Here is a 454,661-nt window from a genome sequence, read left to right as displayed (position 1 = left end):
TCACCGGCACACCGCTGATTGTCGGTGAGGAGCAGGCCACGCGCGAGCAGTTCGGTGACTACGTCAGCGTCTACAGCTTCCGCGACGCGATCGAGGACGGCGCGACGGTCCCGTTGTACTACGAGAACCGCATTCCCGAGCTGCAGCTGGTCAACGAGAATTTCTCCGAGGAACTCAACGAACTCCTCGAGGAGGCCGAGCTCGACGAGGACGCCGAGGGCCAGCTCGCTCGGGCGTTCGGTACGCAATACACGCTGCTGACACGTCCTGAGCGCCTGAAGACGATCGCCAAGGACCTCGTGACCCACTTCGTCGGCCGGGGCTTCACCGGCAAGGCGATGTACGTCGGGCTCGACAAGGCCGCAGCCGTGCGGATGTACAACCTCGTCCGAGAAGCCTGGACCGAGCATCTGGCTGACCTGAAGGCGGAGCATGACGCGTTGCCAGAGCTCGAGCGTCCGTGGCTGGCATCGCGGATCGAGCTCATGGAGACCACCGACATGGCGGTCGTGGTCTCGCAGAGCCAGAACGAGCTGAAGATGCTTGACGAACAGGGCCTCGACATCCGACCGCACCGCGAGCGGATGATCCGCGAGGACCTGGCCGAGAAGTTTAAGGACGCCCAGGACCCGCTGCGGCTCGTGTTCGTCTGCGCGATGTGGATGACCGGCTTCGACGCGCCCAGTGTCTCGACGGTCTACCTCGACCGGCCGATGCGTAATCATACGTTGATGCAGACGATCGCCAGGGCCAACCGGGTCTTCCCGGAGAAGGACAACGGGTTGATCGTCGACTACGTCGGTGTCTTCCGGAACCTGGAGAAGGCGTTGGCGATCTACGGGGCCGCGAACGCCGGCGACTCACCGATCGAAATCATCGACGCCCTCGCCGCCGAGCTGGACGCTGCCGTGGCCGACCTGTTCGCCTTCTGCACCGGCGTCGGAGTCGACCTTGCTGCGATGCGCGACGCCGAAGGATTCGACCACGTCGCCAAGCGCGACGCAGCTGTCGAGGCGCTACTCGTCGACGAGGGCACACGCACCGACTTCCAGCAGAAGGCACGCCAGGTGCGGAAGCTCTTCAAGGCCCTCCTGCCCGACCCCAAGGCTGCTGCGCAGCAACGCAACGTCGCAGCGATCAGGGTGCTCGCCGAGCGCATCGCGGAGGTCACACGGCCGGCCGAGGCGGACCTCGGTTCGGTCACGGATGCGGTGGACGCACTGCTCGACCGCTCCGTAGGTGCCGAGGAATATGTCATCCGAGCCGCTGCCGAGGGGACCAAACCCGATCCGCTCATTGACCTGTCACAGATCGACTTCGAAGGTCTGTCGGCCAAGCTCGCTGGTCGCAAGCGAGCCGAGACGGACCGACTGGCGCAACTGCTACGCCAACAGGCCATCGCCTCGGCGACGCGCAACCCCACCCGGTACGAACTCGTCGAGCGGATCGAGCAGCTGATCGACGACTACAACTCCGGCAGCGTGAACATCGACGAGTACCTGCGGCGCTTGATCGAGCTGTCGCAGAACCTGACCGAGGAGGAAGAACGGTCGGCTCGTGAGGGAATGACCGAGGAAGAGCTAGCGATCTTTGACCTGCTGACCCAGCCCGATCCGGTGCTCACCGACGACGAGCGCGACACGGTGAAGGCCAGCGCAAAGAAGTTGCTGGAACATCTCCATGACAAACTAGTCCAAGACTGGCGACGCAAGGTCGACGTGATGAATGACGTCGATAGCACGATCCGACGAGTCCTGGACCAAGAGCTGCCCGAGACTCCCTACACGCTCGACATCTTCTCCTCGAAGGTGCGGCTTGTCTTTGATCATGTCCTCACCGCCTACGGCGACGACGGAGAGAGCGCATACACCCCGCGGATCGACTTCCAGTGGCCCGCGCAGTCGGTGGAGTACGACGGCCCAGACGGGCCTCTTGATGTGGACAAGATCGCCGACGACGTCGTCGCCCGCATCCACGACGACCCGATCTTCGCCGCCCACGTTGCTGCACAGTTGGGTGCTACTGACTCAGCGACTTGAAGTGCGCAAGGGTTTCTGAGAGTGCTGACAACGGCCTCGATGATGCAGCATTTGTTTGCGCGAGCGCGGCAACGAGGAGAGTGCCATGACACGCGACGACGATGATCGAGAGGACGATCTCAAGCCTGCCCAAGAGAGGGAGCGCAACTCGGAGAGCGAGCAAGACCGAGACTCTGCTGCGGACGTCGGGGCGAGGCTTCGACTGCCGCCAAGGTTCGCGCAGTATTTGATGCCCAGCATGGATGCCGCAGTCGCGAAGATGCTCGCTCCTATCCGAGAGCAGATGAAGTCGGCGCTGCCGGACTACGACGCGCTGGTGAAGAATGCGCTCGAACCGTATAGCGAGCGGATCCAGTCGCAGGTGGCGTCAATCGTGGTGAGCGTACCGACGTTCACGGCTCCGATGATCGACTTCCCGGCGCTGAAGGGCGTCGGAGTCAGCCCATCGATCGAGTCGATGCTCAAGCAAATCGCGAGCCAGCAGTCCGCGATGCTAGATGGGCTGCGCGGCTCCCTGAAGCCGCTCTTCGACCCGGAGATACTGAGCGGGTTCAACCGTGCGCTCCTCCCGCCTAATCTGAGGAGCCATGCAGGGGAGGTCCAGGCCCATCAAGTGCATGAGTTCCTCGAGCAAGAGGGCATCCCGCTCTACCTGGTGCCGCGCGGCCGCACAGCGCTCCGCCTGCTCCGGGCACAGGACCGCTCGGGCCGTCGGCGGGTGCTGGGCGACTGTTACGAGTCGATCACCGACGACTGCGCTACCGTTCTTGAGCAGGCGAACCGCGACGTAGTCGGCGACGAGCTGAAGTTCGTACTCGACGGGCTCGGCGCGATGCGTTCTGGACACTTCCGCTCGGCCCAGGCGATGTTCACCGTCACGCTCGACACGCTCATCTACCGCTTCTACCCCGACCAGGCCGCCCGACGCCTCATCACGAATCGGAAGAAGGGCGCGGACGTGCCGGGCGCCATCGACGAGATGGGTGTCCACGAGGCGATGGTCTGGCTGCCGATCTGGAACGCCCACGAGCAGTTCTGGAAGCACAAGGGCGACAAGGTGCCGAACTACTACTCGCGCCATGCGAGCGTGCATGGCGTCTCCTCGCGTCAGTTCAGTAAGCGCAACTGCATCCAGGTTCTCATGCTGATCACCAGTCTCATCGGCTACGCCGACCGGCTCATGTCGTCGGCTGGGCGTGCCAGAGCTTGATTGCGTCGTCGCCGTCGGAGTAGAGGGCTCCGCTGCCTTTGCCCGTTGCGCGCTCGACGAGCTCCTCTACCCCTCACACCGCTTCGACAGCGAAATAGGCCCTGACGTGGACCTGCGCCCTAGAGAGTGGGGGCGCTCGTGGCTTGGTCGGGGGTCCAGCTCGAGTTCGAGTTTCCTGCCGCGATCTCTTTCGCTCGGTGGTAGAGGGCGCCCGCGTATGTGTCGACCGTTGCCGCCCATGCATGCTGGATGATATCGCGGACATCCGTAGTCTCTCCGCCCTCCGGCAACGTAAACGTCAAGACGCGCTTGAAATCATTGTTGGCGTCGATGTTTGTATCGATGTTAGGCAGCCGGCCATCGAGTTGAAGAGTGTTGAGTAGTTTCTTGAATTCGGGGTCAATCCACATCTCACACAGTGACGCTGACTCTGTGAACCGGGCGCGGTCGGTCTCGGCGAATCCCTGAACGAGCGTCCTAAGCTCGGGGTGGACTCGGCTTGCGTGCTCGGCAAGGTCGGGGAAGCTGAGCGTCAGCTGCGGCATGGTTGTCTCCTGGGGCATCTTGTGCGTTTGGTCAGATGGCGCAACTCTACCACTATGCGCACTGATGGTGACATCATCAGTTGCGTACGGAGCTTACGTCATAGGGTAGTCTGGGTACATGAACGAGCGTTCCACCGCGCCCCGCAAGGCAGCCATTTACCTCCGAATCTCACAGGATCGCGAGATGGACGGGCTCGCTATCGACCGCCAGCGCGAGGACTGCGAGAACCTTGCACGATTCCGGCGCTGGGAGGTCGTCGAGACCTACGTGGACCAGTCGAAGAGCGCCACCGACAGGAGCGCCATCCGCCCGGACTACGACCGCATGGTCGCCGACTATTTGCTCGGACGGTTCGACGCGATCATCTGCTACGACCTCGACAGGCTCACCCGGCAGCCCCGACAGCTGGAGGACTGGATCGACGCCGCCGAGCTGCGCGGCCTCGCCCTCGTCACGGCCAATGGCGACGCGGACCTTTCGACCGACGGCGGTCGGATGTATGCCCGCATCAAGGCGGCTGTGGCGCGGGCCGAGATGGAACGCAAGAGTGCCCGTCAGTCCGCAGCCCAGCGTCAGCGCGCCATGCAGGGGCGTGCTCCGAAGGGCATGCGCCCACTCGGCTACGCCGTAGACGGCGAAGTGATCCCCCACGAGGCTGAGGCCGTGAGGGCGATCTACGACCTGTTCACCAGGATCGAGCACCCCGAGTCGCTGCGATCGCTCGCCCGGGCTCTCAGTGGCACCGAGCAGATCGATGGGATCACACCACTGCCCAAGCACACGCACACCGTGAGCGTCGAGCGCGCCACCGCCCGCGCGCAGCAGGGCCTCGAACCTAGGTCGATCGTCGAGGACGGTCCGTGGTCTCCCTCGACCGTGCTGGGCATCCTGCGGAACCCTCGTTACGCGGCGCTGAGCACGTACACCCCGAAGTTTTCCCAGGCGGATGGGAAGCGGCGCCGGATGTGGAAGGCACAGATCCTCCGAGACGACGCCGGTGAGCCGATCCGAGGGCAGTGGGAGCAGATCGTTGACGACGAGACCTGGTGGAAGGCACAGCAAGTCCTCGACGACACGGAGCGGGTGACGAACACATCCGGCTCGACCAAGCGCAAGCACCTCGGCAGCGGGCTCTACCGGTGCGGATACGTCAATGAGGACACCGGCGAGACGTGTGGGAAGAAGGTTACCGGGGCGCCGCGCGGGTACAAGTGCGCGGGCCACATCGTCCGCTCGGGCGCCGCCATCGACGACTTCGTCACCACGGTCATCGCCAAGCGTCTTGCGCGCAAGGACGCGAGGGTGATGGTCGAGGTCGCGGACGGTGGGCCGCATGCGGCCGGCATCGACTCGGCGATCAGCGACCAGAGAGCGCGCATTCTGCGCGCCGAGGCCGACTACGACGCCGAGATCATTGAGGCACGCGACCTCAAGCGCGTACGGGACGCTGCAGAAGCGCGTATCCAGGAGCTGGAGGCCGAAAGGCTGATGCAAAGCCGTGCGGGCGCGCTGTCGCCGATCCTGGGCGTCGATGACCCTGCCGCAGCATTCCGGGAAGCGTCACTTGACCTCCGCCGTCAGACCATCGACGCCCTCGCCACGATCACGCTTCTCCCACAGCCGCGCGGGCGCAAGGGGTTCAGGACAGAATCCGTCGTCGTCGACTGGAGGTAGACCACCTGGTTGGGTAGCCACGCGGAGCGTGGCCGGGAGACCTCTTGAGAGCGGCGACGTGGCGTAAGCGCGTCGATTCACCGAGCACGACTGCCTGTCGCGCCCGCCGCTCTCCTCGACCACAGAGGAGACCCGCCATGACCACCCGAACTAACACCGACACCACGCCCCGAGCCTGGATCGGCTGCCTCGCCTGCTACAACAATGCTCGTCTCGTCGGCGAATGGTTCGACGCCGAGGCCGCCGACGAGGTCACCCTTGCTGACGTCCACGGCGGCGCTCATCGCGTGCGCCCTGGATGCGAAGAGCTGTGGGCCATGGATCACGAGAACATCCCCGCCTCGGGCGAAATGAGCCCGGCGGAAGCCGCCGAGTGGGCGCGCGTCCTCCTCGCCGTCCCCGAACACCAGCGCGAGGCCCTGTTCGCTTGGGTGACCTCCGGAAGCTACGTCTCAGAAGGCACCGGAGACCTGCCGTCTGTTCCCGACTTCGAGGAGCGGTTCTGCGGCACGTGGGGCAGCTTCCGAGACTACGCCGAGACTCTCGCCGAGGAGATCGGCCTCATCCCGAAGGACGCGCCGGAGGAACTTGCGCGCTACTTCAACTGGGATGCCTGGACCCGCGACCTCGAACACGACTACACGGTGGTCCGCGCCGACGCGATCTCCGTGTACGTCTTCCGGGACCTGTGAAGAAAACGATCATGAGTGCTGAGTCCAACGCCTACAGCCACGCCGAATCGTTTCGCTGGTGGGTCGGCAACCCCGAGATGAGCGATGAGGAGGCTCACCTCCACGACCTGCTCGCCCTGCACAAGGCAACCGTCGAGCTGATCCGCCAGCAGCGCGACCTTCTCGGGTATTACGACACCGATGCCGAGCTATTCGGCGATGACCCCGACGTCGACTGAGTTCAGAGTGCCCGTAGCTTCGGCTACGGGCACTCACTCTTCTTCCGACTACCAGCCCCTATAGCTCTCGTACAGCTTCTTTCCGAGCCACCAGAGCAGCCAGCCGAATAGAGCGCATCCGCCCAGGGCGGCGAGGGCAATGAGGGCCTTCGCCCACCAGGCACTCGCGGCGGCGAACGAGTCCCAGGCCCATCCGAGCAGCGGTCCGAGGCCGAGCATCTGCGTGATCCCGCCAACCATCCCCGTGAGCATCACGAACGCGACGGTGAACGGGAGGAGGGCAAGGCACATACGACCGACCGTCGCCCAGGTGACCTTCGCCGAGAGCCGCTCGACTCGCTGCTCGGCCCGTCCGACAGCGCTGACCACTTCGCGGGCCCGGTCGGTCACCTCGGCGAGCTTCTCGGTGCCGAGCCTGACCGCCCGCTCTTCGAGCCCCTCGACGGTCTTCTCGACCCTCTGGACGGGAACCTCGACGGCCTTTGCAAGTCGGTCATCGAGTACCTTCACAGCGTGCTCGGTGAGCCTGTCCGTGTCGATACGGACGTGGCCGCGCTTGCGCACGGCCTCGGCGAGGTCAGCCGAGGCCGAAGTCATCATCTTCAGCTCCCCGATGATCTTCGCCGCCATCGAGTACGCGGCCAGGTCCGCCCGGGTCACCGAGGAGCCGTCGGGCAGCTTCACGACTTCGCTGCCGCTCAGCTGCTGCGCGACGGCGCTCAGCGTCTTCTCGATCTCGTTCAGCCGCTTCCTCGTCTCGGCGTCGAGCGGCAGCGTGGAGGGAAGCTCGTGCTGCCGCGAGGTCGACAGGCGATCCAGCCGCGTCATCTGCTCCTCGTCCATCACCTTCACGTACTCGGTCAGGTCGGCGACGGTCTTCGTCAGCTGCGCGATCTGCTGCATGTCGGCGTCGTGCTGTGAGACCAAGTTCTCCAGGAGCTCCGTAGTCTTCTGCTGCTCGTCGGCCTGCTTGATCCTGTCCAGCGCTCCCATGAGCCTGTCCCTTCTGTGCGTGATAGTCGAAGATCTCTTGAGCACCTTCGGCGGTGAATTCGGGTGTCAGCGCCGAGGCCTTCTTCCGTCCGAGCTTCCCGTTGTCATCCCGGCGCATCTTGTAACTCCAGCCGTCGCGGTTCGTCACCGCGAGCGTGACCCCGCGCTCGGCGAGGACGTGCTCGAACGCCTCGCGATTCGTTGATCGCGAGTCGGTCAGTGCGTCATAGACCTTGTCCCCGAGGGCCTGCTCGAATCCGCCCGGCGCGAAGTCCTCGCGCCGCAGCTCCCAGTCGGGCTTCGGCTCCGCGGGATCGGGGAGCACCCGCAGGCCCTCGTCTGCCATCAGCTCGTCGTTCAGCTGGCGCAGTCCGTGCTTCCACGACGTGTACCGCTGGAGGCTCTTACCGGTGAGGTTGTCGTGGTTGATGACCAGGATGTGTGCATGCCCGTGACCTCCGGCGGAATCAGAGTGCACCGCGACCATGTAGTCAGCGCTGTGCATGCGCTCCGCGAGTTCGACAGCCACGTCCCGGATGCGCTCAAGGTCGGCCTGCGAGGTCACGTCGAACTCGTCAGGGTGGAACGCCAGAACGTAGCTCTGAAGTTGGTTCGCCCGACCGTGAGCAGCGGCGTGCGCCTCGGCACACGCGATGAACTCCGACGGGGTCGTCCCGCCATCGACCATGGACATCGCATATGCGGCTGCACGTGTCGATCCGACCTTGAGGAGCTCCTTTCGCACCTCAGGGTCACGCCCGTAGAGGATGTATCCCACGGCTCCTGCAGCGTTGGTCGAGGGGCGGACGTTGACGGTGCTCATACCCGTGTCCGATCGCCGAGCGAGGCGCGCACCTCGTCCACCGCGGCCTTCACCGCGTGAAGGAGACTGTCATCGACGGCAGCACCCTTGCGGAGCGCCTGGTTCAGGTTCACACCAGCTCGACGCAGCTGCTCTACTGCTGGAGCAAGAGACGTGGGCGCCGCCTCCTTCACTCCCGCGTTGTTCTCCAGCTGATCGACCTTCGAGGACCTCGAGTCCAGCGCGTCGAGCATGACGGCACGAGCCCATGCGCTCGGCTTGACGCTGAGCACTTGGGCGCGGCGGCGGATCGCATCGCGATCAGCCACCGTCAGCCGGACGTCGAGAGAGACCTCCCGACGACGGCTGTTCCGAGGCTCCACCGGAGCCTCGGCCGACCCTGCCCTCTGCGCAGCACCACGACCGGTGTTCACCTGGGAGTCGTGGTGCTGCTCCGCTGACAGAGCCGGGTCTTCCGCACACCCCTCCGAGCGATCCCGACCAGCGCTGCTTGGGGAGTCGGGCTCGCTCTCCGGGGCGTACGGAAGACGGCCAGCAGGGTTCTTGTCGGACACTCGGCTAGCGCCTCGGTTCTCCAAGAACCGCTGGCCCTCGTCCTCGGTCGCTGCGCTCCCTGCGGGCGAGGGGGTCCCGGGACGCTGACGCAAGTCCCGGATCGGAGTCGTCAGCCGTTCCACGGTGCCGCCTCCTCATGCTCGGGATCGACGGACTGCGAGGCAGTCCCGTCGTTCGCCGACCCCGAAGACGATGCCGCCTTCTTCGCACGCCTCGACCTCTTCGCCTTCTCTGCCTCCAAGGTATCGGCCGCCTCCTCGGAGAGCCGGTCGTAGAGATCGGGGCTTTGGTCGCGCAGCAGATTGATGACCTTCTCGTCGATGCGACGCTGCTCGGCAGCGGCAGCACGCTTGAGCTTGGCGATGCGCTCGGACGCTCGGCGGCGCTCCTGATCGATCAGCTCGTCGAGATTGGTCGTGGTCTTGTTGCTCATGGTCAGTTCCTTTCGGTTCAGTGACCTTCCGGTCGCAAGTTGTTGATGCACTTCTTGATCGACCAGTTGTCGATCGACCCGTCCTCCCGAAAGACGAGAAAGTTCCTCGTGCCCCACTCAGGGATGAGGGCGACGGTGATCCAGCAGTCGCCAGCGCCGTGCTTGCGGTCGGCCTCTGGATGGTGGGCGAGGAGGTCACGGGCGAACGACTCATCGGAACCGCGCAGGACCTCCCCGAGCCCCGCTCGGTTCAGCACGGCACTGGCGTGGTTGGCGACTTTCTGCTTGGTGGCGAAGGCAAGTCCTCCGAGGCTGTAGCTCATCGTCACCACCTCACGAAGCGCCAGCAGAAGCCGACTCGTCAAAGGGGTCGATCGCCTGCATCCACTTGACGTAGGGGCGGATCGCCTCCAGGTCGATGTCGATCTGGCGCTCGGCCTTCGACCGGGCGTGCGACCAGAACCGCTCCTTCACGCGAGGCAGCCCGAATGCCTCGAACGCATCGAGCCTGTCTGCCAGAGGCCGTCCCGGATGGAGCCACGGGATGTCGATGATCTCCTGGCGGAAGGCGATCACGATGCCTTTGGCGATGTGCTCCAGCTGCGCTGCATGGGCGATCGAACCGTCCTCATCGAGCAGAGCGTCGAGCCGCGCAAAGTAGTCCTTCCACTGCTCGACAGTCCGTCGAACGGGGGAGCGAATCCACACGGGTTCGCCGAGGCCGTCGTCCCACTCCTTGAGGCCCTGGTCGACCGAACGCCCCAACGTGGCCTGCTCGGGAGAATCCCAGGGCACGGTGTGCACATGGGCGACCTCATGCTGGACGCCGTCGATGTCGATGACGTCGACCGACATCCCATCGGGGACGGGGCGGCGCTTTCGGTCGAACTCGATGGTCTGCTCCTTGTGGACCACGCGCGGCGCGAAGTCCAGCCGCTTGTCGATGCGGGTCAGTTCCTGAACCGAGGGAAAGACCTTCATCGTCACCGGAAGTGCGCCCTCACGACTCGCCATGAGCTCGTACATGAGGTCGCGGTCGGCCTGGCTGTCCTGCTCGATGCCCTCTGGAAGCTTGTAGCCACCGTGTGCCAGGACGCCGGCAGGCTGTCGGCTGAAGTTCGCCCGGGTAGTGATGTTGAGCAGGTCGGTCTGCTGGTGCTTGCGCTCCCACATCCCCTGCGAACCGGTCAGCGCGAGCCGGGACTCACGCCAGATCGGATCGAGCCCGAAAAGGTCGAGGCTGTCGACCACGTCCAGATCGGCATCCGTGATGAATCCGTCCGTAGTGCAGGACGGCGTGCTGTAGCCCAGGTTGTGAAGCTGGTTCAGCGTCGCAAGCAGAACCGCGCGCACGAGGCCGGTAGTCATGCACGCGTGCCAGGGTGAGGTGATCGCGGACCCGCCGACCGCATCACGTTCCTGCGCCCAGGCATCCCAGCCCCGCTGGCCCATAACTCCCTGCGCCAGCTTGCCGTAGGGAGAGTTCGCCATCAGCTTCAGGACGTTCTGCTCGAACGACTTCGCACCGAACTCCGCCTTGGCCCGCGCACGGTCATCGAGGAGCTGCTTGTACGCACCCCGGAGAAGCCGAGAGGGCTCACCATGCTCATCGGTGAGGACCCGTCCGAAGTGGCCGATCTGACAGGTCACAGTCGCGCCAAGCGTGAGGGCGAGCCAGACCTCGGGACCGGTTGCCCAGACCCCACGAGCACCACCGCTTGTGAGCGGATAGACCATCGACCCCTCGACCGGAACCGGCAACGAAGGGAACGCGACCGTGCTCGGGAACTCGAAGCTCACGAACCCGAGGAACGGCGTGAGTGGGGTCTTGAAGTCGGACAGCGTGAGGTCGGCGTTGTTCACCGTCTTCAGAATCACGCCATCGGGGTGCTGGTAGTCGACATCCCAAATCGTCGAACTGGACGTGGGGTAGCAGGACTGAAGATCGAAGTCACTGGTCACGCGCGCGAACAGCCCAAGCTCGGCAGACATGTTGTACCCGCCTCGAAAGCTCATCGCCGCAGCATGGATCCACGTCGCCGCAGCACCGTCGATCGGCTCCAGCGCCCGGACGCGGTAGAAGTCGAGCTGCTGCTCGTCTACACCGGCAGCACCCTCGCGGGTCTTCGTCACCTTGTGGAGTCCGCCGAAGACGGTATTGAAGTCGCGCCCCTCGCCCAGCTCGTCCTGGATAAGGCCCTTCACCGCCTTCGCCGCAGCAGTGGGCAAGGTCAACGGGACAGCACGGTGATCGCCGTATAGCTGGCTCACGTATTCCAGAGCGATCACGGCATCATTCGCCGCGTAGTCGAGGAACTCCGCAGGATGCACGTCGAAGTACTCGTCCATCCGGGTGATCCAGTCACCAGGAACATCCAGCTTCGGCGCCCCGATCGCCGCACCGAGTGCCTTGAGCGGCTCAGCACCGCTCTGCGCCATCGTGTCGCGGATCGAGACTTCCACCGGCAGCTTCCACCGCCAGTTCTCGCCGGAAAGCACCATGCGGGCGGGCTTGGTCGACACCATGCCCGCGCTGGCCGAGATCACCGTGCGGAGAATGTCCGGGGCGCGACCGTCCAGCCACCGGGCACGTCGACCGTCCCAACCCGCACGATCAGACAGCGTCTTCGACCGACCGGGATACGCCTGGTTCCAGACGTTGATCGCCTTCCGGCGGTCGACGAAAGTAGTCAGGTCGGCGTGCTGGTAGTGCGCGACCAAGGTGATCGGCAACGCCCTCGGCGTCCCCTCGGGACTGTGCTTGAACCACACCGAGGGGTGGGACTTGCCGTCGTCACCGATGGCAGACTGCGCCGAGACGCCCTTGTCAGTCCACCCAACTGCGAGCCTGTGCTCATGAAGACCCAGGCTCATGATCGCGATCTCAAGGCCCTTCTCGAAGGACAGTCGCGCCGTACGAGAGCCGCGCGGCCCCCTGTAGCTCCGGGGGATGACCACGCAGAGCCGGAGCTGGGAATCATCGAGAGGGTCAATCGCGGCGAACTGATAGGACACAATCTTCCGCACCATGTGCTCGTCCTCGCCGACCCATACGCGGTCGGCATCCATCAGATCGACAGTCACGAACTCGGTGTCGAAGCCGATGACGATGGAATCCTGATCCGTGGACATCGCGGCCACCGAGGGGTACTGCCCGAAGCCGGCAGCGCCGCGCGCGCCGCGTGCTATTGAACGAGTCAGGACCTCGAACTCGGCCGGGTGCTTCCGCGACGTCGCCGAGTCCGCCACCACTGTCCGAGACCAGCCCGCCGCATCGACCGGGTCGCGAGCATCGGCGGCGGCGGCGTCATGGGGCTGCTCCCCATACGGCGGTGCCGCCATTGCCGTTCTACCAGGGGTTTCAGTGGTGTCGCGCGTGAAGAAGAGGTCTTTCGTGCACGCGGGCCCGGCGCTCATGCCGCACCGCCCAAGATCGTACTGAGACGACGAGCCTGGGCATCACTCAGCGGGGGAGCGGAGGCAGCAAGCCGTTCTGCGGCAGCCTCGACCTCTTCGAAGGTCGCAGGCCTGACGGGAACCGCGAGTGCGTCGAGGTCGGTGCGCAGCACCTTGACGCGAGAACCGACCTTGACGGCGGGCAGCCGCCCGTCAGCGATGTACTTCCGAAGAGTGGAGTACGCGGCATAGCCCTCGGCGGCTGCCTGCCGGAGGGTGAGAAAAGTGGGTTGGACGTGGCGTGTCGAGGACACAGGGACTCCTAGGAGTCAATACCCGTGTACTCGTGGCCGCCTCTTGAGTCCCTCACCTACCGATGAGGGCGGCTGCGCTCTGGCCTCTGTCCTCGTCGCTGGAGCGCCAGGCCCGACGAGTGTGGTTCGCAATCGGCCGGTCTACCCGGGCGCGTCCATCTCGCTCGGAACCCGTGACTCTGGCCTCTGTCCTCGCGCCGGGAGTCACGCCGGTCTCGCGAGTGTGGGTCACCAGTGGCAGCCGGAGGAGCCCATCCCTTGGATCCGACACGCGACCCTGCCCTGTTATCCGAAGGTGGTGGGTCGCCCGCCAGTCCCTCTTGCCCCGGTGTGCTCGTGCCGGGGTCTTCAACTTTTCCGCCGGAGGAGCACCGCTCCGGTCGGGGTAGTAGTCGACGTTCGACTACACCACTAAGTATAGCAAGGTAGGGCGCGTGTTGGCAGTTGAGAGCGTAAAGTTCATGACGTTAGACGTAAGTGCCGTCCGTAACGTGGTCGAGTTCAAGTTTAACGTGTAGTTACGCGTCGGGGCTCGATGCCGTGCTTGGTCGCGCTCCGTCGGACCTCCATTTTAGATTGCGTTCTTTAATGCCTCGTCGGCGCAGCGTCTCCACGTCGTAACCGTTTTCGGCTTCGGTAACCCACCTGTCAATTTGCGCCTCGCTCACAGGTTGGCAAATAGCGAACTACGGGTTTTTGGGCTTCTCTGCTTCACCAATGGGCTAGCTGAATGCGGTACCCGACCAAACCCTCGTAACTTTCGTGACGTTTCGCCAAAATCACATAGTTGCTGGATGATTCCATGGCTGAGGTAACCTCTCGATACGCCGAATTGCGGGCTGTGAGGCGGAAAATCTTCCGCCCATCTGTCGAGGTAGCGATGATGTGTGGTTTAGCCGAAGAGCCTTTCGGGACAGGTAAATATTCTAAATTGGCGTCTTCGAACACCCATTTCGCTCTATCGCGGAGTTGCTCGTGATCGTCTTCGTCCCATTCGTTAAAAAGAATCGTTTGAGCGGTGCCAGGAATCCTTTTGTTCAGCTCATAGTTTTCAATGAGTCGGCGGGTCTTGGTCCAAGAATCGGGTAAGTGGATCGTGAGACCGCGTATGTTGCCGTGTTCGGGGAGCTTTTCCCCGACGGTCGCGTTTGCGAGGAGCCGGATCCCATCGGTGTAGGCGAATTTAGCATGCTCTTTGCCGAAGAAGATGACTCCTACGGGGTGGCCTCGATGGAGTAGGCAGACAGCGTCCGATTCTCGAGTATCGATTTCTGAGCCGGACTTCTTACTTTTCAAATAGGCTTCCCCAGCGAAGAACTCGACCTGGATGTCGTCTCCATATTTTGCTGAAGAGAAGGCGGAATCATCGTAGACGTAAAGAGTGAAACCGGACTCGTCGGGTAGCTCGAGAGTTTTTTCCAACGGTTTCTGTGGCCATGGCGCTAACCTGGCGTTTCCTCGGACGCTGTGTTTGGCCGGTTTCTCGGAAGTTTGTTTGTTGCCAAAAAGTCGTGCGAAAAATCCCATGATTAACCTAAATCTCGGAGCGAATCTCCGCTTCATCTTCGCACATAGATGTGTGGGATAGTAGGTTTCGTTACCCGATCATCGGTTATGGGGATGGTGGTCGCATCGGCTCGTTCTATGACTGCGTAGGCGGGGCAGCGTCGACCCGATCTACGGCAGCTGGGGCTTACGCCTCGTCGACTTCAACTCCGAGCGCCGCTTCTTCGCTTCGAGACGGCGCCGCACCGAGCCGCGCGTCGGCTTCGTTTTCCGCCGCGGGGGAGGCGGTGGGGCGAGCGCCTCGCGCAACAAGATGGCCATGCGTTCCCGCGCCTCGGCACGGTTGCGGACCTGCGACCGCTGCGTCGATGCGCTCACGGTGAGCACCGTGCCGTCCAGGCGGTGTTCGAGGTTGTGGAGGGCGCGGCGGCGTTGAGTGTCGGAAAGCGATGCGCATTCCGCGATGTCGATGGAGAGCTGCACCTTACTGTCGGTGGTGTTGACGCCCTGGCCGCCCGGGCCCGATGCCTTCGCGAACCACTCCGACAGGTCCGCCGCGGCGACGACGAGGCCGCCGGGGATCCCCGGGCCGGGCGCGATGGTCAAGTCCTGCATGCCGCCCATACTACGTTCTTGCGTCCTGCGTCAACCAACCCAGACCGCAGCCCAGTTGCAACGTAAGTCTCAGCGACCGACCTCCCGGTAAATCTCATCCATCGTGAACTTCCTACCGGAGTCAATCTCGACGGCTGAGCGAAGTTCCTGCAGATCTTCGATTCTTTCCGCGATGGCGGATCGAGCAAAGCTCGGAAACAGTTACGCCCTCAGCACGCGCAAGCTTCGTTACGAGTGATGCTTCCTCGCTGCTCAAACGGATTCTCAGGAACATAACTGCTACCTATCTCGTGGAGAAAACCTCTATGCTTTCTTCTCGTCTCGACGGAAACGTAAACCGCGTCGCGTTGTGCGGGTTTCTGTCGCAGATTGATCTTCGTCGTCGGTTGATTCGAGAGCTCTTTTCTCCTTTTTCTCCCGCCGGGCTTCGATTTCAGCGGCCTTCGCAAGCAGCCGGTCGTCGTTCATGTCGCGAATTTTCTCGGTGGCCTTCTGCGCCTGATCCACCGCTGACTGACGGGCGCGGTTCGCGGCATCGACCGTGTCTCCCGCTAGCGACATCACAGATTGACGCCAGCCTTGGACCTGGAGACGTTCCGCATCCTCCACACTCATCCGCACATGCTGCGCGAACACACTAATAATGTCGTGAATACTGTTCGCGTGAGCAGTGATGTGGCGTGCGCGAATCGGGTTGGTCACCCAGACCTGATTGCTCAACTTGGCTGTCTCACGGACGGCTGTATCCATCTCGAGCAGACGTCGGGTGGTCGATTCCAATCGATCCTTGCGCGCGTCGTGGATTCCCTCTCGGTGAGAATCCAGCTGGCGGGGCTCAAACTCGTTCACGTGGGCGATCTCCAAGACATACATCCGATCATGGAGGTAGATGCTCCGAGCAGCCACACCCAGCCAAAGCGGCAGATCGCCTTTCAACCCAGCTAGGAGGGTTTCAAGTTTCTTGGAGTTGTTCTTCTGCTTCCGAAGTCGATCAACTGCGTCATCGAGTTGTTCGATGGCGTAAGACTCGATGCCATTCAGCTCTGATCCTAGGTGGGCGACCTTCGACCAAGTGGTTGCCGAAACGCTGTTATCGCGTCGGTAGAGTTAGTCAGCTTCTTCAATCGTGTACTGGATACCGCCAAGCTGGGCCAGCGCATCAATTCTGCGCTGGCGAAGGAGAACGTCGAGCTTCTCATTGATAACCTCCAAATACTCCTTGATTTCCGCGAGCGGCTCGGGCTGGCTCCGAGCACGTGGGTGCGGACCGTCGTACGCGATGCCCTCCACGCCTCTCGGAGCGAGGAGTTGGACGCCGCCGTGGCCGCGCACCTGCTCGGGGTCGAGGCGCGTGTGCAGGCGTCGGCGGACGCGCGCGAGCTGGCCGCGCAGATCCGCCCGCTGGCGATCAACGTCAACGACCTGGACCACCGGGCACGTGCCGGTGAGGCGGTGGCGCTGTCGTCGGAGGTGCCCGAGCTGATCGAGCTGCTGCGCGAGGTCCGCGCCCTGCTCGGGGATCGGACGGTCGCATGAGCACCACCCACTACAGCCCGAGCACCAGCGCCGCCGACACCGAGCACTATATCCGCGGGAAGGAGGACGAGCGGGGCGTCGCGATCACGTGCGAAGTGCCGGGAGGCCCCGGCGCGTTCTCGGCGCGCGCACGGGCGCTCACGCAGAACACGACGCGCGAGGTCGAGGCGCTGCACTACCGCCAGTCGTTCAGCGACGAGGAGTTCGACCCGAAGAACCCCGAACACGTGCAGCGGGTGTACGACCTGGGCTACCAGCTCGCCAAGAAGATGCACCCGGATTCCGACTGCCTCGTCGTCAGTCACGTGGATGGGCGGGGAAAGAAGCCGCACAACCATATTTTGGTTCTCAATCACAACAACCGCACGGGAAAGGCGCTCTCGGACTATCGCACGTTCCACGACCGCAAGGCCGGGAATCAGAAGGGCGTGCAGTCGGCGAACGACGAGCTGATGCGAGAGCACGGGCTCTCGGTCGTGAAGCGGCTGGAGCACGCGCCGAAGGACTGGGAGCTGCGCCGCGAAGACTTCGCCGAGGGGTCGCTCGACCGCGAGATGGGCGACCGGATGAGCGCCGCACTGGCCGATCCCCGCGCGGTGGACAAGGCCGGTCTGGTCTCGGTGATCGAGGAGCAGAACCAGCAGCTCGGTGATGACGGGGATCGGGTGCCACGGATGCGGCTGCACAGCCCCGTCAGCAAGAAGGGCAAACGCGCCGGGCAGGAGACCTGGACGCTCTACATCGAGGACCGCCGCGGCGAGTCCGGGCGTGCCGAGCGCCGCAAGCGCACGAGCGCACTCTCGGCGGACTTCACCCCGGAGGGCGCGCAGGCGTTCTTCGACTACCACCAGCAGCAGATGGAGCAGGAACATGAGCGCAGCGCTCGACAGGCTGAAGCAGCAGAACGGGCCCGTGCAGTCGCCGCAGCCGCTCGGCAGTCCGGAGACGATGGAGCTGTTGACCTCGATCCTCGCCGCCGTCGAGGCGCAGAATACGAGGATCGCCACGCTGACCGAGCAGCAGAAGAAGCTCGCGGGGTTCGTGAAGGTGGACAGCGAGGAGCAGGAGAAGCAGCTCTCCGCGATCTCGCATCAGCTGACCTCAACGTCGCCGCCGCCGGAGTCGAACGAGAACAGCGAACTGCTCGCCGGAATCGCGTCCACTCTCGCGGGTATGAGCGTGAACCTCAACGGGGAGAGTCTGAAGGGCTCAGCCTCTAAGTCCGAGGCTGCCGCCAAGCATCTCGATGAGAGCCGGGCTAAGTTCGAGCGGGCCGCGAACGGTGCGCAGAAGGCCTGGCGGGAGTCGATCACCCAAGCCAGCGCCGAGGCGACGAGCGCGATCAGCACGGCCCGGGATCAGGCTGTGCAGTCGATCGAGAGGGCCGCTGCCGACGCCGGGGCCGTGGCAACAGCCAAGATTGACGCCGCGAACGAGCGGGCCGAAAAGATCATCGCCACAACGGCGAAGCTGGAGGCCCGTCAGCTTTGGTCTGTCGCCGCGTCGATGTGCCTCGCGCTGCTGCCGGTCGCAGTCATCGTCGCGGGTGTTTGGATGGCCGTCGCCGGGCTTATCACGGGCGCTCAGTGGGCCCTCGACGTGGACGGGAGCGTGTGGATCGGGATCGGTCGCTGGCTCGTGGTCTCCATGGGCCTCGCCGGGGCCGGCTACGGACTCTTCGCGTCCGTCCGCTGGGTCGCCGGTCTCGTGGAGACTTGGAAGGGCCGCGGGATGCCGAGGTGGCCCCGTTGGCGGTGATGGCTGGATCCGATCGAGCTACCGGTTCCGATCAGCAGTCGAAGGATTTTCGCAGCAGCCAGTCCTGCGGCCTCGGTGCCGCCGCCGTAGCCTGACGAGCATCCCGGCCGTGACGGCCATCGCGACGGCGATCCCGGCACCGATGATCCAGGGATTGCCGAGGAGCCCTCCGACGCCTGCGAGTGCTCCGCCCGCCGCGATGAGCGGCAGGCCGCAGCAGAGCAGCAACGGAAGCGCGCAGCATGCCAGTAGGAGCAGCCCGGTCCCTGCGGCGACGATGGGACCGGCGCGCCGTTCGTCGCGGTCGTGATCGGCGCTCATCGTCTGCACCTCTTCCGGATGAGATCTCCCCGATTGCATGCGTTGCCGTTCATGCGCAGCACGAGAGCAGTGACGGGTCGGTGGTGAAGGACTTCGCGGCGATCCGGATGCCTTCGGTCATGGTCAGGTAGGGGGCCCAGGCGTCGGCGACTTCGGCGATGGTCTTGCCGAGCACGTGGACGCCTGCGGCGGCGAGTTCCCCGGCGTCCTTGGCGACGGCGGTGAGGCCGAGGATCTCGCTCGTATCGGCGTTCACGACGATCTTGATGAACCCGCGGGTGTCGCGGTTGATCACCGCCCGGGGCACATACTCCAGGGGCAGCACGCGGCAGTCGCAGCGGATCCCCGCGGCGACGACCTCCTTCTCGGTCATCCCGACCGCGCCGATCGCCGGTCCGGTGAACGTCACCCGCGGCAGATGGGAGTAGTCGACGGACCGGTCGGCGTCGGCGAACGCGTTCTCGGCGACGAGGGTGCCGTGGTGGGCCGCGACGTAGACGAACTCCGGGTGCCCGGTCACGTCGCCCGCGGCCCAGATCCGCGGGTTCGACGACTGCAGATGGTCGGAGACGACCACCTCGCCGGAGTCCCCGGTCTTCACCCCGACCGCATCGAGGTTCAAGCCGTCGGTGACGGGACGGCGTCCGAAGGCGACGAGCACCTGGTCGGCGCGGAACTCCTGCGAGCCGCCGGACACGTCCGCGGTAACCACGACCTGCCCGGTCGCCGCGTCCCGGGACACCCGGGTCGGCACCGCGCGGCGGACCACCCGGATGCCCTCGTCGGCGAACACCTCCTGCAGTGTCCGGGACACCTCCGGCTCCTCCTTCGACGCGAGCCGGGACCGCACCAGCAGCGTGACCTGGGAGCCGAGGCGGGCGAACAGCTGCGTCTGCTCCAGGGCGACGTAGCCGCCGCCGAGCACCAGCATTGACTCGGGGACCTCGGTCAGGTCCATCGCCGTGGTCGAGGTCAGGTACCCGGCCTCGTCTAGGCCGTCGATCGGCGGAGACCACGGCCGCGCACCGGTGGCGACCAGGTAGTGCTCGGCCTCGATCGTCTCGACCGCTCCGTCTGCGGCGGTGACCTCCAACACCGGCGCGTCCGGGGTGCCCGCGAACCCGGCGTCTCCCCGCCGGACGTGCCACCCGTATGAATCGGCGACGTCGGCGTACTTCTCGCCCCGCATCGTCTCGACCAACGCCTGCTTCCCGGCGATCAGCGCGGGCATGTCCACTGGGCCTGCAGTCGTCGCGATCCCCGGGAACCGGTCGGCGGCGTCGGCGGCGACGTGCCGTGCATCGGCGGCGGCGATGAGGGCCTTCGACGGCACGCAGCCCGTGTTCACGCAGGTGCCGCCGAGCGTGCCACGCTCGATCATCACCACCGACTTCCCGAGCGTGCTGGCGCGGATCGCAGCGGCGAACGCGCCGCCTCCCGATCCGATGATGGCGAGATCGTACTTCGTAGGCATCGCTGCTCCTGTCAACTCTTGGCTTTCTGCTCTGTCTCAGCCATACTGGACCTTCCAGTGCAGGGGAAGGTCAAGCGCGGCCACGGAGGGAGACAGCAATGCGGATCGGAGAACTCGCCGAGAGGGCGGGCACTACCGCGAAGACCCTTCGCTTCTACGAGGAACAGGGCCTTCTGCCCCCGACCGAGCGCACGCCGTCCGGATACCGCGACTACGCGCCCGAGACGGTCGCTCGGATCGACTTCGTCCACCGCGGCCAGGCCGCGGGCCTCACCCTCGCCCAGATCCGCCAGATCCTCGACATCCGCGACGGCGGCCATGCGCCCTGCGAGCACGTGCGCGACCTGCTTGACGTGCGCCTCGCTGAGATCGAGCAGCAGATCGCGCAGCTCTCCGTGCTGCGCGACACTATCGCGGACCTCAGACAGGACGCCGCGCACCCGGACCCTGAAACGTGCAGCCCCGATCAAGTGTGTAGGTACTTGTAGACGACGGGAGTCAATGACTCAAACGCTACAACCCCGATATGCGCTAGCGCATGTCGATGCCGCCGGTGCCCACCTCGATGTTTTTGGTGGTGGCCGCGACAGCACACAGCAGCGGCATCGGGGCGGAGGCCTGCAGCGCGAAGTGGTGGACTCGGAAGGACGCGTTGTTCACGCCGATTTCGTCCGCAGCCTGGGTGATCTCCAGATGAGTCTTGGCGATCTTTTCCGCAGATGGCCCGCGCTAGCTGCCGAAGGCGTAATGCCCGAAGCTTAAGAAGCCGAACGCTTTCATTGGATAACACTCCTTTTGATGGTGTTAACGAGAGGGAGTAACTTTGCAACGACATACCGTCGAGTTTAAGTTCAACGTGTAGCTAGGCCCCGGGGTTACCCACGCAGAACTCGTTGCCTTCCGGGTCCTGCATGACGGTCCACACCAATCCCGGCGCCTCGTGGGTGGTGAGTTCGGTGGCGCCTAGGTCTTTGAGGCGTTCTATTAAAGTTTCGCGCTCCGCCCCGCCAACGTCGACGTGCATGCGGTTTTTCCCAGGTGTCGGTTCCTCAACGCGCTGAAATCCCAGCGCCGGGGTGGAATCAACCATCACGAAATCGCCGTAATCCGCGGCGATTTCGCAGCCGGTTGCGGCGGACCAAAACTTGGCGAGCTTTGAGGGATCGTGGCAGTCGAAGGTGATCTGGCGGATCGTGAAGTTGGGATCGCTCATGGTTTCCATTGTGGGCGCGCGTCAGCGCGCCTGCAACAATGCGGGGTGTTTCTGGTGGGGGTATCAGACCAGTTCTCTCCGGCCATGTCAGCCCCATACGTCATAATGGCGGCATGGCCGAGCTGGACCCAGAGTGGGCGATCAATGAGATAGACGCGTTCCTGCAAGTCACAGCGAAGGTAGTCCCCGACATGGGCCCGGGCATCGCCTACCTTGGAACCGTTATGAGTGGATCGCCGACTGAGGCTGCGGCACGCGCCCATGTCGTTGAAATGATTCTTGACCGAGTGCTTCCCGGGTGGAGACAAGAACTCCCGGTCCAGGACAAGGAGTATAGCTGGCTGAGGGGTCAAGCGGCCCGGGCCAAGACAGCGCTTGAACGTCGGTCTGAACTCGCTGAAAAGCTCGGAGAGAACACGCCAGACTTAGACGCAGCCAGTCTGCATCCGTGGGCGTGGGAAAATGGCAAGGGTTACTGGAATCACGGGCACTACCATCAAGCAGTGATGCAGGCTGCCATCCGCGTCAATGCAGAGACCCAAGCGAAACTGAACCGCCTAGACGTATCTGAAACAGCACTTTTCAACGAGGCGTTTTCACTCCACGATCCGAAGCGTAATGTGCCGCGCCTTCGGCTTATGGAAAATGATGGCAGTAAGACGTTTGAGAACCTGCATCGGGGTGCCCGCGCCTTTGCAGAGGGCTTGTACGCGGCTATCCGCAATCCCGGGATGCATGTTCCACACGACGGTGGTGAGGAGCAAGTCGCGTTGGAGCAGCTCGCGGCTTTCAGTCTATTGGCTCGCTGGGTTGATAAGGCTACCGTCCTGGATGGGTGACAACATCGGTTTACGGAATAGCAGTCCGCTTGAGCGAAGGATGTGGGGAGCACGAACGCCTGTGATGGAGGTGCCGGGTGCTCAGTCAGCAAGGCCGTCCAGGACCATCGCCGTAGTTGTGTGCAAGGTTAACGCCAGCGACTGGGCTGGGTCCAAGAATGAATCTCGCACGCGTTAAACTGCGCCGACACTCTGTCGAGTTCAAATTTAACGTGTAGCGTTATTGACGCTTCGCGTTATGGGGGATAGGGTGAAGCATGATTCAGTCGTTCGGGAATCGACAAACAGAACTGGTGTTTCTGCGTGAGCCGGTTCCGAAATTGGATCCTCGGATCCACAAGTCGGCGAACAAGAAACTCCACCAGCTCGATGCGGCAGTCTCTCTTGACTCCCTCGGTGTGCCGCCCGGGAACCGCCTAGAGGCGCTCAAGGGCGACAGGAAAGGGACTTTCAGCATCTGGGTCAATGACCAGTGGAGAATCACTTTTCGCTGGACGGGCGCGGGGCCCGAGCAAGTGACCATCGAGGACTACCACTAAGGAACGCCATGTCGGAGAAGCTTTACCCTCCGGTTCATCCTGGGGAGATTCTTCTCGAGGATTTCATTGAGGGATTTGAAATCACTCAGCACAAGCTTGCCGTATCGATCGGGGTGCCCCCTCGTCGTATCAACGAGATCGTGCACGGGAAACGCGGAATTACAGCTGACACCGCGCTCAGGCTCGGAAAATACTTTGGCGTCGAGCCGATCTTCTGGATGAATCTGCAGAGCCAGTATGAGATTGAGGTGGCGGAGGATAAGGCCCTCGCTGAGATCGAGCGGATTCAGCCGGTCCAAGCTTCTTCGGCGTAGGCCGCACCTAGGGAATTTGGGGCCGTTGCCTCATCGCTTTCAGCTCCGAGCGCCGCTTCTTTGCTTCGAGACGGCGCCGCACCGAGCCCCGCGTCGGCTTCGTCTTACGCCGCGGGGGAGGAGGCGGGGCGAGCGCCTCGCGCAACAGGACGGACATGCGTTCGCGTGCCTCAGCTCGGTTGCGCACCTGCGACCGCTGGGTCGACGCAGACACGGTGAGGACGGAGCCGTCCAAGCGGTGCTCGAGGTTGCGCAAGATGCGGCGGCGTTGGGCGTCGGTAAGCGATGCGCTTTCAGTGATATCGATGGAAAGCTGGACCATGCTGTCGGTCGTGTTGACGCCCTGGCCGCCCGAACCGACGACTTCGCGAACCGCTCCGTTAGGTCGGCAGCGGCGATGACTGCACCGTCGGGGATCCCCGGGCCGGGCGCGATGGTCAAGTCGTTCATGCAGCCCAGTTTAGGTGCCCTACGAGTCGTTCTTGTCTCGGCGGAAACGAAGACCGCGTCGCGACGGACGGGATTCAGCCTCAGTATTATCCTCGTCGCCGGTTGAGTCGAGCGCTTTTTGCTCCTCCTTCTCCCGTCGGGCTTCGATTTCAGCGGCCTTCGCAAGCAGCCGGTCGTCGTTCATGTCGCGAATTTTCTCGGTGGCTTTCTGCGCCTGATCCACCGCAGACTGGCGGGCGCGGTTCGCGGCATTGACTGTGTCTTCCGCTAGCGACATCACAGATTGACGCCAGCCTTGGACCTGGAGACGTTCCGCATCCTCCACACTCATCCGCACATGCTGCGCAAACGCACTAATAATGTCGTGAATACTGTTCGCGTGTGCAGTGATGTGGCGTGCGCGAATCGGGTTGGTCACCCAGACCTGATTGCTCAGTTTGGCTGCATCGCGGATCGCTGAATCCATCGCGAGCAAACGGCGGGTGGTCGATTCCAATCGATCCCTGCGCGCTTCGACAATTCCTTCCCGATGAGAATCCAGCTGGGCTGGCTCAAACTCGTTCACGTGAGCGATCTCTATGACATATAACCGATCATGTAGATAGATGCTCCGAGCAGCGACACCTAACCAAAGCGGTAGATCCTCCTTCAGGTCTTCAAGAAGGGCCTCAACTTTCTTGGAATTGTTCTGATGCTTCCGAAGTTGATCAACTGCGTCATCGAGTTGTTCGATGGCGTAAGACTCGATGCCATTCAGCGCTGATCCTAGGTGGTCGACCTTCGACCAAGTGGTTGCTGAAACGCTACTGCTGCGCCGGTAAAGTTCGTCCGCTTCTTCAATCGTGTACTGGATACCCCCAAGCTGCGCTAGTGCGTCAACCTTGCGCTGCCGGAGGAGAACATCGAGCTTCTCATCGATGACCTCTAGATACTCCTTGATTTCAGCAATTGCTGCCTCAATTGCGGCCTGTGCGGCAATGCCGGCAGCATTCGAAGTCATGGCTGGCGAAAACTTCACCTCTTGAAAAGAAGCGTGTTTAAAGAACTGACCTGGATTGTCAGCGAGCCCAAGATCACCCCGACGCAGGACTCCGGGAACCGTTCCCTTTGAGGTGCGGTGCTGGAGAATCCTCGCTGTTTCGTCAGTCGCCTTGTAGTACTTGCCGGATTTGAACTGGCGGTCGGATATCGAGCTCAGCACATTGCTGGCGCGGAAAAGGACTTGCGGGGACATAGGCTCGAACTCGGGCGCGGCGGTGGCGGGGAAGCGGTCTTCCTCGCTAAGGATGAGCAAACCTTCACCGTCTGCCAGGAAAGCCAGGTCCTTGCTTGAAGTCTCCATGTCCAGAAACTGTAGTACAGGCGGGAGGCAAATTCGTCGCAAAGCACCTGCGCTAACGCCGCTGCAGCACGACCTCGGGGTACTTGCGCACGTAGCCGAATGCGATGACGACGAGCGCCGCGAACGCGCCGATGACGGTCTCCGCGGTGCGGGCGAGCAGCATCGGCCAGACGGGGGAGGCCTCGACCGTCTGCACCATCAGCAGGGCGGTCGGGGTGATGAAGCTGGCGGCGATGGTGTAGTTGCGGGTCACGTACATCTCGGTGAGGTACTGCAGAATCACAATCCACACGACGATCTGCCAGCCCTGCATCGGGTGGGACAGCAATAAGCCGGCTACCGCGATGCCGCTGAGGGTGCCCAGGACGCGCTCGATGGCGCGGTAGTACTTAGTTCTTTTCATTTTCGTGATTACGGAACACCCTGTAAATACCTACCGTGAACTGCAACGATGTGGTTTCGTATTTTTGCGTATTTTTACGAAACCGCGCAGCAGACACCCCACTGCGCCCTCACTGTGCCGTCACCGGAACCCTTCTTGTGCGAATCTCTCCAGTAGCCCTGCAGCATGAAAAATAATTGTAATTTGACGCGCATCTTTCCGTGCCCTGTTGCTTTCTGAATTGCTAGATGTTCCGGGAGCGATAGCGCCATGACCGCATCCTGCGGTACTTCTCTGGATTTACTTACTGTCTTTAGCGGAAAGGTTTCTCTGCGCCAACACGCCGTGGACTTCAAATTCAACGTTTAGCGTTTAACGCTGTTACCAGCGGAGGTACTCTCCCACCACAGCGCCTCCGAGTTCGTTGAGGTCGGGTGCGACGACGTTGGCGCCGGTGCGGTTGGCGAGGGCATCGATAAGCGAAACAAGCCCTGGATCATCCCCGAGGCGGAAGAAGGTGATCTTCGTCCCGCGTTTGGTCACCGTGTCAAGCGCATCGACTGTGCGCGCGAGCGTGATGCGGTCGGTCGGCCAGTTGAAGTAGGCCTCGCCCCATTCGGTCAGGATAGAGGTCGGCTCGCCGTCGGTGACGATGAGAAGCGTCGGGTCGTAGTTGGCGTGGCGGTTGAAGAACTCGTTAGCGAGAAGCAGCGCGTGCTGCAGGTTGGTGCCCTTTTCCTGCATCGGCGGCAGGGCGGTGAGTTCTTCGATCGTCAGCGTCTGCGCGTAGAGGCCGAAACCGATCAGCGCGAGCTCGTCGCTGCGGAACTGCGTGGTGATGAGGTGGTTCAGCGCTAGCGCGGTCTGCTTCATCGGCGTCCAGCGGCCTTCCATCGCCATGGAAAAGGAGGTGTCCACAAGGAGTGCAACGGCGTTTTTCGTACGCGCTTCGGTTTCGACCACTTCGATGTCGTTCACGGTGATCGCGAACGGCTCGCCGCTGGCGGCACTGCGCTGGAGCGCGTTCGTGATGGTCCGGGTGGTGTCCCACGCCTGAGTGTCGCCGAACTCCCAGGGGCGGGTGCCACCGGTGGGTTCGCCCTGCTGACCGGCGAGGCGGGAATCGCGCTGGCCGCGGGATAACTGGGAGGTCGCGCCCTTCAGCAGCTCTTTGCCCAGCATGCGCAGCGCTTTCGGGGATAGCTGCAGCGACCCGGACTCGCCCTTGTTCAGCAATCCGGAGTCGCGCAACGCTTTCTCCAAGTCGCGCAGATGTTTAGCGCTGGTGGCGGTGTCAGCGCCTAAGAGGTCGGCGACCTCGTCCAAGTCAATGTCTCCGGGGCGTTCACCTCCGAGGGTGGCGGCGAGCTCGTCGAGGCGCCCGAGGTCGCGCATCGCGCGGGTGGCTTCGCCGAGGCCCATGCCGCCCGATGTCCCGTCGCCGTCGAACGGTTCGGACCCGGTCCAGTCCAGGTCGGGGCGGATGCCGCGCAGGTTCGCATCCAGCTCGCCAACGAGGTTCATCAGCTCCTCCGAGCCGAAGGCCTCGGACGCGAGCTGCATGAGCTCGGCGCGCTGCTCGGGCGTCATGGAGTTGAGCAATCGCTGGGCTGCCGCCGATCGCTGCGCAAGTAGCTCCACCAACTCCTCGATGTTGCGGGGGTTCTCTGGAAACTGATCCCCGTGCTTGGCCATGAAATCCTGAAAGTCCTGCTCCGTGGCCATGCCGGCGCGATGCTTGCCCAACAGCACGTTGAGATCGCGAAGCATCTCGGCGACGGATGCGCGATCTTCATCGGTGGCACCTTCCAGCGCCTCTTTCATGCCGGCGAAGCGCTGGTCTAAGAGTTCGCGGCCGATGAGGTCTTTGATCTGCTGGTACTTCTCGCGCGCTTCTGAGGAAGCCCAGTCGTAGCCGTTCAGTTCGGTCACCGCCGCCGCGGGAGAGACGGGCAGGTTGTCGAGTGTCATCTCCCGCATTGTGCGGTCGAGATCGTCCATACCCACATCGCGGGCGAGTTGGCCGCGTTCGGCGAGCACCGCTTCGTCGAGAAGCTTCTTCGCTTCCTGGAGCGTGCCCCCGAGGTTGGTCTTGTGCAGCAGCTCCTTGCGGCGCTCCGCGATTTGGCGCAGGAAGTCGTCGTAGCCCTCGCGGCGCAGATACTCGCGCATGGCCTGCTCGGTGGAGTAGCCGTACATGACGTCGTCGGCAATGGCGCGCACCGCCTTGGTCAGGTCGGGCGGTGGGGCGAGCGGATCCGGGCCCGGGGTGTACCTGCGGTACCTGCGTTGCTTAGCCATAGATGCTCTCACCTTCGCCGGAGTCCTTCGAAATCTTTTGGGTGAGGTAGAGTGCCTCCACCGCGAGCTCGATGGCACTAGCGCGCTCGCCCTCGCTCTCGGCGTTGAATGTCGAAGCAATGTCTTCGTAAAGCGTGCCTTCGAGCTGGGGCAGGCCGTTGAGGAATTCTGCCGCCGTAATGTTTTCTCCAGTGGTGATGAAGGTGGAGCCGTCGAGCGCCTCGATCAGCGGGGTGAAGTCGAGTCCCTTGATCCGGGGGCGAAGAGCTTGAGCCACGGAGTTGCGCAGCAGGTACTCGAGGATGTCCCACTCGCGGCCTTCCTCGCCGTGCTCGAACTCCACCTTGCCGCCGAGCACGTCGACGGCGGCCTCCAGGTCCACTAGGCGCGCGACCGGGGCCTCCCCGGTAATGGCGGCGCGGCGGGCAGCGGAGGCTGCGACTGTCTCGGCGCCGGCGACGGCGAAGCGGGCCGAGACGCCGGCACGCTGGTTCACCGCGTCGGATTCGCGCAGCGCGCGGGTGAACCGGGCGAGGGCTTCCATAATGGTTTGCGGAACAGTGGCCGTGAGCTCTGATTCCTGCTCGATGATGCGGATCTCGTCGTCCAGCTCGACGGGGTAGTGGGTGCGGATCTCAGCGCCGAAGCGGTCCTTGAGCGGGGTGATGATGCGCCCGCGGTTCGTGTAGTCCTCCGGGTTCGCCGACGCCACGACCAGCACGTCCAGCGGCAGGCGCAGCATGTAGCCGCGGATCTGGATGTCGGCTTCCTCCATTACGTTGAGCATGGCCACCTGGATGCGCTCCGCCAGGTCCGGCAGCTCGTTGATGGCCACGATGCCGCGGTTGGAGCGCGGGATGAGGCCGTAGTGGATGGTCTCCGGGTCGCCCAGGCGGCGGCCTTCGGCCACGCGCATCGGGTCCACGTCGCCGATCAGATCCGCCACGGAGGTGTCCGGGGTGGCCAGCTTCTCGGAGTAGCGGGCCTCGCGCGGGATCCAGGCGATGGGCAGCGCGTCTCCTTCATCCTCGACGCGGCGCTTCGTGGCGTCCGTCACCGGGTTCAGGGGGTGTTCGCGCAGCTCGGATCCTTCGACGGCGGGCACGAAGGCGTCGAGAAGCAAAGGAAGCGTGCGAAGCAGGCGGGTCTTGCCCTGGCCGCGCTCGCCGAGCAGCACGATGTCGTGGCCGGCGATGATGGCGCGCTCGACCTGCGGCAACACGGTGTGCTCGAGGCCGTGGAGGCCGGGCCACGGGTTTTCGCCGGCGCGCAGTATGGCGATGAGGTTGTCGCGCATCTCTTCGCGCACGGTCTTGTAGGTGTAGCCGGCGGCCTTGAGCTCGCCGAGGGTGGTGATGGATGGCCAGGAGTTGGGCGCTTCAGTCATGACGGCCACGGTACGCGTGTTTCCTGGGTGGGTATCCGCGATGGCTTATCATCCCTTCATGGCCACCATCTACCTCATTCGCCACGGCGAGACCCCGACGACCGGCAAAAACCTTCCTGGGCGCGCGCCGGGGTTGCACCTTTCGGAGAGGGGGTGCATGCAAGCTGCGGCTGTGGCCAAGCAACTCGCCAGCGTGGACGCGGTGTACTCCTCACCGCTCGAGCGCGCTCGGGAGACTGCTTTACCCACCTGCGAACGGTTCCAAAAAGAGCTCGTGCTTGACGACGGCCTGCTGGAAGCGGATTTCGGCACATGGACCGGCGAATCCTTGGCCGACCTTGCCACGTTGCCCGAGTGGCAGGTCGTGCAGAGGCGGCCTGGGGAGTTCCGCTTCCCTGGCGGCGAGTCGTTCGTGGAGATGCAACACCGCGTAGTGGGTTGCGTGCGCACGATCGCGGCGCGGCACCCGGGCGAGGCGGTGGCCTGCTTCACCCACGCCGACCCGATCAAGGCGGCGTTGGCGCATTTCACGGGACGGGGGTGGGGCGCGTTCCAGCAGATCCCGGCGGAACCGTGCTCAGTGTCGGAGCTTGAGCTGTGACCGCGAATGAGCTGCTTGAACTGCTTCAACACGGCGAGGTCGGTTTCGTAGGCCAGCTCGCGGAGTCCTCGAACCTCACGGTGGTTGTGGACCTCACGCTAGCTCGCGACGGTGGCCGAGAGGACTACTGCTGGGGCATCTTCAAGCCTGAGGCGGGGGAGCGCTACCTCCACGATTTCCCGGCGGGGCTGTGGCGGCGCGAGCGGGCTGCGTACCTGCTCAGCGCGTGGCTGGGCTGGGACATCGTGCCGCCCACGGTGGTGCGCGAGGTGGGCCCGCTCGGTGTCGGGTCGTTGCAGTACTACGTGGACAACGACGGCTCCCACTATTTCCCGCTGTACGAGACCCGCCCCGACCTGCATCCCCAGTTACTGCGCATGGCTGTTTTCGACTTATTGGTGAATAACACGGACCGTAAATCGGGCCATGTTTTGCTCGCCCGCTCGCAAAACGAGAACCGCGTTGACCACGTGTGGGGCATCGACCAGGGACTGTGCTTTCACCATGATCCGAAGTTGCGCACCGTGATCTGGGACTTCGCGCACGAGGCGATCCCATCCGAGCTGGTGGATGCGGTCGAGCCGCTCACGGGGGAAGTGCCGGAGGAGGTGGCGTCATTGTTGACACCGGAAGAGGTGGCGGCGTTGAAATCGCGCGCCTTACGCATCGTGCGCCTGCCGTGGTTGCCCGAGCCCCAGTCCGAGTTTCCTTACCCCTGGCCCCTGGTGTAAGCGCTATTCCCGCGCGGGGTAGCGCACGAGGAGGTCGTCGCCGACCACGGCACCGTCGTTAAGCGTTGCTTTGCGTATCGACGCACCTTCGGCCCCCAACCCCATCACGTGCTCCACCTCGTCCCCGTGGGCGAGGAGGTGATCAGTGATGATGCGGCGGTGGCAGCGCCACCACACCGCCTCGGAACACATGATGGCGGTCGGCGTGTGAGCGGCGTGCTGGCCCAGTTTCTCCAATGCTGTTGAGAATTCTTCACCCAGGGCGTGGTCGGCGTAGTTGTGAAAGCTGCGGTTTTGCCAGTGGGCGTTGACCTCGAACGGGATCGTCTTGGATACGTTGCGCCGCCCCGCCAGCCCCTCGTTCTTCATGTAGGCGATGCCGTGTGTGGGGAGGCGCTGGGTGAGGGAGTCGTCGTTGAACCACGGGTACTTCCGTGAACCGGTCAGCTTGCGCACATCGACGACTGCCGCGACCCCGGCTGCCTGAAGCATGCGCACGAACTCGTCGAATTCAAGGTTGGAGTGGCCGACGGTGAAGATGCGCATGGGTGCCACCGTACCCCGAACCCGAGGTGCTCTTGAGCGGAGCCGCCTGAATCAGACCCGCTGGGCGAGATCAGGGTAATGTACGACCACTCCGTCACTGTCCACTTCTAATTCGACATCGACTCCACGTGTTCCACTTGCGTAGCGGACTGTCTTAGAGTCGATTGAGCTGTAGTACTGGTCCGAAGCGATCACTTCTAGCGATGGCATATCAATCCAGGCCATGATGAGTTGCGTCTTAGGAACCTGAGCTTCCAAAAGCCCCAAGCGGCGAATGGGCATCGTGTTCGTGAGCGGGCAAAGGCCGAGGTCGCAATCCAGCGCGTCTTCCAGGTCTGCTGAACGAACAATTCCGGGGGAGGGCAGATTTGTTGGCGGGGTCCCCTCTTCTTTGGTCTGCGACGACCATACGCCCTGCTCGGACCTGACGAGTTTGAGGCTCCGCTCCCAACCATCGCCTTCAACGTTCACCGTCACATTCTGGGTGGCCCAGTTCTCCGTGGCCTCTAGTGCCCAGGTTGCCTGGTAACCCTCTCCGTATTGCACTCCGGTGGCCGATAAACCGGCTCCGTGAAACCGAACCGTAGCCTCGTTCTGGATGACGGGGTTGTCGATGTGCACCCACCCGTAGCTACGTTCCATGGTGGTTAGTCTATCGAGAGACCGCGCATGGGAAAGCGGGTAGTCGACTGCAACTGGGCCCGAGAAGAGTGTTGCGGGTTCTGCAGTTTTTCGGGGGACGCTGGCTACACTCGCGGGCATGAAGCGCTTGTCCATCAGAATGGTGGCGGAGATTGTGGCCTCCGCCGGTGTTGTCCCGCCTGCGTGCGGTGGCCCGCGCCAGAATGACCGTCAGGCGGCGCTTGAGGTCCCTGCGGGTGCAATGGCGGTGCTCTCCAATGACTGAGCACCACACTGCCATCGTCGTCGGCGGTGGCCAGTCCGGTTTAGCCACGGCCTATTATCTGCGGCGCTTCAAAGTGGATTTCCTGGTCCTGGACAACCAGGAAGAAGCTGGCGGAGCATGGTTGCACGCATGGCCTTCGCTGACGCTTTTCTCTGCCGCGGGGTTCTCTAATCTGCCCGGCTGGCCTATGCCGCACTACCCGGGGTATCCGCCGGCACACCATGTCATCGACTACCTGGAACACTACGAACAGCGCTACGACATCCCAGTTAGGCGCCCCGTACACGTCCGCAGCGTGTCTTGTGATGGTGGGGTGTTTCATCTGGACACGTCTGCGGGTCAGTTCACAGCGGAGCACGTTGTCGCGGCCACAGGCACGTGGTCCGCGCCTTTCGTGCCCCACTATCCCGGCACCTTCCGTGGCCGCCAGTGGCACTCGTCGATCTACCCCGGGCCGGAACCATTCCGCGGTGCGAAGGTCGCGGTGGTCGGTGGGGCGAATTCGGGTGCTCAGATCGCCGCGGATCTCATCGGGACGTCGGAGGTCACATGGTACACACGTGAGCAACCGCGCTGGATGCCTGACGACATCGATGGCCGCGATCTCTTTCTTAACAGCCGCCGCCGGATTCTAGGCGGCGATTCCGGCCCGAACCTCGGGGACATTGTTGCGCTTCCTCATCTACGTGAGCTCCGCAACTCCGGTCAGCTCACCGCTACCCCCATCTTCGATAGCTTGAACGAGCTCGACCACGACCACCTGATCTGGTGCACTGGTTTTCGTCCGGCCCTCGGCCCATTCCGCCACCTCATGCGCGGCCGCGAACCTGAAGTGGGGAATCTGCATCTAGTCGGTTACGGCAACTGGACCGGCGACGGCTCGGCAACGCTGATGGGTGTGGGGCCCTTTGCCAAACACACTGCCCAGGTAGTCGCGGGCCGTGTCGATGAAGCTCCGCATCAAAAGTTTTGAGATGTCGCTTGCTCCCTGAGCAGCTCGATCCTTCCAAGATCCGCGTTGGAGAGCCAGCGCGCTGGGCGAAAGTGTGGCTCAGCGCTTCGCTTGCGCAGCCCGCAGGCCGTTCAAGATCACGATGACTTCGGCGACCTCGTGAACCAACACGACGGCCGCCAGGCCCAGCATGCCGCTGATCGCCAGCGGCATCAACACGATGATGATGGCCAGAGACAGCACGATGTTCTGGTTGATGATCCTGCTGCCTCGGCGGGCGTGCTGCAGAGTCTGCGGGATCAGCCGGAGGTCATGGCCGGTGAAGGCGACATCAGCGGACTCGATCGCGGCGTCGGAGCCAGTCGCTCCCATCGCTATGCCCACCGTCGCGCCCGCCAGTGCCGGCGCGTCGTTGATGCCGTCACCGATCATCGCCGTCGGCGTCTTGGAGGAGAGTTCGGCTACGATGCTCGCCTTGTCCTCCGGGCGCAGCTCGGCGCGCACGTCGTCGATTCCGGCGATTTCAGCCAGTGCCCGGGCGGTGCGAGTGTTGTCACCGGTGAGCATGCTCACTTCCACGTCGTTGGCGTGCAGGGTCTGCACGGCTTCGGGCACCTCGGGCCGCAGCTCGTCGCGGACCCCGATCGCCCCGGCAAGGGCGTCATCGACGGCGACCAGGACGCAGGTCTGCCCCTCGGACTCCATGCGCTCAACATCGGCCTTCAGTGGCCCGGCGTCGATCCATCGGGGGCTGCCCACCAGCACCCGTCGACCTTCGACGGTGCCACTGATGCCATGCCCGGATTCCTCGCTGATGTCCAGGGCAGCGGGCGCTTCGGGCCCCGCCGCCGCGATCGCCGCGGCGAGGGGGTGCGTCGATTGCTGCTCAACTGCCGCCGCAAAAGCAAGCACTTGCGCCCGATTGAATCCGTCTGCCGGGACCACGCCGGTAACCTCGGGCTGGTTGCGGGTGAGGGTTCCAGTCTTGTCCACCGCCAGGTGACGGATGCCGCCGAGCCGCTCGAACGCCGCTCCGGACTTGATGACCACGCCAAACTGGCTGGCTGCGCCGATCGCGGCCACGACCGTCAGCGGCACGGAGATTGCCAGCGCGCACGGCGACGCTGCAACCAGGACCACCAGTGCACGGGTGATCCACGTCTCGGGGTCGCCCAGCAGCGAGCCGATCACGCCGACCAGCACCGCCAGGATCATCACCCCGGGCACTAAGGGTCGGGCAATCCGGTCGGCGATCCGGGCGCGGTCGCCCTTTTCCGCCTGCGCCTGCTCGACCAGGTCCACGAGTGTGGTCAGTGAGTTGTCCGCTCCAGCTGCGGTCGTCTCGACCTCCAGCACACCGGCGGAGTTGATCGCTCCCGCGGGCACCTCGTCGCCGGGCGCGACCTCCTCTGGAATGGATTCTCCGGTGATCGCTGAGGTGTCAAGGCTGGAGCGTCCGGAACGAATGATGCCGTCCGTGGCGATCCGCTCCCCGGGGCGCACGAGCATCAGCTCGCCAACCACGAGGTCTTTCGCTACGACCTCGACCGCCGTGCCGTCGCGCAGCACCGTTGCGGTCTGCGGCACCAACTTCAACAGTGCCCGCAGTCCGCCCTGGGCCCGGTCCATTGCCTTGTCCTCCAGCGCCTCAGCGATCGAGTACAGGAACGCTAGCGCCGCGGCCTCTCCGACGAAGCCGAGGATCACCGCGCCGACCGCGCTGATCGTCATCAGCAAACCAATGCCGAGCTTGCGCTTCGTGACAAGGCTCCGTATTGCGCTGGGCGCGAACGTGTATGCGCCTAGCAGCAGACCGACCCAGAACAGTATCGTCGCGGGTGTCTCCAGCCCGGACCAGTCCAGCGCCAGGCCTATGCAGAGGGCTACGCCGGAGAAGATCGGCAGTAGCAACTCGGGGTCCTTCCACCATGGCCGATCGAGCTCTTCAATCTCCGTGGCGGTTTCGTGTTCGCATCCACACGCCGAGCTCATGCGTCCGCCCCTTTTCACCGCAGCCGGGCACCGAGCACTCAGGGTCGATGCACGGGGCGTTTTCGTCGACAGCCAACGTTGCGTTCACCAGCGCGTCGAGCGCTGCCGCGAGGTGCGGATCGGCGATTTCGTAGCGAGTTTTGCGGCCCTCTGGCTCGGCGACGATGATGCCGCAGTCGCGCAAGCAGGTCAGGTGGTTCGAGACGTTCGAACGGGTCAGGTCAAGGTCGCGCGCAAGCACGGCTGGGTAGCTCGGGCCGTCGAGTAGGGTCATCAGGATTCGGGAGCGCGTCGGATCGGCCATAGCCCGGCCGAGCCGGTTCATGACGTCGAGGCGTGAAGCAATAGTCAGCATGTGCTGAACTATACAGTATTCACTGAACTATTCAACATGCACTGAACTGACGGTTACGCGAAGGTCCTGCGACCTGCAGGAATTAGTCGATGGGGTAGCAGATGACTGATCCTTTGTGGTTCGGCTGCCACCCAACGCGGGAGCGACGTGGGCGGCGAGGTTCTCCAGAATCTTCACGTTGACGTCCACGCCATCCCGCAAAAGCTTTACGTGTTTCCATGCGCCCATATGTTCTCTGTGTACTGACGCAATTACTGTTTTCTGATTGTTGCAGGCTAACGAGAAAGTAACTTTGCAACTACATACCGTCGAGTTCAAGTTCAACGTCTAGGGGCCTGCCCGGACGCGGTTAGGCTCGGTGTCATGGTTGACACGAGACTGACTGTCCTGGGCGCGGCGGCGGCCGCCGCGCTCGCGTACACCGCGTACCGTTCGCGACACAACGCACGTTCTCTCCGGCGCGGAGCCGGCACCACGAGCGCCGCCGCCCGCGAGCTCGCCATTCCCGAATCCGCCGTGGGAACGGTGCTGGAGAAAGAACAGCTGGACAGCGACCGGATCATCTCCGCCCCGGGCGGCTCGGCCACGTTCCTCGTCCGGTATGGCTCCCGCAACGCGCACGGCGAGCCGATCGCCGCGACCGGGTTGGTCACCCTCCCGCGCGGAGACGCGCCCGAGGGCGGGTGGCCGGTGCTCAGCTGGGCGCACGGCACGACGGGCCTGAGTAAGCGCGCCGCCCCCTCGACGGCGCTGGACACCCACCCGGACGAGGAGACGCTCGTGCTGGCGGCGCGCGACTACCTGCAACCCTGGCTGGACAAGGGCTTCGCGGTGATCCAGCCCGATTACGAGGGTCTGGGCACGGTGGGCAGCGGCACCTACACGGACCGCCACTCGCTGGCCTCGGCAGTCAATGAGATGGTCCGGGCGACGCGCGGGGAGTTCTCGTTCGGGGAAACCTGGTACAACACCGGGTGGAGCCAGGGAGGCTTCGCCGCCGTGGCCGCCGCGTCGGCCGATGACGTGCCGTCGGGACTGCGCAGGACGCTGGCGATCGCCCCCGGCGACAGCTACGTCCCGAAGACCCCCGTCCCCTCCGTGAACTCGCTGCTCGTGAAAAAAGTAATCGGAACGATCGACGCCGAACATCTCACCTACGTCGCATACGCGGTGCAGGGCGCGGCGAATTTCAATTCGGCGATTCTGCCGGACGATCTCTTCAACGACCGCGGCAAGGAGCCAATGCGGCTGGCCTCCAGCGAGTGCCTGACCACGTTCAAGGAGGTCAGCTCGATCTCCTGGGAGGAGATCTTTAAGGACCGGCCGGACGTTGAGGCGCTGCTGGAGCACTTCTCCTCCAACTCGATGGTGAACATGCGCCCGGTTCAACCGGTGACGATCTTTATCAGCAAAGACGACGACATTATTGATTACCGCCAGATCAGCGTGGCCGCGCGCAGGCTCGCGTTGGTGCCGGGCTGCGATGTCGAGGTGGTGACGCACTCGGGCCCGTCGCACCGGGACATGGTGCGCCGCGCCGTCGCGGACCAGAAGCCCTACGTCCCGGAGCTGTAGGCCAGCCATAGAACAATCGGTCTGTAAAGGGGTTTATTTTTTAGACTGGACTGTCTAAAGTGTGGTCCATGCCCTTTGGAGAATTCCCTGAACGTGTTAATGAATACGCCTCGCGCACGACGGCCGCGCTCGTCGTCGCGCTCGCACTGACCACCATTGTGGCGTGGTTCGTCGCGCCGGCGCTCGTGGCGCTGGCGCTGAACGCGCTGCTTTTTGCAGGGTTCGCCCTGCGTTTGTACGCCGGCCCGAAGTACTCCCTCTTCGGCCAGCTCTCCGTCCGCTACCTGGCCGGCGCCGCCTTCGGCGACCCCCACATCGTCTCGGGCGCGCCGAAGCAATTCGCCCAGGGGATCGGAGTTGCCTTCTCCCTCGTCGCCCTGATGTTCGCGGCGACCGGGCACACCGTCGCCGGCCAGGTCACGCTCTTGATGCTCGTCGCGGCGGCCTCGGCGGAGGCGTTCTTGGGCTTCTGCGCCGGCTGTTGGATCTACCGCCACGGCCAGAAGGCGGGAATCATCTCACCCGACGCCTGCGAGACCTGCGCGATCTAGGCTTGCCAGCGCGTAACATGTAAACATGACTGATCCGAATAACCAGCCCGAGATGCTCGGGGCCACCGGCGACGCGCAGGACCCGAACCTGGAAAAAGACCCCTCCGAATGGGTCAGCGGCGATGAGCCGATGACCGAGGCGCAAAAGTCCTACCTGGACACGCTGGCCAGGCAGGCCGGCGAGCAGATCCCGGCGAACCTGACCAAGGCCCAGGCCTCGGAGCAGATCAACCGCCTCAAGAAGCTCACCGGGAACTAACCCACACGTCGATCTCGGCGATGACGGGCTCGTTGCCGGCGTCGTCGATAAGCGTGCACGAGACGGTGACCAGCTCGCCGCCGGTCTCGCGGGTGATGAGGTCGAAGTCGGGCCACTGGGCGGAGGCGGTCACCGTGAGCCCGCCGGTGGATTTGCTGGGGTATTCCGCGCGCATGCCGCGCGGGATCCATCGGTGCGTGTCGGGAAGCGAGGCCTCGCACAACAGGCCCATGGCGGCCTCGGCGCCGTTGAGCGCGGCGATCACGTGGAAGGTGCCGATGTGGTTGTTCACGCCCCACCACTTGGCAATACGCAATGTGCAGTGGCTCCCGGGTACCAGCTCTTGTATCCGGGGCATCACTGTGCGGAAATATGGCGCCTCGAACCAGTAGAAGGCGGAAAACGCCCCGCGCTTGATGGGGGAGTCGGCGACCTGGTCCCACAGTTCGGCCATCCGGTTGCGGGGCGCGGACGAAGGCGTGTGCGTCACACTCAAGGATAGTATCGGTCGGCGCTCCTACGCGCCCTTCTTTTTGCCGCCCCGCTTGCGGTCCAGCGACGCCTTGAGTGCCTCCATGAGGTCGACCACGTCGGCGTCTTCTTCCTCGTCGGACGGCTTCTGACCGAAGGTCGCTTCGGTGTCGAGGGTGTCTCCCTGGGCAAGTTTGGCGTCGATAAGCTTGCGCAGCTCGATCTGGTAGTCGTCCTCGAACTCCTGCGGGGTGAAGTCGGAGGCGTAAGACTCGACGAGCTGGGCTGAAAGGTCGAGCTCCTTGTCGGAGATCTTGGCGCGAGATTTAGTGCCGGCGAAGTCGACGGCACGAAGCTCGTCGGGCCAGATCATGCCCTGGAGGATGAGCACCTTGCCGCTGACGCGCAGCACCCCGAGGCGCGTCTTCTGGCGAAGCGCGAATTGGACAACGGCGGTGCGGTCGGTCTTCTTCAGGGTCTCGCGCAGCAGCAGGTACGACTTCGGGGTCTTGCCCTCCGGCTCGAGGTAGTAGGACTTTTCCAGCAGGATCGGGTCGATCTGGTCGTTCGGCACGAACTGGACCACCTCGATCTCGTTGTTCTCGGCCTCCGGAAGCGCGTTGAAATCCTCCTTGTCCAGCACGACGGTGTCGCCGTCCTCCTCGTAGGCCTTGTCGATGTGCTTGTACTCGACTTCCTCACCGCAGACCTCGCAACGGCGCTGGTAGCGGATCCGCCCACCGTCTTTGTCGTGGACCTGGTGGAAGGAGATGTCGTGGTCCTCGGTCGCCCCGTAGGCCTTGACGGGGACGTTGACGAGACCGAATGTGATGGAGCCTGTCCAAATCGCGCGCATAGGATGAAGCTTATCCATTATCACGAGCGCAAGGAGGGCGCGTGAAGTTCCAGGTCGACGGCCGCAGCCTCAACGTCACGAGCCTGAACAAGGTGCTCTACCCGTCCACCGGCACGACGAAGGCGGACGTGATGCACTACTACCTCTCCGTCGCTGAGGTTATGATCCCCCAGGTCACGCGGCGCCCGGTGACCCGCAAGCGCTGGCCGGACGGGGTAGAGGGGGAGAGCTTCTTCCGCAAGGACCTCGAGGATTCGGCGCCGGAGTGGGTCACCGTCGGCGAGATCGAGCACTCGACCTCGGTGAATAGGTACCCGCTTGTCGACGCCCCCTCCACCCTCGCCTGGTTCGCCCAAGTCGCCGCCTTGGAGCTGCACACCCCGCAGTGGCGCTTCGCGCCGGACGGCTCGCACGCCAACCCCGACAGGATGGTGCTGGATTTGGACCCCGGGCCGGGTGTGACCATGGCGCAGACGGCGCAGGTGGCGCTGTGGTGCCGGGAGATCCTCGACGGCATGGGCATGGAGTGCGTGCCGGTGACGTCTGGGTCGAAGGGCATCCACCTCTACGCCGCGCTGGACGGCACTTACGACTCCGACACCGTGTCCAAGGTGGCGAAGGCGTTGGCCCGCGGATTGGAAGAGGACTACCCGGACAGGGTGACGTCGGTGATGAAGAAAACTTCGCGCGAGGGCAAGGTGTTTCTGGATTGGAGCCAGAACAATGGGTCGAAGACGACGGTGGCGCCGTACTCCCTGCGCGGGCGCGAGCGGCCCATGGTGGCGGCGCCGAGGACGTGGGAGGAAATCGAGGACCCTGCTCTTAAGCACCTGGACTTCGAGGAAGTCCTCGCGCGTGTGGAGGACGGCATTGACCCGATGGCGCCGCTGGGCGCGCCGGTCGTCGACAGGCTGGCCACCTACCGCTCCATGCGCGACCCGCGCAAGACCGCGGAGCCGGTCCCGCAGGAGGCACCGATGCTACGCGACGGGGAGCCGATCTTTGTCATCCAGGAGCACCACGCGCGCCGCCTGCACTGGGACGTGCGCATCGAGCACGAGGGTGTGCTGGTGTCCTGGGCTGTGCCGAAGGGGCCGCCAGAGGACCCGAAGGAGAACCGGTTGGCGGTGCAGACCGAAGATCACCCGGTCGAGTACGCCACCTTCGAAGGCACGATTGCCAAGGGAGAGTACGGCGCCGGCGAGATGAGCATCTGGGATTCGGGCACCGTGGAGATTGAGAAGTGGCGCGAGGGGGAGGAGGTCATCGCCGTGTTCCGCGGCAGTGGCGGGCCCCGCCGCTACGCGCTCATCCACACCAACGGGAAGAACTGGCTGATGAAGCTGATGGCAAAGCAGCCTAGTTCGCAGCCAAAGTCGCTGACGCCCATGCTCGCGACAATGGGTAGCGCGGGGGATTTGACACTGGGCGAGAAGGACGGGGTGCGCTACGAGTTCGAGATGAAATGGGACGGCTACCGCATCCTCGCGTTCGTGGACGGGGGCAAGGTCACGCTGCGCAGCAGGGCGGGCAAGGACTACACCCACCTGTTCCCCCACGCCAATGAAATCGCCGAGGTGCTTGGCGGCGACGGCGTGTTGGACGGCGAGCTTGTCGCCCTTGATGAGCAGGGGCGCCCCAACTTCTCGCTGCTGCACGCAGCGGACCGGGAAGGGTCCGACGCGGAGCTGCGCTACATGGCGTTCGACGTGCTGGAGGTCGGAGGGCGCTCGATGGTGGGGGAGGCGTACACGGGGCGTCGAGAAGCTATGGAGGCATTGGAGGAGACAGAGCATGTGGCGATCCCGCCGAGGTTTACCGGTTCCTTCGAAACGGCGGAGCAGGCGAGCCGCACGCTCGGCCTGGAGGGGGTGATGGCGAAGCGGGCGGACTCGGTGTACACCCCGGGCGAGCGCTCGAGAGCCTGGCTGAAGCTGAAGACACAGCTGCATCAGGAGGTGGTTGTCGTGGGCGTGAGGACCGGCAAGCGCGCAGTATCGTCGCTGCTCGTGGCGGTGCCCAACGCCGACGGTGAGTTGACCTATGCCGGGCGGGTGGGCACCGGTTTCAGCGCCGCGCAGTTGAGAGACATCGAGAAAAAGTTGCGCGCAGCTGAGCGCAAAACCCCGCCAATTGAAGTGCCGGATTCGGACGCGAAGGACGCGTGGTGGGTCACGCCGAAGTTCGTGGCCGAGGTGCAGGTGGCTGGCAAAACCGGTGGCGGCAGCCTGAGGCAGGCGTCGTGGCGCGGCTGGCGCGAGGACAAGGAACCGGCCGACGTTCGCTGGGAGATGTGAGCGTGTCGCCCGAGAACATCCTGCTGCGGTTGCCGCGCGAGCAGGAGAGCCAAGTGCGCGCAATCTACACCGAGTTGGCGCGCCGCGGTTTCCCGGAGCAGAGTCAGCGCCCGCACGTGAGCGTGACATTCGCTCCGACGATGGACCGGCGGGTGGTGGGGGAAGCCGCGGTGGTACTGCCGCCGTTGCTGCCCGCGCGGATGGAGCGGGTGGGCACCGTGGTGTTCGGCACCAAGAGCAAGCAAACGGTGGCCTGGCTGCTTGAGGCCTCTGACGAGCTGGAGGTCGCGGCTCGCCGGGTGAGCGCGATGAACCCCGACGGGCGCGGTCCGAGGTGGATCCCGCACCTGACGATGGGGTTGCGCATCCCGAAAGCGATCGTTCCCGGGTACATCGAAGCGCTGGCGGAAGCGACCAGCCCGCACCTTACGTCGATTACTGCGCAACGGGCCGCCTTTTACCAACCCGGCCTCGGCGCCGAGCTCGTGCTTTAGAATGGGGGGCGTGGGTACCCGTTACCGCTTCGATCTCCCCAACGACGACTGGTTCATCGGTGAGGCCCCGTCCGGTTACGACTTCATCGTTGCGCGAGCCGGAGACTTCCCGGCGTTCCGCCCCAACATCGGCGCCACCACGATCGGCGTCGGGGCGGGCACGCCGCTGGCCGAAGTGATGGCAAGTTCCGCCAACTCCACCGCCTCGAGCTCCGAGAACCTGAGCGTGGGTGAGGAGGCGATCAACGACGACGGCACTGTCGGCCGCCAGACACTGAGCTTCGCCGTCGCTTCCCCGCACGGCGCGCTCGAGCTGACGCAGTACCAGGTCTTCTACCGGCTTCCCGATGATGCGGGTAGCGCGGGAGAGGAACACGTGCTGTGCGTTGTCATGTCGGCTCAGACGCGCAACGCGGGTGAGCTGTACGACGACTTCGACGCGTTCTTGGACACCCTGCGCTTCGAGGACGCGACGACGTAGCGCCATGAGATTCGGGGAGCTGGCCGCCGATGTCGTCGTCATCGGCGCCGGGCAGGCTGGGTTGTCCGCCACTTTCCACCTGAAGCGCCGTGGCGTGGACCACCTCACCCTCGATGCCTCGACCGCGCCGGGTGGAGCGTGGCTGCAGAGCTGGGACACGCTTACCGTCGAGAGCCTGAACAGCATTTTCGGACTTCCGCTTTCCGTGCCCCGTCTCTCGCCGCGGAGGAGAAAGCTTCCACCGCGGTCCCCGCCTATTTCGCGGACTTCGAGCGGCGCATGTTTCTGAATATCCTGCGTCCGGTGAGAGTTCTCACCGTGCGCAAAAGCGGCGGGGAGTTCCTGGTGGACAGCACCGCGGGCCGTGTACGCGCCCGCGCGGTAATCAACGCAACCGGAACCTGGGACAATCCGCTGCGCGCGGACTATCCAGGACAGGGCAGCTTCGCGGGCCGCCAGATACACACCCGCGATTACCAGGGCCCGGAGGAATTCGCGGGGCAACGCGTCGGGGTTGTCGGCGCCGGTATTTCAGCGCTGCAGCATCTCGAGGAGATTTCGCGGCACGCGGAGACGTTCTGGTACACCCGACGAGAGCCTGAGTTCAGTGCGCGTTTCGACGGGCGCGGGGTGGAGGAGCGCGTGGCGGGAAGCGTAGTGCGCGGCGAGCCCGCGCGCTCGGTGGTGTCCTACACCGGGCTCAACCCAAGCACTGACTATGTCGTGGTGGCTCGCCAGCGTGGGGTGCTCAGACGCCGGGAAATGTTCACGTCGATCGTGCCCGAGGGGGTGGTGGCGGCCGATGGTTCGGTGACCCCGCTCGACGCGCTGGTGTGGGGCACGGGCTTCAGGCCGTCGATAAGCCATCTTTCGCCGCTCGGTCTGGTCAATGAGCGCGGCGGCGTGGCCGTCAATGGAACCGCGGCGACGTCGGAACCGATGGTTCATCTCATTGGTTTCGGCCCGTCGCAGTCGACGGTGGGGGCAAACCGCGCCGGCCGGGAGGCGGCGGTCAGTCTGCGGCGGGTGCTCGGCGAGAAAAAGTGACGGACTTGTGCTGTTATGAACGCATGCTGAAGAAGATTGCCGCTGGCGCGCTGGCGCTTAGCCTCACCGCCGTCCCTGTCGCCCACGCCAGTCGAGCTCGTCACCCAACTCCTCCGCGCCGTCTACGGGCAACGTTTCCGGACCGATCTACCGCGCCGTGGCCGGTGTGGGCGCCGACGCGCAGAGCGTCAACTTCTCTTGGCGCTCCGCCTACGCCGGTGCCGAGTTCGTGCGCTACTACCCGGTGAGCGAACCTACCGCAGCTCAGCAAGTTCCTTCGCGTGAGGCCGATTACGGTGCCATCGCGTACCTGTCCCTCTTCGCCGAGGTTCACGACCTCACCCCGGGTGTGACATACGAGTACCAGATCGGCTCGGACGACGGCGGGTGGAGCAAGCCCGAGACCTTCACTATCGATGACGGGGACGACAACTGAAAGTTCGTCGCGGTGACGGACGCACAGATCGGCGTCGACCTCAAGGTCGCCGAGCAGGCGGTGAACTGGCGCCAGACCGCAGCCAACGCCGCCGCTGCCGCCCCCGACGCCTCGATGTTCCTCTCCCTGGGCGACCAGGTCGAGGGGTGGGGTGACCTGATCGGCTCCGACGGCCAGTACAACGCCTTCTTCTCAGCACCGCAGCTGCGCAACTTCCGCTTCGCCGCTATCCCGGGCAACCACGAGACCTACCCCTCCGAACTGAGCACCCGCCACTTCAAGGAGCATTGGAACCTGCCGAACGAGCTGGGCGACACCTCCAACTACTTCTTCGAGCAGAACAACGCTCTGTTCATCGCGCTGAACTCCAACAACAAAGACGACGCTGGCCTGGAGCAGCAGGCTCAGTTCGTGCGCGACACCGTTGCCTCCCACGGCGGCGACAAGGACTGGGTCATCGTGCTCGACCACTTCGCGTTCCACTCCCACGGTGGCCGCTACACATCCAGTGACATCGTCCGCATGCGCAACAAGCTCAACCCGGTCTTTTCCGAGGCTGGCGTTGACCTGGTTCTCAACGGCCACGACCACATGCACAACCGCTCGTACCTGATGAACGGCCTGACCCCGAAGGTGCCCGAGGCCCCCGCCGCCCCGGGCGACGTGCTTACGAAGGACAAGGGCGAGACGCTCTACCTCACGCTCAACACCGCCGGCGGCGGCAAATTCTACGACTACCAGGGCAACGACGGCAAGGAGTACCCGGGCATGACGCTCGCCGAATCGCGCGAGCGCGGGCTGAACCAGCCGACCATCGCGTTCTGGGACCAGGACTACACCACCGACTACTCCGTGGTGAACGTCAGCGACGACAAACTCAACATCCGCAGCGTCGACTCGGCCGACGACTCGCTAGTTGACGACGTCACGCTCGTACGCTCCGGGGCGACCGCAAAGCCCAGTGACGAGAAGCCGAATGTGCCCGCAGAGGAGTCTTCGTCACAGGCCGTCATCGGCGTTGGTGTCGCGGCGGTGCTGACCGGCATTATCGGCGCCATCGTGGCCAACTTCCCCCAGATCCGCTCCGCCGTTGAGCAGTTCGCGGCACAGTTCGGCATTCAGATTTAGTCGCGCCGCGGCAGGGTGGCGTCGATAAGCTTGCTGGCCCCGAGTGGAAGCGGGCGGTCGGAGCCCGCGAGCACGATGTTGCCATACGCGCGGCCGTCGAGCATATCCTGCTTGGCGACGGCCGCGACATGCGCAAACACCTCACGCATGCCCGCGAGCTCGGCGCGGGCCTCGGGCAACCCATGCCGGTCGCCGACGTTGGCGATGTAATGCCCCCCGGGTTTCAACGCCGCGTGTGCCGCTCGGAAGAATTCGACCGTAGTTAGGGGTCGCGGCGTGGCTGGGCCGGCGAAGACGTCTCGCACAATGACGTCTTGGGACCCCGCTGTCAGAGCGTGGGTGTAGGCGCGGGCCTCCGCGACCACGATCGGGACCGCGGGCTCGAATGCCCAGCGCACGAGGTCCGCTAGCGCTCCGTCGACCTCCACCGCGGTGTGCTCGCCGCCCCAGCGCTGGTGGAAATAGGACGGCAGCACGCACGCCGCCGCGCCCAGGTGGGTGCTGGTGAAGGAGCTGCCGTCACCAGCTTCGGCCACGACATCTGCTATCCACTCCATGTAGTCGTACGTGAGCACTTCGGGGGCGCCGAGGACGATATACGAAGAGGGGACGTCGTTGACCTCGAGGGTGAACCCGCCGTCTCGCAGCGGATCCTCGATGATGCTGGCGGTTCCCGTGTCGATGGGGTACGTGCCTTCGATGCGTTTCTTTGGCATCCGGGGTTTTCGCATAGAGGGGAATTCCGTTCGATGGCTAGCCGCTGTCAGGAAGACGTCAGAGCATTTAAGGAAGGATCTTCCCAGCAAAAACACGCTGAGGTCTTCCGGTTAACGCAGCGTCTTCTTGCTTCGAGAGCCGGGCCACCGGCGGCTAGGCCAATTCCGTGAGTGTGGCTTAGAGTTCATCATCCCAAAAATGCCTTATCGGATAGGGTGGCGCCCTTGACCGCCGCGAATTGGGCGATGAGGTCGCGCACGGTGAGTTTCTGTTTCTCCGTACCCGACGCCTCCCAGACGATGTCACCCTCGTGCATCATGATCAGGCGGTTGCCCACGCGGATAGCCTGCTCCATGTTGTGGGTGACCATCAGCGTTGTCATTCCGCCTTCCTCCACGATCGAATGCGTCAAATTAGTCACCAGGTCGCTGCGCTCGGGGTCGAGCGCGGCCGTGTGCTCGTCGAGAAGCATGACCTTGGGGTTGGTGAACCCGGCCATGAGAAGTGACAGCGCCTGTCGCTGGCCTCCCGAGAGCAGGCCTACCTTGTGTTCGAGCCGGTTCTCCAGACCCAGTTCCAGCGTGGCGAGGCGTTCCCGGAAGAACGAGCGGCGGGACTGCGTCAGGCAGCGCCCCAGGCCCCGGCGTTTGCCGCGCAAATAGGCCAGGGAGAGGTTTTCCTCGATAGTCAGGTTTGGGGCGGTGCCCGCGAGAGGATCCTGGAAAACCCGGCCGATGAGTTTCGCCCTGGAGTGTTCTTTCTGGGAGGTGACATCGCGGGCATCAATAAGCACGCTGCCCGCGTCCGGGCTGAGGCGGCCCGCGACGATGTTCAGGAGCGTCGATTTGCCCGCGCCGTTGGAGCCGATGACGGTGACAAAGTCACCTTCGGCGAGCGTGAGGTTCACGCCTTTGAGCGCGACGCGCTCGTTCGCGGTACCGGCGAAGAAGGTCTTGCGGACGTCGCGGATCTCAAGCATGAGCCTTCCCCTTTGCTCGGGAGGTTAGTTTGGGCAGAAGCAGTGCGGCGACCACGAGCACAGCCGAGACCAGTTTCATATCGTTCGGGTCGAGGCCGACCTGCAGAGCGAAGAAGATGATCAGGCGGTAGGCGACAGCGCCGACGACAACCGCTGCGATGGCTTGCAGCAAGTGGCGCTGTCCGACGATCGCCTGGCCCACAATGACGGAGGCGAGACCGACGACGATGAGGCCTATGCCCATCGAGATGTCCGCGAAACCCTGGTACTGGGCGACCAGCGCGCCGGTCAAACCGACAAGGCCGTTCGACAGGGCAAGCGTGATGATCTTGGTTGCGTCGGTGCCGACACCAAAGGAGGTAATCATCGGGCCGTTGTCACCGGTTGCGCGGATGGCCAGGCCGAGGTCCGTGGTAAGGAACCAGTACACGAGCAGGATGAGCAGGGTTGCGACGGCGGCGAGGATGCCGACACTAACCCAGGTGCCCAGCAGCTTTGACTCTCGTAGCGGCGTGAAAAGTGTCGTCTCGCGCAGCATGGACAGGTTCGCCCCGCCCATGATGCGCAGGTTGATCGACCACAAGCCGATCTGGGTCAAGATGCCGGCGAGCAGCCCGTCGATACCGCCCTTCGTGTGTAGCAGGCCGGTAATGACACCAGCGAGAAACCCGGTGAGAAAACCGGCGAAAGTGGCAACGAACGGGTTAATTCCGTTCGTTATCAGGATGGCGGCGGTGCCGGCGCCCGTCGTGAAGCTTCCGTCCACCGTGAGGTCCGCAAAGTTGAGGACGCGGAAAGTCAGGTAGACGCCGAGCGCCATCACCCCGTAGATGAGTCCGAGTTCGAGAGCTCCGAGCATTGCGGTTAGACGCGTTCGGCCTGGTCGAGGATGTCCTGCGGGATGGTCACGCCCTGGGCCTCGGCAGCGTCCTCGTTGACGTAGTACGCGAACTCGCTGGCGGTCTCCACAGGCATTGTTGCAGGGTCCTCACCGTCGCGCAGGATGCGGATCGCCATCTCACCGGTCTGGCGGCCGAGCTCGAAGTAATCGATGCCGATGGTGGCCACGGCCCCGCCCTCGACGGTGCCAGCCTCGGCGCCGATGACCGGGGTCTTAGCTTCTTCCGCCGCCTGAATCAGCGACGAGATCCCCGAGACCACCATGTTGTCGGTGGGGACGTAGAACGCGTCGACATCGCCGAGCGCGGCGACGGCCTGCGGGATCTCACCCACGCTAGTGATGGTCTGCGTCTTGACGGTCATGCCGCGGCCCTCGGCCTCCGCGGTGGCCTCGTCGACCTGGATCTGGGAGTTGACCTCTCCGGAGGAATAGATGATGCCGATGGTCGAGGCGTCCGGGACCAGCTGCTCGATGAGGTCGAACTGGTCCGCCAGCGGGGTCTTGTCGGAGGTACCCGTGACGTTGCCACCTGGCGATTCGAGGGACTCGACCAGCTGCGCCTCGACCGGGTCGGTCACCGAGGTGAACAGCACGGGGATGTCGGCGATGTTTTGCGCCATGGCCTGCGCGGCCGGGGTGGCGTTCGCAAGCACCAAATCGAGGTCCTGCGCGGTGAACTGCTGCGCAATGGTCAGTGCAGTGGCCTGCTCGCCGTTGGCGTTCTGCTCCTCCCACTTGACGTCGATACCGGCATCTGCGAATGCCTGTTTGAAACCTTCCGTTGCTGAATCGAGGGCGGGGTGTTGGACTAGCTGGGAGATGCCGATGGAGTAGGGCTCTTCGCCTGCATCGGGCTTGGAGGAATCGGCATTGGAGGAACCGGACTCGGAGGAACAACCGGCGAGGGCGAGGGTGGCAGCGGTGAACACTGCGGCGGTGATGCGGATGCGGCTCGTACGGAACACGGGGTCAATCCCTTCAGTCGGGGGCTACAGAATACGTAGAGCGTAAATGAGACATGTCCGCAATGTGGGAACTTTGTTCCAAAAATATCGACGGGTGTACCCGCTGCGTATAGTCGGGAGCGCAAACACCCCTGCACACGAGGAGCACTCCATGGCACAGACCGTCCCGTATCTCTCGTTCCACGGCAACGCAACTGAAATGTTCGGCTACTACCATTCCATCTTCGGCGGCGAGCTCAAGATCATGACCTACGGCGAGCAGATGAACAATGGCGCCGAGTTCCCCTTCGAGGCGCCGCGCTACGCAGTCGCGCACGGCACGTTGACCGGAGTCTTCAACCTCGCCGGCGGCGACGACCTGGAGGATAACTCCGGCGTGCTCAACCGAGGCGACTTCTCCTTCGTCGTCGAGGTCGATTCAGTGGATGAGGGCAACCGCATCATCGAGGCGCTGACGCGGGACGGCGGCCGGGTGACGATGCCATTCATGCAGGCTCCGTGGGGTGACCACTATGGCCAGTGCGAGGACAAGTACGGCATGGCCTGGCACGTTTCTACCGCCGCCTAATCAACCTCTTAGTCATCCCACGTCCTGGTCCGAGCGAACCCGGTGGCGATTGCGGCACCGGCGAGGATGACGATGGCGGGCAGCCACATCGAGTTGCTCATGGCCCGGGCGAAGGCGTCGTCGCCCGCGCCGGGGCCCATGTGGCGGTTGAGCTGCGCCGTCATCAACGTGGCAATGGCGGCGGAGCCGATGACCGCGCCCACTTGACGCACGGTGTTGTACACAGAGGAACCCGCACCTGCAAGCCGCGGGTCGAGGTTGCGCGTGGCGATCATCGACAACGGCCCCCACATCATCGAGTTGCCCAACCCGCTGACTACCGAGATGGCGAGCAGCCAGTTCGGGTTGACGGCCGAGTTGGTGATCAGCGCCATGAGCACGATCGACACTCCGGTCAGCGCAAGGCCGGCGATAGCGAACGGCTTCGGCGGCATCGTGTTCGTCAGCTTGCCGACGTACGGGGCAAGCGCCCCGGACACCACACCCGCCGGCAGAATGAGCAGCGCCGCGTGGGTGGGCGAAAAGCCCCGGGCCTGCTGGATGTAGATCATCCACGGGATGATGTAGGTGGAAATCGCGAAACCGACGGTGAAGACAGCCAAGGCCGCCAGGGTGTAGTTTCTGTCGCTGAACAGTGACGGGGGCACCAGAGGTTCTCCTGTCATGTGGCGCTGCCAAACGGCGAACCCGGCGAGGAAGGCCAGGCCCGCGCCGATGAGCGCCCACGCCGGCCAGGACCACTCCAGGCGCTCCGCCTCCTGAATACCGAAGATGAGGCAGAACATACCGATGGCGCTGATCACCACGCCAGCCCAGTCGAAGGACCTAGCGGTGTTATCGAGCTTCGGCACGAAGCGCAGGGCGAGAACGAGACCGTTGATGCCGATGGGGACGTTGACGAAGAAGATCCACGCCCAGCCGGCGGCGTCGACAAGCAAACCGCCGAGAAGGGGTCCCGTGATCGTGGCGACACCCGCAGTCGCACCCCACACGCCCATCGCGCCCCCGCGCTCGCGCGGTGAGAAAGTGCGGATCATCACACTCATTGTCTGCGGGGTTACCATCGCTCCGCCGAGGCCCTGAAATGCGCGGGCCACGATGAGGGCTTCGATGTTGTGAGCTAATCCGCAAGCGAGCGACGATACCGTGAACAGGGCCAGTCCCGCGAGGTAGAGAGTGCGCGGGCCGAAGCGGTCGCCGAGCCTGCCCGTGATCAGCAGGGGGACCGCGTAGGCGAGGAGGTAGGCGCTATTGACCCAGATGACCGCGTTGTAGGAGGCGTCGAACGCTGCGGTGATGGCGGGGATGGCGACGGCGACAACGGTCGAATCGACGAGGATCATGAAAAAGCCGATCATCATCGTCCACAGTGCGGGCCACGGCTAGGTTTCTGAATTCACCAGGGCGACTTTACGCCGGTGGTCTCAGCGGCGGAGCTGGGCGTGTTTGCTGGGGTGGAAGAGCGCGGGATCCTCATTCAGCGTGTCGTAGATGGCGGAAGGCCGCCACGCTCGCAAGGCAGAGTCGTAGTCGCGGGCAGCGTCGGCGAGGAAGAGCGCCACTTGCTCGATCACCGGGGGTTCCAACGTGGGGCACGAGTTTACCTCGTAGACGACCAATCCACCCGTTGTCGTGTTTTCACCGATGTCCACGCCACCGATCAGGGTGCCGCACGCCCGCGACGCTTTCTCCGCCAGGGAGGCGATCTCGGCGGTGAGCGGGCACATTGCAATACCGCCACCTGCGCGGACGTTTGTGATCCAGCCGCCGTCGGGGGCGTAGCGGTACATGGCGAACACGGGGTGATGGTTGACGGTGTAGACCCTGATATCGCGCCCTGGGTTGTTGATGTAGGGCACCGCGTAATAGCTTGCGGGCGCATTTTTTAGCTTATCGACGGCCACCCTGGCGTCAGCGGGATTGTCGATAAGCGTAAGCCCTTCGCCGCCGAAACCGGAAACTGGTTTCATCACGCTCCGCCCCGTCTCTTGCAGCCACCTTTCGAGGGCGTCCGGGTCACGGCCGGTGATGACGGGGTAGCCCGCGATACCGTGCGACGCTAGATGGGCGCTACACACAGCTTTGTCCTGGGCGCGAAAGAGCGTCAGGGCGTGGTTGATTACAGGGATGCCGGCGGCGGCGAACGCGTCGAGGTGGGCCATACCGAGCAGCAGGAGGTCGTCGAGCACCCAGCCCAAGACGAGGCTCGGGTTGAGCTCTATCCCGGCTACGGAAAAGCCAATTGCGTTGTCATCCATTCCCACTGTGAGATCGTGCGGGTGAACGCGGACGACGGAAACTCCGAGCGCGCGCAGGGCGGGGAAAAGGATGTCGTGGTCCTCGTCATCAAGGTCGTCTCCTAAAACCAAAATGAGGGGCTGCCCAGGGAGGGGGGTTCCGTCGAAACGGCTCAACATATAAGAAAAATATCATATATCTAGGTGGGGTGCTGGTGGTTTGGTTGCGAAAAAGACCGGCCCCCTTGTGTGGACCGGTCTCTTGTCTAACGGGTTGCGGGGATTAGAACGGGAAACCCGGGATGGGCGCCGGTTTTGTAGCTCAACTAGTGGTGTGCCTTAGAAGGGGAAACCGGCGGACGCCTGCGAAACCTGCGCCATCTAGTCCAACGGAACCAGAACCAGCGGCTCGGAGGGGGCCTCGGCGGCCCCGCCTGCTTCGGCAGTGATCATGAACTCCGAGGCATCCCGGAAGCCCCCCACCTCGACCTGCGTGTGGTCAGTGACATCAGCGGGACCCATGGAACCCAGCGAGCGGGCGCCATCGGAGGTGCTAACCCACATCTGGTACACGGTGCCCTCTGGGGGAGGTGGCACATTGTCGAGCTCGAGGCGGGCGACGTCTCCGCCTGGTTCAAGCGTGATCGTCAACGTCCCATCAGCCACGTTAGCGGCGTACACTTCGGCCTGCTCCTGGGTTGGGTTGAACGCGACCCACGCCCCCGCGCCAACCACTATCGCCGCGGCCGCGGCTGCGCCGAAGAACCACGGCGCGCGCGTGCTGCGCGGCTCATGGGAGCGTTGGGCCACTTCGCGGAGAAGCCGCTTGCGCAACCCAGCGGGTGCTGGGGTGGCCTCTGGTGCGGACACGGCGGCCAGGGTATCGCGGTGGATCGCGAGCCAGTGGTCGAACTGCGGCGACCTCGTCGCCTCAGGCCAGCGCGAACGCGCCTCATCCTCGCTCAGCGCCGAGGTTGCCACCAGCGCGGCGATTCCCTCGACATCCGCTGGTGCGGAGTCAGAACTGTTCATTGCCCAGACACCTCCTCAGGCCGGCGAGAGCTTTACGGATCCTGGATTTGACGGCGCTTGTCTCAATCCCCAGCGTAGAGGCGATCTCACTGTGGGTAAAACCCTCGAAGTACGCCAAGGAGAGCGCCTCCTTCTGGCGTTCTGAGATGGCCTCCATGCAGTCGCGCACGGTGCGGCGGGCCTCATTGAGTGCCGCGATGTCTTCCCCACTGGGGTGCGACTCGGGTGGGGTGCGTTGGGCGTCGAGACGCTCGCGCGCTCGTCCCGCCTCGATGCGGCGAACCGTGTCGACGGCGCGGCGATGCACCAACGACATGATCCAACCGGCGGCAGAGCCGCGCACCGGGTCGAACGCAGCCGCGCAGTCCCACACGTTGAGCCACGCGTCGTGGGCGACATCCTCAGCCAGCGCTGGATCCCTGACGACACGCAGCGCGATGCCGTAGGCGCGCGCGGAAAAAAAAGTCGTAGAGCTCGGCGAATGCGGCGCGATCGCCGGCGGCTCAGAGCTGGATTAAATCCTCGGCCACGTCATGCGCCACTCGGGGCGCTGCCTCTTTCACTTCGAAATCCTCGTGCTCATCGTGTGAGTAAGCATAAGGTCACCTTTAACTGTGCTACCCCCGCTCGGGGGTGTGGTGAAACGCGTGGGTATCCACGTTGACGCCGGCAACGAACACACACTGCAAGGCTTCCGTGGCAACACACAGCTACGGGGCGAGACACTACATCTTGAAAAGGACTCAATGCTATGAGCATCACCTCGTCTGTGCGACGCGCATCCATCTCCCTCACTGTTGCAGCCGGCGCTGCAGCACTCGGCATCGGCACCGCCGCGGCAGCCCCCGCACCTTCCCCGATTCCGCAACCCACCCTGGGCAACGTCCAGTTCGCGGGTGCGCTTCCGGAGCAGATCGCTACTAACGGCAACGCTGCAGCCACCGCGGCGAACGCAATTGCCCTGGGCGTGTCCGTCGATGGCGGCCGCGCGGTCGCCAACGCAACCAACTTTTCCGGCCCCGCGGCCATCGCCGTCGGCCCGGCCTCTCACGCCGAGGCGTGGGGCGTGAACCCGGGCCTGGCGATCGCGGTTGCTGGCCCGAACAGCACCGTTCGCGTTTCCGGCACCGAGCCGACCCAGTGCTCCGGCGAGTGGGGCCTGGCGGGCGACTTCCAGACCCTGACGGGCTGCGTGGTCTACATAACCCCGAACGGTGCGGTTAACGTTCCGCTGGATTCCCGTCCGCTGCTGAACTCCTCCCGCTAAGAATCCCCACCCAGCTCGCGGGTGAGCCGGGCGTGGAACGAGTTTGTGAAATCGTTCATGCCCGTGATCTCCACCGTCTTGCCGTAGCGCTCGTACTTCGCTTCAATCGCGTCGAGGGCGGCGACGGTGGAGGCATCCCAAATGTGTGAGCGGGACAGATCAATCACAACACGGTCCGGATCGCTCGTGTATTCAAACGCCGTGGTCAGGTCGTTGCTTGACGCGAACAGCAACTGCCCGTCGACGAAGTAGCGGGCGGTTTCGGCGTCAGATTCGCGGCGGACTGAAAAGAGGTGGGACACCCGCCGGACGAACATCACGGATGCTGTGAGAACGCCGACGATCACGCCGATGGCGAGGTTGTGCGTTGTCACGACAACCGCGACGGTGACAGCCATGACGAACGTCTCGCTGCGTGGCATCCGCCTCAGCGTTGCGGGTGAGACCGAGTGCCAGTCGAACGTGCCCACGGACACCATGATCATCACGGCGACGAGAGCCGCCATCGGGATTGTCGCGACCACATCGCTGAGCGCAACGATCAGGATGAGCAGGAAGACACCCGCAAGCAACGTCGAGATCCTCGTGCGCGCCCCGGAGACCTTGACGTTAATCATGGTCTGGCCGATCATTGCGCAGCCGCCCATGCCGCCAAAGAGGCCGGAGGCGATGTTGGCCACGCCCTGTCCCCACGATTCGCGGGTCTTGTCGGAATGCGTGTCGGTGATGTCGTCGACAAGCTTGGCCGTCATGAGAGATTCCATGAGTCCGACGAGCGCGAGGCCGAGGGCGTAGGGGGCGATGATCCGAAGCGTCTCGAGTGTCAGTGGAATGTTCGGAATGAACAGCTCCGGCAGGCTGCGCGGTAGCTCTCCCTGGTCGCCGACGGTAGGCACGTTAAGGGCGAACACCAGCACAATCGCCGTGACGACCACAATGGAGACCAGCGGCGCGGGAATGGCCGTGGTCACGCGCGGCAACAGCACGAGGATGGCCAAGCCAAGGGCGACGAGCGGGTAGACGGCGAGGGGGACGTCGATAAGCTGCGGCAGCTGCGCCATGAAGATGAGAATCGCCAGCGAGTTGACGAAGCCGACCATCACACTGCGCGGAATGAAGCGCATCAACTTAGCCACACCTAGTGCGGCAAGCACGATTTGAAAAAGGCCGCCGAGCAAAACGGTGGCGACCAAGTAATCCATGCCGTACTCGCGCGCCACCGGCGCGACGACGAGCGCAATCGCCCCGGTCGCCGCCGAAATCATCGCGGGCCGCCCGCCGACAACCGCGATGGTGATGGCCATGATCACCGACGAATACAGGCCAACCTTCGGGTCCACTCCGGCGATGATGGAAAAGGAGATCGCTTCGGGAATCAGCGCGAGCGCGACTACCAGCCCGGCAAGCACCTCGCGCAGCAGCGTGCGTGGATCGCGCACGGCTTCGCGTATCGACGCCTGCCCGCGGTAGCGGACGCGGTCATCGGTGGTCGCCGTGCTGAGCGGGGGATTCGTCATCGGATTTCCTGGATCGGTCTGGCGGCTGCGGACTACCCAACTTTAACTGCGGCCTCGCTGGTTTCGATAAACGAAGGCGCTCCATGCCCGTGCAGCCACCCTGGACCCGACGGAGATCCGTGTCGGCGAACATCCTCGTCGCGCTCGAGCACTAGCGTTACTGCACATCGACAGCGAGCGGTTCCCTGACTCGGGGCGGGCCGATGGGGCAACGATGGATCGGATTGCCACCACATCGTCTCCGGGTCAACGGTGAGGGTCACCCACTTGCCCACGAGTGGTCCCCACTGTGCGGAGTCATCATGGTACTCGCTGTGTTCTCCGAGAAAGAGCTGATCCGTCGTTCGAGTAACCGAACCCCCGCCAGATTGCATCGCGGCGATTGGGGTCGGCGCGTCGAGCTGCAGGACGTAGTAGACGTTCGGAGCCGGCTCGCCGTTCATGACCTCCGTGGTAGAAAGCGCGAGCACCGTTCCCGTGAACTGGGTACCCGCCGGGGTTGCCGCGGCAGCAGGCGGCTGCGTCGGTGCGACACCGAGCGAGGCGAGGCCGGAGCGGTCGGTGGAGTCTTTCCTCTGGATCTCGTACTGATCTCCCCCAAGGCCCCGGGTCGTTACTTGCCTGCCCGTGGGGACAACTGTGGTGCCCTCCGGGGCGTAGAGCTTCGAGGTGCTCATCGGCTGCACGGATTGGCCCACAGTCTCCCACAGGCCCTGGCCGCTGTTTGAGGCGTAGACCCAGGAACGGGACCCGCCCACACCGGCCGCGCCGTGCACGGGGTAGGAGGAGCCCAGCAAGGGTGTCACACCGGTTAGCGCGGTAGCGAGGTACACGCGGCTGAATGCGGGGCGTTGACCGTGACCACCATGTCCGGCTCGTTGTCGCCGCTAGCTTCCACGATGGCGCAGGAGTGCGTCCCGTCGGGCGCGAAGCGGGAGCTGGGGTCCGCAGAGTACGGCCCGAGAGAATCCAAGATCCCGGAAAATGCTGTCTTTCGAGCGCTCAGGTTTTCCGTCTCCGACGGGCTCCGGGGTCGGCGCGGCCGCGTTCGACGCTCCGTTGGCGAGGTCGTCGGGGTGAGGTACGTGGGTGGTTATGGTAACCGTCCCGCGCTACGATGTCGCGCCAGCGCACCCGGTGAGAACAACGCAGAAAGCGGTGACGGTGGCGGCTGCAGTGGTGCGCCTCATGAGCTCTACGACCTTTTGCTGATCCAGATATCTATGTCTGCGGTGACGGCTGTCGTGCCCGCGTCGTCGACAAGCGTACATGCGACGGTGACCAACTGCCCGCCACTGTCGCGGGTGATTGTGGAGAAGTCGGGCCACTGTGCCGCAGCTGTGACGGTGAGGCCCCCGGTGGACTTCGCCGGGTAATCCGCGTGCATGCCGCGCGGAATCCAACGGTGCGTCGGCGGCACGGTGGCCTCTGCCAATAGACCCATCGCGGCCTCAGCACCGTTGAGCGCGGCAATCGCGTGGAAAGTTCCGATGTGGTTGTTCACGCCCCACCACTTCGGGATGCGGACGGTGCAGTGGCTGCCCGGGACGAGTTCCTGGATCCGGGGGAGCACAGTCCGGAAGTAGGGTGCCTTGAGGGCGTAGAAGGCCGAAAACAACCCGCGTTTGACGGGAGAAGCCGAGACCCTTTCCCACAGTTTCGCAATCTGGTTCGGTGTGGCGGCGTGCGCGGTGAAAGTCATGGGGGAAATGCTAGCAGCCGGAAACCATCGGCAACGAGGAAAACAGAAGCAAAATTGTCAGGAAGCCCACATTTTTTCGCGATACGCTCGTGATGTCGATATCCGCAATAAGCGATCCTACCTAGGTGTCACGGATGTCGCGTGGACACAACGAAAGGAATAAAAAATGTTCTCCAGGAAATGTGCTGTGACGGCCGCCATCGCTTCTGCTGCCGTACTCGGGTATGCGGCGGTGACATGGAACCGCGAGAAGGAGCAAGAAGTGAAGCAGGCGCGCAAGGAGGCGTCGGTGCCGTGGAGTGCGGCCGCAGCCGAGCTCGCGATCGACGAAAGTGCTGTGGGAACGGTGCTAGATTCCGAGGTTCTCGAGACAGAGAAGATCATCTCCGCGCCGAACGGGTCCAAAACACTGCTCGTCACCTACGGCGCCCGCAACGCGCACGGCAGCCCGATCAAGGTAACCGGGCTAGTGACATTCCCCGAGGGGGAGGCGCCGGAAGGAGGCTGGCCCGTGCTGAGCTACGCCCACGGCACCACGGGCATTACCAAGGAGGCGGCACCCTCGACAGCGATCGGCACCCACCCCGACCACGAGGCGTTTACCCTGGTCGTCGATTCCTACCTGCAGACGTGGCTGGACAAGGGCTTCGCCGTGATCCAGCCGGATTATGTGGGCCTGGGCACCTCCGGCAAGGGCACCTACATGGACCGCCACTCGCTGGCCTCGTCGGTCAACGAGATGGTTCGTGCCACCCGCGCAGAGTACGGCTTCGCCGACTCCTGGTACAACACCGGGTGGAGCCAGGGAGGGTTTGCAGCCGTCGCCGCTGCCTCGGCGGACGATGTCGCCACGGGCTTGAAAAAGACGCTGGCGATCGCGCCGGGCGACACTTTCGTACCCTCGACTAAGGTCCCCGGGGTTGCGGCGAAGGCGATGGTTGCCACGATCGACGAGAAGAACCTCGCCTACGCGTCCTACGCGATCAAGGGGGCGATGAACTTCAACAAGGGAATCAAAGCCGATGATTTCCTGAGCAAGAAGGGCAAAGAAGTCATGGACTTCGCCTCCCGCGCGTGCCTGACCACATTTAAGGAGGAGAACAAGGTTACCGGCAAGGAAATTCTCAACGACCACCCGAAGCTTACGGCGCTGCTGGAACACCTCGATTCCAACTCCATGGCGCACATGCGCCCGACCACACCGATCTACATCTTCAGCAGTGAGGACGACGAGATCATCACCTTTAGCCAGATCAGCGCCGCGGCGAAGAAGCTCCAAGCCAACGAGGGCACCGACGTCACCTTCGAGGTGCGCACCGGCGAGGGCCACCGCGACATGGTGCGCCGCGCGCTTGAAGACCAGGCTCCCTTCCTCCCGGAGCTGCAGTATTTTCACCGTGCAGTCCACGTCGCCGGAGAACATCCTGCTGCGTCTTGCCCGCGAGCAAGAGCAGCAGGTTGTTCGTATTTACGAGGAGTTGGCGCGCCGCGGCTTCCCGCAGCAACACCAGCGCCCACACGTGACGGTGACGTTCGCGCAAACCATGCGCACGAGCGTGGTGGGGGAGGCCGCGGTGCTCCTGCCCCCGCTGTTACCCGCCGAGCTCGAGCGCGTGGGCACGGTCGTCTTCGGGACCAAGAGCAAGCAAACCGTCGCCTGGCTGCTCGAAGCGCCAGATTCGCTTGACGACGCCGCCCGGCGCTTAAGCGCAATGAACCCCGATGGCCGCGGCCCGCGCTGGATCCCCCACCTGACGATGGGGTTGCGCCTACCGAAGGCGATAGTGCCCGCCTACATCGAGGCGCTCGCCGAGGTGACGAATCCGCACCTGCGGTCGCTGACCGCCGAGGTAGCCGCGTTTTATCAGCCGCAGCTCGGGGCGGAACTCGTGCTCTAAAATGGGCGGTGTGACTTCCCGCTACCGCTTCGACCTGCCTAACGACGACTGGTTTATCGGTGAAGCCCCCGACGGCTACGACTTCATCGTCGCCCGCCGCGGGGCCTTCGATGCGTTCCGCCCCAACATCGGCGCCACCACGATCCCGGTCGCTGACGGCACTGCGCTGTCGACGGTGATGGAGCAGTCCGCGCAGGCCACGCGCGAGAAATCCCGCGACTTCCGCATGGCTGAAACCGATGCCGGGCGTCAAACGCTGAGCTTTAGCGTCGCGACGCCCGCGGGCGATCTCGCACTCACCCAGCACCAGGCGTTCTACCCGGTCACGGGTGAAGAGGGAGACACCCGCGTGCTGTGCGTGGTGATGTCAGCGGCTTCCCGCGACGCCGCCGCGCTTGCCGGAGACTTCGACGCCTTCCTCGACTCCCTGCGCTTCGACGATGCCTAACCGCGCTAACCTCGGGGAGGTGACAACCAGCGTCGCCGTCATCGGCGCTGGCCAGGCGGGGCTGTCCGCCACCTTCCACTTGGCTCGCCGCGGCATCGATCACGTCACGGTCGACGCCTCGCCATGCGCGGGAGGCGCCTGGCTGCAGCGCTGGGACACGCTCACGGTGGACAGGCTTAACAGAATTTTTGGCCTGCCGCTTTTCGACGCCCCCACCCTCGACCCGGAGCAAAAAGCCTCCGTGGCGGTCCCCGCGTACTTCGCCGACTTCGAGCGCCGCATGGGCCTCAACATTGCGCGGCCGGTCCGGGTGCTCACCGTGAGCAAAAGCGGCGAGGAGTTCCTCCTGGACACAACGGCGGGACGGATCCGCGCGCGCGGCGTGATCAACGCCACCGGAACGTGGGAGAACCCGCTGCGCACTGATTACCCTGGCCAGGGCGAATTTCAGGGGCGACAGATCCACACCCACGACTATTCCGGGCCGGAGGAGTTCGCCTCCCAGCGCGTCGCCATCGTCGGCGGGGGCATTTCCGCGCTGCAGCACCTCGAGGAGATCTCGCGAGTGGCCGAAACCCGCTGGTACACCCGCCGCCAGCCCGAGTTTGTGGAAGGCTTCGACGGCCGCGATGTGGAGGAGCGCGTCGCGGAGAGTGTGGCCCGCGGTGAGCCCGCGCGCTCGGTTGTGTCGTACACGGGTCTGTACGCGGATGCCCCCTACATTGTCGCGGCGCGTGAGCGCGGGGTGCTCAAGCGCCGGGAGATGTTTCGCAGCATCACAGCAGACGGGGTGATCGAGGCGGATGGGTCGTTGACCAAGTGCGACGCGATTGTCTGGGCAACCGGTTTCCGGCCGTCGCTAAGCCATCTCGCTGGGCTCGGCGTCGTCAACGAGCGAGGGGGAGTGGCGGTCGACGGCACGCAGGTGTCGGGAGAGCCGATGCTGCACCTGATTGGGTTCGGGCCCTCGCAGTCGACGGTCGGGGCGAACCGCGCCGGGCGCGAGGCCGTGGTGAAGCTGCAGCGTGCGCTTCGCAAAAGGTAACCAGACAGTCATGTGCAGTACACGTAAATGTTACTAATGTGTGCTGTTATTGACAGGTAGATTTCCGCCGAGCCGAAGGTTGAACATGACCCGCAAAACCCTGGCCGCCGCCGTCGTCGCGCTGAGCCTGACCGTGACCCCCGTTGCCAACGCCCAGATGAGCTCGAGCTCGTCGCAATCGTCCTCGGCCCCGGGCTCCTCCGCCCCCAACACCGGCGCTGTGTCCGGCCCGATCTTCCGCGCCGCCACCGGCATCGGCGCTGATGAGAAGAGCGTCAACTTCTCCTGGCGCTCCACCTACACCGGTGATGAGGTTGTGCGCATCCACCCGGTGTCCAACCCGGATGCGGTCATCGAGGTGGCAGGGCGCGAAGCCGATTACGGCGCCATCGCGTACCTGTCCCGCTTCGCCGAGGTGTCCGACCTAACCCCGGGGGAGACGTACTCCTACCAGATCGGTTCCGACGCCGGCGGCTTCAGCGCGCCGGAAAGCTTCACCATTGACGACGGCGACGATTCCTGGAAGTTCGTCGCGGTGAGCGACGCCCAGATCGGTGTCAATCTCAAGGTCGCCGAGCAGGGCGCGATGTGGCGCACGACCGCGGGCAACGCAGCAGCGGCCAACCCCGATGCATCGCTGTTTGTCAGCCTGGGCGACCAGGTGGAGGGCTGGGGCGACCTGATCGGCCGCTACGGCCAGTACAACGAGTTCTTCTCGGCCCCGCAGCTGCGCAACTACCGCTTCGCGGCGATTGAGGGCAACCACGAGACGTACCCGAGCGGTGCTAGCACCCGGCACTTCAAGGAGCACTGGAACCTGCCGAACGAGCTTGGGGAGACCTCGAACTACTTCTTCGAGCAGAACAACGCGCTCTTTATCGCGCTGAACTCCAACCGCAAGGACGACGCGGGCCTGGCCGAGCAGGCACAGTTCGTGCGCGACACGGTCGCGGCCCACGGCGGCGACAAGGACTGGATCATCGTGCTCAACCACTTCGCGTTCCATTCCCACGGCGGTCGCTACACCGACGACGACATCGTGCGTATGCGGAACGTCTTAAGCCCCGTGTTCTCTGAGGTCGGCGTGGACGTTGTGCTTAACGGCCACGACCACATGTACAACCGCTCCTACCTCATGAACGGCCTTGAGCCGGTTGTGCCGGGGGCGCCCGCGGAGCCCGGTGACGTGTTGCACCAGGGTCCGGGCGAGGTTCTCTACCTGACCCTGAGCACCGCCGGCGGCGGCAAGTTTTACGACTTCGAGGGCAACGACGGCAACGAGTACCCGGGCATGACGCTCGCCGAGGCGCGCGAGCGCAACCTCAACCGCCCGACCATCGCGTTCTGGAACCAGGACTACACCCCGGACTACTCCGTGGTCAGCGTTGAACAGGGCAGCCTCAACATCCTCAGCGTCAACGCCGCAGACGGCTCGCTTGTCGACGACGTCACCCTGACCAAGTAGGCGCCCAGTACCCTCGGCGTACATGATGACTGTGCGCGCAGCCGTAGCTGAGGACCGGGACAGCGTGGTCGGGGTGTGGGAGGCCTCCGGGATCAGCCAACCCTGGAACGACCCGCCCCACGATTTCGACCGCGCGGTCGCCGCCGAGAACTCCGACGTGCTCGTCGTCGAGGACTCCGCGGTGTCGAGGATTGCGGCGGCGTGCATCGTCGGCGACGACGGCCACCGCGGCTGGGTTCACATGGCCGGAGTGGCGCCTGATGTGCAGCGCCAGGGGGTGGGAAATCTTCTGGCCCACGGGGCGCTGGACTGGTTTCGCTCCCGCGGGTTGGCTTCCGCTCACCTCTTGATTGCCCAGGGCAACACTGCGGGGGAGCAGTTCTGGCGGCAGGTCGGTTTCTTTCCGCTTGAGGCCTCTTCATGGGGGATCCGCCTGGAGCCCTAGCACACCGTGCGGGATCGCGCTTGCCGTGTGATAATTGGTTTGCCCACCCATACTACCCACTGGAGGCACCCATGACCACGACGTTTCCCTACATTTCCTTCCCCGGCAACGCAGCAGAAGTCTTCTCCTACTACCAGTCCATCTTCGGCGGCGAGCTGACCGTCATGACCTACGGCGACCTGCTCGACAACGGCGCCGAGTTCCCCTTCGACGCGCCGCGCGACGCCGTCGCCCACGGCACGCTCGTCGGCACCTTCAACCTCACCGGCGGCGACGACTTCAGCAAGGACTCTAGCTCCATCGCGCGCGGTGACATTTCGTTCATGATCGATGCTGCCGACACCGACGAGGCCAAGCAGCTTATCGACGCTCTAACCGCAGACGGGGGCAAGGTCACCATGCCTTTCGATCAGGCGCCGTGGGGAGGCTACTTCGGCCAGTGCGAGGACAAGTACGCGATTGCCTGGAACGTCTCAGTGGACGGCTAGTCGTCCCACGACTTCGTCTTAGCAAACCCAGTAGCTACCGCCGCGCCGAACAGCAGGACTACCGCCGGTAGCCACATGGAGTGGCTCATGGCGCTGGCGAACTCAGCGCCGCCCGCGCCGGGGCCCATCTGCGCTCTGATTTGGGCGGCCATCGTCGCCGCGATCGCGGCGGAGCCAATCACGGCGCCGACCTGGCGCACCGTGTTGTAGACCGACGAGCCCGCGCCCGCGAGGTGGGGGTCGAGGTTGCGCGTGGCAATCATCGACAACGGGCCGAACATCATTGAGTTACCCAGGCCGTTTAGCACCGAGATGGCGAGCAGCCAGTGCGGGTCAATCGCGGGGGTGGTGATCAGCGCCATGAGCGCGATCGACAGGCTGTTTAAGGTCAAGCCCGCGATGGCGATCGGCTTCGGCGAGCGCGTGTTCGTGAGCTTGCCGATGTACGGGGAAAGCACCCCGGCCATCACGCCGGCGGGCAACACCAGCAGCGCGGCGTGCGTGGGGCTGAAACCGCGCACCTGCTGGACGTAGATCATCCAGGGGATGATGAAGGTCGACACCGCGAATCCCACGGTGGAGATCGCGACCGCTGCGAGCGCGTAGTTGCGGTCCTTAAACAGGGACAGCGGCACGAGCGCCTTCGTGCCCATTCGGCGCTGCCACGCCACAAAGCAGGCGAGAAGAACAAGGCCGGTGCCGACGAGTACCCACACCGGCCACGACCACTGCAGTCGCTCGCCTTCCTGGATGCCGAAAATCAGGCTGAACATGCCAATCGCGCTGATTGCGACGCCCACCCAGTCGAAGGCCCGGGCCGTGTTCTCGAGCACCGGGACAAAGCGCCACGCTAGGGCGAGTCCGACCACGCCCACGGGGACGTTGACGAAGAAGATCCAGGGCCAGCCGGCGGCCTCGACAAGCAAGCCGCCCACGAGCGGGCCGGTGATCGTGGCAACGCCGGCGGTCGCTCCCCACACGCCCATCGCGCCGCCGCGCTCGCGGGGGGAGAACGTGCGGATCATCACACTCATCGTCTGCGGGGTGGCGATAGCCCCACCGAGTCCCTGGAACGTGCGCGCGACGATGAGCGTCTCAATGTTCCCCGCTAGGGCGCAGGCCAGGGAGGAGATCGTGAATAGGGCGAAGCCCCCGATGTAGAGCCTTCGGGGGCCGAAACGATCACCGAGGCGGCCCGTGATCAACAGCGGTACCGCATACGCGAGAAGGTAGGCGCTGTTGACCCAGATGACCTGGTTGTAACCGGCGCCGAACGCGTCGGTGATCGCTGGGATCGCGACCGAGACGATGGTGGAGTCGACCAGGATCATGAAGAACCCGATCATCATGGTCCACAGCGCCGGCCACGGAGAGGTTTTGCTGGGCACGGCGCTTACTCTACGCCCGGTGGATTACTGGGCCCTAGATCTGCAGCCCAGGCACTGCGTTGCGCAGCAGATCGAGGATCTGTGGCAGGAAGCCACCGACAGCCGCCGCGATTCCGGCGATGATGGTGACAAACGGGGCCAGCGCGCCGAAGGAGGAACCGCCGTTCGGGGTGTTCTCAGCGGCCCCTTCAACGGTAACGGGCACGGTGACGTCGGTGCCGGCGTCGGTGGTGATGCGCAGGGTGTAAACGCCGGCAAATTCCTTCGGGATGCCGAAGGTCAGGCTCGCCTTACCGGCCTCGTTGTAGTCGGCGGGGCCGAAGTCGTAGTCGATATCGGAGGTGTACTTCAGGTCCCCGAGCTCGATGGTGACCGTCTTGGCTGTCTCGCCCAAGGTGTAGATCAAGGAGGACAGGTCAATCGTCGCGGCTTCGCCGGCGACGAGCGGGGTGGCGATGTGGACGCCGACGTTCGACTGGCCGGTGCGCGGTGCGGGAGCGTCGCCGCCGCCGAGGTAGGAGGTCAGGTACTCGGTGAACGCCTGGATGTCGATGTAGCCGAGCTGCGCCAGCGGGGTGCCCTGGGCCAGCGCGGTGAAGCTGTCGCCGCCGTTGAGCAAGAAGGTGGAGCCTGCGACGACGTAATCCTTGTCGGGGTCGAGCGGCTGGCCGTCGATAAGCACGCTCGTGATGCGATCGCCGTCCGCGCGGGTCGGGTCGTAGGTGTAGGAGACGTTGTCGGACACGCCCAGGGAAAGCATGGGGCGGGAACCTTCAGCGCCCTTTTTCCACTGCTGCTCCAGGGCGGCCTTGAAATCCGCGCCCTTCAGCGTGGTGTAGGTGATCTCGTTGCCGAAGGGCTGGACAGCGAAGGCATCGGCGTAGGTCACCTCGCCGGCCTCGAGGTCGGCGCGCACTCCGCCTGCGTTCATCACAGCGATGTCCGGATTGACCTCGCTGTTGTTGGCGACGCCCCATTTAGCCACGTTGGCGAGCAAGTTGTTGAGCTGGGATTCGACGCCTCGGTTGGAACCGGAATCGGCCCCGGCGTTCGCACCGCGGTACAGGGGGCTGTCCAAGGTGCCGATGACCTCGGCTCCTGCCGCAGCGGCCGCGGCCTTCGCGGTGTCGATCACGGCCTGGATCTCTGCGTTCGGGGTGTCGCAGTCCACGATGTCCGCCGGACGCAGAAGCTCGGCCTTTTTCACCGTGAGGGTGTCGGTAGAAGGATCGTAGGAGAAGTTGACGTTAGCCAGGCCCTGGGAGTACTGCGCGGCCTGAATGATGAGGGGGGAATCACCGGTCGGATCGACGTACTGGTGGGTGTGGCCCATGAAGACAGCGTCGATGTGTTCCGACCACGTGCTGGGATCGATGTTGCCCTCGTGCGGCAGGGCGATGACGACATCGGCCTCGCCTGAGTCAGTCAGCGCCTCTGCGCGCATGTTGATGGCGTCGACCGGGTTTGCCCAGGTGATGCCCTCGATGCCGGCAGGGCTAACCAGGTTGGGCATGTCGTCGGTGACTGAGCCGATGAAGGCGACCTTGACGCCGTCGAGGTCCATGATCTCGTAGTCCTTCACGCCCGTCGACCGGTCGAGGCCGTCGGCGCCGGCGGCGAGGTAGGTCCAGTTAGCCTCAGGGACGACGCGCGTTGTAAAGTCCTGCGCGCCCTTGTCAAACTCGTGGTTGCCCACTGCCGAGACGTCGAGACCCATGAGGTTCATGATGTCGATCGTCGGCTGGTCGTCAAGAATCATCGATTCGAACGGCGAGGCACCGATGAGGTCGCCCGAGGACGTGAACGCGTGCGCGCGGCCCTCGGCAGCCTCGTCGACGGCGCACTTGAGCGCCACGGCGCCAGGGATCGACTTGTTCGGGTCCTTCGCGTCTAGCGTTTGCTCCCAACGGCCGTGGAAGTCGGTGATGTTGGAGACGGTGAACTCGCTGACGGGCTGTGCCGAGGCGAGGGGCAGGCCAGCGAGCGCGAGGGCGCTGACCGACACAGTGGCGAGGGAAATGGTCACGGAGCGAAACCGCATGGGGACAGGTCCTTTCACAAAGCACATGCAGGAAGTTATGCGATGATCACCATAGGGTTCCAAGGTGGATCGCAGGTGCCGGCTTGTTGAACAATTGGTTAAGCTTCCCGCGCCCACATGCGGGTATCTTGGCAACCATGAGCTACCTTGATTCGGATTACCTCGGGGGCCTGTCGTCACTGACCGGAAGCGCGCCCGCTTTCGACACCGCCAACCTACCCGACGACCCCTTCGAGCTTTTTGCCCAATGGTTCGAAGCAGCAGTCGCCGCGGGCTGTGACGACGTGCGCGCCGCGACGGTGGCGACGGTTGACGAAAACGGCGTCCCCGACGCGCGCGTGATGAACCTCATGGAGCTCAGTGACACCGGCTTCTGCTTCGGCACCGGCGCGGACTCCACGAAAGTGGAGCAACTCAGCGACAGCCCCGTCGCGGCGCTGAACTTCTGGTGGCAGCCGATGAACCGCGCGGTGCGCGTCCGCGGAGCCGCGCGTCTCGACGGCGCATCCGACGAGCACGTCAACATCCTGCGCGTCGAACCGGTGCGCTTGGAGTTTTTCCAAGCAGTTGACGCACGCAACGCCACCCGCGTCGAGTACAGCTACGAGGCCAGCGGGTGGGTCGCCACGGTGCTCGACCACTAAGTGCGGGTTGGCGTTGGTGGGGGCGTCGATAAGCGGCTAGTTCGTGGCTTGCTCGAGCAGAGCATCCTCGAGGACCTGCTCCTCGACGGCCGCGGCCGGCTGCTCCTCGACGCTCACGACCTCAGGGGCCTGAATCGCGGGCTTATCGACGCCAAAATACGTGTCCAGGCCCTTGACGTTGAACTGGGTGGAGTTGTAGCGGCTGTTGTTGGACGTGTTCCACTGCGAGATCACGATGTCCATGTTTGCCAGGGTTGAGCCCGGCACGATGTAGGCGCCATAGGGCTGGGAGAAGTTGAGCGGTGTTTGCTCGTTGGTCCAGCTGCCGTGGCGCGCGACCACCGCCACGGGCACCGAGTTCCAATTCTGGGCAAGCGTGTCGGAGACGCGGACCTCGATCTGCAGCGTCTGCTCGTTGAACATTGCCAGCACCCAGTGGCCGTCGATGAAGCGCAGGTTCATCTCACCGGCCTGGACTCCGCTCAAGATCGGCGCGCCGCTTGTCGACCACGAGCCCGTTGCGGGGTTGAATACCTCCCACGCCGAGCGGTCGGCGATGTTGTCGAGCATGAAACGCGACAGGTAGACGGGGTGGTCGCGCTTGAATGACGACGACACCACGTAGATGTAGCCGTCCTGGCCGCGCTCCCAGGAAATCAAGTCACCCATGCCGCTGAGGTAGGTCGTCGGCGTTGTGCCGAGGCTCGCCCACGTGCGCCCGTTGTCCGTTGACTTCCAAATTTCCGTGTGCAGCACGTTGCCGATGCCGCGGTTCCACATGCCCTGCATGTACAGCGTGCCGTCGATGTTAATCATGTCGGAGGGAATGAGCGTGAGGCCGTCGACGTGCGGGTAGTCCAGCAACTGCTCGACTTTATCGCCGGCGTTGAGCGGGCGGATGATCTCGATGATCCCGTTGACTAGCTGCGCGACCACACCCACCGGGCTCATCCACTCGCCGCGCAGGCCGGTCTCGCGGAAGGAATCGCCGAAGATGAGCGCGAAGGTGCCGTTGTCTAGCGGGGCCATGATGCCGAGGTCGCCGGAGCGGAATCCCACCAGGTCAGAGATGCCGGGGCCAAGAATGTCACCCATGATCTGCACGATGAACTCTCCGGGCATGACCACAGGGGTGCCCGGCTCGGTGTGGTTGAGATCAGGCGCGGTCGGGCGCGTGCCACTTGAGCTCAGCGAACTTTGTGCAGTCGCCGGGGATGACGCGAGATTGAAAAGCGTCGTTGCGCTGAGAGCAGCGATGGTGACGAGGGCTAGGGTGCGGGAGGTGATGCGCATGGGACTTCGGGGACTGGCTTCGGTAATTCGGTTCGGGAACGCTGGGGACTATACCGGTCTGGGGGGTGCGCTGGGGAGCTTGTTGGTGGTGCGGGTTTTCTTGAGGTCTAGCACCTATACCTCAGCGCGCCCGAACAAAACCCGAACTACCGACGGTGCCGCCCACCCTTGGAAGCGTCTTGCTGCTCGCGGCGGATGCGCATCTTCTCCACCTCCGTGAGGTAGGCGGCCGACGACGCCCGAAAGCTCGTCGTAGGCGTGAAGTCAATCGAAGCCGGACCCGCCACGGGGCGAGATCGACGAGCCGGCGCAGCGATATCTTCCGGGTCGATCGCAGCGTCACGTTCCACAACCACCGACCACGTTCCGTCGGGGAACGTGACCAAGTTCCAGTCGCGCTCGGGTTCCGGCGCCGGCACAGTTAACGCTGGTACGGGGGCCGGCTCCGCGGCCGGTTCGGAAACGTCGAGGCCAACCATCGCGTCGATGATGTGGGCGCGGGCGTAGGAGGTGGGGGCGTCGATAAGCGACGCTAATGCGGCGTTGTCGGCATCAGAGACGGTGCCCAGTACGCGCCCGTCGAGGGTGATCACGACGGCGTCGCCGACAATCGACAGACCAACCAGCCATTGGCCGGGGGAGCGCGCAGCCAGCTCGGCGGCGGTGAACTCGCCGGTCGAGGTGTCGACGGCGATCATGTCGCCGGGGCCGAGAACGACCGCGCCCGCGGGGGCATTGTTGCGGGGCACGCACATCTGTGGCGGGGGCAGGTACACCTGCACATCGCACCGACCTCGCTCAGAATCAAAGCGGGCTCCCGCGATGGTGCTCGGCACGAAGCCAGACGCGTGGATGCGTTCGATGGCGGGGAAGCGGCTGCGCACAGCCGCAGTGATGGCACCGATCACGTGCTCGCCCGCGCGCACTCGCCAGCCGCGGGTCAGCGGGTCCGGCTCAAGTCGAACCTCGAGGTAGGTGGTGCCGAACGTGCTGGTCACTTCGCTGAAAAGCAGCGCCTGGACCAAGTGGTCGACGTCAATCTCTTCTGCTGCCCCCCACGCCGAGGGCGCGAGGGGGTAGACGGTCGGGCCGCTCACGTAACTAGTGCTCAGCGGCGTCCGCGTCCGCCTTGGTGGCGTGGAAGGTGCCGTGCTTGTGCTCCGGAGCAGCGTAGATGGAGTACAGCTTCGCGGGCTCGTCGCCCTCGTTGACGAAGTTGTGCCACTTGCCGGCCGGCACGAAGATGGCGAAGTCGTCGTGGACCGTCTCGTCGAGCTCGAGCTCGGTCTCGCTCGTGCCGATCATCGCGCGCAGGGAGCCAGCCTCGAGGCGAAGGAACTGATCGTGGTCGTCGTGGATCTCAGCGCCGATCTCGCCACCGGCAGGAATGGTCATAACGGTGAGCTGCAGGTGCTCGCCGGTCCAGAGGGTGTCACGGAAGGCGTCGTTGTCGACCGTGGCCTTCTCAATGTCTACTGCGTAGGGCTTCGGGCCGTGATCTCCAGTGCCGTGAGACATACTAATCTCTCCTTACATACCGAGTACGTTTACACCTTCGACGATACCCCTTATTCGGCCTCGGGTTTGGCTAGCTTGAGAACCTTCGCAGATACACCCCGGTAAGCGAGTCGGGGTTCGCGGCGACAGCGCTCGGGGTGCCGTGGGCGACGATGCGGCCGCCAGCGGAGCCCGCGCCCGGGCCGAGGTCAATGATGTAGTCGGCGCGCGCAATCACGGCGGGGTTGTGCTCGATGACGATGACGGTCGCGCCGGCGTCGACAAGCCGGTCGAAGAGGTCTACCAGCGCGGCCGAGTCGGCGACGTGCAGCCCTGTGGTCGGCTCGTCGAGAACGAACATCGTCGCCTTGTCCGACAGATGGCTCGCGAGTTTCAGGCGCTGGCGCTCGCCACCGGACAGGGTGGTCAGCGGCTGGCCGAGCGTGAGGTAGCCCAGGCCCACGTCGACGAGGTGGCCGGCGATGCGCGCGGCTGCCGGGACCTTGTTCTCGGTGAAGAACTCCGCGGCACGCACGGCGGGCATGTCCAGCACCTCGGCGATGTTGAGCCCGCCGAAGGTGTGCACGAGCACGGCGTCGTCGAAGCGCTTGCCCTCGCACACGTCGCACGTGATGTCGACGCCCTGCATCATGCCCAGGTCGACGTAGACGACGCCGGCCCCCTTGCAGTTGGCGCAGGCGCCTTCGGAATTCGGCGAAAATAGGGCGGGTTTCACCCCGTTGTGCTTGGCAAACGCCTTGCGGATCGGGTCCAGCGCGCCGGTGTAGGTCGCGGGATTCGATCGGCGCGAGCCGCTAATCGAAGCCTGGTCCACCCACACGGCGGAATCATCAAGCGGGATCGCGCGCACGAGCGAGGACTTGCCGGAACCCGCCACGCCGGTGATCACGGTCAGCGCCCCGCGCGGGATGTTGGTGTCCACACCCACCAGGTTGTTCTCGCTCGCGCCGCGGATCTCGAGTGTGCCGTCGCCCGCCCGGCACTCCGCGTCCGGCTTGAGCCGGTAGCGCTTGTGCAGGTGGCGGCCGGTGATGGTGTCAGAGCGCTTGAGCGTATCGACGCCCCCCTCAAACACCACCTCTCCACCCGCGGCACCCGCCCCGGGGCCCAGCTCGACGACGTGGTCGGCGATCTCGATAGTCTGCGGCTTGTGTTCAACCACGAGCACTGTGTTGCCCTTGTCGCGCAGCTGCAGAAGCAAGGTGTTCATCCGCTCGATGTCGTCGGGGTGCAGCCCGGCGGTGGGCTCGTCGAAGACGTAGGTCACATCCGTTAGCGCGGAGCCGAGGTGGCGGATCATTTTTATGCGCTGCGCCTCGCCGCCGGACAGCGTCGACGTCGGGCGGTCGAGGGTGATGTAGCCGAGCCCGATGGTGACGAAGTGGGCCAGCGTTTCGCGTATCGCGAAGGTAAGCGGAGCCGCGGAGGCGTCGTCAAGCTGAGCGAACCATGCGGCGAGGTCGGCGACTTCCATCGCGCACAGCTCGGCGATGTTCTTGCCGCGGATGCGCGACTCACGTGCGTGGTCGGCAAGACGCGTGCCACCGCAGGCGGGGCACGGCGCGGTGGTGACGGCGCGCTCGACGAACTCGCGCATCGCCTTTTGCATTCCCTCCTTTTCCTTGGTCAGCAGGGACTTGCTCAGCTTCGGTATCAACCCCTCGTAGGTGGTGTTGATGCCCAGGAAGTCCACCTTGCGCGGCTCGGCGTACAACAAAGTGTGCAGCTGCTCGTCGGTGAACTCGCCGACGGGCCGGTCGGTGGGGAAGAAGCCGGAGTCCGAGTAGTGACGCAGCTGCCACGACCCGGGCTTGTACCCGGGCACCGTCACCGCGCCCTCATCGAGCGATTTCTGCTTGTCGACGACCTCGTCAACGTCCAGGACCGAAGCACGCCCCGTGCCTTCGCAGTCGGGGCACATTCCGCCGGTGCGCTTGTAATCTTTGAGGACCTTTTTGTTGCCGCGGGCGTCGGTAAGCACGCCCCCGGCGCTGACGGAGGGGACGTTGAAGGAGTAGGCGCCGGGGCCGCCCGCGTTGGGTTGCGCGATGCGGGAGAACAGCACGCGCAGCATGGCGGTCGCGTCGGTCGCGGTTCCGACGGTGGAGCGCGCGTTCGTGCCGAGCTGGTTTTGATCTACGATGATCGCCGTGGTCAGACCCTCGAGGCGGTCGACGTCGGGGCGCGCCATCGACGGCATGAAGCCTTGGATAAATGTGGAGTAGGTCTCGTTGATCAGCCGGCGCGATTCGGCGGCGATGGTGTCGAAGACCAGCGAGGACTTGCCGGAGCCGGATACGCCCGCGAACACGGTCAGGCGCCGTTTCGGGATGTCGAGGGAGACATTTTTGAGGTTATTCTCGTGCGCCCCGACGACGCGGATGAACTCGTAGTAGTCCGCCGCGCGCGTGTCACTCATCGGCTCGGCTTGGCAGGCAGCATCTTCTTCACCAGCGTGACGACGCCGACGACGAGAAGACCCGTGATCAGTCCGACGATGAGGGAGACGCCTGTGTCAACGAACCAGCCTGCGACGCCGCCACCGACGGCTTCCTGGCCGGAGACGATGATGTCGTGCAGCCAGTGCAGGCCGAACACCTCGTCGAGACCGCGGATAATGAGGTGGCCGCCGACCCACAGCATGGCGATCGTGCCGATTATGCCGATCGCGCTGAGCACGTACGGCATGGCCTTAACCAGCGCGCGGCCGAAGCCCACAGCATTGCCGCGGCGGATCATGCCGAGGCCGATGTCGTCGATCTTGACCAGCAGGGCCACCGCGCCGTAGACCGCGAGGGTAATAAAGATGCCCACTGAGGCGAGGACCGCCGCCTCCATCCAGATCGGCTCGTCCTTGACCTCGTCGAGGGCGATAATCATGATCTCGGCCGAGAGGATCAGGTCCGTGCGGATTGCACCCGAGACCAGGGCGTCTTCGTCCTTTTCGTCCTTCTCGGTGCCCTGGGCGTTCTCGTGGGTGTCGTGTGAGGAGAAGAACTTGTGCAGGATCTTCTCCGCGCCCTCGAAGCAGAGGTAGGCGCCGCCGATCATGAGGATCGGCACCAGCGCCCACGGGGCGATGGCGTTGAGCAGCAGTGCGATCGGGAGGATAAAGAGCAGCTTGTTGCGGAACGAGCCCTTTGCAATGCGCCAGATCATCGGCAGCTCGCGCGCCGGGGTGACGTCGCGCACGTACTGCGGGGTCACTGCGGCGTCGTCGATCACCACTCCGGCGGCCTTGGCGGAGGTCTTGGCGGTCATTGCGGCGACATCGTCGGCGGATGAGGCGGCGGTGCGGGCGATCAGTGCGACGTCGTCAAGCAGCGCGAGTAGGCCACCGGCCATGGTGTGCCCCTTTCAGGTAAGGGTGAGAGCGTTAGACATGGAAATCTTAGTGCACCGCATAGCGCCGTGCGGTGGGTAAGGTGTGGTCATGTCTGATCTAGTGACATCCACGGCGCGTGTCGCCACGGAAAGGCCCGCACGCTACGCGAAACAACTGGCCAGCCACCTCGGCCGGAAAATCGAGACTGCCTTCGACCCGGATACCGGCCGCGGCCAGCTCATTTTCCCACCGCGCGACGGTGTCCCGGTGGGCACCTGCGACATGTTGTGCGGGGACAACGTGCTGGTGCTCGCCATGGAGGCGCCGTCTGAGAATATCGACCAGGCTGAGGAGATTGTCGGCAAGCACCTCGAGCGCTTTGGAGAAACTGATGGGCTTGTAGTGACGTGGGTGCGCACGGGGGAGGGGAAGCGGGGGTGAACGGGGGGTAAACTTCGTGGAGCGCGCCGCCTGTAACCAGCGAAAATGCAGAAACTTCGCAGAGAAAATCTAACTTTGTATTGAAAATCCAATTTTTGTGATGAAATATTCGCAATTCGCTTGCGGGTGATCTGGAGTACTTGGTGCACCTGGAGAACTCGGTGGAGCGAAGCGTTGTGCAGTCGGTCGAAGATAAAGGAGATTCGCTTTGCGATTTAAGAAAGTAACCTCCGTGGCAGCAGCCAGCGCACTCGCGCTCGGCCTCGCTGCCTGCGGTTCAGAATCGGGCTCCGGCTCAAACAACGCTCAGGGTGGCGGCGGTGACAACTACGTCCTCGCTCGCGGCGTCGAGCCTCAAAACCCGCTTGTCCCGGGCAACACCAACGAGAACGGCGGCGGCCGGATCGTGGATAACATTTACTCCGGTCTCGTGTACTACGACGGTGAGGGCAAAGCCCACAACGAGCTGGCGGAGTCCATCGAACTCGAGGGCGACAAGACCTACCGCGTCACCCTGAAAGACGCTAAGTGGTCCGACGGATCCCCCGTCACTGCTGAGGATTTTGTCAAGGCGTGGAACTACACCGTGGAGAACGCGCTTCTCGGTTCCTACTTCTTCGAGCCCATCCTGGGCTACGAGGAGGGCAAGCCCGAGATGGAGGGTTTGAAGGTCGTCGATGACAAAACCTTCACCATCGAGCTGAACCAGCCGGAGGCCGACTTCGCCTCCCGCCTCGGCTACTCTGCCTACTTCCCGATGCACCCGAGCGCCTACGACGACATCGATGCCTACGGTGAGAGCCCGATCTCCAACGGCCCGTACAAGCTCGCGGAGTGGAACCACAACCAGGACGCCCTCATTGTTCCGAACGAGGAGTACCAAGGGGAGCGCGAGGCGCAGAACGACGGCGTGAATTTCGTCTTCTACGCGCAGCAGGACGCCGCGTACGCCGACCTGCTCGCAGGCAACCTCGACGTGCTGGATGAGATTCCGGACTCCGCGTTCGCGACGTTCGAGGATGAGCTCGGTGACCGCGCGGTCAACCAGCCGTCGGCAGTGTTCCAGTCATTCACCATCCCTGAGCGCCTCGAGCACTTCTCCGGGGAGGAGGGGAAGCTGCGCCGTGCCGCCCTCTCGCGTGCGATCGACCGTCAGCAGATCACCGACACGATCTTCCAGGGCACCCGCACCCCGGCCACCGACTTCACTTCCCCGGTGATCCCGGGCCACTCGGACAGCTTGGAAGGCGCGGAGGTGCTCCAGTACGACCCCGAGGAGGCCAAGCGCCTCTGGGCCGAAGCCGACGCGATTTCCCCGTTCACCGGAGAATTCTCTATCTCCTACAACGCTGACGGCGGCCACCAGGCGTGGGCTGACGCCGTGGCGAACTCGATCCGCAACACCCTGGGCATCGAGGCAGTGGGCAACGCGTACCCGGACTTCAAGTCCCTGCGCGACGACGTGACCAACCGTACGATCAACGGTGCGTTCCGCACCGGCTGGCAGGCGGACTACCCGTCGCTGGGTAACTTCCTCGGCCCCTTGTACGCCACCGGCGCCGGCTCCAACGACGGTGACTACTCCAACGCGAAGTTCGACCAGTTGCTCAAGGATGCTGCCAACTCCGGCGACATTGAGAGCGCAACCCCGATCTACAACCAGGCGCAGGAGATTCTCCTGACCGACCTGCCGGCGATCCCCCTGTGGTACTCCAACGTGACAGGCGGATCCTCCGAGAACGTCGACAATGTGACCTTCTCCTGGAAGTCCCAGCCGGTCTACTACGAAGTGACCAAGAAATAACGGCTCAGTGAGTCCCACCCGCCCCGCTCGCGCTCTGCCGGCGGGGCGTCAGGCTTTGCGCCATAAATAGTATTCAAACAATTGCAAATATAGATCAACAGAATAGGAGAGCCCGCGACCATGTTGCGTTACATCGGGCGACGCCTCCTCCAGATGATCCCGGTATTCTTCGGCGCCACGCTGCTTCTGTACGCGCTGGTGTTTTTGATGCCGGGTGACCCGGTCCAAGCCCTCGGTGGCGACCGTGGACTGACGGAGGCGGCGCGAGCGCGCATCGAGGCTGAATACAACCTCGATAAGCCTTTCATTGTGCAGTACCTGCTTTACCTCAAGGGCATTTTCACCGGAGACTTCGGCACCACGTTCTCGGGCCAGCCAGTCTCCTCCGTGATGGCGAACGCCTTCCCCGTCACCATCAAGCTCGCGCTCATGGCGCTGGCATTCGAGGCCTTCTTCGGCATCATCTTCGGCGTCATCGCCGGCGTGCGCCGCGGCGGAATCTTCGACTCCACCATCCTCCTCGTCTCCCTGTTCGTCATCGCGGTACCGTCCTTCGTCATCGGCTTCGTGCTCCAGTACGTCGTCGGCGTGCAGTGGGGGCTTTTGCCTGTAACGGTGGGCCGCAACGAATCGTTTACCGCGCTATTGATGCCGGCGGTGGTGCTTGGTGCCTTGTCGTTTGCCTACGTGATCAGGCTGACGCGCCAGTCAGTCAGCGAGAACCTGCGCGCGGATTATGTGCGCACCGCCCGGGCCAAGGGCTTGAGCAACGGCCAGGTGATGAACCGCCACGTGTTGCGCAACTCCCTCATTCCGGTGGTCACTTTCCTGGGCGCCGACCTCGGCGCGCTGATGGGTGGCGCGATTGTCACGGAGGGCATCTTCGGGATCAACGGCGTGGGTGGCACCATCTACCAGGCGATTATCAAGGGCGAGCCCGCGACCGTGGTGTCGTTTACTACGGTGCTGGTGATCGTCTACATCATCGCCAACCTCATTGTCGATCTCCTCTACGCCGTTTTAGACCCAAGGATCCGCTATGCATAAGCCAAAGCTTGTCGACGCCCGCCTGCGACGCGGGCAGGAATACTTCATCGCGGACACCGACGAGACCGGGCTCGGTGCCGTCGATGCGGTGCCAGATGACTCCGCCCCGTCGAGCCAGTGGGGTGAGGCCTGGCGTTACCTGCGCCGCCGCCCGCTGTTTTGGGTCTCCGCCCTCTTGATTCTTGTGGCGCTGGCCATGGCACTTGTCCCGAGCCTTTTCACCAGTGTCGACCCGCGCGAATGCATGCTGTCGCGCTCGCTGGGCGGGCCGGAGGCGGGCCACCCGTTCGGTTTCGACCGTCAGGGTTGTGACATCTACTCCCGCACCATCTACGGTGCCCGCGCGTCGGTGACCGTGGGCGTGCTCACCACCCTCATTGTCACGCTCGTCGGTTCACTAGTGGGCGCGATCGCCGGTTTCTACGGCGGGATCTGGGATACGATCCTTTCGCGCATCACCGACATCTTCTTCGCGGTTCCGCTCGTGCTCGCCGCGATTGTCGTGATGTCGATGTTCCAAGACCGCCGCTCCATCTGGATGGTTGTCCTTGCACTCGCCATGTTCGGCTGGACGCAAATCGCCCGCATCACCCGCGGAGCGGTGCTGGGCGTCAAAAACGACGAGTTCGTCACCGCGGCGCGTGCCCTGGGAGCCTCGGACGTGCGGATCATCTCATCGCACATCATGCCGAACGCGGCCGCGCCGATCATCGTTTATGCCACGGTGGCGCTGGGCACGTTCATCGTCGCTGAAGCCACGCTGTCGTTTTTGGGCATTGGCTTGCCGACGACCGTGGTGTCGTGGGGCGGCGACATTTCGGCGGCGCAGGCGTCGCTACGTACTCAGCCGATGGTGCTGTTCTACCCGGCTATCGCGCTTGCGCTGACGGTGCTGAGCTTCATCATGATGGGCGACGCCGTGCGCGACGCTCTTGACCCGAAGGCGAGGACCCGATGAGTTCCAGCATTTCTAGCACCGCGGTTGAGCAGCCGCTGCTCGACATCTCCGATCTCAAGATCGCCTTCGAGTCAACCACCGGCACCGTCGAGGCTGTACGCGGCTTCGACCTCACCATCTACCCTGGCCAGTCTGTTGCCATTGTCGGTGAGTCTGGCTCCGGCAAGTCCACGGCGGCCATGTCCATCCTCGGGCTCCTGCCCGGCACGGGCAAGGTGACCAACGGCTCAATAAAGCTCGAGGGTGAAGAGCTGACTCAGCTGGATGAAAAGGGGTGGCAAGCTGTCCGCGGCGACCGCATCGGCCTAGTGCCGCAGGACCCGATGAGCAACCTCAACCCGGTGTGGCGAATCGGCACCCAGGTGGAGGAGTCTCTGCGCGCCAACAACGTCGTCGAGGGTTCCAAGCGTCACGAGCGTGTCGTCGAACTGCTCGAAGAGGCCGGCCTGCCGGACGCTCAGCGTCGCGCGAAGCAGTACCCGCACGAGTTCTCCGGCGGCATGCGCCAGCGTGCGCTCATCGCCATCGGGTTGGCTGCGCGCCCGAAGCTGCTCATCGCCGACGAGCCGACGTCCGCCCTCGACGTAACGGTGCAGAAGAAGATCCTGGACCACCTGGACGGGCTCACCCAGGAACTAGGGACAGCCCTGCTGTTGATCACCCACGACCTGGGTCTCGCAGCGGAGCGCGCGGACTACCTCGTGGTCATGCACCGCGGCCGCATCGTGGAGAAGGGCCCGAGCCTGCAGATCCTGCGCAACCCGCAACACCCGTACACAAAGCGCCTTGTCAAGGCGGCTCCGTCTCTGGCGTCGGCACGCATCCAATCGGCCAAGGCCAAGGGCCTTAAGACGGAAGAGGCGCTGACCAGCGGCCACGTCAGCAACGAAGCCGTCATCCAAGTCGCGAACCTGGTCAAGGAGTTCGACGTGCGCGGAGCACGCGGCGATAAGAAGCTGCTCCGCGCAGTCGACGACGTCTCCTTCGACCTGCGCCGCGGTTCCACATTAGCCCTGGTCGGCGAGTCCGGATCGGGCAAGTCCACGGTGGCCAACATGGTGCTTTCGCTGCTGGAGCCCACGAGCGGCTCCGTAACGTTCGAGGGCCGGGACGTTGCCTCCCTCAAAGGCCGCGAGCTGTTCGACATGCGCCGCAAGATGCAGGTGGTGTTCCAAAACCCCTACGGTTCTCTGGACCCGATGTACTCCATTTACCGCTGCATCGAAGAGCCTCTGACCCTGCACAAGGTGGGCAACCGCAAGCAGCGCGAGGAGCGCGTCGCCGAGCTGCTCGACATGGTTCAGATGCCGCGCTCCGCGATGCGCCGCTACCCGAACGAGCTGTCGGGCGGTCAGCGCCAGCGCATCGCGATCGCGCGTGCGCTCGCGCTTGGGCCCGAGGTCATCGTGCTCGACGAGGCGGTCTCCGCGCTCGACGTGCTCGTCCAAAACCAGATCCTGCAACTGCTGACCAGCCTGCAGGACGAACTGGGGTTGAGCTACCTGTTCATCACCCACGACCTGGCGGTGGTGCGGCAAACCGCCGACGATGTTGTGGTCATGCGCCAGGGTGCCGTGGTGGAGCAGGGCACCGCGGATGCGATCTTCGACCACCCGGTCGACGACTACACCAAAAACCTCATCGATTCCGTGCCTGGTCTCGGTATCGAGCTGGGCACAGGGGAGAACCTGGGCATCGAGGTGAAATAGGGCGCGGAAAAGACCTCAGCGCGTTCTGGACCTAGTTTTGGCAGGTTGGGCGCGCTGAGATTTTCGAAATCGGCCGGGGCTCCGAGCGCCGTGGGTGTCTCAGGGCGGCGCCCACACCCCCGCCGACCCAGTTCCTGCATCCGCGCGACATCTAGTACAGTAACTCCCACAACCGCATACACACGGGTGCTCCCTTCATCACTGCGAGGGGGCTGAGACGCGGCGGCGCGATGACCGCTGCGAACCGTCGAACCTGATCCGGGTAATGCCGGCGAAAGGAAGAAGAGTTTTACATGGTCAGTACTTCACGTGCATCCTCGCGCCTTCAGTGGCGCGTCATCGATATTGTTACCGCGGCCGTGCTCGGCGTGGCATGCGGCCTCATTTTCTGGGTGTGGAACACCGTCGGTTACGCGGGTTTTACCGCGATGGACGCGCTCACCCCGGGCCTCGGCGGGTTGTTCAACGGCGTCTGGTTCCTCGGCGGTATCATTGGCGGGCTGGTGATTCGCAAGCCGGGGGCGGCGATTTTTGTGGAGGTGCTCGCCGCGTGCGTGTCGGCGGTGCTGGGCAGCCAGTGGGGCATTGAAACCATCTACTCAGGTCTCGCCCAGGGCATCGGTGCCGAGCTCGTCTTCGCCGCATTCGCTTACCGACGCTTCTCCCTGAGCACATCCGTGCTCGCCGGCGTTGGTGCCGGCATCGGCGCGTTCCTGCTTGAGTTGTTTACCGCCGCCAACCTCGCGATGAGCCTGTCGTTCAACCTGATCTACCTCCTGTGCACCGCCATTTCCGGAGCTCTGCTTGCCGGGGTGCTCGGGTGGATGCTGGTGCGCGCCCTCGCGCAGACCGGGGCACTGGATCGCTTCGGCCCTGGCCGGGAACGTTTCGCGACGCCGGCGTCGTAACGCAATGGCCGCGATTCTCGCGCGCGAGCTGGGCTACAAGCACGCGACACGCGCCGAGCCCGCGTTTGCGGGCGTGGACCTGACAGTCGAGCGAGGCGAGCGGATCCTGATCTCCGGCAATTCGGGCTCAGGCAAGTCGACGCTGCTGGCCGTGATCGCCGGTCTCGCAGCCGATGGCGATGACGGCCACTCCATGGGGTCGGTCACGGTCGACGGGACCGTGGGCATGGTCATGCAGGATCCGGAGTCGCAGACGATTTTGTCTCGCGTCGGTGACGACGTCGCCTTCGGCGCTGAAAACATCGCGGTGCCCGCCGCGCAAATCTGGCCCCGCGTGCGCTGGGCGCTTGATGCGGTGGGCCTCGACGTGGAGCTCGATCACAGCACGGCGCGGCTTTCGGGAGGGCAGAAGCAACGCCTCGCGCTGGCGGGGGTGTTGGCGATGGGCGCGGATATCATCATCCTCGATGAGCCGACCGCGAACCTGGACCCGAAGGGCCGCGACGAGATTATTCGCGCTGTCGATAAGGTCTGCGCGCAAACAGGCGCAACGCTGGTGGTCGTGGAGCATCGCCCGGCGCCGTGGAGTGCCGTGGTGGAGACCTACTACCGTCTTGATGAAGCGGGGCTGCACCGCATCGGTGAGTCCGAGCTCGCCCCCACCCCGCAGCTACCGCCGGCGAAAACGATCCCTGAGGGATGTGCCACGGCGGTGCGCGCCAGCGGGCTGCGCACCCGGTTTGGCCCGCGGCACGACCTGGCGATTGCGCAGGGCTACTCCACGGTGATCACGGGTGAAAACGGCACAGGCAAGACCACCCTGGCGCTGGCCCTGGCGGGTTTGACGGCACCACGTGAGGGGACAGTGGCCTACAGCGAGGACATCGCGCAGGGGCTGACAAAACCCTCCCACACGTGGTCGTCGACGCACTTGTCGCAGCGAATCGGCTACGTCTTCCAGGAACCTGAGCATCAGTTTGTCACACCCACGGTGCGCCGTGAAATGGCACTGACCGGCGCGCCGGCGCAGCGCGTCGATACGCTGCTTGCGCGCCTGCGCCTCGAGCACCTCGTCGACGCCAACCCGTTTACCCTATCGGGCGGCGAGAAGCGCCGGCTGTCGGTGGCGACGGCGCTGGTCAACGCACCGCGGCTGGTGTTTTTGGACGAGCCGACCTTCGGCCAGGACGACACGACGTTCGCCGAGCTCGTCGCTCTTATCCGGGAACTGACCGAGGAGGGCATCACCGTGGTGTCGATCACCCACGATGAGGCATTCATGGCTTCGCTCGGTGACGCCGTGCTCGCGCTCGAGGCGGTGGCGCGGTGAACGTGCTCAAAACCGTCAACCCGGTGACCCGCATTCTCGCACTGGCCCTTCTCACCACGCCGCTGATGCTCACCCTCGACGTCGTCTCCGCCGCGGTGACGGTCGCGCTCACGGTCGCCGCTGCGCCGTTTTGCGGGGTTTCCTGGCCCAGGCTGCTCCGCCGCGCCTGGCCGCTGCTTCTCATCGCGCCGATCGCCGGGATTCCCATGGCGCTGTACGGCCGCAGCGGGGGAGAGGTGTACTTCTCCTGGGGGCTGATCAACGTCACGGAGCTGTCGCTGAGCTTGGCGCTCGCGGCGGGCGTGAGGGTGCTGGCGGTGGCGCTGCCCGTGGTCGTGCTGTCCGCCGAGGTGGACCCAACCGACCTCGGCGACGGCCTGGCGCAGGTGCTCAGACTCCCGGAGCGCTTCGTCATCGGCGCAGTCGCCGCGCTGCGCATGCTCACGCTGCTGCGCGAGGACCTCGACGCGATGCGGATGTCGCGCCGGGCGCGCGGCGTCGCCGACACCGGCCGCATCCGCCACCTGTTCTCGCTGGCCTTCGGCGTGCTCGTCATGTCACTGCGCCGCGCCGGCAAGCTCGCCACGGCGATGGAGGCTCGCGGCTTTGGCTCCGGTCCGCGCACGCACGCGCGCGTATCGACGCTTAACGCACGCGACGGCCTCGTCATGGCGGCCTGTCTCGGTGCGGCGCTGCTCAGCCTCGCGATCGCGTGGTACACGGGGCACCTTCGCCCCGTGTGGGCGGTGTCGATTTCGTGACACGCTACACGCTGCTCATCGACGGCCCTTCCGGCGCCGGGAAGACCACCCTCGCCGTACTGATCGGCGAGCGTCTTGGCATCAGGGTCGTGCACCTCGACGACTTTTACCCCGGCTGGGGCGGCCTGGCTGAGGGTGCGCGCATGGTCGCCGACGACGTGCTGCACCCAACCAGGCCGGGTTACTGGCGGTGGGACTGGCAGCGCCAGACGTGCGGCGAGTGGGTGCCGCTCAACCCGGGCGAGGACCTCATCGTCGAGGGTGTCGGTGCGGTGACGGGGGCGTCGCTATGCGCCGCGCGCAGGCTGGGGGATGTGGACACGATGCGTATTGTGGCAGACGACGCGACGAGGAAGGCCCGCGCGCTCTCACGCGACGAGGATTTCGCCCAGTACTGGGACATGTGGGCAGCCCAGGAAGAAGCTCTGGAGAAGCCGCCTGTCGATGTCACTGTGTGGGTGGACTAAATCGCCGGTGTAAGTTCGACGTTATCGGCCCACGTCAGGTCCATGCCAAGAGTGCGCAACCACTGCATGGCGTCGTCGTCGTGGCGCGTGATGCCCTCGACAGCGTTGAGCGTGACGTCGATAGCTTTCTCGGCTTCCTCGGCCGTGATCAAGCCCGCGGAGGTCGCGGCGGCGAGCTCGTCGATATCGAGCACGTCAATCGGGTTACCGGTTAGCGAGACCAGGTCCACGTAGAGGTCGCGGGTGGCCCACACCGCGCCGTCGACGGCGATGTGGGCCACGTCGAAGTAGAAGTCCTGCTCGCGCTCCGAGCCCTCGCGAAAGTGGAAGATGTTGGCGCGCAGCCCGAGATCGGGCAGCAGCCAGCTTTCCAGGTAGCCGAACTCAGGGTGATTCGCGCCGCGCGCCATGTACAGGCCGAATTCGGTGACCTTGAACGTGTCCACCTCGCGCAGAAATCCCTTCGGGTCCGTGTTCGTCTTGGATGCGATATCGAAGGTCTCCTGCTTCACCGGGTGGAGGTCGGCGCTCATGATCTACCTCACATGGAAACTAGCTGCGGTCGGGGCGAAAGCGCAGACGTTGGTGGAGGTGCGGACACTTCCTCCGACGACTGCGAGAACCCGGCCTGATCCCGTGTCGGCGGTCCCGGACAGGGTGGCCGGTCCTAACGGGTTTATTCCGTTGTTCACCAGTGGTGTTACACCGGTGCGCAGGGTGTCGAGGTTGATCCAGTATGCGTTTAACAGCCCCTGGTCCGTGGCGGCCGGAGGGGTGCCCAGCGCGGTGAAGACGAACGCGGCCTGTCCCGGGCCGGCTCCGGGGGTCGGAATCTCCGCGGGGCCGGGCACCGCGATGGCGGAGGCGGTCGAGTGGAGTCCTTCGCCGATGCAGTCCAGCGACACCGTCGGCCAGATGAACTGGGCAAACGTCGGCGCGTCAGAGGGCAGCGGCGGTCCGCCGATCTCGCCGGTGCCCGCGAAGAAGGACACGGCCGCGCGCAGGGCGTCCGCGGCCTCGGCGGGGACAAACGGCTGGCTGGCGAACTCGTTGACCTTCGCCACCGCGAGCGGGGTGGGGCGGCCGAGGTCGTCGATGTAGCGCGAGGCGTCGGGCAGCGCGGACATCTCGGCCGCCTGGGCGGCGGGCGCGGCGAACGTGGCGGTCAGGGCCAGCAGCGCGGCGGCTGCGGCGGACGCGTGGCGGTGGCGGCGTCGAGAAGCGAAAGAGGGGGCAGGCACAGCGCGGGTCCTTTTGTGAGGGAAATTAATAAAAGAGAAATTTACTCTAATCACAGTAATCACATCATGGCGGTAGTCAAGTGGTAAGAATGCATTGAATAGGCAATGCGAGTAGGGTTTGAGGGGTTCTTTACCCCTATTTCTAAAGGAGCACCGGCTCAGTGTCGCATCCTGAATTCCGCAACGTCGCTATCGTCGCGCACGTTGACCACGGCAAGACCACCCTAGTCAACGCGATGTTGGAGCAGTCCGGCGTCTTCGCCGACCACGGTGAACACGGAGATCGGGTGATGGATTCCGGCGAGCTCGAGTCCGAGCGCGGAATCACGATTTTGGCCAAAAATACCTCCATCCGCCGCGCGGGCGCGGGCAAGGACGGGCGCGACCTCGTCATCAACGTCATCGATACCCCGGGCCACGCCGACTTCGGTGGCGAGGTCGAGCGCGGCCTGTCCATGGTCGACGGCGTCGTGCTGCTTATCGACGCCTCCGAGGGGCCGCTGCCCCAGACCCGCTTCGTCCTGGGCAAGGCACTGGAGGCGAAAAAGCCCGTCATCATCTGCGTGAACAAGACGGACCGCCCCGACGCGCGTATCGACGAGGTCGTCGACGAAGCCCAGGACCTCCTGCTCGAGCTCGGCGCTGGCTTGGAAGATCCCGCCGCCGCCGATGCCGCCGAGAACCTGCTTGAGCTGCCCGTGCTCTACACCTCGGGTCGCGCAGGCCGCGCCTCGCTGAACAACCCGGGCAACGGCGAGCTGCCCGACAACGACGACCTGCAGCCGCTTTTCGACGTCATCTACGACACCCTGCCCGAGCCCTCGGCGGACATCGACGCGCCGTTCCAGGCGCAGGTGACCAACCTGGACTCTTCGTCCTTCCTCGGCCGTATCGCGCTGATCCGCGTCTACGCCGGCTCGGTGAAGAAGGGCCAAACCGTGGCCTGGGTGCACTACGACGCCGACGGCAACCAGCACGTCAAGAACGTCAAGATCGCCGAGCTGCTGATCACCCAGGGCCTCGAGCGCATCCCGGCGACCGGTGAGGTCGTCGCGGGCGACATCGCCGCTGTGTCCGGCATCGACGAGATCATGATCGGCGACACCCTGACCGACCCCGAGAACGTCGTCCCGCTGCCGCGCATCAAGGTCGACGACCCGGCCATCTCCATGACCATCGGCGTGAACACCTCCCCGCTGGCTGGCCGCGGCGGCGGCGACAAGCTCACCGCCCGGATGGTCAAGGCGCGCCTGGACCAGGAACTGATCGGTAACGTCTCCATCCGCGTCCTGCCCACCGAGCGTCCCGACGCGTGGGAGGTGCAGGGCCGCGGTGAGATGGCGCTGACCGTGCTCATCGAGACCATGCGCCGCGAAGGCTTCGAGCTGACCGTGGGCAAGCCGCAGGTGGTGACGAAGGAGATCGACGGCAAGGTCCACGAACCCTTCGACCACGTGATCATCGACACCCCCACCGAGTACCAAGGTGCGGTGACCCAGCTCATGGCCAACCGCAAGGGCCAGATGACCGGCATGTCGAACACCGGTTCCGGCGACTGGGTGCGCATGGAGTTCGACATCCCGTCGCGCGGCCTGATCGGCTTCCGCACCACCTTCCTCACCGAAACCCGTGGCGCGGGCATTGCCAACTCGTACTCCATCGAGCACCGCCCGTGGGCCGGCGAGATCAAGGGCCGCCCGACCGGTTCGCTGGTCGCAGACCGTTCCGGCCAGGTCACCGCGTACGCGCTGATGCAGCTGTCCGACCGCGGCGACTTCTTCGTCGAGCCGGGTGCCGAGGCCTACGAGGGCATGGTCGTAGGCGCGAACTCGCGCGACGAGGACATGGACATCAACATCACCAAGGAAAAGAAGCTGACCAACATGCGCTCCGCCACGGCGGACGCGACGGTCACCCTGGCCAAGGCGCGCACCCTGTCGCTGGATGAGGCGATTGAGTTCTGCGACGAGGACGAGTGCGTCGAGGTTGCCCCGAACGCGATGCGCGTGCGCAAAATCATCCTCAACGCCACCGAGCGCGGCCGCGCCCGTTCCCGCGCGAAGCAGTTGAATAAGTAGGTCGACCTCGCTTAAAGGTTTGACTCGCGTGCAGTTCTTCTCAACGCCCCGTCTCACCGCGGTGGCCGGCGCCGCGCTGCTGGCGCTGGCGCTGCCCGCCTGCGCCGCGGACCCGGGCCCGCCGCCGCTGGTGCAGCAGGAGGAACTGGATCGGCTCGACCAGTCGGCCACGACCACAACGACGCCCACGGAAGCGCGCCCGGAACGCACCGAGATCCAGGTCGGCGCGGAACCGCTGCGCGGCGGGCTCAACCCGCATTTGCTTTCCGACGACTCCTCGGTCGTGCAATTCATCGCTGATCTGGCGCTGCCCAGCGCCTACCTCGACGGCGCGCTAAACAATGATGTGGTCGTTGGCGCCGCGGTGCGCGCGACCTCGCCGGCGGCGATGACGGTGCGCTACGTGATCAACCCGGAGGCGCAGTGGTCTGACGGGACGCCGCTGACCGGCGCCGACTTCGCGTACCTGTGGCGAGGCATGTCCACCACCGCCGGTGCGATCGATCCGGCGGGCTACCTCGCGGTTTCCAACGTGCGCGTGTCCGGGCCCGCCGGCAAGACCGTTGACGTGGACTTTTCCACGCGCGTGGAGGACTGGCAGTCGCTGTTCAACTACCTTTTGCCCTCGCACCTGCTTGCCGCCGACGCGTCCGACTTCGCCACCGCGGCACACGACGGGTTGCCCGCGTCCGGCGGGCGGTTCATGCTGCAGTCGGTTGATCGGGGCCGCGGGACAATCACGCTCAACCGCAACGACAGGTTCTGGGGTGACAACCCCGCGCGCGTCGACGTGCTCACCATCAACGCCGTGCGCGACACGACCCAGATCGCCGACCAGCTGCGCTCCGGCCAGCTCGGCTTCGTGGACAAAATCCCAGAAGAGACCACGCGCGAGGTCTTCGAGCTCATCCCCGGCACCCAAACCCGGCTTGTCGACGGCCCACGCACCCTCGGCCTGACCCTGTCCACCACCTCGCCGCTTCTGTCCAGCGAGGACGCGCGCAAAGAGCTGCGCTCGCTTGTCGACGTCCCCCTGCTCGCGCGCCTGGCCGCTGGGCGCTCCTCCGAGCTCGTCGTCGCCGACCACGAGCTGCCGACAGACGAAGGACCGACCGTGCTGCCGGCGCGCGTGAGCGAAAATCGTTCGCTGCGCATCGCCGCCGACGCTGCCGACCCGGAGGCCTCTGCCGCCGCCCGCTCCTTGGCGGACCTGCTGGTCCAACGTGGGGTTCAGGCGCGGGTGGTGTCCACCGACACCTTGAGCGTCGTGTCCACCGGCCTGCCCTCGGGCTCGGTTGACGTGTTCGTCCACTGGGAACCCGCCGCCGCGAACCTTAACGACGCCGCAAGCCGTGTCGCCTGCCCGCCGCAGGACTACCGCTCCGGCAACCTCGCAGGGCTGTGCAGCCCGGAGACCGACGAGCTGGCAGGAGACATCCTCGCTGGCGCTTACACGCTGGCGGACGCGCGCGACAAGGTCGACGAGGTGCTCACGGGCCAGGCCGTGTGGGTGCCTCTGCTGCACGAGCGGCGGATCATCGTCCTCGGCAGCGGCATCGTGGGCACCGACCCCGAGGTGATGCTGCGGGAGGACGGCTTGTCCAGTGCAGCAGGCTGGCGCGTCGGCCCGACCGGTGCGGCGCCGGCGCAGGAGCCTGAATAGGGGCCGGTGTAGGCTGGCCGCACACGTGGCTTTTCACAACTGTGTTCCCACACTCGAGCTCGAGCACCCTTGCCGTGTCTGAGCGCTTCGTAGCATTGCTGACACAGCATTGAAGTGCGAGGAGAGGAACCCAGCAATGTTTTACAAGTCGGACGTCCGCGCGACGTTGATGGCCTACGACCCGACGGCGACGCCCGAGCACGTGGACTCGCTCTACCAGCAGATAGCAACCGAGTGGGAGGGGCAGTGGAACAGCCTGCTCAATAGGGCGGTCGACGATTACCACGAGCAGACGGGGCTCTGGCCGGACGGCGTGCAGAGGGGGGAAGTTCGTGGACCAGGCGAAGCAGCTGGCGACCGATCTGGTGATGGGGGCGTATCTGGAACCGATGACGCGGGAGATCGTGCAGCGGCTGTTGGACAATGACGAGGAGGACAACCCGCACCTGAAGGCACTCCAGGACCCGGAGGGGTGGTGGAAGGACTTTTCGGACATCGTTCCGAGCCGGGACGCGACGGACATGATGAAGGAGCTGTGGATCGACGAACCGATTCGCTTCCAGGTACTGGCGGAGAGACTGTTCGAGAGGAGGCTGAATCTGGGTCTCGAATTACCCAACGGCCCGCAGCACAGAGATTATCAGCCGATCATGGAACAGATTCAGCAGGCAGTTCGTCGAACGAAAGCACGAGACCGGGCACGCGAGCAGGCTCTAAACTCGCGCTAGCATCCTTAACCCGCACGCAAGCCTATTACGCTGGTGTCAACGCTTGACGAAACACTAAAAGGAGTTCACCCATGGCGCAGCGTGACTTGGCAGGCTACAGGGTAGTGGCGGTGCACGCCCACCCGGACGACGAGGCGATTTCCACGGGAGGCGCCCTCGCTGACCTCGCCTCCCGCGGTGCGGACGTCCTCGTTGTCACTTGCACCCTCGGTGAGGAGGGCGAAGTTATCGGAGACACCTACCGCTACCTCGTCGCCGATCAAGCCGACCAGCTTGGCGGATTCCGCATCGGCGAGCTCGCCAGGGCGTGCGAGATCCTGGGGGTGCGCCAGCAGTTCTTAGGCGGCGCTGGCCGCTACCGCGACAGCGGCATGGCGGGCGCGTTGTCGAGCGAGCACCCGCGGGCCTTCGTCAACTCTGGCGATGCCGCGGTGGCTGATCTCGCCGACATCTTCACCGCGGAGCGACCACACCTTGTGCTCACCTACGGCCCCGATGGTGGCTACGGCCACCCGGATCACATCCGCGCCCACGAGATCACCCACGCCGCCGCCGAGCGCGTCGGGGGCGTGGGGCGCATCCTGTGGGTCGTGCGGTTGCGCGAGGAGCTCGAGGCGAACCTGCCCACGACGGTGCCGCACGGGTGGACGGCGGCCGCGCCGGGCGAGCTCGATGCGGTCGATGCCTGCGACACGTGGGTGGATCTAAACGACCTCGTCTACACCGCCAAGGTTGAGGCGATGCGGGCGCACGCGACTCAGGTGTGGATCGGGGACGGGTACGCCTCCGTGACCAACCCGCACTCCGCCGTCGCGGCCGGCCCGGTCACCGCCTACGCGCTCTCCAACCTCACCGCCCAGGCTGTGCTGCGCCGCGAGCACTATAAATTCGGCGCCTACACCCCGATTGAGCACAGGGCGGGGCTGCTCAGCGGGCTGGACAAGTGAGCGAGACAGTCGTCCGCGACAACTTCAGCCGCGGCGAGGCGGTGTGGGGGATTGTCTGGCTGTGCATCGGCGCGGCCGTCTCAGTCCTGCTCGAGGTAGTCTACCTCGGCGCGACGGTTTTCGGGGTGCCGTTGCCGATGAGCATCGTCGTCGCGTTCCTGTTTAACGCGGTGCTGACGAGGACGGCGTTGCTGTGGGCGTCGATACGCGCGATTGCTCTTATCCCGCTGGCGGTGTGGGTGGGGGTCTTTCTGATTTTGCTGGCGGTGCTACCCGCGAGCGGAACAATGTTGGTGCCTAATAATATTCTCACTGTTGTCCTGATGTTTGCCGGACTGGCCGGAGGCGTGTGGCCCGTTTTGAAACGGTAGTGACATAATGACGGGCATGACTTACATCATTGCTCAGCCGTGTGTCGACGTGCTGGACCGCTCCTGCGTGGAGGAGTGCCCCGTCGACTGCATCTACGAAGGCAAGCGCATGCTCTACATCCACCCGGACGAGTGCGTCGACTGCGGCGCCTGCGAGCCCGCCTGCCCGGTGGAAGCCATCTTCTACGAAGACGACACCCCCGAGGAGTGGGCCGACTACTACGACGCTAACGTCGCGTTCTTCGACGACCTCGGCTCCCCGGGCGGCGCCATGAAGCTTGGCCCCCAGGACTTCGACCACCCGTTTGTCGCCGCACTGCCGCCCCAGAACCAGTAATAATATGCCGCGCACACCGCTGGGCTCGAAGCTGCCCGATTTCCCGTGGGACACGATTGCCGACGTCAAGGAGCGCGCCGCAGCGCATCCTGACGGCATCGTGGACCTGTCCGTGGGCACGCCCGTCGACCCGGTAAGCCCGTCGATCCAGCTCGCGCTCGCCGAAAACGCCGCCGAGCCCGGCTACCCGCAGACCGTCGGCACCCCCGAGCTGCGCCAGGCGATTGTCGACGCCCTAACGCGCCGCTACAACGCAGCCGGCCTCGGGCCCGACTCGGTGCTGCCGGTGGTGGGCACCAAAGAAGCCATCGCGTGGCTGCCCACGACACTGGGATTTAGCGAGTCAACCGTAGCGATCCCCGAGGTCGCGTACCCGACCTACGAGGTCGGAGCGCTCATCGCGGGTTGCCGCGTGGTGCGCGCGGATACGCCCGAGGACGCCGCAGGCGCCGAGCTGGTGTTCATTAACTCCCCGTCGAACCCGTCGGGTCAGGTGCGCAGCATCGACGAGCTGCGCGCGTGGGTGCAGTACGCCCGCGACACGCACGCGATCATCGCCTCCGACGAGTGCTACCTGGGCTTGGCCTGGTCCGCCGAGCCGGTGTCTCTGCTCGACCCGCGCGTCACCGACGGCGACAACACCAACCTGGTCGCGATCCACTCGCTGTCGAAGACGTCCAACCTCGCCTCCTACCGCGCGGGTTTCCTCGCCGGCGACGAGGCGCTCATCCAAGAGCTGCTGCTCGCGCGCAAGCACGCCGGCCTGATGGTGCCCGGCCCCATCCAGCACGCGATGATCGCCGCGCTTGTCGACGACGAGCACGAGCAGCTCCAGCGCCTCATCTACGCCAAGCGCCGCGAGGTGCTTAGCGACGCCCTGACCAACGCCGGGTTCAGCATCGACCACTCCGAGGCCGGGCTCTACCTCTGGGCGCGGCGCGAAGGCGCGACCTCGCGCGACAGCCTCGACTGGTTAGCGCAGCGCGGTATTCTGGCCGCCCCCGGCGACTTCTACGGCCCGGCGGGGGCCAACCACGTGCGCGTCGCCCTGACCGCCACAGACGAGCGGATCGCCGCTGCCGCGTCGCGTTTGGTGTCCTAGATGCCCAGCACCGCGGTACGCCTGCGTGCGGGCATCAGGGAGTTTGTGAAGTTCGGGCTCGTCGGCGGCTCCGGCCTCGCCGTGAACCTGGTCGCGTTCTACGTGTTCAAGAAGGCGCTCGAGCTGGGTTTCGGCATTCACGAGGCCGACGCGTTTCTCAACCTCTTTGGCACGCGCTTTAACATCCGCTACTACCACGTGCTCTCCACGGCCGCGTTCGTGGTGGCCAACATTTGGAACTACCAGCTCAACCGTTCGTGGACGTTCAAGCACATCCCGAAGCGCAACTGGTTCGCCGGGTTCTTCCCGTTTTTGACCACGGGCGCGCTCGCGTTTGTCGTCTCGCTGACGTTCATGACGCTGCTAATGAACCCGACCTCGCCGATCGCGCTGCCGGATCACATTTTCGACGACTCCACCGGCCTGCGCACCAAGTCGTACTGGGCGCAGGCCATCTCGACGCTCATCGCGATGCCGGTGAACTTCATGGTGAACAAGTACTGGGCGTTTCGCAAGCCGAAAATCGCCGGCATCTAAGAGCTGGGCTCTAGTTGTTGTCGTGGAGCTCGGTGTTGAGCTCGACACCCTTCGCCCGCAGCGCCTCGACGGCGCCGGTCAGGGAGTTGCGGCGGAACAGGATGCCGCTCTTGCCGGAAAGCTCAATCGCCTTGATCTCGGCGCCGTCGGTGTAGCCGTACGCCGACGCGACGTCGCCGGTGACCTTTACAAGGGTGCCCGCGGTCACGTAGAGGCCGGCCTCGACGATGCAGTCGTCGCCAAGCGAGATGCCCACGCCGGCGTTCGCGCCGAGCAGGCAGCGCTGGCCGAGGGTGATCGTTTCCTTGCCGCCGCCGGACAGGGTGCCCATGATGGAGGCGCCGCCGCCGATGTCGGTGCCGTCGCCCACGGTCACGCCCGCGGAGATCCGGCCCTCGACCATGGAGGCGCCGAGCGTGCCGGCGTTGAAGTTGACGAAGCCCTCGTGCATGACGGTCGTGCCCTCGGCCAGGTGGGCGCCGAGGCGGACGCGGTCGGCGTCACCGATGCGCACGCCGGACGGTACGACGTAGTCGACCATGCGGGGGAACTTATCCACGGAGAGAACGACGACGGGGCCCTTCGCCGCGAGGCGGGAGCGGGTGAGCTGGAAGTCGGAGCCTACGCAGGGGCCGTAGTTGGTCCACACGACGTTGGCCAGCAGGCCGAAGACACCGTCCATGTTCGCACCGTGGGGAGCGACAAGGCGGTGGGACAGCAGGTGCAGGCGCAGGTAGACGTCGTAAGCGTCGACGGCGGGCTCGGAGATGTCGGCGATCGAGGTCTCAACCTGGACGCGCGCCACGCCGCGGTCCTCGTCAGCGCCTACCAGGTGGGCGAAACGTGCGTCCGGCTCGTCGATACGCACCGTGCCGGTGTTCTCCACCGGCTCGCCCAGCTTGGGGGCGGGGTACCAAACATCGAGAACGGTTCCGTTGTGGGTGACGGTGGCGATGCCACGGGCGCGCGCAGACACAGTGGTGGAGTTAGTCATGCATGACACCTTAGATCATGGTGTGTGCCAAACCCGTCAGGCCCGTCGGGTGAGTGCGGAGATGCCAACGAGCACCGCGGAAAGGGCAAGCACGGCGAGGATCTGGTTGCGCGCGGAGGCGTCGAAAAGCATCAGTGCGACGATGCCGACGAGCGCAACGAGCGTCACGGGTGCGAGCCAGCTGGGCGCGCGGGCGATGTCGTCGCCACTGAGGCGGTCGCGCAGCCGCATGTAGCTCAGGGAGATCATGACCCAGATGACGATGAGGCAGCCGCCGACCGCGGTCATCAGGAAGGTGAGCAGCCCCGGCGGGTTCCACCACTGCAGGCCGACGGAGAGGAAGGCGAAGAACACTGAGACCAGCACCGAGTTAATCGGCACGCCCTGGTCGTTGGTGCGGCGCAGCCATGCGGGAGCGTCGCCGTCGAGGGCCTGCTGGTATGCCATGCGCGAGGTGCCGTAAATCTGCGCGTTGAATGCGGAGAGCAGCGCCAACACGATTACGGCCTCCATGAAGCCGACGGCGCCGGGGATGTTCGCCAGGGCGAGGACCTGGGTGAAGGGGGATTCGGCGGCGGACTGGGCGTCGTCGATACGCGAGTACGGCAGCAGTAAAATGATGATGACGACCGAGCCGATGTAGAACAGGCCGATGCGCCAAATGATCGAGGTGACCGCCTTCTTCACGGCAGCCGCCGGGTTCTTCGACTCGGCCGCGGCGATGGTGACCACCTCGATGCCGCCGAACGCGAAGGCGACGGCGAGCAGGCCCGCGGCGATGCCGGCGATGCCATTCGGCGCGAACCCGGACTCGGCAATGTTGTCGAAGCCGACGAAGTTTGTGCCGGGCAACAGGCCGAGGAACAGTGCCGTGCCGATGATCAGGAAGCCGACGATGACGACGATTTTGATCATCGCGAACCAGTACTCAAACTCGCCGAAGCCCCTGACCTGGGCGAGGTTGATCGCGGTGAAGATCAGCACGGTGACTAAGGCGGGGACCCACTGCGGAACGCCGAACCACTGCGACATGATCGCTGCCGCGCCCGTGATTTCCGCGCCGCCGACCATGATCAGTAGGAACCAGTACAGCCAACCGAGCAGGAAGCCGGCCCAGTTGCCAAACGCCAATCTGCCGTAGGTGGCGAAGGAACCAGGGGAGGGGTGCGCCGCCGCCATCTCGCCGAGCATGCGCATGACTGCCACGACGATCGCGCCGGCGACAATGTAGGCAAGCAGGATCGCGGGGCCGGCCGCGCGGATGCCCGCGCCGACGCCCAGGAACAGTCCGGCGCCGACGGCCATGCCCAGGCCCATCAGCGTCAGGTGGCGGGGCTTCAACCCGGTGCCCAGCGCGGGGTTGCTGGTAGAGGCGGGGGTGTGTTTAGTGCTCAAGGTGGGTCCTCTCGGTGTGCAGCGCGGTGCGCTGTTTGAACGTGTCAGTGTGTGTCCAGACCAGCCCGGCGATGGTGACGACGCCGACGACGACCACCACCGCGAACATCTGGAAGCGGCCCTCCGCGGTGGTGAGCATCAGTGCGACGATGCAAGCGGCAAGCGCGATGGTGGCCCACGGCAGCACGCGCGGCGCCCACATGCGCACGTGCGTGATCTCGCCGGATGCCACTAGGCGCGGGTGGAGGCGCAGGAAGGAAAACGCGATGGCGAACCACAAAACGATCAGGCAGCCGCCGACCGCGTTGAGCAGAAACGGCAGCAGACCCGGCGGGTTCCAGTACTGCAGGGCCACGGCGACGAAGCCGAAGAACACCGACAACACGACGGCGCGCATGGGCACGCCGCGCGAGTCTGTGGCCTGGAAGAACACGGGGGCGTCGCAGCGGTGTGCGAGGTTGTGCAGGAAACGCGAGGAGCCGTAGATCTGCGTGTTGCAGGCCGAGAGCAGCGCGACGACGATCACCGCCTCCATGATTCCGACGGCGCCGGGGATGTTCGCCAGCTGCAACACGGCGGTAAAGGGCGACTCGGCGGCGACGTCCGCGCCACCGATCTCGGAGTAGGGCAGCAGCAGGGTGATCAGGACGACGGAGCCAATGTAGAAGATACCGATGCGCCACATAATCGAGCGGATCGCGGAGTGGACGGCGACCTCCGGGTCCTCGGACTCCGCCGCGGCGATGGTGACCATCTCGATGCCGCCGAAGGCGAACGCCACGGCGAGCAGGGCAGTGGCAACACCGCCGAAGCCGTTGGGCATGAACCCGACCTCGGCGATGTTGTCGAAGCCGACGAATCCGCTTGCGGGCAACAGGCCTAGCCACAGTGCGACGCCGAGGGCGAGGAAGGCGATAATCACCGCGACCTTGATCAGGGCGAACCAGAACTCGAACTCGCCGAACTTGCGCACCGCCGCGAAGTTAATCACGGTGAAGAACACGATGGCGACCAAGGCGGGGATCCACGGGGAGACGCCGAACCAGCCGGCGACGATCCGGGACGCGCCGGTGATTTCCACCGCCATGATCATGATCATCATGAACCAGTACAGCCAGCCGACGGCGAAGCCGGCCCACGCGCCGAAGGCCTGCTCGGCGTAGGTGGAAAACGTGCCCGACGACGGTCGCGCCGCGACCATTTCGGCGAGCATCTGCATGATGCACACGGTGATGGCACCGGCAATCATATAAGCAATGACTACGGCTGGTCCGGCGGCTTGAATACCGACACCGGTGCCCAGGAACAACCCGGCGCCGATCGCCGAGCCGAGGCCCATCATGGTCAGATGACGGGTTTTCAACCCGCGACGCAACCCGGTGGAGGCACCTGGGTCGCGCGGGGCCGCCGGTTCGGGCGGCGAAATGGTGTGGGACATGCGCTTTAGAATAAACCGGGCGTCGGTGAATTGAGAGCGCAGGGGGTGGGTTTTTCGTGGTGTGGGTTTGGGGTGTCTTCTGCGGTGGGATGTCTGGGTCGTTGGGTTGCGGGGTGTGAAAGCCCTGGTCGGGGTTCGTTGGGTTGGCTTGACCGTGACATCTTGGGTGGTGGAATGTCACGGTGAAGCGGCTGTGCGGTGTAAAACCGCAGGTCGGGGTTCGTTGGGTTGGCTTGACTGTGACATCTTGGGTGGTGGAATGTCACGGTGAAGCGGCTGCGCGGTGTAAAACCGCAGGTCGGGGTTAGTTGGGTTGGCTTGACTGTGACATCTTGCGTGGTGGAATGTCACGGTGAAGCGGCTGCGCGGTGTAAAACCGCAGGTCGCGCATCGTTGGGTCGGGTTGACTGTGACATCTTGGGTGGTGGAATGTCACGGTGAACCGGCTGCGCGGTGTAAAACCGCAGGTCGCGCATCGTTGGGTTGGGTTGACCGTGACATCTTGGGTGGTGGAATGTCACGGTGAACCGGCTGCGCGGTGTAAAACCGCAGGTCGCGCATCGTTGGGTTGGCTTGACTGTGACATCTTGGGTGGTGGAATGTCACGGTGAAGCGGCTGCGCGGTGTAAAACCGCAGGTCGGGGTTAGTTGGGTTGGCTTGACTGTGACATCTTGGGTGGTGGAATGTCACGGTGAAGCGGCTGCGCGGTGTAAAACCGCAGGTCGCGCATCGTTGGATCGGGTTGACTGTGACATCTAACCCGGTGAAATGTCACGGTGAACCGGCTGCGCGGTGTAAAACCCCAGGTTGGCAGTGCCGGGATCGGGTTGACCGTGACATCCCGGCCACCGAAATGTCTCGGTGAACCACCGGCAGAACCTAAAAACCCAGGTCGGCCGCCCCGACAACCGCCTGATCGTGACTTCCCACCTACCGCAATGTCACGGTCAACCGACAAAACGCGAAACCCCACTACCGCGGCCGGAGCACGGGGCACGCCGAGTTCGGCTCGTTGGTAATGCTGATGTCGCTTTGCCCCGCGATGGCCCCGGCGGAGATCATCGCCCCGGAGCGCGAATCCACGATGGTGGTTGTCGGCTCGAGCATGACGTTGACGCCGATTTCGCAGCGATCGCCCAAATCGACACCGATCACCCCGGCTGCGGGTCGCAGCACGCAGTCGCGGCCGACGCGCAGCGGGGTGCGGTTGTGACGCTGCGCCGACGTCGCGATCAGCGCCGAGGACAGCCCGACATTGGTGCCTTCCCCCACGACGACCGCGGAGGACAGCCGGCCCTCAATCCGGGCGCGCCCCAGCGACCCCGAGTTGTAGGACACGTAGCCTTCGCGCATCACGGAGGTGCCCGGCGCGAGGTAGGCGCCGAGGCGGACGCGCTCGGCCTCGGCGATGGACACTCCGGACGGCACGACATAGTCGACCATCCTCGGCAGGCGCTCGATGCCGTAGACGTGGATCTGCCCGCGCGAGCGTAGGGAGGTGCGCACGTGCTCGAAGTTGTCGCTCAAGCACGGACCCTTGTTTGTCCACACCACCGGCACGAGGTGCTCCAGGCAGTCGGTCATGTTCAACTCCAGGGGCTTGACCAGCCGGTGGGAGAGCAGGTGCAGGCGCAGGTAGACGTCGTGGGCGTCGACGGGTGGCTCGGATAGGTTCGCGATGACGGTGCGCACCGGCACCAGCTCAACGAGCCGGTCGCGGTCCATGCCGACGATGGAGAGGAATCGGTCGGACAGTTCTCGCGCCCCGACTCGGGTGGTGCCGGTGGTGAGGGCGTCGATAAGCGAAGCGTCTGTGATGAGTCGAGGGGAGGGGTACCACGTGTCCAGGGTTGTCCCGTCCATGGCGATGTTGGCGATTCCCGTCGCTTCGGCTCCCAGCGGCATGTGTCACATCATAAACGTAGGATTGCCGTGTGGCTTTACTGAATCTCTTCGCTGATCCCGTTGATCTGACCGCGGCTTTGATCGACATCGAGTCGCCCTCGCACCACGAGCGCGACATCGCGGACGCGATCGAGGCCGCCCTGCGCGAGCTCGAGGGGGTCGAGGTGATCCGCCGGGGGAACACGGTCGTCGCGAGGACCCACCACGGCTTGCCGCAGCGCGTCGTGCTCGCTGGCCACGTCGATACCGTCCCCCTGGCAGGCAATACCCCGCACCGCCTGGAGGACGGGGTGCTGCACGGTTGCGGGTCGGTGGACATGAAGTCGGGCCTGGCCTGCTACCTGGGAGCTTTCGCCCGCTTATCGACGCCCCACGCCAGCGCTTTCGATCTGACACTGATCGCCTACGAGGGCGAGGAGGTCTCCAGCGAACACAACGGCCTGTACCACCTGGAGCGCGACCGCCCCGAGCTGCTCGCCGGCGACTTGGCGCTGCTCGGCGAGCCCTCCGGCGCGATCATCGAGGCCGGCTGCCAGGGCACGATCCGCGTGTTCGTGCGTGCCCACGGCACGCGTGCCCACTCGGCGCGAAGCTGGCTGGGCGACAACGCCGCGCACAAGCTCGCGGGCGTGCTCACGCGCGTGGCGGGTTACGAGCCGCGCAGCGTCACCATCGCGGGCTGCGAGTACCGCGAGGGGCTCAACGTCGTGGGGCTCGAGGGGTTCGTGGCGACGAACACGATCCCGGATTTCGCCCAGCTGACCATCAACTTCCGCTACGCGCCAGACCGCAGTGTCGATGACGCCAAGGCGCACCTCGTCGAGGCGCTGCAGTTGGAAGAAGGCCTGGAGCTGGTGTGGGACGACATCGCCCCGGCGGCGCTGCCGGGGCTTGACGACCCAGTGGCGCGCGACCTGATCAAGGCCGTGGGCGGAAACGTGCGGGCGAAGTTCGGATGGACGGATGTGGCGCGGTTCTCTACCCTTGGAACTCCGGCCGTGAACTTCGGGCCGGGCGACCCCGGCTTCGCTCACAAGGTGGACGAGCAGTGCCCGACCGAGCAGATTTACACCGTCGCCCGCACGCTCGAGGCCTACCTCGCGGCCCGGCCCGCCCACTAAGCGGCAAACTTTTCACATACTTTCTTCACCGACCAACGAGAGGGAAACGTGGCGCCCCACATCACCCCGAAGCCCGAGCGCAACCGTAAACTGCGCGGGCCGATCATGCTGCGCAGCGACGAGCAGCAGCAGTCCACCCACGACCAGCGCCTGCTGGAGTCCCAGGGCAGCAGCGACCACGACTGGAAGCACGCCGACCCGTGGCGCGTGATGCGCATCCAGTCGGAGTTCGTCGCCGGTTTCGACGCCCTGTCCGAGCTGCCGAAGGCCGTGACCGTGTTCGGCTCCGCCCGCCTCGGCGAGGGCACCGCCGAGTATGAGCAGGCCCGCGAAGTGGGCAAGGCGCTGGTGGATGCGGGCTACGCCGTGATCACCGGCGGCGGGCCGGGGCTGATGGAGGGCCCGAACCGCGGCGCGCACGAGGCGGGCGGCCTCTCCGTCGGTCTGGGCATCGAGCTGCCGTTCGAGCAGGGCCTCAACGACTGGGTCGATCTGGGCTTGAACTTCCGGTACTTCTTCGCCCGCAAGACCATGTTTTTGAAGTACTCCCAGGCGTTTATCACCCTGCCGGGCGGCTACGGCACCCTCGACGAGGTCTTCGAGGTGCTGTGCATGGTGCAAACCGGCAAGGTGACCAACTTTCCGATCGTGCTCATGGGCGTCGACTTCTGGAGCGGCCTGGTCGACTGGATTCGCGGCCAGCAGCTTGCCCGCGGCCTCATCTCCGAGGGCGACGACCAGCTGTTCCTGGTCACCGACTCAGTCGACGAGGCCGTGGCCTACATCGTCGAGGCGCACAAGGTGATGACGGACCAGCGCCTGAAAGACACCGAGTAGAACGTGGCCGCCGAGCTCGCGCGGGTGATGGCGATCATCAACCGCACCCCGGATTCCTTCTACGACAAGGGCGCAACCTTCCACCTGGAGAAGGCGCTTGAGCGTGCCGACGCCGTCATCGCCGACGGAGCCTCCATCGTCGACGTCGGCGGGGTCAAGGCGGGACCGGGTGAGCAGGTCTCCGTGGCAGAAGAGATCGACCGGGTCGTGCCGCTCATCGCGGCGGTGCGCGAGCGCCACCGCGACGTGGGCATTTCGGTGGACACGTGGCGCGCCCCCGTCGCCGAGGCCGCGGCCGAGGCCGGCGCGGACCTGATCAACGACACGTGGGCGGGCTGGGACCCCGAGCTCGTCGAGGCCGCCGGGGCGCTGCGGATCGGCTACGTCTGCTCGCACACGGGCGGGGCAACGCCGCGCACGAGGCCGCACCGCGTGCATTACGACGACGTTGTCCATGACGTCGTCACGCAAACAGTCGGCCTGGCCGAGCGCGCGGCATCGCTCGGGGTGCCCGAAGACAAGGTCTTTATCGACCCGGCGCACGACTTCGGCAAGAACACGTTCCACGGGCTCGAGATCCTGCGCCGCGTCGATGAGCTCGTGGCCACGGGGTGGCCGGTGCTCATGGCGCTGTCCAACAAGGACTTCGTCGGAGAGACCGTCGACCGCCCAGTCGGCGGGCGCGTCGCGGGCACGCTCGCGGCTACCGCCTGGGCCGCGGCGCGGGGAGTGGCCGCCTTCCGCGTCCACGAGGTGCGCGATACCGTCGACGTGATCCGCATGACCGCGGCGATCGGCGGCGATGCCCCGCCGCTGAACACGGTGCGGGGCCTAGCGTGAGGGTCAGCGTCGTCATCCCAGCGCTCAACGAGCAAGACACCGTGGCGCACGTCGTCGCCGCGTGCCTGGCCTCGCAGGCGCACGAAGTCGTCGTCGTCGACTCCGACTCCACCGACGCCACCGCCAGCCGGGCCCGCGAGGCCGGGGCGCGGGTAATCAACTGGGCCGATGTGTACCCGCAGCTCCCACCGCGCCCGGGCAAGGGCGAGGCGCTGTGGCGCGGGGTGAAGGCAGCCTCCGGGGACGTGGTGGTGTTCATCGATGCCGACGTCACCTCGGTGGAAGCTAGATGGGTAGACACGCTCGCCGCGCCTTTCGTTGATGCGGGGATCCACTTGGTTAAAGCGTCGTACAGGCGCGACCTCGGCGCCGCGGCTGGCGGTGGCGGGCGGGTTACCGAGCTCACCGCTAAGCCTCTGCTGCGCGCGCTGTTCCCCGAACTCGCCGATATCACCCAGCCCCTGGCAGGCGAGTACGCGATCCGCCGCGACACCGCGCTCGAGCTGCCGTTCGTCGACGGCTACGGGGTGGAAGCGGGCTTGCTTCTCGACGTCGCCGCGACGCACGGCCGCGAAGCGATCAGCCAGGTGGAGCTCGGCGCGCGCCAGCACCGCAACCGCCCCTTGACCGAGCTCGGCCCGATGGCGGACGTGGTGGCCGCGACCATCCTTCAGCGCGCCGGGGTCGCGTCTGCGGGAGTGGGGCAACGATCACCGTGGGCGAGCGTTAGGATGTGACCCATGCTGTCCTGGATCCTGCTCATGCTCATCGTCGCCATCGTCTGCCTGATTGGCGTGATGGCCAGCGTGTATCTCTTCGGCCGGGGCGAGGCGCTGCCGCCTCTGGCGGAGACCACCGACGTGATCGAGCACAACCGCCGCGCGGTCGAGCAGGGCGACATGAACGCGGTGCAGCTCGAGGTCGTGCACCGCGGCTACAAAATGGACCAGGTTGATGCCCTTCTGACCCAGCTCGCTGACCTGCGCCGACTGACACCCGACAGCGAAATTCGCGCTGCCACCGCCAAAAACGGCGTAGGATCGGGTGAAACGCCTGCGTGAGAAGGAGTAAAACCCAATGGCAGCAATGAAACCCCGCACCGGCAACGGTCCCATGGAAGCAGTGGTGGAAAGCCGCAAGATTGTTATGCGCATCCCGTCTGACGGCGGTGGTCGCCTCGTGGTGGAATTGAACGCCGAGGAAGCGTCCGAGCTTGGCGCCCTGCTGCTCCAGGCGGCGGGGGAGTAAGCTCCACTGCCGTGCTTCGTCGCGGGCGGGGGTAAGATCTGCCCATGCTCTCTGACATTGTCGACGTTCTCGCAGACCCCATCGACGGCACCCGCCTTGCCGGCGCCGAAGATTTCACCCGGCTCGTTTCCGAGTCGGGTCATTCTTACGATGTGGCCAAGCAGGGCTATGTCACGCTGAGCCCCGGCGCCGGGCTCAACCACGAGGGCGACAGCCTGGAGATGGTGATATCCCGCGAGGTGTTCCTCTCCCAGGGCCACTTCGCCCCCTTCGTCGAGGCCGTCACCGAACGCGTCTCCCACGCCCTTGAGGCCACCCAGGCCGCGGAGCCGGTCGTGCTCGAGGTCGGCGCGGGCACCGGCTACTACCTCGCGCACACCCTCGACAGCATCGCCGGCGTGCGTGGCGTCGGCCTCGACATTTCTGTGCCCGCGGCGAAGCGCCTGGCCAAGGCCCACCCGCGGGTCGGTGCGGTCGTTGCGGATGTCTGGGAAGGGCTGCCGCTTCTCGACGCCTCCATCAACGCCATCACCGTCATCTTCGCGCCCCGCAACCCAGCGGAGTTCGCCCGCGTGCTCGCCCCGGAGGGCGAGGTCATCGTGATGATCCCGGGCAGCGGCCACCTCGACGAGCTGCGCGCCCCGCTGGGCATCCTCGGCGTGGAGGAAGGCAAGCTGGAGCGCCTCGTCGAGCAGGCGGAAGGCCACCTCGAGCTCATCGGCGAGCCGGAGGTGCTGGACTACTCCATGCGCCTCGACCGCGACTCGATCGCCGCGCAGGTGGGCATGAGCCCCTCGGCGCGCCACATTGAGCCCGCGACGCTCGCCGAGCGCCTACGCACCTTGCCGCATCACCTCAACGTGACGGCGCGCGGCATCATCGTGCGGATGCGCAAGGCTTAAAGCGCCCTAGCGAGACGCGCTGCGGTACCACTCGTTGAGCACCACCGCCGCACCGTCGGTGGTGATGCGGATGTCGGCGGTGCCGCCGTTCGGCCAAAAGCGCGAGGACATTGCCACTGCGCCGCCGCCGGCGAACACCTCGATGGTGGAGCTGTCGACCAGGATCGTGATGTTGTCCTCGTCATCGTCGCCAAGCGGCGCGGATGCCGCCGCACCGTCCAGGCGGTCGAGGCTGATCTCGTCGCCAGAGTGGGTGATCACGGCCGCGACGTTTCCTTCGCCGTCAATGATCTCGGCTGTGACCGAGCCGGTCTCGCCGACCGGGATCTCGCACAGGCCCGTCCACATCCGGGCGCGCTCCGTCTCGGCCACGGCGTCGGGAAGCCCGCGCGGCGGGGTCTGGTACAGCGCCCCGCCCTGCAGGGTCAACCGGCGCGGGATGCTCAGGGTGGTGGCCCAGCCCTCGGCCTCCCAGTTCGGCTCGGCGGTCGCGTCGCCGCCGCGGCCGGTGTCCGTCATCACCCCGAAGATGTAGGCGTGGCTGAGCCGCTCGTCTTCGGCGACGCTGCCCGGGGTGTAGTTCGTGCTGCGCGGACGGGTGAAATCGTGGCCAAAGTCGATGTGGCGGGCCTCCTTGGCCACGGTGAACACCGCGCCCTGTAGGGTGCCCACGATGTAGCCGGTGGTGTCCTTGCCGCGGCGCTCGAGGGTGAACATCAGCACGTCGTAGATTTGCGCGTCGACCTCGTCGCGCAGCCGGATGATGCGCGGGGCGACCAAGTGCTCGGCGTCCGGGTCGAACCCGGGGTCGCCGGCGAACTCGAGCGGGCCGATCACCCCCCAGGAAGTGCCGTCCTCGGAGCTGAGCACGACGGGTACGGGGGCCTCGGGCTCGCCCGTCATCGCCAGCATCAGCCACCCGGACTGACCCTTGTCGCGGTCGTCCGCTTCCTCCCAGTTCGGCACCACGCAGGGGGAGCGGAAGCGAGTGTAGCCGCCCTCGTCGGACAGGACGTCGCCAAGCCGGCGAATGCCCGGGTCAACCTGGTAGTCCTCGTCGACGTCGTCGCAGAGCGCATCGAGGTCGTCGGCACGCGAAATCTGGACCGACATGCCGGCCTTGGTGACGGAGGTGAAGTAGAAATCTGCGCCCTCGCTGTGCGCGACGACGGAGCCTGCGCGCACGCCGGTCTCCCCGCCGAACGGCGCGACCGCGTCGTTGCACTCCACCCAGTCGAAGGCGGAGCCCTCCGAGACGCTGTGGCCCCAGCGGCTTGGCGCGTCCGGGTCCGTCCGGTACTGGAAGAACATGTGCCAGATGTCCTTGCCGTCGCGCAGGATACCGGCGGCGGCGTCCAGGATGCCACGCTCGACGGTGACGTGCAGTTCAGGTCGGTAAACGCTCATTGAAGTCCCTTTAGATCAAGCTGTCGTAGATGTTGACGGTCTGGCGGGCGATGGTGTCCCAGGTGAAATCGGCGCGCACGCGCTCTAGGCCAGCGGCACCCATGCGCTGCGCGGTGTCCGGATCGGCGGCAATCGCGTTGACGGCCTCGGCGATGCCGCGCTCGAAGGCCTCCGGCTCGTCCGCGTCGTAGTCCACAAGCGTGCCGGTCTCGCCGTCCACGACAACCTCGGGGATGCCGCCGACGCACGAGGCCACCACCGCGGTGTTGCACGCCATGGCCTCGAGGTTGACGATGCCGAGCGGCTCGTAGATCGACGGGCAGACGAACACGTCAGCCGTGGCGTAGACCTCGCGGATCTTCTCCGCCGGGAGCATGTCCTGGACCCAAATGATGCCATCGCGCTGCTGCTGCAGCTCCTCGACCAGCGCCTTGGTCTCCGCGGCGATCTCCGGGGTATCCGGCGCGCCCGCGCACAGGATCAGCTGGATGTCCTCGTCAAAGTGGGCGGCGGCCTTGAGCAGGTGAGGCACGCCCTTCTGGCGCGTGATGCGGCCGACGAACGCGACGACGGGGCGGGAGGTATCCACCCCGAGCTCCTCGGCAATGGTGGCGTCGCCGGGGTACCAGGTGGCGGTATCAATTCCGTTGAGGACGACGTGCACCTTGGAGTCGTCGATACGCGGATAGGCGTTGAGGATGGATTTCTTCATCCCGGAGGACACGGCGATGACGGCGTCGGCGTACTCGAAGGCGTTCTTCTCCGACCAGGAGGAGACGTCGTAGCCGCCGCCGAGCTGCTCTCGCTTCCACGGCCGATCCGGCTCCAGCGAGTGCGCCGTGGCCACGTGGGGGATGTCGTAGAGCAGGCCGGTGAGGTGGCCGCCCATGCCCGCGTACCAGGTGTGCGAGTGCGCGACCTGCAGGTTCGAGGCGGCATCGGCGATGCGCAGCCCGGTCGACAGCGTCTTGATCGCACCGTTTGCGTCGGCCAGCTGCGGGTCGACGCCGTGGACGTGGACGTTCTCGCCGTCGCGCGGCTCACCCATGCAGTGCACGTCAACCTCCACGCCGTCGATCTCGCGCATGAACCGCGTTAGTTCGGTGACGTGGACGCCGGCACCGCCGTATACCTCCGGCGGGTACTCCCGAGTCATCATTCCCACTCTCATGCCCGCCGAGCTTAGTGACGAAAATTCCCGCCTGCAGAAACCTCTAACGAACCAGCGTCGTATCGGCTGCAGGATGGCTGGGGTTTTAATAGGCTAAGGAACTGTGAAGACACAGCCGAGAGTTCTTGCCATCGTTCTTGCGGGAGGCGAGGGGAAGCGCCTGTTTCCCCTGACCGCCGACCGCGCAAAACCTGCGGTCCCCTTTGCCGGGAACTACCGCCTGATCGATTTCGTGTTGTCGAACTTGGTCAACGCCGGTTACATGCGCATCGCGGTGCTTACGCAGTACAAGTCGCACTCTCTGGACCGGCACGTTGCGACCGCGTGGAACGTCTCCGGGCCGACCCCGCAGTACATCGCCTCGGTGCCCGCACAGCAGCGCCGCGGTAAGCGCTGGTTCTCCGGCTCCGCGGACGCGATCGTGCAGTCGCTGAACCTGATTTATGACGACAAGCCGGACTACGTGCTGGTCTTTGGCGCGGACCACGTCTACCGCATGGACCCCTCGCAGATGGTGGAAAACCACATCGCCTCCGGTAAGGACGCGACCGTCGCCGGCATCCGCGTGCCGCGCCACGAGGCCACCGCGTTTGGCTGCATCCACGCCGACGAGGACGGCACGATTACGGAGTTCCTGGAGAAACCGGCCGACCCGCCGGGCACCCCGGACGACCCGGACGTGACGTTCGCCTCGATGGGCAACTACGTGTTTTCCACCGAGCCGCTGATCAAGGCCCTGCTTGAGGACGAGCAGAACGATGACTCGGACCATGACATGGGCGGCGACATCATCCCTCACTTCGTCAACAAGGGCCAGGCCAACGTCTACGACTTCTCCGGCAACGAGGTGCCGGGTGCAACCGATCGCGACAAGGGCTACTGGCGCGACGTCGGCACCATCGACTCGTTCTACGAGGCGCACATGGACCTAATCTCCTCGCACCCGATCTTCAACCTCTACAACAAGGCGTGGCCGATCCACTCCACGGAGGAAGGCAACCTGCCGCCGGCCAAGTTCGTCCTCGGCGGGATCTCGCAGGAGTCGATTGTCGCATCCGGGTCGATCATCTCGGGCGCGACGGTGCGCAACTCGGTCGTCTCCACCGACGTGCTCGTCGAGGAGGGCGCCACGGTGGAGGGCTCGGTGCTGCTGCCGGGCGTGCGCGTGGGCAAGGGCGCGGTGGTGCGCCGCGCCATCTTGGACAAGAACGTCTACGTCTCCGACGGCGAGATCATCGGCGTGGACCTCGAGCGCGACCGCGGCCGCTTCACCGTTTCCGACAGCGGAGTGGTTGTCGTCGGCAAGAACGAAGTGATTTAGCGCTTCGTCACGAGCGTCAGGCCGCTATCGAGCGGCAGCCGCGTGACGACGGCCCCCTCCGCCGCCGCGAGCCCGTCCACGTCGTCCTCGGCGGCGCGGGCGGCCTCCGTCGCGCGGTCGCGGCGAGTGGCGTCGGTGAGGGTGCCGTCGAGAAGCGAGCCAGCGAGAACGAGGGTGCCGCCGGGGGCGAGCAGCGGCCACGCGGATTTGATGACCGTGCTGAGTTCGGTCGGCTCGACGTCCGCGTACACCAGCTGGTAGGAAGCGGGGGCAAGCCGGCTCATGACGTCGAGCGGGCGCGCGGTGAGGAACCGCCCGCGCGAGGCGGCGAACCCGCCGAGGCGGAAGGCCTCCTTGGCGCTGGCCTGGTGCGTGGCCTCCGGGTCAATGCAGGTCACCGTGGCCTTTTGCGGCAGGCCGCGCAGAATGTAGAGCCCCACCACGCCCGCCGCGGGGGTCACCGCCACCGCGCCGTGGGCCGAGGTGGTCGCGGCGGCCAGCGTGGACAGCAGCGAGCCGACGGCGGGCGAGGGAAGTGCGAGGTTGTTCTCCTCGGCCTCGGTGCGCGCGGCGTCGAAACCCTGCGCGAACTGCTCGACGGCATCGGCTGCGCCCGCGATGGGGCGGGAGGCGATGTAGGTGTTCATGGTCGTAAACGCTGTGTCAGTCACGGTCTCAATCCTAGGCAACTGCGCGAGCGGGGTGAGTCGTTAGCCAATTGTTACCTACTTTCAGGTATTCCGAAGCCTCTTTTCTGGCTTTCGAGATCAACGCGTGCGAACATATATCCATGGATCCGCTGCACGACGCTCCCGACACGCTCACCGGCACCGCCGCCTTCGACGCGGGTGCGGGAAAGATGCCGTCGTGGGCGGAACTGGTGGCCGAGCACGCGAACAGCGTCTACCGTCTCGCGTTTCGCCTCTCCGGTAACCAGCACGACGCGGAGGACTTAACGCAGGAGACGTTCATGCGAGTCTTCCGCAGCCTCAAGAGCTACCAGCCGGGCACGTTTGAGGGCTGGCTGCACCGGATTACCACGAACCTTTTTCTGGACATGGTGCGCCACCGGGCGAAGATCCGCATGGAGGCCCTGCCGGAAGACTACGAGCGCGTCCCCGGCACCGACATGACGCCCGAGCAGGCCTACTCGGTGTCCAACCTCGACCCGGCCCTGCAGACCGCGCTCGATGAGCTCGGACCCGACTTCCGCGTCGCGGTCGTGCTGTGCGACGTCGTCGGGATGACGTACGAGGAAATCGCCGACACCCTCGGCGTGAAGATGGGCACCGTGCGCTCGCGCATCCACCGCGGGCGCTCGCATCTGCGGCGCAGCCTGGAGGCCCAGGCGGCAATCGACGAGTCCGCAAAGGACTTGATCCGCGCCCGCTAGGCTGAAACCGTGCGGCGCGCCCACTGGCAAAATCGCGCGGAAATGCGTTGAATGGGGCGTGAAAAAGTATACACGCCACAGACAAGAACCGACAGGCGAAGGAGCAGCCCATGGCGATGAACTTGCCCGGCCCTGCGCCGCGGAGGAGGAAGGGGTTTTCCTCCACGGAGCACTTAAGCCCCGAGGCCGTGGCCGCGTTCGCGGACCAGGAGCTTTCGAAAAGCGCGCTCCACCGAGCGCGGGTGCACGTTGTTCTGTGCGAGGAGTGCCGCGCCGAGGTCAACCACCAGCGCGCCGCGGCTGAGCACCTGCGCTGCTGCAACGCGGACGACTCCGTGCGGGCACCCCGATCGCTGGTGCAGAAGCTGGCCGAAATGCCCGAGAATAGCCGATACGAGCAGCCCCGCGGCCCGCGTCCGGTGACGGAGCTCGTGGAGGTCGCCTACCGTGCGCTGAGGGGACGCGGCGGCGGGGGTAAGCTGTAAGCCGTGTTCTCCAGCATCGGATGGGGCGAGATCTTTTTCATTCTCGTCATCGGATTAATCATCATCGGCCCTGAGCGGCTGCCCGGGCTGATCGAGGACGTGCGCGCCGCCATCTACGCGGCGAAAAAGGCGATCAACAACGCGAAAAAGGAGCTCGACGGCGAGCTCGAGGGGTTCGAGGAGTTCCGTCAGCCGCTCAACACCGTGACCCAGTACGCCGCGATGGGCCCGCGCCGCGCGATGGCGAAGGTGCTTTTCGACGGCGACGAGCGCTTCTTCGACGAATTTGACCCCCGCAAGCAGCTCGAAGATACCCCCGCCACCCCGGCCCAGCCGGCGAATCCGGGCCCGCGCCCGAAGCCGGCCGGATCAACCCGGGTGGACGACCCGGAGAAGCGCGGCGGCAGCTTCTCCTGGGCTGACATCACTTAAAGCCCGGTTGTTTAGCGCGGGTTGACGCCCAGCCCCTTGCCCACGAGCGAGGTGCGGCGCGTCTTGAGCTTGGCGGCAATCTCAGCGATCGCGCGCGCGGCGGGGGAATCCGGGTTAGAGATGACCACGGGGGTGCCCTCGTCGCCGTGCTGTCGCAGCTGCGGGTCGAGCGGTACGGAGCCGAGCAGCGCGACGTTGTCGGTGTCCGTCAGCGCGCTGAGGCGCTCGGCGACCTGCTCGCCGCCGCCCTCGCCGAAGACGTTGAGCACGGTGCCGTCGTCAAGCACCATGCCCGACATGTTTTCCACCACGCCCGCGATCTTCTGGCCCGTCTGCTGGGAGATCGTGCCGGCACGTTCGGCGACCTCCGCGGCGGCGGCCTGCGGGGTGGTCACGATGAGAAGCTCCGCGTTGGGCACGAGCTGGGCCACGGTGATCGCGACATCGCCGGTGCCCGGCGGCAGGTCCATGAACAGCACGTCGAGGTCGCCCCAGTAGACGTCGCTTAAGAACTGCTGGATCGCGCGGGTGAGCATCGGCCCGCGCCACACGATTGGCGCGTTGCCCTCGACGAACTGCCCCACGGAGATGTGGCGCACGTCGTGGGCAATCGGGGGCATGATCATCTCGTCGACGACCGTGGGCGAGATGCCGGTCGAGCCCATCAGCCGCGGCACGGAGTGGCCGTAGATGTCGGCGTCGAGGATGCCCACGGTTAATCCCTGCGCGGCGAGGGAGGTTGCGAGGTTGACCGTGACAGAGGATTTGCCCACCCCGCCCTTGCCAGAGGCGACGGCGAAGACGCGGGTGAGCGATTCCGGGTCTGCGAAGGGGATCGTCGGCGTGGTCTGCTCGCCGCGCAGCTTGAGGCTTAAGGCGCGGCGCTGCTCGTCGCTCATCGTGTGCATGTGAACGTCCACACTGCCCACACCGTCGAGCTCCTCGAGCACGGCGCGGGTGTTCGAGGCGATGGTGTCACGCATGGGGCAGGCAGCGATGGTCAAATAGATGCCGACGGAGACGTCCGCGCCGTCGATGGCGATGGATTCGACCATGTCGAGCTCGGTAATGGGTTTGCCGATCTCGGGGTCATCCACACGCGAGAGCGCTTCGCGGACCTGGTCTTGGGAAAGTGAGGTAGCCATTTGCTAGCAAGTATAGGCAGTCGAGCCCACAGGCTTATCGACGCCCTCCCAGCACGCTCCGGGTTCTTACGTACAATGGGTGCCATGACAACTTCGCATTCCTATTCGAACCAGATTTCCGCTACTGCCCGCCAGCGCCCCGTCGGTTGGCCGGTTGGCTCCTTCGAAACCTACGAGCAGGCGCAGCGCGCGGTCGATGGCCTGTCCGACCGCGAGTTCCAGGTGGAGGACCTCTCGATTGTCGGCGTAGACCTCATGCAGGTCGAAAACGTCACCGGCCGCTTGACGTGGCCGCGTGTTCTCGGCGCCGGCGCCCTATCCGGTGCATGGATGGGTATCTTTATCGGCCTTATCTTCGCTTTCTTCGCGCTGCCGGGCACCGGCTGGAGCATCTTCCTGTGGTCGATCCTCATCGGCGCGATCTTCGGGCTCATCTTCGCCGCAGTCGGCCATGCGTTGACTGGCGGTAAGCGCGACTTCTCGTCCATGACCACGATTGTCGCTGGGCGTTACGACGTTCTGTGTGATCCCAGCTCCGCACCTCGGGCGCGCGATCTGATCGCCGAGATGAAGATCGGCACCGTACCCACGGGGGAGGCCCAGTAAAACGCCGGCGGCGGGTACGATAACCCGCATGCCACGCTCTGCACGGACGTACACCACTTCAGCGGTGGCGGTAGCTCTAGGCACCGCCGCCGCTTTCGCTATGGCAGCGTGCTCACCGTCTGCGGGGGGTCAACGCAGCGATCACTTCGTCATCGCCGTCGCCCCGGACTCGGTCGAGCAGGCCATCTTGGGGGAGATCTACCGGGTGTTGCTCGAATCCGTCGGGCGCCCTTCCACCGTAGAGGTGGTAGACAAGGCCGCGACCGATCCCGCCGTCGACCTCGTGCGGTCCGGCCAGGCGGACATGGCCATCGCGTGCACCGGGACGTTGCTGTCTCAGATCGACCCCCAGCTTGCCGAGGAGGCGGCGGCGGATATCGCGGAGGACGACTCTGCCGGTGACCTTAATGACAACAGCATCTCCGAGACGACCTACGAATACGCCGTGGGGTCTTTCCCGGGAAACGTCATGACAGTTGACCCCTCCCCAGCCCAAGGGTGCGCCGCGGAAGGCCAGGAGCCGGGGGAGGGCCCGCTGCCGACCAATATCATCCCGGTGTTCAACAAGACAGAGCTCAACCGAGGCCAGGTCAACCGCCTGAACTTTGTCAATCGCGTGCTCAGCACAGAAGACCTCACCACGATGATCGAGGAGGTCGAAAGGGGCGAAACGGTGCGCAATGTCGTGGCCGAGTGGATGCTCCAGCGCACGAAAATCACCGTGGACACCCAATCCGAAGACGAGGGTGACACAGGCGAGTCCGACAACGTCATCGAGCAGCCACCGATGTAAAACCCGAAGAAACTTCGGCCGCGCCCCCTTTTACTCCTTGTCGGAGGCGAGGGGGCGCGGCCGAAGTTGCGCGCGGGAAGTAGTCGGGCTTAGTCGGCGAAGGCTTCGTCGATGAGCTGCTTTTCTTCCTGCTGGTGCACCTTGGCAACGCCGGTGGCGGTGGTGGACTGGGAGCGGCGCGAGACGCGCACCATCTCCGGCATGTCGGCCACAAAGTTGCGCAGGTGCTCGTTGTAGAACGGCCACGGTCCCTGGTTGGCCGGCTCATCCTGGACGAAACGGATCTGCTGAGCGTTCGGGTAGTTGGCAAACGCGTCGGAAAGGCGGTTGAACGGGATCGGGTGCAGCATCTCGATGCGGATGATCGCCACGTCGTCGCGCTTGTCCTTCTGGCGGCGCTTGTCAAGCTCCCAGTAGATTTTTCCGGAGCACAGCAAGATGGTCTTCACCTTGGAGTGGTCGGCGCCCTCGACCTTCTTATTGCCGCGGGCAACGAAGAAGGGGTCGTCGATGACGGACTGGAAGCGGTTGACCTCGATGAAGTCGGCCGGCTGAGACACGGCCGCCTTGTTGCGCAGCATGGACTTCGGTGTGAACACAATCAGCGGGCGCTTCATGTTGCCGAGTGCCTGGCGGCGCAACAGGTGGAAGTGATTGGCCGGGGTGGACGGCTGGGCAATGGTCATCGAGCCCTCGGCGACGAGCTGCAGGAAACGCTCGATGCGCGCGGAGGAGTGGTCCGGGCCCTGGCCCTCGTAGCCGTGGGGCAGAAGCGAAATCAGGCTCGAGAGCTGACCCCACTTGGTCTCACCTGAGGAGATGTACTCGTCGATGATGGTCTGACCACCGTTAGCGAAGTCGCCGAACTGCGCCTCCCACGCCACCACGGCGTCAGAATTGCCCACCGTGTAGCCGTACTCGAAGCCAAGGCCTGCGAACTCGGTGAGCGCCGAGTTGTAGACGCCGAAACGGCCGCCGTTGTCGGACTCCATCGCGTTGTGGTCCAGCGGGTTGAAGCTCTCGCCCGTCTCTGGGTCGTAGAGCACCGCGTGGCGCTGGGTAAACGTGCCGCGCTGGGAATCCTCGCCGGCGAGGCGGACGAACTTGCCCTCCTCGGCGAGCGAGCCGAAGGCGAGAAGTTCGCCCCAGCCCCAGTCGATGTCGCCCTCGGTGAGCGAGGCGCCGCGCTTCTTCAAAACGGAGTTCAGCCGCTTGTTCGGCGTGAAGTCCTCCGGCAGGTTGGCGTAAGCCTCGGCGAGCCGCGCGAAAGTCTCCTCGGTGATGTTGGTGTCCAGCCCGCGGGTCAGGCTCTGCGCCTCCGTGATGCCGGTCTGCTCGCTCGGCTTGCCCTCGTTCGCCTTGACATCGGAGAAGACCGAGTCAAGCTGGTCGTGGAAGTCCTGGGCGGCGATCTCGGCCTCGTCGGCGGTGATGTCGCCGCGGCCGATGAGATCGTTGGTGTAGCGGGTGCGCACCGACGGGTGGGACTGGATCGCGTCGTACATCCGCGGCTGGGTCACCGTCGGGTCGTCGGCCTCGTTGTGGCCGCGCAGGCGGTAGCAGATCAGGTCGATGAAGACATCCTTGCCAAACTCGCGGCGGTACTCCGTGGCCAGCTGGGCGACCCAGGCGGCAGCCTCGGGGTCGTCGCCGTTGACGTGGAAAACCGGGCAGTCGAAGCCCTTGGCCAAGTCGGTGGCGTAGTAGGTGGAGCGGCCCGAATCAGGAGTGGTGGTAAAACCGATCTGGTTGTTGACCACGATGTGGACGGTGCCGCCGACGGAGTAGCCGGGCAGGTTGGACAGGTTCAGCGTCTCCTGCACCACACCCAGGCCGGCGAAGGATGCGTCGCCGTGCAGCATCAGCGGCACGATCGGGTGATCGGTGCGGCCGTGGCTGTGGCGCAGAAGGTCGTCCTTCGCGCGCGCGATACCCACCATGACCGGGTCGACGGCCTCGAGGTGGGAAGGGTTGGCGGCCAGGGAGACCTTGATCTCGCCGTCGCCGAACATCTGGATGTGCTCGCCCTCGAACCCGAGGTGGTACTTCACATCGCCCGAGCCGCCCTGTTGCGCCGACTGCATGTTGCCCTCAAACTCGTTGAAGATCGTCGAGACCGGCTTGCCGACGATGTTGAACAGCACGTTGAGGCGGCCGCGGTGCGGCATGCCGATGACAACCTCTTCGAGGCCCTGGCCCGCGGCGGTGTCGATCACGGCGTCCATCAGCGGGATCAGCGTCTCCGCGCCCTCGAGCGAGAAGCGCTTCTGGCCCAGGTACTTGGTCTGCAGGAAGTTCTCGAAGGCCTCGGCGGCGTTGAGCTTCTGCAGAATGTACTTCTGCTCCGCGCTGGTCGGCTTGGGCATGCCCGCCTCGATGCGGTCACGCAGCCATTCGCGCTCGTCGCGGTCGAGGATGTGGGTGTACTCGGCGCCCACGTGCAGGGTGTAGGCGGCGCGCAGGCGCGAAAGCACCTCACGCAGCGTCATCGTCTCTTTGCCGCCGAAGCCGCCGACGTGGAAAGTGCGGTCTAGGTCCCACAGGGTCAGGCCGTGGGTTTCCATCTGCAGGTCGCGGGAATCCGGCTTGGGCAGGCCGGGCTGCTCCCAGCGCAGCGGGTTGGTGTCCGCGATCAGGTGGCCGCGGGAGCGGTAGGCCTCGATGAGCTGCATGACGCGGGTGTCTTTGTTGACGCCAGAGTTCGGCAGGTCCTGGGCCCAGCGCAGCGGCGAGTACGGGATGCCCATCGCGTGAAAGATGTCATCCCAGAAAGCGTCGTCGATAAGCAGCTGCGAAATCGTGCGCAGGAATTCGCCCGACTCCGCGCCCTGAACCACCCGGTGGTCGTAGGTGGAGGTCAGCGTCACGAGCTTGCCCACGCCGAGCTCGGCGAGGCGGTCCTCGGAAGCGCCGGCGAACTCCGCCGGATAATCCATCGCGCCGACACCGACGATGGTGCCAATACCCGTGGTCAGGCGGGGAATGGAGTGGCGGGTGCCGATGCCGCCCGGGTTGGTCAGCTGGATGGTCACACCCGAGAAGTCGTCCATGGTGAGCTTGTTGTCTCGAGCGCGGTTGACGATGTCTTCGTAACCGTCGACGAACTTATCGAAGCTGAGCTTCTCGCACTCCTTGATGGCAGCGACGACGAGCGCGCGGCTGCCATCTTTTTGCGGCAGGTCGATAGCCAGGCCCAAGTTGATGTGCTCCGGCTGGACCACGAAAGGCTTGTTGTCCTGCACCTTGTAGTTGACGTTCATGCCCGGGTGGAGCTGGGCGGCCTTCACAATGGCGTAGCCGATGATGTGGGTAAAGGAGATCTTGCCGCCGCGGGTGCGCTTGAGGTGGTCGTTGACCAGCGCGCGGTTTTCAAACATGAGCTTGACCGGCATGTCCCTCACGGACGTTGCCGTCGGCAGCGACAAGGACTCGTCCATGTTCTTGGCAATGGTCTTGTAAATGCCCTTGAGCTGGCGCTCGCCCGGCTCGACGCTAACGTCTGCGATCTTCTGCAGCGGGGACTGCTTCGGCTTCGGAAGAACCTTGGAGCGCTTCGAGGCAGCTTCGGCAGCGGCCTGATCCACCTTGGTTTGGCGGCCGTCCTGGCTCGGTGCGCCGGTGGTTCTGGCCACCTTCGGGTCCGTCTTTTCGCGAGACTCCTTCGCGTCGCCGGTCTTCGCGGGACTCGGCGCGGGGGAGACGTTTTTGGCACCAGTGGCGGTCTGCGGTGCCCCGTTACGCTCGAAGAGTTCCCGCCATTCCGGGTCCACGGAGCTGGGGTTCTCCCGATACTGCTGGTACATTTCGTCGACCAGCCAGTCATTTTGCCCGAAAGTACTGTCGCTGCTCACGGCAGGTTCTCGCCTCTCTTCATTGTTTGGTTGCGGTAACTTTTATCGACTCTAATTACATGCCCCGGCGAGGGTTAACTCGCACCCCTTTAGCGGTGGACTGTCCACATGCGGGCATAGTGCCCACCGGTGCTAAGGAGTTCATCGTGGGTACCGTCTTCTATGATACGTCCTTCGTTGACAACGAGTATTCGGTCCGCTCGGCTCGCCGTCGCGAGGCGGTGTGCGACGATGACCGACGTGCGCCCCACGGTGGTGTGCTCGGCGGCGTCGAGCACGGCGCGTTCGGTTGCGGGGTCGAGGGTGGCGGTGGCTTCGTCGAGAAGCACGACGTCGGGGTGGAGCATCTCCGCACGCGCCAGCGCAATGATCTGGCGCTGCCCGGAACTCAAGCCGCGGCCGCGCTCGCCCACGAGGCGGTTGAACCCGCCGGGGATGGAAGCGATGATGTCGAGCGCGCCGATGCGCTCGACCGCGGCCTCGATGTCGGCGTCGGTGGCGTCGTTGACCCCGTAAGCGATGTTGTCGGCGACGGTGCCCGGAAACAGGTACGACTCCTGCGGAACCTGGGCGAGCGCACGGCGCCAATCGCTCAAAGGAAAGCTCGCAATATCGCTTGACGACGCCCGCACCACGCCCCGGGTCGGGTCATAGAAGCGGGCCAGGAGCTTGACCACCGTCGACTTGCCGGCCCCGGTAGGTCCGACGAGCGCAACGGTGCGACCCGGCTTGAGGGTGAGGTTGACACCGGAAAGCACCGTGGTGGGCTCGGGCGCCTGCGGGTGGTAGGAGAAGCTGACGTTGTCGAAGCTCAACGGCCCGCGGGCGGCGGAGGCGGCGCCTGCGCTCGTCCCGGTATCGGGCACGGTCGTGCGCGTGTCCAGCAGATCGGTGATGCGGCTGAAGCTCACCGTGGCCTGCTGCCAGGCGTCGAAGGTCTGCCCGAGCTGCTGGATCGGACCGTAGAGCTGGCCGAGGTACATGGTGAACGCGACGAGCACGCCGACGGAGAGCTCCCCGCTTTCCACCCGGCCGGCGCCGTAGCCGACGATCACGGCCGTCATCACCTGGGAGATCGCCTGCATGCCCGGGAAGTACAGGGCCAGCAGGTTGACCGACCTCATGCGGTAGCGGCGGTAGGTTTCGGATTCTGCGGCGAAGTCGGCTTCCGCGCCCGTCTCGGCGAGGTGCATCTGGGAGATGCGGATTCCGCCGATGAGCTCGGCGAACTCGCCGTTGACCAGCGAGACCTGGGCGCGCGCGGCGTGGTAATATCGCTTGGACAGGATGCGAAACACCACGGTGGCGGCGACGATGACGGGCACCGCGAGCAAAGCGATGAGCGTGAGTTCACCGTCGGTGGCCACCAACATGATGGTTACTCCGATCAGAGTGCCCACCGCAACGATTGCCTGGGCGAGCCCGGTCTGCAAAAACGACGACAGCGTGTCGATGTCGGTGGTCATGCGCGTCATGATCCGCCCTGAGAGGTGACGTTCGAAGTAGCTCAAGCCAAGCTGCTGCAGGTGCGCGTAGCTGCGCAACCGCAGGCCGTAGAGCAGGCGCTCACCCGAACGCGAGCTCAGCACCGTCATCAGCACCTCGGCGGCCCAGGCGATGACGACCACGCCGAGAGCCAGCGCGCCGACAGTCCACAGGGCGTCGGTATCACCCGGCGCGATGCCGCGGTCGATGGCCGCGCGGATCAGGGTGGGCAGGGCGAGGTCCGCCAGCACGCCGATGACGAGCAGGATCACGGTCGCCGCGATCAGCCAGCGCACCGCCTTGAACAGGTCCGCGACCTTGAAGGTGGACGTGGGTTCGCGCAGCTCCGCGACCTTGGTGTCGGCGAGGTTGGGCTGTTCGGTTGCGCGGGGCAGGGCGTCGACACGCGCGAGCAGCTCCTCACTGGCCGCGATGGAGCGGCCGTGGCCGCTGGCGCTGAAGTGCTCGCGAAACCCGTGGTCGATCTGCGGCCACAACTCATCGCGAGACGGTTGCGTCCTTGTCAGCGCAGGGGCATCTGGGGTGGGGTCCATGAGCGCGCGGTAAGCATCAAGGGCGACGATCTCCTCGCGGGGCCCATCGGCGATGACGCGGCCGCGCTCCATGATGACGACACGGTCGGCGTGGTCGACGGTGGACTGACGGTGCGCCACCGCGATCATGGTCACCCCGCGCAGGTGTGTGCGCAGGTTGTCCAGGATGGCCGCCTCGTTGTCGGCGTCGATGGCGCTGGTGGCGTCGTCGAGCACCATCACGGCCGGGCGCGCCAGCAGTGCGCGGGCCAGGGCGATGCGCTGGCGCTGGCCGCCGGATAGCGTCAGGCCGCGCTCGCCAACGAGTGTGTCGTAGCCCTCGGGCAGGTTGTCGATGAACTCGTCGGCGCGCGCGAGCCGCGCGGCCTCGCGGACCTCGGCGTCGGTGGCCCCGGTGCCCATCGCGATGTTGTCGCGGATCGACGAGGAGAACAGAAAAGCTTCGTCGAACACGCAGGTGACTTTCGAGCGGATTGCTTCCAGGGTCATGCTGGCGTAGTTGGTGGGCGTCAGGGAGGCGTCGAGAAGCGAGACGCTGCCGGCGTCAGGGGTGTAGAACCCGCCGGCGAGCTGTACCGCCATGGACTTGCCCGCGCCGGCGGGGCCGATGACCGCGATAGTTTCACCGGGGGCTGCGGTCAGCGTCAACCCATTCAGCACTTGGTGGCCGCCGGTGGCGAAATGGACGTCGTCGAAGCGGATGCCGCCGCTTCCGGGCGGGGCTGGCTGGGGGGCCGCGGGATCGTCGCGCTCGGGGTGCAAGGTGAGCACCTGGTCGAGGCGATCGACCGAGCTCAAGCCCATCTGCAGGCGCACGTACTGGTTGGTCAGCATCGACAGCAACGACGACATCGAGGTCAGGTATGCGCTAAAGGCGACGAAGGCACCAATGGTGATCGCTCCGCTGACCGCAATAAGGCCACCGGCGACGATCGTGATCACCAGGGCAATCTTCGGCAGCTGGGAGAGCAGCGGCTGGAAGCGCGCCGTGAGTTTCGCCGCCCGCATCTTCACCGCGTACAGGTAGCGGCCCAGCTCGTCGAGGCGGTCGATTTCGCGGTCCTCGCGCCCGAAGGCTTTGACCACCCGCACTCCGGAGACGGTCTGCTCGACGTGGCTGGCCAGATCCGCCGCAGTTTGCTGGTTGACCCAGGTCGCGGCATAGAGCGCCGTGCGCGAGCGGTTTGCCTCCCACAGGATCAACGGCATCAGCGCCAGCGACAGCAGAGTCAAGCGCACGTCCATGGTCAGCATGACAACGATCGTGGCCAGAAGCTGCAGAGCGCGGGTCACGAACATGGGCGCGGAACCGAGCACCATGTGGAACTGGTTGAGGTCTGTAATCGAACGCGACACGATCTGGCCGGTGACAATGTCATCTTGTCCCGGCCCGTCAAGGCGGTGCAGAGTTTTCAGCAGGCCGACGCGCACCCAGTGCTGGGAGTTTGTCGCCAAAAGCCCCGATGACCAGCGGCGCATCCAGCTAAGTGCGTAAGTGAGCAGAGCTAGACCCACCATCAACCACGCGATCGCGCTGATCGAGCCCTGGGCCGCACCCGTGGCAACATCGATCGCACGACCCGTCAGCGCGGGCAGGGCGACCTGGGCGAAGGCTGCCAAAAAAGCTGTGCCGAAGGCGAGGTAGGCGGCCGCCTTGTTTTCGCGGACGACGCGGCGCAGCAGCGAGGACTCGCGCGGCCTAGCCACGGTTGCGTCGAGCGCGGGTGCGCTTGTTATCGCCGGTGTCGCTCGTGTTATCGGTATCAGACTTTTCGCCACCGACCGCGCCCGCGATAAAGCTTAGGAAGGCGCGCGGGTTCTTCGCCCGCTTGACCACCTCTTGCTCCTCCGCGGATGCCTCGGCGGGCAGCTCCTGGGCAAAGCGCGGCGGCAGCGGGCCGAGGGCAGCCGAGGCGTTATCGCTGACTACAGTGGCGAGCTTGCGGTTGGCGATAGTACCCGCCACCGCGCCGATGCCCAACGGCAAGAACTTGCCCAGCCAGGCGCGTCGCAGCCGTTTCGTCACCGAGCGCAACGCGGTGCGGGTGAGGATGTTGTTGGCTTCCACCAGTGTCGGCCCGGAAAAGCGCGAGAGCATGTTGGTGCGGGTGAATTTGCCGCCGGGGCCGAAGACGGAATCGACCACGGCGAGGCCCTGGGTGCCGGTGAGTGTGACCAATACGACCGCACGACGGCGCTCGGGGTCTTCGATGTCGATGCCGCGCAAGTAGGCGCTGGCTACGGTGTAGAACGCGGCGATATCCAAGAAGATGACGGACTCGCCAGCGACGGCGGCGGCCCCGGTGATCAGCCCGATGCCGGGCACGGCGGCGGCGAGGCCAGCGCCCGCGCCGGTGCCGGAGACGGTGGTGCGGAAGTGGCGGTCCATCTTCGCTTGCACTTCGGCGGGGGTCGCGTCCGGGTTCTGGCGGCGCATCCAGTTGACGTAGGCTTTGATGCTGCCCGATTGCAGGTGAACAGCTTTGTCTACCGCAGCGATGAAGCTTTTCCCAATGCGGCCGGCCTCATCCTCCAGGGTCTTTGAGTCGGAGTTGAGTGCGTCGGTGATTACTTCCTTCACCTGGGCGCCGTCCGCGGAGCCGGAGTTGGTATTGCGGGGGTGTCCGAGCGCCCGAAAATCATTGTGTTCTCCTTGGTTTAGTCAACTAAACTCGCCCAAGTTTAAAAGATTGGGCGCACATGTACCGTCCAGCGCGCTGATATGCGCAATCATGCCCACCGTAACCCTTTTGAGAGAATCGCATGGAAATATTGCTGTGCGAATGTATCGGTTGAATGCAAAGGAGGCCCGAGTGTCACAACCCGAGGTACGCACCACATCAGGTGTGGTACGCGGCGTTGTCGACCCGACGACGGGGGCGCGCACGTGGCGGGGTGTGCCGTTCGGTGATTCCACCGCCGGCGCCCAGCGTTTTCGCGCCCCGCGGCCGGCGCCGGAGTGGGAGGGCGTGCGTGACGCGTCCGTGTTCGCACCGCCGGCGATGCAGACCACTTTCAGCTTCAAGGATAGCGTGATCGGCTCCGAAGACTGCCTCACTCTCGACATTGTGCGCCCCGACACCGACGACGTCTTGCCGGTGGTGGTGTACTTCCACGGTGGCACGTTCATCACCGGTTCGTCGCACGAAAAGGTGCTGCAGGGGCACTTCTTGAGCCAGGCGACGGACGTGGTGTACGTCTCGGTCAATTTCCGGCTCGGCGTTCTCGGCTACTTGGACATGCGCTCGGTGGGAGGGGATTGCGTCGCCAACCCGGCGATCCACGACCAGGTGCTGGCGCTTCGCTGGGTGCATGAGAACGTTGCCGCGTTCGGTGGCGACCCGGATGCGGTGACGCTGATGGGGGAGTCGGCTGGCGGGGCAGCGGTGCTGCACCTGATGTGTGCCCCGGCAGCGCGCGGGCTGTTTCATCGGGCGATCGCGCAGTCGCCGCCGTCGGCAAGCGTGCACTCGCGCGTTCAGGCGGCGATGTGGGTGCGCAGGCTTATCGACGGCCTCTCCATGCCCCGGACCACAACCCTGTCCGACCTGCGCGACGTCGACGCCGCGGAGCTGGTGCGCGTGGGCCGCTCAATGATGCTCACCGGCAAGGAGGTCGTGCAGTTCAACACGGCGTTCATGCCCACGGTTGATACCGCCACGCTGCCGGCGCACCCCATCGATATGTTCGAGGATGGCGAACAGGCCGCGGTTCCGCTGATCATCGGAACGAACTCGGACGAGGCGAGTTTCGCCAAAGCGATGTACCGGACGACGAAGTCGCGCCAGCGCGCCGCGCGCCGGGCCCTGGAGGCATTCGATGCGGACAACGCGCACCTCGTGATGGAGGCGTACGGGTACGCGGGCGGGCGTGCGGATTTCGCGGACCTGATCGCTGACGCTGTGTTCTGGGCCCCGTCGGTGATGCTGGCCACGGCGCACCGGCGGCTGGCGTCGACGTGGATGTACCGCTTCGAGTACGCATCGGCGACGATGCGCAGGCTGGGGCTGGGTGCGATGCACTCGGCGGACCTAGTCGCTGTGTTCGGGGACCCGCACTCCACCCGCATCTCCAAGTTGGACCGATTCGGCTCTCGCGAGGCGTTCGCCGAGGTCAGCAAAACTATGCAACAGCATTGGGGGAGTTTCTTCCACACCGGCCGGCCGGGCAAGGAATGGCCGGAGTATGGATTTCGGCGCGATGATATCCCCGGGCGTGCGACCGCGGTCTTCGGTGCCGAGAGATTCGTGGACTACGACCCGAAGAGTTCGAAGCGCCTGGCCTGGGAGGACTTCGATATGCGCGAGTGGGGCAACAACCGCGGGGAACTGATGGAGTCGCTGGCTGAGTTCTTCGGGTTCGACTTGCCGGACACTGACGACGAGTGAGAGCGCGAGGTGCGCGCGCCGGGTTATTCGGGGCTAGGCTGGGGCCGTCATGAGGACACTCTTCAGCCACCCACTTGGAAGGAATGGTTCGCCGTGAGCTTTTTCGAGGATATCGCCGCCGCCCTTGACCGTGACGGCATTGAATCCCGCGTGCACGATGAGACCATGTTCGTGCCCATTACTGCCGATGTGGAAATCCAGTTCGTGGAGATCGACCCGCACCTGCCTGCGGCGAACGTCTACATTGCTGCGGCCGACGTCGACGAGGACGACGACGAGTTCGAGGCCGTCTTGGTCTCGGTCGTGTTCTCAGTCGAGGACGCGGTGGCAACGGTTGCGGAACACGTGGCGACGGACCAGGTAGTGACCGTGCTGCGCGACCTTCACGAGGCCACCGATGAGCGAATCAGTGATCTGGAGTTCTTCCCGGACCCGGTGAATACTCAGCTCATGCGCGCGGAGGTTGGGGGCAGCGCTGAGTTGCAGGTGCTTGTTGAGGTTGTCGACGGGGAGCCGTGCGCCACCGTGACGTTCGTGGCCCTGTCGGATAACTACGACGATTTGATGGACGACGCCATTGGTGAGCTGTGGGAGTCGGATGGGGATGCGGAGCTGACGGACGAGGATCGCTCGCGCCTGTTTGAAACCATCCACGCGGAGGCCGTTTCCGAGTCGGAGGTTCTCGCACTGGGCAAATTTACCGACTTCGATCGCCTTTTTGATGTCCTTTCCCTCGCAGCCGACCAGGCGGAGGAGTGGGAGTCACAGTTACTGCCCGTAGAAGACGGGTTCGACGAGCCGGAGGTCTACGACATCTTCGGCCGCGATGGGCTCGACGAGGAAATCGACGGCGTCAACGATGTTCATGCCTCGGATGACTTGGACGAGTTCGACGACGATGATGACGATGACGACTTCGACGACGATGTTGACGAAGATGAAGATGACGCGGTAGATGCGGATGATGCGCGCATCCCGAACGCCACTGCCGCAGTGGCGCCGGATGCGTCGGACGCGGCCTCGGCGCGCCGCGTCCGTAACACCGACATTGACCCAAACACGCAGGTTCCGGTCACCGACGAGGTATAGGGGGCGTCCTACGCGGCCGTCATCCCGTCGAACATCGACGGGGGTGAGGACACGGGCGTGAAGTGGGCGTCGACAAGCCAGACGTAGGTGACCGCCTTGGGCGAGGCGATCTCGTGCACCGCGGCTGCGTAATCCTCGGTGACTAGTGAGCGGATCCACGCCTCTGTCAGGTGGGGGTCAACGATCGCGCCTGAGGTGTCAGTGAAGCGGACCTCGATGAGGTAGGCGGGCACGTGTGGCTCGCCCCACCCTTGTATCCGGGCACGTGCACGTGGCCCAACGCGGCGACGTGTAATCGCCGCTGCAAGAAGCGGGCCGCCGCGGTGGGCGGGGAGGTTTTTCACCGGCGGGCGCCACGCCACCGTCGGCCGGGCGAGCGAGCGCGGATGGTGGATGATGCTGTGCAGGTCGTCGATGGCGAGCGGGTGGCGCGACGAGATGTCTGATGCGATTTGGGACGGGGTGGATGCGATGTAATCAATGTGCTGTGTCATGACACTGAAGTTAGAACATCGGTGCGACACGGCTTTTGTGCCGTTAGAACATGTGGGCGAATCTTTGCCGGGGCCGGCTTGCTGAGGTCTAGCAGCTATACCTCAGCGCCCGAGATCCTTGCGCGATGGCCCCGGTCTCACCTCAATGAATCCGTCGATGCCCAGTAGCCCGACCTCCATGAATTACACCGGAGACGGAAACGGGTTAGCCTGACACCGATATGTCTGAACATCTCACACCCGTGCCGAAGATCCCGCGCACAATCTGGGTTCTCACCGCAGCGGCGTTCATCATTGCCCTTGGCTACGGCTTCATCGCCCCGATCCTGCCGCAGTTCACGGCCAGTTTCGGTGTTTCGATGGTAGCCGCGGGCGCGGTGGTGTCGGTTTTCGCCGCCGCTCGGCTCATCGGCGCACCGGGCGCGGGCATCTTGGTGGACAAGGTGGGGTCGCGACCCGTCTACATCACCGGACTACTGATCGTCGCCGTCGCGACGTTCCTCGTCGCTTTCGCGCAGGCGTACTGGCACGTTTTCGCGCTGCGGTTTATCGCCGGGTTCGGGTCGACCATGTTTACCCTCTCCGCGCAGGCGCTGATTGTGCGCGTCGCGCCACCGATGATCCGCGGCCGGGCCAGTGCCGTTTATGCCTCGGCGTTTCTGTTGGGCAACATCATTGGCCCAGTTATCGGGGCGCTTTTGGCGTCGTTAGGTTTCCGCATTCCCTTCGCCGTTTACGGCATCGGCGTGGGCGCGGCCGCCATCTTGGTGTGGATCCTCACTTCGACGCCGAGGGGGCGCGTCGTCCTGCCGCCGAAACTGCCGCCGATGCGGTTGAGCGAAGCCATTAGTCTGCCCACGTACCAAAGCCTGCTCACCTCTGGTTTTGCCAACGGCTGGGCGAACTTCGGTGCCCGGGTTTCGGTGCTGCCCCTGTTCGCGGCCAGCGTGTTCGCCAACGGTTCGGCCGCGGCGGGTCTGGCGCTCACGGCCTTTGCCCTGGGCACCGCGGTCACCCTGCAGTTCTCGGGCAGGCTTGCCGACGCCGTCGGCCGCAAACCCCTCATCATCGCGGGCCTCGCCGCCACGACGGTGTTCACCGGCTCGCTCGGCCTGGCCACGCACGTGTGGTCGCTGCTGCTCCTGTCGGTCCTCGCGGGAGTGGGCGGTGGGTTGATGAACCCGGCGCAGCAGGCCACGCTGGCGGACCTGATCGGCAACGAGCGCTCAGGTGGCAAGGCGCTTTCCACGTTCCAGATGACGATGGATGCGGGCCAGATTTGCGCCCCTATTGTCGTCGGCATGCTCGCGGAGGTCTATGGTTTTGGCGTCGCCTTCGCCTCGTGCGGGGCGCTGACGCTGGCGTCGCTGATTGTGTGGCTGCTGCGTGGACAAGAGACCCGAAAGGAGCTGGCATGAAGCGCGTCGTGTTAGATTGCGACCCCGGCATCGACGATACTTGTGCGCTGATCTACCTGGCGGCCTTGCACCACGAGGGCAGTGTGGAGCTGGAGGCTGTGACCACCACGTCCGGCAACGTCGAGGCCACCCAATGCGCGGTTAACGCCGCCTGGGTGCTTGCCCAGTGTGGCCTGCGCACGATCTCGCTCGCGGCAGGCATGGCTAATCCGCTGGTCCTGCCGCTGACCACCACACCGGAGACTCACGGTGAGACCGGCCTGGGCTACGTGTCCGCGCCCGCGCGCCACGTCGAAACCGACTGGGACATGTTGTGGTGCGACGCCATCGAGCGCGGCACGGACGATTTGCACCTGGTGGTCACAGGCCCCTTGACCAACCTCGCCGCTTTCCGGCGCCTGCACCCCTCGCATTTCGCCGAGCTCAAGCACATCACCGTGATGGGCGGGGCGATTGACTACCCAGGCAACACCACCGACACCGCCGAGTGGAACTTCTGGGTGGATCCTCACGCCGCCAGCGAGGTGTTCGCGCACACCCCGGTCCCCATCACCCTGTGTTCGCTGGGCGTAACGGAGCGCATGGTGCTCGCTCCGGAGACGCTCGCCACCGCGATCGACGCGCTCGGCCCGGCCCCGGTAGCGCGCGACCTCGGCGAGATCCTGCGCTTTTACTTCGAGTTCCACGAGCTGGAAAACCTGGGCTATGTCGCCCAGGTCCACGACCTGCTCACCGCCATGGTCGCGCTCGGCACGGTGCTTTTCGACGCCCCTTCGACCACAATCTCGGTTCACAGCGACGACGATGACCAGCGTGGAACGAGCGCGATTGTTAGCGGGAGAGCCAACGCGTGCGTCGTCGCACGCGCCGATGTCGACGCAGCTCATCGCGAGTTTGTGCGGGCCTGCGGAGTGCACGCGAGGTTCTTCGGCGGCAGCGCTGATCTCGACGCCACGCGCCATGCCCGCGCAGAGGACTAACCATCCCGGCCCGCCAGCCGTGTGGGCTTTTGCGGTAAGAATGGCAGTATGACTACTTACACAACTAACGTCGAGGTCGATGTCCGCAACGTGGACGAGGCGGCCGCAACCGTAAACACTTCTTCCGCTGCCGCTTTCGTCTTTGAGCAGCTTATTCAGCGCGCCGGAACCTCCGGGGCGATTAGCGCCGCCGGGGACGCCACCGGCGACACCTTCCCGGTGAAGGTGGAGGCGGCCAACGTCAACGATGCCGACGATCGGCTGAACGACACCTTCCGTCCCCGCCTGGTCGACGGGGTTGATTACGCGATTTCCTGGACCCTGCCGCGCACCGCCACCGGCGGGTTCTTCGACTAGTTCTTCTGCCGCTTAGGCCTGCACACCCGCCGCCGCGAGTGCTTCTCGGGCGGCGGGTTCTGCAGCTGCGCGGTCCGCGGCAACCAGCCCGATGCGGGTGCGTCGGTCAAGGATGTCGTCCACGCTTATCGCGCCCTCGTGGGTGACCGCGTACGAGAGTTCCGCCCTGGTGATGTCAAGACCCGCGATGCGCTCCGTGGCGTTGTCGAGGGCGCAGGCGGCGAGCACGTTGTACGCCTCTGCGCCGTAGCGTTCGACCAGCGAGCGGGGCGGCATAGTCGCTACTGCGCTTGCCGTGGCGATGTTGCCTGAGATGCGCGGCGAGCGTTCGAGGGAGGCGCCGACGAGGGCAATGCTCTTCGTCGAGCATGGCGCCGGGTTGCAGCTGAGGTGGGTGCGGACGGAGTCGTCGTCAAGCAGCTCGTCTATGGTTTGCTCGGCCATCAGCCGGTACTCGGTGAGCTTGCCGCCGGTGACGGTAACAACGCCGTCGTTGTTCAGGATCAGGTGCTCGCGCGACAAGTCAGCGGTGCTGCCGACATCGGAGGCCGAGCGCAGCTGCGTCAGCGGGCGCAGCCCGGCGAAGGCGCCGAGGACGTCGTCGGTGGTCAGGGTCGTCTCAAGCCCCTGGTTGACCACGTCCAAGATCCACTGCACGTCGGACTCGGGCGCCTCGGGCACGTCGGCGAGCTGCGCCTTTTCGTCGGTCAGGCCGATGTAGCAGCGCCCGAGCTGGTTCGGCAGGATGAAGCAGAAGCGGTTGATGGAACCGGGCACCGCCACAGTCAGCGCGCCGGTGGGGTTGCCCACCTTTTCGGCGTCCACCACGATGTGGGTGCCGGGGCTGGGGGTGACGGCGACGTCGCTTACGATGTCGCCGGCCCACACGCCCGTGGCGTTGACGAGTCCGGCCGCGGACACCTCGAGGGTGCGATCGTTCAAGGTCAAGGTGACAGTCTTGAAACCGTCCGTGCGTCTCGGCGCCACCCGGGCGCGTGCATGGGTGAGCACGTCCGCCCCGTAGCCGGCGGCGGTGCGGGCTAGGGCGGTGACGAGACGCAACACGCTTGTCGAAGGCGACGGGATCAGTTTCTACCGCGCTTCTCACGTTCGTATCGAGATGGACACGGAGATGAACTGCTATGCCGACGGCGACTTGATGGCGCCGCTGCCAATCGAGCTAGAGATCGTGCCGGGCGCCGGGCGTTACCTCGTCCCGCGCCCGTAGCTGGGGTAGGTTAGCGCGGCAGCGGGGCTGCGGCGGCCTGGGCGGCGACGATGCCGTTGGTGCGGCCGTTGCCCTGGGGAGCGTAGCGCCCGTGAGGGGCCGCTTGATTGACGACGTCCCCCTGGCTGCCAGTGTTGGTGGCCTTCTTCTTTTTCGACCCACCGCTGGTGATGGAGCGAACGACGCTGCCGGCCAGCGCCGGGTAACGCACCTGCGCATAGGTCAAGACCCGGTTGTTCACCGCGCCGGTCAGTTGCTGGACGGCGTTGGGCTTTGGTGCTGCACTCATGGGGGCCTCCTTCGAGATAGTTATTGCTCGGAGTTTAGAGCACTATCCCGGCCTAGTTGGCCACGCCGATCGATTCTAACACCTTACGCAACGTCGCAGCGGAGGCGTCGAAGCGCTCGAATTCTTCCTCGTTCAAACGTAGCTCGACAACGTTGCGCACGCCCTGGCGATTGATGATGGTCGGGGTGCCAATGTAGACATCCTCGCGGGCGTACTCGCCCTGCAACAGCGTCGATACGGGCAGGGCCACATCCTCGTTGCGCAGGATCGCCCGGGTAATGCGCGCGAGCGCGGATCCGATGCCGTAGGAAGTGTTGCCCTTAGCGCGGATGATGTCGTAGGCGGCGTCGCGGGTTGCGCGGAACATCTCCTCAATGTCTTCGTGAATATGCGGGTTCTTCTCCGCCTCCTTGTCCACGATGCGCGAAATTTGTACTCCCGCTATGGTTCCGGAGGACAGCACCGGCAACTCGGAATCCCCGTGCTCGCCGATGACGTAGGCGTGCACAGCCGAGGCAGCAATGTCGAAGCGTTTGCCAAGGTTGTGGCGCCAGCGCGCGGTGTCGAGCACCGTGCCGGAGCCGATGACCTGGTTCGACGGGAGCCCCGTCTGTTTCCAGGTGACGTAGGTGAGAATGTCCACCGGGTTGGTGGCCACCAAGTAAATGCCGTTGAAACCGTTGTCCATCACCTGGCGGTTGATGGACTCGAAGACCTGGACGTTGCGCTCCACAAGGTCGAGGCGAGTCTCGCCCTCGCGCTGTGCCACACCCGCGCAGTTGACCACGATTGCGGCATCCCGGCAGTCGACATAGGAGCCCACCGTGACTTGGATGTTATGGCCGGAGAAGGGGACAGAGTGGGAGAGATCCTCCACCTGCGCCCACGTTATATCCTCGTTGAGATCGATGATGGCGAGGTGGTCAGTCAGCCCCTGGTTAAGCAGAGCGTAGGCGTAGGCGATGCCGACGGCGCCAGCACCGATGAGGACGATTTTTGTTCCTGGGGTCACGGTCATGGTGTCCCGCCTTTTCGTGTGGGGGTTGGGCACTTCGGAGTTTATGAGGTGGTGTGGGGTACCGCTACCGATGCGACGGTTTTCGAGGCGGTGATGGCGTCGAAGATTTCCTGGGGAATTGGGTGGTGGAGTATGAGGTCCGTCGTCACCACGTCGAGGTAATCACCGTTGTTGCCCCTCATCGTCGTGTTTTGCGCGTCGGTCGAATCGGCTTGGCCTAGATAGTGGAACTCAAGGCCGTCCGCATCTTCGCGTTTAACGAAAAGATGCAACTCAACCGAATTGGACAAAATTGGTTGGAGTTCCTTGCTTTCCAAAGTTCGCCCGTGCCGCGAAAACCAGTGCATGGTGGATCGATTTACGAGATGATCGCCGTACTGCAGGCGCGTATCGACGTCCGGATCTTTGTGGTAGGTGACAAAAATCGGACAGGTACCGGAATGCTTATCGACTTTGTAGCCCATGATTGTGCTCTCCGCATTCTGTTTCCAGTTGAGCAGCCGGCACGCATCTTTGCGCGAATACAGCTTGCCCGGGAGGAGGCGGTCGCCGCTGCCATAGTGCTTGCGATTGATCAGCAGACCCGTCGCGATGATGTCGTCGACGTGGGCTCGGAAACTCATTTCGGGGTGCGGGTGCTCCGCAGCGTAGGACCCGTAGAGAGAGGTAAACTCGCGACCGAGTCGGTACTGATCGCCCACGCGTTCCACGATTGGTTTCGAGCCATATTTTTGAGCCGTGGCCTTTACAAACCATGACAGGTCCAAGATCCGCTCTACCGATTCGAGATGCTTCGCCGAGGCGTCAAGCCCCTGCTGTTGCAGTGAGTTTCTGAAACTATCGACACTGATCGGGCCGTTTTCGATCAGGGCTCGGAGGAGGAGTAATTCGTGGGGCCGTTTACCGTTCAGCAGCTCAATAGACAGCATGGACAGTACTGCCGCCTCATGCGAAGAAGGTGGGGTTTCAACGAACTTGAGCGCGTTTAGGAGGGACCAATAGTTCGACGCATTGTTGTCCGTTGCGGCGAGAATGAACGGGTTCATCGACTCGTGGTTTTCGAAGTCAACAAGTGAAGGGATTCTCCCCAACCGGTACTGCAAGTTCAAAATTGCTTCCCGCTTCGCCTTACGGTCAGCAATGCGGGCCTTTTGCAAAGATTCAACAATTCGCTGCATGGAGACCCGATCGAAGCTCACGGTCGAGGCACCGGCTAACGGGTGCGTGCGTGTTCGATGCAGTCCCTCCTTGATCACGTCCTTGCTGCCCGATCGATCACCCGTAAGCGCGACCGCAATAAGAAAATTCGTGGCGTAGTTACCAATCACGTCGATGACACGTAGCGAGCGCTTGCCCGCATATTTGCGCAGGCCGCGGCCAAGTTGCTGGGTGAACACGATCGACGATTGGGTGCTACGCAGCATAACCACCATGTTGACAGGAGGAATGTCGATGCCTTCGTTGAAAATGTCGACCGTGAGGATGTAGTCGATTTCGCCGTGAGCTAGCTTCTCGACGGCGTTCTCACGAGTTTCGATTGAGTCCCCGCCGGATAGCGCAATGGTGCGTAGCGGACGGCCATGGACCGATTCTGCGTTTAGCCCCTTGCTTAAAGCGGCCGCCTCGGCGTTGCTGCTGCAGAAGATCAACCCCTTGGAATCTCGTGCGAAGGAGTAGTCTTGGATGATTTTCGCTAGATGATGCACCCTCTCAGGGTCTGCTAACTGTTCCAATGTCGAGTTATCCGAGATCACCGAACCAAATGCGGATTCGTAGTCCGATACACCGTAGTAGTCAAAGGGGACAAGCATGTGGTTTTCGAGCGCGCCCTCCAATCGGATCTCGTAGGGCACGTTGTAGTCGAAAAGCTCAAAAACATTGAACCCATCGGTGCGTTCCGGGGTCGCAGTAAGCCCTAGCGTAAAGTCCGCGCGGAAATGGTTGAGCACCTTCTGGTAAGACTCGGCTCCAGAGCGATGGACCTCGTCAACGATGACAAGGTCAAACTGCTCGGGAGAAATGTCGCTCAGCGTGTCGCCGCGGCTTAGGGATTGAATTGTTGCAAAGACCAGGCGTTGATTAGCTTCCTTACGTTGCCCGACGATAAAACCGATATCAGTTGGCGGGCAGGCGAGCACTCGTTGAAACTCTTCAGCGGCCTTGTTCAGAATTTGTTCTCGGTGGGCGACGAAGAGGACACGGCGTGGCTTAATTTGCCTCACTGCTAGTGCCGAAAGAATTGTTTTTCCAGTACCCGTTGCAGAAATGATGATCGCTCGGCGCTCGCCGGCGTCGATAACCCGCTGAAGGTTTTCCAGTGCCTCGGTCTGCATGAGATTCGGCAATATCTCTTCACCGTCATCGCTTAGTGAAATGGGTTGAGACACGTCGTCGAAAATGACTGTGCGCTTCTTCCTGCGCTTTTCGTACTGATCAATCCAGTCTTCGGTCAGCACAATCGAATTTTCACGCTGCCATTTAACCGCCTTACTCAGCTGAATCGCGATGTCGCCGTCATCGTGGCTCGAAAACTTTAGGTTCCACTCGTTGTTGCTGAGTAAAGCGTTCCTGGTCAGGTTGGAACTTCCAACCAGTGCGGTGAGGTGGTCGCTGTGGTGAAAAATGTACCCTTTCGCGTGGTGCGGCTTGCCGACAAGAATCCGTGCCTCAATGTGGTCAAACTTCAACAGTTCGCGTAACGCATCGGGCTCATTGAAGTCCTGGTAATCGGACGTGACAATCGTTCCTTTGCCCTTGAATTGGCTTAGCTGTTGGGTGATTGTCCCAATCCCGTCAGTGGTGACAAACGCTACGGAAAATTGGAATGAATCTGCGCGTTCAAGCTCGGCGCGGAGGACACCGCCCATCGTCATTGCCGAGTCGTTGAGGACTAATGAAGGACCACGGTCGTGAAATTGGCTGTCATCAGCTTCGATGAAACCGTGGTCGACGGCGGGCCGCAACGTTGCTTTAGAACTCTCCACGTTGACCTCTTTCAACGAGCAATTCAACAGCAGGAATATCGGCGGGCGCCCAATCCAGCGAAGGAAGGTCCTCGACAGCAACCCAGCGAGCTTCGGAATGTTCAGTCAATACAGGATCGCCGGATACTAATTCACAGAGGTAAGTAGCGAGATTGACGACCCCAAAGTCGTAAGCATGCGCGGTAGTTGTCAGGTGCGCGCCCACTCGGGCGTCGATAAGCAGCTCTTCCTTGAGCTCGCGGACAAGCGCGTCCCGCGGGCTCTCACCGGGCTCGATCTTCCCTCCTGGAAATTCCCAGGCGTCCGGCATTGCCTTGTCGGGACCGCGTCGGGCCGCGAAAACGCTGCCGCGGCGAACGAATACGGCTCCGACGACGTCGATCTGTTTCGGCATGGTTGATAGCTTAGGTCAGTCGCGCTGCAAGCGGTGCTGGTGACATGGCCCCCATGTCGCCACCGCCGAATAGTAATACCGGCGCGTCTCGCGTAAGGTGGGGCAACAATGAGCACTTCCGAAAACGCTACCGGCAGCGAGTTTGAGCCGGACATGAAACTGTCGGAAAATCAGGACACCCCGCAGGTTGTCGCAGCATCTGAGAATGAGGCTGCAGCAGACACCAGGGATGCGGGAGATTCTGAGGACACCGGCGCTTCGGCCGCAGCCGAAGCCACCGTAACTGAGAACGCAGACGCCAAAGAAGCGCCTGCACACGCCACTGAGACCGAGAAGGTCTCCGAGACTGAGGCGGGGGATAAGCCCCAGGCCGACGACACTCCCAAGGCTGATGAGCCTAAAGCCGAGGAGCCCGAGAATGGGTTCGAGAAGCTGGACCTGCCCGATTCCGTTATCGCAGCGGTGAAGAAGGTCGGCTACGAGCAGCCGTCGCCGATCCAGGCGCAGACGATTCCGCTTCTCATGCAAGGCCGCGACGTCGTGGGGCTGGCCCAGACCGGTACCGGTAAGACCGCCGCGTTCGCACTGCCGGTCCTTAGCCAGATCGATCCTTCGCTGCGCCACCCGCAGGCGCTCGTCCTTGCTCCGACACGCGAGCTCGCCCTTCAGGTCGCCGACTCCTTCCAGTCGTTTGCCGACCACTTAGGCAAGATTCAGGTTCTGCCGATCTACGGTGGCCAGGCCTACGGTATCCAGCTCTCCGGTCTGCGCCGTGGTGCGCAGATCATCGTCGGCACGCCGGGCCGTGTCATCGACCACCTGGAAAAGGGCTCACTCGACATCTCTAACCTGCGCTTCCTCGTGCTCGATGAGGCCGATGAGATGCTCAACATGGGTTTCCAGGAAGACGTCGAACGCATCCTCGAGGACACGCCGAACACCAAGCAGGTCGCGCTGTTTTCCGCGACGATGCCCAATGGTATCCGCAAGATCTCCAAGCAGTACCTCAACGATCCGGCTGAGGTCACGGTGAAGTCCGAGACCCGCACCAACACCAACATCACTCAGCGTTACTTGTTCACGGCGCACCGTAACAAGCTCGACGCGATCACCCGCATCCTCGAGGTCACCGAGTTCGAGGCGATGATCGTGTTCGTGCGCACCAAGCACGAGACCGAGGAACTCGCCGAGAAGCTGCGTGCGCGCGGGTTCTCCGCCGCCGCGATCAACGGCGACATTGCCCAGCAGCAGCGTGAACGCACCGTCGATCAGCTTCGCGACGGCCGCCTCGACATCTTGGTTGCCACCGACGTTGCCGCCCGCGGCCTCGACGTTGAGCGCATCTCCCACGTGTTCAACTACGACATCCCGAACGACACGGAAAGCTACGTGCACCGCATCGGCCGCACCGGACGCGCGGGCCGCACCGGCGAGGCCATCCTCTTCGTCACCCCCCGCGAGCGCCGTATGCTGCGTTCCATCGAGCGCGTGACCAACGCGACGATCGAGGAGATGGAGCTGCCGACCGTTGACGAAGTCAACGAGAGCCGCAAGCTCAAGTTCATGGACTCCATCACCGAGTCGCTGGAGTCGAAGGACCAAGACGTTTTCAAGGCGATGGTGCGCGAGTACTCCAACACGAACAACATCCCGATGGATGACATCGCGGCGGCACTGGCCGCACAGGCGAATGCCGCGGGCGAGTTCCTGATGAAGGAGCCGCCGAAGGACAAACGCGCCCGCCGCGACCGCGACGGCTGGGACCGCGACGATCGACGCGATCGCGATCGCGGCGGGCGCCGGGATCGGTTTGACCACGGCGATAGGGGTGACCGTGGTGGGCGCGGGCGCCAGAATGACAGTGAGAACTTCGATACGTACAGGTTGGATGTCGGCAAGCGCCAGCACGTCCGCCCGGGCGCCATCGTCGGTGCTCTTGCCAATGAGGGCGGGCTGAACTCGCGCGACTTCGGCCGCATCACCATTGGCGGCGACTTCACACTGGTGGAGCTGCCGCAGAATCTCGACTCGTCCGTGCTGGATCGCCTATCGGACACCAGGATTTCCGGCCAGCTCATCAACATCCAGCGCGACAAGGGCGGCGCGGCGCGCAGCTTCGGCGGCGGCCGTGGCGGCTTCCGCGGGCGTGGCCGTGATCGTGATCGTGATGATCGCGGTGGGCGCGGCGGCTTCGGTGGCCGTGGCGGTCGCGACCGGGACTGGCGCGACTAGTTCGCTGGCTTCTGACGGCTGAATGGGCGCCGACACTACTTCGGTAGTGTCGGTGCTTTTTGTTTGGGGGTGGTGTTTCGCCGGGTCAGATGTCACGGTCAGGCTGGGTGGGGTTGTTGTAAGCTGGGGTTTTGCTCTTTGGCGCCGGTTGACTGTGACATTCCACCGCGTCAGATGTCACGGTGAAGCCGAGTCGGGTTGCGGCGACCTGGGGTTTTGCACGCTGGTGCCGGTTGACTGTGACATTTCACTGGGTCAGATGTCACGGTGAAGCTGTACCGGCCACATCCGACCTGGGCTTTTGCGCTGGGTTGCAGCTTGACCGTGACATTCGACCGCGTCAGATGTCACGGTGAAGCCGAGTCGGGCTGCGGCGACCTGGGGTTTTGCACGCTGGTGCCGGTTGACTGTGACATTCCACCGCGTCAGATGTCACGGTGAAGCCGAGTCGGGCTGCGGCGACCTGGGGTTTTGCATGCGGTTGCCGGTTGACCGTGACATTTCACTGGGTCAGATGTCGCGGTGAAGCCGTACCGGCCACATCCGACCTGGGCTTTTGCGGCCCCCAAAAAACCGAACCCCTACAAACACACAAAAAGCGGCAGCCCGACCAACCGGGCTGCCGCTGCGATGAAACCTTTACGCGAAGATAGTCGACGGGAGGTACATCAGGATCAGGGTGATGATCACCAGCAGGTTGAAGATGCCCGCGCCGGCAGTGGCCTTTGCCTTCGCGCCCTCGAAGTTGGAGGTGTAGTCGCTCTGGTCGGCCTCGGCCGGGTCGAGCGCGTTGAGGGTGCCCATCATCTTGCGCTGCTGCGGGATGACCATGAAGAACAGGATGCCCCAGGCGATCAGCGCGAGGATGATGGCGGTGTGCAGGAAGTAGTTCGTCTTGTAGACATCCCAGCCGAAGATCAGTACCACGGCGCCGAGCAGCGGGACGAGCGCGGAGAGCATGCCGTAGGTAGACGTGAGGCGCTGCAAAACGCTGGCGCGGCCCACTGACTCCTGGGCACCGGAACGGGCTTCCGCAGCTTGGCGGGGGAACATGGAGGCGGCAACCATGACGGGGCCGAGCAGCAGGATTGCGGCGGCTACGTGCAGCAGAACGAAGACAGTATTCATGTGCTCCACCTTACAGGTAGGGTCGGCCAATTAGCCCGGTGAGACCCGTGCATGCGCGCCGCGCCGCGCGCAGGTCCGGGTGGGGCATCGCTAGCGAGTACTCCCGGGCGACGGCGACGAGCCGGCGGGCGTAGACACAGCGGGAACGGATGGCGGGTGGCAGCCATTCGCTGGGGAGCTGGTCGGACTTGGACCGGTTCGCCTCGGCGGATGTGACCACGAGGTTTCGCGGATCGTTGGCAAAGGCGATGCGCGTGGGGCCGGGCCAGGCGTGTGCGCCGGCGTCCCACGCCGCGGCGAGGGGGTAGAGATGGTCAATCTCGACATCAGCGGGTTCCAAGGGGGCGCCCGTGTAGGGGTCCGTGATGGGGCTGGAGACCCACTGGCTATGCGGGGAGTCGCACGAGACGGCGCCGAACGCCTCGGCCATCAGGGTGTCACGGGTGTCGCATCCGTCGGCGACGGGGGCCCAGCCGGGGCCGAAGGCGTCTCGCTCATAGCCCAGCATCGTGGTGCGCTGGGCGGGGGAGGCGTTGGTGGGGGCGTCGATAAGCGAGCGCGGGGTGGGGAACGGAATGACGGCGAGGGTGAGGGCGATGAGGGCAGCGAGGTAGTAGCGCACACCCTCTTAGACTTAGGCGCCGGCGCCGCGGTTCCGCTCGAGGGCTTGGTCGAAGCTGGCCTCCGGGTTGCGCATCGCGTAGTCATTGACCCGCATCGCCGTGTCGAACTCCTTGGCCACGCCGGGCCGGGTACGGGTGGTGGCGGACACGGCGACCATCACCGCGGTGGAGAGGACGACTCCGGGCACGATCTCGTAAATCTCGGTGATGGACGAGTCGACGGAACCCCACATGAACACCGTGACCGCCCCGGTGATCATGCCGGCAATCGCGCCCTCGGAGGTCAGGCCTTTCCAGTACAGCGAGGCGATGACGACGGGGCCGAACGCGGCGCCGAAACCTGCCCACGCGAACCCGACAAGGCCGAGGATGGTGTCCGAGGGGTTGGCGGCCAAGGCAATGGCGACGAGCGCGATGAGCACGACCATGGCGCGCGAGAGCAGGAGCAGACGCTCGCCGGCCAGCTGGCGTTTGCCAAGCACGCGGTAGAGGTCCTCGATCAGTGCCGAAGAGGTGATCAGAAGTTGCGAGGACATCGTCGACATGATCGCGGCGAGCACGGCGGTGAGGACGATGCCGGCCACCAAGGGATGGAACAGGACGCGGGTCATGTCGAGGAAGATGGTCTCTCCGTTGGGGTCGGTGACCTGCGCGCCCGTCTGGGTGAAAAAGACGGTGGCGACGAGCGCGGTGAAGATCGCGCCGATGTAGCACAACGTGACCCACAAGGTGCCGGTGCGGCGAGCCGAGGCCGCCTCAGCCGGGGAGCGCAGTGCCATGAATCGGGTGATGATGTGCGGCTGGCCCATGTAACCGAGCCCCCACGCGAGATTGCTGATGATCGTCACCGCAGACACGCCGGCAAACAGGTTGAAGTAGGTGGGATTCGCCTCCGGGAATGGCCCGTAGGGGTTCGCAGCGGCAAAGGAGAAGATCTCGCTGGGGGTATCCAGGGCAAACAGGGCGATGATCGGCACGGTGAGTAGGGCGAGGAACATCAGCATGCCCTGCACCACGTCCGTGTAGGAAACGGCCAAGAAACCGCCGATGAAGGTGTAGATGACGGTTACGGCACCGATGACGAGCATTCCCGTGAGGTATTCGCCGCCGAACGTCGACTCGAAGTATTTGCCACCGGCGACCATGCCGGAAGAGACGTAGAAGGTGAAGAAGAAGATGATGATGATTGCGGCCGTGATGCGCAGCACGCGCGAGGAATCTCGGGTGCGGTTTTCGAAGAAGCTCGGCAGAGTGATCGAGTTTCCCGCGACCTCTGAGTATGAGCGCAGGCGGGGTGCGACCCACTTCCAGTTTGCCCAGGTGCCGATCAGCAGGCCGATGACGATCCACAGCTCACTGAAGCCCGCGACGAACAGCGCGCCGGGCAGGCCCATCAGCAGCCACCCCGACATATCGGATGCCCCGGCCGAGATCGCGGCGACGAAGGGTGGCAAACCGCGTCCGCCAAGGACGTAGTCGTCATACTTCTTTGTCCTGCGCCACGAGTAGTAGCCGATGGCCAGCATCGCGGCGAAGTACAGCACGATGGCAAGAATCATCCACGCGTTGTCCACGTTGTCCTGCTCCTTGGTTTTTTCAGCGGGTCGAAAGTTTCACACAGCGTATCGTGTCCCGCACGCGTGGTATAAGGGAGGTTATGCCTGAATTCCTCCTCCACGGACTCTGGTTGCCCGAGTCCGGTCTCAACCTGTGGGTTGAGCAGGTGGAGGGACACCGGATTGTGCTTCCGTCCCAGGTTCCTGTGGGCACGTTCCCGCCCGTTGTTGAAAAGCTTGTCGACGACTCCAGGTTCCGTCACCGACGCCGCGTGCGCCTGCAAACCCCGCGCGGAAAGCACGTGGAGCTTCGCGTGCCGACGGCCGCGTTCGCCCCGGCTGAGACTGTCTCTTTCCTCGCGACGCTGATGTTCGTGGACTCTGATTCCCCCGCGGCGACGGCGTCCCAGCGCGCTGCGATCGCCCCGGATCTTCAGTGGTTGATCCGCATGTATGTCGGACTGCACCGGTTCGTGCGCGCCGGACGGGTGAGCATCCACGTGCCGTATCGCGACGGGCAGTGGTACGCCGAGTGGCAGCTGGGCACGGGGGTGGAAGAGCGTGGCTGGCTCGCCGAGATGGTCGCCGCGGCCCCCGGGGTGCTGGCGGTGAACAACCCGAGCTTGGACGAGGACCTCGCCCACACGCTCGTGCACTGGATCGCTACCGCACAGCTCGAGGGCTTGAACGAGAACACCCGGCCCTACCCGTGGCACGATTTCGTGCACTCGCTGCTCACCGCGTCCCCGTTGCGCCGCGGCGGGGCGGAGCTGACACGCAAGCTCAGCGATTGGAATGGTTCGATCACCGCAGTCAACCTGCAGCTGGTGTTCATCGTGGGGCAGCCCGCCGACGCCGACGAGGCCGCCGACACCGACGATGGCAGTGAGGCCGCGCAGTGGCCCGTGCGGGTGCAGGTCCGCTCCGGCACCGATTCGCCGCGGCCAGTGCGCCTGCACGACTACGACGCCGCCACCGCCCAGACCCTGCGCCAGGCTCTGAACCGGGCGGTGGAGGTCAGCGACTTGGTCGATCCTGTTCAACACCCGCGCCGCGCCGGGTCCGCGTTAGCCTCGCCCGAGATGGAGGGGGATTGGGATGCGTACCTGACCACCGATGAGATTGTGCGTTTCGTGCGGTTGGACGCGGTGAAGCTGCGCATGAGCGGATTTGCGGTGATGCTGCCTCGCGCGTGGTCGACAGCGGAAACCACCGCCAAGCTCAACGTCGCCGCTGAAGCCAACCCGCATGACTCATCCACGGTCACCCACTTGGGCTTTGACACTCTCGTTTCCTACGACTGGAAAATCTCCGTCGGGGACATCGAGCTTGACGATGCCGAAATGGCGCAGTTGATCAACTCCAAATCCGGGCTGGTCAAGCTGCGCGGGCAGTGGGTGCTTGCCGACGGCAACGCTCTGGCCCGCACGCAGCGCTACATGGAAAAGCTCGCCGAAAGCTCGCTGACGCGCGCCGAGCGCGAGGCCGAGGCCGCACGGACCCGGGCAGCGCTGGCCGAGGCCAATGGTGCCGGCGATGCCGCCGAGCTGGCGGCAGAGGCAGAGCGCTTGCGCGAGCGCTACGAGCAGCTCAAGGCCTCCAACAACACTGAGGGTGCGGTCACCGCCGCTGAGCTGCGCGACCTTGCCCTGGAATCCGCCGCGGCCGACGATGAGGCGCCGGTGGAGTTTTCCGGCTCGCCGTGGTTTACCTCGCTGGTGGCGGGCACGCAGCGGCCCGCCCCGGAGCGCGTGGACATCCCCGGGTGGGTCAACGCTGAGCTGCGCGAGTACCAGCGCCGCGGGGTTGACTGGCTGTACTTCATGTCGCGCTCCAACTTGGGCGCCGTGCTGGCCGATGACATGGGGCTGGGGAAAACACTGCAGCTGCTGACCCTGATCGCCGTGGAACGCGAGCGGGGCGAGCGCACCGGCCCGACACTCGTGGTCGCACCGACCTCCGTGGTGGGAAACTGGGCGCGCGAAGCCAAACGCTTCGTTCCCAAATTGAAGGTCGTGGTGCACCATGGCACGCAGCGCCTCAGCGGAGATGAGCTGTTCGGGGAGATCGATTCCGCGGACGTGGTGATTACCTCCTACGGGGTGGCCGGGCGCGATATGAAGGACCTCTCGCGTATTGAGTTCGACCACGTTGTGTTGGATGAGGCCCAGGCGATCAAGAACGCGGGCACGAGGGCGTCGAGAAGCGTGCGCGCGATCCCGGCGAAGCACCGCATCGCGCTGACGGGTACGCCGATCGAGAACAAGCTCTCTGAGCTGCGCAGCCTGCTCGACTTTGTCAACCCCGGCATGTTGGGCAGCCAGACCTTTTTCCGCAACCACTTTGCCAAGGTCATCGAGTCGCGCCGCGACGTCGAGCTCGCCGAGGAGATGAGCGAGCGCCTGCGGCGGCTGACCACCCCGTTCATCCTCCGCCGGCTCAAGACCGACCCCGCGATTATCGACGACCTGCCGGAGAAAAACGAGCACATTGTCACCGTGGACATGACGCCCGAGCAGGCGGCGCTCTATACCGCGCTGGTGCGCGATGCCCAGGCCGAGCTCGAAGAGCGCGAGGGCATGGCGCGCAAGGGCATGGTGCTGGCCACCATCACCCGCATCAAGCAGATCTGCAACCACCCCGCGCACTTCCTCGGTGACGGCTCTGCGGTCACGCTGAAGGGAAAGCACCGCTCCGGCAAGGTGGCCATGCTTATGGAGCTGCTCGGCGAGGCGATCAACTCCGAGCAGCGCGTGCTCATCTTCACCCAGTACAAGGCATTCGGCGCGCTGCTGCAGCCGTACCTGGCGGAGCGTCTCGGCGAGCCGGTGCCGTTCTTGCACGGCGGGGTGAGCAAGGACGCGCGCGACGCGATGGTGGACAGCTTCCAATCCGTGGGCGGACCGCGCGCGATGCTGCTTTCCCTGAAGGCCGGAGGTACCGGGCTCAACCTCACCGCAGCCTCGGTGGTCATCCACCTCGACAGGTGGTGGAACCCGGCCGTGGAGAACCAGGCGACCGACCGCGCGTACCGCATCGGCCAGGACAAAAACGTCACCGTGTACAAGATGATCACCCGCGGCACGCTGGAGGAATCCATCCAGGATGTGCTCGACGGCAAGATGCACCTGGCGGGTACCGTCGTGGGCGAGGGAGAGGGCTGGATCACCGAGCTCGACACCGAGGACCTCGCGCGGCTGATGAGCTACCGAGCGGAGGAGGGCTGACATGGCGCAGCACAACAGGCCGAGAGAAGACAACGTCATCTACGCCAACTTCGGGGCGCGCCGGCGGGTGACTAGCCCGGAGGAGGCGGGTGCCGCGCAGCCTCCGCTGCAGCGCGCCCCGTCGTTCTCGCCCGCGGCGATGCGCGTGTTCAACGCCGCGGTGCGCCAAACCGATCCGGCGCGCACCAAGCGCGGCCAGCAGTATGCCGCCGGCGAGCACGTGCTCGACGTCACCGTGCGCTCCGGGGGCTTTGACGGGGTTGTCGCGGGGAGCCAGAACGACCCGTTTAGCGTCAGCATCCAGCTGCCGCGCCGTGCCCCGACCGACGTCCAGGACGCGCTGAACATCATGGCGCGGCGTGCCAACTCGGTGGCCAGGGCACGAGCGGGAGAGTTCGACGACGACGTGCTCGACATCTTGCTCGCCCCCGACCCCGCCAGCGTCCGCTTCTTCTGCACCTGCCCGGACCCCGCGGCGGTGTGCAAGCACGCCGTGGCCGTCGCGCAGAAAGCCGCCGAGCTTATCGACGCCTCCCCCGAGGTCATCTTCTCGCTGCGCAACTTGAACCTGGCCACCTTCGAGCAGGGGGTGCGCAACCGCGCCGTTTCGGTGGCGAAGGAGAACTCGGAGGAAGGCTCGGAGTACTTCTGGGACGGCCGCGAGATGCCCAGGCTGCCGGAGCCGAAGCTCGCGCCGATGATCGAGGACTCCGACATCGATATGCTGCACCGCGCGATGCAGTCGGTATCCTTTACCAACATCGATCAGCTGCGCGCTGTGGCCGACATCGAAGACCTGTACGAGGAGTTGACCAGGCAGTGAAGCCGTGATGTCGGGCGCGTTTGCTACAAACAATGCCATGAAACCTCTGACCTTCATTCACACCTCGGACCTGCAGTTAGGCATGACGCGCAAGTTCTTGCCGCCGGAAGCGCAATCGCGTTTCGACGACGCCCGCTTGCGCGCCGTGCACCGCCTCGGCGAGCTCGCCACAGAGCGCGGCGCCGAGTTCATCGTCGTCGCCGGTGACGTCTTCGAGCACAACGCCTTGGAAAAGCGCACCCTCGGCCGGGCGCTCGAGGCGCTAGATAACCTGCCCGTTCCCGTGTACCTTTTGCCCGGCAACCACGACCCGCTGGTGGCGGACTCGATTTTTAGCCGCACGCACGATCTCACAGGGGTCACGATGCTCGATTCCACCGATGTTGTCGAGGTGCGCGAGGGCGTCGAGATCGTCGGCGCGCCGCTGAAGGCCAAGTACGCCTCCGAGGACCTGTGCGCCGCAGCGCTTGCGCCGCTTGCGCCGACCAAGGCGCTGCGCGTGCTCGTCGGGCACGGGCAGACGCAGTCGCGCACCGGCGAGGTGGCCCCCGACACCATCGACCTGGACAACCTCGAGACTAAGCTTGCCGACGGCACCATCGACTACGTGGCCCTGGGCGACACGCACTCAACCCGCTCGCTGGGTGACTCCGGTAGCGTCTGGTACTCCGGCTCGCCGGAGACGACCGATTTCCACGACCTGACCCCGGGCGTTGCCGGCGGCGAGGTCGACTCCGGCAACGCGCTGGTGGTGCAGCTGTCCAAGGGGCACGCGGAGGTGGAGAAAGTACCGGTGGGCGCGTGGGTGTTCCACGCCCTGCACTTCGAGGTCGGTGGTGGGGTGGACGTCGATAAGCTTTTGGCTCAGCTGCGCGCGTACCCGGACAAGGAGCGCACGGTGATTAAGTACGCCATCGTGGGCACGCTCGGGCTGGAGGATACGCGGCGGCTGGAGGAGGGGTTGGCCGAGCTTGAGCCGGTGTTTGCCTCTCTGCGTGAGCGCACCCGCCTGATGGATCTGCACCTCGAGCCCGGTGCCGACGAGCTGGCGAACCTGCCGCTCGGAGGCTTCGCGGCCAATGCCATGGGCGAGCTGGCCACGGCCGCGACCGGGGGAGACGCCACCGCCCGCGACGCGGTCAACCTGCTGTTCCGTCTGGCGAAGGAGGCCTAGGAGCCATGAAGATCCACTCCATTTCGCTGCGCAACGTCCGCGCCGTGGAACACCTCGAGCTTGACGACATCCCGGACACCGGCGTGATGCTGCTGCACGGCGACAACGAGGCGGGTAAATCCACCGTGCTCGACGCCATTGACGCCGTGCTCAACTTCAAGCACTCCACCTCCGACAGCAGGGTCAAGGTCTTAGCGCCTGCCGGAAAAGACGTTGGGCCGGAGATCACGCTTCGCGCCACGGTGGGCCCATACACGTTCAGCGTGCGCAAGGTGTTCCTGCGCAAGAAGCGCTCGGAGCTGACCATTACCGCGCCGAAGCGCGAGCAGTTCACGGGCCGGGAGGCCGACGACAAGCTCGAGGCCATCTTGGACGAGCACCTGGACAAAACCCTGGCGGCGACGCTGTTTCTGCGCCAGGGCGAGCTGGACCCGGGCATCGCCGCCGCCGGCATTCCCTCGATCACCCGCGCCTTGGACACCGGTGAGGCAGGCAGTGACGAGGCCGCGCCTGGGACCGAGGACACTGCGCTGATGCAGCGCATTGAGGCGGAGTACCTGCGCTTTTTCACCGCGAAGGGCCGCAAAAACGCCGCGTACGCCGACCTGGAGAAGCGTGTTGAATCCGCGAGCGCGTCCGTCGCCGAGCTCGACGCGGAGGTTGCCAGGCTCTCCGGTTTCGTCGACGAGGTCGCGCGCAAGGAGACGGAGATCGCGAGGATTTCCGCTGAGCTGCCCGAGGCCGTTGAACAGGAGGCAACCCGCGCGGAAGAGGCCGCTGCCGCCAAGGCACTGGCGGACAAGGCCGAGGCGGCGCAGCAGGCGAAGGACCGCGCCGAGATCGACCTCGAGCGCGCCACCGAGGACATCGCCGCGCGCGCCGCCACCCGCTCGCGTGTCGACGCCCTCACCGCCGAGGCCGCCGAGCTTTCGGCCTCACTGGTTACGGCGCGCGAGGCAGCAGAGGGCGAACAGGCGCGCGTGGTGGAACTGACCGGGGCGCGCGATCGCGCGAAGGAGCGCCTCGCCCAGGCCCGCGCGGACGTCAAGGACGCCGAGGCTGCGCGCCAGCAGGTGCGTGGCCGCATCCGGGCCGCCGAGCTCGGCGAAATCATCGCCCGACTGGACGCCGCCGACAAAGAACTGGCGGATCTGCGCGCCGCGCAGCCCGAAAAGCCCGTCACGGACGCTGACGTGCGCGCGGTGGAAAAGGCGCGAGAAGAGCTTGGCCTGCAGCGCAGGCTTCGCGACACCGCGTCGGCCAAGCTCGAGATCACCGCCCCAGAGGGTTCTGTTTTAAGCATTGACGGCGATGTTGTGGATTTCGACGGTACTGCGACCGTCGGTGTCCACCACGGCACGCGGGTCGGCATCGGCGACGTCGACGTAGTCTACCGCGGTGCCCAGGGCACGGAGCAGGCCGCCGAGGCGGTGGAGAGCGCGCAGCGGGAGCTGAGCGAGCTACTCGACGCCCACGGTTGCGACGACATCGATGCCCTACGCAGCCTGCGCGACACCCACGCGGAACTTGCTGGAGAGTTGACGATGGCGCAGCGCCGCCGCGAAGACGTCCTCGGCGCGCGCGACGCGGAGGAGCTGCGGGCCGAGCACGCCCGGCTTGCTGCGCTGGTAGAGGGGGATGCCGTTGTTGGGGAGCTCGGTGAGGACGAGGCGGAGGCAGCCTTAAGCGCAGCGCAGCGCGAGTTGGACGAGGCAAGCGATGCGCTTGAGCTGGCCGAGGGTGCGCTGCGTCCCTGGGCGGAGCGTAAGGAGGCGACCGCGCTCGCTGTGTTGGAGGAGCGCGCCGAGGCGAAGACCGCGGAGAAAGATGCGGCGGTGGCGAGCTTGGCCGCGGCGGAGGAGAAGACTCCGACCGAGCAGCTTGAGACTGCGCGCGAGCGGGCAGCCGTTGCGCTGGACGCGGCGAAGAAACAGGCAGAAGTACTTGCCGTCGAGCTCAAGCGCGCAGACCCGGAGCTGGCCGCCGACCTTCTGGAAGGCGCCCAGGTCAAGGTGCGCAATCTGCGCAACCGGCTGGGGGAGGCGGAGCGCAGGGTTGCGGAGCTATCAGGGCGTATCGAGCAGGCCGCCGGCGTGGCGGAGCAGGCGGATCGGGCCGCCTCCGCGCTCGAGGCAGCCGAATCGGAGTTGGCCACAACTACGCGCCGGGCGGAGGCCGCGCAGCTGTTGCGCGAGACGATGCTGCGCCACCGCGACGAGGCCCGCGCCCGCTACGCCGCGCCCTTTGCGGAGGCGCTCAACCGCTACGCCACGCGGGTTTTCGGCCCGGATGTCGAGTTCACCCTGGGCGAGTCGCTGGAGATCCAGGCCCGCACGTTGCACGGCGCGACCGTGGCGCTCGACCAGCTTTCCGGGGGCGCGAAAGAGCAGCTTGCCCTGCTGGTGCGTTTCGCCATTGCGGAGCTCGCCGGAACGGGCCAAGCAAGTAAAAGCCCCGTGCCGGTGATTGTCGACGATGCCTTGGGGGCGACGGACCCAACGCGCTTGGAGCTGATGAACTCCCTGTTCAACCAGGTGGGGCGCGAGTCGCAGGTGTTTGTACTGACGTGCTTCCCGCAGCGCTTTGACCGCGTGTGCGTTGCCAAGGTGGCGTCTATTAGCGAACTTAAGCAGGTGGGGGAGTAGCGGTTGGCTCGGTTGCTGTATTTGGTGTGTTTCGTGGCCGGGATGTCACGGTCAGGGGGTTCTCGGCGTGTCCGAACTGGGGTTTTGTGTCCCGCTGCCCGTTGACTGTGACATTTGACCGGCTGAGATGTCACGGTGAAGGCGATCCCGGCACCGCCGAACTGGGGTTTTGCCCCCCGGACCCCGTTGACCGTGACATAGCACCGGTCAAGATGTCACGGTGAAGTGGTTTGCTGGGTGGCCGACCTGCGGTTTTGTACTCCGCTGCCCGTTGACTGTGACATTTAACCGGCCAAGATGTCACGGTGAAGCCGATCCCGGCACCGCCGAACTGGGGTTTTGCACCCCGGACCCCGTTGACCGTGACATTGCACCGGTCAAGATGTCACGGTGAAGCGGTTTACAACACCCCCGACCTGCTGTTTTACCCCCGGTAACCACGTCGACCGTGACATCCCACCCCAAGGAAACCCCCCAAGCACGACCGGCCTAAGCCTTGATGCCGGAGCCCTCGATCACGATGGTGATCTTGTTGGACACCAGCACGCCGCCGGACTTTAGCGGTGCCTGGAAGTCCACACCGAAGTCGGTGCGGTCGATTGTGGTGCTGGCCTCGAAGCCTAGGCGCTCGTTGCCGAAGGGGTCGGTCTCCACGCCGAAGGTCTCCACGGTGAGGGTGACCGGCTTGGTGGTGGACTTGATGGTCAGGTTGCCCTCGACGGTGCCGTTGCCGTTCTCGTCGACGTTGAAGGCGGTGGACTCGAAGGTCATCTCCGGGTACTTCTCAACGTCGAAGAAGTCCTCGCCGTGCACGTGTGCGTCGCGGTCGGAGTTGCCGGTGTCGATCGAGGCGGTCTTGATGGTCGCGGTCGCCTTCGGGTTCTCCCCGTCGACAGTGAGCTGCGCGGTGAACTCGGGGAAGTTGCCGCGGACCTTGGTCACCATTGCGTGGCGGGCGACGAAGCCGATCTCGGTGTGGTCGGGGTCGAGGTTCCAGGTTCCAGTGAGGTGAGACATTGTAAAACTCCTTCAAGCTGTTGACGTGTTAGCAACAGCAAATATAGCACTTTTATGTGACGTGTCAACTTAAAGGTGAATAAATACCTTTCCTGCAGGTCAGGACGGGAGTAGACGAAAGTAGATAAAAGGGGTGATCTTCTTTGAAGCAGTTGACGCACAAGGTAACCTCAGTGTTATGGCTGAACAACCGCGCTGGCTCAACGATGGTGAACAGGAACTGTGGCGACTCATGCTCGCCGCATCCCGAAAGGTCGACCGCGTCATCGACGAGACCCTTCAAGCAGGGTCGAACCTTTCGTCCTCCGAGTTCGCCGTCCTCGTGTCCCTGTCCGAGGCAGAGGGCAAAGAGCTGCGCCTGCGCGATCTCTGCGCCGTTCTGGATTGGGACCGCTCGCGCACCTCGCACCAGGTCACCCGCATGCAGCGCCGTGGACTGATCACCAAGTGCAAGTCGCCTGGCGACGCCCGCGGGGTGTTAGTCAAGCTCACCGACGACGGCCTGACCCGCGTCACCCAAGCCGCACCCGACCACGTCGAAAGCGTGCGCCGCATCATCTTCGACCACCTCGAGCCCGAGGACATCGCCGCTTTACGACGCTTCTTCGGCGGCATCATGGAAGTCGACAACGTCCCCGGCATCCCGAAGTGCTCGGAGATCAACAAGTTCGACTAAAGAATCAGGGTCGAAATCAGGGTAAACCCCGTTGTCGGGAAACCTGTTCCCCCGTTGAATGGGAAGTGTCAGAAGGTTACAACCACACCAACGGGAAAGGAACCCACACCATGTCGACCACCAACAACACCAGCCCCCGCAAGCGCCTCACCCGCTCGATCACCGACCGGTGGATCGCCGGCGTCTGTGGTGGAGTGGCCAACTACTTCAACATCGACCCGGTGCTCGTTCGCATCATCTTTATCGTTCTAATCCTCGCTGGCATCCTGCCGGGCGTGCTGCTCTACATCGCCGCCTGGATCATCATGCCCGAGGGGATCTAGCTCATCCACCGCCAGCGCGAAGCGGACCGCGCCGACAATCTGGTGCATCGCAACAGCGGCGTCTTTCCACACGTAAAACGCGTTGGCGAACGGGTGCGTGAGTGAGTCGTAGACTTTGACGGTCGCGTGCACGCCGACGTCGACAAGCGAGCGAGCGAACGTCACCGCCTCGTCGCGCAGCGGGTCGAACCCCGCGGCCGCGATGTAGGCGGGCGCAACCCGGGCGAGGAGCTCGGGCGGCGCCAGCGACGGCGAGATCTCCCAGTTCGTCAGGTCGTCGGACGCGCTGGTGTACAGCTCGCGGTAGTACTCCAGCTGCTTGCGCGTCAGGTAGGTGCCCGTGTCGAACTCGCGTTGCGACGGCGTGTCCAACGTGGCCAAATTCGTCGAGGGGACGATGAGCACCTGGAGCGCCGGCTGGCTCTCGCCGCGGGCGGCCCTGCGCAAACAAAGCGCCGCGCTGAGTGTCGCGCCGGCGGAATCCCCAGCGAACGCGACGCGGGCGGGATCGATACCGTCGACCTCGCCGGCCAAGACCGCGCTCGTCACCGCATCGCTGGCGTCGAGCCCGGCCGGGAACTCGTGCTCTGGGGCGAGCGGATAATCCACCGAGATCACCGCCACGTCGCCGTACGCGCACAGGAAGCGGCACGTGTTGTCGTGGGATTCCAAAGAACCTGTGGCCCAGCCGCCGCCGTGGAAATACACCACCGCCGGAAGCTCACCCGTGGCGTGGGCGGGGCGGTAGTGGCGCACCGGGGTCGAAGCGATGTGCGCGTCCCACACCGCACCCACCTGAATGGGTGGCCCCGCCGCCAGCCTCGCCTGCGATTCGATCTCCTTGCGCGCCTCCTCAACGTCGAGGTCCGCCGTATCCTTCGCAATTAGGCGAAGCGCCAGCGCCGAGGCCCTCACATCGGGAGCGAGAACTAACCCGTTGCGCGACTTCTGCCGGCCGAGCAGTCTCAAAGCAGCATTGGGGATAGCTCGAAGGGTTGCCGCCGCGGCGAGAGAAACATTTCGGGATAAAAACATAAATCCTAAGTTTATTCACGCACGCCTTGAGATGATGGGTGATTCGCTCACCGCTCGCACCGGGTGATAACCTTTAGTGCGCACTGAACAAGTGCATGTCTTCGTAGCTCAGTGGATTAGAGCATCGGTTTCCGGTACCGAAGGTCGCAGGTTCGAATCCTGTCGGGGACACAATTGTCATGAGTCGCGACATGGTTGACAGATCAGTCGCGACATGGTTGGCAAACCGGTGTCCCGGGTTTTGTTTTTCCGGGGCGCCGGTTATGCGTTTTAGCTCAGGGGTGGGTCGCCTTTTCGCCAGTATGGTTTTTGGTATTGGCGGGTGGTGTCGATGTAGTGTTCGGCGATGATTTCGCTGGTTTCTTGTGTGGATGTGGTGATGTGGTTGTCGGTGATGACCATGAGGATGTTCTCCCCGGCCCATGCTCGTCCGATTCCTAGGTGGTAGAGCCTGCCTGCGTAGCGGATGCTGACTTTGCCGTTGGGGGCGACGATGTCGTGGCGCACGCGCCATTCTTGGGTGGGCGTGGTGGTGGGGGTGGCTTTCGGCCCTGTTGTGTAGGCGGTCTCGGGGGTGCGCCGTCCTAGGGCGCGGTGCGGGCGTTGTGTGTTGTAGTAGCCGGCGAATTCGTCGAGTTGGTGTTGTAGCTGTGTGATGGTTTCCGCTGGTGGTTGTGCGCTGATCCATTTTTTTAATGTTTGGTGGAACCGTTCGATTTTGCCTTGGGTTTGCGGGTGGCCCGGCCTGCCGTTCTTTTGCTGGATGCGGTGGGTTGTCAGGACTTTCTCGAAGGCGTTTCGCCCGCCTTTGCGTCCGGCCAGGCGTGCGGTGAACACCAGGCCGTTGTCGGTCAATGTTGATGCCGGTGGGCCGTAGATGTCGATGAGTCGGGATAGTTCGTCTGCGACGGCCACGCCGGTGAAGGCGGCGCGGGTGGTCATCGACAGCAGGTAGCGGGAGTGATCGTCGATGAAGTCGAGGACTTCTACCCGGGTGCCGTCGAGAAGGAACAGGTGGGTGATGTCTGCCTGCCAGCATTCGTTGGGCATGGCGGCTTCGAACCTGATGTAGGAGCTGCGCGGCTTCTTCTGCGGCTGCGGGGTCACTAAACCGGCGGCGGTGATGATCCTGCGGATTGTTGATGGTGATGGCACGCGCATGCCTTGGCGCTCCAGGTGGAAGGCAATCGTGTCGGGGCCCGCGTCGAAACCGGCCCGGGTGAGTTCTTTGCGTATCTCGATGATGTGGTTGCGCAGCGGTTCGGGTACGGCGTGCTGGTGGGTGCGCGGTGCGCGGGACTTCGGGGCGATAGCGTCGGGTCCGCCTGTATCCAAGTCGGCCAGGATTTTGTAGACCCTTTGGCGTGAGATGTTGAAGCGGGCGGCGACTTTTGCCACGGGTTCGTGTTGTTCTCTGACGGCTTTAACGATGGCGAGGTTGCGGTTGGGGCTGTTCACCGTGTCAACAATGTCGCGGCTGATCAGCTTGACGGCCGCCGAAACGCGCCCGAGCGTGTCAAGTTGTTTGTGTGTGGGGCGTGATTATTAGAGGTAGGGCTCGAAGCGGTCAGGGTAAGCCACAGACATCTGGTTGATGGCCTGCTTCCAGTTCGTCACCCGCCTGCCCTCGATCAGCCGGCCGCTGGTCGCCGCGACCCGTTTGCCCTGCTTAGCACGCTTGGCGGCCCGTTTGTCCTCAATGTTGCAGATCATCAACCACACGGTTTTGATCGCAGACTCATCGTTGGTGAACTGCACCCGATTCCGGGTGGCTTTACGCAGCTCGTTGTTCATCGACTCAATCGAGTTCGTGGTGTAGATCACCTTCCTAGCCATCGGTGGGAACTCAAGGAACGGGATGAACCGGTCCCACGCATCGCGCCACACCTTGACTGACTGCGGATACTTTTCCCCCAGCTCGGAGGCCTCGAACTCCGTCAACGCCGCCAGAGCGGTTTGCTCGGTGGGGGCGGTGTAGATCTTCTTCAACTCGGCGGACACCGCCTTACGATCTCCATAGGCCACCCACCGGTTTGCTGCCCTGATCAGGTGGACGACACAGGTCTGGACCATCGAATCCGGCCAGGTGGCTTCCACAGCCTCCGGCAGACCCTTGAGCCCGTCACAGCACACGATGAACACATCGTGCACTCCGCGGGTAGCGAGGTTGGCACACACCTGCGCCCAGAACGAGGCTCCTTCCTCTTTAGCCAGCCAGATACCCAGGATGTGTTTGATCCCCTCCATGTCCACCCCGATAGCCAGGTACGCGGATTTGTTGACCACCCGGCCCCCGTCACGGACTTTGATCCGTAACGCATCGAGGAAGACCACGGGGTAGAACTCATCAAGTTGGCGGTTCTGCCAGATCATGACCTCCTCGAGGACCGCATCGGTGATCGCGGAGATTGTTTCATGGGAGATGTCCACGCCCATGGCGGTGGCCATGTGGTGCTGGATGTCTCGGACGGTCATGCCACCGGCATAGAGACTGATGATCATGTCGTCGACGTCGGTCAGCCGGCGGGATCCTTTGGGCACCATTGTCGGCAGGAAGGATCCGTCACGGTCCCGGGGAACAGCGACATCGACCGGTCCGTAGTTCGAATCGACCCGCTTGGGGTAGGAACCGTTACGGGAATTGTTCTGACCAGCGGCTTCCTTGCTGTTCCGGTCGCCGTGCTGGTAGCCGAGGTGGGCATCCATCTCGGCGTTGAGGCCCCGGTTGATCGAGGCCTGGAGCAGGCCCCGGACGAGATCGTTGGCATCCGTGGTGGAGGTGCCGAGCTCGTCGATCAGCTTCGCCATCTCAGGATTGGCGAGGAGCTTTTCCTCGATCGCTTTGATCTTTGCGGAGTCCTCTGGGTTTCGTCGTGCCACGGTAGTCATTCTGGTTCATCTCCTTGGTGTGAGGGGAATCCCTCACACACAAACCATCTGACACCCTCACGCGCCCCGGCACCAGTGTCAACAATGTCGCGACTGACCTGACAACCATCATCCCAGGTGGTTTTGCGACCCTAACTGTCAACGATGTCGCGACTGACCTGACAACCATCACAACCGCCACCCCAGGCACGCCCTGTCAACTATGTCGTGACTTCGGACACTGTCGGGGACACAATTATGGAAAGGCGCGGCACCACCTTTGCCGGCTCCTTCGGTTCCTCCTGGTGAGCACGGCGCAGCACGCAGTGCGCCGCTTGATTCTTCCCATGGTTTGTGGCTAAAACCCGCAGGCAACGGCCAGAGAATTCACCGACAGCCCGGCGCTGCATTCGTATTCTGGGGCCATGACCAAAGCACTTTTCGTTCTCACCGCAGCAGACCACTGGACGCTTAACGACGCCTCGCAGCACCCAACCGGCTTTTGGGCCGAGGAGTTCACCACCCCGTACGGGGTTTTCCGTGACGCGGGCTGGGACCTCACGGTGGCAACCCCCGGTGGACGCAAACCCGTCGCCGACCCCGCCAGCCTCAATGACGAGCAGGAGGCGATTCTCGCCGAGCTGGCTCCAGTCATTGACAACCCGGCCTCGCTCGAAGATGTCGACCCGGACAACTTCGACGTGGTGTTCTACCCGGGCGGGCACGGCCCGATGGAGGACTTGGCGGTCAACGAGGCGTCGTCACGCATCCTGGCGAGCAGGCTCGAGCAGGACCGGACCCTGGCGCTGTTGTGCCACGCGCCGGCGGCTATCGCGGCCACGGCTGACGCGAACGGGAAATCACCGTTTGCCGGGCGGAAGATGACCGGCTTCTCCAACGCCGAGGAGAGCGCCGGCGGCCTCGCGAGCAAGGCCACGTGGCTGCTCGAGGACAAGCTCGTTGAGCTCGGCGTGGATTACAGCGCGGCTGAACCGTTTAGCCCCCACGTCGTCTCCGACGGCAACCTCCACACCGGGCAGAACCCGGCGTCGTCAAAGGAGCTGGCAGAAAAGATCCTCGAAAGCATCTAGCGCGCCTCGAAGTATCCCGGCGCGTCTGTCGCCTCCGTGCGGCCGGTGCGCAGGTAGTCGATGACGATACGGTCGACTACCTTGTTGCCGAACCCGACGTGGCCGTGGCCAGGGCCGTGCACGGTGAGCAGGTGGCTGCCCATCGACTCGGCGATGGTGCCGCGTCCCTCATACACCGTCTGCGGATCCCCGGTGCCATTGATCTGCAGCGGGCGGAGCTCGAGGCGGGAACCATCCAGCTCCGCTGTGCCGGCAACAGGCTCGGCGCCCGCGCAGTACATGCCAGAGCCAATCACGGCATTGGGGCTGGTGAAGATGTCGCCGCTGACCTCAGAGGACCACAGCGCCGCCGGGATGAGGCCGAAATCGGGCGGGGAGACATTCTCGTTGCACATCTGGACCGCCTGGAGCTGGTGCAATGCCACGACTTGCTGCTGGTACTCGTCGATAAGTGCCTGCGCGGGCGCTGCGTCCTGGCCCTGCTCAAGAGTCCCGTTTGTGAGTCGCGCGAGCTGATCCCAGGCCTGTGGGTGAGGCAGGTTTATGCGGGTCGCGGTGAGCAGCGGGGAGGTGGCCTGATTTGCCCCGGGGTTGAGAAGACGTGAGACGATTCCCTCGCCCTCCACGCGGGCCTTCCCGGTGGCGGTGAGCACGTCCGCGCCGGCCTGGCCGGAGGATCCGAGCCCGGGCGGGAGGTCCCCGACCTGAGCCGGGGGAGGGGTTACTGTTGGGTTCGTACCTGATTCGGCGACGACCTTGCGCGACCAGTACTGGTAGGCCTTCAGCGGGGTGTCACCCATCCCGTAGGTTGCGTCGTTGGCGGCCACGTAAGCGAAGTAATCGTTCAGCGCGCGCTCGTAGCCGCCCTGCTGTGTGCGCATCAGCCCCTGCCAGGCAAGGGAAGGATCCATCGTGGAATCCAGCACTACACGGTCGGTGTGCTGCGGGTACATAGTGGCATAAACGGATCCGAGGTAGGTGCCGTAGGACAGTCCCATGATCGAAATCCTGTCGTAGCCGAGCGCTCGGCGAACCTCGTCCCAGTCGCGTGCGTTGTTTTCCGTCGTGATCGTCTCCGGGTAACCCGGCCGCTGACCCTGGCATAGCGAGCGGCTCACCCGACCGCTGGACAAGGTGGATTCAATTTGGAGCTGCGCTACGTCCAGTGGGGTCTGCGGGTTCGGTGACTGGCAGTTCAGCGGCGTTGAATGGAGCAACCCGCGGGGCTGGACCGCCACCAAGTCCCACTCGTCGCGGATCTCCTGTGGCCAGTCGAAACCGCTGCCTTCGGTGCCGAAGTAGGTGTACGCGTCGCCGCCCGGCCCTCCCGGGTTACCGAACAACGCGCCGCGGCGCGCAGCCGGGTTCTGCGCGGGGATGCGGATGAACCCGACGGAGATTGCCTCGCCGGCGGGGTCGTCGTAACGCATGGGCACCTCGATGCGGCCGCACTCGGCTCGCTCAACGTTGACCGTGATGGGGCACGGCTCGGCGGTGACCTCGGGCACGGGAGCTTCAGCGGCGCCAGCGACGACATTCACATGCACAGCGGCAAAGAGCAATGCGGCCGCCGACGCTTGCGCTCGCTGGGCGAAAAATGGCATGCGCATTGTAAAACCTTTCCAAGGAAATAAGAGAAGGCGTGGAGCAGACGGTGATTAATGCTACCTTGAATGCAGCGCAGGCGCGCGGCGAGGGCGGGCACCCATGGCGATAATGTCGGGCACCTGAATTAGACTGTTTCCCCATGACGCCAGCTGACCTCGCGACCGCCATCAGGCAGGCCACCACGACCGTTCTCACCGACCACGACCTCGACGCGACTGTCGTGCCCGAAACCGTGACGGTGGAGCGTCCGCGCAACCCCGAACACGGCGATTACGCCACTAACATCGCCCTGCAGGTGGCGAAACGGGCCGGCACCAACCCCCGCGAGCTCGCGGGCTGGCTTGTCGACGCCCTCGCCACCGACCCGGCTATCGCCAGCGCCGACGTTGCAGGCCCCGGTTTTATCAACCTGCGCCTCGCTGCGGACGCGCAGGGCAAGCTCGTCGCCGACATCTTGGAGGCGGGCCAGGACTATGGCCGCTGCCACATCTACGCCGGCGAGAAAGTCAACCTGGAGTTTGTTTCCGCGAACCCGACCGGGCCGATCCACCTGGGCGGTACCCGCTGGGCGGCGGTGGGTGACTCCCTCGGCCGCGTTCTCGAGGCCGCCGGTGCAGACGTCACCCGCGAGTACTACTTCAACGACCACGGTGGCCAGATCGACCGCTTTGCCCGTTCGCTCGTCGCCGCGGCCAAGGGCGAGCCCACGCCGGAGGACGGGTACGGTGGCGCGTACATTTCCGAGATCGCTGCGGGGGTCGTTGACAAGCACGAAGGCGCGCTGGAGGGCACGGACGCCGAGGTCCAGGAAACCTTCCGCGCGGCGGGCGTGGATATGATGTTTGCCCACATCAAGCGCTCGTTGAGGGATTTTGGCGTCGAGTTCGACGTGTACTTCCACGAAAACTCGCTGTTCGAATCTGGCGCCGTGGACAAGGCGGTGGCCACGCTCAAGGACAACGGCAACCTGTACGAAAGCGACGGTGCGTGGTGGCTGCGCTCGACCGGCTTCGGCGACGACAAGGACCGCGTGGTGATCAAGTCTGACGGCGACGCCGCCTACATCGCCGGTGACATTGCCTACGTGGCCGACAAGTTCGATCGCGGCCACACACTGGCCATTTACATGCTCGGCGCGGACCACCACGGCTACATCGCCCGGTTGCGCGCGGCGGCGCAGGCCCTCGGCTACGACGCGGACGCAGTGGAAGTGCTCATCGGCCAGATGGTCAACCTTGTACGAAACGGCAAGCCTGTGAAAATGTCCAAGCGCGCCGGCACGATCATCACCCTCGAAGACCTCGTCGACGCCATCGGAGTCGACGGTGCACGCTATTCTCTGGCCCGCTCCTCGGTAGACCAGACCCTCGATATCGATCTGGACCTGTGGACGAGGCAGTCCTCGGACAACCCCGTCTACTACGTTCAGTACGGCCACGCGCGGTTGTGCTCGATCGCGCGTCGCGCCTCTGAGGCGGGCGTGAGCGTCGCCGAGCCTGACCTGGGGCTTTTGACGCACGAGAAGGAAGGTGATCTGATCCGCACTCTCGGCGAGTACCCGGCGGTGGTCCAAGCCGCGGCCGAGCTGCGCGAGCCGCACCGCGTGGCCCGCTACGTCGAGGAACTGGCGAGCTCGTTCCACAAGTTCTATGACGCCCGCCAGATCCTGCCCAAGGCCGGCGAGGACGCCGAGCCGATCCACGAAGCGCGCCTCGCGCTGGCCATGGCCACACGCCAGGTCCTGGCCAACGCCCTTGACCTGCTCGGCGTCAGCGCACCGGAGCGGATGTAAATGGATTTCAACGACCTTCCCGCCCACGTGTGGCCGCGCTCTGTGGCGCGGCAGGAAGACGGCGTTGTCACCATCGCCGGGGTGCCGCTTCCCGAGATCGCCGAGGAGTACGGTACGCCCGTGATGGTTGTCGACGAGGACGACTTCCGGTCCCGCTGCCGCGACATGGCGGCCGCGTTCGGCGCGCCAGAAAACGTCCACTACGCCTCCAAGGCATTTTTGACCCGCATGATCGCGCGCTGGGTGGACGAGGAGGGGCTGGCACTCGACGTCGCCTCCGAAAACGAGCTGCGCATCGCGCTGGCCGCCAACTTCCCGCCCGAGCGCATTACGGTGCACGGCAACAACAAGTCGGAATCCTTCCTCACCCTCTGCGCCGAGTCCGGGGTTGGCCACGTCGTGATCGACTCGCACCAGGAACTCGCCGAGCTCAACGACGTCTGTGGGCGGCTCGGCACAAACCAAGAGGTTTTCGTGCGTGTCAAGCCCGGTGTGGACGCGCATACGCACGAGTTCGTCGCCACCAGCCACGAGGACCAGAAATTCGGCCTGTCGCTGGCCTCGGGCTCCGCGCACAAGGCGGCCGTCGACGCCATCGCTGCGGCCAACCTCACGCTTGCGGGTCTGCACTGCCACGTCGGCTCCCAGGTGTTCGACGCAGAGGGCTTCAAGCTCGCCGCCGAGCGCGTGCTGGGCCTGTACGCGACCCTCTACCGGGAGAACAACGTCGCGCTGGACTACCTCGATCTCGGCGGCGGTTACGGCATTGCCTACGTGGACGACGAGCAGCCTCTCGACGTCACCGGCGTCGCCCGCGACCTGCTCTCCAGCGTCGACCAGGTAGCCGCGGAGCTGGGGATCCCCGCCCCGACGGTGGTTGTCGAGCCCGGCCGCGCGATCGCGGGCCCGTCGACAGTGACCGTGTACCGCGCGGGCACGATCAAAGATGTGCACACCTCGCACACCACCACGCGGCGCTACATTGCCGTCGACGGCGGGATGAGCGACAACATCCGCCCCGCCCTGTACGACTCCGCCTACGATGGCCGGGTGGTCAACCGCTTCGTCGACGCCCCCGAGACCGCGACCCGCCTGGTTGGCTCGCACTGCGAGTCGGGCGACATCTTAATTAACGACGCAATGTGGCCCGAGGACATCGCCACCGGCGACCTGATCGCGCTGGCCGCGACCGGCGCCTACTGCTATTCCATGAGCTCGAACTACAACGCGTTTGGCCGCCCGGCCGTCGTGGCGGTGCGCGCCGGCCACACCAAGCCGATGCTCAAGCGCGAGACGGTCGAGGACTTGCTCGCGCGGGAGTACGAGGGATTGTCCTACACGTTATAGACAAAGCGGTACACTTGGGCCGCAGACCATTGCTACACGACGAAGGATTTTCGAAGGACTATGACTGTATCGAGCGCTGAGAGCCGCAACGGAAACTACCCAGGCAAGGGCATCGGCGAGCCGGTCGGTGTCGCCATCTTGGGCAAGGGCACCGTCGGCACCGAGGTGCTCCGACTCCTCGCCGAATTCTCCGACAACCTTGAGCACCGCATCGGCGGCCCGATTGAGGTGCGCGGCGTCGCGGTATCCAACCTGGATAAACACAAGGACGCCCCCGAGGTCGACGGGATTTACCTCACCGACAACGCCCGCGAGCTGATCGACCGCGACGATGTCGACGTCGTCGTGGAGCTCATTGGCGGCATCGAGTACCCGCGCGAGCTCGTGCTCGAGGCTTTGAAGAACGGCAAGTCCGTCGTGACCGCCAACAAGGCGCTCGTCGCGGCGCACGCCGACGAGCTTTCCGACGCCGCCAACGCCGCCGGTGTCGACCTCTACTACGAGGCGGCCGTCGCCGCCGCGATCCCCGTCGTCGGCATGCTGCGCCGCTCGCTCGCAGGCGACCAGGTCCAGCGCATCTCCGGCATTGTCAACGGCACGACCAACTTCATCCTCGACGCCATGGCCACCAGCGGCATGAGCTACGAGGACGCGCTCGCCGAGGCAACCCGCCTGGGCTACGCGGAGGCCGACCCCACCGCGGACGTCGAGGGCCACGACGCGGCGTCCAAAGCCGCGATCTTGGCCTCGATGGGCTTCCACACCCGCGTGACCTACGACGACGTCTACTGTGAGGGGATCACGAAAATCACCGCCGACGACATCGAGGCGGCGAAGCAGTCGAACGAGACGATCAAGCTGCTCGCGATCTGCGAGCGCCTGCTTGACGACACCGGCAACACCGTTGGCGTCAACGCCCGCGTCCATCCGACGCTCGTGGCCAACGACCACCCGCTGGCGAGCGTCGATAAGTCCTACAACGCGATCTTCGTCGAGGCGGAGGCCGCGGGCCGGCTGATGTTCTACGGCAACGGCGCCGGCGGCGCGCCGACCGCCTCCGCCGTGCTCGGCGACCTGGTCGGCGCCGCGCGCAACAAGGTCCACGGAGGACGCGCCCCGGCGGAAAACCCCTACGCCAACTACGAGGTCGTCGGCTTCGGCGAGGTGCACTCGCGCTACCACATCAACATGACCGTCAACGACCGCGTCGGCGTGCTTGCCGACCTCGCGCGCATGTTCTCCCAGGCTGGGATCTCGCTCTCCGCCGTGCGCCAGGAGGAATCCGACGACGGCGCGCACCTGATCGTGGTCACCCACGCCGCGCAGGAGCGCACGCTGAGCGAGATTGTCGACGCCCTGACCAACCACGCCGACGTCCAAGCCATCAACTCCGTCATCCGCCTCGACGCCTAACCCAAGAAAGTCCCCATGCCCACCGCTCTTCCCGTCGGCCTCAAAGCCACCGTCACCGTGCCCGGATCCTCCGCAAACCTGGGGCCGGGCTTTGACACGCTCGGCATCGCTCTGGGCATCTACGACACCGTCGAGGTGGAAACCATCGCCTCCGGGCTCGAGATCGAGATCTTCGGCGAGGGCGCCGACGATCTGCCGCGCGACTCCTCCCACTTGGTGGTCAAGGCCATTAACTCCGGGTTCGAGGCAGCCGGCGTCGAGGCGCCGGGCCTGCGCGTGGTGTGCCACAACGAGATCCCGCAGTCGCGCGGGCTGGGCTCGTCCGCATCGGCCGCCGTCGCCGGCGTCGTTGCCGCCAACGCCCTGGCCGAAGACCCGCTCGACAGCGCGGCGGTAGTGCAGCTGTCCTCGGCGTTCGAGGGCCACCCCGACAACGCCGCCGCCTCGGTTCTCGGCGGCGCCGTGGTGTCGTGGACCGACGTTCCCGTCGACGGGGTGACCGACACGACCTACCGCGCGGTGGGCGTGGGGGTGCATCCGTCGATACGCGCGACTGCCTTCGTGCCGGACTTCCACGCCTCCACCGACGCGGTGCGCCAGGTGCTGCCGAGCCACGTGACGCATACCGACGCCCGCTTCAACGTCTCACGCACCGCCGTGATGACGGTGGCGATCCAGCACCACCCCGAACTTCTGTGGGAGGGAACGCGCGACCGCCTGCACCAGCCGTACCGCGCCGACGTGCTGCCGGTCACCGCGGAATGGGTCAACCACCTGCGCAACCGCGGTTTCGCCGCCTACCTGTCGGGGGCGGGGCCCACGGCGATGGTGCTGAGCACAGAGCCAATCCCGGAGAAGATCCTTGACGGCGCGCGCGAGGCCGGTCTGCGTGTAGTCGACCTGGAGATCGCTGGGCCGGCAAGCGCCACGCTGAGCCGGGTGTAGCGTTTCCCCCTTCGCCGTAAACCCGGACGCAGACAACTTGCCCTGGGTTTACGCGGAAACGGCCTATGTTGACCCACCCGGGTTTAGGCGTGAGGGTTTCGGTTTCCCGGCCCGGGCAGCGCGATGATGTCGAAGCGGTCGTTCGCCAAGTGCTTACGCAGGTCCTTCTTGTCAAACTTGCCCACCGACGTCTTGTCAATGGAGGACACGAACGTCCAGTATTCCGGGGCCATCCACCTCGGTAAGAGCTTCGACAGCTGCTTGCGCAGCCGCGCCGCGGTCTCGGCGGTGGGCGCGGCGTCGGGAACGAGCACCGTGATCGCCAGGGGCCGCTCGCCCCACTGCGGGTCCGGGTAGCCAATCACGGCGCACTCGATGACCTCGTCGGCCTCCATGATCAGGTTTTCCACCTGCGCCGAATAAATCCACTCGCCGCCGGAGCGGATGACGTCGCGGGCGCGGTCGTAGAGCGTCATAAAGCCGTCGTTGGTCACCGTGCCCACGTCGCCGGTGCGCAGCCACCCGTCGGCGGTAAACGCCTCGCGGGCGTCGGTGACCTGTTCGCCGCGGAATTCGCCGGCGATCTCCCCGGCGTCCTGGGTGGGGGAGCGGTAGTAGGAGGCCGCGACCATGTTGCCGCGCACCTGGATCTCACCTTGGGAGCGGTCCGTCGACGACATCACCTTGCCGTCGTTAACCACCCGGTATTCCAGCCACGGGGCGAAGCGGCCCTGGGAGACGCGGAAGGCGTAGCGGGCCTCACCGGACACGCCCGACGGCGGGCGCGCCACCGTGCCCACCGTGGAGGTCTCCGTCATACCCCAGACGTGGATGACGTCGACGCCGTAGCGCTCCTCCCACACCTTGATCAGCGCCGGCGGCGCGGGGGAGCCGCCCACGAAGATCTCGGTCAGGCTCATGCGCTCCGGTGGGTTTGAGGAGTAGTGGATGATCAGTTGGATCCACAGGGTGGGCACGCCGTGCGCGACGCGCGGGTGCGTCGCAGCGATCAGAGCCGCGAGCGTTGGGGCAGAGACGTCCGAATCGGGCAGCACCAGCGGGGTGCCCACGAGGAAGGCGGCAAACGGAACGCCCCAGCTCATCACGTGGTAGATGGGGATGCCGCACAAAAACGTCTCGCCGTGGGTGATCGCCATCGAATCGGTGGCGCGCAGCCCCATTGCCTCCAGCCAGATGGAGCGGTGGGAATAGGCCACGCCCTTGGGAGCGCCCGTCGTCGCGGTGGAGTAGACCAGCGCTGCGGCGGTGTTTTCTGGCAGCTCGGGCCAGTCGTAGACGGTAGAGCGGCCGTCGAGAAGCGACTCGTAGTTGTGCACGTCGATGCCCTCGGGCAGTGCCGCGGCGAGCGAGGCGGGGAACTCGGTACCGGTGAAGCACACCGCGGTCACGAGCGGGCATAGCTCGAGCACGCGGCCGAGCTTGTCCGCAAGGCGCGGGTCGGCGACGATGACCTGGGCCTCGGAGTGGTTGATCACGTACGCGATTTGGTCCTCAACAAGCTGGATATTCACCGGGGTGAACACGGCGCCTTTCGACGCCACCGCGAACATCACCTCAAGGTGCTCAGCGCAGTTGTACAGCAACGTGGCCACGCGTTCGTCGCCTGTGATCCCGAGGTCGTCGTGAAGCGCGTGCGCGAAAGCCGCGGCGCGGGCGCCGATCGCCGCGAACGAGGATTCCTCTGCCTCCCCGGAACGCCACGTGGTAACGCGGGTGGTTGAGTGAATCGTCTGCCCGTAGGTGAGAATCCGGGCGACGGAAAACGGCACCTCCTGCATGGTGGAAAGCATGATCACTACTCTAGCGCGGCCGAAAGAGGGGCTGAATCCCTCTCGTGTCGCGCCGATGGGTTACAATCAGCGTCAAGATCGCCGCGGCATCTGCGGGCACACTCGTTTCACTTAATTGACGGGTACACGGTCTTCCCCACGTACACTTCGCCTTCTTCATTCGTGCGAGTACACCGTTTCGCGCTATCAAAGCTGACGTAGGGGCAAACACGGGCTACACCTTTTTAGAGAAAACGCGCAGCCCGCGTGAGATAAGCACAGATCAAACTGCACACGAAAGCTTCACAGCCCGCGCAGATTGTGCGCAGGCCCGGCACGGTGGCTCTTCTACGGGCGCTGCTGCCGTGCACGAAGCGACGAAAGGACATTCGTGACCGACACGGGCAATGCTGCACACGGCGCTACGCAAGGCAATGACCACCAAGACCTGGCGACAATGAAGCTCCCTGAGCTGCGCAAGCTGGCCGCAGAGAAGGGTCTGAAGGGCATTTCCGCTTTGCGCAAGGGCGACCTGATCCAGGCTATCACCACCGGTGAGGTGCCGAAGCGGGCTTCAGCGGCGGCGCCGGAGGAGGCGGCCGAGGCTGCCGCCCCCCGCCGCCGCGCGACCCGACGGGCCGGCGGTGCAGCCGAGGCCGATAACGCAGGCGCTGACAACTCGGGCGCTAACAACGCCGACAACTCCGGTTCCGAGGACGAGCGCCGCGGCCAGGACAGCTCCTCGCAGGACAACTCCTCGCAGGACGAGCAGCGCTACGAGTCGCGATCTGCGGCGCGCCGGGCACGTCGCAACCGCGCCCGTAACAGCGGTGGCGAGGGGTCGAACGAGGGCTCCCACGACAACGAAGACGGCAACAACGCGCAGGACGATAACCGCGACAACCACCGCAACCACGACGGGGACAACCGCGACAACCGGGATGATCGCGGCGACAACCGCGACAGCCGCGATAGCCGCAACAACAACCGCAACCACGGCAACGACGACCGCAACCGGGACAACCAGTCCAACGACGACGGCAACCGCCGCGGTCGCCGCAACCGTCGCAACCGCAACCGCAACGGCCGCGACGACAACAGGGACAACCGGGATAACAACCGCAACAACAACCAGGACTTCAACCCTGAGGACCTGCAGGAAGTTGCCGGCATCGTCGACGTAGTGGACAATAACACCGCCTTTGTTCGCACCACCGGTTACCGCGCCAGCCAGGCGGACGTGTTCATCCACAACAAGCTGGTGCGCCAGAACGGCCTGCGCTCCGGTGACGCGGTGATTGGCCAGGTCCGTGCCAACGGCCAGAGCCACTCCCACGGCAACGGACGCAACCGCCAGCGCTACAACCAGCTTGTGCGCGTCGATTCCGTCAACGCCATGAGCCCGGAGAACGCGAAGCAGCGCAAGGAGTTCCACAAGCTCACCCCGCTGTACCCGAACCAGCGCCTGCGTTTAGAGACGGAGCCGAACATACTGACCACGCGCGTGATCGACCTGGTCATGCCGCTGGGTAAGGGCCAGCGCGCGCTGATCGTCTCCCCGCCGAAGGCCGGCAAGACGACGATCATGCAGAACATCGCGAACGCGATTGCCACGAACAACCCGGAGTGCTACCTCATGGTCGTGCTTGTCGACGAGCGCCCCGAGGAAGTCACCGACATGCAGCGCTCGGTTAAGGGCGAGGTCATTTCCTCGACGTTCGACCGCCCGCCGTCAGAGCACACCGCCGTCGCTGAGCTGGCCATCGAGCGCGCCAAGCGCCTGGTGGAGATGGGCCAAGACGTCGTCGTCCTGCTCGACTCGATCACCCGCCTCGGCCGCGCGTACAACAACTCCTCGCCGGCGTCGGGCCGCATCCTGTCCGGTGGTGTCGACTCCAATGCGCTGTACCCGCCGAAGCGTTTCCTGGGTGCCGCGCGCAATATCGAGGAGGGCGGCTCGCTGACGATCATCGCCACGGCGATGGTGGAGACGGGTTCCGCCGGCGACACCGTGATCTTTGAGGAGTTCAAGGGCACGGGCAATGCCGAGCTCAAGCTCGATCGCAAGATCGCAGAGCGCCGCGTCTTCCCGGCTGTGGACGTCAACCCTTCCGGCACCCGCAAGGACGAGCTCCTGCTGGCACCGGAGGAGGCGCGCATCATGCACAAGCTGCGCCGCATCCTCTCCGCGCTCGACCCGCAGCAGTCCATCGACATGCTGATCAAGCAGCTGAAGAAGACGAAGTCCAACGGCGAGTTCCTCATGGGTGTCGCGCAGTCGGCGCCGATGGCGGCTGACCAGAACGAGGAGGAATACCTCTGATGGCGGGCGAAGTTTCCATTGTCGACGATTACGTCTCCGAGTACGAGGGCATCCAAGCCCAGATGGGCGACCCGGATGTCGCGGGCGACCAGGAGCAGTTCCGCAAGCTGTCGAAGCGCTACGCGGAGCTGCAGCCGATCATCAACGTTTACAACGAGCTGAGCGAGGCGCGGGAGAACTTCGAGGCCGCCAGCGAGATGGCGAGCGAGGACAAGGAGTTCGCCGAGGAGGCGGAGCGCCTTGAGGGCGACATCGCGCGCCTCGAGGAGGAGCTCGCTGACCTTCTCGCGCCGCGCGATGAGCACGACGGTGACGACATCATCATGGAGATCAAGGCCGGCGCGGGCGGCGAAGAGGCCGCCCTGTTCGCCGGTGATCTGGCCCGCATGTACCAGAAGTACTGCGAGAAGCACGGCCTGAGCTGGGAGGTCCTGGACCTCGCCGAGTCGGACCTGGGTGGCGCCAAGGACATGACCGTGGCCGTCAAGTCCAAGACGCCGTCGCGCGATGGCGCGTGGTCGAAGCTGAAGTTCGAGGGCGGCGTGCACCGCGTGCAGCGCATCCCAGTGACCGAGTCCCAGGGCCGCATCCAGACCTCGGCTGCCGGCGTCTACGTCTTCCCCGAGGCGGAGGAAGTGGCCTCTGTCGACATCGACGAGAAGGATTTGCGTGTCGACGTCTACCGTTCCTCCGGCAAGGGCGGCCAGGGTGTCAACACCACCGACTCGGCCGTGCGCATCACGCACCTACCGACGAATATCGTGGTGACCTGCCAGAACGAGCGCTCGCAGATTCAGAACCGCGCCCGTGCGATGCAGGTCCTGCAGGCCCGTCTCGACCAGCTCGAGCGCGAGAAGGCGGACGCGGAGGCGGCCGAAGGGCGCGCCAGCCAGGTGCGCACGATGGACCGCTCCGAGCGCATCCGCACTTACAACTGGCCGGAGAACCGCATCTCGGATCACCGCATCAACTACAAGGCCAACAACCTCGACTCCGTGCTCGACGGCAACATGGACGAGCTCATCGCCGCGCTGCAGAAGCACGAGCGCCAGGAGCGCCTTGAGGCAGAGTAAGACGCGCGAGCTCGTTGCCCGAGGTGCGCACATGCTGCGCGCCGCGGGGGTGGACACGCCCGAGGTCGACGCGCGCCTGCTCGCCGCATGGCTTCTCGACGTCGCCCCGCTCGCCGTGAACTCCACCGAGCCGGCGCCCAACTTTCAGGTGAGATTCGCCGAGGCAATTAGGCGCCGGGCCGCGCGCGAGCCGCTGCAGCACATCACTGGCCGCGCCCCGTTCGGCCCGCTCGAGCTCGCGGTCGGGCCCGGGGTGTTCATCCCGCGCCCGGAAACCGAAATCCTCGCGGACTGGGCGGTGCGCCGCCTGACCGGGGCGAGCGCGCCTGTCGTTGTTGACCTCGGCACCGGCTCCGGCGCGCTCGCTATCTACATCGCGCACGCGCGTGACGACGCCCGCGTGACCGCAGTCGAGGCGTCGGCGACGGCGCGTCGATACGCGCGCGCGAACGCTGAGCGGCTCGGCGTCAACGTAGACGTCGTGGCGGGGGACATGACCGACCCCGCGCTGCTGTCCGAGCTTGAGGGCAGGGTTGACCTGGTGGTCTCGAACCCGCCGTATGTGCCGCACGGCCCAGATGTCGGCGCCGAGGTCCACCACGACCCCTACGAGGCGGTGTTTTCCGGAGCCGACGGGATGGACGCGATCCGCGGGCTCGTGCCGGTTGCGGCGCGCCTCCTCGCCCCAGGCGGGGCGCTTGGCATCGAGCACGACGACACGACCTCGCAGCTCGTCCAAGATGTCCTCGCAGCTAGCGGAGCATTTAGCGATGTCGAGCCCCTCGACGACCTCACCGGGCGGGCTAGGTTTGTCACCGCGAGTAAAGTGAAGCGTTAAACGCGACCATTTACGAAGGAGCACTATGGCAAGCCAGACCTACGACTGCCTCACCCCGGCGGGGCGTACCGACGGGATCAAGGCGGCGGTAGACGCCATCCGCGCGGGCCAGTGCGTGGTCATGCCGACGGACACGGTCTACGGCATCGGCTGCGACGCCTTCAACAACGACGCGGTGGCCAAACTGCTGGCCACGAAGCGCCGCGGGCCCGATATGCCGGTGCCCGTCCTCGTTGGCTCCTGGTCCACGATTCAGGGGCTGGTGCGCGAGTTCACCGACACCGCGCAAACGCTGGTGGAGGCGTTCTGGCCGGGCGGGCTGTCCATCGTCGTGCCCGAGGCCCCGTCGCTGCCTTGGAACCTCGGCGATACCCGAGGTACCGTCCTTCTGCGCATGCCGAACCAGCCGTTGGCGATCGAGCTTTTGCGCGAGGTCGGGCCGATGGGCGTGTCCTCGGCCAATCTCACCGGCAACGTGCCGCCCGTGACCACGTCTGCCGCGCGGCAGCAGTTCGGCAACGCCGTGCCCGTCTACCTCGACGGCGGGCGAGCGACGGTGGGGGAGCCATCGACAATTATCGACATCTCAGGGCCCAGCCCGGTGATCCTGCGCAACGGAGCGATCAGCGCCGAGCGCATCGGTGAAGTCTTAAACCTTGACCCGGAGAGCCTCCGGAGGACATAAGTGGGCGGCGCCGGAGTGCCGCTGCGCGAGCTGGGTCTAGTCCTGCTCGTCGCCGCGGCAATAACGTACCTTGCGACGGGAGTCGTGCGCTCCGTTCTCGTGCGCACGGGCCGAATCGCCGAGATCCGCACCCGTGACGTGCACACGCAGCCCACGCCGTCGCTCGGTGGGCTAGCAATGTTCACCGGGTTCGTCTCCGCGGTGTTCCTCGCCCAGCAGCTCCCCGCGCTGACCCGCGGCTTCGCGCCCGTCACGCCCGAGATGACGGCGGTGCTCGCCGGCGCGTTCGCCATCGTCGTCGTCGGGCTTGTCGACGACCTTTACGAGCTCGGCGCGGCAACCAAGTTCCTTGGGCAGTGCTTCGCGGCGGTGCTGATGAGCTTTCTGGGGCTGACGTTTACGGTCTTTTTCGTCCCCTTCGGCTCCGGCACCACCTTCATCCTTGACCAGGTCCAGGGGATGATGGTGGCCTCGCTGTTTACCGTCGTGCTGGTCAACGCCGTGAACTTTGTCGACGGCATCGACGGCCTTGCCGCGGGCCTGGGCATGATCGCCGGCGGCGCGATCCTGCTGTACTCGCTGACCATCCTGCACGACCAGGGCGGCGCCGTGTCGGCCTACCCGCCGGCGATCATCTGCGCCGGCCTCGTCGGGATCTGCGCGGGGTTCCTACCGCACAACTTCGAGCCCGCGCGCATCTTCATGGGGGATTCCGGCGCCATGCTCATCGGATTGCTGCTGGCGGCGGCCTCTATTTCCGCGTCGGGTAAGATCAACCTCTCGCTCTACGGCGCCGCCGACTTCATCGCGCTGATCAGCCCCGTGATGGTGGTGCTGGCCGCGGTGGCACTTCCCGTCATCGACCTGGTCTGGGCGGTGATCCGCCGCGCGGCCAAGGGGCAAAGCCCCACGACTGCCGACGCCGGCCACATCCACCACCGGCTTTTAGCGCTCGGCCACACGCACAGGCGCACCGTGCTCGTGCTGTACGCCTGGGTCAGCGCGGTCGCGTTTGGCGCCGTGAGCTTTTCCATCGCGCCAGCCGGGATCGCGCTGGCGATGACGGTTGTGGCCGTCGTCGGCGCCGCCGCGCTGACCGCGGTGCCGTTGATGCGGGGGCGCCGCAGCGCGGCTAGCGTGACGCGCTAAAAACCTCATCGACCGGGGTGGAGCCGTCGTTGAACTCCACCGTTCGCGACCCTGCTGGCGGGTTGGCGACGGCGGCCGCAATCGCGTGAGCGACGTTGGCGCGGCTCACCTCGGACCCCTCGGACGCGTCGGCGTCGATCTGTGCGGTGGCGGGGGCGTCGATAAGCTTGCTCGGTCGCAGGAGGGTATAGCTCACCCCGGATGCGGCTAGGTGGGCATCGGCTTCGGTCTTCGCCTGGGCGTAGGGGTAGAAGCTGTGGTCCTCGGGCACGCCGTGGTCCTCGCCCGCGCCGAAGTAGGAGACCATCACGATATGGCCGACACCCGCCTCGCGCGCGGCATCGATAGCGCGAATCGCCGCGTCGCGGTCGACCGCCCAGGTCCGCTGCGGGTTGCCGCCACCAGCGCCAGCGGCCCACACGAGCGTGTCGACGCCCGAGCTGCGCATCAACTCCGCCATCGCGTCCGCGCTCTGGCCCTCGACGTCGAAGACGACCGGCTGCGCCCCGGCCTGCTCGATATCCGCGGAGTGCTCCGGGTTGCGGATAATCCCGGCAACCTTAAAACCGCGCTTCACGAGCTGCGGGATGGCAAGGCGTGCAACCTTGCCGTGTGCGCCAATGATCGCGACGGTGGAATGGTTAGCTGCTTTGTTAGTCATATGTCCTCCTATAACGAGTATGTTCTGTCTCCCACCCTAACCACACCGCGCGCGGGCGGGTTGCAGGATTGGCCCAGCCGGGCGGTAGGCTAAACGCCCGTGAGCACCAATTCTGAGCACTCCGCCTCCCAGCCGCTCAACGTTGAGGACGTGAGCGATATCGACGACCCCCGCCGCCCGCTAACCCGGGCCCTGCGCCTTGGCGCGTGGGCGCTCGTCGCGCTGACCGTGCTGTCGCTGATGGCGTGGGGTGGGGTCTACGGGCTGCAGGGGATCTGGGGCGTGCTGATGGGCGCGGCCGTGGGAGGCGGGTTCGTCCTGCTGACCGCACTGTCTGTTCTCGCGACCTCCGGGACCTCGCCGACCAACACAATGGCCGTGGTGCTCGGCGGCTGGCTGCTCAAGATGGTTGTGCTTATCCTCGTGCTGCTATTCATCCGCGAGCTGACCTTCTACAACCACCTCGCATTTGGCGTGACGACGATCGCCGCGCTCGTGATCGTCCTGGCCGCCGAGGCGTGGGGTGTCATCACCACCCGGGTCAGCTACGTCGGCTAGTGTGATCCAGCGCTGAACCCACCCCCTGTGATGCAAATTACAAGGCGCGCTACGCTGGGTAAACGGGCCACGCGCTCGGGTGCTGGGCACACGTGTATCTCCGCTAGAGAACCCACACCCCCCGTTGACGGCCAAAAAGTTGTTGACCTGTTAGGCTAACCGCTGGGTTTACTTGAGGTATCCGCGTGCGCACCTGTGTGTTGGCGGGGATTTCACTTCAAGGCTCCCCCTGTCCCGCGGTCGCTGATGTGCGACGGAGTCCGCCGCGGAGACAGTCTTCTTGAAGACGTCCATCGCACCGCATTTCAACCGTTATGCGGCCCGAGAACGGGAGAGAACGCTGAGCGTTACAACTTTGGCCGAGGGCTTTAAGGGGTCATTCCACGCGCCCTCACTTGGTCCAGAATTTTTCCCGGGGCAAACGTACGGCCACATCATTGGCGAAGACTTCGCTAATGGTTGGTTCGCACTGGATCGCATCATGATCGTCCGCCTTGTAGTGGCGGCAATCCTGGTGCTTCTCTTTGTTATTGCTTTCAGGAAGCCTCAGCTGGTTCCTAAAGGCTTGCAGAACGTCGCAGAGATGGGTGTGGACTTCGTCCGCATCAACATCGCTGAAGACACGCTGGGGAAGAAGGATGGCAAGCGGTTCCTTCCGGTGCTGGCAACCATCTTTTTCACGATCTTGTTCATGAACGCGGCAACGATCATCCCGGGGCTCAACATCTCGCCTAACGCACGTATCGGCATGCCGATCGTCCTGGCGGCTGTGGCCTACATCGCGATGATCTACGCAGGCGTGCAGCGCTACGGCGCGAAGTACTTCAAGCACTCGCTCGTGATTCCGAACCTGCCTCCTGCGCTCCACCTCTTGGTGGTGCCAATCGAGTTCTTCTCGACGTTCGTTCTGCGTCCGGTCACACTGGCACTTCGCCTTATGGCGAACTTCCTGGCAGGCCACATAATTCTCGTCCTTCTGTACTCGGCTACCAACTTCTTCTTCTGGCAGCTGAACGCATGGACGGCCGTGAGTGGCCTGACGCTTATCGCAGCTTTGCTGTTCACCCTGTACGAGTTGATTATCATCTTCCTGCAGGCGTACATCTTTGCTCTTTTGACCGCGGTGTACATCGAGCTGTCGCTGCACGCTGATTCGCACTAGCAAAGCGCGAACCTACAGGCCAAACTGAATAACCCCACTCCATTGTCACTCGCTCGCACACCGCTTGAGAAAACCCGGCGTGCAGGCACCAAGAAAGGGAACGACTTTCACATGAACGAGACCACCACCACCTTCGACGGCCTTCAGTCCATCGGCTACGGTATCGCCACCATCGGCCCGGGCATCGGCATCGGCATGCTCGTCGGCAAGACCGTCGAAGGCATGGCTCGCCAGCCCGAGATGGCCGGCCAGCTGCGTACCACCATGTTCCTGGGTATCGCCTTCGTCGAGGCTCTCGCCCTCATCGGCCTCGTTGCCGGCTTCCTGTTCTAAAAGAACGCGAATTCACATCCCGTACACCTTTTAGATCAGGAGCAACCTATGACAAACGTCACCATTTATAACGTGGCTGCAGAAGGTGCTCTTCCGCTCGAGACCGAGCCGTCCATCCTTCTGCCTCCCATGTACGACGTGGTTTGGTCGTTGGTCGTCTTCGTCGTTGTCTTCTTACTCTTCTGGAAGTTCGTTCTTCCGAAGTTCCAGGAAGTGCTGGCGGAGCGCGAAGATCGAATCAAGGGCGGCATCGAGCGTGCTCAGGTCGCCCAGGCTGAAGCCAAGGCTGCCCTGGAGAAGAACAACGCAGAGCTCGCCGAGGCACGCGCCGAGGCCGCTGAAATCCGCGAAGCTGCCCGCGCAAAGGGCAAGGAGATTGAGGCGGAGGCTCGCGTCAACGCCGAAGCCGAATCCCGCCGCATTGTTGAGGCGGGGGAGAAGCAGCTGCAAGCTTCCCGTGAGCAGGTCATCTCCGAGCTGCGGAACGAAATGGGCCAGAACTCCATCACTCTTGCCGAGCGGTTGCTGGGCACTGAGCTGTCCGAGTCGACCCGCCGTTCCTCCACGATCGACGACTTCCTGGCCCAGCTCGACAACGTTTCCACGAGGAAGTAGGCGAGATGAAGGCAGCTAGTCGCGAAGCACAAGAGCAGGTACAGGGTCAGCTGGAAGAGCTGATCCGCAACTCCGACGATTCCGTCGCCGCCGCCGCTCAGATCGGAACAGAGCTGTTTCTCGTCGTAGACCAGCTTGACCGCGAGCGCGCGCTGCGTGTCGCTGTTGCGGATCAGTCCCTCGACGCATCCCAGCGCGAAGGCATCATGAACGCCGTACTCGGCAGCAAGGTTGCCGAGCCGACGAAGAAGGTGCTCAGCGAAGCGGCCAAGAGCGAATGGTCCACCCCGCGCGAACTGCGCGAAGGGCTGATCAACCTTGGGCGCCGGGCGCTGCTGATGGGGGCCGAGGAGCAGGGCCAGCTTGAACAGGTCGAAAACGAGCTGTTTGGACTGTCCGTGCTCTTGGAGGACGAAAAGCAGCTGGCCCAGTTGCTGTCTGACCGCACCGCAACCGCGGACAAGAAGCGCGGGCTGCTGGCTAGCGTGATTTACGGCAAGGTGACTATGTTCACCGAAGCCCTGGCCTTGCAGGTCATCGGGCGGCCCGAGAGCAACCCGATTGACGATCTCGCAGGCGTGGCCACCCAGGTGGCGCAACTGCGCGGCAAGACGGCGGCTCGGGTCACCTCCGCTGAGGAGCTTTCTGACTCCCAGCGCGAGACGCTCGCTGGCAAGCTTGAGCAGATTTACGGCCGTGAGATCGCCATCCACTCTGAGGTTGATCCCAGCCTCCTCGGCGGAATGGTGATCCGAGTCGGCGACGAGGTTATTGACGGCTCCACGCGTGGCAAGATCGCGCGCATGCGGGCAGACCTCGCCGCCACGACGGCTTACTAGAAAATACAATGCTGGAACAATCTACCGAGAGCAGGAAGAACATGGCGGAGCTGACGATCTCCTCCGATGAGATCCGTAGCGCGATAGCGAACTACACCTCGAGCTACTCTGCGGAGGCCTCCCGTGAGGAGGTCGGCGTAGTTACTTCGGCGGCAGACGGTATTGCCCAGGTTTCTGGGCTGCCGGGCTGCATGACGAATGAGCTGCTCGAGTTCCCAGGCGGAGTCATCGGTGTTGCGCAGAACCTTGAGACCGACTCCATTGGTGTCGTGGTCTTGGGTAACTTTGAGACGCTTACCGAAGGCGACGAAGTCAAGAGGACCGGAGAGGTCCTGTCCATCCCGGTCGGGGAAGATTTCCTTGGCCGCGTAATCAACCCACTGGGCCAGCCGATCGACGGCCTTGGCCCGATCGAGGCCTCCGAGGAGCGCGCACTTGAGCTCCAGGCCGCGGGCGTTCTCGACCGCCAGCCGGTCGAGGAGCCGATGGCTACCGGCATGAAGGCCATCGACGCGATGACCCCGATCGGCCGCGGACAGCGCCAGCTGATCATTGGCGACCGCAAGACCGGCAAGACCGCGGTCTGCATCGACACCATCTTGAACCAGAAAGCTTTCTGGGAGACCGGTGACCCGTCAAAGCAGGTGCGCTGCATCTACGTCGCAATCGGCCAGAAGGGTTCGACCATTGCCGGCGTGCGCCGCACCCTTGAGGAGCACGGCGCGCTGGAGTACACCACGATCGTCGCCGCACCGGCGTCCGATTCCGCCGGTTTCAAGTGGCTGGCACCGTTCTCCGCCGCTGCCCTGGGTCAGCACTGGATGTACCAGGGCAAGCACGTCCTGGTCATTTACGATGACCTGACCAAGCAGGCCGAGGCCTATCGCGCGATTTCGCTGCTGCTGCGCCGCCCGCCGGGCCGCGAGGCTTACCCGGGTGACGTGTTCTACCTGCACTCCCGCCTGTTGGAGCGCGCCGCGAAGCTTAACGACGAGCTCGGTGCCGGTTCCCTGACCGCCCTGCCGATCATTGAGACGAAGGCGAACGACGTGTCCGCGTTCATTCCGACCAACGTCATCTCGATCACCGACGGCCAGGTCTTCCTGCAGTCCGACCTGTTCAACCAGGGTGTCCGCCCCGCTATCGACGTCGGTATCTCCGTGTCCCGCGTCGGTGGCGCCGCGCAGACCAAGGGCATGAAGAAGGTCGCCGGCTCCCTGCGTCTTGACCTCGCCGCATACCGCGACCTTGAGGCCTTCGCCGCATTCGCCTCCGACCTGGACTCCGCCTCCAAGCGTCAGCTTGAGCGCGGCCAGCGCCTCGTCGAGCTGCTCAAGCAGCAGGAGAACGCGCCGCAGTCCGTGGAGTTCCAGATCATCTCGATCTGGCTCGCCAACGAGGGCGTCTTCGACGTCGTTCCCGTCGCAGACGTTCGCCGCTACGAGGCTGAGCTCCACGAGCACATCCGCGCTACCGCACCCGAGGTCTACGAGCAGATCGCCGGGGGTGCAGCCCTCGACGACACCTCGAAGGAGACCCTCCTGCGCGTCAATGAGGACTTCGCCCGTGGCTTCCAGACCTCCGACGGCGAGCGCATTGTGCGCGAGCCGGAGGCGGAGCCGCTTGAAGCCGGTGAGGTTAAGAAGCACCAGCTCAACGTCAACCGCTCCAAGTAGTCAACCACTTGGATCACTTCTACTTACAGGAAGGGAGGAGTACACACCATGGCAACACTTCGCGAATTGCGTGACCGCATCCGGTCCGTCAACTCAACGAAGAAGATCACCAAGGCCCAGGAACTGATCGCGACGTCGCAGATCACCAAGGCCCAGCAGCGAGTCGAAGCGGCAAAGCCGTACGCCGACGAGCTGCTACAGGTCATGGAGCGCCTCGCAGCCGCGAGCTCCCTCGACCACCCCATGCTCCACGAGCGTGAGAACGGTCGAGTCGCGGCGATCCTCGTGGTCACCTCCGACCGCGGTATGGCTGGCGGTTACAACCACAACGTGCTGAAGAAGGCAACCGAGCTTGAGCGCATGCTAGAAGAAGCCGGCTATGAGGTTGTTCGCTTCGTCGCCGGCGGCAAGGGCGTGACGCACTACAAGTTCCGTGACCAGAAGATCGGTGGCGCGTGGACCGGTTGGTCCCAGAAGCCGTCGTGGGAGGCAACGCACGACGTGCGGAGCCACCTCATTGACGGGTTCCTCGCCGGTTCCGAAGGCACGGTCGAGTGGCGCGAGGGCGTCAACGCGGCGGAAGGTGAGCGCGTGCCTGGTTTCGACCAGGTCCACGTCGTCTACACCGAGTTCGTCTCCATGCTTAGCCAGGAGGCCCGCGTGCACCAGCTGTTGCCGATCGAGCCCGTGCTTGAGGAATTCAATTACGAGCAGGACGGCATGCTGTCGAGCTCCGGCGAAGTCGGGCCCGACATGGAGTTCGAGCCGGACCCGGACACGTTGATGGACAAGCTGCTTCCGGCATACGTGTCGCGGACGCTCTACTCTATGTTCTTGGAGGCGTCCGCTTCGGAGTCGGCTTCTCGCCGCACGGCGATGAAGAACGCAACCGACAACGCGACGGAACTGGCTAACAACCTGTCCCGTGAGGCTAACCAAGCCCGTCAGGCACAAATCACCCAGGAAATCACCGAGATTATCGGCGGCGCGGGTGCGCTGGCCGATAGTGGAGAAAGTGACTAAATCATGACAACTGCTCTGTCCCAAGACGGACGCGATGAGCCGACGGGCGAGGCCGAGAACCAGGCTGTAGCCCGCGAGGCCGCTAGCACTCCGAACCCGGCAGGTTCTGAGAACGGCCGCATCGTTCGCGTCATCGGCGCGGTCGTCGACGTGGAGTTCCCGCGCGGCGAGCTGCCCGAGCTGTACAACGCACTGCACACCGAGATCGAACTCGGCGAGCTGTCCAGCACCCTGACCCTCGAGGTCGCTCAGTTCCTAGGCGACAACCTCGTGCGCGCCATCGCCATGGCACCGACGGACGGCCTCGTCCGCGGCGCTCAGGTGAAGGACTCCGGCAACCCGATCTCCGTGCCCGTGGGAGACCAGGTCAAGGGCCACGTGTTCAACGCCCTCGGCGAGTGCCTCGACGACCCGTCCGTGGGCGTCGACGGCGAGCGCTGGGGCATCCACCGCGACCCGCCCGCCTTCAAGGACCTTGAGGGCAAGACCGAGATCCTCGAGACCGGCATCAAGGTCATCGACCTTCTCACCCCGTACGTCAAGGGCGGCAAGATCGGCCTCTTCGGCGGCGCCGGCGTGGGCAAGACGGTTCTCATCCAGGAGATGATTACCCGTATCGCCCGCGAGTTCTCCGGTACGTCGGTCTTCGCCGGCGTCGGTGAGCGTACCCGTGAGGGCACCGACCTCTTCCTCGAGATGGAGGACATGGGCGTTCTTCCCGATACCGCCCTTGTCTTCGGCCAGATGGATGAGCCGCCCGGGGTCCGTATGCGCGTGGCTCTGTCCGGTCTGACCATGGCGGAGTATTTCCGCGATGTGCAGAACCAGGACGTGCTGCTGTTCATCGACAACATCTTCCGCTTCACCCAGGCTGGCTCCGAGGTGTCGACCCTTCTGGGCCGCATGCCCTCCGCCGTGGGCTACCAGCCCACCCTGGCTGATGAGATGGGTGTGCTCCAGGAGCGCATTACCTCGACCAAGGGCCGCTCGATTACCTCTCTGCAGGCCGTCTACGTGCCTGCCGACGACTACACCGACCCGGCCCCGGCGACCACCTTCGCCCACCTGGATGCAACGACCGAGCTGTCGCGTTCCATCGCCTCGAAGGGTATTTACCCCGCGGTGGACCCGCTGACGTCGACGTCGCGCATCCTAGAGCCGGGCATCGTCGGCGAGCGCCACTACGCGGTCGCCCAGAAGGTGATCGGCATCCTGCAGAAGAACAAGGAGCTGCAGGACATCATCGCCATCCTCGGTATGGACGAGCTCTCCGAAGAGGACAAGCTCACCGTCATGCGCGCACGTAAGATCCAGCGCTTCCTCGGCCAGAACTTCTTCGTCGCGAAGAAGTTCACCGGCGACGAGGGTTCCTACGTGCCGCTCGAGGAGACCATCGAGGCGTTCGATCGCCTCGCCGAGGGCGAGTTCGACGCCTACCCGGAGCAGGCGTTCTCGAACCTGGGTGGTCTGGACGACGTCGAGGCTGCGTACAAGAAGCTGCAGGAGAAGTAGGAGGGCCGCCATGGCAGACATCACCGTGCAACTGGTCTCGGTTGACCGCATGATCTGGACCGGTGAGGCCAGCATCGTCACCGCGCAGACCACCGAGGGTGAGATCGGCATTCTGCCGGGCCACGAACCGATCCTCGGTCAGCTTAAGGACAACGGCGTTGTCACGATCAACCCGGTCGACGGCGAGCGCATCGTCGCTGCCGTCCAGGGAGGCTTCCTCTCAGTGGTTGGCAACAAGGTCACCGTCTTGGCGGACTGGGCGACTCTCGCGAGCGAGGTTGACTCCTCGGAAGCAGAGTTGAACGCGAACCAGGACGACGACGAGCTGAGCAAGTGGCGCGGCCAGGCAGAACTTGCCGCCGTGCGACGCGCGGGCCGCTAACTCCTCGCGCGCTTCACTTCACGCGAAGCACAAAAGCAGCAACTCCAGTTTCACTCGGGGGTTGCTGCTTTTTTCATGTTCAAGGCCTAGATCTTTCGGACAATTCCGCTTACACGGGTTTGCGGATACAATGGCAAAAAGTGGCTTTCGTGGCCTTGTTTTCACAGCTAGGAGTAGTTTTATGGAGCTAATCGGCGGCGTCATTGCGGCAGCGGGGTTCATCGTGCTGCTGGCGGCGCTGTGGCGGTTGGTCTCCTTTCGCAACACCGGCTCCCAGGGCCTGCTGCGCAACCTGCCCGCGGACGGGGTGCACGGCTGGCGCCACGGGGTATATCGCTACAACGACGAGTGTCTGCGCTTTTATAAGCTTCGCTCCCTAACCTTTAGCAGCGACGTCGCTTTGGATCGGCGAATGACCGAAGTAGACGGTTTCCGAGAGCTGTCCGAGCTGGAACGAGAGATCATGCCCGACATTGACAAGGTGCTGATCCTTTCCACTCCGGACGGCTCTTTTGAGTTTGCGGGCGATCGCCGCGCGAGGATGGCGCTGGTGTCGTGGTTGGAATCCGCCCCTCACGTGCGCCAGATGCGCCGCGCGGTGAAGATGCCCGCCGGGCGCCCGAGCGGCGGGCGCGCCTCCCGGTCCTGACCGCGATCGAGCGCAGCAGCGCTTGTACTGTAGAGGCCATGCGCCTCGTCATTGCTCAGTGTTCCGTGGACTACGTTGGCCGCCTCGACGCCCATCTGCCGTCCGCGAAGCGCCTCATCATGGTCAAAGCGGACGGTTCCGTCTCGGTGCACGCCGACGACCGCGCCTACAAGCCACTGAACTGGATGACCCCGCCCTGCACCTTAAAGGAAGAGGCGGTCATCGATATCGACGGCGAAGATACCGGCGAGCAGCTCTGGATCGTGGAAAACGGCAAGGGCGAGCAGCTGCGCATCAGCATCGAGGAGGTGCTCAGCGAGACGGCGGTGGAGCTCGGTGAGGACCCAGGCCTGGTCAAAGACGGGGTGGAGTCGCACCTCCAGGAGCTGCTGGCGGAGCACATTGACACCCTCGGCGCGGACTACCGCCTGATCCGGCGCGAGTTCCCCACGGCGATTGGGCCGGTGGACATCCTCGCACGCGACCCCAACGGGCACACCGTGGCCGTGGAGGTCAAGCGCCGCGGCGGAATCGACGGGGTGGAGCAGCTCACCCGCTACGTCGAACTGCTCAACCGCGACGAGCTGCTCGCGCCGGTGCGCGGGGTGTTCGCGGCCCAGGAAATCAAGCCCCAGGCGCGCACGCTGGCTGAGGACAGGGGCTTTCGCTGTCTCGTGCTGGACTACGACGAGCTGCGCGGCATCGAGTCCACCGAGCTGCGCCTGTTCTAGGAAGAAGGGGAAGTCTCATGCCACGGCGAAACCGCCGCCACAACACCACCCCGGCTTACGTCTTGCCGCGGGACGGCTCCACGTTCATCGGGACGCAGCACGTCGAGGGCCCGCGCTGGAGCAACGGAGAGATCTACTGCGTGCGCCAGATCGGGTCGCAGGCCGCCACCAAGTTTTACGTCTGCCCGGGCTGCAACCAGAACATCCCGCCGGGTGTTGCGCACGTGGTGGCGTGGCCGCGGGAAACGGGGCGTGGGGCCGACGAGCGTCGGCACTGGCATAGGCATTGCTGGGAACGTCGCTAAGCTGGGCGGCATGATCGCAGCTTTCTCGGTCGCCCCGACGACCACCGATAACCCTTCCGCGGAGATGGCCGGGGCCGTGGCCCGCGCCGTGCGCGTCGTGCGCGAGTCCGGGCTCCCGCACGAAACGACGGCGATGTTCACCACCATTGAGGGCGAGTGGGACGAGGTCATGGACGTGATCAAACGCGCGACACAGGCGGTCGAGGCCGTCACCCCGCGCGTGTCCCTGGTGATCAAGGCGGATATCCGCCCGGGCCACACCAACATGCTGAAAACGAAGATGCAATCGCTGAACAAGCACTTGGAGGAGAATTCATGACCGGACCGCAGTACCAGGCAGGCGCCGTTGACTTAAGCGCGCTGAAGCAGACCGCCGAGCCCGCCGCCAGCGAAGGCGGGGCGTTCGAGCCGGTTATCACCGCAACCGAGGCGAACATCGAGAACGACGTGCTGCGCGCGTCGGCGAAGGTCCCGGTGATCGTTCACGTTGGCACGCAGCGCTCGCCCGATTCGGTGTCGCTCAAGGCCGCGCTCGAGGACCTCGCTCGCGGGCAGCGCGCCTTCCGCGTCGCCTACGTTGACGCCGACGCGACCCCTGCCGTGGCGCAGATGTTCGGGGTGCGCGTGCTGCCCACGGTCGTCGCGATCGCGGCGGGCCGGCCGGTGACCAGCTTCGAGGGCAACCAGCCCGACGGGCAGCTGCGGCAGTGGGTCGACGCGCTCGTGTCCAACGTGGGCAGCCAGCTCCAGGGCCTCGGCGAGGAGGCCGGCGAGCAGCCGGCGCACGACCCGCGCCTCGACGCCGCCACCGAGGCGCTCAACCGCAACGACTTTGACACCGCAACAAAGCTTTACGACGAGCTGCTTGCCGACGACCCGAAGAACGCCGACATCAAGCAGGCGCGCGCCACGATTGGCGTGCTGCGCCGGCTCGCGACCCGGGGCAACGACCCAGTGGCGGAGGCAGACGCGGATGCGGGGGACGTCGATAAGCAGCTTGCGGCGGCCGATGCTGAGGTGGCCGCGGGCGCGCCCAAGAAGGCCTTTGCGCGGTTGCTGCCGCTGGTCAAGGCGCACCCGGAGGCGAAGGAGCGGCTGCTCGAGCTGTTTGGCCTGTTCGAGGCCAGCGACCCGCGCGTGATCGAAGCGCGCACAAAGCTCGCCTCGGCGCTGTTCTAAGCTAGCGGACCAGCTTGTACAGCTGGACGCTCATCGCGGGCAGGTGCAGGGTGACCGACTGGGCGAAGTTGTCCCACTCGATCGCCTCCGTTGTCACGGTGTCCAGCAGCGGGTTGCCCGCGCCGCAGTAGATTGCGTCGTCAGTGTTGATCACCAGGTCCCAGTTGCCGGCCTCGGGCAGGCCGAGGCGGTAGTTTGAGTGTGACGCGCCGGAGAGGTTGACCACCGCGAGCAGGGGCTGGCCGTCGACGCCCCAGCGGATGTAGGCCAGCACGTTGTGCTCGTGGTCGTCGCCCTTGACCCACTGAAAGCCCAGCGGCGTATTGTCCTGGCTGAACAGCGCCGGGGTGTCGCGGTAGACGAGGTTGAGGTCGCGCACCAGGCGCTCAATGCCGCGGTGGTAGTCGTGCGACCACTCGCCGTTGACGTTGTCCCAGTTGATCGAGTTGGCCTCATCCCACTCCGTGGTCTGGCCCCAGTTGCAGCCCATGAACATCAGCTGCTTGCCGGGGTGGGAGTACATGTAGCCAAACATGGCGCGCAGCCCCGCGGCCTTGTTCCAATCGTCGCCGGGCATGCGCGTCCACAAGGAGCCCTTGCCGTGGACGACCTCGTCGTGGGAGAACGGCAGCACGTAGCGCTCGGAGAACGCGTAGACCAGCGAGAACGTGATCTCGTTGTGGTGGTAGTAGCGGTGGATGGGGTCCAGGGAGAAATACTCCAGGGTGTCGTTCATCCAGCCCATGTTCCACTTCAGGGAGAACCCGAGGCCGTTGGCCGCGGTCTGGGCCGTCACGCCCGGCCACGCCGTGGATTCCTCGGCGATGGTGACCACGCCCGGGTGGGTGCGGTGCACGGTGGCGTTGGTTTCCTGCAGGAACTTCACCGCGTCCCAGTTCTCGCGCCCACCCTGGCTGTTGGGCAGCCACTCGCCGTCGGTGCGGGAGTAATCGAGGTAGAGCATGGAGGCGACGGCGTCGACACGCAGCCCGTCGAGGTGGAACTCCTCGCACCAGTACAGGGCGTTGGCCACGAGGAAGTTGCGCACCTCGTTGCGGCCGAAGTCGAAGACGTAGGTGCCCCAGTCTTTTTGCTCGCCGCGGCGCCAGTCCGGGTGCTCGTACAGGGCGGTGCCGTCGAAGCGACCAAGCGCCCAGGCGTCCTTGGGGAAGTGCGCGGGCACCCAGTCGACGAATACGCCGATGTTGTTGGCGTGGAGCTCGTCGACAAGCGCGCGGAACTCATCAGGCGTGCCCCAGCGCGCGGTCGGGGCGTAGTAGCCGGTGACCTGGTAGCCCCAGGAGCCACCGAAGGGGTGCTCCGCCACGGGCAGGAACTCGACGTGGGTGAAGCCGTTCTCGACGAGGTAGGGGACCAGCTCTTCGCGCATGGTGTTGTAGTTCGCCCCCTGCCTCCAGGAGCCGATGTGGCACTCGTAGACGCTCATCGGCGCGTTGGTGGCGTCGATGCCCACGCGCCGCTGCATCCAGTCGCCGTCTTTCCACTCGTAGGTGCTGTCCGCGGCGACGACCGAGACGGTTTCCGGCGGGGCGAGTGTCTGGCGGGCCATGGGGTCGGCCTTGTCCACGCGCACGCCGTCGATGGTCTGCACAGCGAACTTGTACTGCGCGCCGGCCTCGATGCCGGGGATGAAGATCTCCCACACGCCCGTCGAGCCGAGGCTGCGCATCGGGTACTGGTTGGGGTTCCAGGCGCAGAAGTCGCCGACGACGGCGACGCCCTTCGCGTTCGGTGCCCACACGGCGAAGGAGGTGCCGCGGACCTCGCCGAGGCTGGTTTGGTAGGTGCGCAGGTTCGCGCCGAGGACTTCCCAGAGGCGCTCGTGGCGGCCCTCGTTGATCAGGTGGAGGTCGAACGAGCCCAGGGTGGGCAGGAAGTAGTAGCCGTCGGCGATGATCACCTGGTTGCCGAACGGGTAATGGATGCGCAGGCGGTAGTCGGGCGCGTGGTCGTCGTCAAGCCCGATGACCCAGATGTCGTCGCCGATAGGCTCCATCTCGAGGTGCTCGTTGTGGATGAGCACCTCGACCTTTTCCGCCCCGAGCTGGCGGGTGCGGATAACCGAGCCCTCCGACGTCGCGTGCCAGCCGTAAAAGTCGTGCGGGGCGTGGTGCTTGCACTCAAGCAGGCGCGCGCGGTCCGCGGCGGGGATCAGAAGCTGGAGGTTGCTCGCCATAATCGTCCTTGCGTGGTGGGAAGTGATCGTTTATCCGTTATCCGACGCTACCGAATTTCGACCTTGGTAGCGGGTTACGGCCGGTAGTCGTGGTCCGAGATGCTGCGGAACGCGAGCTGCTCGCGTTTCGACGCCTCCACGACCGGCAGCCGGAAAATGTGGGCGACGTTGGCCTGCGGGGTCAGCCGCACGAAGTTGTCGGTGCTCCACGTGTAGCGCTCGCCGCTGACCAGGTCGTCGACGGTGAAACTCTCACCGGGGGCGAGTCCGATCGCCTCGGCGTCGATGTGGACCATGCCCTCCTGCGTGGCGAAGGGGTCGAGGTTGACCACGACCAAAATCGCGTTGCCGCTGATCGCGTCGACCTTGGAGTACGCCATGATCTGCTCGTTGTAGGCCTTGTGGAAGTGCAGCTGGCGCAGCTGCTGCAGCGCCGGGTTGTCGCGGCGCAGGCGGTTGAGCAGCGTCAGGTAGGGCTCGAGCGACTCGCCGCGGGCGAGCGCCGCCGCGAAGTCGCGCGGGCGCAGCTCGTACTTCTCTGAGTTGAGGTACTCCTCGGAGCCAGCCGTGACCGGCTCGTGCTCGTAGAGCTCGTAGCCGGAGTAGACGCCCCACAACGGGCTCAGCGTCGCCGCGAGCGTGGCGCGGATCGCGAAGGCTGCTTTGCCACCGGTCTGCAGCGATTCGTGCAGGATATCGGGGGTGTTGACGAAGAGGTTGGGGCGCGAGACGTCGGCGACGTCGATAAGCATCTGCGCGAAGTCTTCCAGCTCAGCCTTCGAGGTCTTCCACGTGAAGTGGGTGTACGACTGGGAGAACCCGACCTTGGACAGGCCGAACATGCGCGGCGGGCGGGTAAACGCCTCGGCGAGGAAGATGACATCGGGGTGGGTTTCGCGCACTTCCGAGATGAGCCAGTGCCAGAAGTTCACCGGCTTGGTGTGCGGGTTGTCCACGCGGAACGTGGTCACACCGAGCTCGACCCAGTACATGATCACGCGGTAGATCTCCGCGTAGAGCACGTGCGGGTCGTTGTCGAAGTTGATCGGGTAGATGTCCTGGTATTTCTTCGGCGGGTTCTCGGCGTAGGCGATGGTGCCATCGGCAAGCACCGTGAAAAACTCGGGGTGCTCGCTGGCCCAGGGGTGGTCGGGCGCGGCCTGCAGCGCAAAGTCGAGGGCGACCTCAAGGCCCAGCTCGCGGGCGTGATCCATCATGGCCAGGAACTCGGCTTCGCCGCCGAGCTCCGGGTGGAACGCGTCGTGGCCGCCGTCGGCGGAACCGACCGCCCACGGCGAGCCCACGTCACTTTCCTCAGGCGTCAGAGTGTTGTTGCGGCCTTTGCGGTTGACCTCACCGATCGGGTGGATCGGGGGAAAGTAGACGGTGTCAAAACCCATCGCCGCCACGCGATCGAGCGCAGCCGAGGTGGTTTCCCACGTGCCGTGCACGGGTTTGCCCTCGGCGTCGACGCCGCCCGTGGAGCGGGGGAAGAGCTCGTACCAGGAATTGACCAGCGCAGCACGGCGCTCGACGTGAACATCGCAGATCGGCCCGCGGGTGACCTGCTCGCGCAGCGGGAACTCGTCGAGGATCTCGCGCACCTCGGCGCTGAGTCCCTCCTCAATGCGGGTCGCCAGGGGGAGGGTGTCGTCGGCAAGCGTCGTCGCTACGGCCTCAAGAACCCCCCGGTCGCCGTCCGGGGATTGGGCTGCGGCGCGGGTGAACAGGTCGATGCCGTGGGCAATGTCGTTGGACAGCTCCGCGGCGGATTGCCCGGCGGCGAGCTTCTTCGACACGGCGTTGCGCCACGTCGACATGGGGTCGCTCCATGCGTCGACGCGGAAGCGCCAGATACCCTGCACATCCGGAACGAACACTGCGTGGACATAGTCGGGGCGGTAAACCTCCTGCTGCATGAGGATGGAATACTGCTCCCCGCTTGGCGACGTCAGCTCCAACGTGGCCGCAACCGCGTCGTGGCCCTCGCGCCACACCAGCGCCGAGACCGGGACGACCTCGCCGACTACCGCCTTCGACGGCAGGGTGCGCCCGGAGACCTGGGGGCGAACGTCGTCGATTCCGAAACGGCCGAAAGAAGTGATACTGCCAGTGTGGCCAGAGCGTCCGGTCATGGTCATGCGGTTTACCTACCTCGAGACTTCGTGTGTGCCAATGGCTTTCACTTTTCAACAGTAGCCACTGCCACGGTGACGTGCCGGGCGAGGATGCGGTGCCACCGGAGGGCGGGTTTTACGTTGTGAATGCAGGCGCTGGGGCCGGGGTTTGGGGTCGGGGGTGCAGGAGGTTGAGGGTGTACTCATCGCCGCCTGCAGCCGGGGTTGCTCCTGTCACTGTCTGCCGCGGGTGTGGCTCCGGGTGGGATGTCACGGTCGAGCTAGTTGTGTTGGGGATGACCTGGGGTTTTGCGGTGCGTAGTTGGTTGACTGTGACATTTCACCGCCTGGGATGTCACGGTGGGGCGGATCCTGCCGGACCCGACCTGGTGTTTTACCGTCCGCGGCGGGTTGACTGTGACATTTCACCGGCTGAGATGTCACGGTGGAGCCAATCCTGCCGGACCCGACCTGGGGTTTTGCCGTCCGCGGCGGGTTGACTGTGACATTTCACCGGCTGAGATGTCACGGTGGAGCCAATCCTGCCGGACCCGACCTGGGGTTTTGCCGTCCGCGGCGGGTTGACTGTGACATTTCACCGGCTGGGATGTCACGGTGGAGCCAATCCTGCCGGACCCGACCTGGGGTTTTGCCGTCCGCGGCGGGTTGATTGTGATATTCCGCCGCCTGGGATGTCACGGTGGAGCCAATCTTGCCGGACCCGACCTGGGGTTTTGCCGTCCGCGGCGGGTTGATTGTGATATTCCGCCGCCTGGGATGTCACGGTGGAGCCAATCTTGCCGGACCCGACCTGGTGTTTTGCCGTCCGCGGCGGGTTGATTGTGATATTTCACCGCCTGGGATGTCACGGTGGAGCCAATCTTGCCGGACCCGACCTGGGGTTTTGCCGTCCGCGGCGGGTTGACTGTGACATTTCACCGGCTGGGATGTCACGGTGGAGCCAATCTTGCCGGACCCGACCTGGGGTTTTGCCGTCCGCGGCGGGTTGACTGTGACATTTCACCGCCTGGGATGTCACGGTGGAGCCAATCTTGCCGGACCCGACCTGGGGTTTTGCCGTCCGCGGCGGGTTGACTGTGACATTTCACCGCCTGGGATGTCACGGTCGAGCTAGTTGTGTTGGGGGTGACCTGGGGTTTTGGGGTGTGTAGTTGGTTGACTGTGACTTTTCGCCGCCTGAAATGTCACGGTCAACCAGCGACGAGAAATCCTCCGCAGATAAACACGACAAAAACGCCAAACCCCAACCGCTGTGCCGGCCCACGGGAAAAGATCAATTCACTTGATAACGCGATGAGCCCTTTTAGTCCACAATGGAAAGCGTGACTGATCGTGCAATTGAACCGGAGACCGACCCCGACTTGCTCATCGACTTTCAGGGCGTGGAGTTCGCACGCGGCGGGTCCACGTTAGTAGGCCCCATCGACTGGCAGGTCGAGCTCGACGAGCGCTGGGTTGTCATCGGGCCCAACGGCGCGGGCAAGACCACCTTGATCCGCATGGCGTCGGCCCAGGAATTCCCGTCAGCGGGTACGGCGTTTGTGGTCGGGGAGCAGCTCGGCCGCACCGACATGCGCGACCTGCGCGCCCAGATCGGCGTGACATCCTCGGCGGTGGCGCAGTGCGTTCCGGCGGAGGAGAGGGTCGGAGACCTCGTCGTTTCCGCCGGCTACGCGATTTTGGGCCGGTGGCGCGAAGAGTACGACGAGATGGACTATGACCAGGCGCTCGAGGTGCTCGAGCAGGTCGGTGCGATGCATTTGATCGACCGCACCTGGGGCACGCTATCCGACGGCGAACGCAAGCGGGTGCTGATCGCGCGCGCCATCATGACGAACCCGGAGCTGCTGATCATGGACGAGCCGGCCGCCGGGATGGACCTGGGCGGGCGTGAGGACCTCGTCGCCTATCTCGGCGATCTCGCGATGGACCCCGACGCGCCGGCGATCGTGATGATTACCCACCACGTCGAGGAAATCCCGCCGGGCTTTACGCACGCCATGCTTCTCGACGAGGGGGAGGTCGTCGCGCAGGGGCTTATCGACGACGTGCTGACCTCCGAAAACGTCAGCCGGGCCTACCACCAGCCGATCGAGGTGACCTCGCGTGACGGCCGGTACACGGCGCGGCGCACCAGCCGCGGGGGAACGCATCGCGCCAAGTAGGATGCCGGGAAGGAGGTGATGGGCTGTGGTCAGTGTCAATGACGCGCGCCTCGCCAGCACGGTCATCCTGACCCGCGACGGGGCTAGTGGCCTCGAGGTGTGGGTGTTTGAGCGCGTGATGTCCATGCCCAATTACCCGGGCATGACCGTGTTTCCCGGCGGCGGGGTGGACAGCCGCGACTTCCCGTCGCGAGCGGGGGCGCAAGATTTGTTGCAGGGCCGCTCCGCCGAGTCGCTGGGCCGTCAGCTGCAGGTCAGCGCTGAAACTGCGCACGCGCTGCTGTTTTCCGCCGTGCGGGAGCTGTTCGAGGAAACGGGCACGCTGTTGGCCGTCGACAAGCACGGTGCTCTGCCTGTCGACGCGCGCCCCTTCCACAGCCAGCGTCTGCGCCTGGAATCTCACGAGTTGTCGCTGACGGACGTTCTGCGCGACAACCAGTTTCGCGTTCCCGCAGACCTTGTCGCGCCGTACGCGCGCTGGGTCGGCCGTTCCGAGCGCGGTACGAAGTTCGACACGTTCACGTGGCTGGCTCAGTTGCCCGAGGGCCAGGAACCAGATGGCGCGACCGAGGAAGCCGACGACGCGAACTGGTTTCCGCCGGGCCTGCTTCTCGACGGCTGGCGCGCCGGGCTCGTGCGCTTCGCCCCGTCGACGTGGGCGCAGATCCTCGACCTGTCCAACTTTGACACCTCCCAGTCCCTGTGGGAGGCGGCGAAAGGCGCGGACATGACGCCGATTACCGACGACGCGATCAGCAACCCGCGGTACGCGGAATTTTTCACACTGCGCCCGGAAGACCGCATCGGGAGACCCTTTGAGCTTTAACCTGACCGAGGTCGCTTTTCTTGCCGCCCACGCGGACGAGATCGATGAGATCGCCGCCGAGGTCGCACTGACCAAGGCATCGGTGTTCGGGGACCGTGCCCTGCTCGCATCGCGCTTCGGCGACAACGCACGCGCCGTGATGGAGCTGATCGGCGCACGCCGGTCGGCCGCCGGCAAGCTACCCGCGGGCTGGCTGACGGACCTTGACGCGGCCGAGCAGGCAACACCGGCGCCGGTGGCGAACGTGCGCGCGCAACGCATCGCGGACAGCGGGGCTCGTGTGGTTCACGACGTGACCTGCTCCGTGGGCACCGAAGCACCGGCCTTCGCGGGAATGGACTGGCTCGGTTCGGACATCGACCCCGTGCGCCTGTCGATGGCGCGCTACAACCTCGGCGCAGGTGCGTGGCTCGCGCGGGCGGACGCTCTGGCGCCCGTCGCCCGCGGCGCGGTCATCGTCGCCGACCCAGCCAGGCGCGCCGGGGGCCGCAGGATCACTGACCCCGCGCAGCTCGTGCCCCCGCTGCCGGAGTTGCTGGACGTCTACCAGGGGTCCGAGATGGCGGTCAAGTGCGCGCCGGGTATCGACTACTCCGCCTGGGAGGGTCTGGTGAGCGTGGTTTCCGTCGACGGGGCCGTGAAAGAGGCGTGCCTGTACACGCCTGGGCTCGCGGGCGGGCACACGCGTGAGGCAGTTGTGTTGCGCAGCGATGGGTTCAGCGAGACCGTGACCTCGGGTGAATCCGATGTCGTGCCGGTGGGTGCGCCGGGAGCCTTCGTCATCGAGCCGGACGGGGCGATCATCCGCGCCGGTCTGGTGCGCCACTGGGGTGCGCGCTACGGGTTGCGGATGCTTGATGAGCACATCGCGTTCCTGAGCGGGGATCGTATCCCTCCCGGATACAGCGGTTTCCGGGTGCTCGACGCGGTGCCGGTGCGCCAGCTTAAGGCCGCACTGTCCGGCTACGGCGCCGGTGGGGTAGAAATCCTCGTGCGAGGCGTCGACGTTGACCCCGACCAGCTGCGCGGCCGACTCAAGCTCAAGGGTGGCCGGCAGATGGGGGTCGTGATTGCGCGCGTGGGCATGAGCGCGGTGGCGTACGTGTGCGAGGCACGCCAGTGGGGGCAGCGGCCTTCCGCCTAAACCCAGACGGGTCAACATGGATGTGTTCCACCGAAACTCGGCCCATGTTGATGCGTCTGAGTTTCGGGTGAAGCGTCACCGGAGCGTCGATAAGCTAGGCCCATGGCTTACTTCGATCACGCCGCGACCACGCCGATGCGCCAGTGCGCCATTGATGCCTGGGTAGAGTACTCCTCCCAGCTCAACCCCGGCGGGCAATACCGTTCGGGGCGCGAGGCGTCCGCGGTGCTGGCGCAGGCGCGCGAGGACATCGCCGAAGCGCTCGGGGCCGACCCCGTCGAGGTGGTTTTCACCGGCTCGGGCACCGAGGCCAACAACATCGCGGTGCGCGGGCTCTTTCGGGCCTGCGCCAACGAGCGCATCGTCGCCAGCCCCATCGAGCACCCGGCAGTGTTGGAGACGGTCAAGTCCCTCGCCGTGACTGAGGGTGCCAAGGCGCAGTGGCTGCCAGTGAATATGGCGGGCGTTGTCAACGACCTCGGGGCCCTCGACGCCCCGGCGGCGGTGGCGGCGCTGATGTGGGCGAACAACGAAACGGGTGCGATCCAGCCGGTGGCGCAGGCCGCGGCGCGCGCGGCGTCTGCGGGCACGCCGCTGCACGTCGACGCGGTCCAGGTCGTGGGCAAGCAGCCTGTGGACTTCCATGAGCTCGGAATGACGACGCTCGCCGCCAGCGCACACAAGTTCGGCGGGCCGCGGGGCATGGGCATTCTGCTGGCCCGCCGCTCGCCGGCGCCCGCTGCCACGCTCACCGGCGGCGGTCAGGAGCGGGGGCTGCGCCCTGGCACAGTCGATGTGGCCTCGGCAGTCGCGACGGCCGTGGCGCTGCGGGAGGCGGTGGCTGAGATGGAGTCAGAGCGGGTACGGGAGGCGTCGTTACGCGATGAGCTCGTGCGCGGGGTGCTGGCGGCGGTACCCGACGCGCGGCTGACCACGACGTCTCCGGTGCTCGATAGTCACGCGCATTTCCTGTTCCCGGGCGCGAACGGGGACGCGTTGATCATGCTTCTCGACGCCCGCGGGATCGAGGCGTCGACGGGGTCGGCGTGCGCGGCGGGTGTCAACCGCGCCAGCCACGTGCTCGAGGCGATGGGGGTGCCGCAGGTTGATGCTGCGGGGGCGCTGCGGTTAAGCCTCGGCAGGACCACGACGGCACACGACGTGGAAAAGGTGGTGCGCGAAATAGTGGATGTGGTTAAGCGGGCGCGTGTGGCCGGTGCACTCTGATGTTTTAGTTGTTGTTCGTGTGTCATGTGGTACTTGTGTGGTTGAACTCCGGTATGGTGCGGGACATGCATGCTTCCCGCAGACTCACGCCCGTCCTTGCTGCGCTCACCGCGGCCGTACTGACCGTGGTGCTCGCCGTCGCCGTCCCGTTTAGCCCAACGATGCGTACCGGCGCCAGCGCGCAGAACATCCCCGGCGTCGTCCAGGGCGTCGACGTCGCGGGCCACCAACGCCCCGGCGGCGAGCCCATCGACTGGCGCAGCGTCGCCGGCCCGGGCGGCCAGCAGTTCGCCTTTGTCAAGGCCACCGAAGGAAACGGTTGGAAAAACGAGTTCTACGACGAGGACGCCAACGCCGCGGCCGCAGCCGGGCTGAAGGTCGGCGCGTACCACTACGCCCGCCCCGCCGAGGACCCGAGAGCCCAGGCGAAGCACTTCGCCGACGTGATCAGCAACGGCCCGGCCCTTAGCCTGCCCCCGGTGCTCGACCTCGAGGTCGACGAGGGACTGTCGCCGACCGCGCTGGCCGCGTGGACGGGCACCTTCCTCACCGAGCTCGAGCGCTCCACCGGCACGAAGCCGATGATTTACACCTACCGCTACTTCTGGTACGAGCGCATGAACGACACATCCGCCTTCACCGGGTACCCGTTGTGGCTCGCCGCGTACCAGAACCAGGCGCCGCGCCCCGTCGGCGGCTGGGACAAGATCTCGTTTTGGCAGCGCTCCGACTCCGGCCGCGTCCCCGGCGTGAGCACCCCGGTCGACCTCAACGTGTTCAACGGCTCCGACTCCGACCTCGGCGCGTTCTCCGCGGGCAACCACAGCGCCGGCGGCGGCGTGCTCGAGTCCTTCCAGGTCCCCGAATCCGGCGAGCTTGAGGTCCTGGGCCAGGACAACACGGCCCTCGTGGTGGCCATCCTGGGCCTGGCCACCGGGGTCCTGAACCAGCCGCAGATCGCGGACGCCGCCGCGCAGTTCGGGTTCAGCCCGGACGACGCCTCGAATATCGCCTCCGCGGTCCAGAGCTTGGCTGCCGAGGGCAAGCTGCCCGTCGGCGACCTGCGCGCGATGATGGTCGGAGACTACTCCGTCGGCGACCTGCTCATCTTGCTCAACAACGCGCAGAAGTAGCGCACGGCCCTACAGCCCCAATGCCCGGAGCACCTCGGTGGTGCATCCGGGCAATTGTGTGTGCGGCACCCCGGAGATCTCAACAACGCGCCCGAGCCGCGCGGACGACGTCGGAACCACCGAGTCGGCATCCGAGACCAGCGAGACGATGTCTACCCCGCACGGCACTACTGGCTCGCCGACGTCCTCGAGCTCGGTGAAGGATTGTCCGAGAAGAGGGCCGACAAGCCAGTCGCGGCGGTACCACGCGCGGTGGTCGGTGCCGCGCCACGCGGCACCGAGGCCCACCACCGTGCGCACGCGCTCGCGAACACGTTCATCCTCCAGGGCGCGAAGCGCGACCAGGCCCCCACTGGAGTGGCCGACGATGTCGACCCGCGTGACTGTGTCCGGCAGTTCCAGGATGGTTCGGGCGACGTCCTCAGCCGAGCTGTCGATCGCAGCCGTTCCCCGGTCCCCGTGAGTCGGCGCAATCAGGTCTACGCCGCGCTCGGCGAGAGCCTCGGTCAGCGGGCGAAACACAAAGGGTTCTGAGAGCGTGCCGTGAACTGCGACAACAACCCGCCCACTCGACTGGGAGGTCGCTGTGGAGGGGTCGGGAAGTATGCGCGGAATGTGGGAGAACAGGGCCATGGGGGTCTACGTTACAAAACGTGGACGCTCTACGATCTCTTGCGCTGGTCTCACCGGGTGCCGGCATCGCCATCGCAGCCATCGTGATCGCGACGACGCTCTTTGCGGTGGTGCCGTTCAACCGGTGCACCCGCGTTGCGGGGCTTGTCACCCTTGGATTGCTCGCCGTCGCGGTATTCGGCTTCGAAGTGTGGCCCAAACCCTTCCCGGATTCCGTACCGTGGGTGATTTATGCGGCGGGGGCCTCGGCTGCGTTTGTGGTGTGCGTCGCAGTGGTGCAGAAGGGCCGGCGCTTCGTGATGTCTTTGGTGGCGGTCGTCGCGCTCGCCAACACCTACCTGGTGTCCAACCTCGTGTACCAGGAGTACCCGACGGTCGGGTCGTTCTACCCCGTCCCCGTGGCGGCGAGCGTGGATGCGCACCAGTTTAAATCCATGAAATCTCCGCCGAAGGACCATGACCGCGAGGTGGGCGCCCTGGTGACGTTGTCTGCGGCGCCGATGCGCGACGCGGTGGCGTACGTTCCGCCCGCCTACTGGAGAAACCACGACCTGCCCGTGCTCGTCATCATGGCGGGCAGCCCGGGCAGCCCGATGGACTGGTTTACCAAGGGCGATGCCGCCCAGTCGCTGGATGATTTCCAATCCCGGCACAACGGGGAGGCCCCCGTGGTGGTCAGCGTCGATGCCACGGGGTCGGAAACGGGCAACCCCGCGTGCTCTGACGGCCCGGAGCACAAGGTGCTCACCTACATCTCCACACGGGTTCCGGAGATGATCAAGGCGAACTTCGACGTCAACGACGACCAGTCCAGGTGGACTGTCGGGGGGGTTGAGCTACGGCGGGACCTGCGCGATGCAGGTGATCACCAATCACCCCGAGGCGTACGGCTCGGTTCTAGACTTCTCCGGCGAGGCTGAGCCGAATGTGGGCAGCCACGTAAAGACGGTGCAACAGATCTTCGGCGGCAGCGAGGAAGCGTTTCAGAGGGTCAACGCGGCCACGCTGTTGGACAAGGCACGCGGCACGTCTTACTACCATGGGATCGCGGGACGCTTCGTCGCCGGCGAGGATGACGAGATGTCGACCGCCGCTTTGTCGCACCTCAACGAACTTGCCCGCGCCGCGGGCATGGACACTACCTACGACACGGTGCCGGGCTCACACAGCTACCAGGTGTGGCGCGTGGCGTTTCGTGACAACCTCGACTTCGTCGCCGAAAGGGGTGGGCTGAAATGAAAAGGGTAAGAACCCTCGCGGCCAGGGTCCCGGCGAGCCTGTCCATGCTCGTTGTCATGTGGACCCTGTTCGCCGTGTTCGGTTCCCGCGGACGTGACGTCCTCGTCTACGGGTTGGCGGGGGAGGAGCACATCGCCTCCCTGCTCACCGCGGGCCTGACCAGCTCACACGTCGCCGGGATGGTGTACTCGTCTCTCGCGCTGCTGGTCTTCGCGGTACCCGCCGAGGTCCTGCTGACCACGCGGCGCTTCGCCGTGGCGGCGATTGCGTCGCACGCGGTGGCGGTGCCGACGGGCGCGGTCGCGGCCATCATCGTCGAGCGGGCGGGTTTTAACCAGTGGGGTGGCGACTTGGTCAACGAAACGTACCTCTCGCCCGCTGCGTGGATCTTCGGCTCGCTCGCGTTCACCACCTCGTCGATGGGGGTGATGTGGCGCCGGCGCGTGCGCCTGGTGCTCATCGCGCTGACAGCCACGCTCGTGCTTTACGACGGCTCCCTCAACGCAGTAGTCGCCTTCAGCGCGGTCCTGATCGGCTGCGCGGCGGGGCACCTGGTTGTCGGCGCCGAGATCGCCCGCCGGGGTGCCTCGGTTCGCGAATCACGCGTTCTCGTCGCCGTGCTTTTTGCGGCGGTGTCGCTGGGGCCGGTGCTCGTCGCTTTCAACCCCGCGGCCCACGGGCCGTTCGCGGACGTCAGCCAACTGATGTGGGAACCCGCCGTGGCCGCCAACGAGGTCCTCCTGCGCTGCGTCGACGCGGACTCAGCGACGTGCCAGGAAGCGCTGCAGATCAACCAGCAAAGCGGCCTCGGGCCGCTCCTGCTCAACATCGCCCCGCTGGTCGCCTCGCTCGTGGTCGCGCTCGGGCTTCGCCGTGGCCGCCGCCTCGCCTGGATCTTCGCCGTGGTCAGCACCCTTATCAGCCTCGCGGTGATTTTCGTGCAGCTCGTCGGGTGGGTCGACTCCTTCCTCCTGGCGTTTAACGTCGCCCTCGTGGTCCTGCCGTGGCTCGTCGTGCTCGCGGTGTTGATCGCGACGCGGTCGCGCTTCTGCGTGCGCTCGCAGTGGCGCCCTGCGCTGGTTGGAACCTTGGCGGCGCTTGCGGTGTGCGCGTCGATCTGGGTTGTGGGCGCGATAGCCAATCCCGGGTTCGTGGAGCGGGCGTCGTTAAGCGATGTGCTCCTGGAAACACCGCTGCGCTTCATGCCGCCGGTCATCGCGCTGTTCTGGCCACCCTACGTGATCCCGCAGAGCTCGTTGTCGTGGTTGCTCTACGAGTGGGTCGGAATCGCCTTTTGGGCCGCGGCGATCTACTTTTTGCACCGCGCGCTGACATCGGCGCCGTCGGGGGCGCTAGAGAGCGAACGCGGCCGCGCCAAGGAGATCCTGATGCGCGGCACCGGCGACCACCTCGCGTGGATGGGGCTGTGGGACGGCAACAGGTACTTCTTTACCGGAGGCGGCACCGGGTACGTGGCCTACCGCATCTCCAACAACGTCGCCGTCACCCTCGGCGAGCCCGTCTTTGGCGCAGGCACGACACGCGACGAGGTCGCCGACGCGTTCGAGACCCACGCCGCGGAACAGGGGTGGCGCGTGGCCTGGTACTCGGTGTCGGAGGATTTTGCGCGCGCCGGGTACCGCACGGTTCACGTCGCGGAAGAGTCGCTGCTCCACGCAGACAACCTGGAATTCAAGGGCAAGAAGTTTACAAAGTATCCGCACCGCCCGCAACCGTGCCGGCAAGGAAGGGGTTACGGCGCAGTGGACGAGCTGGGCGGAGCTGGATGTCGAGACCCGCGAGAAAATCTTTGCCTTGTCCGAGCAGTGGATGTCGGACAAGGCGCTGCCGGAGATGGGATTTACCCTCGGCAGCGTCGACGAGCTCTCGGTCGAAGGCACGAAGCTTTGACTCGCGATCGGCGACGACGGACGCCTCCACGGAGTGACAAGCTGGCTGCCCGTGTACGAGGGCGGAGAGCAGGTCGGCTACACCCTCGATTTCATGCGCCGCGACCCGGACGGGTTCCGTCCCACCATCGAGTTCCTCTTGGCGGAGGCGGCCCAGATCGCCAGCGACGAGGGGGTGAAGTGGGTGTCGCTCTCCGGCGCTCCGTTGGCGCGAACCGGCGAGCCGGAGTCTGTTCTCGAGGTCATCCTCGACAAGGCGGGGGCGAGCATCGAGCCGCTCTACGGCTTTCGCTCCCTGGCGGCGTCGAAGTACAAGTTCCACCCGACGCATTCCGGTTGGTACCTCGCCTACGACGACGAACTCGCACTGGGTTCCATCGCGCTGGCCGTGGTCAATTGCTACCTTCCCACGATGCGCGCCAGCGACTACGCCGGGGTGGTCAGGGAGTTCCTCGCCCGGCAGGATCGCGCCGCGGGGAAGTCGCCAGCGCCCGCGCCCACGCCTCACCCTTGAAGTGCGCCGGCACCGCGCCCTTGAGCAGCTCGCGCGTGAGCTGCGGCGTCGCCTCAAGCTCAGTGTTGGAGCCGATGAGCACGATGTTGCCGTAGCGGCGGCCCTTGAGCATCGGGGGATCGGCGATCGCCGCGATGTGCGGCCACACCTCGGCCATGCCCGCCAGCTCCTCTTTCGCCTCCGTTAAGTCGGCGTGCGAGCCGCAGTTGGCAACGTAGACGCCGCTCTCGCTTAACGACGCCTGCGCCGCCGCAAAGAACTCCACCGTGGTCAGGTTGTGCGGCGTGGTGGCGCCGGCGAACACGTCGCGGATGATCACGTCGCGCGTGGCCGGTTTGAACCCGTCCGTTTCCTCCCGCGCGTCGCCGACGCGGATCTTGACGGCCGGGGCGCGGGGGACGTCGAAAAGCTCGCGGGCTAAAACGGCCAACTCGCTGTCGATCTCGACGACGGTGTTGCGGCTGCCGGGCCAGGCGTGCGCGAAGTAGCGGGGCAGGGAGCAGCCCGCCCCGCCGAGGTGGGTCAGCCTCGCCTTGTCCCAGCGCTTGACCGAATTCAGAAAGTCCGCGATCCAACGCATGTACTCGAAATCGAGCCGGTCGGGCTCACCCGGCACAATCGAGGAGCTGGGCACGCCGCCGACCAGCAGGGTCAGCGAGCCGTCGTGCTCATAGATCACCTCGGCGACGCCGCTGTCGATCTCGTAGAACTGGCTTTTTGGTGGCACGCCTCGCGAGAGTACACTGCCGCACATGCGGGTCTTGGCAGCGATGAGTGGCGGCGTCGATAGTTCGGTGGCGGCCGCCCGGCTTGTCGACGCCGGACACGACGTCGTCGGTGTCCACCTCGCGCTCTCGCGCGACCCCCAGGCCACCCGCGAGTCCGCGCGCGGCTGCTGCTCGCTGGAGGACTCCGCCGACGCGCGCCGGGTCTGCGACAAGCTGGGCATCCCGTTTTACGTGTGGGACTTCTCCGACCGCTTCAAGGCCGAGGTGATCGACAACTTCATCTGGTCCTACGACAACGGCGAGACCCCAAACCCCTGCCTGCGCTGCAACGAAAAGATCAAGTTCGCCGCCCTGCTCGATAGGGCTCTCGCCCTGGGCTTCGACGCGGTGGCCACCGGCCACTACGCGATTGTCGATGACGAGGGCAATTTGCGCCGCAGCGCCGATCCACTCAAGGACCAGTCCTACGTCCTCGGCGTGCTCACCCGCGCCGAGCTCGACCGCTGCATCTTCCCCGTGGGCGACACCGAGAAGCCCCAGATCCGCGAGGAGGCCAAGCGCCACGGTTTCTCCACCGCAACCAAGCCGGATTCCTACGACCTCTGCTTCATCCCGGACGGCAACACCCAGGCGTTTCTGGGCCGCTCCATCGGAATGCGCCCGGGGATGATCGTCGACGCCGACGGCACCGAGTTGAAGGAACACGACGGGGCCTTCCAGTACACCATCGGCCAGCGCCGCGGGCTTGACCTGCGCGTTCCCGCCGCCGACGGGCAACCCCGCTACGTCACCGACATCGACGCCGCCACCGGGGTGGTCACCGTCGGGCCGCGTCAGGCACTTGAGGTGCGCGAGATCCGTGCTGACAGGCTCAAGGTCCTGCACCCGGCGATGAACGGGACGTTTACGGCGAACGTGCAGATCCGCGCCCACGGCGGGGTCGTCGGGTGCGACGCGCGTGTCGAGGGCGACGAAATGGTGCTGGCCCTGCACTCGCCGCTTGAGGGCGTGGCCCGCGGCCAGGCCGCGGTGCTCTACCTGCCTGACCCGGATGCATTAGGTGACGTGGTGCTCGGCTCCGGGACCATCTGCCACACCGCCTGAGCGCTCCTCGCCTTAAACCCGGACGGGTAAAAGTGGGGGTCTTCCGCCTAAACCCGGGGCAAGTTCGGGGTGTCCGAGTTTAGGGGGAAGCAGCCGGCCGCCCGCGGCAACCAATGGTGCTACCGTGGCCCGCATGAGGATTCCCGAGACACCCGCCAAAGTCATCGCGACGCTGCTCATCGTGTTGATGTTCGTCGCGTCCGTGCAAGGCTGGCCGTGGTGGGTGAGATTGGTCGCCGCGGCGCTGGCGCTGACGGTGATCTTCCTGCCTAAGGAACCGAACAAGTGACCGCGTTCGGCCTCGGCGAACTGCCAGGCACCGATCTGGCAAAGGCCGCCGAGATCGTGGTGGGGGAGAGCCCCACGCCGCACATCCCGCAGCTGCCGGACCGCGGACTAGGCTCCGACCTCGTCGGGCGCACCGCCGCGCTGCTCGACATCCCCATCGACCGCGGCCCGCGCACCTGGCGCGTGGCCACGCAGCACCGCGCCGCGAAGGACCAGATGGCCCGCGACCTCGACGTTCTCGAAGAAATCTGGGCGGGTCAGGTCGAGGAGATTAAGGTGCAGCTCGTCGGGCCGTGGACGTTGGCCGCTCGCATTGAGATGGCCAACGGGCACCGGATGATCACGGACCCGGGGGCGCTGCGCGATGTGACGGACGCGCTGTCAGAGGCGATCGTGGCGCATCGGGCGGACGTCGAGAAGCGTCTTGGCGCGACCTCAATCCTGCAGCTCGACGAGCCCGCGCTGCCCGACATCATGCGCGGCCGGCTCAAGGGCGCGACCGACTTCGAGACGATCCGCGCGGTGCCTGAGCCGCAGGAACGCCTCTCGCTTTTCGACGCCCACCTCCTGCACACCACCGCGCTCGTCGACGCCGACTGGCTCACCGTGGACGTAGCCACGCTCGACGCGGCGGGAAAAGACCGCGTGGCGGCCCTGATTGAAAACGGCACACGCCTGGCGATCGCGCCCGCCGAACCTAAAACCGTGTGGCGCTTCCTCGACGAGCTGCGGATCGACCCGGCGGCGGTGGGCCTCGACGTGTGGGCGCGCCCGGCGGCGACACTCACAGAGGCCGCGGTGAACTACCGTCAGGCGCGCGAGATGTCGGAGGGGCTGCGCTGAATACTTCGCAGCGCGCCGCCAAAAAAGGGGTGCTGTTGGCGTTGTGCATCCGGGGTTTTGCGTGTGCGTGGTTTGTACCGCGCGATGTGGGGCGTCGGAAAGGAAAAACCCCAGGTCGTGACATGGCATTCCGCGCATATCGCGCACTCCACAACAAGCTGTTGCCCCCGGCTGCGCGTGCATAAGGAGGGCCCGGCCTAACCCTCCATCGGCCAACTCAGCGTCACCCCGGACGCATCGCGCCCGCGCGACTCGAAGTAGGTCTTCAGCTCGGACTGGCAGGTGTAGTACTGCACCGCCTGGTACTCCATGAGCTCGCCGAAGGACATCGTCGCAAGCTCCGGCCACATGCGAACCTGCTTCCAGGCGATGCGGGCGGCGGCGGTGGCGTCCGAGGTGGCCTCGTGGGCGTTGTCGAGCCGCACCCCGTAGATCTCGCTAAGCGCCCCGAGGTTGCGCTTGCCCTTGCGGTAGCGGTCTTTGGCCCGGTCGATCACCAGTGGGTCGAACACGGGCCCATCCACCGTGAACGTGCCGGTGAGATGGCGCAGCACCGTAAGGTCGTAGGGGGCGTTGAACACCACCAGCGTCAGCCCGTCCTCCCAGCACTTGCGAATCTCGGCGACCGTTTCGGCGAGGACCTCGTCGTGCGGGCGGCCCTCGGCGCGTGCCTTTTCGGTGGTGATGCCGTGGACGGCCGCCGCTTCCTCCGGGATCTCCACCCCCGGGTCGGCGAGTTCTTCCGTGGACGTGACGGAGGAGCCGTCGATACGCACGAGCGCTGAGGTGACGATGCGTGCCTCGCCTGGGTTGGCCGAGGTTGTCTCCAGGTCAAAGGAGAGCATGCGGGATGCGTCGAACGAAGCCATGCCTCTAACTCTAGACTGGTGCACTGTGAGCGACATTTCCGCAGACCTGCACCGCCAGTGGGACGACCTTGCCAGCCAGGTGCGTCACCACCGCGACCTGTACTACAACGGCCAGCCGGTGATTTCCGACGCTGAATTCGACAAGCTGTTCAACAATCTCGTCGCCTTCGAGGAGGCCCACCCGGAGTTGGCCGTGCCGGAGTCGCCGACGAAGGAGGTCGGCGCTCCCGTCTCCAGCGCGTTCGACGACGTCGAGCACCTCGAGCGGATGATGAGCCTGGATAACGTGTTCTCCGCCGAAGAACTCGCCGACTGGCTGGCCAAGACGCCGGGGCCGTATCTCACGGAGCTGAAGATCGACGGGTTGTCGATCGACTTGATTTACGAAAACGGCGAGCTGGTTCGCGCCGCCACGCGTGGCGACGGCCGCGTCGGCGAGGACATCACCGCCAACGCGAAAGTCATCCCCGATATCCCGCACACCCTCACTGGAGACTTCCCCGAACTGCTAGAAGTCCGCGGCGAGGTGTTCATCCGCCCCGAGGACTTCCCCGAGCTCAACGAGCAGCGCATCAAAGAGGGCGGAAAGCCTTTCGCCAACCCGCGCAACACCGCCGCCGGGGGCCTGCGCCAGAAGAACCCGGAGGATGTGAAGAAGCGCAAGCTGCGCATGATCTGCCACGGCATCGGCGCGCGCGAGGGGTTTTCGCCCGCGTCCCAGTTCGAGGCCTACGAAAAGCTCGCGGAGTGGGGACTTCCCGTTTCCGAGTACACCCGCCGCGCCGAGACGGCCGCGCACGTCCAAGAGTCCGTTGACTATTGGGCCGAGCACCGCCACGATGCGCTCCACGAGATGGACGGGGTCGTGATCAAGGTGGACTCCGTCGCCACGCAGCGTTCCCTGGGTGCGACGTCGCGCGCGCCGCGCTGGGCGATCGCGTACAAGTACCCGCCGGAGGAGGTGACCACGAAACTGCTCGACATCGAGGTCTCCGTCGGGCGCACCGGCCGCGCCACCCCGTTCGCGGTGCTGGAGCCGGTGTTCGTCTCCGGCTCAACGGTGTCGCTGGCGACCCTGCACAACCAGCACGAAGTCAAGCGCAAGGGCGTGCTCATCGGGGATACGGTGGTGATCCGCAAGGCCGGCGAGATCATCCCCGAGGTGCTGGGCCCCGTCGCGGATCTGCGCGACGGCAGCGAGCGCGAGTTCATCTACCCGAAGGACTGCCCGGCGTGCGGCACGGAGCTTGCGCCGGCCAAGGAGGGCGACGCGGACTGGCGCTGCCCGAACACGCGCTCGTGCCCGGCGCAACTGTCGCAGCGCTTGAAGTACCTGGCGTCGCGCGGCGCGTTCGACATCGAGGCGCTCGGGGAGAAGGGTGCGATTGACCTCATCGACTCGGGCGTGCTCGTCGACGAGGGTGACCTGTTCGACCTCACCGAGGAAGACCTCAAAAAGTCCAGCGCCTACACCACCAAGGCGGGCAACGTCAACGCCGCGGGCAAGAAGCTGCTGGCCAACCTGGACACCGCGCGCGAGCGCGAACTGTGGCGAGTGCTGGTTGCGCTCTCGATCCGCCACGTCGGGCCCACCGCCGCCCGCGCGCTCGCAGCGCGCTACGCCTCAATGCAGGCGCTTATCGACGCCCCCGTAGCCGACCTCGCCGACACCGACGGCGTGGGGTTGGTCATCGCGCAATCCTTCAAGGACTGGTTTACGGTGGACTGGCACCGCGACATCGTGGACAAGTGGGCTAAGGCCGGGGTGCGCATGGTCGACGACACCACCGATGCCGCCCCGCAGACCCTCGAGGGACTTACCGTCGTGGTGACGGGAACCCTGGAGAACTTCTCCCGCGACGAGGCGAAGGAGGCGATCCTGTCACGCGGCGGGAAGGCGGCCGGCTCGGTGTCGAAGAAGACCAGTTACGTCGTGGTGGGAGAAAACGCAGGATCGAAGGAGGACAAGGCGCGCGAGCTTGGCGTTCCCATCCTCAACGAGGAGCAGTTTGAGCAGCTGCTTCAGACCGGGTCGGCGCAGTAGCGGCGTATTTGTACACCGCTAACCCGACGGTTGCGGCGGCGAGGAACGCGAGCGCCGGCCACACCCAAAACGGTACAGCCTCGTACCACACGATAGCGCGCGACAGCAGCAGGACGACGGCCACGGTAACAACCGGGCTGACCATGTGGCTCAGCGACCACGTTGGCCGGCGCCACGCCCGGAAGGATTCGTAGGCCAACGCACCTACGCACGTGGCGACAAGAATGTAGCTGATCATCACTTATCTGTCCCTTCGAGTTCTTCGAGCAGGTCCACGGCGAGCCCGTCGACCCACATGCTGCTGGAGTTAGCGACGAACACGGCATCCTCGCCGTCCGGGGACCACAGGAGCATGGTCCGGAAACCTCCGGTCCCGCCGTTGTGGAAGGTGTATTCGGTCCCACCTATCTCCCGGTGGCTCCACCCGTACTCGGGGCGGCCGTGGTCGGCGACCCATTGGGCGTATTTCGCCATGTCCGCCGGGGTGGAGCGGATGGCGCCCGCCGGGGCCCAGCCGTCCATGTTCCAGGGCTCAACGGTGCGACCCTGCAAGCCGAGTCCTCGGGAGCTGTACTCTCCGGAGCCGGACGTCGCGAGGTACGTCTCATCCATGCCCGCGGGCTCGAGGATTGAGGTGCGCAGCAATTCCTCGTAACTGACGTTCGCGTTGCGGGCCAGAAGCTGCCCGAGAAGGGCGTGGCCGTAGTTGGAGTAGTTGCGCTGGCCGCGATCTTTCAGCTTTGCGTCGCCCGCGTGGGAGATAATCTCATCGGCTGTCGCCTCGCGGTAGGGGTTGCCGTCGAATAAAACCACAGGTAGGCGGCTGCTTGAAAGTTCGGCGGGCACAGAGCTCAACCCGGCGGTGTGGTTGGCGAGCTCTTCCATGGTGACGTCGGCGATCGGGGCGCCGGGGACGTCGATAAGCTCGCCGACTGTTGTTGCAAGCGTGATGTCGCCGCTTGCAATCTGCTGGCGTAGTAGCTCGGCGTTGAAGGTTTTGGTGATGGAGCCGATTTCGAATTCGGTGTGTTCGTCGGCGTCGAGGCCGCCAAAGCGGACGTCGCCGTTGTCGAGGAAGAAGGCGGCGAGGTCGTTGTGCCCGGGTTCGGCGTTGTTGCGAAGCGCGCTGGAGACGGACGCATCTCCCGTGGCGTGCGTGCCCACCGTGATCGGGCGGGGCCCGAGAAGCAGCATCACGGTCAGTGTGGCGATTACGGCGAGGCCGCTGGCGGCCAGAGCAGTCGGTTTCATCAGTGGGCCTCGCACGCTGTGATGATCACCATCAGTGGAATGACGCGGGCGGGGGGAATGGCGTACCCGCCGTCGCGCTTGGTCACCCAACCCGCGGCGTGTAGCGCGCCCAGGTGGTGGTAGGCCGTACCCGTGGAGGAGACGATGCCTTCCGACACGAGCTCGGCAACAGTGGCGGGAGCTCCCAAAAGGCGGCGCAGGATCTCTCCGCGCTGCGGGTGGGCGAGTGCGGACAGGCGCGAGATCTCGTCCTCCCAGGGGCTGTCCGTAACCCAGTGGGTGGGACGGGACCACTCGTATTCGTAGTGGCCGATGCCGGTGTCGACGGCCCCGCCGAACGTGACGGCGCCGTCGATGAGGTCGTCGTTGTCTTTGATCGCCTCGATGAGGGCGAAGGCGGGGGGCTGTTGTTGTGAGGGCGTGAAATGGTCTTCGAGCTGCGCGACGCGCCGCTCGAGGGCGGCGACGCGGTCAATGTCTATGTTCATGATTCTAGAATAACAGAAATATAGAAGCGAAGGCTCCCAACGAACTCTGCGGCCCGATAGCGCATTGAGGTCTTCGCGGTTCGTCCCCAATACACGCGGTACGATCAGCCCATGGTTGGTGGAACGGGAAAGCGGGGTCCGAGGGGCGATATCTCCGCCGAGAAGATCCTTCTGGCCGCAGAGGAACTTCTCGCCAGCCACGGGCCCGGAGCGCTGACGCAGCGCCGCATCGCGAAACAGGCCGGGGTCAGTCCCACAGCCCTCTACACCTATGCCGCCGACCTGGAGGAGATTCGGATTGTGCTAGGCGACAGGTTCCTCGGAGCAATCGATACAGGGCTGTTGCTTATCGACGATCCCGAAACCGCGCTTGCGACCTTCCTCCAGCACGTGCAGAAGCTCTTCACCGATAACCCCGGTCACGCCCAGCTTCTCGCGCAACAGCGCATCGCGGGACCCAACGCCCTGAAACTCAACGAAACACTGCTGACGTTTTTCCAGGTTGCGGTGGGGCACAGCGCCGAGGCCGCGGCCGGCATCACCGGTGTGCTCACCGAGTGGGTCTACGGGCATGCCCTCATTGCCGCCGGCAACGGTGTCACCCCCGGTTTCGCCCGCGCCCTCGGACGGCAGGAGATGTCGCGATACCCCCTGACGGCAGCGATGATCGGTCAGGCTGGCCCCGGCCTTGATTTCCGGGCCGGAGATGAGACTGCCCGCGCCCTCATGGCGCGGGCGTTGACGTCCCCACCGACCGGCGGCCGGGGGTGAGCGCAGCAGCCGCCAGCACGAGAGCTGTGAAGGTGATGCCCGCGACTACCCAATGGTCGGCGGCGCTGGGGCCGGCGGGCAGGTTGATCAGATTCAAAGTGGACAGGGGCAGAGCGTGCGCGAAGGTAGCCGGCCATGGAGAATCGAAACGGTGGGCTGTCGCGCTGAGCAGCAAACCGAGCGCGAAGAGCGTAAGCGTCGAGGTCAGCGCAGCATCCAGCGGCAGGACGCCTTGGTAGACCATGGTCCCGTGGAGCGGGAGATGGAAAATCACCCACAGTCCCGAGATTACGGCCGAGGAGCGCCTAACACCGGTATCGCCCAGGCATGTGTGAAGGAACCCGCGCCATGCCACCTCCTCGCCGAGAGTGCTCAGTGAGAACAGCAGTGTCGCCGGGGCAATGAATGCCAGCGCCCGCAGATAGAAGCTGGCCGAATGGGGCTCGCCAACTCCAGCAGCAAGCGCGATGGCTGACGCGATGGCGTAGGTGCCCAGCAGCACACCCACGGCGACCAGGCTGCCGATGACGGCTCTGCGCCAGGGGGTGCAAAGCCGAAACCAGCCCAGCACGTCGCGCTGGCGATACGCCACGATCACTGTTGCAGCCACAATGGCGGGAATCCACCTGGCGACGATGACGAACCAATTTGGGATAACGACGTCGAGCATGAGGAAAGCCCCGCACACTGCCGTGATGGCCAGCACGACGGCAACGGAAAACGTCAGTGCCATCGACCGGCGGAGTTTATTTGAGCGCTGCACAAATTGGAGCATACACGGCCGGAGGTCGAGTGGCAGTGGAATACTTAGCGCAGCATCGCGCCGATGATGTGTCCCAGGTCCCTGATTTGCGTGACCTCGGAGGCGAGGAAGTCGGGGCCACCAACGCGTCCGACGACGAGCACCAGGTCCGTGCCGGCCAGGGGCGTGATCGCCAGTGTGGTGTCCAGTAGCCACCACGCCTCAGGTACCCAGGTGTCGGAGTCGCGCTGCAAGATCCGCGCCGTGGTGACGTCGACGAGCGTGGGCTTGGAACCGTCGTCACCCGGCGCCGCCTGGGAGGCCGCGACGCGCTCCAACCCCTCGGACGTGTCGCGCAGCACCACCGCCCACGACGACGTCATGGCCTGCGGCATCACGCTGACGAGCTCCTGCGCCGCGGCGGTGACGTCGCCCGTGGTGTCGGCGATGCGGGCGAGCATCTGGATCTGACCGCGGCGATCCACCGTGCCCGTGAACGGGCGAATCGAGTCGACCTCCGCGCCCTCGATGGAGCTGGCTGCGGTGATGAGGGCGTCGACAAGCGTGCCCGTAGGCAGCTCGACGACGATGTCATCGGTGACTACCCCCGCGCGATCCATCTGAACGATGTCCACGGAGCGAATGTCGGCATCGATCATGCCGAAAGCCTCGGCGAGCTCGCCGAGGCTTCCCGGGACGTCCGGCAGGTGGACGCGGATGAGGTAAGACATAACACAAGTTATATCACCGCGCCCAAACACCGCCCCCAACCGGAGTGTCTGGGCCGTGACGTAAGATGAGGTCGTTTTCATCTCCAAGGTTAGGAAAGACATTGTCCGAAATTTCCAGAGACGAGGTCTCGCGCATCGCGCGTCTCGCCCGCATCGCGCTCAGCGATGAGGAGCTCGACCAGATCGCGCCGCAGCTCGACCACATCGTCGACGCAGTGTCCAAGGTGCGCCAAGTCGATACCGAAGGTGTGACGCCGATGAGCCACCCGCACTCCATCGACGCCGGGATGCGAAAGGACGTGGAAAAGCGGACCCTGACCCAAAAGCAGGCGCTTGACCAGGCCCCCGCTGTGGAGGAAGAGCGCTTCGTGGTGCCGCAGATTCTGGGAGAAGGGGACTAGACATGACTAACTACGTAATTCCCTCCGAGGGGCTCATCGCCCTGCCCGCGCACGAGCTCGCCGCCAAGATCCAGTCCGGTGAGGTGACCTCGCGCGAAGTCACGCAGGCGTTCTTGGACCGCATCGCCGAGACCGACGCCGAGCTGGGCGCGTTCCTCCACGTCAGCGCAGACGCCGCGCTCGCCGTCGCCGATGCCGTCGACGCGCAGGTCGCGGCCGGTCAGGCCCCGGCCTCCGCGCTCGCCGGTGTGCCGTTGGCGCTGAAAGACCTGCTGGTGACCACCGATGCGCCGACCACCGCGGCGTCGAAGCTGCTGGAAGGCTACATCAGCCCCTACGACGCGACCGTGGTGACCAAGCTGCGCGACGCCGGCATCCCGATTATCGGCAAGACCAACCTGGACGAGTTTGCGATGGGCTCCTCCGGCGAGAACTCCGCGTACTACCCGACGAAGAACCCGCACGACATCACCCGCGTGCCCGGCGGCTCCGGCTCCGGCACGGCGGCCGCGCTCGCGGCCGGGCAGGCGCCACTCGGCATTGGCACCGACACCGGCGGGTCGATCCGCCAGCCCGCGTCCCTGACCGGCACCGTCGGCGCGAAGCCGACCTACGGCGGGGTGTCGCGCTACGGCGTGATCGCCAACGCCTCCTCGCTCGACCAGGTCGGCCCCTGCGCGAACAACGTGCTTGACACGGCTCTGCTCCACGAGATCATCGCCGGCCACGACGAGTTCGACGCCACCTCCGTCGACAGCGCCGTCCCGCCCGTGGTCGCCGCGGCGCGCGAGGGAGCTTCCGGCGATCTGCGCGGGGTCAGAATCGGCCGCGTCAAGCAGTTCGCCCGCCCCGGCACCCAGGACGGCGTCAACGAGGTCATCGACGCCGCGTTCGCCCAGCTTGAAAACCAGGGTGCCGAGATCGTCGAGGTCGACTGCCCGAACTTCGACAACGTCATGGGCGCCTACTACCTCATCCAGACCTCAGAGGTGTCGTCGAACCTCGCGCGCTTCGACGGCATGCGCTACGGCCAGCGCCGCGGTGACGACGGCTCTCGCTCGGCCGAGGAGGTCATGGCGCTGACCCGCGGCGAGGGCTTCGGCGGCGAGGTCAAGCGCCGCATCATCCTGGGCACCTACGCTTTGTCCGTTGGCTACTACGACGCCTACTACCTGCAGGCGCAGCGCGTGCGCACCCTCATCGCGCGCGACTTCACCCGCGCCTTCGAAAGCGTCGATGTCATCGCCGGTCCTTCCGTGCCCACCACGGCGTTCAAGCTCGGTGACAAGGTTGACGACCCGCTCGCGATGTACAACTTCGACCTGTTCACGCTGCCGCTCAACCTCGCCGGCCTGCCCGGCATGTCCGTGCCCGCGGGCACCGCCGCGGATACGAACCTGCCCGTCGGCCTGCAGATCATCGCCCCGGCCTTCGAGGACGACAAGATGTATCGCGTCGGTGCAGCCTTTGAAGCCGGACGCCGCTAGCGCACCGGTCTCAGCGCTCGCGGCGCTTGCCACGGGCTACTTCCTGATCATGGTCGATCAGGGGATCATGCCCGTACTCACACCGCACCTGCCCTTCGGCGTCGGCGCGGCGGTGTGGCTGACCAGCGTCTACCTCATCTGCACCGTGGTGCCCATGCCGGTTGCGGGCCGCCTCGGCGACCGCTTCGGTCAACGCCGCATCTTCATCGCCGGCATCGCGCTCTACCTCGGCGCGCTGTTGCTCGCCGCCGCGTCGTGGTCCCTGGCCTCGCTCGTCGCGGCCCGCGCGCTCCAAGGCCTCGGCTGCGCGGCATTTTTGCCCCAAGCCTTCGGCATGATTAACCGGTTCGTGCCTAACGACCGGCGCGGCAGAGTCTTCGCGGTGTGGGGCGTCGTCGGCTCCGTCGGCTCACTGCTCGGACCCATCCTCGGTGGCATCCTCGTCGGCGCCGGCTGGCGCACAGCCTTCGCCGCCCAGGCCGCAATCGCGCTGGTCGGCCTCGTCTTGGCGCTTAAGTTTCTGCCCCAGCTGCCGGTCTCGCCCGCGCGTATCGACGCCCTGTCCACCGCCCTCTCCCTCGCCGGACTCGGCGCACTGGTCTACGGCATCCAGTTCCTGGCCTGGGCCCCGGCGTTCATTGGCGCGGCCCTGCTCGCAGTGTTCTTAGCTATCCAGGCGCGCGGGGGAGACGACGCGCTGGTGCCGGTGCGACTGTTTTCGGACGGCAACTTCGCGGCGGGCACGTTCGGCATTGCCACGATGGGTTTCGCCGTGGCTTCGATGTTCATCCCTGTGATGTATTGGCTGCAGGGCGTGGCCGGGGTGGCGTCGACAAGCGCTGGCCTGCTCACGGCGCCGATGTCGCTGCTCGCGATGGCGCTGACGCCGTATGCCGGCGAGCTCAGTGATCGGGTGAGCCCGCGCGTGCTGTCGGCGGTGGGGTTCGGGTTTATGGCCGCGGGTTTGGGGCTCGCGTGGTGGGTGATGCACACGGGCGCGCCTGCGCTGCTCTTCGCCGCGGTGACGTCGCTGCTCGGCGTGGGCAGCGCGTTTGTGTGGGCGCCGAACGCGACAACCACCATGCGGTTCGTGCCCGATCAGGCGGCAGGTGCCGCATCGGGGCTGTACAACACTGTGCGCCAGGTCGGGTCCGTGCTGGGCGTGGCGCTGGTGGGGGCAGTGCTCGCCGGCGGCGATGTTTCCTCTACCGCGGCCCCCGCGATCGCGCTGCCGCTGACGGCTATGCTGTTGGGGCTTGTCAGCACGGCATTCCTGCGCAGGGACGTGACCGCCAAAACCCGCTAGGGTATACACCATGCGACTTGCCACACTCACATCAGGTGGAGACTGCCCGGGGCTCAACGCGGTGATCCGCGGAATTGTCCGTACCGCCAGCTCTCAGTACGGCTCCACCGTGGTCGGGTACCTAGATGGTTGGGTCGGCCTCATCGAGGACCGCCGGATCGACCTTTACGACGACGCGTTCATCGACTCGATCCTGCTGCGTGGCGGTACGATCCTGGGCACTGGCCGCCTCCACCCGGACAAGTTCAAGGCGGGACTGGACACGATCAAGCGCAATCTTGACGACGCCGGCGTCGACGCCCTGATCGCCATCGGCGGGGAGGGCACCCTCAAGGGCGCGAAGTGGCTATCCGACAACGGCATCCCGGTCGTCGGCGTGCCCAAGACCATTGACAATGACGTCGCGGCGACCGACTACACCTTTGGCTTCGATACCGCAGTCAGCGTGGCCACTGACGCCATAGACCGCCTGCACACCACCGCGGAGTCGCACAACCGCATTCTCATCGTCGAGGTTATGGGCCGCCACGTCGGGTGGATCGCGCTGCACGCAGGCATGGCCGGCGGGGCGCACTACACCGTGATCCCGGAGCAGCCCTTCGACATCGCGGAGATTTGCAAGGCGATGGAGCGGCGATTCCAGATGGGGGAGAAGTACGGCATCATCGTCGTCGCCGAGGGCGCGGTGCCCAAGGAGGGCACGATGGACGCGGGCCTGGGCGAGGAGGACGAGTTCGGCCACAAAACGTTCAACGGCATGGGCCAGATCATTGCCGACGAGATCAAATCGCGCTTGGGCTACGACGTTCGCACCACCGTCCTTGGGCACATCCAGCGCGGCGGCACGCCAACCGCCTACGACCGCGTGCTGGCCACACGTTACGGCGTCAACGCCGCGCGCGCTGTTCACGAGGGCAAATTTGACACCTGCGTCGCGCTGCACGGCGAGAACATTGAGCTGGTGCCGCTCGAAAGCGCGGTGGCGCACCTGAAGCAGGTGCCGGAGGGCCGCTACCGTACGGCCCAGACCATGTTTGGGTAGTTCCAGCTGTTGGGACTAGCATCCCATGTCATGGACAGCTCACAGGATCTCCGCGCCGATCGCTCCGTCTACATCGCTGCGCTCGGCTTCCCGCTGCTCGTCATCGCGGGCGGCGCGCTCGGCTACTTCGCCCCGACGGTGATCGAGCCGATCTCTGGGTGGACAACCTGGCTGCTCGGCATCGTCATGTTCGGCATGGGCCTGACCCTGCGCCCGGTTGACTTCACCCTCGTCGCGCGCCGCCCCTTGCCCGTGCTGATCGGCGTAATCGCGCAGTTCGTCATCATGCCCGCGCTCGCGGTGGCTGTGACCTTCCTGCTCGGCCTGCCGAAGGAGATCGCGGCGGGCGTGATTCTGGTCGGCTGTGCGCCCGGCGGCACCTCATCGAACGTCGTTAGCTATCTTGCGCGTGGCGACGTCGCCCTGTCCGTTACCATGACCTCGGTGTCGACGCTGCTGGCCCCGCTGATCACCCCCGTGCTGACCCTGTGGCTGGCCGGGCAGTACATGCCGGTCAGCGCCTCATCGATGGCGCTGTCCATTCTGAAGATGGTGTTCGTGCCCGTCGTTCTGGGCTTGGTGCTGCGGACCGTGGCTCCGAAGGTGGTGGAGGCGATCCTGCCGGTGCTGCCGTGGATCTCCGTCGTTGCAATTTCGACGATTGTGGCGATCGTGGTCTTCGGCTCCCGCGACAAGATCGTCGAGGCGGGCCTGATCGTGCTCGCGGCCGTGGTGATTCACAATATGGCCGGGCTGGTGCTGGGCTACCTTACCGGCAAGCTCACCCGCCAACCCGAACCCGTCAGCCGCACCATGGCCATCGAGGTGGGGATGCAGAACTCCGGTCTCGCCGCCACCTTGGCCGCGACTTACCTCAGCCCGCTCGCGGCGCTGCCCGGGGCGGTGTTCTCGGTGTGGCACAACCTTTCCGGCGCCATCGCCGTGCTCATCGCACGCCGCGCGGACGAGCGCGCCGCACGTAAACTTTAAAAGCATGACCTCGACACCGAACCCGCGCGAGGCGGTGACCATGCACAACCGCTTCATCAGCTTGGAAGCGCTCTCTGCCGCCCACGCCGCAGACCTGCGCGCCGCCGTGGGGGACTTGGGCACAACCTGGTACGTCGATCACGTCCCTGCGCCCGACGGGGTGGATGCGCAGATCGAGTTCCTTACCGGCAGCGACAACTACGTGCCGTGGGCAGTGCTTCGCGACGGCCACGCCATCGGCGTGACCTGCTTCTACAACATCGACCAGCGCAACCGGCACTGCGAGCTCGGCTACACCTGGATCTCCCGGGACGCGCAGGGCGGCTTGGTCAACCCCGCGCTCAAGCTGCTGGTTCTCACCCGCGTCTTTGAAGAGCTCGGTTTCATGCGCGCGGAGTTTCGCTGCCACTCGATGAACATCCAGTCGCGGCGCTCGCTGGAAAAGCTCGGAGCCAAGCACGAGGGCACTTTGCGACGCCACCGAGTAATGAACAACGGCACCGTGCGCGACTCGTGCATCTACTCCATCCTCGACTACGAGTGGCCAGCGGTGAAGTGCGGGCTGGAGGCGCGGCTGTCGCGGGGGTGACGCCCGTGTGTCCTTTTCGGGTCAGCATTGCGGACTTAGGTTAACGTGCGGTGAACTGGGTTTGGGGTCGTGGTCTGCCCGGGGGACGTGTCTCGGTATGTCCCTTTCGAGTCCGCATTGCGGACTCTGGTTAACGTGCGATGAACGCCAGTGCCCAGCCCCGATCCATGTCCACACTGCGAAGCAGCCGGTTTCTCCCCTTCGAGTCTGCACTGCGGACTCTGGTTAACACGCGGTGAACGTCGCTCGGATCGGGGCTCACCCCGCGAAGTCGTCCGCCTCTCCCTCCCGAGTCCGCACTGCGGACTTTGGTAAACGTGCGGTGAACGGCGCTCGAGGCCCTTGTCCGCCTTGCGGAGTAGCCTCACCCACCGGTCAGCCTCTCCCTTTCGACTCCACATTGCGGACTCCGGTTAACGAGCGATTAACGTGTCCACCGCCGCCATGGAAACCAACCCGCGGCTGCAAAGACTAAAACCCCCGACCATCAAAGACGCCGCGCCACCGCACCCCACCTACGCCCTCCATTGCCGTCGCGCTGAGCGCGGCGAACTAGACTGTCACCCATGACTGCCTACGACCTGATGGATTTTGACGACGTCCTGGAGAAGTACGACCCCGTGATGGGTTTGGAGGTGCACGTCGAGCTGGCGACGGAGACGAAAATGTTCTCCACCTCGTCCGCGCATTTCGGGGCGGCGCCGAATAGCAATATCGACCCGGTCTCGCTCGGCCTGCCGGGTGCGCTGCCCGTCGTCAACGCCAAGGGCGTGGAGTGGGCCATCAAGATCGGCCTGGCGCTGAACTGCACGATCGCCGAGAGTTCGCGGTTCGCGCGAAAGAACTACTTCTACCCGGATCAGCCGAAGAACTACCAGATCTCGCAGTATGACGAGCCCATCGCCTACGACGGCTACCTCGATGTGCTGCTTGACGACGGCACCGAGTGGCGCGTCGAGATCGAGCGCGCGCATATGGAGGAAGACACCGGCAAGCTCACCCACCTCGGGTCGGCTTCCGGCCGCATCACGGGTGCCACCGCCTCGCTGGTCGACTGCAACCGCGCGGGAATCCCGCTGATCGAGATCGTGACCAAGCCGATCATCGGCGCCAGCGAGCGCGCCCCCGAGGTAGCCAAGGCCTACGTAAGCGCACTGCGCGAGTTGGTCAAGGCCCTCGGCGTGTCCGACGCGCGCATGGATCAGGGCTCCATGCGTTGCGACGCCAACGTGTCGCTGCGGCCCATCGGCCAGGAGAAGTTCGGCACCCGCACCGAGACGAAGAACATCAACTCCCTGAAGTCGGTTGAGCAGGCAGTGCGCTTTGAGATGCAGCGCCAGGCCCACGTGCTCGACAGCGGTGGGGAGATTGTCCAGGAAACGCGCCACTACCAGGAGAAGGACGGCTCCACCTCCAAGGGCCGCCCCAAGGAAGAGGCCTCCGACTACCGCTACTTCAATGATCCCGACCTGCCCCCGGTGATCGCCAAGCCGGAGTGGGTCGACGAGATCCGCGCGACTCTGCCGGAGCTGCCGTGGGTGCGACGCGCTCGCATCCAGGAGGAGTGGCAGCTGCCGGAGAAGGAGTTCCGCGACCTCGTCAACGCCGGCGCGCTGGACCTGGTCGTCGATACCGTCGAGGCGGGAACCACCCCCGACGAAGCGCGCGCGTGGTGGGTGTCCTACATCATGGCCAAGGCCAACGAGCAGGGTAAAGACCTTGACACGATTGGCGTGAGCCCGGCCGACGTTGCCCGCGTCGTTGCGCTGGTGAAGGAAGGCAAGCTGACCACGAAGCTTGCGCGCCAGGCCATCGACGGCGTGATTGCGGGCGAGGGCAGCGTTGATGAGGTCGTCGAGAAGCGAGGGCTAGAAGTTGTTCGCGACGATTCCGCGATCGAGAAGGCCGTCGACGAGGCGCTGGCGGCCAACCCCGACATCGTGGAAAAGTACCGCGCCGGCAACAAGAAGGTTACCGGCGCGATCGTGGGTGCCGTGATGAAGGCGACCCAGGGCAAGGCGGATCCGGGCCAGGTTAACCGGCTGATCGCCCAGAAGCTGGGCTAGTCGCCCTGCCCGGCCTTATCGGCCGGGCGCACGGCGGGGAAGCTGCCGGTCTTGTACACCTCGTCGTAGGCCCTCCAATCGATGGGGGCGTCGGTGGTCGGCTCGGGCGCGCCTTCGTATTCCTTGGACTCAGGGTCAAGGGTGGGGGTCTCCTCCAGCGAGAACTCACTCGCAGGATCGGCATCCAGAGTTGCCGCGACCTCTTCCTGCACCGACTGCCACAGCGTGTTCTCCTCAACGTGCGACTGAGCGGCGAGCTCTTCCACCTCCGCGCGCTGGTTGTCAGTGAGGTCGCGCTCGGTCGGGTCCAGCGCCTTCTCTGTTAGGGCGGCGAGGCGCTCGCGGCGCTGCGTTTCGTTCTTGATTAGCGTGCGGTCCCTGAACCACACGAAGACCATCACCGCGATAAGCACCATGCCGAGGTAGCCCAAGATGGGGTAGACCCAGCCGAGCAGGTCCGCGAAGCCGATGAAGGACAGGGCGAAGCCGATCAGCACCACGGCGAAGTAGATCGGGCGGAAGCGGCTGTGGTTCGTGGCGGACATCCGTCGCGCCATGGCGTAGAACATGCCGACGGCGGTGTTGTAAATCATCAGGTAGATCACCAGCGCGACCACCACGCCGACGGCCGGGTGCATGTTGTCAAACACCATCAGCAGTGGCAGGTCTGCACCGAAGACGTCCTCAATGTTGGCGAAGATGATAAACGCCAAGATCACCTGCAGCGTGGAAAAAATGATGCCACCAATCAGTCCGCCGATGCCCGCCTCGCGCGGGTTGAGCTGCGAGCCCGCAATGACCAGGATCATGGAGACCGCGACGATGGTGCACATGGCGGCGTAGTTCAGAGCGGACAGCAGCCAGTTGTTGCCCACACCCGAGGCGGGTGCGTTCTGCATCGCGAGCTCGTTGATCGCGGAGAAGTTATCGGGCATGTTGAGGATGGTCACAACCAGCGCGCCGAGAACGGCGAGGATGAGAAACGGCGTGATCGACGAGATCACGTTGGTCAACCGGTCGATGTCGAGGAACCCGGAGGCGAGGAGCGCAACGGTCATGATTGCCGCGCCGGCCCACGTCGGAAAGCCAAACTGCTGCTCCAGGTTGGAGCCCGCGCCCGCGACCATGACGAAGCCGATGGCGAACAGGGTGATCATCGTGGAGACATCCATGAACCGCGCGACCACGGGGTGGGAGACCGACTTGAACACGGCGCTGTGGTCGTCGGCCAGGAAGTAAGAGCCGAGCTGGAAGAGTGTCGTACCCACAAGCACGATGACCAAGCCGGCCACGATCGTGCCGACGATTCCCCAGTAGCCGAACGCGAGGAAATACTGGATTGTTTCCTGTCCGGACGCAAATCCCGCGCCAACGAGGAGGCCGACGAACGCGAGCGCGACCTTGACTGCTCTTCTCATGAAGTTTCAAAACCTGCTTTATGAATTAAAAGGGGCACATTACAACCCGTATATGCTAGCCAAGGCCCCGGACAGCTGCTCGCGAAGCGCTAGAGCTGGAAGGGCTCCGGGTTTTTGACTTCCTCGCCCTCGCGCACCGGGCGGGGCGCGGTAACCCCCTCGGCGTAGGGGGAGCCGCCAAAGCGGTTGCGGTCGTGCTGCTCCACCAGCCAGCCGAGCTCGGGGCCGAGCGGGACCACGCCGGTGGGGTTCACCTCGGCGTGCGTGATGTAGTAATGCTGCTTGATCTCGGTGAAGTCGGTGGTGTCTCCGAACCCGGGAAGCTGGAACAACTCCTGGAGGTAGCCGCGCAGGTTGGGCATCTCCGCGATCTTGGTGCGCGACGCCTTGAAGTGGCCGTAGTAGACGGGGTCGAAGCGCACGAGGGTGGGGTAGAGGTAGATGTCAGCCAGCGTGATCTGGTTGCCCACGAGGTAGCGCTGCTGGCCTAAGCGTTCTTCCAGCCAGTCCATGTTCTCCCACAGCTCGTAGTAGGCCTCCTCGTAGGCGTCTTGCGAGGCCGCGAACCCGCAGCGGTAGACGTCGTTGTTGACGTACTTATATACCCGGTTGGACACCTGGTCGGTCTCCTCGCGCAGCGCTTCCGGGTAGAGGTCGGGCGTGCCCTCGCGGTGGAACTCTGTCCACTCGTTGTTGAAGTCGACGGGGATCTGCTTAAACCAGTTGGTAACCACCTTGTTCGTGCCAACCTCCACGATGGCGGGCACGGTGATGCCCTTGGGGTAGTCGGGAAAGCGGTTCTCGTAGGCCTCCTTGAGCTTGTGCAGGCCCGTGACCGGGTCCTTCTCGCCCGGGTCGACATCGAAAACCCACGAGTCCGCGTCGTGGGTCGGCCCGGCCAGCCCGAGCGAGATGGCGTCTTCAAGCCCGAGCAGGCGGCGCGCGATGATCGTGCGGTGGGCCCAGGGGCAGGCTCGCGCGGCCATGAGGCGGTAGCGGCCGGATTCGACGGGCCAGAGCTCGCCCTTTCCGGTATGCTGCTTATCGACGTCCGCGACAATGCGGTCCTCGATATAGGTCGTGTCGCGCTCGAAGGCGCCGTCGGTCGAGGCGTTCTGGGGTGCGTTTTTCCACTGTGACTTATCCATAAACCCAGTCTCCCCGAAATAAAGTGATTGATCAACAAAACTTGACGGGGGCGCGCCGATTCCGCTTCGGCGCAAACCACACCCTCTGGCCTAGGTTTTTAACTTATGACGAACAACAACTTCCACGACGTCACGCCCGACGACTTCAATGGTTTCGAAGACGTCCCCACCTACGCCGAAGGCGGCTCCACCTCGCGGATCCGCCCAGCCAACACCAGCGACATCTACCAGCGCACCGGCAAGGCAGCACCGACGGAGGTGTTCCCCTCATCCATAAGCCAGCCGACCGAGATGATCGAGCCGGACTACGCGGCAATGCCCGCGCCCGTCGCGGAGCCCGCCTACATTGAGCCGGCCTACGTCGAAGAACCCGTCGCCACCGCGGTCGACGCACGCCGCGGCACAATCGACCTCGGGCTTCTGCTCCTGCGTTTTGTACTCGGCGGCTACCTGATCTTCTCCGCCATCCAGACGTTCTTCCAGCTCGGCGCCTCCCAGGGCATCGCTGGCCTGGAAGCGCAGTTCGGCGCCTACGCCTACGGCAACGCGCTTGCCGTCATCGTTCCTACCCTGGAGCTCGCCGCGGGCGTGTTCATCGTTCTAGGCCTGCTCAGCCCCGTCGCCTCGATGGTGGCGATCGCCGTCACCGGCTTCATGGCCGCCCACACCGCGGCCAACACCGGGACGGGGTTCAACCCCGTAGCGTGGGGAGCTGACGTGTGGCTCGCCGTGATCCTGCTCGGCGTCGCCCTCGCGCACCAGTTCACCGGGCCCGGCTTCTACGCTGTGGACTCAGGACGCGGCTGGGCGCGCCGCCCGCTCGCCTCGTCCTGGATTTTCGCCGCTCTCGGCATCGCCGCCGCCGCGCTGATGTGGTGGTTCGGCACCGGCATCAACCCGTTCGCCTAGCTCAGGCACACCGCGTAGCGCCGCCGCCCACGCGGCCAGCAGCGCTATGCCGAGCCAGACGTAGTCGGAGACCAGGATTTTCGCCCACAGGGGCAGCTCGTGTACCGCGATTGCGTCGCCGAACCACCACTTCGGCGGCACCCCGATGACGGTGACCGTGAACACCGCCACCACGGCGGTGAGGAACACGGGCCACTTCAAAACGGTGGCGCAGCGCCACCACGCCACGGGCAAAATCAACGCCAGCCAGACCCAGTGGTGCGACCACGACACCGGCGAGATCAGCAGCATGATCACGGCGTTGGCCAGGGCGGCGTCGATAAGCATGCCGCGGCGAATGAGCGTGACCATGAGCCACCCGCCGAGCACGACCGTGGCCACGCTCAGGCCCGCCCAGATTAGGTTGGATGACAACCCGTGCGCGGCGAGCGATTCTCCGCTGGGGTAGAAGCGCATCACCATACCCTTGAGTGAGCTGTTGGACTGATACGTCGTATCCACTCCGAATTCCGAGGTCGTGCCCATGCTCAGCAGGGTCGCACCGAAGAACTCGCGTGTCGCGTCCCAGCGCACGAGGGCGGCGACCACCGTGGCAATCAGGCCCGAGGCGCCGGCGACGAGGATCGCGCGCACATCGCGGCGCAGGAGGAAGAACAGCAGCATGGCCAGCGGCGTGATCTTGATCGCCGCGGCGATGCCAATCAGCGAGCCCTGCGGCAGCCAGCGCTTGCGCGGCACCACGTCGAGCACGACGAGCGTCATGATGACCACGTTGATCTGGGCGTACATGGCGTTTAAGCGCATAGGTTCGATGCACACGCCGAACGCCCAGGCCACGGCAACCAGCGCGATGAACTGGCGGGTGCCAAGGCGGCCGCGGGTGACTGCGCAAAGCACAAAGTACACGCAAAGCAGCAGGGCAGCCGCGGAAATCGCGATGACGACGTTGCCCAAGGCGTCGTCGGAAAGCCAGCTGACCGTCGCCAGCGGGGTGAGCACGAGCGCGCCGAACGGCGGGTAAATGAACGGCAGCGCCACGTCGGCGGCGTACATCGGCTCGGAGTACACCGGACGGCCCTCGAGGAAGGCGCGGGCGCCCTCCCGGTAGATGATCACGTCGACCGGAAAATCGGTCGCTCGCATCAGGATGACCGTCGCCGCGACGCTGACCACCGCGGCGAGGGCCGTGACAAAAGTGAGCAGGTGGGATTTCACCCAGGCTAGCCTAGTCCACCTGTCGGACAGCGCCCTTGTCGGCGGAGGTTGCCATCTTGGCGTAGGCGCGCAGCGCCTTGGTCACCTCGCGGGTGCGGTTCGGCGTCCACGGGCGCTCGGACGCCTCCATCATCGAGCGGCGCTCGGCGATGACCTCCTCATCGACGTCCAGACGGATCTCGCGGTTGGACACCGAGATGCTGATGGTGTCGCCGTTTTCCACAAGGCCGATCAAGCCACCGTGCGCGGCCTCCGGGGAGATGTGCCCGATGGACAGCCCCGAGGTGCCGCCAGAGAAGCGACCGTCCGTGATCAGGGCGCACTTCGTGCCCAGACCCGCGCCCTTGAGGAAGGACGTCGGGTGCAGCATCTCCTGCATGCCCGGACCACCCGCGGGGCCCTCGTAACGGATGACGATGACCTCGCCCTCCTGGACCTCGCGGTTGAGGATGACGGAGACCGCCTGCTCCTGGGAATCGAGAACGCGGGCGGGGCCACTGAACTCCCACAGGCCCTCCTCGACGCCCGCGGTCTTTAGGATCGCACCGTCGGGGGCGATGTTGCCGCGCAGGACGACGAGGCCGCCGTCGGAGGTGAAGCTGTGCTCGACGTCGTGGATCACGCCATTGGCGGAGTCCGTGTCCAGCGACTCCCAGCGCGCAGACTGCGAAAACGCCTCGGTGGTGCGCTTGCCGCCGGGCGCGGCGTGGTAGAGCTCGATGGCCTCGGGCAGGGGGGACTCGGCGCGGATGTCCCAGTCCGCTAGCCACTTGTCCAGCGAGGGGTAGGCCACGGTGTGAACATTCTTGTTCAGCAGCCCGGCCCGGTTGAGCTCGCCGAGGATCGCGGGGATGCCGCCGGCGCGGTGAACGTCCTCGACGTGCGCCTCGCCGTTCGGGGCGACTTTGGACAAGCAGGGGATTGAGTGGGAGAGCTCGTCGATGTCGTGGAGGCTGAAGTCCACCTCGCCCTCCTGGGCGGCGGCGAGGATGTGCAAGATGGTGTTTGTCGAGCCGCCCATAGCCATGTCCAGCGCCATCGCGTTGCGGAACGCGTCGACGGTGGCAACCGAGCGCGGCAGGACCGACTCGTCGCCCTCGCCGTAGTAGCGGTCGCACAGCTTCACAATGGCCTCGCCGGCCTTCTCAAACAGGGCGCGGCGCGCCGTGTGGGTGGCCAGCGTGGTGCCATTGCCCGGCAGAGACAAACCGAGGGCCTCGGTGAGGCAGTTCATCGAGTTCGCGGTGAACATGCCGGAGCACGAACCACAGGTCGGACAGGCCGCGTTGGCGATCGACTCGAGCTCGGAGTCGGAGACGGCGTCGTTGGCGGACAGGGAGATCGCGTCGATCAGGTCGGACTTCGGCTTGGTCACGCCGCCGACCGAGAACGCCTTGCCGGCCTCCATCGGCCCGCCGGAGACGAACACGGCCGGGATGTTTAAGCGCATCGCGGCGTTGAGCATGCCGGGGGTGATCTTGTCGCAGTTGGAGATACACACCATCGCGTCGACGGTGTGGGCGTTGATCATGTACTCGACGGAGTCGGAGATGATCTCGCGCGAGGGCAGGGAGTACAGCATGCCGGAGTGGCCCATCGCGATGCCGTCGTCGACCGCGATGGTGTTGAACTCCTTAGGCACGCCACCGGCAGCGCGGACGGCCTCGGCGACGATGTCACCGACGTTTTTCAGGTGAACGTGGCCGGGGACGAACTGGGTGTAGGAGTTAACGATGGCCACGATCGGCTTGCCGAATTCCTTCTCGCCGGTGCCGGTCGCGCGCCACAGCGCGCGTGCTCCGGCGGCCTGCCGGCCGACGGTGGTAACTCGTGAGCGTAAGGGGATCACAGCTTTTTACTCCTTTGTGGTGTCGGGCCGGGGGCCCGGTGTGGTCGGGTGATCGCGCAGGTACTCGTCATACTCCTCGCGGCTGAGAAGTACCTTGCGGCCTTCGCGGTCGATGACCTCGTACTTGCCGTCGGCGGCCTCCGCGGAGGCGGTGATGACATCCTGGATGCGACCCCCGGAAGCCAGAGCAAGCTCGGGTATAGAGTTAAACGTTACACCGGGCATCGGATATTCCTTGCCGCTCGTTGTGGTGGCCAGCGCCCTGGCGCCCTTGAACGCGATACCGGATAGGTCCTCCCACGCGATCGTGGCGTTGGGGCGCACCGGGTACTTCACCGCGATGCCCGAGCCGTCCACCTTCGTCGCGGATCCAAAGACCCAGACGAGGTACGCGGCCGGGATGATCAGCAGCCAGCCGAGAATCAGCGGGGCCCAGGCAATCCCGATCAGCGCAATGCCCGTCATCAGCGCGATGGCGAGCACGTGTTCTCGGGAGGGGCGGAAAACCTGGGGCGAATCAGTCATGGGTACATGCTAGCCAAGTGGGTTTCCGGCCTCGGCAGGGGGAGCTTCGCTAATCGACGCCCCTTCCGTCACGCCCGGGGCTGGCGGCTGCGTGGGCTCGCCCTGGGTACTGGTTTCTGCGGGCGACGGAGTCGGAGTCCGAGGCGCCGTCGGCTGTGCCGTGCTGGGTGCCGGAGCCGGCGACTGTGTCGGCGTCTGGGTCGGCGCGGGGGCGGGCGCCCGGGTCGGCGAGTCCTCGACCGGATCCTCGGTCTCGGAGGTGGGGGTTTCCGGCGGCGGTGCGAGCCAGCCGCTGCCGGTGTCCTCGCCGTCAGGGTCGAGCGTGAGGCCGCGGATAATGAGCAGGATAATGAAGGCGCCGATGAGGAGGGCCGTCGACAAGCGCAGTGCCCCGCCGAACGCCATGCGCGGCATGGCCTTTTCGTCGTCGGCGAGCACGTCGGTCGCCGGGTCCTCGTCAGGATCGGCGGGGGTGAGGTCGTCGTGGTCGCTGCGCTGGGTGCTCAGTGGGCTGACCGGGGACATGTACTCGGTGGGTGGGTAGCGGTCAACACTGTTGAACTGCTCGGTGTGGTCCACGACGTGGTCGAGGCGAGTGCCCTCGATGGTGGTGGCTGAGCCGTACTCCTCCCAGAACTCGTTGAGAACCGACAGGCGGATCGCGCGCTCGACCATCCACTGCGCCAACGGCTCGACGCGGACGATGAAGCGCATGTCCAGCGTCCACGGCATACCCACAGTGGCAGGAGGGTTGATGTCCACGGCGGGGTGCACCGTGAGGTCGTCGAGAAGCTTGGGGCGAATATCCGCCCGGTTCAGCGCGCGGCGGGCGGCCGATTCCGAGCGCGCGACGGCCTCGTCGGCGCTGGTCGAGCCGAGCAGCGGGACCGGGATGACGACCACCGCGGAGGCCCAGTAGTTGGATTGGTTGATGCAGATGCGCGCGGTCGAGTTGGGGATGCTGATCGTCGATTGCTCCATCGTGCGGATCTGGGTCGCGCGCATCGTGATCTGGATGACGTTGCCGGAGACCTCGATCCCGTTGCCTTCAAAGGTGACGAAGTCGCCCACACCGTACTGCTTTTCCGTCAGGACGAAAAACCCGGCGAGGAAGTCGGCGATGATGTTCTGCGCGCCGAAACCGATTGCGGCCGAGACCACGGTCGCCGGGATCGCTGCGCCGGCAAGCGAGAACCCGACCTCTTGCAGGAAGAAGACCAGGATGAGGAAGAACGCGATCGCCTGCGCGATATAGATGCCCACACCGGCGATGGCCAGCTGGCTTTTCGCCTCGTCGTTATCCGCTTGGGCGTCGGCGCGTCGTTCAGCGACCCGGTTGGCGAAGCGGCCCGCGCGGGGCACAAGCATCGCGAGGATAATCAGCAGTGCGAGGTTGATTCCGGTGTTGGCGACCCAGCGCCAGGCTTCTTCGGCGATGTAGGCGTACGGCATAGTGCTTTCTTACAGTAGCGCCAAATGACTACCTGTTGAGTATTAAAAACCGTAGCGCTGTGTATGATGTGGTCATGATCAATTCGCGACTAGTAGTAATCATTGCCGGTGCGGCGCTTGCCGTAGCGGTCTGATCTTCTGCTTCAGTCCCTCAAACAAGCGCCCTCGACAGCACCGAAGTGCTGGACCGAGGGCATTCGATTTTGGTCTTTTTGCTTTTACCTCCCCCTCCACCCGCTTAAAAAACACAAGGAGCTATCTCCCGTGGCAGCTTCCAAAAAGCCCTCACCCAAGGCCCGCAAACCCGAAGAGGTCTCGCCGGAGCGTATGACCGGTGCGGACGCTGTCGTCCGCAGCCTGGAAGCGCTGGGCACTGACATCGTCTTCGGCTTGCCGGGCGGCGCCGTCCTTCCTTTGTACGAGTCCCTGTTTGCCGCCGAGAAGCTGCGCCACGTCCTCGTGCGCCACGAGCAAGGAGCAGGCCACGCCGCGACGGGTTACGCCCAGGCTTCCGGCAAGGTCGGCGTGTGCATCGCCACCTCAGGTCCCGGTGCGACCAACCTGGTCACCGCGATTGCCGACGCTTACCTTGACTCCGTCCCGATCCTGGCGATTACCGGCCAGGTCGGCTCGCCGCTGATCGGCACCGACGCCTTCCAGGAGGCGGATATTCGCGGCATCACCATGCCGATTACCAAGCACAACGTGATGGTGCGCAGCGCCGACGAGATCCCGGCGGCGATCGCGGAGGCGCACCACATCGCCTCGACGGGCCGTCCGGGCCCGGTGCTGGTGGACATTCCGAAGGACGTCCAGAACGAGGAGTTCGACTTCTCCTGGCCGCCGGTCCTGGATCTGCCCGGCTACAAGCCGAACACCAAGCCGCACTCCCGCCAAATCGTCCAGGCCGCGCGCATGATCGCCCAGGCCGAGCGCCCGGTGCTCTACATCGGCGGCGGCGTGCTCAAGGCGGAGGCCCACGAGGAGCTGCTCGCGTTTGCCAACGAGACCGGCGTTCCCGTGGTGACCACGCTGATGGCGCTCGGCGTCTTCCCGCAGTCCCACCCGCTGTACATGGGCATGCCGGGCATGCACGGCTCCGTCCCCGCGGTCGGCGCCCTGCAGGAGTCCGACTTGCTCATCGCCATTGGCACGCGTTTCGACGACCGCGTCACCGGCGACACCGACACCTTCGCCCCTGAGGCGAAGACGATCCACGCCGACATCGACCCCGCCGAGGTGGGCAAGATCCGCGAGGTCGACGTCCCGATCGTCGGTGACGCGAAGCGAGTCCTGTCGCAGCTGACCGACGCGTTCAAGGACGGCAAGGCGTCCACGCCGAGGATCGGCGCCTGGATTGAGCGTCTTAACGAGCTCAAGGAGCGCTTCCCGCGCGGCTACGACCCGCAGTCGGACGGCTCCCTGTCGCCGCAGTACGTCATTGAGACCCTCTCGGCTGAGGTTGGCCCGGACGCGATCTACGTCGCTGGCGTTGGCCAGCACCAGATGTGGTCGGCGCAGTTCATTGACTTCGAAAAGCCGCGCACGTGGCTGAACTCGGGTGGTCTGGGCACGATGGGCTACGCCATCCCGGCGGCCCTTGGCGCGAAGGCCGGAGCTCCGGACAAGGAGGTCTGGGCGATTGACGGCGACGGCTGCTTCCAGATGACCAACCAGGAAATCACCACAGCTGCGATGGAGGGCTTCCCGTTCAAGGTCGCCCTGATCAACAACGGCAACCTGGGCATGGTCCGCCAGTGGCAGACGCTGTTCTACGGGGGCCACTACTCGCACACGAAGCTCGGCGGCGAGGTCTACGTCCCGGACTTTGTCAAGCTCTCCGACGCGCTCGGCGCGGAAGCAATCCGCGTGACCACGGAGGAGGAGGTTCTCCCGGCGATTAAGCGCGCGCGCGAAATCAACGACCGCCCCGTGGTCATCGAGTTCATCGTGGGTGAGGACGCGCAGGTGTGGCCGATGATCTCGGCGGGTTCGTCCAACTCCGATATCCAGTACGCGATGAACATCCGCCCGTTCTTCGACCTCGAGGAGTCCGCGGGCGAGGCGCCCGAAGACATCGACGATGTCGTTGAGATCGAGACCGAGAAGGGAAACTGACATGAACAAAGATGAGACAAACCGCCACATCCTCTCCGTCCTCGTCCTTGACCTCGACGGCATCATCACCCGCGTCACGGCCCTGTTCACCCGCCGCGGCTACAACCTGGTCTCCCTGGTCTCCGCCAACACGGAGACCGAGGGTGTCAACCGGCTAACCATCGTCGTCGACGCCAGCGAGTACCACATCGAGCAGATCACCAAGCAGCTTCACAAGCTCATCCAGGTGCTCAAGGTCACGCGGCTTGACGACGCCAACACCATCGCGCGATCCCTCCTTTTGGTGAAAGTCAACGCCGACAACTCGAACCGCCCGCAGGTTGTCGATGCGGCGAACATCTTCCGCGCTCGCGTCGTCGACGTGGCCCCGGAGTCCGTCGTGATTGAGGCGACGGGCACGCCCTCGAAGCTCCGCGCGTTCTTGGACGTGATGGAGACCTTCGGGATCCGCGAGCTGGTCAGCTCGGGGCAGGTCGCGCTCAACCGCGGCCCGAAGGCAATGGGCACCTCGAAGTAGCACGGTCTACTCTCGGAACCAACGCCCACTGTGGCATAATTTGAAACATCCGTCTCACATACTAAGAAAGGTACGTGGTTTCCTCCATGGCAATCGAAGTCTTCTACGACAAGGACGCCGACCTCTCGCTCATCCAGGGCAAGAAGGTCGCCGTGATCGGCTACGGCTCGCAGGGGCACGCTCACGCTCAGAACCTCCGCGAGTCCGGTGTGGAGGTCGTTATCGGCCTGCGCGACGGCTCTAAGTCCGCCGAGAAAGCGAAGGAGGCTGGCTTCGAGGTCAAGTCCAATGCCGAGGCAGCCAAGTGGGCTGACGTGATCATGCTTCTCGCCCCGGACACCTCCCAGGCTGAGATCTTCAAGAACGACATCGAGCCGAACCTTAACGACGGAGACGCACTGTTCTTCGGCCACGGCCTGAACATCCACTTCAAGCTCATCGAGCCGGCCGACAACATCACCGTCGCCATGGTCGCTCCGAAGGGCCCGGGCCACCTGGTTCGCCGCACCTTCGCCGACGGCAAGGGCGTCCCCGCCCTGATCGCCGTCGAGCAGGACCCGTCCGGCATCGGCCAGGCACTCGCCCTGTCCTACGCGGCAGCAATCGGTGGCGCGCGCGCTGGCGTCATCCCGACCACCTTCGAGGCTGAGACCGTCACCGACCTCTTCGGCGAGCAGGCTGTTCTCTGCGGCGGCCTCGAGCAGCTCATCATGAACGGCTTCGACGTCCTCACCGAGGCTGGCTACGAGCCTGAGATGGCTTACTTCGAGTGCCTCCACGAGATCAAGCTCATCGTCGACCTCATCTACGAAGGCGGCATTGCCAACATGAACTACTCGGTGTCCGACACCGCTGAGTTCGGCGGCTACCTCTCCGGCCCGCGCGTCGTCGACGAAGGCTCGAAGGAGCGCATGCGCGACGTTCTCAAGGACATCCAGTCCGGCGAGTTCACCCGCCGCCTCGTCGCCAACGTCGAGAACGGCAACACCGAGCTCGAGGGCCTGCGCGAGAAGGTCTCCCAGCACCCGATCGAGAAGACCGGTGCCGAGCTGCGCGACATGATGAGCTGGGTCAAGAACCCGCTCACCGACACCGCTCAGTAAGAATTGCTGCACATTCCCGTCGCCCTTCGTGGGTGGCGGGTTTTGTCGTTGGTGGGGTGTGGGGGTTCCCGGGTGGAGTCCGCAATGCGGAGTGGTCACTCTGCCGCTGCGGAGTTTGTAGAGTAGTCACTCTGGCGCTGCGGAGTTTGTAGAGTCCGCAATGCGGAGTCGGGACGACCGTGAAGTTGAGCGTCGGCAAGCAAGGCTGCGTGTGGAGTCCGCAATGCGGAGTTGGGGTGGGGTTTGATTGAGTGTTGGTTAGCGGGGGCCGGGTGGAGTCCGCAATGCAGAGTGCGCGGAATCCGTCAACACCCAGGTGGCTTTCTGTGCAGTGTTTTCACAGTTTGCCTTTGCTGCTGCGGAGTCCGCAATGCGGACTGGCCACTCTGCCGCTGCAGAGTCCGCAATGTAGAGTCCGCAATGCGGAGTCGGGGCGACCGTGAAGTTGAGCGTCGGCAAGCAAGGCTGCCGGCAGAGTCCGCAATGCGGACTGGCCACTCTGCCGCTGCAGAGTGCGTGGAGTCCACGGGTTCGCAATGCGGACTCACATCCGCGCAAATCGCACCCACCTCACGCGCCCACAACAAAACCCCGCGCCCTGCGCGAGCAGGATGCGGGGTCGAGTTCTACGGGCCGGGGTGGCCACGGCTAGAAACTAGTTGGTGGGAGCTGCGCTCTCGACGGCGTCGCCAGCGTTTTCGGCTGCGCCCTCAGCGGCGTTGCCAGCGCTCTCGGCCGGGTTAGCCGGCTCGGACTCGCCGCTGACCACTGCGGTCTCGGTGACGTTTTCGGTCTCGGTCGAAACAACGGAGGTGGAGGTCTCGCCGGTGGTGGCGGCCTCGTCGTCGTTGTTGGCGAACAGGGACCAGAGCAGCCAGCCGATGAGCAGCAGGGCGAGCAGGCCCAGCAGCCACTTCCACCAGCCGCCGCCCTCGTTAGCGGTCACGGCCGTGGAGCCGGCGGTGGCGCTAGTGGTAGCGGGGGTGGTGGTCTTCTCGACACGGGTAACGTCAGCGTTCGCGACGGCATCCTTGTCCAGGTTACGGGGGTCCTTCGGATCCGGGGTGGGGTTCTGGTTAGTCATGAAAATGTCCTTTCGTCTAAAGCGATTTATCGTGTCCGCTAGGGCAACCGTCCGACCGCGATCTTCCAGTTGGATAACTGTCCGCCCGCAGTGGACTGCCTAACTAGGTTAACAAAATCTTAAGCACCTATGCGCTTACGGTTGTGTAACGAAGCCGCAACAGGCAGTATTCGCCCTACTCCGGATAGGTTTCCTGGACAAAGTGCTATTTTCAATAGCTTGTCATTTACCGTGTTTTCCAGCTAGAGTGTGTCGCATGAGCCACACACACGAGCATTCGCCAGCACACGCGCCGCGTCGCGCTCTTCTGACGGCGCTCGCGATCACCACGACAGTGTTCTTTGTTGAGTTCGTCGGTGGCTACCTCTCCGGCTCCATGGCTCTGATGGCGGATTCGATGCACATGCTCTCGGATTCGGCGGGCCTGATGATCGCGGTCATCGGCACACTGATCAGCCAGCGCGCCTCCACCGCCGTGGCCACGTACGGCTTCGCCCGCGCCGAGGTTCTCACAGCGCTCGTCAACGCGGTCTCCGTCATCGCCGTGACGGTGTGGATCGTCGTCGAGGCGCTGTCGCGATTGCGCGACCCAGCCCCGATTCACACGCGCACGATGATGCTCGTCGCACTGATCGGCCTCGTCGCCAACGCCGCCTCAGCCGTCGTCCTGCACCGCCACAAAGAGGGATCGATCAACGTCCGCGGCGCCTTCCTGCACGTCATCGTCGACCTGCTCGGCTCCGTCGCAGTCCTCGCAGCAGGCGCCGTGATCGCGCTCACCGGGTTCACCCCGGCCGATGCGATCGCCTCGCTACTCATCGCCGTGCTTGTTGTGCCGCGCGCCTGGCAGCTGCTCCTCCAATCGCTACGCGTCCTTTTGGAACAAGCCCCGCGCGGCTTCGCGACGCAGCGCATCGAGCCCACCCTGCGAAGCATCGACGGCGTCATTGATGTCCACGACGTTCACGTCTGGTCCCTCGGCGGCTCCGACGTCGTGGTCACGGCCCACCTCGTCGCGCACGAAGACGCGCCCCGCGGCCCGCTTCTCGACGCCGCCCAGCAGCGCCTCACCGACCTCGGCGTCGACCACCCGACAATCCAGGTGGAGCTGCCAGGCCACACCGATCACGAGCGCGCGTGCGGCGCCTCGCTTGGCAGGTAGAGCTGTCCCTTTTGTCTTAGAGTGTGGGGCATGGGCTTTACCACGCCGAGCTACTCGCTGTCCGACCTTTTCGCACGCGTTCACCGCGGCGAGCTTCAGTTGCCCGATTTCCAGCGCGAATACATCTGGGACGTCGACCGCGTCCGCACCCTCGTCACCTCTGTCCTGCGCGGCTACCCGATCGGGTCGCTGCTCGCCCTCGACACCCGCAACGTCGCCCCGCGCTTCAAATCGCGCCCGCTCGACGGCGCCCCGCAAGCCCAGGTCCAGCCGGGGCTTTTGCTTCTCGACGGTCAGCAGCGCCTGACGTCTCTCTTCCACGCTTTCAGCGGCGACGGTGTCGTACCCACCGTCGACTTTCTAGGAAACCGCATCTCGAGGCGCTTCTTCGTTGACATCCGCCGCGCCGTCTCCGCGCAACCGCTGCCGGTGGAGGCCGTCTTCGCCGTGGATACTAACGGCGACGTCCGCTCCCACTTCGGCCCGGCGATTAGCGGCGGGCTCAACACCCGCGAGGGCATGCTCGAGCACGGCGTAATCCCTGTCTCGGCGCTGCTCAACGACGACGCCAACACCCTGCTGATTGATCTCGCGGCCGCCACGGAGGACCCGCAGATGCGCGAGGCCGCCGCGGCGTTCCAATCGCGCGTGGTCAGCCAGCTTCCCGCCTACGACATCCCCCTGGTGCGCATCGACCGCGACACCTCGCTCGTGGGCATCGGCCAGATCTTCGCCCACGCCAACTCGGCGGGCGTGCAGATGGACGTTTTCGAGCTTCTGACAGCAACGTTTGCGCTCCAGGACCCTGAGTTTGTTGTAGTGGAGCACTGGGCGGGCGTCGAAAAGCAATTGCGCGAACACCCAGCGCTGGACAACATCGGCCGAATTGAGTTTCTGCGCGCAATGTCGCTGTTGATTACCGGGCGGCACGGCCCCGCCCGCGGGCACCGCGGGGACATCCTCAGCATCGACCTCGAGGGCTACCTCGCCCACGCCGACGAGGTCGCTGCCGGTTTCGCGGCCGCGGCCGAGTTCCTCGCCGAGCGCAGGATGCTCACCACCGACCAGGTCCCGTACACCACGCAGCTGGTCACCCTCGCCGTCCTGCTCGCGCGGCTGGTGGATCGCCCCGGGGTGCTAGACAACGAGCAGTCGCGCGACCGCCTCAACCGCTGGTTCTGGTCGGGCGTGTTCGGTGAACTTTACGGCGCGCATTCGCCCATCATCCGCGCCGGGGCGGATGTCGACGAAGTCACGCCCTGGGTGATGGGGGAGACAGACACCACCCCGCGCACCGTCGAGGACGCGCGCTGCACTCGCGCACGCATCGTCTCCGCGGGGCCCGATTCCGGCGTCTACCGCGGCCTGTTTGCGCTGCTCATGGCCCGCGACGCGCGTGATTGGCGCACCGGCCAAGCCTTCGAATGCGACACCATGGAGAGGCTCGAGCCCACCTTCGAACTGGTCTTTCCGCGCGGGGTGTGTGACACCCGCGGGGTCGATCCGCAGTTCGCGGAGTCGGTGGTCAACCGCACGCCGATGGGTGTGCGCACCCGCATTTTCATCGAGGGCAACGAGCCGAAGCGCTACCTGCCGAGGCTGCAGTCAAAGTGCCTGATGGAGGACGCCGAGTTCGACGCGATGCTCGCCGCCCACGAGATCAATCCGCGGACGCTGTTCGCGTCGGACGTCGATACGTTCATGCGCGAGCGCCTTGATCGCCTGGCCACGATCATCGAGCACGCGATGGGCAAGCCGGTGGACGAAAGCTAGCGCCGCCTCCTTCCATGAACCGCCCCACCATTGTTGCCCCTTTCATCGCCGCCGCGTTGGCGCTAAGCGCCTGCTCGTCCGGGCCTGCGGCATCGCCCCTTGACGACGCCCGCACGCAGAACCAGGCCCGCCACGTCGCCGAGCGCTTCGCGCCGCACCCGGTTGTCCTCGACGACCCGTACGGGTTCGAGACCTCCCGGCTGTTCTTCCCGGCCTCGGAGACGGTCGTGGTCACCGACTCCACCCCGCAGGCCCAGCTGCGCGGCGCATCGATCGCGGTGACGGCGCACGCACCGCTTCTGGTCTACGCCCCTGAGCGCCACGGTGAGGTGCTGGAGGAGATTCAGCGCCTCGGGACCCACACGGTGCTCACCATCGGCGACGTCGCCTTCGCTCCCGCCAGCGGGCGGGTCACAGTCCAGCGCGACCCCGGCGGGCTCGACGCCCTGCACACAATGACGAGCCTGGAGTTTGACGTCCGCGACATCGAGGACACCGCCGATGCGCGCGAGACGGTCGCCGCGGTCGCCTCACTGGCCGGCAATCCGCCCGTGTGGCTGCGCACGCGTGAGGCCCCGGCGACGAAGCCGGGGGCGCAGGCCGCACCCTTCCCGCTGCAGTCGCGCCGGGACGCAGACATGGCACCTGTGGTCGTCGCTACGCCCGCGAGCCCGCTGCCCGCGGTGAGCAACGCCCGCAGCTTCGGCGCCCGCGTCGCGGTCGTCGACGAGCCCGACCCGCGGCAGTCGCGCGAAACCCTGCTCGCGCTCGCCGGGCTGGCGAACGAGCCGCTGATTGCGCTGGGCCCGGAGTTTGGCACGGAGCAGGAACTTTCGCGGCGCATCATGCAGGCCGAAGAATATTATTAATTGTGCGGTGTTTCGCCGCGCCGCCGGGGAGGTTACGATAAACAACGTCCTTTTGCTCCCGCCATTTAACCCAGGAGATCATCGCAGTGTCCAAACCAGTCGTGCTCATCGCTGACAAGCTCGCCCCCTCCACCGTCGACGCGCTCGGAGATGGGGTTGAGGTCCGCTGGGTGGATGGCCCCAACCGCGCCGAGCTGCTCGCCGCAGTGCCCGAGGCCGACGCGCTTCTCGTGCGCTCCGCCACCACCGTGGACCGCGAAGTGATCGAGGCTGCCCCGCAGCTCAAGATCATCGGCCGCGCCGGCGTTGGTCTGGACAACGTCGACATCGACGCCGCCACCGAGCGCGGCGTGATGGTAGCCAACGCCCCGACCTCGAACATCCACTCCGCCTGCGAGCACGCGATCGCGCTGCTTCTGGCCACCGCCCGCCAGATTCCGGCAGCCGACAAGACGCTGCGCGACGCCGAGTGGAAGCGCTCCGCGTTCAAGGGCGTCGAGGTCTTCGGCAAGACCGTCGGCATCGTCGGTTTCGGCCACATCGGCCAGCTCTTCGCCCAGCGCCTCGCCGCTTTCGACACCACGATCATCGCCTACGACCCGTACGCCAACCCGGCCCGCGCGGCGCAGCTCGGCGTTGAGCTCGTGGAGCTCGAGGAGCTCATGTCTACGGCCGACTTCGTCACCATTCACCTGCCCAAGACGAAGGAAACCGCGGGCATGTTCAACGCGGACCTGCTGGCCAAGTCGAAGCAGGGCCAGATCATCATTAACGCCGCCCGCGGCGGGCTTGTCGACGAGCAGGCGCTTGCCGACGCCATCGTCTCCGGCCGCATCCGCGGCGCCGGCTTCGACGTCTACGCCTCCGAGCCGTGCACCGACTCGCCGCTGTTCGGCCTGGACCAGGTGGTGGTCACCCCGCACCTGGGCGCATCCACCGAGGAGGCCCAGGACCGCGCCGGCACCGACGTCGCCGATTCCGTGCTCAAGGCGTTGCGCGGCGAGTTCGTCGCCGACGCCGTCAACATCACCGGCGGCCGCGTCGGCGAGGAGGTCGCCTCCTGGCTCGACCTGTCGCGCAAGCTGGGCCTTCTCGCTGGCAAGCTTCTCGACGCCGCCCCGGTCTCCCTGCACGTCACCTCTCGCGGCGAGCTGTCCACCGAGGACGTCGACACGCTCGGCCTGTCCGCCGTGCGCGGGCTGTTCTCCGGTATCGTCTCTGAGCCGGTGACCTTCGTGAACGCCCCGACGATCGCGGAGTCGCGCGGTCTGGAGTACACCGTGGACACCGCGAGTGAGGCCCGCAGCCACCGCAGCGCGCTCGAGGTGCAGGTCGCCTCGGCCTCCGGCGAGGTCGCGACCGTCACCGGCGCGCTGACCGGTCTGGAGCGCGTGGAGAAGATCGTCAACATCAACGGCCGCGGCGTGGACATGCGCGCCGAGGGCCGCAACCTGTTCCTGCGCTACACCGACGCCCCGGGCGCGCTGGGCAAGGTGGGCAGCACCCTGGGCGAGGCCGGCATCAACATCGAGGCCGCCGCCCTGACCCAGGCCGCGAAGGGCGATGGCGCCGTGCTCATCCTGCGCGTGGAGCGCGAGGTGCCGGAGGAGCTCGAGGCGGCTATCGCATCCTCCATCGACGCAAGCTCCATCCAGATCGACCTGAGCTAGCCGCTTGTAGTTTTCCCAATTTTCACCTCCCGATTCGGTCTTCGTGAGATGATCTGTCTCACACCGATCACCGACGAAGGGAGTGTGGGATGAGCGTAAAAGTCAACGGGCTGCGCGAGAGGCCGGACGCGGACAGGCTTGAGATCTCAACGACGCCCGACGGGCGCGAGCACGTCGTTGGGGTTCGGCCGAAAAAGGCCATCGGAACTGTCGAGCGCGTCGTCATCGCCATCGCGGCCGTCATCGCGGCGCTGGGCTGGGCGGTGCTCGCGCTCAACCGCGATGAGGAGATCAGCTCGGTATGGCTCGTGCTCGCCGCGATTGGCTCCTACATCATCGGCTACACGCTCTACGCCCGTCTGATCGAATACAACGTGGTCAAGCCGCGCAACACCCGCGCGACCCCAGCCGAGTACATCGACGACGGTAAGGACTTCGTCTCCACCGACCGGCGCGTGCTGTTTGGCCACCACTTCGCCGCCATCGCCGGCGCCGGCCCGCTCGTCGGGCCCGTCATGGCCGCCCAGATGGGGTATCTGCCGGGCACGCTGTGGATCATCATCGGCGTCGTGTTCGCGGGTGCTGTGCAGGACTACCTGGTGCTGTGGGTCTCCACGCGACGGCGCGGCCGCTCGCTGGGGCAGATGATCAGCGACGAGGTCGGCCGCGTCGGCGGCGCCGCCGGCATCTTCGCCACGATGGTGATCATGGTCATCATCATTGCGGTGCTCGCCTTGATCGTGGTCAACGCCCTGGCCGATTCGCCGTGGGGCGTGTTCTCCATCGCCATGACCATCCCGATCGCGCTGTTCATGGGCTGCTATACCCGCTTTATCCGCCCGGGCCGAGTCGCCGAGGTCTCCGCCATCGGCGTGATCCTGCTCCTGGCCGCCATCATCGGCGGGGGCTACGTCGCCGACACCGCCTGGGGTGCGGAGGTGTTCACCCTGTCGAAGACGGCGCTGGCGTTCGCGCTGATCATCTACGGCGTTGTTGCGGCAATCTTGCCGGTGTGGTTGCTGCTCGCGCCGCGCGACTACCTGTCGACGTTTATGAAGGTCGGCGTCGTGGCGCTGCTTGCGGTGGCGATCATCATCGACCGCCCGATGATCCAGATGCCGGCGATTACCTCCTTCGCCATCGAGGGCAACGGGCCGGTGTTCGCCGGGTCGCTGTTCCCGTTTTTGTTCATCACCATCGCCTGCGGCGCCCTGTCGGGCTTTCATGCACTGATTTCCTCGGGCACCACCCCGAAGCTGATTGAAAAAGAATCGCACATGCGCACCATCGGCTACGGCTCCATGTTGGTGGAGTCCTTCGTCGCGGTGATGGCGATGATCACCGCGGTGATCCTGAACCGCCACCTGTACTTCGCGGTAAACTCTCCAGCTGCGGTGACGCAGGGTACGCCGGAGGGCGCGGCGGAATTCGTCGCTACGCTCAACCTGCCGGGCGACCCGATTACGGCGCAGCAGCTCGCCGAGACCGCCAACGCCATCGGGGAGGCCACCGTGGTTTCCCGCACCGGCGGCGCGCCGACGTTCGCGCTCGGAATGTCCGAGATCATGACCAACCTGCTGGGCAACGAGGCGTTGCAGGCGTTTTGGTACCACTTCGCGATCATGTTTGAGGCGCTGTTCATTCTCACCACCGTCGATGCCGGCACCCGCGTAGCCAGGTTCATGATGTCGGACACGCTCGGTTCCGTGCCGGGTCTGGGCAAGTTCAAAGACCAGTCCTGGACGATTGGGTCGTGGATTTCCACTTTCGTGGTGTGCGGCCTGTGGGGCGCGATCCTGGTCATGGGCGTGACCGACCCGCTCGGCGGCATTAACGTGTTGTTCCCGCTGTTCGGCATCGCCAACCAGCTCCTCGCCGCGATCGCTCTGACCCTGGTCACCGTCGTGCTGGTGAAGAAGGGGCTGTACAAGTGGGTGTGGATACCGGTTGTCCCGCTCGTGTTCGACCTCGTGGTTACGCTGACCGCGAGCTGGCAGAAGATCTTCCACTCCAACCCGGCGATTGGCTACTTCGCGCAGAACGCGCGCTTCCGTGACGCGAAGGCTCAAGGGCTGACCGAGTTTGGCAACGCGAAGTCACCCGAGGCGATCGACGCGGTGATCCGAAACACCTACATCCAGGGCGCGCTGTCCATCCTGTTCGCCTCCCTGGTTGTCATCGTGGTGATCACGGCACTTGTGGCCGTCGTCAAGGCTCTGCGAGCGCAATCGGCGGGGTTGCGCGTGCCCACGAGCGAGGAGCCGGACCACCCGTCGACGCGGTTCATCCCGCGCGGCATGGCGGCCAGCGCCGAGGAGAAGCGCGTCGCCGAGGAGCTGGGGCTCACGCTCGCCTCGAGTGGGGGTGCGCACTAGATGGTGCTCAAAGTGATCAACGGGGTGACCTGGTACATCAAGGAGCTCATGGGTGATAACGACTACGCCAAGTACTGCGCGCACCTCGCCGCGCACCACCCGGGTGCCGAGCCGCCGACGGAGAAAGAGTACTGGAAGCAGCGCTGGGCGCGCGAGTCCGCAAACCCCGGTAGCCGGTGCTGCTAGGCTAAACCGGTCACACTGTGAACGCTGTGTAAGCAGTAAGGAAGGACTCCCACAACATGAAAATTGCGGTGATCGCTGGCGACGGAATCGGCACCGAAGTCATGGCCGAAGGCCTGAAAGTGCTGCGCGCGGTACGCGACGATGTCGAGACCACCGAGTACGACCTCGGCGCCCGCCGCTACCTGCGCAACGGGGAGCTCCTGACCGACGTGGACCTGGACAGCTTGCGCGCGCACGACGCGATCCTGCTCGGCGCGATCGGCGACCCGGCCCGCGTGCCCGCCGGTGTGCTGGAGCGCGGCCTGCTGCTGCCGCTGCGCTTCTCCTTGGACCACTTCGTCAACCTGCGCCCGTCGCGGCTCTACCCGACGGCGGTCAGCCCCCTGGCCAACCCGGGCGACATCGACTTCGTTGTCGTGCGCGAGGGCACCGAGAGCCTGTATGCCGGCAGCGGTGGCGTGCTGCGCGCCAACACCCCGCACGAGGTGGCGTGCGAGGTCTCGCAGAACACCCGCTTCGGCGTCGAGCGCGTGGTGCGCTACGCCTTCGAGCTGGCCATGCAGCGCCGCAAGCACCTCACGCTGGTACACAAGACCAACGTCCTGGTTAATGCCGGCGGGCTGTGGCAGAAGACGGTTGACGCCGTCGCCGCCGAGTACCCGGAGGTCACGGTCGACTACAACCACATCGACGCCACCACGATCTACATGGTCACCGACCCGCAGCGTTACGACGTCATCGTCACCGACAACCTCTTCGGCGACATCATCACCGACCTCGCCGGCGCGGTTACCGGCGGCGTCGGTCAGGCGTGCTCCGGCAACATCGACGCCTCGCGCACCAACCCGTCCATGTTCGAGCCGGTCCACGGTTCCGCCCCGGATATCGCGGGCAAGGGCATCGCCGACCCGACGGCGATGATTCTGTCGGTCGCCATGATGCTGCGCTGGCTTGGCGACGCATCCGCCGCCGAGCGGATCGAGTCAGCCGTCGCCGCCGACGTCGCCGCGCGCGAGGCCGGCCCCGTGAGCACCACGGAGGTTGGTGACCGCATCGTCGCGGCGCTGAAGTAGGGTGGTTCGCGTTACCGCCCAACGTTTAAGGACACTCTTAGATGACCACCACTTTCGTGCGCCCGCGCGCCGTGATCGCCGCCGCTGTCACACTGCCAGCTCTGTTTGCCGGGGCGTGCGGCAGCGGTGGTACTCCCGCGGAGTCGCCGCGGCTGGAGACCAGCGGGCCTGAGGTGCTCAGCGACGCCGACGGGACCGGAATCGACGTGTCCAGGCGGCTGTTCGAGAGCTCCGATGCGGTGGTGGTGGCGTCGCCAAGCCGCGACGCCCAGCTCCACGGCGCCGCGGTAGCCGCCGAGCTCGGCGCCCCGCTGCTCGTGCGCGCAGGTGGCGCCGAGGCTGCCGTCGACGCCGAGATTCAGCGCCTCGGTGCCAAGCGCGTCATCGACGTGCCCGGCGACGATGAGGTGCTCGCCCAGACCGCGCCGGTTGCCTCCGACTCTGCCGAAAGCGATGTCGCGGCTATCGCGGCGCTCGAGCCCGCGAACCCGGTCGAGCTTCAGCTGCCCGAGATGCTAGCCACTGAGGAGACCTCCCTGGGCGCCGCTGCGACCGCGCGGGCAGCGGGCGCGCAGCTCGACGTGCTTGCGGTCCCGGACCCGCGCCTGACCAGCGAGTCGATGCGCACCGTCACCGGGCAGGACACGCTCGCACTGGGCAGTCAGTGGGGCACAACTGAGGAGTACGCGCACCGCGTCGAGCTTGCCGCTGCCGGAGAGCTGCCCGGTGGCGGCGGGTTGGTCTTCCCTGGCCGGCGCATGATCGCGCTTTACGGGCACAGCTTCGCCCCGGAGCTCGGCGTGATGGGCGAACAGGACCCTGTCGCTGCCGCTGCGCTAGCAACGCAGTATGCGCAGCAGTACCAGCCGATGGAGGAGCAGCCGGTGATCCCGGCGTTCGAGATCATCGTCACCGTCGCCTCGGAGTTTCCGGGCGAGGACGGCGACTACTCCAACGAGGCGCCGCTGGAGACGGTTGTGCCGTGGATCGACGCCATCACCGAGGCCGGCGGCTACGCCGTGCTGGACCTGCAGCCGGGCCAAGGCGACTTCCTGCACCAGGCAAAGCTCTACGAGGAGCTGCTCAAGCGCCCAAATGTCGGCCTCGCCCTCGATTCGGAGTGGAAGCTTAACCCGGGCGAGGCGCCGCTGTCGCGCGTTGGTTCCGCCAGCGCCGAAGAGATCAACGTCGTTGCGGACTGGCTGGCTCAGCTCGTGCGCGAGAACAACTTGCCGCAGAAAGCGTTCGTTTTGCACCAGTTCCAGGTGGCGATGTTCCCGGATCGCGAAAACATCCAGACTGTTCACCCGGAGCTGGCCTACGTGCTGCACGCCGATGGCCACGGCAGCCCCGGGCAGAAGTACGACACCTGGAACGTGTTGCGCGAAGGCCTCGACCCGAACTTCTTCATGGCGTGGAAGAACTTTATCGACGAAGACCAGCCGATGTTCACCCCCGAACAGACTTATCTGGAGGTCGAACCGCGCCCGTGGTTTGTCAGCTACCAGTAAAATAGGTGCATGACAGTCGAACTCGACGAGGTCCGCGCTTTCCTCGCCGACCACGAGCCGTTCGCCCACCTTCCAGCGGAGACGCTGGACGGCTTGCCGCAGCACATGGGCATCACCTACGTGCGCCGCGGCCAGACGGTCATTAACTACGGCGACGTCAACGACACCCTCTACATCATCCGCTCCGGCGCCATCGACGTCGTTGGCCCGGACAATTCGTTGCTCGACCGCAGGGACGTGGGCCGCACCTTCGGCTACTCCACGCTTGTCGACGACCCCCGCTCGCGCTACATGATGGCCGCGGTGGAAGACAGCGTCCTCTATATGCTGCCGCGCACGCCCTTCCGTGCACTCGTCGATGCCTTCCCCGAGACGTTGCGCTACTTCGACACCGCCTCCCGCCGCATCAAGGCGGCCGCCGATGAGCTGAAGGAGGACTCCGCGGCGTCCGACGTGTTGCGCACCCCGGTCGGGGAGCTGGTCGCGGGGGCGCGGCTGATCACCGTCGACGGGGCGGCCACCATCGCCGAGGGGGCGCGGCTGATGGATGAGCACGCGATTTCCAGCTTGATCGTCACGGGTGCGACGGAGCCGGGGATTGTCACGGACCGCGATTTCCGCTCCCGGGTGGTGGCGAAGGGCGTCGATACGCAGGCTCCGCTGCGGGAGGTGATGACGTCGCCGGTGCGCACCATCGCCAGCGACGCGCTGGTGTTCGAGGCGATGCTGGTGATGGGCGATCTCGGCACCCACCACCTGCCGGTGACCGACGGCGGGGAAATTATCGGTGTGGCCACAAGCAGCGACATCATGCGGCAGCTCAAAGCTGATCCGATCTACATGGCCGCCGACGTGAGAAAGAGCAGCCGCGCCCAACTTGCCGGAGCCTACGAGCGCGGCGCGGTGGTCGCAGCGCGATTTTTCGACCGCGGCGCCTCCGCGTTCGAGTCCCAGCGCCTGCTTACCGGTGTGGCCGATTCCATCGCGCGCAGGTTATACGCGCTGGCGGTTGCCGAGCTCGGCGAGCCACCCGTCCCATTCGCGTTCGTCGCCGTCGGATCCCAAGCCCGCGGCGAGATGGGCCCCGCCTCCGACCAGGACAACGCGTTGGTGCTCGATGATTCCTTCGACGCCGCGCTGCACGGCGACTACTTCGCGCGCCTCGGCGACTACATCTGCTCCGGCCTCGCGGAAGCGGGGCAAGCGCTGTGCCCCGGGGGCATCATGGCGCACAACCCGCAGTGGCGGATGACAGAGTCGCAGTGGAACGACACCTTCCACGGGTGGGTCACCGCGCCTGAGCCCGATGCCCTGCTCAACGCGCAGGTGTTCTTCGACTTCCGCTGCATCTTCTCGGCTTTCGGGGGAGAACAGATGGCGCAGCGCGTGCATGACAACGCCGTGGTCGCCGCGCGCGGCTCGAAGCGCCTGCACACGCACCTCGCCGCCTTGGCCACGTGGCGCGAGCCCCCGATCGGTTTCTTCCGCGGGTTCGTGGTCGAGCGCAGTGGTGAGTACGCCGACACGCTCGACGTGAAAAAGGGCGGCACCGCCGCGGTGGTGCAGATGGCTCGCCTCTACGCAATCACTGCGGGCGTGGGGGAGGTAGACACCCTGGCCCGCATCAGGGCCTCGGCTGGCTCGTCGGTGTCTGTCAAGGGGGCGGAGGACCTCCTCGGCGCCTACGAGTACCTCACGGACCTTGCGCTGAAACAGCAGACGAGGCAGCTGCGCCGCGGCGAGCGGCCGAACTACCACATTGACCCGAAGGCGCTGCCGAGCCGCGAGCGCGACGCGCTGCGCGATGCCTTCGGCGTGATCAAGAACCTGCAGTCGGCGCTCGGCAACAAGTACCCGGTCAGGTCGGTGTAGCGTGTTCGGCTTTTCACCCCCTCGCCGCGAGCTTGTCGACGCCCACCTGCTCGCCGTCGACGTCGAAACCACGGGGCTTAAGCCCGAGCGCGACCAGCTCGTCTCGATCGGCTGGGTCCCCGTCAACGACCGCGTGATCGACCTATCGGGCGCGGCCTACTTCGTCGTCGCCGGGGCGTCGGTAGGCAACTCGGCAACGCTACACGGGGTCACCGACGACGTTGTGTTAGCGAGCGGGACGGATATCGCCGAAATTGTGGAGCACTTTGAGCGCGCCATCGCGGGCCGCAAGCTGCTGGCCCACTTCGCCCAGATGGAGTTGGGGTTTATCGGCCACGCATTCAAGCAGGTGAGGGGCACGCGCTGGCGGCTGCGGGAGGACGAGGTGGTGGACACGTTCGCGCTCGAGCGCCGTCACATGGAGCGCATGGCAACCTACCCTCGCGGCGAAGACCTGCGCCTGGCGCGGGTGCGGCAACGCTACGGGCTGCCGGCCTACCGCAACCACAACGCGCTGACCGACGCCGTTGCGTGCGCGGAGCTCTACCTAGCGCTGACGGCTTCGTAGCGTTGCTGTAATCTCGCCAGCATGCGCTTTGGACGAATTGCAACCCCTGAAGGAATGACATTCGCTGTCATCGATGACGAAGGTACCACCGCGAAAGCTATCGCCGGAACCCCCTTCACAGAACCCGAGTACACGGGCAAAGAGTGGCCGCTAGCCGACGTCCGCCTGCTCGCCCCGATGCTGCCTTCCAAGGTGGTTGCGATCGGCCGCAACTACGCCGACCACGTCGCCGAGGTGTTCAAGCAGTCCGCCGAGCATCTTCCGCCGACTCTGTTTCTCAAGCCCCCGACCGCAGTCATCGGCCCCGAGGCCCCGATTAAGATCCCCGAGTTCGCCACCAGGGTGGAGTTCGAGGGGGAGATGGCGCTAGTCATCGGCGCCCCGTGCAAGAGCGTCAAGGCGGAGGACTGGAAGTCGGTGGTGCGCGGTGTCACCATCGTCAACGATGTCTCCTCGCGCGATTTGCAGTTCGCTGACGGCCAGTGGGCGCGGGCGAAGGGTATCGACACCTTCTGCCCGCTCGGGCCGTGGATCGAGACGGACCTGGAGAAGCTCGACTTCACCAACACCCCGATCAAGGCGCACCTGACGCGCGACGGCGTGACCGAGACGAAGCAGGATTCCAACTCGAACCAGATGATCATGAACCTCGGCGAGATCATCGAGTTCATCACCGCGTCCATGACCCTTTTGCCCGGCGACGTGATCTGCACCGGTTCCCCGGCCGGCACCGCCGAGATGTTCCCGGGCGATCGCATCGAGGTGGAAATCCCCGGCATCGGCAGCCTGGCCAACCCGGTCGAGCGCGCCTAGTTAGCTAAAGGGACAGTCCGAGCGCGCGCATGATGGTGCGCAGCTTGGCTGTCGTCTCATCCAGCTCCGCCTGCGGGTCGGAGTCCGCCACCAGCCCGCCGCCGGCCCAGGCGCGGGCCGTGGTGCCGTCGCCGCTGACCTCGGCGCAGCGAATCGCGACCATGTACTCGCCATCGCCGTTCGCCTCGGTGTAACCCACCGCGCCGGCGTAGAAACTGCGGTCCGTCTCGGCCGTGCAGATCAAGGCCTTCGCCGCCTCCGTCGGTGTGCCGCACACAGCCGGGGTGGGGTAGAGGCGCTCGGCGAGGTCGAGGGCGCTCGGGGCGGGGTCTTTCAGCACTCCCGTGATCGGTGTTGCCAGGTGCCACATCTCGTTCGTCTTGTCCACGATCGGGCGCTCGGGCACCGTGAGCGAGCTGCACAGGGGGCCAAGCACGCTGCGGATGTGGTCGACTACGAAGGCGTGCTCCACAAGGTCTTTTGTCGATTCAAAGAGGTTTTTAGCGGCCGCGCGGTCAGCGGAGGCGTCGTCAAGCACGCGCGGCGCAGAGCCGGCCAGCGGGTAGGAACTGACGCGGTTGCCGCGGCGGCGCACGAGCACCTCCGGGGAGGAGCCGACGAGCATGTGGCCATGGAAGCCGGCGGGGGTCAGATCCGCGATGAAACCGTCGCGGGTATAGGACAAATCAATCAGCCGCGCGGCCACCAGGCGCGGATCCACGGGCGGATCGAAGGCGATGTCGACGGCGCGGGCGAGCACGACCTTGTCCAGGGCGGAGTTCTGGATCGTCGCTACCGCCGCCTCAATGCGGCGCAGGTGCTCGACGGGCGAGGGATCGAACCCGCACACCCGCGCGCTCAGTTTGGAGCCCTGACCGACGCGGTAGAAGGGGTGCGGCTCGAGCGTGCCAGGCTCGCACACGATGGTGTCCGGCACCGTCAGCGCAGCCTCGGCGTCCTGATCGAACGGCAGTGCACCGACGATCATCTCCACGGCACCGCGGTCGATGGCGTCGATCGCCTCGTCGATGTCGGTAAACGCCCCAGCGCAGCCCTGCGTGCGCACCGAACCGTGGTTGCGGGACAGCAGGAAGTCGGGCGCTGTGGCGGGGCGTGCGGATTGCATGAGCGACAAGTGTACTGTGCCGCCCGCGGGCAGCGGAGAGGGGGCTGAGAACGCACGCTACGATTGAACCCATGACTGATTCCTCCACGACGACAGGTGCAAACCCCGACTTGCGCGTCCGTTTCTGCCCCTCGCCGACCGGCACCCCGCACGTCGGCATGGTGCGCACCGCGCTGTTCAACTGGGCGCAGGCCCGCCACAGCGGAGGCACCATGATCTTCCGCATCGAGGACACCGACGCCGCGCGCGACTCGGAGGAGTCGTACCAGGCGATCGTCGATTCGCTCACGTGGCTCGGCCTCGACTGGGACGAGGGCGTGGGCAAGGGAGGCCCGCACGAGCCCTACCGCCAGTCGCAGCGCATGGACATATACAAGGACGTGCTGCGCAAGCTTATCGACGCCGGAGAGGTCTACCCGGCGTACTCGACCGCCGAAGAGGTGCAACAGCGCCACCTGGCGGCCGGGCGCGACCCGCAGCTCGGCTACGACAACTACGACAGGGACCTCACCGAGGAGCAGATCGCGGCGTTTGAGGCCGAGGGCCGCGAGCCGGTGTGGCGCCTGCGCATGCCGGAGAAGGACTGGACGTGGACCGACCTGGTGCGCGGCGAGATGACGTTCAAGGCACACACCCAGCCGGATTACGTCGTCGCCCGCTCCAACGGCGCGCCGCTGTACACGCTGGTCAACCCGCTTGACGACGCCCTGATGGGCGTCACCCACGTCCTGCGCGGCGAGGACCTGTTGTCCTCCACCCCGCGCCAGATCGCCCTGTACGAGGCGCTCAAGCGCATCGACGTCGCCTCGTTCACGCCCGAGTTTGGGCACCTGCCGTTCGTGATGGGCCAGGGCAACAAGAAGCTGTCCAAGCGCGACCCAGAGTCGAACCTGTTCAACCACCGTGACCGCGGCATCATCCCCGAGGGCATGCTCAACTACCTCGCGCTGCTGGGCTGGTCGCTCTCCGCGGACCAGGACATCTTCACGGTGGACGAGATGGTCGCCGCCTTCACAGTCGACGACGTCCTGGGCAACCCCGCGCGCTTCGACGAGAAGAAGCTCGAAGCGATCAACGCCGACCACATCCGTCTGCTCGAGCCCGCGGACTTCGCCGCGCGCCTGCGCGACTACCTCACCGAGTACACCGACTTCCCGGCCGATTACCCGGCGGAGAAGTTTGCGATTGCCGCGGACCTCGTGCAGACGCGCATCAAGGTGCTTAGCGACGCCTACGGTCTCCTCAAATTCCTCGTCACCGACGACGCCGACCTCGTGCTGGAGGAAAAGGCCGCGAAGAAAAACCTGAAGGACGACGCCATCGCACCCCTCGACGCGGGCATCGCCGCGCTCGAATCCATCGACGAGTGGACCACCCCAGCTATCGAGGCGGCACTGAACAAGGCACTCATTGAGGACCTTGAGCTCAAGCCGCGCAAGGCGTTCGGCGCCCTGCGCGTCGGCATCTCGGGCGAGGCGGTGTCGCCGCCGCTGTTCGAATCGATGGAGCTGCTTGGCAAGGATTCGACCCTTGCGCGCCTGCGGGCGGCCCGCGCCGTGACCCCGTTCGCGGCCGAATAGCGGGTCTTACACCCTTGTCATTTCGTCCCCTGAACTGGCGATTTGTCGCCTGCGGGGGGCGCTGGCTATAGTAATCAACGTTGTTCAGAGCGCGCCGGCGCGGTCTGGGAAACGATGGCCTATGGTGTAATTGGCAACACAACGGTTTCTGGTACCGTCATTCTTGGTTCGAGTCCAGGTAGGCCAGCTGCAGGGTTTCAAAACCCTGCTAGTCCTAACACGCCCCGTTCGTCTAGCGGCCTAGGACGTCGCCCTCTCACGGCGGTAACACGGGTTCAAATCCCGTACGGGGTACCATCGTGTGCTTACACATACGAGTACGAAATTTATTAGAGAAAGCCAGGTCTTCGGACCTGGCTTTCTCTGTTTCTTGAGTTAGATCCACACCTTGGACCAGGTTCTCGTCCGGTTCGAGTTCTGGTACTGGTTCGAGTTGGTGCTCCAGCCCGATCGCCTGGTTCTCGGCGATGTTGGTGGTGCGGAAGACTAGCGTCCAAGGGGTGAGGTGGGCGTGGACGTGGTGGTCTTTGTCCTCGAGGGAGCAGACCAGCACCTTCTCGAAGAAGACCTGGTTCAGAAGACACTTCTGAGCCGGGGAGGCTTTGGTGTAGGCGGAGTAGCAGTTCGAGGCGAGGCGAAGTGCAGTGTCGAGCAGGGCGTCTTGCTCCACGTCATCACCCTCGAAAGATTTGAGCCGGCGCTCGACCTGGGCCAGGCTCTGCTCCAGTTGCTTCTGCTCCCTGGCCATCAGCTCCATGGGTAGGGCTTGGTCGTAGAAGGCTTCCAGCAGCTTCTCCTGTTTGCGGCGGATAGCTTGCGCCTGGGTCTTGAGTTGTTCGCGTTCTTCGTCACGGGAGGCGTTGTGGAGCTGGAGCTGCTCTTTGAGTCGAGGGCGCATCAGGTCGAGGATCTCTGGTGGTACCTGGATGCGACGGTAGAGCTCTTCCATCTGCCCTTTGAGCCATTCCACTGGTACGGCTGACATCTGGCAGTTGGTGCGCTTGGAGAGCCTGCCGTTGCAGACAAAGTACTCGTACTGCAGACCTTGGTGGTTAGTGGGTTTCTGGAGGATCATGCGGGACCCGCGGTCGCCACACCAGGCGGTGGATTTGAGGAAGTGGTCGTGCTTGCGCCGGCGTTCGCCTTGGCGGCGGCTATTGAGTGTCTGTTGGACGCGGTCGAAGAGGCCTTGGGATATCAACGGCTCATGGTTGCCGGGATACTCCACACCGCAGTAGGTCAAGATCCCGAGATAGTACTTGTTCGACAGCACGGCGTGGATGTAGCGCTTGCTGACCGCCTTGGAGGGGTAGAGGCGAGTTGGGACAGTGGTAAGCCCTCTGGCGGCCAGCTCGTCGGTGAGATCGGCGACGGAGATGTTGCCCTCGGCGTAGCGTTCGAAGGCCCATTGGACAAGCGGGGATCGCTCGGGGTCGACTTCGACCGTGCGGGTCTCTACGCCCGTCTCGTAGATCCGGGTATTGAGGTAGCCCAAGGGAGCTTTGCCGGTGGTGCCGCCGGAGCGGACTTTCTGGCTCATGCCCTTGGTTACTTCGTTGGCCAGGTTCTTGGAGTAGAACTCGGCGATGGAGCTCATGATGCCGTGCATCAGGAGTCCACCGGGTGTCTGGTCGATATTTTCACTAGTGGAAACCAGCCGGACGCCAAACTCATCGAACTTGGCGTTGATGGCGACGTCGTCGGCGCGGTTGCGAGCTAGGTCGTGTTACGAAAATCCGGTGAGTGACACCGGCGTGTCATAAACAGCAACGAGGGTTTCCCCGCGCACGGTGTTGGTGTCTAATCATCAACGCACACAAGGAAACCCTCGTTGCCAACCCTACCGCCCTCGGCACGGCATGACCTCACCGACGCCGAATGGAACCTCCTCGCCCCACTGCTCCCCACCCCGTCGGGAAGGGGACGACCACGCACCTGGAACTTAAGGTCCCTGGTCGACGGCATCTTCTTTAGGATCCGTACCGGTTGCCCGTGGCGGGATGTCCATGAGCGCTACGGCCCCTGGTGGCGGGCCTATGACCTCTTCGTTCGTCTCCAGGCGACAGGTGTGTGGGAGACCATTCACACCCGGCTGCTCGCCCATGCCCAGCATGCCGGAAAACTCTCCTGGGAAGTCAGCGTCGACTCCACCACCAGCCGCGGCCATGTCCACGCCGCCGGCGCACGGAAAGACAGTCCCACCCGGCATCCAGGGGAGCCTGCCGATCACGGTTTCGGCCGGTCGCGGGGCGGGTGGTCAACGAAGATTCATGTGGCGATCAACGCCGACTGCGGGGTGATGTCGTTTGTGATCACCCCAGGTCAGGCAGGAGATGGCCCGCAGATGGTGCCGGTGTTAGACAAGGTCCGGGTCCCTACCGGCGACCGTGGCCGCCCGCGGCGACGACCCGACCGCGTGCTGGCAGACAAGGCCTACTCATTGCGGGCCAACCGGGCCTGGCTGCGGGCCAGGCGGATCCACACGACGATCTCCCAGCCGAAGGACCAGATCGCCAACCGCCGTCGCAGGGGATCAGCCGGTGGCCGCCCCCCTGCCTTCGATACGGCAGCCTACCGGCGTCGTAATGCCGTGGAACGGGGCATCAACCGGCTGAAACAGCACCGCGGATGCGCCACGCGCTTCGACAAGTTAGCGGTGCACTTCGCGGCGACTGTTCAGCTGGCAGCTATCCGGTACTGGCTGAAACGACTTTCGTAACACAACCTCGGCTGTAACCGCCAAATGTTTCACAAAATGCCTGGTCAGGGTATAATTGCACCATTGGCAGCTGCTCGTCGTAGAGGCTAATTAATCCCTCGGGAGCCTGACTGAAAACTCTTCGACGGGCACTGCCCGGCATTGATGTCTGAGTCGGTCAGTAATGTCGGTATTAACTAGAAGATAAACCACGTTCCGTGGAGGAGATGAACAGCATATGACTTTAAGAGCCCAGGATAAGAAGTTAGCGGCCAAGCTGCCGAAGGTGGTGGCATGGTAGTGGCTCTAAAAAAGTCTGATCTTTATAGCTCCCTCTGGAAGAGTGCCGATGAGCTGCGCGGCGGCATGGATGCCAGCCAGTACAAGGACTACGTCCTAACGCTGCTCTTCGTAAAGTACGTCTCAGATAAGGCTAAGAGCGATCCTTACAGCCTGATCGAGGTTCCCGAGGGCGGCTCTTTCGATGATCTGGTTGCACTAAAGGGTGCCCCGGACATCGGTGAGAAGATGAACATCGCCATCCGCCGGTTGGCTGAGGAGAACGACCTGCAGGGCGTTATCAACAACGCCGACTTCGATGACCCGAACAAATTGGGCGAAGGCAAGGCGATGCAGGATCGCCTGACCAACCTCATTAGCATCTTCCAGGACATCGATTTCACTGGTTCGCGTGCTGAAGGTGACGATCTGCTCGGGGATGCGTATGAGTACCTCATGCGGCATTTTGCGACGGAGTCCGGCAAGAGCAAGGGGCAGTTCTACACCCCGGCTGAGGTTTCCAGGATCATGGCTCAGGTACTGGAAATCCCGAAGGATGCTCCCCGCTCTACCACCGTTTATGACCCGACCTGTGGATCTGGTTCATTGCTGATCAAGGTGGCGGACTCTGCGCCCAACGGCTTGTCGATCTATGGCCAGGAGAAGGATAACGCCACCTGGGCTTTGTCTCGAATGAATATGATCTTGCACGGCAACGAGACGCATGACATCCGCCACGGAGACACGCTCTCTGATCCAAAGTTCCTCAAGGGAGAGCAGCTCCAGACCTTTGACTACTTCGTCGCCAACCCGCCGTTCTCTGTGAAGACCTGGAAGAACGGTTTCGACAAAGAGTACGGACGGTTCGACGGTTTCGCTGAACCGCCGGAGAAGAACGGTGACTACGCATTCCTGCTTCACATGGTGAAGTCGCTCGAGTCTGACGGTCGGGGAGCGGTGATTCTTCCCCACGGAGTGCTCTTCCGTGGCAACACCGAGGCCGCGATCCGTGAAGAGCTGATCAGGCGTGGCCTGATTAAGGCGATCATTGGATTGCCAGCCAACCTGTTCTACGGAACTGGCATTCCGGCTTGCATCATCGTTATCGATAAGAAGGAAGCGGCTAGCCGGACGGGCATCTTTATGATCGATGCCTCCAAGGGGTTTGAGAAGGACGGTGCTAAGAACCGTCTGCGTCCTCGAGATATGCGCAAGATCATCGACACCTACCTCGCCGGTGAGGAAGTCGAGCGCTACGCACGGATGGTGCCGCTGTCGGAGATATCCGATGCGAAGAACAACTACAACCTCAACATTCCGCGCTATATCGACACCTCTGAACCTGAAGACATCCAGGATCTGGAAGCCCACCTTAAGGGTGGTATTCCGAACCGAGATCTCGATGCCTTAGACGTATACTGGGATGCTTTCCCGAACCTGCGTAGTGAGCTGTTCCGGCCTCTACGTCAGGGCTACTCCGAGCTCACCGTCGAGCCTGACCAGGTAGCTAAGGTTATTGAGGAGTCGGAGGATGTTAAGGCCTTCACTTCTAGTGTTTCGAAGTCTGTTGAGGATTGGTGGAACTCCCACCGAGCTCAGTTGGAAGCGATCGACTCGCAGACCAGACCGCAGCAGCTGATCGAGGACCTCGGTGATGATCTGCTGGAGAAGTTTCGGGGTCGTCCGCTGATCAGCGAGTACAGCGTGTACGAGCAGCTGATGAGTTACTGGAACGACACCATGCATGATGATGTCACCCTGATCGTCGGTGCTGGATGGGTCGATGCAGCACAGCCTCGTGAAGCTCGTATCACTGGGTACGACAATAAAAAGAAGCCGAAGTACGAGAGCGCAGATCTGGTCATTGGAACTGGAGTCAAAGCTCAACGTTGGGTGACTGATCTGATCCCGCCGGCGTTGATTATCGATCGCTACTTCGCTGAAGAGAAGGCTGAGCTCGATCGTCTCACTATGGGGCAGGAGCGCATCAGCCAGGAGCTTCAAGAGTATATCGAGGAGCACGCGGTCGAGGAAGGTCTGCTTTGGGAGGCGGTCGATGACAAGGGCGAAGTTAAGGTCGGAGATGCGAAAAGGCGGCTCAAGGAAGCGAAGGCCGATGGCGCGGAAGCTGAAGAAATAACTGCACTCAACCACGTCGTGCTGCAATTTGGAGATGAAGCTGCAGCAAGAACTGCGATTAAGAACCTGTCTAAGAATTTAGATTCGAACACATTCACTCAATACGCGAAGCTGAGTCCTGCTGATATTCACCAGTTGGTAGTCATCGATAAGTGGCACATCGCGGTTCGCGACGGTATTGAAAGTGAGGTCGATGGGCTGACCTTCGACTTGACTGCTCGAGTTCAGCAGCTTGGAGAACGGTATAGTCAGACCGTTGAAGATATTGCTACGGAACTAATGGAACTTGAAATAAAGGTCAAGAAACATCTCAAAGCTATGGGGGTGGAGTCGTGACAACATGGATAGAGCGACGAACTTCCGACCTTATTGATGGCTTAAGAGCGGGAGTGAGCGTAAGATCCGTTTCAGGTGAAGCCGGTGGTCCTGCAGTCCTAAAGACCTCAGCGATCAAGTCTGGACGGTTTGATCCTCGCGAGTCGAAACCCATCCTGCTCGCCGACCTGCCCAGAGCAAAATGCCCCGTGGTCGCCGATAGCATAATCATTAGTCGCATGAATACGCCGGCTCTAGTTGGAGATGTTGGCTACGTAGAGAAAGACGTTGATAGCCTTTTTCTTCCCGACCGATTGTGGATTGCACGCTCAAAGCGTGGTTCTGGTACTGATATCAGGTGGCTCACCTACCATTTTTCTTCCCAGGCTGGAGCCCGCGCTCTGCGAGAATTAGCGACCGGAACTAGTGGGAGTATGAAGAATATTCCCAAGGATAAGGTTCTTGGCCTCAAGGTCTTAACGCCTACGCCACCTGAGCAGCGTGCCATCGCAGATGCCCTTACTGATGCAGAAAACTTAATCTCCTCCCTCGAGCGCCTCACCGCCAAGAAACAAGCAATCAAGCAGGGAATGATGCAAGAGCTGTTAACCGGACGTAGGAGACTACAGGGATTCTCCAAATCCTGGCAGGCGACAACTTTCGGAGATTTGGTTCGAATTCAGCGTGGCTCCGTGCTCACACGGGCCCAGGCTGGCAGTGGGCGCATTCCAGTGGTAGCTGGCGGTAAGACTCCCGCAGGGTACACGGACAAGGCAAATCGAGTGGGCCGCACTATCACTATCAGCGCTTCTGGCGCGTCAGCTGGCTATGTAGCCCTCTACAACGAGCCGATATTTGCTTCGGACTGCTCAACAATCAGTAGTTCGAGACATTACGACTTAGACTTCATCTACTACTGTCTTCTGTTGCGACAGGATGATATCTACAGAGCACAGACTGGTGGGGCACAACCTCACATCCACGCTTGCGACGTGTACCCGATGGAAATTCGGGTGCCGACGGACATGCAAGAGCAAATCGCAATCGCGCAGGTGTTGGTCGATGCCGACAAAGAGATTATGGCTCTTGAACGTCGCCTCGAATCCGCCCGAGGTATCAAACAGGGCATGATGCAGGAGCTTCTAACCGGCCGCACGAAGTTGGTTTCGGAGGGAGTCCGATGAATGTCGAGTGGGCTATTGAGCAGTTGGATACTTTCATCACCATGACCGTGATGACGAACAATAGCCGCAGTGGTCGAGATGTAACGGTGATCTCTAACAAGTCGAGTACGGCTGCCTCGGACTCACAGGTAACGAAGCAGGCCCAGGTAGTTGAGAAGATCCTGGACCGAGTTACCCCTCGATGGCGTACCGAGATCGAACTGTCGTCGATCAATCGTTGGACTCGTCATCGTGAGGCATCGATTCGCTGTCGCGAGGAGTTGATACGGAAGAAGGAGATCGAAGAAAATCTAGGGGAAAATGCTCCTGAGCTTTCTGCTGTGGAGTTGCACCCTTGGATTTGGGATGGAGCGAAGTCACTTTGGCAGTCAGGTCATTACCGTGAAGCTGTCGGCGGTGCAATTCGAAAGCTCAACGCTGAGACCCAGAACAAGCTAGGTCGACGGGACCTAAGTGAGACGAAGCTCTTCCAGGAAGCCTTCACTGAAAAGCCCGCTTCCGTCGGCAAGGCCCGCCTGCGGCGGATGAAGCCCGAGGCAAGCGACACGTACAAGTCGGTTCAACGTGGAGCTATGGCATTTGCTGAGGGAGTTTTTGCCGGTATTCGGAACCCCCTTAGCCATGAAGCCGACCACGAGCTGAGGGAGCAAGAAGCGCTAGAGTATCTCGCGGCACTGAGCGTGGTAGCCCGTTGGGTCGATAACTCTACGGTGGAGGTCGCGTCATGACTTTAGTAGGACAACGGGAACGTATGACGCAGGATCGAGTAGTCGAGCTTCTATCCGAGCAGCTAGGGTACGATTGCCTCGGCGATTGGAAAGATCGAGTCAACTCGAACGTCGAAGAAGAGTTGCTACGTCAGAACCTTCTTGCTCGTGGCTATGACGAGGATCTTGTTCGTCGCGCTATTCAGCAATTCGCTACCGCGGCTTCTCTGCCGGCAGGTGGATCACTCTACGACGCCAACCGCAGAGTGTATGGCCTGCTCCGTTACGGAGTGAAGGTCAAGCGTAGTGTCTCGGAGAACTTCGAAACGATCTGGCTTATCGACTGGAAGAACCCGGAAGCTAACCATTTTGTGGTGGCCGAAGAGGTCTCAATCAAGGGCAAGAACACCAAACGTCCTGATGTCGTGCTCTATGTCAACGGTATCGCCCTTGGGGTCATTGAACTCAAGCGCTCTAAGGTCAGCGTTGGTGACGGCATTCGTCAGCATCTGGGCAATCAAAAAGCGGACTTCGTTCGTCCTTTCTTCACCACGGTCCAGCTACTGTTCGCTGGCAATGACGTCGAGGGGCTTCGCTACGGCGTGATCGAGACGCCAGAGAAGTACTGGCTGGAGTGGAAAGAGCCAAGCGAGGTTGAGAAACCTCTCAATCGTGGCCTGCTTCAGATGGCGAACAAGCAGCGCTTCCTTGAACTTATCCATGACTTCATCGTCTTCGATTCGGGCGTGAAGAAAACCGCCCGACACAACCAGTACTTCGGTGTCAAGGCTGCTCAGGAGCGTATCGCTCGCCGCGAAGGCGGCATCATTTGGCACACCCAAGGGTCAGGTAAGAGCTTGACGATGGTGTGGTTGGCGAAGTGGATCCGGGAGAACCAGCGCGAGGCCCGTGTCTTAGTGATCACCGACCGCACCGAACTCGATGAGCAGATCGAGAAGGTTTTTGCTGGCGTCGATGAGACCATCGAACGGTCGACGTCTGGAGCCGGCATGATCGGCATGCTCAACCGGAACCAGCCCTGGCTGATGTGCTCACTGGTGCATAAGTTCCGGGGTGATGACGAGAAGGATCAGGGCGACACGGAAGACTTCGTGCGTCAGCTCAAGAAGCCCCTGCTTGAGGGGTTCAATCCGAAGGGCAATCTCTTCGTCTTCGTCGATGAGGCTCACCGTACACAGAGCGGCAAGCTTCACAGTGCGATGAAGGAGCTGATGCCGAATGCGATGTTCATCGGCTTTACCGGCACGCCTCTTCTTAAGAAGGACAAGGCCTCCAGTATTGAGACTTTCGGCTCCTACATCCACACCTACAAATTCGATGAAGCTGTTGAAGATGCCGTGGTTCTGGACCTCCGGTACGAGGCTCGAGACATCGAGCAGAAACTCACGAGCCCAGAGCGGGTCGATGAGTGGTTCCAAATCCACACCCAAGGCATGACCGATCTGACAAAGCACCAGCTGAAGAAACGGTGGGCAACGATCAAGGAAGTCGAGTCCGCTGAGCCGCGTGCTCGGCAGATCGCGGCAGACATCCTCACGGATATGGCCAGGATGCCTCGCCTAATGGATGGCCGAGGCAACGCCATGCTGGTGTGTTCGAGTGTCTACCAAGCCTGCAAGTTCTACGACATCTTCAGCCGCAGTGAACTCGCCGGCAAGATCGCCATCGTCACGAGCTATGAGCCGAACGCATCCAAGATCTCCAAGGAAGACTCCGGGGCCGGCAAGAACGAGGAGATCGTCAAGTACGACATCTACCGTCGGATGCTCGCCGACTACTTCCAGACCAACCCCGATGATGCTGTCAAGCGGATTGACGAGTTTGAGAAGAGTGTCAAGGAGACGTTCATCAAGTATCCCGGCCAGATGCGGCTACTTATCGTGGTCGATAAACTCCTGACCGGCTTTGATGCACCGAGTGCGACCTATCTCTACATCGATAAGAACATGCAGGATCACGGCCTCTTCCAGGCTATCTGCCGCGTGAACCGGCTCGATGGTGACGATAAAGAGTACGGCTATATCGTCGACTACCGCGACCTGTTCAAATCTCTGGAGGATGCGGTCTCTGACTACACCTCCGAAGCTTTCGCAGACTACGACGAAGAAGATGTGGAAGGCCTACTCAAGGATCGTATTGAGCAGGAGCGTCAAGACCTGGACGAGGCTCTTGAAATGGTGCGTGCTCTGTGTGAGCCAGTGGCTCCACCGAAGGGCACGTTGCAGTACCAGCATTATTTCTGCGCGATGGAAAGCGGCAACGCTGAGCAGCTCAAGGCCAACGAACCTAAGCGTGTCGACCTGTACAAGGGTGTGGCGAGCCTGGTTCGGGCATACGCCAACTTGGCTAACCGAATGACTGATGCCGGGTACTCGCCGAGCGAAGCGGAATCTATCAAGCAGCAGGTCAAGCACTTCGTCGATGTCCGCGACGAGGTGAAGCTCGGCGCTGGCGAGAATGTTGACCTCAAGCAGTTTGAGGCCGGCATGCGCGCGCTTCTCGATACCTACATCCAGGCGGATGCTTCTCGGAATCTGGCGACCTTTGACCAAGGTCTCGTCCACCTCATCGTCGAGCACGGGGTCGGAGCCATCGAGAAACTCCCCGAGAGCATCCGCAAAGATCCAGAAGCGGCTGCTGAGACCATCGTCAACAACGTCCGTAAGACGATTGTTGACGAGCAGGCGATGAATCCGAAGTACTACGAGTCGATGTCGACGCTCCTGGACGCCTTGATCGAGCAGCGCCGTGAGGCCGTCATCGACTACCAGGAGTACCTCCTCAAATTGGTCGAGTTTACTCAGCAGTTGGCCAAGGGGGAGTCGGAGCAGAAGTACCCGAAGTGGGCAGATAGTTCTGCCCGCCGCGCCCTGATCGACTTCGCATGGCCGGAGGGCATCGAAGTAGATGTCGAGCGGGTCTATCGCACGATCCAGCGCAACAAAGAACATGGTTGGGCTGGAGATAAGACCAAGCAGAAGTCTTTGATGCGTACTCTCGCGCTCAACTTCCCTGGGCTCCTGCAACCTGTGGACATGAAGGAGCTTCTTAACCTATTGGCGATGCATGATGAATTCCGCTAGTTCCTACCTCACTGTTTCTGGTTTCGATGTTGAGCTGGTCTACAAAGACATCAAGAACATGCACCTGTCGGTCTATCCGCCGATGGGTCGAGTACGGGTGGCAGCGCCGGCTCGCCTAGACGAGGACACGATTCGTCGGGCGATCATCCAGCGACTGCCGTGGATCCGGCGGGAGCGGGAGCGGTTGCAGAATGCGAACCGTCAGTCGGAGCGGCAGATGGTTTCCGGAGAGAGTCACTACGTGTGGGGCAAGCGCTACCGCCTCGATGTCTCAAAGCACAGCGGCAACCCGAAGGTACTCGTGGCCGGAGACACTCTCTGGCTTTACTCGCCGGAGGGATCGACCCGTGATGATCGGTTCGGCATCCTTGACCGTTGGTACCGGCGAGAACTCAAGGCAGCACTTCCGCCTCTAGTTGAGAAGTGGGAGACAGCCATGGGAGTAAAAGCTAACCAGGTCACGGTCAAGCGGATGAAGACTAAGTGGGGTTCATGCAACCCTGATAGGGGTAATATCTGGTTTAACCCGGAGCTGGCGAAGAAGAATCCTCGGAGTCTGGAGTACCTAGTGGTTCATGAGCTGGCGCACTTGCTCGAGCGGAGTCATAACGAGAAGTTCGTAGCCATCATGGATCGGTACCTACCGGACTGGACTGCTCGGCGAGATGAACTGAATGAAGCGCCATTAGCGGCGGAAGACTGGAATGAAACTAGCTGTGATTAAGGAACGAAAATAATGACCAATTTGGAATTGAAATTGGCGGGGTGGACCGGTCCATCCAGTCCGACTGAACAAGAAAAGCAAGACCGCACCGAGAGGATGATTCGGGAAGCCGTTGAAGCTCATCCAGCCTTTGATGGAATGTCCTGTAAGATTTATGCGAAGGGATCTTATGCAAACAATACAAATGTAAAAGCCGACAGCGACGTTGATATCGCGGTCGAATGCCAAGATCTCTTCTACTGGGATGAACACACTTCGGGGGCTCATCCAGCAAGTAACGGTATCTACGAAGGAATTTGGACGCCCGAAAAGCTCCGTCACGAACTGACAATTGCGTTGAGAGCTAGGTTCAGCACCTTAGTGGATACAAGCGGATCAACCGCCATTCAAATTAATTCCAATTCTGCCCGCGTTGAGGCGGACGTCGTGCCTTGTTTTTCTTATCGATATTATTTTTCGCCGACTTCCTACCGCGAGGGCGCCAAAATATTTAAAACTGATGGTAATTCAATTGTAAACTACTCAGCTTTGCAGCTGGAAAACGGACGAAATAAAAACAACAGGACCAATTACAGATTCAAAAAATCAGTCCGCATTATCAAACGTCTAGAAAATGCAATGGCCGAGGAAGGGTATCATCAGGAGGTCTCGTCATTCTTTATCGAATGTCTTGTCTACAACTGTCCGGATACGGTGTTTCAGCGCCTAACCTGGATCGAGACTGTAAAAGGCATTCTCGCGCATATTTATACATCCCTCGAAGGTACGGAACCCACCGATTCAGAGAATCGCTGGTTGGAGGTTAATGGTGCGAAGTATCTCTTTCATGGATCGCAAAAATGGAGTCGCGAGGATGGACGAAATTTTGCCTACGCGGGGTGGAACTACCTTGGTCTGGGAGGGGCTTAAATGGCGCGGCCAATTGGTTTAGTTCGAGCCGTCGTTATCATTGTCTCCAGTGCGTATGCCGTTCTGATTTTCGTCTTGGGATTCGACCTACCACCGTGGTGGAGGGTCTTGGTATCCATGTTTCCGATCTTGGCTGCGGGATTTGTAATGGCCTGGGATCTATGGATTTGGCGTTGGCCAGGGATAATAAGGCTCTTTCGACGACCTGATCTCCGTGGGTTATGGAGAGTTACGCTCACTCCTCATGAGGATTCTGCGATTCCAGAAGGCGGCAACTGGGGCCCAGTGGTGGCCTATTTAGAGGTCAGGCAAACTTTCTGGTCTATTCACCTTAAGCTGTATACGTTGCAGAGCTCCAGTAGAAGTACTGGATTCAGCTGGATAAACACACCCGAGAATGAGGTCGATTGCCTGAGCTACATTTATGATGGCATGCCAAAAATCTCTGAGACGTCTTTCATTACGAGGAACATTGGCGTCGGTACGCTAGCGCCGACATCACTTAAGCCAACTCAAATTGAAGGGCGATACTTTACTGATAGGCCAACGAAGGGAGATCTGGTTATGGAATTTGTGGACCGTTCGAGCGGCTATCCGTCCTTCAACGCAGCGGACCGTTACGCAGACTCAATCCGTGCCAGTCAGGAAGCCGTACAAGAATCAACGAGCAGTCATTGATTTCTCAAATCCAGATTGAGAATTGTCGTCGATGGCTCAATCTGACACTAAGTTTAAGCAGGACCTGAATGCTCTCGTTGGAGACGATGAGGCTGAAAAAGTACTCTACCAGGCAAGATTGCGCTGGCCATCACTTAGAGTGTATCGAGAGCTGGAGATTACTCCTGAAACTGCCGCGAGTAATGGAGAAATTTTCGACACTAGCCAGAAACTCCGGATGAACCAACAGAGCCAACAGGATACCCATTCGTAAGCGGATTTGGCGATGGGTTACTCGGCAAACTCAGCTCATTAAACAAAGTACTATAAGTTATACTTATTTTAAGAGTAAAACTATTTAGGAGCTTAGATGGCAAAGGAAAAGCAGGAGCAACGATCGATCGTTAAAGTAGTCTATTTTGACCAGGATACAGCGTCTGACTACTTAGATATCGTTGCAGGAGGCAGTCTCGAATCAACCAAAGAGACCATTGGCACGAGGACTGTCGAAACCCATGCCAGCGTAGAAGCTAAACTCAGTGCAAAGCTTAGTTGGCTTCCCTTTATCGGCGGTGCAGGCGAACTGGGAGCCGGGGCTGAAGCCTCTCTAGCCGGCGGAAGTATTTTAAGCAAGACGCTGTCAAACACGATCTTGACTGACTACCTGGAATCTTCTAGTGGCGATCTAAGAATTTCAAAACTGAATGGGTTTCGGGTTTATGCCGCCGAGAATTCCATGGCTTTCATGAAGATGTTTACGCCATACATGATCGCAGCTCGCGCAGAAGACGCTGACTTCAATATGGCATTGATGGATGAAGCGCTGGAGAAGGCGAAGGGTTATTACGAGCTAATCGGCGAAGATGCGACTCAACGCAAGATTGTCTTGCGCTTCAACATCCGCGCCTTCCGGAACAGTTACGGACTCTCGGATCTATCACGAATGAACTTAGTTTTTCATGGCATTGAAGTCGGTCATACTACGGAACTGAGTTTGAATATTGAGTCAGAACTAGCTCAAAACTCTTCCCGAGATCTTAAACTTGCTAGCTTCATCGAAGAATCTCACTCTGATTCATCCGGAGCCTCTGGCGATAACAAGCTGCCGGTTTACGACATCATCCTGGCCGGTGTAGAAAGCGGTGCGTAATGGCGACCCATGACATGAAGGCCTATATTTACTATGGACCTTCATCCTGGTTTAAAGCAGAGACAGCAGGGCTGGAGGCGGAATCGTTACTAGATATCGTTTACGAGCTCGACAACCTCAATAGACAGTTCAGCATCGTGGATAAACGCGCCTCCAGCCCTTCGGAGACAGAGCCTGAAAATGTCGAGGAAGGCCCGGAGCATGTTTTGGCAGAATCTGGAGACTACGCCAGTCTGACAGAAGCAACGATCTCAAATTTTGCAGGGTTAGTGCGGTCAGTTGGTCCGAAGAATATCTATTTGAATAATCCTCCTGAGCTCGTTAGATCTCACCTTGAACGAGTGGCCGAGGTTGAGGAAGTTTCTTACGAGCTAGGCAGTTTTGATGCGCGAGTGCTGCAAGAGTTCAACGCTGATTTCCAAGACCACCTCGTAGGCCAAGACTCGGTTAAGAGCGAACTTCTTGCGGCGATGTATCAGTTGACGCGTCAGAATGTAGATGGACCCGTTGTCGTGATGTTTTATGGGCCATCAGGGGTTGGTAAAACCGAGACTGCGAAGTTTATCAGTCGCCTCACGGGAGGATTGCTTTTCCGAAAGCAATTTTCAATGCTACACAGCGAAAAATTTGCCTCTTATGTTTTCGGAGGAAGTCACCAAGAACCCTCGCTCGCACTGGACCTGATGGAGAGAGAATCAAGTGTAATTCTCTTCGATGAGTTTGATAAAGCAAGTTCAGTTTTCCATAGCGCCTTCTATGAGCTGTTTGACGAGGGTGTGTTGGAAGACAAGAACTATAGAGTAAAGGTTGGCAGGTCGCTGATTATTTGTACGTCGAATTACGGTTCAGAGAGTGCAGTGAAAAAGGCGCTAGGCGAAGCGCTTTACTCAAGGTTCGATGCCTTTATCGAGTTCCATCCGTTAATCGGTTTCGAGGTGGAGAAAATTATCGACCGGTTGGTCGATGTGAAGTTTAAAGAGCTGACTCATAAAGAGGCATCCATCCTCAATGCTGATGAACTCAAAATAAATCTTAAGAGCCACTCGAAGCAGCTCGGTAATATTCGAAAACTGAGTAGCGTGATTGATCAGATTATTGGTCATAAATTAGCAATGGCTCTTCTGGAGACAGCGGAAAGTATCAATCCTTAGTCGCCTTAGCTCTGGGCATTCTTGTTACGCCCATTTAACCTAAAACCGCCTCATTGCGTCCGCCAGTTGTGGCTTAAAGGGCCCGGCGCTGGCCAATATTCAAACATGACGGTATCAGGAACTTTACAGAGGTAGGCTGGCCTCCTGGAGCATCTCGCGTCCGCTTGACAACACCTCGTATATGTTGCGTGATGCTTGGCGTACACAGAAAAAGGCAGTCGGTAGCACCGGCTGCCTTTTTTGATTTCCGAACACGGTGTCGAACACGTAACGATCACTGTCGCGCACCGGCGCTAGCGTTCGGGGCATGACTGCTACTCCTGACACCTCCGGCCCACAAACCACGCTGGCCGACGTGAACTCCTTGCGCGCCCGGCGCGTGACGCTGCACTCCAACAGTGACTTGGACGATTTCTCCGCGGCAGCACGGCGCATCGCGGAGGACATTGCCGACCACCCGGGATCGCCCGGACGATCCATTATCGGCGCGGTGGCTCTGGCGGCGTTGGTCATCATCGCCGCAGGCGTTGTGGCGGGCCTGTTGTTCGATGCCGGGGCCGTGCTCATGGAAAGTCTGGGCAATGGATCGTAAGGGAGTCGGGTGCGCGCTTCTAGTCGGCGTCGCCTTCCTCATTGGGCTGCTGATGTGGGCTCTCGCGATTGCTCTCGTCATGCTCGCCGGGGTTGTCGCACTCGGCGGGATCATCGTGGGAGGGGGCATCGTCGCACATGCGGTCAGCGAGGTAAAAAGAGCGCGCGAGGTCGATGAGATCGGGGAGACGGTAGCCCAGATGAGCGTTGAATCTGAACGCGACCTGCTGGCGACACTCGTTGACCTGGACGAGCTGATCCGCACCCGTGGTGTGGGCACGTCCTTGGAAGGCACGCTCTACACCAACCCCGCGGCTTTGCGCACCGAACGCAGGAGGCTAGAGACCATGCTCACGCGCCTGTCCGTCGCTCCGGACACGCCCAGCAGGCTCGCCGCCGTTGTAAGTGCTGAGACCCTGCGCGTCAAGGTCAACGCGGTACTGGACGGGGCCTCATAAACGCGATGCGGGATTCGGCCACTAGACTCGCACCCGTGCTGCGAACCATGCTGAAGTCCAAGATTCACCGAGCGACCGTCACGCAGGCCGACCTCCACTACGTCGGCTCATGCACCATCGACGCTGACCTCATGGAGGCTGCGGACATCTACGAGGGTGAGCAGATCGACGTCGTTGACATCAACAACGGCAACCGACTGACCACCTACGCCATCACGGGCGACCGGGGCACGGGCGTGATCGGCATCAACGGCGCCGCCGCCCGCCTGATCAGCCCCGGCGACCTCGTCATCATCATCGGGTATGCGCATTACGAGGAGCAGGAGCTTAAGGACTACAGCCCGCGGGTCATCTTCGTCGATGAGAACAACAAGCAGGTCGAGCTCGGCGAGGACCCAGCCCACGCGCCGGCGGGTTCCGGCCTGATCAACCCGCGCCACCCGGACTAAGCTCGCGAACCCGGCAGCACGCCGCGAATTGTGAGACGCTATCTCACGATGTCTACACAGCAGGTTAAAGGTAACGTCGCCGAAGTCTTCTCCGTCTTCCTCCGCCTCGGGCTGACCTCCTTCGGAGGGCCGACGGCGCACCTCGGCTACTTCCGCGACGAGTTCGTGTCCAGGCGCAAGTGGATGAGCGAGAAGACCTACGCCGACTTGGTCGCCCTGTGCCAATTCCTGCCCGGGCCCGCCTCAAGCCAGGTAGGCATGGCGGTCGGGTTACAACGCGCCGGCTACCTCGGCATGTTCGCGGCGTGGTTCGCGTTCACCATGCCGTCGGTAATCGCGCTTGTACTCTTTGCCCTTGGGGTCGCGGTCATGGGGGACATCTCCGACGCCGGGTGGCTGGCGGGCCTGAAAGCCGCGGCGGTCGCCGTCGTTGCGCACGCGGTTCTCGGCATGACAAAGTCGCTGATCACCGACAAGATCCGCGCGGGTATCGCCCTGGCGGCATTCATCCTTGTGCTTTTAATCCCCAACCCGTTCGTCCAGGTCGGCGCGATCGTCGTTGGTATGGTCGCGGGGCTCGCAGCGCTCCGGGCGACTCCCGATGCAGACGATGACGTTGGGTTTAGCTCGCGGGTGCCGAAGAGCGTGGCGTTCGCGACGCTCGCGGTTTTCGCAGCCCTGCTCGTGCTTCTGCCTGTGCTCGCGGCCGCGGCCAGCAGCACAACAGCCTTTATCGCTGACACCTTCTACCGCGCCGGTGCGCTCGTCTTCGGCGGCGGCCACGTTGTCCTACCGCTGCTGGAGAGCGCGACCGTGCCCACCGGGCTGGTTGACCACGACACCTTCCTCGCCGGGTACGGCGCCGCGCAGGCGGTGCCGGGTCCGCTGTTCACCTTCGCCTCCTTCCTCGGCGCATCCGCCCAAGGGGTGCACTGGGCGATCGGGGCCGTGGTGGCGACGATCGCGATTTTCCTTCCCGCCGCCCTCCTCGTCCTCGGGGCGTTGCCGCTGTGGGAGGGCTTGCGCAAGCACGCGGCCACGGCGCGCGCAATCGCTGGTGCGAACGCGGCCGTGGTGGGCATCCTCGCCGCCGCGCTGTACGACCCTGTATTCATCGCCGGTGTGACCTCCGCGGCCACGATGGCTGTGGCTGCGGCATCGTTTACCGCGCTGCAGGCGTGGAAACTGCCGGCGTGGGCGGTCGTGATTGCCGCCGCCGTCATCGGTTTGATCGCGCTGTAGCTCAATAGAGCAACCTGGCACTCTCCCGTAAGCGGTGTATTCTTGGACACGTACATTAAAAATTTTCGTTACAGCAAAGGAAGTGTCATGACTGACATTAAGAACGTTTCCGTCATCGGTTCAGGCGTCCTGGGCGCCCAGATCGCATTCGTCGTCGCTCACGCCGGGTTTAAGGTCACCGCATGGGACATCAACGACGACGCGGTTGAGGCCGCCAAGGGACGTTTTAAATCCATTGGCAAGTCCATGATCGCCGACCTCGACACCGCTAGCGAGGAAAGCGTCGCCAAGGCTCACGAGAACCTCTCGCTGACCACGGACATGGAAGCAGCCGTCGCTGAGGCGGACATTATTATTGAGGCAGTTCCGGAGAAGCTCGACCTGAAGCGCTCCACCTGGGAGAAGCTGGGCAAGGCAGCACCGTCGCACACCATCTTCTGCACCAACACCTCGTCGCTGCTCGGCAGCGAGATTGCGGACGCCTCCGGCGACCCGAAGCGCTTCGTCAACACCCACTTCGCCAACCGCGTATGGGTCAAGAACATTGTTGAGATCATGCCGAACCCGGAGACGGACCTGAAGTACCGCGACATTGTCGAGGAGTTCGCCCACGAGGCTGACCTCGCACCCGTCGTGCTGAAGAAGGAGCAGCGCGCCTATCTCCTCAACACCATGATGGTTCCGTTCCTGCAGGCAGCGCAGTACCTCTACGTCAACGATGTCGCTGACGTCGACCAGATTGACAAGGACTGGCGCATCGCCATGAGCACCGAAGTGGGACCGTTCGAGATCATGGACATGATCGGCATGCGCTCCATCGTTAACGTTACTGAGGGTTCCGGCGAGGACCAGCCGGAGTGGAAGAAGAAGTTCACCGAGATCGCCAAGCAGATGATCGAGGAAGGTCGCTCCGGCCAGGGCGACGGCGAGGGTTTCTACAAGTACGACGACAACGGCAACAAGATCGAGAAGTAACCCGCCCGCGGTAGGGGTGCCGACCTGCTGATTTGTCGGATAGCGGGGGCGTGTTCTATCTTTTAGGAGTCGCAAACGACAGAAAGAACGCGCCCCGTTCGTCTAGCGGCCTAGGACGTCGCCCTCTCACGGCGGTAACACGGGTTCAAATCCCGTACGGGGTACAACCAGCCCGGATTCCTGCATGGAGTCCGGGTTTTTTCTAACCCAGCGCGCGCAGGTAACACACCCGCGTGATCACTTCCTGGCCCGCCCGCAGCAGTACACCGAGGCTCGCCCACGCGCGTGTCGACGGCCGCGAGATCGCCTCAATCACAAAAGCCACCTCGCCACCGGCGCGCCGCTCCACCACGAAGCGCTCCTCGCCGCGCTCCGGGTGTCCGGGCAGCGCCGCGTACACAAACCCGATGCGGTTCGGCTCGTCGATGACCTCGGTAACACGGCAATAGAACCGTAAAGGGAGCACGCTCGGGCTCATCTCGACGATCGCGCCGGGAGTGACGCGGGGCACGCTCGACCGCACGCGAAACGCGCTGCGCTGCACCTGCCAGGACATGAGGCGTTCGCCTGCGGCGTGGAAGGGGGCGTCGATAAGCACCTCGCGGCGAAACCGCGTAGCGGGCGCGCCGGCATCGACAAGCATCGGCGCCTGCGCGCGCTTGGCGCTCGCAACCCGCCCCGGTAAAACGCCCAGGCTACGCGTCGGTCTTCGGTCCAAGCTCGGCCTCCAGCACCTCTTGGGCGACCTTCATCGCGGACAGCGCGGCGGGCGCGCCACAGTAACCACTGGCGTGGATGATCGCCTCGGTGATCTCCTCGCGGCTCAGCCCATTAGTCAGCGCGCCGCGCACGTGACCGCGCAGCTCCTCGGTCGCGCGCAGGGCGACGAGCATGCCGATGTTGAGCAGGCTGCGGTCGCGGCGACTCAGCCCCTCGCGCGTCCACACCGACCCCCATACGGTGGAGGTGATGTGGTGCTGCAGCTCCTCGCCGTCGGAACCCTTCGCGCGGGCGAGTGCAGCCTCGACGAACTCGTCGCCCATCACCTCGCGGCGCACGTTAATGCCAGCCTCAAAGCTGTTGTTCGGGGAAGTGGAATCAGTCATGCCACTCTAGTTTATGCGCGTGCTTATCGACGCCCCACCTTCCCCAAACTCAGGCTGCTCAGGGCGTTACTGCTCAGCGAGGACCCTTCAGCCGGTACAGGCGTCGGCGTCGCGCTCGGCAGGGTGACGTAGTCGGGCAGCGGCGCGGGGGCGTCGATAGGCTGCTTCGCCGGCGCCATGTCCGCACCGAGGTCCTTGGCGAAGATAAGGCGGGTCGACTCGTAGACGCGCTCGGTGTTTTCGTTGAGCTCGAACACGCGTGCGCCGCGCAGGGTGTGCTGGTCGCGGGTGCCGTCGCGAAGCCCGTAGGGTGCGAAGCCGGTGCCGGGGCAGTAGCCGAGCTCCACGCCGTAGTAGTCACCGTAGAAGCTGTTGATGTGGTCGTGGCCGCAGTAGATGCCCTGGACGTCGCCGCGGTCGCGCACGGCGGCGTGGATGCCGGAGTTGAATGCGCCGTAGTAGACGTCCTCGTGCTTGACCCCGTCGATGTTGTGCTTGCGGGCAGCGGCGTTGTGGTCGATGCCGGAGGTCTTCGCGGTCCCGCCGAACCACATGTCGCGGTGCTCGTAGGTGGGGATGTGGAAGAACATCAGGCCCGGCACGGGTGCACCGAAGCGCGCCTCGGCGGCGCGGGAGCGCCCGAGGTACCAGTCGATCTGGGCGGGGCGGATGTAGTCGTAGTGCGGCACGTCCTCGCCGGCTGCTTCCTGGAAGTCCTCCGGCATGTAGTTGCCGGAATCCACCAGCCACACGGAGTAGGAGGCTCGGGCCGCGTCGTGGGCGGAGGCGATGAGCAGGTGGGCGTCCGAGTGGCCGAAGGGGCGATCACCCGCCGGCGGGTTGAGGTTGTACTTGTAGGTACGAACGAACTCGGCGATGTGGGCTTCGGTGACCCCGGTGCCGTGCTCCTCGATGGAGTCCTCGTCGTGGTTGCCGAAGGTGATCGCCCACGGGATCGCGCGGGACTCCATGGGCAGGACCACGTTGTTGACTGCCTGGTAGACCTGCTCCGGGGTGGTCGGGCCGCCATCGATGACGTCGCCGTTGATCAGCGCGAAGCCGGGCTTTTCGGCGTCGAGGACGCGCTCCATGAACTCGATGGTGCGGTGGTCGGTGAGGTGGTTGTCCTGGGTGTCGTTGAACTGGATGATCTTGAAGCGACCGGAGGCGTCGAAACGCAAGGGCATGGGCGAGTCCGCGGCGCGCTGGGCCTGAGCGGCGGCGCGCGACGTTGCTGGAAGCGAGGCGGCGGCTGCTGCGGTGGCCGCGCCGAAGAGCAGTGAGCGGCGCGTAAGGGACAGGGCGGGAGGTGTCTGATCGGCCATGAGAGTTCGGGGTTCCTTCTCCGGGAGACGTGTGGGGCGACTTTGACCCTGCGACACAATAGAGCAGCGTTATGAACTTCGGTTTACCCGTGCGTTAACGAAACGGTAAAAGCTGCTTTTTCACAAAATTTTTTCGTGAATCGTTCTCAAATCGGCCCCTAGGAAGGCGAGCGCGTTGTATGGTACACGCAAGCATCACTAGTTTCTGTGAGCTAAATTACTTCTGTATTTTCTTACCGGGAAGGACAATGATGGGGTACATCAAGAAGGGGCGGTTCGCCGCCATCCTGGCAGCGGGTCTGCTCGCCGTCGGGGCTGAAACCACGGTTATGGCGCAGACGGGCATGTCCGCGAACCTTGCGCTGTCGAACGTGATCTTCACCCAGAAAGTCGGCGAGATCAAGGGCAAGGATTTCGACCTCTTCGTCGACACCGAGGCCATGGAAAACGGCAACGTTGGCGTGTCTCGCCTGCACTTTAGGGACGCCGTCATTTCGGATCTGTGCATGTCCGCGCCCATCCAGCTACCGGGCATGGGAGCCAAGAAATTCCAGATGCTCGTGCCCGGTGAGGGCACCACCGCGACCAACCTGGTCATCGGCGCCAAGGAGCTCTCCGGCTCGATGACAATGATCAACCCGCACATCGGCATCGACGCAACACAGCTCAACGATCGTGCCCTGCCTGGCTCTTTCGGGCTGAACGCCGCGGGCCTGAACGCAACCGACCAAACAATTTACGCCTCGTCGATCTCCGCCGACAGCCTGACAGCGCGCGGCGGAAAGATCACGGTGGAGGAGGCTGACGGTGGGCAGTGTTAAATGGGTACCCGGGGTCAGCGCCGACAGAGACGATGACTTCTTCTTCGAGGACGACGTCGACACGGCGATAGTGCCAGTCGCGTCCGAGGTCGAGCCTGAGGACATCGCCGCCGACCCCGCACGCCCGACGTTTACGGAACGCTTCTCCGCGTGGACGTCGAAACGCCCCTTTGCAGGCGGGCTGCTGATGTTCCTGGCGGGTGTCGTCATCCTCACCCCGGCGTATATGTCGTTCGAGGTCTCCAACATCCAGGTCCAGATCGCCACAATGTCCGGGGTGTCCACCCTGCTCATCGGCGTGCTGCTGATGTGCTGCGGCCTGATGACGTGGTTCCAGCCCGAAGGCAGGCTACTCGCCGGCGTCGCCGCGATCATCCTCGCGGTCGTGGCCATCCCCACCTCGAACTTCGGAGGCTTCATCGTCGGCGCCCTGCTCGCGCTCATCGGTGGGGCGCTGGCCCTGTCGTGGGTGCCCGGCGTTAAGCCTGCGCGGCGCTCACGTCGGCGCCGGCGCGCCGAAGCAGCGAAGGAAGGATAATGGCACCGCGACTCAAGACGCCCCGTGGGCGTCGAATAGCACTGAGCGTTGGCTTTACGACGCTCACCGCAACCGCAGTGTGCGCCGCCGCGCCGACGGTCACGGTGGCGCAGATCCCCGCCATTGACCAGCTGCTCGCCCCGCTGCAGCAGGGCAACGCCCCGCAGCCACCTCTACCGCCGGAGCTGCCAGAGCCGCTGCCCTCTCCACTGTCGGCGCAGCCGCAGCAGGTCCCCGGCTTCGAGGGCATCCCCATGCCGCCGCAGCTGTCCAGCGTCCCGCTCGCGCTGCCGGAGATTCCCGGGCTGGACTTCGAACCGCCCGCCCCGGTGGAGGGGATGGGTTTGCCCTCGGGCACGACCTATACGGTCCAGTCGGACTCGACGGCCCTGACGGGCAACGTAAAACTGTCCTACGTCACCATCGACACCGCGCAGGGCCCGCGCGCGGCGATCCGGATCGACGCGGACAAGGTCGTGCTGGACAACCTGCGCGTGCGCTTCCCGAGCAGCTTCGAGGGCACCCCGGACCAGTGGCAGCGCTCCGGGCCGGGGGTGACGACCACCCTGACAGGCAACTTCCACATTTTCGTGCAATCGATGAAGGTGACTCCTCAGATCGCCGGCATTGCCCTGCCGGTGCCGATTGAGCTCAACGCGGATATGGTCGGCGAGGAGCTCGCGCAGAAGCTCAAGCAGGTCGGCGCGGGAACGCCCGATGCCCTGTCGGAGAACCTGGTCATGCTCGATGGGACGATGGAGACCTACTACATCTCCTCCGACATCTTTACGGGAGACTTCCTCACCATTAGCGAGTAAAGTTACGCGCCGTGCGCTCGCCGCAACCGGAAAACGCATAAGGTTGTAATTATGTCATTAGAACCCCTGCCCGGCGTGCTTTCCGCCATCGGAAATACCCCGCTCGTGGCCCTCGATCAACTGCGACCGCCTGGGGCCGGGCCGCTGTGGGGCAAACTCGAGTCGTTCAACCCCGGCGGCAGCGCGAAGGACCGCACCGCGCGCGCCCTCGTTCGTGACGCGCAGCGCCGCGGCGTGCTCACGAAAGACAGCGTGGTCGTCGAATCAAGCTCCGGCAACCTCGGGGTCGCCCTCGCCCGCGAAGCGGTGCTCGGCGGATGGGAGTTCCACTGCGTGGTCGACAGGCGCACCAACGCCTCAACGCTGGCGCACATCCGCGCCCTCGGTGCCACGATCCACGAGGTTGAGCGGCCCGACTTGGAAACGGGGGACTGGCTCGTGGCCAGGCGCGCGCTCGTGGCCGCGCTCGTCGATGAGCTCGGTGCGATCAACCTCGACCAGTATTCCAACCGGGCCGCGTTCAGCGCCCACGAGGAAGGAACGATGCGCGAGATCGTCGAGCAGCTCGGCCACGCCCCCGACATCCTCGCCGTCGCGGTGAGCACCACGGGCACGGTCGGCGGCTGCCTGCGCTACGTTGCCAAGCACAAGCTACCCACCCGCGTCGTGGCGATCGATGCGCAGGGCTCTGTGCTTTTTGACGGCGCTCGCGGAGCTCGCGTCCTGCCCGGCTACGGCGCGGGAGTGGTCACCGAACTCTCCACGCTCAACGAGCCCGATGAGGTGATCCGAGTACATGCCCGCGATGCGGTGAACGCCGCGCGAACAACGGCACACGCCACCGGGTTTTTGCCCGGAGCGTCGGGCGGGGCGGTGGCGTGGGGCGTCGATAAGCTCGCGCGTGACAATCCGGGAGCCGAGATCGTCGCCATTTTCCACGACGACGGCCGCGCCTACTTGGACACCATCTACAACGACGAGTGGGTCGCGGAAAACGTCACTGACCACTAGGTGCCCTTGACGTTGAGGATCTGGCGCAGCTTGTGCTCGACGCTGACCAGCTTCTCCGCGTCCACCATAACCTGGTCGATGTCCTTGTAGGCATCCGGGATCTCATCCACCCACGCGTCGCCGGGGCGGTAGACAATCCCGCCCATGCGCTCGTCCAGGTCCGCGGCGGTGAACCGTTTGCGGGCCTCGGTTCGCGAGAAGCGTCGGCCCGCGCCGTGCGGTGCCGAGCGCAGCGCCGGGGCGAAGCCTTTGCCCGACACAACGTAGCTCGAGGTTCCCATCGAGCCAGGGATGAGCGCCTTGACGCCCTCGTCGGCGCGGATCGCGCCCTTGCGGGTCAACCACACCTTCTGCCCGTAGTGCTCCTCCACCTGGGTGTAGTTGTGGTGGCAGTTGATCCGCTCGGCCTCTGCCACCTCGGCACCGACGAACTCTCCCAGCACACGAGCGAAGCGGTCCATCATCTCCTCGCGGTTGAGCCATGCGAAGCGCTGCGCCCAGGCGAGATCGGCGATGTAGGAGTCGAACTCGGCCGTGTCCTCCACGAGGTACGCAAGGTCGCGGTTCTCCAGCAGTACCCAGTGCTTATCGCACTGCTCCTGGGCCGTGGCGATGTGCTTCTGAGCAATCTTGTTGCCCACCCCGCGCGAGCCGGAATGCAGGAACATCCACACTCGGTCCTCCTCGTCGAGGCACAGCTCGATAAAGTGGTTGCCGCCGCCGAGCGAGCCGAGCTGCTGGCGCCACTTCGGGGAGTGCGACAAGTCAACGCCTGTGTCTTCGGCCAGCTCGGCGAGCTCCCGGGTGCGTGCCTCGGCGCTGCCGCCGAGGATCCATTCGTTGTAGTTGCCGGGGGACAGCGGGATCGCCGCCTCGATCGCGTCGCGTAGGCGGGTGAGATCGCCTCCAGCCAGGTCGGTGGCGGTGAATCCGGTGCGCACGCCGATCATGCCGCAGCCGATGTCGACGCCGACGGCAGCCGGAATCACGGCCCCGATGGTGCCGAAGACGGTGCCGACGGCGGAGCCCATGCCGTAGTGTGCGTCTGGCATCAGCGCGACGTGCGGGTGGACAAAGGGCAGGCGGGCGAGCTGGTTGGCCTGCTCGGTGACGTTGTCGTCGACAAGCGAGGCGAAAACCTCGACGTGGTGGTTGGTATTAACGGGCCGCGAGGAGAACCGGTTTTTACTACTGGGTCTGCCCCGCTTGTTGCGTGCCATGGAAATCTCCTTCACTCGTGGCGTGACATTCTGGTGCACCTTCGGGTACGTCGTACCCACAGTGCCGCCACAAGGGGGAATGAAAAACCGGCACCGTGGATGTGTGCGTCTCACGATGCCGGGCGCGGTGGTTTTTTAACTCTTTACGCGCACAAGGCCGGGGCCGTGAGACACAGCCTGCTGTTGGAGCAGGTAAAATCGCGACAGGTGCTGCAGGTATGCGCGCATGTCGTCCTCTCCAATCGTGTAGATGTGTCCCGAAAGTATCTTGCTGCCCATCGACGCCGCCTTCAGGCGCGGCGGATGAGCTAGGTCCAGACGCTACCACGACTTACCGGGTATGCGCCAGAGTGTATGACTAAGCTATCTGCGAGACGACGCACAACATCAACCGAGGACGGTAGTGGCAAAAGTGAAGGTAGCGATCATCGGCGCAGGCCCGCGCGGGCTGTGGGCGGCCGAGGAGCTGATGGAGCACGCCCGCCAGCGCGGCGCGCGCATCGATCTGACTGTGTTCAACGACGGGCCGCTGGATTCGGCGAGCGGGATCGGGGCGTTCCAGCCGACGGTGCCGCAGCAGTGGCTGCTCAACGTCCCAGCCCATGTGATTGAAACGCGGCTCGGGTCCTTCAACGAGTGGCGCGGCGCGAGCGACCCGTTCGCCCCGCGGCGCGAGGTCGGGCGGTTCCTGGCACGGTCGTGGCAGGCGCTTGTCCAGCACGTCCCGCGCGGGTGCACGGTCGAGGTGCGTGACCTCAAAGTCACCGAGCTCGTCGCGGTCGGCGACCGCTTCGCGGTGCACGGCTCCCTTTTCGACGAAGTCCTGCTGTGCACCGGACACGCCGAGGCGACACCCGTTGCTGGGGCGATCGCGGCCTACCCCCACACCAACCTCGACGCGATTGCGCCCGAGGACGTCGTGCTGGTGCGCGGGGCGGCGCTGTCGTTTATGGACGTTGTGCGCTACGCGCCGGCGCGGGCGTTTTTCCCCGTGACCCGCTCGGGGCGGTTCATGGAGGTCAAGGCCTATCCTGCGTGTGAACCGGACCTGGGCCGCTTCAGCGATGCGATCACCACCAGCGCCTCCTACGAGGAGTTTGTCTCCGTGCTCACCGAGGCGGCGCGGGTGGTCCTCGACGCCCAGGGCGGCAGCGGGGACGTGGGCGTGGTCATCGCGGGCGAGGATTTTACCGGCGATGCGGTGGCCGAGCTGCGCGCCTCGCTGGCCGCAGCCACGGGTGAGCGGCCGTGGACGGCGGCACTGGCCGTGGGCTACGTCTGGCGCGCGCTCTACCCCGCGATCATCCAGCGCGCCTCCTTCGGCGGGCGCGACACGCTCGGCGGGCAGCGCTTCTACCGGCTCACCCGTGTTCTCGAGCGCGTCGCGTTCGGCCCTCCGCCCGAAACGGCCCGCGATCTCGTCGACGCCATCGATGCCGGACGCGTGCGTACCGACGTCCTTAGCCGCGGCGACGAGGACCTCGCGGAGCTGGCGAAAGAGGTCGGGGCCAGCGTCATGGTCGACTCGGTCACCGCCGCGCCGGGCGTCGTCGAGGGCACGCTCGTGGGCGACCTCGTGGCCGCGGGCCTCGCCGGCACCTACGACGGCGTGAGCCTGAAAGTCGCGCGCGACGGCACGGTCGACGGCCAGTCCCACCTGGCCGCAGCCGGGCGGATGAACGAGGGCTGGATCCTCGGCCACGACACGCTGCGCCGCGACAAGCACGAGGTCATCCCCGCGTGGGCCGACCGGGTCTCCGCGGCCGCGATGGCGCACCCCGGGCGCGTCCACGGTGCCCCGCCGCTGACCGCGCGAACGGAAAACTGGGCCGCCGACCTGGTCGCCAACCCCGAGGCCTGCCAGGACCTGCTGGACACCTACGCCAGCCCAGTCAACGTGCTCGACCCCGGCCCGATGGAGTCCAACATCAACGAGCTCGTCGAGGCCGGCAAGCGCTGCGGGGTAGAGGTCAAAGTGTTCTTCGCGCGCAAGGCGAACAAGGGCTTGGTCTTCGTCGACGCGGTGCGCGACGCGGGCCACGGTGTGGACGTGGCCAGCTATGACGAGCTGCGCCAGGTGCTCGGCCGCGGCGTGGCCGGTGAGCGCATCATCGTCTCCGCCGCGATCAAGACCGACCATCTGCTGCGCCTGGCCATCGAGGGCTCCGCGGTGATCTCTGTGGACAACCGCGACGAATACGACCGGGTCGTGGCTCTCGCCGGCGAGAACACCGCGCTCGTCGCGCCGCGCCTCGCCCCGGACCCCTCCACCATGGCCCCGACGCGCTTCGGTGAGCGACTCACGGCCTGGGCCGAGCACCTCAGTACGATCGAGCGCAACGTCCGCGTCGTCGGGGTGCACGCGCACCTGCACGGTTACGCGGCGGCGGATCGATCCGCAACCATCCGCGAGTGCATGCGGCTTATCGACTCCCTGCGCGCCGCAGGCCACGCCCCCGAGTTCATCGACATCGGCGGCGGGGTGCCCATGAGCTACATCGACGACGCCGAGCAGTGGGCGAACTACCAGGCCGCGATCGCGGCGCAGCGCGCCGGTTACGCCGAGCCGTTCACCTGGAAGGCGGACCCGCTGACCACGACCTACCCCTACCACCAACACCCGACCCGCGGCGCGTGGCTCGAGGAGGTCTTAGGCGGCGGCGTTGCGGACGAGCTGCGCGAGCGGGGCTTAAGGCTCCACCTCGAGCCGGGGCGCTCGCTTCTCGACGGCTGCGGGCTCATCCTCGCCCAAGTCGCGTTCGTGAAAACGCGTAGCGACGGCGTGCCCCTGGTCGGCGTGCACATGAACCGCACCCAGTGCCGCACCACCTCGGACGACTACCTCGTCGACCCGATCCTGGTCAAGCGCACGCCGCCGTCAGATGAGGTCGAGGCCTTCCTGGTCGGCGCCTACTGCATCGAGGACGAGGTGATCCTGCGCCGCAGGATCCGCTTCCCGCAGGGCGTCTCGGCCAGCGATATCATCGCGATCCCGAATACCGCCGGCTACTTCATGCACATCCTGGAGTCGGCCTCGCACCAGATCCCGCTGGCGAAGAACGTGGTGTGGCCCTCCGGCGAGCTCGACGCCATCGACCAGCCCAGCTAGTTCTCGTGCGCCACGACGATCACGGTGCGCTGCGGCTTCGGCCCGGGCAGCGGCGAGTTGAGCAGCATGTGCGTCAGCGTCGCCGAGTCGTCGGGGGAGAGGTGGGCCGTGGGTTCGTCGAGAAGCAACACGTCGGTGTCGCTGCACAGCGCGCGGGCAAGAAGCAGGCGGCGTCGCTGCCCCGCGGAGAGCGAATCGGCGCCGTTGTCCAGAACGAAGTCGAGCTCGAAGGGGAAGCCGACGGCGGTAAGGACTTGCGCGGCGAGGGCGTCGTCAAGCGAAGGCGTGCCCACACGCAGGTTCTCGCGCACCGATGTCGAGAACACCCACGCGTCCTCGGCGTAGAACCGAGCGTTCGCCGGGGCGAGCGCTTCACCCGAGGCGGCGGGGACGAGGCCCGCGAGCGTTTCCAGCATCGTCGTCTTGCCCGAGCCCGAGGGCCCGCGCACGAGCAGGCGCTCGCCGGGCTCGACGCGGAAGTTCCACACCGTATCGCCGTAGATGGTGCGCAGGTCGCGCGCCTCGACGGTGTCGGATTCCACGGGGCCGGCGACGGCGGCGCGCTGTGTGTTCACTAGCGCGCTCAGGCGCGCGGCCGAGCGAGAGGCGTCGTCGGCGTGGCGGGCGGCCGCGGGCAGGGGCCCGTGCGACTCGAACGCCGCCAGCGACAGCATCACCAGCATGCCCAGCCAGGTCGGCTCCCCGCTGTAGGTGGCCACCGCGATCGCGGTCACTCCAAGCGCCGCCGCGCCCGTGGCTAGGGTCTGGATCGTCTCCGCCGCAACTGTTGAGCTCTGCGCCGCGAGCCTTTCGCGCGTGACGCGTTGCGACGCCCGAGCGACGTCATCGACCAGCGCCTCAGCGCGACCGGCCGCGGCGAACTCCACGCGGTGCTGCAACACCTGGTCGAGGCCGACGGCGAATTCGGCGGATTTCTCCACCTCAAAGGCGCGGCGATACGAGCGCGCGGCGATGCGCGGCACCACGAACCCGGTCACGCAAAGCGCTGCTGCCATCACCAGCGCGGCCGGCGGGCTCAGCCACGCCGCGAGCGCAAGTGCGGCGATCGAGACCACCACCGCAACGAGGCGGGGGATGTGGCTGCGCACCAGAAAGTCCGTGACCCGCTCGGTGTCGTCGACCACGTAGACGTGGCCCTGTCCGCGCGAGGTCGCAGCGGACGAGGCCAGCGCGTCGTAGACTTTCGCGCGCAGCTCGCTTAGCGCGCCCAGCGCCAGCTGGTGAGCGACGATCCGGTCGACGTAGCGAAACACCGCGCGTGAGATGCCCAATCCGCGCACAGCGGTGATCGCCACCGACAGGTGCAGCACCGGGGGCATCTGCCACGCCCGGGTGATCAGCCAACCGGACAGCACCGTCAGGCTCAGCGCGGACAGCAGCGTCACCGCTGCGGCGGCGACCGCCAGCGCAACGGCCCCGGGTTTGACCCCCGCGACCCGCAGCAAGGATATGGCGTTTCTCACAGGTCCACCACCTTGTCGGAGGCCTCGGCGACGCGCATGTCGTGGCTGGCGACCAGTACCGTGCGCCCGCGCTCGGCCGCGTCGCGGATCGCGTCGAGCACCTCGGCGACGCGCTCGGGGGACAGATGCGCGGTGGGTTCGTCGAGAAGCACAATCGGCGCGGGCGAGGCGAGGGTGCGGGTCAAGCCGATCAGTTGCAGCTCGCCCGCGGAGACGCCGCGCGAGGCAGGGTCGATGAAGCGCTCGGGTTCGACCGTCGGGGCCAGCGGGGTGGGAGTGACGGGCGCGCCGAAGAGCTCGAGGTTCTCGCGCACGGTGCCGGGCACCGTCGCGGGCCGCGCCGCGAGGAAGGCCACCTCGCCGCCCACGGCGATGCGCCCGCTGACGTCGGTATCGGGCAGCGCGCCAAGTATGGCGAGGAAGGTCGTGGACTTGCCCGTCCCGTTCGGCCCGCGCAGCACGGTGACCTCGCCGGGGTGGGCACGGAACGACAGGTTGTGGGGCAGCGTGCCGTCGCGCCCGGTAACGCTCAGGCTGTCCACCTCCACGCCGGACCGAGCAGGCGTGAGGTAGGAGCCAGCGGTGGCGGTGGGGGCGTCGATAAGCGATAGCACCTTATCCACCGCCTCGAGCCCGTCGGCGGCGGCGTGGTAGTTCGCGCCGACCTTGCGCACGGGGTTGAACACCTCGGGCACCACGATGAGCACGACTAGGCCGGCGAGCAGGCTGATGTCGCCGTAGACCAGGCGCAGGCCGATACTCACCGCGACCAGCGCGACGGACAGCGTGGCCAGGAACTCGAGCGCGAACGACGACAGGAACGCCAGGCGCAAAACGCCCATCGTGGAGGCCGCGTGCCGCGCACCGGCGTCGCGGATGTGCTCGCCCGGGCGTGTCGACGCCTGCATCGCGCGCAGCGTCGGCGCTCCACGCAGCAAGTCCGCAATCTGGTGGCCGAGCGCGGTGGAAACACGCAGACGCTGCTCCGTGCGCGCGGCGGTGAGCGTGCCGATGAGCACCATAAACGCCGGGATCAGCGGCAGGGTGACCAGCGCGAAGACACCGGCGACGACGTCGAAGGAGAACACCGCGACCAGCGCAATCGGCGTTGCGATCACCCCTGCGACCAGCGAGGGCAGGAAATCGGTGAGGTAGGGCCTGAAGTCGTCCATGCCGCGGGTGAGCACGTGGCGCCACAGGGCGGCGTCGCGCTCGACGGCGCGGGGATCCTGGCGCGCCAGCGCGGTCAGCGCCTTGCTGCGCAGCACGTCGATGGTGGCGCCAGCGGCGTGGAGCGAGGCGCGCTGCGCCGCCGCTGCCGCCGCGCTGTGGGCGAGGATCACAGCGGCGAGCGCTGCGAACAGCAATACGTAGTTCACGTCGCGCCCCTCAACGGCGGAGGCCGCGATCACACCAAGGAGCGCACCTCGCGCGACGACGAGAGCGGTGGTGACCCCCTGAGCGATTCCCGTGCGCAGGATGAACCGGCGCACCGGGGGCGCAAACCGCACAAGGCGGGGGTCGACAGGGGAGGCCACGGTGCTTCTTACACCTTCACCCTCTGCCTGAAGGACCAGAAGGACCACGCCTGCGCGACGATCACGGCGGGCAGGATGATGATCCCGGCCCAGCTCATAATCCTCAGGGTGTACGGGTTCGATGCCGCGGAGTAGATGTCCCACCCCGGGTGGGCGCTGGTCGAGGGGATGACGTCCGGGAACAGGGAGCCGAACAGCACCACGCAGACTGCGGCGATGGCTATGGTCGTGGCGGCGAAGGCGAACCCATCGCGATTGGCAAAGGTTGCGCCGATCGCCGCGGCGATGCCAAGCGCCGCCACCGCCACGGCAATCCAAGTCCACTGCGCCCCGGCTACGTTCTGCAGCCACACGACGTACAGCAGGGAGACGATCGCGGTCGGCGCGGCGAGCCAGCGCAGTGCCAGGGTGCGGGCGCGGCCGCGCAGCGGCTCGTGAGCCTTCAACGCGACGAAGATCGCGCCGTGCAGCGCGAAGAGCAGCACGAAAGCGAGGCCACCGGCAAGCCCCAGTGGGTTGAACAGGCCGACAAAGCCGTCGGTGAAGGAGCTGATTCGGCCCTTGTCGTTGAGCGGCACGCCGGCGACGAGGTTGGTGAAGATCAGGCCCCACAAAAAAGCCGGGAGGTAGGAGCCGAAGGTGGTGCCGATGTCGCAGCGGCGGCGCCACTGGGCAGTCTTGCCTTTTACACGCCACTCGAGGGAGACGCCGCGCACAATCAGGCCGACGAGGATGAGCACGAAGAGGAAGAAGAACCCCGAAAGCAGGGTTGCGTACCACTCGGGGAAGGCCGCGAAGATGGCCGCGGCGGCGGTCACGAGCCACACCTCGTTGCCGTCCCACAGCGGCCCGATGGTGCTCACCTGCGCGGTGCGCCGGCGGTCGTTGTCCTCGGGCGTGTCACCTCCGACGAACGGCAGCAGCATGCCCACGCCGAAGTCGAAACCCTCGAGCACAAAGAAGCCAGCGAAGAGCACGGCAATCCCCAGAAACCAGATCGTGTTGAGATCCATCAGCTACTCTCCTTTATCTCCGCGAATGCTTGTCGATGCCCCATCGCCGCGCCCCGGTGACGTCGTCACGCCAAAGCTCAGCGGCTCGAGCTCCGCGTCGTCGGCCGGGCCGTAAGAAGCCGCCGCCGGGTTGGCCGCGTCGCCGGCGGACATGCCCGGCTGGTCGAGGCCGTAGAGGGTGTAGCGGCGCATCAGCGCGAACCAGATCACGGCGAGGATGCCGTAGAGGGCGGTGAACACCCCGAGGCTTAACAACACCTGCCATGGTTGGTGGTCGGAGACGCCGAAGTCGACGATCATATGGAGGTTCTGTTCCCCGTTGGGTCCGTCGACTCCCTGGAACGATGGGTTGGGGTGGACCACCCACGGCTGGCGGCCCATCTCGGTGAAGATCCAGCCGGAGAAGTTGGAAATCCACGGCGCGGGCAGCGCGGCCAGGCAGGCGATCTGGATCCAGTTCTCGGAGGGGACGCGCTTCTTACGGGTCTTCCACAGGGCGACGACCGCCATGATGGCGGGTACGGCCATGAAACCGATCATCAGGCGGAAGGACCAGTAGGTGACAAAGAGGTTCGGGATGTAGTTACCCGGCCCGTAAAGCTCCTGGTACTGCGTGTTGAGGTCCATCGCGCCCTGCAGGGTCACGCCGCTAAAGCGACCCTCCGCGAGGAACGGCAGCACGAACGGGACGCCGATTAAGTGAATCGCCGTTTCGCAGTTGTTCATGGTCGACACCGACAGAATCGAGAAGTACGGATCGGTCTCGGTGTGGCACAGCGCTTCCGCCGAGGCCATCTTCATCGGCTGCTGGACAAACATGAGCTTGGCCAGTGCGTCCCCGGTCAAGGCAACTCCGATTGAGGAGACGAGGATGATCCACGCCCCGAAGCGCGTGCAGGTGCGCCAGATCGTCGCCGCGGTGCTGTCGGGGTCGCCCTGGCGCGCCTCACGCACCATCCACCAGCCGGCGATGCCGCAGACGAAGGTGCCGGCGAGCATCCAGGCGGCGAAAATGGCGTGGGGCACGGCTTGAACTGCCGTGGGGTTGGTCAGCAGCGCCGCGAAGTCGATGAGCTCGGCGCGGTCGGTCTCGGGGTTGTAGCGCGCGCCGACGGGGTGCTGCATAAACGAGTTGGCCACGATGATGAAGTAGGCTGAGACGTTCACGGCCACGGCGACGATCCAGATTGAGACCAGGTGCGCCCAGCGGGGGACGCGTCCCCAGCCGAAGATCCACACGCCGAGGAAGACGGACTCGAAGAAGAACGCCGCGAGGCCCTCGAAGGCGAGGGGAGCGCCGAAGACGTCGCCGACGAAGCTGGCGTATTCGGACCAGTTCATACCGAATTGGAACTCTTGGACCAACCCGGTGACCACACCCATGGCGAAGTTGATCAGAAACAGGTTTCCGAAGAATCGCGTGGCGCGGTACCAGGGTTCTTTGCCCGTTACCTGCCAGAGTGTCTGCATGATGGCAACCACCGGGGCGAGCCCGATGGTGAGCGGAACGAAAATGTAGTGGTAGACGGTGGTGATGCCGAACTGCCACCGGGAGAGATCGACGAGATCAAGCTCCATGGTGCTGGCTCCTAGCTGGTTTAACTATCAGAGGCGGACAAGGTTGTCTGATACACACAAAAGCCGCGATTCGTAAAGAAGGCTTTATAGGTAGTCGGATGTGGGGGCGCGAAAGTTCCTAACGCTTCCGAGCAGTATCGCACTGGGGGGATGTATTTCCTACAGCGCGCTGCTCAGGCGCCCGGCCGCGGCGCTGACGACGTTGCCCCACGTCTCGCACGGCCGCGGGCCGAGGCGCTCGACGGGGCCCGATACCGAAAGCACCGCCAGCACGTGGCCCGCGGAGTCCATGATGGGGGCGGACACGCTGGCCAGGCCGATCTCGCGCTCGGCGACGGACTCGGCCAGGTGCTCGCTGCGCACCCGGTCGAGCTCGGGCTCGGGAAACGGGTGGTCCGCAATCAGGTCGAAGGCGGCGAAGACGCGCGCCGCCGAGCCCGCGGTCAGTGGCAGTTGCGAGCCGACCGGCACGGTGTACGTCAGCCCGCTCGGCGGCTCCTCGGCGGCGATGCAGGTGCGCGTGTTGCCGGTGAGGACGTAAAGCTGGACGGATTCTCCGGTGGTGGTGACCAGCTCGCGCATGATCGGCTCGGCCGCGGCCAGAAGGCGTGGCGACGCCTTGGCGGAAAATCCGGCGAGCGCGGGGCCGATGGTCCATTCGCCGGAGGGGGTGCGTGTGAGCACGCGGTGTACCTCGAGCGCGGTGGCGATGCGGTGTGTCGTGGCTCGGGGCAGGCAAGTATCCTCGCTTAGGTTCGCCAGCGACTTGTCGCCCATGGCGACGGAGCGGACGATGGCGATGGCGCGGTCGAGCACTTTAATGCCGGAGTCTTCGCTATACTGTCTCACACGATGGATACTAGCATTCCGCATAATGGGAATGTTTGTGACTACCAGAGGAGGAAAGCGATGGCAGAAAAGCCTTTGACACTCGCCGAGAAAGTGTGGCGGGACCACGTGGTGACAAAGGGGGCAGACGGCGACCCTGACCTGATCTACATCGACTTTCAACTCCTCCACGAAGTCACTAGCCCGCAAGCTTTTGACGGGCTGCGTATGTCGGGACGGACAATCCGCCGCCCCGCCCAGCACCTGGCGACCGAGGACCACAACGTGCCCACCCTGGGTATCAAAACTGGCAACCTGCTCGAAATTCAGGAGCCGACCTCACGCATCCAGGTGGAAACACTGCGCAAGAACTGTGAGGAGTTCGGCGTGCGCCTGCACTCCATGGGCGACGTGAAGCAGGGCATCGTCCACACCGTCGGTCCGCAGCTCGGTATCACCCAGCCCGGCATGACCATCGTGTGCGGTGACTCGCACACCTCCACCCACGGGGCGTTCGGCTCCATTGCAATGGGCATCGGCACGTCCGAGGTCGAGCACGTCATGGCGACGCAAACCTTGTCGCTCAAGCCGTTCAAGACCATGGCCATCGAGGTCTCCGGCGAGCTCGCCGAGGGTGTGACCGCCAAGGACCTGATCCTGGCGATTATTGCCAAGATCGGCACCAACGGCGGCCAGGGCCACATCATCGAGTACCGCGGCGAGGCCGTGCGCAAGCTGTCCATGGAGGCTCGCATGACCATCTGCAACATGTCGATTGAGGCCGGTGCGCGTGCCGGCATGGTCGCCCCGGACGAGAAGACCTTCGAGTACGTCAAGGGCCGCGAGTACGCCCCCACCGGCGCAGACTGGGATGCCGCAGTGGAGTATTGGAAGAGCTTGCCCACCGACGACGGAGCAACCTTCGACACAGTCGTGGAGATCGACGGCTCCGCGCTCACCCCGTTTGTCACCTGGGGCACAAACCCCGGCCAGGGCCTGCCGCTGGCAGAATCGGTGCCGGACCCGGAGTCCTTCGGCGACGACACCGCGAAACGCGCCGCAGAGAAGGCGCTGAAGTACATGGACTTGACCCCCGGCACCCCGCTGCGCGACATCAAGATCGACACCGTGTTCCTGGGATCGTGCACCAACGCCCGTATCGAGGATCTGCGCGCCGCAGCCGAGATCCTCAAGGGCCGTCGCATCGCAGACAGCACCCGCATGATGGTCGTGCCCTCGTCCACCATGGTTAAGCAGCAGGCCGAGGAGGAGGGCCTGGACAAGGTGTTTACCGAGTTCGGCGCGGAGTGGCGCACCGCCGGCTGCTCCATGTGCCTGGGCATGAACCCGGATCAGCTCAAGCCGGGGGAGCGCTCCGCCTCGACGTCGAACCGCAACTTCGAGGGCCGCCAGGGACCTGGCGGGCGCACGCACCTGGTGTCCCCGCTGGTCGCTGCCGCAACCGCTGTGACCGGCCACCTCTCCAGCCCCGCCGACCTCTAAGAAGGAGCACACGAGAATGGAAAAGTTCACCAACCACACCGGTGTTGGCGTCCCGTTGACACGCTCGAACGTCGATACCGACCAGATCATTCCGGCGCGCTACCTCAAGCGGGTTACCCGCAGCGGGTTCGAGGACGGCCTGTTTTCCAACTGGCGCGACAACGAGCCGGATTTCGTGCTGAACCAGGACGCCTACAAGGACGGCTCGGTGCTGTTCGCCGGAACGGACTTCGGCACGGGATCCTCGCGCGAGCACGCCGTCTGGGCCCTGGGCGACTACGGCTTTCGCGCCGTGTTCTCCCCGCGCTTTGCTGACATCTTCCGCGGTAACGCGGGCAAGGCGGGGCTTCTCGCCGGCGTGATGAGCGAGTCCGACATCGAGCTGATCTGGAAGCAGCTCGAGCAGAACCCGGGCATGGAGGTCACCGTCAGCCTCGAGGACCGCACGGTCACCGTCGGGGAGAACACCTACACCTTCGACATCGACGACTACACCCGGTGGCGCCTCATTGAGGGCCTGGACGACATTGGGCTCACGCTTCGCGACGAGCCCGCGATCGACGCCTTCGAGTCGCAGCGGCCTTCGTTCAAGCCCAGCGTCTAAGAAAAAGCCGCCACATAGGCGCGCACGGCGTCGAGCACTCCGCTGATGCCGTTGCCGAGCCACTCGGTGAACTGCCGATCGGTGTACTGCCAAGCCCCGGGGATGTCGTACTTAACTTCGAGCACGGTGAGGCGACGCCGCTCGTCCTTCAGCGCCACCACGCAGGGCAGCGAAGACGTGTAGTTGTAGAGCTGCACCCACCCGAGCACCTCGGCGAATCGTTCGCTGCTGATCGCTTCCACCGCGACGGTGCTAACCAGCGAGATGTGCGGTTGCTCGTAGCGGATCTCGAAGGCGATGCCTGACGTGGTGGCCAGGATGACGTTTACCTCGTCAGTCTCCCGAAACGCGATGTTGCTGGCCCGCAGGCTGTCGCTAACGAGGTTGAGGTCGATGTGGTTCGGCGCGGTCATCGCGGGAACCCCTTGCTGGCAAGGTGCGGCACGCGCCGCTCCAGGACGTCCCTGGCGCGGTGGATGGTGGAGAAGTAAAACTCGATCACCTGCCGGAGCTGGGTGTCGGTCACCGCGCCGGCGGTGAGAGACGGCACTTCAAAGAGTACAAAGGTCTTGCCGTCCCCGCGCGCAACCGGGTGGGCGCGCACGTGGCGCAGCTCGTGGTTGAGCACCAGCCCCAGCTCGATCGCCTCGTGGCGGGTGGTGGCCGCGCCGAGCCAGTGGGTGGTGACCTTGAAGCCCCGGGGGTTGACGTCGAAGTATCACACCAGGCCGGGAAACCCCGTGCGGGTCATGCCGTCGAAGGAGTCCCGGAAGTGGTTCAGTTTCAGATCCGTCAGCAGCGCCTCGATGCGATCCTGTGTGACGTGCTCGGCCATAGAACCTCAGGCCCTAGCGCACCGGCAGGGCCGAGGGGATGTAGTCGGCGCCGGTGAGGTCGTCGCCGCTAAACGACAACACCCATACGCCGCCCTTCTTGACGTTGATGGGGCCGTCGATAGGCAGCCTGCCGGTGTCGGAGAGCCAGGCGATGATGTCCGGCATGATCCCGCCCTGGGAGCAGATGACGCTGACCCCGCCGAGCGCGATGACGTCCGCGAAGGCCTGCTTGCAGGCCACCTGGTTCTCGGCCCAGGCGAGCTCACCGAACAGCTCGTTGACCTCGACGTCGAGCGTGAGCTCGTCGGCAAGCGGGGCGACGGTGGTCTGGCAGCGGTCGGGCTCGGCGGAGAAGATGCGCTGCGGGTTAAACGGGGCGAGCATGGGCACCAGCATCTCGGACTGGTGGCGGCCCTTTTTGTCCAGCGGGCGCAAGTTGTCGTCGCCACTCCACTTCTCGCGGTCGTGGGCGCGGCCGTGGCGCACGTACAAGATCCGTGAGGTCGCGGGCAGGCGGAAGCGCTTCTCCGCCTTCTGGAGCACCTGGCGGTCCAGGTCGTAGGTGAGCAGCTCCTTGGCCTCATCGAGGGGCAGCCAGCGGATCTCATCGACCTCGCTGTTGGGCGTGAACTCGCCGCCGGTGACCTCGCCCGTCCAGTAGTAGACCACCTTGGTGGTGTTCTTCACCGGGTAGATGGTCTTGCCCAAAAGCTTGCCCAAGCGGATGTCGTAGCCGGTCTCTTCCTTGATCTCGCGCACGGCGGTGGCCACCAGCGACTCACCGGGGTCGACCTTGCCCTTGGCCAGCGACCAGTCGTCGTAATGTGGGCGGTGGATGCAGGCGACCTCGACACCGTCCAGGGTGGAGCCCTCGCCCGGCTCCGGGAGGGTGCCGCGCCACAGCACAGCGCCCGCGGCCAGGGTGGTCTTGTCGAACTCGCGCTCGGGGTGGCGCGGGATCTCCTGGTGGCGGCCGGTGAGGAACATCTCCCCGCGGTCGTCCTTGTCTGTCTCGTGCATTGTCGCCCTAGATGCCATGGACACATTGTGGCGCACACTTTGCGGGAGTGCGAACTCACCCCGCCGACACATCCGGCTAATCTTAGTCGGTACATGCCCCGGGGGCGATATCAACAACTTGGAGAAAGCGAGGGAGCGATGGTCAACGTAGCTGTCATGGGCGCGGGCTCGTGGGGCACGGCTTTGGCGAAGGTGTTCGCCGACGCCGGCAACGCGGTCACCCTGTGGGCGAGGCGCGCGGAGCTAGCGAGTTCGATTAGCGCCGATCACGTCAACGCCGACTACCTGCCTGACATCACGCTCCCGGAAGCGCTCGTGGCCACCGCCGATGCCGCCGAAGCGCTCGACGGTGCCGACATCGTCGTCTTCGCCGTCCCGAGCCAGACGATGCGCGAGAACCTCTCGGCCTGGCAGCCGCTGCTTCCTGCCGACGCCACCCTAGTGTCCATCTCCAAGGGTATCGAGCAGGGGACGTATCTGCGGATGTCCCAGATCATCGCGGAGATCACTGGGGCCAACGAGGAGCGCATCGCCGTGCTCACCGGGCCCAACCTGGCCCGCGAAGTGGCCGAGGAGCAACCCGCGGCCACGGTGATCGCGTGCACCAACCTCAACCGCGCGAAGCTAATCCAGGCGGCGTGCTCTACGCGCTACATGCGCCCGTACACCAACACCGACGTCGTCGGCGCGGAGTTCGGCGGGGCCTGCAAGAACGTCATCGCGCTCGCCTGCGGCATGGCCGCGGGCCTGAACCTGGGCAGCAACACGCAGGCGACGCTGATCACCCGCGGGCTGGCGGAAATCACGCGCCTCGGCCTCGAGCTCGGCGCCGACCCGCGCACGTTTGCGGGACTCGCGGGAATGGGCGATCTGGTGGCCACGTGCACGTCCCCGCTGTCGCGCAACCGCACCTTCGGCGCGGCGCTGAGCGCGGGGGCGAGCCTGGAGGAGGCCAAGGCGGCGACCAAGGGGCAGGTCGCCGAGGGTGTGATCTCCTCGCAGTCGATCTACCAGCTCGCCGCCAAAGCGGGCGTGGACATGCCGATTACCACCGCGGTGCGCGCGGTGTGCCACGAGGGAGCAGGGGTCTCAGACGTCATCGTGGCGCTGATGGGTCGCTCGAAGAAATCCGAGTAACGCCTTGTAGGCTTCGACACGTGATTCGTGTAGCAGTAATTTACGGTGGCCGCTCCACCGAGCACTCCATCTCCTGCATCTCCGCCGGGGCAATTATGGCGCAGCTGCCGAAGGAGACCTACGAGATCGTCCCCATCGGCATCACCCGCGAGGGCGCGTGGGTCACCGGCAGAATCGACCCTGTCGGCGGCGCGACGCTGCCCGAGGTCGCGCCGGGCCGCGAAGTGGTTCTAACCGCCACACCGCAGCGCCGCGGCACGATTTCGGACGTCGCGACGGGCGAGGTCCTCGAGGTCGTCGACGTCGCCTTCCCCGTGCTGCACGGCATGTACGGCGAAGACGGCACGATCCAAGGCTTCTTCGAGCTCTCGGGCCTGCCCTACGTCGGTCCGGGCGTGCTCGCCTCCGCGTGCGCGATGGACAAGGAATACACCAAGCGGCTCGTCTCCTCTGCGGGTATCGCGGTGACCGACGAGGTCATCGTGCGTCGCGGCGAGTCGCTTGACGACGCCACCAAGCAGCGCCTCGGCCTGCCCGTATTCGTCAAACCCGCCCGCGGCGGTTCGTCGATCGGGGTGTCCAAGGTCAGCGACTGGGCCGAGCTAGACGACGCGATCGCTACGGCGCTCGAGTCCGACACCAAGGCGATTGTCGAAGCGGAGCTCGTCGGCGACGAGGTGGAAGTCGGCGTGCTCGAGTACCCGGACGGCCGCGTCGAGGCCTCCGTGCCCGCCACGCTCAACGGCACCGAGGACGGCGAGGAAGGCTTCTACGGCTTTGAAACGAAGTACCTCGACGAGGGCGTGACAGCCACCATCCCCGCGCCGTACAGCGAGGAAGTCACGCAGCAGATTCGCTCGCTCGCCATCACGGCGTTTCGCACACTCGGCTGCCGCGGGCTATCGCGGGTGGACTTCTTCCTCACCGAGCGCGGGCCGGTGCTCAATGAGATCAACACCATGCCGGGCTTCACCCCGATCTCGATGTACCCGCAGGTGTGGAAGGCCTCGGGGGTGAGCTACCCCGAGCTACTGCACACCCTTATTCAGACCGCCCTGGCACGGACGACTCGATAGCCTCCGACAGCGCGGTCACCGCGGAGTTGCCTTCGCCCTGCGGCAGGTGCACGGCGAGCACGGTGTCGCGGCCGAGCGCGAACCAGGTCGACGCCCCGGGGTTGCCCGCGAGCTGGGTGTCCTCGAACCAGGTCACCCCGTTGATCTGGTAGAGCTGCAGGCCGGGCTCGTAGTTCTCCGGTGGAGCGACATTGCAGCGCAGAAGAATCGGCTCTTTGCCCTCAGCCTGCCAGGCCACGGTGCGTTCCTGCTCGACGTTGAGGCGCGTGTACCCCTCGGCGGGAGACTGCGGCAGGGCGGATAGCAGTGCGTCGCAGGTACCCGCTTCGGTGGCGGGGCCATCGGCTAGCTGCGAAAGCGGGGCGGGGGCGGGAGTATGGGTCGCCTCCGGCAACGCAGCGGCGTTAACGTCGGCAAGCGCGCGTGCGGCGTCGCCGGTACCGCCGTTCGCCGTGACGGCGACGACGGGGGAGCGGTCGGTGGTGTACCACGTGGTCAGGTTTGAGCCGGCGATGGGATCGTCGATGCGCATCCACTGCGCCCCGCCGGCCTCGAACGTCGGGGTGTACTCGGTGTACTGCAGCGGAATGTCCACCCCGCAGCGCAGCGTGACACGCTCGGTGGACGACGACTGCCACGCCGCGGCACCCGGGGGTGCCGGCTCGGCGATCTCGGCGCGCCTGTGGCCCATGAGCGTGGTGGGGAGGGCGTCGAGAAGCGAGGTGCACTCCGGCGAATCGGCCAGCGGCGAGGGCAGTTCGGGCATGGACACCGGCGTTAGCGCAACGCGGTTGAAGTAGACTTTGGCTCCGGCGAGGACTCCGACGATCAGCGCCACCGCGAGGACCAGGCTGATAACGATGAATGGCTTGGGAATCGGGGTAGCGGAATCCTTGCTCATGATTAGGCAGTCTAACGAAAGGCGCACGTCACCCGTGATTGAGACAGGCTTTCCCGCCACCGGCCCGACGCTGGGGGAGGTGGGTGAGCACGAGGTCATCCGCGCGATCCTCGGCGAGGCGCCGTCGCCCTTTAACGGTGACGACGCCGCCGTGCTGACCCCGCCAGTGCCGAACTCCCGCGTCGTGGTCACCACCGACATGCTGGTTCAGGGCCGCCACTTCGCCCCCGAGCTGACCACGCCGTTCGCGGTGGGGCGCAAGGCCGTGGTGCAGAACTTCGCCGACATCGAGGCCATGGGGGCGCGACCGATCGCGGCGGTGCTGGCGTTTTCCGCCCCGCCCGAGCTGCCGCTTGAGGTGGTGCGTCAGTTCGCCGCGGGGATCCAGTCGAAGGTGGGCGAGTACACCTCCGAGCTCGTCGGCGGGGACGTCACCAGCGGCGCCTCGCTCGTGCTGTCGATCTCCGCGGTGGGCTCGCTCGGAGGCAGCCTGCCCGCCCTGGAGCTCGCCCGGGCGCGCGCGGGCCAGCGCCTCGTCGCCCACGGCAAGATCGGCTACTCCGCCGCCGGGCTTGCGCTGCTGCAATCCGGCACGGAGATCCCGGAGCACCTGCACCCCTTGGTGCACGCCTACCAGGCGCCCGAGCTGACCCCGGGGCGCGGCATGATCGCGCGTGCGGCGGGGGCGACCGCGATGACGGACAACTCCGACGGGCTGGTGCATGACGTCGGCACGCTCGCGGAGCGCTCCAAGGTCCTCATCGACCTCGATTCCGCGGCGATCGCGCCGGACGAGCTGCAAATCGCCGCGGGCGAGCTGCTCGGCGTCGACCCGTGGCAGTGGGTGCTCAGCGGCGGCGAGGACCACACGCTGCTCGGCACGATCGACGGCTCCGCGCCGGTAGGCTTTCGCACCGTCGGCGAGGTTCGCAAGGGAGCGGGCGTGCTTGTCGACGGCTCCACCCCGGCGTACAGCCAAGGATGGGAGAGCTTCTCATGACGCGCCTGCCCGTCCACGCCTCGTGGCAGGAGCCTCTCGCGCCCGTGGCCGAGCAGATCCACGCGATGGGCGATTTCCTGCGCGCCGAGCGCGAGTACCTGCCGCGCGGCAACGACATCCTACGCGCGTTCGCGGATCCTTTCGATGAAGTCCGCGTGCTCATCCTCGGCCAAGACCCGTATCCGACTCCCGGACACCCCATGGGGTTGAGCTTTTCCACCCAGCCCGGGGTCGCCCCGCCGCGCTCGCTGGTCAACATCTACAAAGAGCTCCACGACGACCTCGGGATCGCCCCGCGCCCCGACGGGGACTTGAGCAGCTGGGCCTCCCAGGGCATCCTGCTGCTCAACAGGGTGCTCACCGTGCGCCCGGGCTCCCCGGCGTCGCACCGCGGCAAGGGCTGGGAGGCGGTGACGGAGGCGGCGATCCGGGCGCTCGCCGCCCGCCACACCCCGCTCGTGGCCATTCTGTGGGGCCGAGACGCCCAGAGCGCCGCGCGTTTCTTGGGCGAGACCCCGAGGATCGAGTCGGCGCACCCCTCGCCGCTATCGGCCAGCCGCGGGTTCTTCGGATCCCGGCCGTTTTCCCGCGCGAACGAGCTGCTGGTCAGCCAGGGTGCGGACCCGGTTGACTGGTCGTGGTGAGAGTGCCTCGCGCGGTTAATCGGCGCCGGGGTAAACTCGGGTCCCATGGCTAACCCACCCGCGCTCGAGCCAATGTTCGACGGCGCCCACCTCCTGTCGTGGGCTCAGCGCTCGGCATCCGAACTTGATCGCCGACGCGTGGAGATCAACCAGCTCAACGTCTTCCCTGTCCCGGACGCGGACACCGGCTCTAACATGGCGCACACGATGGCCGAGGCCGTGCGCGAGGCCGCGAAGCTCGACGAGTCGGCCTCGATGACCGAAGTGGCCGAGGCGCTGGCGGTGGGCAGCATGCGCGGGGCGCGCGGCAACTCCGGTGTCGTGCTCTCCCAGGTGATCAGGGGTGTTGCCCAATCCGTGGGCCGCGGGGAAGTTACCGGCGACGTGGTGGCCCAGGCGCTGAGCTCCGGCGTGGACTTCGTCGACCGCGCGATCGCCGATCCGGTGGAGGGCACGGTGGTCACCGTGCTGCGCGCCGCCGCGGACGCCGCCCACGACGCCCAGGGCCAACCCCTGGACACGGTGGTCGAGGCGGCGGCGGTGGCCGCGCGCGAGGCGCTGGAGCGCACGCCGTCGCAGCTCGCGGCCCTGCGCGATGCCGGTGTCGTGGACGCCGGCGGCACCGGGCTGGTGATCCTGCTCGACGAGCTGCTCGCCGAGGTCACGGGTGAGGAAGCCCGCGAAGCTCCCGTGCCGGTCGCCGAGGAGGGCCACGGCGCCCCCGCGTATCTCGAGATCATGTTCATGTTCTCCGGACCCGTCGACGAGCTTGAGCGCACGCTTGTCGACGCCGGGGGTGACAGCCTCCTCATCGCCCGCGCGAGCGACACCGAGGCAAAAGTCCACGTCCACTCCGTCAACGCCGGGGCCTTGATCGAGGCGAGCTTCGCCCTTGGCGAGGTATCCGACCTGCGCCTTGAGGTCCTGCCCGAAATCGAAAATCCCGCGCCCACCGATCGCCTTATCGTGGCGATCACCCCGCCGGGCTCGCTCACCCAGCTGTACTCCGAGGCCGGGGCCACGACCATCGCCCCAGAAGGAGACGAGGCCGCCACCGTCGAGGCTGCCCTCGCGGCGGTTGCTGAGGCCCGCCCGCGCGAGGTCATCTTCCTGCCCAACGGGCTGATGAGCGACGTGGGTGTGGCGAGCGTTAAGGCGGCGAGCGAAACCGTCGAACACTTCACGGCGCTGCCGACCGTGCGCCTGGTCACGGGCATCGCGGCGCTTGCAGTACACGACGCCGCCCTCGACATGGATGTCGCGGCGGAGACGATGGCGGAGGCGGCCGAGGAGATGCGCACGGCCGTGGTCGAGCACGCCAGCGGCGCGCCCGAGGACGCGGTCGCCGAGGCCTGCGCGCACCTGCTCGAGGGCGGCGGGGAACTGATCTCCGTGCTCTACGACCCGGTGGAGATCCCCTCGCTCGACCACGACCTGCTGTCCACCACGCTGGGCGCGGAGGTGCGCATTTACCCGGCCGATAGCTTGGGTGCGATAGCGGAGATCGGGGTGGAGTAGCGCAGTGTTGGGGACCATCGATCCGCGGCCGCTTAACTTGGTCATTCCCTTAAAACAGGCCCGCGCCCTGCACAAGCACCTCGGCATCGAATCCTGCGGCGACCTGCTGCGCCACTACCCGCGCAAGTACCTGCACTACGGCGCGGGCAGCGAGCTCGAAGGCACGCGCGAGGGCGACACGATCAGCATCATCGGCCGCGTCATTGATACCCATTTCATCCCGCGCGAGGGCAAGCCGATCTACAAAATCACCGTCGACGACGGCCGCTACCGCATCGGCGCGACCTTTTTCGGCTCCCGCTTCGCCATGCGCGCGCTGACCGAAGGCAAGCGAGTCATGCTCACCGGCAAGCTCAGCTTCTTCCGCTCGGCGCCCCAGCTCCAGCACCCGGACTTCGTGCTTCTCGACGGCCCCACCCAGGCAACCGGGGCACTCAAGCAGCTGTCCCACTTTGGCGACTTGGAGGAGATCCTCTCCGGCCGCGAGTGGCTGCCACTGTACCCGGCGACGTCGAAGGTGAGCACGTGGACCATCATGGGCGCGGTGCACGCGGTGCTCAAAACGCTGCCGAAGGTCGAGGAGCCGCTGGGCTTTACCCCGATCGGTTACTCGTCGCTGAACAAGGCGATCCGGGAGATCCACGAGCCCGGCCCGGCCGGCCCGGACGCGGCGCGTCGCCGGTTGAAGTACGAGGAGGCGAGCGGCATCGCGCTGGTGATGGCGGTGCGCCGCGCGGATCGCCTGCTCGAGGACGCGACCGCGCTGCCCCCGGTGCGCGGCGGGCAGTTCGACCAGCTGCTGGGCAACCTGCCGTTTCCCCTGACCGACGGGCAAAAACAGGTACTGGCCGACATCACCGCGGACATGTCGCGGCCGCGCCCGATGAGCCGGCTGCTCCAGGGCGAGGTCGGCTCCGGCAAAACCATCGTCAGCCTGCTGGCGATGCTCCAGGCGGCGGATAACGGCTCCCAGTGCGCCCTGCTCGCGCCCACGGAGGTGCTGACTATGCAACACGCGCGCTCGCTGCAGGAAACCGTGCTGCGCGCCGGCCTGACCACGAGCGTTGTGGCGCTGACGGGGTCGATGACCGCCGCGCAGCGCCAGGAAGCGATGCTCAACATCGTCTCCGGCCAGGCCGACATCGTGGTGGGCACCCACGCGCTGATCCAGGAGGGCGTGGAGTTTTTCCGCCTCGGCCTCGTGGTGGTTGACGAGCAGCACCGTTTCGGCGTCGAGCAGCGAGACGCGCTGCGGGCCAAGGGCGGGGAGCACCCGCCGCACGTGCTGGTGATGACGGCCACCCCGATCCCGCGCACCATGGCGATCACCGTTTTCGGTGACTTGGAAATCTCCACCCTGCGCGAGTTGCCCGGCGGGCGCAAACCGATCCAGTCCTCCGTCGTCCCGCAGTTCAAGTCCGCGTGGGTGGAGCGCGGCTGGGAGAAGATCCGTGAGGAGGCCCAGGCCGGGCGCCAAGCTTATATTGTCTGCCCGCGTATCGACGGCGACGGCGGCGTGCTCATCACCGCCGCGATGCTCTCAGCCACCGAGTTCGCCGACCTCGAGGTCGGCGTTCTCCACGGCAGGATGAAGGGCGAGGACAAGGACGCGGTGATGAAGGATTTCGCCGCCGGGGCGATCGACGTGCTGGTGTCCACCACGGTCATCGAGGTGGGCGTGGACGTGCCCAACGCGACCGTGATGATGGTGCGCGAGTCGGAGCACTTCGGTGTGAGCCAGCTCCACCAGCTGCGCGGGCGCGTTGGCCGCGGCGGCAATCAGTCGCTGTGTTTGTTCCACACGCTTGCCGAGGAGGAGTCCCCGGCGTTCGAGCGCGTCTGCCAGGTCGCTGCCACCACCGACGGCTTCGCTCTCGCGGAGCTCGACCTGCGCACCCGACAGGAGGGCGACATCCTGGGCGTGAACCAGTCCGGCAGCCACCGCACGCTGCGGCTGATCAACCTGGTGGACGACTACGACATCGTGCAGCGCGCCTACGACGACGCCGAGCGCTTCGTCGAGCAGCACCCGCAGCTGGCGCGCGCAGCGATGGAGGCGCTGATGTCCACGGTGCCGGAGGAGTGGGAATATCTGGACAAAAGCTGACACCGGTTAAGGTGGGGTGCATGAACCGCATCATTTCCGGCGAGGCGCGCGGGCGCGAAATTAAGGTACCGCCTGAGGGGACGCGCCCGACCTCCGATCGCGCGCGCGAGGGTCTGTTCTCCTCCCTGCAGGTGCGCTTTGGTTTGATCGACCAGACGGTGCTTGACCTGTTCGCCGGCTCGGGCGCGCTGGGCCTCGAGGCCGCCTCGCGCGGTGCGGCGGAGGTCGTGCTCGTCGAGAACGACCCGCGCGCGGTCAAGGTCATCGAGTTCAACGCCTCCGTCGTCGGCCACCCGAACGTGCACGTCGAGCCGGTCAAGGCGTCCACCTATTTGGCCCGGGCGCCGCGCAACCACTTCTCCATGGTGCTTGCCGACCCGCCCTATGACCTCGCGGACGAGTCCGTCGCCGAGATGCTCGCAGCCCTTGAGCCCGCGCTTGTCGACGGCGCCGTGGTCGTCGTCGAGCGCCACCGCGAAAGCCCGGAAACCGCCTGGCCAGAGGCGTTTACCCCGACGACCCAGAAGCTGAAGAAGCGCCTGTACGGCATCGCGCGTATGGATATGGCCGTCTACACCAGCCCCCGAAAGGACCCCACCCCATGACCACAGCATTGTGCCCAGGCTCGTTCGACCCGGTGACCAACGGCCACGTTGACATCTTCACCCGCGCCGCGCGCCACTTCGACGAGGTCGTCGTCCTCGTCACCGGCAACCCCGCGAAAACCTCCGGTCTCTTTACCGTCCACGAGCGCGTTGAGCTGATCGAGCAGGTGCTTGCCGACGTCCCCAACATCCGCGTCGATTTCTGGGGCGGGCTGCTGGTCGACTACACCACCGCCCACCACATCACCGCCCTGGTTAAGGGCCTGCGCTCCTCGCTGGACTACGAGTACGAGCTGCCGATGGCGCAGATGAACCGCAGGCTCTCCGGGGTGGACACGTACTTCCTGCTCACCGACGAGAAGTTCGGCTACACCTCCTCCTCGCTGTGCAAGGAGGTTGTCAAGTACGGCGGCGACGTCACCGGGCTCGTGCCCGACGTCGCGCTGGCGGCGATGAAGGAAAAGTACCGCCAGGGTGCCTAGAAAAGCGTTGACAAAAACGCCTGCGTGCGGCCTTGCTGCGGGTTGTCCAGCACCTCGGCGGGAGTGCCGTACTCCACGATCCGCCCATCCGCCATGAACGCGACGTGGTCGGCGACCTCGCGGGCAAAATTCATCTCGTGGGTGACCACGAGCATGGTCATGCCGCTATGAGCAAGCTCCTTCATCACGCCGAGGACCTCGCCGACGAGCTCGGGATCGAGCGCGGAGGTGGGCTCGTCGAAAAGCATGAGCTTGGGCTCCATGGCCACCGCCCGCGCGATGGCGACGCGCTGCTGCTGGCCACCGGAAAGCTGGATCGGGTACGCGGTTGCTTTGGACTCGAGGCCCACCATCGCGAGCAGCTCGAGCGCGCGCTCCTTCGCCTTGGCGGCGGGCACGCCCTTGACGTGGATCGGCGCCTCCATGATGTTGTCGAGCACGGTGCGGTGGCCAAACAGGTTGAACTGCTGGAACACCATGCCGATCTCGCGGCGCTGCTTCGCGGCGTCGCGCTCGGACATTTCGTACAGGGTGCCGCCGCGCTCGCGGTAGCCGATGAGCTCGCCGTCGACGTAGAGGCGACCCGCGGTGACCTTTTCTAGGTGGTTGACGCAGCGCAAGAACGTCGACTTGCCGGAGCCGGAGGGGCCAATCAGACAGGTTACGGAGCCGGGTTCGACGGTGAGGTCGATGCCTTTGAGCACGTCAAGGCTGCCGAAGGACTTCCAGACGTTCTCGGCCTGAATCATGGGAGTAGTCATAAGTTAGCGTCCTTTGGGCTCGGGGGCGTCGACAAGCTGAACGTTGGCCGGGATGGTGCCCTCGGCGTCGGCAAGCGTGGCCAGCTGGCGGGCGGTGAGCTGGCGTTTCGCGCCGCGGTCGAAGTACTTCTCCAGGTAGTGCTGGCCGACCATGAGGACCGAGGTAATCGCCAGGTACCAGGTCGCGGCGACGAGCAACATGGGCACCGGCTCGAACAGCGCGGCGGCGATGTCCATGGAGCGACCGTAGAGCTCCAAAGAATAGGGCACCGCGACGACGAGCGAAGACGTTTTCAGCAGCGAGATGAACTCGTTGCCCGTCGGCGGGATGATGATGCGCATTGCCTGCGGCAGAACCGTGCGCGTCATCGTCTGCGACCAGCTCATGCCCAGCGCCTTGGAGGCCTCGATCTGCCCCTCGGGCACCGAGGAGACGCCAGAGCGGACGATCTCGGCCATGTAGGTGGCCTCGTTGAGCGCCAGGCCGACGACGGCGAGCAAGAACGCCGAAGAAGTAAACGGCTCCAGCGGAATCTCGGCGACACCGAGGTTGATGGTGTCATAGATCGAGCCGATCAACCCCCAGAAGATGAGCTGGACGTAGACCGGGGTGCCGCGGAAGATCCAGAGGAACACCCAGGACACCGTTTTGAACACCGGGTTGGGGGACATCCGCATGACCGCGAGGATCACGCCGCCGATCACGCCGAGCACCATCGCGAAAATCGTGATCGCCAGGGTGTGCAGCGCGGCGACGGCGATGCGGGTGTCAAACAGGTAGCGGAAGTAGGTGTCCCAGCCGTAGGCGTCGTTGCGGGCCGCGCCGATGAGGAACCACACCGCCAACGCGATGATGATGGCCGCCAAAATCCAGCGCCCGGGGTGGCGCAGGGGCTTGGCCTCGATGCGCTCGGGTCGTGTAGTTGTCATTGTGCTGCTCCTTGCTGGGGCTGTTCGTTAATCAGCGCTTCGTCGAGTAGGCCTGAGTCGATGTTCCATTGCCCGAGGATGCGGGCATACTCCCCGGTGTCGATGAGGTGCTGCATCGCGGCGGCCAGCGCGGGGCCGAGCTCGGAGCCCTTGTTCACCGCGATGCCGTAGGGGGCCGCGTCGAACATGTCGCCCACCAGCTCCAGATCGCCGTCGGAACGCTCGACGGCCCAGGCGGTGACGGGGGAGTCGGCGCTGAATGCGTCGGCACGGCCTGTCAGCGCGGCGAGCGCAGCGTTGTCGGAGGTGTCGAAGGACAAAACGGTGATCGGGTCGTCTCCTTCTGTGACGCAGGCGTCGCTCTTCGGGCGGACGTCGTCAGTTTCGGAAACCGTGGTGCGCTGAACGGCGACGGTCAGCCCGCACGGGTTCGCCGGGTCGACGTCGTTGCCCGGCTGCTGCGCCCACTGGATCCCGGCGTAGAGGAAGTTGACAAAGTCGTAGGACTCGCGGCGCTCCTCGGTATCGGTGAACCCTGACATGCCGGCGTCCAGGCTGCCGGCTTGGACCGCGGGCAGGATCATGGAGAAATCCATTTCCTGCGGGTCGAACTCGAGGCCCATGACCTGCGCTAACGCCTGGCCGAGGTCGAGCTCGACGCCGATGAGGTTGCCTGTGGAGTCTTTGAACTCGAAGGGGGCAAACGGTGGGTTCGTGCCCACCGACAGCTTGCCGTCCGCCGCGACCCTCTCGGGCACCATCGCGGCGATCTCTGGCACCGCTTCCACCTCGACGGGCTCCCAGCCTTCGGGGTTTCCGCCCTCGGTGTTGGTCACGCACGAGGTCAGCAGCAGGGCGCTGCCGACGACCGCGGCGAAACTGTAGGACTTACGCATTGCTGCATAATAACCAGCGCTGCTGGGCTTTGCCCAATTGGTTCTAGGTGGGCTGGCCTGCCTGAACGACGATGATCCAGATCGCCACCAGGTGTAGGGCGGCCGCGACGATCGTCAGCGTATGGAAGTGCTCGTGGTAGCCGTAGTAGCGGGCTTCGCGGCCTGGCCACTTCAGCCCGTAGACCACCGCGCCCACCGTGTACGCGACGCCGCCAAAAAACAGCAAAAGGATAACGGCCATGTCCGCTTCGGTGCGCAGCACGGGCAGGATGGGCAGGACCAGCCAGCCGAGCGTGATGTACACCAGCACGTCGAGCCATCGGGGGTGGTTGATCCACACCATATTCAACACGACGCCCAGCACCGCGCCCGCCCAGGCGATGACCAGCATCCACGTCGAGTAGGGCGGCTCGAGCAGGATGATGCACAGCGGCGTGTACGTCGAGGCGATGAAGATGGCGATGGTGGAGTGGTCGGCGCGCCGCCACCACTGGACTGTTGCAGCAGACTTCCACGGGCCGCGGTGGTAAAGCCCCGACACCGCGAACAGCAGGATCAGCCCCGCGCAGTACACGCTCACACTCAGCGCCTCGACGGGCCGCAGAGTCAGCCACGCGAAAGTGATGAGCACCGCGGAGCTTATCGACGCCACAAACGCGGCAATCAGGTGGGCCCAGCCGCGCGTCGATGGGCGGGGTCCGCGGTCAAAAACGCGAGACGTTCGCTCGATGGTGGTCACCTCTGCAAGGCTACGCATTAGTTACTTATTACGCTAGATGCGTATCGACGCCCCTCGCCCCGGGGGATTTCCTCCAGCGCTCGCAGCTGCGCTAAGCTTTATTCCCGCGCCCCAGTAGCCCAATTGGCAGAGGCAACGGATTCAAAACCCGTCCAGTGTGAGTTCGAGTCTCACCTGGGGCACTTGTGAGTTGAAGCGGCCATTTTCCGCGGGTTGGCTGGATTTATTCGACCGCCGTCGCGCTTGAGAGCTAGGAATCGTGCTAGGCATCACCGAGCCGCTGAAGGTTTCGAAGGCTAGAGCAGCCAAGATGAGGGCCATGATCGCTATGAGTGCGAACTTTCGAGGCCACTCTACGCCGAGGGGATGAAGCCCCTTTTGCTTATCGACGACCCAATTGCGGTGTAACCGCTTAGCACACGTGTGTCACTATAGTGTGCACACAACCACGCCCGAACCATTGCACACGAATGCCTGTGCGATTATAATGGCAGGTGTTGAAAGGGGGGCGCACATGGATGCGACGCACACGGGGGATGACCATTTCTTCCGCACACAACGACCAAACGACACGTTGGCACGCCTGGGCCAACACAAACGCGACATCGAATACGAGATCTTCTCCACCTGGGCCGAGACGGCACATGTGGTCGACGACTTCGAAGTAGAGATCACCCACATCCAACACGCGATCGGGGAGAGCAAAGCAGCAGTCGAAAAAGCCATCTTCGCCTACCGACGCCTGATCGACCTGCCCGGGCTGCGCCAGATTCAACACACCACACGACTGTTAGACATCAAACGCCTTGCCAGCATTGATACCGCCATTGCGGAACTTGGCCCCGGCGTCGACACCGAGGTCTACGCCCACATTGACGCGTACCTAGTGGAGGTGTTTACCGCCACGAAACCCAACCAACCGTTGCTGACACCGAAAGCAATCGTGCACCGGCTTAGACGGCTCATCGCCCAGCTCGACAACACCGTGGGCTACGACGCGGCTAAACGCAAACGCCGCACCCGCCCACAAGACGCGTTCGTCATCTACGACTATGAGCTCGGTGCACGCTCCGGCACCACAATTGAGTGCGACAACACCACCCACGCCCTGATCCGGCAATACCGCACACACGTGGCACAAGAGAACAACATCACCGAAGACGAAGCAGCACGCCTGATCCTCACCGGTGAACTCACCGCACAACCCACGGTGACTATTTTCGGGTTCGCACCCCTGGGCCCCGATGGTGACATCGTCGACGGTGCATCAGTGTTTTTCCCCGGTACGGGGTGGACCGATGCTGAGGGCAGTGCTGTGGCCGAACAGTACGCCTCGCGCATCGTGGACCTTGGTGATGTTGCCGGCCACGAGATCGACGGCTATGTTCCCTCGGCCCGGATCAAAGCGTTCGCTATTGCCCGCGACGGCACCTGCGTCTGGCCGGGCTGTACCCGCGATGCACAGCACTGCCAGCTTGATCACCGCGTCCCCTACGCCGACGGGGGAAGCACAACCCCAGCGAATTTGTTCTCGTTGTGTCAACGTCACCACAACGTGAAAACGGATCGTCGTGCCTACTACATTCCCGACCCCACCACCGGCGACATCGTCTGGCTATTTGCTGACGGCACCTACGCCTTAACCGAGCCCGATGGGTTTATCACCACCCAGCTCGGGGCGGACAACCCCCGGTGGAACCACAGCCTCGACCAGCGACGTGTCCTGCGTGACCGCGTCGCGACGTTTCTGGCGAAAGGGCACACAATCCTCGACGCCTACGACACCACCGGCAACTACGACACCTGCATCGAAGCCCTGACACGCCTCGAGCAGGAATACCGCATGACCTTCCCCCACAAACCCACCACCAACCCAGACTCCAACTCCGGCTAAGAATGTTTACAGCACCTCGATGCTGTAAGCCGTGTGCTCGCCAACCCGAGGTGCGCCCAACGGAAGGCTCGCATCCGATGGGAAATACATCGTCGTGGGATCAACTTTTAGGCGTACGCGCTTGCCAACGTAATCGAGCCACGGGCCGGTTTCGTCGCTAGTGCCGTACGGAGTAATCTCCTTGTCCCCGAGAGCGAGTAACGCTTTCTGCTCTGTGTCGCTTTCCCCGCTGAGCCGTTGTGCCGTCACGTCCTGTGGCGAATCAAACAAGAGCACAATGTACTCGTTGTTCGGATTGTCGTTATTGGGCGCGGGCCTCCCGTCTAGGACTTCAGCAGTACTCATGCTGACAACAGTGCCCTCGTACACGTCTAACCCGCTCGCTTCGGCAGGTGGGTCTTCACCCGCGCGAAGGACGACCTTTGCGTTGTTGCCGCCGGTGCACGTGATTTCGGTTCCAGAAGACTGACAGCTCATCGAGTAGGACGCCTTGGTTATCGGGCTGCGAGCCTCAACCGCGAAGCTCGGTCCTCCGTGGCTCTGAATCACGGCCCTAGCCACCTCAATGGCGAACTCGCACGACGTTTCCGTGGTGCCGGTGTAAACGCTTTGGCCGGGGACGGCCCCGCAGCGCTTGACCACGGCAGAGGCCTCCGGCGTAGGCGAAGAAGTCGGCGGAGCCCACGTGCCACTTTCCAGCGCATCGAGGACGCTGCGGTCTGTGCTCGGGGTCCAGGTGATCTCCGCCCGGTCGTCGGCGTAGACGTCGCCGCTCGCCACGGCCGTTTTCGCGCCTGCCGAAACCAGACTTTGGTCCTCGACGGCAAAGCGCTCGACATCAACAGATTGCGCAACTGACTGCCACGTGAGCTGGTAAAGTCCGCTGCCCGAGCGTGACGACGCAACAGCCGCGCGGCCCCCGCCCGCGGATCCGGCTCCGGAAATCAGCACTTCTTGGGTATTAAAAAGTGCCCCGCTTTCGGGCATGCTGAACACAGTGACAGGCGCCCAGTAGTCGCTCGCGTCCGCCTGCAGCAGCAGCTCCGGTGAATCATCGCCCGTCACCTCGGCAAGGGCGTAGGAGTAGGTCCCCGCAGGCTCGAAGCCCGAGGTCAAGTTGTACTCGTACGCCTCGGGATTATCGAGGACGTTGGAATAGGCGTCGGCAAGCGAGGGCGAAGTTTCTGAAGTTTCTGAAGTTTCTGGGGGCGCCGGTGCCGTGCACGAAGCCAAGGACAGGGCGCACAACGCGGCGGCAGCAGCGCGGACGAGGCGGGGATTCATTGGCGGACTCCTACGCGTAGGCAATGGATGCACTCATTGTGCACCTCAATTAAGTGAGATGCTCAGCGCTTCCCAACATGACCGAAAACCTGTACACTGCTGATCGTTCTCTACGCGGCCCCATCAGCGATGCGCAAGGCCGCCCATCTACAGAAGAGGTTAATACTCCGAATGGAGCCCCCTGAACGGCCCACCTGTTGTAAACGCACCGCACGCGCGGGGGAGGTGGGCTCGTGCTAGCGGCAGTCGGTGCTCTGGTTATTGGCCTTCTCGTTATCGGCGTGATCATTGTGGCCAACGGCTACTTCGTCGCCCAGGAATTCGCCTACATGTCCGTCGACCGCACCCAACTGCGGGCCCGTGCCGAGGGCGGGGACGCCAAGGCCGCCAAAGCGCTGAAGATCACCGACCGGACGTCGTTCATGCTCTCCGGCGCCCAGCTCGGCATCACGGTCACCGGCCTGCTCGTCGGTTTCGTCGCGGAACCGCTTGTCGGTGAGGCGCTGGGCAAGCTGCTCGGGGGAGTGGGCTTTCCGCCGGCGGTCTCCATCGGCGTCGCCACGGTGCTCGCCCTGGCCTTGTCGACGATCGTGCAAATGATCTTCGGCGAGCTCTTTCCCAAGAACTACACCATCGCCGCGCCGATGAAGTCGTCGCTCGCGCTCGCGCCATCGACCGCGCTGTACCTCAAGCTCACCGGCTGGCTGATCACATTTTTCGACGTCTCATCCAACGCCTTCCTGAAGCTACTGCGCATCGAGCCGGTCGAAGACATTGACTCATCCGCCACCGCCGAGGACCTCGACCACATCCTCAGCCAATCGCGCGAGAGCGGCGACCTCGACGACCGCACCTTCATGATCCTCGATCGCTTGCTCGACTTCCCTGACCGCAACGTCGGCCACGCCATGATCCCGCGCTCGCGTGCCGACGTCCTCGCTCCCGACGACACCATTGGCCACGCGCGCGAGCTGATGGCAAGCGCCCACACGCGCTACCCGATCATCGACAAAGAGCACGTGCCCGTCGGTGTGCTGCACCTCCTCGACGTGCTGGGCACCGAGCTTCCCGACGCCACCCCCGTCAGCGCCCTGATGCGCCCGGCGGTCGTCGTCCCAGAGCTGATGAGCCTGCCCGACGCCGTGACCCAGCTGCGCAGCGAAGGCGAACGGCTCGCCAGCGTCATCGACGAGTACGGCGGGTTCATCGGCATCATCACCCAGGAGGACATGGCCGAGGAAATCCTCGGCGATGTCGCCGACGAGCACGACCTGCCGGTATCCGAGGACATCGCGATCGCGGGGGAGAACCAGTGGATCGTCGGGGGAGACACGCCCCTTGACGAGGTCGAACGCACCATCGGCCACGACCTGCCCGCCGGCGACTTCGAGACCATCTCCGGACTCGTGCTGGCGGAGGCAGGCGGGCTCGTCGATTCCGGCGAGACACACGACATCGAACTCGCCGCGGAGCCCGAGGACTACCTCGACGGGGACGAAGCCCCGGTGCGCATTTTGAGGGCTGAGGTTGAAAGTGTGGAAAGGCACGTGCCGGGCGTCGTCAAGCTCACGCTCATTGAGGAAGAAGGGGACGAACAGTGACCGAGTGGTACATAGCCCTGCCCGCGACAATTGTGCTGATTGCGCTGTCGGCGTTCTTCGTCATCATCGAGTTCGCGCTGCTCGCGGCGAGGCGCCACCGCCTCGAAGAGACCGCGGAAACCTCGGCGGCCTCACGCGCCGCGCTGCGCAGCCTCAATGAGCTAACGCTCATGCTCGCCGGCGCGCAGCTCGGCATCACGGTCTGCACCTTCGCGCTCGGCGCGATCACGAAACCCTGGGTCCACGACGCGATGATGCCGATGTTTACGGCACTTGGCCTGCCGTACACGGCGGCGGATGTGGTGTCGTTCGTGCTCGCTCTGTTTGTGGTCACGTTTATCCACCTCGTCATCGGCGAGATGGCGCCGAAGTCCTGGGCGATCACGCACCCGGACACGGCGCTACGCTTCATCGCGATCCCCGCCCGCGGGTTCATCGCGATCTTCCGGCCGCTGCTGACGTGGATCAACCGGGTGGCGAACCGCCTGGTGGTCAAGGCGGGGGAGGAACCCGTGGATCGCGCGGCGGCGCGCGGCTACGACTACGAAACCCTGAATCTCCTGGTCCAGCACTCGCGAGAGACGGGCGCGCTGGATAGCGCTTCCGCCGCGCAGATTACCGGCGTCATCGAGCTCGAGCGCGAGACCGTTGGCGCGGTGGTTACTGCACCGCGGACGCTGCCCCGCGACGCCACCGTGGCCGTCGTGCAGCGCGCTGCGTTGAAAAGCGGCGACTTGCGCGTGCTTCTCGACGCCGGCCCCAGCGTGGTCCACGTCCGAGACACGCTACGCGCCGCCCCCGAGGCGCCGGCCGCTCAGTTCTCCCGCCCGGCGCTCACGCTGCCGGCGCAGACGTCTATTTCGGACGCGTTGGAGCAGATGCGGATGCGCAACGAACAGGTCGTGGTGGTCACCGACGACGCCGACAGCTCAGTGGTGCGCGGGGTCCTGACCTGGGACCACGTTCTCAACCAGCTGTGGCCGAGCATCGCCGCCGAGCTGGACCGCGTACAGGCGGAAAGGGAATAATATTCACCCAGGACTACCCCCGGCTCAAGCGGGCCGCTAGACTGGCGGCGGTTTGACAATCGGTGTCAACAAAAGTGGCGACAGAATGGAGTCCCAAGGTGGCAACTGGCTTTACTATGCGGCGTACGATTGCGGCGGCACTCGCCGCGGCATGCGTGGCGACGCTCGCTCCGGCAAACGCGCAGGCGGCGGGCTTGAACGACTTGGCCACGGGCCTGAAGGCCTCGCCGCTCGGTGTGGCCGCGGCCCACGCCGTGCTCTCCGACTCCCGCGTCCCCATCGTCGTGTTGGGAGCGCGCCTGAATCCTGATTGCTCGGCCCCGGCGGTCCTCGATGACCGCCTCGCCACCGCCCGTGGCGTCGCGCTGCTGCACCCCGCCAACCCGATCGTGGTCACCGGCGGGCACACCCAGCCCGGCTGCCAGGCGGAGGCGGAGTACATGCGCGACTATTTAGTCAGGACCTTGGTGGACCCCGCCCGCATCCACGTTGACACCACCGCCTACTCGACGGTAGGCAACGCCCAGGCCACCGCGGACAGTGCCGGAAGCTCCGGCAACGTCATGCCGGTCGGCGTGCTCGTGACCTCTCCGAATCACATTCCACGCGCGATCGACACGTACACCAACGCCTCCGGTAACGCGCTGTGGCTCGCGGTCCCGTCGACGGTGAACTAGGCGCTGACTTTTTCCCAGGCTGAGCGGTTAATGATCTGCTCGCGCTTGGCGACGATCGTGGCAACGAGCGATTGACCGGTGACGTTAACGGCGGTGCGCCCCATGTCCACAATCGGCTCGATGGCGAGCAGCAGGCCAACGCCCGCGAGCGGCAGGCCCAGCGTGGACAGCGTCAGCGTGAGCATCACGGTGGCGCCGGTCGTGCCGGCCGTCGCCGCGGAGCCGAGCACCGCGGTGAGCACGATGAGGAAGTAGTCCGCGATACCCAGCGGGATGCCGTAGAACTGGCTGACGAAGATCGCCGCTACCGCCGGGTAGATCGAGGCGCAGCCGTCCATCTTGGAGGTGGCGGCCAAGGGCATGACGAAGGACGCGTACTCGCTGGGCACGCCCATGGATTTCTCGACCGTGCGCTGGTTGACGGGAAGCACGCCGAGGGACGAACGGGTGACGAAGCCGAGCGTCGTCACGGGCCACACGCGCTTGAAGAAGTCCGCGACGGGCAGGCCGTTGAGCGCGAGCAGGGCGGGGTAGAAGCCGAAGATCACCAGCGCAAGGCCGACGTAGATGGCCAGCACGAACATGCCGAGTGAGCCGAGCGCCTCCCAGCCGTAGGTGGCCACGGCGTTGCCGATCAGCGCGGCGCTGCCGATCGGGGCGAGGCGGATGACCCACCACAGCGCGACCTGGATGATCTCGAGCAGGGATTCGGAAAACGCGATGAACGGCTTCGCCTTCGCACCGGCTTTGACAGCAGCGATGCCGATCGCCAGCGAGATGACGAGGATCTGCAGGACGTTGAACCCGATGGAGAGCTCGCCGTCGTTAGCCACATCAGCGCTAATGCCGAGGAAGTTCTCGGGCACCACCGAGTTAATGAAGGCGAGCCAGAAGCCCGACGACGAGGGCTCGGCCGCGGCGGAAGGATCCACCGTGGAGTTCGCGCCCGGTCGGATGACCAGCGCGACCGCGATGCCGATGAGCACCGAGACGAACCCGGTGATGGCGAACCAGATCAGGGTCTGCCCGCGAGCCGCGCGGCGTTGGTCACCTTGCGCAGGTTGGCCACGGAGGTCACCACCGCGGTGAACACGAGCGGCGGAATCAGAAGCTTCAACAGCTGCACGTACGTGGAGCCGGTCCAGTTCAAGATCCCACCGAGCCACTCGACATCCCCGGCACGGGCGATGAACCCGAGGATGAGGCCGACTACAAGGCCGGTGAGCACCTGCGCACCGAAGCCGAACTACTTCACTGGCTTTCCTTCCACGATGATGAGATACAAGCGAACCAAGCGGTCTACTGGAAACTGACAAATAAACTGTTTCACCACTTCGCAACGATTCAGAAGCCCAACATATTTCCCGGCCACAAAACGTAAAAATCGGTCTATGCGCCTAAGTTGAACGATACTAGTCGGTACCCCTTTCACGGGCAGGGCAAAACGCAGTGATGCACTAGGCCGATGAGCAATCAATCAGCAACGCGGCCACGCGACGGCGAGCGCCAGTTCCTCGGCCACCCGTGGGGCCTGGCTAATCTCGCCGGCGTGGAGATGTGGGAGCGCTTCAGCTTTTATGGCCTGCAGGCGCTTCTCGCTTTCTACCTCTACTACTCCGTGTCGGACGGCGGGCTCGGGCTCAGCCAGGAAGCGGCGCTGTCCATCGTCGGTGCGTACGGCGGCTTGGTGTATCTGACCAGCGTCGCCGGGGCGTGGGTCGCCGACCGCATCCTGTCGGCGGAGCGGACCCTGTTTTACTCCGCCATCCTGATCATGTTCGGCCACATCTCGCTGGCGGTGATCCCCGGCTTCAGCGGCGTCGGCATCGGGCTGGTGAGCATCGCGGTCGGCTCGGGTGCGCTGAAAACCACCTCCCAGGTACTGCTCGGCGACCTGTACAGCCGTGAGGACAAGCGTCGCGATGGCGGCTTTTCCATCTACTACATGGGCGTCAACATCGGCGGGCTCCTCGGCCCACTGATCACCAACGCGTTCTGGGGGTGGAAGGGCTTCCACTGGGGCTTCGGCACCGCCGCCGTGCTCATGGCGATCGGCCTGGCGCAGTACGTGCTGATGCGCCGCCACACCGTGGAAACCGCTGGCCATGAGGTGGCCAACCCACTGCCGCGCTCCCGTTACGTGCCGGTCGCGCTCGGTGTGGTCGCGGCCGTCGCGCTCGTGGCCGTGCTCATCGCCACCGGGGTAGTCAAGCTCTCGCACCTGTCCACCATCGTGGTGGTCTTAGCCCTAGTGACGGCGGTGACGCTGTGGGTGCAGATGCACCGCTCGGATCTGGTGACCGGAGAGGAGCGTTCGCGGCTGATCGGCTTCATTCCGATGTTCGCCGCCTCCGTGGCGTTTTGGTCGGTGTTCCAGCAGCAGTTCACGGTCGTCGCCCTGTACTCGGACGAGCGCCTGAACCGCACGTTCTTCGGCTACGAGCTGCCGCCCGGCGTGGTGCAGTCGCTGAACCCCCTCTTTGTGATCCTGTTCGCCGGCGTCTTCGGCGTCGTCTGGACCAAACTGGGCTCGCGCCAGCCGTCGTACGCCACGAAGTTCTCGCTGGCGCTTTTCATCATCGGCCTGGCCACGCTCGTGTTCCTCCCGTTCGTCGGCGGCGGGCCGAACTCGACGCCGTTCTGGGCGATCGTTGTCATCCTTTTCCTGTTCACCATGGCCGAGCTCATGCTCAGCCCCGTCGGCAACTCGATGGCCACGCTGGTCGCCCCGCAAGCGTTTCACACTCGCGCGTTCGCGCTCTGGCTGCTCTCGGTCGCACTGGGCACCGCCATGTCGGGCGCGCTGGCGGGTTTCTACGACCCGTCGAGCGCGGCGTCGGAACGCACGTACTTCCTCACCACCGCCGCGGTCATGCTCGCCGTCGGCGCCGCGATCTTCGCCTCCCGCAGGTGGATCACTGCGAAGCTGGGGTAGGCGCGCCTGGCTAGACTGGGCAGCGTGACTCAACGCCTTTTGCTTATCGACGGCCACTCCATGGCATTCCGGGCCTTCTTCGCGCTTCCGGCGGAGAACTTCTCCACCTCGGGCGGCCAGCACACCAACGCGGTGTACGGCTTCCTCTCGATGTTCGCCAACATCATCGCCGAGGAGAAGCCGACCCACGCCGCGGTCGCCTTCGACGTGGGGCGCAAAACGTTTCGCACGGAGCGCTTCCCCGAGTACAAGGCGCAGCGCGAGGCTTCGCCGCCGGAGTTCAAGGGCCAGGTGCCGATCATCGAGGAAGTCCTGGGCGAGCTCGGTATCGTGACGCTGTCGAAGGAGAACTACGAGGCGGACGACATCGTCGCCACGCTCGTGACCGAGGCGCGCGCCGGGGGCGACTTCGAGATCGTGCTCGTCTCGGGCGATCGCGACTACATTCAGCTTGTCGACGCCTCCACCACGCTGCTCTACCCCATGCGGGGCGTGTCCAACATGACGCGGTTTACCCCGGAGTCCGTGGAGGAGAAGTACGGCCTGACCCCGGCGCAGTACCCCGACTTCGCGGCCCTGCGTGGCGACCCGTCGGACAACCTGCCCTCGGTGCCCAAGGTGGGGGAGAAGACCGCGACCAAGTGGATCACCGAGTACGGCGATCTCGAAGGGCTCATCGAGCACGCGGACGAGATCAAGGGCGTGGCGGGCAATAACTTCCGCGAGCGCATCGACCAGGTGCGGCTCAACCGCGAGCTGACGCAGATGGTCACGGACGTTGAGCTGCCGGTCGGCCCGGAGGACCTGGAGATGAAGCCGGCCGACGTCAACGCGGTTGCCAGCTCGTTCGACGACCTGGAGTTCGGCGTCAACCTGCGCGAGCGCGTGCTCGCGGCCGTGCCCACGACGGGAGAGGCACCCGCGCCGGAGACGGCCGAGCTCGCCGACGTAGAGATCGACGACGCGCCGCTGGATACGTGGCTCACAGAGCGCGACGGCCAGGGCCTCGCGGTGGTGGTGACCGGCAACGGCGCTCCCGGGCGGGGAGATGCGTCGGCGCTGGCGGTCGTCGATAAGCAGCGCCGCGGAGTCCATAAGGAGCTCGCCGAGCTTACTCCCGCGGAGGATTCCGCTTTGAAGGCCTGGGCCGAGTCGGAGGATCCGAAGTACCTGCACGACGCGAAGACCGTGTTCCACATGCTCAAGGGCCGCGGCATCACCCTGCGTGGCATCGCGCACGACACAGCGATCGCGGCCTACCTGCTGCGGCCTGGCCAGCGCACCTACGAGCTCAGCGACGTGTACCAGCGCCACCTGCAGCGCCAGCTCAACCTCGGCGGCGACCAGCTCAGCCTGCTCGGCGATACCTCGCTGGTGGACGCGGCCGCGGCGGTGCTCGAGCTCGCCGAGGAGCTCAGCACGCAGCTGCGCGGCATCGACTCCTACGACTTGTACGCCGACCTCGAGCTGCCGCTGGTATCGATCCTCGCGGAGATGGAGCACGCCGGCATCGCCGTGGACGTCGACGTGCTGGAGGGCCAGCTCAAGGACTTCGCGGCCAAGGTCACCCAGGTCGAGGAGGAGGCCCGCCAGCTTGTCGACGAGCCCTCGCTGAACCTGTCGAGCCCCAAGCAGCTCTCAGTGGTCCTGTTTGACAAGTTGGGGCTGCCGAAGACGAAGAAGACCAAGACTGGGTATTCCACCGCGGCTGGCGAGATCGAGGCCCTGGCGGAGAAGAACCCCCACCCGTTTTTGGACAAGCTGCTGGCACACCGCGAGTACCAGAAGATGAAGTCCACCATCGAGGGCCTGATCAAGGCGGTCGCCGACGACGGGCGCATCCACACCACCTTCAAGCAGACCGTCGCGTCCACGGGCCGGCTGTCCTCGGTGGACCCGAACCTGCAGAACATCCCGGTGCGCACCGAAGCTGGTCGGCGCATCCGCTCCGCGTTTACCGTGGGCTCCGACTACGAATGCCTGCTTACCGCCGATTACTCGCAGATTGAGATGCGCGTGATGGCGCACCTGTCGCAGGACTCAGGCCTGATCGAGGCCTACCGCGAGGGCGAGGACCTGCACAACTTCGTCGGCTCGCGCGTCTTCGATGTGCCCATCGACCAGGTCACCCCGGAGCTGCGCCGCCGCGTCAAGGCCATGTCCTACGGCCTCGTCTACGGCCTGTCGGCGTACGGGTTGTCCAACCAGCTCTCCATCTCCGCGGGCGAGGCGAAGAGCATCATGGAGAGCTACTTTGAGCGCTTCGGCGGGGTCAAGCGCTACCTGGACAACGTGGTGGAGCAGGCGCGCCGCGATGGCTACACCTCCACGGTCTTCGGCCGGCGCCGCTACCTGCCGGAGCTGATCAGCGACAACCGCGTCGCCCGCGAAAACGCCGAGCGCGCCGCACTGAACGCGCCGATCCAGGGCTCGGCCGCGGACATTATCAAGGTGGCGATGATCCGCGTCGACCGCGCGCTGGAGCCGTTTGCATCGCGGGTGCTGCTGCAGGTCCACGACGAGCTCGTCGTGGAGGTCGCGCCCGGGGAGCTGACGGGGGTACGCGAGATCGTCGAGCGCGAAATGGACTCCGCCATTACCTTGCGCGTGCCGCTGGAGGTCTCCGCCGGGACGGGTGAAAACTGGGATGAAGCAGCGCACTAGGGCCAGGGCGCGTCTGCTTTCCCAGCGGCTCGTGGGCCACGGGTGGCCCAGCGCCGTGGACGCGGTGCGCGCGTTCGGGCTGATGCAGGGCCAGGAAACGATGGTCTTTTCCTCGATCGCGCTGCGCAATGCCGGCGGCATCGACTCGGTCGCTGCCGCACTCGATGGCCACGAGATCGTGCGAGCCTACCCGATGCGCGGCACCGTCTTCGTTGCCTTGGCAGCGGACATGCGCTGGTTGACCGAACTGTTGGCCAAGCCCGGCGTCGCTGGCGCGCTTCGCAATGCCGATGCCGCGGGGGTGAGCCCCGCGCGTATCGACGCGATCCGCGACGCCGTCCTCGAACACGGGCCCGTTGACAACGCCCAGTACAAGGCAATCGTCGCCCGAGTGCTGGACAGTCCGGAGCCCGTCAATGCGATGGTGTATCGCTCCCGCTACGTCTTGCTTGTCGACGGCTCCTGCGCCTACCTCGGACGCAACCAGCTACTCGGCCCGGCGCCCGCAGCACCCGGGATCGCGGAGCGGTTCAACGGGCAGCGCCAAGATGCGGTCGACGAGCTGGTGCGCCGCTACGTCGCCACGCACGGGCCCGTCACCAGCGAAGACGTGACCTGGTGGTCTAAGCTCGGCGTACGTGAGGTGCGCACCGCGCTTGAGCATCTAGGCGACGACTTCACTCGCGACGGCGAGGACTACTTCCACGCGTCACTGCCCGAGGTGCTTGATGCAACCCCAGCCTCGGCGTTTCGCGAGCCGCACCTGCTGCCCGCGTTTGACGAGTACATCCTCGGTTACAAGGACCGCCTGTTCGCGATGACCGAGGAGGTCCACACCCACCTTGCCCCGCGCAACATGGGAATCTTCCGCAAGTCCATCGTGGTCGACGGTGTTGTCCGAGGGACGTGGAAAGGTGCCGGCGGCACACTCGTCATCGACGACGTGGGAGGGGTGCCCAAGTACGCCCATGCCGGTGTGCGGCGTAAGTTCGCTGCCTACCCAGCGCTCGGGGCCGTCGAGATGTAACCGTGATAGGCAAGGGAGGCCGTGTTGCCCTTGAGAGCGCGAAAGACTAGCATGTCAAGGGCGTATCTGCGTTTCGGGGCGGTTTTAAGCTTTGTAGGAGGGCTTGAACCGTGCCCAAAATGAGATCACTGCACGTGAGAGATGCGCCACTGTCCACTTTCGATCTCCTATTTCTTCGGAGCACTTAACAAATATGCCCACTTCCAACGCACCCCAGGTTGCCATCAACGACATCGGCAGCGCTGAGGACTTTCTCGCCGCAGTAGACGCGACCATCAAGTACTTCAATGATGGCGACATCGTCACCGGCACCGTCGTCAAGGTCGACCACGACGAGGTTCTCCTCGACATCGGGTACAAGACCGAAGGCGTCATCCCGACCCGCGAGCTCTCCATCAAGCACGACATCGACCCGGATGAGGTCGTCGAGGTCGGCGACGAGGTCGACGCTCTCGTCCTGACCAAGGAGGACAAGGAAGGTCGGCTCATCCTGTCCAAGAAGCGCGCGCAGTACGAGCGCGCCTGGGGCACGATCGAGGAGCTGCAGAACAACGACCAGCCCGTCACCGGTACGGTCATCGAGGTTGTCAAGGGCGGCCTCATCCTCGACATCGGCCTGCGCGGCTTCCTGCCGGCGTCCCTCGTCGAAATGCGCCGCGTCCGCGACCTGGACCCCTACATCGGCCAGGAACTCGAGGCAAAGATCATCGAGCTGGACAAGCACCGCAACAACGTGGTCTTGTCCCGTCGCGCCTACCTGGAGGAGACCCAGTCCGCGGTCCGCTCCGACTTCCTGCACCAGCTGCAGAAGGGCCAGGTGCGCAAGGGTGTCGTTTCCTCCATCGTCAACTTCGGCGCCTTCGTCGATCTCGGCGGTGTTGACGGCCTGGTGCACGTCTCCGAGCTGTCCTGGAAGCACATCGACCACCCGTCCGAGGTTGTCACCGTCGGCGACGAGGTCACCGTCGAGGTTCTCGACGTCGATCTCGACCGCGAGCGCGTTTCCCTGTCGCTGAAGGCGACCCAGGAGGATCCGTGGCGCGTCTTCGCCCGCACCCACGCTGTGGGTCAGATCGTTCCGGGCAAGGTCACCAAGCTGGTGCCGTTCGGTGCGTTCGTCCGCGTCCAGGAGGGCATCGAGGGCCTCGTCCATATCTCCGAGCTGGCGCAGCGCCACGTCGAGGTTCCGGACCAGGTTGTCGGCGTCGGCGAAGAGGTCATGGTCAAGGTCATCGACATCGACCTTGAGCGTCGCCGCATCTCCCTGTCGCTCAAGCAGGCTGACGAGGACTACACCGAGGAGTTCGATCCGTCCCGCTACGGCATGGCCGACTCCTACGACGAGCAGGGTAACTACATCTTCCCGGAGGGCTTCGACCCGGAGACCAACGAGTGGATGGAGGGCTTCGACGAGGCCCGCCAGGAGTGGGAGGCACGCTACGCCGAGGCAGAGCGTCGCCACCAGGCTCACACTGCCCAGATCGAGCGCCACCGCGCGGCTGCTGCAGAGGCAGCCGAGCAGGGTGCGGACCAGTCGAACTACTCCTCCGAGTCCGCGGACGCTGCAGCTCCGGCAGCCTCCGACTCGGAAGAGTCCATCGGCGGTTCGCTGGCGTCTGATGAGCAGCTCGCTGCACTGCGCGACAAGCTCGCTGGTAACTAAACCGGCAGGTAGTCTGCGCGTGTGAAAAGGCCCCTTCGGGGGCCTTTTTCGTTGTCTAGGATGGGTCCATGCTAAAAATCGGGCTCACTGGAGGAATCGGAAGCGGTAAGTCGACCGTCGCTAAGCTTTTGCGCGAAGCTGGCTACCCGGTCGTCGACGCGGACCAGGTCGCGCGCGACAACATGGAGCCAGGCTCGCCGGTCCTGGCCGAAGTCGCCAAAGCGTTTGGCGATGACATTGTGCTTGATGACGGCAGCCTCGACCGCGCGGAACTCGCCCGCAGGGCGTTTTCGGACGAGGAGCGTACGCGCACTCTCAACGCGATTACCCACCCGGCGATCCGCGCGGAATCGGACCGGCGCTTTAACGTGCTGGAGGCGCAGGGCGCGGCCGCGGCCGTTTACGACATGCCCCTGCTCGTGGAGCTCGGCCTCGACGAGGAGATGGACCTGACCATCGTGGTGGATGTCGACCCGGAAGAGCGCGTGAGCCGGCTCGTCAGCAGCAGGGGCCTCGACGAGCAGGACGCGCGCAACCGCATCAGCAGGCAGATCTCGGATGCGCAGCGCAGGGAAAAGGCGGATGTTGTGATCGACAACAACGGGTCGCTCGAGGAGCTTAAACAGCGGGTGAACGAAGTCGTCGTGCGCATTGGTAAGATGTTATGAACCGTTAAACTATTGGCAAAGTCCCATTAAGAAGACTGGCCTAATGTGTTTCCTCATGGGTACGTGGAATTGGGGCCCCTTCGACAACGACGTCGCAACGGAGACCGTTCAGCAGCTGGCGGACGGTACTTTTCGCATGGACCAATTCCGTTTCGATTGCGAGACCACACCACTCGACAGCGAGCAGGGCCAGGCCCTCGTCGTCCTCGCCGCGGTGATGAACGGCTTCGTGCCGGACCAGCGCTTCGAGTCCGCCCGCGCGTACAAGTTCGCGTTCAAGGACCGGCGCTGGGTCGAGTCGAAGGTCAAAGAGGTGATCCAGCCCCGCGGCTCCGAGCTGTACGAAATGTGGGCGGACGCTGGCGAGCTGCAGCAATGGCTCGACGCCACAGCGCGCGTCGTGCGCTAGCGGCACCTGGCTAGACTAGGGTGCATGGCATTTGCGGCAGAGCACCCGGTTATCGCGCATTCAGAGTTTCGCCCCGTCGGCGAGATCGAGCGGCGCGAAAAGCCCTTCGAGGTTATCTCCGACTATCAGCCGTCCGGTGACCAGCCCGCGGCGATCAAGGAGCTCGACGAGCGTCTCAACCGCGGTGAGAAGGACGTCGTCCTGCTCGGCGCGACGGGTACGGGTAAGTCTGCGACGGCGGCCTGGTTGATCGAAAAGCAGCAGCGTCCGACCCTCGTGATGGCGCCGAACAAGACGCTGGCGGCGCAGCTTGCCAACGAGTTGCGCCAGCTCCTGCCGAACAACGCGGTGGAGTACTTCGTCTCGTACTACGACTACTACCAGCCGGAGGCGTACATCGCGCAGACCGATACCTACATCGAGAAGGACTCGTCGATCAACGACGACGTTGAGCGCTTGCGGCACTCGGCGACCTCGGCGCTGCTGTCGCGCCGCGACGTGGTCGTGGTCGCCTCCGTGTCGTGTATTTACGGCCTCGGCACCCCGCAGTCCTACCTCGATCGCTCCATCGTGCTGCGCCAGGGCGAGGAGATCGAGCGCGATCGCTTCCTTCGCCTGCTTGTCGACGTCCAGTACGAACGCAACGACATCGACTTCAAGCGCGGCACGTTCCGCGTCAAGGGAGACACCGTCGACATCATCCCCGCGTACGAGGAAGTGGCGGTGCGCGTGGAGTTCTTCGGCGACGAGGTCGACGAGCTGTACTACATCCACCCGCTGACCGGCGAGGTGCTCAGTAGGGAAGAGGAGGTCCGCATCTTCCCCGCGACGCACTACGTCGCCACCGACGAACGCATGGAAAAGGCGATCGAGGCGATCAAGCTCGAGCTGGCGGGCCGGCTGGAGGACCTAGAGAACCGCGGCAAGCTGCTCGAGGCGCAGCGCCTGCGCATGCGCACGGAGTACGACCTGGAGATGATACAGCAGGTCGGGTTCTGCTCAGGCATCGAGAACTACTCGCGCCACATGGACGGGCGCCCGCCAGGTTCTGCGCCGGCGACGCTGATCGATTACTTCCCCGAGGACTTCCTCACCATTATCGACGAATCCCACGTCACCGTCCCGCAGATCGGCGGCATGTTCGAGGGCGACATGTCGCGGAAGCGCAACTTGGTGGAGTTCGGTTTCCGCCTGCCGAGTGCGGTGGATAACCGCCCGCTGAAGTTCGACGAGTTCGAGGCGCGGATGGGCCAGGTGGTCTACATGTCGGCCACGCCCGGGGACTACGAGCTCGAGGCCACCGGCGGCGAGTTCGTCGAGCAGGTGATCCGCCCGACCGGCCTGGTGGACCCGCAGGTGCACGTGCGCCCGACGAAGGGCCAGATCGACGACCTGATCGAGGAGATCCGCCAGCGCGTCAGCCGCGACGAGCGCGTGCTCGTGACCACCTTGACCAAGCGCATGGCGGAAGACCTCACGGACTACCTGCTCGACAACGGCATCAAGGTGCGCTACCTGCACTCGGATATTGATACCCTGCAGCGCGTGGAGCTGCTGCGCCAGCTGCGCCTCGGCGAGTACGACGTGCTCGTCGGCATCAACCTTCTGCGCGAGGGCCTCGACCTGCCGGAGGTGTCGCTGGTGGCCATCCTGGATGCAGACAAGGAGGGCTTCCTGCGCTCGACGAAGTCCCTGATCCAGACCATCGGCCGCGCGGCCCGCAACGTCTCCGGCGCCGTGATCATGTACGCCGACAAAGTCACCGACTCGATGCGCGACGCGATCGAGGAGACGGAGCGGCGCCGAGAGAAGCAGCTCGCCTACAACGCGGAGCACGGGATCGATCCGCAGCCGCTGCGCAAGAAGATCGCGGACATCCTCGACCAGGTCTACGAGAATGCCGATAGCGATCAGGCGTCTGGCGGCGAAGCCGCGGTCGTCGAGAAGCCCGATGTGAGTTCGATGACGTCCAAGGACGTGCAGAAGCTTATCGACGACCTGACCGCGCAAATGGGAGCCGCCGCGCGCGAGCTGAAGTTCGAGCTGGCCGGCCGGCTGCGCGACGAGATCGCGGAATTGCGCAAGGAACTGCGTGGTATGAAAGAAGTCGGAGTTTAGGAAAGGATTTATTGCAGATATGCACACGTATTCTTCTATCGCAGTCGGCACGGACGGCTCGGCGACATCGCTCATGGCGGTGCGCGCGGCCGCGAGCATGGCGCGGGTGTACGACGCCGACTTGACCGTCATCTGCGCGCATTACAGCGCGAACACCTCGCTGCTGAACTCCAGCAACGCCGAGCAGTCGAAGGTGGATATCGTCACCGACGACGACGCCGCTCGCATCCTAGGCATGGCCGAGGACATTGCCCGCGAGGAGCAGGCGCCGCGGATCAACTTGATGGCCAAGCCCGGAATGCCCGCAAACGTGCTTCTCGACGCAGTGCAGGAAACCGGCGCGGACCTGCTCGTCGTGGGCAACAAGGGGATGCGCACCCTGGCGGGCCGGATCTTTGGCAACATCCCCGGTGATGTGGCGAAGAAGGCCCCGGTCGACGTCGTGCTGGTGGACACCCGCGCGGAAGGCCACGACTAACCATGGAATCGATCAGCGCTCGCGACTACACAACCGTTGTCGTCGGAAGCGACGGCTCGAAATCCTCCCTGCTCGCGGTCGAGCGGGCGGCGCGCATCGCCGCTGCCTTCGACGCGGATCTCATCATCGCCACGGCCTACTACGCCTCTGATGAGGAGGCGGCCCGCACCCCGCGGATGGATTCGGTGACCATCCTGGGTGACGAGCAGGCCCGCGCAAACCTCGAAGAGGCCGAGGCCCATGCGCGCTCCGCCGGCGCGCAGCGGGTCCAGATCGCCACCCGCGCCGGCACCCCGGTGGAGGCACTCATGGGAGTCGTCAACGACTTTGACGCGGATCTGCTCATTGTGGGCAACAGGGGGATCAACACGCTGACCGGGAGGCTATTGGGCTCGGTGCCCGCCGACGTCGCCCGGCAGTCCGACTGTGACGTCATGATCGTCCACACCGTGAAGTAGCCCGCCCTCGACGTCGCCGATTACGGTCAGCGTCTGGGTCGCGCGGGTGACGGCAACGTACAGGTCCTGCCAGCCCTGCGGTGAGGCGTCGATAAGCTCCTGCGGCTCCACGACCGTCACGTGGTCGAACTCGAGGCCCTTGATCTCGGCGACGTTGTCGGCGGTGATCACGGCACTCGTGCGCCCGTCGCTTGGCGACGGGGGCTGTACCCCCGAAGGCAGCACACGCACCGGGTGACCGGTGGAGCGAATCGCGGTGGCCGGCTGCGCCTCCGGGTCGATCTCAGCCAGGATGCGGTCGGCGAGCACCATGATCTCCGCCGGGGTGCGGTAGTTCACGCTCAGCTCGTGGACCTTGAAGCGCGTGCCCACGAACGGCTCCAAGGTGGCCGCCCAGTCGTCGGTGCCGGAGGGAGCCGAGGTTTGGGCGGTGTCGCCGACCAAGGTCATCCAGCGCGACGGCGAGCGCCGAAACACCATCCGCCACTCCATGGGGGAGAGCTCCTGGGCCTCGTCGACGATCACGTGGCCGTACGCCCAGGTGTGGTCCTCGCGGGCGCGCTCGGCGGTGGAGCGCACGTCGGTGACGCGCTGGCGGCGCGCGAGGGTCTCGGCGTCGATGATGTCGTGCGCGGAGAGGATCTCGGCCTCGAACTGGTCGTCGTCGTTGTCCGTCGACGCCGAGGAGGACAGGATGTCGAGCGCGTCCTCCGCCTCGGCGACCTGGCGGCGCCACTCGTCCTCCTCCGCGCGGCGCGCCTCCTCCGGGTCGGGCACACCGATCAACTCCGCCAGCTCGTCCACCAGGGCGGTATCGGCGGGCGTGGTGGGGGAGCCGGGCGGGCGGTAGAGCGCCTCGCGGGTGTAGTCATCGTAGTCCGAGGCCACCTCTGCGATCGCCTCCCGGCTGGTCAGCAGCCCCTCGAGCACGGAGGTGGGCTCCAGGGCGGGGAAGTGGGCGTCGATAAGCGACTGCACCTGCGGTTCCTCGGCGAGGTCGTCGTGAAGCTGGTCGACGTCCGCGGCGCTGAGCAGGTTCACGCCGCCGAGCGGGTCCTCGCCGATGCGGTGGGCGAGCGCCTCCGCCAGAAGCTGCGTCAGGTGCTCAGCGAAGACGGGGCGTGCCGCGTTGTGGGGCTTGCGCGAGCGGCGCGCCCGGGTGCGGGCCGCCTTGATCATTGCGGGCGTGGCCTCGATGGTGACCGAGCCGATCCGCAGGGCCACCGGCTCGTCCGGCACCGTTTCCAGCCGCTGTACGGCGCGCTTGAGCACCGTCACCATCTCCGCCGAGCCCTTCACCTCCCGCGCGGCCGTGGACTCCCGGTGTGACTCGGGAGTGAAGCCGGGCACGAGCGTATCGACGGTCGACAGGACCACGCCGGTCTCGCCGAGCTCGGGCAGCACCCGGGAAATGTAGTCCAAAAACGTCGCGTTCGGGCCGACAATGAGCACGCCCGCGCGCGAGAGCTGCTCGCGCCACGTGTACAGCAGGTACGCCACGCGGTGAAGCGCCACGGCGGTCTTGCCCGTGCCCGGGCCGCCCTGGACGACGAGCACGCCGCGCGTGGCATCCCGGATGATCTCATCCTGCTCACGCTGGATCGTCTCGACGATCGAGCGCATCCTGCCGGTGCGCGCGGCGTTCATCGCGGCGCGCAGGGCGGCCTCGGAGCCGACGTCGGAAAGCCTGTCTGAGGCGCCCTCGCCGGAGAGCACCTCGTCGTCCACGGCGGTCACGGTGCGTCCCCGCATGCGGATTGTGCGCCGCGTCTCCACTCCTTCCGGGTGCGCCGTGGTGGCCAGGTAGTACGGCCGGGCCATCGGGGCGCGCCAGTCCAGCAGGAGGGTGCGGTAGTTGTCGGCGCGGTCCTCCATACCGATGCGTCCGATGTAGCGGCGGTCCAGCTCGGGCCTGCCCTCGACGGGGTTGTCGGCGTCGGAGTCTGCTATGTCGAGGCGGCCGAAGACGAGGCCCACCTCGGCCACGTTGAGGGTATCCAGCTTGGCGTTGAGCGCGTGATACTGCGTTTCGCGCCGCACCAGCGCGTCGGAGTCGGGGTTGTCCGGGTCGACGTCGGCCTGCACCTTATCGAGCTGGGCGCGCGCGGCGGCCACCTCGGCGTCGAGACGCGAAAAGAGCATGTCCGCGTAGGCCTGCTCCCGGTCAATCTCCGGCGATCCACTCAACCGCGGGCCTCCTTGGTGGGTCATAACGTCAATACAGAAAGCGCCATTCTACCAACGGCGAAACCCCGCCACCGGTGTGGTGACGGGGTGAGCGCTTGCGCTGACGGAAAGACTAGCCGAGCTTCTTCTGAGCTTGCTTCACGGCCTTCTCGGCGCGCTTCTGCAGCTGCTTGACGTTCTTCTCAGCCTTGCGCTTCTGGCGACGCGAGGGTGCCAGATCCAGATCGGAGAACGCGTCCTGCAGGTTGGACACGGCGTCCTGGGCGCGGTTCTGCACCTTGGAGGCCTTGCGCTTTGCCTTGACCTTGTCCAGAGCGGACGGGGAGAGGTCATCCAGGGTGGACTGCAGGGTGTCAGCGATGTTGTTTGCAGTGGACTTGACCTTGCGCTTCGCTACAAACTGCTCCAGCTTGTTCGGCTTCGCGTCCTGGTAGGCCTCCTGCGCCTGGGTGGTCGCGTCGTCGATGAAGCTCGACGCGGAGGACAGGAAGTTCGAGGTCTGCTTCTTTGCGTCTTCCGCGAGGTTGGACGCGGTCTTTGCCCAGTCGTCCTTGTTGTCGTCGACGTAGGAGGTGACCTGGTCGGTGGTCTCGGAGATCCAGTCGCCAGCCTTGCTCAGAGCCTTCTCGGACTCGGATTGGGTCGGCAGCGCCTGCTGGACGTTCTTCTTGGCCACGCGAGCGGCCTGCTTGGCGCGCCACTGCAGGCCCGGGTTACCGGCGGTGTCGACGGTGGCGAGGAGTATGCCGCCGAGCAGGGCGGCGTCGGAGATGGCGCCGCTACGGCGACGTGCCTTCTCATCCTCGTCGGTAGCCTCCCAGAACGCGTGGCGGCCCACAAGGGAAGGGATGGCGGTCACGGCGAGCAGGGTCGCCGCGGTGCGCGGTGCCTTGCCCAGCGCAAACAGGGAGCCAGCGCCAGCCTTGACGCCACCCACGATCTGCGCTGCGGTCTCCGGGGAAGACGGCAGGTACGCACGGTACGGGGCGGGGACGACGGAGCGGAGCTTGGTCAGCACGGACTCTGCGCTCTCGCGGTGAGCGGAGGGGTTAATGACGGTTTCGACGCCATCAATCACGTACACGGACGCGAGCATAGGGCGTGCAAGCTTGCGGATCATATAGACAAACCTTCTTCGTATTCGAATCTGTTTCTTGCTTGTCCCTTAATCTTAACGAAAAACAATTACCACCGTCGCCGCCACCACTCGTCAAGCGAGGCTCGCTCTTTGCCCAGGGTCGTCGGTTCACCGTGGCCAGGACGGACGATGGTGGCGTCGGGGTAGACGTCGAAAAGCTTGGTGGTCACTTCCTTAAACAGGCGCACGAACTCGCCCTCGCCCGCGGTCTTGCCCAAACCGCCCGGGAACAGGGAATCTCCGACGAAGGCGTTCGGGGTGCCGTCGATATCGACGACCACCGCCGCGCCGCCGGGGGTGTGGCCGCGCAGAATCATCGTGTTCAGGCGCTGGCCGGCGAACTCGATGGCGTCGTCGTCGCCCAGCTCCACGTCCACCGGCGCGGGCAGCGCGGGCGCGTCGAGGAACGACGCCCAGTGGCGCGCCCCGGTGCGCTCCAGGACCTCCGGCAGCGCGCGGGTGTGGTCCTTGTGGCGGTGGGTGGTCAGGACGTCAGTGATCTCCACGCCGGCCTCCTCGGCCAACCGGAAGATGGCGGGGGCGTCGGCGGCGGCGTCGATAAGCAAGCCCTTGCCCTCGCTGGCGATGAGGTAGACGTTGTTGTCCATGTCGGACACGGAAATCTGGTGAAGAGTAAACGTGGTGCTCATGTGGGCCAGCCTAGCTACTCGCTTAGCGGCTGGGGTGCAATCGCTGGTATGTTCGGGGGCTGTTGCTTACCCACTTGAACAGCGGAGGAATACACAAGGTGGCTGACCGTCTCACCGTGCGCGGCGCGCGCGAGCACAACCTCAAAGGCGTTGACCTTGACCTGCCGCGCGACAAGATGGTCGTGTTCACCGGGCTGTCGGGTTCGGGGAAGTCCTCGCTGGCTTTTGACACGATCTTTGCGGAGGGCCAGCGCCGTTACGTTGAATCGCTGTCCTCGTACGCGCGCATGTTCCTCGGTCAGATGGACAAGCCCGACGTCGACTACATCGATGGGCTCTCGCCGGCGGTGTCCATCGACCAGAAGTCCACGAACCGCAACCCGCGCTCCACCGTGGGCACCATCACCGAAATCTACGACTACCTGCGCCTGCTTTACGCGCGCGCCGGCACCCCGCATTGCCCCGTGTGCGATGCCGAGATCAGCCGCCAGACCCCGCAGCAGATCGTCGACCAGATCCTCGAGCACGAGGAGCGCACCAAGTTCCAGGTCCTCGCACCCATCGTACGCAAGCGCAAGGGCGAGTTCGTGGACCTGTTCGCGGACCTCGCCGCTCAGGGTTACGCACGCGTCACCGTCGACGGGGAGACGCATCAGCTCTCTGACCCGCCGAAGCTGGAGAAGCAGATCAAGCACACCATCGACGTCGTCGTCGACCGCCTGCAGGTCAAGGAGAGCCAGAAGCAGCGGCTGACCGACTCCGTGGAGACCGCGCTCAAGCTTGCCGATGGACTCGTCTCTGTCGAGTTCGTCGACCTCGACGAATCCGACCCCGAGCGCTACCGCATCTTCTCGGAGAAGATGGCCTGCCCGAACGGCCACAGCCTCGACGTCGAGGAGTACGAACCCCGCGCGTTTTCGTTCAACGCCCCCTTCGGTGCCTGCCCGGCGTGCGACGGCCTGGGCACCCGCAAGGAAATCGACATCGACCTCGTCGTCCCCGACCCGGACGCCCCGGCCGTCGACGCGTTCCAGCCCTGGAACTCGTCGCCGAACAAGGGCTACTTTGTCAAGCTCATCGAGGCGTTGGCGGGCGAGGAGGGGTTCGACGCGCACGCCCCGTTCTCCTCGCTGACGGCGACGCAGAAGAAGCACCTGATCCACGGCTCGTCGACAAAGGTCAGCGTCAAGTACAAGAACCGCTACGGCCGCCAGCGCGGGTTCACCGCCGCCTACGAGGGCGTGATCGGCTACCTCGAACGCAAGCTGGAGCAGGCCGAGTCGGAGCACCAGAAGGACCGGCTGCTCGCCTACACCCGCGAGATTCCCTGCCCAACCTGTAAGGGCGCGCGCCTGAAGCCGGAGATCCTGGCGGTTCGCCTTGCTTCGACCACCCACGGCGAGCTCTCCATCGCCGGCCTGACCGAGCTGTCCATTGAGGAGGCCTCCGAGTATCTGGATCACCTCGTGCTTGGCTACCGCGAGGAAATGATCGCCGGCGCGGTGCTGCGAGAGATCCAGGCGCGCCTGCGCTTCCTGCTCGACGTGGGCCTAAGCTACCTCACCCTGTCGCGCTCCGCCGGCACCCTGTCGGGCGGCGAAGCCCAGCGCATCCGCCTGGCAACCCAGATCGGCTCGGGGCTCGCGGGCGTGCTCTACGTCCTTGACGAGCCGTCGATTGGCCTGCACCAGCGCGACAACCTGCGCTTGATCCGCACGCTAAAGAAGCTGCGCGACCTGGGCAACACGCTGATCGTGGTCGAGCACGATGAGGACACCATCAACGAGGCCGACTGGCTTGTCGACGTCGGACCGCGCGCCGGTGAGTACGGCGGCGAGATTGTCTACCAGGGCGAGCCCGCCGGGATCCTGAAGGCGAAGAACTCCATCACCGGCGACTACCTGTCCAAGCGCAAGGAGATCGCGGTGCCGGCCGAGCGACGCCCGATTGATAAGTCGCGCATGCTCAAGGTCGTCGGCGCGCGCGAGAACAACCTGGACAACGTCAGCGTCAGCATTCCGCTGGGCGTCCTCGTCGCGGTGACCGGGGTGTCCGGATCGGGCAAGTCGACCCTGGTTAACCAGATCCTGGCGAAGACTCTGCAGAACCAGCTCAACGGCGCCCGCCAGGTGCCGGGTCGGGTAAAGAAGGTTGAGGGCATCGACCACCTGGACAAGCTGGTGCAGGTCGACCAGAGCCCGATTGGCCGCACCCCGCGCTCGAACCCGGCGACCTACACTGGTGTCTTCGACAAGATCCGCAACCTCTTCGCCGAAACCCAAGAGGCGAAGGTCCGCGGCTACAAGGCGGGCCGGTTCTCCTTCAACGTCAAGGGCGGGCGCTGCGAGGCGTGCCACGGCGACGGAACGATCAAGATCGAGATGAACTTCCTGCCGGACGTCTACGTCCCTTGTGAGGTGTGCGAGGGCGCGCGCTACAACCGCGAAACGCTCGAGGTGCGCTTCAAGGGCAAGAACATCGCAGAGGTGCTCGACATGCCCATCTCTGAGGGCGCCGAGTTCTTCGAGCCGATCACGTCCATCCACCGCTACTTGAGCACGCTTGTCGACGTCGGCCTGGGCTACGTCCGCCTCGGCCAAGCCGCCACCACGCTCTCCGGCGGTGAGGCGCAGCGCGTCAAGCTGGCCGCGGAGCTTCAGAAGCGTTCCAATGGCCGCACGATCTACATCCTCGACGAGCCCACCACGGGCCTGCACTTTGAGGACATCCGCAAACTCATGATGGTGCTGGGTGGCCTGGTGGACAAGGGCAACACGGTGCTTGTTATTGAGCACAACTTGGATGTGATCAAGTCCGCCGACTGGATTATCGACATGGGTCCGGAGGGCGGCTCGGGCGGCGGCAACGTCGTAGCCGAGGGCACCCCGGAGGACGTCGCGGCCGTCGAAGAGTCCTTTACCGGCCAATTCCTAGCGAACATTCTGGGCTCGTAGGGCGGCCACCCCCAAAGGGTGGAGACGAAAGTAGACGCCGCGTAACAAAGCTCCACGTTGCGCGGCTTTGGCCCGATCTACTTTCGTCCCAAGGCTCCTCTCAGTGCTTCCGCGGCAAGCCTCTTATTCGTACTCTTTGAAAAGTCTTATTCCGGCAACCAAAGGGCACTATGAATATCAAGGCAGCCATTATCGCGGTGCTGACCGCGGCCTCGGCCACAGTCGCGCTCGGGCCCGTCCCCGCATCCGCCGCTGATATCCCCCCGATGCCGCAGGGCTACCCGCAGTGGCACTACGGCGAGACCGCCCGTCGTTACCTGAGCGATGGTGTGCTTGAGTTTAAAAACACGACGAGCCAATCAGTGGATTACACGGCCGAGGTGGAGAGCGGAACCAACCACGTGATCTCGGCGAACTCTCGCGCGGAGCTGCCGTCGGGGTGGAGCACGACCGCCCGCTCCGACATCGGCTTGACCACCGACAATGGCTGGGTGCAGGGGGAGACGTTTGGCCCGATCAAACTCGCCCCGGGTGAAACCTTCCGTGTCGAGTTCGGCGTGCTGGAAAAAGACTATATCTCGATGATGGTCACCTGCCAGGGCGGGTTCTACCAGAACATGGCTGCCGAGGCACCGGTCCCGCAGAGCGGTACGCGTTTGCGCACATCATCCGCGCTGACGGCACCGTCGATCAGCAGGCACTGCAGGTTCCTGCCCGCGCACAGGGCGCCAACAGCAAGCCCATCGACAAGCCGTACAACACGATTACGGGGCCGAGCCTGGAGAAGATCGCCGACCCGCGCAACGACCGGGTGGTTAACCCCGTGACCACTCCGCAGCGCGACGCAAGCTGGCCCGCCTTCGGCTCGTGTTGCGACGCGGCGATTCCGCTGTGGTACCCGCACGAGTTGTCGGGGATCGCGCCGACGTTCCGTAAGCCCGGCTACTCCCAGGACTTCTTGAACTGGTCCGACGGCGAGTAGACGTACACCCCGATCGTGGATCACGTCGTCGGCGCCAAGTTCAACGGAGAGATGAACTACCGCGGCAACGGCGGCCGCCTGTCCGCCGGTTGGCTCGAGTCAGTCGGCGCCGTCCAGCGCGCGTACATGCCCGTCGGCACCGCCTTGAACCAGGTAGTCCTCCAGCCCGGCGAACGCGTGCGCGTTGAGTACGGCACCACGATGATGCGCGTGCAGTACTCGGAGTACTCGTGCGGGACCTCGGGAGCGAACCGCAAGTACGACCGGGTCGCTCAGAAGCCGGTGGCGACCGCGCCCGCTGGATTCTGGGCCGAGGCGACGATCACCTCACCCGATGGCAGCGTCCGCACTCAAGATGTCACCCCAAGCGAGTGGGCGCACCTGCGTGTTCCTACCCAAACCCTCTACTAACCAGTCACACCCTCTTAAGGAGCCCCCACACATGTCTATTTTCGCACGCGCCGCAGCGTCGGCAGTCGTCCTCGCGACAGCCGCTGGCATCACCGCTTCTCCCGCCAACGCCCTTCCTGTCCGCGACATGGGCACGGCCAACCCGACGACGATCGGCGCGGTCTGCGCGAACCCCGGCGACCGCGGCCAAACCATCCGCATCGACCGCACCTACTTTGATGCCTCCGCCGGTACGTGGACTGTATCCAACTACAACTCCACGCCGTTCCCGCTGACACGCACGATCACGGAGAAGAAGTCCAACGAGTGGAAGGTTTCCGCAGGCATCGACTTCCCGATTCTCGACCTGATCAAGATCTCGTTCTCCACCAGCTACTCCAAGTCCTCGTCCTACGAGGTCGGTGAGGTTGTCGGCCCGTACGACATCGCACCGGGCACCACCGCCGTCATGCGCGCCGGCTGGGTCGTCTCTGATTTCTCGGGAGAGAAGACTGTCTGCGGCCAGGACCGCACCTGGCACGGCACGGGCCAGACCTTCACGGCGACCCTGCCGGCTGAGCGCCCCGTCGAGATCAGCACCCGCGACAACATCCGGTTCAGCTAATGCGCCGCCGTCTCGCTTCCGCCATCACCGCGCTCACGGTCGCGCTAGCCGCCGCACCCGCCGCACACGCGGAGACCTCCGCGCCGGCGGAGTACATCCTGCCGCAGCGATGGAACGATGATTACAAGCCCGGAACTAGGTGCGCGACCCCAGGGCAGGGCGGGATCTACGTCACCGCGCAGCGGCGCTGGTTCGAACAGACCGACGCGGCGAGCGTGGCAAACCGCAACACCATCCCCGTGCCCGTCACGCACAAGGTCACCGAGGCGCGCACGTCCACCCTGGAGATTTCAGCGACGATCACCCCGAAAGGCGAGATCGAGCGCTACTTAGCGACGGCCTACGGGCTGAACTACGTGCGGGTTCAGCACTGGTCGGTCGGCCAGACTGTCGGCCCCTACGTGCTCGGTCCCGGCCGCCAGGGCAAGCTGGTCTGGGGTTTCATGATGCTCGATACTAACGCGCAAAACGTCCGTTGGGCCCGACCCCTGGAAAGTGGACACAGGGAATTGAACTTATGCGGTCAAGGTGAGTTTACCGCAGGTGCGGTTTTCGAACTCGAGGGGCGACAGATAATCGCACCATGAGTGTCTGCGCTTCTGGTTGTAGCGCACACACCACGCGAAGACGTCCCGTCTGGCGTGCAGCAGTGAGTCGAAGCATTTCCGGTTTTGCAGCACCTCGCGTTTCAATGTCGCGTTGAACGACTCCGCTAGCGCGTTGTCTGCGCTGGTTCCCACCGCTGCCATCGATTGGGTCACCCCTAGCATCGTGCATCGTGAGCTAAATGCCTTCGAGGTATAGACGGCAGGTTCAACCGGTGGTTGCAACACCGGCCTGTTTCAGGGATTGTAGTGCTTCACCGAAGACTTCGGCGGGGGTCTTCCAGCCGAGGGTCTTGCGGGGTCTGTTGTTGAGGGTGTGGGCCACCGCTTCGAGGTCGTCTGCGCTCCAGCGGGACAGGTCGGTGCCCTTGGGGAAGTACTGACGTAGCAGGCCGTTGGTGTTCTCGTTGGTGGGCCGTTGCCACGGGGAGTGCGGATCAGCGAAGAACACCTTGGTGCCAGTCTCAAGAGTGAACGCGGCATGTCCTGATAGTTCCTTGCCGCGGTCCCAGGTGATCGTCTTGCGTAACTGCTGGGGCAGGGTCGTGATCGCAGCGGCCAGAGCCGCGTTCATCGCGACTGCACCGTAGCCGCCCAGCGCGGGGCCGTTCTTAACCGGAGGGTGCTCGCCCCAGCCGTCGAGGCGGGGCAAGCGGACCAGGATCGTCGCGCGGCTGCGACGCTCGACCAAGGTCCCGATCGCAGAGCGGCCGGTCCCGATGACCAGGTCACCTTCCCAGTGTCCTGGAACAGCGCGATCAGCGGCTTCTGCGGGGCGTTGGCTGATCACGACCTCGGCGCCGACATGACCGCCGGGTTTGTTCCGGGAACGCTCACGGGGCTGTCGCAACGCCCTGCCCGTTCGCAGGCAAGCCACCAGCTCACGCTTCAGCGCGCCGCGGCCTTCGATGAACAACGCCTGGTAGATCGCCTCATGACTGATACGCATTGACTCATCATCAGGGAAATCCAGCTTCAAGCGGTGACTGATCTGCTCCGGGCTCCAACTGGTGGCCCACCGTCGATCTTGCCGACGAGGCTTGTTCAACCCCTTCCACGTCGGCGTGACCGGCCCTTCCACCGGCGTCCCGTCCGGGCCAGTGACCTTCCCAGAGAGTCTGTCCTGGACATAGTCGCGAAGCCGCAGGTTGGCCACCAGCTTCGCGGTCTTGGGTCGTTTCGCGGCCTCTTGGGCTTTCCATTGGGCCACCGTGGCGCGATACTCCAGCTTCCCGCTGCGGGTAGCAGCGTTGCGGCGCAACTCCCGACTGATCGTGCCCGGATCCCGCCCAAGGGTACGCGCGATCGACCGGACACCGCGTCCCTGAGCACGCAAGATCGCGATCTCCTCTCGCTCCTCGAAACTGAGATAACGACCAGTTGGCTCCGTCAACGTCAGCGGTGGCATACCGCCAGCGTGACGGAACCACCGTGATCCGACCGGCACCGACACCCCCACCGCCAGCGCTGCCTCCGCTGTCGTGACCCCGGCCGCGATCAGGCGCCAGAATTGTCGCTGCACCGCCCTCGATGGCTGCGGTCTGCCCGGAGAGCGCATTGCTGGCCGCAACGCCCGGTCCGCGCGCCACTGCCGCCGCATCCCCTCCGGGACCTCGCTGGTCTTCATGCTCCAGTCCTTGGTCGCCATCCTTGAACACCTTTCTCACCTCAAGGTGTTGCGACGACCAGTTGAATCCGCCGACACTGCCGTGATCTGAATGAAAAATCGCTCCTTTCAGACTGCCTCGGGCGCGCTGTGCTGAGTCCAGCGCATCGATAACCAGATCGACGCGCATGTGGTCAGCAATAGAAAATCCCACCAGCCTGCGGGAATAACAATCGATCACGGTGGCAAGATACATATTGCCGCCACCGGATACCGGCAGGTAGGTAATGTCGCCGACGAGCACGCGATTCGGCGCCGGGGCATGAAACTGCCTGCAAACAAGATCTGGAAAGACACCACGGCCAGCATCTGCCACGGTGGTGCGCACGCGACGTTTCTTCTCGAACCCCTGGATGCCCATAGTCTTCATGATGCGTGCAACGCGTTTGTGATTGACCACCGCATGCGCCCCCGAATCAGGATCGTTCAACGCCGCGGCGATGCGCTTAGCTCCGTAGAGTCCGTGTTCCTCACGGAACACAGTGCGGATACGAGCACCGACAACAGCATCGTCAAGAACCTTCTGGCGGCGCGCGGCCTGTGTGTTTTTCCACTTGTAATAGGAAGATCGCCGCACCTTCAGCACGTGGCACATCCGCTTGACCGGATACTCGGTGCGATGGTCCCGGATGAACTTGAAGCGGATCACAAGCCCATCTCTTTCGCAAAATACTGCGCCGCCTTGCGAAGGATGTCTCGCTCTTCTTGAACAAGCCGGTTCTGCTTCTCGAGTTGTCGGATCCGCTCTAAATCCGATGATGTCCGGGCTCGAGCTGCAGCATCAATCGCGCGGGCTTTTTTGCCCGTGCCATAGCGCTTGACCCAGGCAGCGAGACTGCCACGGTTAACACCGAGATCATGAGCAACCGAATTAAGAGACACACCGTCTGTGTCTTCATACATCGCGACCGCGTCGCGCTTGAACTCCTCAGTATAGGACTTACGAGGCATGAACTGAGACTACCCTCCTCCGGCTGTCAACCGGGGCTAGCCTATGTCCACCAACAAGGGGTCAGGTCCGTTGTTCGGAAGACCAGCAGTGGGTGGCTGAAGGCAAGCCGTACTCGGCGACCATCCCGGAGTCGCGCTACTCCGAGCTGCGCGAGGACGAAGCACCCGTCTTCGGCTAAGCGAAAGCAAAGGGGGCGCTCCGGCACCATGCCGGAGCGCCCTCTTTCATTTGTGCAGTGGAAAACTAGTACTCGGCGTTGAGCACCTTGACAACGAGATTGAGCCTCGAGGTCGCACCGAACTGGTCCATGATGTTGGAGACGTACTTTTTGATTGTGGATTCCGAGTACGCGAGATCCTGGGCGATCTCCGAGTTGGACATGCCCTGGCACAGCAGGACGAGCACCTTGCGCTCCGACTTGCTCAGGGACTGCAGCTTCATCGCCTCGCTGATCGGGTCAACGTAGGTGTCGGTGTTCTAATCGTCTTTCAGGTGCGTCGCCAGCCTGGTCATCGCCTGCGGCGAGACCACCATGCCGCCGTCGGTGGCAGCGCGGACGGCGTCGATAAGCACCTGCGGCTTTTCGCTCTTGAGCACGTAGCCGGCACCGCCGAGACGGATGATGCGCATCATCGTCCGGTCCGAATCGAACGCCGTCACGGTTATGAAGATGGGGCGGCTGTCGAGCTTGTTGATGTTTTCAAACAGCGTCGGGCCGTCCATCGTTGGCATGTGAATATCTGCCAAAATTACGTCAACGTCGTGCTCGCGAAGGCGGGCGAGGGCTTCCTCGCCGTTCGATGCCTCTGCGACCACGACGATGTCGTCAGTGCTGTTGAAGTAGTGACGAAACGAGCTCAGGACGAGCGGGTTGTCATCTACGAGCAGGATGTGGATTGGCTCAGTCATGCTGTGAGAGCATAAACGCTTAGCACCACGGGCGGGTCGGGTAGTACTTGCAGGAAAAGATGTCAGTAATCGCGGAGTATGTGGTGTAGGTGGACCCGCCCGCAGTAACTGCTTGAGCAGCGGGAGTTGCGACGATACCGGTCAGAGCCGTGATCGAGAGTGCGGTGGCGGCGAGGGAGGCTGCGAAACGACGCTTAATAGCGGTTCCTTTCAATCGGTGATGAACACATTGTATCTTGGCCCATCTTCAGTACTTTCGGGGGTCCCCGACGCAAATTGGGTACTAAAGTACCTACCCTTTCGGGTTTAGCGTCGCAAGGAATGCTCGGGCACCGTGAACTCCGCGACCCATTGGTCGCCAACCCGGCTCGCTTTGAAAGTCCCGTTGTGGCGGGCGACGAGTGCGCGCGACTCTCGTAGGCCGAGACGAGACGACATGTGAGATGGGCCCCTGCCGGGACGCATGGAATTCGCCATGCTGCAGCTCAGGGTCGTCGCAGTCTTGCGGATCTTCAGCTCGATGACGGAGCCCGGTTCGGCGTATTTAATGGCGTTCGTGGAAAGCTCAGTGAATACCTGCTCGAAGCCAGGGGGGAAAGACCATCGGCACGCCTTCGCCGCCTCGGCTCCTTCGACTTTGAAGCCGTGGCTTTCCAGCAGGCGGGTGGTCACGGGGACCTGCTCGCCGATAGTGCGGTTCAACGGTGCGGGGGAGACGCCATCGTCCTCCTTCATGAAGTGCAGCAGGTGGCGTACATCCTGCATCGCCTGGCGGGTTTCATCGGCGATGTTTTCCGCGGTTTCACGGGCATCGTCGTTGCCCGAGGAGGTCAGCGCGAGCGTCTCAGCGCGCATCACCACAGACGTCAGAGTCGTCGCCACCGAGTCGTGGAGCGCTTGGGCGAGGCGTTCGCGGCGCTCCTCCATGTCGTCACGGAGACGCTGTTGGTTCGCGGCGTGCTGTAGGCGTAATCGGCGAAGATAGATTCCGCCCCACCAGCCCGCTGCTAGAGCGACGAAAAATATCGCCACACCAGTGAAGTCATGGGGCACCCACCGGCCTGTGAAGGGGCTGGTTGCGCTAATGTACCCAATCGCAATCGCGAACGCCGCAGCCGCTCTAGGCCTGCCGACCATGGCAACTAGAGATACCAAAAACGGGGCCGAAAGGATCATGGTAAGACTGCGAACCTCTTCAGCTGCGGAAATAAAGATGAAGAGGCCGATCATGATAATTCCCGAAGCGATAGGCCAACGCTGAGCGGAAGCCAGGAGGGCTACCGCAGTGAGGTTCACCGCCAGCTGCTGCCACGTCATAGGGGTAACGGCCAGGGTGAGAACAATCGCGAGGACGCCGAGGGCGGCGATTTTCCAGTTCACGTTCTTGGAGCTCGAAACAGGAGAATCTTGCACTCGCAGTAGCGTAGCCGTTAGCCGTGCAATAGTCAGATTTGGTTGATTGCACCCACGGGTGATAAGGTGGCGTGCACTACCGCTTGGGGTCACATTTATGTGGTTCCCGAGCCGCAAGTGGAGTCACTCCCACCCCAGGCCGCCGGTCAACCGGTTGGTAAAGGGTAAAGCGTAGCGCAGCGATCTATCACTGTGCTGTGTGGAAGAGCTCCCGCACCACCTCATCTAGGTGGCGCGGGTTTTTTCGTGTGGGGGAGACGCATGCCACTGGTGGTTCGGTAGCGATCAACATTGTTTCTAGGACTTAGGAGTTCTCATCAGCGCTGACACTCGTATCAATGAACGCATCCGCGTTCCCGAAGTTCGCCTCGTCGGTCCCTCCGGCGAGCAGGTTGGCATTGTCCGTACGGACGACGCCCGCAAGCTGGCTTACGAAGCAGACCTCGATCTTGTCGAAGTGGCTCCCAGCGCGAAGCCGCCGGTGTGCAAGATCATGGACTACGGCAAGTTTAAGTACGAGCAGGATCAAAAGGCCCGCGAGGCCCGGAAGAACCAGCAGCAGACGGTGGTCAAGGAGCAGAAGTTCCGACCGAAGATCGATGAGCACGACTACCTGACTAAGAAGGCCAATGTTGAGCGCTTCCTGGAGAAGGGCAACAAGGTCAAGGTCACCATCATGTTCCGCGGCCGCGAGCAGTCGCGACCGGAGCTCGGCTACCGCCTCCTCGAGCGTCTCGCAGACGACATCGGCGAGCTCGGTGTAGTGGAGTCCCGTCCGAAGCAGGACGGCCGCAACATGACGATGGTCTTCGGGCCCTCCCGCAAGGCTAAGAAGTAGATAATTCGTTTTCGACTCGAAGGGCTTTCACAATGAAGCAGAAGACCCACAAGGGCACCGCCAAGCGCATCAAGATCTCCGGTTCCGGCAAGCTGCGCCGCGAGCAGGCCGGTAAGCGCCACCTTAACGAGGGCCTATCCTCGAAGCGCCGCCGCAAGCTGTCCGGCACCACCGACGTCGCCCCGGCTGACGTCAAGCGCATGAAGCGCCTCCTCGGCAAGGCGTAAGTCACCTGCCACTCACGTAGAACCAGAACTTTTTCACAGATAAGACAAGGAAGTATTGATTCATGGCACGTGTCAAGCGCTCAGTTAACGCCAAGAAGAAGCGCCGCGCGATTCTCAAGTCGGCCAAGGGCTACCGCGGCCAGCGTTCCCGCCTGTACCGCAAGGCGAAGGAGCAGTGGCTGCACTCCCAGACCTACGCTTACCGCGACCGCCGCAAGCGCAAGAGCGAGTTCCGCAAGCTGTGGATCCAGCGCATCAACGCTGCAGCCCGCATGAACGACATCACCTACAACCGCCTCATCCACGGTCTGAAGCTGGCTGAGGTTGAGGTCGACCGCAAGATCCTCGCCGATCTCGCCGTCAACGACTTCGCTACCTTCTCCGCCATCTGCGAGGTCGCGAAGAACGCCCTCCCGGAGGACGTTAACGCTCCGGTCAACGCCGCGTAAGAGCATTTCGCTTAAACGACGCCCGCCCGGCGCCTTCCCTTCAACAGGAACGCGCCGCGGCGGGTTTCGTGCTGTGTCGGCTTCTGTACTGTTAATGCCCATGGCACTCGACTTCACTCAGGCTTTTACGGAACGCACCCCGCGCGTCGTCAACGCGGCGAAGCTGCACCGCGCGGCGGCGCGCAAGAAGGCGGGGCGCTTCATCGTCGAGGGAGCGAACTCGGTGGAGGCGGCCGTGGCCACGGGCGCAGCGACGGACGTGTTTGTCACCGAGTCCGCGGCCGTGGAGTTCGCGGAGATCCTCACCACAGCGGAGTACATGGACGTTTACGCGCACGCGATTACCGACGCGGCTGCCCGCCACCTGGCGGACACCGTCAGCACGACGGGTATCTTCGCGGTGTGCACGCCGGTGCTGTGGTCCGTCGGCAAGGCTCTGCGCGGCGGCCCGCGGCTGGTCGCGGTGTGCGTGGAAACCAACGACCCGGGAAACGCCGGGACGCTGATCCGCATTGCGGACGTGTGCGGCGCGGACGCAGTGATCTTCGCCGGCGATACCGTCGACCCCGAGTCAAGCAAGGCGGTTCGCGCCTCGGCTGGGTCGATTTTCCACTTGCCTGTCGCGCGCGAGCGCAACGTCTCGGACGTCATCGGCCAGCTGCGCGCGGCCGGTCTGAGTCTCGCGGCGACAACAATGGGCGGTGAGGTCAGCCTCGACGACGCCCAGGAGGTTGTGGCGCAACCGACGGCCTGGCTGTTCGGCAACGAGGCCCACGGATTGCCGCAGGAGCTTATCGACGCCGCCGACCACCGCGTCTCCATCCCCATCCGCGGCCACGCCGAGTCGCTGAACATCGCGACCGCCGCGGCGATGTGCATGTGGGAGTCCTCGAAGGCGTTGTCGGGACCGCAGGTAAGCTAAACAACGGTTTTAGCCGTCGACCTAAGAAGGGACGAGTGTGTCCGCCAATCCTGAGTCTGTAGACCTGTCCGAGAACTCGCTGAACGCCGCCGCCGACGCTGCGATCGCCGCCTTTGAGCAGGCGAGCGACCTCGCGACGCTGGAGGAGGCGCACCGCGCGCACCTAGGTGAGCAGGCGTTTATTCCGCAGGCCCGCCGCGCGCTAGGGCAGCTGCCGAAGGACCAGCGCAAAGACACGGGCCGGCTGGTCAACATGGCTCGTGGGCGCGTCGAAATGGCGTATGCGCAGGTGCGTGAGGTGTGCGAGGCGGAGTACCGCGAGCAGCGCCTGAAGGACGAGAAGGTCGATGTCACGGTGTCCACGACGCGCCACCAGACCGGCGCGATGCACCCGATCACCGCCCTGTCCGAGCACATCGCCGACATCTTCCTCGGGATGGGCTGGGAGGTTGCCGAGGGCCCGGAGGTCGAGGCGGAGTACTTCAACTTCGACGCGCTGAACTTCATCCCGGACCACCCCGCGCGTACGCTGCAGGACACCTTCTACATCGGCACTGAGGGCTCGCGCCAGGTGCTGCGCACCCACACCTCGCCAGTACAGGTCCGCACCCTTTTGGAGCGCGACGTTCCCGTCTACATCGCGTGCCCGGGCCGGGTGTTCCGCACCGACGAGCTCGACGCGACCCACACCCCGGTCTTCCACCAGGTCGAGGGCCTCGCCGTGGACAAGGGCCTGACCATGGCCCACCTGCGCGGCACCCTCGACCACCTGGCGAAGGTGCTCTTCGGCCCGGAAGCGAAGACGCGCATGCGCACGAACTACTTCCCGTTCACCGAGCCCTCGGCCGAGGTGGACGTCTGGTTCGCCAACAAGAAGGGCGGTGCCGGATGGATCGAGTGGGGCGGTTGCGGCATGGTCAACCCGAACGTGCTGCGCGCAGTCGGCATCGACCCGCAGGAGTATTCCGGTTTCGCGTTCGGCATGGGGCTGGAGCGCACGCTGCAGTTCCGCAACGGGCTCTCGGACATGCGCGACATGGTCGAGGGCGATGTCCGTTTCACCCTGCCGTTCGGCGTGCAGGCGTAGAAGGTAACCGAAGACAGCGAAGAAAAGACGAACGAGGAGCAGACAATGCTGATTTCCCAACAGTGGATTACCACGCTTCTGCGCGCCGCCGGAAACGACAACTGGTCGGTGTCGCCCGAGGAACTCGACGCCGGCTTCGTGCGGGTCGGTTTTGAAACGGAGGGCTTCGAGCCGCTGCCGGAGACGACCGGGCCGCTCGTCATTGGCCGCGTTCTGGAGATCGAGGAGCTCGAGGGCTTCAAGAAGCCGATCCGCTACTGCCAGGTCGACGTCGGTGAGGCGAACGGCACCGGCGAGCCGCAGGGCATCGTCTGCGGCGCGCGCAACTTTAGCGAGGGCGACCTCGTTGTGGTGTCGCTGCCGGGAGCCGTCCTGCCGGGAGGGTTCGCGATTGCCGCGCGCGAGACCTACGGCAAGATCTCCAATGGCATGATGGCCTCGGAAGCCGAGCTCGGGTTCACGGCGAAGAGCGACGGCATCATCGTGCTGGAAGAGGGCGCGGCGCGCCCGGGCGAGGACGCGCGCGATGTCCTTGGCGGGCCCGATACCGTCTTCGAGGTCAATATCACCCCGGACCGCGGTTACGCCCTGTCCGCGCGCGGCCTGACCCGCGAGGTGGCGGCCGCGTTCGACCTGGCCTACCGCGATATCGCCACCGACCCGGCGGTTGCGGGGATCGATCTCTCACGCGTTCCCGCCCCCACCGGCGCGCTGATCGACATCACGCTCGAAGAGTCAACCAAGGCCCAGCGGTTCGGCCTGCGCAAGGTTGAGGGCATTGACCCGAAGGCTCAGGCGCCGTTCTGGCTCAAGCGCATCCTCATGCTGTCCGGCGTGCGTTCCGTTAACGCCGCGACGGATGTAACCAACTACGTCATGCTGCTGCTCGGCCAGCCGATGCACGCGTTCGACGCCGACAAGGTCGCCGGCAACCTCCGCGTGCACAACGCGAGCGGCGGCGAGACCTTCGAGACTCTCGATCACGCGAAGCGCACCCTGACCCCGAACGACGTGGTCATCTCCGACGACAACGGCATCCAGTCGCTCGCCGCGATCATGGGCGGCACGACCTCCGAGATCTCGGATAGGACCACTAACGTCTACTTCGAGGCCGCCACGTGGGACGCGCTGACGGTCGCGCGCTCGGCACGCCACCACAAGTTGAGCTCGGAAGCTTCTCGACGCTTCGAGCGCGGCGTCGACCCCGCCCTGGTCGAGGTCGCCCTCGATGTGGCGTGCGCTCTCTTGGTGGAGTTTGCTGGTGGTGAGGTCGTCGACAAGCGAACGCTCGTGGGCGATGTGCAGGAGCGCCCGGCGATTGAGATGGAGGTCTCGCGCCCGGGTGCGATCATCGGCGTTGACTACTCGCGCGCCACGGTCGTGCGCCGCCTCGAGGAGGTCGGCTGCCGCGTCGAGGGCGACGGCGAGACGCTGACCGTGTATCCGCCGACGTGGCGCACCGACTTGAGCGTGCCGGTGGATTTGATTGAGGAGATCGTCAGGCTCGAGGGGCTCGACGAGATCCCGCTGATCCTTCCCGCCCCGCGCGGTGGCCGCGGGTTGTCACCGCTGCAGCGCCGCCGCCGCGCCGTCACGCACGCCCTGGCGTATTCGGGCTACGTGGAGGTCATCCCGACGCCGTTCATTGCCAACGACACGTTCGACGTGTGGGGGCTGGCGGCTGATGATGAGCGTCGCAAAGCGGTGCGCGTGCAAAACCCGTTGGATAAGGACTATGGGCTCATCGGCACGACGGTGTTGCCGTCGATGCTGGAGGCGGTCGGGCGCAACGTCGCGCGCGGCCGGCGCGACCTGGCGCTGTACTCGGTGGCGCAGGTCGCGGTAGAGCGAGCGGAGTCCTCGCCGATGCCGAGCGTGTTGGCGCGGCCGAGCGAGGAGACGATTCGCGAGCTCGTCGACTCTCTGCCGAAGCAGCACCTGCACGCCGCGACGGTGGCGGCGGGGCAGTGGGAGCACGCGGGTCCCTTAGGCGCTGGCCGCGACTACACGTGGGCCGACGCCATTGAGTCCGCCCGCGTCGTGGCCCGCGCCGCCGGGGTCGATCTGCGCGTGGAGGCCGCGGCCGAGCTGCCGTGGCACCCGGGCCGCTGCGCTGCGCTGAAGGTTGGGGACGTCACCGTCGGCTTTGCCGGTGAGCTGCACCCGGAGATCCTCGAGGCGCTCGAGCTGCCGGCGCGGACGTGCGCGATGGAGATTGACCTGGCAGCCCTGCCGCTCGATGAGGTGCTGCCGGCGCCCGTGCTGTCGTCTTTCCCGGCGTTGAACCAGGACATCGCGCTCGTCGTAGATGATGGCGTGGCGGCCGAGGATGTGCGCCGCGCGGTCGAAGAGGGTGCGGGCGAGCTTGTGGAAAGCGTGAAGCTTTTCGACGTCTACCGCTCGGAGCACCTCGGCGAGGGCAAGAAGTCGCTCGCGTTCGGTTTGGTGTTCCGCGCCCCTGATCGCACGTTGACCGAAGATGAGGCCTCGCAGGCGCGGCTCGCGGCGGCGGGTGTCGCGCAGCAGAGGTTCGGCGCGCAGATGCGTGTATAATTTGCTGCCGAGCGCATATTTTGCTATTCTGCGTCTATGACACACAGAGTAGCAGTGGCAGGTGCCACGGGATACGCCGGAGGGGAAATCCTCCGGCTTCTTCTCAACCATCCCGCCTACCACAACGGTGAATTCGAGATTGGCGCGCTGACCGCCAATAGTAACTCGGGTCAGAAGGTCTCGGCGCTCATGCCCAACCTGCCCTCCTTGGCGGATCGCATGATCATGAAGACCACGCCGGACAACCTCGAAGGCCATGACGTTGTCTTCCTCGCCCTGCCGCACGGCTACTCCGCCGAAATTGCAACGCAGTTGCCGGAGGACACGCTCGTGCTCGACTGCGCGGCTGACTTCCGGCTGACCAACGAAGCCGATTGGGTGAAGTACTACGGCAACGACCACGCCGGGAGCTGGCCCTACGGCATCCCGGAGATCCCGGGCCGTCGCGAGCTTCTCGCAGGTACGCGCCGCGTCGCAGTGCCCGGCTGCTTTCCCACGGGGGCTACGCTGGGCGCCCTTCCCGCGATCGCCCGCGGGCTGGTTGAACCGGACTTAAGCATCGTGTCCATCACCGGTGTGTCCGGTGCGGGCAAGAAGGCCGCGGTGTCCCTGCTGGGCTCTGAAACCATGGGCTCGCTCAAGGCGTACAACACCGCGGGTCGGCACCGCCACACCCCGGAGATCGCCCAGAACATCCGGGAGGTCACGGGTGAAGACGTGCGGGTGAGCTTCACCCCGGTGCTCGCACCGCTGCCGCGCGGAATCCTCACCACTATTACGGCGCCGCTGCGCGAGGGCGTGACCACGGAGTCCGCCCACGAGGCGTTTACGGAGTTCTACGCCGACGAGCAGTTCGTCTGGGTTCTGCCGGCCGGGATCCAGCCGCAGACCCAGAACGTCGTAGGCACCAACATGTGTCACATCCAAGTTGAGGTGGACGAGGCAGCCGGCAAGCTGCTGATCACCTCGGCGATCGACAACCTGACCAAGGGCACTGCTGGCGCCGCCGTGCAGTGCATGAACATCGCGCTGGGGTGGGACGAGGCAGCCGGGCTGCCAACCGCTGCTGTCGCGCCCTAACGAAAGAAACGACCCCCACCATGACAACTACGGGAATAACCACCCCGCGCGGTTTTCGCGCCACGGCCACCACGGCCGGCATCAAGGCGTCGGGCAAGCCCGACATGGCACTGGTGATCAACGAGGGCCCCGAGTTCGGCGCTGCAGCCGTGTTCACGCGCAACCGCGTCGTCGCCTCGCCTGTGAAGGTCTCGCGCGAGGCCGTGGCCGACGGCATGCTCAAGGCCGTTGTGTTCAACTCCGGCAACGCTAACGCGTGCAACGGGCCGCAGGGCGACCGTGACGCCAGGGAAGAGGCCGAGCTGGTGGGCCGTGCGCTCGGCATCGACGCGGCCGACGTCGCGGTGTGCTCCACCGGACTGATCGGCGACCTTCTCCCGATGGACAAGATTCGCGCCGGCATCGAGCAGCTCGCCGCGCACGCGGAGACCGGTGGCCTCGACGGGGGACCGGCCGCCGCCGAGGCGATCATGACCACGGATACGGTTTCGAAGCAGGCCGTCGCTGAGCGCGACGGGTGGTCCGTCGGGGCGATGGGCAAAGGGGTGGGCATGATGGCCCCCTCGCTCGCCACGATGCTGGTGTGCGTGACCACGGATGCGTCGGCAAGCTCGCAGGCCCTCGCCGACTCCTTGAAGAAGGCCTCCAAGGTCACCTTCGACACCCTCGATATCGACGGGTCGACCTCCACCAACGACACCGTGATCGTGCTCGCCTCAGGCGCCAGCGGGATCACCCCCAGCCAGGAGGAGCTCGACGCCGCGGTGCTCGAAGTATGCGAGTCCATCGCCGCGCAGATGCAGGCCGACGCCGAGGGCGTGACCAAGCGAGTCACCATCACGGTCGAGGGCACCACCAGCGACGAGCAGGCGCTCAACGCCGCGCGCACGCTGGGCCGGGACAACCTGTTCAAGTGCGCCATGTTCGGCTCCGACCCGAACTGGGGCCGCGTCCTCGCCGCCGTGGGAATGGCGGAGGCCGATATGGATCCGGAGCGCATCTCCGTCTACTTCAACTCGCAGGCGGTGTGCGTCGACTCCACGGGTGCGCAAGGGGCGCGCGAGGTGGATCTTTCCGGCCCTGACGTCGACGTGCGCGTTGACCTGGGCACCGGCGGGCCCGGCACCGCGACCGTGCGCACGACGGACCTGTCGCACGCCTACGTCGAAATCAACTCCGCATACAGCACCTAAGAGGGGCAACAACGTGTCACCTACCCGCAGCTTAAGCAACGCTGATCGCGCCTACGTCCTCGCCGAGGCGCTGCCGTGGCTTCAGCACTACCGCGACAAAATCGTGGTGGTCAAGTACGGCGGCAACGCCATGATCGACGAGTCGCTCAAGGCCGCATTCGCCGCCGACATGGTCTTTCTGCGCACCGTCGGCGCGAAGCCCGTGGTGGTCCACGGCGGCGGCCCGCAGATCTCCGCCATGCTGGCCCGGCTCGGGCTGGAAGGAGGCGACTTCGTTGGTGGCTTCCGCGTCACCACTCCGGAGATCCTCGACGTGGTCCGTATGGTGCTGTTCGGCCAGGTGGGGCGCGACCTGCTGGGCAAGATCAACTCCTACGGCCCCTATGCCGTGGGCACCTCCGGTGAGGACGCCGGCCTGTTCCGTGCCAAGAAGCGCTTCATCGAGCGCGACGGCGAGCAGCTCGACATCGGGCTGGTGGGCACGATTGTCGACGTCGACCCGTCCGCCGTGATGGACATCGTCGAGGCGGGTCGCATCCCGGTGGTCAGTGGCATCGCCCCGGGTGACGACGGAAACGTCTACAACATCAACGCCGACGAAGCTGCCGGCGAGCTGGCCGCCGCGATCGGCGCGGAGCGCCTGGTCGTGCTCACGAACGTCGAAGGCCTGTACACCGACTGGCCGAATAAGGACTCGCTGGTGTCCAAGCTCGAGCTGGGCGACTTGGAGGCGCTGATGCCCGGGCTCGACTCCGGGATGATCCCGAAGATGCAGGCGTGCATCACGGCGGTGCGCGGGGGAGTCAAGGCCGCCCACGTCATCGACGGGCGCATCGCGCACTCGGTGATTCTCGAGCTTCTGACCATGGGCGGGATCGGCACGATGGTCCTGCCGAACGACTACGACGCCGCTACCTACCCCGCGGGCACTGTTTTCAGGAAGGACGTGCAATGAGCGCGCTAGACAACTGGGGCGACGCCCTGATGAACAACTACGGCACGCCGCCGATTGAGCTCGCCTCCGGACGCGGCGCGGTCGTCACCGACGCCGCGGGCCGCAGCCACATTGACATGCTCGCCGGCATCGCCGTCAACGCGCTCGGCCACGCCCACCCAGCGGTGATCGACGCCGTCACCCGGCAAATCTCCAGCCTCGGCCACGTGTCCAACCTCTTCGCCTCCCAGCCCGTGGTGGAGCTCGGGCAGCGGTTGAAGGCCAAGCTTGACGACGACAGCGCGCGCGTCTTCTTCTGCAACTCGGGCGGAGAGGCAAACGAGGCAGCGTTCAAGCTTGCGCGCTTGACTGGCCGCCGCCGGGTGCTGGCCGCGCACAACGGTTTCCACGGCCGCACGATGGGCTCGCTGGCGCTCACGGGCCAGCCGGCGAAACGCGCGCCCTTCGAGCCGCTGCCCGCCGGCGTGGAGTTGTACCCCTACGGCGACATCGACTACCTGCGCACGCTCGTGGAGATGGACCCGGCGAACACCGCCGCGATCTTTCTAGAACCGGTGCAGGGCGAGACGGGGGTTATTCCCGCGCCCGAAGGCTTCCTCGAAGGCGTGCGAGAGCTATGCGACGACCACGGCATCCTCATGGTTACCGATGAGGTACAGACCGGTGTCGGCCGCACGGGCACGTTCTTCGCCTTCGAGCACGCCTGCGTGGTTCCCGACGTGATCACCATGGCCAAGGGCCTGGGCGGGGGACTGCCCATCGGCGCCACCATCGCCCGCAGCCGCGCCGCGGCGCTGTTTCAACCAGGCTCGCACGGCACGACGTTCGGCGGAAACCCGGTGGCCTGCGCCGCCGCGCTGGCTGTTCTAGACGTCGTGGACGACGCCTTCATCGCCGATGTGGCGCGCAAGGGAGCGCTTCTGCGCGAGCTGGTGTCCGACGTCGACGGCGTGGAATCCGTGCGCGGGCGGGGGCTGATGCTCGGCGTCGTGCTGGAGCGCGAGATCGCGAAGGAGACGGTCGCCGCCGGATTTGAGCACGGCGTGATCCTCAACGCGCCGTCGTCAAGCGTGCTGCGCCTGACCCCGCCACTGGTGATCACTGACGACGAGATCCGCGAGGCCACCAGCCGCATCGCGGCCTCGATCGCCGCCGCTACCGAAGGAGACACACACTGATGACCCGACACTTCCTCGCCGACGACGACCTCACGCCCGCCGAGCAGGCGGAGGTGCTGGCACTCGCCGCGCAGCTCAAGCGCGAACCTCTATCGCGGCGCCCGCTCGAGGGCCCGCTTTCGGTGGCCGTGCTGTTTGACAAGACGTCGACACGCACGCGCTTCTCCTTCGATGCGGGCATCGCGCAGCTTGGCGGGCACGCCATTGTCACCGAGACGGGCAGCTCGCAGATGGGCAAGGGCGAGACCTACCAGGACACCGCCGCTGTGCTGTCGCGCTACGTCGAGGCGATCGTGTGGCGGACTTACGCCCACTCCAACCTGCTCGCGATGGCAGAGACGGCGACGGTTCCCATCGTCAACGCGCTATCCGACGACCTGCACCCGTGCCAGATCCTGGCCGATCTCCAAACCTGCATTGAAAACCTCTGCCCGGACGAGGGCGCGGCGGGCCTGCGCGGCAAGAAGGCCGTCTACCTCGGCGATGGCGACAACAACATGGCCAATTCCTACATGATTGGTTTCGCCACCGCCGGCATGGACATCGCGATTGTTGGGCCCGAAGGGTTCCTGCCGCGCCAGGAGTTCATCGACCGGGCGCAGACTCGCGCCGCCGAAACCGGGGCGACGGTGAGCATTACCTCGGATCTAGAGGCCGTCGCTGGGGCGGATGTCGTGATCACGGACACGTGGGTGTCCATGGGAATGGAAAACGACGGCAAGGACCGCCGTACCCCGTTCCTGCCGTACCAGGTCACCCAAGACGTGATGGATCGGGCGGGCGAGGGCGCGATCTTCCTGCACTGCCTGCCCGCGTACCGCGGCAACGAGGTCACGGCGGGGGTCATCGATGGTCCCGCCTCCCGCGTGTTCGACGAAGCAGAAAACCGGCTTCACGCGCAGAAAGCCCTGCTGGTGTGGTTGCTGGAGAACCAGTAATGGCGATACCGGTATCACGCACCGCGCGCCAGGCCAGGATCATGGAGATCCTCGGCACGGCCCGCGTGTTCTCGCAGGTGCAGCTCTCGGAGCTGCTCAACGACGAAGGCATCGATATCACCCAGGCCACTCTGTCTCGCGACCTCGACGAGCTCGGCGCCCGAAAGATCCGGCCCTCCGACGGTGGTAGAGCGTTCTACGTGGTCAGCTCGCTTCACGACGCGATGGGTGACACCGTCACCGGCCCGCGCGAGAAGCTGCGGCGGATGATCGAAGAGCTCGTCGTCTCCGTCGACCACTCCGGCCCGATGGCCGTGCTGCGCACCCCGCCGGGGGCCGCGCAGTATCTGGCCAGCTACATCGACCGCGTCGGCCTCGAACAGGTCGCCGGCAGCATCGCGGGAGACGACACGATCTTCGTTCTCGCCCGCGAACCTGCGGCCGGCAAAGACCTCGCAGAGATGCTCTTTATCCCCGGCGGAGCCATCTAGGCTCCCGCCGCGCCGCCCGTGTCTGGGCGGCGGGTAACCTAAACAAAAAGCTTTAACTATCACAAGGAGATTTCAGCTCATGACTAACCGCGTTGTGCTCGCATACTCGGGCGGCCTCGATACCTCGGTCGCCATCCCGTACCTCGGTGAGATGATCGGCGGCGAGGTCATCGCCGTTGCCCTCGATCTCGGACAGGGCGGCGAGGACATGGAATCCGTGCGCCAGCGCGCGTTGGACTGTGGCGCGGCTGAGTCGATCGTGATTGACGCCAAAGATGAGTTCGCCGACGAGTACTGCCTGCCGACGATCAAGGCCAACGGCCTGTACATGAACGAGTACCCGCTGGTTTCCGCAATCTCGCGGCCGCTGATTGTGAAGCACCTCGTCGAGGCCGCGCAGCAGCACGGCGGCACCCACGTCGCCCACGGCTGCACCGGCAAGGGCAACGACCAGGTTCGCTTCGAGGTCGGCTTCCTCAACCAGGACCCGGACCTGGAGATCGTTGCACCCGCGCGCGACTACGCCTGGACCCGCGACAAGGCGATTGAGTACGCCGAGGCCAAGGACCTGCCGATCGAGCAGTCCGCGGCGTCGCCGTTCTCCATCGACCAGAACGTGTGGGGCCGCGCGGTGGAAACCGGCTTCCTCGAGGACCTGTGGAACCCGCCGACCAAGGACCTCTACGCCTACACCGAGGACCCGGCGATCGGTAACGCCCCTGACGAGGTCATCATCTCCTTTGAGTCCGGCAAGCCCGTGGCCATCGACGGCCGCCAGGTCACCGTGCTCGAGGCCATCGAGGAGCTCAACCGCCGCGCCGGCGCCCAGGGCATCGGCCGCCTCGACATGGTCGAGGACCGCCTCGTGGGCATCAAGTCCCGCGAGGTCTACGAGGCGCCGGGCGCGCTGACGCTGATCACCGCCCACAAGGCGCTTGAGGACGTCACCGTCGAGCGCGAGCTCGCGCGCTACAAGCGGCTTATCGACGCCCGCTGGTCCGAGGAGGTCTACGACGGCCTGTGGTTCGGCCCGCTGAAGCGCTCCCTGGACGCGTTTATCGAGTCCACCCAGGAGCACGTCACCGGCGATATCCGCATGGTGCTCAGCTCCGGCACGGCAACGGTCAACGGGCGACGCTCCAACCACTCGCTCTACGATTTCAACCTGGCCACCTACGACACCGGAGACACCTTCGACCAGACCCTGGCCAAGGGCTTCGTCCGCCTGCACGGGCTGTCCTCGCAGATCGCCAACAAGCGCGACCGCGAAGCCGGGAAGTAGGGGAAGCGCGCGTTGATGCAGCAGCACAAGACCAACGAGGGTGCCCTCTGGGGAGGCCGGTTCTCCGGCGGCCCGTCGGATGCGATGTTTGCGCTTTCCGTGTCCACTCAGTTCGACTGGGTGCTCGCCCCCTACGACGTTCTCGCATCGAAAGCGCACGCCAAGGTGCTCCACCGCGCAGGCCTGCTGTCCGATCGCGACTTGGGCACGATGCTCGACGGTCTCGACGATCTCGGCCGCGACGTGGCCAACGGTTCGTTCGGGCCGCTGCCGACGGATGAGGATGTCCACGGCGCGATGGAGCGCGGCTTGATTGACCGCGTCGGGCCCGAGGTGGGCGGCCGCCTGCGCGCTGGACGCTCACGCAACGACCAGGTCGCGGCGATGTTCCGGATGTGGTGCCGCGACGCGGTTCGCGACATAGCGCTCGAGATCGTAGACCTGATCAACGCGCTGAGTGACCAGGCAGCGGCTCACCCCGATGCCATCATGCCGGGCAAGACCCACTTCCAGGCGGCGCAGCCGATCCTGCTCGCGCACTCGCTGCTGGCTCACGCACAGCCCCTGCTGCGCGACCTAGAGCGCATCCGCGACCTGGACAAGCGCCTAGCTATCTCGCCCTACGGCTCGGGTGCTCTGGCGGGGTCCTCGCTCGCTCTGGATCCGGAGGCCGTTGCCAAGGAGCTTGGTTTCGCTGACGCGTGTGACAACTCGCTGGACGGGACGTCGTCACGCGATTTCGCCGCGGAGACCGCGTTCGTCTTGGCTCAGATCGCCGTTGACATCTCGCGCCTGTCGGAGGAGATCATCGCGTGGTCGACCCCGGAGTTTGGTTACGTCACGCTTGACGACGCCTGGTCCACCGGATCCTCCATCATGCCTCAGAAGAAAAACCCCGACGTCGCCGAGCTCGCGCGCGGCAAGTCCGGTCGCCTCATTGGCAACCTCGCCGGATTGATGGCGACGCTCAAGGCGATGCCGCTCGCGTACAACCGTGACCTGCAGGAAGACAAGGAGCCGGTGATCGACTCCGTGGCCCAGCTTCGGCTGCTATTGCCCGCGCTGACCGGGCTGGTGTCCACCCTGACCTTCCACGAGGAGCGGATGCGCGAGCTAGCGCCTGCCGGCTACACCCTCGCCACCGACCTGGCGGAGTGGATGGTGCGCCAGGGCGTGCCGTTCCGCGAGGCGCACGAGGCTTCCGGAGCGTGCGTTCGCCTTGCCGAGTCCAGGGGAGTGGGCCTCGATGAGCTGACGGATCAGGAGCTTGCGAGCGTCGACACGCGGCTTAAGCCCGAGGTCCGCGAGGTGCTGACCATCGACGGGGCGGTTGCCTCGCGCAGCACCCGCGGGGGAACAGCGAGGCCACGGGTGGAGGAGCAGCGGCAGCGAGTCGTCGACGCCGCGCGCGACCACCGCCAGTGGGCCCAGGCCCCAGTGCGCGACTTTTAAGTAGGATGACGGCCATGAGTCTCGATCCCAAGCTTCTCGACGTCCTCGCGTGCCCGCAGGACAAGGGGCCACTCGTCTACAAGGACGCCGAGCAGCTGCTCGTCAACGAGCGTCTGGGGGTTGCCTATCGCATTGACGACGGCATCCCGGTCCTGCTTATCGACGAAGCCCAAACGTACCCGGCCCGCTAAGCGCGGCCGCAGTCTAGAAGGATCCCCCAAAACTCCATGTCAACGCATACGGACATCATCGCCGAACTCGAGTGGCGAGGGCTGATCAACCAGTCCACCGACTTGGACAACCTCCGCGAGGAGACGCGCAACCCGATCACGCTGTACTGCGGGTTCGACCCGACCGGGCCGTCGCTGCATGCGGGGCACCTCGTCCCGCTGCTCATGCTGCGCCGTTTCCAGATGGCGGGCCACCGGCCGATCGTCCTCGCCGGGGGAGCAACGGGCAAGATCGGCGACCCGCGCGACGTGGGCGAGCGCTCCATGAACTCGGATGACACTGTCGCCGATTGGGCGCAGCGCATCTCGGGGCAGCTGTCGCGCTTTGTCGATTTCGACGGCGATAACGGCGCGATGCTGGTCAACAACAATGACTGGACGGCCGACATGAGCGTGATCACGTTCCTACGCGACGTGGGCAAGCACTTCTCCCTATCGACCATGCTCAGCCGCGACACGGTAAAGCGGCGCCTGGAAAACGACGGCATTTCCTACACCGAATTCTCCTACATGCTCCTGCAGGCGAACGACTTCGTTCAACTGCGTCGCAACCACGACTGTGTTCTGCAGATCGGCGGCGGGGATCAGTGGGGGAACTTGGTCGGCGGTGTCGACCTCAACCGTCGGATGGACGGCGCGCAGGTGCACGCCCTGACGGTTCCACTGGTGACGGACTCCGAAGGCAAGAAGTTTGGAAAGTCCACAGGCGGCGGTTCGCTCTGGCTCGATCCCGAGATGACCTCGCCGTACACCTGGTACCAGTACTTCGTGAACACGGCCGACGCCGACGTCATCCGCTACCTGCGGTGGTTCACCTTCCTCGACAAGGAAGAGCTTTCGCGCCTGGAGACCGAGGTTGCGGAGCGCCCGTTCAAGCGCGAGGCGCAGATCCGCCTGGCTCAAGAGATGACCGACCTCGTCCACGGACCGGAGGCGACGCGTGGAGCCGAGCTCGCGGCCCAGGCCCTGTTCGGGCGCGCTGACCTCCGCGAGCTTGACGAGCGAACCCTTGCATCGGCCGTCTCAGAGACGCAGGTGTACGAAACGCCCGCCGATGCCGGGGAAACAATCGTTGACCTGCTTGTTGGGGCGGGCCTCGCTGACTCCAAGGGAGCGGCGCGCCGCTCGATTAAGGAGGGTGGCGTGTACGCAAACAACGAACGCGTGGAGTCCGAGGACTTCGTCCCGGCGAGTGAGGACTTCCTCCACGGGCGCTGGCTTGTGCTGCGGCGAGGCAAGAAGAACTTCGCCGGGGTTAAGCGCGGCTAGCGTCGCTCGCTCTTAACCCCTTTGTGCTGGGGATTTGTGTTGTGTGGGGTGGGGTGGTTATGGTGTTGTTCCGCTGCTTGTTGAGGTTGCTTTTGGGTTAACTTCTGGTGGTGGGTGAATTTCATAGCTGTTTGACTTTGTGTTGGGTGGTTGTGTAGATTCATTTTTCCGCGGTTGTTGTTGTGACTGCGGGTGTGTTGTGTGAGAACTCGATAGTGTGCCAATGTACTTTTTTGTTTTTGTTTGTGGTTTGTTGTGGTGTGCATTGTGGCGTGCCTGGCCTGCACTGTGGTGTGGGTGGGTGTGTGCTGGTGGTGGTGTCGTGAACCTTTGATGGCGATGTCACCCTGTGGCGCATGTTTTGTGTCATGGTGTGCGGTTTGATCGTAATGAATCGCGGGTGTGGCCCTGTTTGGTGCGTGGGTTGTGTGGTTTTCCTCGTCGGATGCGCATGGTCTGTGTTGGGGTTGCACGGTAAATATTTTTTGAATTGAAGGTTTTGCCAGTACTGCCTCGCGGGTTTTTCTTGTGGGGTGGTGTGGTTTGTTTTTGTTGGGTTTGGGCTTTTCACGAGTTCTGAATTTCTTCTTTTTTGTGGAGAGTTTGATCCTGGCTCAGGATGAACGCTGGCGGCGTGCTTAACACATGCAAGTCGAACGGAAAGGCCACAGCTTGCTGTGGTACTCGAGTGGCGAACGGGTGAGTAACACGTGGGTGATCTGCCCTGTACTTCGGGATAAGCTTGGGAAACTGGGTCTAATACCGGATAGGAATCACATGTGGGTGTGTGGTTGGAAAGCTTTTGCGGTATGGGATGAGCTCGCGGCCTATCAGCTTGTTGGTGGGGTAATGGCCTACCAAGGCGTCGACGGGTAGCCGGCCTGAGAGGGTGTACGGCCACATTGGGACTGAGATACGGCCCAGACTCCTACGGGAGGCAGCAGTGGGGAATATTGCACAATGGGCGCAAGCCTGATGCAGCGACGCCGCGTGGGGGATGACGGCCTTCGGGTTGTAAACTCCTTTCGTCAGGGACGAAGCGAAAGTGACGGTACCTGGATAAGAAGCACCGGCTAACTACGTGCCAGCAGCCGCGGTAATACGTAGGGTGCGAGCGTTGTCCGGAATTACTGGGCGTAAAGAGCTCGTAGGTGGTTTGTCGCGTCGTTTGTGTAAGTCCACGGCTTAACTGTGGGATGGCAGGCGATACGGGCATAACTTGAGTGCTGTAGGGGAGACTGGAATTCCTGGTGTAGCGGTGAAATGCGCAGATATCAGGAGGAACACCGATGGCGAAGGCAGGTCTCTGGGCAGTAACTGACGCTGAGGAGCGAAAGCATGGGTAGCGAACAGGATTAGATACCCTGGTAGTCCATGCCGTAAACGGTGGGCGCTAGGTGTGAGTCCCTTCCACGGGGTTCGTGCCGTAGCTAACGCATTAAGCGCCCCGCCTGGGGAGTACGGCCGCAAGGCTAAAACTCAAAGGAATTGACGGGGGCCCGCACAAGCGGCGGAGCATGTGGATTAATTCGATGCAACGCGAAGAACCTTACCTGGGCTTGACATACACCAGATCGGCGCAGAGATGCGTTTTCCCTTGTGGTTGGTGTACAGGTGGTGCATGGTTGTCGTCAGCTCGTGTCGTGAGATGTTGGGTTAAGTCCCGCAACGAGCGCAACCCTTGTCTTATGTTGCCAGCACGTGATGGTGGGGACTCATGAGAGACTGCCGGGGTTAACTCGGAGGAAGGTGGGGATGACGTCAAATCATCATGCCCCTTATGTCCAGGGCTTCACACATGCTACAATGGTCGGTACAACGCGTGTGCGACACTGTGAGGTGAAGCTAATCGCTCTAAAGCCGGTCGTAGTTCGGATTGGGGTCTGCAACTCGACCCCATGAAGTCGGAGTCGCTAGTAATCGCAGATCAGCAACGCTGCGGTGAATACGTTCCCGGGCCTTGTACACACCGCCCGTCACGTCATGAAAGTTGGTAACACCCGAAGCCAGTGGCCTAAACCTGTTAGGGAGCTGTCGAAGGTGGGATCGGCGATTGGGACGAAGTCGTAACAAGGTAGCCGTACCGGAAGGTGCGGCTGGATCACCTCCTTTCTAAGGAGCTTATATTTTTTACACACCACACTTATTCTGACTGTGTTGGGGTGTGTGGTGTGGTGGTTGAGGTGCCGAGTGTGTGCCTGCCACCTGTTTTTTAATTGAAATGTCCAGTTGTGGAGACACCCGCTACTGGCACGTGGGGTGCTACTTCGATGGTGGGCCTGTGATGCGTGTTGGTGGTGTGTGGGTGCGCCACGTGTTGGTGTGCACTGAATGTGATGAACCGTGTGAAGCAAACAAAAACGCGTACGGCTGGCACCTACTCTGCTGTTTTTTGTGGTGGTTGGGTGTGGTTGTGTGGGAAGTTGTTGGCATGCTGTTGGGTGTCTGGGGCAGCACGTGTGTTGTTTCCTTGTGATCCTGGTGTCTCTTGCTTGTGTGCGTGTGTGCACGGGTGGGGGGGTTGGGGTGTGGTGTGTGAGAACTGTATAGTGGACGCGAGCATCTTTATTTTTTGTGTGTGTGTTTTGTAGTGTTTTTTATCAAGGGCGTACGGTGGATGCCTTGGCATGCTGAGCCGATGAAGGACGTGTGAGGCTGCGTTATGCCTCGGGGAGTTGCCAACTAAGCGTTGATCCGAGGATGTCCGAATGGGGAAACCCAGCACCAGTTGTGTGGTGTTACCCGCAGGTGAATTCATAGCTTGTGTGGGGGTGTACGCGGGGAAGTGAAACATCTCAGTACCCGCAGGAGAGGAAAATAATAATGATTCTGCTAGTAGCGGCGAGCGAACGTGGATGAGGCTAAACCATGTGCGTGTGATACCTGGCAGGGGTTGCGTGTGTGGGGTTGTGGGATGTGATTGTTACCAGGGCTGTCGACTTGGTGCGTGTGTGTTGTGTGTTAGCGGAAGTCACTTGGGATGGTGCGCCGTAGTGGGTGAGAGCCCCTGTACGTGAAAACATGCAATGTGTGCGTTGATTGTGTCCCGAGTAGCAGCGGGCTCGTGGAATCTGCTGTGAATCTGCCGGGACCACCCGGTAAGCCTAAATACTCAGTGTGACCGATAGTGAATAGTACCGTGAGGGAATGGTGAAAAGTACCCCGGGAGGGGAGTGAAATAGTTCCTGAAACCGTGCGCTTACAATCCGTCAGAGCACCTCGTGTGTGTGATGGCGTGCCTTTTGAAGAATGAGCCTGCGAGTCAGCGGCATGTCGCGAGGTTAACCCGTTGTGTGGGGTAGCCGTAGCGAAAGCGAATCCTAATAAGGGTGTGTTAGTGGCATGTCCTGGACCCGAAGCGGGGTGATCTACCCATGGCCAGTGTGAAGCAGCTGTAAGAGGTTGTGGAGGCGCGAACCCACTTAGGTTGAAAACTGAGGGGATGAGTTGTGGGTAGGGGTGAAAGGCCAATCAAACTCCGTGATAGCTGGTTCTCCCCGAAATGCATTTAGGTGCAGCGTTGTAGTAACTTGCCGGAGGTAGAGCTACTGGTTGGTTGAGCGGGACTATCATCTTAGCAATGTCAGCCAAACTCCGAATGCCGGTTTAAGTGTTCTATGGCAGTGAGACTGTGGGGGATAAGCTTCATAGTCGAGAGGGAAACAGCCCAGATCGCCGGTTAAGGCCCCTAAGGGTGTACTAAGTGGAAAAGGATGTGGGATCGCGAAGACAGCCAGGAGGTTGGCTTAGAAGCAGCCATCCTTGAAAGAGTGCGTAATAGCTCACTGGTCGAGTGGTTCTGCGCCGACAATTCAGTGGGGCTCAAGTACACCGCCGAAGCCGCGGCACACTATTTTTGTGTGGGTAGGGGAGCGTCGTGTATGGGGTGAAGCAATACTGTAAGGGGTTGTGGACTGTACACGAGTGAGAATGCAGGCATGAGTAACGAGTGATAAGTGAGAATCTTATCCGCCGGATGACTAAGGGTTCCTGGGTCAAGTTCGTCTTCCCAGGGTGAGTCGGGTCCTAAGGCGAGGCCGACAGGCGTAGTCGATGGTTAACGGGTTGATATTCCCGTACCCGTGTATATGCGCCCAAGGGTGAATCGGTGATACTAACCACCCTGACCGCACCATATGATGATCCCTTCGGGGGTTGGTCGGTGGTGTGTGATGCGTGGGGCCTGAACCGTAGTAGCCCAGTGATGGGGTGACGCAGTGAGGTAGCCTAGCCACTTATTGGATTGTGGTGTAAGCGTGTGGCACGACGATGAGTGAAATGCTTGTTGTCACAAAGTGTGAGGCGTGATGCGTAGCCCCTTAAGGGGTGATGTAGGTGATCCTGTACTGCCGAGAAAAGCCTCTAGCGAGTGTGTACACGGCCCGTACCCGAAACCGACACAGGTAGTCAGGTAGAGAATACTAAGGCGGTCGGGTGAACTGTGGTTAAGGAACTCGGCAAAATACCCCCGTAACTTCGGGAGAAGGGGGACCTCTACCGGTGCGCAGCTTTTACGGTTGTTGTGCTGGTGGGGGTCGCAGAGAATAGAGGGGAGCGACTGTTTATCAAAAACACAGGTCCGTGCGAAGACGTGATGTTGATGTATACGGACTGACGCCTGCCCGGTGCTGGAAGGTTAAGAGGACCTGTTAGAGCCCTTGTGGTTCGAAGCGGAGAATTTAAGCCCCAGTAAACGGCGGTGGTAACTATAACCATCCTAAGGTAGCGAAATTCCTTGTCGGGTAAGTTCCGACCTGCACGAATGGCGTAACGACTCCCCTGCTGTCTCAACCACAGGCCCGGTGAAATTGCAGTACGAGTAAAGATGCTCGTTTCGCGCGGCAGGACGAAAAGACCCCGGGACCTTCACTATAGCTTGGTATTGGTGTTCGGTGCGGTTTGTGTAGGATAGGTGGGAGACTGTGAAGCCGTCACGCTAGTGGTGGTGGAGTCGTTGTTGAAATACCACTCTGACCGTAGTGGATACCTTAACCTTGGCCCATGATCTGGGTTGGGGACAGTGCCTGGTGGGTAGTTTAACTGGGGCGGTTGCCTCCCAAAGAGTAACGGAGGCGCCCAAAGGTTCCCTCAGCCTGGTTGGCAATCAGGTGTAAGAGTGTAAGTGCACAAGGGAGCTTGACTGTGAGACGTACATGTCGAGCAGGGACGAAAGTCGGGACTAGTGATCCGGCACCAACGTGTGGAAGTGGTGTCGCTCAACGGATAAAAGGTACCCCGGGGATAACAGGCTGATCTTCCCCAAGAGTCCATATCGACGGGATGGTTTGGCACCTCGATGTCGGCTCGTCGCATCCTGGGGCTGGAGTAGGTCCCAAGGGTTGGGCTGTTCGCCCATTAAAGCGGCACGCGAGCTGGGTTCAGAACGTCGTGAGACAGTTCGGTCTCTATCCGCCGCGCGCGTTGAAACTTGAAGAAGGCTGTCCCTAGTACGAGAGGACCGGGACGGACGTACCTCTGGTGTGCCAGTTGTTCCGCCAGGAGCACGGCTGGTTGGCTACGTACGGAAGGGATAACCGCTGAAAGCATCTAAGCGGGAAGCCTGTTTTAAGATGAGGTTTCTTTTGAGGTTCCCCACAGACTATGGGGTTGATAGGCCAGATCTAGAAGACGGGCAACCGTTGAAGGTGACTGGTACTAATACACCAACAAAAAACACAAACACCACACCAAAAGTGTGTGTGCGACGCGTCCACTATGCAGTATCTGACACACCACACCCCCCACCACCGTTAACAGCACGGTGGCAGTGTCACAACAGCAATAAAATATGTGTACCCCACGATTGTGTCGGTGGTTGATGGCGGCGGGGAAACGCCCGGACCCATTCCGAACCCGGAAGCTAAGCCCGCCCGCGCTGATGGTACTGCCCCCGGGAGGGGGTGGGAGAGTAAGTTACCGCCGACCCAACAACTTAACAACAACAATCGCACCCCCCAACCACAGGAAGCAAGCCCCCAACAAAGGGCAACAACCCGGTGGTCGGGGGGTGCGTTCTGCTTTTGCCCACTACACATGGGTTGCCTGATTGGTTCCTACAGCAAACTACGCCACCGCAGAGTCAGGATGGCGCTCTAATCCGCACCGCGGACTCCGCCACGGCAGAGCCGAGGCGGTTGGAGTTAGCTAGATCGTGGACCCTGCCACGGCAGAGTGAGATGATGCTCGAACCAACGCATCGCTCGATCCACGAGCGCTCCACCCCCGGCCACTCCGCATTGCGGACTCCACCGACTCCGCCACGGCAGAGTCGAGGCGGCTCTGAACCGGCCGGCCCAATCAATCGAGGAGCACCCTGCCTAGCTGAATCCGCATGGCGGACTCCACCGATTCCGCCAACGCAGTGTCAGGATGGCGCTCTGGTCCGCATCGCGGACTCCGCCACGGCAGAGTCCAGCCGGTTGGAGTTAGCCAGATCGCGGACTCCGCCACGGCAGAGTCGAACCGCCGCTAAGCTAGCCGGCCCAGTAAATCCAGAGAGGCCCTCCTTGCTGAGTCCACTGGCGGGCTCCACCCACTCTGCCACGGCAGAGTTGGGAACGGGTCCATCGAGATCGCGCGGTAAAGCCAGCACGGCGGGCTCCACCAACTCCGCTACGGCAGTGTCGAACCGCCTTTGGGCTGGCCCGCCGGCAGCGAATTTTTCGACCGCGATCACCGAGTCCGCACTGCGAACTCCACCAACTCCGCCACGGCAGAGTCCGCAACAGACCGATCCAACCCCCATCGAGCTCCCAATGGCGCATCGCGTTAAAGTCCAGCAACGTGCACAGCCTATAATGGGCGCTACGTTTAGGAAGGGCATTAAATGGCAGACAATGTAGGTTCGCACTCTCGTGACGACCGCGGTCGCTCGGGCAGCGGTCGAGGCCGCGATTCGCAGCGAGGCCAGCGCGGCCAGGGCGGCCACCGCGGCCGCGACGATCGTCGCGAGCGCAGGGATAGCTTCAACCCGCAGCGCCAAGGTTTCCGCGAAGACCGGATGAACCAGAAGCTCTCTGAGCCCGATCTTCCCGACGATATCGACGTCCGCGACCTCGACCGCTCCGTTCTGCAGGACCTGCGCGTGCTGTCCAAAGACAACGCCGATCGCGTGGCCAAGCACATGATCATGGCTACGACGTTGCTTGCCGACGACCCACACGCGGCGCTTCGTCACGCGCGCGCCGCGAAGAACCGCGCTGGTCGCGTGGGTGTCGTGCGTGAGACCAACGGCATCGTCGCGTACCACGCCGGTGAGTGGAAGGAGGCGCTGGCGGAGCTGCGTGCCGCGCGCCGTATTTCGGGTGGCCCCGGCCTGCTCGCGGTGATGGCTGACGCCGAGCGCGGTCTCGGCCGGCCGGAGAAGGCGCTCGAGATCGGGCGTGGCCCAGAGGCGAGTGAGCTAGACCCCGCCGGCAAGATCGAGCTAGGGATCGTTCTGGCTGGCGCCCGCCACGACTTGGGCCAGCATGAGGCTGCTTTGGCCACTTTGCAGCGCCTGAACCCCTCGCTTGACTCCCGCGACCCCGAGTCCGCGCGCCTCGCCTACGCGTATGCTGACGCGCTGCTCGCGCTTGGTCGCGACGCCGAGGCCAAGAAGTGGTTCGAGCACGTCGCAGAGATTGACCAGGACGAAATGACGGATGCCGCGGCCCGTGTCGAGGAGCTTAGCTAGGGTGAGCTCTATGACTTTGAGCTCGCTTTTCGATGCCCTCCTGCTCGACCTCGATGGCACCGTGTGGGCCGGTGAGCTGGCGCTGCCGGGATCCGTTGAGTCAATCGTCGCATCGCAACTGCCCGCGCTGTACATCACCAACAACGCCTCGCGCGGCCCGGCCGACGTCGCAGCGAAGTTGCGTGCGGCGGGGCTGGATGCGAGCCCGGAGGACGTCGTCACGTCCGCCCAGGCCGCGGTGTCGCTGGTGAGTCAGAATCTCAACGCCGGCGACCCTATCCTCGTGGTGGGCGCGCCATCGTTCAAGGACTTGGTACGTGAGGCGGGTTTCCGTGTCGTCGAGTCCGCCGACGAGAAGCCCGTGGCGGTATTGCAGGGCCACAACCCGGAAACCGGGTGGGCGCAGCTGTCGGAGGCGGCGCTCGCCATCGCCAACGGTGCGCGGTACGTGGTGTCGAATCTCGATACGACGCTGCCGTCGGAGCGCGGTTTGCTCGTCGGCAACGGCTCGATGGTCGCGGCGGTCACCTCCGCCACGGGCGTTGTCCCCACCTCGGCCGGTAAGCCTGAACCGGCCATGTTCCTGCAAGCAGCGCAGCGTGCCGGGGCGAAGCGGCCCTTGGCGGTCGGCGACAGGCTGGATACGGACATCGCTGGGGCGGTCGCTGCCGGTATTCCCGCGCTGCACGTCCTCACCGGCGTCTCCGGGCCGTTGGCGCTGCTTGAGGCGCCGAGGGAGTTTCGCCCCACCTTTATCGCGGATGGCATGGCGGCCCTAGGGCACGAGCCGGAGAGCTTGCGTCCGCGCGCGCAAGGCGGATTCTCGGCGCGCGTCGACGGCCACGACATCATCCTCAGCCGCGGAAACCCGGGCGCGACCAGCACCGAGGCGCTGCGCACGGTTCTTGAAGTCGCGTGGCTCATGGAGGAGCCGCCGGCCCTCGTGCGCCCCAACTCGGACGCCGCCGAGGAGGCGACCGCGCAATGGTGGTAAACCAAGGTCCGATCCCGCGCGACCCACGCGGTGTGCACACAAGCCCCGAGGAGGTCTCCCAACGCATCGCGGAGATTCTCGACGAGCCCGCGGACACACTCGCTGAGGAAGCCGACCAGCTGCACAGGGCTCATGCTGTGCTCAACCACGCGCTCAACGCCGAATAGCTAGCTTGTAAAAGGAGGCCGCTGCTATGGCTCCAGGACGCAGACGACTCGACGCCGAGATCGTTCGGCGCAAACTTGCGCGCTCGCGTGAGCAGGCCCAGAACTGGATCAAGCAGGGCCGCGTCGAGGTTGGGGGGTTCGTTGCCACGAAGCCGGCCACGGTGGTGGAGCCGGAGGCGTCCATCAAGATCAACGTCGAGGACGCCGACGAGTGGGCCTCGCGCGGGGCGCACAAGCTGCTGGGGGCGCTGGATGTGTTTGAGGCGCGTGGGTTGAGCGTCGAGAAGCGGCGTGCGCTTGACGCTGGCGCATCGACAGGCGGGTTCACCGACGTGCTGCTGGCGAAGGGTGCGCGCGAGGTCGTGGCGGTGGATGTGGGCTACGGGCAGCTCGTGTGGCGGCTGCAAAACGACCCTCGGGTGCGCGTGCTCGACCGGACAAACATACGGCATCTGACTCCCGAGATGATGGGTGGGCAGGCCGACCTGATGGTGGGCGATCTGAGCTTCATTTCGCTGACGCTTGTGCTGCCCGCCATCGCGGAGTGCATGGCGCCCGGGGCGGACTTGTTGCCCATGGTCAAGCCGCAGTTCGAGGTGGGCAAAGAGCGCCTCGGCAGCGGCGGAGTGGTGCGCTCGCCGCAGCTACGCGCCGAGGTGACCGCGCACGTGGCGCAGTTTGCCCAGTCGCTGGGGCTGAGCGTGCGCGACGTGGTTGCCTCGCCGCTGCCCGGTCCGAGCGGCAACGTAGAATATTTCCTATGGCTCGTCAAGGATGCGCACGCATCCATGCTTGACGACGCCTCACTGAACGCACTGGTGGCACGCGCCGTCGAGGAAGGACCTTAAGTAAGACTATGACCGGTATCATCGAGCGCACGATCCTGCTTGTCCCGCACACTTACCGCGCGGGCAACATCTACGCCGCCGCTCGTGCCGCCGAGCTTCTGTCCCAGGCCGGCATCGAGGTGCGTTTGCTCGACCAGGGCCGAATGGGCCCCGTTGACGAGGAGCCGGCCTTGCAGAAGCTTGACCGCGCCGAGGACGGCCCCGAAGCCGCCGCCGGTTGCGAGCTGGTGCTGGTACTCGGCGGCGACGGCACCTTCCTGCGCGCCGCAAACTACGCCCACGAGCAGGACGTTCCCGTGCTGGGAATCAACCTGGGCCACGTCGGGTTCCTCGCGGAATGGGAGCAGGAAAGCCTTGACGAGGCGATCGGTTGCGTGATCGACCGGACGTATCGCATCGAGGACCGTATGACCATCGACGTCGTCGTCACCGATACGGAAAACAACGAGATTGGCAAGGGCTGGGCGCTCAACGAGGCCAGCATCGAGAACGTCAACCGCACCCGGGTGATGGACGCCATCTTGGAGGTGGACTACCGCCCAGTGTCGTCCTTTGGCTGCGACGGCGTGCTCATCTCCACCCCGACGGGCTCGACCGCCTACGCGTTCGCCGCCGGCGGTCCCGTGCTCTGGCCCGAGGTCGAGGCGCTGCTCGTCGTGCCCAACAACGCGCACGCCCTGTTTACCAAGCCGCTGGTTGTCTCCCCGCGTTCCATGGTGGCGGTCGAGTCGGAGTCGAGCACTGGCGAGGCGAACGTCGTGCTCGACGGGTTCCGCACCATCGAGATGCCACCCGGGTCGCGCGTCGAGGCTGTCCGAGGGCGCCGCCCTGTGCGCTGGGTACGGCTCGACGAGCATCCCTTCACCGACCGTCTCGTGCACAAATTCCAGCTGCCGGTGTCCGGCTGGCGCGGACCGCTGAAGAAGTAGGAGCTCCATGCTCGCAGAAATCACGATCACCAACCTGGGGGTCATCCCGCGAGCCACCGCGGAGCTTTCCGCCGGATTGACCGTGCTCACAGGCGAGACCGGCGCGGGCAAAACAATGGTGGTCAGCGGGTTGCGCCTGCTCACCGGCCGGCGCGCCGAGGCGTCGCTGGTGCGCACGGGCACTGACCAGGCCGTCATCGAGGGTGCGTTTAGCGTCGGCGGGCTCGATGCCGCGCAGGCGGGTGCCGCTGCCGCCGTGGCGGAGGGAGCTGGCGCCGAAGCCGACGAGAACGGCGAATATATCGTCTCGCGCTCGGTGAAGGCGACGGGAAGGTCGAAAGCGCACATCAGCGGGCGCACGGTCCCGGCCGCCACCCTCGGTGAGTTCACGGGGCACCTTCTGACCATCCACGGCCAAAACGACCAACTTCGACTCATGTCGCCGGACCAGCAGCTCGCAGCCCTCGACCGCTTCGACCCCGCGATCGGCGCCAAGCTCGACGCCTACCGCGCGGCGTGGTCGGCCTGGCGCGAGGCGGACAAGGATTTAAGGGACCGCACGGAGAAGCGCCGCGAGCTCGCCCAGGAGGTCGACCAGCTCACGTTCGCGCTCGCGGAGATCGACGAGGTCGCCCCCACAGAGGGCGAAGACACCGACCTGGTCACGGCGATCAACCGGCTCCAGGATGTCGACGCGCTGCGCGACGCCGCCCGGGCCGCGCTGGCCGCGATCGACGGCGCCGAGGCCGCCGGGGGTTATTCCTCAGGCGACGACGCGGCCGCTTCCACGCTGGTGGGCGTGGCGGCCGACGCGTTGGCGTCGTCAAGCGATGCCTCGCTCAAAGAACTCGGATCCCGCCTCGGCGAGGTGGCCGCGGTGCTTTCCGACGTCTCCGCCGAGCTCGGCAGCTTCGTCGCGGACTTGCCTGACGACGTCGACGAGCTCGAGCGGATGCTGCAGCGCCAGCAGGAGCTCAAGACGCTCACCCGCAAGTACGCGCCCGACATCGCCGGGGTGCTTGCGTGGCGCAAGAAGGCCGCCAAGCGACTGAGCAAAATCGACACCTCGGCCGAGGCCGTCGAGGAGCTGCGATCCAAAGTCTCCGCCCTGAAGCAGGACATGGCAGCCCGCGCGGCGACGCTGACGAAGGCGCGGGTGGCGGCGGCGAAGGAACTGGGGGAGAAGGTCACCGCCGAGCTGCAGGGCCTGGCGATGCCCAAGGCGCGCCTGATCGTCGCGGTGAGCGGGAGCGACTTTAGCCGCGACGGCGCTGATGCGGTGGAGCTGAAGCTGGCGCCGAACTCCGCGCTTGAGCCCCAGCCGCTGGCAACGAGCGCCTCCGGTGGTGAGCTCTCGCGCGTGATGCTTGCCCTCGAGGTGATCCTAAGCGGCTCGACGAGCGGCGCGACGCTGGTGTTTGACGAGGTCGACGCGGGCGTGGGCGGGCGCGCAGCGGTGCAGATTGGGCGCCGCCTGGCGCGGTTGGCGACCAACAACCAGGTCATCGTGGTCACGCACTTACCGCAGGTCGCGGCGTACGCGGACACCCACCTGCACGTGGCGAAGAACGTCGGCGACGACACGGTGACCTCCGGAGTTGCTGAGCTGAGCGGCGACGACCGCGTCGAGGAGCTGGCGCGCATGCTCGCCGGCATGGACGACTCCGCGACCGGCAGGGCGCACGCCGCGGAGCTTCTGCAGCGCGCCGCCGAGGATGTGGCAAAGATGCGGGGCTAAAACCCCGCGCGCCTCGAACAAATCTGCAGGTTGAGCGTGCATAATGTCGCGCATGACTGTCAATGCTTCCAATTCGGGCGCCACGGATCTCACCGGGCTGACCGGGCGCATCCGCGATTGCACGCCGCAGGGCAAGGGCCTGGGAAAGCTCGCCGCCGGCGACATCGCCGTCGTTGACTCGCCCGACATGACGCGTCGCGAGGCCGAGCTGCTTGCCGACGCCAAACCCGCCGCCGTGGTCAACCTCGCGAGCTTCTCCACCGGCTCGATTCCCAACTACGGCCCCCACGTGTTGCTTGACGCCGGAGTTCCGCTCGTCGAGGGCGCCGGCGCGGAGGCGCGTTCGGTGCTGCGCAGCGGCAAGAAGGCCACGATTTGGGCCGACGGCGCGATCTACGTGGGCAAGAAGCTCGCCGGCAACGGCGTGTTTGTCGATCGCGGCAGCGTGGATGCGAACTTCGCCGCCGCGCAACGCAGCCTCGTGGACAACATGGAGGCCTACTTCGGCAACACCATCCAGTTCATCCACTCGGAATCGCCGCTGCTTATCGACGGCGTCGGGGTGCCCGAGCTGGGAGAAGCGATGGCGGGGCGCAAGGTGCTCGTCGTTTCCCCGCTGACCGATGCCGGTGCTGAGCTGCGGACCCGGGTTGAGAACCTGCGCAACTTTATCCGCGAATACTCCCCGGTGATCATCGGTGTCGGCCCCGCAGCCGACACGCTGGTGGACATGGGCTACAACCCCGACTTCATCGTCGGCGACCCAGTGGACATCTCCGCGGAGAGCCTGCGCGGCCATGCGCGCGTGATCCTGCCCGCTGACCCCGATGGGCACGCGGTGGGCCTAGAGCGCATCCAGGACCTGGGCGTCGGAGCGATGACGTTCCCGGCGGCTACGAACTCGCCGACCGATCTGGCGATCCTGCTGGCCACCTTCCACAATGCCGAGATGATTGTCACCGTCGGCGACCCGGTCGACCTTGACCGTATCTTTGCCAACCCGGCGGACGCCTCCCCGGCGGCCCTGCTCACGCGGCTGAAAGCCGGGGGGCGCCTGGTCGATTCGACCGCCATCGAAAACCTCTACCGCACGACCTCCGGCTCCGGCGTGGCCTGGGCGTGGGCGATCCTTGGGATCCTGGTGGCGCTGGCTGCGGTGATCCTCATCGTCGGCCTCGGCGGGCCGGGGGAGTTTACGGAGAACCTGGTCGACACGTGGAACCAGATCGCGCTGCGCGTGCAGGGGTGGTTTAGCTAAATGAGGCAGAACACAGGTGCACCGGGTTTCGTTGCCGCGGGGCTCGGCTGGGGACTTGCGGCGGGTCTCGCTCTGGGAGTGCTTCTCATCGCGCCAGCGATGGGGGCGTTGCAGGGGGCGTCGACAAGCGAGGCGCAAAGCCGGGACCCACAGGAGCAGTCCGCTGAGGCCGAGGCGGCCGCCGCGAACGAGGTGCTGGCGGCCAAGGCCGAGGAGATGGTCGAGGGCGAGCTCGAGGGCAACGCGATCGTAATGATTCGCGCCGCGGGTGTTGACGACGACAGCGCGGACAAGCAGCGCTGGCTGCTCAACACCGCGGGTGCCGACAACGCCGGCACGATCACGCTGACGGAGAAGTTCACCTCCCAGGACGCGGCAAACGAGCTAAGCACCATCATCTCCAGTACCCTGCCCGCCGGCGCGCAGCTGTCCGTGGACAACCGCTCGCCCGGCGTTCATGCAGGTGAGGCGCTGGCCGCGGGGCTCGGGGAGGCGAGCGCGACTGATCGCGAGTTCCTGCTTGAGACGCTGGCGCAGGCGGGTTTTCTCACTTACGACGACTCCGTCACCGTGGCCGACGCCGCCGTGCTGCTGACGGGGCCCACCGCGCAGGATTCCCCCTACGCCGACCGGCTGCTCGCTGACATGGCGCAGGCCTTCAACGCCGCCGGGGGCACGCTCGTCGTCGCGGGCGAGGGCACCGCCGCGAGCGAGGGCGCGCCGCGCGTCGACTACGCCGACACCGAGGCTGGCCGCGTCAACACCGTGTTCACCCTGCGCGACGAGCTGCCGTAGGGCAACTACAGTTGACAGACATGCCGCACAACTTCACCGTGACCCATTCCGAGCTGCTTGTCGACGCCCCCATCCTCGCCCTGCGCCGCGACACCGTGACCATGCCGGGCGGAGGCGATGCGAAGCGCGAGATCGTCGAGCACCTCGGCGCCGTGGCGGTCGTCGCGCTCGATGAGGGCAACCGCATTGCCCTGGTGACGCAGTACCGCCACTCGGTGAAGCGTCGCCTGCAGGAGTTGCCCGCGGGGATTTTGGATGTGGCGGGGGAGTCCGAGCTCGACTGCGCGAAGCGCGAGCTCTACGAAGAGGCCGGGCTTGAGGCATCCGACTGGAGCGTGCTGGTGGACCTCGTGACCTCGCCGGGGTTCGCGGAGGAGGCGGTGCGCGTTTTCTGTGCGCGCGATCTGACCGTGGTGGATCGCCCGGACGCCGAGGATGAGGAGGCCGACATGACGCTCGAGTGGGTAGCGCTCGATGAGGCCCGGTCGCGGGTTTTCGCCGGCGAGATCACCAACGCCATTGCGGTCGCCGGGGTGTTGGCGGCAGCGGCAGTTGCGGACGGGGTGGCGTCGCCACGCAGCACCGCCGAGCCCTTCGACCTGCGACCGACCTCGATGGCCGAGCGTCGCAAGGCGAATGGCAGCGACTTGAAGAAGCCGTCGTAGGGGCCGCCTGCATGAACCTGCGCCAGGTGGCCACGATGTGGTTAAACCACCTCGCGGTGGAGCGCGGGGTGTCCGCCAACACCCTGAGCAACTACCGCCGCGACGTCGAGCGCTACCTCGCCTGGCTCGAGGCAGCGGGCATCCGCCAGCTTGACGACGTCACCACCAACCACATCGAGGCATACGTCGCTGACCTGCGCCGCGGTGTCGGGGACGCGAAGCCGCTGTCGGCGTCTTCGGCGAGCAGGGCGCTCGTGGTGGCGCGGGGGCTGCACAAGTTCGCCGCCGCCGAGGGGCTCATCCACGCCGACGTCGCGTCTGCCGTCGCGCCGCCGCGGGCGGGGGAGAAGCTGCCCGACACGCTGAGCATCGACGAGGTCGCGCGGCTTCTCGACGCCTGCCCCACGCGCACCCCCTTCGAGCTGCGCGACAAAGCGCTGGTGGAGGTGCTCTACGCCACCGGGGCACGCGTCTCCGAGGTCCTGGGCTTAGTTGTTGACGACATGGCCTCCGGCGCGGACGTGCTCACGGTCACCGGCAAGGGCGACAAGCAGCGGTTGGTTCCGCTGGGCTCGCACGCGCGCGAGGCGGTGGATGCCTACCTGGTGCGGGGGCGGCCGGCGCTGGCGACGGGGGCGACGCACGCACTGTTTCTCAACCGGCGCGGAACAGCGCTATCTAGGCAAAGCGCGTGGGGGATTATCAAAGACGCGGCCGAGCGGGCGGGGCTGGCCAAGGACATCTCCCCGCACACCCTGCGCCACTCCTTTGCCACGCATCTGCTCGAGGGAGGAGCCGACGTGCGCACCGTCCAGGAGCTGCTCGGCCACGCCTCCGTGACCACGACACAGATTTACACACACGTCACCGCGGACAACCTACGCGAGGTGTGGCGCATGGCTCATCCCCGCGCGTGAAAGATGCGTACAGCCGAAATGACAGTGTTGTAAGCTTGACGTCGAGCAAGATCCAACATGCGCGCACAAGGGGAAGGAATGGCGATGACCAGCGAGTCGTTGTTCGAGCCAGATCAAGCTGGTGAGGAGAAAGTCGGCCTCACCGGCCGGCCCTTGCGCGAGTTTGCCCAGCCTAAGCAGCTCGACCGCCACGGCCCGGCGAAGGTGATCTCCATGGTCAACCAGAAGGGCGGGGTGGGCAAGACCACGTCCACCATCAACCTCGGGGCGTGCCTGGCGGAGCAGGGCCGTAAAGTCCTGCTCGTTGACTTGGACCCCCAGGGCGCGCTTTCGGCCGGGTTGGGCGTGCCGCATGACGAGGAGCAGATCACCGTTTACGACCTGCTGTTCGACAACACGGCGAGCATCCACGCCGCGATCAAGCACTCCAACGTCGCCGGGCTCGACCTCGTGCCGGCTAACATCGACCTGTCCGCCGCCGAGATCCAGTTGGTTAACGAGGTAGGCCGGGAACACACCCTGGCCCGGGCGCTTCGCCCGGTGCGCGGGGAGTACGACATCATTCTGCTGGACTGCGGCCCGTCGCTGGGCCTGCTCACGGTCAACGCGCTCGCCGCCTCGCACGGGGTGATCATCCCCATGGAGTGCGAGTACTTCTCCCTGCGCGGGCTCGCACTGCTGACGGACACGGTGGAAAAGGTGCGCGACCGCATCAACTTCGACCTCGAGATCGTGGGCATCCTGGTCACCATGTTTGACCGCCGCACCTCCCACGCGCGCGAGGTGATGGACCGGGTGCTTGAGGTCTTCGGCGACACGGTCTTCGACACCGTGATCACCCGCACCGTGCGCTTTCCGGAGACCTCCGTCGCCGGCGAGCCGATTATCACGTGGGCCCCGCGCTCGCAGGGCGCCGAGCAGTACCGCAACCTCGCGCTCGAGGTGCTCGAGCGCACGGACAACTAGCCGTGGCAGAACAGCCCGAGATCACCGGGTTTACCCTGGTGCTGAACAACTTCGAGGGCCCGTTCGATCTGTTGCTCAACCTGATTAGCTCGAAGAAGCTCGACGTCACCGAGGTCGCGCTTGCCGAGGTCACTGACGAGTTCATCGCGTATACCCGCGCGCTGGGTCAACACGCAGGGCTTGACGAGGTCACCGAGTTCCTCCTCATCGCCGCGACCCTGCTTGACCTCAAAGCAGCGCGCCTTTTGCCCCGCGGCGAGACCAGCGACGCCGAAACGCTCGAACTCCTTGAATCCCGCGACCTGCTGTTCGCCCGGCTTTTGCAGTACCGCGCCTACCAGCGCGTCGCAGAGCAATTCAGTCAGTGGCAGAAAACGGCGGCACGGCGCTACCCGCGCGCGGTGTCGATGGAGGAGCAGTTCGCCGACCTGCTCCCGCCGGTGTCGCTCGGGCACACGCCCGCGAGCGTCGCGGTGCTGGCGGCAAGCGTCTTCCGGCCCCGCCCGCCCGAACAGGTGCGCACCGACCACGTCCACTCCCAGGCAGTGTCCGTGCCCGAGCAGGCGGGCCACATCCTCACCGCGCTCAAGCTGGCCGGCGCGCAGAACTGGGTCACCTTCGGCGCGTTGACACGGGACTGTACCCGCTCTATCGAGGTCGTCGGCCGGTTCCTCGCGCTGTTGGAGCTGTTCAAGGCCCGCGCCGTCGACGCCCGCCAGGAAGAGGCGCTCGGCGCGTTGGATGTGTCCTGGACCGGCCGCGACGTCGACCCGGCCGTCGTAGCGGCGAGCAACTGGACGTAGAATCAGCGCGCATGGACGCTCTCCCCATGGTCTCGCAGCTGCGCTCGCGGCTGGAGTCGGTGATGCTGGTTCTGGACTCCCCGGCGCCCGTCGGGGCGTTGGCGCGGGCTGTGGATGCGGGTGAGGGGGACGTCGAGAAGCAACTGCGGCTGTGGGCCGAGGAACTCGACGCGCGGGGTAGCGGGATCGACCTGCGCGAGACTGCCGAGGGGTGGCGGCTGTACACCCGGCCCGACAACGCCGCCGCGGTCGAGGCTTTTCTTCTCGACGGCACCCAGTCGACGCTGTCTCGCGCGGCGCTGGAGACGCTGGCGGTGGTCGCGTACCGCCAGCCGGTGACCCGTTCGCAGGTCTCCGGCGTGCGTGGCGTCAACGTCGACGGCGTGATGCGCACGCTGACCCTGCGCGGGCTGATCGCCGAGGTCGACCCCGAGGAGGCGACGGGGGCGCGCCGTTACGTCACCACCGAGTTGTTCCTCGAGTTGCTGGGGATTGACTCGCTCGAGCGGTTGCCGGAGCTTGCCCCGCTGCTTCCGGAAATCGACTCCATCGAAGATGCCTGGTAGGGTCGTGAGAGTTCATAACCGCATACAGTCTTGCAAAAGGATCACATATGACTCCCCCCGCTCGCCGAGACGGCACACCGGATAGAGAGAAGAACGACCCGTTCTATATCTCCTATGCGAAGCCGGCGAAGAAACAGAACGTCACCCCCCACCCGCTCGAGGACAACTGGTGGGATGACCCGTCGGAAAAGAAACCAGCCACCGAGGGTGTGCGCCTACAGAAGGTGCTCGCCCAAGCGGGCGTCGCCTCGCGTCGCCACGCTGAGATCATGATCGCCCAGGGCCGCGTCGAGGTCAATGGCACCCGCGTGACCACTCAGGGGATACGCGTCGACCCCGCGCGCGACGTCATCCGCGTCGACGGCACCCGCATCAACGTCAACGAAGAACTTGAGTACTTCGTCTTCAATAAGCCCCGCGGCGTGCAGTCCACGATGAAGGACGAGATGGACCGCACCTCGGTGGGCAGCTACCTCTCGGAGCGAACGGCCTCGGGCCAGCGCCTGTTCCACGTCGGACGCCTCGACGCCGACACCGAGGGGCTGCTGATCTTGACTAACGACGGCGAGCTCGCCAACCGGCTCATGCACCCGCGCTACGAGATCGCGAAAACCTACATGGCCACCGTGCTCGGCGAGGCGAAGCCGACCCTGGTGAAGACGCTGCGCGAGGGCATCGAGCTTGACGACGGCCCCGCGAAGGCCGACTACGTCCAAATCGTCGACACCCACAACGGCCAGTCGATCATCCGCGTCGAGCTGCACGAGGGCCGCAAGCACATCGTGCGCCGCATGCTCAAGGCAGCCGGTCACCCGGTGCAGCGCCTCGTGCGCACCAAGGTGCACACGGTTCAGCTCGGCGACATGAAACCCGGCTCGCTGCGCGCGCTCAACGCGGCGGAGCTGACCTCTTTGTACAAGGCGGTGGAGATGTAATGGCGCTTTCCAACATGCCCAGCGGCGGGCTGATCGTCGCCGTCGACGGCCCCTCCGGGACGGGCAAGTCCACGACATGCCGCCGCCTCGCGAAAGAACTTGACGCGAAGTACATCGACACCGGCGCGATGTACCGCGTGGCCACCCTCGCGGTGCTGCGCGCAGGCGTCGATCCCGCGGACGCCGAGGCGGTAATCGACGCCACCCGCGAGCTGCCCCTGTCCGTGTCGGACGACCCCGACTCCACCGAGGTTCTGCTCGGCGGCGAGGACGTCTCGGGCATTATCCGTGGCCCCGAGGTGACCCGCAACGTCTCCGCGGTCTCCGCCATCCCGCAGGTGCGCGAGAACCTCGTCGCGCTGCAGCGCAAGCTGGCGGCCGACGCGCACCGCGCGATCGTCGAAGGCCGCGACATCGGCACCGTCGTGCTGGTCGACGCCCCCGTCAAGGCGTTCATGACGGCCTCAGCGGAGGTCCGGGCCAAGCGCCGCTACGACCAGGACATCGCGGCCGGGCGCGAGGCGGACTTCGAGACCGTTCTCGCGGACGTGCAGCGCCGCGACGAGCTCGACTCCACGCGCGCCACCAGCCCGCTCGTCCCAGCCGAGGACGCGACCATTATCGACACCTCCGAGATGGACCGCGACGACGTGCTCGCAGCCCTGATCGCCCTGGTGGAAAGGAGCGCACTGTGAGCGAGCACGACGAGTTTGAGATCGAGTTCGACGAGACTAGCTTCGACGAATCGGAATTCGGTGAGGCCGACTTCGGCGAGCCCGAGTTCGACGATTCCGAACTCAGCGACGAGGAATGGGCCGCGCTCGAGGAGGAGTTCGGTGTCAGCGGCCCCGAGATGGTGGAGGAGGCCCTGCCGACCGTCTCTATCGTCGGGCGTCCGAACGTGGGTAAGTCCACGCTGGTCAACCGGTTCATTGGGCGTCGCGAAGCTGTTGTCGAGGACCACCCGGGGGTGACCCGCGACCGGGTGAGCTACATCAGCGATTGGAACGGGCGCCGCTTCTGGGTCCAGGACACCGGCGGCTGGGATCCCGACGCGCGCGGCCTTCACGCCGCGATCGCGCACCAGTCGGAGGCCGCGATGGAGACCTCCGACGTGATCGTCATGGTCGTTGACTCCCACACGGGCATCACGGAGACCGACGCGGTGATGGCGCGCAACCTGCAGCGCTCGGACGTGCCGGTGATCCTGGTGGCCAACAAGTTCGAATCCGAGTCGCAGTGGGGCGACGTCGCGGAGTTCTACTCCCTCGGCCTGGGCGACCCGTGGCCGGTCTCGGCACTGCACGGCCGCGGCGGTGCGGACGTCCTGGACGAGATCCTGCGCCTGTTTCCGGCCAAGCCCCGCGCGGCGGACTCGATTACGGAGGGTCCGCGCCGCGTGGCCATCGTCGGGCGGCCCAACGTGGGCAAGTCAAGCCTGCTTAACAAACTGTCGCGCTCGAACCGTTCGGTGGTGGACAACGTCGCCGGCACCACCGTCGACCCGGTCGATGAGCTGATCCAGCTCGACGGGGCGCTGTGGAAGTTCATCGACACCGCCGGGCTGCGCAAGAAGGTGAAAAACGCCCAGGGCCACGAGTACTACGCGTCGCTGCGAACCCGCGGCACCATCGAGGCGGCGGAGGTGTGCGTCGTGCTGATCGACGCCTCCCAGGAGATCTCGGAGCAAGACCAGCGCGTTATCTCCATGGTGCTCGAGGCCGGTAAAGCCATGGTGATCTGCTTTAACAAGTGGGACCTGATGGACGAGGACCGGCGCTACTACTTCGACCGCGAGTTCGACGAGATGATGGGTCACCTGCCGTGGGTGACCAAGCTCAACATCTCCGCCGACACCGGGCGCGGCCTGCACCGGCTTGAGGCGGCCATGACCGAAGCGTTGGAGAACTGGGACAAGCGCATCTCCACCGGCCAGCTCAACAACTGGCTGCGCGAGACGATCGCCGCGAACCCGCCGCCGATGAAGAACAACCGCCTGCCGCGCGTGCTGTTTACAACGATGGTGTCCACGCGACCGCCGACAATCGTGCTGTTTACCACCGGGTTCCTCGACGCCGGCTACCGGCGTTACCTTGAGCGGAAATTCCGCGAGCGCTTCGGCTACCACGGCACGCCGATCCGCGTGGCGGTGCGGATCCGGGAGCGCCGCCAGAAGCCGCGCTAGCGCTGCCGGCGGTAGATGAAGGCGTCCGTGCGGTAGGGCAGCGGCAGCACCTGGCCGGGATCAAACCCGAGGCGCTCGTAGAGGTACCAGGTCAGGTTCGCCCGCATCTTCGCGCGGGTGGCCTCGCTGGCGCGCAGCCAGTACGAGCGCGTGGCCATGAGCTGGAACAGCCCGTCGGTACTCATCGGCATCAGCCACGTCTCGCGGTGCTCGCGCGCCAGCGCCCACGGCGGGTTCACCTCGGGGTAGAAGCCGTCGCGCTGCACGTCCCCGGAGTGCATGATGCGGCTTAAGCGCAGCACCCACGGGTGGCGCACGTCGAGGGTGTTCCAACACAACAGCAGCTCTCCGCCGGGCGCGATCACGCGGTCGGCCTCGCTGCTCGCGGCGCGGACGTCGACCCAGTGCCACGTCTGGGCGCAGGTCAGCGCGTCGACGGAGGCGTCGGCAAGCGCTGTGGCCTCGGCGGTGGCGCGCCACACGGGCACCTCCGGCAGGCGGGTGGCAAAGACCCGGACCATGTCGTCGGAGGGGTCGCACGCGAGGACGCGGCGGCCGGGGCTGAGCAGCGTTTCGGTGAGCTTGCCGGTGCCGCAGCCGATGTCGGCGACGGTGGCGGGGGAGTCTAAGAGCTCGCCGACGCTCGCCGGGTAGGTCGGCCGGATGTCGTCGTAAAGCCCCGCACCCTGCGTAAACGCGAGCGCAGCGGCGGATCTGTGCGCTGCATCGCGAAACGCGGGAGAATCTTTCCGGCTGGGCTTCATGGCTAACAACATATATTGGTCAGCGTGGACTCCCAGCACCGAGACAAGGCCGTCGTCGTGTACAACCCCGCCAAGGTGGATGAGCGCGCGCTGCGCTCCCTCGTTACCACCCACGCGCCGGAGAACATGCGCATCGAGTGGGTGGAAACGACCCCGGAAGACTCCGGCTACGCGCAGGCCACCGCCGCGGCGCAGGCGGGCGCCTCCGTCGTGCTCGCCGCCGGGGGAGACGGCACCGTGCGCCTCGTTGCCTCCGCCTTGGCGTCGACGGGAGTCGCACTCGGCATCATTCCCGCGGGCACGGGAAATCTGCTCGCCCGCAACCTAGCGCTCTCCCTCGACCTGGAGGATTCCGTCAAGCGCGCCTTCTACGGCACCGACGACACCATCGACATCTGCGAGGCTAGGCTGCACTGGGATGACAACTCCAACGACGTGATGCGCTTCGTCGTCATGGCGGGCGTGGGCATCGACGCGCAGATGGTGGAAAACACCGACGAGGACCTAAAGAAGCGGATCGGCCAGCTCGCCTACGTACCGGGGGTGCTCCGGTCTCTCGGGGGCGGCAATAGCGTGAAGGCCACCTTTACCTTCGACGGCCAGCGCGTGGCCAAGAAGCGGCTGCACACGCTGATCATCGGCAACTGCGGCGACGTCTACACCAACGTGCCCCTGTTGCCGCACGCCGTGCCTGACGACGGCGCCCTCGACCTCGTGGCGATCGCCCCGCGCAGCCCGTGGGGCTGGATCCGCATCGGCGTGGGGATCGGCGTGAACACGCTGGTAAGGCTGTGGAACCGGGATCCGCGCAACGTCGATAAGCAAATGAACGTGCCGCGCCCGCCGAACGCGCTGACCTACGCCAAGGGGGAGCGGGTGACGGTGCAGTTCGCCTCACCCGAAGTGTTCGAGGTCGACGGCGACCCCGTGGGCCGGGTGCGCACCGTGGAAATTGACATCAAGCCCGGCGCGCTGAAGGTGCGGGTATAAAAAAGGGCCGCACCCAATGAGTGCGACCCGATTGGTCGGGCTAACAGGATTTGAACCTGCGACCCCTACACCCCCAGTGTAGTGCGCTACCAAACTGCGCCATAGCCCGTTGTAATCAATGCGCCGCGACGAGCGCGACAACGTGGTTAAGGTTATCGCACAGGCGCGCGGAAGAACTAATCGGCAGGTAGTGACCCCGACGGGTTGCGGTGACGTAGAGTCGAGCGAGGAATTTAGCCACCAACAGGTGACGGAAAGGTCAGGTGAGAGCGGATGGGCACATTCGACTGGTTCTGGAAGGCGATGGGCTCGACCAACGAGCGAGCCGACAAGAAGTCGAAGGGCATCGTCGATCGCGCAGGCGCGCTGGCCGCCGATCTGAGCTCCCGTAGCGACGACGAGGTCGCGGCCGCCGTGCGCTCGGCGGTCTCTGAGCAGGGGATCGTCGACAAGCCGCTGTTTCTCGCCGGCCTGTCCGAGGCGGCGACGCGCACCTTGCGCATGACCCCGTTTCACGTGCAGAGCCAAGCCGTGCTGCGCCTGCTTGAGGGCGACGTGATTCAGATGGATACCGGCGAGGGCAAAACGCTTGTCGGGGCGATGGCCGCGACGGGGTTCGCCCTGACCGGCAAGCGCGTGCACCTGATCACGGTGAACAACTACCTCGCCCAGCGCGATGCGCAGTGGATGCGCCCGCTGGTCGAGTTCTTCGGGCTGAGCGTGGCGGCGGTGACGGAGGCGTCGACACGCGATGAGCGCGTTGCGGCGTACCGCTGCGACGTCGTCTACGCGCCCGTCGCCGAGATTGGTTTCGACCACCTGCGCGACAATCAGATCACCCACCGCAGCCAGACGGTCCAAGCCCCAGCGGACGTCGCGCTCGTCGACGAGGCGGACAGCGTGCTTATCGACGAAGCCCTGGTGCCGCTCGTGCTCGCCGGCACCGTGGGCGCGCAGCAGGCTACCGGGCAGATCACCGAAGCGGTGTCGCACCTCGTCGAGGGGCGCGACTACGCAATCGACGCCGAGGGCCGCAACGTCTCGCTCACCGACGACGGGGCGCGCTCCGTCGAGCGCGCGCTGGGTATCACCTCGCTCTACGACGCCGAGCACGTCGGCGATACCCTCGTGCGCGTCAACCTCGCCCTGCACGCCAAGGCCCTGTTGATCCGCGACGTGCACTACATCGTCGACGAGGGCAAGGTCTCGCTTGTCGACGCCTCCCGCGGGCGCGTCGCCGAACTCCAGCGCTGGCCCGACGGGCTGCAGGCCGCGGTAGAGGCCAAAGAAGGCTTGAGCGTCTCCGAGGGCGGCCGGATCCTCGACTCGATCACCCTGCAGGCGCTGATGCGGCGCTACCCAATCGTCTGCGGCATGACGGGCACCGCCGTGGAGGCGACCGACCAGCTGCGCACGTTCTACGGGCTCGGGGTGTCCGTGATCGAGCGCGCCACGCCGACGCGGCGCTTCGACGAGGCGGACAGGATCTACGCCACCGCCGAGGAGAAGAACCGGGCAATTGTCGATGAGATCGCCCACCTGAACGCCACCGGCCAGCCCGTGCTCGTGGGCACCCACGACGTCGCGGAATCGGAGGCGCTCGCGGAGGCGCTTGAGCAGCGCGGCATCACGGCGAGCGTGCTCAACGCCAAAAACGACGCCGAGGAAGCCCGCATCATCGCCGAGGCTGGTGACGTTGGCCGGGTCACGGTGTCGACGCAGATGGCGGGCCGCGGTACCGACATCCGTCTCGGCGGTGCCGACGAGACGGCGCGGGAGGAGGTGGTGAACCTCGGCGGGCTGGCCGTAATCGGCACGGCGCGCCACCGCACCGCGCGACTGGACAACCAGTTGCGCGGCCGGGCGGGGCGCCAGGGGGACCCGGGCCTGACCCTGTTCTTTGTGTCCCTGGAAGACGACGTCGTGGTCGTGGGTGGCGCGGACAGCTCCGTGACCGCGCGACCGGGTGCGGACGGGCGTATCGACGACCCCCGGGTCCACAGCTTCGTCGAGCACTGCCGGCGCGTCACCGAGGGGCAGCTGCTGGAGATCCACGCCCAGACCTGGAAGTACAACAAGCTGCTCGCCGACCACCGCGACATTCTGGATACCCGCCGCGCGGCCCTGCTGGACACGCCGACCGCCTGGGAGGAGCTCGCGCGCCGCAACCCGCAGCGCGCCGCGGAGCTCGAGCACTTGCCTGAGGAGGTGCTCAACCAGGCGGCCCGCGAGATCATGCTTTTCCACCTCGACGATGAGTGGAGCGAGCACCTTGCCCTCATGGATGACGTGCGCGAGTCGATCCACCTGCGCGCTATCGCCCGGGAAACGCCGATTGACGAATATCACAGGATCGCGGTGCGCGAGTTCAAGGATCTCGCTAACCGGGCCGTCGACAAGGCGGAGCAGACCTTCGCCGATGTCGTCATCGACGAGGCCGGCGCGCACCTTGCCGACGCCGGCTGGAAGCGACCCAGCGCTACCTGGACGTACATGGTTAGCGACAACCCGCTCGCGGGTAGCGGAAACTCCTTCATTTCGGGAGTTGCCAACATGTTTCGCTAACCGTTGAGTTCGGCGGCGAAGCGCGGCGGTTGTAAACTGCACGTGTTGCTACAGCGAGTGCCATTGCCCCCGCCGCGGACGCGATGCCGGTACTATGGCAAGCAGTTGTTTAGAAATCCGCAGACATTCACAAACAGCGTCAGGAGAGATAATGAGCGAGAACACTGGTGCGCCGGAGACCCAAGTAGAGACCACTTCGGTTTTCCGCGCAGACCTGCTGAAGGAAATGGAATCTGGCGCGGCGCCGTCGAACGCGGCAACTGGCGCTGAGAATCTTCCTGAGGGCGCTGCACTCCTCGTTGTCAAGCGCGGCCCGAACGCTGGCGCACGCTTCCTGCTGGACCAGGACACCACCACCGCTGGCCGCCACCCGGAGGCGGACATCTTCCTTGACGACGTCACCGTGTCGCGTCGTCACGCAGAGTTCCGCCGCAACGAGGGCTCTTTCGAGGTAGTAGATGTGGGCTCGCTCAACGGCACCTACGTCAACCGCGAGCCCCGTAACTCCCAGACCCTCGCCACCGGCGATGAGATCCAGATTGGTAAATTCCGCCTCGTCTTCATCTCCGAAGACAAGTAGGCCCCAGCTTCCAACCAACCGAGCCTGAGTACGAAGTTTGAGCACCGTGAGCGCGATTCGCAAAACCTCTCCGCAGCAGCCCGCCAAAGCTGCTAAGCCCGCCAAGACAATGTCGATCGGCGTTGTTTTGGAACGCCTGCGTGAAGAGTTCCCTGATGTCACGGTGTCGAAGATCCGCTTCCTCGAGTCGGAGGGGCTGATCACCCCGCAGCGAACCGCGTCCGGCTACCGCCGGTTTACCGATGCCGACGTCGACCGGTTGCGTTACATCCTGGTCACCCAGCGCGACAACTACCTGCCGCTGAAGGTGATCCGCGAACAGCTTGAGGCGATGGACTCCGGCCAGGTCACCGCGATCGTGTCACCGGCTGATAGCGCGCCGATGATTTCCCCGGAGAACTTCCGCGCGCCGGCTGCAACCAAGCTAACGGACGTCGATGTCGCCGAGCAGGCGAAGGTGGACGGCGCTGTCGTCGACCAGCTCATCGCCGCGGGGCTGGTCACGCCTGACGCGGCGGGCCACTTCACGGCGGATGACGTGCACATCGCGTCCACCGCGGCGGCCCTCGCGGAGTTCGGTTTCGACGAGCGTCACCTGAAAACGCTGCGCACGACTGCCTCGCGCCAGGCGGATCTGATCGCCCGCGTCACCCAGCCGGTGGCGAAGTCGCGCCAGGTCAGCGCGGAGCAGAAGGCCGAGGAGATCGGCCAGCAGCTCACCGCACTTGTGGTCTCGCTCCACGCGTCTTTGGTGAAGAACGAGCTTAACAATTGGCGATAGCCCAGCTCGCGGGGATCTACCCGCTTGGTCCCGAGAAATACCTCTGCGCCGTTCTGCTCGTCGAGGGGACGTCGCGCTGCCTGCCCGTGTGGCTGCCGCCCGTTGAAGGTGCGCGCCTGATCGCCCGCGCGGCTGGCTGGCACCCGAACCGCCCCCACGCCACGGACGCTCTCGTCGAGCTCGCCCAGGCAATGGCGGTCGGGCCCGAATCGGTAGAGATCGCTAGCTACCACGAGGGCGTGTTCGCCTGCGCCCTCAACTTCGGCGATGGGACATCGGCGGAGATGCGCCCCTGCGATGCGCTCGCGGTTGCGCTTAAGCTGGACCTTGCGCTCGAGGTCGATGAGTCCGTAATCTCAGCCGCGTCGCTCTGGTTGTCGCCAGAGGACGCCGCGCAGTACTTCGAGCTTGAGCTTGACGACGAGCGCTTGGACGACGACGCGCCCCAGCCGCAGGGCGACGACGAGTTTGAGCAGCTCATGCGCAACCTGGGCGTGGACGAGAACGACCTCGGTGGGGGGGATGGGACAGAAGAACCCTAAAGTTAAAGTTTGGGTTTAAAGTTCGGCGTGTTGCGCTCTGTGGGCTTGACCCCAGCCTAAGCTTGGCATTTAATAAGCATTAGGCCCACATCCAAACTTCATGGGAGTAATTACGTGAGCGAGAACTTCGAAACCCAGCCCCAGGGGACTGCCAACGCAGCCCCAATCCAGGAGACCTTGTTCGACGTGGGCCCCTCTGATGAGGTGGGCTACCGCGTTCCCATTGCCTGCCAGGTCGCGGGCATCACCTACCGCCAGCTCGACTACTGGGCCCGCACCAACCTCGTGCGCCCGTCGATCCGCGGCGCCAAGGGCTCCGGCTCCCAGCGTTTGTACTCCTTCAAAGACATCCTCGTGCTCAAGATTGTCAAGCGACTCCTCGACACCGGGATCTCCTTGCAGAACATCCGACTCGCCGTGGACAAGCTGCGCGACCGCGGCGTCAACGACATCGCGGAGATCACCCTCGTCTCCGACGGCACCACCGTTTACGAGTGCCGCAGCAGCGAGGAGATCATCGACCTTCTCGGCGGGGGACAGGGTGTTTTCGGCATCGCCGTCCCGCAGATCATGCGCGAGCTGACCGGCACCATCTCGTCCTTCCCCTCGGAGCGCATCTCCGAGGACGTGGCCGAGGCCGGCGTGTACTCCATCGACGAGCTCGCCGCCCGCCGTCGCCGCAAGACCTCCTAGGCTACGGCGCAATCCCCGACGCGGCCTTGACCGCGTCGGCAACCTGCCCTTGGCTCGGCGCATCCGCGGCCGAGGTGCTCGCCCGCCGCAGCGCCTGGTCCTGCTGGCCCTCGCCCACGTGGACCACTGAGACGGTCACGCCAGCGCCCGCCGCGTCAGTTACCGCCTGGGCAAAAGCCTCATCGTCGCCGCCGTCCGCCGTACCGGTGGTGACCACCACGACGCGGCTCGGCAGGCCCGTTTCAGCGGTCTCTCGCACGGCTGCGGTAACGGCCTCCCTTGTCTGCGGCTGGCCGCCAGTCATGAACCGGTTCGCCGACTGCACAACCTCACCCGCGTTGGGCGTAAACGTCACGTTGCGGCGGTAACCCTGGGTCACACCCGGGGTCAGCGGCGAGGAGTAGTTCCACAGCGCCACCTGGTGACCGGCGCCAGCAACGGACTCGGCGGCCGCCGCGATGCCCTGCGCGGCCGCGTCGAGGTAGGGGGCCATGGCCTCGGAGGTATCGAGCACGAACAGCGTGTTCGTCGGCCCGCCGTCGGCGATGGTCGCACCCGTTTCGGTGTTGCGGGTAATCTCCTCGCCGCCGCTCGGCGTCGCCGCCGCCCACACGATGTCCGAGATCGTCGGCTGCTCAGCCGGCTGCTCGGTGAAGTTCTCGGCCGCGACGCGAACGAAGTCCTGGCCAGCCCGGGATTGCTCCTCGGTGACGTTGTCGCCCTGGTTCAGCGGGATCGCGGTGTAGACGATCGCCGCATCCAGCGGGCTAAAGTTCAAGCCCTCGGGAACGCTGCTCTCCGCGGTGGCGATGTACTGGGCGTTTTCTTGGGCGTCGTCAAGCGTGGCGACGCGCTGGTTGGTCAACGCGTTGACCGCGTCCTGGTCGTTGGGGGCCAGCGTGGCAGCGACCAGGGCAGAGGCGGAGGGCTCGTCGTTGACCGGGAAGGCGACCGCGCCCAGCTCGACCTCCGCTGCAGAGGCCGGCGCCTGCGCTCCGGCCAGGCCGACCTTCTCCGCGTAGACGGGGCTGGGCTCCGAGGTGGCAGCCGTCCGGTTCTGAGCGGCCAGCTCCTGGTGCGCCACCGGGGTGTTGGGGGCGATGTAGACGGCTGCGTCGGCAATCGACTCAACGAGGGTGGGTTCGACGCAAAAGTCGCGGACGACGGGGTTGACGTTGGAGTAGGCGTCGATAAGCGAGGATGCGACGGCCTGATCGGTCGCGGCGACTGGGAGAGCGAGATCGCCCGCGACGCAGGCGGGCGCTTGCCCGCTAGCCTCTGTGTCGCCGTCGCCGCGGGTTGACACGAACGCGATCGCCACGCCGAAGAGCAGCACCGCGACGACGAGGGCCGCGATGACCCCGCCCGAGAGCGCGTAGTTATTCTTCCCGGATGCGTGCCGAGCCATAAGTGACCACCCTTTCAGCGTATAAGCTAACTAAAACCTATCTTAAGACTCGTGTGTCCAGTCGGACACCGTGCCGACGTACTCCTCAATGATGTCTTCGAGAGCGAGCACGCCGATGAGTTCGCCGTTGACGCGGACCTGCGCCATGTGCGCGGAGCGGCGGTGCATGGAGGTCAGGGCGTCGTCAAGCGAGCCTTTGCCGTCGACGATGCTGAGACGGCGGATCCGCGACACCGGGACCACTGGATCGACCTCGTCGGATTCCATCAGGTCCAGGATGTCCTTGACGTGCAGGTAGCCGACCAGCGCGCCGCCGGAGCGCTCTACCGGAAAGCGCGAGAAGCCGGTCGTGCGCACGGCGTGCTCGATGGTGGACAGGGCGATGCCGCGCGTCGAGTACGGGATCGTGGTCAGCTTCTCCAGCGGGATCATCACCTCCTTCAGGCTGCGCGATTCAGAGCGCAGCGCCTTGGCCAGACGCGCGGTTTCCTCCGCGTCGAGCAGGCCCTCCTCGCGCGACTCCATGATCATGTTCGCTAGCTGCTGCTCGTCGACGGTGGATTCGAGCTCGTCGCGCTGCTCGATGCCGAACGCCTTGAGTGTCTTGCGCGCAACCCAGTTCAGCGCGCGGATGATCGGGCCGGTGATGGTGACCCACATCTGCATCGCCGGCGTGAGCCACAGCGCGAGCTGCTCAGGGCCTGCGATCGCGATGTTCTTCGGCACCATCTCGCCGAAGAGGATGTGCAGCCAGGAGATAATCGCCAGGGCGATGACGAACGCGATCGGGTGCAGCAGATCCGCGGGCACCCCGAGCGCCATGAACGGCACCTCGATGTAGTGCGCGATCGCGGGCTCGGCGACCTTGCCCAAGATGAGAGAGCAGATCGTGATGCCGAACTGGGCGCCCGCGAGGTAGATCGAAAGGTGCTCAATTGAATGGATAACCCGCTGCGCCTCCTTTTTGCCCTGCGCGGCCATAGACTCGAGGCGGTCGCGGCGCGAGGAGACAAGCGCGAACTCCGAGGCGACGAAGAAGGCGTTAAACGCCAGCAGGACGGCGATGAGGAAGAGGGCGAGCCAGATGCTCATGAGGTGGCCTCCTTCGAGGCAGAGGGCACGGGGGTCAGAATCGCCCTATCCACTCGCCGCTCATCCATCACGGTGACGTGGGCGGTCCAGCGCCCCGCGTTGCCCGACTCGAAATCCTCCTGGAACCCGCCGCCGGTCTCTGGCAGTAAGACCTTATCGCCGAGGACGGGGACGCGGCCGAGGGTGGACATGATCAGCCCGCCAAGGGTCTCGTAGGGGCCATCCGGGGCGGTGTAACTCAGGCGCTCGCTGAGCTCGTCGAGGCGGACGAGGCCGGAGACCTCCCAGGAGAGGCCGAAGCGCTGGAAGTCGCGCTCGGATTCGCGGTCGTCGTACTCGTCGTAGACCTCGCCGAGGAGCTCTTCGACGACGTCCTCGATGGAGACGAGCCCCTGGGTTCCGCCGTACTCGTCGGCGATGAGCACCACCTGCGAGCCCGCCGAGCGCACCCGGTTGAGCACCGAGTCCCCGTCGAGGGTGCCCGGGATGAAATGCACGGGGCGCGCCAGCTCGCCGAGCTTGACGCTGCTGCGGAGCTCCTTGTCCACGGAGAAGGCATCCTTGATGTGGACCACGCCGACGGTGTCGTCGAGGTCGCCGCGGCGGACGGGGAAGCGCGAGTGGCCCGAGGAGCGCGACAGCGCGATCAGGTCGTTGACGGTGTCCTCCACGTCGAGGGACTCGATCGTGGAGCGCGGCGTCATGAACTCTTCGGCGGTCGATTCGCCGAACTGCAGGGAGCGGTCGATCACCCGGGCGGTCTCGGCGTCGAAGCTGCCCGCCTCCACGGAGTTGCGCACCATCACGCCGAGCTCTTGGCCCGAGCGTGCCGACGCCAGCTCGTCCGCCGGCTCAATCCCCAGCTTGCGCACGAACCAGTTGGCGGAGCGGTTGAGCGCCTTGATGAACCACTTCAGAGCGGTGTTGAACGCGTTGACGGGAGGAACGACGAACCGCGCGGTCGCGAGCGGCTCAGTGATCGCCATGTTCTTGGGCACGAGCTCGCCGAACACCATAGACAAAAATGTCGCCACGATCAGCGCCAGGATCAGCGCGACCGTCTGGCTCGCGTTCGCGTTCAGGCCGACGAGTTCAAGCAGGGGAGTGAAGAACTGGCCCAACACCGGCTCGGCCAGATAACCCGCGGCCAGGGTGGTCACGGTGATACCGAGCTGCGCGCCGGAGAGGACGAAGGAGAGGTTCGAGTGGTCCCTCGCTACGGCCCGCGCGGTGCGGTCTCCCTTATCGCGGACGTGCGCGTCGACGGTGGAGCGCTCGAGGCCGGTCATGGCGAACTCGATGGCCACGAACAGGCCCGTCGATGCGGTCAGCGCGATGAATCCGACTAGGGAGAGGATGGATATGAGTATGTCCATGTCTGTGAAAAGGACGCCGACCGTGCACCCGGGGGTGCGTTAGCTGCGCCCGCTACTCCTTCGTGGGCGGCGCCGTGAAGAGCGCCCTGCGGGGTTCGATGGTTTGCCGTTGCGCGCCGTGGTGGCCCGCTTCGTCTGCTGCGGTTGCCCGGGCGGCGGCAGCGGGGTGCCGGAGGGTGTGCGTGCGCCTGTAATTTTAGCCAACTCGGCGGACTCTGCTGTGACGCGCACCGGTGTCGCACTGACCCCGGCCTTGTTCATCAACTGCTGGACTTCCTTTTCCTGCTCATCAAGCACGAGCGTGACGACGGTCCCGGACGACCCCGCGCGCGCCGTCCGTCCTGCGCGGTGCAGGTAGGCCTTGTGCTCGGCGGGAGGGTCGACGTGGACAACGAGGGAGACGTCGTCAACGTCGATGCCGCGCGCGGCGATGTCGGTGGCGACAAGCACGGGCGCGGAGCCGTCGCCGAAGCCCTCGAGGGCGCGGGTGCGCGCGCCTTGGCCCTTGTCACCGTGCAGGCCCTGGGCGTTGATGCCGGCGCGGCGCAGCTTCTTTACCTGCCGGTCCACGCCGTGCTTGGTGCGCATGAACATGATGGTCTTGCCCTCGCGCGCGCCGATGCGCAGCACCACATCTCCGCGCTCGTCGCGGTCGCCGACCAAGAGCCGGTAGTGCTCCATCGTGCCGACGGCGGCCTGGACCGGCGCGGTCGAGTGCGTCACTGGGTTGGTCATGTAGCGCGCAATGAGCTTTTCGACGTCCCCATCCAGCGTCGCTGAGAACAGCAGCCGCTGGCCGCCCTTCGGCGTGCGGTCGAGGAGCTTGCGCACCTGCGGCAAAAATCCCATGTCCGCCATCTGGTCCGCCTCATCCAGCGCGGTGATCTCGACGTGGTCGAAGAACAGCTTGCGCTGGTTGATCAGGTCTTCTGCGCGACCCGGGGTGGCCACGAGCACGTCGACGGGCGCGGCGAGGGAGCGCAGGTGGTTGTTAATGTTGACGCCGCCGACGACGTCGAGAAGCCGAAGGCCGAGCGCGGCCGCGGGGTCGTCGAGACGCTCGCGAATCTGGGTGGCCAGCTCGCGGGTTGGGGCGAGGATCAGACCCCTCGGGTGGCCAGGCTTCGACGGGGCTCCCGCCAGCCGGGCCAGCATGGGCAGGCCGAAGGTGAAGGTCTTTCCCGAGCCCGTCGGGCCGCGGCCGAGAACATCGCGGCCGGCCATCGCGTCCGGGATCGCCTCTTCCTGGATGGGGAAGGGCTCGGTGATGCCCTGCTTGGCCAAAACGTTGACTATGGGGCGGGGGAGGCCGAGGTCGGCGAAAGACGTCATTGCTGCGATGCTACCTGCTGCGGGGGCAAGCCCCCTAACCGCTAGTAGCTCAGCTCCTCGCGGTCGCCCGACCAAGCGGTGTGGAACGTACCCTCCATGTCCACGCGGCGGTAGGTGTGCGCGCCGAAGAAGTCGCGCTGGCCCTGGATCAGAGCGGCCGGCAGGCGCTCGGAACGCAGGGAGTCGTAGTAGGACAGCGAGGAGGCGAAGACCGGGATCGGCAGGCCGAGCTGCGTGGCGACGACCACGACGCGGCGCCAGGAGTCAATCAGCCCGCCCTCGAGCTCAGCCTTGAAGTAGGGATCCAGTAGCAGAGACGGCAGCTCCGGGTCCTTCTCGTAGGCCTCGGTGATGCGGTTGAGGAACTTCGCGCGGATGATGCAGCCGCCGCGCCAGATGCGGGCGAGGTCACCGGGCTTGATGTCCCAGTTGTAGGCCTGAGAACCGGCGTTGATCTCGTCGAAGCCCTGCGCGTAGGCGACGAGCTTGGAGGCGTAGAGGGCGCGGCGCACGTCCTCGATGAACTGCTCCTTGTCCACGCCGAGGGCCTCCAGCGTGGTGGTTTCCCCGGAGGGAAGGCCGATGCGCTGTGCGGCCTCGCGCTGCGCGAGTGCCGACGACAGGGCGCGGGCGAAGACGGCCTCGCCGATGCCGGTGACCGGAACGCCGAGGTCAAGGGCTTCCTTGACGGTCCAGCGGCCGGTGCCCTTCTGGCCCGCGGCGTCGACGATGACGTCGATAAACGGGGTTCCGGTGTGGCGGTCGACCTGGCGCAGGATCTCGGCGGTGATCTCGATCAGATAGGAGTTGAGGTCGCCCTGGTTCCACTCGGCGAAGATCTCCGACATCGCCGCGGGCTCGATCCCGGCGGCGTAGCGCAGCAGGTGGTAGGCCTCGCCGATGACCTGCATATCCGCGTACTCGATGCCGTTGTGCACCATCTTGACAAAGTGGCCCGCCCCGTCGGGGCCGATGTGCGTCACGCAGGGCACGCCGTCGACCTTCGCGGAGATGTCCTCCAACAGCGGCCCGAGGGTCTCCCAGGATTCCTTCGGCCCGCCGGGCATGATCGACGGCCCGTTGAGCGCGCCCTCCTCGCCGCCGGAGATGCCGGCGCCGACGAAGTGGCGGCCGCGCTGGGCGATCTCCTGCTCGCGGCGGATCGTGTCGGTGAACAGGGCGTTACCGCCGTCGATGATGATGTCGCCGTCTTCCATGGCGTCGGCAAGCTGCTCAATCACGGCGTCCGTCGCAGGGCCGGCCTGGACCATGATGATGGCCTTGCGCGGGCGCTCAAGGGAGGCGACGAAGTCCTCGATGGTTTCGGAGGCGATGAAGTCGCCCTCGTGGCCGTGCGCCTCGATGACCGCGCGGGTCTTCTCCGGGGAGCGGTTGAAGATGGCCACAGTGTGGCCCTTGGAGGCGAAGTTGCGCGCGAGGTTGGAGCCCATGACGGCCATCCCCACGACGCCGATCTGGGCGAGCTTGTTACCGGTAGTCATGGGTGAGATACTACGCGGTGCCGAAACGCTACGTCATAGTTCTTTGCAAGTTTTGCATACTTTCTGACAGTGTTAAACGTATAGTGGTGGCATGGATCACAGGTTTGGCAGCGAGCCGATTACTTCACCATTAACCGATGAAGAGCTAGAAGGCGTCAACGCCGTAAATCAAGGGCTGGCGAATACCCTCGGGATCGTCATCACGTACGTCTCCCGCGACCACACGGAGGGCTACGTCGACGTAACACCGGAGCACCACCAGATCACAGGCATCGCCAACGGCGGCCTGTACTGCTCGATCGGGGAGACCCTCGGTTCTATCGCAGCGGTGGCTAACTCCGGCGCTGCGGCAGTCGGCATGAGCAACTACACCGACCTGCTCGGCAGCGTGAAAGAGGGGCGTATCGACGCCGTCGCGGTGCCCGTGCACATCGGCCGGACGACTCACCTGTGGCGCGTGGAGATGTACCACGAGGCCAAGCTCGTGGCCACCACGAACCTCAAGCTGATGATCCTGCGCGATCGCAGCTAGAACCCGTCCTTACAACCAGTGGTTCTTCCGGAACCACCAGTACATCACGCCCATCACGGTCGCCATCAGGATTAGGATCGCCGGATACCCCCAGCGCCACGCGAGCTCCGGCATGTACGCGAAGTTCATGCCGTAAATGCCGGCGATCATGGTCGGGGCGGCCGCCATACCAACCACGGCGGAAATGGTGCGCATGTCGCTGTTCTGCTGCATGTTAACCTTCGCCACGGAGGCGTCGAGAAGCGACGAGAGCCGCTCGTCGAACCCGGAGACGTGATCGCTGACAATCATCGCGTTGTCCTGGACGTCGCGGAAGTACGAGCGCAGCATCTTGCGCAGCATGTCCTTGTTGTTCATCAGCCCTGAGCGCAGCGCTGGTCCGAGCGGGTCGATGGCGTGGCGCATTTCCAAGATCTCTCGCTTGTACATGTAGATCTTGTCGATGTTGATGTCGCGCCTGGGCGTGAACACCTCGTTTTCCAGCTCGTCGACGTCGCGCCCGAGCGCGGTGGCAACCTTGAGGTAGTTGTCTACGACGTGGTCAAACACCTTCCACGCGGCGGCGGGCGGGCCGAGGATCGCCAGCTCCTCGTCCTCCTCGAGCTCGAGCGTCAGGTCGGGCAGGGGAGCCTTGTGGCGGATGGTGATGGCGAATCTCGGCCCGAGCACGACCTGCACCTCGCCGGTGGAGATGATCTCGCGGGCGTCGTCGACTTCCTCGTCGTCGCGGTAGTACACGGAGCGCACGACCATGAACAGCTGGTCGTCGTAACGCTCCATCTTCGGGCGCTGGTGCGCGTCAACGACGTCATCAACGATGAGGTCGTGCAGGTTGAAGATCTCGGCGATGCGCTCCATCTGCGTCGTGTTCGGCTCGCTGAGAGACAGCCAAAGAAACGCGTTCTCATGATCCTCGACCATCTTCAAAGCCTGGGTCACCCGCGCCTCGCCGGGCAGCTTCTTGCCGTCGAGGAAGATGCGGCAGAAGTCGACGTTGCGCTCAATCGGGATCGGCACGCTCCTTGAGGAGGGCTCAGATGCGGCATCGGGGCGTTTGCTGCGTTGCAGAGGCAGCGGTAGGCGTGGCGGCATGGTGTGTTGGCCCCCTTCAAGCGAAGCGCGGTGAATTACTTAAGTGAAAAAGAATGATACGCCATGGCGCGCAACAGCCCGGTTCCGCGAGCGGAGACCGGGCTGAAAACGGGGGTAGAGAACTAGTTCTCGCCGTTGGTGTCGCGCAGCTCCGGCAGAGCGTCCTCGTCGGTAGCCAAGTCGCGCAGCTTCAGCAACGCGGTGCGGCCGTGCATCTGCGACAGGGTAGTGGCCAGGTTGTAACGCTTCGGGCTCAGAGCGTTGGCGAACCAGGACAGCATGGTGACGAACTGGTTGCGCACGCCCACCAGGAAGGAGACGTGGACTGCAAGCCACATCAACCAGCCGGTGAAGCCGGTGACTTCAACCTTGCCGATCTTGACCACGGCGTTGAAGCGGGAGACGATAGCCATCGAGCCCTTATCGAAGTACTCGAAGTCGTCGCGGGCCTCTGGGGCCACGTCGTGCTCGACCTGCTCCTTGATGATCTTCGCGACGTACTCGCCGGTCTGGATAGCGACCTGAGCAACGCCCGGGAGGCGGTCGCGGCTCATCATGTCACCGATGATGAAGACGTTGGACTTGTCGCCCACGGTGAGGTCGGCGTTAACCGGAACCTTGCCGTTGCGCTCGGCCTCGACACCGACCTGGTCGGCGATCAGCTTGCCCAGCGGGGAAGCCTGCACGCCGGCGGACCAGATCTTGGTCACCGACGGGATCGTGGTTTCCTGCTCGGTCTTGGTGTCCTTGTAGGTCACCGATTCCTCGTCGACGTTTACCACCATGGAGTTGAGGACGACGGTGACGCCCTTTTTCTCCAGCTCGCGCTGCGCGCGCTTGCCGAGCCGCTTACCGAAGGGGGGAAGCACCTGGGGCAGGCCGTCGATAAGCACAATCTTTGCCTGGGAGGGAACGAAGTTGGAGTAAACGTGCGCGAAGGAGCGGTGCGCCATCTCGGCGATCTGCCCGGCAAGCTCAACACCGGTCGGGCCGGCGCCGACGATGACGAAGGTGAGGAGGCGGTCGCGCTCCTCGGCGGTCTGAGCGACCTCAGCGCGCTCGAAGGCGGTGATGATGCGGGCGCGGATTTCCAGCGCGTTGTCGAGCGTCTTCAGGCCGGGAGCGAACTCCGCGAAGTGATCGTTTCCGAAGTAGGACTGGCCGGCGCCCGCTGCGACGATCAGGGAGTCGTAGGCGTAGGTGCGGGAAAACTCGCCCTCGTGAGCAGTCACGGTTTGGGCCTCGACGTCGATGTCAGTAACATCGCCACGCACCACGTCAACGTTGTCCTGGCCGGAGAGGATCTGTCGCACGGAGGTCGCGATCTCGCCGGTGGAAAGGATGCCGGTTGCCACCTGGTACAGTAGCGGGGCGAACAGGTGGTGGTTGGTGCGGTTGATGATGGTGACGTCGACATCGGCGTCAGCAAGCTCGCGAGCTGCGAAAATGCCGCCGAACCCGGCGCCGATAATGACGACGTGGTGGCGGTTACCTGACGGGCGTAATGCTGTTTCAGCCATAGGTGTACCTTCCTTGCGGGACGTGGTTAGCTATCTGTTGCACATATTACGCCTTTGCCAAGATTTCGTGGACGCAAGCCCCGACGTGCCTGCCGCCTCCGGGGCATGTCAGTCGTTAGAGTTGGACGAGTGTTGACCGCCCCGGACGTTCCAGAGCACCTTGTAACGGTGGATGCCCACGCCTGGCCGGGTTTGCTGGCCATCCCAACAGGCCCAGCGGCGGGTTTGAAGGCGCGGGTCGCCGAGGCCAAATTCGCCGGCGCCTGCGCGGCTGCTGGGATCGAGCTTGACTCGGGCCGCGGCGCGGAACTCAGAGTCGAATACGACATGTTGTTCCGCCGCATCGCCGAAAGCGGCTGGGTGGGCCTCGCCGAAGGGTTCATGGCGGGGGAATGGTTTGCAACCAGCAGCGAGGTGCTTGTCGACGTCCTCACCAAGCTGCTTCAGTCCAACTACCGGCCTAAGACCCCGACAATTAGCCCGAAGCATCTCGACGGCGGCGGGGAGATCCCGGCCGAGCTAGTACAGCATTTTGCCGGCGACCGGATGAGCGGTTTCGCGGGTCATTTCGCGACGGGCGTGCCCACGACGCAGCGCGTTCGCGTGAAATCCCAGCAGTCGCGTTCCGCTCCGGCGTATTTCGTCGACGTGACGGAGTACTCAGAGCCCATCGACGCGTCCCGCGACGACCTGGGCGACGTGCAGCAGCGCTCTGTGCAGATGCTTCTCGACGCCTGCGCAACCGGCCGCGGTACGCATCTGCTGGAGTTCCCGTCCTCGGGGGGCGCGGTGTCGCTCGCGGCGGCAGGCCGGGGAGCGGTTGTCGACGCGTGGGCCGCCGATGAGCACGCCGCGGACGCGTTGCGCGACCGAGTGGTGTACGCGGGCGTCGGCGGTGCTGTCCACGTCGAGCTCATGGGGCCGGAGTGGACGCGTGCGACTAACCGGCGCAGCTTCTACGACGCAGTGGTCAGCGTGGAGCGGCTCGAGACATTAACTCCCGCGAGCAAGGCGCAGTACTTATCCGCCGTCGGCCACCTCGTCGACCCGGGCGGGCGCGTGGCTGTGCAGACCGTGATGCGCACGGCGGCCTTCACACCGGCGGCCGACGCCGCGCTGCAGTCACTGCGGGCTTATATCTGGCCGGGGCTGAGCTTCTCGACACCCGATGAGCTCACGCGGATCGTCGACCGGCGAACGCCGCTGCGGATTGTCGCGCAGACGCGGGCACCGGCGCACCTCGCGGCGTCGCTACGCCTGCAGCGCGAGATGTTCGACAGCCGGCTGCGCGAGGCTGCGGCGGACGGATTCGATCAGGTGTACCGGCGCCTGTGGCAGTGGCAGTTCGCACTGCGCGAGGCGCTGGCGCGGTTGGAGATGCTGGACGTGGTCCAAGTGACCCTCGTGCCGCGCGACCGGCGGGGGCGGCGCTAGGCGACGGGAGCGTGGGCGTCATCAAGCTTTAGTTGACATAATGTACATTATCGGACAATGACTTGCACAGGGCTGATGCCCCTTATTTACGTAACGTTACGTTTTTTAGCGGACCTTCTCCAGGTTCAGGCGGATGTTGACTTCGCCTTCGTCGGCGATCTTGGCAGCCACCAGCTCTGGGGTCTTCACGCCGAAGTCCTCGCGGCTGATTGGGATGTCGCCCGCGACTACGATGTTGTCGCCGGTGCGCAGAGCCTCGAACTCGTGGGTAATGCGGTTGGTCTCGCCGCGGATTGTCAGATCGCCCGTCAGTGTCACAGTTCCCACCGTGCCATCGGATGGCAACTGGCTCACGTCCGCGGGCTCCGTCACGCTGAACGTGGCCGTTGGGTAATCATCGGTGTTGAGGACTGAGCGACGGACGTTAACGTCGCGCCGATCGTTGTCTGTGGCAACACTCCTCATGTCTACAGTGATCTCGCCGGCCGTCAGCGTACCCGCCTCGATCTGAACCTCACCTTCGACTTCGCGCGTAGAGCCGGACGTCATCTTGCGCTCGGCCGGCAGGATCTCGAAGAAAGTGAATCCCGCCGAAGTCTGGTTTGGGCCGAGCTCGTTGGTAACGTCCCACACCCCGTCGACCTCCGTCGTCGCCGGGCGCGCGCCCTCAGCGTTGATGCCCTCTGTTTTCACACCGTGATCGCCGAACAGCAAGGCGTAGACGACCGGCACGATTGCCAGCGCCGCCAACGCGAGGATGAATATAATTGCGAAAATAAGGACTGGCTTGGGGATCTGACGTTGCCTGTTCACCATTCCTACCTTAGCCTTTCCACGCGTTTGGCCATACTTACCAGTTCCTCGCACAGCTCGGCGATCTCGGTATGGTCCGCACCTTCGCGGTGGGCAATGGCGATATCCTCTGCCGCGCAACGCAGCTGGAACAACTGATCCCGCAAGTCATCGGCCCGCTCAGGGGTCAAAATTACCGCCTCCGCCGGAATGGTAGTACCGCTAACCGACGCCCGCTGCTCGTACGCGCGCTGCTTGCACGACGGGCTACAGAACTTCCGCTTACGCCCTCTCCCCTCTTGCGGGGGCAATTCGACACCACACCACTGGCAGGTCTGTGGAGTCGTCGGCATGGTGCAAGCGTAATACACCGCTCGATGTCCAGGGCACGGGGTTGAGTACGGAGTGTGGGACTCTTGGTGTGTTTTGTCGAATTGGTGTTCCGTCAACGGAGTCCGCAATGCGGAGTCGAGCTCTAGGCGCGGTTTCGAGCTAATCGTGGACGTGGCAACCAAGTCCGCAATGCGGAGTCGGCGCACGGACGGATTCTCGATTTGGCCATGATGAGGGGTGGATTTTCATCTGGGACGCGTCACCGTAATCCGCAACGCGGAGTCAACTCCCCTTCCCTAGCGACCAGCTTCTAGGCCAACTCGCCACGCAACCCTAAGCGAACAGTAGACGTGACAACCAAGTCCGCAATGCGGAGTCAGTATCCGGCAAGGCCCTCAATGCTGCCCCCGATAGGGACTAAACACTAACTTGTGACATGTCACCCTAGTCCGCAATGCGGAGTCGACCCCGCCTCCCGGGCGACCAATCTCGAAGCGCAGGCCGCAATGCGGACTCGAACCCACCACGAAACCTCAAGCAAACAGTAGACACATCGCCCAAGTCCGCAATGCAGAGTCGACCCACGGCCCAAGCCACCATAACTGCACGAACACGGCCCGCCCGTTCGCACTGGGTGGCGGGAACATTTCGTAGCGCCCGGTCGTTATAATGGGGCGACTATCAAACGAGGGAAGGGATTCACACAGCATGGCTGATCGCGTATTGCGCGGAAGTCGGATGGGTGCCGTCAGTTACGAGACTGACCGCGACCACGATCTGGCGCCGCGCCGCATGGCTAAGTACCGCACCCCTAACGGCGAGGTCTTCGACGTCCCCTTCGCCGACGAGGCTGAGATCCCCGAGGAGTGGATGTGCAAGAACGGCCAGATTGGCACACTCATGGAGGGCGAGGGCGTCGAGGCCAAGCCCGTTAAACCGCCGCGCACGCACTGGGACATGCTCCGCGAGCGCCGCACCATCGAGGAGCTCGACGTTCTCCTCGAAGAGCGCCTTGATCAGCTTCGCAAGCGCCGCCGCACCGCAGCTCGTCTGGCGAAGGAACAGGAGCAGCAGGCCAAGGCCTAAGAACTAAAAAGCCCGGCTTTACGACGCTCTGTTCGTGCAGATGGGCTTTGTAAAATCAACCAGATATAAGACTCATGTTTACGGCAGAATCGTGAAGCAGGAGCACTAGAGAACAAGGACCCGGAAGTGAGCAACGGCTATTCATTCGGCATTGTTGACGAAGACCAGTATTTCAAGGACTACCTCGCCGTGAGCGGCGAGGGTTGGGCCGCGATTGTTGAGAACGAGGACGGTGGCGCAGCCGTGATCTTCACAGATCGGAAGACCGCCGGGGGCGTAGCAACCGCACCGTGGGAAGACCAAGACTGGGCTAACCTGCTGGCGCACTACTGGGTGGAGAGGGCGAAGGAAGGCTACCGGGCCGAGGATGTGTTCGACACCTTGGCCTACGAGCACGCGAAAGAGGTCCTGCTGTTCGACAACCTAGCGAGGGACCTGTCGACAGCTTTGGGGAATGGTTATTACTCGGAGGAGTAACTGACCGCCACCAGGTCTCCTTCATAATAGGAGCGTTACCGGCGAGGGCCGGGGCAACCCATTATCCAGCGTTAGGAGACGACGTGGCCGAGAATCAGAACCAGAGCTGCGTGCTCCTACCCGCGGTTCTTCTCGTAGTCCGCGATCCTGAGACCCTCGCGGAGCAGGCCCACGAAATTGTCAGCCGCCCGGGCAGCCTTAGCCGGGAGCTCACGAACGCCGGACTTGTCCAGCTGGTAGCGGGCCAGCTTCGCGCTCTCTCCGATGACGTTGACGATGACCTCCGGGGCGTGCTCAATCTCGCGCTTCCACTTCGGCAGGCTCGAGTTGTCCAGTTCGGAGCGGACAAAACGGCTGGCCTCCTTGGCGCCTTCGCGAAGCAGCTCGGACTTCTCGGCCGCCGCCCACTTGGTCACCTCGGCCAGGGACTGCCCGGCGAAGCTCGCGTCGAGCTTGGATTCGCCGAGGGTGCGGTCGGTGAACGTGATGGGCACCTCGCGCACGTCGTAGCCAGCCTGCAACGCGCGGTGCGCGATCTCCGCCTGGAAGATGTAGCCCTTGTCCGAAAGAGAGTCGAGGTCCAGGTCTTCGAGCAGCTCGTGGCGGAATGCGCGGTAGCCGGCGGTCATGTCGGCGATGTCGTCGCCAAGCACGAGCGAAATGTAGCGGTTGCCGGCCTTGGACAGGAGGTAGCGCTCGCGGGGCCAGTCCTTAACCTCGCCGCCCTCGACGTAGCGTGAGCCGATGACCAGGTCGGCGCCGTTGTCGATCTCAGCAAGGAGCATCTCGAGCTCCTCGGGCGCGTGCGAGCCGTCGGCGTCCATCTGGCAGATCACGTCGTAATCGTGCTCGAGCGCCCAGTTGAAGCCCTCGCGGTACGCCGCCAGCAGGCCTTCCTTACCGGCGCGGTGCACGACATGAACCTCGTCGTGTGCCGCAGCGAGCTCGTCGGCCTTGGAGCCGGTGCCGTCCGGGGAGTTGTCGTCGACGATGACGACGTCGACCGGCGAAGTCGTGCTGAGGACCCGATCGACGATCAGGGGGAGGTTCTCCACCTCGTTGTAGGTCGGAATGATCACGACAGTGTTGTTCGCCACGGCTACATCTCCTTGGGGTTTTTAAGTGTTAGGACGCTTCTTTGCATCATACTCGCGTCGTGACGCAGCCCACGCGGCGATCATCGCGGCGACGCCCGCCGCGACCGCGATCCACTCGAAGTACCGGCCGATGCGGACGGCCGGGGTCACCGTGTCTTTGAGCGGAAGGTCCTCGGTGAGGTGCGCGGGCTCAAAAATCTCTGTGTGCTGGGAGACGCGACCGTCCGGATGGACGATGGCCGACACGCCCGAGGTGGCTGCCACGACGACGGCGCGATCCGTCTCGATCGCGCGCATGCGGCTCATCGCGAGCTGCTGGTACGTCATATCGGTAAACCCGAACGTCGCGTTGTTCGTCGGCGTCGCCAGAATGGTCGCGCCGTTTCGCACCGCGGTGCGGTAGGCCTCGTCGACGGCGACCTCGTAGCAGGTCGCGATACCGACCCTTACGTCGCGCATGTCGACCACGCCGTTGCCGCTGCCCGGCTTGAAGTCGCCAGCCATGTCGACGTACTCGGAGAAGTTGCGGAAGAAATCGCGCATCGGCATGTACTCGCCGAAGGGCTGGAGGTACTTCTTGTGGTGGTAGTCCCCCGTCCCGGTTTCCGGGTCGAAGACGACCATGGTGTTACGCTGACCGACCTCGTCGCGTGTCAAGGTGCCCACCAGCACGGGGGCGTCGATGCGCTGCACGGCGACGTTGATAATCGCGGCGGCCTCGGGGTCGGTGAACGGGTTGACGTCGGAGGCGTTCTCCGGCCAGATGACGATGTCCGGGTTGGCACCGGACTCCGCGAGCGCGATCGTCTCGTTGACGTGATTGGCCAAGACTGCGCGGCGCTGCGCGTTGAAGTCAAGCCCCATGCGCGGCACGTTGCCCTGCACGGCGGAGGCGGTCACCTCGCCGACCACTCCCCGCTCGGTGCCGACGCCGATCTGCGCGAGGAGCCCGAGAGCTAGCGGCGCGATGACGGCGACGGCGCCCGCAGCGCGGTGGCGAAACAGCACAGCAACCAGACCGCAGCCCACCAGCGTTGTCGCCAGTGTGACCAGCGCTGGGCCCCCATAGGCGGCCAGGTTGGCGAGAGGGCCGTTGATCTGGCCCCACGCCAAGCGCACCCACGGAAAGCCGCCGAAGGGGAACGACGAGCGGGCCCACTCGACGGCCAGGTAGATCAGCGGGAACACCGCGAAACCCCAGCGCTGACGTGCGGCGAGCACACCGAAGATGCCGGTGGGGATGGCGTAGAGGGCGCACGCGATCGCGAGCGCCACGTACGGCATGGTGCCCACGAACTCGCCGATCCACGGCAGGAGGTAGAGGTAACAGAACAGCGCGTGGGTGAAACCGAGCAGCGCGCCGAAGCCACCGGAGGGGCCGGGGCGCTCGCCGGACGCGGGACCGATCCAGCGGTTCCACGAGCTCGGCCACGGCGCCAGAGCGAAGTAAAAAAGCGCTATCCCGAAAATCGCCGCGAACCACAACCCGTGCGGCTCGTAGGAGTAGTACACGGCCGCTCCGGAGGCGGCGGCGAGGGTGAAGCGGAAGAAGGCTCTCACTGGGTGCGGCCCTCCGGGTTATCCCCGGGGCGGTGGTGCGGGTCGACGCTGTCCATCCGGTAGAGCTTCTCCAGCTCGTCGGCGTCGGTCGGCGCGGTAAAGCTACCGTAAGAATCGTGTACCTGCGACATCGGCGAGACCGTGTAGGCGCGCACACCGAAATCCTCCACGGCGCGCTGCACCTTCGCCGACAGCCCGCGCCGCAGCAGGGCACGGGTCGGGCCGAACACCATGATCAGGCCGATCAACGAGGAGACAAACCCCGGGAGGATGGTGAGTACCCAGCCGGCGACGAGGATCGCGGAATCGCCCGCCAGTGTGCCCAGGCTCGAGCGCCCCTGCGCCGCCTTACGCACGGAGTTGCGCAGCGCGATGTTGGCGGCCAGACCGCCGATGACCATCAGCGCGAAGACGGCGACGAAGGCCCAGCCGATGCCGATCAGCTTAGCGACACCGAGAAACGCGAGGACCTCGACTAGAAAGTAAGCGAACAAGATCAGGCGCATGCGGCCAGACTACCCGCCCAACTGTCCGAGAAGCCATTTCGCGTCACGCGGCGCGTTGGCGAAGTAGGGCATGAAATGGTTCAGCCCCATCCGTCCCGGAATTTTCGGCCACGGGTGGTTATGAAGCTCCACCCCCCACTTCTCAGCGAGGCGCTGGGAACCGCCAAACGGAATAACGTCGTCGTTCTTCGATCCCCACAGCCGAAGCGGAATCCGCACGGGCTCCCGGTTGCCCAGCGCCATGCGGTCGAGGAACTCGCTGGATGCAGGGTTGCGGTCGAGCAGCTCACCGAGCGGGACGCCGGAGGTGGTCCACTTTTCCGTGCGGGTGTACCGGTACTTCATCACCGCGCCCGGCCCGCAGACCTGCGCGCCGAACGCGATCGCGGCCAGCCCCTCGTCGGACAGCTCAGGCGTGAGGTCGGCGAACGCGTCCGGGTCGGAGGCGAGCATCCCGGCGACGGCGTAGAGGATCACCGCCGCGGGCATCGCGCCGTCGACGTGCTTAAGCACCGCGGCGAGATCCGCGGGCGCCGAGCCGACCACCGCGGCCAACGGCTGCAGCTCGGGGGCGTATTCCGGCTGCTCCAGCCAGGCGCCGATCGCTCCCCCGCCTTGGGAAAAACCCCACAGACCGAGGTTGTCGGTGCCAACGCCCAAGCTTGTCGACGCCCTCACGGCGTCAGCCAGCGCCCTCGCGCCCGAGGCGTGGTCGCAGTAAAACTGCACGTTGCCCTCGGGGTGGCGCGGGTAGTCCGTGAGGACAACGTTGCACCCGAGCGCAAGCATGAAGTTGATCACGGGCTGCTCGTGGGCGGCGATGATGTCGAACGGCCGGGTGCGCAGCGCAACACCGACCGTGCACGAGTACGAGGGGTCGCAGCGCGGCGCCACGCCCTGGGTTGAGGGCGCGAAGGCGATGGTGGGCCTTGGCGTGTTTTTCGCCCACGGCACGTGCGAGCGGTACACCGCGCCGGTGGCGGTGAGGACGCGCCGCTCGGAGTCGCAGGTGGCGTAGTCGATGCGCCACGAGGAGGCGTCGTTAAGCCTCGTGCCCAAGCCAACCGGCGAGATCTCGACGGCGTTGATCAGCGTGCCCGGGGTCATGCCGCTGACCCAGGTGGCCTGGCCGAACTCGGGGTCGGTGCCTGCGTTGAGGTTGACGGCGTCGACGACAAACGGCGCGAGCGTGCGGGCGAGCTGGGCAATCATGGTGGTGTTCTCCTATCGAGGCATGCGGCGCCACACGGGTCGCGGCACGATCGCCATTATGGCGGAAAGCAGGGCGAGTCGGCGCGGGATCCATAGCGTCGTGCTCTTGGACTTGGCCGCCGCTGCCACGACCGCGTCGGCGACGTTGGCCGGGCGCACGGACATCGGCGCCGGGGTCATGCCCTGCGTCATAGAGCCGATGACGAACCCGGGGCGCGCGGTGATCAGGTTGAGCTCGGTGCCGTGCAGCCTGTCGGTCAGGCCCTGGCAGAACGCGTCGAGACCCGCCTTGGTGGAGCCGTAGACGTAGTTCGCGCGCCGCGCCCGCCAGCCGGCGATGGAGGAAAACGCGAAGATCTCGCCGCGCGTCATGACGTCGGTAAGCACGGTCAGCGCGTTGACCTGCGCGAGGTAGTCGATCGTGCCGATGCGCGCCGCCTCGCGCTCGTCACGCTCCGCGAGCTGCTGGTCGCCGAGAATGCCGAAGGCGACGATCGCGGTGGTGACATCGCCGGCGGCCTCGATCAGCGGGCGGTGCGAGTCCAGGTCGGTCGCCTCGAACTCGCGAAAGCGCACCTCGCGGGCCCCAGCATCGAGCAATCGCTTCTCGACGCCCACAGCACGTGCCCGGTCGCGTCCCGCGAGCACCACTACCCTGCCCTGGCACATCCGCACGGCGATCTCGCCGCCGATGTCGCTGTTCGCTCCAAGCAGGAGTATCGTCCCTTGATTCTGTGCCATGGCTCTACCCCAACGTCCTTGGCTGGCGGTTGAGCTGCTCGCAGCCGTCAGCGGTGACCACGACGATGTCCTCGATGCGCATCCCCCACTGCCCCGCCACGTAGATGCCGGGCTCGACGGAAAACGCCATGTTCTCCCGGATCACCTGGTCGTTGCCACCAACGATGTAGGGCGGCTCGTGGGTGTCAAGCCCGATGCCGTGGCCCGTGCGGTGGAAGAAGTGCTCGCCGTACCCCGCAACCGTGATTACGCGCCGCGCGGCCGCGTCGATCTCGTGTGCGGCCACGCCGGGGCGCACCGCCGCAATGGCGGCGTCGAAGGCCTCCTGGAGAACGGCGTAGACGGCGTCGAACGCGTCATCGCGCTCCCCCGGCACCTGGTAGGTGCGGGTGCAGTCGGAGCGGTACCTGGAGGCGAACGCGCCGCCGATGTCGACGACGACCGGGTCGCCCGGCTCCAGCACGCGCGAGGAGAAGTCGTGGTGGGGGTTCGCCCCGTTGGGCCCGGAGCCGACGATGACGAAATCGACGCTGGCGTGCTCCGCGGCAATGAGCCGCTCAAGCTCCGCCGCGACCTCCTGCTCCGTGCGCCCCGGGGCGAGGAGCTCGGGCACGCGGGCGTGGACGCGGTCGATGGCTTTGGCGGCGGCGCGCAGCTGCGCGACTTCGCCGGGTTCCTTGACCAAAAATAGCTCGGCGAGCACGTCCTGGGCCAACACGGTGCGCGGCGCGAGGGCCTGCAGCTTGAGCACGTGGTCCGCCGTCAGCGCGGTGCCAAGCCCGATAACGCCCTCGCCGGTTATCTGTGCACACAGCTCATAGGGGTCCTCGCCGTCGCGCCAGGAGACGATGGGCAGCGCGGTGAAAACGCTTGCGGCGTCGGTCGCTGGCACAACGAGCCGCGCCTCGCCGGTGGCCGGCACGACCAGCGCCGACAGCCTCTCGTGGGAGTCGATGTGCAGGCCCGTGAGGTAGAACAGCTCGGTGCCCGGCCCGACGATCAGCCCCGCCAGACCCGCTTCGGCGACAAGGCGCTGCGCCTTCTGAAGTCTGAAATCGTTCATTGTTCCACGCTACACTCGGCGCTCGTGCGTACTCACCTCGTAGCCAGGCTTGCCCACCCCGGCGGATACTGCTCCGGGGTGCTGCTCTCGCCGACGACGGTGCTCACCTGCGCCCACTTCTTCCGTGGCGTGGATCGCCTGGTCAACGTCTACGTCGCCGGCACTCGCCGCAGGGTCAAAGACCTCGAGGTGATCGCCGGGACCGACATCGCGCTCGCTACCGTCTCCAAGGTCCGTGTGGACGATGACACCGTCTTCCCCACCCTCGGAACCGCGCCGCCCGCCTTCGCGCACACCGCGACCTTCGGGTTCGGCGGGAAGCTGAGCCACCCTGCGGCCCGCGACGGGCGTTTCTTAAGCACCCTGCCGTTCGCGCTGTCGCGCAACCTGCGCACCGTCGTCCAACCCGCCGGCGTGATTTTCAACTCCACCCCAGCCGTCAAGGGCGACTCGGGCGGGCCGGTTATCGCCGACGGCAAGGTCTTCGCCGTCCAGTCGCTCATCCTCGACCCCTTCGGCGTCAACTTGGGTGTGGCCACGGTGTCGCTTATCGACGACCGCGTGCGCGAGAGCGTCGACAAGCACGCGCGCTAGCTGCCGATGCCGACGACGCCGCGGCGGATTGCGTCGATGGCCTTGTTCGCCGAGTGACGGATCTCCGGGTTGTAACCGGTCTTCACCACCTGCTCGAGCAGGTCAATGACCTGGCGGCACCAGCGCACGAAGTCACCCGGGGTGAGCTCCGCGCCGGACTCCGCCGCCGCGGCGAGGCAGTAACCCAGCGGCGCGCCGGCCGTCCACTGGTGCACCGACAGGCTAAAGCTCGCGTCCGGCATGCGTGAGACCGGCAGCTGGTGGCGCTGCTCGTCGGAGACGAGCTCGTTGTAGATGCGCATGGTTGCGTTCATCGCCACCGCCATCGGCTCCGTGGGCACCTCCGGCGAGCCGAAAATGGACTTGCGGTTTTCGAACAAGCACATCGACGCCACGCCCGCGAGCTCGGCCGGGTCGAGCGAGTCCCACACACCGCGCTTGAGGCACTGCGCGACCAGCAGGTCCGCGACGCTGTGGATGGAGGCGAGGCGCTCGCCCTCCTCGGTCACCTCGGGCTCGCCGTCGACGATCTCGACGTAGTCCATCTCATTGAGCAGCCCGATGATGCGCTCGAAGGTGCGGCCGAGCGAATCGGTGGAAGAATCGACCGCGCGCTGCATCTTCTGAAGGCGGCGCTGCTCGCGGACGAGCTCCTCGCCCACGCGCGCCAGCATCTCGCGGTCGGTCGCGGGCCAGGCGTGCACGGGGTGCTCGCGGATCGCCTCGCGCAGAGCCGTGACGCGTTTCGACGGCCGCACTCGCGCCTGCTCTTTCAGCTTGCGCGGCGACGTGAAGTTGCCGCGCTGAATCAGGCTGACGACCTTGCGCGCGTGGCGGCGCGGCTGGTCCGCGAGGTGGCGCGGGATTTTGACCCGGCCGACCACCACCGGCGTGTTGCGAAACGCCGAGGCGTCGATCCGTCCGGACCAGCCGCGCTCGGTGGTGACCCAGGGGCGCGGGTCGTCGTGCTTGCCGGCGGCCTGAACCACGGCGGCGAGCTCGGGCTTCTTCTTGCCGGGCAGGGCGATCACCTCGCCCACCTGCAGGCGGGCTAAGAGCTTGACGGTCTCGGTGTGTCGGTCGGTGAGCGCCGCGGCGCGGGCTTTCTTCTCCGCCTCGGTCAGCTCGCGGCGCAGCTGCAGGTAGTCGACCAAGTCCGCTGCGGGATTATCCGAGGGCGGGGCGAAGGAGGCGATGTCGCGCTCCAGCTGTTCGCGAAGCGAGCCCACCTTCGCGCGGAGCCGCTCGATCTCGCGCACTTCGCCGACGACGGAGCGATCGGTCTGGAACTGGGCGAAAGATTGCTCGACGAGGCGGATCGAGGCGTCGAAGCCGTTCATCTTCAGCATGTTGATCGCCATGTTGTAGCCCGGGGTAAACGGCGAGATCAGCGGGTAGGTGCGTGTCGACGCCAGCCCCGCGACCTCCTTCGGATCCATCGCCGGCGCCCACTGCACCACCGCGTTACCAATGTGGTCGATGCCGCGGCGCCCGGCTCGCCCCGTGAGCTGCGTGTACTGACCTGGCGTGAGGTCGACATGCGCCTCGCCGTTGAATTTGACCAACTTTTCCAGCACCACGGTGCGCGCCGGCATGTTGATGCCCAGGGCGAGGGTTTCGGTGGCGAAGACAACGCGCACGAGTCCCTGGACGAACAGCTCCTCGACGATGTGCTTGAACGCGGGGAGCAGGCCCGCGTGGTGGGAGGCAAACCCGCGCATCCAGGCGGTGCGCAGCTGGCGGTAGTTGAGCACCTGCAGGTCCTCGTCGGGGATTCCCTCGATGCCCTTGTCGACGATCTCCGCAATGCGCTCCTGCTCCTCCGGCGTGGTCAGCTCCTTGCGCGAGCGCAGGCACTGGAACAGGGCGCCGTCGCAGCCGGCGCGGGAGAAGATGAACACGATCGCCGGGAGCATGTCGCGTCCCTGCAGCGCCGAGACGACCTCGGGGCGGCCGACGGGTTTGGTGCGGTCGACGGCGCGCTCGCGCCCGGAGCGTCGTCCAGCAGCGCGCGAGCGAAATCCCCTGCCCTCCTCGAAGTCGCAGCGGCCCTCCTCGGCGCGGCCGGACTCGATGCGCTCGATGGCGTACTCGAGGTCCCGGTTGACGCGGCCGTCGGTGCCCGGCTCGAACAGCGGGAACACCTTGCGCCCGACCATCATGTACTGGCTCAGCGGCACGGGGCGGTGCTCGGAGACGATCACCGCCGTGTCGCCGCGCACCGTGGCCAGCCATTCGCCGAACTCCTCGGAGTTCGACACCGTGGCCGAGAGGCCGATCACGCTGACGGAGTCGTCGAGGTTCAAGATGACCTCCTCCCACACGGCACCGCGGTCGCGATCGGCGAGGTAGTGGATCTCGTCCATCACCACGTGCGAAAGCAGTGCTAGCTGCGGGGACTCGGCGTAGATCATGTTGCGCAGCACCTCGGTCGTCATCACGACCACCTCGGCGGAGCCGTTGATGCTCACGTCGCCGGTGAGCAGACCGACAGCGTCCTCACCGTGCTCGGCGACGAGGTCGTGGTACTTCTGGTTGCTCAGCGCCTTGATCGGGGTGGTGTAGAAGCACTTCGTGCCGCGCGACAGGGCCAGCGACACGGCGAACTCCCCCACGATGGTCTTGCCGGAGCCCGTCGGCGCGCAGACGAGCACGCCGCGGTCCTGCTCTACGGCCTGGCAGGCCTTCACTTGGAAGTCATCGAGCTCAAAGCCCTGGTGAGCGCGAAACTCGTCGAAATGGGTCTGCGGTGAAGGCGTTGACATGCCCTCTACAGTACGTCTTTGAAGTGGTCCTCTTCAGGTGGGGCGACGGGCGTGGCGCTGACGGGGGCTGGCTCGGCGATGGGGCCGGACGCCTCCTCGTCGTCAAGGTCCATCCACTCCGGCCGCACGGTCTTGCGGCGCTTGTCGTTCATGCGGCAGAACTGGAAGGCCAGCTCGACGAGCACCACCATCGCGGCGGCCAGCGCGATCATCGAGAACGGGTCCTGGCCCGGGGTCATGAACGCGGCGAAGATGAACAGGCCGAGGATGATGATGCGGCGCTTGTCTTTGACGTGGTCGTAACGTAGGAACCCCGCGAGGTTGAGCATCACGATGATCAGCGGCAGCTCAAAGCTCACACCGAAGATGACGATCAGCGAAAGCAGGAAGTTGTAGTACTCCCGGCCCGTCAGCGCTGCGACCTGCACCTCATCGCCGATGGACATGAGCACGTAGAGGCCCTTGTCCAAAACGAAGTATGCCAGCAGCGCGCCGAGCACGAACAACGTCACGGCGAGGGTGACAAAGACGAAGGTATAGCGCTTCTCGCCACGGCGCAGGCCAGGGGTAATAAACGCCCAAATCTGGCTCAGCCAGACCGGCGAGGAAAGCACGATGCCGGCCAGCGCTCCGACCTTCAGGCGCAGCATGAACATTTCAAAGGGTGTCGTCGCCAGCAGGCGGCACTGCCCGTCGCCGGTGAAATCAGCGCGCAGGTCTTCCGGCAGGTTGCAGTACGGGCCGCGGATAATCTCACCGAGCGGTGCCAGGCCGAATGGCGCTTTTTGGTACCAGATGAAGCCGATCACCGTTCCGACGAACAGCGCCGCCAGGGAGATGACCACTCGGCGCCGCAGCTCCTTGAGGTGCTCCATCAACGGCATGCTGCCGTCCGGGTTTTTCGCCTTCTTCCGCTTCGCCGGGCGCTTGCTGCCGGTTACGACACGTGCCACGACTACTTAGTTCTGCGGGCGGGGTTGGTTATCGGCGATCTGGGTCGCGCTCTGTGCTGCGCTCTGGGTCTCAGGAGCGGCCTGCGGGAGCTCGGCCTGGACGGGCGCGGGCTTGTCGTCGTTACGCATTTCGTTGACTTCGCTCTTGAAGATACGAGCGGAACGGCCCATCGAGCGGGCGAGGTCCGGCAGCTTGTTCGCTCCGAAGAGCAGCAGGACGATCGCCAGGATGATGAGGATTTCCGGCCAACCTAAGCTAGGCATGGGGTTCCTTTCAAAAATGTCGCTGTCGCCTCAGTGGGCGCCGTTAAGGGTTTAGCTTAACCCATCCACCCCGGTTTGAGCGCGCCGAACGGTCTCGCGCGCCAGATTCCCAGGTTCGACCAAGCGAACGCGATCGCCCTGGCTCAGACAGAACCGGATAAGCCAGTCGTCGTTGCCGTAGGCCATCGTGGCGCGGACCCAGTCGCCGCTGCCGAGGTCGGAGTCGAGCTCGATTTCGAAGTAGTCGGCCAGCCACGTCGCGTCGCGGCGGATGGCGAGCTCCGCCCGACGGCGGGTGGAGAACCCGAAGGGGTCGTTCGGGTCAAAGCCCGTGGGGTTGCTCGGGGCGTTGGAGGGGGCGTCGAGAAGCTGCGCGTTGCTGATGCGATCGAGTCGGAAGCTTTTCGCCTCGGCGAGGCCTTCCTCGTACGCGCGGAGGTAAGTCTGCCCGTTCTGGTGGAAGATCGAGGCCGGTGAGACGATGCGCGTCGATGTCGTGCCCGAGGACGCCGAGTAGTAGACAATCTCCAGCTGGCGCGAGCGCGCGATCGCGTCGGTGAGGATGTGCACGTCGCTTGTCGACGCCTCCACCTCAGGCTCCGTGTCATCGACACTGTGGCCCTTTATCGCCGCGCGCAGCTTCGCGGCCGCCGAGGTGACGGCAGCCTGATCGACGAGGCCGGGCATGGTTTCGAGCGATTCGAGAGTGAGTAGCAGGGCGTTCGCCTCCGTCGGAGTCAAGCGCAGGGGCTTGTTTAGGCCCTGGTCGTCGATGACGGTGATGCCGGTCCAGTTGGCCACGAGGTCGATCAGCTCCCCGGGCCCGCTGCCCACGCCGGACATCGACAGCCTGGTCAGGTCGCGCATCACCTCCTCGTGGGAGTAACCGAGGTCGCGCGCGATCTCCATCGGCGTCGCCTCGCGGTGGCTGTGCAGGTACGGGATCAGGTTTAGCGAGCGCACCAGGCCCTCGAGCTTGGCTGGGCTATCCTTCATCGCTGGCCTCCACGGTTGCCGACAGCAGCGCGATCACGTCTCGCCGCACGTCGTCGGGTTCGATCTCGAACACATCGGGCGCAACGCTGGCGACGGTGCGCACAAGCCAATCGCGCTCGACGCCGACGAACTCGACGACGTCCCCGACGCGCGTGCCCTTGGTCTCCAGCTCGAAGGACGCCGAGGTGGCGACGCCGATGCGGGCGTCAGTGACGGGCCCGCGCAGGATGTCGTTGACTACGTCAGCAAGCGGGCGCGACGCCGCGTGGAAGCGCTCGGCGGAAGTGACGCGCACGTTGCTGACCCGCATCGCGCGAAACGCCCGCTCCGCCTCCCGCTCAGCGTCCCACCCGACGACGTAGGCGCGGTTGTTCAGCGCCACGATTCCCCACGGGTCCATGACGCGGCGTTGCACGTCCGCGGCGGGCGCAGGGGCGTAGTCGAACACCATCCGCTTCTTGGCGCGCACGCACGCGGTGACGCCTTTGACCGTTTCGGCATCAAGACGCATCACGTCGTTGTCCACGCTGGCCAGTGCCGGGCTGTCGAAGGAGCGCGTCGCGCCCGAGGCGGCCAGCTTGGTCCACCCGGACCGGGCGAACGCGCCGAGGCTGCGCTCGCGCCCGAGATCGCCGGCCAGGCCCAGCACGGTGGCCTCTTCGTCGGTGAACTCAATCGGCGGCAGCGTGTAGGCGTCCTTGTCCACCCACACCAGCCCGTTTTCCATCCGCGCCGGCACGCCCGCGCGCCGAATGGTCTGGATGTCGCGGTTGAGCTGGCGATGGAATGATGCGCGCCCCTTCTCGGAGTCGGCGTAGTCCTTGTAGCCCTCGACGCGGCCGCGCACCCACTCGTAGTCGCGGGGGCGCTGCGTCCCGAGCAGGGCGAAGGTCAGGTTGGTTAACCGGTCGATTGCGGGGTCGTCGTTCGCCATCAGCCCTCCTGGTGGTTCTCGAGCATGTATTCAACCAGCTTTTCGACGTCCGCGCTGGCCTCGCCGTCCGTGGCAAACGGATCGAACAGGGCCACCGTGCGCGGTTCGGGGTGGTTGACCTTGAGGTGCACCCAGTCGACGTTGACCGACGCGCCGGATTCCCGGGCCGCGGCAAGGAATCGCCCACGCAGCGCCGCGCGGGTGGTGCGCGGAGCCGTGGTCGTTGCCTGTTCGATCGCCTCATCGGTGGTCCAGCGCTTGACCAACCCCTTGCGCTGCAGGTGGTAGAAGAGCCCGCGCTCCCGGCGGATGTCGTGGTAGGCGAGGTCGACGTGGGCCAACTTCGGGTGGTCCCAGTCGCAGCCCAGCCGCGTTTTGAACTGCTCGAGCAGTTTGCGCTTGATCACCCAGTCGATTTCTTGGTCCACGCCGCTGAAGTCCTTGGTCTCGATCGCGTCGAGGGTGCGGCCCCACAGGTCCACCACGCGCGCCATCTCGGCGTTAGGGGTGCCCTCGTCCGGGCGCTGGGCTAGCCAGGCGCGGGCGGCCTCAAAGATGCCGCGCTGCACCTCGAGCGCGGTGGCTGCGGAGCCGTCCTTGAGCCGCAGCACCGTCGCCCCAGTCGGGTCGGCCGAGATGTCCCGAATGTGCTCGATGGGGTTGTCTAGCTCGAAGTTGGGCATGGCGAACCCGGCCTCGAGCATCTCGATAACCAGCAGCGTCGAGCCGATCTTCAGCGCGAACGTCGGCTCGGCCATGTTCGAGTCGCCGACGATGACGTGCATGCGCCGGAACCGGTGCGAGTCGCCGTGGGGCTCGTCGCGGGTGTTGATTATCGGGCGGGTGCGCGTGGTGGCGCTGGAGACACCCTCCCAGACCTGGTCCGCGCGCTGCGAGATGACGAAACGGTTCTTCTTAATCAGCCCCGCGCCGCAGATCAGCTGGCGGGTGATCATGTGCGGCATGAGCTGCAACGAGAACGGCTTGAGCGCGAGCTCGCGGCTAATCAGGTAGTTCTCGTGGGCACCGTAGGAGTTGCCGCGCGAGTCCACGTTGTTCTTAAACAGGTAGATCTCGCCGCCGATGCGGTCCGCGGCGAGCGCCTCCTCGGCGGTGCGGGAGAGGCGATCGAAGATCAGCTCGCCCGCCTTGTCACTGTTGAGCAGCTGCGTAATGGAGTCGCACTCGGCGGTGGCGTACTCGGGGTGCGCGCCCACATCGAGGTAGAGCCGTGAGGCGTTGTCGACGAAAATGTTGGAGCTGCGGTGCGCCGACACGACCGGGCGAAACAGGTAGCGCGCGACCTCCTCGGGGCTTAAGACCTGCGAGCCGTCGCGAAACGCAGTGACCCCGAACTCCGTTTCCACGCCCATGACGCGGCGCGTGAACATGGGCTACTCGCCGCCCTTTTGCACGTAGAAGCGAACGAACTCCTCGGCGTTGTTGTCCAACAGCGCGTCGATCTCGTCGAGGAGGTCGTCGGTGCCGCTCGTGTTGAGCTGCGCCTGGTCCGTCTCGAATGCGCCGTCGTCTTCGCTGCCGTTGCCGTCGCCGGAACCACCGTGAATCTGCTGCTGTGCCATGTGTAGAGCTTAACGGTTCAGGGCGGCAATAAGCTCGTCGACGCTCCCGGCGGATTCGATGAGCTCGCCGACATCGGCGCGCGTGAAGCCATCGACGTCGTCGATGCGCACCTTGTACGGGCCCTGGTCGGTGTTAAATAGCACGGCCTGCCAGTTCGATGCGAGGATCGAGTCGCCGAACGTGGAGCTGACCGTGCCGCGGAAGTAGGCGCGTGAGTCATCCGGCGGTGTTACGGCCGCGCGCCGGATCGTCTCGGTGTCGACAAGCGTGCGCATCCTGCCCTTGCGCACGAGCGCGTGGTGCAGTGAGGTGGCGGGGTCGATGTCGGCGTACTGCAGGTCGAGCGCCTTCAGCTTCGGGTCCGCGATGTCTACGCCGCGCTTCAGGTACGCGCTGACCAGGGCCCATTTCGCGGTCCAGTCGAGGCGGTCGGCGGTGCTCAGCGGGTCGCGCGCGAGGTCGTCGAGAAGCTCGCCCCACAGCTCGAGCACTTGCTTATCGACGTCACTTTCAGCGGCAACCCTCTCGCGGTACACGCGCAAGATGTCGATGGCGCTTAGGGTGCGGCCGTCGATAAGCGAAAGCTCGTGCGTGCAGCTCGGGTCGTGCGAGACGTTCTTGATTTCGGCGACGGGGTTGGCTAGCGCGAGGTCAGAAAAGTTGACGCCGCCCTCGATGGCGTCGAGGACGAGCTTGGTCATGCCGAGTTTGACGAAGTTCGAGTACTGGCTCATGTTCGCGTCACCGACGATGACGTGGAGGCGGCGGAAGTGCTCTTCGTTGGCGTGCGGCTCGTCGCGGGTGTTGACGATGCCGCGGTTGAGCGTGGTCTCCAGGCTGATCTCCTGCTCGAAGTAGTCCGCGCGCTGTGAGATCTGGAAGCCGTCGCGCTCGCCCTCCTGGCCAATACCGACGCGGCCTGCGCCGATGATGACTTGGCGCGTGACGAAGAACGGGATGAGCGCCTTGGCCAGCACCCCGAAATCAGTGTGGCGCGAGTACTGGTAGTTTTCGTGGCTGCCGTAGGACGCGCCCTTGCCGTCGACGTTGTTCTTGTAGAACTTCAGCGGCGGGCAGGGATCCTTGTCCTTGAGCACGCTCACGCCCTGGGCGTGGAGCTCGGCGATGCTGGCCGCGGCCTCGCCGAGGACGACGTCGCCGGCGGCGTCGTAGATCATCGCGTCGAAAGCGTTGGAGACCTCGGGCGAGGAGTACTCGGGGTGCGCGTGGTCAACGTAGAAGCGCGCGCCGTTGGACGTGACCACGTTGGCCACCCCGATCGCGTTGGCGTCGACGATGGGCACCGTGTGGTAGCGGCGAAGGTCAAAGCCCCGGGCGTCTTTCAGCGGGGCCTCGTCCTCGTAGTCCCAGCGCGCCCGCGCCCCGGTGTGCATCGCGGCGTACGCGACCACGGCGTGGGTGGAGGTAACGATGGGGCTCAAGCTCGAATCGCTTGGCGACGTGATCCCGTACTCCGTTTCGGTGCCCATGTAGCGCGTCATGCGCTCGACGCTACCTTGTCCAAAAACCGCGCGTGAATGGTGGTGTCGCCGGTGAGCTCCGGGTGGAAGCTCACCGCCAGGGCGCTGTCGGTCTCCACGCCGACGATCCGCTCCCCTTTCGTCGCGATGACCTTTACTCCCTCGCCGACGGCGACGACCTCGGGCGCGCGGATGTAGGCGGCCGTGACCTGGTTGTACGCGCTGTCAATGGTCTCAACGGCGCTGTCGACCTGTCGGCCAAAGGCGTTGCGGCGCACCCGCATCGGGATGATCCCCAGGCTGCGCTGGCCAGGGGCGGGGTCGACGATCTCGGTGGCCAGAGTGATGAGCCCGGCGCAGGTCCCGAGGACGGGCGTGCCGTGGTGCAGGGCGGTGCGCAGCGCGTCGTCAAGCGAGAAAATGCGCATGAGGCGGTCGATGGTCGAGGACTCGCCGCCGGGGATGACGACCCCGTCGAGTCTGGCCAGCTCGGCGGCGCGGCGCAACAGCGTGACCTCGGCGCCGAGGTCTTCGAGCATCTCGACGTGCTCGCGCACCCCGCCCTGGAGCGCGAGGACCCCGATCCTTACCATCCGCGCTCGGCGAGGCGGTGCGGCGCGGGCAGGTCACCGACGTTGATGCCCACCATCGCCTCGCCCAAGCCCCGCGAGGCCTCGGTGACCACGGCGATGTCCTCCCAGGCGGCGGTGGCCTTGACGATCGCGGCGGCGCGGGCGGCCGGGTCGCCGGATTTGAAGATGCCCGAGCCGACGAAGACGCCGTCCGCCCCGAGCTGCATCATCAGCGCCGCGTCGGCGGGCGTCGCGACGCCACCCGCGGTGAACAGGACAACCGGCAGCTCGCCGTGCTCCGCGACGTGGGCGACGAGCTCGTAGGGCGCCTGCAGCTCCTTCGCCGCGACGTAGAGCTCGTCGCGGTTGGAGTTCCACAGCGACTGCAGGCCGGCGATCTCGGCTTTGATGGTGCGGATGTGCTTGGTGGCTTCGGAGACATCGCCGGTGCCAGCCTCGCCCTTGGAGCGGATCATCGCTGCGCCCTCGTTGATGCGGCGCAGCGCCTCGCCGAGGTTGGTGGCGCCGCAGACGAACGGCACGGTGAACGGGCGCTTGTCGATGTGGTTGACGTAGTCCGCGGGGCTCAGCACCTCGGACTCGTCGATGTAGTCCACGCCGAGGTGTTCCAGGATCCGCGCCTCAATGACGTGCCCGATGCGGGCCTTGGCCATGACGGGGATGTCGACGGCCTCGATGATGCCTTCGATGAGGTCCGGGTCCGACATGCGGGCGACGCCGCCCTGCGCGCGGATGTCGGCGGGCACCCGCTCGAGCGCCATGACGGCCACGGCCCCAGCGTCCTCGGCAACGCGCGCCTGCTCGGGCGTGACGACGTCCATAATCACGCCACCTTTCAGCATCTGGGCGAGACCTGACTTCACTGTGTTTTCACTCATACAACCATCGTGGCGCGCGAACTGGTAGATTTCTAGTGCCACTTATTGCCGATTATTTTGGACCAGTTGTGTTTCGCGTCGACCGCCACCACCCCACCAGCATCCCCGCGCAGATCGCGTCCGGCATGCGCGGGCTCGTCGCGTCCGGCCAGCTCGCCGCCGGCGACCGAGTGCCGTCCACGCGCGAGCTCGCAGGCCAGCTCGGAGTCTCTCGCGGCAGCGTCGTCACCGCCTACGACCAGCTCATTTCCGAGGGGTTGCTGAAGTCATCGCAAGGCGCGGCCACGGTGGTCCACCCCGAGCTGCGCCGCGTATCGACGCCCCCACCCACGCGCCCGGTGCCTGGGCGCTCGCGTGCTGATCGCCCCATATCTCTGAAACCGTCAGCGGGCACGGCAGGCGCGATCCGCCCGGCCGCATGGCGCCGCGCTTGGCGCGAGGCGGCGTCCTTTGCCCCAGCCGCATTGGATCGTTCCGGGCAGCCCGAGCTGCGCCGCGCGATCGCCGAGCACCTCCGCCTCGCGCGTGGCCTCGTCGTCGACCCCGATAGTGTGCTCGTCACCGGCGGGTCGCGTGAGGGCTTGCTGCTCATCCTCATGTCGCTGGGCCGCGCGCTCAACGTCGGCGTGGAAACGCCAGGACACCCTGGTCTGCGCAACGTGATCCCTCTCGCTGGGCACACGGCGGTGTCCTGCGCGACCGATGAGCGGGGGCTTGTCGTTTCCGCTTTGCCCGAGGGGTTGGACGCGTTGCTGGTGACTCCTTCGCACCTCTACCCGATTGGCGGGTCGATGCCGGCGACCCGCCGCGCGGCGCTGCTGGAGTGGGCCGCGGAGCGCGGCGTCGTCATCATCGAGGATGACTTCAACAGCGAGCTGCGCTACCGCGTATCTCCCCTGCCCACTCTGGGCACTCTGCCCTCGAAGGGCAGCGTGATTGCTCTCGGCACCTTCTCTACCCTGCTGAGCCGGCAGCTCAGCGCGGGCTACGTTGTGGCCGACGCGGCCACGAGCGATCGGCTCCGCGAGACACGTGACACTTTGGGCATGCCGGTGTCGCCCGTGACGCAGTACGCGATTGCGCACCTGCTCGAAGGCGGGTTTGTCCGGCGCAATACCAAGGCCACGCACAAGCGGCTCGCCGAGCGCAAGGAGACCCTTGCGCGGTGCGTGCTACCCGCGCTGCGGGCCTTCGAGGCGGAGACGATTCAGCAGGAGCGGTCGCTCGGTGTTGACATGGTCGTGCGGTTTCCTGATCCTGCGGCGCAGGGCAGGTTTGTCGGGTGGCTGGAAGAGTGTGGCGTGGTGGGGGCGTCGATAAGCGATGGGCTCCTTCTGAGCTTCGGACATTTGAGTGAGGACGATTTTGAGCGGGTGGTGGGCGTGATCGCGTCGGCTAGCACCACGCGGCCGAGTTGAACTCCTCGAGGGTGAGAGCGTCGTCGTCGCGCACCGGCAGGGCGCGGTTGTGGCTGACGTACCTGGTGCCGTCGGGGAAGACGAAGTGGATGTCGCCCAACTCCTTGCGGATGGTGACCGCCCCGTCGGTGACGAGGCTGTGGCAGGCCGAGCACAGCGGCAGCAGATTATCCAGGTCAGACGCGCCGCCGTCGGCCCAATCGTGGATGTGGTGCATCTCCATGAAGCGCGTGTGGCTGCACCCTGGCATTGCGCATTGCCCGCGCCACATCAGCATTAGCGCGTTGACCTGGGCGTCGTTGGCGAGGCGGAAGGCGCGGCCCGTATTGAGAACGAGCCCGTGCTCGTCAACCCGGTTGACCCTGTAGGACGCGTTGCTGAGGAAGTTTTTCACCGCGTCGGACGATGCGCCAGGGTTGTTGGGAAGGTAGGCGCCGCCGTCGGTGGTCATCACGACGTTGACGTGCGCTCCCGGTGCGCGCAGAGAGTTCTTCGGCCGCGTCAAGGCGATGTTGACGACGCCCATAAACGCGCTGACTAGGGCCTCCCCCAGGGGCAGGCCGAAGCCTGAGCAGCCGGCTGTCCGCTCGTCGATCTCGGCACCGAGCTTGCCCTTGTCAATCTGCCCGCTGGGGTCGCGTAGCGCGTCCCAATCGACGTCGTGAAAGGCAAGCTCGCCCACCTTCATCGCCGCCATCACGCGCGCGCCCTCCGCGGCGTTGAAGTCGGCCCACATGCCGATCCTTCCGTCGCTGCGGGCTTTCAGGCGCACATACGACTTGCGCGCGAGGCCTTCCCCCGATTTGCGGTAGCGCAGCAACGCGAGCTCCAGCTCGTGGTAGGTCATCGACGCGGCTAACTCCACCAATTCCGCTTCATTCTCGGCGGTCATGTGCGGCAGAATTAAACGCACCTTGGAATAGAAGATGCGGCCTTCTAGAAAGGCGCTCGACATCAGGTTGAATTCGAGCATTGCGCGAGCCACTTTCACGTACTCGTGCGCGGTTGAGTTGGACAACGACAGGGTTCGGACCATCCACAGCGCAGTGGATGGCGAACCGTAGCGGGTTGCGAGTTTGAGAGCGTCGAAAAGCGCGACGGCCATGAGCACCGCGGCTTTCTTGCGTGTGAATGATCCGAAGCCTTGCTGAATCGTCTCGACGATTGCGCCCGGCGATTGATGATGGTCGAGGTCGGTGATCGTTGTTGACATGGTTCCCCCAGTGACTAGATCGAGTGTTCGATGCGGTTAAGGGTGCACTATAACAAGGGGGTCAGACATGTGCGTTGAGCTAGGGAAACGTAGGTGATAGCAATGCTTATGACGTTGGGTTCAAAGTCCGCATTGCGGACTCGTTCGAGAGGTTGGGGCAGGCGCGTTTGGGCGGCTTGCGAGTCCGCATTGCGGACTAGCATGACGCGTCACCGAACGGTTCTAGGCCATGGCTGGGGTCTAGCGACTCCGCATTGCGGACTCGGTTGATGAGTCACCAAACGCCTTCCAGCCCAAATTAAGCCCGAATCACTCCGCATTGCGGACTAGCTACCCCACGACCTCCGCACCGACGACGCGCCGGCCCTGCCGCCCGGTGATGCGCGCCCACTCGTCGGGGTTCGCGGTGTTCGGCAGGTCTTCGTTCTCGTCCTGCTCCGCTCGAACGGCGATGCGCAGGTGTTCGGCGCTCAAGCCGCTTGACGACGCCCCCGAGGCGTGGTCCTTAATAGCTAGCTTCTTCGCCCTGGCGACGACGTTCGCGATCATCGCTCCGGAGACGAAGTCGTGGTAGTGGAGCATCTCGGTGGAGCCGTCGACAAGCTCGAGGCGGACGAACGGGCGCGGGGCGAAGAGGGCGTCGACGGCGGCGTCGATAAGCGAGGGCACGGGCTCCGCGTGGGGGACGGATTCGGTGAGGTGGCGCGCAAAGATGTCTTTGGCCTCGTCCTTTGTGGGGCGGGAGACGCGGATTTTGATGTCGAGGCGGCCCGGGCGCAGGATTGCCGGGTCGATGAGCTCCTCGCGGTTGGTCGCGCCGATGACGATGACGTTAGCGAGGCCCTCTACGCCGTCGATCTCGGTGAGCAGCTGCGGCACGACCGTGGTTTCCATGTCGGAGGAAACCCCGGAGCCGCGGGTGCGGAAGATCGATTCCATCTCGTCAAAGAAAACGATCACCGGCCGGCCCTCGGAGGCGAGCTCGCGGGCGCGCTCGAAGATCAGCCGGATGCGGCGCTCGGTCTCGCCGACGTACTTGTTCAGCAGTTCCGGGCCCTTGACGTTGATGAAGTGGGCCGAACCGCCCTCACCGATGCTGCTGGACAGCGAGTTCGCAACGGCTTTCGCGATGAGTGTCTTGCCGCAGCCGGGCGGGCCGTACAGCAGCAGGCCTTTCGGCGGAGCGAGGTCGTAGGCCTTGTACAGCTCCGGGTGGACGAATGGCAGCTCCACCGAGTCGCGGATCGTTTCGATCTGGGTGGACAGCCCGCCGATGTCGGCGTAGGTCACGTCCGGCACTTCCTCCAACGACAGCTGGTTGACCTCGGTCTTGGGCACGCGCTCGTAGGCGAAGCCGACGCGGGGGTCGAACAGGAGGGTGTCACCCGAGCGGGCGGTGTCGAGCAGGGGCTGGGCGAGATGGACTAGCGATTCGCCGCCCTGCTGGTCGGCGACGACGGCGCGATCCGTGCCGATGCGCTCGACCATCGTCCCGAGCTGGCCCGCGCTGTCGAAACCGCAGGCCTCGACGATCACGGTGCCGTCGCCAAGCCGGACGAGGGTGCCCGGCACGAGCGAGCCGGGGGCGACGTTCGGCGACACCTTCACGCGCATGCGCCGCCCCGAGGTGAAGATCTCAGCCTCCATGCCCTTGCGCGACCCAGACAGGTAGACACCGTAGGGGTTAGCGGGCTCTTCGAGAGACTCAAGCTGGGCGTACAGGTCGTTGAGCTTGTCGCGGGAGGCCTTCAGCAGCTCCGCGAGCTGCTTATTGCGGGCGCCCATCGCCTGGTTCTCGCGCTTGAGTTCGCGCAGCTGCGGGCCGAAAGCGTCATCCTCGATCATAAGTCCACCCTACCTGCGGGCTTTGCGCTGGGGACGCGGGGGCGTGACGCCGTCGGCAAGCCTGCGAGTCCACACCAAAAACGCAGTGTGGGCATTCATCCGGTGCTCAGGGCGCGTCGCCAGCCCCTCGACCTTCCACTCGCGCAGCAGGGTCTCCCACGCCCTGGGCTCCGTGAAGCATTTCGCCTCGCGGATTGCCTCCATGATGTTCATCAGCTGCGGAACGGTGGCCACGTACGTCATGAACACCCCGCCCGGGATGAGCAGGTCCTTGACCGTGTTAATGAACAGCCACGGCTCGACCATGTCCAGGATGATTCGGTCAACGGGGCCACCCACATCCTCGCGCGTCACCTCGCCGAAGTCGCCCAAACGCGGCTCCCACCAGGCGGGTTCCGAGCCGAAGTACTCCGCGACGTTGTCACGCGCGAACGCGAAGTGGTCCTCGCGGATCTCGTAGGAGAAAACCTTGCCCTCCGGGCCGACGGCGCGGAGCAACGACATCGACAGTGCCCCAGAGCCCGCGCCGGCCTCGAGCACACGCGCGCCCATGAAAATGTCGCCCTCGACTAGGATCTGGGCGGCGTCCTTGGGGTAAATCACGGCCGCGCCGCGCGGCATGGATAGCACGTGGTCCACGAGAAGGTGGCGGAAGCACAGGTAATCGGAGCCCAGGGATGAACGAACGACGCTGCCCTCGTCAATGCCGATGATGTCGTCGTGGGCCACGATGCCCTTGTGGGTATGGAACTGCCCGCCCTCGACTAGCTCGATGGTGAAATGGCGCCGCTTAGCGTCCGTGAGCTGGACTTTATCGCCCGCTTGGAACGGTCCTGAGTACATCGGTTCTCCTTCGTGCATAAAATTAAGCTGTCCTGTTGCGAGGCGTATGAGTCACTGATAAAAACTTAGGCGAGACAAGGATCCGGAAAAATAAGCGGTCACACTGTAAACGCGCCCGCCGCCGAGGGGGTCGGCGGCGGGCGCACGGTGGAACCACCTAGTCTCCACGCAAGAACGCCGCTAGGGCTTCAGTAAACCAGGCCATGTCCTGAACACCCACTTGCTCGCGCGCCGAGTGCATCGACAAAAGCGGAACACCGACATCCACCGTCGGGATGCCGAGCCGCGTCGCCGAAATCGGGCCGATGGTTGAACCGCACGGCACGTCGTTGTGGCCGACGAACGTTTGCACGGGCACGTTCGCCGCGCGCGCCGCGCGGATCCAGGCCGCGGAGCTCACCGCGTCCGAGGCGTAGCGCTGATTCGCGTTGATCTTAAGCACCGGGCCCTTGCCCAGCAGCGGGCGGTGCGTCGGATCGTGCTTGCCTGGGTAGTTCGGGTGCACCGAATGCGCAGCGTCTGCCGACACCGCCAGCGAGCCTGTGTAAAAGTCCAGCGGATCGCCGAGGCTCGCCGTAATGCGCGCCAACAGCCTTTCTAGCAAAGGACCCCCGGCACCCGTCGTTGAGGCCGAGCCCACCTCCTCGTGGTTAAACGCCGCGAGCACGAGAACATCCTCGGCGGAGTCCTGCGCGCGAAGCAGCGCCTGCACGGAGGCGAACACGCTCGATAGATTGTCCAAGCGACCGGACATGACCGAGTCGCCGACAACCGCGGCCGGCTGCGTGTCCGCCGAGATCAGCTCATGCGCCACAATCTCACCGGCGTCCACGCCAGCCGCGCGAGCAACGAGCTCGGACAACGGCAGGTTCCCACCCACAATGGGCTGCAGGTGGACCTGCCGGTCAATGCCCTGGTCCGCCCCCCGCGTCAGGTGGATCGCCAAGTTCGGCACCCGGGCCACCGCGCCGGTGTCCACCAGCTTCACCGAGCCGTCCGCGCACACCACCCGGCCCGCAAAGCGGAGGTCGCGATCAAACCAACTCGACAGAATCGGCCCGCCGTAGACCTCGACAGCGACCTGCGTAAAACCCTCCCGCACAAAATCCGGATCCGGCTTGACCATCAGCCCCGGCGAATCCGTGTGCGAGCCCACGATGCGCACGCGCGGGTTCGACTTGCGCGGCACCCACCACGCGAGCACCGCGCCGCCGCTAACGACCACGTGCCCGCCGGGCGTGAGGTCGGAATCCGGGGCGTAGCCGGCGTCGATAAGCATGCTCTCGACGTTGACCGCGGCGTGGAACGCTGACGGGCTGGCGTCGAGGAACTTCAGGAAGTCCGCGGTATCGGTGAGTGTCATACCCCCACTCTAAGATGAGGGGCACAATGACTTCTCGACCACTCGCCCTATCCCCCTCCCGAGCCAGCGACTACAAGCAGTGCCCGCTGCTCTACCGCTTCCGCGCCATCGACCGCCTGCCTGAGCCCAAAACCGAGGCGCAAGTCAAAGGCACGCTGGTGCACGCCGTGCTCGAGGAGATGCACAGCTGGCCGCGCGAGCAGCGCACGTACCCCGCCGCGGTCAAGGCCATCGTGCCGGCGTGGGAGCGTCTCATCGAGCAGGACCCCGAGGTCGTCGAGCCCATCAGCGACCGCCAGCAGCTGCTTATCGACGCCCGCACGCTGATCCGCGGCTACTTCCACATGGAAAACCCGCTCGGCTTCGACTCCACCGAGCAGGAAATGTACGTCGACGGGGTGCTGCCCAACGGTGTGCCCGTGCGCGGCTTCATCGACCGCGTCGACGTCGCACCCACCGGCGAGGTGCGCGTCGTCGACTACAAGACGGGCAAAAAGCCACTGCCCCGCTACTCCGCGGACGCGCAGTTCCAAATGCGCTTCTACGCGCTGGTGTACTGGCGGTTCTTCGGCACCATCCCGGCCCAGCTGCGGCTGATGTACCTCAAGGTCATCGACTCGATGATCCTGACCCCATCGCGCGAGGAGCTGGAGTACTTCGAGCGCGACCTGGGTGACCTGTGGGCAAAGATCGAGGCGGACGGGCGCGAGGGGCGTTTCCGCCCCCGCACCTCGAAGCTGTGCGACTGGTGCTCGTTCCAGGACATCTGCCCCGCGTTCGACGGCACCCCGCCGGAGTACCCGGGGTGGCCGAGCTAGGACTCGTCGTCGAGGTAGAGCTTGCCGCGGAACTCGGGGTGCATGAGGTTTTCCTTGCTCAGCGCCCGGTTGAGCTCCTCCTCCGTGAGCAGGCCCTTCTCCAGGATCAGTTCGCGCACGCCGCGACCGGTCCGGGCGGCCTCCTTGCCCACCAGGTCGCCGTTGTGGTGGCCGATCAGCGGGTTGAGGTAGGTGATGATGCCAATCGAGTTGGTCACGTAGGCCTCGCACACCTCGCGGTTGGCCGTGATGCCGGTGACGCACTTCTCGCGCAGGGTGGCCGAGGCGTTGCTGAGAAGCTTCACGGAGCCGAACAGGGACTGCGCGATCACCGGCTCCATAACGTTGAGCTGGAGCTGACCGGCCTCCGCGGCCATGGAGACGGTGATGTCGTTGCCGAAGACCTTGAAGCAGACCTGGTTGACCACCTCGGGGATCACCGGGTTGACCTTCGCCGGCATGATTGAGGAGCCCGCCTGGCGCTCCGGCAGATTAATCTCATTCAGGCCGGCGCGCGGGCCGGAGGACAGCAGGCGCAGGTCGTTGCAGATCTTCGACAGCTTCATCGCGGCGCGCTTGATCGCGGAGTGCATCATCACGTAGCCGCCAGTGTCGGAGGTGGCCTCGATGAGGTCCGGTGAGGCCTGGATGTCCAGGCCGGTGACCTCGCGCAGCGCTGCGACCACCTGGTCGCGGTACCCGCTTGGGGTGTTAATCCCCGTGCCGATCGCCGTGGCACCAAGGTTGATCTCCAAAAGCGCGTTCGCGGCGGTGGAAATCGTGCGCTGCTCCTCCCCCAGGTTGGAGCCGAACGCCGTGAACTCCTGGCCCAGCGTCATGGGCACGGCGTCCTGGAGCTGGGTGCGGCCCATCTTGATAATGTCGTTGAACTCGTCGCCCTTGGCACGAAATGCCTTCTGCAGCTCGTCGAGCTGGTGCAGCAGGCCCTGCACCGAGTAGTAGAGACCCAGGCGGAAGCCCGTCGGGTAGGCGTCGTTGGTGGACTGCGACATGTTGACGTCGTCGTTGGGGTTGATGACGTCGTAAGCACCCTTTTCCTCGCCGAGGTACTCCAGCGCGAGGTTGGCGACGACCTCGTTGACGTTCATGTTCACCGAGGTGCCGGCGCCGCCCTGGTAGATGTCGATGGGGAACTGATCCAGGCAGCGGCCGCGTTCGATGATTTCGTCGCAGGCCCAGATGATGGCCTCTGCCTTGGATTTCGGCAGGACGTGCAGGCGGCGGTTCGCCATCGCGGCGGCCTTCTTCACCTGAGCCATGCCGCGGATGAAGTCGGGAATGTCGTTGATTTTCGTGCCAGAAATTTGAAAGTTGTCCACGGCGCGAAGCGTGTGCACGCCGTAGTACACGTTCGCGGGAACGTCCATGGTGCCGAGCAGGTCTTCTTCAATGCGAGTAGCCATACCCGTGAGGATACCCACCAAAGGCGGGCGACTAGAGGCGCGCGATACGAAGCTCCGTGGCCAGGATACCTTCCGCGCCTACCGCGGCGAGCTCGTCCATCGTCTGGTTCGCCTTCTTGCGCGGCACCATGGCGCGCACGGCCACCCACCCCTCGCGCGAGAGCGGGGAGACGGTGGGGCCGGTAATACCAGGGGTGATGGCGGAGGCGCGCTTAAGGTTGTCGCGCGAGATGTTGTAGTCGACCATCAGGAAGTTCTGTGCGTTGAGGATGCCGCGGATGCGCTTGAGCAGCACGTCGTGGTCCGGCCCGCCCTCGTTGCCGCGGCGGCGGATGATAACCGCCTCGCTGCTGACCAGCGGCTCACCGAAGGGGGCCAAGCCCTGCTGGCGCAGCGTCGCGCCGGTGGAGACGACGTCGGCGATGACGTCGGCCACGCCGAGCTTGATCGCGATCTCCACTGCCCCGTCTAGTCGCGTTACGTCGCTCGGCGTGATCCCGTGCTGCGCCAGGTAGGTCTTCACAAGGTGCGGGTACGAGGTGGCGATGCGCTTGCCCTCTAAGTCCGCGACGCTCCACTGCTGATCGGCGGGGGCCGCGAAGCGGAACGTGGAAGAGCCGAAACCGAGCGACATGACCTCGTTGACGTCGGCACCGGAGTCGGCGGCCAGGTCGCGACCCGTGATGCCGAGGTCGAGGTGGCCCTGGGCGACGTAGATGGCGATGTCTTTCGGGCGCAGGAAGTAGAACTCGACGCCGTTTTCCTCGTCGACGACGTTGAGGGACTTGTTGATGCCGCGGCCCTTGTAGCCGGCCTCCTTGAGCACCTCGAGGGCTTTTTCGGACAGCGAGCCCTTGTTTGGCACTGCAACCTTGATCATGGTGATCCGTTCTTGTTTAGAGGTACTTGTACACGTCGTCGGGGGTCAGGCCGCGCTTGAGCATCATCACCTGGGTCCAGTAGATGAGCTGGCTCATCTCCACGGCGAGCTCCGCGTCGGACTGGTACTCGGCCGCGATCCATACCTCGCCGGCCTCCTCGATGATTTTCTTGCCAATGAAATGCTCCCCCTTGTCAAGGGCCTTGACGGTCCCGGAATCAGCCGGCCGGGATGCGGCTTTGGCGGAGAGCTCGGCGAATAGTTCATCGAAGTTTTTCACGGGGTTTACTCTATCGCACCGGCTGCACAATCTCCGCGTACCACCGCGCAACGTCCTCTAGCGCGGCCCCGACGAAGTTGGCGGGATCAAAACTGACGACGCCCTCCGGCACCGTTTCCGCCAGACCGAGCACGCGGCACCCCGCGGCGGCGGCCGCGCTCATCCCCGCCCAGGAGTCCTCGAAGACCAGGCAGTCGCGGGCGTCGAAACCGACCCTGCGCGCCGCCTCCAGGTACATGTCGGGCGCCGGTTTCGTGCGCTCCACCTCGTCGCCGGCGATCGAGTCGACGAAGAAGTCGCGGCCGACGGCGTTGATGAGGGCGTCGGCAAGCACGCGCTCGGTGTTGGTGGTGACCAGCATGGGCACACCAGCCTCGCGCAGCGCGGCGAGCAGGCTCTGTACCCCGGGGTTGGGCGTGAGGTCACCGGCGGTGAGCTCGCCCATTCGGCTGTACATCCAGGTTTTGTACCGCTCGTAGTCGCCGGGGCCGAGCTCGACGCCAGCGTGGGCGGCGCAGATCGCCAGCGTGTTGCCGAAGCTGCCGCCGATGGTCTTTTCGCGCAGCTCGGGGGTGAGCCGACGGCCCAGTTTTTCGGACAGCTCGTAGGTGGCCACGCCCCACAGCGGCTCCGTGTCGACGAGGGTGCCGTCCATGTCCCAGAAAATCGCAGGAGGTAGCACGCTACTCCAGCTCGGGAAGTTCGTTCAGCGCCTCGTCGTCCGCGCCCGTGGCTGCGGCCGCCTGGAACACCAGCGACTCCAGGTCGGCCTTCTCCTCCGGTTCCAGCACGGCGTTGGCGTGCGCGGCGTTGAACTCGCTCAACGAGGCATAGAAGGGCACGATGACTTTCTTCAGGTCCTCGCCGGCGGGGTCGTCACCAAGCAGCTCAAGGGCGTCGAGAAAGCCCTCGATCTTCTGCTTCAGCTCAGGAAGGACTTTCGGGTCGAAGGGCTCGTCCCACAACTCCTTGTCCTCATCGCGCAGGTAGGAGCCAGTGGCAAAAGTGGTGAGGTCGGAGATGAATTCGTCGACGTCGTCTTGGAACTGCTCGCGGATGGTCATGCTCACATTGTGGACGAAAACGTCTACACCTGCACGCCAAGCAGCCCATCGATGGCGCGCGCGACCGTGCCATCGCAATCCCCCGGCGCCTCATCGATGACGCACAGTGCAGTCGCGGTGTCGAGATCGTCGGCCAAAGCGGCACGCAGCTTATCGACGACCACATCAGCGTCGGCCGAACTCACCTGGTGCGCCAGGTTCTCACGCCACCGGGCCAAGCGCTGCTCGGCGGTCACGAGGATCTCGTCGGAGAAGTCCCGGTCGGTGCGGTAGTGCTCGGCGAAGACCGCCAGCCGGATCGCGCCGGGCTCGTGGCCCTGCTCGGTGAGCTTGTGCACGAAGACTAGGTTGCCCAGGGACTTGGACATCTTCACGCCGTCGAGGGCGATCATGCCCGCGTGGACGTAGTGCGTGGCCATGCGCGGCTCGCTGTAGGCAGCCTCGGCGTGCGCCGCCGAGAACTCGTGGTGCGGAAACGCCAGGTCGGAGCCGCCGCCCTGGATCGAAAACGTCGCCCCCAGGCGGTTCGTCGCGATCGCCGAGCACTCAATGTGCCAGCCAGGCCTGCCGGGGCCGAAGGGCGAATCCCAGGCGGGCTCGCCGTCGCGGTGGCCGCGCCACACGAGGGCGTCCAGCGGGTCGCGCTTGCCCTCGCGCTCCGGGTCGCCGCCGCGCTCGGCGAAGTACGTCTCCATCTCCGCGCGGGAGTAGTTCGACTCGTAGCCGAACTGGGCGGTGGCGTCGATGGAGGCGTAGATGTCGCCGTGGTCGAGGCGGTAGGCGGCGGAAGCGTCGAGAAGCTTGCCGACCATCTCGATGACCTCGTCGACGGACTCGATCGCGCCGATGTAATCGCGCGGCGGGATGACCCCGAGGATGCTCATGTCCGAGCGGAACAGGTCGATCTGGCTCTGCCCCAGCTCGCGCCAGTCCACCCCGTCGCGCTCGGCGCGCTCGAACAGGGGGTCGTCGACGTCGGTAATGTTCTGCACGTAGTGGACGCGGTGCCCGTTGGCGATCAGCTGGCGCTGCACCAGATCGAAGGTCAGGTACGTCGCCGCGTGGCCCAGGTGCGTGGAGTCGTAGGGGGTGATCCCGCAGACGTACATCCCCACCTCGCCGTTGGCGTTGGGGGTGGTATCGACCGGCTTCACCACCTGATCCGCGGTGTCGTAGAGATTCAATTCGACCGGGGTCCCGCTCACCGCGGGCACCTCGGGGGTGGGCCAAGAATGCATGAGCCTACCCTACATCGGCCCCTACAGCGGGCTCATCACTCCTGCCGCGAGCAGCGCCATCACTACAAGGCCCAGCGGAATGCGGTAGGCGGCGAACCAGGCAAACGAGTGGTTGGCCACGAACTTCAGTAGCCAGGCGATGGAGACGTAGCCGAGCACGAACGCCACACCACTGCCGACGAGCAGCTGCATGCCCGTCGCCGCCTGGCCGGCCTGCGGAGCGAACGCGTCGGGCAGGGAGAACAGCCCAGAGGCGAGCACGGCCGGAATGGCGAGCAGGAAGCTGAAACGGGTTGCCACCTCGCGGTCGAGGTTGAGGAACAGGCCGCCGGAGATGGTGCCGCCGGAGCGCGACACGCCGGGGATCAGCGCCAGGCACTGCCACAGGCCCATGATTACGGCGTCTTTCATGGTCAGCTCGTCGTAGCCGCGCGTTTTCTTGCCGTAGCGCTCGGCGAGGATGAACACGAGGGAGAACACGATGAGCACCGTGGCGGTGATCCACAGGTTGCGGAAGTTCTCGCGGATCAGGTCTTTGAGCAGCACGCCGAGCAGCGCCACTGGGATCGTGCCGACGATGACCATCCACCCCATGCGGTAGTCAAAGCCGCGCTTGTCCTTGTTGAACAACCCCGCGAACCATCCGGTCAGGATTTGCCAGATCTCTTTGGCGAAGAACACCAGCACGGCCAGCTCGGTGCCGAGCTGGATCACGGCGGTGAAGCTCGCACCAGCGTCTTGGCCCCAGAAGAGTTCCGAGACGATGCGCAGGTGCCCCGAGGAGGACACGGGCAAGAACTCCGTGAGCCCCTGCACGACGGATAGGACGATTACTTGGAGCCAGCTCATCTGCTCCGCGGCGGCGGTTGCTGCGTTCATGAGCAATCAGGCTACCCCCGGATAGCGGTTGCTATAGTCAGGAGGCGTGATAACCCTACGACGTTGCGTGCTCGCCGGTACCCTCCTCGCCTCTGCTGTGGGCCTGTCTGCCTGCCAGTCAGCCGCGGGCGGCGGCGACGCCGGGGAATTGGCTGTGAATATGGGCAACGCCGAAGCACAGCCCTCGCCGCCGGCGACTGACCCGGCCGGGCGCGTCGTCGACTTCGCCGCGGTGCAGGACCTCGACGCCACCGGGGATACGCTCGCGGTGCGCGCGGGCGACACTTTGACCGTCGGAACCTTTGAGCAAGTCACCTCGGGAACGGCCACGGAGTATCAGCTCGATCCGGCTTGCGGCGATGCCTCGGCCCGGGCCGGCAGCTTCGTCGTCGCCTGCGGGTCGCAGGTGCGCATCTTCGATTCCACGGGCGAGCGCAGCTTCGACACCCCCGCCCCCGCCTCCGTCGCGGCGGTGACGGCGTCAGGCGACGTGGTCACCGGATCCGCCGACGAGCGCACGGTACGCATCTACCGCGACGGCGACGAGGTGAGCAACTTCGGCGTCGCCCGCGAGACCGACCAGCTTCTGACGGTCCCGCGCGAGGGCGCTGCGGACACCGCCGTGCGCGTCAACCATTTCGACACCACGATCCAAGAGCTCGACCTCGAAGGCGGGCGCCAGGGCGGGACGCTGCGCGTGGGCCTGGGCGTCGGCGGTGTCGCCACCGGCGGCGACGGACTCGTGCTCGCCGCCGACAACACGGGCTCCCAGTTGCTGGTCTACACCGTGTCCGACATCATTCGGTTGCAGCAGTCCGCGCCCGTCGCGCAAAGCCCGTGGGGAGTGACGTGGGACGACGAATCGGCGCTGGCCTGGGTTACCTCCACCGCGACGAACACCGCCGAGGGCTACGACATTTCCCAGGGCGTGCCCCTGAAGGCCGCCGAGGCGCGCACCATCGCCGACGCGCAGAACATGGTCACGCTTGACGACGGCACCCTGGTCATCGCATCCGCCTCCGGCGACGGCCTGCAGGTGATCACGCCGGAGGAAAAGAGCAGCCTGAAGGAGAAAACGTCATGAGCCTCTACGACGCCGCGCTAGCGGTCATGTTCCGCGTCCCCGCCGAGCGCATCCACGGGGTCATGGGTAGCGCTCTGCGCGCGCTGCACGTCGCCAAGCCGCTGAACCGGGCGATAGAGCGCGTCGTGCGCGTCCACGACCCGGTGCTGGAGCAGACTCTGTTCGGTGTCACCTTCCCCGCTCCCCTAGGCCTGGCCGCGGGTTTTGATAAGAACGCCCGCGCGATCAACGCCTGGCCGGCGGTGGGCTTCGGCTACGCGGAGGTGGGCACGATCACCCCGAAGCCGCAGCCGGGCAACCCCGCGCCACGGCTGTTCAGGCTTCCCAAGGACAAGGCGATCCTCAACCGCATGGGCTTTAACAACGACGGCGCGCTCGCGGCCGCGACCAGTCTGGACGAGCGCTCGCCGCGCGCCGTGGTCGGCGTGAACATCGGCAAAAACAAAGTGTCCACCGACGCCGTGGCCGACTACCGCGCCGGGGCGACGGTGCTGGGCCCGTTGGCGGATTACCTCGTGGTCAACGTCTCCTCCCCCAACACCCCCGGGCTGCGGGACCTGCAGGCTGTCGAGGAACTGCGCCCGATCCTCAGTGCCGTGGCGGAGGCGACGAGTACCCCGATTTTGGTGAAGATCGCCCCGGATCTGAGCAACGAGGACGTCGACACGGTGGCGGACCTAGCGCTTGAGCTGGGCCTCGACGGCATCGTGGCCACTAACACAACCATCTCCCGCGACGGGCTGGCCACGGACGCGGCCGAGGTGGAGGCGATGGGCGCGGGTGGTATCTCGGGAGCCCCTCTGGGCGAGCGCTCGCTAGAGGTGCTCAAGCGGCTCCACACCCGCGTCGGCGACCGGCTCGTGCTGGTCAGCGTCGGCGGAATTTCCACCCCGCAGCAGGCGTGGGAGCGCATCGCGGCCGGCGCGAGCCTGCTGCAGGGCTACACGCCGTTTATTTACGGCGGTCCGGGCTGGATCCGGCAGATCCACACCGGGCTCGCTGCGCAGGTGCGTGCTCACGGCCTCAGCTCCATCGGTGAGGCGGTCGGCAGCGGCCTTACGTGGCGCTCTGACGCAGAATAAGAGCGCACACCACCGCCGCCCCGGCCCACAGCAGCAGCCAGTAGGTCGGGGTGGCGAAGATCGTCGCTGCGGGCAAAGGAACGCCGAGGATCACGAGGCCCACGGCAACCACGAGAGCCACCACCTGCGCGCGCGAGCGGCTCTGGCCGCGCACGAACGTGGCATTCGCTCCGAAGAGAAGCGCGGCGGCCGCGATCGTGAGCACCTGCGGGGTGATCTCGAAGACCGCTTGGCCGCGGAAGAAGGCGACGGCGGCATAGATCACTAAAACGACGGCGAGGGCGAGAAACGCCCCACCCACGCGAAGTTGAATCGGAATCATTGCCGATTGAGACTACCGGACGCGTCCGTTTAGTTCTCGTACCAGCCCCACAGAATCGCGCGACCGATCGAGTGGAAGTAGAGGTTGAAGCCCAGCTGCGTCGGGTTGGCGATCTCGTCGGCCGGCAGCTCCTCGACGTCGACCGCGTGCACGGCGAACAGGTAGCGGTGCGGGCCGTGGCCCTCCGGCGGATTCGCGCCGTAGAACGCCGTCACACCGGAATCACCCGTCAAGGTCACGGCACCCACGCCCAGGTCCTCCTTGGCGCCGGCGCCGGATGGCAGCTCGGTGACGCTGACCGGGATGTTGAATACGGACCAGTGCCAGAACCCGGAGGCCGTCGGGGCGTCGGGGTCGAAGCAGGTCACTGCCAGGGACTTGGTGCCCTCGGGCAGGTCGGACCACGCGAGCTGCGGCGAGGTGGCGTCGTCGCCGACCAGCGCCTCGCTGAGCTTCTCGCCGTCGACGATGTCGGTCGACGTTAGCGTAAACGTCGGCAGGTCCTTCAGCGGGGCATAGGGGTCGGGTCCGGGGAAACGGGAATCGTTGTAGTTGCTCATATCTCAATTCATACCGAAATATGTTCGCCGGGTAAATGACAACGGTGGAAGACCTTGGCGTTGGGTGGGGCGTCGATAAGCGGGGTGAGCTGGCGATTTGTGCGCAACGCGGGGCTGCCCCTATAGTTATCCAGGTGCCAAGCCGAAAGGCTTAGAACACCCAGCCCGGGTGGCGGAATGGCAGACGCGCTAGCTTGAGGTGCTAGTGTCCTATTAACGGACGTGGGGGTTCAAGTCCCCCCTCGGGCACAACCCACCGGTTCCCCTGCACGGAGCCGGTTTTTGCATTGGAAGGACCCCATGAGCAGATCCCGGCTTGCGCTCATCGCGGTCGCCGCTGCCCTATTCATCGCCTCATGGATGCTTCTCGACGTCCCCCCGCTCTCCGTCCTGCGCACCTGGGCCGACCAAACCGGAGCCTGGTTCCCGATCCTCTTCTGGGTGCTCTACGTCGTGGTTACGCAGTTCCCCATCCCGCGAACCGTGATGACGATCTCGGCCGGGGTGCTCTTCGGCACGGCGTGGGGCATCGTGATCGCGCTGAGCGCAACGACGGTGGCGGCGGCGATCTCGCTGCTCGTGGTGCGCTTCCTGCTGCGCGACTTCGTGGAGCCGCGCCTGAAGCACCCCGCGATGGAATCGCTCAACCGGCGGCTTGAGCAGCGCGGGTGGCTGGCGATCGCGAGCCTGCGGCTCATCGCCGTCGTGCCGTTTTCCATCCTCAACTACGCCGCCGCGCTCTCGCGCGTGCCGCTCGGCGCGTTCACCTTGGCCACCCTCGTCGGGTCCGCGCCCAACACGGCGATCGTGGCGGTGTTCGGCGATGCGCTCACCGGCGAGGTGAACCCCGTTGTGTTGGTCATCATGGGGGTGCTCGCGGTCGTCGGGACCGCTGGCTTGCTTCTCGACGCCACCCTGCCGACGCGCCGACTAAACCCGCTAGACTAGACCGATATGATCGCCGTCCACGCCCGCTACCGGGGCAAAGAAAAGGGCCGCGCCCAGCTTGTGAAGCGCTCGGCCGAGGCGTTGTCGACGCTTCCCGGGGTGGGCACGTTCGAGGTCGTTGGTGTGGAGGACATCCGCGCGCACGTGGACACGCCGGACGACGCGCTGAACGTGATCATGGCGTTGTTGTCCGACGGTAACTGGACTATCGGGCTCGGCATCACCGTGCGCGGGCCGGCGCTGAGCGCCGCGACCGAGGCGGCCGGGCGCAAGCCGGGAAGTGTGGGTGTGAGCACCGAGGCGGACGGCAGCGCGGCCGCGGACATCGCGGCCACGTTCGCGCTGATCGCGCACGTTTTGCTCAAGCGCACCCTCGAGGGCCGGGAGGCCACGGCCCTGGTGCGGCGCGGCATGAACCAAAACGAGGCTGCCGAAGCGCTGGGCATTTCCAAGCAGGCGATGAGCCAGCGCCTTCAGGCGGCCGGGTGGCAGGCGGAGCAGGCCGGCGTCACACTCGCGCTCAATCTGATCAGGCGGGCTGCCCAGCTGGACTAGGAGTCCTGCTCCGTGACAGGATTAACCACCGGCTCCTGCACGCGCGTGCGCGGCTCAAGGTCGCGGCTGGCGGTGACGGCGCGCTCGATCTCGGGGCGATCCATCGTCGGGTCCGGGGCGTCGACGTGCTTGTTGGCCACGGCGCGAGCCTCGGCCAGCGCCTTGGCCAACTCCGGGTCGGTGGACGTGTCGAACCAGCGGTCGGTGTCCTCCACCCCGGCCATGTCCTTGGTCTCCTGGTCCACGCTGGAGGTTTCGTAGCGGAAGACGCCGTCGTCGTCCTTGTGCGCGAACGCCTTGGCAAATTGCTCGAGCGAATCGCCGAGCTGCGAGGGAATCATCCACATCGTCGCGGCCTCGTTGTTCGCGATCTCCGGCAGCTTCTCCAGGTACTGGTACGCCAGCAGCTCGGGCGTGACACCGGAAGACTTGATCGCGGCGTTGACCTTCTGCAGCGCGCGGGCCTCACCCTGCGCGGAGAGGTACTTTGCGGCGCGGTCGCCCTCGGCGCGCAGGATCATCGCCTGGCGCTCGGCCTCGGCGGACAAAATGGCGGCGTGCTTCTCGCCCTCGGCGGAAAGGATGCGGGCCTGCTTCTCACCCTCGGCGGTCTTGATATCGGACTCGCGCTTACCCTCCGCGGTAAGAATCATCGCACGCTTCTCGCGGTCCGCCTTCATCTGCATCTCCATGGACTGCTGGATGGACGGCGGCGGATCAATCGCCTTGAGCTCAACGCGGCTGATGCGAAGGCCCCACTTCGCGGTCGCGGCGTCGAGCTCGCCGCGCAGGCGCCGGTTGATGGTTTCGCGCGACGTCAGGGTCTCTTCCAGGGTCATGCCGCCGACGACGTCGCGAAGCGTAGCGACGGAGATTTGCTCCACGCCGACGAGGTAGTTATCCACGCCGTAGATCGCCTTGGCGGGGTCGTTGATTTGGAAAGTGACCACGATGTCGATGGCCACCGTCAGGTTGTCCTGAGTGATCACGGCCTGCGGCGGGAAGGACACGACGCGCTCGCGCGTATCGACGCGCTGGCGAACGCGGTCGATAAACGGCACGAGCAGGGTCACTCCGCCGGAGACGGTGCGGGTGTAGCGGCCAAGGCGCTCAATGACCGCGGCCTCGCCTTGCTGGATCATCTTGATGGAACTGAACAGGATCGCCACCAGCAAGATGATGATGACGGCTGCAACTATTGCGCCCACTAGGGCTCCTTCCAGACGACCGCAACGGGGCCGTCGATATCCGAAACGGTAACGTGCGCTCCAGCCGGAATGGTCTCGTACGGGTCGAGCGAGCGGGCGGACCAGATGCCGCCGTCGAGACGCACCTGCCCGCCGTGCGGGGTGATGTCCTCGAGCACTTCGGCGCGTGCGCCGACGAGGGCTCGCGGGCTGTCGTCGTAGGCCCCTGGTTTGTGGAACTGCTTGTGCAGGTAGGGGCGAAGGAAGAACCAGAACGCGGCCGAGGACGCGACGAACACCGCGACTTCAGCCCACAGGGGGATCCCCGCTAACGAGACACCGGCTGCTGTGAGCGCACCCGCGGCGAGCATAAGGAACGTGAATTCACCGGCGGCCAGTTCGAGGCCAGCCAGTACTGCTGCTGCGATAAACCAAACGATTGCGCCCACACCCGCCACCTTACATGCGTCAGAGGTCCGACTTTTTGAGCTGCGGGTTGGTGACGAAGTCAACGAGCCTTTCGACGGCCCCGATCAGCGTGTAGTCCAAGTCCTTGTACGTGTTCACGGCTGAGTACACGCGGTGCCACCCTTCCGAGGTGTCGCCCCAGCCGAGCCGGCGGCACACGCCCTGCTTCCAGTCCTCGCCGTACGGCACCTGCGGCCACTCGCGAATGCGCACGCTCGCGGGCTTCACGGCCGCCCAGATGTCGATGTAGGGGTGGCCGGTGACAAGGACGTCGGGCCCGACGTTCTCCACGAGCCGGGTCTCCTTGCTGCCCTCGACGAGGTGGTCGGCGAGAACGCCGATGCGCCTGCCCGGGCCGGGCTGAAACTCCTCCAGTCGTGCCGCGAGGTTGTCGAGCCCCTCGAGGTACTCCACCACCACTCCCTCGACGCGCAGGTCGTGGCCCCACACCTTCTCCACAATCGCGGCGTCGTGGATGCCCTCAACCCAGATACGGCTCGGCATCGCGACTTTCGCGCGCACCCCCTCGACGCGCCGCGACCCCGAGTTCGACACCGCGGGGGCCTGTTGCTCAGCGACGGCGCGCGTCAGCGTAACCCGGTGGCCCTCGACTTCGAACGCCCCGGGCAGCATCTTGAACAGCCGCTGCGTCCCGCGCCGGTCTTCGAGCCGGACGAAGTCGCCATCGTGGGTGCGATCGAACGCGATGACTGCGCCCACGAAATCGGAGCCGACGACCTCGACGACGATGCCCGGTTCGGCCTGGACCTCGGGGTATGCGGGCTTGCGTCGGCGGGCGTGGCCTTTGAGGATATCTGAGCCATAGGGGTCGTTACGTGTCATAGTCGGCTCAGTCTACCGCGCGGCGGTGCGCTACCATTGCCCCTCATGCACATCCGAGCAGGCGTCTACTCCCCGCTGCAAAACACCGCGGTGTGGCTCGCCGCGTGGCTCTACGGCGCCGAGTCCACCGACGAGACGGCCGCGGCGCTGACCGACCTCGGCGGCCGTCACATCTACCGCGACGAGGGCATCGCCGCCTTGCTTCTCGACGCCCGCACCAGCGCCGACTTGAGCTCACGCGAGCCTGTAGTCCGCCTGATTCTGTGGGGGCCGGGCCAGGCGGCCACGCTGCGTGCCGGCTCCCCCGCCGCGCAGGCGCTCGGGCCAGCCGGCGCGCTCGTGATCAAGGGCGAAGATGGCCTCTCCCACGTGCTCGTGCCCCACTACGACGTTGAGAATGCCGGCGTTGCCTGGCGCTGGTTCGAGGAGACGGAGCGGCTCCCGGAGCCGTCGTGGCTCAGCCCCGGCGAGGCGGACGCGCTGCTGGCGCGGGCGACGGAGGACGCGGCGGTGCTCATCGAGGCAGCCGGCGGTGCGCGCACCGACCTGCCGAACCCCCGGCTCACCGTGGGCTCGATCGCGGACTTCTACGACACCCCCGGATTGCCGAGGGGTGTGACGCCGCGGGCGGCGAAGATCTTTGCGCGGGCGGATCGCGTCGCTGCGATCGTCGAAACGGTGACTGAGCGCGCGAACGACCACAGCTTCGACCCGCAGCTTTTCGCCCTCTGGCGTCACATCCGCACCGCCCGGATGGCCGGCGTTGCCGACGCGGTGCGTGACTACCAGAGGGCGTGGGATCGGGCGTACCGCTAGACCACCGGGTTCTGCGGGTGACTCGGCGCCGGCATGCCCGGGCGCTGCATCATGCAGCAATCCGGCGCGCACGGCGAGCCGTTGACCGTGCAGCCCTGGACCGTGACCTCTGACAAGGTGGCGGGCTTTTCCTTCTGGGTGACGTTTTCGGCGATGTCCACCACCATTGAGGCGAACCCCGGCTCGAGACCGACGGTGGGAACGCGATCCACCGTAATGCCCGCTTCGGCGCAATCGTCCTTGAGCTCGGTGTCGAGGTCCCACACCACTTCCATGTGGTCGGTGATGAACCCGATCGGGACGCACACGATGTGCTTGACACCCTCCTTGCCCAGCTCGAGGGAGCGGTCGACAACGTCGGGCTCAAGCCACGGGGTGGCGGGGTTGCCGGAGCGCGACTGCCAGACGACCTCGTAGTCGGAAATGCCCGCGGCCTCGGCGACGAGGCGGGAGGCCTCTGCGACCTGGCGGGAGTACAGGTTGGGGTCCTTCGGCCCGCCCGAGGAGTCGTCAGCGGCGTTGGGCACCGAGTGCGCGGTGAACAGCACGCGGGAAACCGACTGGTCAGCGGCCTCCCACGCGGCGCGCGTCGGCCGCGCCATCAGCTCGACGAAGGCGGGGTGGCCGTAGAACTGCCACAGCTTGGTGTACTCGATCTCCGGTGTGATCTCGCGCAGGCGCAGGATGTCCTCGTCGTACTGGCGGCAGGCGGAGTAGCCGCCCCACGCGGAGGTGGCGAACACCAGCACGCGCTTGTGCCCGGCGGCCTGGATCTCCTTGGCCGTATCCTCGGCCATCGGGTGCCAGTTGCGGTTGCCGAAGTAGACCGGCAGGTCGTGGCCGCGGGCGGCCAGTTCCTTCTCGATGTTGGCGATGATCTCGCGGTTCTGCTGGTTGATTGGGCTGACCCCACCGAAGTGGAAGTAATGCTCGCCCACCTCAGCGAGGCGCTCGCGGGGGATGCCGCGCCCGCGGGTTACGTTCTCAAGAAAAGGAATAACCTCGTCCTCCCCTTCGGGTCCACCGAAGGAAAGAACGAGGAGTGCGTCGTAGTCGTTCAATGCCATGTACCTGATGTTAGAGCAGGCGCACGGCTTTCGGGGACATACCCGACCAGCGCACTGGGGAGACGCGCACGGTCTGGCCCGCCGACGGGGCCTCGATCATCGTGCCATCGCCGAGGTAGATGGCGACGTGGCTGTCACCGTTGTTGCCCCAGAACAGCAGATCGCCGCGTTGTGCCTGGCTGGGGTCGACCTGGGTGCCGCGTTGGTACTGGTAGCCGGTGTAGTGCGGCAGCGAGATACCCACGCCCGCGAAGGCGTAGAGGACGAGCCCAGAACAATCGAAGCCCTTGATGCTGCCCCCGTTAACGCCGTAGGTGGGGCCGTTGGCGTCACCGCCTCCCCACACATAGGGGGTTCCGACCGTCGCCATCGCACGCGCGATTACGGTCTCCACCTTCGAGGAGTTCGGGGCGGCCGGGAGATTATCGGCGATGTTGCTGGACACTTCCTCCGCCGTCGGCACGTCCGGCAGCACGGAGGACACATCCGGGCTGGGAGCCGACGACACATCCGGGGACAGCACGGAGGACAGGCCGCTGGAAAACGCGGCGATGAGCTCGCTGCTACTGCTTCCGTACGGGTTCTCAAACCCGCCGTGCGCCGCCTGCGAGGAGCCGACAAGAGCGGCCGCCGCGGCGATCGACGCCGCCTGGGATGACAGGTCCTCGCTTGCCGACGCGTCACCGCCGTAGAGGGTCAGCGCGGTTTCCACCGCCTGGGTTACCTGCTCCTCGCTCGGGGCCGGCGCGTCGGGGGCAATCTCCGCCACGGTGGTTTCTACGGTGTCTTCGACCGCGCTTTCCAGCTCGCTGAGAGTTTGGGCGTCGACACGCTCGGTGGCGGGCGCGGTGGCTGGTTCAGCGGCGGGTTCGGTGGCGGGCTCTGCCGCGGCCTCGGGCCTAACCTGCGCCAACTGCTCCTGGGAGGCCTTGTGCTGCTCGACGGCGCTGTCGCGCTCGGCGAGGCGAACGTCGAGCTCGGCCTGGTTTGTCTCCAGAGTGGAGCGCGCCTGGCTCTCGGCGTCGGCCGCGGCCTGGGCGGTGCTCTCGGCGTGCTCGGAGGCGAGGCGCAGGCGGGACTCCTCGTTGGCAGCTTCTGTGCGGGCCCGCTCGACGCTGTCGAGCTTCGCCTGCTTCTCCTCAATCTGTTGGCGCAGGAACATGGAGCGGTCGAGCAGATCGCGCTGCGCATCGCTGCTTCCCAAGCCGGCGAGCGGAGACGGGCTGCCGCCGTTGCGGTACTGGGTGCGGGTCAGTGATTCGAGCTCCGCGCGTGCCGCGTCGACGTCGGCCTGCGACTGCGTCAGGCGACGCTGCGCCTCCTCGGCGCCGCGTCGGGCCTGCTCTGCGGCCGCCTGGGCGTCGTAAAGATCGACGAGCGCTTGGTTGACGCTCTCGGTGAGGTCTCCAATGGTGACGTCGAGAGAATCGATGCGGGCTTGGGCAGACGAGATGGCGGCGACGAGCGACGAGGCGCTCTGCTCTTGCGCCTGTGCCGCGGGTTGCACAACGGCACCCGCCGCACACAACAAGGACATGGTGGTCGAGCATGCAACGATGCGGGTCGTGAGATGCGACCAGCGTCGTCGGATGCCAGTGGCATGGGTATCCACAAGGGCTCCTCACGGCGCGCGTCGCGACGAGGCACGGTTGCGAGGCGCTGAGAAACCGAACAGGGCCCACACCGGCCTCACCCCATCGGCCTTGTTGACTAGACAAGGCTAGGGGCTGGACACGCGTTGACTATTGACTGACTACTTAAGCCGATCCGCAAGACTGATCGCCCTTCTACTCCCGGCCATCGCTAGTGTTTGGCGTGCTTCCCCACATGCCCGTACTAAAAACACCGCGTGTAGCTGATGTGATTGATGGTGAGATTGAAGTTAAATCCGACTCGCGAGCCGACAATGAAACCATACGCCACTTAATCAATCTGTTGCACAACCTTTACCAACTTTCACAGGCGTCAAGGTTTATAACGTGACCCAAGGGCGCACTACCCAGCGTGAACGCGACACGCCTAAGAGCGGAGTGACATTAGTCACACCCACCCTGTAATAGTTTGGTGAAGTCTTAAGCCTTGACCCGCGCCTGAAGGGCGGAAATGCCGGCCACAACAGCGAGGCCGATGATCACCGCGAGCGCGATGAGGGCCCAGTTCCAGGAGGTCGACTGCGCGGTGTCGATGAAGAGGCGCAGGCCCGCCGGGTAGTCCGGCTCCGCGACCATGGCGCGCTGCGCCGTCTCAATCTGGTGGCGCGTGAGGTGCTCACTGACCGCGGACGCAGCATGCGGGGTGCGGATGATCACCGTCTCGAAAGGGGTGTTCAGCACGAGGTCCTGGGCGACGTCGCGCAGGTCCGCCGGCTGCAGCGGAGTCGTTTCCAGCACGACCACCCCGACGGGGTCGATGGCTGTGGTGTCGGCGTTGCTGAGGGCGTCGTGAAGCGCTGCCTCGAGCCCGGGGTTGACGGGATTGTCGGTGCCGAAGGCGATGCCGTCGTCGAGGAGCTGCGAGCGCAACGACTCCATATCCGTGTCCGCGGGAATCATTCGGCGGCCTCCTAACGGCAGTAACGACGCGCCGCCACGGGCGCAGGTGCGCTCGCCATTATCCCAGCGCTGTGTCCTGCGCCGAGGATAAGGGCGCCCCGGCGTGTCGACGCCTACTCCCCTACCCCCGGTTGTGTGTCGCTGCCAGTGCCGAAGCACGCGCTCAGTGCGTAAACCTTGCAGCCGTTGGGTTAATATAAGCGCCGAGAGGTGGACTGTGCCCCTAAGATAGGCATTGACCACCCCAATGGGTCGTATTTGACTCACATTGGTTTAACGACGAGAAATGGAGCTCACTGTGGCTGAAAGCAAGAACTCCTTCAACGCCAAGCGCACGCTCGAGGTAGGCGGGAAGTCTTACGACTACTACGCACTCGACGCCGTCGACGGCATGGAGAAGCTTCCCTACTCCCTGAAGGTTCTCGGCGAGAACCTCCTGCGCACCGAGGATGGCAAGAACGTCACCGCGGACCACATCAACGCGATCGCGAACTGGGAGCCGGCCGCAGAGCCCTCCATCGAAATCCAGTTCACCCCGGCCCGCGTCCTTATGCAGGACTTCACCGGTGTGCCCTGTGTTGTCGACCTCGCCACCATGCGCGAGGCCGTTTCCACCCTCGGTGGCAACCCGGACCAGGTCAACCCGCTGAACCCGGCTGAGATGGTTATTGACCACTCCGTGATCATCGAGGCCTTCGGTACCTCCGACGCTCTGGATAAGAACGTCGAGATCGAGTACCAGCGCAACGAGGAGCGCTACCAGTTCCTCCGCTGGGGTGCGGAGAACTTCTCCAACTTCCGCGTCGTCCCGCCGGGAACCGGTATTGTCCACCAGGTCAACATCGAGTACCTCTCCCGCGTCGTCTTCGACAACGACGGCGTTGCGTACCCGGACACCTGCATCGGCACCGACTCCCACACCACCATGGAAAACGGCCTCGGCATCCTCGGCTGGGGCGTCGGCGGCATCGAGGCAGAGGCGGCCATGCTCGGCCAGCCCGTCTCCATGCTCATCCCGCGCGTCGTCGGCTTCAAGCTCACCGGTGAGATCCCGGTCGGCGTGACCGCAACCGACGTGGTGCTCACCATCACCGAGATGCTGCGCGAGCACGGTGTGGTTCAGAAGTTCGTCGAGTTCTACGGCAACGGCGTTCGCCAGATCCCGCTGGCCAACCGCGCCACCATCGGCAACATGTCGCCCGAGTTCGGTTCGACCTGTGCGATCTTCCCGATCGACGAGGAGACCATCAGCTACCTCGAGCTGACCGGCCGCGACAAGGAGACCATCGAGCGCGTCGAGGCGTACGCCAAGGCGCAGGGCATGTGGCTCGAGCAGGACGCTCCGGAGGCTGAGTACTCCGAGTACCTCGAGCTCGACCTCTCCACCGTCGTGCCGTCCATCGCCGGCCCGAAGCGCCCCCAGGACCGCATCCTGCTGTCCGAGTCGAAGCAGACCTTCCGCAACCAGCTTCCGGACTACAACGACGCCGGCAACGAGACGTTCGAGCCGGTCCGCGCCGAGACGGTTGAGACCGTCTCCTACAACGAGTCTTGGCCGGGCAACGGCGAGTCCGCTGCCGAGGGTGCTGAGGGCCGCGCTTCCAAGCCGGTCATCGTCGAGTCCCCGCAGGGCGGCGAGTACACCGTCGACCACGGCATGGTCGCCATCGCGGCAATTACCTCCTGCACCAACACCTCCAACCCGTCCGTCATGGTCGGCGCGGCGCTGCTGGCCCGCAAGGCTGCTGAGAAGGGCCTGAAGGCTAAGCCGTGGGTCAAGACCATCATGGCTCCGGGCTCCCAGGTCGTCGACGGTTACTACAACCGCGCGGACCTGTGGAAGGACCTCGAGGCCGTTGGCTTCTACCTCACCGGCTTCGGCTGCGCATCCTGCATCGGTAACTCCGGCCCGCTGCCGAACGAGGTCTCTGACGCCATCAACGAGTACGACCTCACCGCGACGGCTGTTCTCTCCGGCAACCGTAACTTCGAGGGCCGCATCTCCCCGGACGTGAAGATGAACTACCTCGCGTCCCCGCTGCTTGTTATCGCCTACTCGATTGCCGGCACCATGGACTTCGACTTCGAATCCCAGCCGCTCGGCCAGGACTCCGAGGGCAACGAGGTGTTCCTCAAGGACGTGTGGCCGTCGCCGGAGGAGATCGAGAAGACCATCTCCGACACCATCTCCCGCGAAATGTACGAGGCTGACTACGCCGACGTGTTCAAGGGTGACGCTCAGTGGCAGGGCCTGGACATCCCCCAGGGCAAGACCTTCGCGTGGAACGAGGACTCCACCTACATCCGCAAGGCACCGTACTTCGACGGCATGCCGACGGAGCCGGAGGTCGTGACCGACATCTCCGGTGCACGCGTTCTAGCGAAGCTGGGCGATTCGGTCACCACCGACCACATCTCCCCCGCTTCGTCGATCAAGCCGGGCACCCCGGCCGCGAACTACCTCGACTCCCACGGTGTCGAGCGCGAGGACTACAACTCCTTCGGTTCCCGCCGTGGCAACCACGAGGTCATGGTTCGCGGTACCTTCGCCAACATCCGCCTGCGCAACCAGCTGGTGGAAGAGGCCGGTGGATACACCCGTGACTTCACCCAGGAGGGTGCACCGCAGGCGTTCATCTACGACGCCGCCCAGAACTACGCTGAGGCTGGCATCCCGCTCGTCGTCCTGGCGGGCAAGGAGTACGGCACCGGCTCCTCGCGCGACTGGGCTGCAAAGGGCACCAACCTGCTCGGCGTCAAGGCCGTCATCACCGAGTCGTTTGAGCGTATTCACCGCTCGAACCTCATCGGCATGGGCGTTCTGCCGCTGCAGTTCCCGGAGGGCGAGTCCCACGAGACCCTGGGTCTCGACGGCACCGAGACCTTCGACATCTCCGGAGTGACCGCATTCAACGAGGGCGACACCATCCCGGAGACCGTCCACGTCACCGCCACCAAGGAAGGCGGCGAGACGGTCGAGTTCGACGCCAAGGTTCGCGTTGACACGCCTGGTGAGGCTGAGTACTACCGCCACGGCGGTATCCTGCAGTACGTGCTGCGCCAGATGGTGAAGAACTAACACCATCATTTGACCATTAGGTCACACAGGGGGTCTCCTGCCGGATGGGCGGGTGGCCTCCTTTCTTCTCCCCTCATGCCGATATGTGAACGGAGCACGCATGCCGATTATCAGCGACAACGAATTGTCGCGTCGTCGCCAGGAAATCATTGAGTCCGCTCGGTTGTGTTTCGCACGCTACGGCTACGAGGGGGCCACGGTGTCACGGCTCGAGAAAGCGACCGGCAAGACCCGGGGTGCGATCTTCCACCACTTCAGGGACAAGGAGGAGCTGTTCCTCGCCATCGCCGCCGAGGATGCAGCCCGCCAAGCGGAGGTTGTCGCACAGCACGGCTTGATTGAGGTGATGCGCAGAATCGTGCGCAACCCGGACTCCAACGACTGGTTCATCACACGTTCCGAAATCGTGCGCAGGTTGCGTACTGACCCTAGATTTCGAGATACGGTGGCGAACCCATCAGGTTGTGCTCGACGATGCTCTGCGTCAACGCCTGGAGGACAACGCGCTCATGCGTGACGACGTCTCTCCCGACGTGATTCAGGAATACCTCACCACCGTTTTCGAGGGGCTGATCATCAAGTTGGCCGCAGGCGTTCCCGCCGACCGGCTGGAAGCAATTCTCGATCTGGTGGAACAGTCGGTACGGACCCCGGCGCACCGGGAGTAGACAGAGCGGTATAGGATGTCGCCCATGGCACGCATTCTCCTTGTTTCCTTGCGCACCGGTGAGCTCGGCCCCCAGGTCGCGCGCGCCGAATTTAACGACGTCCTCAAGGCAACCGGACTTCGCGAACGGGACCTGGAGATGCGGGTGATCAGTGATGCCAACACCCCGATCGGTTCTCTCGACGCTGTTGACGGAGTGGTTGTGGGTGGCAGCTCACTCAATGTCACCGCGCCTGAATACGACGTGTGGCAAGAACACGTCCACCGTGAGCTGTCGGGGATCCTCCACTGCGGCCTTCCCGTTTTCTTTGTCTGCTTCGGCATTAGCTGGCTCGTCGCCGAACTCGGCGGTACGGTCGGTCATTCCGCACCGGAAGTCTCGGGGCCGAGCGTCGTCACGCTTGCCGCTCCAGCCAGCACGGACCCGCTCCTTGAAGACTTCCCCGATACTTTCACGGTGTTGACCGGGCACACGGAGAACCCGGAGATCCTGCCGGACTCACTCGAGGTACTCGCTGGCGGCCCGACCTGCCCGGTGCAGATGGTTCGCTACGGCGATCGCGTCTGGGCCACGCAATTCCACGCGGAGATGGACGCTGCAGCGATGCGCACGCGGATGGACTTCTTCTACGACTACGGCTACTTCCCGCTAACGGAGTACGACACCATTGTCGCCGCATTGCCCAGCGTGGATGCTACGTGGTCAAACGAGATACTCCGGCGATTCGTTGAATTCTGCTCTCATACCGGGTAGCTCGGTGGCGTGTCGGGGTGGGGTTCTACACTCACATACATGCACGCAATCATCACCACGACCGGACGGGACCGGGTCGGAATCATCGCCGGTGTCGCCAACGCCGCCGCGGAACGGGGCCTGAACATCGTCGACGTCTCCCAGACCCTGATGGATGACTTCTTCACCATGATCATGCGGGTTGCACTGCCCGAGGGCGAGATTGACATGGGGGATCTCCAGGCGCACCTTTCCGCCAACGGCGAGCGACTCGGTGTCGTGGTGCGCATTCAGTCAGAGGAACTATTCACCGCAATGAACGAGGTGTAGCGCCGTGGCATCAGACATTGACTTCAAGGCCCGCCGCATCCTCGACGTGATTGCGATGATCGAGGATTACCGACTCTACATCCGCACCGTGACCATGGGGATCTCCCTGATCGGGTGTGCACGCGCGACGATGTCCGCTACCGCCGAGGCAGTCTACGACCGTGTCACCGAGCGCGCGGCACGCCTGGTTGAGGTGTGCGAGGGCATCGAGCGTGAACTGGGTATACCGATCGTAAACAAGCGCATCTCGGTCTCCCCCATCTCGCTCGTGGCAGCGGAGCTCGATGGCAATCCCGCCGACATCGCCGCCTCACTTGACCGCGCCGCCGCCGCACTGGGCGTGAACTTCGTCGGAGGCTACTCCTCCCTCGTGGAGAAAGGCATGACGGAATCCGATCGCCGCCTTATCGCCTCGATACCGGAGGCCTTAGCTACGACGAGCAATGTGTGTGGATCGGTCAACGTGGCCACCTCGCGCGCGGGCATCAACATGGACGCTGTGGCCCAGATGGGTCAGGTGGTCAAACAGGCTGCGGAACTAACGGCCGAGGAATCCTCCATTGCCTGTGCCAAGCTCGTCGTCTTCGCCAACGCGGTGGGAGACAACCCCTTCATGGCGGGGGCCTTCCACGGTATCGAGGAGCCGGACACGGTGGTATCGGTGGGTGTTTCCGGGCCCGGTGTCGTCGACCATGCGATCGGCTCACTTGAGGGTGCCAGTCTCAACGAGGTGGCCGAGGAAATCAAGAAGGCGGCGTTCAAGATCACGCGCGCCGGACAGCTGGTGGGAACATTGGCCTCGAAACGTCTGGGTGTGCCCTTCGGCATCGTGGACCTCTCCCTCGCCCCCACCGCAGAGATTGGCGATTCCGTCGCCCACATCCTCGAGCGGATGGGTTTGGACCAGGTTGGAACCCACGGAACGACCGCTGCGCTCGCGCTGCTGAACGACGCCGTGAAGAAAGGTGGAATGATGGCCTGCTCGCGCGTCGGCGGTCTCTCCGGATCTTTCGTCCCTGTCTCGGAGGATCAGGGCATGATCGACGCGGTGCGGGCGGGCTCCATCTCGATGGACAAGCTCGAGGCGATGACGTCGATCTGCTCGGTCGGTTTCGACATGGTTGCCATCCCCGGTGACACATCCGCCGAACTTATTGCGGGAATGATCGCAGATGAAGCCGCAATCGGTGTGATGAACCATAAGACGACCGCTGCACGTCTTATCCCCGTCCCGGGAACGGTTCCCGGCGATGAAGTGAACTTCGGTGGTCTGCTGGGCTACGCCCCGGTGATTCCAGTGAGCAGCGTCGGCAACGAGGCATTTATCCGGCGCGGCGGCTTCATTCCAGCGCCCGTGCACGGTTTCCGAAACTAGGAGTTGACCCTGACACGGTGTCATAGTGGACACTAGGGGCATGAGGATATCGGATGTCGCCCACGCAGCCGGGTGCTCGGTGCGGGCGATTCGCTACCTGCACACAACGGGTGCTGTGGATGAGCCGAAGCGTACGGGTGCGAACTACAGGGACTACTCCCTCTCGGATGTGGCAGCCATTCTGCGTGCTCGCGCTTTGGTGGATGCCGGGGTTCCGGTAAACCAGATAAAGCAACCGGGTGCCGTCGGGCGGGCGCTGAATTTGATCGAGGAACGCATCGCGACACTCTTATCGCAGCGGGATCGGTTGATTGCTTTGTCCCAGACAGATGTCGGAGTGCCTGCTGATATCCGTCGAGACCTCCGCAACATTATTGAGGATGGGGCTTTGCTTGGACAGGAGCTCGATTCGCTGGATCTCATGGCACTCGCCGGCGTTGCTACAGAGGCAACGTGGGAACAATTGCGACGCAACATCCGCGACGCGACGTGTGTCACGGCCACTCACCGCTGCGTCGAACTCTGGCGGAAGCTGGGAGAAACTAATCCCACCCATGAGGAAATGGAGACTCTGATCGCTGAGCTCAGGCGACAATTACCCTCATCACTCCTCAACGGCATCGTGGACACTCTGAATTCAGGCAATATGGCGCTCGCCCCCGACGACGTTGACCTGACAGGAGCGCAATCCCTCGCACTGGCAGCTCTGATTGGGGGAGTGAGGTGAGCTCGGTCGTCGCATACCTATCGAAGCATCCGGGTTATCGGCTCTTCCGTCACGAACTAGAGCTTTACCGGGATACCTGGAAATGGTTTCGTGGACGTGTTGATGTTCCTACCGGGGCAAGGCTTCTGCCCTATCCCGCAGGAAGAGTACAGATGGTTGGCATGCTGAGCGCTGTCATGTCTGTAGAGATGGTCTGCGTACACCTGTTACTGCCCGTAGGAACGATTCGCCTACTCGCGCTCGTTATCTCACTGTGGGGACTTGCTTTTATGTGGGCTGCGCTGGCCTCCGAGCGGGTCTATCCGAGTTACGTAACGGACGATGAAGTCGTCTTGCGCAGGGGTCGCCACATTTTCGCGACGATACCCATGGAGGGTGTCAGATGGTTTGTGTGTGAGGGATTCCCCTCACACCAAGGAGATGAACCAGAATGACTACCGTGGCACGACGAAACCCAGAGGACTCCGCAAAGATCAAAGCGATCGAGGAAAAGCTCCTCGCCAATCCTGAGATGGCGAAGCTGATCGACGAGCTCGGCACCTCCACCACGGATGCCAACGATCTCGTCCGGGGCCTGCTCCAGGCCTCGATCAACCGGGGCCTCAACGCCGAGATGGATGCCCACCTCGGCTACCAGCACGGCGACCGGAACAGCAAGGAAGCCGCTGGTCAGAACAATTCCCGTAACGGTTCCTACCCCAAGCGGGTCGATTCGAACTACGGACCGGTCGATGTCGCTGTTCCCCGGGACCGTGACGGATCCTTCCTGCCGACAATGGTGCCCAAAGGATCCCGCCGGCTGACCGACGTCGACGACATGATCATCAGTCTCTATGCCGGTGGCATGACCGTCCGAGACATCCAGCACCACATGGCCACCGCCATGGGCGTGGACATCTCCCATGAAACAATCTCCGCGATCACCGATGCGGTCCTCGAGGAGGTCATGATCTGGCAGAACCGCCAACTTGATGAGTTCTACCCCGTGGTCTTCCTCGATGCGTTACGGATCAAAGTCCGTGACGGGGGCCGGGTGGTCAACAAATCCGCGTACCTGGCTATCGGGGTGGACATGGAGGGGATCAAACACATCCTGGGTATCTGGCTGGCTAAAGAGGAAGGAGCCTCGTTCTGGGCGCAGGTGTGTGCCAACCTCGCTACCCGCGGAGTGCACGATGTGTTCATCGTGTGCTGTGACGGGCTCAAGGGTCTGCCGGAGGCTGTGGAAGCCACCTGGCCGGATTCGATGGTCCAGACCTGTGTCGTCCACCTGATCAGGGCAGCAAACCGGTGGGTGGCCTATGGAGATCGTAAGGCGGTGTCCGCCGAGTTGAAGAAGATCTACACCGCCCCCACCGAGCAAACCGCTCTGGCGGCGTTGACGGAGTTCGAGGCCTCCGAGCTGGGGGAAAAGTATCCGCAGTCAGTCAAGGTGTGGCGCGATGCGTGGGACCGGTTCATCCCGTTCCTTGAGTTCCCACCGATGGCTAGGAAGGTGATCTACACCACGAACTCGATTGAGTCGATGAACAACGAGCTGCGTAAAGCCACCCGGAATCGGGTGCAGTTCACCAACGATGAGTCTGCGATCAAAACCGTGTGGTTGATGATCTGCAACATTGAGGACAAACGGGCCGCCAAGCGTGCTAAGCAGGGCAAACGGGTCGCGGCGACCAGCGGCCGGCTGATCGAGGGCAGGCGGGTGACGAACTGGAAGCAGGCCATCAACCAGATGTCTGTGGCTTACCCTGACCGCTTCGAGCCCTACCTCTAATAATCACGCCCCACACACAAACAACTTGACACGCTCTACCCATGCACTGTGTAGAGCAAGCACGGTTACGGCGAACGTTCGCCTCCGAGATCACGGTAGAGGGCGCTGAACTCGTCGTCGGCGGACCATCTGGCACAGACACGGAACTTTCGCTGACCGTTCCAATCCAGGCGTCAAAGGACACTTTCTTCTGGCAACGCAGTGTTCCTGTCGCAGTGACTCGAGTACGTTTCTACAGCGGTTCCGCCAAAGGTCAGCGCCTGCTGTAAATTCTTCAGCATGACCCAGCGACCATTTCTGCTCCTGAGCACCCGGCCGGAGGATGAAACGGCTGCCGAGGAGCTGAACAGCTTTGCCACTGCAATGGGCCTTCCCGCAGCGGCCATCGAGCAACGCCGTGTTGAGGCTGCGCCGCTGGGTGAGGTTCGCTTCGAGGACTACTCGGGCATCATCCTCGGCGGAAGCCCATTCAACAACACCGACTTGAGCAAGTCCCAACTGCAGCTACGGGTCGAGCGTGAAATCGGCACACTTGTCGCAGCGGCTGTTGCCCGTGACTTTCCACTCATGGGTGCCTGCTACGGCATCGGAGCGATCGGCACAGCCATCGGAGCCCGACTCGGTAACAGGTTTGCCGAGGATGCGGGTACAGTCGAGCTCTTATTGAACGAGGCGGGGGCAATTGACCCGATTCTCGATGGTGTGCCGGGCACATTCACCAGCATCGTCGGCCATAAGGAGGCGGTTGAAACACTGCCGGAGGGAGCGACTGTGCTGGTGACGGGGCAACACTGCCCAATCCAGATGTTCCGGGTGAAAAGCAACATCTACGCCACACAGTTTCATCCGGAGCTTACGGCTGAGGCACTCGAACTCAGGCTGAGGGTGTATGCGGACCGCGCCTACTTCGATCCCACCGAGTTGGATTCGATCCTGACTACTGCCTACGCCGCGGATTTCAGCTCGAATAACCGCGTGATGGAAAATTTCGCGCGCCGCTATCGCCGGAACTAGACGCTGCTAGAGGTCCTCGCCGGCCTGGATGCGGTCGATAACCCGCTTCGCCTCAGCCAGTCCGAGACCTGTCTCAATGCGCAGCTGTTTGATGGCGGCGATTGTTTTGCCCTCCGCCAGCAGCCGGCGAACCTCACCGGATGCGAGGGGTTTGCGCTCGGGTGTCGCGATCCCCGCCTGCTTGGATAGGGCGGCGACGCTGCGTTCGAGCTCGGCTACGCGCACGGTGAGGCGGTCGATGGCCTGTCGGGAATCATTTCCGAAGAACATGGCGCAACGGTATCAGGCCAGTTCAACAATCTCCATGTATTCGTCATTCCATAAATCCTCGTCACCTTCGGGCATGATGATGACCCGCTCCGGCTCCAGCGCCCGCACCGCGCCCGGGTCGTGGGTGACCAGCACCACCGCGCCAGTGTAGGTTTTCAGCGCGTCCAGCACCTGCTCGCGCGACTGGGGGTCGAGGTTGTTGGTGGGCTCGTCGAGAAGCAGCACGTTCGCGCGCGAGGAGACGAGCGTCGCCAGCGCGAGGCGGGTCTTCTCGCCGCCCGAGAGCGTCCCGGCCGGCTGGTCGAGCTTGTCGCCGGAGAACATGAACGCACCGAGCAGGCCGCGAAGGTCCTGCTGGCCCGCGTCAGGGCAGGCCGCGATCGTGTTCTCCCACACCGAGCGCTCGCCGTCGATCGTGTCGTGCTCCTGCGCGAAGTAGCCGATCTTCAGCCCGTGGCCCGACACCAGACCGCCCTCGCCGTCCGTGCGCTCCACCCCAGCGAGCAACTTGAGCAGAGTCGTCTTACCCGCGCCGTTGGTGCCCAGCACCACCACGCGCGAGCCCTTATCGATCGCCAGGTCCACCCCGGCGAACACCTCGAGCGAGCCGTACATCTTGGTTAGGCCCTTGCCGTACAGCGGAGTCTTGCCGCACGGCGCGGGCTCCGGAAAGCTGATGGCGGCGACCTTGTCGGCGACGCGGACGTCGTCAAGCGAGCCCATCATCCGTTCCGCGCGCGCCAGCATCTGCTTCGCGGCCGACGCCTTCGTGGCCTTCGCCCCCAGCTTCGCGGCCTGCTTCTGCAGCGCCGAGGCCTTCTTTTCGGCGTTCGCGCGCTCGCGGCGCCGCCGCGCCTCGTCAAGGGCCCGCGCGTCCTTGTACTTGGAAAAGCTCATGTTGTAGACGTCGGCCTCGGCGCGCACCGCGTCGAGGAACCACACCTTGTTGCAGACGTCGTCAAGCAGGTCGACGTCGTGCGAGATCATGATCAGCCCGCCCTCGTGCTTGGACAAAAAGCCGCGCAGCCAGCTAATGGAGTCGGCGTCGAGGTGGTTGGTGGGCTCGTCGAGAAGCAGCGTCGTGGTCGACTTACCCGAGCCATTGTTGGCGGCGAACAGGATTTGGGCGAGCTCGACGCGGCGGCGCTGCCCGCCCGACAGGGTTTTTAACGGCTGGTCGAGGATGCGCGCCGGCAGGCCTAGGTTGTCGCAGATCTGCGCCGCCTCCGCGTCGGCCTCGTAGCCGCCGAGCGCCTGGAATCGCTCCTCCAGGCGCGAGTATTTGGCGATGGCCTTGTCGCGCTGCGTCCCCTCGAGGCGTTCCATCAGCTCCTGCTGCTTGTCCATCCCGCGGCGGATCTCGTCGAGCCCGCGCGCCGAGAGCACCCTGTCGCGCGCCGTCTGGTCGATATCACCCTCCTTGGAGTCCTGCGGGAGGTAACCGATGTCGCCGGAGCGGATCACCGAACCGCCGTACGGCTCGGTCTCCCCCGACAGAATGCGCATCGTCGTGGTCTTGCCGGCGCCGTTGCGCCCGACCAGGCCGATGCGGTCACCCGGCTGGACCCGCAGATGCTGGCCGGGGGCACTGAGCAGGGTGCGCGCGCCGACGCGAACTTCGAGGTCTTGGGTAACAATCACGGGGAACTACTGTACCAACCAGGTGCCCGAACACAGTGACCGTGCTGGCTGCGATGCAAAAACGATTGGTGGCTGTAACCGATTGGTTTAAAAACCGCGGACAAAGAGTAGACGAAAGTACATAGACAGTTATGTCGGTAGAAGGATAGTTTTTAAGTTGCGCTGCAACCACTTGGTTCTTGCCTCACTCGGTCACTAGGAGCGGAGGGGACGAACACACAGTGCACGTTCGAGCCACCTACCATGGCTTCTCTACGTACGGCACAGTGGGATGAGTTGCCAAGATCGCGATCGAGGGTGGCGCAACGGGACTAGCGTCCGGTTTGGTCAATTGTTAGGAGCGGGACGATGCAACTATTCAAGGTTTAGGAATCTCGCTGGTCTTTCTGTTCCTAGTTGCGATCCTGTGGGCAGCGGCTTTCTATGTATTCGATGTCCACAAAGCGCCTTTTTGGGCAAAGACCGCGTCCATCACCTTCGTGGGCGCTCCGTGGTTCATCTACCTCGTTAGCTGGATGAAAGAGCGGTAGCGGCGGGGAGATACCCCGCGGCCCGGATGCGAGGCCTAGACCGCGAACCCGAGCGCGCGCAGCTGCTCGCGGCCCTCCTCGGTGATCATCTGCGGGCCCCACGGCGGCATCCACACCCAGTTGATCACGACCTCGTCGACGTCGGTGTTCGCCGTGATCGCGGTGGTGGTCTGGTCCTCGATGACGTCGGTCAGCGGGCAGGCGGGCGAGGTGAGCGTCATGTTGATGATCGCCTTGGTGGCGTCATCCTCCTCCTCGATCCACAGGTCGTAGACCAGACCGAGGTCGACGACGTTGATGCCCAGCTCCGGGTCGATCACATCGTGCATGTACTCGGCCGCCTCGCCGGCGAGCTTGATCTGCTCCTCGGTCTGCGGCGGGCGCTGCCCCGCGCCCTCAAAGTTGGATTCAGCCATTGTTGTCTCCTTCATTTTCGAGCGCGTCCGCGGTGGCGGCCTGGAAGGCCTTCCACCCCAGCAGCGCGCACTTGACTCGGGCGGGGAACTTTGCGACGCCGCCGAACGCGACGCCGTCGCCGATCACCTCGGGGTCGCCCTCAACCGTCCCGCGCGAGGTAACCATCTCCTCGAAGGCCGCCAGCTTCGCCAGCGCCTCGCCGAGGCTCAGGCCGATGATCTCTTCCGCCATCACGCTTGTCGACGCCTGCGAGATCGAACACCCCGTCGCGTCGTACGAGACATCGGCCACGGTGGCGTTGTCGTCGGAAAGCGAAACGCGCAGGGTGATCTCGTCGCCGCACGATGGGTTGACGTGGTGCACCTCGGCGTCGAACGGGTCGCGCAACCCGGCGTGCTGCGGGTTCTTGTAGTGGTCGAGGATGACCTCTTGGTACATCGCTTCTAGGTTCATGCGCCGAAGAACTCCTTCGCCTTGCCGATGGCCGCGACGAGCGCGTCGACCTCGTCCAACGTGTTGTACAGGTAGAAGCTCGCCCGCGAGGTCGCCTGCACCTCAAGGCCGCGGTGCGCCGGCCACGCGCAGTGGTGCCCGGTGCGAATCGCGACGCCCTCGGAGTCGAGCACCTGGCCGAGGTCGTGCGGGTGAACGCCGTCGACCGTAAAAGCGATGGCGCCGCCGCGCTTCTCGGCGGTAAGCGGGCCGGCGATGGCCAGGCCCTCGTTGCCCTGCATCTTTTCCAGCGCGTAGGCGGTCAGCTCGTGCTCGTGGCGCGCCACGGCCTCCATGCCCACCTCGGTGAGGAAGTCGACGGCCGCGCCGAGACCCACGACCTGGCTGGTCATCTGGGTGCCCGCCTCGAAGCGCTGCGGCGCCGGCGCGTAGGTGGAGCCCTCCATCTTCACCACCTCGATCATCGAGCCACCGGTGAGAAACGGCGGGAGCTTGTCCAGCAGGTCGCCCCTGCCGTACAGCACGCCGACGCCCGAGGGGCCGCACATCTTGTGGCCGGAGAACCCGGCGAAATCCACGCCCAGCTCGTGGAAGTCCACCGGCATGTGCGGAACCGACTGGCACGCGTCCAGCACGGTCAGCGCGCCGACCGCCTTGGCGCGGCGCACCATCTCCGGCACATCGGCGTGCGCACCGGTCACGTTCGACTGGTGCGTAAACGCCACCACCTTCACGCTCTCATCGAGCTCGAGCGAGTCGAGGTCGATGCGGCCGTCCGGGGTCATCGCGTACCACTTCAGGGTTGCGCCCGTGCGCCGCGCCAGCTCCTGCCAGGGCACGAGGTTGGCGTGGTGCTCGAGCTCGGTGACCACGATGGTGTCGCCCTCGCCGACGCGGAGGCTGCCGGCGCGGTCGTCGCCAAGCACGAAGGCGACGGCGTTGAGCGCCTCGGTCGCGTTCTTGGTAAACGCGATCTCGTGGCCCTGCGCGCCCACGAACGCGGCGATCTTCTCGCGCGCGGACTCATAGGCGTCGGTCGCCTCCTCGGCGAGCTGGTAAGAGCCGCGGTGGACCGGCGCGAAGGTGTTTAGAACGAAGTCCCGCTCAGCGTTCCACACGCGCTCCGGGCGCTGCGAAGTCGCGCCGGAGTCGAGGTAGACCAGCGGCTTGCCACCGCGAACCGTTCGGGACAGGATCGGAAACTCGGCGCGGATGGCGTCCACGTCGAGCGTTCCGTCTGGGTGTGTATAGACCATTAGATAAACTTCTCGTAGCCCTCAGACTCGAGGACGTCGGCCAGCTCAGCGCCGCCGGTGGTGACGATCTTGCCGTCGGCGAAGATGTGGACGAAGTCCGGGGTGACATAGTTCAGGATGCGCTTGTAGTGGGTGATCATGAGCACGCCACCGTTGGTTTCCTCCTGGTAGCGGTTGATGCCATCGGAGACGATGCGCAGCGCGTCGACGTCGAGGCCGGAGTCGGTCTCGTCCATCACGGCAAACTTCGGCTTCATCAGCGCGAGCTGCATGACCTCGTGGCGCTTCTTCTCGCCGCCCGAGAAGCCCTCATTGACCGAGCGCTCGGAAAAGGATGCGTCCATCTGCAGGGAGTCGCGCGCTGCGTTGAGCTCGCTGACCCACTCCCGCAGCTTGGGTGCCTCGCCGCGCACGGCGGTCACGGCGGAGCGCATGAAGTTCGACGAGGAGACGCCGGGGACCTCAACCGGGTACTGCATGGCCAGGAACAGGCCCGCGCGGGCACGCTCGTCGACCTCCATCTCCAGCAGGTTCTCGCCGTCGAGGAGCACCTCGCCGTCGGTCACCTCGTACTTCGGGTGGCCGGCGATGGTGTAGGCCAGGGTGGACTTGCCGGAGCCGTTCGGGCCCATGATGGCGTGGGTCTCGCCGGACTTGATGGTCAAGTTGACGCCCTTGAGAATCGGGGTCGGCTCCTGGCCCTCTTCGTTCGGCAGGACGTTAGCGTGCAGGTTCTTGATTTCGAGAGTAGACATACGTGTTCTTTCCGTTTCTGAGGTGGGCAGGGGTTAGAGGTTTGCGTGCTCGAGCTCGCCGGAAACCCGGGCGATGAGCTCGTCGCGGACGGACTCCACCGGGATCTTGTTGAGGACCTCGTTGAAGAAGCCGCGGATGATCAGGCGCGTCGCCTCTTCCGTCGGGATGCCTCGGGCACGCAGGTAGAACACCTGCTCCTCGTCGAAGCGGCCGACCGTTGCGGCGTGGCCTGCGCCGGCGATCTCGCCGGTCTCGATCTCCAGGTTCGGGATCGCGTCGGCGCGGGCGCCGTCGGTAAGCACCATGTTGCGGTTGGTCTCGTAGGTGTCGGTGCCCTGGGCCTCCGCGCGGATCAGCACGTCGCCCACCCAGCAGGTGCGAGCGTCCGGCTTGTCCGAGTTCTTGTCTCCCTGCAGCGCGCCCTTGTAGAGCACGTTGGAGCGGCAGTTGGGCACGCTGTGGTCCACCAGCAGCCTGTTCTCGATGTACTGGCCGTCGTCGGCGAAGTACACGCCGGTCAGCTCCACGTCGCCACCCGGGGCGGTGAACTTCACGCGCGGGGTGACGCGGGTGACCTCGCCGCCGAAGCTGGCAACGGTGTGGCGCAGGGTCGCGTCGCGGCCCACCACGATCGACTGCGCGCCGAGGTGAACGGCGTCGTCGGCCCACTCCGTGTCGACGACCGCGTAGACGCGCGAGTTGTCGCCGATCAACCAGTTGACGTTGTCGGCGTGGGTGCCGGAGCCGGTGTAGCGCACGATCACGGTCGCCGCGGAGTTGACACCGGACTCAACGAGAACGGTGGCGAACGTCGTGGCGTCCAGGCCCGCGCCGGTGATGGTCACCGTGACGGGCTCGGTGAGCTCGGCGTTGTCCGGGATCTTCACGATCGTGCCGGAGGTCGCCCCCGTCCACGCCTGCGCGGCGACGCGGTCGACGGGGCCGCCGGCGGCCTTGAGGCGGTCGTCGTCAGGCGAGACCGTCTCCACGATGACCTCGGACGGGCCCTCGACGTTGATGCGGGCGTCGGTAAGCGGCGCGAAGGTGCCGTTGTGGAGGCCGCGCAGGCGGCGCAGCGAGATGAAGCGCCAATCCTCGTCGCGACCGCCCGGAACGGCGAAGTCGTCGACGTTGTAGGAGACGGGCATATCGCCCTTGTTGTTGACGCCGGAGGCGTTCTTAACAGCGGTATCCGCCATGGGTTAACCCACCGATCCTTCCATTTGCAGTTCGATAAGACGGTTGAGCTCGAGGGCGTACTCCATCGGCAGCTCCTTGGCGATCGGCTCGACGAAGCCGCGGACGATCATCGCCATCGCCTCTTCCTCCGCGATGCCGCGCGACATCAGGTAGAACAGCTGCTCCTCGCTGACCTTCGACACCTTCGCCTCGTGGCCGAGGGTGACGTGGTCGTTGCGGATGTCGTTGTACGGGTAGGTGTCCGAGCGCGAGATATTGTCCACCAGCAGCGCGTCGCACTCGACGTTGGACGCGGAGTGGTGGGCGTTCTGGTTGATCTGCACCAGGCCGCGGTAGGCCGCGCGGCCGCCGCCGCGGGCAACCGACTTGGACACGATCGACGACGACGTGTGCGGCGCCATGTGCGTCATCTTCGCGCCGGTGTCCTGGAACTGGCCCTCGCCAGCGAACGCCACGGAAAGGACCTCACCCTTGGCGTAGGGGCCGGTCATCCACACGGCCGGGTACTTCATGGTTACCTTCGACCCGATGTTGCCGTCGACCCACTCCATGGTCGCGCCCTCTTCGGCCTTGGCGCGCTTGGTCACTAGGTTGTAGACGTTGTTCGACCAGTTCTGGATGGTGGTGTAGCGGCAGCGTCCGCCCTTCTTCACGATGATCTCGACCACCGCGGAGTGCAGGGAGTCGGACTTGTAAATCGGCGCGGTGCAGCCCTCGACGTAGTGCACGTAGGCGTCCTCGTCGACGATGATCAGGGTGCGCTCGAACTGGCCCATGTTCTCCGTGTTAATGCGAAAGTAGGCCTGCAGCGGGATGTCCACGTGGACCCCCGGCGGCACGTAGATGAAGGAGCCACCAGACCACACGGCGGAGTTAAGCGCGGAGAACTTGTTGTCGCCGGCCGGGATCACCGAGCCGAAGTACTCCTTGAAAATGTCCTCTTGCTCGCGCAGGGCGGTGTCGGTGTCGACGAAGATAACGCCCTTCTCCTCCAGGTCCTCGCGGATCTGGTGGTAGACCACCTCGGACTCGTACTGCGCTGCCACGCCCGCGACCAGGCGCTGCTTCTCCGCCTCGGGGATGCCGAGCTTGTCGTAGGTGTTCTTGATGTCCTCGGGCAGATCCTCCCACGAGGTGGCCTGCTTCTCGGTCGAGCGGACGTAGTACTTGATGTTGTCGAAGTCGATGCCGCTCAGGTCAGCGCCCCAGGTCGGCATGGGCTTCTTCTCAAAGACCTCGAGCGCCTTCAGGCGCTGGTTAAGCATCCACTCGGGCTCTTCCTTGATGCGGGAAATGTCCTTGACCACATCTGGGCTCAGGCCGCGGCGCGCGGCGGCGCCGGCGGCGTCAGAGTCGTGCCAGCCGTAGTTGTAGGCGCCAATGGACTCAATAATTTCGTCGTCGTTCATCGGCCTTTCCAGGCCGGGTGCGGGAGTTGTCTCAGTCAAGATCTCCGCTCCTTTCGGTGTGTGTCTCGCGCGCTGCGTCGGTTTTGCCCACAGCGACGAGGGGAATGTTGGTCGTGCAAATTCCGTTTCCGTCCGCGATCATGGCGAGCGGTTGAACGTGCTTTCCGACGAGCTCCGAGATGGCCTCGTGCTCCGCCTCGCAGATTTCCGGGTGCCGGGCGGCGACGGCCGATACCGGGCAGTGGTGCTGGCAGATCTGGATACCCATCCCCGCCCGCGTCACTGTCGCGGCGTAGCCATTGTCGTCGAGCGCGTCCGCGAGGTCGCGGGCGACCGCCTCGATGTCCTCGCCGGACTCGGCTGCGGATTCGACGCCCTCGAGGATCTTGTCGATCCTCGCGCGCGCCAGCTCCTTGACAGCCTCATCGCCGCCGATTTGTCGCACGATGTCGATCGCGTCGGCGGCGAGGCTATCGTACTGGCTGCCGAAGTGCTCGCGGCCTTCGTCGGTCAGGCGGTAGTGTTTCGCCGGCCGGCCGCGGCTGGCCTCCTCCCCCGCTACCGGGTTCGGTTCGCACGTCTCTGCGAGCTGGTCGTCTACCAGTTTGTCCAGGTGGCGTCGTACACCTGCGGCGGAGAGGCCGAGGTGGACTCCGAGGTCGGCGGCGCTGACGGGGCCGTGCTTAAGCAGCAGCGACATCACCTCGCGGCGCGTTTGCCCGCCGATGGAGCGCGTCTGTTCCGCATTGCGAGCCATGTCCACACCTCCGATCCTTGGGTCCACTTCGAGTTTTCTCATTCGCCTTTATCCAACACTAGTGTGTTCAAATTAATTCCGCATGTGAGCCCCCGTCGCAGGTGCCTCGTTTTGTAGACTCCTCGGTTGTGAACGTCCTTCCGCGGGTTTTGCCCAGGCTGGGCCGGCCCGGGTCGCGCTCGGCAGAGCTCCACGAAAGCTCGCTTGGCGACGCCCGCCCCGCCCAAGCGTCCCGAGCGTCGGTAGCCGAGCTCAACCGCTTCGCTGTGCTGCGCTTCATCGGGCTCGTGGGCACGATCCTCATGGGCCTCGGCGGCCTCGGCGGCGGGGCGCTGCCCGTGGTGGACAACCCGTACGTGCTCTTCCCCGGCGGCGCCGTGATGGGACGCATGCTGCAGACCTCCTCCTCGCTGATCCTCATCGGCGTGGGCCTGCTCGTAGTCGCGTGGGTGCTCATGGCGCCGTTCGTCGGCGCGGGCAGCACCCCCGCTCGGGTGGGCAAGGGCGTGATCGTGCGCACCTTTGTCGCCTGGGTCATCCCGCTGATCCTGACAGCTCCGCTTTTTACCCAGGACATCTACTCCTACCTGGCGCAGGGCTCGATTGTGCGCCAGGGCCTCGACCCGTACGCCGCGGGCCCTGTCGAGATCCTGGGCACCGAGAACCACCTGGCGCGCTCCGTGCCGTTTATCTGGGCGCAGTCGCCGAGCCCTTACGGGCCCGTGGCGCTGGGCATCTCCGCGGCAGTGTCGTGGCTGACGCACGATTCCATCGTGCTCGGTGTTATCGGCCACCGCCTGGTGTCGCTGGTGGGGATCGGCGCCGCCGCGTGGGGCGTGGTGGCGCTTGCACGCCGCTGCCGCGTCTCCCCCGCCGCGGCGCTGTGGCTGGGTGTGCTCAACCCGCTGACCATCCTGCACCTGGTCGGCGGCATCCATAACGAGGCCATCCTGCTTGGCTTCCTGCTTGTCGGGATGGAGTTGGGCCTGCGCGGGATCGACGCCCTCGGCCCGCGCAACGCCGCCGCCGCGGGCCTGCTTGTGGCAAGCGGGGCCCTCGTCACCTGCGCGGGGCTGGTCAAGGTCACGGGCTTTATCGCCCTCGGATTCATCGGCATGGCGCTGGCGCGGGCGTGGTCGTCGCGGCTGCCCGGGGTGGCGTCGATCGCCCTCGCCGCCGCCACGCAGGCCGCGCTCATGGTCGCCACCACGGTGGTTTTCTCGCTGCTGACCGGCATCGGTTTCGGCTGGGTGACGGGCCAGGGAGGGGCGGCGTCGATACGCAGCTGGCTCTCGGTTACCACCGATGTCGGGGTCATCGCGGGCAACATCGGAATGCTGCTGGGCCTCGGCGACCACATCGAGGCCATGCTGGCGATCACGCGCGGGGCGGGCCTAATAGTCGCCGCCGCGTTCATGATCCGCATGCTGTGGGCGACCTACCGCGGCACGATCCACCCGGTCGGGGGCCTGGGCGTGGCCACGCTCGTGCTGGTGATCCTCTTCCCCGTCGTCCACCCCTGGTACCCGCTGTGGGCCATCCTGCCGCTGGCGGCGTGGGCCAACCGTCTGTTCTTCCGCGCCGCGGTGGTCATCTACAGCGCGGTGTTCAGCTTCCTCGTGCTGCCGCGCGGCCTGGCGCTGAACCCGGGAGCGGTGATCACCATCTACACAATCGCCGCCACCGGCTTCGCTGTGATCTGCGCTGTCGGCTGGTGGTGGTACCGGCGATTCGGTCGCAGGAGTCTAAACTAGCCAGCCATGAGTGATGCACTTGTCCTGGACAACGTTTCCAAGACATACCGCGACATCGTGGCCGTAGACGGCCTCTCTTTCACCGCCGCCCGCGGTGAGATCCTTGCACTCCTCGGCCCCAACGGTGCGGGCAAAACCACCACCGTCGAGATGTGCGAGGGCTTTACCAAACCCACCAGCGGCAGAATCTCTTTACTGGGTCTCGACCCGTCCGCCGAGCCCGAGAAGGTGCGCTCGCGCATCGGCATCATGCTGCAAGGTGGCGGCTCCTACTCCGGCATCCGCGTCCGCGAAATGCTCGAGCTCACCGCCCGCTACAACGAAGACCCCCTCGATCCGGACTGGCTAATCGACCTGCTTGGCCTGCGCGGGGTGGAAAAGACCACCTACCGGCGCCTCTCGGGCGGCCAGCAGCAGCGACTGTCTCTGGCGCTGGCGATGATCGGGCGCCCTGAGCTGATCTTCCTCGACGAGCCGACCGCCGGGATGGACGCCCAATCGCGCCTCGCGGTGTGGGACATCATCTCCGCGATGAAGCGCGACGGGGTCACCGTGATCCTAACCACCCACCTCATGGACGAGGCCGAAGCGCTCGCCGACAAGGTCGTCATCATCGACCGCGGCGCCGTCGTCGCCCAAGGCACCACCGCCGAGCTGACCAGCCACGACTCCTTCCCGCTGATCACGCTCAGCACCGACCGCGAGCTCGCCATCGCGCCGCTTAACGACGCCCTGTCCGCGCACTCCCTGACCGTCCAAGCCACCCGGCCGCTGCGCTACCAGATCTCAGGCGGAGCGACTCCGGAGGTCGTCGCCACGCTCGCGCGCGAAGCCTACGCCCAGGGCGTTTTGCTGCGCGAGTTCAGCGTCGCGCACCGCACGCTCGAGGACGTTTTCCTCGACATTACCGGCCGCGAGCTGCGCAGCTAGGAAAGGATCAGCATGGCTCTAGAACTTGCCGAAGGCACGTTTACCCCGCGCCCCCGCCGCGCTTCCGTAACCCGGATGGCGCTGGCGCAGGGGCGCATCGAGGCGTTGCTCATGCTGCGCCACGGTGAGCAGCTGCTGCTCAACCTGATCATCCCCGCTGTGATCCTCGTCGCCGCCGCGAAGCTGCCGATCCCCGGGGCTGACTCGCCCGCGCGCCTCGACCACCTCGTGCCGGTGGTGTTTGCCGTGGCGGCGAGCAGCGCGGGCTTTACCGGCCAGGCGATCGCGCTGGCGTTCGACCGCCGCTACGGCGCGCTCAAGCGCACCGGCGCCTCCGGGGTGCCGGCATGGACGATCATCGCGGGCAAGATTCTCGGCGTGCTGGCGATGGTGGCAGTCCAGATCGTCGTCCTCGGCGCGATCGCCGTCGCCTTGGGTTGGCGCGTCCCCGTCGGCGGCGCCCTGTTCTGCGGGGTGACGCTGCTGCTCGGCGTGGCGTGTTTCACCGCCCTGGGGTTGCTGCTCGGTGGCACCATGAATTCCGAGCTCGTCCTCGCCCTGGCCAACCTGCTGTGGCTGATTTTGGTCGGTATCTTGGGGTGGGTCACTTACTCTGGCAACCTGGTCGAGGCCGGCTGGTACAACCTGGTGCCCACCGTCGCCCTGGCGGGTGCGCTGACGCAGGCGCTGCACCTGAGCGTGGACTCCGGGGCGTGGATCGCGCTAACGGTGTGGGTGGCTGTCGCCGTCACCGCCGCCGCCCGCTGGTTCCGCTTCGATGGCTAGAACGGCCGAGGCGTGGGTTAAGCTAAGAATCAATCTTAAGTTTGATACGTGGAAGGTACCGGTGTTGACGTGAACACCCCTGTTAAGACGACCGTGGGCCCATCCCTGAAGCTGCAGCGCGTCCTCGCGATGATCCTGCTCCTGTGCCAGGGCGGCATCACGGTGACCGGCTCGCTCGTGCGCGTCACGGGCTCGGGCCTCGGCTGCAACACCTGGCCGCTGTGCCACGAAGGCTCGCTCGTGCCCGTGCCGGGCGCCGCGCCCGCGATCCACCAGGCCATCGAGTTCGGCAACCGCATGCTGGCCTTCGTCGTCGCGGCGGCTGCGGTCGCCGTGACGGTGGCGGTGTACAGGGCGCAGCGCCGCTGGCACGTCAAGCTACTGGGCTTGCTCTCCATCGCCGGCGTGGCGCTGCAGGCGCTACTCGGCGGGATCTCCGTGCTGGTCAACCTGCACTGGTGGGCGGTGGCCGTGCACTTCCTGCCCTCGATGGTGCTGGTCTGGATCGCAGCCGTGCTCTACATGCGCATCAGTGAGCCGGATGACGCGCCCGTCGTCACGCGCTACGACGGTAGCGCCCGCACGGCCGTGGTCGTCGCGGCTGTCGCGATGAGCTTCGTGCTGGTGACCGGCACGATGGTCACCGGCTCGGGCCCGCACTCGGGCGACAGCGGGGTCGGCATGGAGGGCCGTTTGGCACTCGACACCGAGATCCTCGCCTACGTCCACGCCGCGTGCATGTACATCTACCTCATTTCCACGCTCGTCGGCGTTTACCTGCTGCGCCGTTCGCAGGCGCCGAAGGACGCGTTCAACACCGCCTTGGTGCTCGTCGCCATGATCGTCGTCCAGTGGGCCGTGGGCGTAACCCAGTTCTACCTCGGCGTTCCGCGCTGGACTGTGCCGTTGCACATCGCCATGTCCTCGGTGATCGTCGCCTTTAGCGCCTTCCTCTGGGCGCACGGCAAACGCCGGATGGCCTAAACGGGGCTCCGGTAACGTGGGGGCCATGAAGGCGATCTACGTTACCCAGCACGGCGGGCCCGAGGTTCTCACCTACACGGACCGCCCCGACCCGGAGCCGACCGAGGCGCACGTTCTCGTCGAGGTGCTCTACGCGGGTGTCAACTACATCGACACCTACTTCCGCTCTGGCACCTACGACCAGGAACTGCCCTACATCCCCGGCACCGAGGGGTGCGGCCGCATCATTGCCGACCCCGCCGGTGAAATCGCCGAGGGCACGCTGGTCGCCTGGCACAGCGCCCCCGGCTCGTACGCCGAGAAGGTGTGCGTTCCCCGCAACCGCCTCGTCGCGGTGCCGCAAAGCATCGATCCCGCGGTCGCGGCGTCGATGCTGCTCCAAGGCATGACGGCGCACTACCTTCTGCACGGCACCCGCGAGACGAAGCCGGGCGACACGATGGTGATTACCGCTGGCTCCGGCGGGGTCGGGCTCGTGCTGACTCAACTGGCTGCCGCCGCCGGCGCGGTGGTCTACTCCGTGACCTCGACCGAGGAGAAGGAGAAGCTCGCCTACGACGCGGGCGCAACGCAGGTGTTTCGCTACGATACTTTCGCCGAGGACGTCAAGGAAGCCAACGGCGGAAAGGGCGTGGACGTGATCTACGACGGCGTGGGCAAGGACACCTTCGCCCAGGCCCTCGACGTCTGCCGCCCGCGCGGGCTCGTCTGCTCCTTCGGCTCCGCCTCGGGCGACGTCGAGCCGTTCGTGATCCAGGAGCTGAACAAGCACGGCTCGCTGTTTCTCACCCGCCCGTCGCTGGCCGCCTACGTCGCCACTGACGACGAGTACCGCATGCGCGCCCAAGCGGTCGTCCGCGCGGTCGAGGAGGGAACCCTAACGTTTCGCATCCACGAGCCTTTTCCGCTTAGCGACGCCCGCCGCGCGCACGAGGAACTCCAGGCCCGCTGTACCTCGGGCTCGGTCGTGCTCAAGGTTGCTGAGGACGCTTAGAGGAAGTACTCCGCGACGGTTTGCCAGCCCAGCACCGCGTCGACTGACAGGGCGAGGAAGAGCACCGCGAGGTAGTTGTTCGACAGGATGAACAGCTTCAGCGGCTTGACGTCCTCGCCGCGCACGACGCCGTTGTGCAGCTTGGTCGCCATGACCAGGAATCCGGCGCCCGAGGTCACCGCGACAATGAGGTAGATCCACGAGGCGGCCGGGACCAGCAACAGCGAGGTCGCCACGGTCAGCCAGGAGTAGAAAACGATCTGGCGCGTCGTCTCCTGCGGGGTGGCCACGACCGGCAGCATGGGCACCTTCGCCTTGGCGTAGTCGTCCTTGTACTTCATGGCCAGCGCCCAGGTGTGCGGTGGTGTCCAGAAGAAGATGATCATGAACAGCACCACGGCCTGCCACCAGCGATCCGGCGAGCCATCGTTGACGTTGTCGCGCACCGCGGCCCAACCGACGAGGACCGGCATGCAACCGGCGGCGCCGCCCCAGATGACGTTCTGCCACGTGCGACGCTTCAGCCACTTGGTGTAGACGAAGATGTAGAACCAGTTGGTCAGCAGGATGAAAAACGCCGCGAGCCAGGAGTTGCAGACGAACCCGAGCCACAGAACGGACAGGGCGAGCAGCACCCAGGCGTAGATCGCGGCCTTGCGCTTGGTCACGGTGGCTCTCACCAGCGGGCGCGCCCGGGTACGGCCCATCTTCTGGTCAATGTCGTAGTCGGCGACCATGTTGAAGGTGTTCGCGGCCGCCGCACCCATCCACCCGCCGAGCAGCGTGCCCAGGATGAGCCACAGATCCACGCTACCGCGGTTGGCCTGGAGCATGGCGGGGATCGCAGCGACGAGGAGGAGCTCAATGACCCTCGGCTTCGTAAGCGCAAAGTAAGCCTTGATGGTCTCCAAGTAAACAACTCCTCCAGCAGAAACGGCCGCCCGGTACGGGAGGGCCAACATCACAGTAGTCGCACCGCGACGGCGAAAAGTTCCGCCCCCGCCCGAAACCGCGCGGGCGTCATACCTTCGGATGATGCTACCGCCACGGCGCAGTAACGGGTAATCCAGACACGCTCCACTGCCAACCGATAGGCTAGGCGGCGAAGATCACTAGCAAAACCACTCACGAACGACACAAGCGAGGAACAACGTGACCCAGTCGACCCTGCCCCCCGAATTGCACGCGATGACCGTCCGCAACTACCCGGACGATTGGACGCAAACGGATACGCGGGCCGTGGACACTGTACGCGTGCTTGCGGCGGACGCTGTCGAGAACTGCGGCTCGGGCCACCCGGGCACCGCGATGTCGCTCGCTCCCCTGGCGTACACGCTCTACCAGCGCGTCATGAACATCGACCCGCAGGACCCGCACTGGGTGGGCCGCGACCGCTTCGTGCTGTCCAACGGCCACTCGTCGCTGACCCAGTACATCCAGCTCTACCTCGGCGGGCTTGGGCTCGAGCTTGAGGACCTGAAGCAGCTGCGCACGTGGGGCTCGAAGACCCCGGGCCACCCGGAGTACAACCACACCAAGCACGTCGAGATCACCACCGGCCCGCTCGGCCAGGGCCTCGCCTCCGCAGTCGGCATGGCGATGGCGTCGCGACGCGAGCGCGGCCTCTACGACCCAGACGCTCCCGCCGGCGAGTCGCCGTTTGACCACTACATCTACGCCATCGCTGGCGACGGCTGCCTGCAGGAGGGCGTGACCTCCGAGGCCTCGTCGCTGGCGGGCACCCAGCAGCTGGGCAACCTCATCGTCTTTTGGGACGACAACCGCATCTCCATCGAGGACGACACGCAGATCGCGTTCACCGAGGACGTGATGAAGCGCTTCGAGGCCTACGGCTGGCAGACGCTGACCGTGGATTCCGGCGAGGACGTCGTCGCGATCGAGTCCGCCGTGGCGCAGGCGCAGGCCGAGACCGCCCGCCCGACGCTGATCCGCGTCAAGACCGTCATCGGCTACCCCGCCCCGAACCTGCAGAACACCGGCGCGGTGCACGGCGCGGCGCTTGGCGCCGAGGAGGTCAAGCTGGTCAAGGAGGCCCTGGGCTTCGACCCCGAGGTGACCTTCCCCGAGGAAGAGGCCGTGATCACCCACACCCGCAAGCTGACGGCACGCGCCAGCGAGAAGCGCGCCGCGTGGGAAGAGAAGTTCAACGCCTGGGCCGAGAACAACCCTGACAACGCGGCCCTGCTCGAGCGCCTCACCGCGCGCCGCCTGCCCGAGGGCTGGGACGCGGAGCTGCCAACCTGGGACGCCGACGAGAAGGGCCTGGCCACCCGCAAGGCCTCCGAGGCCGTGATCCAGGCGGCCGCCGCCGCACTGCCGGAGCTGTGGGGTGGCTCCGCCGACCTGGCCGGGTCCAACAACACCCTGATAAAGGGCGCAGCCTCCTTCGGCCCCGCAGAGATCACCACCGACATGTTCACCGCCGAGCCGTACGGCCGCAACCTGCACTTCGGCATCCGCGAGCACGCAATGGGCGCGATCATGAACGGCATCGCGCTCCACGGCGGCACCCGCGTCTACGGCGGCACCTTCCTCATCTTCTCGGAGTACCTCTACCCCGCGATCCGCGTCGCCGCCCTGTCCGGCATCGACGGCTACTACGTGTTCACCCACGACTCCGTCGGCCTCGGCGAAGACGGCCCCACCCACCAGCCGGTGGAAACCCTCGCGGCGCTGCGCGCCATCCCGGACCTCGCCGTGATCCGCCCCGCGGACGCGAACGAGACCTCCGCTGCGTGGAAGGCCGCGCTCGAGGGCAAGGAGCAGCCCAAGGCGCTCGCCCTGTCGCGCCAGAACCTGCCCGTGCTCGAGGGCACGAAGGAAAAGGCGTTCGAAGGCGTTGCCCGCGGCGCCTACGTGCTGGTTGAGGGCTCCAAGCCGACCCCGGACGTGATCCTCATGGCCACCGGCTCCGAGGTGCAGCTCGCTGTCGCCGCTGCTCGCGAGCTCGAGGGCTCCGGCGTCGCCGCGCGCGTCGTCTCCATGCCGTCGATGGAGTGGTTCCTCGAGCAGGACGACGACTACATCGCCGCCGTGCTGCCTCACGACGTCAAGGCCCGCGTCTCCGTCGAGGCGGGTGTTGCCATGCCGTGGCACCGCTTCACCGGCGACCACGGGCGCAACGTCTCGCTCGAGCACTTCGGCGCCTCCGCGCCGGGCCCCGAGCTCTTCGAGCGCTTCGGCTTCACCGCCGACGCCGTCGTCAACGCCGCCCGCGACTCCATCGCCAGCGCCACCGCCTAACCCTTAACCACACACGCAAAGGACTTAAAACCCCCATGACCTCGATTGACAAGCTGTACGAGATCGGAACCTCCACCTGGCTCGACGACCTCTCGCGGGATCGCATCACCACTGGAAACCTGGACGAGATTAAGGCGTCGAAAAGCATCAAGGGCGTCACCACCAACCCGGCGATTTTCGCTAAGGCCATGAGCGGTGGCAACGCCTACGACATTCAGCTCGCCGACCTGAAGGCGGCCGGCAGCGAGGTCGATGCGGCTGTGTACGCAATGAGCGTCAAGGACGTCCAGGATGCCTGCGACCTCTTCGCCGACGTCTTCGAGGCGACCGACGGCAAGGACGGGCGCGTGTCCATCGAGGTCGATCCGCGCTACGCCGCCGACGAGGAGCGCACCGTGGCGCAGGCGGCCGAGCTGGCGCAGCTGGTCGACCGCCCGAACGTGATGATCAAGATCCCCGCCACCGACGAGTCCCTGCCCGCCGTTACAGCGACCCTGGCCGCCGGCATCTCCGTCAACGTCACCCTGATCTTCTCCGTCGAGCGTTACCGCCAGGTTATCGACGCCTTCCGCGAGGGCGTGCGCCAGGCCGAGGCGAACGGGCACGACGTGTCGACAATCCACTCCGTGGCGTCGTTCTTCGTCTCCCGCATGGACACCGAGGTGGACAACCGGCTTGAGACGATCGGCACGCCCGAGGCGCTCGAGCTGCGGGGCAAGGCCGGCATTGCCAACGCGCGCCTGGCCTACCAGCTCTTCCTCGACGAGTTCTCCGACTCCAGCCAGTTCCCCGCGGGCACAAACAAGCAGCGCCCACTGTGGGCGTCGACCGGCGTGAAGAACCCGGACTACCCCGCCACCATGTACGTCACGGAGCTCGCGGGCCCCGACACCGTCAACACCATGCCCGAGGCGACGCTCGACGCGATGCTCGAGCAGGGCGAGGTGCGCGGCGACACGCTGACCGGAACCGCCGCCGAGGCGCAGGCGACCTTTGACAAGCTCGAGGCCGTGGGCATCGACTTGGACGACGTCGTCGCCGTGCTCGAGCGCGAGGGCGTGGAGAAGTTCGTCGACGCCTGGCAGGAGCTGCTCGACTCCATGGCACAGAATTTGAAGTAGTTTCGCGTTTTGTGCCCGCGCACCCGCGCGGGCACAGTACATTTGAACGAATCCCCAAAAATCTTTCCCATCTACCTATTACTCGAGGTGAACAACCGTGACGGACGAGGCCGTGTGGGTCAACCCG

421 protein-coding genes, 7 tRNA genes, 3 rRNA genes and 12 pseudogenes (2 of these 443 only partly in view) are annotated in these 454,661 nt (G+C 64.9%); 265 read left to right on the top strand and 178 right to left on the bottom strand.

Features of this window, described 5'->3' with window-relative positions:
• Both E3227_RS11280 and E3227_RS11275 read left to right on the top strand, forming a co-directional pair.
• On the top strand, positions 1–2,039 hold the 3' portion of the coding sequence (locus tag E3227_RS11280) for a type I restriction endonuclease subunit R (protein WP_144318535.1). 1,294 nt of this gene lie to the left of the window's left edge; only the last 2,039 of its 3,333 coding nucleotides appear in the window; its start codon lies off the left edge, out of view; the stop codon is at positions 2,037–2,039.
• An 85-nt stretch (positions 2,040–2,124) separates the two neighbouring features.
• Entirely contained in the window at positions 2,125–3,249 is a 1,125-nt protein-coding gene (locus E3227_RS11275; protein ID WP_068106041.1) for a hypothetical protein, read from the top strand.
• Positions 3,250–3,368: 119 nt separating this feature from the next.
• Here E3227_RS11275 and E3227_RS11270 read toward each other — a convergent pair whose 3' ends face one another.
• Positions 3,369–3,794, bottom strand: a complete 426-nt coding sequence (locus E3227_RS11270; protein WP_144318534.1) for a hypothetical protein — start codon at positions 3,792–3,794, stop codon at positions 3,369–3,371.
• A gap of 118 nt (positions 3,795–3,912) precedes the next feature.
• On the opposite strand from E3227_RS11270, the gene E3227_RS11265 reads away from it, so the two are divergent.
• The 3 genes from E3227_RS11265 (at position 3,913) to E3227_RS11255 (ending at position 6,379) form a co-directional block, all read left to right on the top strand.
• Entirely contained in the window at positions 3,913–5,469 is a 1,557-nt protein-coding gene (locus tag E3227_RS11265; RefSeq protein ID WP_144318533.1) for a recombinase family protein, read from the top strand.
• Positions 5,470–5,606: 137 nt separating this feature from the next.
• A complete protein-coding gene (locus E3227_RS11260) occupies positions 5,607–6,161 on the top strand; it encodes an antirestriction protein ArdA (RefSeq protein ID WP_144318532.1) in 555 nt (184 codons plus the stop codon).
• 11 nt (positions 6,162–6,172) lie between these two features.
• Entirely contained in the window at positions 6,173–6,379 is a 207-nt protein-coding gene (locus tag E3227_RS11255; protein WP_211346231.1) for a hypothetical protein, read from the top strand.
• Positions 6,380–6,427: 48 nt separating this feature from the next.
• Here E3227_RS11255 and E3227_RS11250 read toward each other — a convergent pair whose 3' ends face one another.
• Entirely contained in the window at positions 6,428–7,372 is a 945-nt protein-coding gene (locus tag E3227_RS11250) for a hypothetical protein (RefSeq protein ID WP_144318530.1), read from the bottom strand.
• On the opposite strand from E3227_RS11250, the gene E3227_RS11785 reads away from it, so the two are divergent.
• Entirely contained in the window at positions 7,371–7,577 is a 207-nt protein-coding gene (locus tag E3227_RS11785) for a hypothetical protein (protein ID WP_246062697.1), read from the top strand. The two genes, E3227_RS11250 and E3227_RS11785, sit on opposite strands and share 2 nt — an antisense overlap.
• Before the next feature lie 183 nt (positions 7,578–7,760).
• Here E3227_RS11785 and E3227_RS11965 read toward each other — a convergent pair.
• The 9 genes and pseudogenes from E3227_RS11965 to E3227_RS11200 all read right to left on the bottom strand — a co-directional run.
• A pseudogene (locus E3227_RS11965) lies at positions 7,761–8,060 on the bottom strand (relaxase/mobilization nuclease domain-containing protein); the annotation flags it as partial.
• A 131-nt stretch (positions 8,061–8,191) separates the two neighbouring features.
• Positions 8,192–8,749, bottom strand: coding sequence for a plasmid mobilization protein (locus tag E3227_RS11240; protein ID WP_211346230.1), 558 nt, complete (start codon positions 8,747–8,749; stop codon positions 8,192–8,194).
• A gap of 110 nt (positions 8,750–8,859) precedes the next feature.
• Positions 8,860–9,183: a hypothetical protein gene (locus tag E3227_RS11235; protein ID WP_144318529.1), complete on the bottom strand. Its 324-nt coding sequence runs from the start codon at positions 9,181–9,183 to the stop codon at positions 8,860–8,862.
• 17 nt (positions 9,184–9,200) lie between these two features.
• Positions 9,201–9,506 (bottom strand): DCL family protein, encoded by a 306-nt coding sequence (locus E3227_RS11230; protein WP_144318528.1) that lies wholly within the window; start codon positions 9,504–9,506, stop codon positions 9,201–9,203.
• A 10-nt stretch (positions 9,507–9,516) separates the two neighbouring features.
• Complete coding sequence (locus tag E3227_RS11225) at positions 9,517–12,600, bottom strand: DNA-directed DNA polymerase (RefSeq protein WP_211346229.1); 3,084 nt, start codon at positions 12,598–12,600, stop codon at positions 9,517–9,519.
• Positions 12,597–12,893, bottom strand: a complete 297-nt coding sequence (locus E3227_RS11220; RefSeq protein ID WP_144318527.1) for an excisionase family DNA-binding protein — start codon at positions 12,891–12,893, stop codon at positions 12,597–12,599. The genes E3227_RS11225 and E3227_RS11220 overlap by 4 nt, the downstream gene beginning before the upstream one ends.
• Before the next feature lie 711 nt (positions 12,894–13,604).
• Entirely contained in the window at positions 13,605–14,420 is an 816-nt protein-coding gene (locus E3227_RS11215; RefSeq protein ID WP_144318526.1) for a hypothetical protein, read from the bottom strand.
• Between the two features lie 150 nt (positions 14,421–14,570).
• Positions 14,571–15,014: an alternative ribosome rescue aminoacyl-tRNA hydrolase ArfB gene (gene arfB, locus E3227_RS11210; protein WP_092151999.1), complete on the bottom strand. Its 444-nt coding sequence runs from the start codon at positions 15,012–15,014 to the stop codon at positions 14,571–14,573.
• Between the two features lie 303 nt (positions 15,015–15,317).
• Entirely contained in the window at positions 15,318–15,863 is a 546-nt protein-coding gene (locus E3227_RS11200; protein ID WP_246062696.1) for a hypothetical protein, read from the bottom strand.
• Between the two features lie 204 nt (positions 15,864–16,067).
• Between E3227_RS11200 and E3227_RS11780 the strand changes: the two genes are divergently transcribed.
• From E3227_RS11780 to E3227_RS11185, 3 genes are read left to right on the top strand one after another with little or no spacing between them, the layout of a single operon-like run.
• Entirely contained in the window at positions 16,068–16,550 is a 483-nt protein-coding gene (locus E3227_RS11780) for a hypothetical protein (protein WP_246062695.1), read from the top strand.
• Positions 16,547–17,770, top strand: coding sequence for a relaxase/mobilization nuclease domain-containing protein (locus E3227_RS11190; RefSeq protein WP_144318525.1), 1,224 nt, complete (start codon positions 16,547–16,549; stop codon positions 17,768–17,770). The genes E3227_RS11780 and E3227_RS11190 overlap by 4 nt, the downstream gene beginning before the upstream one ends.
• Positions 17,724–18,308, top strand: coding sequence for a hypothetical protein (locus tag E3227_RS11185; RefSeq protein WP_246062694.1), 585 nt, complete (start codon positions 17,724–17,726; stop codon positions 18,306–18,308). The genes E3227_RS11190 and E3227_RS11185 overlap by 47 nt, the downstream gene beginning before the upstream one ends.
• Before the next feature lie 18 nt (positions 18,309–18,326).
• Here E3227_RS11185 and E3227_RS11180 read toward each other — a convergent pair whose 3' ends face one another.
• Entirely contained in the window at positions 18,327–18,629 is a 303-nt protein-coding gene (locus tag E3227_RS11180; RefSeq protein WP_081275423.1) for a hypothetical protein, read from the bottom strand.
• 49 nt (positions 18,630–18,678) lie between these two features.
• On the bottom strand, positions 18,679–20,103 hold the full coding sequence (gene merA / locus E3227_RS11175; RefSeq protein WP_006840951.1) for a mercury(II) reductase: 1,425 nt from the start codon (positions 20,101–20,103) through the stop codon (positions 18,679–18,681).
• 98 nt (positions 20,104–20,201) lie between these two features.
• Between merA and E3227_RS11170 the strand changes: the two genes are divergently transcribed.
• The gene (locus E3227_RS11170; protein WP_006840950.1) at positions 20,202–20,591 is read left to right on the top strand and encodes a heavy metal-responsive transcriptional regulator; all 390 of its coding nucleotides are present in this window, start codon (positions 20,202–20,204) and stop codon (positions 20,589–20,591) included.
• A 46-nt stretch (positions 20,592–20,637) separates the two neighbouring features.
• Here the strand turns inward: E3227_RS11170 and E3227_RS11875 are convergent.
• Both E3227_RS11875 and E3227_RS11160 read right to left on the bottom strand, forming a co-directional pair.
• Positions 20,638–20,883: pseudogene (locus E3227_RS11875) on the bottom strand (LLM class flavin-dependent oxidoreductase); the annotation flags it as partial.
• 82 nt (positions 20,884–20,965) lie between these two features.
• The gene (locus E3227_RS11160; protein WP_034656146.1) at positions 20,966–21,316 is read right to left on the bottom strand and encodes a VOC family protein; all 351 of its coding nucleotides are present in this window, start codon (positions 21,314–21,316) and stop codon (positions 20,966–20,968) included.
• 113 nt (positions 21,317–21,429) lie between these two features.
• On the opposite strand from E3227_RS11160, the gene E3227_RS11155 reads away from it, so the two are divergent.
• From E3227_RS11155 to E3227_RS11145, 3 genes are all read left to right on the top strand, one after another.
• Positions 21,430–22,155 carry a TIGR02391 family protein gene (locus E3227_RS11155; protein WP_170228682.1) on the top strand — a complete coding sequence of 242 codons (726 nt, stop codon included), beginning with the start codon at positions 21,430–21,432 and terminating at the stop codon, positions 22,153–22,155.
• Positions 22,156–22,412: 257 nt separating this feature from the next.
• On the top strand, positions 22,413–22,694 hold the full coding sequence (locus tag E3227_RS11150; protein WP_144318523.1) for a type II toxin-antitoxin system RelE/ParE family toxin: 282 nt from the start codon (positions 22,413–22,415) through the stop codon (positions 22,692–22,694).
• A gap of 8 nt (positions 22,695–22,702) precedes the next feature.
• Positions 22,703–23,008, top strand: coding sequence for a HigA family addiction module antitoxin (locus E3227_RS11145; RefSeq protein ID WP_144318522.1), 306 nt, complete (start codon positions 22,703–22,705; stop codon positions 23,006–23,008).
• Between the two features lie 7 nt (positions 23,009–23,015).
• On the opposite strand, the pseudogene arfB (E3227_RS11140) reads toward E3227_RS11145, so the two are convergent.
• The 5 genes and pseudogenes from arfB (E3227_RS11140) to E3227_RS11120 all read right to left on the bottom strand — a co-directional run bounded on the left by arfB (E3227_RS11140) (position 23,016) and on the right by E3227_RS11120 (position 28,870).
• Positions 23,016–23,458, bottom strand: a pseudogene (arfB, locus tag E3227_RS11140) (alternative ribosome rescue aminoacyl-tRNA hydrolase ArfB).
• A 19-nt stretch (positions 23,459–23,477) separates the two neighbouring features.
• Positions 23,478–24,800, bottom strand: a complete 1,323-nt coding sequence (locus E3227_RS11135; protein WP_144318521.1) for a hypothetical protein — start codon at positions 24,798–24,800, stop codon at positions 23,478–23,480.
• 52 nt (positions 24,801–24,852) lie between these two features.
• On the bottom strand, positions 24,853–25,203 hold the full coding sequence (locus E3227_RS11130; RefSeq protein WP_144318520.1) for an FUSC family protein: 351 nt from the start codon (positions 25,201–25,203) through the stop codon (positions 24,853–24,855).
• A 360-nt stretch (positions 25,204–25,563) separates the two neighbouring features.
• On the bottom strand, positions 25,564–27,483 hold the full coding sequence (locus tag E3227_RS11125; protein ID WP_144318519.1) for a vWA domain-containing protein: 1,920 nt from the start codon (positions 27,481–27,483) through the stop codon (positions 25,564–25,566).
• Complete coding sequence (locus E3227_RS11120) at positions 27,476–28,870, bottom strand: MoxR family ATPase (RefSeq protein WP_144318518.1); 1,395 nt, start codon at positions 28,868–28,870, stop codon at positions 27,476–27,478. Before E3227_RS11120 ends, E3227_RS11125 begins: the two co-directional genes overlap by 8 nt.
• Positions 28,871–28,928: 58 nt before the next feature.
• Here E3227_RS11120 and E3227_RS11115 point away from each other — a divergent pair, with 58 nt between their 5' ends.
• On the top strand, positions 28,929–29,471 hold the full coding sequence (locus E3227_RS11115) for a histidine phosphatase family protein (protein WP_144318517.1): 543 nt from the start codon (positions 28,929–28,931) through the stop codon (positions 29,469–29,471).
• Complete coding sequence (locus tag E3227_RS11110; RefSeq protein ID WP_144318516.1) at positions 29,468–30,202, top strand: protein kinase family protein; 735 nt, start codon at positions 29,468–29,470, stop codon at positions 30,200–30,202. Before E3227_RS11115 ends, E3227_RS11110 begins: the two co-directional genes overlap by 4 nt.
• 3 nt (positions 30,203–30,205) lie before the next feature.
• On the opposite strand, the gene E3227_RS11105 is transcribed toward E3227_RS11110, so the two are convergent.
• Positions 30,206–30,748, bottom strand: a complete 543-nt coding sequence (locus tag E3227_RS11105) for a DUF488 domain-containing protein (protein WP_144318515.1) — start codon at positions 30,746–30,748, stop codon at positions 30,206–30,208.
• A 51-nt stretch (positions 30,749–30,799) separates the two neighbouring features.
• Positions 30,800–31,390 (bottom strand): putative glycolipid-binding domain-containing protein, encoded by a 591-nt coding sequence (locus tag E3227_RS11100; RefSeq protein ID WP_144318514.1) that lies wholly within the window; start codon positions 31,388–31,390, stop codon positions 30,800–30,802.
• 118 nt (positions 31,391–31,508) lie between these two features.
• Between E3227_RS11100 and E3227_RS11495 the strand changes: the two genes are divergently transcribed.
• Entirely contained in the window at positions 31,509–31,655 is a 147-nt protein-coding gene (locus E3227_RS11495; RefSeq protein ID WP_153257543.1) for a hypothetical protein, read from the top strand.
• Positions 31,648–32,628 (top strand): NAD(P)-binding domain-containing protein, encoded by a 981-nt coding sequence (locus E3227_RS11095; RefSeq protein ID WP_144318513.1) that lies wholly within the window; start codon positions 31,648–31,650, stop codon positions 32,626–32,628. Before E3227_RS11495 ends, E3227_RS11095 begins: the two co-directional genes overlap by 8 nt.
• 78 nt (positions 32,629–32,706) lie before the next feature.
• Here the strand turns inward: E3227_RS11095 and E3227_RS11090 are convergent, their stop codons facing one another.
• Complete coding sequence (locus E3227_RS11090; protein WP_144318512.1) at positions 32,707–34,599, bottom strand: heavy metal translocating P-type ATPase; 1,893 nt, start codon at positions 34,597–34,599, stop codon at positions 32,707–32,709.
• Positions 34,553–34,954, bottom strand: a complete 402-nt coding sequence (gene cmtR / locus E3227_RS11085) for a Cd(II)/Pb(II)-sensing metalloregulatory transcriptional regulator CmtR (RefSeq protein WP_144318511.1) — start codon at positions 34,952–34,954, stop codon at positions 34,553–34,555. The genes E3227_RS11090 and cmtR overlap by 47 nt, the downstream gene beginning before the upstream one ends.
• A 363-nt stretch (positions 34,955–35,317) precedes the next feature.
• Here cmtR and E3227_RS11075 point away from each other — a divergent pair, with 363 nt between their 5' ends.
• The 3 genes from E3227_RS11075 to E3227_RS11065 all read left to right on the top strand — a co-directional run bounded on the left by E3227_RS11075 (position 35,318) and on the right by E3227_RS11065 (position 37,339).
• The gene (locus E3227_RS11075) at positions 35,318–36,529 is read left to right on the top strand and encodes an alpha/beta hydrolase (protein WP_144318510.1); all 1,212 of its coding nucleotides are present in this window, start codon (positions 35,318–35,320) and stop codon (positions 36,527–36,529) included.
• A gap of 68 nt (positions 36,530–36,597) precedes the next feature.
• Entirely contained in the window at positions 36,598–37,080 is a 483-nt protein-coding gene (locus E3227_RS11070; RefSeq protein ID WP_144318509.1) for a DUF4395 domain-containing protein, read from the top strand.
• A gap of 25 nt (positions 37,081–37,105) precedes the next feature.
• Positions 37,106–37,339: a DUF3072 domain-containing protein gene (locus E3227_RS11065; protein ID WP_092147673.1), complete on the top strand. Its 234-nt coding sequence runs from the start codon at positions 37,106–37,108 to the stop codon at positions 37,337–37,339.
• Here the strand turns inward: E3227_RS11065 and E3227_RS11060 are convergent.
• On the bottom strand, positions 37,326–37,793 hold the full coding sequence (locus E3227_RS11060; protein WP_144318662.1) for a hotdog fold domain-containing protein: 468 nt from the start codon (positions 37,791–37,793) through the stop codon (positions 37,326–37,328). The two genes, E3227_RS11065 and E3227_RS11060, sit on opposite strands and share 14 nt — an antisense overlap.
• A gap of 63 nt (positions 37,794–37,856) precedes the next feature.
• Positions 37,857–38,666 carry a non-homologous end joining protein Ku gene (gene ku, locus E3227_RS11055; protein WP_144318508.1) on the bottom strand — a complete coding sequence of 270 codons (810 nt, stop codon included), beginning with the start codon at positions 38,664–38,666 and terminating at the stop codon, positions 37,857–37,859.
• 41 nt (positions 38,667–38,707) lie between these two features.
• Here ku and E3227_RS11050 point away from each other — a divergent pair, with 41 nt between their 5' ends.
• The 6 genes and pseudogenes from E3227_RS11050 (at position 38,708) to E3227_RS11025 (ending at position 44,549) form a co-directional block, all read left to right on the top strand.
• Complete coding sequence (locus E3227_RS11050; RefSeq protein WP_144318507.1) at positions 38,708–40,963, top strand: ATP-dependent DNA ligase; 2,256 nt, start codon at positions 38,708–38,710, stop codon at positions 40,961–40,963.
• Between the two features lie 2 nt (positions 40,964–40,965).
• A complete protein-coding gene (locus tag E3227_RS11045) occupies positions 40,966–41,457 on the top strand; it encodes a 2'-5' RNA ligase (protein WP_311196716.1) in 492 nt (163 codons plus the stop codon).
• A gap of 10 nt (positions 41,458–41,467) precedes the next feature.
• Positions 41,468–41,938: a hypothetical protein gene (locus E3227_RS11040; RefSeq protein ID WP_144318505.1), complete on the top strand. Its 471-nt coding sequence runs from the start codon at positions 41,468–41,470 to the stop codon at positions 41,936–41,938.
• Positions 41,939–41,942: 4 nt separating this feature from the next.
• Positions 41,943–42,985: pseudogene (locus E3227_RS11035) on the top strand (flavin-containing monooxygenase).
• Positions 42,986–43,142: 157 nt separating this feature from the next.
• The gene (locus E3227_RS11030; RefSeq protein ID WP_170228680.1) at positions 43,143–43,421 is read left to right on the top strand and encodes a fibronectin type III domain-containing protein; all 279 of its coding nucleotides are present in this window, start codon (positions 43,143–43,145) and stop codon (positions 43,419–43,421) included.
• A gap of 12 nt (positions 43,422–43,433) precedes the next feature.
• Positions 43,434–44,549 carry a metallophosphoesterase family protein gene (locus tag E3227_RS11025; RefSeq protein WP_144318503.1) on the top strand — a complete coding sequence of 372 codons (1,116 nt, stop codon included), beginning with the start codon at positions 43,434–43,436 and terminating at the stop codon, positions 44,547–44,549.
• On the opposite strand, the gene E3227_RS11020 is transcribed toward E3227_RS11025, so the two are convergent.
• The 4 genes from E3227_RS11020 to E3227_RS11005 form a co-directional block, all read right to left on the bottom strand.
• Positions 44,546–45,265 carry a spermidine synthase gene (locus tag E3227_RS11020; RefSeq protein ID WP_246062693.1) on the bottom strand — a complete coding sequence of 240 codons (720 nt, stop codon included), beginning with the start codon at positions 45,263–45,265 and terminating at the stop codon, positions 44,546–44,548. The genes E3227_RS11025 and E3227_RS11020 overlap by 4 nt on opposite strands.
• A 188-nt stretch (positions 45,266–45,453) precedes the next feature.
• Positions 45,454–46,245: an ABC transporter ATP-binding protein gene (locus E3227_RS11015; RefSeq protein WP_144318501.1), complete on the bottom strand. Its 792-nt coding sequence runs from the start codon at positions 46,243–46,245 to the stop codon at positions 45,454–45,456.
• Complete coding sequence (locus E3227_RS11010; protein WP_144318500.1) at positions 46,238–47,104, bottom strand: ABC transporter permease; 867 nt, start codon at positions 47,102–47,104, stop codon at positions 46,238–46,240. Before E3227_RS11010 ends, E3227_RS11015 begins: the two co-directional genes overlap by 8 nt.
• Positions 47,105–47,109: 5 nt before the next feature.
• Positions 47,110–48,111 carry an ABC transporter substrate-binding protein gene (locus E3227_RS11005; protein ID WP_144318499.1) on the bottom strand — a complete coding sequence of 334 codons (1,002 nt, stop codon included), beginning with the start codon at positions 48,109–48,111 and terminating at the stop codon, positions 47,110–47,112.
• 151 nt (positions 48,112–48,262) lie between these two features.
• Here E3227_RS11005 and E3227_RS11000 point away from each other — a divergent pair, with 151 nt between their 5' ends.
• Positions 48,263–48,679 (top strand): VOC family protein, encoded by a 417-nt coding sequence (locus E3227_RS11000; protein ID WP_144318498.1) that lies wholly within the window; start codon positions 48,263–48,265, stop codon positions 48,677–48,679.
• An 8-nt stretch (positions 48,680–48,687) separates the two neighbouring features.
• Here E3227_RS11000 and E3227_RS10995 read toward each other — a convergent pair whose 3' ends face one another.
• The 4 genes from E3227_RS10995 to E3227_RS10980 form a co-directional block, all read right to left on the bottom strand.
• Positions 48,688–50,040, bottom strand: coding sequence for a DHA2 family efflux MFS transporter permease subunit (locus tag E3227_RS10995; protein ID WP_144318497.1), 1,353 nt, complete (start codon positions 50,038–50,040; stop codon positions 48,688–48,690).
• 63 nt (positions 50,041–50,103) lie between these two features.
• The gene (locus tag E3227_RS10990; RefSeq protein WP_246062692.1) at positions 50,104–50,937 is read right to left on the bottom strand and encodes an ATP-grasp domain-containing protein; all 834 of its coding nucleotides are present in this window, start codon (positions 50,935–50,937) and stop codon (positions 50,104–50,106) included.
• Between the two features lie 360 nt (positions 50,938–51,297).
• Positions 51,298–51,948 carry an anti-sigma factor gene (locus tag E3227_RS10985; RefSeq protein ID WP_144318495.1) on the bottom strand — a complete coding sequence of 217 codons (651 nt, stop codon included), beginning with the start codon at positions 51,946–51,948 and terminating at the stop codon, positions 51,298–51,300.
• Complete coding sequence (locus E3227_RS10980; protein ID WP_246062979.1) at positions 51,935–52,357, bottom strand: sigma-70 family RNA polymerase sigma factor; 423 nt, start codon at positions 52,355–52,357, stop codon at positions 51,935–51,937. The genes E3227_RS10985 and E3227_RS10980 overlap by 14 nt, the downstream gene beginning before the upstream one ends.
• Positions 52,358–52,699: 342 nt before the next feature.
• Between E3227_RS10980 and E3227_RS10975 the strand changes: the two genes are divergently transcribed.
• The gene (locus tag E3227_RS10975) at positions 52,700–53,215 is read left to right on the top strand and encodes a DUF6764 family protein (RefSeq protein ID WP_144318493.1); all 516 of its coding nucleotides are present in this window, start codon (positions 52,700–52,702) and stop codon (positions 53,213–53,215) included.
• Here the strand turns inward: E3227_RS10975 and E3227_RS10970 are convergent.
• The 4 genes from E3227_RS10970 to E3227_RS10960 all read right to left on the bottom strand — a co-directional run bounded on the left by E3227_RS10970 (position 53,212) and on the right by E3227_RS10960 (position 56,434).
• Positions 53,212–54,732: a SulP family inorganic anion transporter gene (locus E3227_RS10970; protein WP_144318492.1), complete on the bottom strand. Its 1,521-nt coding sequence runs from the start codon at positions 54,730–54,732 to the stop codon at positions 53,212–53,214. The two genes, E3227_RS10975 and E3227_RS10970, sit on opposite strands and share 4 nt — an antisense overlap.
• A 32-nt stretch (positions 54,733–54,764) precedes the next feature.
• Positions 54,765–55,538 (bottom strand): hypothetical protein, encoded by a 774-nt coding sequence (locus tag E3227_RS10965; protein WP_144318491.1) that lies wholly within the window; start codon positions 55,536–55,538, stop codon positions 54,765–54,767.
• A 5-nt stretch (positions 55,539–55,543) separates the two neighbouring features.
• Positions 55,544–55,705: a hypothetical protein gene (locus tag E3227_RS11490; RefSeq protein ID WP_153257542.1), complete on the bottom strand. Its 162-nt coding sequence runs from the start codon at positions 55,703–55,705 to the stop codon at positions 55,544–55,546.
• Positions 55,706–55,927: 222 nt separating this feature from the next.
• Positions 55,928–56,434: a hotdog fold domain-containing protein gene (locus tag E3227_RS10960; RefSeq protein ID WP_144318490.1), complete on the bottom strand. Its 507-nt coding sequence runs from the start codon at positions 56,432–56,434 to the stop codon at positions 55,928–55,930.
• Between the two features lie 166 nt (positions 56,435–56,600).
• On the opposite strand from E3227_RS10960, the pseudogene E3227_RS11775 reads away from it, so the two are divergent.
• From E3227_RS11775 to E3227_RS10925, 7 genes and pseudogenes are all read left to right on the top strand, one after another.
• Positions 56,601–57,704: pseudogene (locus E3227_RS11775) on the top strand (alpha/beta hydrolase); the annotation flags it as partial.
• Between the two features lie 127 nt (positions 57,705–57,831).
• A complete protein-coding gene (locus E3227_RS10950; protein WP_136651061.1) occupies positions 57,832–58,332 on the top strand; it encodes a 2'-5' RNA ligase in 501 nt (166 codons plus the stop codon).
• A gap of 10 nt (positions 58,333–58,342) precedes the next feature.
• Positions 58,343–58,780 carry a hypothetical protein gene (locus tag E3227_RS10945; protein ID WP_144318488.1) on the top strand — a complete coding sequence of 146 codons (438 nt, stop codon included), beginning with the start codon at positions 58,343–58,345 and terminating at the stop codon, positions 58,778–58,780.
• Positions 58,773–59,825 (top strand): flavin-containing monooxygenase, encoded by a 1,053-nt coding sequence (locus E3227_RS10940; protein WP_144318487.1) that lies wholly within the window; start codon positions 58,773–58,775, stop codon positions 59,823–59,825. Before E3227_RS10945 ends, E3227_RS10940 begins: the two co-directional genes overlap by 8 nt.
• 85 nt (positions 59,826–59,910) lie before the next feature.
• Positions 59,911–61,290 carry a purple acid phosphatase family protein gene (locus E3227_RS10935; protein ID WP_144318486.1) on the top strand — a complete coding sequence of 460 codons (1,380 nt, stop codon included), beginning with the start codon at positions 59,911–59,913 and terminating at the stop codon, positions 61,288–61,290.
• Between the two features lie 22 nt (positions 61,291–61,312).
• Complete coding sequence (locus E3227_RS10930) at positions 61,313–61,735, top strand: GNAT family N-acetyltransferase (RefSeq protein ID WP_144318485.1); 423 nt, start codon at positions 61,313–61,315, stop codon at positions 61,733–61,735.
• A 71-nt stretch (positions 61,736–61,806) separates the two neighbouring features.
• Entirely contained in the window at positions 61,807–62,223 is a 417-nt protein-coding gene (locus E3227_RS10925) for a VOC family protein (protein WP_144318484.1), read from the top strand.
• Here E3227_RS10925 and E3227_RS10920 read toward each other — a convergent pair.
• Together E3227_RS10920 and E3227_RS10915 are read right to left on the bottom strand one after the other, a co-directional pair.
• Positions 62,220–63,572 carry a DHA2 family efflux MFS transporter permease subunit gene (locus tag E3227_RS10920; RefSeq protein WP_136651075.1) on the bottom strand — a complete coding sequence of 451 codons (1,353 nt, stop codon included), beginning with the start codon at positions 63,570–63,572 and terminating at the stop codon, positions 62,220–62,222. The two genes, E3227_RS10925 and E3227_RS10920, sit on opposite strands and share 4 nt — an antisense overlap.
• A 73-nt stretch (positions 63,573–63,645) precedes the next feature.
• Complete coding sequence (locus tag E3227_RS10915; protein ID WP_246062690.1) at positions 63,646–65,637, bottom strand: bifunctional metallophosphatase/5'-nucleotidase; 1,992 nt, start codon at positions 65,635–65,637, stop codon at positions 63,646–63,648.
• A 152-nt stretch (positions 65,638–65,789) separates the two neighbouring features.
• Here E3227_RS10915 and E3227_RS10910 point away from each other — a divergent pair, with 152 nt between their 5' ends.
• Positions 65,790–66,296 carry a pyridoxamine 5'-phosphate oxidase family protein gene (locus E3227_RS10910; protein WP_170228679.1) on the top strand — a complete coding sequence of 169 codons (507 nt, stop codon included), beginning with the start codon at positions 65,790–65,792 and terminating at the stop codon, positions 66,294–66,296.
• Between the two features lie 36 nt (positions 66,297–66,332).
• On the opposite strand, the gene E3227_RS10905 is transcribed toward E3227_RS10910, so the two are convergent.
• The 5 genes from E3227_RS10905 to E3227_RS10885 form a co-directional block, all read right to left on the bottom strand.
• Positions 66,333–67,394: a DUF4185 domain-containing protein gene (locus tag E3227_RS10905; protein WP_144318661.1), complete on the bottom strand. Its 1,062-nt coding sequence runs from the start codon at positions 67,392–67,394 to the stop codon at positions 66,333–66,335.
• Between the two features lie 341 nt (positions 67,395–67,735).
• The gene (locus tag E3227_RS10900; RefSeq protein ID WP_144318481.1) at positions 67,736–68,686 is read right to left on the bottom strand and encodes a hypothetical protein; all 951 of its coding nucleotides are present in this window, start codon (positions 68,684–68,686) and stop codon (positions 67,736–67,738) included.
• Positions 68,687–68,690: 4 nt separating this feature from the next.
• A complete protein-coding gene (locus E3227_RS10895) occupies positions 68,691–69,107 on the bottom strand; it encodes a cupin domain-containing protein (protein WP_144318480.1) in 417 nt (138 codons plus the stop codon).
• 70 nt (positions 69,108–69,177) lie between these two features.
• A complete protein-coding gene (locus E3227_RS10890) occupies positions 69,178–71,526 on the bottom strand; it encodes an ATP-binding cassette domain-containing protein (RefSeq protein WP_144318479.1) in 2,349 nt (782 codons plus the stop codon).
• Positions 71,523–72,452, bottom strand: a complete 930-nt coding sequence (locus tag E3227_RS10885; RefSeq protein WP_006840728.1) for a DUF808 domain-containing protein — start codon at positions 72,450–72,452, stop codon at positions 71,523–71,525. Before E3227_RS10885 ends, E3227_RS10890 begins: the two co-directional genes overlap by 4 nt.
• An 88-nt stretch (positions 72,453–72,540) precedes the next feature.
• Here E3227_RS10885 and E3227_RS10880 point away from each other — a divergent pair, with 88 nt between their 5' ends.
• From E3227_RS10880 to E3227_RS10840, 9 genes are all read left to right on the top strand, one after another.
• Positions 72,541–72,873: a DUF2218 domain-containing protein gene (locus E3227_RS10880; protein ID WP_144318478.1), complete on the top strand. Its 333-nt coding sequence runs from the start codon at positions 72,541–72,543 to the stop codon at positions 72,871–72,873.
• A 232-nt stretch (positions 72,874–73,105) separates the two neighbouring features.
• The gene (locus E3227_RS10875; protein WP_374058445.1) at positions 73,106–74,677 is read left to right on the top strand and encodes a peptide ABC transporter substrate-binding protein; all 1,572 of its coding nucleotides are present in this window, start codon (positions 73,106–73,108) and stop codon (positions 74,675–74,677) included.
• A gap of 120 nt (positions 74,678–74,797) precedes the next feature.
• Complete coding sequence (locus E3227_RS10870) at positions 74,798–75,724, top strand: ABC transporter permease (RefSeq protein WP_144318476.1); 927 nt, start codon at positions 74,798–74,800, stop codon at positions 75,722–75,724.
• Positions 75,717–76,682 carry an ABC transporter permease gene (locus E3227_RS10865; protein WP_144318475.1) on the top strand — a complete coding sequence of 322 codons (966 nt, stop codon included), beginning with the start codon at positions 75,717–75,719 and terminating at the stop codon, positions 76,680–76,682. Before E3227_RS10870 ends, E3227_RS10865 begins: the two co-directional genes overlap by 8 nt.
• Positions 76,679–78,391, top strand: a complete 1,713-nt coding sequence (locus tag E3227_RS10860) for a dipeptide ABC transporter ATP-binding protein (protein ID WP_144318474.1) — start codon at positions 76,679–76,681, stop codon at positions 78,389–78,391. The genes E3227_RS10865 and E3227_RS10860 overlap by 4 nt, the downstream gene beginning before the upstream one ends.
• A gap of 293 nt (positions 78,392–78,684) precedes the next feature.
• On the top strand, positions 78,685–79,299 hold the full coding sequence (locus tag E3227_RS10855; RefSeq protein WP_144318473.1) for an ECF transporter S component: 615 nt from the start codon (positions 78,685–78,687) through the stop codon (positions 79,297–79,299).
• 4 nt (positions 79,300–79,303) lie between these two features.
• Positions 79,304–80,629 carry an ABC transporter ATP-binding protein gene (locus E3227_RS10850; protein ID WP_144318472.1) on the top strand — a complete coding sequence of 442 codons (1,326 nt, stop codon included), beginning with the start codon at positions 79,304–79,306 and terminating at the stop codon, positions 80,627–80,629.
• Entirely contained in the window at positions 80,626–81,390 is a 765-nt protein-coding gene (locus E3227_RS10845) for an energy-coupling factor transporter transmembrane component T family protein (RefSeq protein ID WP_144318471.1), read from the top strand. The genes E3227_RS10850 and E3227_RS10845 overlap by 4 nt, the downstream gene beginning before the upstream one ends.
• The gene (locus E3227_RS10840; RefSeq protein WP_246062689.1) at positions 81,387–81,857 is read left to right on the top strand and encodes a nucleoside/nucleotide kinase family protein; all 471 of its coding nucleotides are present in this window, start codon (positions 81,387–81,389) and stop codon (positions 81,855–81,857) included. Before E3227_RS10845 ends, E3227_RS10840 begins: the two co-directional genes overlap by 4 nt.
• On the opposite strand, the gene E3227_RS10835 is transcribed toward E3227_RS10840, so the two are convergent.
• Both E3227_RS10835 and E3227_RS10830 read right to left on the bottom strand, forming a co-directional pair.
• Positions 81,854–82,390, bottom strand: a complete 537-nt coding sequence (locus E3227_RS10835) for a ribonuclease FAU-1 family protein (RefSeq protein WP_144318469.1) — start codon at positions 82,388–82,390, stop codon at positions 81,854–81,856. The genes E3227_RS10840 and E3227_RS10835 overlap by 4 nt on opposite strands.
• Before the next feature lie 3 nt (positions 82,391–82,393).
• Positions 82,394–83,098: an Rv1157c family protein gene (locus E3227_RS10830; protein WP_144318468.1), complete on the bottom strand. Its 705-nt coding sequence runs from the start codon at positions 83,096–83,098 to the stop codon at positions 82,394–82,396.
• A gap of 161 nt (positions 83,099–83,259) precedes the next feature.
• On the opposite strand from E3227_RS10830, the gene typA reads away from it, so the two are divergent.
• From typA to E3227_RS10790, 8 genes are all read left to right on the top strand, one after another.
• Positions 83,260–85,176, top strand: coding sequence for a translational GTPase TypA (gene typA, locus E3227_RS10825; protein WP_144318467.1), 1,917 nt, complete (start codon positions 83,260–83,262; stop codon positions 85,174–85,176).
• 28 nt (positions 85,177–85,204) lie between these two features.
• On the top strand, positions 85,205–86,839 hold the full coding sequence (locus E3227_RS10820) for an ABC transporter family substrate-binding protein (protein WP_144318466.1): 1,635 nt from the start codon (positions 85,205–85,207) through the stop codon (positions 86,837–86,839).
• Positions 86,840–87,171: 332 nt separating this feature from the next.
• Positions 87,172–87,567 (top strand): hypothetical protein, encoded by a 396-nt coding sequence (locus tag E3227_RS10815; protein WP_144318465.1) that lies wholly within the window; start codon positions 87,172–87,174, stop codon positions 87,565–87,567.
• 71 nt (positions 87,568–87,638) lie between these two features.
• Complete coding sequence (gene mshB / locus E3227_RS10810) at positions 87,639–88,514, top strand: N-acetyl-1-D-myo-inositol-2-amino-2-deoxy-alpha-D-glucopyranoside deacetylase (RefSeq protein ID WP_136652727.1); 876 nt, start codon at positions 87,639–87,641, stop codon at positions 88,512–88,514.
• Complete coding sequence (locus tag E3227_RS10805; RefSeq protein WP_136652728.1) at positions 88,511–88,885, top strand: hypothetical protein; 375 nt, start codon at positions 88,511–88,513, stop codon at positions 88,883–88,885. The genes mshB and E3227_RS10805 overlap by 4 nt, the downstream gene beginning before the upstream one ends.
• Before the next feature lie 16 nt (positions 88,886–88,901).
• A complete protein-coding gene (gene fdxA / locus E3227_RS10800; protein WP_136652729.1) occupies positions 88,902–89,222 on the top strand; it encodes a ferredoxin in 321 nt (106 codons plus the stop codon).
• Between the two features lie 4 nt (positions 89,223–89,226).
• Complete coding sequence (dapC, locus tag E3227_RS10795; RefSeq protein WP_144318464.1) at positions 89,227–90,324, top strand: succinyldiaminopimelate transaminase; 1,098 nt, start codon at positions 89,227–89,229, stop codon at positions 90,322–90,324.
• Entirely contained in the window at positions 90,325–90,861 is a 537-nt protein-coding gene (locus tag E3227_RS10790; protein WP_144318463.1) for a GtrA family protein, read from the top strand.
• Between the two features lie 10 nt (positions 90,862–90,871).
• On the opposite strand, the gene dapD is transcribed toward E3227_RS10790, so the two are convergent.
• From dapD to E3227_RS10770, 4 genes are all read right to left on the bottom strand, one after another.
• A complete protein-coding gene (gene dapD / locus E3227_RS10785) occupies positions 90,872–91,855 on the bottom strand; it encodes a 2,3,4,5-tetrahydropyridine-2,6-dicarboxylate N-succinyltransferase (protein WP_144318462.1) in 984 nt (327 codons plus the stop codon).
• A gap of 36 nt (positions 91,856–91,891) precedes the next feature.
• On the bottom strand, positions 91,892–93,172 hold the full coding sequence (locus E3227_RS10780; RefSeq protein WP_246062971.1) for an amino acid permease: 1,281 nt from the start codon (positions 93,170–93,172) through the stop codon (positions 91,892–91,894).
• A gap of 67 nt (positions 93,173–93,239) precedes the next feature.
• A complete protein-coding gene (locus E3227_RS10775) occupies positions 93,240–94,688 on the bottom strand; it encodes an amino acid permease (RefSeq protein ID WP_259790535.1) in 1,449 nt (482 codons plus the stop codon).
• Between the two features lie 973 nt (positions 94,689–95,661).
• A complete protein-coding gene (locus E3227_RS10770) occupies positions 95,662–96,594 on the bottom strand; it encodes a 2,3,4,5-tetrahydropyridine-2,6-dicarboxylate N-succinyltransferase (RefSeq protein WP_170228677.1) in 933 nt (310 codons plus the stop codon).
• A 29-nt stretch (positions 96,595–96,623) separates the two neighbouring features.
• On the opposite strand from E3227_RS10770, the gene dapE reads away from it, so the two are divergent.
• Genes dapE through E3227_RS10735 form a run of 7 tightly spaced genes read left to right on the top strand, consistent with a single transcriptional unit; the run spans position 96,624 to position 101,542 of the window.
• Positions 96,624–97,715, top strand: a complete 1,092-nt coding sequence (gene dapE / locus E3227_RS10765) for a succinyl-diaminopimelate desuccinylase (RefSeq protein WP_136651833.1) — start codon at positions 96,624–96,626, stop codon at positions 97,713–97,715.
• Positions 97,716–97,763: 48 nt separating this feature from the next.
• Positions 97,764–98,552, top strand: a complete 789-nt coding sequence (locus E3227_RS10760) for an LOG family protein (RefSeq protein WP_186309877.1) — start codon at positions 97,764–97,766, stop codon at positions 98,550–98,552.
• A 27-nt stretch (positions 98,553–98,579) separates the two neighbouring features.
• A complete protein-coding gene (gene folP, locus E3227_RS10755; protein WP_144318659.1) occupies positions 98,580–99,392 on the top strand; it encodes a dihydropteroate synthase in 813 nt (270 codons plus the stop codon).
• Entirely contained in the window at positions 99,389–100,129 is a 741-nt protein-coding gene (locus E3227_RS10750; RefSeq protein ID WP_144318460.1) for a glucosyl-3-phosphoglycerate synthase, read from the top strand. The genes folP and E3227_RS10750 overlap by 4 nt, the downstream gene beginning before the upstream one ends.
• A gap of 3 nt (positions 100,130–100,132) precedes the next feature.
• On the top strand, positions 100,133–100,453 hold the full coding sequence (locus E3227_RS10745; protein WP_136651835.1) for a cell division protein DivIVA: 321 nt from the start codon (positions 100,133–100,135) through the stop codon (positions 100,451–100,453).
• A gap of 16 nt (positions 100,454–100,469) precedes the next feature.
• Positions 100,470–100,640: a DUF3117 domain-containing protein gene (locus tag E3227_RS10740; protein WP_136651836.1), complete on the top strand. Its 171-nt coding sequence runs from the start codon at positions 100,470–100,472 to the stop codon at positions 100,638–100,640.
• A 44-nt stretch (positions 100,641–100,684) separates the two neighbouring features.
• Positions 100,685–101,542 (top strand): methyltransferase domain-containing protein, encoded by an 858-nt coding sequence (locus E3227_RS10735; RefSeq protein WP_144318459.1) that lies wholly within the window; start codon positions 100,685–100,687, stop codon positions 101,540–101,542.
• 6 nt (positions 101,543–101,548) lie between these two features.
• Here E3227_RS10735 and E3227_RS10730 read toward each other — a convergent pair whose 3' ends face one another.
• On the bottom strand, positions 101,549–102,949 hold the full coding sequence (locus E3227_RS10730; protein ID WP_144318458.1) for a GH32 C-terminal domain-containing protein: 1,401 nt from the start codon (positions 102,947–102,949) through the stop codon (positions 101,549–101,551).
• Positions 102,950–102,959: 10 nt separating this feature from the next.
• Positions 102,960–104,120: a glycogen synthase gene (gene glgA / locus E3227_RS10725; RefSeq protein WP_211346228.1), complete on the bottom strand. Its 1,161-nt coding sequence runs from the start codon at positions 104,118–104,120 to the stop codon at positions 102,960–102,962.
• Between the two features lie 103 nt (positions 104,121–104,223).
• Here glgA and glgC point away from each other — a divergent pair, with 103 nt between their 5' ends.
• On the top strand, positions 104,224–105,441 hold the full coding sequence (gene glgC / locus E3227_RS10720) for a glucose-1-phosphate adenylyltransferase (RefSeq protein ID WP_144318457.1): 1,218 nt from the start codon (positions 104,224–104,226) through the stop codon (positions 105,439–105,441).
• Here glgC and E3227_RS10715 read toward each other — a convergent pair.
• Positions 105,438–106,112, bottom strand: coding sequence for an O-methyltransferase (locus E3227_RS10715; protein ID WP_170228676.1), 675 nt, complete (start codon positions 106,110–106,112; stop codon positions 105,438–105,440). The two genes, glgC and E3227_RS10715, sit on opposite strands and share 4 nt — an antisense overlap.
• A 119-nt stretch (positions 106,113–106,231) precedes the next feature.
• On the opposite strand from E3227_RS10715, the gene sigE reads away from it, so the two are divergent.
• From sigE to tatB, 3 genes are all read left to right on the top strand, one after another.
• A complete protein-coding gene (gene sigE / locus E3227_RS10710; RefSeq protein WP_144318455.1) occupies positions 106,232–106,834 on the top strand; it encodes an RNA polymerase sigma factor SigE in 603 nt (200 codons plus the stop codon).
• Positions 106,835–106,944: 110 nt separating this feature from the next.
• Positions 106,945–107,319 carry a hypothetical protein gene (locus E3227_RS11825; RefSeq protein ID WP_281281333.1) on the top strand — a complete coding sequence of 125 codons (375 nt, stop codon included), beginning with the start codon at positions 106,945–106,947 and terminating at the stop codon, positions 107,317–107,319.
• 3 nt (positions 107,320–107,322) lie between these two features.
• Positions 107,323–107,751 (top strand): Sec-independent protein translocase protein TatB, encoded by a 429-nt coding sequence (tatB, locus tag E3227_RS10700; RefSeq protein WP_144318454.1) that lies wholly within the window; start codon positions 107,323–107,325, stop codon positions 107,749–107,751.
• 11 nt (positions 107,752–107,762) lie between these two features.
• On the opposite strand, the gene E3227_RS10695 is transcribed toward tatB, so the two are convergent.
• On the bottom strand, positions 107,763–108,896 hold the full coding sequence (locus E3227_RS10695) for an Mrp/NBP35 family ATP-binding protein (protein ID WP_144318453.1): 1,134 nt from the start codon (positions 108,894–108,896) through the stop codon (positions 107,763–107,765).
• A gap of 84 nt (positions 108,897–108,980) precedes the next feature.
• On the opposite strand from E3227_RS10695, the gene E3227_RS10690 reads away from it, so the two are divergent.
• Positions 108,981–109,502: a YflT domain-containing protein gene (locus E3227_RS10690; protein ID WP_144318452.1), complete on the top strand. Its 522-nt coding sequence runs from the start codon at positions 108,981–108,983 to the stop codon at positions 109,500–109,502.
• Positions 109,503–109,530: 28 nt separating this feature from the next.
• The gene (locus E3227_RS10685) at positions 109,531–110,295 is read left to right on the top strand and encodes a hypothetical protein (protein WP_144318451.1); all 765 of its coding nucleotides are present in this window, start codon (positions 109,531–109,533) and stop codon (positions 110,293–110,295) included.
• A gap of 89 nt (positions 110,296–110,384) precedes the next feature.
• On the opposite strand, the gene E3227_RS10680 is transcribed toward E3227_RS10685, so the two are convergent.
• The 3 genes from E3227_RS10680 to E3227_RS10670 form a co-directional block, all read right to left on the bottom strand.
• Complete coding sequence (locus E3227_RS10680) at positions 110,385–114,146, bottom strand: multifunctional oxoglutarate decarboxylase/oxoglutarate dehydrogenase thiamine pyrophosphate-binding subunit/dihydrolipoyllysine-residue succinyltransferase subunit (protein WP_144318450.1); 3,762 nt, start codon at positions 114,144–114,146, stop codon at positions 110,385–110,387.
• Positions 114,147–114,235: 89 nt separating this feature from the next.
• On the bottom strand, positions 114,236–117,892 hold the full coding sequence (locus E3227_RS10675) for an ABC transporter ATP-binding protein (RefSeq protein WP_144318449.1): 3,657 nt from the start codon (positions 117,890–117,892) through the stop codon (positions 114,236–114,238).
• Positions 117,885–118,766, bottom strand: a complete 882-nt coding sequence (locus tag E3227_RS10670; RefSeq protein WP_144318448.1) for a hypothetical protein — start codon at positions 118,764–118,766, stop codon at positions 117,885–117,887. Before E3227_RS10670 ends, E3227_RS10675 begins: the two co-directional genes overlap by 8 nt.
• Before the next feature lie 202 nt (positions 118,767–118,968).
• Between E3227_RS10670 and E3227_RS10665 the strand changes: the two genes are divergently transcribed.
• Together E3227_RS10665 and E3227_RS10660 are read left to right on the top strand one after the other, a co-directional pair.
• The gene (locus tag E3227_RS10665) at positions 118,969–120,573 is read left to right on the top strand and encodes a carboxylesterase/lipase family protein (protein WP_144318447.1); all 1,605 of its coding nucleotides are present in this window, start codon (positions 118,969–118,971) and stop codon (positions 120,571–120,573) included.
• A 93-nt stretch (positions 120,574–120,666) separates the two neighbouring features.
• A complete protein-coding gene (locus E3227_RS10660; RefSeq protein ID WP_144318446.1) occupies positions 120,667–121,662 on the top strand; it encodes a DNA primase in 996 nt (331 codons plus the stop codon).
• A gap of 8 nt (positions 121,663–121,670) precedes the next feature.
• Here the strand turns inward: E3227_RS10660 and E3227_RS10655 are convergent, their stop codons facing one another.
• A complete protein-coding gene (locus E3227_RS10655) occupies positions 121,671–122,156 on the bottom strand; it encodes a hypothetical protein (RefSeq protein ID WP_144318445.1) in 486 nt (161 codons plus the stop codon).
• 221 nt (positions 122,157–122,377) lie between these two features.
• Between E3227_RS10655 and E3227_RS10650 the strand changes: the two genes are divergently transcribed.
• From E3227_RS10650 to E3227_RS10640, 3 genes are read left to right on the top strand one after another with little or no spacing between them, the layout of a single operon-like run.
• Positions 122,378–123,574 carry an MFS transporter gene (locus E3227_RS10650; protein ID WP_144318444.1) on the top strand — a complete coding sequence of 399 codons (1,197 nt, stop codon included), beginning with the start codon at positions 122,378–122,380 and terminating at the stop codon, positions 123,572–123,574.
• A complete protein-coding gene (locus E3227_RS10645) occupies positions 123,571–124,554 on the top strand; it encodes a nucleoside hydrolase (RefSeq protein WP_144318443.1) in 984 nt (327 codons plus the stop codon). Before E3227_RS10650 ends, E3227_RS10645 begins: the two co-directional genes overlap by 4 nt.
• A gap of 48 nt (positions 124,555–124,602) precedes the next feature.
• Positions 124,603–124,911 (top strand): hypothetical protein, encoded by a 309-nt coding sequence (locus E3227_RS10640; RefSeq protein ID WP_136651853.1) that lies wholly within the window; start codon positions 124,603–124,605, stop codon positions 124,909–124,911.
• A 12-nt stretch (positions 124,912–124,923) separates the two neighbouring features.
• On the opposite strand, the gene E3227_RS10635 is transcribed toward E3227_RS10640, so the two are convergent.
• Complete coding sequence (locus E3227_RS10635; protein WP_246062687.1) at positions 124,924–125,976, bottom strand: FAD-dependent oxidoreductase; 1,053 nt, start codon at positions 125,974–125,976, stop codon at positions 124,924–124,926.
• On the opposite strand from E3227_RS10635, the gene E3227_RS10630 reads away from it, so the two are divergent.
• Complete coding sequence (locus tag E3227_RS10630; RefSeq protein WP_309485248.1) at positions 125,960–126,139, top strand: hypothetical protein; 180 nt, start codon at positions 125,960–125,962, stop codon at positions 126,137–126,139. The genes E3227_RS10635 and E3227_RS10630 overlap by 17 nt on opposite strands.
• A gap of 10 nt (positions 126,140–126,149) precedes the next feature.
• On the opposite strand, the gene E3227_RS10625 is transcribed toward E3227_RS10630, so the two are convergent.
• The 4 genes from E3227_RS10625 to E3227_RS10610 are packed head-to-tail and all read right to left on the bottom strand — an operon-like array spanning position 126,150 to position 130,824.
• A complete protein-coding gene (locus E3227_RS10625) occupies positions 126,150–126,428 on the bottom strand; it encodes a hypothetical protein (RefSeq protein WP_144318441.1) in 279 nt (92 codons plus the stop codon).
• A 52-nt stretch (positions 126,429–126,480) separates the two neighbouring features.
• Positions 126,481–127,446, bottom strand: a complete 966-nt coding sequence (locus tag E3227_RS10620) for an L-lactate dehydrogenase (protein ID WP_144318440.1) — start codon at positions 127,444–127,446, stop codon at positions 126,481–126,483.
• A 41-nt stretch (positions 127,447–127,487) separates the two neighbouring features.
• On the bottom strand, positions 127,488–130,430 hold the full coding sequence (locus tag E3227_RS10615; protein ID WP_246062686.1) for a DEAD/DEAH box helicase: 2,943 nt from the start codon (positions 130,428–130,430) through the stop codon (positions 127,488–127,490).
• On the bottom strand, positions 130,417–130,824 hold the full coding sequence (locus E3227_RS10610) for a (deoxy)nucleoside triphosphate pyrophosphohydrolase (RefSeq protein ID WP_144318439.1): 408 nt from the start codon (positions 130,822–130,824) through the stop codon (positions 130,417–130,419). Before E3227_RS10610 ends, E3227_RS10615 begins: the two co-directional genes overlap by 14 nt.
• A gap of 108 nt (positions 130,825–130,932) precedes the next feature.
• Between E3227_RS10610 and E3227_RS10605 the strand changes: the two genes are divergently transcribed.
• A complete protein-coding gene (locus E3227_RS10605) occupies positions 130,933–133,056 on the top strand; it encodes a DEAD/DEAH box helicase (RefSeq protein WP_144318438.1) in 2,124 nt (707 codons plus the stop codon).
• 639 nt (positions 133,057–133,695) lie between these two features.
• Here the strand turns inward: E3227_RS10605 and E3227_RS10600 are convergent.
• Genes E3227_RS10600 through putP form a run of 3 tightly spaced genes read right to left on the bottom strand, consistent with a single transcriptional unit; the run spans position 133,696 to position 136,366 of the window.
• Entirely contained in the window at positions 133,696–134,184 is a 489-nt protein-coding gene (locus tag E3227_RS10600) for a DUF2269 domain-containing protein (RefSeq protein ID WP_136653603.1), read from the bottom strand.
• A gap of 10 nt (positions 134,185–134,194) precedes the next feature.
• Positions 134,195–134,806: a GmrSD restriction endonuclease domain-containing protein gene (locus E3227_RS10595; protein WP_144318437.1), complete on the bottom strand. Its 612-nt coding sequence runs from the start codon at positions 134,804–134,806 to the stop codon at positions 134,195–134,197.
• 12 nt (positions 134,807–134,818) lie between these two features.
• Positions 134,819–136,366 (bottom strand): sodium/proline symporter PutP, encoded by a 1,548-nt coding sequence (gene putP, locus E3227_RS10590; protein WP_144318656.1) that lies wholly within the window; start codon positions 136,364–136,366, stop codon positions 134,819–134,821.
• 98 nt (positions 136,367–136,464) lie between these two features.
• Here putP and E3227_RS10585 point away from each other — a divergent pair, with 98 nt between their 5' ends.
• Genes E3227_RS10585 through E3227_RS10570 form a run of 4 tightly spaced genes read left to right on the top strand, consistent with a single transcriptional unit; the run spans position 136,465 to position 144,232 of the window.
• The gene (locus E3227_RS10585) at positions 136,465–139,590 is read left to right on the top strand and encodes a DEAD/DEAH box helicase (RefSeq protein WP_144318436.1); all 3,126 of its coding nucleotides are present in this window, start codon (positions 136,465–136,467) and stop codon (positions 139,588–139,590) included.
• 1 nt (position 139,591) lies between these two features.
• Complete coding sequence (locus tag E3227_RS10580) at positions 139,592–140,413, top strand: SWIM zinc finger family protein (RefSeq protein WP_144318435.1); 822 nt, start codon at positions 139,592–139,594, stop codon at positions 140,411–140,413.
• A 37-nt stretch (positions 140,414–140,450) separates the two neighbouring features.
• A complete protein-coding gene (locus E3227_RS10575; protein WP_170228675.1) occupies positions 140,451–141,587 on the top strand; it encodes a metallophosphoesterase family protein in 1,137 nt (378 codons plus the stop codon).
• 5 nt (positions 141,588–141,592) lie between these two features.
• On the top strand, positions 141,593–144,232 hold the full coding sequence (locus tag E3227_RS10570; RefSeq protein WP_144318433.1) for an AAA family ATPase: 2,640 nt from the start codon (positions 141,593–141,595) through the stop codon (positions 144,230–144,232).
• Between the two features lie 489 nt (positions 144,233–144,721).
• Here the strand turns inward: E3227_RS10570 and E3227_RS10565 are convergent, their stop codons facing one another.
• Entirely contained in the window at positions 144,722–145,249 is a 528-nt protein-coding gene (locus E3227_RS10565) for a YceI family protein (RefSeq protein WP_136653591.1), read from the bottom strand.
• A 178-nt stretch (positions 145,250–145,427) separates the two neighbouring features.
• Here E3227_RS10565 and E3227_RS10560 point away from each other — a divergent pair, with 178 nt between their 5' ends.
• Both E3227_RS10560 and E3227_RS10555 read left to right on the top strand, forming a co-directional pair.
• The gene (locus tag E3227_RS10560; protein ID WP_144318432.1) at positions 145,428–145,925 is read left to right on the top strand and encodes a MarR family winged helix-turn-helix transcriptional regulator; all 498 of its coding nucleotides are present in this window, start codon (positions 145,428–145,430) and stop codon (positions 145,923–145,925) included.
• A gap of 110 nt (positions 145,926–146,035) precedes the next feature.
• Positions 146,036–146,248, top strand: coding sequence for a PspC domain-containing protein (locus E3227_RS10555; protein ID WP_136653587.1), 213 nt, complete (start codon positions 146,036–146,038; stop codon positions 146,246–146,248).
• Here E3227_RS10555 and E3227_RS10550 read toward each other — a convergent pair.
• Positions 146,174–147,283 (bottom strand): alpha/beta hydrolase, encoded by a 1,110-nt coding sequence (locus tag E3227_RS10550; RefSeq protein WP_144318431.1) that lies wholly within the window; start codon positions 147,281–147,283, stop codon positions 146,174–146,176. The two genes, E3227_RS10555 and E3227_RS10550, sit on opposite strands and share 75 nt — an antisense overlap.
• 97 nt (positions 147,284–147,380) lie before the next feature.
• On the opposite strand from E3227_RS10550, the gene E3227_RS10545 reads away from it, so the two are divergent.
• A tRNA-Arg gene (locus E3227_RS10545) sits at positions 147,381–147,454 on the top strand.
• Positions 147,455–147,553: 99 nt separating this feature from the next.
• Here E3227_RS10545 and E3227_RS10540 read toward each other — a convergent pair.
• Together E3227_RS10540 and E3227_RS10535 are read right to left on the bottom strand one after the other, a co-directional pair.
• On the bottom strand, positions 147,554–148,741 hold the full coding sequence (locus tag E3227_RS10540) for an IS481 family transposase (protein WP_144318430.1): 1,188 nt from the start codon (positions 148,739–148,741) through the stop codon (positions 147,554–147,556).
• Between the two features lie 87 nt (positions 148,742–148,828).
• Entirely contained in the window at positions 148,829–150,172 is a 1,344-nt protein-coding gene (locus tag E3227_RS10535; protein WP_144317347.1) for an IS256 family transposase, read from the bottom strand.
• Positions 150,173–150,576: 404 nt separating this feature from the next.
• On the opposite strand from E3227_RS10535, the gene E3227_RS10525 reads away from it, so the two are divergent.
• Positions 150,577–151,242, top strand: a complete 666-nt coding sequence (locus tag E3227_RS10525; protein WP_136652589.1) for a type 1 glutamine amidotransferase domain-containing protein — start codon at positions 150,577–150,579, stop codon at positions 151,240–151,242.
• Here E3227_RS10525 and E3227_RS10520 read toward each other — a convergent pair.
• Positions 151,239–152,846: an alpha/beta fold hydrolase gene (locus E3227_RS10520; RefSeq protein ID WP_246062685.1), complete on the bottom strand. Its 1,608-nt coding sequence runs from the start codon at positions 152,844–152,846 to the stop codon at positions 151,239–151,241. The genes E3227_RS10525 and E3227_RS10520 overlap by 4 nt on opposite strands.
• 143 nt (positions 152,847–152,989) lie before the next feature.
• On the opposite strand from E3227_RS10520, the gene argS reads away from it, so the two are divergent.
• Genes argS through thrB form a run of 4 tightly spaced genes read left to right on the top strand, consistent with a single transcriptional unit; the run spans position 152,990 to position 158,347 of the window.
• On the top strand, positions 152,990–154,642 hold the full coding sequence (gene argS, locus E3227_RS10515) for an arginine--tRNA ligase (RefSeq protein ID WP_144318429.1): 1,653 nt from the start codon (positions 152,990–152,992) through the stop codon (positions 154,640–154,642).
• Positions 154,643–155,989, top strand: coding sequence for a diaminopimelate decarboxylase (lysA, locus tag E3227_RS10510; protein WP_144318428.1), 1,347 nt, complete (start codon positions 154,643–154,645; stop codon positions 155,987–155,989).
• 60 nt (positions 155,990–156,049) lie between these two features.
• Positions 156,050–157,402, top strand: a complete 1,353-nt coding sequence (locus E3227_RS10505) for a homoserine dehydrogenase (protein WP_144318427.1) — start codon at positions 156,050–156,052, stop codon at positions 157,400–157,402.
• 15 nt (positions 157,403–157,417) lie between these two features.
• Positions 157,418–158,347, top strand: a complete 930-nt coding sequence (gene thrB, locus E3227_RS10500; protein WP_136652585.1) for a homoserine kinase — start codon at positions 157,418–157,420, stop codon at positions 158,345–158,347.
• An 83-nt stretch (positions 158,348–158,430) separates the two neighbouring features.
• On the opposite strand, the gene E3227_RS10495 is transcribed toward thrB, so the two are convergent.
• A complete protein-coding gene (locus E3227_RS10495) occupies positions 158,431–160,158 on the bottom strand; it encodes a long-chain fatty-acid--CoA ligase (RefSeq protein WP_144318426.1) in 1,728 nt (575 codons plus the stop codon).
• 370 nt (positions 160,159–160,528) lie between these two features.
• On the opposite strand from E3227_RS10495, the gene rho reads away from it, so the two are divergent.
• The 5 genes from rho to E3227_RS10470 are packed head-to-tail and all read left to right on the top strand — an operon-like array spanning position 160,529 to position 166,205.
• Positions 160,529–162,460 (top strand): transcription termination factor Rho, encoded by a 1,932-nt coding sequence (rho, locus tag E3227_RS10490; protein WP_144318425.1) that lies wholly within the window; start codon positions 160,529–160,531, stop codon positions 162,458–162,460.
• Positions 162,460–163,533, top strand: coding sequence for a peptide chain release factor 1 (gene prfA / locus E3227_RS10485; protein ID WP_136652582.1), 1,074 nt, complete (start codon positions 162,460–162,462; stop codon positions 163,531–163,533). The genes rho and prfA overlap by 1 nt, the downstream gene beginning before the upstream one ends.
• Positions 163,520–164,371 (top strand): peptide chain release factor N(5)-glutamine methyltransferase, encoded by an 852-nt coding sequence (prmC, locus tag E3227_RS10480; protein WP_144318424.1) that lies wholly within the window; start codon positions 163,520–163,522, stop codon positions 164,369–164,371. Before prfA ends, prmC begins: the two co-directional genes overlap by 14 nt.
• 25 nt (positions 164,372–164,396) lie before the next feature.
• Entirely contained in the window at positions 164,397–165,056 is a 660-nt protein-coding gene (locus E3227_RS10475) for an L-threonylcarbamoyladenylate synthase (protein WP_144318423.1), read from the top strand.
• The gene (locus E3227_RS10470; RefSeq protein ID WP_144318422.1) at positions 165,057–166,205 is read left to right on the top strand and encodes an MraY family glycosyltransferase; all 1,149 of its coding nucleotides are present in this window, start codon (positions 165,057–165,059) and stop codon (positions 166,203–166,205) included.
• Here E3227_RS10470 and E3227_RS10465 read toward each other — a convergent pair.
• On the bottom strand, positions 166,189–166,866 hold the full coding sequence (locus E3227_RS10465) for an NAD(P)H-binding protein (RefSeq protein ID WP_144318421.1): 678 nt from the start codon (positions 166,864–166,866) through the stop codon (positions 166,189–166,191). The genes E3227_RS10470 and E3227_RS10465 overlap by 17 nt on opposite strands.
• A gap of 99 nt (positions 166,867–166,965) precedes the next feature.
• On the opposite strand from E3227_RS10465, the gene E3227_RS10460 reads away from it, so the two are divergent.
• From E3227_RS10460 to E3227_RS10395, 14 genes are all read left to right on the top strand, one after another.
• Positions 166,966–167,424, top strand: coding sequence for a Cg1360 family ATP-synthase-associated protein (locus E3227_RS10460; RefSeq protein ID WP_144318420.1), 459 nt, complete (start codon positions 166,966–166,968; stop codon positions 167,422–167,424).
• Positions 167,425–167,779: 355 nt separating this feature from the next.
• Positions 167,780–168,586: a F0F1 ATP synthase subunit A gene (gene atpB, locus E3227_RS10455; protein WP_144318655.1), complete on the top strand. Its 807-nt coding sequence runs from the start codon at positions 167,780–167,782 to the stop codon at positions 168,584–168,586.
• A gap of 111 nt (positions 168,587–168,697) precedes the next feature.
• Positions 168,698–168,919: an ATP synthase F0 subunit C gene (locus E3227_RS10450; protein ID WP_006840802.1), complete on the top strand. Its 222-nt coding sequence runs from the start codon at positions 168,698–168,700 to the stop codon at positions 168,917–168,919.
• Between the two features lie 48 nt (positions 168,920–168,967).
• On the top strand, positions 168,968–169,534 hold the full coding sequence (locus E3227_RS10445; RefSeq protein WP_144318419.1) for a F0F1 ATP synthase subunit B: 567 nt from the start codon (positions 168,968–168,970) through the stop codon (positions 169,532–169,534).
• A 5-nt stretch (positions 169,535–169,539) separates the two neighbouring features.
• Complete coding sequence (locus E3227_RS10440; RefSeq protein ID WP_144318418.1) at positions 169,540–170,373, top strand: F0F1 ATP synthase subunit delta; 834 nt, start codon at positions 169,540–169,542, stop codon at positions 170,371–170,373.
• Positions 170,374–170,381: 8 nt separating this feature from the next.
• On the top strand, positions 170,382–172,049 hold the full coding sequence (gene atpA, locus E3227_RS10435) for a F0F1 ATP synthase subunit alpha (protein ID WP_144318417.1): 1,668 nt from the start codon (positions 170,382–170,384) through the stop codon (positions 172,047–172,049).
• Positions 172,050–172,097: 48 nt separating this feature from the next.
• Positions 172,098–173,072: a F0F1 ATP synthase subunit gamma gene (locus tag E3227_RS10430; protein ID WP_144318416.1), complete on the top strand. Its 975-nt coding sequence runs from the start codon at positions 172,098–172,100 to the stop codon at positions 173,070–173,072.
• 3 nt (positions 173,073–173,075) lie between these two features.
• Entirely contained in the window at positions 173,076–174,584 is a 1,509-nt protein-coding gene (atpD, locus tag E3227_RS10425) for a F0F1 ATP synthase subunit beta (protein ID WP_246062684.1), read from the top strand.
• A gap of 10 nt (positions 174,585–174,594) precedes the next feature.
• A complete protein-coding gene (locus E3227_RS10420) occupies positions 174,595–174,966 on the top strand; it encodes a F0F1 ATP synthase subunit epsilon (protein ID WP_144318415.1) in 372 nt (123 codons plus the stop codon).
• Positions 174,967–175,147: 181 nt separating this feature from the next.
• Positions 175,148–175,615, top strand: coding sequence for a DUF2550 domain-containing protein (locus E3227_RS10415; protein ID WP_170228673.1), 468 nt, complete (start codon positions 175,148–175,150; stop codon positions 175,613–175,615).
• Between the two features lie 38 nt (positions 175,616–175,653).
• Positions 175,654–176,346, top strand: a complete 693-nt coding sequence (gene nucS, locus E3227_RS10410) for an endonuclease NucS (RefSeq protein WP_144318413.1) — start codon at positions 175,654–175,656, stop codon at positions 176,344–176,346.
• A 17-nt stretch (positions 176,347–176,363) separates the two neighbouring features.
• Positions 176,364–176,651, top strand: a complete 288-nt coding sequence (locus tag E3227_RS10405; protein WP_144318412.1) for a hypothetical protein — start codon at positions 176,364–176,366, stop codon at positions 176,649–176,651.
• A gap of 10 nt (positions 176,652–176,661) precedes the next feature.
• Positions 176,662–176,970, top strand: a complete 309-nt coding sequence (locus E3227_RS10400; RefSeq protein WP_144318411.1) for a thiamine-binding protein — start codon at positions 176,662–176,664, stop codon at positions 176,968–176,970.
• On the top strand, positions 176,967–177,830 hold the full coding sequence (locus tag E3227_RS10395; RefSeq protein WP_144318410.1) for a tetratricopeptide repeat protein: 864 nt from the start codon (positions 176,967–176,969) through the stop codon (positions 177,828–177,830). Before E3227_RS10400 ends, E3227_RS10395 begins: the two co-directional genes overlap by 4 nt.
• Before the next feature lies 1 nt (position 177,831).
• Here E3227_RS10395 and glgB read toward each other — a convergent pair whose 3' ends face one another.
• On the bottom strand, positions 177,832–180,027 hold the full coding sequence (glgB, locus tag E3227_RS10390) for a 1,4-alpha-glucan branching protein GlgB (RefSeq protein ID WP_144318409.1): 2,196 nt from the start codon (positions 180,025–180,027) through the stop codon (positions 177,832–177,834).
• A gap of 74 nt (positions 180,028–180,101) precedes the next feature.
• The gene (locus E3227_RS10385) at positions 180,102–182,168 is read right to left on the bottom strand and encodes a maltotransferase domain-containing protein (RefSeq protein ID WP_144318408.1); all 2,067 of its coding nucleotides are present in this window, start codon (positions 182,166–182,168) and stop codon (positions 180,102–180,104) included.
• Positions 182,169–183,478: 1,310 nt separating this feature from the next.
• Between E3227_RS10385 and E3227_RS10380 the strand changes: the two genes are divergently transcribed.
• From E3227_RS10380 to E3227_RS10360, 5 genes are all read left to right on the top strand, one after another.
• The gene (locus E3227_RS10380; RefSeq protein WP_144318407.1) at positions 183,479–184,330 is read left to right on the top strand and encodes an ABC transporter ATP-binding protein; all 852 of its coding nucleotides are present in this window, start codon (positions 183,479–183,481) and stop codon (positions 184,328–184,330) included.
• Positions 184,331–184,355: 25 nt separating this feature from the next.
• Positions 184,356–185,156 carry an NUDIX hydrolase gene (locus tag E3227_RS10375; protein ID WP_144318406.1) on the top strand — a complete coding sequence of 267 codons (801 nt, stop codon included), beginning with the start codon at positions 184,356–184,358 and terminating at the stop codon, positions 185,154–185,156.
• Positions 185,146–186,300 (top strand): THUMP-like domain-containing protein, encoded by a 1,155-nt coding sequence (locus E3227_RS10370; RefSeq protein ID WP_144318405.1) that lies wholly within the window; start codon positions 185,146–185,148, stop codon positions 186,298–186,300. Before E3227_RS10375 ends, E3227_RS10370 begins: the two co-directional genes overlap by 11 nt.
• Before the next feature lie 102 nt (positions 186,301–186,402).
• Entirely contained in the window at positions 186,403–187,527 is a 1,125-nt protein-coding gene (locus E3227_RS10365) for a cysteine desulfurase family protein (RefSeq protein ID WP_144318404.1), read from the top strand.
• A gap of 65 nt (positions 187,528–187,592) precedes the next feature.
• Positions 187,593–188,660: a glycoside hydrolase family 25 protein gene (locus E3227_RS10360; protein WP_144318403.1), complete on the top strand. Its 1,068-nt coding sequence runs from the start codon at positions 187,593–187,595 to the stop codon at positions 188,658–188,660.
• A 9-nt stretch (positions 188,661–188,669) separates the two neighbouring features.
• Here the strand turns inward: E3227_RS10360 and E3227_RS10355 are convergent, their stop codons facing one another.
• Complete coding sequence (locus E3227_RS10355; protein WP_144318402.1) at positions 188,670–189,293, bottom strand: alpha/beta fold hydrolase; 624 nt, start codon at positions 189,291–189,293, stop codon at positions 188,670–188,672.
• Positions 189,294–189,313: 20 nt separating this feature from the next.
• Between E3227_RS10355 and E3227_RS10350 the strand changes: the two genes are divergently transcribed.
• The 4 genes and pseudogenes from E3227_RS10350 to E3227_RS11960 all read left to right on the top strand — a co-directional run bounded on the left by E3227_RS10350 (position 189,314) and on the right by E3227_RS11960 (position 192,956).
• Positions 189,314–190,213 carry an alpha/beta hydrolase gene (locus tag E3227_RS10350; protein ID WP_246062683.1) on the top strand — a complete coding sequence of 300 codons (900 nt, stop codon included), beginning with the start codon at positions 189,314–189,316 and terminating at the stop codon, positions 190,211–190,213.
• Positions 190,149–190,532, top strand: coding sequence for an alpha/beta hydrolase (locus E3227_RS11765; protein WP_246062682.1), 384 nt, complete (start codon positions 190,149–190,151; stop codon positions 190,530–190,532). The genes E3227_RS10350 and E3227_RS11765 overlap by 65 nt, the downstream gene beginning before the upstream one ends.
• Positions 190,529–192,187: pseudogene (locus E3227_RS11870) on the top strand (phosphatidylglycerol lysyltransferase domain-containing protein); the annotation flags it as partial. The gene E3227_RS11765 and the pseudogene E3227_RS11870, both read left to right, overlap by 4 nt.
• A pseudogene (locus tag E3227_RS11960) lies at positions 192,156–192,956 on the top strand (phosphatidylglycerol lysyltransferase domain-containing protein). The pseudogenes E3227_RS11870 and E3227_RS11960, both read left to right, overlap by 32 nt.
• Here the strand turns inward: E3227_RS11960 and E3227_RS10330 are convergent.
• Positions 192,883–193,710 carry a spermidine synthase gene (locus E3227_RS10330; protein WP_144318398.1) on the bottom strand — a complete coding sequence of 276 codons (828 nt, stop codon included), beginning with the start codon at positions 193,708–193,710 and terminating at the stop codon, positions 192,883–192,885. The pseudogene E3227_RS11960 and the gene E3227_RS10330 sit on opposite strands and share 74 nt — an antisense overlap.
• Here E3227_RS10330 and mnmA point away from each other — a divergent pair.
• The 3 genes from mnmA (at position 193,709) to E3227_RS10320 (ending at position 195,919) form a co-directional block, all read left to right on the top strand.
• On the top strand, positions 193,709–194,788 hold the full coding sequence (gene mnmA, locus E3227_RS10325) for a tRNA 2-thiouridine(34) synthase MnmA (protein ID WP_144318397.1): 1,080 nt from the start codon (positions 193,709–193,711) through the stop codon (positions 194,786–194,788). The genes E3227_RS10330 and mnmA overlap by 2 nt on opposite strands.
• A gap of 133 nt (positions 194,789–194,921) precedes the next feature.
• A complete protein-coding gene (locus E3227_RS11485) occupies positions 194,922–195,077 on the top strand; it encodes a hypothetical protein (RefSeq protein ID WP_006840829.1) in 156 nt (51 codons plus the stop codon).
• Positions 195,074–195,919, top strand: coding sequence for a uroporphyrinogen decarboxylase/cobalamine-independent methonine synthase family protein (locus tag E3227_RS10320; protein WP_144318396.1), 846 nt, complete (start codon positions 195,074–195,076; stop codon positions 195,917–195,919). The genes E3227_RS11485 and E3227_RS10320 overlap by 4 nt, the downstream gene beginning before the upstream one ends.
• A 197-nt stretch (positions 195,920–196,116) precedes the next feature.
• Here the strand turns inward: E3227_RS10320 and E3227_RS10315 are convergent, their stop codons facing one another.
• Positions 196,117–196,788 carry a 3'-5' exonuclease gene (locus E3227_RS10315; RefSeq protein ID WP_144318395.1) on the bottom strand — a complete coding sequence of 224 codons (672 nt, stop codon included), beginning with the start codon at positions 196,786–196,788 and terminating at the stop codon, positions 196,117–196,119.
• Between the two features lie 25 nt (positions 196,789–196,813).
• On the opposite strand from E3227_RS10315, the gene ligA reads away from it, so the two are divergent.
• The gene (gene ligA / locus E3227_RS10310) at positions 196,814–198,832 is read left to right on the top strand and encodes an NAD-dependent DNA ligase LigA (RefSeq protein ID WP_144318394.1); all 2,019 of its coding nucleotides are present in this window, start codon (positions 196,814–196,816) and stop codon (positions 198,830–198,832) included.
• Here ligA and E3227_RS10305 read toward each other — a convergent pair.
• From E3227_RS10305 to E3227_RS10295, 3 genes are read right to left on the bottom strand one after another with little or no spacing between them, the layout of a single operon-like run.
• Positions 198,783–199,070, bottom strand: a complete 288-nt coding sequence (locus E3227_RS10305) for a hypothetical protein (protein WP_144318393.1) — start codon at positions 199,068–199,070, stop codon at positions 198,783–198,785. The two genes, ligA and E3227_RS10305, sit on opposite strands and share 50 nt — an antisense overlap.
• Positions 199,070–200,083: a serine hydrolase domain-containing protein gene (locus E3227_RS10300; protein ID WP_144318392.1), complete on the bottom strand. Its 1,014-nt coding sequence runs from the start codon at positions 200,081–200,083 to the stop codon at positions 199,070–199,072. Before E3227_RS10300 ends, E3227_RS10305 begins: the two co-directional genes overlap by 1 nt.
• A complete protein-coding gene (locus E3227_RS10295) occupies positions 200,083–200,571 on the bottom strand; it encodes an ArsR/SmtB family transcription factor (protein WP_144318391.1) in 489 nt (162 codons plus the stop codon). The genes E3227_RS10300 and E3227_RS10295 overlap by 1 nt, the downstream gene beginning before the upstream one ends.
• A gap of 111 nt (positions 200,572–200,682) precedes the next feature.
• On the opposite strand from E3227_RS10295, the gene E3227_RS10290 reads away from it, so the two are divergent.
• A complete protein-coding gene (locus E3227_RS10290) occupies positions 200,683–201,342 on the top strand; it encodes a TetR/AcrR family transcriptional regulator (protein ID WP_144318390.1) in 660 nt (219 codons plus the stop codon).
• On the opposite strand, the gene E3227_RS10285 is transcribed toward E3227_RS10290, so the two are convergent.
• Together E3227_RS10285 and E3227_RS10280 are read right to left on the bottom strand one after the other, a co-directional pair.
• Entirely contained in the window at positions 201,296–202,075 is a 780-nt protein-coding gene (locus tag E3227_RS10285; RefSeq protein WP_170228668.1) for a CPBP family glutamic-type intramembrane protease, read from the bottom strand. The genes E3227_RS10290 and E3227_RS10285 overlap by 47 nt on opposite strands.
• A 74-nt stretch (positions 202,076–202,149) precedes the next feature.
• Complete coding sequence (locus E3227_RS10280) at positions 202,150–202,815, bottom strand: ACT domain-containing protein (RefSeq protein ID WP_144318388.1); 666 nt, start codon at positions 202,813–202,815, stop codon at positions 202,150–202,152.
• Between the two features lie 101 nt (positions 202,816–202,916).
• Between E3227_RS10280 and gatC the strand changes: the two genes are divergently transcribed.
• The 7 genes from gatC to gatB all read left to right on the top strand — a co-directional run bounded on the left by gatC (position 202,917) and on the right by gatB (position 210,696).
• The gene (gene gatC / locus E3227_RS10275; protein WP_006840838.1) at positions 202,917–203,216 is read left to right on the top strand and encodes an Asp-tRNA(Asn)/Glu-tRNA(Gln) amidotransferase subunit GatC; all 300 of its coding nucleotides are present in this window, start codon (positions 202,917–202,919) and stop codon (positions 203,214–203,216) included.
• Between the two features lie 2 nt (positions 203,217–203,218).
• Complete coding sequence (gene gatA / locus E3227_RS10270; protein ID WP_144318387.1) at positions 203,219–204,703, top strand: Asp-tRNA(Asn)/Glu-tRNA(Gln) amidotransferase subunit GatA; 1,485 nt, start codon at positions 203,219–203,221, stop codon at positions 204,701–204,703.
• Positions 204,675–206,009: an MFS transporter gene (locus E3227_RS10265; protein ID WP_246062681.1), complete on the top strand. Its 1,335-nt coding sequence runs from the start codon at positions 204,675–204,677 to the stop codon at positions 206,007–206,009. Before gatA ends, E3227_RS10265 begins: the two co-directional genes overlap by 29 nt.
• Positions 206,010–206,019: 10 nt before the next feature.
• Positions 206,020–207,051 (top strand): 6-phosphofructokinase, encoded by a 1,032-nt coding sequence (locus tag E3227_RS10260; RefSeq protein ID WP_136653546.1) that lies wholly within the window; start codon positions 206,020–206,022, stop codon positions 207,049–207,051.
• 30 nt (positions 207,052–207,081) lie between these two features.
• On the top strand, positions 207,082–208,041 hold the full coding sequence (locus E3227_RS10255; RefSeq protein WP_144318386.1) for a bile acid:sodium symporter family protein: 960 nt from the start codon (positions 207,082–207,084) through the stop codon (positions 208,039–208,041).
• Positions 208,042–208,045: 4 nt separating this feature from the next.
• A complete protein-coding gene (locus E3227_RS10250) occupies positions 208,046–208,630 on the top strand; it encodes a GNAT family N-acetyltransferase (RefSeq protein ID WP_136653542.1) in 585 nt (194 codons plus the stop codon).
• 566 nt (positions 208,631–209,196) lie between these two features.
• Positions 209,197–210,696: an Asp-tRNA(Asn)/Glu-tRNA(Gln) amidotransferase subunit GatB gene (gatB, locus tag E3227_RS10245; RefSeq protein WP_144318385.1), complete on the top strand. Its 1,500-nt coding sequence runs from the start codon at positions 209,197–209,199 to the stop codon at positions 210,694–210,696.
• Here gatB and E3227_RS10240 read toward each other — a convergent pair.
• Together E3227_RS10240 and E3227_RS10235 are read right to left on the bottom strand one after the other, a co-directional pair.
• The gene (locus E3227_RS10240; RefSeq protein WP_144318384.1) at positions 210,693–212,114 is read right to left on the bottom strand and encodes a YkvI family membrane protein; all 1,422 of its coding nucleotides are present in this window, start codon (positions 212,112–212,114) and stop codon (positions 210,693–210,695) included. The two genes, gatB and E3227_RS10240, sit on opposite strands and share 4 nt — an antisense overlap.
• An 89-nt stretch (positions 212,115–212,203) precedes the next feature.
• Positions 212,204–213,262, bottom strand: a complete 1,059-nt coding sequence (locus E3227_RS10235) for a glutathione S-transferase family protein (RefSeq protein ID WP_144318383.1) — start codon at positions 213,260–213,262, stop codon at positions 212,204–212,206.
• A gap of 105 nt (positions 213,263–213,367) precedes the next feature.
• Between E3227_RS10235 and E3227_RS10230 the strand changes: the two genes are divergently transcribed.
• The gene (locus tag E3227_RS10230; RefSeq protein ID WP_144318382.1) at positions 213,368–214,171 is read left to right on the top strand and encodes a DoxX family protein; all 804 of its coding nucleotides are present in this window, start codon (positions 213,368–213,370) and stop codon (positions 214,169–214,171) included.
• Here E3227_RS10230 and E3227_RS10225 read toward each other — a convergent pair.
• The 4 genes from E3227_RS10225 to E3227_RS10210 are packed head-to-tail and all read right to left on the bottom strand — an operon-like array spanning position 214,055 to position 219,212.
• Positions 214,055–215,386: a glycosyltransferase family 87 protein gene (locus tag E3227_RS10225; RefSeq protein ID WP_144318381.1), complete on the bottom strand. Its 1,332-nt coding sequence runs from the start codon at positions 215,384–215,386 to the stop codon at positions 214,055–214,057. The two genes, E3227_RS10230 and E3227_RS10225, sit on opposite strands and share 117 nt — an antisense overlap.
• A gap of 10 nt (positions 215,387–215,396) precedes the next feature.
• On the bottom strand, positions 215,397–217,235 hold the full coding sequence (ilvD, locus tag E3227_RS10220) for a dihydroxy-acid dehydratase (protein WP_144318380.1): 1,839 nt from the start codon (positions 217,233–217,235) through the stop codon (positions 215,397–215,399).
• A gap of 6 nt (positions 217,236–217,241) precedes the next feature.
• Positions 217,242–217,760: a PH domain-containing protein gene (locus E3227_RS10215; RefSeq protein ID WP_136653528.1), complete on the bottom strand. Its 519-nt coding sequence runs from the start codon at positions 217,758–217,760 to the stop codon at positions 217,242–217,244.
• Positions 217,761–217,769: 9 nt separating this feature from the next.
• Complete coding sequence (locus E3227_RS10210; RefSeq protein WP_144318379.1) at positions 217,770–219,212, bottom strand: mechanosensitive ion channel domain-containing protein; 1,443 nt, start codon at positions 219,210–219,212, stop codon at positions 217,770–217,772.
• A gap of 264 nt (positions 219,213–219,476) precedes the next feature.
• Here E3227_RS10210 and E3227_RS10205 point away from each other — a divergent pair, with 264 nt between their 5' ends.
• From E3227_RS10205 to ilvC, 3 genes are all read left to right on the top strand, one after another.
• Positions 219,477–221,330, top strand: a complete 1,854-nt coding sequence (locus tag E3227_RS10205) for an acetolactate synthase large subunit (RefSeq protein ID WP_144318378.1) — start codon at positions 219,477–219,479, stop codon at positions 221,328–221,330.
• Between the two features lies 1 nt (position 221,331).
• Positions 221,332–221,847: an acetolactate synthase small subunit gene (ilvN, locus tag E3227_RS10200; RefSeq protein ID WP_136653521.1), complete on the top strand. Its 516-nt coding sequence runs from the start codon at positions 221,332–221,334 to the stop codon at positions 221,845–221,847.
• An 86-nt stretch (positions 221,848–221,933) separates the two neighbouring features.
• Positions 221,934–222,950 carry a ketol-acid reductoisomerase gene (ilvC, locus tag E3227_RS10195; protein WP_144318377.1) on the top strand — a complete coding sequence of 339 codons (1,017 nt, stop codon included), beginning with the start codon at positions 221,934–221,936 and terminating at the stop codon, positions 222,948–222,950.
• Between the two features lie 655 nt (positions 222,951–223,605).
• Here the strand turns inward: ilvC and E3227_RS10190 are convergent.
• Complete coding sequence (locus E3227_RS10190) at positions 223,606–224,034, bottom strand: hypothetical protein (protein WP_136653516.1); 429 nt, start codon at positions 224,032–224,034, stop codon at positions 223,606–223,608.
• A gap of 256 nt (positions 224,035–224,290) precedes the next feature.
• Here E3227_RS10190 and E3227_RS10185 point away from each other — a divergent pair, with 256 nt between their 5' ends.
• The 11 genes from E3227_RS10185 to E3227_RS10135 all read left to right on the top strand — a co-directional run bounded on the left by E3227_RS10185 (position 224,291) and on the right by E3227_RS10135 (position 237,906).
• Positions 224,291–225,196, top strand: coding sequence for a cation diffusion facilitator family transporter (locus E3227_RS10185; RefSeq protein ID WP_144318376.1), 906 nt, complete (start codon positions 224,291–224,293; stop codon positions 225,194–225,196).
• A 30-nt stretch (positions 225,197–225,226) separates the two neighbouring features.
• Positions 225,227–226,969, top strand: a complete 1,743-nt coding sequence (locus tag E3227_RS10180) for a DUF262 domain-containing protein (protein WP_144318375.1) — start codon at positions 225,227–225,229, stop codon at positions 226,967–226,969.
• A 14-nt stretch (positions 226,970–226,983) separates the two neighbouring features.
• A complete protein-coding gene (locus E3227_RS10175) occupies positions 226,984–227,838 on the top strand; it encodes a hypothetical protein (RefSeq protein ID WP_144318374.1) in 855 nt (284 codons plus the stop codon).
• An 86-nt stretch (positions 227,839–227,924) separates the two neighbouring features.
• Complete coding sequence (gene serA, locus E3227_RS10170) at positions 227,925–229,508, top strand: phosphoglycerate dehydrogenase (protein ID WP_144318373.1); 1,584 nt, start codon at positions 227,925–227,927, stop codon at positions 229,506–229,508.
• Positions 229,509–229,597: 89 nt separating this feature from the next.
• A complete protein-coding gene (locus tag E3227_RS10165) occupies positions 229,598–231,883 on the top strand; it encodes a carbon starvation CstA family protein (RefSeq protein WP_144318372.1) in 2,286 nt (761 codons plus the stop codon).
• Positions 231,884–232,069: a YbdD/YjiX family protein gene (locus E3227_RS10160; protein WP_136653505.1), complete on the top strand. Its 186-nt coding sequence runs from the start codon at positions 231,884–231,886 to the stop codon at positions 232,067–232,069.
• Between the two features lie 56 nt (positions 232,070–232,125).
• Complete coding sequence (locus E3227_RS10155) at positions 232,126–233,142, top strand: 3-isopropylmalate dehydrogenase (protein WP_144318371.1); 1,017 nt, start codon at positions 232,126–232,128, stop codon at positions 233,140–233,142.
• A gap of 41 nt (positions 233,143–233,183) precedes the next feature.
• The gene (locus E3227_RS10150) at positions 233,184–234,653 is read left to right on the top strand and encodes a cell wall-binding repeat-containing protein (RefSeq protein ID WP_144318370.1); all 1,470 of its coding nucleotides are present in this window, start codon (positions 233,184–233,186) and stop codon (positions 234,651–234,653) included.
• 9 nt (positions 234,654–234,662) lie between these two features.
• On the top strand, positions 234,663–236,525 hold the full coding sequence (locus E3227_RS10145) for a DUF294 nucleotidyltransferase-like domain-containing protein (RefSeq protein WP_136653499.1): 1,863 nt from the start codon (positions 234,663–234,665) through the stop codon (positions 236,523–236,525).
• Position 236,526: 1 nt separating this feature from the next.
• Positions 236,527–237,093, top strand: coding sequence for a 3'-5' exonuclease (locus tag E3227_RS10140; protein WP_144318369.1), 567 nt, complete (start codon positions 236,527–236,529; stop codon positions 237,091–237,093).
• Between the two features lie 21 nt (positions 237,094–237,114).
• Entirely contained in the window at positions 237,115–237,906 is a 792-nt protein-coding gene (locus E3227_RS10135; RefSeq protein ID WP_136653495.1) for a fumarylacetoacetate hydrolase family protein, read from the top strand.
• A 4-nt stretch (positions 237,907–237,910) separates the two neighbouring features.
• Here E3227_RS10135 and E3227_RS10130 read toward each other — a convergent pair whose 3' ends face one another.
• Entirely contained in the window at positions 237,911–239,032 is a 1,122-nt protein-coding gene (locus tag E3227_RS10130; protein ID WP_136653493.1) for an isochorismate synthase, read from the bottom strand.
• Between the two features lie 71 nt (positions 239,033–239,103).
• Here E3227_RS10130 and gltX point away from each other — a divergent pair, with 71 nt between their 5' ends.
• From gltX to E3227_RS10110, 4 genes are all read left to right on the top strand, one after another.
• Entirely contained in the window at positions 239,104–240,612 is a 1,509-nt protein-coding gene (gene gltX / locus E3227_RS10125) for a glutamate--tRNA ligase (protein WP_144318368.1), read from the top strand.
• A gap of 115 nt (positions 240,613–240,727) precedes the next feature.
• Positions 240,728–240,799: transfer RNA gene (locus tag E3227_RS10120), tRNA-Gln, on the top strand.
• A 34-nt stretch (positions 240,800–240,833) separates the two neighbouring features.
• Positions 240,834–240,909 (top strand) — tRNA-Glu (locus E3227_RS10115).
• A gap of 469 nt (positions 240,910–241,378) precedes the next feature.
• On the top strand, positions 241,379–241,594 hold the full coding sequence (locus E3227_RS10110; RefSeq protein ID WP_144318367.1) for a hypothetical protein: 216 nt from the start codon (positions 241,379–241,381) through the stop codon (positions 241,592–241,594).
• A 228-nt stretch (positions 241,595–241,822) separates the two neighbouring features.
• Here E3227_RS10110 and E3227_RS11955 read toward each other — a convergent pair.
• Positions 241,823–242,302: pseudogene (locus E3227_RS11955) on the bottom strand (recombinase family protein); the annotation flags it as partial.
• Between the two features lie 141 nt (positions 242,303–242,443).
• On the opposite strand from E3227_RS11955, the gene E3227_RS10100 reads away from it, so the two are divergent.
• The 16 genes from E3227_RS10100 to E3227_RS10030 all read left to right on the top strand — a co-directional run bounded on the left by E3227_RS10100 (position 242,444) and on the right by E3227_RS10030 (position 259,508).
• Positions 242,444–243,331, top strand: a complete 888-nt coding sequence (locus tag E3227_RS10100) for an IS5 family transposase (RefSeq protein WP_144318366.1) — start codon at positions 242,444–242,446, stop codon at positions 243,329–243,331.
• Positions 243,332–243,604: 273 nt separating this feature from the next.
• Complete coding sequence (locus E3227_RS10095; protein WP_144318365.1) at positions 243,605–246,064, top strand: type I restriction-modification system subunit M; 2,460 nt, start codon at positions 243,605–243,607, stop codon at positions 246,062–246,064.
• Positions 246,065–246,282: 218 nt separating this feature from the next.
• A complete protein-coding gene (locus E3227_RS10090) occupies positions 246,283–247,227 on the top strand; it encodes a restriction endonuclease subunit S (protein WP_144318364.1) in 945 nt (314 codons plus the stop codon).
• On the top strand, positions 247,224–247,955 hold the full coding sequence (locus E3227_RS10085; RefSeq protein ID WP_144318363.1) for a TIGR02391 family protein: 732 nt from the start codon (positions 247,224–247,226) through the stop codon (positions 247,953–247,955). The genes E3227_RS10090 and E3227_RS10085 overlap by 4 nt, the downstream gene beginning before the upstream one ends.
• Positions 247,956–247,978: 23 nt before the next feature.
• Complete coding sequence (locus tag E3227_RS10080) at positions 247,979–251,038, top strand: type I restriction endonuclease subunit R (RefSeq protein WP_246062679.1); 3,060 nt, start codon at positions 247,979–247,981, stop codon at positions 251,036–251,038.
• Positions 251,022–251,762 carry a M48 family metallopeptidase gene (locus E3227_RS10075; RefSeq protein WP_144318361.1) on the top strand — a complete coding sequence of 247 codons (741 nt, stop codon included), beginning with the start codon at positions 251,022–251,024 and terminating at the stop codon, positions 251,760–251,762. The genes E3227_RS10080 and E3227_RS10075 overlap by 17 nt, the downstream gene beginning before the upstream one ends.
• A gap of 12 nt (positions 251,763–251,774) precedes the next feature.
• Positions 251,775–252,671 carry a nucleotidyltransferase domain-containing protein gene (locus E3227_RS10070; RefSeq protein WP_144318360.1) on the top strand — a complete coding sequence of 299 codons (897 nt, stop codon included), beginning with the start codon at positions 251,775–251,777 and terminating at the stop codon, positions 252,669–252,671.
• Positions 252,672–253,349 carry a Cap15 family cyclic dinucleotide receptor domain-containing protein gene (locus E3227_RS11950; RefSeq protein ID WP_170228667.1) on the top strand — a complete coding sequence of 226 codons (678 nt, stop codon included), beginning with the start codon at positions 252,672–252,674 and terminating at the stop codon, positions 253,347–253,349.
• Between the two features lie 349 nt (positions 253,350–253,698).
• A complete protein-coding gene (locus E3227_RS11750; protein ID WP_222422308.1) occupies positions 253,699–254,478 on the top strand; it encodes a DUF6414 family protein in 780 nt (259 codons plus the stop codon).
• Positions 254,478–255,629, top strand: coding sequence for an AAA family ATPase (locus E3227_RS10060; protein WP_144318359.1), 1,152 nt, complete (start codon positions 254,478–254,480; stop codon positions 255,627–255,629). The genes E3227_RS11750 and E3227_RS10060 overlap by 1 nt, the downstream gene beginning before the upstream one ends.
• 307 nt (positions 255,630–255,936) lie before the next feature.
• Positions 255,937–256,221, top strand: a complete 285-nt coding sequence (locus tag E3227_RS10055; protein ID WP_144318358.1) for a hypothetical protein — start codon at positions 255,937–255,939, stop codon at positions 256,219–256,221.
• Positions 256,211–256,678 (top strand): hypothetical protein, encoded by a 468-nt coding sequence (locus E3227_RS10050; RefSeq protein ID WP_144318357.1) that lies wholly within the window; start codon positions 256,211–256,213, stop codon positions 256,676–256,678. The genes E3227_RS10055 and E3227_RS10050 overlap by 11 nt, the downstream gene beginning before the upstream one ends.
• A 35-nt stretch (positions 256,679–256,713) precedes the next feature.
• Positions 256,714–257,127: an aspartate 1-decarboxylase gene (gene panD, locus E3227_RS10045; protein WP_136649419.1), complete on the top strand. Its 414-nt coding sequence runs from the start codon at positions 256,714–256,716 to the stop codon at positions 257,125–257,127.
• Positions 257,128–257,175: 48 nt separating this feature from the next.
• A complete protein-coding gene (gene chrA / locus E3227_RS10040; RefSeq protein ID WP_144318356.1) occupies positions 257,176–258,369 on the top strand; it encodes a chromate efflux transporter in 1,194 nt (397 codons plus the stop codon).
• An 87-nt stretch (positions 258,370–258,456) separates the two neighbouring features.
• Positions 258,457–259,344: a 3-hydroxyacyl-CoA dehydrogenase gene (locus E3227_RS10035; protein ID WP_144318355.1), complete on the top strand. Its 888-nt coding sequence runs from the start codon at positions 258,457–258,459 to the stop codon at positions 259,342–259,344.
• Positions 259,345–259,435: 91 nt separating this feature from the next.
• Positions 259,436–259,508, top strand: a tRNA-Glu gene (locus E3227_RS10030).
• Between the two features lie 38 nt (positions 259,509–259,546).
• On the opposite strand, the gene E3227_RS10025 is transcribed toward E3227_RS10030, so the two are convergent.
• Genes E3227_RS10025 through E3227_RS10015 form a run of 3 tightly spaced genes read right to left on the bottom strand, consistent with a single transcriptional unit; the run spans position 259,547 to position 261,775 of the window.
• Positions 259,547–259,987 carry a DUF1990 domain-containing protein gene (locus E3227_RS10025; protein WP_144318354.1) on the bottom strand — a complete coding sequence of 147 codons (441 nt, stop codon included), beginning with the start codon at positions 259,985–259,987 and terminating at the stop codon, positions 259,547–259,549.
• A 52-nt stretch (positions 259,988–260,039) separates the two neighbouring features.
• Positions 260,040–260,450: a carboxymuconolactone decarboxylase family protein gene (locus E3227_RS10020; RefSeq protein ID WP_035106267.1), complete on the bottom strand. Its 411-nt coding sequence runs from the start codon at positions 260,448–260,450 to the stop codon at positions 260,040–260,042.
• Between the two features lie 23 nt (positions 260,451–260,473).
• Positions 260,474–261,775 carry a metallophosphoesterase family protein gene (locus tag E3227_RS10015; protein ID WP_144318353.1) on the bottom strand — a complete coding sequence of 434 codons (1,302 nt, stop codon included), beginning with the start codon at positions 261,773–261,775 and terminating at the stop codon, positions 260,474–260,476.
• A gap of 248 nt (positions 261,776–262,023) precedes the next feature.
• On the opposite strand from E3227_RS10015, the gene E3227_RS10010 reads away from it, so the two are divergent.
• From E3227_RS10010 to E3227_RS09995, 4 genes are read left to right on the top strand one after another with little or no spacing between them, the layout of a single operon-like run.
• A complete protein-coding gene (locus E3227_RS10010; protein ID WP_311198205.1) occupies positions 262,024–262,596 on the top strand; it encodes a DUF6230 family protein in 573 nt (190 codons plus the stop codon).
• Positions 262,583–263,134: a DUF6114 domain-containing protein gene (locus tag E3227_RS10005; RefSeq protein ID WP_144318352.1), complete on the top strand. Its 552-nt coding sequence runs from the start codon at positions 262,583–262,585 to the stop codon at positions 263,132–263,134. The genes E3227_RS10010 and E3227_RS10005 overlap by 14 nt, the downstream gene beginning before the upstream one ends.
• On the top strand, positions 263,134–263,952 hold the full coding sequence (locus tag E3227_RS10000; RefSeq protein WP_246062678.1) for a hypothetical protein: 819 nt from the start codon (positions 263,134–263,136) through the stop codon (positions 263,950–263,952). Before E3227_RS10005 ends, E3227_RS10000 begins: the two co-directional genes overlap by 1 nt.
• A gap of 51 nt (positions 263,953–264,003) precedes the next feature.
• Positions 264,004–264,963 (top strand): pyridoxal-phosphate dependent enzyme, encoded by a 960-nt coding sequence (locus E3227_RS09995; protein WP_144318351.1) that lies wholly within the window; start codon positions 264,004–264,006, stop codon positions 264,961–264,963.
• Here E3227_RS09995 and E3227_RS09990 read toward each other — a convergent pair.
• On the bottom strand, positions 264,960–266,183 hold the full coding sequence (locus tag E3227_RS09990) for an RtcB family protein (RefSeq protein ID WP_144318350.1): 1,224 nt from the start codon (positions 266,181–266,183) through the stop codon (positions 264,960–264,962). The genes E3227_RS09995 and E3227_RS09990 overlap by 4 nt on opposite strands.
• Positions 266,184–266,652: 469 nt before the next feature.
• On the opposite strand from E3227_RS09990, the gene E3227_RS09985 reads away from it, so the two are divergent.
• Positions 266,653–269,292, top strand: a complete 2,640-nt coding sequence (locus E3227_RS09985) for an FAD/NAD(P)-binding protein (protein ID WP_246062959.1) — start codon at positions 266,653–266,655, stop codon at positions 269,290–269,292.
• Here the strand turns inward: E3227_RS09985 and cydC are convergent.
• The 5 genes from cydC to E3227_RS09960 form a co-directional block, all read right to left on the bottom strand.
• Positions 269,289–270,776 carry a thiol reductant ABC exporter subunit CydC gene (cydC, locus tag E3227_RS09980; protein ID WP_144318349.1) on the bottom strand — a complete coding sequence of 496 codons (1,488 nt, stop codon included), beginning with the start codon at positions 270,774–270,776 and terminating at the stop codon, positions 269,289–269,291. The two genes, E3227_RS09985 and cydC, sit on opposite strands and share 4 nt — an antisense overlap.
• Positions 270,773–272,314, bottom strand: a complete 1,542-nt coding sequence (locus E3227_RS09975; RefSeq protein ID WP_006840885.1) for an ABC transporter ATP-binding protein/permease — start codon at positions 272,312–272,314, stop codon at positions 270,773–270,775. Before E3227_RS09975 ends, cydC begins: the two co-directional genes overlap by 4 nt.
• 8 nt (positions 272,315–272,322) lie before the next feature.
• Positions 272,323–273,327: a cytochrome d ubiquinol oxidase subunit II gene (gene cydB / locus E3227_RS09970; RefSeq protein WP_092148138.1), complete on the bottom strand. Its 1,005-nt coding sequence runs from the start codon at positions 273,325–273,327 to the stop codon at positions 272,323–272,325.
• 3 nt (positions 273,328–273,330) lie between these two features.
• Positions 273,331–274,905 (bottom strand): cytochrome ubiquinol oxidase subunit I, encoded by a 1,575-nt coding sequence (locus E3227_RS09965; protein ID WP_144318348.1) that lies wholly within the window; start codon positions 274,903–274,905, stop codon positions 273,331–273,333.
• Positions 274,906–275,064: 159 nt separating this feature from the next.
• The gene (locus E3227_RS09960; protein WP_144318347.1) at positions 275,065–275,778 is read right to left on the bottom strand and encodes an IclR family transcriptional regulator; all 714 of its coding nucleotides are present in this window, start codon (positions 275,776–275,778) and stop codon (positions 275,065–275,067) included.
• A gap of 36 nt (positions 275,779–275,814) precedes the next feature.
• Here E3227_RS09960 and leuC point away from each other — a divergent pair, with 36 nt between their 5' ends.
• Both leuC and leuD read left to right on the top strand, forming a co-directional pair.
• Positions 275,815–277,236, top strand: a complete 1,422-nt coding sequence (leuC, locus tag E3227_RS09955; RefSeq protein ID WP_144318346.1) for a 3-isopropylmalate dehydratase large subunit — start codon at positions 275,815–275,817, stop codon at positions 277,234–277,236.
• Between the two features lie 16 nt (positions 277,237–277,252).
• Positions 277,253–277,840 (top strand): 3-isopropylmalate dehydratase small subunit, encoded by a 588-nt coding sequence (gene leuD / locus E3227_RS09950; protein WP_144318345.1) that lies wholly within the window; start codon positions 277,253–277,255, stop codon positions 277,838–277,840.
• Here leuD and E3227_RS09945 read toward each other — a convergent pair.
• The 3 genes from E3227_RS09945 to E3227_RS09935 form a co-directional block, all read right to left on the bottom strand.
• On the bottom strand, positions 277,837–278,253 hold the full coding sequence (locus E3227_RS09945) for a hypothetical protein (RefSeq protein ID WP_144318344.1): 417 nt from the start codon (positions 278,251–278,253) through the stop codon (positions 277,837–277,839). The two genes, leuD and E3227_RS09945, sit on opposite strands and share 4 nt — an antisense overlap.
• The gene (locus E3227_RS09940) at positions 278,250–278,468 is read right to left on the bottom strand and encodes a hypothetical protein (RefSeq protein WP_144318343.1); all 219 of its coding nucleotides are present in this window, start codon (positions 278,466–278,468) and stop codon (positions 278,250–278,252) included. Before E3227_RS09940 ends, E3227_RS09945 begins: the two co-directional genes overlap by 4 nt.
• Positions 278,469–278,688: 220 nt before the next feature.
• Positions 278,689–279,714 carry an NUDIX hydrolase gene (locus tag E3227_RS09935; protein ID WP_170228666.1) on the bottom strand — a complete coding sequence of 342 codons (1,026 nt, stop codon included), beginning with the start codon at positions 279,712–279,714 and terminating at the stop codon, positions 278,689–278,691.
• A gap of 120 nt (positions 279,715–279,834) precedes the next feature.
• Between E3227_RS09935 and E3227_RS09930 the strand changes: the two genes are divergently transcribed.
• Positions 279,835–280,833, top strand: a complete 999-nt coding sequence (locus E3227_RS09930) for an NAD(P)H-dependent glycerol-3-phosphate dehydrogenase (protein ID WP_144318342.1) — start codon at positions 279,835–279,837, stop codon at positions 280,831–280,833.
• 20 nt (positions 280,834–280,853) lie between these two features.
• Positions 280,854–281,909 carry a D-alanine--D-alanine ligase family protein gene (locus E3227_RS09925; protein WP_144318341.1) on the top strand — a complete coding sequence of 352 codons (1,056 nt, stop codon included), beginning with the start codon at positions 280,854–280,856 and terminating at the stop codon, positions 281,907–281,909.
• On the opposite strand, the gene E3227_RS09920 is transcribed toward E3227_RS09925, so the two are convergent.
• Positions 281,875–282,810: a DUF3515 domain-containing protein gene (locus E3227_RS09920; protein WP_144318340.1), complete on the bottom strand. Its 936-nt coding sequence runs from the start codon at positions 282,808–282,810 to the stop codon at positions 281,875–281,877. The genes E3227_RS09925 and E3227_RS09920 overlap by 35 nt on opposite strands.
• A 34-nt stretch (positions 282,811–282,844) precedes the next feature.
• Between E3227_RS09920 and E3227_RS09915 the strand changes: the two genes are divergently transcribed.
• From E3227_RS09915 to coaD, 6 genes are read left to right on the top strand one after another with little or no spacing between them, the layout of a single operon-like run.
• Positions 282,845–283,810: a thiamine-phosphate kinase gene (locus E3227_RS09915; RefSeq protein WP_170228665.1), complete on the top strand. Its 966-nt coding sequence runs from the start codon at positions 282,845–282,847 to the stop codon at positions 283,808–283,810.
• A complete protein-coding gene (locus E3227_RS09910; RefSeq protein WP_144318338.1) occupies positions 283,807–284,454 on the top strand; it encodes a uracil-DNA glycosylase in 648 nt (215 codons plus the stop codon). The genes E3227_RS09915 and E3227_RS09910 overlap by 4 nt, the downstream gene beginning before the upstream one ends.
• 45 nt (positions 284,455–284,499) lie before the next feature.
• Positions 284,500–285,972 carry a DAK2 domain-containing protein gene (locus E3227_RS09905; protein WP_144318337.1) on the top strand — a complete coding sequence of 491 codons (1,473 nt, stop codon included), beginning with the start codon at positions 284,500–284,502 and terminating at the stop codon, positions 285,970–285,972.
• 4 nt (positions 285,973–285,976) lie between these two features.
• Positions 285,977–288,079 carry an ATP-dependent DNA helicase RecG gene (locus E3227_RS09900; protein ID WP_144318336.1) on the top strand — a complete coding sequence of 701 codons (2,103 nt, stop codon included), beginning with the start codon at positions 285,977–285,979 and terminating at the stop codon, positions 288,077–288,079.
• Between the two features lie 20 nt (positions 288,080–288,099).
• The gene (locus E3227_RS09895) at positions 288,100–288,684 is read left to right on the top strand and encodes an RsmD family RNA methyltransferase (protein WP_144318335.1); all 585 of its coding nucleotides are present in this window, start codon (positions 288,100–288,102) and stop codon (positions 288,682–288,684) included.
• Entirely contained in the window at positions 288,681–289,166 is a 486-nt protein-coding gene (gene coaD, locus E3227_RS09890; protein ID WP_144318334.1) for a pantetheine-phosphate adenylyltransferase, read from the top strand. The genes E3227_RS09895 and coaD overlap by 4 nt, the downstream gene beginning before the upstream one ends.
• Here the strand turns inward: coaD and E3227_RS09885 are convergent.
• From E3227_RS09885 to trhA, 4 genes are read right to left on the bottom strand one after another with little or no spacing between them, the layout of a single operon-like run.
• Positions 289,163–289,927, bottom strand: a complete 765-nt coding sequence (locus E3227_RS09885; RefSeq protein ID WP_144318333.1) for an amino acid ABC transporter ATP-binding protein — start codon at positions 289,925–289,927, stop codon at positions 289,163–289,165. The two genes, coaD and E3227_RS09885, sit on opposite strands and share 4 nt — an antisense overlap.
• Positions 289,928–289,930: 3 nt before the next feature.
• On the bottom strand, positions 289,931–290,857 hold the full coding sequence (locus E3227_RS09880; protein WP_144318332.1) for an amino acid ABC transporter permease: 927 nt from the start codon (positions 290,855–290,857) through the stop codon (positions 289,931–289,933).
• Positions 290,854–291,753 carry an ABC transporter substrate-binding protein gene (locus E3227_RS09875; protein WP_144318331.1) on the bottom strand — a complete coding sequence of 300 codons (900 nt, stop codon included), beginning with the start codon at positions 291,751–291,753 and terminating at the stop codon, positions 290,854–290,856. The genes E3227_RS09880 and E3227_RS09875 overlap by 4 nt, the downstream gene beginning before the upstream one ends.
• A gap of 43 nt (positions 291,754–291,796) precedes the next feature.
• Entirely contained in the window at positions 291,797–292,510 is a 714-nt protein-coding gene (trhA, locus tag E3227_RS09870; RefSeq protein WP_144318330.1) for a PAQR family membrane homeostasis protein TrhA, read from the bottom strand.
• A 90-nt stretch (positions 292,511–292,600) separates the two neighbouring features.
• Between trhA and E3227_RS09865 the strand changes: the two genes are divergently transcribed.
• A tRNA-Leu gene (locus E3227_RS09865) sits at positions 292,601–292,674 on the top strand.
• A gap of 332 nt (positions 292,675–293,006) precedes the next feature.
• Complete coding sequence (locus tag E3227_RS09860; protein WP_246062677.1) at positions 293,007–294,386, top strand: HNH endonuclease signature motif containing protein; 1,380 nt, start codon at positions 293,007–293,009, stop codon at positions 294,384–294,386.
• 6 nt (positions 294,387–294,392) lie between these two features.
• Here the strand turns inward: E3227_RS09860 and E3227_RS09855 are convergent, their stop codons facing one another.
• A complete protein-coding gene (locus tag E3227_RS09855; protein ID WP_144318328.1) occupies positions 294,393–295,670 on the bottom strand; it encodes a hypothetical protein in 1,278 nt (425 codons plus the stop codon).
• Positions 295,671–295,903: 233 nt separating this feature from the next.
• On the opposite strand from E3227_RS09855, the gene E3227_RS09850 reads away from it, so the two are divergent.
• From E3227_RS09850 to E3227_RS09840, 3 genes are all read left to right on the top strand, one after another.
• Positions 295,904–297,271, top strand: coding sequence for a hemolysin family protein (locus E3227_RS09850; protein WP_144318327.1), 1,368 nt, complete (start codon positions 295,904–295,906; stop codon positions 297,269–297,271).
• The gene (locus E3227_RS09845; RefSeq protein ID WP_136651285.1) at positions 297,268–298,299 is read left to right on the top strand and encodes a CNNM domain-containing protein; all 1,032 of its coding nucleotides are present in this window, start codon (positions 297,268–297,270) and stop codon (positions 298,297–298,299) included. Before E3227_RS09850 ends, E3227_RS09845 begins: the two co-directional genes overlap by 4 nt.
• A 116-nt stretch (positions 298,300–298,415) precedes the next feature.
• Positions 298,416–298,976, top strand: coding sequence for a YdcF family protein (locus tag E3227_RS09840; protein ID WP_144318326.1), 561 nt, complete (start codon positions 298,416–298,418; stop codon positions 298,974–298,976).
• Here the strand turns inward: E3227_RS09840 and E3227_RS09835 are convergent.
• Positions 298,973–300,204 (bottom strand): annotated as a pseudogene (locus E3227_RS09835) (dicarboxylate/amino acid:cation symporter). The gene E3227_RS09840 and the pseudogene E3227_RS09835 overlap by 4 nt on opposite strands.
• A 237-nt stretch (positions 300,205–300,441) precedes the next feature.
• Here E3227_RS09835 and E3227_RS09830 point away from each other — a divergent pair.
• The 9 genes from E3227_RS09830 (at position 300,442) to E3227_RS09790 (ending at position 311,396) form a co-directional block, all read left to right on the top strand.
• On the top strand, positions 300,442–301,911 hold the full coding sequence (locus E3227_RS09830) for a peptide MFS transporter (RefSeq protein WP_144318325.1): 1,470 nt from the start codon (positions 300,442–300,444) through the stop codon (positions 301,909–301,911).
• Between the two features lie 60 nt (positions 301,912–301,971).
• Positions 301,972–304,575: a DNA polymerase I gene (gene polA / locus E3227_RS09825; RefSeq protein ID WP_246062957.1), complete on the top strand. Its 2,604-nt coding sequence runs from the start codon at positions 301,972–301,974 to the stop codon at positions 304,573–304,575.
• Positions 304,559–305,602, top strand: a complete 1,044-nt coding sequence (locus E3227_RS09820; protein WP_144318324.1) for a winged helix DNA-binding domain-containing protein — start codon at positions 304,559–304,561, stop codon at positions 305,600–305,602. The genes polA and E3227_RS09820 overlap by 17 nt, the downstream gene beginning before the upstream one ends.
• A gap of 193 nt (positions 305,603–305,795) precedes the next feature.
• Positions 305,796–307,265 carry a 30S ribosomal protein S1 gene (gene rpsA, locus E3227_RS09815; protein ID WP_136651281.1) on the top strand — a complete coding sequence of 490 codons (1,470 nt, stop codon included), beginning with the start codon at positions 305,796–305,798 and terminating at the stop codon, positions 307,263–307,265.
• 68 nt (positions 307,266–307,333) lie between these two features.
• Entirely contained in the window at positions 307,334–307,933 is a 600-nt protein-coding gene (gene coaE / locus E3227_RS09810; protein WP_136651280.1) for a dephospho-CoA kinase, read from the top strand.
• Between the two features lie 55 nt (positions 307,934–307,988).
• Entirely contained in the window at positions 307,989–308,342 is a 354-nt protein-coding gene (locus E3227_RS09805; RefSeq protein WP_136651279.1) for a DUF4259 domain-containing protein, read from the top strand.
• Positions 308,343–308,366: 24 nt separating this feature from the next.
• Positions 308,367–310,460: an excinuclease ABC subunit UvrB gene (uvrB, locus tag E3227_RS09800; RefSeq protein WP_136651278.1), complete on the top strand. Its 2,094-nt coding sequence runs from the start codon at positions 308,367–308,369 to the stop codon at positions 310,458–310,460.
• A gap of 19 nt (positions 310,461–310,479) precedes the next feature.
• On the top strand, positions 310,480–310,938 hold the full coding sequence (locus E3227_RS09795) for a universal stress protein (RefSeq protein WP_144318323.1): 459 nt from the start codon (positions 310,480–310,482) through the stop codon (positions 310,936–310,938).
• A gap of 2 nt (positions 310,939–310,940) precedes the next feature.
• Positions 310,941–311,396: a universal stress protein gene (locus E3227_RS09790; RefSeq protein WP_144318322.1), complete on the top strand. Its 456-nt coding sequence runs from the start codon at positions 310,941–310,943 to the stop codon at positions 311,394–311,396.
• Here the strand turns inward: E3227_RS09790 and E3227_RS09785 are convergent.
• From E3227_RS09785 to E3227_RS09775, 3 genes are all read right to left on the bottom strand, one after another.
• The gene (locus E3227_RS09785) at positions 311,322–313,607 is read right to left on the bottom strand and encodes a HelD family protein (RefSeq protein ID WP_144318321.1); all 2,286 of its coding nucleotides are present in this window, start codon (positions 313,605–313,607) and stop codon (positions 311,322–311,324) included. The two genes, E3227_RS09790 and E3227_RS09785, sit on opposite strands and share 75 nt — an antisense overlap.
• A gap of 88 nt (positions 313,608–313,695) precedes the next feature.
• Positions 313,696–314,667 (bottom strand): DoxX family protein, encoded by a 972-nt coding sequence (locus E3227_RS09780; protein WP_246062676.1) that lies wholly within the window; start codon positions 314,665–314,667, stop codon positions 313,696–313,698.
• 101 nt (positions 314,668–314,768) lie between these two features.
• Entirely contained in the window at positions 314,769–315,371 is a 603-nt protein-coding gene (locus tag E3227_RS09775) for an MBL fold metallo-hydrolase (protein WP_136651273.1), read from the bottom strand.
• Between the two features lie 98 nt (positions 315,372–315,469).
• Between E3227_RS09775 and uvrA the strand changes: the two genes are divergently transcribed.
• The 6 genes from uvrA to E3227_RS09755 all read left to right on the top strand — a co-directional run bounded on the left by uvrA (position 315,470) and on the right by E3227_RS09755 (position 320,909).
• Complete coding sequence (uvrA, locus tag E3227_RS09770) at positions 315,470–318,325, top strand: excinuclease ABC subunit UvrA (RefSeq protein WP_136651272.1); 2,856 nt, start codon at positions 315,470–315,472, stop codon at positions 318,323–318,325.
• Positions 318,326–318,495: 170 nt separating this feature from the next.
• Entirely contained in the window at positions 318,496–319,152 is a 657-nt protein-coding gene (locus tag E3227_RS11865; RefSeq protein WP_311197385.1) for a hypothetical protein, read from the top strand.
• Positions 319,149–319,307, top strand: a complete 159-nt coding sequence (locus E3227_RS11860; RefSeq protein ID WP_259811705.1) for a hypothetical protein — start codon at positions 319,149–319,151, stop codon at positions 319,305–319,307. Before E3227_RS11865 ends, E3227_RS11860 begins: the two co-directional genes overlap by 4 nt.
• A gap of 15 nt (positions 319,308–319,322) precedes the next feature.
• Positions 319,323–319,718: a hypothetical protein gene (locus E3227_RS11855; RefSeq protein WP_311197384.1), complete on the top strand. Its 396-nt coding sequence runs from the start codon at positions 319,323–319,325 to the stop codon at positions 319,716–319,718.
• A gap of 31 nt (positions 319,719–319,749) precedes the next feature.
• Positions 319,750–320,322 (top strand): hypothetical protein, encoded by a 573-nt coding sequence (locus E3227_RS09760; RefSeq protein ID WP_136651271.1) that lies wholly within the window; start codon positions 319,750–319,752, stop codon positions 320,320–320,322.
• Positions 320,322–320,909: a hypothetical protein gene (locus E3227_RS09755; RefSeq protein WP_211346227.1), complete on the top strand. Its 588-nt coding sequence runs from the start codon at positions 320,322–320,324 to the stop codon at positions 320,907–320,909. Before E3227_RS09760 ends, E3227_RS09755 begins: the two co-directional genes overlap by 1 nt.
• On the opposite strand, the pseudogene E3227_RS09750 reads toward E3227_RS09755, so the two are convergent.
• The 7 genes and pseudogenes from E3227_RS09750 to E3227_RS09720 all read right to left on the bottom strand — a co-directional run.
• A pseudogene (locus E3227_RS09750) lies at positions 320,838–321,131 on the bottom strand (integrase core domain-containing protein); the annotation flags it as partial. The gene E3227_RS09755 and the pseudogene E3227_RS09750 sit on opposite strands and share 72 nt — an antisense overlap.
• Before the next feature lie 4 nt (positions 321,132–321,135).
• Positions 321,136–322,554, bottom strand: a complete 1,419-nt coding sequence (locus E3227_RS09745; protein WP_136653470.1) for an IS30 family transposase — start codon at positions 322,552–322,554, stop codon at positions 321,136–321,138.
• A 73-nt stretch (positions 322,555–322,627) separates the two neighbouring features.
• Positions 322,628–323,544: pseudogene (locus tag E3227_RS11745) on the bottom strand (IS3 family transposase); the annotation flags it as partial.
• Positions 323,545–323,788: 244 nt separating this feature from the next.
• The gene (locus E3227_RS11850; RefSeq protein ID WP_311197388.1) at positions 323,789–323,986 is read right to left on the bottom strand and encodes a response regulator transcription factor; all 198 of its coding nucleotides are present in this window, start codon (positions 323,984–323,986) and stop codon (positions 323,789–323,791) included.
• Between the two features lie 36 nt (positions 323,987–324,022).
• Positions 324,023–324,454 carry a response regulator gene (locus tag E3227_RS11845; protein ID WP_311197389.1) on the bottom strand — a complete coding sequence of 144 codons (432 nt, stop codon included), beginning with the start codon at positions 324,452–324,454 and terminating at the stop codon, positions 324,023–324,025.
• 19 nt (positions 324,455–324,473) lie between these two features.
• Positions 324,474–324,668: a hypothetical protein gene (locus E3227_RS09725; RefSeq protein WP_144318319.1), complete on the bottom strand. Its 195-nt coding sequence runs from the start codon at positions 324,666–324,668 to the stop codon at positions 324,474–324,476.
• Positions 324,669–324,760: 92 nt separating this feature from the next.
• Positions 324,761–325,867 (bottom strand): sensor histidine kinase, encoded by a 1,107-nt coding sequence (locus tag E3227_RS09720; protein WP_246062675.1) that lies wholly within the window; start codon positions 325,865–325,867, stop codon positions 324,761–324,763.
• A 316-nt stretch (positions 325,868–326,183) separates the two neighbouring features.
• Here E3227_RS09720 and infC point away from each other — a divergent pair, with 316 nt between their 5' ends.
• From infC to der, 35 genes are all read left to right on the top strand, one after another.
• On the top strand, positions 326,184–326,705 hold the full coding sequence (gene infC / locus E3227_RS09715; RefSeq protein WP_144318318.1) for a translation initiation factor IF-3: 522 nt from the start codon (positions 326,184–326,186) through the stop codon (positions 326,703–326,705).
• A gap of 32 nt (positions 326,706–326,737) precedes the next feature.
• Positions 326,738–326,932, top strand: coding sequence for a 50S ribosomal protein L35 (gene rpmI, locus E3227_RS09710; RefSeq protein ID WP_006840931.1), 195 nt, complete (start codon positions 326,738–326,740; stop codon positions 326,930–326,932).
• 62 nt (positions 326,933–326,994) lie between these two features.
• On the top strand, positions 326,995–327,381 hold the full coding sequence (gene rplT, locus E3227_RS09705; protein WP_136651818.1) for a 50S ribosomal protein L20: 387 nt from the start codon (positions 326,995–326,997) through the stop codon (positions 327,379–327,381).
• A 100-nt stretch (positions 327,382–327,481) separates the two neighbouring features.
• Entirely contained in the window at positions 327,482–328,303 is an 822-nt protein-coding gene (locus E3227_RS09700) for a TrmH family RNA methyltransferase (protein ID WP_144318317.1), read from the top strand.
• A gap of 37 nt (positions 328,304–328,340) precedes the next feature.
• Complete coding sequence (gene pheS / locus E3227_RS09695; protein ID WP_144318316.1) at positions 328,341–329,390, top strand: phenylalanine--tRNA ligase subunit alpha; 1,050 nt, start codon at positions 328,341–328,343, stop codon at positions 329,388–329,390.
• Positions 329,391–329,435: 45 nt separating this feature from the next.
• Entirely contained in the window at positions 329,436–331,943 is a 2,508-nt protein-coding gene (pheT, locus tag E3227_RS09690; RefSeq protein WP_144318315.1) for a phenylalanine--tRNA ligase subunit beta, read from the top strand.
• Positions 331,944–331,979: 36 nt separating this feature from the next.
• Positions 331,980–333,023: an N-acetyl-gamma-glutamyl-phosphate reductase gene (argC, locus tag E3227_RS09685; RefSeq protein ID WP_144318314.1), complete on the top strand. Its 1,044-nt coding sequence runs from the start codon at positions 331,980–331,982 to the stop codon at positions 333,021–333,023.
• Between the two features lie 20 nt (positions 333,024–333,043).
• The gene (argJ, locus tag E3227_RS09680; RefSeq protein WP_144318313.1) at positions 333,044–334,216 is read left to right on the top strand and encodes a bifunctional glutamate N-acetyltransferase/amino-acid acetyltransferase ArgJ; all 1,173 of its coding nucleotides are present in this window, start codon (positions 333,044–333,046) and stop codon (positions 334,214–334,216) included.
• A 13-nt stretch (positions 334,217–334,229) separates the two neighbouring features.
• Positions 334,230–335,171, top strand: a complete 942-nt coding sequence (argB, locus tag E3227_RS09675; protein WP_136651824.1) for an acetylglutamate kinase — start codon at positions 334,230–334,232, stop codon at positions 335,169–335,171.
• Entirely contained in the window at positions 335,168–336,349 is a 1,182-nt protein-coding gene (locus E3227_RS09670; RefSeq protein ID WP_144318312.1) for an acetylornithine transaminase, read from the top strand. The genes argB and E3227_RS09670 overlap by 4 nt, the downstream gene beginning before the upstream one ends.
• On the top strand, positions 336,349–337,287 hold the full coding sequence (argF, locus tag E3227_RS09665) for an ornithine carbamoyltransferase (RefSeq protein ID WP_136651826.1): 939 nt from the start codon (positions 336,349–336,351) through the stop codon (positions 337,285–337,287). The genes E3227_RS09670 and argF overlap by 1 nt, the downstream gene beginning before the upstream one ends.
• Positions 337,287–337,778: an arginine repressor gene (locus E3227_RS09660; protein ID WP_144318311.1), complete on the top strand. Its 492-nt coding sequence runs from the start codon at positions 337,287–337,289 to the stop codon at positions 337,776–337,778. The genes argF and E3227_RS09660 overlap by 1 nt, the downstream gene beginning before the upstream one ends.
• A 79-nt stretch (positions 337,779–337,857) precedes the next feature.
• Complete coding sequence (locus E3227_RS09655) at positions 337,858–339,060, top strand: argininosuccinate synthase (protein WP_136651828.1); 1,203 nt, start codon at positions 337,858–337,860, stop codon at positions 339,058–339,060.
• A gap of 15 nt (positions 339,061–339,075) precedes the next feature.
• Positions 339,076–340,512: an argininosuccinate lyase gene (argH, locus tag E3227_RS09650; protein WP_144318310.1), complete on the top strand. Its 1,437-nt coding sequence runs from the start codon at positions 339,076–339,078 to the stop codon at positions 340,510–340,512.
• Positions 340,513–340,517: 5 nt separating this feature from the next.
• Positions 340,518–340,703 (top strand): Trm112 family protein, encoded by a 186-nt coding sequence (locus E3227_RS09645; RefSeq protein WP_181730025.1) that lies wholly within the window; start codon positions 340,518–340,520, stop codon positions 340,701–340,703.
• 36 nt (positions 340,704–340,739) lie between these two features.
• On the top strand, positions 340,740–342,011 hold the full coding sequence (gene tyrS, locus E3227_RS09640) for a tyrosine--tRNA ligase (RefSeq protein ID WP_136651831.1): 1,272 nt from the start codon (positions 340,740–340,742) through the stop codon (positions 342,009–342,011).
• Positions 342,012–342,602: 591 nt separating this feature from the next.
• Positions 342,603–344,123: ribosomal RNA gene (locus E3227_RS09635) — 16S ribosomal RNA — on the top strand.
• 478 nt (positions 344,124–344,601) lie between these two features.
• Positions 344,602–347,690: ribosomal RNA gene (locus E3227_RS09630) — 23S ribosomal RNA — on the top strand.
• A gap of 128 nt (positions 347,691–347,818) precedes the next feature.
• Positions 347,819–347,936, top strand: a 5S ribosomal RNA gene (gene rrf / locus E3227_RS09625).
• Together the 16S, 23S and 5S rRNA genes form the textbook arrangement of a ribosomal RNA operon.
• Positions 347,937–348,837: 901 nt before the next feature.
• Entirely contained in the window at positions 348,838–349,686 is an 849-nt protein-coding gene (locus E3227_RS09620; RefSeq protein ID WP_181730160.1) for a tetratricopeptide repeat protein, read from the top strand.
• A gap of 10 nt (positions 349,687–349,696) precedes the next feature.
• Positions 349,697–350,680, top strand: a complete 984-nt coding sequence (locus E3227_RS09615) for an HAD-IIA family hydrolase (protein ID WP_170228701.1) — start codon at positions 349,697–349,699, stop codon at positions 350,678–350,680.
• Complete coding sequence (locus E3227_RS11480) at positions 350,671–350,847, top strand: hypothetical protein (RefSeq protein ID WP_153257541.1); 177 nt, start codon at positions 350,671–350,673, stop codon at positions 350,845–350,847. The genes E3227_RS09615 and E3227_RS11480 overlap by 10 nt, the downstream gene beginning before the upstream one ends.
• Before the next feature lie 26 nt (positions 350,848–350,873).
• A complete protein-coding gene (locus E3227_RS09610; RefSeq protein WP_144318309.1) occupies positions 350,874–351,695 on the top strand; it encodes a TlyA family RNA methyltransferase in 822 nt (273 codons plus the stop codon).
• An 8-nt stretch (positions 351,696–351,703) separates the two neighbouring features.
• Positions 351,704–352,624 (top strand): NAD kinase, encoded by a 921-nt coding sequence (locus E3227_RS09605; RefSeq protein ID WP_144318308.1) that lies wholly within the window; start codon positions 351,704–351,706, stop codon positions 352,622–352,624.
• A 7-nt stretch (positions 352,625–352,631) separates the two neighbouring features.
• The gene (gene recN, locus E3227_RS09600) at positions 352,632–354,362 is read left to right on the top strand and encodes a DNA repair protein RecN (RefSeq protein ID WP_144318307.1); all 1,731 of its coding nucleotides are present in this window, start codon (positions 352,632–352,634) and stop codon (positions 354,360–354,362) included.
• A 43-nt stretch (positions 354,363–354,405) separates the two neighbouring features.
• Positions 354,406–355,620 (top strand): putative cytokinetic ring protein SteA, encoded by a 1,215-nt coding sequence (steA, locus tag E3227_RS09595; RefSeq protein WP_375544072.1) that lies wholly within the window; start codon positions 354,406–354,408, stop codon positions 355,618–355,620.
• Positions 355,621–356,415: a copper transporter gene (locus E3227_RS09590; protein ID WP_144318305.1), complete on the top strand. Its 795-nt coding sequence runs from the start codon at positions 355,621–355,623 to the stop codon at positions 356,413–356,415. It abuts the gene before it with no gap.
• A gap of 20 nt (positions 356,416–356,435) precedes the next feature.
• Entirely contained in the window at positions 356,436–357,080 is a 645-nt protein-coding gene (locus E3227_RS09585; protein WP_144318304.1) for an NUDIX domain-containing protein, read from the top strand.
• A gap of 11 nt (positions 357,081–357,091) precedes the next feature.
• A complete protein-coding gene (gene xerD / locus E3227_RS09580) occupies positions 357,092–357,997 on the top strand; it encodes a site-specific tyrosine recombinase XerD (protein ID WP_144318303.1) in 906 nt (301 codons plus the stop codon).
• Positions 357,998–358,081: 84 nt separating this feature from the next.
• A complete protein-coding gene (locus E3227_RS09575; protein WP_136648555.1) occupies positions 358,082–358,963 on the top strand; it encodes a ParA family protein in 882 nt (293 codons plus the stop codon).
• Between the two features lie 2 nt (positions 358,964–358,965).
• Positions 358,966–359,766, top strand: a complete 801-nt coding sequence (locus tag E3227_RS09570) for a segregation and condensation protein A (protein ID WP_144318302.1) — start codon at positions 358,966–358,968, stop codon at positions 359,764–359,766.
• Positions 359,767–359,777: 11 nt separating this feature from the next.
• On the top strand, positions 359,778–360,332 hold the full coding sequence (gene scpB, locus E3227_RS09565) for an SMC-Scp complex subunit ScpB (RefSeq protein ID WP_144318301.1): 555 nt from the start codon (positions 359,778–359,780) through the stop codon (positions 360,330–360,332).
• Positions 360,333–360,379: 47 nt separating this feature from the next.
• Positions 360,380–361,267 (top strand): pseudouridine synthase, encoded by an 888-nt coding sequence (locus E3227_RS09560; RefSeq protein ID WP_144318300.1) that lies wholly within the window; start codon positions 360,380–360,382, stop codon positions 361,265–361,267.
• The gene (cmk, locus tag E3227_RS09555; RefSeq protein ID WP_136648526.1) at positions 361,267–361,962 is read left to right on the top strand and encodes a (d)CMP kinase; all 696 of its coding nucleotides are present in this window, start codon (positions 361,267–361,269) and stop codon (positions 361,960–361,962) included. Before E3227_RS09560 ends, cmk begins: the two co-directional genes overlap by 1 nt.
• Entirely contained in the window at positions 361,959–363,452 is a 1,494-nt protein-coding gene (gene der / locus E3227_RS09550) for a ribosome biogenesis GTPase Der (RefSeq protein WP_136648523.1), read from the top strand. The genes cmk and der overlap by 4 nt, the downstream gene beginning before the upstream one ends.
• Here der and E3227_RS09545 read toward each other — a convergent pair.
• Positions 363,449–364,216 carry a class I SAM-dependent methyltransferase gene (locus E3227_RS09545; protein ID WP_246062674.1) on the bottom strand — a complete coding sequence of 256 codons (768 nt, stop codon included), beginning with the start codon at positions 364,214–364,216 and terminating at the stop codon, positions 363,449–363,451. The genes der and E3227_RS09545 overlap by 4 nt on opposite strands.
• Positions 364,217–364,240: 24 nt before the next feature.
• On the opposite strand from E3227_RS09545, the gene E3227_RS09540 reads away from it, so the two are divergent.
• On the top strand, positions 364,241–365,206 hold the full coding sequence (locus tag E3227_RS09540; RefSeq protein WP_170228664.1) for a diacylglycerol/lipid kinase family protein: 966 nt from the start codon (positions 364,241–364,243) through the stop codon (positions 365,204–365,206).
• Positions 365,207–365,238: 32 nt separating this feature from the next.
• Here the strand turns inward: E3227_RS09540 and E3227_RS09535 are convergent.
• Positions 365,239–365,315: transfer RNA gene (locus tag E3227_RS09535), tRNA-Pro, on the bottom strand.
• A gap of 164 nt (positions 365,316–365,479) precedes the next feature.
• On the opposite strand from E3227_RS09535, the gene secA2 reads away from it, so the two are divergent.
• The 5 genes from secA2 (at position 365,480) to E3227_RS09510 (ending at position 370,367) form a co-directional block, all read left to right on the top strand.
• The gene (gene secA2, locus E3227_RS09530; RefSeq protein ID WP_144318297.1) at positions 365,480–367,771 is read left to right on the top strand and encodes an accessory Sec system translocase SecA2; all 2,292 of its coding nucleotides are present in this window, start codon (positions 365,480–365,482) and stop codon (positions 367,769–367,771) included.
• Between the two features lie 151 nt (positions 367,772–367,922).
• Positions 367,923–368,351 (top strand): oxoglutarate dehydrogenase inhibitor Odhl, encoded by a 429-nt coding sequence (gene odhI / locus E3227_RS09525; protein ID WP_136648515.1) that lies wholly within the window; start codon positions 367,923–367,925, stop codon positions 368,349–368,351.
• A 46-nt stretch (positions 368,352–368,397) separates the two neighbouring features.
• Positions 368,398–369,132, top strand: coding sequence for a transcriptional regulator FtsR (gene ftsR / locus E3227_RS09520; protein ID WP_170228663.1), 735 nt, complete (start codon positions 368,398–368,400; stop codon positions 369,130–369,132).
• On the top strand, positions 369,123–369,674 hold the full coding sequence (locus E3227_RS09515) for a bifunctional nuclease domain-containing protein (protein ID WP_144318296.1): 552 nt from the start codon (positions 369,123–369,125) through the stop codon (positions 369,672–369,674). The genes ftsR and E3227_RS09515 overlap by 10 nt, the downstream gene beginning before the upstream one ends.
• Positions 369,675–369,788: 114 nt before the next feature.
• Positions 369,789–370,367 (top strand): MerR family transcriptional regulator, encoded by a 579-nt coding sequence (locus tag E3227_RS09510; RefSeq protein WP_136648509.1) that lies wholly within the window; start codon positions 369,789–369,791, stop codon positions 370,365–370,367.
• Between the two features lies 1 nt (position 370,368).
• Here the strand turns inward: E3227_RS09510 and E3227_RS09505 are convergent, their stop codons facing one another.
• The 5 genes from E3227_RS09505 to gndA are packed head-to-tail and all read right to left on the bottom strand — an operon-like array spanning position 370,369 to position 377,077.
• Complete coding sequence (locus tag E3227_RS09505; protein WP_144318295.1) at positions 370,369–371,775, bottom strand: VWA domain-containing protein; 1,407 nt, start codon at positions 371,773–371,775, stop codon at positions 370,369–370,371.
• Between the two features lie 42 nt (positions 371,776–371,817).
• The gene (locus E3227_RS09500) at positions 371,818–372,867 is read right to left on the bottom strand and encodes a hemolysin family protein (protein WP_144318294.1); all 1,050 of its coding nucleotides are present in this window, start codon (positions 372,865–372,867) and stop codon (positions 371,818–371,820) included.
• Entirely contained in the window at positions 372,864–374,243 is a 1,380-nt protein-coding gene (locus tag E3227_RS09495) for a hemolysin family protein (protein ID WP_136648504.1), read from the bottom strand. Before E3227_RS09495 ends, E3227_RS09500 begins: the two co-directional genes overlap by 4 nt.
• Positions 374,244–374,282: 39 nt before the next feature.
• Entirely contained in the window at positions 374,283–375,575 is a 1,293-nt protein-coding gene (locus tag E3227_RS09490; protein WP_144318293.1) for a DEAD/DEAH box helicase, read from the bottom strand.
• A gap of 41 nt (positions 375,576–375,616) precedes the next feature.
• Positions 375,617–377,077, bottom strand: coding sequence for an NADP-dependent phosphogluconate dehydrogenase (gene gndA / locus E3227_RS09485; RefSeq protein WP_136648501.1), 1,461 nt, complete (start codon positions 377,075–377,077; stop codon positions 375,617–375,619).
• A 91-nt stretch (positions 377,078–377,168) separates the two neighbouring features.
• On the opposite strand from gndA, the gene E3227_RS09480 reads away from it, so the two are divergent.
• The gene (locus E3227_RS09480; protein WP_136648499.1) at positions 377,169–377,609 is read left to right on the top strand and encodes a PaaI family thioesterase; all 441 of its coding nucleotides are present in this window, start codon (positions 377,169–377,171) and stop codon (positions 377,607–377,609) included.
• 9 nt (positions 377,610–377,618) lie between these two features.
• Here E3227_RS09480 and E3227_RS09475 read toward each other — a convergent pair whose 3' ends face one another.
• Both E3227_RS09475 and E3227_RS09470 read right to left on the bottom strand, forming a co-directional pair.
• The gene (locus tag E3227_RS09475) at positions 377,619–378,701 is read right to left on the bottom strand and encodes a magnesium and cobalt transport protein CorA (protein WP_144318292.1); all 1,083 of its coding nucleotides are present in this window, start codon (positions 378,699–378,701) and stop codon (positions 377,619–377,621) included.
• Positions 378,702–378,823: 122 nt separating this feature from the next.
• Entirely contained in the window at positions 378,824–380,221 is a 1,398-nt protein-coding gene (locus tag E3227_RS09470; RefSeq protein ID WP_144318291.1) for an NAD(P)/FAD-dependent oxidoreductase, read from the bottom strand.
• 129 nt (positions 380,222–380,350) lie between these two features.
• Between E3227_RS09470 and E3227_RS09465 the strand changes: the two genes are divergently transcribed.
• Positions 380,351–381,655 carry an SAM-dependent methyltransferase gene (locus tag E3227_RS09465; RefSeq protein ID WP_144318290.1) on the top strand — a complete coding sequence of 435 codons (1,305 nt, stop codon included), beginning with the start codon at positions 380,351–380,353 and terminating at the stop codon, positions 381,653–381,655.
• Between the two features lie 105 nt (positions 381,656–381,760).
• Here E3227_RS09465 and E3227_RS09460 read toward each other — a convergent pair whose 3' ends face one another.
• Both E3227_RS09460 and E3227_RS11740 read right to left on the bottom strand, forming a co-directional pair.
• Positions 381,761–382,471, bottom strand: coding sequence for a YceI family protein (locus E3227_RS09460; RefSeq protein WP_144318289.1), 711 nt, complete (start codon positions 382,469–382,471; stop codon positions 381,761–381,763).
• 2 nt (positions 382,472–382,473) lie between these two features.
• Entirely contained in the window at positions 382,474–382,800 is a 327-nt protein-coding gene (locus E3227_RS11740; RefSeq protein WP_246062673.1) for a hypothetical protein, read from the bottom strand.
• 688 nt (positions 382,801–383,488) lie between these two features.
• Between E3227_RS11740 and E3227_RS09450 the strand changes: the two genes are divergently transcribed.
• Positions 383,489–383,866 (top strand): RNA polymerase-binding protein RbpA, encoded by a 378-nt coding sequence (locus E3227_RS09450; protein ID WP_136648488.1) that lies wholly within the window; start codon positions 383,489–383,491, stop codon positions 383,864–383,866.
• Between the two features lie 126 nt (positions 383,867–383,992).
• Positions 383,993–384,343, top strand: coding sequence for a hypothetical protein (locus E3227_RS09445; protein WP_144318287.1), 351 nt, complete (start codon positions 383,993–383,995; stop codon positions 384,341–384,343).
• Positions 384,344–384,459: 116 nt separating this feature from the next.
• Here E3227_RS09445 and E3227_RS09440 read toward each other — a convergent pair whose 3' ends face one another.
• The 6 genes from E3227_RS09440 to E3227_RS09415 are packed head-to-tail and all read right to left on the bottom strand — an operon-like array spanning position 384,460 to position 390,522.
• Complete coding sequence (locus E3227_RS09440) at positions 384,460–385,440, bottom strand: polyprenol monophosphomannose synthase (RefSeq protein WP_144318286.1); 981 nt, start codon at positions 385,438–385,440, stop codon at positions 384,460–384,462.
• A gap of 21 nt (positions 385,441–385,461) precedes the next feature.
• A complete protein-coding gene (gene lnt / locus E3227_RS09435; RefSeq protein WP_144318285.1) occupies positions 385,462–387,000 on the bottom strand; it encodes an apolipoprotein N-acyltransferase in 1,539 nt (512 codons plus the stop codon).
• Positions 386,997–387,506, bottom strand: a complete 510-nt coding sequence (locus E3227_RS09430) for an FxsA family protein (RefSeq protein WP_136648480.1) — start codon at positions 387,504–387,506, stop codon at positions 386,997–386,999. The genes lnt and E3227_RS09430 overlap by 4 nt, the downstream gene beginning before the upstream one ends.
• Positions 387,507–387,515: 9 nt before the next feature.
• Complete coding sequence (locus E3227_RS09425; RefSeq protein ID WP_144318284.1) at positions 387,516–388,718, bottom strand: lipase family protein; 1,203 nt, start codon at positions 388,716–388,718, stop codon at positions 387,516–387,518.
• Between the two features lie 12 nt (positions 388,719–388,730).
• The gene (locus tag E3227_RS09420; protein ID WP_144318283.1) at positions 388,731–389,459 is read right to left on the bottom strand and encodes an SDR family NAD(P)-dependent oxidoreductase; all 729 of its coding nucleotides are present in this window, start codon (positions 389,457–389,459) and stop codon (positions 388,731–388,733) included.
• A gap of 4 nt (positions 389,460–389,463) precedes the next feature.
• Positions 389,464–390,522 (bottom strand): M24 family metallopeptidase, encoded by a 1,059-nt coding sequence (locus tag E3227_RS09415; RefSeq protein WP_144318282.1) that lies wholly within the window; start codon positions 390,520–390,522, stop codon positions 389,464–389,466.
• Between the two features lie 24 nt (positions 390,523–390,546).
• Between E3227_RS09415 and E3227_RS09410 the strand changes: the two genes are divergently transcribed.
• Positions 390,547–391,116 carry a S1 family peptidase gene (locus tag E3227_RS09410; RefSeq protein WP_144318281.1) on the top strand — a complete coding sequence of 190 codons (570 nt, stop codon included), beginning with the start codon at positions 390,547–390,549 and terminating at the stop codon, positions 391,114–391,116.
• On the opposite strand, the gene E3227_RS09405 is transcribed toward E3227_RS09410, so the two are convergent.
• The 10 genes from E3227_RS09405 to pdxS form a co-directional block, all read right to left on the bottom strand.
• Positions 391,113–393,881: a DEAD/DEAH box helicase gene (locus E3227_RS09405; RefSeq protein ID WP_144318280.1), complete on the bottom strand. Its 2,769-nt coding sequence runs from the start codon at positions 393,879–393,881 to the stop codon at positions 391,113–391,115. The genes E3227_RS09410 and E3227_RS09405 overlap by 4 nt on opposite strands.
• 5 nt (positions 393,882–393,886) lie before the next feature.
• On the bottom strand, positions 393,887–394,765 hold the full coding sequence (tatC, locus tag E3227_RS09400) for a twin-arginine translocase subunit TatC (protein ID WP_144318644.1): 879 nt from the start codon (positions 394,763–394,765) through the stop codon (positions 393,887–393,889).
• A gap of 75 nt (positions 394,766–394,840) precedes the next feature.
• Positions 394,841–395,098 (bottom strand): Sec-independent protein translocase subunit TatA, encoded by a 258-nt coding sequence (tatA, locus tag E3227_RS09395; protein ID WP_144318279.1) that lies wholly within the window; start codon positions 395,096–395,098, stop codon positions 394,841–394,843.
• Positions 395,099–395,149: 51 nt separating this feature from the next.
• Positions 395,150–396,094: a helix-turn-helix transcriptional regulator gene (locus E3227_RS09390; RefSeq protein ID WP_144318278.1), complete on the bottom strand. Its 945-nt coding sequence runs from the start codon at positions 396,092–396,094 to the stop codon at positions 395,150–395,152.
• Positions 396,084–397,028, bottom strand: a complete 945-nt coding sequence (locus E3227_RS09385; RefSeq protein WP_136648467.1) for a helix-turn-helix transcriptional regulator — start codon at positions 397,026–397,028, stop codon at positions 396,084–396,086. The genes E3227_RS09390 and E3227_RS09385 overlap by 11 nt, the downstream gene beginning before the upstream one ends.
• A complete protein-coding gene (gene pafA / locus E3227_RS09380) occupies positions 397,028–398,419 on the bottom strand; it encodes a Pup--protein ligase (RefSeq protein ID WP_144318277.1) in 1,392 nt (463 codons plus the stop codon). The genes E3227_RS09385 and pafA overlap by 1 nt, the downstream gene beginning before the upstream one ends.
• Before the next feature lie 3 nt (positions 398,420–398,422).
• A complete protein-coding gene (locus tag E3227_RS09375) occupies positions 398,423–398,611 on the bottom strand; it encodes a ubiquitin-like protein Pup (RefSeq protein WP_144318276.1) in 189 nt (62 codons plus the stop codon).
• Between the two features lie 9 nt (positions 398,612–398,620).
• Positions 398,621–400,114 (bottom strand): depupylase/deamidase Dop, encoded by a 1,494-nt coding sequence (gene dop, locus E3227_RS09370; protein WP_144318275.1) that lies wholly within the window; start codon positions 400,112–400,114, stop codon positions 398,621–398,623.
• Complete coding sequence (gene pdxT / locus E3227_RS09365) at positions 400,111–400,677, bottom strand: pyridoxal 5'-phosphate synthase glutaminase subunit PdxT (RefSeq protein ID WP_211346269.1); 567 nt, start codon at positions 400,675–400,677, stop codon at positions 400,111–400,113. The genes dop and pdxT overlap by 4 nt, the downstream gene beginning before the upstream one ends.
• Positions 400,678–400,679: 2 nt before the next feature.
• The gene (gene pdxS / locus E3227_RS09360) at positions 400,680–401,564 is read right to left on the bottom strand and encodes a pyridoxal 5'-phosphate synthase lyase subunit PdxS (RefSeq protein ID WP_144318273.1); all 885 of its coding nucleotides are present in this window, start codon (positions 401,562–401,564) and stop codon (positions 400,680–400,682) included.
• A gap of 68 nt (positions 401,565–401,632) precedes the next feature.
• Here pdxS and pdxR point away from each other — a divergent pair, with 68 nt between their 5' ends.
• Positions 401,633–402,982, top strand: a complete 1,350-nt coding sequence (gene pdxR / locus E3227_RS09355; RefSeq protein ID WP_246062672.1) for a MocR-like pyridoxine biosynthesis transcription factor PdxR — start codon at positions 401,633–401,635, stop codon at positions 402,980–402,982.
• Here the strand turns inward: pdxR and E3227_RS09350 are convergent.
• From E3227_RS09350 to E3227_RS09335, 4 genes are all read right to left on the bottom strand, one after another.
• On the bottom strand, positions 402,960–404,195 hold the full coding sequence (locus tag E3227_RS09350; RefSeq protein WP_144318271.1) for an HNH endonuclease signature motif containing protein: 1,236 nt from the start codon (positions 404,193–404,195) through the stop codon (positions 402,960–402,962). The two genes, pdxR and E3227_RS09350, sit on opposite strands and share 23 nt — an antisense overlap.
• A gap of 330 nt (positions 404,196–404,525) precedes the next feature.
• Positions 404,526–406,040 carry a proteasome ATPase gene (arc, locus tag E3227_RS09345; RefSeq protein ID WP_144318270.1) on the bottom strand — a complete coding sequence of 505 codons (1,515 nt, stop codon included), beginning with the start codon at positions 406,038–406,040 and terminating at the stop codon, positions 404,526–404,528.
• Positions 406,041–406,049: 9 nt separating this feature from the next.
• The gene (locus E3227_RS09340) at positions 406,050–406,883 is read right to left on the bottom strand and encodes a tRNA (adenine-N1)-methyltransferase (protein ID WP_144318269.1); all 834 of its coding nucleotides are present in this window, start codon (positions 406,881–406,883) and stop codon (positions 406,050–406,052) included.
• 157 nt (positions 406,884–407,040) lie between these two features.
• Positions 407,041–408,246, bottom strand: a complete 1,206-nt coding sequence (locus tag E3227_RS09335; RefSeq protein WP_144318268.1) for a M18 family aminopeptidase — start codon at positions 408,244–408,246, stop codon at positions 407,041–407,043.
• Between the two features lie 26 nt (positions 408,247–408,272).
• Between E3227_RS09335 and E3227_RS09330 the strand changes: the two genes are divergently transcribed.
• Complete coding sequence (locus E3227_RS09330; protein ID WP_136648444.1) at positions 408,273–409,064, top strand: RecB family exonuclease; 792 nt, start codon at positions 408,273–408,275, stop codon at positions 409,062–409,064.
• Here E3227_RS09330 and aspA read toward each other — a convergent pair.
• The 7 genes from aspA to E3227_RS09295 are packed head-to-tail and all read right to left on the bottom strand — an operon-like array spanning position 409,061 to position 414,829.
• Positions 409,061–410,488: an aspartate ammonia-lyase gene (gene aspA / locus E3227_RS09325; RefSeq protein WP_144318267.1), complete on the bottom strand. Its 1,428-nt coding sequence runs from the start codon at positions 410,486–410,488 to the stop codon at positions 409,061–409,063. The two genes, E3227_RS09330 and aspA, sit on opposite strands and share 4 nt — an antisense overlap.
• A 31-nt stretch (positions 410,489–410,519) precedes the next feature.
• The gene (hisG, locus tag E3227_RS09320) at positions 410,520–411,368 is read right to left on the bottom strand and encodes an ATP phosphoribosyltransferase (protein WP_144318266.1); all 849 of its coding nucleotides are present in this window, start codon (positions 411,366–411,368) and stop codon (positions 410,520–410,522) included.
• A gap of 16 nt (positions 411,369–411,384) precedes the next feature.
• Complete coding sequence (locus tag E3227_RS09315) at positions 411,385–411,648, bottom strand: phosphoribosyl-ATP diphosphatase (RefSeq protein ID WP_144318265.1); 264 nt, start codon at positions 411,646–411,648, stop codon at positions 411,385–411,387.
• Positions 411,649–411,658: 10 nt separating this feature from the next.
• Positions 411,659–412,303 (bottom strand): HAD family hydrolase, encoded by a 645-nt coding sequence (locus tag E3227_RS09310; protein ID WP_144318264.1) that lies wholly within the window; start codon positions 412,301–412,303, stop codon positions 411,659–411,661.
• Positions 412,304–412,331: 28 nt separating this feature from the next.
• Positions 412,332–412,712, bottom strand: a complete 381-nt coding sequence (locus tag E3227_RS09305) for a hypothetical protein (RefSeq protein ID WP_144318263.1) — start codon at positions 412,710–412,712, stop codon at positions 412,332–412,334.
• Between the two features lie 23 nt (positions 412,713–412,735).
• A complete protein-coding gene (mshC, locus tag E3227_RS09300; RefSeq protein ID WP_144318262.1) occupies positions 412,736–413,950 on the bottom strand; it encodes a cysteine--1-D-myo-inosityl 2-amino-2-deoxy-alpha-D-glucopyranoside ligase in 1,215 nt (404 codons plus the stop codon).
• 21 nt (positions 413,951–413,971) lie between these two features.
• Positions 413,972–414,829: an undecaprenyl-diphosphate phosphatase gene (locus E3227_RS09295; protein ID WP_144318261.1), complete on the bottom strand. Its 858-nt coding sequence runs from the start codon at positions 414,827–414,829 to the stop codon at positions 413,972–413,974.
• Between the two features lie 46 nt (positions 414,830–414,875).
• Here E3227_RS09295 and E3227_RS09290 point away from each other — a divergent pair, with 46 nt between their 5' ends.
• Both E3227_RS09290 and E3227_RS09285 read left to right on the top strand, forming a co-directional pair.
• A complete protein-coding gene (locus E3227_RS09290) occupies positions 414,876–415,913 on the top strand; it encodes an NHL repeat-containing protein (RefSeq protein ID WP_144318260.1) in 1,038 nt (345 codons plus the stop codon).
• Positions 415,910–416,995 carry a quinone-dependent dihydroorotate dehydrogenase gene (locus E3227_RS09285; RefSeq protein ID WP_144318259.1) on the top strand — a complete coding sequence of 362 codons (1,086 nt, stop codon included), beginning with the start codon at positions 415,910–415,912 and terminating at the stop codon, positions 416,993–416,995. The genes E3227_RS09290 and E3227_RS09285 overlap by 4 nt, the downstream gene beginning before the upstream one ends.
• On the opposite strand, the gene E3227_RS09280 is transcribed toward E3227_RS09285, so the two are convergent.
• Complete coding sequence (locus E3227_RS09280) at positions 416,970–417,317, bottom strand: hypothetical protein (protein ID WP_144318258.1); 348 nt, start codon at positions 417,315–417,317, stop codon at positions 416,970–416,972. The two genes, E3227_RS09285 and E3227_RS09280, sit on opposite strands and share 26 nt — an antisense overlap.
• A 29-nt stretch (positions 417,318–417,346) precedes the next feature.
• Positions 417,347–417,877, bottom strand: a complete 531-nt coding sequence (locus E3227_RS09275) for a YbhB/YbcL family Raf kinase inhibitor-like protein (protein WP_136648432.1) — start codon at positions 417,875–417,877, stop codon at positions 417,347–417,349.
• 163 nt (positions 417,878–418,040) lie between these two features.
• On the opposite strand from E3227_RS09275, the gene E3227_RS09270 reads away from it, so the two are divergent.
• From E3227_RS09270 to E3227_RS09260, 3 genes are all read left to right on the top strand, one after another.
• Positions 418,041–418,126: transfer RNA gene (locus E3227_RS09270), tRNA-Leu, on the top strand.
• A 51-nt stretch (positions 418,127–418,177) separates the two neighbouring features.
• Complete coding sequence (locus E3227_RS09265; RefSeq protein ID WP_144318257.1) at positions 418,178–418,825, top strand: TVP38/TMEM64 family protein; 648 nt, start codon at positions 418,178–418,180, stop codon at positions 418,823–418,825.
• A gap of 6 nt (positions 418,826–418,831) precedes the next feature.
• Entirely contained in the window at positions 418,832–419,380 is a 549-nt protein-coding gene (locus E3227_RS09260) for a MarR family transcriptional regulator (protein ID WP_136652558.1), read from the top strand.
• Here the strand turns inward: E3227_RS09260 and E3227_RS09255 are convergent.
• Genes E3227_RS09255 through E3227_RS09245 form a run of 3 tightly spaced genes read right to left on the bottom strand, consistent with a single transcriptional unit; the run spans position 419,377 to position 421,878 of the window.
• The gene (locus tag E3227_RS09255) at positions 419,377–420,588 is read right to left on the bottom strand and encodes an SPFH domain-containing protein (RefSeq protein WP_144318256.1); all 1,212 of its coding nucleotides are present in this window, start codon (positions 420,586–420,588) and stop codon (positions 419,377–419,379) included. The two genes, E3227_RS09260 and E3227_RS09255, sit on opposite strands and share 4 nt — an antisense overlap.
• Positions 420,588–421,016: an NfeD family protein gene (locus E3227_RS09250; RefSeq protein WP_144318255.1), complete on the bottom strand. Its 429-nt coding sequence runs from the start codon at positions 421,014–421,016 to the stop codon at positions 420,588–420,590. Before E3227_RS09250 ends, E3227_RS09255 begins: the two co-directional genes overlap by 1 nt.
• 19 nt (positions 421,017–421,035) lie before the next feature.
• Positions 421,036–421,878: a DUF3097 domain-containing protein gene (locus E3227_RS09245; RefSeq protein ID WP_144318254.1), complete on the bottom strand. Its 843-nt coding sequence runs from the start codon at positions 421,876–421,878 to the stop codon at positions 421,036–421,038.
• A 45-nt stretch (positions 421,879–421,923) separates the two neighbouring features.
• Here E3227_RS09245 and E3227_RS09240 point away from each other — a divergent pair, with 45 nt between their 5' ends.
• Positions 421,924–422,694, top strand: coding sequence for a hypothetical protein (locus E3227_RS09240; RefSeq protein ID WP_136652554.1), 771 nt, complete (start codon positions 421,924–421,926; stop codon positions 422,692–422,694).
• Here E3227_RS09240 and E3227_RS09235 read toward each other — a convergent pair.
• The 3 genes from E3227_RS09235 to E3227_RS09225 all read right to left on the bottom strand — a co-directional run bounded on the left by E3227_RS09235 (position 422,691) and on the right by E3227_RS09225 (position 426,313).
• On the bottom strand, positions 422,691–423,761 hold the full coding sequence (locus E3227_RS09235; RefSeq protein ID WP_144318253.1) for a ferrochelatase: 1,071 nt from the start codon (positions 423,759–423,761) through the stop codon (positions 422,691–422,693). The genes E3227_RS09240 and E3227_RS09235 overlap by 4 nt on opposite strands.
• 10 nt (positions 423,762–423,771) lie before the next feature.
• The gene (locus tag E3227_RS09230; RefSeq protein WP_144318252.1) at positions 423,772–425,298 is read right to left on the bottom strand and encodes a DIP1281 family NlpC/P60 protein; all 1,527 of its coding nucleotides are present in this window, start codon (positions 425,296–425,298) and stop codon (positions 423,772–423,774) included.
• 535 nt (positions 425,299–425,833) lie between these two features.
• On the bottom strand, positions 425,834–426,313 hold the full coding sequence (locus E3227_RS09225) for an Rv1476 family membrane protein (protein ID WP_006840297.1): 480 nt from the start codon (positions 426,311–426,313) through the stop codon (positions 425,834–425,836).
• A 298-nt stretch (positions 426,314–426,611) separates the two neighbouring features.
• Here E3227_RS09225 and acnA point away from each other — a divergent pair, with 298 nt between their 5' ends.
• The 8 genes and pseudogenes from acnA to E3227_RS09185 all read left to right on the top strand — a co-directional run bounded on the left by acnA (position 426,612) and on the right by E3227_RS09185 (position 436,012).
• Complete coding sequence (acnA, locus tag E3227_RS09220; protein ID WP_211346225.1) at positions 426,612–429,392, top strand: aconitate hydratase AcnA; 2,781 nt, start codon at positions 426,612–426,614, stop codon at positions 429,390–429,392.
• A 100-nt stretch (positions 429,393–429,492) separates the two neighbouring features.
• Positions 429,493–430,060, top strand: a pseudogene (locus E3227_RS09215) (TetR/AcrR family transcriptional regulator).
• A gap of 24 nt (positions 430,061–430,084) precedes the next feature.
• Positions 430,085–430,813, top strand: coding sequence for a glutamine amidotransferase-related protein (locus E3227_RS09210; protein WP_144318250.1), 729 nt, complete (start codon positions 430,085–430,087; stop codon positions 430,811–430,813).
• Positions 430,814–430,852: 39 nt separating this feature from the next.
• Positions 430,853–431,122 (top strand): ACT domain-containing protein, encoded by a 270-nt coding sequence (locus E3227_RS09205; RefSeq protein ID WP_144318249.1) that lies wholly within the window; start codon positions 430,853–430,855, stop codon positions 431,120–431,122.
• Positions 431,123–431,177: 55 nt separating this feature from the next.
• Complete coding sequence (locus tag E3227_RS09200) at positions 431,178–432,497, top strand: PFL family protein (RefSeq protein ID WP_246062943.1); 1,320 nt, start codon at positions 431,178–431,180, stop codon at positions 432,495–432,497.
• Between the two features lie 40 nt (positions 432,498–432,537).
• Positions 432,538–433,224 carry a MerR family transcriptional regulator gene (locus tag E3227_RS09195; protein WP_144318247.1) on the top strand — a complete coding sequence of 229 codons (687 nt, stop codon included), beginning with the start codon at positions 432,538–432,540 and terminating at the stop codon, positions 433,222–433,224.
• A gap of 430 nt (positions 433,225–433,654) precedes the next feature.
• Positions 433,655–434,998, top strand: a complete 1,344-nt coding sequence (locus E3227_RS09190; RefSeq protein WP_144317347.1) for an IS256 family transposase — start codon at positions 433,655–433,657, stop codon at positions 434,996–434,998.
• 279 nt (positions 434,999–435,277) lie between these two features.
• A complete protein-coding gene (locus E3227_RS09185) occupies positions 435,278–436,012 on the top strand; it encodes a glutamine amidotransferase (protein WP_144318246.1) in 735 nt (244 codons plus the stop codon).
• 6 nt (positions 436,013–436,018) lie between these two features.
• Here E3227_RS09185 and E3227_RS09180 read toward each other — a convergent pair whose 3' ends face one another.
• The 9 genes from E3227_RS09180 to E3227_RS09140 all read right to left on the bottom strand — a co-directional run bounded on the left by E3227_RS09180 (position 436,019) and on the right by E3227_RS09140 (position 444,701).
• Complete coding sequence (locus E3227_RS09180) at positions 436,019–436,282, bottom strand: hypothetical protein (protein WP_136651253.1); 264 nt, start codon at positions 436,280–436,282, stop codon at positions 436,019–436,021.
• Between the two features lie 12 nt (positions 436,283–436,294).
• The gene (locus E3227_RS09175) at positions 436,295–437,923 is read right to left on the bottom strand and encodes an ABC-F family ATP-binding cassette domain-containing protein (protein WP_136651252.1); all 1,629 of its coding nucleotides are present in this window, start codon (positions 437,921–437,923) and stop codon (positions 436,295–436,297) included.
• Positions 437,924–438,488: 565 nt separating this feature from the next.
• Positions 438,489–438,869, bottom strand: a complete 381-nt coding sequence (locus E3227_RS09170) for a metal-sulfur cluster assembly factor (protein WP_136651251.1) — start codon at positions 438,867–438,869, stop codon at positions 438,489–438,491.
• On the bottom strand, positions 438,862–439,323 hold the full coding sequence (gene sufU, locus E3227_RS09165) for a Fe-S cluster assembly sulfur transfer protein SufU (protein ID WP_136651250.1): 462 nt from the start codon (positions 439,321–439,323) through the stop codon (positions 438,862–438,864). The genes E3227_RS09170 and sufU overlap by 8 nt, the downstream gene beginning before the upstream one ends.
• Entirely contained in the window at positions 439,320–440,579 is a 1,260-nt protein-coding gene (locus tag E3227_RS09160; RefSeq protein WP_144318245.1) for a cysteine desulfurase, read from the bottom strand. The genes sufU and E3227_RS09160 overlap by 4 nt, the downstream gene beginning before the upstream one ends.
• Complete coding sequence (gene sufC, locus E3227_RS09155; protein WP_144318244.1) at positions 440,579–441,334, bottom strand: Fe-S cluster assembly ATPase SufC; 756 nt, start codon at positions 441,332–441,334, stop codon at positions 440,579–440,581. Before sufC ends, E3227_RS09160 begins: the two co-directional genes overlap by 1 nt.
• A gap of 33 nt (positions 441,335–441,367) precedes the next feature.
• On the bottom strand, positions 441,368–442,534 hold the full coding sequence (gene sufD, locus E3227_RS09150) for a Fe-S cluster assembly protein SufD (RefSeq protein ID WP_136651247.1): 1,167 nt from the start codon (positions 442,532–442,534) through the stop codon (positions 441,368–441,370).
• A gap of 3 nt (positions 442,535–442,537) precedes the next feature.
• On the bottom strand, positions 442,538–443,944 hold the full coding sequence (gene sufB / locus E3227_RS09145; protein ID WP_144318643.1) for a Fe-S cluster assembly protein SufB: 1,407 nt from the start codon (positions 443,942–443,944) through the stop codon (positions 442,538–442,540).
• Positions 443,945–443,975: 31 nt separating this feature from the next.
• Positions 443,976–444,701, bottom strand: a complete 726-nt coding sequence (locus E3227_RS09140; protein WP_144318243.1) for a helix-turn-helix transcriptional regulator — start codon at positions 444,699–444,701, stop codon at positions 443,976–443,978.
• A 128-nt stretch (positions 444,702–444,829) separates the two neighbouring features.
• Between E3227_RS09140 and mptB the strand changes: the two genes are divergently transcribed.
• The 5 genes from mptB to E3227_RS09115 all read left to right on the top strand — a co-directional run bounded on the left by mptB (position 444,830) and on the right by E3227_RS09115 (position 450,149).
• The gene (mptB, locus tag E3227_RS09135) at positions 444,830–446,455 is read left to right on the top strand and encodes a polyprenol phosphomannose-dependent alpha 1,6 mannosyltransferase MptB (protein WP_144318242.1); all 1,626 of its coding nucleotides are present in this window, start codon (positions 444,830–444,832) and stop codon (positions 446,453–446,455) included.
• 6 nt (positions 446,456–446,461) lie between these two features.
• Complete coding sequence (locus E3227_RS09130; RefSeq protein WP_144318241.1) at positions 446,462–447,385, top strand: ABC transporter ATP-binding protein; 924 nt, start codon at positions 446,462–446,464, stop codon at positions 447,383–447,385.
• 12 nt (positions 447,386–447,397) lie between these two features.
• Positions 447,398–448,171: an ABC transporter permease gene (locus E3227_RS09125; protein ID WP_144318240.1), complete on the top strand. Its 774-nt coding sequence runs from the start codon at positions 447,398–447,400 to the stop codon at positions 448,169–448,171.
• Between the two features lie 129 nt (positions 448,172–448,300).
• On the top strand, positions 448,301–449,155 hold the full coding sequence (locus E3227_RS09120; protein ID WP_246062941.1) for a COX15/CtaA family protein: 855 nt from the start codon (positions 448,301–448,303) through the stop codon (positions 449,153–449,155).
• Between the two features lie 25 nt (positions 449,156–449,180).
• Positions 449,181–450,149: a quinone oxidoreductase family protein gene (locus E3227_RS09115; RefSeq protein ID WP_144318238.1), complete on the top strand. Its 969-nt coding sequence runs from the start codon at positions 449,181–449,183 to the stop codon at positions 450,147–450,149.
• Here E3227_RS09115 and E3227_RS09110 read toward each other — a convergent pair.
• The gene (locus tag E3227_RS09110; RefSeq protein WP_136651240.1) at positions 450,146–451,060 is read right to left on the bottom strand and encodes a heme o synthase; all 915 of its coding nucleotides are present in this window, start codon (positions 451,058–451,060) and stop codon (positions 450,146–450,148) included. The genes E3227_RS09115 and E3227_RS09110 overlap by 4 nt on opposite strands.
• A 277-nt stretch (positions 451,061–451,337) precedes the next feature.
• On the opposite strand from E3227_RS09110, the gene tkt reads away from it, so the two are divergent.
• From tkt to zwf, 3 genes are all read left to right on the top strand, one after another.
• Positions 451,338–453,413 carry a transketolase gene (gene tkt / locus E3227_RS09105; protein ID WP_144318642.1) on the top strand — a complete coding sequence of 692 codons (2,076 nt, stop codon included), beginning with the start codon at positions 451,338–451,340 and terminating at the stop codon, positions 453,411–453,413.
• A gap of 35 nt (positions 453,414–453,448) precedes the next feature.
• Positions 453,449–454,534, top strand: coding sequence for a transaldolase (tal, locus tag E3227_RS09100; RefSeq protein WP_136651239.1), 1,086 nt, complete (start codon positions 453,449–453,451; stop codon positions 454,532–454,534).
• Between the two features lie 97 nt (positions 454,535–454,631).
• A protein-coding gene (gene zwf / locus E3227_RS09095) for a glucose-6-phosphate dehydrogenase (RefSeq protein WP_136651238.1) crosses the window boundary here: on the top strand, positions 454,632–454,661 show its 5' end (the start). Its footprint extends 1,506 nt past the window's final position; the window shows 30 of its 1,536 coding nt (coding positions 1–30); it begins with the start codon at positions 454,632–454,634; its stop codon lies off the right edge, out of view.

Source organism: Corynebacterium sanguinis (assembly GCF_007641235.1).
Lineage (GTDB): Bacteria > Actinomycetota > Actinomycetes > Mycobacteriales > Mycobacteriaceae > Corynebacterium > Corynebacterium sanguinis.
The sequence above is the reverse complement of the archived record's forward strand: the minus strand, read 5'-3'. Positions and strand labels throughout refer to the sequence as shown.

What these genes read in the sequence shown, in the direction of transcription:
- E3227_RS11275 (WP_068106041.1), top strand. Translation starts at nt 2,125, where the DNA reads ATGACACGCGACGACGATGATCGAGAGGACGATCTCAAGCCTGCCCAA.
- E3227_RS11270 (WP_144318534.1), bottom strand. Translation starts at nt 3,794, where the DNA reads ATGCCGCAGCTGACGCTCAGCTTCCCCGACCTTGCCGAGCACGCAAGC.
- E3227_RS11265 (WP_144318533.1), top strand. Translation starts at nt 3,913, where the DNA reads ATGAACGAGCGTTCCACCGCGCCCCGCAAGGCAGCCATTTACCTCCGA.
- E3227_RS11260 (WP_144318532.1), top strand. Translation starts at nt 5,607, where the DNA reads ATGACCACCCGAACTAACACCGACACCACGCCCCGAGCCTGGATCGGC.
- E3227_RS11255 (WP_211346231.1), top strand. Translation starts at nt 6,173, where the DNA reads ATGAGTGCTGAGTCCAACGCCTACAGCCACGCCGAATCGTTTCGCTGG.
- E3227_RS11785 (WP_246062697.1), top strand. Translation starts at nt 7,371, where the DNA reads ATGAGCCTGTCCCTTCTGTGCGTGATAGTCGAAGATCTCTTGAGCACC.
- E3227_RS11250 (WP_144318530.1), bottom strand. Translation starts at nt 7,372, where the DNA reads ATGGGAGCGCTGGACAGGATCAAGCAGGCCGACGAGCAGCAGAAGACT.
- E3227_RS11235 (WP_144318529.1), bottom strand. Translation starts at nt 9,183, where the DNA reads ATGAGCAACAAGACCACGACCAATCTCGACGAGCTGATCGATCAGGAG.
- E3227_RS11230 (WP_144318528.1), bottom strand. Translation starts at nt 9,506, where the DNA reads ATGAGCTACAGCCTCGGAGGACTTGCCTTCGCCACCAAGCAGAAAGTC.
- E3227_RS11225 (WP_211346229.1), bottom strand. Translation starts at nt 12,600, where the DNA reads ATGAGCGCCGGGCCCGCGTGCACGAAAGACCTCTTCTTCACGCGCGAC.
- E3227_RS11215 (WP_144318526.1), bottom strand. Translation starts at nt 14,420, where the DNA reads ATGGGATTTTTCGCACGACTTTTTGGCAACAAACAAACTTCCGAGAAA.
- arfB (WP_092151999.1), bottom strand. Translation starts at nt 15,014, where the DNA reads ATGCAGGACTTGACCATCGCGCCCGGCCCGGGGATCCCCGGCGGCCTC.
- E3227_RS11190 (WP_144318525.1), top strand. Translation starts at nt 16,547, where the DNA reads ATGAGCACCACCCACTACAGCCCGAGCACCAGCGCCGCCGACACCGAG.
- E3227_RS11185 (WP_246062694.1), top strand. Translation starts at nt 17,724, where the DNA reads ATGAGCGTGAACCTCAACGGGGAGAGTCTGAAGGGCTCAGCCTCTAAG.
- E3227_RS11180 (WP_081275423.1), bottom strand. Translation starts at nt 18,629, where the DNA reads ATGAGCGCCGATCACGACCGCGACGAACGGCGCGCCGGTCCCATCGTC.
- merA (WP_006840951.1), bottom strand. Translation starts at nt 20,103, where the DNA reads ATGCCTACGAAGTACGATCTCGCCATCATCGGATCGGGAGGCGGCGCG.
- E3227_RS11170 (WP_006840950.1), top strand. Translation starts at nt 20,202, where the DNA reads ATGCGGATCGGAGAACTCGCCGAGAGGGCGGGCACTACCGCGAAGACC.
- E3227_RS11160 (WP_034656146.1), bottom strand. Translation starts at nt 21,316, where the DNA reads ATGAGCGATCCCAACTTCACGATCCGCCAGATCACCTTCGACTGCCAC.
- E3227_RS11155 (WP_170228682.1), top strand. Translation starts at nt 21,430, where the DNA reads ATGGCCGAGCTGGACCCAGAGTGGGCGATCAATGAGATAGACGCGTTC.
- E3227_RS11150 (WP_144318523.1), top strand. Translation starts at nt 22,413, where the DNA reads ATGATTCAGTCGTTCGGGAATCGACAAACAGAACTGGTGTTTCTGCGT.
- E3227_RS11145 (WP_144318522.1), top strand. Translation starts at nt 22,703, where the DNA reads ATGTCGGAGAAGCTTTACCCTCCGGTTCATCCTGGGGAGATTCTTCTC.
- E3227_RS11135 (WP_144318521.1), bottom strand. Translation starts at nt 24,800, where the DNA reads ATGGAGACTTCAAGCAAGGACCTGGCTTTCCTGGCAGACGGTGAAGGT.
- E3227_RS11130 (WP_144318520.1), bottom strand. Translation starts at nt 25,203, where the DNA reads ATGAAAAGAACTAAGTACTACCGCGCCATCGAGCGCGTCCTGGGCACC.
- E3227_RS11125 (WP_144318519.1), bottom strand. Translation starts at nt 27,483, where the DNA reads ATGGCTAAGCAACGCAGGTACCGCAGGTACACCCCGGGCCCGGATCCG.
- E3227_RS11120 (WP_144318518.1), bottom strand. Translation starts at nt 28,870, where the DNA reads ATGACTGAAGCGCCCAACTCCTGGCCATCCATCACCACCCTCGGCGAG.
- E3227_RS11115 (WP_144318517.1), top strand. Translation starts at nt 28,929, where the DNA reads ATGGCCACCATCTACCTCATTCGCCACGGCGAGACCCCGACGACCGGC.
- E3227_RS11105 (WP_144318515.1), bottom strand. Translation starts at nt 30,748, where the DNA reads ATGCGCATCTTCACCGTCGGCCACTCCAACCTTGAATTCGACGAGTTC.
- E3227_RS11100 (WP_144318514.1), bottom strand. Translation starts at nt 31,390, where the DNA reads ATGGAACGTAGCTACGGGTGGGTGCACATCGACAACCCCGTCATCCAG.
- E3227_RS11495 (WP_153257543.1), top strand. Translation starts at nt 31,509, where the DNA reads ATGAAGCGCTTGTCCATCAGAATGGTGGCGGAGATTGTGGCCTCCGCC.
- E3227_RS11095 (WP_144318513.1), top strand. Translation starts at nt 31,648, where the DNA reads ATGACTGAGCACCACACTGCCATCGTCGTCGGCGGTGGCCAGTCCGGT.
- E3227_RS11090 (WP_144318512.1), bottom strand. Translation starts at nt 34,599, where the DNA reads ATGAGCTCGGCGTGTGGATGCGAACACGAAACCGCCACGGAGATTGAA.
- cmtR (WP_144318511.1), bottom strand. Translation starts at nt 34,954, where the DNA reads ATGCTGACTATTGCTTCACGCCTCGACGTCATGAACCGGCTCGGCCGG.
- E3227_RS11075 (WP_144318510.1), top strand. Translation starts at nt 35,318, where the DNA reads ATGGTTGACACGAGACTGACTGTCCTGGGCGCGGCGGCGGCCGCCGCG.
- E3227_RS11070 (WP_144318509.1), top strand. Translation starts at nt 36,598, where the DNA reads ATGCCCTTTGGAGAATTCCCTGAACGTGTTAATGAATACGCCTCGCGC.
- E3227_RS11065 (WP_092147673.1), top strand. Translation starts at nt 37,106, where the DNA reads ATGACTGATCCGAATAACCAGCCCGAGATGCTCGGGGCCACCGGCGAC.
- E3227_RS11060 (WP_144318662.1), bottom strand. Translation starts at nt 37,793, where the DNA reads ATGGCCGAACTGTGGGACCAGGTCGCCGACTCCCCCATCAAGCGCGGG.
- ku (WP_144318508.1), bottom strand. Translation starts at nt 38,666, where the DNA reads ATGCGCGCGATTTGGACAGGCTCCATCACATTCGGTCTCGTCAACGTC.
- E3227_RS11020 (WP_246062693.1), bottom strand. Translation starts at nt 45,265, where the DNA reads ATGCCAAAGAAACGCATCGAAGGCACGTACCCCATCGACACGGGAACC.
- E3227_RS11015 (WP_144318501.1), bottom strand. Translation starts at nt 46,245, where the DNA reads ATGCTTGAGATCCGCGACGTCCGCAAGACCTTCTTCGCCGGTACCGCG.
- E3227_RS11010 (WP_144318500.1), bottom strand. Translation starts at nt 47,104, where the DNA reads ATGCTCGGAGCTCTCGAACTCGGACTCATCTACGGGGTGATGGCGCTC.
- E3227_RS11000 (WP_144318498.1), top strand. Translation starts at nt 48,263, where the DNA reads ATGGCACAGACCGTCCCGTATCTCTCGTTCCACGGCAACGCAACTGAA.
- E3227_RS10995 (WP_144318497.1), bottom strand. Translation starts at nt 50,040, where the DNA reads ATGATGATCGGCTTTTTCATGATCCTCGTCGATTCGACCGTTGTCGCC.
- E3227_RS10990 (WP_246062692.1), bottom strand. Translation starts at nt 50,937, where the DNA reads ATGGATGACAACGCAATTGGCTTTTCCGTAGCCGGGATAGAGCTCAAC.
- E3227_RS10985 (WP_144318495.1), bottom strand. Translation starts at nt 51,948, where the DNA reads ATGAACAGTTCTGACTCCGCACCAGCGGATGTCGAGGGAATCGCCGCG.
- E3227_RS10975 (WP_144318493.1), top strand. Translation starts at nt 52,700, where the DNA reads ATGAGCATCACCTCGTCTGTGCGACGCGCATCCATCTCCCTCACTGTT.
- E3227_RS10970 (WP_144318492.1), bottom strand. Translation starts at nt 54,732, where the DNA reads ATGACGAATCCCCCGCTCAGCACGGCGACCACCGATGACCGCGTCCGC.
- E3227_RS10960 (WP_144318490.1), bottom strand. Translation starts at nt 56,434, where the DNA reads ATGACTTTCACCGCGCACGCCGCCACACCGAACCAGATTGCGAAACTG.
- E3227_RS10940 (WP_144318487.1), top strand. Translation starts at nt 58,773, where the DNA reads ATGCCTAACCGCGCTAACCTCGGGGAGGTGACAACCAGCGTCGCCGTC.
- E3227_RS10935 (WP_144318486.1), top strand. Translation starts at nt 59,911, where the DNA reads ATGACCCGCAAAACCCTGGCCGCCGCCGTCGTCGCGCTGAGCCTGACC.
- E3227_RS10930 (WP_144318485.1), top strand. Translation starts at nt 61,313, where the DNA reads ATGATGACTGTGCGCGCAGCCGTAGCTGAGGACCGGGACAGCGTGGTC.
- E3227_RS10925 (WP_144318484.1), top strand. Translation starts at nt 61,807, where the DNA reads ATGACCACGACGTTTCCCTACATTTCCTTCCCCGGCAACGCAGCAGAA.
- E3227_RS10920 (WP_136651075.1), bottom strand. Translation starts at nt 63,572, where the DNA reads ATGATGATCGGGTTCTTCATGATCCTGGTCGACTCCACCATCGTCTCG.
- E3227_RS10910 (WP_170228679.1), top strand. Translation starts at nt 65,790, where the DNA reads ATGAGCTACCTTGATTCGGATTACCTCGGGGGCCTGTCGTCACTGACC.
- E3227_RS10895 (WP_144318480.1), bottom strand. Translation starts at nt 69,107, where the DNA reads ATGTCTCACGGCACTGGAGATCACGGCCCGAAGCCCTACGCAGTAGAC.
- E3227_RS10890 (WP_144318479.1), bottom strand. Translation starts at nt 71,526, where the DNA reads ATGAGTGACACGCGCGCGGCGGACTACTACGAGTTCATCCGCGTCGTC.
- E3227_RS10885 (WP_006840728.1), bottom strand. Translation starts at nt 72,452, where the DNA reads ATGGCCGGTGGCCTACTCGCGCTGCTTGACGACGTCGCACTGATCGCC.
- E3227_RS10880 (WP_144318478.1), top strand. Translation starts at nt 72,541, where the DNA reads ATGTCTGATCTAGTGACATCCACGGCGCGTGTCGCCACGGAAAGGCCC.
- E3227_RS10870 (WP_144318476.1), top strand. Translation starts at nt 74,798, where the DNA reads ATGTTGCGTTACATCGGGCGACGCCTCCTCCAGATGATCCCGGTATTC.
- E3227_RS10865 (WP_144318475.1), top strand. Translation starts at nt 75,717, where the DNA reads ATGCATAAGCCAAAGCTTGTCGACGCCCGCCTGCGACGCGGGCAGGAA.
- E3227_RS10860 (WP_144318474.1), top strand. Translation starts at nt 76,679, where the DNA reads ATGAGTTCCAGCATTTCTAGCACCGCGGTTGAGCAGCCGCTGCTCGAC.
- E3227_RS10855 (WP_144318473.1), top strand. Translation starts at nt 78,685, where the DNA reads ATGGTCAGTACTTCACGTGCATCCTCGCGCCTTCAGTGGCGCGTCATC.
- E3227_RS10850 (WP_144318472.1), top strand. Translation starts at nt 79,304, where the DNA reads ATGGCCGCGATTCTCGCGCGCGAGCTGGGCTACAAGCACGCGACACGC.
- E3227_RS10835 (WP_144318469.1), bottom strand. Translation starts at nt 82,390, where the DNA reads ATGAGCGCCGACCTCCACCCGGTGAAGCAGGAGACCTTCGATATCGCA.
- mshB (WP_136652727.1), top strand. Translation starts at nt 87,639, where the DNA reads ATGGCGCAGCGTGACTTGGCAGGCTACAGGGTAGTGGCGGTGCACGCC.
- fdxA (WP_136652729.1), top strand. Translation starts at nt 88,902, where the DNA reads ATGACTTACATCATTGCTCAGCCGTGTGTCGACGTGCTGGACCGCTCC.
- dapC (WP_144318464.1), top strand. Translation starts at nt 89,227, where the DNA reads ATGCCGCGCACACCGCTGGGCTCGAAGCTGCCCGATTTCCCGTGGGAC.
- E3227_RS10790 (WP_144318463.1), top strand. Translation starts at nt 90,325, where the DNA reads ATGCCCAGCACCGCGGTACGCCTGCGTGCGGGCATCAGGGAGTTTGTG.
- dapD (WP_144318462.1), bottom strand. Translation starts at nt 91,855, where the DNA reads ATGACTAACTCCACCACTGTGTCTGCGCGCGCCCGTGGCATCGCCACC.
- E3227_RS10780 (WP_246062971.1), bottom strand. Translation starts at nt 93,172, where the DNA reads ATGGGCCTGGGCATGGCCGTCGGCGCCGGACTGTTCCTGGGCGTCGGC.
- E3227_RS10775 (WP_259790535.1), bottom strand. Translation starts at nt 94,688, where the DNA reads ATGTCCCACACCATTTCGCCGCCCGAACCGGCGGCCCCGCGCGACCCA.
- E3227_RS10770 (WP_170228677.1), bottom strand. Translation starts at nt 96,594, where the DNA reads ATGCCGCTGGGAGCCGAAGCGACGGGAATCGCCAACATCGCCATGGAC.
- folP (WP_144318659.1), top strand. Translation starts at nt 98,580, where the DNA reads ATGGCGATCATCAACCGCACCCCGGATTCCTTCTACGACAAGGGCGCA.
- E3227_RS10745 (WP_136651835.1), top strand. Translation starts at nt 100,133, where the DNA reads ATGCTGTCCTGGATCCTGCTCATGCTCATCGTCGCCATCGTCTGCCTG.
- E3227_RS10740 (WP_136651836.1), top strand. Translation starts at nt 100,470, where the DNA reads ATGGCAGCAATGAAACCCCGCACCGGCAACGGTCCCATGGAAGCAGTG.
- E3227_RS10735 (WP_144318459.1), top strand. Translation starts at nt 100,685, where the DNA reads ATGCTCTCTGACATTGTCGACGTTCTCGCAGACCCCATCGACGGCACC.
- E3227_RS10730 (WP_144318458.1), bottom strand. Translation starts at nt 102,949, where the DNA reads ATGAGCGTTTACCGACCTGAACTGCACGTCACCGTCGAGCGTGGCATC.
- glgA (WP_211346228.1), bottom strand. Translation starts at nt 104,120, where the DNA reads ATGAGAGTGGGAATGATGACTCGGGAGTACCCGCCGGAGGTATACGGC.
- sigE (WP_144318455.1), top strand. Translation starts at nt 106,232, where the DNA reads ATGGATCCGCTGCACGACGCTCCCGACACGCTCACCGGCACCGCCGCC.
- E3227_RS11825 (WP_281281333.1), top strand. Translation starts at nt 106,945, where the DNA reads ATGGCGATGAACTTGCCCGGCCCTGCGCCGCGGAGGAGGAAGGGGTTT.
- E3227_RS10695 (WP_144318453.1), bottom strand. Translation starts at nt 108,896, where the DNA reads ATGGCTACCTCACTTTCCCAAGACCAGGTCCGCGAAGCGCTCTCGCGT.
- E3227_RS10690 (WP_144318452.1), top strand. Translation starts at nt 108,981, where the DNA reads ATGACAACTTCGCATTCCTATTCGAACCAGATTTCCGCTACTGCCCGC.
- E3227_RS10685 (WP_144318451.1), top strand. Translation starts at nt 109,531, where the DNA reads ATGCCACGCTCTGCACGGACGTACACCACTTCAGCGGTGGCGGTAGCT.
- E3227_RS10665 (WP_144318447.1), top strand. Translation starts at nt 118,969, where the DNA reads ATGTATCGGTTGAATGCAAAGGAGGCCCGAGTGTCACAACCCGAGGTA.
- E3227_RS10655 (WP_144318445.1), bottom strand. Translation starts at nt 122,156, where the DNA reads ATGACACAGCACATTGATTACATCGCATCCACCCCGTCCCAAATCGCA.
- E3227_RS10650 (WP_144318444.1), top strand. Translation starts at nt 122,378, where the DNA reads ATGTCTGAACATCTCACACCCGTGCCGAAGATCCCGCGCACAATCTGG.
- E3227_RS10645 (WP_144318443.1), top strand. Translation starts at nt 123,571, where the DNA reads ATGAAGCGCGTCGTGTTAGATTGCGACCCCGGCATCGACGATACTTGT.
- E3227_RS10640 (WP_136651853.1), top strand. Translation starts at nt 124,603, where the DNA reads ATGACTACTTACACAACTAACGTCGAGGTCGATGTCCGCAACGTGGAC.
- E3227_RS10625 (WP_144318441.1), bottom strand. Translation starts at nt 126,428, where the DNA reads ATGAGTGCAGCACCAAAGCCCAACGCCGTCCAGCAACTGACCGGCGCG.
- E3227_RS10620 (WP_144318440.1), bottom strand. Translation starts at nt 127,446, where the DNA reads ATGACCGTGACCCCAGGAACAAAAATCGTCCTCATCGGTGCTGGCGCC.
- E3227_RS10610 (WP_144318439.1), bottom strand. Translation starts at nt 130,824, where the DNA reads ATGCCGAAACAGATCGACGTCGTCGGAGCCGTATTCGTTCGCCGCGGC.
- E3227_RS10605 (WP_144318438.1), top strand. Translation starts at nt 130,933, where the DNA reads ATGAGCACTTCCGAAAACGCTACCGGCAGCGAGTTTGAGCCGGACATG.
- E3227_RS10600 (WP_136653603.1), bottom strand. Translation starts at nt 134,184, where the DNA reads ATGAATACTGTCTTCGTTCTGCTGCACGTAGCCGCCGCAATCCTGCTG.
- putP (WP_144318656.1), bottom strand. Translation starts at nt 136,366, where the DNA reads ATGATTCTTGCCATCGTGCTGTACTTCGCCGCGATGCTGGCCATCGGC.
- E3227_RS10585 (WP_144318436.1), top strand. Translation starts at nt 136,465, where the DNA reads ATGCCTGAATTCCTCCTCCACGGACTCTGGTTGCCCGAGTCCGGTCTC.
- E3227_RS10580 (WP_144318435.1), top strand. Translation starts at nt 139,592, where the DNA reads ATGGCGCAGCACAACAGGCCGAGAGAAGACAACGTCATCTACGCCAAC.
- E3227_RS10575 (WP_170228675.1), top strand. Translation starts at nt 140,451, where the DNA reads ATGAAACCTCTGACCTTCATTCACACCTCGGACCTGCAGTTAGGCATG.
- E3227_RS10570 (WP_144318433.1), top strand. Translation starts at nt 141,593, where the DNA reads ATGAAGATCCACTCCATTTCGCTGCGCAACGTCCGCGCCGTGGAACAC.
- E3227_RS10565 (WP_136653591.1), bottom strand. Translation starts at nt 145,249, where the DNA reads ATGTCTCACCTCACTGGAACCTGGAACCTCGACCCCGACCACACCGAG.
- E3227_RS10560 (WP_144318432.1), top strand. Translation starts at nt 145,428, where the DNA reads ATGGCTGAACAACCGCGCTGGCTCAACGATGGTGAACAGGAACTGTGG.
- E3227_RS10555 (WP_136653587.1), top strand. Translation starts at nt 146,036, where the DNA reads ATGTCGACCACCAACAACACCAGCCCCCGCAAGCGCCTCACCCGCTCG.
- E3227_RS10550 (WP_144318431.1), bottom strand. Translation starts at nt 147,283, where the DNA reads ATGTTTTTATCCCGAAATGTTTCTCTCGCCGCGGCGGCAACCCTTCGA.
- E3227_RS10535 (WP_144317347.1), bottom strand. Translation starts at nt 150,172, where the DNA reads ATGACTACCGTGGCACGACGAAACCCAGAGGACTCCGCAAAGATCAAA.
- E3227_RS10525 (WP_136652589.1), top strand. Translation starts at nt 150,577, where the DNA reads ATGACCAAAGCACTTTTCGTTCTCACCGCAGCAGACCACTGGACGCTT.
- E3227_RS10520 (WP_246062685.1), bottom strand. Translation starts at nt 152,846, where the DNA reads ATGCCATTTTTCGCCCAGCGAGCGCAAGCGTCGGCGGCCGCATTGCTC.
- argS (WP_144318429.1), top strand. Translation starts at nt 152,990, where the DNA reads ATGACGCCAGCTGACCTCGCGACCGCCATCAGGCAGGCCACCACGACC.
- lysA (WP_144318428.1), top strand. Translation starts at nt 154,643, where the DNA reads ATGGATTTCAACGACCTTCCCGCCCACGTGTGGCCGCGCTCTGTGGCG.
- E3227_RS10505 (WP_144318427.1), top strand. Translation starts at nt 156,050, where the DNA reads ATGACTGTATCGAGCGCTGAGAGCCGCAACGGAAACTACCCAGGCAAG.
- thrB (WP_136652585.1), top strand. Translation starts at nt 157,418, where the DNA reads ATGCCCACCGCTCTTCCCGTCGGCCTCAAAGCCACCGTCACCGTGCCC.
- E3227_RS10495 (WP_144318426.1), bottom strand. Translation starts at nt 160,158, where the DNA reads ATGCTTTCCACCATGCAGGAGGTGCCGTTTTCCGTCGCCCGGATTCTC.
- prfA (WP_136652582.1), top strand. Translation starts at nt 162,460, where the DNA reads ATGGCGGGCGAAGTTTCCATTGTCGACGATTACGTCTCCGAGTACGAG.
- E3227_RS10475 (WP_144318423.1), top strand. Translation starts at nt 164,397, where the DNA reads ATGGCAAGCCAGACCTACGACTGCCTCACCCCGGCGGGGCGTACCGAC.
- E3227_RS10465 (WP_144318421.1), bottom strand. Translation starts at nt 166,866, where the DNA reads ATGACTAACAAAGCAGCTAACCATTCCACCGTCGCGATCATTGGCGCA.
- E3227_RS10450 (WP_006840802.1), top strand. Translation starts at nt 168,698, where the DNA reads ATGAACGAGACCACCACCACCTTCGACGGCCTTCAGTCCATCGGCTAC.
- E3227_RS10445 (WP_144318419.1), top strand. Translation starts at nt 168,968, where the DNA reads ATGACAAACGTCACCATTTATAACGTGGCTGCAGAAGGTGCTCTTCCG.
- E3227_RS10440 (WP_144318418.1), top strand. Translation starts at nt 169,540, where the DNA reads ATGAAGGCAGCTAGTCGCGAAGCACAAGAGCAGGTACAGGGTCAGCTG.
- atpA (WP_144318417.1), top strand. Translation starts at nt 170,382, where the DNA reads ATGCTGGAACAATCTACCGAGAGCAGGAAGAACATGGCGGAGCTGACG.
- E3227_RS10430 (WP_144318416.1), top strand. Translation starts at nt 172,098, where the DNA reads ATGGCAACACTTCGCGAATTGCGTGACCGCATCCGGTCCGTCAACTCA.
- atpD (WP_246062684.1), top strand. Translation starts at nt 173,076, where the DNA reads ATGACAACTGCTCTGTCCCAAGACGGACGCGATGAGCCGACGGGCGAG.
- E3227_RS10420 (WP_144318415.1), top strand. Translation starts at nt 174,595, where the DNA reads ATGGCAGACATCACCGTGCAACTGGTCTCGGTTGACCGCATGATCTGG.
- E3227_RS10415 (WP_170228673.1), top strand. Translation starts at nt 175,148, where the DNA reads ATGGAGCTAATCGGCGGCGTCATTGCGGCAGCGGGGTTCATCGTGCTG.
- nucS (WP_144318413.1), top strand. Translation starts at nt 175,654, where the DNA reads ATGCGCCTCGTCATTGCTCAGTGTTCCGTGGACTACGTTGGCCGCCTC.
- E3227_RS10405 (WP_144318412.1), top strand. Translation starts at nt 176,364, where the DNA reads ATGCCACGGCGAAACCGCCGCCACAACACCACCCCGGCTTACGTCTTG.
- E3227_RS10400 (WP_144318411.1), top strand. Translation starts at nt 176,662, where the DNA reads ATGATCGCAGCTTTCTCGGTCGCCCCGACGACCACCGATAACCCTTCC.
- E3227_RS10395 (WP_144318410.1), top strand. Translation starts at nt 176,967, where the DNA reads ATGACCGGACCGCAGTACCAGGCAGGCGCCGTTGACTTAAGCGCGCTG.
- glgB (WP_144318409.1), bottom strand. Translation starts at nt 180,027, where the DNA reads ATGGCGAGCAACCTCCAGCTTCTGATCCCCGCCGCGGACCGCGCGCGC.
- E3227_RS10385 (WP_144318408.1), bottom strand. Translation starts at nt 182,168, where the DNA reads ATGACCATGACCGGACGCTCTGGCCACACTGGCAGTATCACTTCTTTC.
- E3227_RS10380 (WP_144318407.1), top strand. Translation starts at nt 183,479, where the DNA reads ATGGAAAGCGTGACTGATCGTGCAATTGAACCGGAGACCGACCCCGAC.
- E3227_RS10365 (WP_144318404.1), top strand. Translation starts at nt 186,403, where the DNA reads ATGGCTTACTTCGATCACGCCGCGACCACGCCGATGCGCCAGTGCGCC.
- E3227_RS10360 (WP_144318403.1), top strand. Translation starts at nt 187,593, where the DNA reads ATGCATGCTTCCCGCAGACTCACGCCCGTCCTTGCTGCGCTCACCGCG.
- E3227_RS10355 (WP_144318402.1), bottom strand. Translation starts at nt 189,293, where the DNA reads ATGGCCCTGTTCTCCCACATTCCGCGCATACTTCCCGACCCCTCCACA.
- E3227_RS11765 (WP_246062682.1), top strand. Translation starts at nt 190,149, where the DNA reads ATGCAGGTGATCACCAATCACCCCGAGGCGTACGGCTCGGTTCTAGAC.
- mnmA (WP_144318397.1), top strand. Translation starts at nt 193,709, where the DNA reads ATGCGGGTCTTGGCAGCGATGAGTGGCGGCGTCGATAGTTCGGTGGCG.
- E3227_RS10330 (WP_144318398.1), bottom strand. Translation starts at nt 193,710, where the DNA reads ATGTGCGGCAGTGTACTCTCGCGAGGCGTGCCACCAAAAAGCCAGTTC.
- E3227_RS11485 (WP_006840829.1), top strand. Translation starts at nt 194,922, where the DNA reads ATGAGGATTCCCGAGACACCCGCCAAAGTCATCGCGACGCTGCTCATC.
- E3227_RS10315 (WP_144318395.1), bottom strand. Translation starts at nt 196,788, where the DNA reads ATGGCTTCGTTCGACGCATCCCGCATGCTCTCCTTTGACCTGGAGACA.
- E3227_RS10305 (WP_144318393.1), bottom strand. Translation starts at nt 199,070, where the DNA reads ATGATCAGCTACATTCTTGTCGCCACGTGCGTAGGTGCGTTGGCCTAC.
- E3227_RS10300 (WP_144318392.1), bottom strand. Translation starts at nt 200,083, where the DNA reads ATGAAACCGACTGCTCTGGCCGCCAGCGGCCTCGCCGTAATCGCCACA.
- E3227_RS10295 (WP_144318391.1), bottom strand. Translation starts at nt 200,571, where the DNA reads ATGAACATAGACATTGACCGCGTCGCCGCCCTCGAGCGGCGCGTCGCG.
- E3227_RS10290 (WP_144318390.1), top strand. Translation starts at nt 200,683, where the DNA reads ATGGTTGGTGGAACGGGAAAGCGGGGTCCGAGGGGCGATATCTCCGCC.
- E3227_RS10285 (WP_170228668.1), bottom strand. Translation starts at nt 202,075, where the DNA reads ATGGCACTGACGTTTTCCGTTGCCGTCGTGCTGGCCATCACGGCAGTG.
- E3227_RS10280 (WP_144318388.1), bottom strand. Translation starts at nt 202,815, where the DNA reads ATGTCTTACCTCATCCGCGTCCACCTGCCGGACGTCCCGGGAAGCCTC.
- gatA (WP_144318387.1), top strand. Translation starts at nt 203,219, where the DNA reads ATGACTAACTACGTAATTCCCTCCGAGGGGCTCATCGCCCTGCCCGCG.
- E3227_RS10260 (WP_136653546.1), top strand. Translation starts at nt 206,020, where the DNA reads ATGCGACTTGCCACACTCACATCAGGTGGAGACTGCCCGGGGCTCAAC.
- E3227_RS10255 (WP_144318386.1), top strand. Translation starts at nt 207,082, where the DNA reads ATGGACAGCTCACAGGATCTCCGCGCCGATCGCTCCGTCTACATCGCT.
- E3227_RS10250 (WP_136653542.1), top strand. Translation starts at nt 208,046, where the DNA reads ATGACCTCGACACCGAACCCGCGCGAGGCGGTGACCATGCACAACCGC.
- gatB (WP_144318385.1), top strand. Translation starts at nt 209,197, where the DNA reads ATGACTGCCTACGACCTGATGGATTTTGACGACGTCCTGGAGAAGTAC.
- E3227_RS10240 (WP_144318384.1), bottom strand. Translation starts at nt 212,114, where the DNA reads ATGAGAAGAGCAGTCAAGGTCGCGCTCGCGTTCGTCGGCCTCCTCGTT.
- E3227_RS10235 (WP_144318383.1), bottom strand. Translation starts at nt 213,262, where the DNA reads ATGGATAAGTCACAGTGGAAAAACGCACCCCAGAACGCCTCGACCGAC.
- E3227_RS10230 (WP_144318382.1), top strand. Translation starts at nt 213,368, where the DNA reads ATGACGAACAACAACTTCCACGACGTCACGCCCGACGACTTCAATGGT.
- E3227_RS10215 (WP_136653528.1), bottom strand. Translation starts at nt 217,760, where the DNA reads ATGACTGATTCGCCCCAGGTTTTCCGCCCCTCCCGAGAACACGTGCTC.
- E3227_RS10210 (WP_144318379.1), bottom strand. Translation starts at nt 219,212, where the DNA reads ATGCCGTACGCCTACATCGCCGAAGAAGCCTGGCGCTGGGTCGCCAAC.
- ilvN (WP_136653521.1), top strand. Translation starts at nt 221,332, where the DNA reads ATGAACAAAGATGAGACAAACCGCCACATCCTCTCCGTCCTCGTCCTT.
- ilvC (WP_144318377.1), top strand. Translation starts at nt 221,934, where the DNA reads ATGGCAATCGAAGTCTTCTACGACAAGGACGCCGACCTCTCGCTCATC.
- E3227_RS10190 (WP_136653516.1), bottom strand. Translation starts at nt 224,034, where the DNA reads ATGACTAACCAGAACCCCACCCCGGATCCGAAGGACCCCCGTAACCTG.
- E3227_RS10185 (WP_144318376.1), top strand. Translation starts at nt 224,291, where the DNA reads ATGAGCCACACACACGAGCATTCGCCAGCACACGCGCCGCGTCGCGCT.
- E3227_RS10180 (WP_144318375.1), top strand. Translation starts at nt 225,227, where the DNA reads ATGGGCTTTACCACGCCGAGCTACTCGCTGTCCGACCTTTTCGCACGC.
- E3227_RS10175 (WP_144318374.1), top strand. Translation starts at nt 226,984, where the DNA reads ATGAACCGCCCCACCATTGTTGCCCCTTTCATCGCCGCCGCGTTGGCG.
- E3227_RS10165 (WP_144318372.1), top strand. Translation starts at nt 229,598, where the DNA reads ATGAGCGTAAAAGTCAACGGGCTGCGCGAGAGGCCGGACGCGGACAGG.
- E3227_RS10160 (WP_136653505.1), top strand. Translation starts at nt 231,884, where the DNA reads ATGGTGCTCAAAGTGATCAACGGGGTGACCTGGTACATCAAGGAGCTC.
- E3227_RS10155 (WP_144318371.1), top strand. Translation starts at nt 232,126, where the DNA reads ATGAAAATTGCGGTGATCGCTGGCGACGGAATCGGCACCGAAGTCATG.
- E3227_RS10150 (WP_144318370.1), top strand. Translation starts at nt 233,184, where the DNA reads ATGACCACCACTTTCGTGCGCCCGCGCGCCGTGATCGCCGCCGCTGTC.
- E3227_RS10145 (WP_136653499.1), top strand. Translation starts at nt 234,663, where the DNA reads ATGACAGTCGAACTCGACGAGGTCCGCGCTTTCCTCGCCGACCACGAG.
- E3227_RS10135 (WP_136653495.1), top strand. Translation starts at nt 237,115, where the DNA reads ATGCGCTTTGGACGAATTGCAACCCCTGAAGGAATGACATTCGCTGTC.
- E3227_RS10130 (WP_136653493.1), bottom strand. Translation starts at nt 239,032, where the DNA reads ATGCAATCCGCACGCCCCGCCACAGCGCCCGACTTCCTGCTGTCCCGC.
- gltX (WP_144318368.1), top strand. Translation starts at nt 239,104, where the DNA reads ATGACTGATTCCTCCACGACGACAGGTGCAAACCCCGACTTGCGCGTC.
- E3227_RS10095 (WP_144318365.1), top strand. Translation starts at nt 243,605, where the DNA reads ATGGTAGTGGCTCTAAAAAAGTCTGATCTTTATAGCTCCCTCTGGAAG.
- E3227_RS10090 (WP_144318364.1), top strand. Translation starts at nt 246,283, where the DNA reads ATGAATACGCCGGCTCTAGTTGGAGATGTTGGCTACGTAGAGAAAGAC.
- E3227_RS10085 (WP_144318363.1), top strand. Translation starts at nt 247,224, where the DNA reads ATGAATGTCGAGTGGGCTATTGAGCAGTTGGATACTTTCATCACCATG.
- E3227_RS10080 (WP_246062679.1), top strand. Translation starts at nt 247,979, where the DNA reads ATGACGCAGGATCGAGTAGTCGAGCTTCTATCCGAGCAGCTAGGGTAC.
- E3227_RS10075 (WP_144318361.1), top strand. Translation starts at nt 251,022, where the DNA reads ATGATGAATTCCGCTAGTTCCTACCTCACTGTTTCTGGTTTCGATGTT.
- E3227_RS10070 (WP_144318360.1), top strand. Translation starts at nt 251,775, where the DNA reads ATGACCAATTTGGAATTGAAATTGGCGGGGTGGACCGGTCCATCCAGT.
- E3227_RS11950 (WP_170228667.1), top strand. Translation starts at nt 252,672, where the DNA reads ATGGCGCGGCCAATTGGTTTAGTTCGAGCCGTCGTTATCATTGTCTCC.
- E3227_RS11750 (WP_222422308.1), top strand. Translation starts at nt 253,699, where the DNA reads ATGGCAAAGGAAAAGCAGGAGCAACGATCGATCGTTAAAGTAGTCTAT.
- E3227_RS10060 (WP_144318359.1), top strand. Translation starts at nt 254,478, where the DNA reads ATGGCGACCCATGACATGAAGGCCTATATTTACTATGGACCTTCATCC.
- E3227_RS10055 (WP_144318358.1), top strand. Translation starts at nt 255,937, where the DNA reads ATGACTGCTACTCCTGACACCTCCGGCCCACAAACCACGCTGGCCGAC.
- E3227_RS10050 (WP_144318357.1), top strand. Translation starts at nt 256,211, where the DNA reads ATGGATCGTAAGGGAGTCGGGTGCGCGCTTCTAGTCGGCGTCGCCTTC.
- chrA (WP_144318356.1), top strand. Translation starts at nt 257,176, where the DNA reads ATGTCTACACAGCAGGTTAAAGGTAACGTCGCCGAAGTCTTCTCCGTC.
- E3227_RS10035 (WP_144318355.1), top strand. Translation starts at nt 258,457, where the DNA reads ATGACTGACATTAAGAACGTTTCCGTCATCGGTTCAGGCGTCCTGGGC.
- E3227_RS10025 (WP_144318354.1), bottom strand. Translation starts at nt 259,987, where the DNA reads ATGCTTGTCGATGCCGGCGCGCCCGCTACGCGGTTTCGCCGCGAGGTG.
- E3227_RS10020 (WP_035106267.1), bottom strand. Translation starts at nt 260,450, where the DNA reads ATGACTGATTCCACTTCCCCGAACAACAGCTTTGAGGCTGGCATTAAC.
- E3227_RS10015 (WP_144318353.1), bottom strand. Translation starts at nt 261,775, where the DNA reads ATGGCCGATCAGACACCTCCCGCCCTGTCCCTTACGCGCCGCTCACTG.
- E3227_RS10010 (WP_311198205.1), top strand. Translation starts at nt 262,024, where the DNA reads ATGATGGGGTACATCAAGAAGGGGCGGTTCGCCGCCATCCTGGCAGCG.
- E3227_RS10000 (WP_246062678.1), top strand. Translation starts at nt 263,134, where the DNA reads ATGGCACCGCGACTCAAGACGCCCCGTGGGCGTCGAATAGCACTGAGC.
- E3227_RS09995 (WP_144318351.1), top strand. Translation starts at nt 264,004, where the DNA reads ATGTCATTAGAACCCCTGCCCGGCGTGCTTTCCGCCATCGGAAATACC.
- E3227_RS09990 (WP_144318350.1), bottom strand. Translation starts at nt 266,183, where the DNA reads ATGGCACGCAACAAGCGGGGCAGACCCAGTAGTAAAAACCGGTTCTCC.
- E3227_RS09985 (WP_246062959.1), top strand. Translation starts at nt 266,653, where the DNA reads ATGGAGCACGCCCGCCAGCGCGGCGCGCGCATCGATCTGACTGTGTTC.
- cydB (WP_092148138.1), bottom strand. Translation starts at nt 273,327, where the DNA reads ATGGATCTCAACACGATCTGGTTTCTGGGGATTGCCGTGCTCTTCGCT.
- E3227_RS09965 (WP_144318348.1), bottom strand. Translation starts at nt 274,905, where the DNA reads ATGGAGCTTGATCTCGTCGATCTCTCCCGGTGGCAGTTCGGCATCACC.
- E3227_RS09960 (WP_144318347.1), bottom strand. Translation starts at nt 275,778, where the DNA reads ATGCGGAATGCTAGTATCCATCGTGTGAGACAGTATAGCGAAGACTCC.
- leuC (WP_144318346.1), top strand. Translation starts at nt 275,815, where the DNA reads ATGGCAGAAAAGCCTTTGACACTCGCCGAGAAAGTGTGGCGGGACCAC.
- leuD (WP_144318345.1), top strand. Translation starts at nt 277,253, where the DNA reads ATGGAAAAGTTCACCAACCACACCGGTGTTGGCGTCCCGTTGACACGC.
- E3227_RS09945 (WP_144318344.1), bottom strand. Translation starts at nt 278,253, where the DNA reads ATGACCGCGCCGAACCACATCGACCTCAACCTCGTTAGCGACAGCCTG.
- E3227_RS09935 (WP_170228666.1), bottom strand. Translation starts at nt 279,714, where the DNA reads ATGGCATCTAGGGCGACAATGCACGAGACAGACAAGGACGACCGCGGG.
- E3227_RS09930 (WP_144318342.1), top strand. Translation starts at nt 279,835, where the DNA reads ATGGTCAACGTAGCTGTCATGGGCGCGGGCTCGTGGGGCACGGCTTTG.
- E3227_RS09920 (WP_144318340.1), bottom strand. Translation starts at nt 282,810, where the DNA reads ATGAGCAAGGATTCCGCTACCCCGATTCCCAAGCCATTCATCGTTATC.
- E3227_RS09910 (WP_144318338.1), top strand. Translation starts at nt 283,807, where the DNA reads ATGACGCGCCTGCCCGTCCACGCCTCGTGGCAGGAGCCTCTCGCGCCC.
- E3227_RS09905 (WP_144318337.1), top strand. Translation starts at nt 284,500, where the DNA reads ATGGCTAACCCACCCGCGCTCGAGCCAATGTTCGACGGCGCCCACCTC.
- E3227_RS09895 (WP_144318335.1), top strand. Translation starts at nt 288,100, where the DNA reads ATGAACCGCATCATTTCCGGCGAGGCGCGCGGGCGCGAAATTAAGGTA.
- coaD (WP_144318334.1), top strand. Translation starts at nt 288,681, where the DNA reads ATGACCACAGCATTGTGCCCAGGCTCGTTCGACCCGGTGACCAACGGC.
- E3227_RS09885 (WP_144318333.1), bottom strand. Translation starts at nt 289,927, where the DNA reads ATGACTACTCCCATGATTCAGGCCGAGAACGTCTGGAAGTCCTTCGGC.
- E3227_RS09880 (WP_144318332.1), bottom strand. Translation starts at nt 290,857, where the DNA reads ATGACAACTACACGACCCGAGCGCATCGAGGCCAAGCCCCTGCGCCAC.
- E3227_RS09875 (WP_144318331.1), bottom strand. Translation starts at nt 291,753, where the DNA reads ATGCGTAAGTCCTACAGTTTCGCCGCGGTCGTCGGCAGCGCCCTGCTG.
- trhA (WP_144318330.1), bottom strand. Translation starts at nt 292,510, where the DNA reads ATGCGTAGCCTTGCAGAGGTGACCACCATCGAGCGAACGTCTCGCGTT.
- E3227_RS09860 (WP_246062677.1), top strand. Translation starts at nt 293,007, where the DNA reads ATGGATGCGACGCACACGGGGGATGACCATTTCTTCCGCACACAACGA.
- E3227_RS09855 (WP_144318328.1), bottom strand. Translation starts at nt 295,670, where the DNA reads ATGAATCCCCGCCTCGTCCGCGCTGCTGCCGCCGCGTTGTGCGCCCTG.
- E3227_RS09840 (WP_144318326.1), top strand. Translation starts at nt 298,416, where the DNA reads ATGCGGCGTACGATTGCGGCGGCACTCGCCGCGGCATGCGTGGCGACG.
- E3227_RS09830 (WP_144318325.1), top strand. Translation starts at nt 300,442, where the DNA reads ATGAGCAATCAATCAGCAACGCGGCCACGCGACGGCGAGCGCCAGTTC.
- polA (WP_246062957.1), top strand. Translation starts at nt 301,972, where the DNA reads ATGGCATTCCGGGCCTTCTTCGCGCTTCCGGCGGAGAACTTCTCCACC.
- E3227_RS09820 (WP_144318324.1), top strand. Translation starts at nt 304,559, where the DNA reads ATGAAGCAGCGCACTAGGGCCAGGGCGCGTCTGCTTTCCCAGCGGCTC.
- rpsA (WP_136651281.1), top strand. Translation starts at nt 305,796, where the DNA reads ATGCCCACTTCCAACGCACCCCAGGTTGCCATCAACGACATCGGCAGC.
- coaE (WP_136651280.1), top strand. Translation starts at nt 307,334, where the DNA reads ATGCTAAAAATCGGGCTCACTGGAGGAATCGGAAGCGGTAAGTCGACC.
- E3227_RS09805 (WP_136651279.1), top strand. Translation starts at nt 307,989, where the DNA reads ATGGGTACGTGGAATTGGGGCCCCTTCGACAACGACGTCGCAACGGAG.
- uvrB (WP_136651278.1), top strand. Translation starts at nt 308,367, where the DNA reads ATGGCATTTGCGGCAGAGCACCCGGTTATCGCGCATTCAGAGTTTCGC.
- E3227_RS09795 (WP_144318323.1), top strand. Translation starts at nt 310,480, where the DNA reads ATGCACACGTATTCTTCTATCGCAGTCGGCACGGACGGCTCGGCGACA.
- E3227_RS09790 (WP_144318322.1), top strand. Translation starts at nt 310,941, where the DNA reads ATGGAATCGATCAGCGCTCGCGACTACACAACCGTTGTCGTCGGAAGC.
- E3227_RS09785 (WP_144318321.1), bottom strand. Translation starts at nt 313,607, where the DNA reads ATGACCCACCAAGGAGGCCCGCGGTTGAGTGGATCGCCGGAGATTGAC.
- E3227_RS09775 (WP_136651273.1), bottom strand. Translation starts at nt 315,371, where the DNA reads ATGAGCACCACGTTTACTCTTCACCAGATTTCCGTGTCCGACATGGAC.
- E3227_RS11865 (WP_311197385.1), top strand. Translation starts at nt 318,496, where the DNA reads ATGAATATCAAGGCAGCCATTATCGCGGTGCTGACCGCGGCCTCGGCC.
- E3227_RS09760 (WP_136651271.1), top strand. Translation starts at nt 319,750, where the DNA reads ATGTCTATTTTCGCACGCGCCGCAGCGTCGGCAGTCGTCCTCGCGACA.
- E3227_RS09755 (WP_211346227.1), top strand. Translation starts at nt 320,322, where the DNA reads ATGCGCCGCCGTCTCGCTTCCGCCATCACCGCGCTCACGGTCGCGCTA.
- E3227_RS09745 (WP_136653470.1), bottom strand. Translation starts at nt 322,554, where the DNA reads ATGAAGACCAGCGAGGTCCCGGAGGGGATGCGGCGGCAGTGGCGCGCG.
- E3227_RS11850 (WP_311197388.1), bottom strand. Translation starts at nt 323,986, where the DNA reads ATGAAGCTGCAGTCCCTGAGCAAGTCGGAGCGCAAGGTGCTCGTCCTG.
- E3227_RS11845 (WP_311197389.1), bottom strand. Translation starts at nt 324,454, where the DNA reads ATGACTGAGCCAATCCACATCCTGCTCGTAGATGACAACCCGCTCGTC.
- rpmI (WP_006840931.1), top strand. Translation starts at nt 326,738, where the DNA reads ATGAAGCAGAAGACCCACAAGGGCACCGCCAAGCGCATCAAGATCTCC.
- rplT (WP_136651818.1), top strand. Translation starts at nt 326,995, where the DNA reads ATGGCACGTGTCAAGCGCTCAGTTAACGCCAAGAAGAAGCGCCGCGCG.
- E3227_RS09700 (WP_144318317.1), top strand. Translation starts at nt 327,482, where the DNA reads ATGGCACTCGACTTCACTCAGGCTTTTACGGAACGCACCCCGCGCGTC.
- pheT (WP_144318315.1), top strand. Translation starts at nt 329,436, where the DNA reads ATGCTGATTTCCCAACAGTGGATTACCACGCTTCTGCGCGCCGCCGGA.
- argC (WP_144318314.1), top strand. Translation starts at nt 331,980, where the DNA reads ATGACACACAGAGTAGCAGTGGCAGGTGCCACGGGATACGCCGGAGGG.
- argJ (WP_144318313.1), top strand. Translation starts at nt 333,044, where the DNA reads ATGACAACTACGGGAATAACCACCCCGCGCGGTTTTCGCGCCACGGCC.
- E3227_RS09670 (WP_144318312.1), top strand. Translation starts at nt 335,168, where the DNA reads ATGAGCGCGCTAGACAACTGGGGCGACGCCCTGATGAACAACTACGGC.
- argF (WP_136651826.1), top strand. Translation starts at nt 336,349, where the DNA reads ATGACCCGACACTTCCTCGCCGACGACGACCTCACGCCCGCCGAGCAG.
- E3227_RS09660 (WP_144318311.1), top strand. Translation starts at nt 337,287, where the DNA reads ATGGCGATACCGGTATCACGCACCGCGCGCCAGGCCAGGATCATGGAG.
- E3227_RS09655 (WP_136651828.1), top strand. Translation starts at nt 337,858, where the DNA reads ATGACTAACCGCGTTGTGCTCGCATACTCGGGCGGCCTCGATACCTCG.
- argH (WP_144318310.1), top strand. Translation starts at nt 339,076, where the DNA reads ATGCAGCAGCACAAGACCAACGAGGGTGCCCTCTGGGGAGGCCGGTTC.
- E3227_RS09645 (WP_181730025.1), top strand. Translation starts at nt 340,518, where the DNA reads ATGACGGCCATGAGTCTCGATCCCAAGCTTCTCGACGTCCTCGCGTGC.
- tyrS (WP_136651831.1), top strand. Translation starts at nt 340,740, where the DNA reads ATGTCAACGCATACGGACATCATCGCCGAACTCGAGTGGCGAGGGCTG.
- E3227_RS09620 (WP_181730160.1), top strand. Translation starts at nt 348,838, where the DNA reads ATGGCAGACAATGTAGGTTCGCACTCTCGTGACGACCGCGGTCGCTCG.
- E3227_RS09615 (WP_170228701.1), top strand. Translation starts at nt 349,697, where the DNA reads ATGACTTTGAGCTCGCTTTTCGATGCCCTCCTGCTCGACCTCGATGGC.
- E3227_RS11480 (WP_153257541.1), top strand. Translation starts at nt 350,671, where the DNA reads ATGGTGGTAAACCAAGGTCCGATCCCGCGCGACCCACGCGGTGTGCAC.
- E3227_RS09610 (WP_144318309.1), top strand. Translation starts at nt 350,874, where the DNA reads ATGGCTCCAGGACGCAGACGACTCGACGCCGAGATCGTTCGGCGCAAA.
- E3227_RS09605 (WP_144318308.1), top strand. Translation starts at nt 351,704, where the DNA reads ATGACCGGTATCATCGAGCGCACGATCCTGCTTGTCCCGCACACTTAC.
- recN (WP_144318307.1), top strand. Translation starts at nt 352,632, where the DNA reads ATGCTCGCAGAAATCACGATCACCAACCTGGGGGTCATCCCGCGAGCC.
- steA (WP_375544072.1), top strand. Translation starts at nt 354,406, where the DNA reads ATGTCGCGCATGACTGTCAATGCTTCCAATTCGGGCGCCACGGATCTC.
- E3227_RS09590 (WP_144318305.1), top strand. Translation starts at nt 355,621, where the DNA reads ATGAGGCAGAACACAGGTGCACCGGGTTTCGTTGCCGCGGGGCTCGGC.
- E3227_RS09585 (WP_144318304.1), top strand. Translation starts at nt 356,436, where the DNA reads ATGCCGCACAACTTCACCGTGACCCATTCCGAGCTGCTTGTCGACGCC.
- xerD (WP_144318303.1), top strand. Translation starts at nt 357,092, where the DNA reads ATGAACCTGCGCCAGGTGGCCACGATGTGGTTAAACCACCTCGCGGTG.
- E3227_RS09575 (WP_136648555.1), top strand. Translation starts at nt 358,082, where the DNA reads ATGACCAGCGAGTCGTTGTTCGAGCCAGATCAAGCTGGTGAGGAGAAA.
- scpB (WP_144318301.1), top strand. Translation starts at nt 359,778, where the DNA reads ATGGACGCTCTCCCCATGGTCTCGCAGCTGCGCTCGCGGCTGGAGTCG.
- E3227_RS09560 (WP_144318300.1), top strand. Translation starts at nt 360,380, where the DNA reads ATGACTCCCCCCGCTCGCCGAGACGGCACACCGGATAGAGAGAAGAAC.
- cmk (WP_136648526.1), top strand. Translation starts at nt 361,267, where the DNA reads ATGGCGCTTTCCAACATGCCCAGCGGCGGGCTGATCGTCGCCGTCGAC.
- E3227_RS09545 (WP_246062674.1), bottom strand. Translation starts at nt 364,216, where the DNA reads ATGAAGCCCAGCCGGAAAGATTCTCCCGCGTTTCGCGATGCAGCGCAC.
- secA2 (WP_144318297.1), top strand. Translation starts at nt 365,480, where the DNA reads ATGGGCACATTCGACTGGTTCTGGAAGGCGATGGGCTCGACCAACGAG.
- odhI (WP_136648515.1), top strand. Translation starts at nt 367,923, where the DNA reads ATGAGCGAGAACACTGGTGCGCCGGAGACCCAAGTAGAGACCACTTCG.
- E3227_RS09505 (WP_144318295.1), bottom strand. Translation starts at nt 371,775, where the DNA reads ATGGCTCGGCACGCATCCGGGAAGAATAACTACGCGCTCTCGGGCGGG.
- E3227_RS09500 (WP_144318294.1), bottom strand. Translation starts at nt 372,867, where the DNA reads ATGAGCATCTGGCTCGCCCTCTTCCTCATCGCCGTCCTGCTGGCGTTT.
- E3227_RS09495 (WP_136648504.1), bottom strand. Translation starts at nt 374,243, where the DNA reads ATGGACATACTCATATCCATCCTCTCCCTAGTCGGATTCATCGCGCTG.
- E3227_RS09490 (WP_144318293.1), bottom strand. Translation starts at nt 375,575, where the DNA reads ATGACGTCTTTCGCCGACCTCGGCCTCCCCCGCCCCATAGTCAACGTT.
- gndA (WP_136648501.1), bottom strand. Translation starts at nt 377,077, where the DNA reads ATGACTACCGGTAACAAGCTCGCCCAGATCGGCGTCGTGGGGATGGCC.
- E3227_RS09480 (WP_136648499.1), top strand. Translation starts at nt 377,169, where the DNA reads ATGGATCACAGGTTTGGCAGCGAGCCGATTACTTCACCATTAACCGAT.
- E3227_RS09475 (WP_144318292.1), bottom strand. Translation starts at nt 378,701, where the DNA reads ATGCCGCCACGCCTACCGCTGCCTCTGCAACGCAGCAAACGCCCCGAT.
- E3227_RS09470 (WP_144318291.1), bottom strand. Translation starts at nt 380,221, where the DNA reads ATGGCTGAAACAGCATTACGCCCGTCAGGTAACCGCCACCACGTCGTC.
- E3227_RS09460 (WP_144318289.1), bottom strand. Translation starts at nt 382,471, where the DNA reads ATGGTGAACAGGCAACGTCAGATCCCCAAGCCAGTCCTTATTTTCGCA.
- E3227_RS11740 (WP_246062673.1), bottom strand. Translation starts at nt 382,800, where the DNA reads ATGCCGACGACTCCACAGACCTGCCAGTGGTGTGGTGTCGAATTGCCC.
- E3227_RS09450 (WP_136648488.1), top strand. Translation starts at nt 383,489, where the DNA reads ATGGCTGATCGCGTATTGCGCGGAAGTCGGATGGGTGCCGTCAGTTAC.
- E3227_RS09430 (WP_136648480.1), bottom strand. Translation starts at nt 387,506, where the DNA reads ATGCGCCTGATCTTGTTCGCTTACTTTCTAGTCGAGGTCCTCGCGTTT.
- E3227_RS09425 (WP_144318284.1), bottom strand. Translation starts at nt 388,718, where the DNA reads ATGATTGCCCAGCTCGCCCGCACGCTCGCGCCGTTTGTCGTCGACGCC.
- E3227_RS09420 (WP_144318283.1), bottom strand. Translation starts at nt 389,459, where the DNA reads ATGGCACAGAATCAAGGGACGATACTCCTGCTTGGAGCGAACAGCGAC.
- E3227_RS09415 (WP_144318282.1), bottom strand. Translation starts at nt 390,522, where the DNA reads ATGAACGATTTCAGACTTCAGAAGGCGCAGCGCCTTGTCGCCGAAGCG.
- E3227_RS09405 (WP_144318280.1), bottom strand. Translation starts at nt 393,881, where the DNA reads ATGTCAACGCCTTCACCGCAGACCCATTTCGACGAGTTTCGCGCTCAC.
- tatC (WP_144318644.1), bottom strand. Translation starts at nt 394,765, where the DNA reads ATGCCGTTGATGGAGCACCTCAAGGAGCTGCGGCGCCGAGTGGTCATC.
- tatA (WP_144318279.1), bottom strand. Translation starts at nt 395,098, where the DNA reads ATGCCTAGCTTAGGTTGGCCGGAAATCCTCATCATCCTGGCGATCGTC.
- E3227_RS09390 (WP_144318278.1), bottom strand. Translation starts at nt 396,094, where the DNA reads ATGAAGGATAGCCCAGCCAAGCTCGAGGGCCTGGTGCGCTCGCTAAAC.
- E3227_RS09385 (WP_136648467.1), bottom strand. Translation starts at nt 397,028, where the DNA reads ATGGCGAACGACGACCCCGCAATCGACCGGTTAACCAACCTGACCTTC.
- pafA (WP_144318277.1), bottom strand. Translation starts at nt 398,419, where the DNA reads ATGTTCACGCGCCGCGTCATGGGCGTGGAAACGGAGTTCGGGGTCACT.
- E3227_RS09375 (WP_144318276.1), bottom strand. Translation starts at nt 398,611, where the DNA reads ATGGCACAGCAGCAGATTCACGGTGGTTCCGGCGACGGCAACGGCAGC.
- dop (WP_144318275.1), bottom strand. Translation starts at nt 400,114, where the DNA reads ATGACGCGCTACATGGGCACCGAAACGGAGTACGGGATCACGTCGCCA.
- pdxS (WP_144318273.1), bottom strand. Translation starts at nt 401,564, where the DNA reads ATGAGTGAAAACACAGTGAAGTCAGGTCTCGCCCAGATGCTGAAAGGT.
- E3227_RS09350 (WP_144318271.1), bottom strand. Translation starts at nt 404,195, where the DNA reads ATGTCAACAACGATCACCGACCTCGACCATCATCAATCGCCGGGCGCA.
- arc (WP_144318270.1), bottom strand. Translation starts at nt 406,040, where the DNA reads ATGATCGAGGATGACGCTTTCGGCCCGCAGCTGCGCGAACTCAAGCGC.
- E3227_RS09340 (WP_144318269.1), bottom strand. Translation starts at nt 406,883, where the DNA reads ATGTACTCAGGACCGTTCCAAGCGGGCGATAAAGTCCAGCTCACGGAC.
- E3227_RS09335 (WP_144318268.1), bottom strand. Translation starts at nt 408,246, where the DNA reads ATGACACTCACCGATACCGCGGACTTCCTGAAGTTCCTCGACGCCAGC.
- E3227_RS09330 (WP_136648444.1), top strand. Translation starts at nt 408,273, where the DNA reads ATGACTTCTCGACCACTCGCCCTATCCCCCTCCCGAGCCAGCGACTAC.
- aspA (WP_144318267.1), bottom strand. Translation starts at nt 410,488, where the DNA reads ATGGCTACTCGCATTGAAGAAGACCTGCTCGGCACCATGGACGTTCCC.
- hisG (WP_144318266.1), bottom strand. Translation starts at nt 411,368, where the DNA reads ATGATCAAGGTTGCAGTGCCAAACAAGGGCTCGCTGTCCGAAAAAGCC.
- E3227_RS09310 (WP_144318264.1), bottom strand. Translation starts at nt 412,303, where the DNA reads ATGGACGGCACCCTCGTCGACACGGAGCCGCTGTGGGGCGTGGCCACC.
- E3227_RS09305 (WP_144318263.1), bottom strand. Translation starts at nt 412,712, where the DNA reads ATGACCATCCGCGAGCAGTTCCAAGACGACGTCGACGAATTCATCTCC.
- mshC (WP_144318262.1), bottom strand. Translation starts at nt 413,950, where the DNA reads ATGCATTCTTGGCCCACCCCCGAGGTGCCCGCGGTGAGCGGGACCCCG.
- E3227_RS09295 (WP_144318261.1), bottom strand. Translation starts at nt 414,829, where the DNA reads ATGAACGCAGCAACCGCCGCCGCGGAGCAGATGAGCTGGCTCCAAGTA.
- E3227_RS09285 (WP_144318259.1), top strand. Translation starts at nt 415,910, where the DNA reads ATGAGCCTCTACGACGCCGCGCTAGCGGTCATGTTCCGCGTCCCCGCC.
- E3227_RS09280 (WP_144318258.1), bottom strand. Translation starts at nt 417,317, where the DNA reads ATGATTCCGATTCAACTTCGCGTGGGTGGGGCGTTTCTCGCCCTCGCC.
- E3227_RS09275 (WP_136648432.1), bottom strand. Translation starts at nt 417,877, where the DNA reads ATGAGCAACTACAACGATTCCCGTTTCCCCGGACCCGACCCCTATGCC.
- E3227_RS09265 (WP_144318257.1), top strand. Translation starts at nt 418,178, where the DNA reads ATGAGCAGATCCCGGCTTGCGCTCATCGCGGTCGCCGCTGCCCTATTC.
- E3227_RS09260 (WP_136652558.1), top strand. Translation starts at nt 418,832, where the DNA reads ATGATCGCCGTCCACGCCCGCTACCGGGGCAAAGAAAAGGGCCGCGCC.
- E3227_RS09245 (WP_144318254.1), bottom strand. Translation starts at nt 421,878, where the DNA reads ATGACACGTAACGACCCCTATGGCTCAGATATCCTCAAAGGCCACGCC.
- E3227_RS09240 (WP_136652554.1), top strand. Translation starts at nt 421,924, where the DNA reads ATGCACATCCGAGCAGGCGTCTACTCCCCGCTGCAAAACACCGCGGTG.
- E3227_RS09235 (WP_144318253.1), bottom strand. Translation starts at nt 423,761, where the DNA reads ATGGCATTGAACGACTACGACGCACTCCTCGTTCTTTCCTTCGGTGGA.
- E3227_RS09230 (WP_144318252.1), bottom strand. Translation starts at nt 425,298, where the DNA reads ATGTCCTTGTTGTGTGCGGCGGGTGCCGTTGTGCAACCCGCGGCACAG.
- E3227_RS09225 (WP_006840297.1), bottom strand. Translation starts at nt 426,313, where the DNA reads ATGATTCCCGCGGACACGGATATGGAGTCGTTGCGCTCGCAGCTCCTC.
- E3227_RS09210 (WP_144318250.1), top strand. Translation starts at nt 430,085, where the DNA reads ATGGCACGCATTCTCCTTGTTTCCTTGCGCACCGGTGAGCTCGGCCCC.
- E3227_RS09205 (WP_144318249.1), top strand. Translation starts at nt 430,853, where the DNA reads ATGCACGCAATCATCACCACGACCGGACGGGACCGGGTCGGAATCATC.
- E3227_RS09200 (WP_246062943.1), top strand. Translation starts at nt 431,178, where the DNA reads ATGATCGAGGATTACCGACTCTACATCCGCACCGTGACCATGGGGATC.
- E3227_RS09195 (WP_144318247.1), top strand. Translation starts at nt 432,538, where the DNA reads ATGAGGATATCGGATGTCGCCCACGCAGCCGGGTGCTCGGTGCGGGCG.
- E3227_RS09190 (WP_144317347.1), top strand. Translation starts at nt 433,655, where the DNA reads ATGACTACCGTGGCACGACGAAACCCAGAGGACTCCGCAAAGATCAAA.
- E3227_RS09185 (WP_144318246.1), top strand. Translation starts at nt 435,278, where the DNA reads ATGACCCAGCGACCATTTCTGCTCCTGAGCACCCGGCCGGAGGATGAA.
- E3227_RS09180 (WP_136651253.1), bottom strand. Translation starts at nt 436,282, where the DNA reads ATGTTCTTCGGAAATGATTCCCGACAGGCCATCGACCGCCTCACCGTG.
- E3227_RS09170 (WP_136651251.1), bottom strand. Translation starts at nt 438,869, where the DNA reads ATGGCTGAATCCAACTTTGAGGGCGCGGGGCAGCGCCCGCCGCAGACC.
- sufU (WP_136651250.1), bottom strand. Translation starts at nt 439,323, where the DNA reads ATGAACCTAGAAGCGATGTACCAAGAGGTCATCCTCGACCACTACAAG.
- E3227_RS09160 (WP_144318245.1), bottom strand. Translation starts at nt 440,579, where the DNA reads ATGGTCTATACACACCCAGACGGAACGCTCGACGTGGACGCCATCCGC.
- sufC (WP_144318244.1), bottom strand. Translation starts at nt 441,334, where the DNA reads ATGTCTACTCTCGAAATCAAGAACCTGCACGCTAACGTCCTGCCGAAC.
- sufD (WP_136651247.1), bottom strand. Translation starts at nt 442,534, where the DNA reads ATGGCGGATACCGCTGTTAAGAACGCCTCCGGCGTCAACAACAAGGGC.
- sufB (WP_144318643.1), bottom strand. Translation starts at nt 443,944, where the DNA reads ATGAACGACGACGAAATTATTGAGTCCATTGGCGCCTACAACTACGGC.
- E3227_RS09140 (WP_144318243.1), bottom strand. Translation starts at nt 444,701, where the DNA reads ATGGCTCGCAATGCGGAACAGACGCGCTCCATCGGCGGGCAAACGCGC.
- E3227_RS09130 (WP_144318241.1), top strand. Translation starts at nt 446,462, where the DNA reads ATGAGTGATGCACTTGTCCTGGACAACGTTTCCAAGACATACCGCGAC.
- E3227_RS09125 (WP_144318240.1), top strand. Translation starts at nt 447,398, where the DNA reads ATGGCTCTAGAACTTGCCGAAGGCACGTTTACCCCGCGCCCCCGCCGC.
- E3227_RS09120 (WP_246062941.1), top strand. Translation starts at nt 448,301, where the DNA reads ATGATCCTGCTCCTGTGCCAGGGCGGCATCACGGTGACCGGCTCGCTC.
- E3227_RS09115 (WP_144318238.1), top strand. Translation starts at nt 449,181, where the DNA reads ATGAAGGCGATCTACGTTACCCAGCACGGCGGGCCCGAGGTTCTCACC.
- tkt (WP_144318642.1), top strand. Translation starts at nt 451,338, where the DNA reads ATGACCGTCCGCAACTACCCGGACGATTGGACGCAAACGGATACGCGG.
- tal (WP_136651239.1), top strand. Translation starts at nt 453,449, where the DNA reads ATGACCTCGATTGACAAGCTGTACGAGATCGGAACCTCCACCTGGCTC.